Origin of the sequence: Filimonas zeae (genome assembly GCF_014641615.1) — a bacterium.
GTDB lineage: Bacteria > Bacteroidota > Bacteroidia > Chitinophagales > Chitinophagaceae > Filimonas > Filimonas zeae.
The window spans coordinates 1,036,561-1,497,933 of sequence record NZ_BMIB01000001.1; the positions used below are offsets into that span (position 1 = coordinate 1,036,561).

At 46.5% G+C, this 461,373-nt stretch carries 331 protein-coding genes, 4 tRNA genes and 1 riboswitch (2 of these 336 cut by a window edge); of the genes, 184 read left to right on the top strand and 151 right to left on the bottom strand.

Annotation, left to right across the window (positions count from 1 at the left end; translation table 11 throughout):
- From IEY13_RS04295 to IEY13_RS04385, 19 genes are all read left to right on the top strand, one after another.
- Positions 1-329, top strand: partial view of an SGNH/GDSL hydrolase family protein gene (locus IEY13_RS04295; RefSeq protein ID WP_188950711.1) — the 3' portion only. Its footprint begins 433 nt before the window's first position; only the last 329 of its 762 coding nucleotides appear in the window; its start codon lies beyond the left edge, outside the window; the stop codon is at positions 327-329.
- Positions 330-359: 30 nt separating this feature from the next.
- Complete coding sequence (locus IEY13_RS04300; protein ID WP_188950712.1) at positions 360-2,198, top strand: sialidase family protein; 1,839 nt, start codon at positions 360-362, stop codon at positions 2,196-2,198.
- Between the two features lie 15 nt (positions 2,199-2,213).
- Entirely contained in the window at positions 2,214-4,979 is a 2,766-nt protein-coding gene (locus tag IEY13_RS04305; RefSeq protein WP_188950713.1) for a glycoside hydrolase family 2 TIM barrel-domain containing protein, read from the top strand.
- A gap of 38 nt (positions 4,980-5,017) precedes the next feature.
- Positions 5,018-8,824 (top strand): family 78 glycoside hydrolase catalytic domain, encoded by a 3,807-nt coding sequence (locus IEY13_RS04310; protein WP_188950714.1) that lies wholly within the window; start codon positions 5,018-5,020, stop codon positions 8,822-8,824.
- Positions 8,811-10,217 carry a DUF4974 domain-containing protein gene (locus IEY13_RS04315; RefSeq protein ID WP_188950715.1) on the top strand — a complete coding sequence of 469 codons (1,407 nt, stop codon included), beginning with the start codon at positions 8,811-8,813 and terminating at the stop codon, positions 10,215-10,217. The genes IEY13_RS04310 and IEY13_RS04315 overlap by 14 nt, the downstream gene beginning before the upstream one ends.
- An 18-nt stretch (positions 10,218-10,235) precedes the next feature.
- On the top strand, positions 10,236-11,105 hold the full coding sequence (locus IEY13_RS04320) for a sugar phosphate isomerase/epimerase family protein (protein WP_188950716.1): 870 nt from the start codon (positions 10,236-10,238) through the stop codon (positions 11,103-11,105).
- 7 nt (positions 11,106-11,112) lie between these two features.
- On the top strand, positions 11,113-13,665 hold the full coding sequence (locus tag IEY13_RS04325; protein WP_188950717.1) for an L-rhamnose mutarotase: 2,553 nt from the start codon (positions 11,113-11,115) through the stop codon (positions 13,663-13,665).
- A gap of 40 nt (positions 13,666-13,705) precedes the next feature.
- Entirely contained in the window at positions 13,706-14,776 is a 1,071-nt protein-coding gene (locus IEY13_RS04330) for a Gfo/Idh/MocA family protein (protein ID WP_188950718.1), read from the top strand.
- Between the two features lie 32 nt (positions 14,777-14,808).
- Positions 14,809-16,383 (top strand): sodium:solute symporter family transporter, encoded by a 1,575-nt coding sequence (locus IEY13_RS04335; protein ID WP_188950719.1) that lies wholly within the window; start codon positions 14,809-14,811, stop codon positions 16,381-16,383.
- Between the two features lie 10 nt (positions 16,384-16,393).
- Complete coding sequence (locus tag IEY13_RS04340; RefSeq protein ID WP_229687723.1) at positions 16,394-18,571, top strand: alpha-L-rhamnosidase-related protein; 2,178 nt, start codon at positions 16,394-16,396, stop codon at positions 18,569-18,571.
- Positions 18,572-18,601: 30 nt separating this feature from the next.
- Positions 18,602-20,614, top strand: a complete 2,013-nt coding sequence (locus IEY13_RS04345) for an aceric acid hydrolase (protein ID WP_188950720.1) — start codon at positions 18,602-18,604, stop codon at positions 20,612-20,614.
- 50 nt (positions 20,615-20,664) lie between these two features.
- On the top strand, positions 20,665-23,952 hold the full coding sequence (locus IEY13_RS04350; protein WP_188950721.1) for a glycoside hydrolase family 2 TIM barrel-domain containing protein: 3,288 nt from the start codon (positions 20,665-20,667) through the stop codon (positions 23,950-23,952).
- Positions 23,945-27,481 carry a malectin domain-containing carbohydrate-binding protein gene (locus IEY13_RS04355; protein WP_229687724.1) on the top strand — a complete coding sequence of 1,179 codons (3,537 nt, stop codon included), beginning with the start codon at positions 23,945-23,947 and terminating at the stop codon, positions 27,479-27,481. Before IEY13_RS04350 ends, IEY13_RS04355 begins: the two co-directional genes overlap by 8 nt.
- Before the next feature lie 80 nt (positions 27,482-27,561).
- Entirely contained in the window at positions 27,562-29,550 is a 1,989-nt protein-coding gene (locus IEY13_RS04360) for a sensor histidine kinase (protein ID WP_188950722.1), read from the top strand.
- Positions 29,551-29,668: 118 nt separating this feature from the next.
- On the top strand, positions 29,669-32,716 hold the full coding sequence (locus IEY13_RS04365) for a SusC/RagA family TonB-linked outer membrane protein (protein WP_188950723.1): 3,048 nt from the start codon (positions 29,669-29,671) through the stop codon (positions 32,714-32,716).
- A 17-nt stretch (positions 32,717-32,733) separates the two neighbouring features.
- Entirely contained in the window at positions 32,734-34,464 is a 1,731-nt protein-coding gene (locus IEY13_RS04370; RefSeq protein WP_188950724.1) for a RagB/SusD family nutrient uptake outer membrane protein, read from the top strand.
- Between the two features lie 95 nt (positions 34,465-34,559).
- On the top strand, positions 34,560-37,310 hold the full coding sequence (locus IEY13_RS04375) for an alpha-d-galacturonidase (RefSeq protein ID WP_188950725.1): 2,751 nt from the start codon (positions 34,560-34,562) through the stop codon (positions 37,308-37,310).
- A gap of 54 nt (positions 37,311-37,364) precedes the next feature.
- The gene (locus IEY13_RS04380; RefSeq protein ID WP_229687726.1) at positions 37,365-38,909 is read left to right on the top strand and encodes an MGH1-like glycoside hydrolase domain-containing protein; all 1,545 of its coding nucleotides are present in this window, start codon (positions 37,365-37,367) and stop codon (positions 38,907-38,909) included.
- A gap of 3 nt (positions 38,910-38,912) precedes the next feature.
- Positions 38,913-41,735 (top strand): glycoside hydrolase family 95 protein, encoded by a 2,823-nt coding sequence (locus tag IEY13_RS04385; RefSeq protein ID WP_188950726.1) that lies wholly within the window; start codon positions 38,913-38,915, stop codon positions 41,733-41,735.
- Here the strand turns inward: IEY13_RS04385 and IEY13_RS04390 are convergent.
- The 3 genes from IEY13_RS04390 to IEY13_RS04400 form a co-directional block, all read right to left on the bottom strand.
- The gene (locus IEY13_RS04390) at positions 41,708-42,289 is read right to left on the bottom strand and encodes a DinB family protein (protein ID WP_188950727.1); all 582 of its coding nucleotides are present in this window, start codon (positions 42,287-42,289) and stop codon (positions 41,708-41,710) included. The genes IEY13_RS04385 and IEY13_RS04390 overlap by 28 nt on opposite strands.
- Before the next feature lie 67 nt (positions 42,290-42,356).
- Positions 42,357-42,947 (bottom strand): Crp/Fnr family transcriptional regulator, encoded by a 591-nt coding sequence (locus IEY13_RS04395; protein ID WP_188950728.1) that lies wholly within the window; start codon positions 42,945-42,947, stop codon positions 42,357-42,359.
- A 77-nt stretch (positions 42,948-43,024) separates the two neighbouring features.
- Positions 43,025-43,420, bottom strand: coding sequence for a hypothetical protein (locus IEY13_RS04400; protein ID WP_188950729.1), 396 nt, complete (start codon positions 43,418-43,420; stop codon positions 43,025-43,027).
- A 345-nt stretch (positions 43,421-43,765) separates the two neighbouring features.
- On the opposite strand from IEY13_RS04400, the gene IEY13_RS04405 reads away from it, so the two are divergent.
- From IEY13_RS04405 to IEY13_RS04415, 3 genes are all read left to right on the top strand, one after another.
- Entirely contained in the window at positions 43,766-46,387 is a 2,622-nt protein-coding gene (locus tag IEY13_RS04405) for a T9SS type A sorting domain-containing protein (protein WP_188950730.1), read from the top strand.
- 877 nt (positions 46,388-47,264) lie between these two features.
- Positions 47,265-47,597: a type II toxin-antitoxin system HigB family toxin gene (locus IEY13_RS04410; protein ID WP_188950731.1), complete on the top strand. Its 333-nt coding sequence runs from the start codon at positions 47,265-47,267 to the stop codon at positions 47,595-47,597.
- 15 nt (positions 47,598-47,612) lie between these two features.
- A complete protein-coding gene (locus IEY13_RS04415; protein ID WP_188950732.1) occupies positions 47,613-48,059 on the top strand; it encodes a helix-turn-helix domain-containing protein in 447 nt (148 codons plus the stop codon).
- A gap of 67 nt (positions 48,060-48,126) precedes the next feature.
- Here IEY13_RS04415 and IEY13_RS04420 read toward each other — a convergent pair whose 3' ends face one another.
- The 5 genes from IEY13_RS04420 to IEY13_RS04440 form a co-directional block, all read right to left on the bottom strand.
- Positions 48,127-48,852 (bottom strand): LytR/AlgR family response regulator transcription factor, encoded by a 726-nt coding sequence (locus IEY13_RS04420; RefSeq protein WP_188950733.1) that lies wholly within the window; start codon positions 48,850-48,852, stop codon positions 48,127-48,129.
- Positions 48,830-49,900, bottom strand: coding sequence for a sensor histidine kinase (locus tag IEY13_RS04425; RefSeq protein ID WP_188950734.1), 1,071 nt, complete (start codon positions 49,898-49,900; stop codon positions 48,830-48,832). The genes IEY13_RS04420 and IEY13_RS04425 overlap by 23 nt, the downstream gene beginning before the upstream one ends.
- 34 nt (positions 49,901-49,934) lie before the next feature.
- The gene (locus IEY13_RS04430) at positions 49,935-52,568 is read right to left on the bottom strand and encodes a TonB-dependent receptor (RefSeq protein WP_188950735.1); all 2,634 of its coding nucleotides are present in this window, start codon (positions 52,566-52,568) and stop codon (positions 49,935-49,937) included.
- A gap of 92 nt (positions 52,569-52,660) precedes the next feature.
- Positions 52,661-55,285 carry a PKD domain-containing protein gene (locus IEY13_RS04435; RefSeq protein ID WP_188950736.1) on the bottom strand — a complete coding sequence of 875 codons (2,625 nt, stop codon included), beginning with the start codon at positions 55,283-55,285 and terminating at the stop codon, positions 52,661-52,663.
- A gap of 291 nt (positions 55,286-55,576) precedes the next feature.
- The gene (locus IEY13_RS04440) at positions 55,577-57,610 is read right to left on the bottom strand and encodes a TonB-dependent receptor plug domain-containing protein (protein WP_188950737.1); all 2,034 of its coding nucleotides are present in this window, start codon (positions 57,608-57,610) and stop codon (positions 55,577-55,579) included.
- Positions 57,611-57,765: 155 nt separating this feature from the next.
- Between IEY13_RS04440 and IEY13_RS04445 the strand changes: the two genes are divergently transcribed.
- A complete protein-coding gene (locus IEY13_RS04445; protein ID WP_188950738.1) occupies positions 57,766-58,428 on the top strand; it encodes a metal-dependent transcriptional regulator in 663 nt (220 codons plus the stop codon).
- Positions 58,429-58,546: 118 nt separating this feature from the next.
- Here IEY13_RS04445 and IEY13_RS04450 read toward each other — a convergent pair whose 3' ends face one another.
- The 3 genes from IEY13_RS04450 to pfkA form a co-directional block, all read right to left on the bottom strand.
- Positions 58,547-60,424, bottom strand: a complete 1,878-nt coding sequence (locus IEY13_RS04450; protein WP_188950739.1) for a CocE/NonD family hydrolase — start codon at positions 60,422-60,424, stop codon at positions 58,547-58,549.
- A 93-nt stretch (positions 60,425-60,517) separates the two neighbouring features.
- On the bottom strand, positions 60,518-62,011 hold the full coding sequence (gene pyk / locus IEY13_RS04455; protein ID WP_188950740.1) for a pyruvate kinase: 1,494 nt from the start codon (positions 62,009-62,011) through the stop codon (positions 60,518-60,520).
- A gap of 11 nt (positions 62,012-62,022) precedes the next feature.
- Entirely contained in the window at positions 62,023-63,006 is a 984-nt protein-coding gene (gene pfkA, locus IEY13_RS04460; RefSeq protein WP_188950741.1) for a 6-phosphofructokinase, read from the bottom strand.
- 230 nt (positions 63,007-63,236) lie between these two features.
- Here pfkA and IEY13_RS04465 point away from each other — a divergent pair, with 230 nt between their 5' ends.
- Positions 63,237-65,423, top strand: a complete 2,187-nt coding sequence (locus IEY13_RS04465) for a prolyl oligopeptidase family serine peptidase (RefSeq protein ID WP_188950742.1) — start codon at positions 63,237-63,239, stop codon at positions 65,421-65,423.
- Positions 65,424-65,493: 70 nt separating this feature from the next.
- On the opposite strand, the gene IEY13_RS04470 is transcribed toward IEY13_RS04465, so the two are convergent.
- The 3 genes from IEY13_RS04470 to amaB all read right to left on the bottom strand — a co-directional run bounded on the left by IEY13_RS04470 (position 65,494) and on the right by amaB (position 69,353).
- On the bottom strand, positions 65,494-66,006 hold the full coding sequence (locus tag IEY13_RS04470) for a DinB family protein (RefSeq protein WP_188950743.1): 513 nt from the start codon (positions 66,004-66,006) through the stop codon (positions 65,494-65,496).
- A 5-nt stretch (positions 66,007-66,011) separates the two neighbouring features.
- Positions 66,012-67,712, bottom strand: coding sequence for a S8 family serine peptidase (locus tag IEY13_RS04475; RefSeq protein ID WP_188950744.1), 1,701 nt, complete (start codon positions 67,710-67,712; stop codon positions 66,012-66,014).
- Between the two features lie 114 nt (positions 67,713-67,826).
- A complete protein-coding gene (gene amaB, locus IEY13_RS04480; RefSeq protein WP_188950745.1) occupies positions 67,827-69,353 on the bottom strand; it encodes an L-piperidine-6-carboxylate dehydrogenase in 1,527 nt (508 codons plus the stop codon).
- A gap of 13 nt (positions 69,354-69,366) precedes the next feature.
- Between amaB and IEY13_RS04485 the strand changes: the two genes are divergently transcribed.
- Positions 69,367-69,969 (top strand): hypothetical protein, encoded by a 603-nt coding sequence (locus tag IEY13_RS04485; RefSeq protein WP_188950746.1) that lies wholly within the window; start codon positions 69,367-69,369, stop codon positions 69,967-69,969.
- A gap of 48 nt (positions 69,970-70,017) precedes the next feature.
- Here IEY13_RS04485 and IEY13_RS04490 read toward each other — a convergent pair whose 3' ends face one another.
- The 9 genes from IEY13_RS04490 to panC all read right to left on the bottom strand — a co-directional run bounded on the left by IEY13_RS04490 (position 70,018) and on the right by panC (position 78,662).
- The gene (locus tag IEY13_RS04490) at positions 70,018-70,716 is read right to left on the bottom strand and encodes a LytR/AlgR family response regulator transcription factor (RefSeq protein ID WP_229687727.1); all 699 of its coding nucleotides are present in this window, start codon (positions 70,714-70,716) and stop codon (positions 70,018-70,020) included.
- 4 nt (positions 70,717-70,720) lie between these two features.
- Positions 70,721-71,785 (bottom strand): sensor histidine kinase, encoded by a 1,065-nt coding sequence (locus IEY13_RS04495; RefSeq protein ID WP_188950748.1) that lies wholly within the window; start codon positions 71,783-71,785, stop codon positions 70,721-70,723.
- Positions 71,786-71,966: 181 nt separating this feature from the next.
- Positions 71,967-72,782, bottom strand: coding sequence for a 3-methyl-2-oxobutanoate hydroxymethyltransferase (panB, locus tag IEY13_RS04500; protein WP_188950749.1), 816 nt, complete (start codon positions 72,780-72,782; stop codon positions 71,967-71,969).
- 50 nt (positions 72,783-72,832) lie between these two features.
- Positions 72,833-73,735, bottom strand: coding sequence for a Ppx/GppA phosphatase family protein (locus IEY13_RS04505; RefSeq protein ID WP_188950750.1), 903 nt, complete (start codon positions 73,733-73,735; stop codon positions 72,833-72,835).
- Positions 73,716-75,803: a polyphosphate kinase 1 gene (gene ppk1 / locus IEY13_RS04510; RefSeq protein ID WP_188950751.1), complete on the bottom strand. Its 2,088-nt coding sequence runs from the start codon at positions 75,801-75,803 to the stop codon at positions 73,716-73,718. Before ppk1 ends, IEY13_RS04505 begins: the two co-directional genes overlap by 20 nt.
- 81 nt (positions 75,804-75,884) lie before the next feature.
- Positions 75,885-76,382 (bottom strand): D-glycero-beta-D-manno-heptose 1-phosphate adenylyltransferase, encoded by a 498-nt coding sequence (rfaE2, locus tag IEY13_RS04515; RefSeq protein ID WP_188950752.1) that lies wholly within the window; start codon positions 76,380-76,382, stop codon positions 75,885-75,887.
- Positions 76,354-77,376: a lysylphosphatidylglycerol synthase transmembrane domain-containing protein gene (locus IEY13_RS04520; protein ID WP_188950753.1), complete on the bottom strand. Its 1,023-nt coding sequence runs from the start codon at positions 77,374-77,376 to the stop codon at positions 76,354-76,356. Before IEY13_RS04520 ends, rfaE2 begins: the two co-directional genes overlap by 29 nt.
- A 64-nt stretch (positions 77,377-77,440) precedes the next feature.
- Positions 77,441-77,785 (bottom strand): aspartate 1-decarboxylase, encoded by a 345-nt coding sequence (gene panD / locus IEY13_RS04525; RefSeq protein WP_188950754.1) that lies wholly within the window; start codon positions 77,783-77,785, stop codon positions 77,441-77,443.
- Positions 77,786-77,798: 13 nt separating this feature from the next.
- Positions 77,799-78,662: a pantoate--beta-alanine ligase gene (panC, locus tag IEY13_RS04530; protein WP_188950755.1), complete on the bottom strand. Its 864-nt coding sequence runs from the start codon at positions 78,660-78,662 to the stop codon at positions 77,799-77,801.
- Between the two features lie 77 nt (positions 78,663-78,739).
- Here panC and IEY13_RS04535 point away from each other — a divergent pair, with 77 nt between their 5' ends.
- From IEY13_RS04535 to IEY13_RS04545, 3 genes are all read left to right on the top strand, one after another.
- Entirely contained in the window at positions 78,740-79,558 is an 819-nt protein-coding gene (locus IEY13_RS04535; RefSeq protein WP_188950756.1) for a glycogen/starch synthase, read from the top strand.
- Between the two features lie 41 nt (positions 79,559-79,599).
- On the top strand, positions 79,600-80,853 hold the full coding sequence (gene metK / locus IEY13_RS04540) for a methionine adenosyltransferase (protein WP_188950757.1): 1,254 nt from the start codon (positions 79,600-79,602) through the stop codon (positions 80,851-80,853).
- Positions 80,854-80,964: 111 nt separating this feature from the next.
- Positions 80,965-81,438 (top strand): nucleoside deaminase, encoded by a 474-nt coding sequence (locus IEY13_RS04545; protein WP_188950758.1) that lies wholly within the window; start codon positions 80,965-80,967, stop codon positions 81,436-81,438.
- Positions 81,439-81,448: 10 nt separating this feature from the next.
- Here the strand turns inward: IEY13_RS04545 and IEY13_RS04550 are convergent, their stop codons facing one another.
- A complete protein-coding gene (locus tag IEY13_RS04550) occupies positions 81,449-81,826 on the bottom strand; it encodes a hypothetical protein (RefSeq protein ID WP_188950759.1) in 378 nt (125 codons plus the stop codon).
- The gene (locus IEY13_RS04555) at positions 81,823-82,395 is read right to left on the bottom strand and encodes an RNA polymerase sigma factor (RefSeq protein ID WP_188950760.1); all 573 of its coding nucleotides are present in this window, start codon (positions 82,393-82,395) and stop codon (positions 81,823-81,825) included. The genes IEY13_RS04550 and IEY13_RS04555 overlap by 4 nt, the downstream gene beginning before the upstream one ends.
- Positions 82,396-82,537: 142 nt before the next feature.
- Here IEY13_RS04555 and IEY13_RS04560 point away from each other — a divergent pair, with 142 nt between their 5' ends.
- Positions 82,538-83,296, top strand: a complete 759-nt coding sequence (locus IEY13_RS04560) for a C40 family peptidase (RefSeq protein ID WP_188950761.1) — start codon at positions 82,538-82,540, stop codon at positions 83,294-83,296.
- 70 nt (positions 83,297-83,366) lie between these two features.
- On the opposite strand, the gene IEY13_RS04565 is transcribed toward IEY13_RS04560, so the two are convergent.
- The 9 genes from IEY13_RS04565 to IEY13_RS04605 form a co-directional block, all read right to left on the bottom strand.
- Complete coding sequence (locus IEY13_RS04565) at positions 83,367-86,018, bottom strand: DUF6055 domain-containing protein (protein WP_188950762.1); 2,652 nt, start codon at positions 86,016-86,018, stop codon at positions 83,367-83,369.
- A 713-nt stretch (positions 86,019-86,731) separates the two neighbouring features.
- Entirely contained in the window at positions 86,732-86,893 is a 162-nt protein-coding gene (locus IEY13_RS04570; protein WP_188950763.1) for a hypothetical protein, read from the bottom strand.
- A 43-nt stretch (positions 86,894-86,936) separates the two neighbouring features.
- Complete coding sequence (locus IEY13_RS04575; protein WP_229687728.1) at positions 86,937-87,479, bottom strand: inorganic diphosphatase; 543 nt, start codon at positions 87,477-87,479, stop codon at positions 86,937-86,939.
- Positions 87,480-87,567: 88 nt separating this feature from the next.
- The gene (locus IEY13_RS04580; protein ID WP_188950764.1) at positions 87,568-87,987 is read right to left on the bottom strand and encodes a DUF4878 domain-containing protein; all 420 of its coding nucleotides are present in this window, start codon (positions 87,985-87,987) and stop codon (positions 87,568-87,570) included.
- 12 nt (positions 87,988-87,999) lie between these two features.
- Positions 88,000-88,404 (bottom strand): nuclear transport factor 2 family protein, encoded by a 405-nt coding sequence (locus IEY13_RS04585; protein WP_188950765.1) that lies wholly within the window; start codon positions 88,402-88,404, stop codon positions 88,000-88,002.
- A 191-nt stretch (positions 88,405-88,595) separates the two neighbouring features.
- Positions 88,596-89,588 (bottom strand): PhoH family protein, encoded by a 993-nt coding sequence (locus tag IEY13_RS04590; protein WP_188950766.1) that lies wholly within the window; start codon positions 89,586-89,588, stop codon positions 88,596-88,598.
- A 177-nt stretch (positions 89,589-89,765) separates the two neighbouring features.
- Complete coding sequence (rpe, locus tag IEY13_RS04595) at positions 89,766-90,413, bottom strand: ribulose-phosphate 3-epimerase (protein ID WP_188950767.1); 648 nt, start codon at positions 90,411-90,413, stop codon at positions 89,766-89,768.
- Between the two features lie 26 nt (positions 90,414-90,439).
- Positions 90,440-91,246, bottom strand: coding sequence for a tetratricopeptide repeat protein (locus tag IEY13_RS04600; RefSeq protein WP_188950768.1), 807 nt, complete (start codon positions 91,244-91,246; stop codon positions 90,440-90,442).
- Between the two features lie 159 nt (positions 91,247-91,405).
- The gene (locus IEY13_RS04605) at positions 91,406-92,428 is read right to left on the bottom strand and encodes a hypothetical protein (protein WP_188950769.1); all 1,023 of its coding nucleotides are present in this window, start codon (positions 92,426-92,428) and stop codon (positions 91,406-91,408) included.
- A 132-nt stretch (positions 92,429-92,560) separates the two neighbouring features.
- On the opposite strand from IEY13_RS04605, the gene IEY13_RS30095 reads away from it, so the two are divergent.
- From IEY13_RS30095 to IEY13_RS04630, 5 genes are all read left to right on the top strand, one after another.
- Positions 92,561-92,959, top strand: a complete 399-nt coding sequence (locus IEY13_RS30095; RefSeq protein ID WP_229687729.1) for an HNH endonuclease — start codon at positions 92,561-92,563, stop codon at positions 92,957-92,959.
- 11 nt (positions 92,960-92,970) lie between these two features.
- Positions 92,971-93,537, top strand: coding sequence for a hypothetical protein (locus IEY13_RS04615; RefSeq protein ID WP_188950770.1), 567 nt, complete (start codon positions 92,971-92,973; stop codon positions 93,535-93,537).
- Positions 93,538-93,546: 9 nt separating this feature from the next.
- Positions 93,547-94,563 carry a DUF4407 domain-containing protein gene (locus tag IEY13_RS04620; RefSeq protein ID WP_188950771.1) on the top strand — a complete coding sequence of 339 codons (1,017 nt, stop codon included), beginning with the start codon at positions 93,547-93,549 and terminating at the stop codon, positions 94,561-94,563.
- Positions 94,564-94,625: 62 nt separating this feature from the next.
- Positions 94,626-95,090 (top strand): hypothetical protein, encoded by a 465-nt coding sequence (locus IEY13_RS04625; protein ID WP_188950772.1) that lies wholly within the window; start codon positions 94,626-94,628, stop codon positions 95,088-95,090.
- A gap of 93 nt (positions 95,091-95,183) precedes the next feature.
- Entirely contained in the window at positions 95,184-98,060 is a 2,877-nt protein-coding gene (locus IEY13_RS04630) for a DEAD/DEAH box helicase (protein ID WP_188950773.1), read from the top strand.
- Positions 98,061-98,123: 63 nt separating this feature from the next.
- Here the strand turns inward: IEY13_RS04630 and IEY13_RS04635 are convergent, their stop codons facing one another.
- Positions 98,124-98,846, bottom strand: a complete 723-nt coding sequence (locus tag IEY13_RS04635; protein WP_188950774.1) for a hypothetical protein — start codon at positions 98,844-98,846, stop codon at positions 98,124-98,126.
- A gap of 137 nt (positions 98,847-98,983) precedes the next feature.
- Between IEY13_RS04635 and IEY13_RS04640 the strand changes: the two genes are divergently transcribed.
- Positions 98,984-100,627, top strand: a complete 1,644-nt coding sequence (locus tag IEY13_RS04640; protein ID WP_188950775.1) for a M28 family metallopeptidase — start codon at positions 98,984-98,986, stop codon at positions 100,625-100,627.
- 194 nt (positions 100,628-100,821) lie between these two features.
- Here IEY13_RS04640 and IEY13_RS04645 read toward each other — a convergent pair whose 3' ends face one another.
- Both IEY13_RS04645 and IEY13_RS04650 read right to left on the bottom strand, forming a co-directional pair.
- Positions 100,822-101,313 carry a metallophosphoesterase family protein gene (locus IEY13_RS04645; protein WP_188950776.1) on the bottom strand — a complete coding sequence of 164 codons (492 nt, stop codon included), beginning with the start codon at positions 101,311-101,313 and terminating at the stop codon, positions 100,822-100,824.
- Position 101,314: 1 nt separating this feature from the next.
- Entirely contained in the window at positions 101,315-101,722 is a 408-nt protein-coding gene (locus IEY13_RS04650; RefSeq protein ID WP_188950777.1) for an NUDIX hydrolase, read from the bottom strand.
- 187 nt (positions 101,723-101,909) lie between these two features.
- Here IEY13_RS04650 and IEY13_RS04655 point away from each other — a divergent pair, with 187 nt between their 5' ends.
- The 13 genes from IEY13_RS04655 (at position 101,910) to carA (ending at position 123,479) form a co-directional block, all read left to right on the top strand.
- Positions 101,910-103,067: a homogentisate 1,2-dioxygenase gene (locus tag IEY13_RS04655; RefSeq protein WP_188950778.1), complete on the top strand. Its 1,158-nt coding sequence runs from the start codon at positions 101,910-101,912 to the stop codon at positions 103,065-103,067.
- 103 nt (positions 103,068-103,170) lie between these two features.
- Complete coding sequence (locus IEY13_RS04660) at positions 103,171-104,169, top strand: aldo/keto reductase (RefSeq protein WP_188950779.1); 999 nt, start codon at positions 103,171-103,173, stop codon at positions 104,167-104,169.
- A 79-nt stretch (positions 104,170-104,248) separates the two neighbouring features.
- Positions 104,249-104,656: a hypothetical protein gene (locus tag IEY13_RS04665; RefSeq protein ID WP_188950780.1), complete on the top strand. Its 408-nt coding sequence runs from the start codon at positions 104,249-104,251 to the stop codon at positions 104,654-104,656.
- Positions 104,657-104,855: 199 nt separating this feature from the next.
- A complete protein-coding gene (locus tag IEY13_RS04670; RefSeq protein WP_188950781.1) occupies positions 104,856-115,616 on the top strand; it encodes an Ig-like domain-containing protein in 10,761 nt (3,586 codons plus the stop codon).
- A gap of 33 nt (positions 115,617-115,649) precedes the next feature.
- Positions 115,650-118,484 (top strand): TolB family protein, encoded by a 2,835-nt coding sequence (locus IEY13_RS04675; RefSeq protein ID WP_188950782.1) that lies wholly within the window; start codon positions 115,650-115,652, stop codon positions 118,482-118,484.
- A gap of 113 nt (positions 118,485-118,597) precedes the next feature.
- Positions 118,598-118,816: a translation initiation factor IF-1 gene (gene infA / locus IEY13_RS04680; RefSeq protein ID WP_129002399.1), complete on the top strand. Its 219-nt coding sequence runs from the start codon at positions 118,598-118,600 to the stop codon at positions 118,814-118,816.
- Positions 118,817-118,822: 6 nt separating this feature from the next.
- Positions 118,823-118,939, top strand: coding sequence for a type B 50S ribosomal protein L36 (ykgO, locus tag IEY13_RS04685; protein ID WP_076380126.1), 117 nt, complete (start codon positions 118,823-118,825; stop codon positions 118,937-118,939).
- A gap of 39 nt (positions 118,940-118,978) precedes the next feature.
- Positions 118,979-119,359 carry a 30S ribosomal protein S13 gene (gene rpsM / locus IEY13_RS04690; protein WP_188950783.1) on the top strand — a complete coding sequence of 127 codons (381 nt, stop codon included), beginning with the start codon at positions 118,979-118,981 and terminating at the stop codon, positions 119,357-119,359.
- A gap of 76 nt (positions 119,360-119,435) precedes the next feature.
- On the top strand, positions 119,436-119,837 hold the full coding sequence (gene rpsK, locus IEY13_RS04695; protein WP_146839977.1) for a 30S ribosomal protein S11: 402 nt from the start codon (positions 119,436-119,438) through the stop codon (positions 119,835-119,837).
- A gap of 139 nt (positions 119,838-119,976) precedes the next feature.
- Complete coding sequence (gene rpsD, locus IEY13_RS04700; protein WP_188950784.1) at positions 119,977-120,582, top strand: 30S ribosomal protein S4; 606 nt, start codon at positions 119,977-119,979, stop codon at positions 120,580-120,582.
- A 51-nt stretch (positions 120,583-120,633) separates the two neighbouring features.
- Complete coding sequence (locus IEY13_RS04705) at positions 120,634-121,632, top strand: DNA-directed RNA polymerase subunit alpha (RefSeq protein ID WP_188950785.1); 999 nt, start codon at positions 120,634-120,636, stop codon at positions 121,630-121,632.
- Between the two features lie 76 nt (positions 121,633-121,708).
- Positions 121,709-122,236: a 50S ribosomal protein L17 gene (rplQ, locus tag IEY13_RS04710; RefSeq protein WP_188950786.1), complete on the top strand. Its 528-nt coding sequence runs from the start codon at positions 121,709-121,711 to the stop codon at positions 122,234-122,236.
- 148 nt (positions 122,237-122,384) lie between these two features.
- Complete coding sequence (gene carA, locus IEY13_RS04715; RefSeq protein WP_188950787.1) at positions 122,385-123,479, top strand: glutamine-hydrolyzing carbamoyl-phosphate synthase small subunit; 1,095 nt, start codon at positions 122,385-122,387, stop codon at positions 123,477-123,479.
- Between the two features lie 12 nt (positions 123,480-123,491).
- Here carA and IEY13_RS04720 read toward each other — a convergent pair whose 3' ends face one another.
- The 3 genes from IEY13_RS04720 to mtaB all read right to left on the bottom strand — a co-directional run bounded on the left by IEY13_RS04720 (position 123,492) and on the right by mtaB (position 125,660).
- Positions 123,492-123,782, bottom strand: coding sequence for a hypothetical protein (locus tag IEY13_RS04720; protein ID WP_188950788.1), 291 nt, complete (start codon positions 123,780-123,782; stop codon positions 123,492-123,494).
- A gap of 51 nt (positions 123,783-123,833) precedes the next feature.
- Positions 123,834-124,103, bottom strand: a complete 270-nt coding sequence (locus tag IEY13_RS04725; protein ID WP_188950789.1) for a hypothetical protein — start codon at positions 124,101-124,103, stop codon at positions 123,834-123,836.
- Between the two features lie 234 nt (positions 124,104-124,337).
- The gene (mtaB, locus tag IEY13_RS04730; RefSeq protein ID WP_229687730.1) at positions 124,338-125,660 is read right to left on the bottom strand and encodes a tRNA (N(6)-L-threonylcarbamoyladenosine(37)-C(2))-methylthiotransferase MtaB; all 1,323 of its coding nucleotides are present in this window, start codon (positions 125,658-125,660) and stop codon (positions 124,338-124,340) included.
- 141 nt (positions 125,661-125,801) lie between these two features.
- Here mtaB and IEY13_RS04735 point away from each other — a divergent pair, with 141 nt between their 5' ends.
- The 3 genes from IEY13_RS04735 (at position 125,802) to IEY13_RS04745 (ending at position 132,073) form a co-directional block, all read left to right on the top strand.
- On the top strand, positions 125,802-129,065 hold the full coding sequence (locus IEY13_RS04735; protein WP_188950790.1) for a glycosyltransferase family 117 protein: 3,264 nt from the start codon (positions 125,802-125,804) through the stop codon (positions 129,063-129,065).
- Positions 129,066-129,339: 274 nt separating this feature from the next.
- Entirely contained in the window at positions 129,340-130,437 is a 1,098-nt protein-coding gene (locus IEY13_RS04740) for a vWA domain-containing protein (protein WP_188950791.1), read from the top strand.
- Positions 130,438-130,528: 91 nt separating this feature from the next.
- The gene (locus IEY13_RS04745; protein ID WP_188950792.1) at positions 130,529-132,073 is read left to right on the top strand and encodes a sigma 54-interacting transcriptional regulator; all 1,545 of its coding nucleotides are present in this window, start codon (positions 130,529-130,531) and stop codon (positions 132,071-132,073) included.
- Here the strand turns inward: IEY13_RS04745 and murB are convergent.
- The 8 genes from murB to IEY13_RS04785 form a co-directional block, all read right to left on the bottom strand.
- Positions 132,070-133,167 carry a UDP-N-acetylmuramate dehydrogenase gene (murB, locus tag IEY13_RS04750; RefSeq protein ID WP_188950793.1) on the bottom strand — a complete coding sequence of 366 codons (1,098 nt, stop codon included), beginning with the start codon at positions 133,165-133,167 and terminating at the stop codon, positions 132,070-132,072. The two genes, IEY13_RS04745 and murB, sit on opposite strands and share 4 nt — an antisense overlap.
- A gap of 29 nt (positions 133,168-133,196) precedes the next feature.
- The gene (gene priA / locus IEY13_RS04755) at positions 133,197-135,698 is read right to left on the bottom strand and encodes a replication restart helicase PriA (protein ID WP_188950794.1); all 2,502 of its coding nucleotides are present in this window, start codon (positions 135,696-135,698) and stop codon (positions 133,197-133,199) included.
- Positions 135,699-135,724: 26 nt separating this feature from the next.
- Positions 135,725-137,047 (bottom strand): voltage-gated chloride channel family protein, encoded by a 1,323-nt coding sequence (locus IEY13_RS04760; RefSeq protein WP_229687731.1) that lies wholly within the window; start codon positions 137,045-137,047, stop codon positions 135,725-135,727.
- A 36-nt stretch (positions 137,048-137,083) separates the two neighbouring features.
- Positions 137,084-137,153: riboswitch (Fluoride riboswitch) on the bottom strand.
- A 109-nt stretch (positions 137,154-137,262) separates the two neighbouring features.
- Positions 137,263-138,723, bottom strand: coding sequence for a TlpA family protein disulfide reductase (locus tag IEY13_RS04765; protein WP_188950795.1), 1,461 nt, complete (start codon positions 138,721-138,723; stop codon positions 137,263-137,265).
- A 27-nt stretch (positions 138,724-138,750) separates the two neighbouring features.
- Positions 138,751-139,788: a tRNA dihydrouridine synthase DusB gene (dusB, locus tag IEY13_RS04770; RefSeq protein ID WP_188950796.1), complete on the bottom strand. Its 1,038-nt coding sequence runs from the start codon at positions 139,786-139,788 to the stop codon at positions 138,751-138,753.
- A gap of 44 nt (positions 139,789-139,832) precedes the next feature.
- Positions 139,833-140,696 (bottom strand): DUF4846 domain-containing protein, encoded by an 864-nt coding sequence (locus IEY13_RS04775; RefSeq protein ID WP_188950797.1) that lies wholly within the window; start codon positions 140,694-140,696, stop codon positions 139,833-139,835.
- 110 nt (positions 140,697-140,806) lie between these two features.
- Entirely contained in the window at positions 140,807-141,274 is a 468-nt protein-coding gene (locus IEY13_RS04780; RefSeq protein WP_188950798.1) for a hypothetical protein, read from the bottom strand.
- A 26-nt stretch (positions 141,275-141,300) separates the two neighbouring features.
- The gene (locus tag IEY13_RS04785; RefSeq protein WP_188950799.1) at positions 141,301-142,827 is read right to left on the bottom strand and encodes an ArnT family glycosyltransferase; all 1,527 of its coding nucleotides are present in this window, start codon (positions 142,825-142,827) and stop codon (positions 141,301-141,303) included.
- A 224-nt stretch (positions 142,828-143,051) separates the two neighbouring features.
- On the opposite strand from IEY13_RS04785, the gene IEY13_RS04790 reads away from it, so the two are divergent.
- On the top strand, positions 143,052-145,430 hold the full coding sequence (locus IEY13_RS04790) for an ABC transporter permease (protein WP_188950800.1): 2,379 nt from the start codon (positions 143,052-143,054) through the stop codon (positions 145,428-145,430).
- Between the two features lie 112 nt (positions 145,431-145,542).
- On the opposite strand, the gene IEY13_RS04795 is transcribed toward IEY13_RS04790, so the two are convergent.
- The 4 genes from IEY13_RS04795 to IEY13_RS04810 form a co-directional block, all read right to left on the bottom strand.
- On the bottom strand, positions 145,543-146,175 hold the full coding sequence (locus IEY13_RS04795; RefSeq protein ID WP_188950801.1) for an NAD(P)-dependent oxidoreductase: 633 nt from the start codon (positions 146,173-146,175) through the stop codon (positions 145,543-145,545).
- Positions 146,176-146,301: 126 nt separating this feature from the next.
- Positions 146,302-146,781, bottom strand: a complete 480-nt coding sequence (locus tag IEY13_RS04800) for a YcxB family protein (RefSeq protein WP_188950802.1) — start codon at positions 146,779-146,781, stop codon at positions 146,302-146,304.
- Positions 146,782-146,829: 48 nt separating this feature from the next.
- Positions 146,830-147,828 (bottom strand): phosphotransferase enzyme family protein, encoded by a 999-nt coding sequence (locus IEY13_RS04805; protein WP_188950803.1) that lies wholly within the window; start codon positions 147,826-147,828, stop codon positions 146,830-146,832.
- A complete protein-coding gene (locus IEY13_RS04810) occupies positions 147,828-148,280 on the bottom strand; it encodes a NanQ anomerase/TabA/YiaL family protein (protein WP_188950804.1) in 453 nt (150 codons plus the stop codon). The genes IEY13_RS04805 and IEY13_RS04810 overlap by 1 nt, the downstream gene beginning before the upstream one ends.
- 318 nt (positions 148,281-148,598) lie before the next feature.
- Between IEY13_RS04810 and IEY13_RS04815 the strand changes: the two genes are divergently transcribed.
- From IEY13_RS04815 to IEY13_RS04880, 14 genes are all read left to right on the top strand, one after another.
- Positions 148,599-149,387: a hypothetical protein gene (locus tag IEY13_RS04815; RefSeq protein WP_188950805.1), complete on the top strand. Its 789-nt coding sequence runs from the start codon at positions 148,599-148,601 to the stop codon at positions 149,385-149,387.
- 53 nt (positions 149,388-149,440) lie between these two features.
- Positions 149,441-149,653 (top strand): hypothetical protein, encoded by a 213-nt coding sequence (locus IEY13_RS04820; RefSeq protein ID WP_188950806.1) that lies wholly within the window; start codon positions 149,441-149,443, stop codon positions 149,651-149,653.
- A 544-nt stretch (positions 149,654-150,197) separates the two neighbouring features.
- Complete coding sequence (locus tag IEY13_RS04825; protein WP_188950807.1) at positions 150,198-151,172, top strand: ribonucleotide-diphosphate reductase subunit beta; 975 nt, start codon at positions 150,198-150,200, stop codon at positions 151,170-151,172.
- 77 nt (positions 151,173-151,249) lie between these two features.
- Entirely contained in the window at positions 151,250-152,947 is a 1,698-nt protein-coding gene (locus IEY13_RS04830; RefSeq protein ID WP_188950808.1) for a ribonucleoside-diphosphate reductase subunit alpha, read from the top strand.
- Positions 152,948-153,051: 104 nt separating this feature from the next.
- A complete protein-coding gene (locus IEY13_RS04835) occupies positions 153,052-154,248 on the top strand; it encodes a S1 family peptidase (protein WP_188950809.1) in 1,197 nt (398 codons plus the stop codon).
- Positions 154,249-154,290: 42 nt separating this feature from the next.
- A complete protein-coding gene (locus IEY13_RS04840) occupies positions 154,291-154,779 on the top strand; it encodes a hypothetical protein (protein ID WP_188950810.1) in 489 nt (162 codons plus the stop codon).
- Positions 154,780-154,923: 144 nt separating this feature from the next.
- The gene (locus IEY13_RS04845; RefSeq protein ID WP_188950811.1) at positions 154,924-155,649 is read left to right on the top strand and encodes a hypothetical protein; all 726 of its coding nucleotides are present in this window, start codon (positions 154,924-154,926) and stop codon (positions 155,647-155,649) included.
- A 10-nt stretch (positions 155,650-155,659) separates the two neighbouring features.
- Entirely contained in the window at positions 155,660-156,487 is an 828-nt protein-coding gene (locus IEY13_RS04850) for a formylglycine-generating enzyme family protein (RefSeq protein ID WP_188950812.1), read from the top strand.
- Between the two features lie 396 nt (positions 156,488-156,883).
- The gene (locus tag IEY13_RS04855; protein ID WP_188950813.1) at positions 156,884-177,589 is read left to right on the top strand and encodes a cadherin-like domain-containing protein; all 20,706 of its coding nucleotides are present in this window, start codon (positions 156,884-156,886) and stop codon (positions 177,587-177,589) included.
- Positions 177,590-177,593: 4 nt separating this feature from the next.
- Positions 177,594-178,538, top strand: a complete 945-nt coding sequence (locus tag IEY13_RS04860; RefSeq protein WP_188950814.1) for a PorP/SprF family type IX secretion system membrane protein — start codon at positions 177,594-177,596, stop codon at positions 178,536-178,538.
- Positions 178,539-179,269: 731 nt separating this feature from the next.
- The gene (locus tag IEY13_RS04865; RefSeq protein ID WP_188950815.1) at positions 179,270-186,073 is read left to right on the top strand and encodes a polyketide synthase; all 6,804 of its coding nucleotides are present in this window, start codon (positions 179,270-179,272) and stop codon (positions 186,071-186,073) included.
- Positions 186,074-186,084: 11 nt separating this feature from the next.
- Positions 186,085-190,095, top strand: a complete 4,011-nt coding sequence (locus IEY13_RS04870) for a non-ribosomal peptide synthetase (protein WP_188950816.1) — start codon at positions 186,085-186,087, stop codon at positions 190,093-190,095.
- A 49-nt stretch (positions 190,096-190,144) separates the two neighbouring features.
- Positions 190,145-190,774, top strand: coding sequence for a 4'-phosphopantetheinyl transferase family protein (locus tag IEY13_RS04875; protein ID WP_188950817.1), 630 nt, complete (start codon positions 190,145-190,147; stop codon positions 190,772-190,774).
- Between the two features lie 97 nt (positions 190,775-190,871).
- On the top strand, positions 190,872-192,167 hold the full coding sequence (locus IEY13_RS04880; RefSeq protein ID WP_188950818.1) for an acetylxylan esterase: 1,296 nt from the start codon (positions 190,872-190,874) through the stop codon (positions 192,165-192,167).
- On the opposite strand, the gene IEY13_RS04885 is transcribed toward IEY13_RS04880, so the two are convergent.
- The 7 genes from IEY13_RS04885 to IEY13_RS04915 all read right to left on the bottom strand — a co-directional run bounded on the left by IEY13_RS04885 (position 192,164) and on the right by IEY13_RS04915 (position 203,058).
- A complete protein-coding gene (locus IEY13_RS04885; protein ID WP_188950819.1) occupies positions 192,164-192,886 on the bottom strand; it encodes a fibrobacter succinogenes major paralogous domain-containing protein in 723 nt (240 codons plus the stop codon). The two genes, IEY13_RS04880 and IEY13_RS04885, sit on opposite strands and share 4 nt — an antisense overlap.
- Positions 192,887-192,912: 26 nt before the next feature.
- Positions 192,913-193,473 carry a hypothetical protein gene (locus IEY13_RS04890; protein ID WP_188950820.1) on the bottom strand — a complete coding sequence of 187 codons (561 nt, stop codon included), beginning with the start codon at positions 193,471-193,473 and terminating at the stop codon, positions 192,913-192,915.
- Between the two features lie 69 nt (positions 193,474-193,542).
- Positions 193,543-194,643, bottom strand: coding sequence for a right-handed parallel beta-helix repeat-containing protein (locus IEY13_RS04895; protein ID WP_188950821.1), 1,101 nt, complete (start codon positions 194,641-194,643; stop codon positions 193,543-193,545).
- Positions 194,644-194,932: 289 nt separating this feature from the next.
- The gene (gene galB / locus IEY13_RS04900) at positions 194,933-197,668 is read right to left on the bottom strand and encodes a beta-galactosidase GalB (RefSeq protein ID WP_188950822.1); all 2,736 of its coding nucleotides are present in this window, start codon (positions 197,666-197,668) and stop codon (positions 194,933-194,935) included.
- A gap of 33 nt (positions 197,669-197,701) precedes the next feature.
- A complete protein-coding gene (locus tag IEY13_RS04905; protein ID WP_188950823.1) occupies positions 197,702-199,636 on the bottom strand; it encodes a sialate O-acetylesterase in 1,935 nt (644 codons plus the stop codon).
- A 168-nt stretch (positions 199,637-199,804) separates the two neighbouring features.
- Positions 199,805-200,902, bottom strand: coding sequence for a glycoside hydrolase family 43 protein (locus IEY13_RS04910; protein WP_188950824.1), 1,098 nt, complete (start codon positions 200,900-200,902; stop codon positions 199,805-199,807).
- Positions 200,903-200,943: 41 nt separating this feature from the next.
- Positions 200,944-203,058: an alpha-glucuronidase family glycosyl hydrolase gene (locus tag IEY13_RS04915; protein ID WP_188950825.1), complete on the bottom strand. Its 2,115-nt coding sequence runs from the start codon at positions 203,056-203,058 to the stop codon at positions 200,944-200,946.
- A 138-nt stretch (positions 203,059-203,196) separates the two neighbouring features.
- Here IEY13_RS04915 and IEY13_RS04920 point away from each other — a divergent pair, with 138 nt between their 5' ends.
- The 15 genes from IEY13_RS04920 (at position 203,197) to IEY13_RS04990 (ending at position 233,716) form a co-directional block, all read left to right on the top strand.
- The gene (locus IEY13_RS04920; protein WP_188950826.1) at positions 203,197-204,150 is read left to right on the top strand and encodes a UbiA prenyltransferase family protein; all 954 of its coding nucleotides are present in this window, start codon (positions 203,197-203,199) and stop codon (positions 204,148-204,150) included.
- 302 nt (positions 204,151-204,452) lie between these two features.
- The gene (locus tag IEY13_RS04925) at positions 204,453-208,544 is read left to right on the top strand and encodes a hybrid sensor histidine kinase/response regulator transcription factor (RefSeq protein WP_188950827.1); all 4,092 of its coding nucleotides are present in this window, start codon (positions 204,453-204,455) and stop codon (positions 208,542-208,544) included.
- A gap of 123 nt (positions 208,545-208,667) precedes the next feature.
- Positions 208,668-211,787 carry a SusC/RagA family TonB-linked outer membrane protein gene (locus IEY13_RS04930; protein WP_188950828.1) on the top strand — a complete coding sequence of 1,040 codons (3,120 nt, stop codon included), beginning with the start codon at positions 208,668-208,670 and terminating at the stop codon, positions 211,785-211,787.
- Between the two features lie 17 nt (positions 211,788-211,804).
- The gene (locus IEY13_RS04935; protein ID WP_188950829.1) at positions 211,805-213,505 is read left to right on the top strand and encodes a RagB/SusD family nutrient uptake outer membrane protein; all 1,701 of its coding nucleotides are present in this window, start codon (positions 211,805-211,807) and stop codon (positions 213,503-213,505) included.
- A gap of 11 nt (positions 213,506-213,516) precedes the next feature.
- A complete protein-coding gene (locus IEY13_RS04940) occupies positions 213,517-215,052 on the top strand; it encodes a glycoside hydrolase (RefSeq protein ID WP_188950830.1) in 1,536 nt (511 codons plus the stop codon).
- 6 nt (positions 215,053-215,058) lie between these two features.
- Positions 215,059-216,882, top strand: coding sequence for a glycoside hydrolase family 35 protein (locus IEY13_RS04945; protein ID WP_188950831.1), 1,824 nt, complete (start codon positions 215,059-215,061; stop codon positions 216,880-216,882).
- A 181-nt stretch (positions 216,883-217,063) separates the two neighbouring features.
- On the top strand, positions 217,064-219,526 hold the full coding sequence (locus IEY13_RS04950; protein ID WP_229687732.1) for a TonB-dependent receptor: 2,463 nt from the start codon (positions 217,064-217,066) through the stop codon (positions 219,524-219,526).
- A 594-nt stretch (positions 219,527-220,120) separates the two neighbouring features.
- Complete coding sequence (locus tag IEY13_RS04955) at positions 220,121-222,565, top strand: TonB-dependent receptor (RefSeq protein ID WP_188950832.1); 2,445 nt, start codon at positions 220,121-220,123, stop codon at positions 222,563-222,565.
- A 157-nt stretch (positions 222,566-222,722) separates the two neighbouring features.
- Positions 222,723-223,310 carry an RNA polymerase sigma factor gene (locus tag IEY13_RS04960; protein ID WP_188950833.1) on the top strand — a complete coding sequence of 196 codons (588 nt, stop codon included), beginning with the start codon at positions 222,723-222,725 and terminating at the stop codon, positions 223,308-223,310.
- A 67-nt stretch (positions 223,311-223,377) separates the two neighbouring features.
- Positions 223,378-224,415 carry a FecR family protein gene (locus IEY13_RS04965; protein WP_188950834.1) on the top strand — a complete coding sequence of 346 codons (1,038 nt, stop codon included), beginning with the start codon at positions 223,378-223,380 and terminating at the stop codon, positions 224,413-224,415.
- A 22-nt stretch (positions 224,416-224,437) separates the two neighbouring features.
- Positions 224,438-228,040, top strand: a complete 3,603-nt coding sequence (locus tag IEY13_RS04970; RefSeq protein ID WP_188950835.1) for a SusC/RagA family TonB-linked outer membrane protein — start codon at positions 224,438-224,440, stop codon at positions 228,038-228,040.
- Positions 228,041-228,061: 21 nt separating this feature from the next.
- On the top strand, positions 228,062-229,432 hold the full coding sequence (locus IEY13_RS04975; protein WP_188950836.1) for a RagB/SusD family nutrient uptake outer membrane protein: 1,371 nt from the start codon (positions 228,062-228,064) through the stop codon (positions 229,430-229,432).
- A gap of 18 nt (positions 229,433-229,450) precedes the next feature.
- Entirely contained in the window at positions 229,451-230,926 is a 1,476-nt protein-coding gene (locus tag IEY13_RS04980; RefSeq protein WP_188950837.1) for a TlpA family protein disulfide reductase, read from the top strand.
- On the top strand, positions 230,926-232,545 hold the full coding sequence (locus IEY13_RS04985; RefSeq protein ID WP_188950838.1) for a S41 family peptidase: 1,620 nt from the start codon (positions 230,926-230,928) through the stop codon (positions 232,543-232,545). The genes IEY13_RS04980 and IEY13_RS04985 overlap by 1 nt, the downstream gene beginning before the upstream one ends.
- A gap of 52 nt (positions 232,546-232,597) precedes the next feature.
- The gene (locus IEY13_RS04990; RefSeq protein ID WP_188950839.1) at positions 232,598-233,716 is read left to right on the top strand and encodes a TlpA disulfide reductase family protein; all 1,119 of its coding nucleotides are present in this window, start codon (positions 232,598-232,600) and stop codon (positions 233,714-233,716) included.
- Between the two features lie 245 nt (positions 233,717-233,961).
- Here IEY13_RS04990 and IEY13_RS04995 read toward each other — a convergent pair whose 3' ends face one another.
- On the bottom strand, positions 233,962-234,309 hold the full coding sequence (locus IEY13_RS04995; RefSeq protein ID WP_188950840.1) for an RNA recognition motif domain-containing protein: 348 nt from the start codon (positions 234,307-234,309) through the stop codon (positions 233,962-233,964).
- A gap of 16 nt (positions 234,310-234,325) precedes the next feature.
- Between IEY13_RS04995 and IEY13_RS05000 the strand changes: the two genes are divergently transcribed.
- The 10 genes from IEY13_RS05000 (at position 234,326) to IEY13_RS05045 (ending at position 250,020) form a co-directional block, all read left to right on the top strand.
- On the top strand, positions 234,326-234,931 hold the full coding sequence (locus tag IEY13_RS05000) for an RNA polymerase sigma factor (RefSeq protein WP_188950841.1): 606 nt from the start codon (positions 234,326-234,328) through the stop codon (positions 234,929-234,931).
- Between the two features lie 111 nt (positions 234,932-235,042).
- On the top strand, positions 235,043-236,218 hold the full coding sequence (locus IEY13_RS05005; RefSeq protein WP_188950842.1) for a FecR family protein: 1,176 nt from the start codon (positions 235,043-235,045) through the stop codon (positions 236,216-236,218).
- Between the two features lie 259 nt (positions 236,219-236,477).
- Positions 236,478-239,780, top strand: coding sequence for a SusC/RagA family TonB-linked outer membrane protein (locus tag IEY13_RS05010; protein ID WP_188950843.1), 3,303 nt, complete (start codon positions 236,478-236,480; stop codon positions 239,778-239,780).
- Positions 239,781-239,790: 10 nt separating this feature from the next.
- On the top strand, positions 239,791-241,254 hold the full coding sequence (locus IEY13_RS05015; RefSeq protein ID WP_188950844.1) for a RagB/SusD family nutrient uptake outer membrane protein: 1,464 nt from the start codon (positions 239,791-239,793) through the stop codon (positions 241,252-241,254).
- A 132-nt stretch (positions 241,255-241,386) separates the two neighbouring features.
- On the top strand, positions 241,387-242,313 hold the full coding sequence (locus tag IEY13_RS05020; RefSeq protein ID WP_188950845.1) for an ABC transporter ATP-binding protein: 927 nt from the start codon (positions 241,387-241,389) through the stop codon (positions 242,311-242,313).
- 9 nt (positions 242,314-242,322) lie between these two features.
- Entirely contained in the window at positions 242,323-244,608 is a 2,286-nt protein-coding gene (locus IEY13_RS05025) for a DUF4350 domain-containing protein (RefSeq protein WP_188950846.1), read from the top strand.
- Positions 244,609-244,634: 26 nt separating this feature from the next.
- Positions 244,635-247,190 carry a zinc-dependent metalloprotease gene (locus tag IEY13_RS05030; protein ID WP_229687733.1) on the top strand — a complete coding sequence of 852 codons (2,556 nt, stop codon included), beginning with the start codon at positions 244,635-244,637 and terminating at the stop codon, positions 247,188-247,190.
- A complete protein-coding gene (locus IEY13_RS05035) occupies positions 247,174-248,229 on the top strand; it encodes a TlpA disulfide reductase family protein (protein WP_188950847.1) in 1,056 nt (351 codons plus the stop codon). Before IEY13_RS05030 ends, IEY13_RS05035 begins: the two co-directional genes overlap by 17 nt.
- Before the next feature lie 180 nt (positions 248,230-248,409).
- Positions 248,410-249,213 (top strand): SH3 domain-containing protein, encoded by an 804-nt coding sequence (locus IEY13_RS05040; RefSeq protein ID WP_188950848.1) that lies wholly within the window; start codon positions 248,410-248,412, stop codon positions 249,211-249,213.
- A 114-nt stretch (positions 249,214-249,327) separates the two neighbouring features.
- Entirely contained in the window at positions 249,328-250,020 is a 693-nt protein-coding gene (locus IEY13_RS05045; RefSeq protein WP_188950849.1) for a zinc metallopeptidase, read from the top strand.
- A 69-nt stretch (positions 250,021-250,089) separates the two neighbouring features.
- On the opposite strand, the gene IEY13_RS05050 is transcribed toward IEY13_RS05045, so the two are convergent.
- Entirely contained in the window at positions 250,090-250,632 is a 543-nt protein-coding gene (locus tag IEY13_RS05050) for a carboxymuconolactone decarboxylase family protein (protein WP_188950850.1), read from the bottom strand.
- A 36-nt stretch (positions 250,633-250,668) separates the two neighbouring features.
- Positions 250,669-251,235 (bottom strand): DUF417 family protein, encoded by a 567-nt coding sequence (locus tag IEY13_RS05055; RefSeq protein ID WP_188950851.1) that lies wholly within the window; start codon positions 251,233-251,235, stop codon positions 250,669-250,671.
- A gap of 203 nt (positions 251,236-251,438) precedes the next feature.
- On the opposite strand from IEY13_RS05055, the gene IEY13_RS05060 reads away from it, so the two are divergent.
- Entirely contained in the window at positions 251,439-252,284 is an 846-nt protein-coding gene (locus tag IEY13_RS05060; protein ID WP_188950852.1) for a hypothetical protein, read from the top strand.
- A gap of 39 nt (positions 252,285-252,323) precedes the next feature.
- On the opposite strand, the gene IEY13_RS05065 is transcribed toward IEY13_RS05060, so the two are convergent.
- Positions 252,324-253,175: a helix-turn-helix domain-containing protein gene (locus IEY13_RS05065; RefSeq protein WP_229687734.1), complete on the bottom strand. Its 852-nt coding sequence runs from the start codon at positions 253,173-253,175 to the stop codon at positions 252,324-252,326.
- 61 nt (positions 253,176-253,236) lie between these two features.
- Here IEY13_RS05065 and IEY13_RS05070 point away from each other — a divergent pair, with 61 nt between their 5' ends.
- From IEY13_RS05070 to IEY13_RS05085, 4 genes are all read left to right on the top strand, one after another.
- Entirely contained in the window at positions 253,237-253,806 is a 570-nt protein-coding gene (locus IEY13_RS05070; RefSeq protein ID WP_188950853.1) for a DinB family protein, read from the top strand.
- Positions 253,803-254,420, top strand: a complete 618-nt coding sequence (locus IEY13_RS05075) for a hypothetical protein (protein ID WP_188950854.1) — start codon at positions 253,803-253,805, stop codon at positions 254,418-254,420. Before IEY13_RS05070 ends, IEY13_RS05075 begins: the two co-directional genes overlap by 4 nt.
- A 12-nt stretch (positions 254,421-254,432) precedes the next feature.
- Positions 254,433-255,440: a family 43 glycosylhydrolase gene (locus IEY13_RS05080; protein WP_188950855.1), complete on the top strand. Its 1,008-nt coding sequence runs from the start codon at positions 254,433-254,435 to the stop codon at positions 255,438-255,440.
- A 95-nt stretch (positions 255,441-255,535) separates the two neighbouring features.
- Positions 255,536-256,789: an amidohydrolase family protein gene (locus IEY13_RS05085; protein ID WP_188950856.1), complete on the top strand. Its 1,254-nt coding sequence runs from the start codon at positions 255,536-255,538 to the stop codon at positions 256,787-256,789.
- Positions 256,790-256,799: 10 nt separating this feature from the next.
- Here the strand turns inward: IEY13_RS05085 and IEY13_RS05090 are convergent, their stop codons facing one another.
- Positions 256,800-257,240, bottom strand: a complete 441-nt coding sequence (locus IEY13_RS05090) for an acyl-CoA thioesterase (protein ID WP_188950857.1) — start codon at positions 257,238-257,240, stop codon at positions 256,800-256,802.
- An 81-nt stretch (positions 257,241-257,321) separates the two neighbouring features.
- Here IEY13_RS05090 and IEY13_RS05095 point away from each other — a divergent pair, with 81 nt between their 5' ends.
- The 7 genes from IEY13_RS05095 to xyl3A all read left to right on the top strand — a co-directional run bounded on the left by IEY13_RS05095 (position 257,322) and on the right by xyl3A (position 269,905).
- Positions 257,322-258,164, top strand: a complete 843-nt coding sequence (locus tag IEY13_RS05095; RefSeq protein ID WP_188950858.1) for a carboxylesterase family protein — start codon at positions 257,322-257,324, stop codon at positions 258,162-258,164.
- Between the two features lie 183 nt (positions 258,165-258,347).
- Positions 258,348-258,950, top strand: coding sequence for an RNA polymerase sigma factor (locus IEY13_RS05100; RefSeq protein ID WP_188950859.1), 603 nt, complete (start codon positions 258,348-258,350; stop codon positions 258,948-258,950).
- Positions 258,951-259,029: 79 nt separating this feature from the next.
- Entirely contained in the window at positions 259,030-260,199 is a 1,170-nt protein-coding gene (locus IEY13_RS05105; protein ID WP_188950860.1) for a FecR family protein, read from the top strand.
- Positions 260,200-260,313: 114 nt separating this feature from the next.
- Positions 260,314-263,802, top strand: a complete 3,489-nt coding sequence (locus IEY13_RS05110; RefSeq protein WP_188950861.1) for a TonB-dependent receptor — start codon at positions 260,314-260,316, stop codon at positions 263,800-263,802.
- Positions 263,803-263,826: 24 nt separating this feature from the next.
- Positions 263,827-265,635 carry a RagB/SusD family nutrient uptake outer membrane protein gene (locus IEY13_RS05115; RefSeq protein WP_188950862.1) on the top strand — a complete coding sequence of 603 codons (1,809 nt, stop codon included), beginning with the start codon at positions 263,827-263,829 and terminating at the stop codon, positions 265,633-265,635.
- 28 nt (positions 265,636-265,663) lie between these two features.
- Positions 265,664-267,211 carry a DUF5123 domain-containing protein gene (locus tag IEY13_RS05120; RefSeq protein ID WP_188950863.1) on the top strand — a complete coding sequence of 516 codons (1,548 nt, stop codon included), beginning with the start codon at positions 265,664-265,666 and terminating at the stop codon, positions 267,209-267,211.
- A gap of 99 nt (positions 267,212-267,310) precedes the next feature.
- A complete protein-coding gene (gene xyl3A / locus IEY13_RS05125) occupies positions 267,311-269,905 on the top strand; it encodes a xylan 1,4-beta-xylosidase (protein ID WP_229687736.1) in 2,595 nt (864 codons plus the stop codon).
- A 92-nt stretch (positions 269,906-269,997) separates the two neighbouring features.
- Here the strand turns inward: xyl3A and IEY13_RS05130 are convergent, their stop codons facing one another.
- The 3 genes from IEY13_RS05130 to IEY13_RS05140 form a co-directional block, all read right to left on the bottom strand.
- Positions 269,998-271,011, bottom strand: a complete 1,014-nt coding sequence (locus IEY13_RS05130) for a hypothetical protein (protein WP_188950865.1) — start codon at positions 271,009-271,011, stop codon at positions 269,998-270,000.
- Positions 271,012-271,203: 192 nt separating this feature from the next.
- Complete coding sequence (locus IEY13_RS05135; protein ID WP_188950866.1) at positions 271,204-271,911, bottom strand: LytR/AlgR family response regulator transcription factor; 708 nt, start codon at positions 271,909-271,911, stop codon at positions 271,204-271,206.
- A complete protein-coding gene (locus IEY13_RS05140; RefSeq protein ID WP_188950867.1) occupies positions 271,908-273,497 on the bottom strand; it encodes a histidine kinase in 1,590 nt (529 codons plus the stop codon). The genes IEY13_RS05135 and IEY13_RS05140 overlap by 4 nt, the downstream gene beginning before the upstream one ends.
- Positions 273,498-273,606: 109 nt before the next feature.
- On the opposite strand from IEY13_RS05140, the gene IEY13_RS05145 reads away from it, so the two are divergent.
- Together IEY13_RS05145 and IEY13_RS05150 are read left to right on the top strand one after the other, a co-directional pair.
- Positions 273,607-275,760 (top strand): outer membrane beta-barrel family protein, encoded by a 2,154-nt coding sequence (locus IEY13_RS05145; protein WP_188950868.1) that lies wholly within the window; start codon positions 273,607-273,609, stop codon positions 275,758-275,760.
- Positions 275,761-276,007: 247 nt separating this feature from the next.
- Positions 276,008-276,883, top strand: a complete 876-nt coding sequence (locus tag IEY13_RS05150; RefSeq protein ID WP_188950869.1) for a hypothetical protein — start codon at positions 276,008-276,010, stop codon at positions 276,881-276,883.
- Between the two features lie 90 nt (positions 276,884-276,973).
- Here IEY13_RS05150 and IEY13_RS05155 read toward each other — a convergent pair whose 3' ends face one another.
- Entirely contained in the window at positions 276,974-278,002 is a 1,029-nt protein-coding gene (locus IEY13_RS05155) for an NAD(P)-dependent alcohol dehydrogenase (RefSeq protein ID WP_188950870.1), read from the bottom strand.
- 173 nt (positions 278,003-278,175) lie between these two features.
- Here IEY13_RS05155 and IEY13_RS05160 point away from each other — a divergent pair, with 173 nt between their 5' ends.
- The 5 genes from IEY13_RS05160 (at position 278,176) to IEY13_RS05180 (ending at position 283,376) form a co-directional block, all read left to right on the top strand.
- Positions 278,176-278,637, top strand: coding sequence for a hypothetical protein (locus IEY13_RS05160; RefSeq protein ID WP_188950871.1), 462 nt, complete (start codon positions 278,176-278,178; stop codon positions 278,635-278,637).
- A 171-nt stretch (positions 278,638-278,808) separates the two neighbouring features.
- The gene (locus IEY13_RS05165) at positions 278,809-279,147 is read left to right on the top strand and encodes a plastocyanin/azurin family copper-binding protein (RefSeq protein WP_188950872.1); all 339 of its coding nucleotides are present in this window, start codon (positions 278,809-278,811) and stop codon (positions 279,145-279,147) included.
- Between the two features lie 68 nt (positions 279,148-279,215).
- Positions 279,216-279,803 (top strand): Crp/Fnr family transcriptional regulator, encoded by a 588-nt coding sequence (locus IEY13_RS05170; protein ID WP_188950873.1) that lies wholly within the window; start codon positions 279,216-279,218, stop codon positions 279,801-279,803.
- Positions 279,804-279,871: 68 nt separating this feature from the next.
- Complete coding sequence (locus IEY13_RS05175) at positions 279,872-280,702, top strand: acyl-CoA thioester hydrolase/BAAT C-terminal domain-containing protein (RefSeq protein WP_188950874.1); 831 nt, start codon at positions 279,872-279,874, stop codon at positions 280,700-280,702.
- Positions 280,703-280,931: 229 nt separating this feature from the next.
- A complete protein-coding gene (locus IEY13_RS05180) occupies positions 280,932-283,376 on the top strand; it encodes a tetratricopeptide repeat-containing sensor histidine kinase (protein ID WP_188950875.1) in 2,445 nt (814 codons plus the stop codon).
- Here IEY13_RS05180 and IEY13_RS05185 read toward each other — a convergent pair.
- Positions 283,373-283,930 (bottom strand): hypothetical protein, encoded by a 558-nt coding sequence (locus tag IEY13_RS05185; RefSeq protein ID WP_188950876.1) that lies wholly within the window; start codon positions 283,928-283,930, stop codon positions 283,373-283,375. The two genes, IEY13_RS05180 and IEY13_RS05185, sit on opposite strands and share 4 nt — an antisense overlap.
- Positions 283,931-284,327: 397 nt before the next feature.
- Here IEY13_RS05185 and IEY13_RS05190 point away from each other — a divergent pair, with 397 nt between their 5' ends.
- Positions 284,328-285,002, top strand: coding sequence for an Rpn/YhgA-type helix-turn-helix domain-containing protein (locus IEY13_RS05190; RefSeq protein WP_188950877.1), 675 nt, complete (start codon positions 284,328-284,330; stop codon positions 285,000-285,002).
- A gap of 22 nt (positions 285,003-285,024) precedes the next feature.
- Here IEY13_RS05190 and IEY13_RS05195 read toward each other — a convergent pair whose 3' ends face one another.
- Genes IEY13_RS05195 through IEY13_RS05205 form a run of 3 tightly spaced genes read right to left on the bottom strand, consistent with a single transcriptional unit; the run spans position 285,025 to position 287,186 of the window.
- Positions 285,025-285,363 (bottom strand): nuclear transport factor 2 family protein, encoded by a 339-nt coding sequence (locus IEY13_RS05195; RefSeq protein WP_188950878.1) that lies wholly within the window; start codon positions 285,361-285,363, stop codon positions 285,025-285,027.
- 52 nt (positions 285,364-285,415) lie between these two features.
- Positions 285,416-286,327, bottom strand: a complete 912-nt coding sequence (locus IEY13_RS05200) for a helix-turn-helix domain-containing protein (protein ID WP_188950879.1) — start codon at positions 286,325-286,327, stop codon at positions 285,416-285,418.
- Positions 286,328-286,379: 52 nt separating this feature from the next.
- Positions 286,380-287,186: an SDR family oxidoreductase gene (locus IEY13_RS05205; protein ID WP_188950880.1), complete on the bottom strand. Its 807-nt coding sequence runs from the start codon at positions 287,184-287,186 to the stop codon at positions 286,380-286,382.
- A gap of 146 nt (positions 287,187-287,332) precedes the next feature.
- Here IEY13_RS05205 and IEY13_RS05210 point away from each other — a divergent pair, with 146 nt between their 5' ends.
- Positions 287,333-287,938 (top strand): hypothetical protein, encoded by a 606-nt coding sequence (locus tag IEY13_RS05210; RefSeq protein WP_229687737.1) that lies wholly within the window; start codon positions 287,333-287,335, stop codon positions 287,936-287,938.
- A gap of 59 nt (positions 287,939-287,997) precedes the next feature.
- On the opposite strand, the gene IEY13_RS05215 is transcribed toward IEY13_RS05210, so the two are convergent.
- Both IEY13_RS05215 and IEY13_RS05220 read right to left on the bottom strand, forming a co-directional pair.
- Positions 287,998-288,621 carry a hypothetical protein gene (locus tag IEY13_RS05215; protein ID WP_188950881.1) on the bottom strand — a complete coding sequence of 208 codons (624 nt, stop codon included), beginning with the start codon at positions 288,619-288,621 and terminating at the stop codon, positions 287,998-288,000.
- 3 nt (positions 288,622-288,624) lie between these two features.
- A complete protein-coding gene (locus IEY13_RS05220) occupies positions 288,625-288,960 on the bottom strand; it encodes a hypothetical protein (RefSeq protein ID WP_188950882.1) in 336 nt (111 codons plus the stop codon).
- Positions 288,961-289,731: 771 nt separating this feature from the next.
- On the opposite strand from IEY13_RS05220, the gene IEY13_RS05225 reads away from it, so the two are divergent.
- The 3 genes from IEY13_RS05225 (at position 289,732) to IEY13_RS05235 (ending at position 292,817) form a co-directional block, all read left to right on the top strand.
- Positions 289,732-290,352: a hypothetical protein gene (locus IEY13_RS05225; RefSeq protein WP_188950883.1), complete on the top strand. Its 621-nt coding sequence runs from the start codon at positions 289,732-289,734 to the stop codon at positions 290,350-290,352.
- A gap of 59 nt (positions 290,353-290,411) precedes the next feature.
- A complete protein-coding gene (locus IEY13_RS05230; protein ID WP_188950884.1) occupies positions 290,412-291,614 on the top strand; it encodes a hypothetical protein in 1,203 nt (400 codons plus the stop codon).
- Positions 291,615-291,677: 63 nt separating this feature from the next.
- Positions 291,678-292,817, top strand: a complete 1,140-nt coding sequence (locus IEY13_RS05235) for a hypothetical protein (protein ID WP_188950885.1) — start codon at positions 291,678-291,680, stop codon at positions 292,815-292,817.
- Between the two features lie 92 nt (positions 292,818-292,909).
- Here the strand turns inward: IEY13_RS05235 and IEY13_RS05240 are convergent, their stop codons facing one another.
- The 8 genes from IEY13_RS05240 to IEY13_RS05275 form a co-directional block, all read right to left on the bottom strand.
- Positions 292,910-293,773, bottom strand: coding sequence for an SDR family oxidoreductase (locus tag IEY13_RS05240; protein WP_188950886.1), 864 nt, complete (start codon positions 293,771-293,773; stop codon positions 292,910-292,912).
- A 79-nt stretch (positions 293,774-293,852) separates the two neighbouring features.
- Positions 293,853-294,422 (bottom strand): Crp/Fnr family transcriptional regulator, encoded by a 570-nt coding sequence (locus tag IEY13_RS05245; protein WP_188950887.1) that lies wholly within the window; start codon positions 294,420-294,422, stop codon positions 293,853-293,855.
- Positions 294,423-294,483: 61 nt separating this feature from the next.
- On the bottom strand, positions 294,484-295,311 hold the full coding sequence (locus IEY13_RS05250; RefSeq protein ID WP_188950888.1) for an SDR family oxidoreductase: 828 nt from the start codon (positions 295,309-295,311) through the stop codon (positions 294,484-294,486).
- 87 nt (positions 295,312-295,398) lie between these two features.
- A complete protein-coding gene (locus tag IEY13_RS05255; protein WP_188950889.1) occupies positions 295,399-296,289 on the bottom strand; it encodes a helix-turn-helix domain-containing protein in 891 nt (296 codons plus the stop codon).
- A gap of 78 nt (positions 296,290-296,367) precedes the next feature.
- Positions 296,368-296,835, bottom strand: coding sequence for a hypothetical protein (locus IEY13_RS05260; protein WP_188950890.1), 468 nt, complete (start codon positions 296,833-296,835; stop codon positions 296,368-296,370).
- An 11-nt stretch (positions 296,836-296,846) separates the two neighbouring features.
- The gene (locus tag IEY13_RS05265) at positions 296,847-297,794 is read right to left on the bottom strand and encodes a heme-binding domain-containing protein (RefSeq protein WP_188950891.1); all 948 of its coding nucleotides are present in this window, start codon (positions 297,792-297,794) and stop codon (positions 296,847-296,849) included.
- A 70-nt stretch (positions 297,795-297,864) separates the two neighbouring features.
- Positions 297,865-298,374, bottom strand: a complete 510-nt coding sequence (locus IEY13_RS05270) for a RidA family protein (protein WP_188950892.1) — start codon at positions 298,372-298,374, stop codon at positions 297,865-297,867.
- Between the two features lie 110 nt (positions 298,375-298,484).
- A complete protein-coding gene (locus IEY13_RS05275) occupies positions 298,485-299,426 on the bottom strand; it encodes an alpha/beta fold hydrolase (RefSeq protein WP_229687739.1) in 942 nt (313 codons plus the stop codon).
- Positions 299,427-299,885: 459 nt separating this feature from the next.
- Here IEY13_RS05275 and IEY13_RS05280 point away from each other — a divergent pair, with 459 nt between their 5' ends.
- Entirely contained in the window at positions 299,886-301,688 is a 1,803-nt protein-coding gene (locus tag IEY13_RS05280) for a tetratricopeptide repeat-containing sensor histidine kinase (protein WP_188950893.1), read from the top strand.
- The gene (locus IEY13_RS05285) at positions 301,672-303,690 is read left to right on the top strand and encodes a sigma 54-interacting transcriptional regulator (RefSeq protein WP_229687741.1); all 2,019 of its coding nucleotides are present in this window, start codon (positions 301,672-301,674) and stop codon (positions 303,688-303,690) included. Before IEY13_RS05280 ends, IEY13_RS05285 begins: the two co-directional genes overlap by 17 nt.
- Before the next feature lie 55 nt (positions 303,691-303,745).
- Here the strand turns inward: IEY13_RS05285 and IEY13_RS05290 are convergent.
- The 3 genes from IEY13_RS05290 to IEY13_RS05300 all read right to left on the bottom strand — a co-directional run bounded on the left by IEY13_RS05290 (position 303,746) and on the right by IEY13_RS05300 (position 306,975).
- Positions 303,746-303,818, bottom strand: a tRNA-Lys gene (locus IEY13_RS05290).
- A gap of 80 nt (positions 303,819-303,898) precedes the next feature.
- Positions 303,899-304,453 carry a hypothetical protein gene (locus IEY13_RS05295; RefSeq protein ID WP_188950894.1) on the bottom strand — a complete coding sequence of 185 codons (555 nt, stop codon included), beginning with the start codon at positions 304,451-304,453 and terminating at the stop codon, positions 303,899-303,901.
- A gap of 158 nt (positions 304,454-304,611) precedes the next feature.
- Positions 304,612-306,975: a TonB-dependent receptor gene (locus IEY13_RS05300; protein WP_188950895.1), complete on the bottom strand. Its 2,364-nt coding sequence runs from the start codon at positions 306,973-306,975 to the stop codon at positions 304,612-304,614.
- Positions 306,976-307,194: 219 nt separating this feature from the next.
- On the opposite strand from IEY13_RS05300, the gene IEY13_RS05305 reads away from it, so the two are divergent.
- From IEY13_RS05305 to IEY13_RS05370, 14 genes are all read left to right on the top strand, one after another.
- Positions 307,195-307,614 (top strand): response regulator, encoded by a 420-nt coding sequence (locus IEY13_RS05305; protein ID WP_229687743.1) that lies wholly within the window; start codon positions 307,195-307,197, stop codon positions 307,612-307,614.
- Position 307,615: 1 nt separating this feature from the next.
- Positions 307,616-310,612 carry an ATP-binding response regulator gene (locus tag IEY13_RS05310; RefSeq protein ID WP_229687744.1) on the top strand — a complete coding sequence of 999 codons (2,997 nt, stop codon included), beginning with the start codon at positions 307,616-307,618 and terminating at the stop codon, positions 310,610-310,612.
- 61 nt (positions 310,613-310,673) lie between these two features.
- On the top strand, positions 310,674-311,264 hold the full coding sequence (locus tag IEY13_RS05315; protein WP_188950896.1) for an RNA polymerase sigma factor: 591 nt from the start codon (positions 310,674-310,676) through the stop codon (positions 311,262-311,264).
- 56 nt (positions 311,265-311,320) lie between these two features.
- A complete protein-coding gene (locus IEY13_RS05320) occupies positions 311,321-312,517 on the top strand; it encodes a FecR family protein (protein ID WP_188950897.1) in 1,197 nt (398 codons plus the stop codon).
- Positions 312,518-312,734: 217 nt separating this feature from the next.
- A complete protein-coding gene (locus IEY13_RS05325) occupies positions 312,735-316,058 on the top strand; it encodes a SusC/RagA family TonB-linked outer membrane protein (protein WP_188950898.1) in 3,324 nt (1,107 codons plus the stop codon).
- Positions 316,059-316,082: 24 nt separating this feature from the next.
- Positions 316,083-317,546: a RagB/SusD family nutrient uptake outer membrane protein gene (locus IEY13_RS05330; RefSeq protein WP_188950899.1), complete on the top strand. Its 1,464-nt coding sequence runs from the start codon at positions 316,083-316,085 to the stop codon at positions 317,544-317,546.
- Between the two features lie 24 nt (positions 317,547-317,570).
- Positions 317,571-318,425: a DUF4843 domain-containing protein gene (locus IEY13_RS05335; RefSeq protein WP_188950900.1), complete on the top strand. Its 855-nt coding sequence runs from the start codon at positions 317,571-317,573 to the stop codon at positions 318,423-318,425.
- 26 nt (positions 318,426-318,451) lie between these two features.
- Entirely contained in the window at positions 318,452-320,005 is a 1,554-nt protein-coding gene (locus IEY13_RS05340; protein ID WP_188950901.1) for a PKD-like family lipoprotein, read from the top strand.
- A gap of 54 nt (positions 320,006-320,059) precedes the next feature.
- Positions 320,060-321,181 carry a TlpA disulfide reductase family protein gene (locus IEY13_RS05345; protein WP_188950902.1) on the top strand — a complete coding sequence of 374 codons (1,122 nt, stop codon included), beginning with the start codon at positions 320,060-320,062 and terminating at the stop codon, positions 321,179-321,181.
- A gap of 119 nt (positions 321,182-321,300) precedes the next feature.
- Positions 321,301-321,696 carry a hypothetical protein gene (locus IEY13_RS05350; protein WP_188950903.1) on the top strand — a complete coding sequence of 132 codons (396 nt, stop codon included), beginning with the start codon at positions 321,301-321,303 and terminating at the stop codon, positions 321,694-321,696.
- A 202-nt stretch (positions 321,697-321,898) separates the two neighbouring features.
- On the top strand, positions 321,899-322,798 hold the full coding sequence (gene prpB, locus IEY13_RS05355; RefSeq protein WP_229687745.1) for a methylisocitrate lyase: 900 nt from the start codon (positions 321,899-321,901) through the stop codon (positions 322,796-322,798).
- The gene (gene prpC / locus IEY13_RS05360; protein ID WP_188950905.1) at positions 322,791-323,945 is read left to right on the top strand and encodes a bifunctional 2-methylcitrate synthase/citrate synthase; all 1,155 of its coding nucleotides are present in this window, start codon (positions 322,791-322,793) and stop codon (positions 323,943-323,945) included. Before prpB ends, prpC begins: the two co-directional genes overlap by 8 nt.
- 27 nt (positions 323,946-323,972) lie before the next feature.
- A complete protein-coding gene (locus IEY13_RS05365; RefSeq protein ID WP_188950906.1) occupies positions 323,973-325,424 on the top strand; it encodes a bifunctional 2-methylcitrate dehydratase/aconitate hydratase in 1,452 nt (483 codons plus the stop codon).
- A gap of 246 nt (positions 325,425-325,670) precedes the next feature.
- Positions 325,671-328,094, top strand: a complete 2,424-nt coding sequence (locus IEY13_RS05370) for an ABC transporter permease (RefSeq protein WP_188950907.1) — start codon at positions 325,671-325,673, stop codon at positions 328,092-328,094.
- Between the two features lie 123 nt (positions 328,095-328,217).
- On the opposite strand, the gene IEY13_RS05375 is transcribed toward IEY13_RS05370, so the two are convergent.
- Positions 328,218-328,667 (bottom strand): phosphohydrolase, encoded by a 450-nt coding sequence (locus IEY13_RS05375; protein WP_188950908.1) that lies wholly within the window; start codon positions 328,665-328,667, stop codon positions 328,218-328,220.
- 237 nt (positions 328,668-328,904) lie between these two features.
- On the opposite strand from IEY13_RS05375, the gene IEY13_RS05380 reads away from it, so the two are divergent.
- Together IEY13_RS05380 and IEY13_RS05385 are read left to right on the top strand one after the other, a co-directional pair.
- On the top strand, positions 328,905-330,038 hold the full coding sequence (locus IEY13_RS05380; protein ID WP_188950909.1) for an RCC1 domain-containing protein: 1,134 nt from the start codon (positions 328,905-328,907) through the stop codon (positions 330,036-330,038).
- 92 nt (positions 330,039-330,130) lie between these two features.
- Positions 330,131-331,147, top strand: coding sequence for a FecR family protein (locus IEY13_RS05385; RefSeq protein WP_188950910.1), 1,017 nt, complete (start codon positions 330,131-330,133; stop codon positions 331,145-331,147).
- 7 nt (positions 331,148-331,154) lie between these two features.
- On the opposite strand, the gene IEY13_RS05390 is transcribed toward IEY13_RS05385, so the two are convergent.
- Genes IEY13_RS05390 through IEY13_RS05415 form a run of 6 tightly spaced genes read right to left on the bottom strand, consistent with a single transcriptional unit; the run spans position 331,155 to position 336,779 of the window.
- Entirely contained in the window at positions 331,155-332,003 is an 849-nt protein-coding gene (locus tag IEY13_RS05390; protein WP_188950911.1) for an STM4011 family radical SAM protein, read from the bottom strand.
- On the bottom strand, positions 332,000-333,304 hold the full coding sequence (locus IEY13_RS05395) for an STM4012 family radical SAM protein (RefSeq protein WP_188950912.1): 1,305 nt from the start codon (positions 333,302-333,304) through the stop codon (positions 332,000-332,002). Before IEY13_RS05395 ends, IEY13_RS05390 begins: the two co-directional genes overlap by 4 nt.
- Positions 333,301-334,116, bottom strand: coding sequence for an STM4013/SEN3800 family hydrolase (locus IEY13_RS05400; RefSeq protein WP_188950913.1), 816 nt, complete (start codon positions 334,114-334,116; stop codon positions 333,301-333,303). Before IEY13_RS05400 ends, IEY13_RS05395 begins: the two co-directional genes overlap by 4 nt.
- Positions 334,101-334,769, bottom strand: a complete 669-nt coding sequence (locus IEY13_RS05405) for an HAD family hydrolase (RefSeq protein WP_188950914.1) — start codon at positions 334,767-334,769, stop codon at positions 334,101-334,103. Before IEY13_RS05405 ends, IEY13_RS05400 begins: the two co-directional genes overlap by 16 nt.
- A 4-nt stretch (positions 334,770-334,773) precedes the next feature.
- The gene (locus IEY13_RS05410; RefSeq protein WP_188950915.1) at positions 334,774-335,862 is read right to left on the bottom strand and encodes an STM4014 family protein; all 1,089 of its coding nucleotides are present in this window, start codon (positions 335,860-335,862) and stop codon (positions 334,774-334,776) included.
- A gap of 2 nt (positions 335,863-335,864) precedes the next feature.
- On the bottom strand, positions 335,865-336,779 hold the full coding sequence (locus IEY13_RS05415; RefSeq protein WP_188950916.1) for an STM4015 family protein: 915 nt from the start codon (positions 336,777-336,779) through the stop codon (positions 335,865-335,867).
- 81 nt (positions 336,780-336,860) lie between these two features.
- Here IEY13_RS05415 and IEY13_RS30280 point away from each other — a divergent pair, with 81 nt between their 5' ends.
- Together IEY13_RS30280 and IEY13_RS05420 are read left to right on the top strand one after the other, a co-directional pair.
- Positions 336,861-336,995, top strand: a complete 135-nt coding sequence (locus IEY13_RS30280; protein ID WP_262891955.1) for a hypothetical protein — start codon at positions 336,861-336,863, stop codon at positions 336,993-336,995.
- 27 nt (positions 336,996-337,022) lie between these two features.
- On the top strand, positions 337,023-337,370 hold the full coding sequence (locus tag IEY13_RS05420; RefSeq protein WP_188950917.1) for a hypothetical protein: 348 nt from the start codon (positions 337,023-337,025) through the stop codon (positions 337,368-337,370).
- A 13-nt stretch (positions 337,371-337,383) separates the two neighbouring features.
- Here IEY13_RS05420 and IEY13_RS05425 read toward each other — a convergent pair whose 3' ends face one another.
- Positions 337,384-338,232 (bottom strand): sialate O-acetylesterase, encoded by an 849-nt coding sequence (locus IEY13_RS05425; RefSeq protein ID WP_188950918.1) that lies wholly within the window; start codon positions 338,230-338,232, stop codon positions 337,384-337,386.
- 136 nt (positions 338,233-338,368) lie between these two features.
- On the opposite strand from IEY13_RS05425, the gene IEY13_RS05430 reads away from it, so the two are divergent.
- Positions 338,369-338,725, top strand: coding sequence for a hypothetical protein (locus tag IEY13_RS05430; RefSeq protein ID WP_188950919.1), 357 nt, complete (start codon positions 338,369-338,371; stop codon positions 338,723-338,725).
- Between the two features lie 4 nt (positions 338,726-338,729).
- Here IEY13_RS05430 and IEY13_RS05435 read toward each other — a convergent pair whose 3' ends face one another.
- Positions 338,730-339,611, bottom strand: coding sequence for a hypothetical protein (locus IEY13_RS05435; protein WP_188950920.1), 882 nt, complete (start codon positions 339,609-339,611; stop codon positions 338,730-338,732).
- A 332-nt stretch (positions 339,612-339,943) separates the two neighbouring features.
- Here IEY13_RS05435 and IEY13_RS05440 point away from each other — a divergent pair, with 332 nt between their 5' ends.
- The 9 genes from IEY13_RS05440 (at position 339,944) to IEY13_RS05480 (ending at position 355,653) form a co-directional block, all read left to right on the top strand.
- Complete coding sequence (locus IEY13_RS05440; protein ID WP_188950921.1) at positions 339,944-340,345, top strand: BlaI/MecI/CopY family transcriptional regulator; 402 nt, start codon at positions 339,944-339,946, stop codon at positions 340,343-340,345.
- Positions 340,346-340,359: 14 nt separating this feature from the next.
- A complete protein-coding gene (locus IEY13_RS05445; protein ID WP_188950922.1) occupies positions 340,360-341,991 on the top strand; it encodes a M56 family metallopeptidase in 1,632 nt (543 codons plus the stop codon).
- Positions 341,992-342,093: 102 nt separating this feature from the next.
- The gene (locus IEY13_RS05450; protein ID WP_188950923.1) at positions 342,094-342,981 is read left to right on the top strand and encodes a hypothetical protein; all 888 of its coding nucleotides are present in this window, start codon (positions 342,094-342,096) and stop codon (positions 342,979-342,981) included.
- A 295-nt stretch (positions 342,982-343,276) separates the two neighbouring features.
- A complete protein-coding gene (locus IEY13_RS05455; protein ID WP_188950924.1) occupies positions 343,277-343,885 on the top strand; it encodes an RNA polymerase sigma factor in 609 nt (202 codons plus the stop codon).
- Positions 343,886-343,965: 80 nt separating this feature from the next.
- On the top strand, positions 343,966-345,108 hold the full coding sequence (locus tag IEY13_RS05460; RefSeq protein ID WP_188950925.1) for a FecR family protein: 1,143 nt from the start codon (positions 343,966-343,968) through the stop codon (positions 345,106-345,108).
- Between the two features lie 193 nt (positions 345,109-345,301).
- The gene (locus IEY13_RS05465; RefSeq protein ID WP_188950926.1) at positions 345,302-348,856 is read left to right on the top strand and encodes a SusC/RagA family TonB-linked outer membrane protein; all 3,555 of its coding nucleotides are present in this window, start codon (positions 345,302-345,304) and stop codon (positions 348,854-348,856) included.
- Between the two features lie 18 nt (positions 348,857-348,874).
- The gene (locus IEY13_RS05470) at positions 348,875-350,332 is read left to right on the top strand and encodes a RagB/SusD family nutrient uptake outer membrane protein (protein ID WP_188950927.1); all 1,458 of its coding nucleotides are present in this window, start codon (positions 348,875-348,877) and stop codon (positions 350,330-350,332) included.
- A gap of 17 nt (positions 350,333-350,349) precedes the next feature.
- Complete coding sequence (locus IEY13_RS05475) at positions 350,350-351,516, top strand: TlpA disulfide reductase family protein (RefSeq protein ID WP_188950928.1); 1,167 nt, start codon at positions 350,350-350,352, stop codon at positions 351,514-351,516.
- A gap of 3 nt (positions 351,517-351,519) precedes the next feature.
- Entirely contained in the window at positions 351,520-355,653 is a 4,134-nt protein-coding gene (locus IEY13_RS05480; protein WP_188950929.1) for an insulinase family protein, read from the top strand.
- 63 nt (positions 355,654-355,716) lie between these two features.
- Here the strand turns inward: IEY13_RS05480 and IEY13_RS05485 are convergent, their stop codons facing one another.
- The 4 genes from IEY13_RS05485 to IEY13_RS05500 form a co-directional block, all read right to left on the bottom strand.
- The gene (locus tag IEY13_RS05485; RefSeq protein WP_188950930.1) at positions 355,717-356,025 is read right to left on the bottom strand and encodes a winged helix-turn-helix transcriptional regulator; all 309 of its coding nucleotides are present in this window, start codon (positions 356,023-356,025) and stop codon (positions 355,717-355,719) included.
- Positions 356,026-356,186: 161 nt separating this feature from the next.
- A complete protein-coding gene (locus IEY13_RS05490) occupies positions 356,187-356,795 on the bottom strand; it encodes a Crp/Fnr family transcriptional regulator (protein ID WP_188950931.1) in 609 nt (202 codons plus the stop codon).
- 19 nt (positions 356,796-356,814) lie between these two features.
- Complete coding sequence (locus IEY13_RS05495) at positions 356,815-357,522, bottom strand: alpha/beta fold hydrolase (RefSeq protein ID WP_188950932.1); 708 nt, start codon at positions 357,520-357,522, stop codon at positions 356,815-356,817.
- A 79-nt stretch (positions 357,523-357,601) separates the two neighbouring features.
- Positions 357,602-358,240 carry a hypothetical protein gene (locus IEY13_RS05500; protein WP_188950933.1) on the bottom strand — a complete coding sequence of 213 codons (639 nt, stop codon included), beginning with the start codon at positions 358,238-358,240 and terminating at the stop codon, positions 357,602-357,604.
- A gap of 957 nt (positions 358,241-359,197) precedes the next feature.
- Here IEY13_RS05500 and IEY13_RS05505 point away from each other — a divergent pair.
- Entirely contained in the window at positions 359,198-359,785 is a 588-nt protein-coding gene (locus IEY13_RS05505; RefSeq protein ID WP_188950934.1) for an immunity protein Imm33 domain-containing protein, read from the top strand.
- Between the two features lie 111 nt (positions 359,786-359,896).
- Here the strand turns inward: IEY13_RS05505 and IEY13_RS05510 are convergent, their stop codons facing one another.
- Both IEY13_RS05510 and IEY13_RS05515 read right to left on the bottom strand, forming a co-directional pair.
- Entirely contained in the window at positions 359,897-360,910 is a 1,014-nt protein-coding gene (locus IEY13_RS05510) for a hypothetical protein (protein ID WP_188950935.1), read from the bottom strand.
- Positions 360,911-361,210: 300 nt separating this feature from the next.
- Positions 361,211-361,462 (bottom strand): redox-active disulfide protein 2, encoded by a 252-nt coding sequence (locus tag IEY13_RS05515; protein WP_188950936.1) that lies wholly within the window; start codon positions 361,460-361,462, stop codon positions 361,211-361,213.
- Positions 361,463-361,556: 94 nt separating this feature from the next.
- On the opposite strand from IEY13_RS05515, the gene IEY13_RS05520 reads away from it, so the two are divergent.
- A complete protein-coding gene (locus tag IEY13_RS05520; RefSeq protein WP_188950937.1) occupies positions 361,557-362,318 on the top strand; it encodes a response regulator transcription factor in 762 nt (253 codons plus the stop codon).
- A 7-nt stretch (positions 362,319-362,325) separates the two neighbouring features.
- On the opposite strand, the gene IEY13_RS05525 is transcribed toward IEY13_RS05520, so the two are convergent.
- The 5 genes from IEY13_RS05525 to IEY13_RS05545 all read right to left on the bottom strand — a co-directional run bounded on the left by IEY13_RS05525 (position 362,326) and on the right by IEY13_RS05545 (position 364,959).
- Complete coding sequence (locus tag IEY13_RS05525) at positions 362,326-362,571, bottom strand: hypothetical protein (protein ID WP_188950938.1); 246 nt, start codon at positions 362,569-362,571, stop codon at positions 362,326-362,328.
- A gap of 95 nt (positions 362,572-362,666) precedes the next feature.
- On the bottom strand, positions 362,667-363,164 hold the full coding sequence (locus IEY13_RS05530) for a hypothetical protein (protein ID WP_188950939.1): 498 nt from the start codon (positions 363,162-363,164) through the stop codon (positions 362,667-362,669).
- A 119-nt stretch (positions 363,165-363,283) separates the two neighbouring features.
- The gene (locus IEY13_RS05535) at positions 363,284-363,586 is read right to left on the bottom strand and encodes a putative quinol monooxygenase (protein ID WP_188950940.1); all 303 of its coding nucleotides are present in this window, start codon (positions 363,584-363,586) and stop codon (positions 363,284-363,286) included.
- Positions 363,587-363,592: 6 nt separating this feature from the next.
- On the bottom strand, positions 363,593-364,273 hold the full coding sequence (locus tag IEY13_RS05540) for a type 1 glutamine amidotransferase domain-containing protein (RefSeq protein ID WP_188950941.1): 681 nt from the start codon (positions 364,271-364,273) through the stop codon (positions 363,593-363,595).
- A 119-nt stretch (positions 364,274-364,392) separates the two neighbouring features.
- Positions 364,393-364,959, bottom strand: a complete 567-nt coding sequence (locus IEY13_RS05545) for a Crp/Fnr family transcriptional regulator (RefSeq protein WP_188950942.1) — start codon at positions 364,957-364,959, stop codon at positions 364,393-364,395.
- Between the two features lie 80 nt (positions 364,960-365,039).
- Between IEY13_RS05545 and IEY13_RS05550 the strand changes: the two genes are divergently transcribed.
- Entirely contained in the window at positions 365,040-365,321 is a 282-nt protein-coding gene (locus IEY13_RS05550; RefSeq protein ID WP_188950943.1) for a hypothetical protein, read from the top strand.
- Here IEY13_RS05550 and IEY13_RS05555 read toward each other — a convergent pair.
- Both IEY13_RS05555 and IEY13_RS05560 read right to left on the bottom strand, forming a co-directional pair.
- Positions 365,318-365,713: a barstar family protein gene (locus IEY13_RS05555; RefSeq protein ID WP_188950944.1), complete on the bottom strand. Its 396-nt coding sequence runs from the start codon at positions 365,711-365,713 to the stop codon at positions 365,318-365,320. The two genes, IEY13_RS05550 and IEY13_RS05555, sit on opposite strands and share 4 nt — an antisense overlap.
- 66 nt (positions 365,714-365,779) lie before the next feature.
- Complete coding sequence (locus tag IEY13_RS05560) at positions 365,780-366,181, bottom strand: hypothetical protein (RefSeq protein WP_188950945.1); 402 nt, start codon at positions 366,179-366,181, stop codon at positions 365,780-365,782.
- 148 nt (positions 366,182-366,329) lie between these two features.
- Here IEY13_RS05560 and IEY13_RS05565 point away from each other — a divergent pair, with 148 nt between their 5' ends.
- Positions 366,330-366,620 carry a hypothetical protein gene (locus IEY13_RS05565; protein ID WP_188950946.1) on the top strand — a complete coding sequence of 97 codons (291 nt, stop codon included), beginning with the start codon at positions 366,330-366,332 and terminating at the stop codon, positions 366,618-366,620.
- Between the two features lie 64 nt (positions 366,621-366,684).
- On the opposite strand, the gene IEY13_RS05570 is transcribed toward IEY13_RS05565, so the two are convergent.
- Together IEY13_RS05570 and IEY13_RS05575 are read right to left on the bottom strand one after the other, a co-directional pair.
- On the bottom strand, positions 366,685-367,446 hold the full coding sequence (locus IEY13_RS05570) for a response regulator transcription factor (protein WP_188950947.1): 762 nt from the start codon (positions 367,444-367,446) through the stop codon (positions 366,685-366,687).
- 6 nt (positions 367,447-367,452) lie between these two features.
- The gene (locus IEY13_RS05575; protein ID WP_188950948.1) at positions 367,453-370,632 is read right to left on the bottom strand and encodes a ligand-binding sensor domain-containing protein; all 3,180 of its coding nucleotides are present in this window, start codon (positions 370,630-370,632) and stop codon (positions 367,453-367,455) included.
- Between the two features lie 167 nt (positions 370,633-370,799).
- Between IEY13_RS05575 and IEY13_RS05580 the strand changes: the two genes are divergently transcribed.
- The 11 genes from IEY13_RS05580 (at position 370,800) to IEY13_RS05630 (ending at position 391,634) form a co-directional block, all read left to right on the top strand.
- Positions 370,800-372,365: a family 43 glycosylhydrolase gene (locus tag IEY13_RS05580; protein ID WP_188950949.1), complete on the top strand. Its 1,566-nt coding sequence runs from the start codon at positions 370,800-370,802 to the stop codon at positions 372,363-372,365.
- 79 nt (positions 372,366-372,444) lie between these two features.
- The gene (locus IEY13_RS05585) at positions 372,445-373,989 is read left to right on the top strand and encodes a fasciclin domain-containing protein (RefSeq protein ID WP_188950950.1); all 1,545 of its coding nucleotides are present in this window, start codon (positions 372,445-372,447) and stop codon (positions 373,987-373,989) included.
- A 54-nt stretch (positions 373,990-374,043) separates the two neighbouring features.
- Positions 374,044-377,331, top strand: coding sequence for a SusC/RagA family TonB-linked outer membrane protein (locus IEY13_RS05590; RefSeq protein WP_188950951.1), 3,288 nt, complete (start codon positions 374,044-374,046; stop codon positions 377,329-377,331).
- Between the two features lie 32 nt (positions 377,332-377,363).
- A complete protein-coding gene (locus IEY13_RS05595; protein WP_188950952.1) occupies positions 377,364-378,818 on the top strand; it encodes a RagB/SusD family nutrient uptake outer membrane protein in 1,455 nt (484 codons plus the stop codon).
- Between the two features lie 12 nt (positions 378,819-378,830).
- Positions 378,831-380,276, top strand: a complete 1,446-nt coding sequence (locus tag IEY13_RS05600; RefSeq protein WP_188950953.1) for a fasciclin domain-containing protein — start codon at positions 378,831-378,833, stop codon at positions 380,274-380,276.
- A gap of 54 nt (positions 380,277-380,330) precedes the next feature.
- A complete protein-coding gene (locus IEY13_RS05605) occupies positions 380,331-383,300 on the top strand; it encodes a SusC/RagA family TonB-linked outer membrane protein (RefSeq protein WP_188950954.1) in 2,970 nt (989 codons plus the stop codon).
- Positions 383,301-383,337: 37 nt separating this feature from the next.
- A complete protein-coding gene (locus IEY13_RS05610) occupies positions 383,338-384,933 on the top strand; it encodes a RagB/SusD family nutrient uptake outer membrane protein (RefSeq protein ID WP_188950955.1) in 1,596 nt (531 codons plus the stop codon).
- A gap of 24 nt (positions 384,934-384,957) precedes the next feature.
- Positions 384,958-386,067 (top strand): glycoside hydrolase family 88/105 protein, encoded by a 1,110-nt coding sequence (locus IEY13_RS05615; protein ID WP_188950956.1) that lies wholly within the window; start codon positions 384,958-384,960, stop codon positions 386,065-386,067.
- Positions 386,068-386,176: 109 nt separating this feature from the next.
- Complete coding sequence (locus IEY13_RS05620) at positions 386,177-387,295, top strand: glycoside hydrolase 5 family protein (RefSeq protein WP_229687746.1); 1,119 nt, start codon at positions 386,177-386,179, stop codon at positions 387,293-387,295.
- Between the two features lie 7 nt (positions 387,296-387,302).
- Positions 387,303-390,113, top strand: coding sequence for an MGH1-like glycoside hydrolase domain-containing protein (locus IEY13_RS05625; RefSeq protein WP_188950957.1), 2,811 nt, complete (start codon positions 387,303-387,305; stop codon positions 390,111-390,113).
- Between the two features lie 36 nt (positions 390,114-390,149).
- Positions 390,150-391,634, top strand: a complete 1,485-nt coding sequence (locus IEY13_RS05630) for a family 43 glycosylhydrolase (RefSeq protein WP_229687747.1) — start codon at positions 390,150-390,152, stop codon at positions 391,632-391,634.
- A 1-nt stretch (position 391,635) separates the two neighbouring features.
- On the opposite strand, the gene IEY13_RS05635 is transcribed toward IEY13_RS05630, so the two are convergent.
- The 7 genes from IEY13_RS05635 to IEY13_RS05665 form a co-directional block, all read right to left on the bottom strand.
- A complete protein-coding gene (locus IEY13_RS05635) occupies positions 391,636-392,835 on the bottom strand; it encodes a Gfo/Idh/MocA family protein (RefSeq protein WP_188950958.1) in 1,200 nt (399 codons plus the stop codon).
- Between the two features lie 10 nt (positions 392,836-392,845).
- Complete coding sequence (locus tag IEY13_RS05640) at positions 392,846-393,856, bottom strand: FAD:protein FMN transferase (RefSeq protein ID WP_188950959.1); 1,011 nt, start codon at positions 393,854-393,856, stop codon at positions 392,846-392,848.
- A 1-nt stretch (position 393,857) separates the two neighbouring features.
- Positions 393,858-395,213 (bottom strand): Gfo/Idh/MocA family protein, encoded by a 1,356-nt coding sequence (locus IEY13_RS05645; protein ID WP_188950960.1) that lies wholly within the window; start codon positions 395,211-395,213, stop codon positions 393,858-393,860.
- Between the two features lie 8 nt (positions 395,214-395,221).
- Positions 395,222-395,974 carry a 3-keto-disaccharide hydrolase gene (locus tag IEY13_RS05650; protein WP_229687748.1) on the bottom strand — a complete coding sequence of 251 codons (753 nt, stop codon included), beginning with the start codon at positions 395,972-395,974 and terminating at the stop codon, positions 395,222-395,224.
- A gap of 51 nt (positions 395,975-396,025) precedes the next feature.
- Complete coding sequence (locus IEY13_RS05655; protein WP_188950961.1) at positions 396,026-397,699, bottom strand: RagB/SusD family nutrient uptake outer membrane protein; 1,674 nt, start codon at positions 397,697-397,699, stop codon at positions 396,026-396,028.
- A 6-nt stretch (positions 397,700-397,705) separates the two neighbouring features.
- Complete coding sequence (locus IEY13_RS05660; RefSeq protein ID WP_229687750.1) at positions 397,706-400,732, bottom strand: SusC/RagA family TonB-linked outer membrane protein; 3,027 nt, start codon at positions 400,730-400,732, stop codon at positions 397,706-397,708.
- Positions 400,733-400,953: 221 nt separating this feature from the next.
- Positions 400,954-402,351 carry a gluzincin family metallopeptidase gene (locus IEY13_RS05665; protein ID WP_188950962.1) on the bottom strand — a complete coding sequence of 466 codons (1,398 nt, stop codon included), beginning with the start codon at positions 402,349-402,351 and terminating at the stop codon, positions 400,954-400,956.
- 138 nt (positions 402,352-402,489) lie between these two features.
- Between IEY13_RS05665 and IEY13_RS05670 the strand changes: the two genes are divergently transcribed.
- Positions 402,490-402,732: a hypothetical protein gene (locus IEY13_RS05670; RefSeq protein ID WP_188950963.1), complete on the top strand. Its 243-nt coding sequence runs from the start codon at positions 402,490-402,492 to the stop codon at positions 402,730-402,732.
- Positions 402,733-402,773: 41 nt separating this feature from the next.
- Here IEY13_RS05670 and IEY13_RS05675 read toward each other — a convergent pair whose 3' ends face one another.
- From IEY13_RS05675 to IEY13_RS05700, 6 genes are all read right to left on the bottom strand, one after another.
- A complete protein-coding gene (locus IEY13_RS05675) occupies positions 402,774-403,340 on the bottom strand; it encodes an outer membrane beta-barrel protein (RefSeq protein ID WP_188950964.1) in 567 nt (188 codons plus the stop codon).
- A gap of 48 nt (positions 403,341-403,388) precedes the next feature.
- Positions 403,389-403,814 carry a DUF1810 domain-containing protein gene (locus IEY13_RS05680; protein ID WP_188950965.1) on the bottom strand — a complete coding sequence of 142 codons (426 nt, stop codon included), beginning with the start codon at positions 403,812-403,814 and terminating at the stop codon, positions 403,389-403,391.
- Positions 403,815-403,862: 48 nt separating this feature from the next.
- A complete protein-coding gene (locus tag IEY13_RS05685; RefSeq protein ID WP_188950966.1) occupies positions 403,863-404,240 on the bottom strand; it encodes a putative quinol monooxygenase in 378 nt (125 codons plus the stop codon).
- Positions 404,241-404,355: 115 nt separating this feature from the next.
- Entirely contained in the window at positions 404,356-405,525 is a 1,170-nt protein-coding gene (locus IEY13_RS05690; RefSeq protein WP_188950967.1) for a tetratricopeptide repeat protein, read from the bottom strand.
- A 125-nt stretch (positions 405,526-405,650) separates the two neighbouring features.
- On the bottom strand, positions 405,651-406,424 hold the full coding sequence (locus IEY13_RS05695) for a DUF4382 domain-containing protein (RefSeq protein WP_188950968.1): 774 nt from the start codon (positions 406,422-406,424) through the stop codon (positions 405,651-405,653).
- 148 nt (positions 406,425-406,572) lie between these two features.
- The gene (locus IEY13_RS05700; RefSeq protein WP_188950969.1) at positions 406,573-407,982 is read right to left on the bottom strand and encodes an MBL fold metallo-hydrolase; all 1,410 of its coding nucleotides are present in this window, start codon (positions 407,980-407,982) and stop codon (positions 406,573-406,575) included.
- Positions 407,983-408,157: 175 nt separating this feature from the next.
- Here IEY13_RS05700 and IEY13_RS05705 point away from each other — a divergent pair, with 175 nt between their 5' ends.
- From IEY13_RS05705 to IEY13_RS05735, 7 genes are all read left to right on the top strand, one after another.
- Complete coding sequence (locus IEY13_RS05705) at positions 408,158-408,739, top strand: RNA polymerase sigma-70 factor (protein ID WP_188950970.1); 582 nt, start codon at positions 408,158-408,160, stop codon at positions 408,737-408,739.
- A 71-nt stretch (positions 408,740-408,810) separates the two neighbouring features.
- Positions 408,811-410,031 carry a FecR family protein gene (locus tag IEY13_RS05710; protein ID WP_188950971.1) on the top strand — a complete coding sequence of 407 codons (1,221 nt, stop codon included), beginning with the start codon at positions 408,811-408,813 and terminating at the stop codon, positions 410,029-410,031.
- A 227-nt stretch (positions 410,032-410,258) separates the two neighbouring features.
- The gene (locus tag IEY13_RS05715; protein WP_188950972.1) at positions 410,259-413,588 is read left to right on the top strand and encodes a SusC/RagA family TonB-linked outer membrane protein; all 3,330 of its coding nucleotides are present in this window, start codon (positions 410,259-410,261) and stop codon (positions 413,586-413,588) included.
- 18 nt (positions 413,589-413,606) lie between these two features.
- Entirely contained in the window at positions 413,607-415,073 is a 1,467-nt protein-coding gene (locus IEY13_RS05720; protein WP_188950973.1) for a RagB/SusD family nutrient uptake outer membrane protein, read from the top strand.
- 15 nt (positions 415,074-415,088) lie between these two features.
- Positions 415,089-415,817 (top strand): DUF4843 domain-containing protein, encoded by a 729-nt coding sequence (locus IEY13_RS05725; protein WP_188950974.1) that lies wholly within the window; start codon positions 415,089-415,091, stop codon positions 415,815-415,817.
- A gap of 20 nt (positions 415,818-415,837) precedes the next feature.
- Entirely contained in the window at positions 415,838-417,340 is a 1,503-nt protein-coding gene (locus IEY13_RS05730) for a PKD-like family lipoprotein (protein ID WP_188950975.1), read from the top strand.
- Positions 417,341-417,359: 19 nt separating this feature from the next.
- Entirely contained in the window at positions 417,360-418,457 is a 1,098-nt protein-coding gene (locus IEY13_RS05735; RefSeq protein ID WP_229687752.1) for a TlpA disulfide reductase family protein, read from the top strand.
- Positions 418,458-418,563: 106 nt separating this feature from the next.
- On the opposite strand, the gene IEY13_RS05740 is transcribed toward IEY13_RS05735, so the two are convergent.
- Positions 418,564-419,937 carry an NHL repeat-containing protein gene (locus IEY13_RS05740; RefSeq protein ID WP_188950976.1) on the bottom strand — a complete coding sequence of 458 codons (1,374 nt, stop codon included), beginning with the start codon at positions 419,935-419,937 and terminating at the stop codon, positions 418,564-418,566.
- 177 nt (positions 419,938-420,114) lie between these two features.
- Here IEY13_RS05740 and IEY13_RS05745 point away from each other — a divergent pair, with 177 nt between their 5' ends.
- The 4 genes from IEY13_RS05745 to IEY13_RS05760 all read left to right on the top strand — a co-directional run bounded on the left by IEY13_RS05745 (position 420,115) and on the right by IEY13_RS05760 (position 424,285).
- Positions 420,115-422,076, top strand: a complete 1,962-nt coding sequence (locus IEY13_RS05745) for a tetratricopeptide repeat-containing sensor histidine kinase (RefSeq protein ID WP_188950977.1) — start codon at positions 420,115-420,117, stop codon at positions 422,074-422,076.
- Positions 422,073-422,687, top strand: coding sequence for a response regulator (locus IEY13_RS05750; protein WP_188950978.1), 615 nt, complete (start codon positions 422,073-422,075; stop codon positions 422,685-422,687). The genes IEY13_RS05745 and IEY13_RS05750 overlap by 4 nt, the downstream gene beginning before the upstream one ends.
- Entirely contained in the window at positions 422,684-423,436 is a 753-nt protein-coding gene (locus tag IEY13_RS05755; RefSeq protein ID WP_188950979.1) for an SDR family NAD(P)-dependent oxidoreductase, read from the top strand. Before IEY13_RS05750 ends, IEY13_RS05755 begins: the two co-directional genes overlap by 4 nt.
- 111 nt (positions 423,437-423,547) lie before the next feature.
- Positions 423,548-424,285 (top strand): hypothetical protein, encoded by a 738-nt coding sequence (locus IEY13_RS05760; RefSeq protein WP_188950980.1) that lies wholly within the window; start codon positions 423,548-423,550, stop codon positions 424,283-424,285.
- Positions 424,286-424,618: 333 nt separating this feature from the next.
- On the opposite strand, the gene IEY13_RS05765 is transcribed toward IEY13_RS05760, so the two are convergent.
- The 8 genes from IEY13_RS05765 to IEY13_RS05800 form a co-directional block, all read right to left on the bottom strand.
- The gene (locus tag IEY13_RS05765; RefSeq protein WP_188950981.1) at positions 424,619-425,101 is read right to left on the bottom strand and encodes a YdeI/OmpD-associated family protein; all 483 of its coding nucleotides are present in this window, start codon (positions 425,099-425,101) and stop codon (positions 424,619-424,621) included.
- Positions 425,082-426,422: a sensor histidine kinase gene (locus IEY13_RS05770; protein ID WP_188950982.1), complete on the bottom strand. Its 1,341-nt coding sequence runs from the start codon at positions 426,420-426,422 to the stop codon at positions 425,082-425,084. The genes IEY13_RS05765 and IEY13_RS05770 overlap by 20 nt, the downstream gene beginning before the upstream one ends.
- A 2-nt stretch (positions 426,423-426,424) precedes the next feature.
- Entirely contained in the window at positions 426,425-427,099 is a 675-nt protein-coding gene (locus tag IEY13_RS05775) for a response regulator transcription factor (protein ID WP_188950983.1), read from the bottom strand.
- A gap of 5 nt (positions 427,100-427,104) precedes the next feature.
- Positions 427,105-427,986 carry a porin family protein gene (locus IEY13_RS05780; protein WP_188950984.1) on the bottom strand — a complete coding sequence of 294 codons (882 nt, stop codon included), beginning with the start codon at positions 427,984-427,986 and terminating at the stop codon, positions 427,105-427,107.
- A gap of 12 nt (positions 427,987-427,998) precedes the next feature.
- Positions 427,999-428,307 carry a hypothetical protein gene (locus IEY13_RS05785; protein WP_188950985.1) on the bottom strand — a complete coding sequence of 103 codons (309 nt, stop codon included), beginning with the start codon at positions 428,305-428,307 and terminating at the stop codon, positions 427,999-428,001.
- Between the two features lie 31 nt (positions 428,308-428,338).
- Entirely contained in the window at positions 428,339-428,887 is a 549-nt protein-coding gene (locus IEY13_RS05790) for a hypothetical protein (protein ID WP_188950986.1), read from the bottom strand.
- 145 nt (positions 428,888-429,032) lie between these two features.
- Positions 429,033-430,436 (bottom strand): hypothetical protein, encoded by a 1,404-nt coding sequence (locus tag IEY13_RS05795; protein WP_188950987.1) that lies wholly within the window; start codon positions 430,434-430,436, stop codon positions 429,033-429,035.
- A gap of 99 nt (positions 430,437-430,535) precedes the next feature.
- On the bottom strand, positions 430,536-432,680 hold the full coding sequence (locus tag IEY13_RS05800) for a tetratricopeptide repeat protein (RefSeq protein WP_188950988.1): 2,145 nt from the start codon (positions 432,678-432,680) through the stop codon (positions 430,536-430,538).
- Between the two features lie 189 nt (positions 432,681-432,869).
- On the opposite strand from IEY13_RS05800, the gene IEY13_RS05805 reads away from it, so the two are divergent.
- Entirely contained in the window at positions 432,870-433,643 is a 774-nt protein-coding gene (locus IEY13_RS05805) for a hypothetical protein (protein WP_188950989.1), read from the top strand.
- 40 nt (positions 433,644-433,683) lie between these two features.
- On the top strand, positions 433,684-434,565 hold the full coding sequence (locus IEY13_RS05810; protein WP_188950990.1) for a PhzF family phenazine biosynthesis protein: 882 nt from the start codon (positions 433,684-433,686) through the stop codon (positions 434,563-434,565).
- A 4-nt stretch (positions 434,566-434,569) separates the two neighbouring features.
- On the opposite strand, the gene IEY13_RS05815 is transcribed toward IEY13_RS05810, so the two are convergent.
- From IEY13_RS05815 to IEY13_RS05825, 3 genes are all read right to left on the bottom strand, one after another.
- Entirely contained in the window at positions 434,570-435,199 is a 630-nt protein-coding gene (locus IEY13_RS05815; protein WP_188950991.1) for a response regulator, read from the bottom strand.
- Positions 435,200-435,278: 79 nt separating this feature from the next.
- Positions 435,279-438,323 (bottom strand): sensor histidine kinase, encoded by a 3,045-nt coding sequence (locus IEY13_RS05820; RefSeq protein ID WP_188950992.1) that lies wholly within the window; start codon positions 438,321-438,323, stop codon positions 435,279-435,281.
- 80 nt (positions 438,324-438,403) lie between these two features.
- Positions 438,404-439,015 carry a PAS domain-containing protein gene (locus IEY13_RS05825; RefSeq protein WP_229687753.1) on the bottom strand — a complete coding sequence of 204 codons (612 nt, stop codon included), beginning with the start codon at positions 439,013-439,015 and terminating at the stop codon, positions 438,404-438,406.
- A 177-nt stretch (positions 439,016-439,192) separates the two neighbouring features.
- On the opposite strand from IEY13_RS05825, the gene IEY13_RS05830 reads away from it, so the two are divergent.
- Together IEY13_RS05830 and IEY13_RS05835 are read left to right on the top strand one after the other, a co-directional pair.
- The gene (locus IEY13_RS05830; protein ID WP_188950993.1) at positions 439,193-439,723 is read left to right on the top strand and encodes a TetR/AcrR family transcriptional regulator; all 531 of its coding nucleotides are present in this window, start codon (positions 439,193-439,195) and stop codon (positions 439,721-439,723) included.
- An 85-nt stretch (positions 439,724-439,808) separates the two neighbouring features.
- Positions 439,809-440,603, top strand: coding sequence for an SDR family oxidoreductase (locus IEY13_RS05835; protein WP_188950994.1), 795 nt, complete (start codon positions 439,809-439,811; stop codon positions 440,601-440,603).
- A gap of 128 nt (positions 440,604-440,731) precedes the next feature.
- Here the strand turns inward: IEY13_RS05835 and IEY13_RS05840 are convergent.
- The 6 genes from IEY13_RS05840 to IEY13_RS05865 form a co-directional block, all read right to left on the bottom strand.
- Positions 440,732-440,804: transfer RNA gene (locus IEY13_RS05840), tRNA-Lys, on the bottom strand.
- 28 nt (positions 440,805-440,832) lie between these two features.
- Positions 440,833-440,905 (bottom strand) — tRNA-Lys (locus IEY13_RS05845).
- Positions 440,906-441,083: 178 nt separating this feature from the next.
- Positions 441,084-442,331: a hypothetical protein gene (locus IEY13_RS05850; RefSeq protein WP_188950995.1), complete on the bottom strand. Its 1,248-nt coding sequence runs from the start codon at positions 442,329-442,331 to the stop codon at positions 441,084-441,086.
- A 65-nt stretch (positions 442,332-442,396) separates the two neighbouring features.
- On the bottom strand, positions 442,397-442,978 hold the full coding sequence (locus tag IEY13_RS05855) for a 5'-methylthioadenosine/S-adenosylhomocysteine nucleosidase family protein (protein ID WP_188950996.1): 582 nt from the start codon (positions 442,976-442,978) through the stop codon (positions 442,397-442,399).
- Positions 442,979-443,057: 79 nt separating this feature from the next.
- A complete protein-coding gene (locus IEY13_RS05860) occupies positions 443,058-443,825 on the bottom strand; it encodes a hypothetical protein (RefSeq protein WP_188950997.1) in 768 nt (255 codons plus the stop codon).
- 99 nt (positions 443,826-443,924) lie between these two features.
- Positions 443,925-444,548 (bottom strand): hypothetical protein, encoded by a 624-nt coding sequence (locus tag IEY13_RS05865; protein ID WP_188950998.1) that lies wholly within the window; start codon positions 444,546-444,548, stop codon positions 443,925-443,927.
- A gap of 698 nt (positions 444,549-445,246) precedes the next feature.
- Between IEY13_RS05865 and IEY13_RS05870 the strand changes: the two genes are divergently transcribed.
- The 5 genes from IEY13_RS05870 (at position 445,247) to IEY13_RS05890 (ending at position 449,834) form a co-directional block, all read left to right on the top strand.
- Complete coding sequence (locus IEY13_RS05870; protein ID WP_188950999.1) at positions 445,247-445,600, top strand: hypothetical protein; 354 nt, start codon at positions 445,247-445,249, stop codon at positions 445,598-445,600.
- A 13-nt stretch (positions 445,601-445,613) separates the two neighbouring features.
- The gene (locus tag IEY13_RS05875; protein WP_188951000.1) at positions 445,614-446,222 is read left to right on the top strand and encodes a hypothetical protein; all 609 of its coding nucleotides are present in this window, start codon (positions 445,614-445,616) and stop codon (positions 446,220-446,222) included.
- A gap of 11 nt (positions 446,223-446,233) precedes the next feature.
- Complete coding sequence (locus IEY13_RS05880; protein ID WP_188951001.1) at positions 446,234-447,484, top strand: hypothetical protein; 1,251 nt, start codon at positions 446,234-446,236, stop codon at positions 447,482-447,484.
- Positions 447,485-447,660: 176 nt separating this feature from the next.
- The gene (locus IEY13_RS05885; protein WP_188951002.1) at positions 447,661-448,104 is read left to right on the top strand and encodes a hypothetical protein; all 444 of its coding nucleotides are present in this window, start codon (positions 447,661-447,663) and stop codon (positions 448,102-448,104) included.
- A 203-nt stretch (positions 448,105-448,307) separates the two neighbouring features.
- Positions 448,308-449,834, top strand: coding sequence for a DUF6035 family protein (locus IEY13_RS05890; RefSeq protein WP_188951003.1), 1,527 nt, complete (start codon positions 448,308-448,310; stop codon positions 449,832-449,834).
- 562 nt (positions 449,835-450,396) lie between these two features.
- Here IEY13_RS05890 and IEY13_RS05895 read toward each other — a convergent pair.
- The 10 genes from IEY13_RS05895 to IEY13_RS05940 form a co-directional block, all read right to left on the bottom strand.
- Positions 450,397-452,145: an outer membrane protein assembly factor BamB family protein gene (locus IEY13_RS05895; RefSeq protein WP_188951004.1), complete on the bottom strand. Its 1,749-nt coding sequence runs from the start codon at positions 452,143-452,145 to the stop codon at positions 450,397-450,399.
- Positions 452,146-452,213: 68 nt separating this feature from the next.
- Positions 452,214-453,623: a hypothetical protein gene (locus IEY13_RS05900; RefSeq protein WP_188951005.1), complete on the bottom strand. Its 1,410-nt coding sequence runs from the start codon at positions 453,621-453,623 to the stop codon at positions 452,214-452,216.
- 6 nt (positions 453,624-453,629) lie between these two features.
- Complete coding sequence (locus tag IEY13_RS05905) at positions 453,630-454,481, bottom strand: hypothetical protein (protein ID WP_188951006.1); 852 nt, start codon at positions 454,479-454,481, stop codon at positions 453,630-453,632.
- 28 nt (positions 454,482-454,509) lie between these two features.
- A complete protein-coding gene (locus tag IEY13_RS05910) occupies positions 454,510-455,121 on the bottom strand; it encodes a hypothetical protein (protein ID WP_188951007.1) in 612 nt (203 codons plus the stop codon).
- Complete coding sequence (locus IEY13_RS05915) at positions 455,108-455,602, bottom strand: hypothetical protein (protein WP_188951008.1); 495 nt, start codon at positions 455,600-455,602, stop codon at positions 455,108-455,110. The genes IEY13_RS05910 and IEY13_RS05915 overlap by 14 nt, the downstream gene beginning before the upstream one ends.
- Positions 455,603-456,124: 522 nt before the next feature.
- Positions 456,125-456,493, bottom strand: a complete 369-nt coding sequence (locus tag IEY13_RS05920) for an Imm43 family immunity protein (protein ID WP_262891958.1) — start codon at positions 456,491-456,493, stop codon at positions 456,125-456,127.
- Positions 456,494-456,557: 64 nt separating this feature from the next.
- The gene (locus tag IEY13_RS05925) at positions 456,558-457,034 is read right to left on the bottom strand and encodes a hypothetical protein (protein ID WP_188951010.1); all 477 of its coding nucleotides are present in this window, start codon (positions 457,032-457,034) and stop codon (positions 456,558-456,560) included.
- A gap of 219 nt (positions 457,035-457,253) precedes the next feature.
- Positions 457,254-457,427, bottom strand: coding sequence for a hypothetical protein (locus tag IEY13_RS05930; protein WP_188951011.1), 174 nt, complete (start codon positions 457,425-457,427; stop codon positions 457,254-457,256).
- Between the two features lie 33 nt (positions 457,428-457,460).
- Positions 457,461-457,907, bottom strand: coding sequence for a DUF6934 family protein (locus IEY13_RS05935; RefSeq protein WP_188951012.1), 447 nt, complete (start codon positions 457,905-457,907; stop codon positions 457,461-457,463).
- 124 nt (positions 457,908-458,031) lie between these two features.
- A tRNA-Lys gene (locus IEY13_RS05940) sits at positions 458,032-458,104 on the bottom strand.
- A 179-nt stretch (positions 458,105-458,283) separates the two neighbouring features.
- Here IEY13_RS05940 and IEY13_RS05945 point away from each other — a divergent pair.
- The 3 genes from IEY13_RS05945 to IEY13_RS05955 are packed head-to-tail and all read left to right on the top strand — an operon-like array spanning position 458,284 to position 460,712.
- Positions 458,284-459,090: an SDR family oxidoreductase gene (locus IEY13_RS05945; protein ID WP_188951013.1), complete on the top strand. Its 807-nt coding sequence runs from the start codon at positions 458,284-458,286 to the stop codon at positions 459,088-459,090.
- A 21-nt stretch (positions 459,091-459,111) separates the two neighbouring features.
- Positions 459,112-459,933 carry an SAM hydrolase/SAM-dependent halogenase family protein gene (locus IEY13_RS05950; protein WP_188951014.1) on the top strand — a complete coding sequence of 274 codons (822 nt, stop codon included), beginning with the start codon at positions 459,112-459,114 and terminating at the stop codon, positions 459,931-459,933.
- Between the two features lie 11 nt (positions 459,934-459,944).
- Positions 459,945-460,712 (top strand): lysophospholipid acyltransferase family protein, encoded by a 768-nt coding sequence (locus IEY13_RS05955; protein WP_188951015.1) that lies wholly within the window; start codon positions 459,945-459,947, stop codon positions 460,710-460,712.
- Between the two features lie 175 nt (positions 460,713-460,887).
- Here IEY13_RS05955 and IEY13_RS05960 read toward each other — a convergent pair whose 3' ends face one another.
- A protein-coding gene (locus IEY13_RS05960) for a GlxA family transcriptional regulator (RefSeq protein WP_188951016.1) crosses the window boundary here: on the bottom strand, positions 460,888-461,373 show its 3' portion. The gene runs 468 nt beyond the window's last position; only the last 486 of its 954 coding nucleotides appear in the window; its start codon lies off the right edge, out of view — the gene reads right to left on this strand; the stop codon is at positions 460,888-460,890.

Here is a 461,373-nt window from a genome sequence, read left to right on the forward strand (position 1 = left end):
GAACGATAGAAACCTACCGTAACGATTATGATGCTTTACTTAAGCGCACGAAGGAAAACCTGCCGGGCGTACAGCTGATTATAGGCGAACCCTTTGCGTTGAACAAGGTGAAAGCGGTGGATGATAAATGGTTTCCTGATTTTGATGCGTACCGTAAGACGGCCCGGGAAATAGCGGAAGCACATAATGCGGTGTTTATTCCTTACCAGCGTGTATTTGATAAAGCGCTGGAACAGGCACCTGGTGCTTACTGGACAACCGATGGGGTACACCCCACATTAGCCGGTGCGCAACTGATGGCGCATGCCTGGTTGCAAGCGGTTCAATAACAGGCCTGTGGCCATAAATAAATCAAGCTGATGACTGTTCTTTCTAAAGTTATATTATCTCTTTCCTGTATCTGCGGCGCTGCTGGCGTTGCAGCACAGGACACTGTTCGTTATACAGGTACTACGTTAAGTAATGTAGATTATCACCATGGGCAGTTAAGTCCCGCTATTGGTGTACACAATATTCAGGTAATGCGTGCCAGCCGGGAGCGGCCTGAGCTTGCTGACGGACAGGGCTGGACTTATAATCACGCCCCTATGCTGGCGTACTGGAATAATAAATATTATCTGGAATACCTGAGTGATCCGGTGGGGGAGCATATTCCTCCGGGACAAACCCTGCTGGTAACATCTGCGGATGGCTACAACTGGGATAAACCCGTGATATTGTTTCCACCGTATAAAATACCCGACGGTACTAAAAAGGCAGATTACCCCGGTGTGGCAAAAGACCTGTATGCTACTATGCACCAGCGTATCGGTTTTTATACCGCTTCTAACAAACGCCTGCTGGCACTGGCTTATTATGGTATTACGCTGGACGCCAAAGACGACCCCAATGACGGCAACGGCATAGGCCGTGTAGTACGGGAGATAAAAGCAGATGGCAGTTTCGGCCCTATCTATTTTATCCGTTACAACCACGCGTTTAATGAAAAGAATACTTCTTACCCTTTTTACACCAGCAGCAAAGACAAGGCATTTGTGCAGGCTTGTAACGAGTTACTGACTAAACCGCTGATGATGCAGCAGTGGGTGGAAGAGGGTGACAGGGATGATGCATTGATTCCTTTAAAGAAGCAGTACAAAGCATTCAGCTTTTATCATTTGCCTGATGGCAGGGTAGCGGGGCTGTGGAAATACGCGCTTACCAGCATCAGTAAGAATGATGGTAAAACCTGGGAATATAACCCACTGCGTGCACCTGGTTTTGTAAATGCCAATGCCAAAATATGGGGACAGCGTACGCCGGATGGCAGGTATGCTACGGTATACAATCCCTCTGAGTTCCGCTGGCCGCTGGCAATATCGGTAAGTGATGATGGATTAAACTATAAAAATCTGTTGCTGGTAAACGGCGAGATTACTGCTATGCGTTATGGCGGTAACTATAAATCTTATGGGCCGCAATATGTACGTGGTATACAGGAAGGGGATGGTGTAACACCTGGTAACCGTTTCTGGGTAACCTATAGCATGAATAAGGAAGATATCTGGGTATCGTCTATACCGGCTCCGGTACAGTCTGTGGCTACCAGCTACCCATCAGATGACTTTACAGCTATGAAAGCCGATACCGCTTTAAACGCCTGGAATATCTACAGTCCGCTGTGGGCGCCGGTGCGCATAGAAAAGCAGCAGGGAAAAAATGTACTGGCACTGCGCGACCGTGATCCTTTTGATTTTGGTAAGGCAGAGCGGGTAATACCTGCTTCACGCCAGTTTACAGCTTCCTTTACCATTGTGCCGCAGCAGGATGCTTTTGGTGCTTTGGAAATAGAGTTTGTAGATGCACGGGGTAACGCAGGTATACGTATGACGCTGGATTCAACCGGATCGCTGATTACCAAAGCAGGTTACCGTAATAAGAAGCTGGCGAGCTATAAGGCTGGTGAAAAACTGGATATACAGGTAGAAGTAAATACGGCTACCCGTTTTTATACGGTAAGCGTTAATGGTAAGCCGCAGGGTGGTGCCAATCTGTTTTACGCGCCATTGGAGCATGTGCAGCGTATTACATTCCGCACCGGTAGCATCAGACGTTTTCCGGATGCGGATACACCAACCGATCAGTCGTACGACCTGCCCAACGCAGGTGGTATTGATAAAGAAGCAGCATATTTTATTGAACAATTCAGGGTTAAATAATTCGGAGGCAAGGGCATGAAGCATTGTTTGGTATATATAGGGTTATTGTTAGCCGGTGTGGTTACTGCGCAGGATACACAGGTGCAGTACTTATCCGGCACGGGCAGCGACCATACGGTTGACTGGCAGTTTTACTGTACAGGCGGCAGAAACGCAGGTAAGTGGACTACTATTGCTGTGCCTTCCTGCTGGGAGTTACAGGGCTTTGGTAAGTATGATTACGGCTTTTCCAAAGATACTGCCCGTGGCAAAGAGCAGGGGTTATACAAATACAGCTTTACAGTACCCGCCGGCTGGAAAGAAAAGAAAGTAAATATTGTATTTGAAGGTGCGATGACGGATGCAACGGTGAAGATTAATGGTCGCTCAGCCGGTGCTACGCATGAAGGCGCTTTCTATGCATTTAAGTATGATATCAGCAAGCTGCTGAAATATGGCAAAGAAAACCTGCTGGAAGTAACTGTGGCCAAGCACTCTGCCAATGCCTCGGTAAACGCAGCAGAACGCAAGGCGGACTTCTGGTTATTTGGCGGCATATTCCGCCCTGTATTTCTGGAAGCATTGCCACAGCAGCACATCAGCCAGTACTGGCTGGATGCCAAAGCAGATGGCAGCTTTGCGGCTAAAGTGCAGTTACAGGGCGATGCAGATAAAATAACGACACAGGTATACGATGCAGCCGGAAAGCCTTTTGGCAGCACTTATACCGGAGAGGTGAAAGCGGGTGCTAAAGAAGTATGGGTAAAGCAGCAATACCAGCAGCCCCTGTTGTGGACTGCTGAAACGCCGCATCTGTATTCCGTAGTGTTTTCGCTTTCTAAAAATGGGAAGACTATACACAAGGTGAGCCAACGTTTTGGTTTTAGAACGGTGGAAGTTAAACTGCGGGATGGTATGTATGTGAATGGCGTAAAGGTGAAGATGAAAGGTGTGAACCGCCATTCGTTCTGGCCTTCTACCGGCCGTACTACCAGCAAACAGCTGAGTATAGAAGATGTGTTGCTGATGAAGGATATGAACATGAACGCAGTAAGGATGAGTCATTACCCGCCCGATGGTCATTTTCTGGATGTGTGCGACTCGCTCGGTTTGTTTGTAATGGATGAACTGGCGGGCTGGCATGGCAACTACGATACGCGTACCGGAACCAAACTGGTGCAGGAGATGCTGGAGCATGATGCCCATCACCCGAGTATTATCTTCTGGGCCAATGGAAACGAAGGGGGCCATAACCTGGAACTGGATACGCTGTTTACGCACTGGGATATACAGCAGCGTCCGGTAATACATCCCTGGCAAACCTTCAGTGGTTTTGAAACACAGCACTACCGCGATTTTAACTATGGCATAGGTGAGTTTGAAAACGGCCATAACATGGTAATGCCTACTGAGTTTTTACACGGTATGTACGATGGCGGACATGGTGCAGGTTTGGATGATTACTGGGAGCATATGTGGCACAACCCATTGAGTGCGGGTGGCTTTTTGTGGGACTTTGCTGATGAAGGTGTGGTACGTACAGATAAAAACGGCATTATAGATACTGATGAAAACCACGGCCCGGATGGTATAGTAGGCCCACACCACGAAAAGGAAGGCAGTTATTTTACCATTAAGGAAGTATGGAGCCCGGTACATATGGAACGCCGGGAAATTACCCCTGCCTTTGATGGCCGCTTTATGATAGAAAACCGTTACTTCTATACCAATATTAATCAGTGCCGCTTTGCGTGGAAACTGAAAACACCGGGAATACAGCAGCAGTTAACCGGCACTGCTGTGGCGCCCGATATAGCACCAGGTGCAAAAGGTACGCTGGCTATTCCGTTGCCGCAAAGCTGGCAGCAGTATGATGTGCTGTACCTGACGGCCTATGGCCCGGATAATAAAGAGATTTTTACCTGGAGTTACCCGATAGCGTTGCCTGAGCAGGTAGCTGTTAGAAAAGTAGATACCACAGGAGCAGGCCCGATTACACTGGTGGAGTACGACTCTACGTTTTTGGTTACTGCCAATACGGTGGAGTTTATTTTTAACAAGCGTACCGGCTTAATACAAGCAGTAAGCAATGGCAAAGGCAAACAGCTGTTAAGCAATGGCCCCATAGTGCAGCAGGGCGTAACCAACTTTTCCGGTTTTACCTGGAAGCAGGAAGGCGGCAATGTGGTGATACGTTCGAAGTTTGACAGAAAGAGCAGTTACAATACCCTGGAGTGGACTATTTACCCTTCGGGTTGGATTAAGATGAAATTGCATTACTTCCCCGGCGACTATTTTACTGATTTCATAGGTGTGAATTTTTCTTTCCCCGAGAAAGAGATAAAGGCCGTGGAGTACCTGGGCAAAGGGCCTTACCGTGTTTGGAAGAACCGTTTAAAAGGTGGTGCGCTGGATATATGGCATAAAGACTACAATAACTCAGAAACCGGTGAAGTGCCTTTTGTGTATCCGGAGTTTAAAGGTTACCATGCCAATATGTACTGGACTAAGTTTATTACCACCGGTCAGCCGTTTACCGTAGTATCTGCTACAGAAGATGTGTTTCTGCGGTTGTTTACGCCGCTGGTAAAAGATGATCCTAAAGACACGTGGAAGAACCTGCAGTATGTATTTCCGGGTGGCGATATTTCGTTTATGCAGGGCATCAGCGGGGTAGGTACCAAAACGCAGAAGCGCGAAACGACGGGCCCACAGGGCATGAAGAATATTATGTACGATTACGAGAAAGAGCCTTTACGTGCGCTGGAGATGATATTGTATTTCGATTTCCGTGGCGAATAAAGGTTTGCAACAAGTAATCTGACAATTAAACCAATCCAATGAAATTATATCTGTTCATAGCATTGTTACTCACCGGCCTTTGCGCCACTGCACAGGTGCAGGTGGTGCAGCTGCGTTGTGAAATGCTGGAAAACCCTTTAGGCATAGATGCCACTACGCCACGTTTAAGCTGGCAGCTCACCAGCCGTGAAAGAGACGTAAAGCAGGTGGCTTACGAAATTACCGTAGCCTCTACACCGCAAAAGCTGGCAGCGGGTGTGGGCGATGTATGGCAATCCGGCAAAATAAACAGCGACCAGAGCGTACTGGTGCCTTATGCAGGCAAGGCGCTCAGCAGCCGTACAGCCTGTTACTGGAAAGTAAAAGTATATACCAATAAAGGCACTGCTGTATCCGCGGAGAAAGCGTACTGGACAATGGGACTGCTGAAGCCGGCCGATTGGAAAGGCCGATGGATAGGCTATGATAAAGCTTTTGCGTGGGATAGTGTAACCCAATGGTCGCGTTTAAGCGCCCGTTATGTAGGTACTACCTTCCGCCACACTAAAAAGATAAAAAAAGCTGTAGCCTATGTGGCCGGGCTGGGATTGTACGAGCTGTATATTAACGGAAAGAAAACCGGCAACCAGGTATTATCGCCTGCGCCTACAGACTACCGTAAGAGTGTATTGTATAATACCTACGATGTAACCGACCAACTGCAACAGCAAAAGGAAGAGATTCTGGTTGCGCTGGGTAACGGCCGTTACTTTACCATGCGCCAGAACTACAAAACACAGAAGATAAACACCTTTGGTTATCCGAAGTTGTTGTTTCAGCTGGAGCTGACTTATGCAGATGGCACTACCGAAACCGTGGTGAGTGATGACAAATGGAAGCTGAACGGCGATGGCCCTGTACGCAGCAACAATGAATATGATGGTGAAGAGTATGATGCCCGTAAAGAACTGACCGGCAAACGCTCCCTGGCTACAGCAGATGCAGCAGCAGGTTGGCAGCCGGCGCAATTGGTATCTGCACCGCAGGGTATATTGAAAGCGCAGATGATGGCGCCGATGAAGGTGATGAAAACCATTGCCCCGGTATCTATAAAGCCTTCTGCCAATGGATATATACTGGATATGGGCCAGAATTTTGCAGGCTGGTTACAGATGCGTGTAAAAGGCAAACAGGGTGAAACGGTAGAACTGCATTTTGCAGAAAGTCTGAAAGCAGATGGTACTTTATACACCGCCAACCTGCGCGATGCCAGAGCTACCCATAGCTATACGCTGAAGGGGCAGGGTACAGAAGTATGGCATCCTGCTTTTGTATATCAGGGTTTCCGTTATGCAGAGATTATTGGTTATCCCGGTAAGCCAACGGTACTGGATTTTGAAGGGCAGCTGGTATTTGATGCACTGGAAACTACCGGCACATTGGAAACAGCAGATGCTACGGTGAATACCATTTTCCGTAATGCATGGTGGGGCATTGCCTCTAACTATAAAGGCATGCCGGTGGATTGCCCGCAACGCAACGAGCGCCAGCCCTGGTTGGGCGACCGTGCCACCGGTGCACTGGGTGAGAGTTTTCTGTTTAACAACGCCGCTTTATACAGCAAGTGGTTAGATGATATTGAAGAAGCACAAACCGCAGAGGGAGCTATTCCGGATGTGGCACCTGCTTTCTGGAACTATTACAGCGATAACGTTACCTGGCCAGGTACGTATATACTGGTGGCGCAGATGCTGTACCATCAGTATGGTGATAAACAATCCATTGTGAAGCATTACCCTTCCATGAAAAAATGGATGAGCTATATGCAGAGCCGGTATATGAAAAACTATCTGGTAACGAAAGATAAATATGGCGACTGGTGTGTGCCGCCTGAATCACTGGAGTTGATCCGTTCTCGCGATTCATTGCGTAATACCAACGGTACCCTCATTGCTACCGCGTATTATTATCAGCTGTTGCAATACATGCAGGAGTTTGCCCGCCTGAGTGGTAAAACAGAAGATGTGGCTGCTTACAGTACGCTGGCAGGACAGATTAAACAGGCTTTTAATGATCGGTTTTATAACAAACAAAAGAAGTGCTACGATAACAATACCGTTACTGCCAACCTGCTGCCGCTGTACTTTGGTATGGTACCGGCTGACCAGCAGGAAGTGGTGTTCAACAGCATTTACGCAAAAATCAGAATTGAGAACCACATGCACGTAAGCACAGGCGTGATAGGTATACAATGGCTGATGCGCGGGCTTACGCGCTTTGACCGTGCAGATATTGCGTATACGCTGGCATCCAACACCAGCTACCCCAGCTGGGGGTATATGGCTGCCAACGGTGCAACCACTATATGGGAGCTGTGGAATGGCAATACTGCCAACCCGCAGATGAATTCGCAAAACCATGTGATGCTGCTGGGTGATCTGTTGACCTGGTTGTATGAAAGTGTGGCTGGTATACGTTCAGACGATACTGATATTGCTTTTCATAAAATAGTAATGAAGCCGGAGAATATTACCGGACTGCCTTTTGCCCGTGGTACCTATCAATCGCCCTATGGTTTAATTGAAAGCGACTGGAAAAGAGAGAATGGAAAATTCAGCTGGCAGATTACGATACCCGCCAATACTTCTGCGGAAATTTATATACCTGCTTTAGAAGAGCAATATGTAACCGAGGGTGGCAAGCCTGCTGCTAAAGTGGCTGGTATACAGTTTTTGCGCAAAGAAGGGCGTACACTGGTGCATCGTGTTGCTTCCGGTAAATATTCCTTTACAGCGGTAGAGCCGTTTAAGAAGGGTATAGTGGTGGATGAATTCATCTTTAACAGAGCACCTTTTCCGGAAAGCCATGCTTCTACCATTGCTGAAACACCGGCAGGTTTAATTGTTTCCTGGTTTGGTGGCACCAAAGAGGCCAATAAAGATGTGGAGATTTATGTAAGCCGTTTAGATAAAGGGAAAACCATGTGGACTACACCAGTGTCTGTTGCCAATGGTGTGCAGAATGATAGTGTGCGTGTATCCTCTTACAATCCGGTATTGTATCAGGTGCCTGGTGGTGATCTGTTGTTGTTTTATAAACTGGGCGCAAAGGTTTCCAGCTGGAAAGGCTGGATGATGCGTTCTAAAGACCATGGTATTACCTGGGGCAAACCGGAGGCATTGCCGGAAGGTATACTCGGCCCCATTAAGAACAAGCCGGTACAGGTGGGGGATGTGTTGATTTGCCCCTCCAGCACAGAAGGTAATGGCTGGAAAGTACATTTTGAAATGACGAAAGACGAGGGCCGCACCTGGACTAAAACAGAACCGATTAACGACGGTAAAACCATACAGGCAATACAGCCCAGTATTTTAGAATATGCAGATGGCCGTTTACAGATACTGTGCAGAACACAAAGCCGCAATGTAGGCGAGGCATGGAGCAGCGATGGTGGTAAAACCTGGAGTGCCATGACTTTAAGCGGACTGCCCAACAACAACTCCGGCACCGATGCAGTAAGCCTGAAAGATGGCAGACAGCTGATTGTTTACAATCACGTAAAACCTGCTCCTGAATTGCCGAGAGGTAAGGGAGGCCGTACGCCGCTGAATGTGGCGTTGAGCAAAGACGGTAAAACCTGGTACGCATCGCTGCTGCTGGAAGATTCTCCGGTAAGCCAGTATTCTTACCCTTCTGTAATACAGGGGGCAGATGGTATGATACACATTGTATACACCTGGCGCAGGGAGAGAGTGAAGTATGTGAAGGTAGACCCTGCACAGCTGGAGATGAAAGAGATTGTAAATGAACAATGGCCGGGTAGCACCGCTGCTGCGGCAAAAGGAGCCTCTAATGAAGAACCTTAAGTACATAGTAGGGCTGGCTTGCCTTGTGCTGTTGGTAAACCAACCGGCAGGGGCGCAGCAAAACGCTGACGACCAGTATCGCAGACCGTTGAAAGAGGTGCTGACGAATATTGAATCGGTATACGGTGTACGTATTAAGTACCAGGATACCATGGTGGCTGGTAAGTGGGTGCAGTATGCAGACTGGCGTTACCGGGGCGATGTGGAAGCTACGCTGGATAATGTGCTGAAACCGCTGGACCTGAAAGTAAAAAAAGAGAAGGATAAGGTTTATAAGCTGAGTGTGTACGAATACTACCGCTGGCCGGTAGCAGAGGGCTGGGCAGAGCTGGACAGGCTTGCTGCCCGGTATACCAATGTTACAGAATGGGAACAGCGGAAGGCGTTACTGAAGCCTTGCCTGCTGGAAGCTTTACAGTTATCACCTTTGCCGGCAGCACCTGCTTCGCAACCTATTATTACCGCAGAAAGAAAGTTTGATGGATATACCGTGCGCAATATTGCTATTGAAATATTGCCGGGTGTATACGTAAACGGATCGCTGTATAAGCCTGCAAAGTATAAGGGAAAGATTCCTGTACTACTGAACCCTGATGGGCATTGGACTAAGCAACGTTACCGGCCGGATTGCCAGTACCGTTGTGCGGCGCTGGCGCGTATGGGGGCGATGGCTTTTAGTTATGATCTGTTTGCCTGGGGTGAATCGTTATTGCAGTTTCAGAGTGAAGATCATAGAAAAAGCTTGTCTATGTCTGTGCAGGCGCTGGGTTCTATACGCATACTCGATTACCTGCTTTCTTTAAAAGATGCAGATATGGCACGCGTGGGTATTACCGGTGGTTCGGGTGCGGGTAGCCATACCGTACTGGTTACTGCTATTGATGATCGTATTAAGGTGAGCGCACCGGTGGTGGCCATCAGCTCGTATTTCTACGGTGGTTGCCCCTGTGAAAGCGGTATGCCCATTCATAACTGCGGCAACCGTACCAATAACGTGGAAATTGCTGCTATGGCAGCGCCACGTCCGCAACTGCTGGTAAGTGATGGTGGCGACTGGACGGATAAAACGCCGGAGCACGATTTTCCTTACCTGCAAAAGATGTATGGGTATTATAATCAGATTGATAATGTAGAAAATGTACACCTGCCTGCTGAAGGCCATGACTTTGGTATTAACAAGCGTACAGCGGTATACCGTTTTATGGCCAGGCAGTTGGGATTGAACCTGGCGGCGGTGCAGGATGCAGCGGGTAATATTGACGAAACGAAAATTACCATTGAAAAAGAACAGGCGATGTATGTGTTTGGTGATAATGGCGAAAAGCTGCCTGCCAATGCCATACATGGTTTTGATAAGCTGGAACAACTCTGGAAGAAGAGTACCGGCCATTAATGATTTATAAACGATGTTATGCTATACAGAAAAGGAATTGCATGTTTACTGAGCGTACTGCTGCTGGCTACTGCCGCAGGTGCACAACGGTATAAAATAGGGCTGATAGATTTGATGCTGCTGAAACGCCAGAAGCCTTCTGCCATTTCATTAACGCGGCAGTTAGGGGCGGATGGACTGGAGCTGGACATGGGGGGGCTGGGCAACCGGCCTACGTTTGATAACAAGCTGCTGGTAGATTCTCTGCGGCAGCAGTTTACGGATAAGGTACGCGATGAAAAGGTGGAAATCTGTTCCATTGCTATGACCGGTTATTATGCGCAATCTTTCTGCAACCGTACGGAATATGTACAATCTATAGCTGACTGTATTAGAACCATGCAGCTGATGCATGTGAAAGTATCGTTTCTGCCACTGGGCGTACAATGCGATCTGCGGAAGAACCCGGAAGTGCGCGACTCGGTAGTGGCACGTTTACAGGTGGCCGGTAAAATGGCAGAAGCGGCTGGTGTGGTAATAGGTATTGAAACAGCTTTAAGCGCTGCGGAAGAAGTGATGCTGCTGAAAGCCATTGGCTCACCTGCTATTAAAATATACTTCAACTTTTCCAGCCCGTTAAAAGAGGGGCGTGACTTATACAAGGAGCTGAAGACATTGGGTAAAGACCGTATTGCCATGATACATTGTACCAATAAAGACAGTGTGTGGCTGGAGAACGATCCGCAGATTGATATGCCGAAGGTGAAGAAGGTGCTGGATAAAATGAAGTGGCAGGGATGGCTGGTAATTGAACGTTCGCGCGATGCCAGGAAGCCTACGGATGTGAAAGGAAACTACGGTGCGAATACAGCGTACCTGAAAAAGATATTTCAAAACGGAAAGAAATAACAGCACTATGAAAAAATGCGGTCTTTCGTTGCTGGCTATCGTTTGTTTGTGTGCATCTGTTATAACAGCAGGTGCTGCGGACATTTATGTATCGGTAAACGGCAATGATGCCCACCCCGGTACCCGGCAGCAACCCAGGGCCACCCTGCAGGCTGCGTTAAGGCAGGCAAGGGAGATGAGGCGCCTGCATGATCCTGCTGTTAAAGGCGGTATTCATATCTGGATGATGGGTGGTACTTACAACTTATACGAGCCGGTATTTATACGGCCCGAAGATGCTGGTACTGCTGATAGTCCCACCACCATTGAAGCCATACCCGGCGAGCAGCCGGTGCTGAGTGGCGGTGTACGTATTACCGGCTGGAAGAAAGTGGCTACTGTACCGGGTTTACCGGCAGCCGCCAAAGGTAAAATATGGGTAGCCGATGTGCCTGCGGTGGGTGGTAATCCTTTTCTGTTTCGCCAGTTGTGGGTGAACGGACGCAAGGCGGTGCGGGCAAGGTATAGCAATGAGGACAGCCTTTGCCGCATTTTATCGTGGAACAAACAAACGGAACAGTGCTGGATACCTACACCACCTGTACCCGCTCTGGAAAAAGTGCAGGGGCTGGAAATGCTGATACATCAGTGGTGGGCGGTAGCGATGCTGCGCGTGAAGCAACTGGAAGTACATGGCGATAGCACCCTGCTTTCATTTGAACAACCGGAAAGTAAAATACAATCTGAACATCCCTGGCCTGCGCCCTGGCAATCGGCTTCTACGGGTAACTCTGCTTTTTATCTTACTAATGCCATTCAGTTGCTGGACAAACCGGGGGAGTGGTATCTGGATACAAAAACGCAGCAGTTATACTACTGGCCCACAGAGGCAGAGCGTCTATCTGATGCAGAGGTGATAGCCCCCTGGCAGGAAACGCTGGTTAAAGTGGCGGGTACTATTGATAACCCTGTGCAGTATGTACAGTTTAAAGGAATCAACTTTGCCTATACCGGATGGTTGCGGCCATCGCAAAAAGGGCATGTGCCTTTACAGGCCGGTTTGTATATGCTGGATGCCTATAAACTGAAGATACCCGGCACGCCCGATAAAAAAGGATTAGAGAATCAGGCATGGGTGGGAAGACCTACTGCTGCGGTGGAACTGAGTTATACACAGCATACCGGTTTTGAAGGTTGCCGTTTTGAGCACCTGGCCTCTACCGGGCTGGATTATCACCGTGGTGCGCTGAATGATAATATTACCGGCAACCTGTTTAAGGATATTGGTGGTACGGGTATACAGGTTGGTGTATATTCTGATGAAGCCTTTGAAGCGCATTTGCCATATAACCCCACTGATACCAGAGAGGTTTGTACCAATACGCATATAGCCAATAACCTGGTTACGGATGTTACCAATGAAGATTGGGGTACGGTGGGCATCAGCGCCGGATTTGTAAAAGGCATTAATATTGAGCATAACGATGTAAGTGAAGTGTCTTACTCCGGCATATGCGTTGGATGGGGCTGGACTAAAACCATTAACGTAATGCGTAACAACCGGGTGTTTGGTAACAGGATCCATCACTATGGAAAACGTATGTACGATGTGGCGGCAGTGTATACTTTGTCTGCACAACCCGGCTCTGTAATCAGCGAAAACTATATTGACAGTATTTACAAAGCACCGTATGCACATATTCCCGTGCATTGGTTTTATCTGTATACCGATGAGGGCACTGCTTACTATACGGTAAATAACAACTGGTGCCCGGCGCAGAAGTTTTTGCAAAACGCTAACGGGCCTAATAACAGCTGGGTAAACAACGGCCCGCAGGTAAACGACAGTATACGCAGAAAGGCAGGCATACAGGCCCCCTGGCAGCAACTGTTACAGGAGAGAGCACCAGTGGATACCAGAGTGCTGATTAACAACGGCCGGCCAGAGTTGCAGCAGAGAGCTATATCTGCAAAGCCTGCTATTATAGAAGTGATTGTACCTAAGGCGGATAAGCGTTATGCAGATAAGATACACGAGTTGCTGAACCGGCAGGTAGTGGGGTATGACGGGTTACAGCAGTGGAAGAACCATTACGTGATATACGCGGTAATGGATTATCCGGAAAAAACAGCAGAGCGCCTTCAGCATTTACTGATGAACGAAACAGGTAAGGAAGTGCAGGTGAAAGTATACAAAAATCCTTTTTACGTATTTGACCGGGGTAAATGTGATAGTACGCATGTTGCGGAGGAATGGGAGCATACCCTGCTTACCGCAAACCTGGCATCTGATACCGCATTACAACGCGAATACCTGCAGTACCATGCCACGCAGTTTGCCCAATGGCCGGAAGTAAGCAACGGTTTTTGTAAGGCTGATTTTCAGCAGTTGCTGTTGTTTAGAAACGGCAGGCAGCTGATGCTGGTAATTAGCATACCGAAAGGGAAAAAGCTGGATGAGCTGAACCCGAAAACAACAGAAAACAACCCGCGCGTGGATGAATGGAATCGTTTGATGAAAGAGTATCAGGAAGGTATTCCGGGTACTGCGGCAGGGGAAGTATGGGTGGAGTTGAAGTAGAAATTCAAAAGTTAAAATTCAAAAAGGTAAAATATTTTTTATGTTGACGATTGGAATACTGGGATTGGGTGAGGGCAGAAGTACCATGTCTGCTGCACTGAACAGCAGCAGATACCGTTTAAAAACCGTTTGCGACCGTAATGAGGAACTGTGCAGACAGCGCGCAAAGGAGTTTGATTTTCATCAGTATACTACCAATTATCAGGATATGCTGGATGATAAGGAAATTGATGTAATAGCCATTTACACTCCCGATCATTTGCATGCAGAACACGTAGCCCACGCGTTGCGCCACGGCAAGCACGTGGTATGTACCAAGCCGTTTATTGATGATTTGTCTAAAGCGAAAGAATTGCTGGATCTGGTAGAACAGACCGGTAAGAAAGTATTTGTGGGGCAGAGTTCCCGCTTTTTTGAACCAATGAAGCGCCAGCGTGCAGATTATGAAGCGGGGCTGATAGGGGAGCTGATTACGATAGAAGCCTATTACCATGCAGACCACCGCTGGTTTCTGGAAAAGCCATGGTCGTTACAGAACAGCTTTAAATGGTTGTATGGTGGTTTGAGCCATCCGGTAGATTTTATCCGCTGGTACCTGCCCAATATTGAAGAAGTAATGGGTTATGGCATGCTCAGCAGCAATGGGCAGAAGGGCGGTTTAAAGAACTCGGATACCATGCACTTTATTTTCAAAAGTACCGATGGGCGTGTTGCCCGTGTAAGTGGTGCCTATACAGGCCCTGTGCAGCCGGTTACGCGAGACAGTGAAATGAGCTGTATACTGCGTGGAACAGAAGGTTGCAGTCAGGGTGATTATATGGATTTGCGTTATGCCATTACCACCAATACCGGTGAAGAAAAAATTATTACCTGGGAACATAAGCTGAAACACTATTTCCGCTTTGAGGGCAAGAGCCATCACGCGGGAGAATATCAGAATTATCTGGAGTATTTCGCAGATGCTATTGAGAACAATACGGTAGCCTACCCGGATGTGCAGGAAGGAGTTGGTACCATTGCGCTGTTACAGGCCATGGATCAATCGCTTCAGACCGGTGTGCCTGTAAAAGTGGCCGATCTGCTGAAAGCACACGGGCTGGCTTCGCTGTAATATCTGTTCACTGTTTATTGCCATAGGAAAGAATGAAACACAATATCATAGAAAAACTTACCACGCTGGATTACGCGATAGTAATTGCTTACCTGCTGATTCTGCTGGTAATTGGTTACCGCGCCAGCCGTGCATCCGGTAAAAAGGATGAAACCCTTTTTCTGGCCAACAAATCGTTAGGCTGGGCCAGTATTGGCTTTAATATGTGGGGTACCAATGTAGGGCCATCCATGTTGCTGGCTTTTGCCAGTATTGGTTACAGTACGGGTATTGTGGCGGTAAACTTTGACTGGTATGCATTTGTGTTTCTGTTTCTGCTGGCGGTAGTGTTTGCCCCACGTTACCTGGCAGCCGGTGTTACCACCATGCCGGAATATATGGGCCAGCGCTATGGCAATTCCACCCAGAATATACTGGCCTGGTATGCGCTGATTAAAATGCTGATATCGTGGTTGTCGCTAGGCTTGTTTGCAGGCGGCTTTCTGGTAAGGCAGATATTAGGTATACCCATGTGGCAATCGGTAACCGTGCTGGTGTTATTTGCAGGCTTGTTTGCGTTTGCAGGCGGACTGCGGGCCATAGCAAGGGTGAATGTGTTTCAGATGTTGTTATTAATTGCGGTATCGCTTACGCTGATGATTATAGGGCTGGACAAGGCCGGAGGCATCAGCGCACTGTATCATAAGGTACCGGCGGATTACTGGAAACTGGTGCATCCTGCCAGTGACCCCAAATATCCCTGGTACGCCATCTTATTAGGTTACCCCGTAGCGGCGGTGGCTTTTTTCTGTACCGATCAGGCCATGGTGCAAAGTGTGCTGGGGGCAAAGAACCTGGAGCAGGGACAGCTGGGAGTAAGCTTTATAGGCTGGCTGAAAATACTGTCTCTGCCTTTGTTTATTCTGCCGGGTATACTGTGCTATGTGCTGTATCCAGGTTTGAAAGACCCGAATGAGGCGTATATGACTATGGTAACCAATCTGTTTCCTCCGGGTATGAACGGGTTGGTAATTGTTGTACTGATTGCGGTGCTGGTAGGTACCATTGGTTCCTCCCTCAACTCGCTGAGTACGGTTTTTACCATGGATGTGTATGTGAAGAAATATCGCCCGCAAGCTACCAATCAGGAAATAGTGAAAGTGGGCCGTTATACCATTATTGCAGGCTGTGTGTTTGCGGTAGCGGTGGCACTGGCTATTGATAGTATTAAAGGGTTGAATTTGTTTGATGTGTTTCAGTCGGTACTCGGCTTTATAGCGCCGCCTTTATCTGTAGTGTTTCTGTTATCGGTATTCTGGAAGCGCACTACGCGTAAAGCGGTAAATCTGGTTTTATCTGCAGGTTCTGCTTTTAGTCTGTTAACCGGCGTGGTGTACCTGTGGGTATTGCCAGCATCGGAATACAGCTTCTGGCCGCATTATCTGCTGTTGTCGTTTATACTGTTTGCCATACTGCTGGTAGCAGCAGTATTTGTTTCGCTGCTGGATAAAGAGAAGGCAGTGGCGTTGAATACTATACAAACTATTGAGCCGCCTACCAACCGGGTTAAGCTGGTATGGACCTTATTAATCATAACCATGATAGCACTCTATTTGTTCTTTAATTAAAACAACCAACGTGAAAAAATATACATCAGGCATACGACGTTTTCTGCTGGGCGCACTGCTGGTGCAGTCGGTAGCAAGCTTTGCGCAACAGGCCACCTGGATATACTATCCGGGCGACTTTGAAATATGGCTGAGCAATAAAATGCAGAACAGACGTACAGAGCGCGGCTCTTTCTTTCCGCCGTTCTGGAAGCTGGATAACCATTATGTACTCATCAACTTTCATAAAGTGCTGGATTTATCTGCTGCAGAGGAAGTGGATGTGTATGTAGAGGGGGAATACAATATAAAACTGGATACCAGACTGCTGCCGGGCAAGCCAGCACGTATTACGCTGCCTGCCGGAAAGCATGTACTGGATATGAAAGTGTTTTGTCAGGACCGTGTACCTGCCATATACCTGAAAGGAAAAACGTTTGTAACAGATGGCAGCTGGCAGGTAACGTTTGAAGATAAGGAGTGGATTGATGCTACCGGAAAAGTATCTGACCAATCCGGCACTATCTGGCAGCCTGCTGCTACCGGTGGGTTTAACAATCCGCTACAACCTCCGTCTGCTTACCGCCTGCCTGTTACGCCCGCTTTTGCGGTAAAGAAAGAGCAGGTGCCGCAGGGGCAGCTACTGGATTTTGGTAAAGAAACCTTTGGCTATATACGCATTCACGGGTTGAAGGGCAAAGGCAATCTTTCGTTGTATTACGGCGAATCGCGCGAGGAAGCGCTGGCTACCGAAACCTGCGAAACGCTGGACAGACTGGAGTTGAACCAGCCACAGGCTAAAGATTCTGTATTGCCGCTTACCAAAGCTTTCCGCTTTGTGCAGTTACAACCGGCAGCGGGTGTTAGCTACGATTCTGTTTCTATGCTGTACGAGTATGCAGATGTGAAAGACAAAGGTGGCTTCCGTTGTTCGGATGAAGAGATTAACCGGATTTACGATGTATCTAAATACACCCTGCGCCTGGCTACACGCGAGTTTTTTATTGATGGTATTAAACGCGACCGATGGGTATGGAGTGGGGATGCTTATCAGAGCTATCTGATGAACTACTACCTGTATTTTGATTCCGCAACCGTAACCCGTACTTTACTGGCGCAGCGTGGTAAAGACCCGGTAACCAGCCATATTAATACCATTATGGATTATACCTTTTACTGGTTCCTGGGTATTTATGATTATTACCGCTACACCGGCGATAGCAGCTTTATTAAACTATGTTACCCACGTATGCAGTCGCTGATGGAATACTGCCTGGGCCGGAGAAACAAAGAAGGGCTGATGGAAGGTTTATCCGGAGACTGGGTGTTTATTGACTGGGCCGATGGACTGAGTAAAAAGGGCGAGGTAAGCTTTGAGCAACTGCTCTTTTGCCGTAGCCTGGAAACCATGGCCCTGTGTGCTGGTATTGTAAACGATAATAAACAACAGCAGACGTATAATCAACTGGCTACTGACCTGAAAGGAAAGCTGTTTAACTGGTACTGGAATAACAGCAAACAGGCGCTGGTACACAGCCGCATTAACGGGCAGCCTACGGACCATGTAACGCGCTACGCCAATATGTTTGCTATCTTTTTCAACTATCTGAATGAGCAGCAGCAACAAGGTGTAAAAAAGCAAGTATTGCTGAACAATCAGGTACCTGCTATTACCACGCCGTATATGCGTTTTTATGAACTGGAAGCCTTGTGTGCTTTAGGCGAGCAGGCGTATGTGTTGAAAGAGATGAAAGATTACTGGGGTGGCATGCTTAACCTGGGCGCTACATCGTTTTGGGAAGAGTATAACCCGGCTAAGAAAGGAGCGGAGCATTACGCCATGTATGGCAGGCCGTTTGGTAAAAGCCTGTGCCATGCCTGGGGTGCAAGCCCTTTGTATTTGCTGGGTAAGTATTATCTGGGTGTAACACCAGTGGCAGCAGGTTATGGTACATATACAGTAACACCTGCGCTGGGCGGTTTGAAGTGGATGGAAGGAGAAGTGCCTACACCGGGTGGTAATATACAGGTGTATTGCAGTACTACGGAGATAAAGCTGCAATCACCCATTGGTACGGGTACGCTTCGGTTTAAAAGCAAAAGCAAACCGGCCAGCAGCGAAGGTACTATAGTAGCCAAAGGCAACCAGGAATATGAACTGGTGCTGGAAAAAGGAAAAGCGTACCGTGTAAAATATACTGCACTGTAACGCATTGTGAAGCTGGTAAAGAACAGGACTATGAAAAAGTGGATAATAGTAACCGGGATGGTAGCGGGAGCGCTGGGCAGCAGTTTTGCCCAGCAGCGCGGATTGGTAAATACAAGTACCAGCCCGTACGCAGGCCGCACCACCGTTGATATGGGCAGTGTGCAGTGGACCTCTGGCTTTTGGGCGGAGCGGTTTGCGGTGTGCCGGGATTCTATGGTGCCGCATTTATGGGCTACCTATAATGATGCAGACCTGTGCCATTCATTTAAGAATTTTGAAATAGCAGCAGGGATGGATACCGGTTCTTTTAAAGGCCCCTCTTTTCATGATGGGGACTTTTATAAAACACTGGAATCCGTAGCGGCCATGTATGCAGCAACAAAAGATAAAAAGCTGGATGCCATGATGGACCGCACCATTGCAGTAATAGCCAAAGCGCAGCGGCCGGATGGATACGTGTACACCAAATCAATCATTGAACAGAAGCAGACCGGCAAGCGGAATATGTTTGATGATAAGCTGAGCTTTGAGGCGTACAATTTTGGCCACCTGATGACGGCGGCTTGCGTACATTACCGCTCAACCGGCAAAACCTCGCTGCTGAATGTAGCTAAAAAAGCCACTGACTTTCTGGAAGGCTTTTATAACAAGGCTACTCCGGAGCAGGCGCGAAATGCTATTTGCCCCTCGCACTATATGGGTATTATTGAAATGTACCGCACCACGGGGGAGAAGCGTTATCTGGCACTGGCTAAAAAGCTGATTGATATACGTGGCCAAACAGAAGGTACAGATGATAATTCAGACCGCGCCCCTTTCCGGGATATGCAGCGCATAGCTGGTCATGCGGTACGTGCCAACTACCTGCTGGCAGGTGTGGCAGATGTATATGCAGAAACAGGCGATACCGCATTACTGCATACACTGAACCATTTATGGGAGGATGTGATTACCCGTAAAATGTATATTACCGGTGGCTGTGGTGCTTTGTATGATGGTGTATCGGTAGATGGTACTTCTTATAATCCGGATACGGTGCAGCGCGTGCATCAGTCTTACGGTCGCGATTATCAGCTGCCTAACCTGACGGCTTATAACGAAACCTGCGCCAATATTGGCAATGTACTCTGGAATCGCCGTATGCTGCAACTGACCGGCGATGTGAAATATGCTGATGTGGTGGAGCTGACTTTGTACAACAGCGTGTTGAGTGGTGTAAGCCTGAATGGGAATGATTTCTTTTATACCAATCCGCTGGCTGCTTCGGCTGATTTTCCTTACCATATGCGTTGGGAAGGCGGCAGAAAGCCCTATATAGCTTTATCTAACTGCTGCCCGCCCAATACGGTGCGTACCATTGCAGAAGTAAGTAGCTATATGTACAGCCTGAATAAGGATGGTTTGTATATAGATATGTACGGTGGTAACAAATTGTCTACGGTGCTGCCAGACGGATCGCCATTACAACTGGAGCAAACTACTGATTACCCCTGGAATGGCGCGGTAACGCTTACCATACAAAAAGCACCGGAAAAACAAACCGGTATTTACCTGCGTATACCGGGCTGGTGCCGTAATGCTACCGTTACTGTTAACGGCAAAGCTGTAGCGGTACAAAGTGGTAGCTATGCAGCGCTGAACCGCAAATGGAAAGCAGGGGATAAGGTGGAGCTGGTAATGGATATGCCTGCTACCCTGGTAGAAGCCAACCCGCTGGTAGAAGAAGCGCGTAACCAGGTTACGGTAAAACGCGGGCCTGTGGTATACTGTCTGGAAAGTGCAGACCTGGCGGGGCAGAAAGTAACTGACATTGCTATACCTGCCAGTATACAGTTACAACCGGTAGCCGCTACTATTGACAATGCCCGTTTGATGGCTTTACAGGGTGAAGCGCGTATATTGCCGGTGGCTGACTGGAATAAAAGCCTGTACCGGGAAGTAAACCCGCGTACACAGCCGGTTACTATAAAGCTGATTCCTTACTACGCCTGGGCCAACCGCGGTACAACAGATATGGCGGTATGGTTACCGCTGATACGGTAAGTGTATGTTAAAGAAGAACAGGATATTTTTCTCAAGATTGATTTTAGAGTATGTGGTATAAAATAGCAGCCCTGCTGTGCATAACAGCGCCTTTTACAGTAACAGCACAAACGGTAGACGGATTACCCGCTGCCGTGCCGCCTGTGCCCGGTATTTACCAGGCAGAACCGTGGGAGAACCCGCAGGTAACCAGTATTAACCGCGACAGAAGCCGCAGTACGGCCTACTCTTTTGCAGACGTTGCGGGTGCCTTAAAAGGCGACCGTAGCACCAGCGGCAGAATGTTATTGCTAAATGGCGACTGGGACTTTTCGCTGGCTTTAAAGCCTGCTGATGCGCCTACTGATTTTTATAAGGCCCGTGTAAAGGGATGGAAGAAGATAGAGGTGCCTGCTAACTGGGAAATGAAAGGATATGATAAGCCGATTTATAAAAGTGCGGTATATCCTTTCCGCCCCGTAGACCCGCCTAACATACCGAAAGATTATAATGCTGTAGGTAGCTATCAGCGCACGTTTACTGTACCTGCTTCCTGGAAGGATATGAACATCACGCTTCATTTCGGTGGCGTGAGTTCTGCTTTTAAAGTATGGCTGAACGGTAAGCTGGTGGGGTATGGTGAGGATAGTTTTCTGCCTTCTGAATTTAATATTACCCCTTACCTGAAAGCAGGAGAGAATATATTATCGGTACAGGTATTGCGCTGGAGCGATGGTTCTTATCTGGAAGATCAGGACCACTGGCGTTTAAGTGGTATTCAGCGCGAGGTAATGCTGATGGCAGAGCCTAAGCTGCGTATTGCTGATATACACTGGCAGGCACAGCTGGATAAAGATTATAATGATGCGGTGTTTAGTGTGCGCCCGAGGTTGGACAACTACACCGGTAAAGCCGTAACAGGTTATACGGTGAAAGCACAGTTGTATGATAAAGCCGGTAAGCAGGTGTTTGCTGCGCCGCTGAGTAAGAATGCCAATGCTATTGTAAACGAGATTTATCCGCGTTTGGATAATGTGAAGTTTGGGTTACTGGAAAGTAAGGTAGCGCATCCTGATAAATGGAGTGCGGAAGCACCTAACCTGTATACGCTGGTAGTATCGCTGGAAGATAGTACAGGCCATTTGCTGGAAGCTAAGAGTTGTAAAGTTGGTTTTAGAACTGTGGCGTTTTCACCGGTGAACAGCAAGTTGCTGATTAATGGCAGAGAAACCTATCTGTATGGGGTAAACAGGCCTGACCATCATCCTACCCGTGGTAAAGCTTTAACGCGTGAAGATATATTGCAGGATGTACGTACCATTAAGCAGTTTAACTTCAACTGCATCCGTACCAGCCATTATCCGCTGGACCCTTACTTCTACGATTTGTGTGATGAATATGGTATACTGGTAATTGATGAGGCCAACCACGAAACACACGGCCTGGGTGGAAAGCTGAGCAATGACCCGCAATGGACGAATGCTTATATGGAGCGTGTAACCCGCATGGTAATGCGCGATAAAAACCACCCCAGCGTTATTATCTGGAGCCTGGGTAATGAAGCAGGCCGTGGGCCTAACCATGCTGCTATGGCTGCCTGGTTGCATGACTTTGATATTACCCGCCCGGTACATTATGAGCCGGGTATGGGAAGTCATCAGCTGGAAGGGTATATTCCGTTAGGTGACCCACGTTATCCTAAAACCAACGATCACTCGCACCGTTTACAGAATCCGAAAGATCAGTATTACGTAGATATGGTAAGCCGGATGTATCCGGGATTGTATACTGCTGAACTGCTGGCGAACCAGAAAAACGGCGATAACCGCCCCATCTTTTTTGTGGAATATGCGCATGCTATGGGTAACTCTGCCGGTAACATGAAAGAGTTCTGGGATGTATTCCGTAGTACGCCACGCGTAATAGGTGGTTGTATATGGGAGTATAAAGATCAGGGGTTGGTGAAGAAAGATTCCGCAGGCAGGGAGTATTATGCGTACGGTGGTGATTTTGGCGAGAAGTATTACGACAACTTTACCATTAAGGGTATTGTGGATGCATTGGGCCGCCCCAAAGCGCCGATGTATGAATGTAAGCGCGTATTTCAGCCGGTGGAGTGTACTATGAAGGATGCTGCAAAGGGGCTGGTACATATACAAAACAGAAACGGTGTGCTTTCTCTGAATGAATATGATATTGTTTTGCGGATTACCCGATATGGCCGTGAGGTAGTATCGCAGCGGCTGCCTTCGCTTTCATTGGAAGCGGGTAAGGACACGGTGATTGATATTTACAGATATTACCCTTCTGGTGTGGAGGCTAACAGCGATCTGCTGTGCAGCATTCACTTTCTGCTGAAAAAGGGTACACCTTGGGCAGATGCGGGTTATGAAATAGCTTCTAACCAGATGACCATTACAGGCCTGCGCACTGCGGGTGTATGGTTGTCACCAGGTGCTGTGAAGGTGCAGGAGACGGCAGATAAAATTGTGGTTACCGGTTCAGAAGATGTACAGGTAACTTTTACTAAAAATAATGGTGCGCTGGCTTCGTACATCCGTAAAGGGAGAGAGCAGTTGTCTGCGCCATTGCTGCCGCATTTTACCCGCCCGCAAACGGATAATGATAAACGTGGCTGGAAGACACATAAGAAATTGTATTCCTGGTTTCATACTGATATGAAGCTGGTGAACATGCAACTGGACAAGGATGCAGAAAGACGCCCACGTATTGAAAGCCGTTACTCACTGATCCGGGATAGTGCTTCGGTGGTGGTAGTGTATACAGTGGATGCAGCAGGTTTTGTGAAGGTGGATTATACGCTGCATGCAGATACTGCTTTGCCACACCTGCCTAAAGTGGGTATGCAATGTGGTATTAACAGAAGTTACGACAGTATTCAGTGGTATGGCAGGGGCCCGCTGGAAAATTATGTTGACAGACGGTATGGTTTTGATGCGGATGTGTATGCCGCCTCGCTGGAAAACTTTATGGAGCCTTATGTGGTGCCGCAGGAAAACGGTAACAGAACTGATGTACGCTGGATGCTGCTGCACGATAAACGTTCTACGGAAGGTATATGGGTGGCTGCTGACAGTTTACTGAGCATGAGCGCCTGGCCTCATACCGAAGAGAATATTGCGCGTGCAGGACATACGTACCGCCTGCGTGATGCGGGATATATTACCCTGAATATTGATCTGGTACAGATGGGCGTAGGTGGTAACGATAGCTGGAGTGATGTGGCGCAACCACTGGAGCAATACCAGCTGCCTGCTAAAGATTATCATTACAGTTTTTACCTGTTGGGGATGCCGGAAAAGGCGGCGATAAGAAAAGGGGGACCGGGCCATGAATAAATACTTTTTCTGTGGTGTATGGGCCATGCTTTGCTGGTATACGGGTTTTACACAACAGCCGCGTAAAGATTATCTGCTGAACGATGACTGGTATACCGTAGCCAACGACAGCAATGCAAGGGCATATGATGGTTTTGAAAAAAAGAATACTTTATATACCGGCTGGCAACGGGTGCAGGTGCCACATACCTGGGACAGGTATGAGGGCTACCGTCAGCTGAAACATGGCAACCGCCATGGAACTGCCTGGTATCAGAAAGCCATAACCATAGAAAAGAACATAGCTGGTAAGCGTCTGTTTCTGTTTTTTGAAGGCATAAACTCTTTTGCCACGGTATGGGTGAATGGCGTAGAAGTAGGTAAACATGCTGGCGGCAGAACTTCTTTTACATTGGATATTACCCATGTGGCAAAACCCGGTGTGCGTAATATCATTGCTGTAAAAGCGGAGCATCCGCCGTTTATCCGCACCCTGCCCTGGGTATGTGGTGGCTGCTCGGAAGAACAGGGGTTTTCTGAAGGCTCGCAGCCGATGGGGATATTCCGGCCGGTTCACCTGATAGTAACTTCACCCGTACGTGTTGAGCCATTTGGACTGCATGTATGGAATGATACTACCGTGCGGGAAGGGGGAACCTCGCAGTTACATTACACGGCAGAGGTGAAGAATTACAGTAATACGGCACGCAAGGTTGTGGTGGAAACAAGCATGGAAGACCGTAACCGTAAGGTGGTATATACCAATCAACGGGAGGTGTTGCTGAATGCACGGCAGACAACTATCCTTAACTGGGAACCCAGGATTTCCAACACCCGTTTATGGAGCCCGGAGCAGCCCTATTTGTATAAGGCTATTACACGCATTCGTGAGAAAGGTGTATTGCAGGATGAAGAGACTACCGCGTTTGGCATACGCTGGGTAAGCTGGCCCGAGCTGGATGGAAAGGGCAATCGCCAGTTGCGTATTAACGGCAAGCCTGTGTTTATAAACGGTACTGCGGAATACGAGCATATACTGGGCAACAGCCATGCATTTAGCGAAACAGAAATTTACGCTCGTGCTATGCAGGTGAAAGCGGCGGGCTTTAACTCGTTCCGCGATGCACACCAGCCACATAACCTGCGTTATCAGAATTACTGGGATAGCCTGGGTATTCTCTGGTGGCCACAGTTCTCCGCGCATGTATGGTTTGATTTGCCGGAGTTTACCGCAAACTTTACAACGTTGATGCGGGACTGGATTAAGGAACGTCGTAACAGTCCATCTGTTATATTGTGGGGGCTGCAGAACGAAAGTACCCTGCCGGAATATTTTGCAAAAGAGTGTTCGGATATCATCCGTGAAATGGACCCCGGTGCTACTGTGCAGCGTAAAATAACCACCTGTAACGGCGGCTCGGGTACTGACTGGAACGTACCGCAGAACTGGACGGGCACTTATGGCGGCAACCCTACGGACTATGGCAATGACCTGATAAAGCAATTGCTGGTAGGGGAGTATGGCGCATGGCGCAGTATTGATTTTCACACAGAAGGCGGCTTTGATGTAAAAGGCCCTTTGAGTGAAGACCGCATGACGCAATTGATGGAAATGAAAGTGCGTCTGGCAGATTCTGTACAAACACAAACTACCGGACATTACCATTGGTTGTTATACTCGCACGATAACCCCGGCCGCGTACAGCCGGATGAAGGCTATCGTTATATAGACAAAGTAGGGCCGGTGAATAATAAGGGCCTGTTTACTATATGGGGTGAACCTACGGATGCATTTTATATGTACCGTAGCAATTATACCTCTGCCGCTACTGACCCTATGGTGTATATAGTATCGCATACCTGGCCGGAGCGCTGGATGACACCCGGTATTAAATCGGGCATTGTGGTGTATTCGAATTGTGAGGAAGTGGAGTTGTTTAACGATAAGGAACAACGTTTTTCATTAGGCAAAAGACGAAAGGGTGGAGTAGGTACGCATTTTCAGTGGGATAGTGTGCCGGTGAAGTATAATGTGTTATATGCGAGGGGATATTATAAGGGCAAGTTGGTTGCGGAGGACGAGACACGGTTGCTGCATTTGCCGGAGGCGCCACATATGAAAAAGAGGTACTTCAATAACACAGCTTTAGTTACTCCTCCTAAAGGGTATGACTATTTGTATCGGATTAATTGCGGAGGTTCTGACTATGAAGATAGCAGAGGTTTTATCTGGAGCTCGGATCAGCGCTTGTATAATGATGATACTGTTTGTTCCTGGGCTGACCAGTTTGCCGGCTTATCTCCTGTTCAGGCGAGCCAGCGTACTTCGTCAGCAGTCTATGCCAATACAGCTGACCAGGCTTTGTTTCAGACCTGTCGTTACGGCAGAGATGCATTGCAGTACAAATTGCCCGTTGAAGATGGTGATTATCTGGTAGTGCTCTATTTTACTGAGCCATGGTACGGCATTGGTGGAGGAATGGACTGCCGTAACTGGCGTGTGTTTGATGTGGCAGTTAATGGTAAGAAGGTATTGCACAAATTGGATATATGGAAAGAGGTAGGTACCGATAAGGTGTTGAAAAAGATGGTGCCTGTACATATAACGGGTGGAAAGCTTACTGTTTCATTTCCACAGGTATATGCTTCTCAGGCAGTAATTGCAGCTATTGGTATTGCGAAAGAGGGGTATGAATCTGATAAGCGGAGGAGACGAATAAGTGGGGGGATTCCCTATGGATGGAAATATGAAAGCTGGTTAGATAAAGGAAAAGCGCTTTACAGTGATTCAGCTATAAAGATTAATTATCTTCCTCCTTTGCTGTATGGCGATAACTGGATAAAAACTGCTTTTACAGAAGATGTTGCGCAAAAAAGCGATACACTCATCAATATGCATTGTGAAGTTGAAACTGATGTTTACATAGCTCTCGATTGTAGTATTACTTCTATGCCTGCGTGGATGAAGGGATATGAGTCAGTGAAAGATTCGCTGGTGACAGATGCCAACGGAGGATGTATATTAAGCTTGTACCGCAAAACCATTCCTGCCGGTTCAAAATTATATACCGGGCCTAATCCGTCAGGGAATTATCAGATGTATACGGTAATCCTCCATCGCCCCACCGCCTACGAAAAAGCTGAAAAAATAAAGCGCCCGGTGGTAACCTATCCTGCTGCTGTTGCGGTGCAAAAAGGAGCAGGTTTAGACTCTGCGGTTGCCGGGTATAATACCGGTGGTTACGCCAAACTGCGTGCGCAAACCGATACGGTTACCTGGAAAATGACAGTAGGCGTGGGAGATACTTACGAACTCCGGTTCCGCTACCGTACAGAAACGGAAAAGCAGGTGCCTGTATGGCTGACGGTTCGATTACAGGATGGTACGTTGATGCGGCATGATAAAGTGTTTTTTGCTCCCGCCAATAGCAAATGGAAAACATTGTACAGCTCTACCGGTACCAATATCAACGCCGGTACGTACACGGTGCAGCTGGTTCCGGTAACGGGTGAAGCCGGCCTGATGCTGGATAAACTGGAAGTGCAGTAGTGCCTCGCGGAACTGTTTTGCCGCAAAACGGCATGTGTTTTGGTTAGTAGGCGTATGTTTACTAACCAAAATGCATGTATTTGAGGACAATTTTACTTTTCCTTACGATACTGTTTCCGATTACTGCCCTTTTTGCACGTGATCTGCCACGTGTACACCTTACCAGCCAGCAGAACAATGTGCTGGCCATGCCTTTAACTGAAAATTATGTGGATACCAGTGCTGGCCTTACCCTGGAACAGGTAAAGCAGCCAGCATATGCTCAGCGGTTTGAGCCGGCGAAGGAGATGCTGCTTTCCTATGGCTTTTTGAACGCGGCTGTTTGGATACACGGTTCGGTTACCAATACCACCGGCAGTAACGCCTATCTGCTGCTGGAATATGCCAATATTGACACCATTACACTTTACTACTATCACAAGGGGCAGCTGCGTACCATAGAGGCAGGCAGCCACCGCCCGCTGGCTAATAACGCATTTCTGGCTCCGGGGTATAGTTTTTTGTTGCCGGAGGCGGATAGTGCCGGGAGGGCGCTGGAGTTCTGGCTGCGGGTGCGTTCGGGTAATTCGGTTATTATTCCGCTTACGGTTACTACTGCGGAGGGGTTATGGTACTCTTATGTGAGAATGTATGGCTGGGAGCTGCTGTATGGAGGTATTATTATTGCCTTGCTTTTTTATAACCTGTCGCTTTACCGCTGGATTAAAGAGGTTAGTTATCTGTATTATATTGGCTACCTGTTTTCGCTGGCTGGCTTTGTATTGTTATATCTGCGTGGTTTCCGGGTGTTTCTGGGGCAGCGGGCGGCAGATTTTATCTGTGAATATGGGGCCAGTCTGGTGGCTATCTCTTACATGTTCGGTATCAGCTTTGCCATCTCGTTTTTAAAAGGTGGTTTGTATGCGCCGCGGCTTACGCGTGTGTTGCGGGTGGTTACCTGGCTGATGTGTATTACGCTGATTACCAATTTTGCGGGTTACCGGGCGGCGGCTATGCATCAGGAGCAGCTATTTAGCCTGATAACACCAGTGCTGGTGATAATGCTTTCGTTGACGGTATATCAGCAGAAATACAGCCCTGCGCTGTACTTTCTGGTAGCGTGGAGTGTTTTGCTGGCGGCGATTGTGGTATTTGCTGCTTCTGTGCTGGGGTTGTTGCGGGTACGTATATGGACGTTGCACGCTATTACTATAGGCTCTGGCGTAGAAGTGATACTGTTGTCGTTTGCATTAGGTTTCCGTTACCTGTTGCTGAAAAAACAAACCATAGCCCTGCAGAACAGCAGCATGGAAATGATAAAGCAGCATAATGTAAAGCTGGAGCAAAAGGTAAGTGAACGTACAGAAGAGTTGCAGGAAGCTATGAACCGTTTATCTGCAGGCAATGCCATGCGTAATAAGTTGCTGGGCATTGTATCGCACGATTTTAAAACACCGGTAGGTAACCTGCGCTGGCTGATGGGGCAGTTGTATTCCGGCAATAACAGTTCTGAAAAGGTCACCAGGCTGCGTGAGGAAGTAGATACAGAACTGAAGCGCATTTCCGTAACTATGGATAATATACTGCACTGGTCGCTCACACAGATGGAGCGGTTAGAGCCACAGCCGGAAACTATTTTGCTGCAATTGTTGTTTGAAGAGATTATGGAGGATAATAAGGTGGCTGCGCAAAAGAAGAAGATTGTACAAACCATTGCTGTAGAGCGGGGTACCTGCTGCCGGGCAGATAAGGGGCAGTTACGGCTGATTCTGCTGAACCTGGTGCACAATGCCATTAAGTTTACCCATGCGGGAGGTGAGGTGACGATAGGGGCCATGGCAGGTGTAGAACCGGACCGCGTGGAGATATATGTAGCTGACACAGGCATTGGTATGACAGCGTTGGAGGTAGCCCAACTGGTAGGCGATGAAAGCATACATTCCCGCCAGGGAACCAGCCATGAAAAGGGCACCGGTATGGGAATTATGGTTTGTAAAGAATTTATTGAGGCGAACGGGGGTATTTTAAAGGTGAAAAGTGAAGTGAACCTGGGTACCTATTTTTACTTCAGCCTCCCGGTTTGTAAATAGGAAAATATTCCATCATTACAGAAATATCTGCCATTGTTATGGCATGCGGCTACCTATACCTTCACATCCGGAAAACGTGTTTGTTTCATATAAATCCCTCTAAATCACGCAGTGCTATATGAAGAAGAAGAGCAATCTCTGTGGATATGCCATCGCATGCCTCTTACTGCTTTGCTGTTGGCAACCGATCTATGCGCAGCAACAAAAAATTTCAGGTAAAGTTAAGGACAAGACTTCGGGCAGGCCATTGTCAGGCGTTTCGGTAAAAGCGTTAAATGCTACACGTACGGTGGTAACAGATGGTGAAGGGGTGTTTTCACTAGCGGTGGATTCTGCCAATGTAACTATTGAATTCAGTTATGTGGGGTATGATGCTTTACAATTACCCGCATCTAACAACATGACCGCAGAAATGACGGCTGCCAACAAGCAACTGGATGAAGTGGTGGTGATTGGTTATGGTACAGTGAAAAGAAAAGATCTTACGGGCGCGGTAACCACGGTAAAGGCCGCGGATATTGTGCGTACGCCTACGCACAATGCGGTGGAAGCTATTCAGGGCCGTGTACCGGGGGTGGATATTACCCGTAGTTCTGGTAAGGCCGGGTCTAATTCTAACATACAAATAAGAGGTACGCGCTCGTTCAGCGGTACCAATACCCCTTTGTATGTAATTGATGGGGTACAGGGTGCTAACATTGATGACCTTAACCCGAACGACATTGAATCGATGGATGTATTAAGGGATGCATCCTCTACGGCTATTTACGGCTCTGCCGGTGCCAATGGTGTTATTATAGTAACTACTAAAAAAGGTAAAGAAGGCCGTGCACAGGTAGCTTATAATGGGTATTATGGCATTAACGGTTTAACTCCTTTTCCTAAAGGCAGAACCGGTGCAGACTATATTCAATTGAGAAGAGAGGCCTGGCGCACTACCGGTGAATGGGCTTCTCCTGCAGATGATGCCAAGTTGTTTTCCGGCCAGGAGTGGTCGGCTGTACAGGCTGGACAGTGGGTAGATTGGGTAGATCTGCTGATGCGTAACGGTGTGCAGCAAAGCCATAACGTTTCTGTAGCGGGTGGTAATGATAAAACCAAAGCGTTTTTATCTGCCGGTTACTTTAATGAGAAGGGACGTTTGCTGAATGATGTAATGAAGCGTTATACAGTTCGTTTAAATCTGGACCAGAAAGTGAACAACTGGATGAAAGCGGGTATACAAAGCCAGATAACCATCTATGACAACAATACCCGCCCTGACCAGTTATTTAAAGCAACAGGTTTAACGCCACTGGGTGTTCCTTATGATGCAGCAGGTAATATTAATCTGCGCCCCATATCAGGTGCGCCTAACCAGATTAACCCGCTGGCAGATAACCGTGGCAGAAATATTTATACGGATAATGCCTATACTACTAACGTGTTGATTAATCCGTATCTGGAAATTAATATCATGAAGGGCTTGACTTTCCGCTCTGTGTTCGGGGCCAACCTGAGTAACATACGCAATGGTGTTTACAGAGATAGCTCTTCGTACTATCACCTGGACCGCAGCGAAAAGTTTGCAGATGCCTCTATCAAAAGCACAGCAGCACGTCAGCTTACCTGGGATAATATTATTACCTGGAATAAAAACTTTGGCGACCATTCATTAACCGTAACGGGTGTGGCTTCTATGGTACACGGTGTTACGGATTATGTGCAGGCAAACGGCCAGGGTGCCACACTGGTAAGCTTTCAGCAGTTTTACAATCTGTCTGCTGCAGATGCTGCCAACCAGCGTGTTTTTTCCGGTTATACCAAAACCGATTCCCGTGCCTATGCAGCACGTGTTAACTATGGATATAAAGGCAAGTACCTGCTTACGGTAACCAACCGTTATGATGGTAACGCCAAATTATCCGGCAAGAAATGGGATAACTTTCCGTCAGTAGCAGCAGGCTGGAGCCTGAGCCAGGAAAGCTTTATGGAACCGTTAACGAGCGTCTTCAATCAGGTAAAACTGAGAGCGGGTTACGGTATTACCGGTAACTCCGGTATTGATGCTTACGGTACGCAAAGTCTGGTAATACGCAGCAACAACATGTCTTTTGGTGAAGTAGCTGCGCCTTATTATCTGTTCAGCAGCACTATTGGTAACCCCAATCTGGGTTGGGAAAAAACGGCTACTGCCAACCTGGGAATTGACTTCGCCTTCCTGAAAAACAGGATTACGGCTTCGGTTGATGTGTACCGTGCAAGAACGTATGATGTACTGATTCTGCGCAGACTGCCCACATTTACAGGGGTAGGTAGTGCCAGCACTCCGGCGCAGGTATATCAGAACGCAGGCGAAACGGTAAACAAAGGTTTAGAGGTTATTATTAATTCTCAGAATATTAAAGGCCGCGACTTCCAGTGGAATTCTACCTTGTCTTTTTCAACCAACAAGGAAAGAATTACCAAGCTGATAGATGGTCGTGATATCATTCCTTCTACGGGATGGGAAACCAATTCTTATCTGATTGGCAGGCCTATGAAGTCTTTCTACTCTTACCGTAAGCTGGGCATCTGGCAAACCGGTGAGAAAGATGCGGCAGCTGGTTATTCCTTTGCAGGTAAAGCCTTCCAGCCTGGAGATATTAAACTGCAGGATGTAACAGGTAACAACATTATTAACGACAGCGACCGTACTTATTTGGGTTCTGTGGTTCCCAAATGGTCACTGGGCTTCCAGAACACTTTCTCTTACAAAGGATTTGATTTGGGTATTTATATGATTGTACGGTGGGGACAGATGATTAATGCTGAATTCATGGGCCGTTACAATCCGGATGGTGCTGGTAATGGTCTGGCATTTATGGATTACTGGACTCCCGAAAATCCTTCCAACGATTTTCCACGTGCCAGCAAAAGTCCGCTGAACAGCTATGCCGGTTATCAGAGCCTGAGCTTTGTAGATGGTTCTTTTATGAAGATCAAGAACGTAACCTTCGGTTATACTTTTCCGAAAAATGTTACTGAAAAGATGAGACTGGGTAACCTGCGTGTATATGCTACCGGTTCTAACCTGTTCACTTTCACAAAGAGTCATTTGCTGAGAAACTATGATCCGGAAAGAGGTGGTGCAACTGATGATCCGCTGACCAGACAATTTGTATTCGGATTGAATGTAGGTTTTTAATGTAAAAGCGAAGAAAGATGAAACTGACAAAATATATTATACGTTATTGTTTGCCGGGGCTAACTGTAGCCAGCCTGGCTGCCTGTAACAAGCTGGATGAATATAACCCCGGCGGTTCTACTGCGGAAACCACCTGGACCAATCCCGAAGGATTTGTAACACTGGTTAACGCTGCTTATAACTACCAGCGTGACTGGTATGGCCAGAGTGAGAATGGATTGTTTGTTGCTGAAACCGGAACCGATTTGTGGTTTAACCAGAACAGAGCCGGTTATGCCAACCAGCTTACGCGTTATGAAGGGCTTACCGGATCGCAGGGCAACCCTAACATTAACTCCTGGCGTGCTATATGGCCTGCTATTAACCTGTGTAACGCAGGTATAGGCCGTATTGATGCAGCTGGTTTTACCTCAGAAGCGGATAAGAACAAGCGTCTGGGTGAATTACATTTTCTGAGAGGTTTTTATTACTGGCATGTGGTAGAGCAGTGGGGGGGCGTAATGCTGCTGACTACAGAAACCAATGGTCCGTTGGTAACTGCTACGCGTAGTACGGTAGAAGAATTTTATCAACTTATTATCAGTGATCTGGAGTTTGCTTTAGCCAATCTGCCAGATACCTGGGGTAGTGAATACAGCCGTGCTACCCGCAAATCTGCGCTGGGCTTTCTGGCCAGAGCCTATTTGTCAAGAGCCTATTATTTTACCGCCGGTTCTGCAGAAGCCACTGCTAATTTTACCAGGGCGCGTGATTATGCCAACCAGCTTATTACCAATGCCGGTACATATGGGGTAAGCCTGTATGCTAACTATGCAGATGTATTTCTGGCTGGTAACAACAAGGCGAACAAAGAGGCATTGTATGTGGTAAGTACTTCCTCTAACCCCGTATTAAACTACGATTCAAGAGGTAACCGCTCTCAGCTGTGGTTTCAGACTAAGTATGATGATGGCAGAAAGCCCGGCGTAAGTAATGCAGGCGGACTGGAATATGGTAATACACAGGAGCAAAGGTTGATGCCTACGCGTGCTTTACTGGATATGTATGCACAGAACGATCCGCGTTATGCAGCTACTTTTCAGGAAGTATGGCGCGCCAACACTGCGTATACCTGGACTGCCGGGGATGCCACTATATACAGAAAAGAAGCTTCTGTTGTAGGAAAGGTGTTAACACCAGGTGTGGATACAGCAGTATGGGTTACCCGCCAGAGCGTGCCGGATAAAGCCAGCCGTCCGTATGTGGTCATTGATCGCGACAGTACTTATAACAGTGCTACCGGTGCTATTTACAGCGGTGTAAACTTTCCGAGAATGAAGAAGTTTAACGATCCTGCCGGTACACGTATTGGTACACTGGACTTTATTGTAATGCGCCTGGCTGAAATGTATATGATAAGTGCCGAAGCAGAAATGCAGTTGAATAACCCGGGTGTAGCTGCCCAGCGTATTAATGAAATGCGTGCCAGAGGTGGTTCACTGCCGGTTGACAGAACGGTTACTGTTGCTGATATTAATCTGGACTTTATTCTGGATGAACGAGCAAGAGAATTTGCGGGTGAGTACCAGCGCTGGTTTGATTTAAAACGTACTAAAAAGATAATTGACCGGGTAAACAGATTAAACCCTGATATTGTGCAGTTGAAGAATGATGCCAATCCGGGACGTTTTTACCTGCGTCCGATACCACAGGGCGATCTGGATGCGATGCTGAACGGCAGAGAGTTTGGTCAGAATCCTGGTTATTAAGATTTTTCATACACTAACACAAGCAGTTAGAGGGGGTACGGTTCTCCGTTGGCCCCCAATTTTTTTAGTAGTAAATTGTTGCAACGGAGGCTTATATGAAAAGGATAGTACAGTTAGCAGGGATATTGATGTTGGTAATGATGGGGTCTTTTGTTTCAGCTAAAGATCCGGTTACTATTGCTATTCCCGTAAAGGGGCATGCACGTATTCAGTTTGGTGCAGATAAGCTTGCAGCAGCGTTGAAAAAAGCAGGGTACCCGGTGCGTATTGTAAAGCAAAGTTCTATTAAACGTGGAAAGCAGGTAATTGTAGCGGGCCTTTGGCAGGATGCACTGGTAAAATCGCAGTCGGTTACCGGACGTGATACTTCATTAGGCAAAGAAGGCTTTTTCATCAGCGGCGGCAGCAGTACCGGTACACAATCATTGGTGGTAGTGGCAGAAGCCCCCTCCGGAGTTTTATATGGTTTACTGGAACTGGCTGATCAGGTAGCGGCTACCGGCGTATTACCTGCCACTATTCAGCAAAAAGACAAACCGCAGATGGTTTTACGCGGTGCTTGTGTGGGGGTGCAGAAACCTTATTACCTCCCGGGCCGTACGGTATACGAATACCCTTATACGCCTGAAACATTTCCGTGGTTTTACAACAAACAATTGTGGCTGAACTACCTGGATTCACTGGTAGCCAACCGTATGAACTCGCTATACCTGTGGAACGGGCATCCGTTTGCTTCACTGGTAAAGCTGAAGGACTACCCTTATGCGGTGGAAGTAGATGAAGCGACTTTTAAAAAGAACGAAGAAATTTATCGTTTTCTTACTACGGAAGCAGACAAGCGTGGTATATGGGTGATACAAATGTTTTATAACATCATTGTATCAAAACCCTTTGCCGAAAAACATCAGATAAAAACGCAGGACAGGGAGCGCCCGATTATTCCGCTGATTGCAGATTATACACGTAAATCCATTGCTGCCTTTGTGGCCAAATACCCTAACGTGGGCCTGATGGTGGCGCTGGGCGAGGCAATGGAAGGTGTAGGTAATGATGATATTGAATGGTTTACTAAAACCATTATACCCGGTGTGAAAGACGGTCTGCGCCTGCTGGGTAAAACGGAGGAGCCGCCAATTGTGCTGAGAGCGCACGATACCGATGCGCCTGAGGTGATGAAGGCTTCTACTCCTTTATACAAGAACTTATATACCGAAGCCAAATACAACGGGGAAGCGTTAACTACGTATACGCCCCGGGGCCCCTGGGCTGAGTTGCATCGTACTTTGGCTAAAGCTGCCCCTGTGCAGATTGAGAATGTACATATACTGGCCAACCTGGAACCCTTCCGTTATGGCAGCGCTGACTTTATACAAAAGAGTGTGCAGGCAATGCATACAGTACACAATGGCAATGCCTTGCACCTGTACCCTGAAGCTTCTTACTGGGATTGGCCATATGCAGCAGACAGCGCCACACCACGCCTGATGCAGATTGAAAGAGACTGGATCTGGTATAAAGCATGGTCGCGCTACGCCTGGAACTGCGATCGCGACCGTGTGCAGGAAGTGGCTTATTGGGGTGGACTGCTGGCCAGTAAATTTGGTACCGGTCAGGCTGCTGGTAAATCGGTGCTGGATGCTTATGAAGCTTCAGGCGAGATTGCGCCCAAACTGCTGCGCCGTTTTGGTATTACAGATGGCAACCGCCAGACGTTAACGTTGGGGATGTTTATGAACCAGCTGATTAATCCTTACCGTTTTGGTCTGTTTACGTTGCTGTATAATTCTGAAGGGCCGGAAGGAGAGATGTTGATTGAGTATGCAGAAAAAGACTGGAAAGGTCAGTCGCATACAGGAGAAACACCGGTGCAGATAATGCAGGAAGTGGTAGCACATGGTGAGGCGGCAGTTGCGGCTATTGAAAAAGCAGCCGGTAGCGTTACCCGTGAAAAAGATGAGTTTAACCGTTTGAAAAACGATATGTATTGTTACCGTGCGCTGGCGCATTGCTTTGCGGAAAAAGCGCAGGCATCTTTATGGGTATTGCGGTATAAATATTCCCGTAAGGTATCTGATCTGGATAGCGCGTTACCATATCTGCAAAAAAGTGTGGACTGGTACAGCAAGCTGACTGATTTAACCAAAGGCACTTATCGTTATGCTAATAGCATGCAAACCGCCCAGCGGAAAATTCCTATTGGTGGCAATGATGGTAAAAACAAAACATGGGCCGAGTTGCTGCCGCATTATCAGCAGGAGTTGGCTACATTCCGCCATAATATAGATTCGTTAAAACAACCTGCTTCTGCCAATGCTGCTCCTGCAACAAGGGCGTTATTGCAACCTGCTGCTGTAACTATTACCAGTGCGTTTGAAGGTAATTACAACATGGCGGTGGGCCAGATGATGTTTACAGATACCATGGCGGTAATTAAAAATTATGCGCCGGAGTTAACTTCGCTGAATGCGCTGCGGTTTACCAAGGCAAAGCAGATAGCAGAAGGCACTACCATACAGTTTACAACACAGGAGCCGGTGGAATTACTGGTAGGCTTTTTTAACAAAAAAGTGCCGGGTGTGCTGCACGAGCCGGAACTGGAAACCAATGCCAGCGCCAACGATTACGGGCAGGCTGAAGTGAAAGTAGCCAATGGTATAGTGGTAACGGGCTTTCCGGCAGTAAACATTCACAGCTATGGTTTTAAAGCGGGTACGCATACGCTTACCCTGGCCAGGGGGGCGGTAATGGTGCTGGGTTTTGTAAAAGCCGGACAGATGCAGAAACCTTATGATGCAGGGCTTGTACCGGGCGTTACGAAGCTGGAGCTGGACTGGTTGTTTGAATAGAATAATGGATGAACTGACATGAAAAAATACAGAACGATGTTTGCTTTTACTGAGATGAAAAAACTACTTCCTGCTGCTCTGTTGCTGTGTGCCTTACAGTTGAATGCCCAGCAACAGAAGGGGTGTGTGCTTACAGATGCCACGTTAACACGGTATGTGGAAGTATTTAACGCTACCGATACACAGGATGTACAGAATTATATACCTGACAGTAAAGCGCTTGCTTTTATGAAGGCCAATGTGCCTTTACTGGAATGTCCGGATTCTACCATAGAAAAGATATATTATTACCGCTGGTGGACGTTGCGCAAGCATCTGAAGCAAACACCAGACGGGTTTATATTCACTGAGTTTATTACGCCGGTAAAACATGCTGGCAAACACAATTCTGTAAGCAGTGGCCTGGGGCATCATATTTATGAAGCCCGCTGGTTGCGTGATACACAGTATCTGAATGATTATGTGCGCTTCTGGCTGCAGAAGGATAAAACCTTTAAAGCGCCCCGCCTCCACGGCTTTAGCGGCTGGGTGGAAGATGCGGTGTATCAGCTGTATAAAGTAAACATGAATAAGGCGTTTATCCGTAACCTGTATCCGGATATGGATACCGACTATGTAGGCTGGGAGCAGGAGCGTGGGTTGGCGAGTGGATTGTTCTGGCAGTACGATGTAAAGGATGCCATGGAAGAATCTATCAGTGGCGGCCGGAAAGTACAGAACCGCCGCCCCAGCATTAACAGTTATATGTATGGTAACGCCATGGCTATGGCTGCCATGGCAAATCTGTTACAGAAGCCTGATGTAGCTGCTGCTTACAACAGCAAGGCTACGGCATTGCGTAAAGTAATACAGGATAGTTTGTGGGATGCCTCAGCTTCTTTTTATAAAACCAGATTACAGAACGGGCAGCTATCTGATGCGCGGGAAGCCATCGGGTTTACGCCCTGGTATTTTTGCCTGCCACCGGATAAAGCGGAGTTGGGCAATGCCTGGTTGCAGTTAACAGATACATCCGGCTTTATGGCTCCCTGGGGTTTAACTACTGCGGAAAGAAGGCATCCTTTATTCCGTACACATGGTTCAGGACATTCCTGCGAATGGGATGGTGCTGTATGGCCTTTTGCTTCTTCACAAACATTGAAAGGTTTTGCTAATCTGTTAAACTATTACCGCAAATATCCGAAGCAGCTGAATAGTGCAGTTTTTTTAGGTGCAGTGCATCAGTATGCACTTTCTCATCAGAAAAACGGACAGCCTTATATTGGCGAGTATCAGGATGAAAGAAATGGCTATTGGCTGAAGGGGGATAATGCACGCAGTAGCTTTTATAACCACTCTACTTTCTGCGATATTATAATCAGCGATCTTATTGGTTTGAAGCCGCGGGTAGATAATACGCTGGAGGTTGCACCGTTATTGCCTGAGAAAAGCTGGGAATGGTTTTGTCTGGATAAGGTTTTGTATCACGGACACGATATTACCATTCTATGGGATAAAACCGGCAGCAAATATGGGAAAGGCAAAGGTTTGCAGATTTGGGTGGATGGTAAAAAAGTTGCGCAAAGCAGTAAATTGAAACGCATTACCGTAAAGCTGTAAACCATGAAAAAGAACCTGTTATCTGTACGCAATTGCGCTGCTGTACTGGCTTTGGTGGTAAGCTTGCCTGCTATATCGCAGGATAATAACCTGTTGCTCTGGTATAAAAAGCCTGCTACTAAATGGACAGAGGCACTACCCATAGGTAACGGACGTTTGGGAGGTATGGTGTATGGTGGTGTTGCGGAAGAGCATATTCAACTGAATGAATCTACCTTATGGACGGGCAGGCCACGCAACTATAACCGGCAGCATGCTGTGCAATATCTGGAGCCGATACGCACGCTGTTACGGCAAGGCAAACAAGGTGAAGCAGAAAAGCTGGCGGCGGAACAGTTTATGGGGATGAAAAGTGTGGATGACAGTGTATACGCCCAACGGAAAAGAACCTGGTTGAAACAGGTGAGCAGCCAGACGCAGTGGTCGCAGCCCGGTGTTGCAGATAAACTGTGGGATAGTATTCGTTTACCTATGCTGAACGGATGGGAAGCCATGGGGCTGGATGGATTGGATGGTGCTGTGTGGTTTAGGACCAGCTTTGAATTACCGGCCGCCTGGCAGGGGAAAGAGCTGGTACTGGCTTTGGGTAAAATACGCGATATGGATTATACCTATGTCAACGGTAAGATGGTAGCAGCAGGAGAGGGTATTAACACCAAAAGAGTGTACGCTATACCGGCTGCAGCGTTGAAGCCCGGAAAGAACGTACTGGCTATACAGGTAATTAACTTTTACGATAAAGGTGGCTTTGCCGGCGTGAAAAGCGATGAACGTATTTTAGCGGTTTACCCTAAAGGCGCAACTGCTGAATCGGGTATAGCTTTATCCAACGTATGGAAATATAAAATTCAGAACGCAACGCCGCCTGAGTTTCCACAATATCAGGCCAGATACCAACCGTTGGGGGATGTGTATTTCCGCTTTCCGGTAACCGGCGAAGTGGAAGAGTATAAAAGAGATCTGGATCTTGCCACAGCTACTGCGCATGTACAGTATAAAGCAGGCGGTGTGCAATACAAACGTAGTTATTTTGTAAGTGCGCCGCACCGTGCTATGGTGGCACGCTTTACGGCAGATAAGCCCGGTGCCCTGAATGTAGAGGCTTTGCTGGGTACCTCACACAAGGCCTGGCAGGTAAAACAAGTAGATGCGCGCACACTGGCATTTGAGATACAGGTAAAGGATGGGGCTTTGCGGGGTACCAGTTATATGCGGGTGTTTGCCCAAAAAGGCAGTTTGGCTGTGAAGGCCGGCAGGCTGGTTGTAAAAGGCGCAGATGCCGTTACCTTCTATATCACTGCTGCCACTAATTTCAAAAACTATCAGGATGTATCCGGCAACCCGGCTGCTATCTGTAAAACTGCTTTACAGGCCATCGGGGAAAAGGACTTTACCAGCGTAGAGGCTGCACATCTGAAAGATTATCAAAGTCTTTTCAATGCGTTTAGCTTATCGTTCGGCGGTGGTAATCGTACTGATTTATCTACTGATGAGCGCATAAGGCAATATTCACCTGCTGCCGACCCGGGCTTGCTAAGTTTGTATACGCAGTATGGGCGTTATTTGTTGATTTCTTCATCCAGACCTGGCGGGCAGGCTGCTAATTTACAGGGCATCTGGAATGAGTTACTTACGCCACCATGGGGTAGTAAGTATACCACCAATATTAATCTGCAAATGAATTACTGGCCGGCAGATGTATTGAATTTGTCAGGCTGTACCGCACCGCTTTTTGATCTGATAGCAGAAGCAGGTGAAGCAGGGGAGCAGACGGCTAAAGAATATTATGGAGCACCGGGCTGGGTACTGCACCATAATACCGATATATGGCGGGGTACTGCACCTATTAATGCTTCTAATCACGGTATTTGGGTAACAGGTGCAGCGTGGCTGTGCCATCATATATGGGATCATTATCAGTTTACACAGGATACTGCTTTTTTAAGAAAGTATTATCCTTTAATGAAATCGGCAGCTTCCTTCTTCAACAGCTTTCTGGTAAAAGACGCGGCAACAGGCAAAATCATCAGCACGCCTTCCAACTCTCCTGAGCATGGTGGTTTGGTGGCAGGACCTACGATGGATCATCAGATTATCCGGGACTTATATAAAGCGTGTATTGCAGCAGCAGCTGTGCTGAAGGTAGATAGCGATAGCAGTATCCGCTGGCAGCAACAGTACGATGCCATTGCGCCTAATATTATAGGTAGGTATGGCCAGTTGCAGGAGTGGATGAAAGATGTGGATGATACTTCGGATACACACCGGCATGTGTCGCACTTATGGGGTGTATATCCCGGAACAGATATCACCTGGCAAACACCGGAACAGATGAAGGCTGCCCGTCAGTCACTTCTCTATCGGGGTGATGGTGGTACCGGGTGGAGCCTTGCCTGGAAAGTAAACCTGTGGGCCCGTTTTCTGGAGGGCGACCATGCTTTACTCATATTGTCGAACCTGCTTGCACCTGCTGAGAAGGAAGGGAAGGAGCAGGGTGGGGTATATAGCAACCTGATGGATGCACATCCACCTTTTCAGATAGATGGCAACTTTGGTGGTGCAGCCGGGTTAGCAGAAATGCTGGTACAGAGTCAGGGTGAAGGCATTGTATTGCTGCCTGCGTTACCAGCAGCTTTAGCAGAAGGCCAGGTTAGTGGAATTAAAGCCAGGGGTGGTTTTGTACTACAACTGGTATGGCAACAGCAGCGCCTGCAGAAGGTAGTGGTAACTTCACTTGCAGGTAAAACCTGCAAGCTGATTTATAAGGGAAAAGAGAAAAGCTTTGCTACCAAAGCTGGTCAGGAATATGTAATGGAAGGCTGGTAAACTTCAGCCAGTACTTTGTTTATCTGTTTCAGGTGGCGCTGTTGATGTGCACACAGGAAGCGAAAAATATCGCCGGTTTTCAGCTTCAGTACAGGAAGTATGGAAACCGGTATTTTTATGGCATGTAGGTCTTTACCCGCTGCCTGTTGCAGTAATGTTAACAACTGCTCCTGATGGTTGATAAATGATTGTAGCACAGCCTTTGCATCGGGTTTGGGCGCAGGTAAGTGTTGCTTTGCTGCTTTCATTTTCTTTTGTGCAACACACTCCTGAGCGGGTTGTATCAGCTTTGTAAAATAATTCCCCAGCCAGCCCGGATGAAAGGCAGCAGAGGAGGTTTGCGGGCTTTGCGCCAGTGCGTTGGTTAACAAAGGGAGATAATAATTGCAGTAGGTATTCAGGTGTTCCAGTACCTGTGCAACGCTCCAGCCACCTTGTACAGGATTTTGCTGCAATGTCTTTTGTGCTGCAGAGAGCTGACGGGCAAATGACAGCAGTTGCCTGGTTTCGTCTTCCAGTGTTTGTAATAAAAGCTTGCTATTCAGGGTTTGCATTTTCACTTCTTTTATAAAGCAAAGCTATTTTGCCGGTGAGTGGAAAATCATGGTATTTCCCATGATTTTATAACCTTACGGTTGCCAGTAGTTTGCTAAAGGTGCTTGCATCAATACCCAGATATGAAGCCAGGTATTTGTGAGATACCAGTTGCAGCATATGTGGGCTGCGGGTAAGCAGTTTGCGGAACTTTTGTTCGGCATTGCAGGTAAGCAGTTCTGTTTGCCGTTCCAGGGCTCCTTTTAGCGCCAGTGCAGTAGCCATGCGCAACCAGCGTTCGCCAACCGGGTGTTGCTGAATAAACTGCTGCAGTTGCTGCCAGGAAGTGCGCAGCAGTTTGCTGGGTGTAAGCGTTTCCATAAAGTAAAGGGAAGGTGTTTGGGTAAGAAAAGAATCCGCTATGCCGGAGAAGGAGTAGGGGTATGTGAATACTATAGTGGCTTCCTGCCCGTTTTCTCCGGTGTAAAAAGCGCGTTGTACACCTTCCAGTACAAAGTACAGATATCGTTCTGTTTCGTCAGCAGTTGTTAGTACCTCTTTGCGCTTATAAGAAACTGGCTGCCATATGCCGGCAAAATGTTCCCATTCTTCGCCGGAAAACGGATGAATGGCAGCTACTATTTTGTGCAGTTCCTGTAATGAATCGGCCTTTTGCATAAATGAAAATAGGCAATTCCTGCACTTACAAAAAAAGCCCGGCCAGGCCGGGCTTTGAATCGGGGGAATGCAAAGAGTTACCTTTTATAATAACTCTTTTTTGCCTGCAAAATTGTATTGTCACGCTCTCTTTTCAGCGCTTTTACTTCGTTTCTTCTCTCTTTACGGCTAAGGCCGTCATCGGCTCTGGCTGAGGCAATTTTGTCGGCATAATCATGCTTAATGTCTTCAATCTGCAGATCCAGTTTAGACGGACGCTGTGTATACCCACCGTACGGATAACCATACGGATAGCCGTAGCCGAAAGGCATACCAAAGCCGTAATACGCACCAAAAGGATAGAAGCCTCCTGCTGAAACGATAACGCGGGTACCTCCTCCTCTGTAACCTCCCCTGAATCCGCCACCATGTCTTTGAGCGGATACGCCTGACACCATTGCGAGAGCGAGCAATATTGCTAGAATCTTCTTCATAACTGGTTGTTTTTTAGTTCCACATATAAGACGTAAAAAGGAGCAAAAAATTACATGGCAGAAGGGGTTATAACAATTGTGTAACAAATGAGAAAGTGTTCGTATGTGATAAGGGCAGTTTCCTGGTTTTTAATGCTAAACAGATGTGATTTAATGTTAATGATATGGTGCGGGGGTTGAGAAACTGCTGGCAGATATTATAAAATAATTTATTTATGATTAATAACATGCGCGCGAATGGTAAGGGTTTTGGATGAAACATAAAAACTGTAAAATATTTTTTGCTAACTGCGTTTCGCTTCTATATTCGCATCACGAATAAAATCCGTATAAAACTTAACTGTTATGAAAACACCATGTTTAATGCGCCTGCACAGGCGTAAATGGTATCTGACTGTATTGTTGGTATTTGCGCTGATTTTCTCCGCTGCTTTTTCTGCAAAAGCACAAACTGCCCTCGTTTCCGGAGATATTGCCTTTACAGGTTATCTGGTTCGTACATCACCCACTGCTGATACCGTTAGTTTTGTTGTACTGAAAGCATCGGGTATTACTGCCGGCACAGAAATTCTATTTACAGATAATGGATGGTTGCCTTCTCAGGTGGGCAGGGAAGGGGGAGAGGGAATTGCCAAATGGACTGCCGGCCGCGATCTGCGTTACGGCGAACAGGTAAAAATGATAGTTAGTTCTACCCCCTCTTCCGATAAGGGTACTGTTACCCGTTTGTCAGGAGCTTTTGATCTTTCCACTTCTGGTGACCAGTTGTTTGCTTTTACCGGCACCTGGCCTTCGCCAACGGTGTTACTGGCTGGTTTACATTACAACAAAAACGCTGGAACCACGCAACAGGGCTGGGATGTTACCAGTGTGGCAACGGGTGCAAGCGAACTGTCTGTTTATCCCAACACTTTATGCAGTACCTGTGGAGTATGGGTTAGAGACCCGAATACCGCTCAGCTGAAAACAACCATTGGTGGTTTTTATTCGGCTGGCTATAACGCTACTCCCGGGGTGTTGCGTGGTATGGTGAATGACAATGCCAACTGGAACAATACTTTCAGTTCTATAAATGTGGCACCCATCTGGCGGCTACCACCTGCTATTGTTTTGCCTGATACGCCAGATACGCCGGGTGGCACAGATACTACCAGTACGCCTGAGCCCGACACCAGCGCGCCGTATGTAATAGCGGTAGCTTCCGATATGCCTGATGGTGTTTACCGGGCTGGCGATGAAATCAATATCAAAGTGTATTTTAACAGGAATGTAGTGGTGAATACCTCAGCAGGTAGTCCGTATCTGCTGTTGAATGTGGGCAATCATGCCAGCAGGGCCGTTTATGTAACAGGTTCCTGTGGCAGTGCCCTTACTTTTTTGTACACGGTGCAGCCGGGAGATACTTCTTTGAAGCTGGATTACCTGGCAACTGATGCACTCAGGCTTAACAGCGGTACCATACAGGATGCCACGGCGAAAAATGCTACGCTGCAGTTGCCGGGCAGGGGGGCTACACTTGCCAACCAGCGGGCTCTGATTATTAACGCGGTTGCGCCACAGGTAACGCCGTTTCAAAGCTTTTCTGCAGACAGGCTGGCCGCTGCGGGAACGGTGGCAGGCACAGTAAAAGCTACTTCCAAAGGCCCTGTTGGGGTAGTGTTGGGCAACTGGACTATTATGCAAGGCAATGTACAGGGTGCTTTTGCCATACACCCCGCTACCGGCGAGCTTAAAGTGGCCAATGAGAATGCTTTACACAACCCGGATATAACAGGCTTTAGCCTGATGGTTACGGTAAGTGATGGCGTAAACACTTCTGCGCCGGAAGAGGTAATGGTTTTGTTAAGAGAAGCATCGCTGGAGGATACCATCCGCTTTACAGCGGATACACTTTATGAAAACAGGAACGGGGCACAGGCAGGTAAGCTGGCGCTTACTTCCGGTAACGCGGGCGTATACAGCCTGGTTGCCGGAGCAGGTGATACCGACAACAGTTTGTTTTCCATTTCTGGCAACACCTTACAAACGGCTGCTGCGCTGGATTATGAGCAGCAACAACAATACCATGTGCGGGTAAGGGCCACCTTGCAGGCGCGCTATGTAGATACAGCGCTGGTGATAGTAGTACATAACGTGAACGAGCCTCCGGTGATAGATGCTGTGGCAAACCAGGTAGTTTGTGAAAATGCCGGAATGAGCGTACTGCCGCTTACGGGTATAACCTGCGGACCGGAAGGGGATGAATGTGTAACGGTAGCTGTACATACCAACAACCCGGGATTATTTGCCCAGCTGATAGTGATACGGGATTCTGATGGCACAACGGTGCTCAGGTATAAAGTGAAAGATAGTACCTCCGGACAAGCCCTTGTTACCATTACTGTAAAAGACAATGGCGGCACTGCTAATGGCGGTGTGGATAGTGTAACCACTTCCTTTACCATCACTGCCAAACCAGCGGGAAAGGTTACTATTACTGCCGGTGGCAATACCACTCTCTCGGAGAATGAATCGGTAACACTTACTGCTACTGCTGCTGATATTTCAGGTGGGTATCAATGGTTATTAAACGGGCAGGCTGTAACGGATGCTACTGCTGCGAGCTATAAAGTAACGGCCGCACATCCGGGTGCTTACCAGTGTTCTGTAACCAGTACGGAAGGATGTGTAGCCACATCCAACATAATACCGGTAACGCAGGCAAATGCTACTGCCAGCCTGATGGTGTTTCCTAACCCTACAACCGGAAGATTGTCGGTAATGTTTACCGGTTATCCGGAACGCTACATGCTGCTGGTGGTGCATAACAGTGCGGGTGCGGAAGTGTTGCGGAAGAGAATATGGCACGGCAGTGACACACAGAAAGACGAACTCGATTTATCTGGCTTTGCAGCTGGTATGTATATAATTGAACTGATAACGGATAAGGGTGAGCAGGTAACTACCACCAACGTTATCAAAAACTAGCTTCTCGCACTTTGAGAGGAATTGGATAACCGCCCGCCTGTTCTCAGGTGGGCTATTTTTTGCCACAGCTTGTAAAAGCACATGGAAACTGCTGATATTTTGAGATGCATGCGGGATTTTTTGATATGGATGGGGAGTATGCTGATTTGGCTGCGCTTCATTGTAAGTTACCGTGCGCATATTTGAATATGGCTGACTACTCAGTCATATGCCGGGATAGTTACATGGGTATGAAGAGAAGTGCAGTTGGTATGTTGGTGGTGCAGCGGCATATGAATGGGAGACGCCAGTGTGTTTGTCTGGTACATGGCTGTTGGGGTACAGCAGGCCAGTGTATTACTCAGGCAACTGTTCCGGAGATGTAACCGGTGGAAAAACTTGCGAAGGTAACTGGTTGTAATGTTCAGCTGATTTAGTGAGTTCTGTACGGGTATGGCTGAAGAGCTACGATACTCCAGGGGCTGGTGAAAGTGCTTCAAGGGAGCTGTCGGCCAACTGAATAAGCCTCAATGGTCCATCGTTATCGTATTCAGGTGATTAGGTTAACGAAGCTGGTACCTGAACGGGTGATTCGGGTAGCTTAAGGAATGCTACACATATGAAAAATTGTGGCTGTTGTGTTCCGCAAGGCCGTGCAGGTGTGTGTGATGGGTGAGTAGCCAGAGGAAAAACTACACCGGCTATTGCCTGCCGGATGCAGCCAGCCGCTGCAATTTTTCCGGCGTTGCGCTTTGAGTACGCACCGGAAACAGAAAATAGGCAAACAGGTGAAATACCATATACCGTCAGTAGAAGGAAGAAAAAAGAACAACAGAGGGGGTAAAGAAAAAAAAGTTCACAAAAAGAGAACTTCTAAAAAGAAAAAAGTAACTTTGTTATGAAAGTTCATTTGATACGAAAAGAAACGATAGAGTCTTTTGCCAGCAGAAATACACAAAGCAGAACCGGATTCAGAGAGTTTCTTACCAAACTTAAATATGCAGATTGGGAAAGCCCATCTGATATACAGGATACTTTTTCAGGTGCAGACTTGTTAGGAAATGGATCTGACAGAGCCATTCTGAACATTGGAGGGAATAAGTATAGAATGCTTGTAAAATATGTCTTCGGAGATAAACAGGTTCATTTGTTTATCTGCTGGATTGGTACACATGCGGAATATGATAAGCTCTGTAATGCCCGGGAGCAACTTAGTATTAATCACTATTAACCAGAGGAGGAAGATATGGAAACGCTTAAATACAAAGTAATTACCAGCAAAGTTCAGTACAAAGAATACTGCAATATACTGGAGCAGCTTGTTTATTCGTCTTCAAAAGACAGAAATGTGAAAGATGAAATAGCCTTGTTAACGGTGCTTATTGAAAAATGGGATGCAGAGCATAACACTTTTGCAGAGCTCGATCCCATTCAGCTATTGCATTCTCTTATCAGAGATCATAATTTGAAAGCCAAAGACCTTGTTGATATTTTGGGGGTAAGCAAAGGGTATATCTCAGATATTTTAAATTATAAAAAAGGGCTTTCAAAAGAAGTAATAAGGAAGTTGTCTGAACATTTCAAAATATCTCAGGAGGCTTTGAACCGGCCTTATCAGTTAGTGTTAGCTGAGAGTTTCCGTTCGGGAGATGCAAGTGTTGCAAGCTCTGCTGAAGAGCTGGAAAGTGCTTAGCTATTACTGGTGTGAAATAATTGATGCAGCCTGAGTTTGTTATTGTACTGGCTCAGCCTGCATCAACTTAGTTATGCCCCGTTTTGCCGGTTAAACGATCTATTGCTTCGCGGTAAACAGCACCTACCGGTATTTCCATTTCATTAATAAATACGCTGTTCTTGCGTACGGAGGTGATACTGTCTACCGAAACAATAAAAGATTTGTGTACACGTAAAAAGCCATCGGCAGGCAGTTCCTGTTCAATAGCCCGGATGCCCGAGCGTACAATAAGCGGTTTGGCTGTGCTTTTCAGGTGAATTTTAACATAATCGCGCAGCCCTTCAATCCATGTTATATCAGCAAACTGCACTTTTACCAGGCTGTAATCAGCATTTACAAAAAAGTAAGCAGGATGAGGTTGCGAAGTTGTGGCGGGCTGCCGGGTGGCATGCTTTAACTGATACAGTTCGTTGGCCTTATTGCAGGCTTTTATAAACCGATCCATTTCTACCGGTTTTAACAGATAGTCTACCACATCCAGATTATACCCCTCCAGCGCAAATTTTTCGTAGGCTGTAATAAGAATAACCATGGGTTTGTGTGCAAGGCTCTGAATAAACTGAATGCCAGTAAGGCCGGGCATCTGTATGTCGGCAAAGATCAGGTCAATTTCCTGCTCCTGCATCATTTTAGTGGCTTCAAAGGCGTCCTGACATTTGGCTACCAGATGCAGGTAAGGCACTTTGCTGATATAATCTTCCAGCAGGGCCAGTGCCAGGGGTTCATCATCAATGGCTATACATTGTAACATCGTGCAATTTTAATTGAAGTGAAACAGAAAACCATCCATCTTTTTCTAATATCATCATTTCATGATCGTTGCCGTACAGCAGCTTCAGCCTTCGCTTAACATTCGCCAATCCTATGCCGGAAGTTTCATCTTTGGTTTCATCCTGATTATTGCTGTACTTATTGCTGGACAGAAAATACAACTGCCGGTTGCGTACGGTAAGCTCTATATCTATCTGCGGGTTGGCTATATACGTGGTGCCATGTTTAAATGCATTTTCCACAAAGGGTATCAGCAACATAGGTTCTATTTCCAGCTGCCCATCGGGAACATCAATTTCTACGTTTACGGTTACCTTATCGCCAAAACGCAGCTGCTGCAGGTCAATATAACTTTGCAGGTATTCTACCTCCCGTTTCAGCGGTACCTTTTTTTCGTCTGACTGGTACAGCATGTACCGCATCAGTGCCGACAGCTTGAATATAGTAGGTTCCAGCTTTTCCGATTTAAGCCTTACCAGTGCTACTATGTTGTTAAGTACATTAAACATAAAGTGCGGGCTTATCTGGGAACGCAGAAAAGACAGCTCTGTTTTCATGTTTTCTTTTTGCCGCTCTTTTTCCAGATTCTCTTCCTTAAACTTATCGGCAATGGTGCGGTAGGCCAGGCTGGCAGCGGTATCCAGTATAAACAACACAATATTAAAATCGAGAAAGGCCAGTATGCTAAACTGGCGTGGTTCGTTTTTATCGTTAGGCATAAGGTGTGTAAACAGGAACCAGTGCATGAGCATAATTACAAACAACGCACCCAACTGAGAAAATATGTATATCGCTGTTTTTCTTTTATGTATCAGCAGCGGCACCAGTACCTCTGTGTTAAGGTAGAACAGGCCCATCCAGATAAGATTTACCAGCAGGAAAAAGCTGTTGAAAGGCGGTGGTGGGTGTTTTCCGGGGCGCAGGTTATCGTAAGAATGTCTTAAAAGATAGGGGAGCGAGAATATGAGCACCCAGGCAACCAGGTGCAGCAATATTCTCAGCCATTTGTTTTCCAGATTTAACTTCATATGTCTGTTATTAAAGGATGCAATAGCGTTGGTGTTATTGCATCCCTTGTGTAGCGCCCTGCATGCTGTCGTTATTCATGTTTTTACGCTTGAATAAGTTTACATCCATTTTTCCAAAGCGGTAAGTAAAGTTCAGTCTTACCAGTTGCGGATTGCGCAGGCGGCTATAGTATTGTGTAAAGTAATCACTTTGTGAATACTGATCAGTATGTCTGGTACGGAATATATCACTGATACTTAACGAAACAGATGCCGCATTGTTTTTGAGGAAGGTTTTCTTTACCGCTGCGTCTACGCTGTAGAACGATTTGATATAACCCTGTGAGGCGGACTGTGTTTGCATACCGGGAGGGCCTCCCATGTTGTTTTTATTATCGTTTACCGGCAGATTGGTTTTAGACTGGTAAATACCGGTTAATTGAAAGGTAAAGCCGGCAGGCAATTTAAAGTTATGGTTCATTTTACCAAACCAACTCCACAATGCATCCTGCGAAGCGCTTACATTGTTGGTATTGATGCGGGAGTTGTAAATGTTTACGTTGGTAGAAACATCCCACCATTTGGTAAAGTTGTTGGTTAACGTTAATTCCGCGCCGGTGGTGTAACTGGAATTGGCGTTGATATAAGTATTAATCAGATCCTGATGGCCGGATACTGCGTTCACTGCCGTATCAATATAACGGGTAATCAGGTGATTGGTGTGCTTGTAATAGGCAGATGCCAGAAAGGTGGCCGTACGGGAAAAACTCTTCATGTAAGACAGCTCGAAGGAAGTGGTGAACTCGGGCACCAGATCGGGATTACCGCGTGTTATGTTCAAACTGTCTGAATAATCGGTAAATGGTATCAGCTGAAAAAAGTTAGGCCGGTTAATACGGCGGGTAACACTCAGTTGTACCTGCTGGTTGTGCTTCAGCTGCTGGCTTAAAAAGATGGAAGGGAACAGGCTTACCGGGTAGCTGTTGCTGAAGTGCTGGCCGGTGGTAAGCAGGTCGCCATTATAATTAGAACGTTCAGCCCGAACACCTACCTGATAACTGAAGTTTTTGATGCTGCTTTTTACAGATACGTACGCTGCATATACATTCTGATTGTTTTTATAGTTGGTGCTGGCGTTGGCCGCATGGTCAAATGCTTTGCTGTTGGCGTTGTACAGATAGTTGTCTGTTACGTTTTCAATATGCTGCAGTTGCGCGCGCAAACCTGCTTCAAGTTTGGTGTTACTGCCCAGTGGTTTTACATAATCTGTTTGAAAAGTATAAAAGCGGTCGTTACCGGTACCGATGGTTTTTTGCCGGGCACTGTTAAGTACGCTGCTGCCCAAACCGTTGCTGTAATAATCGGTTACATACAGCGAGTTATTAGTGTTTTTACCACCAAACAAATTGGCATCTGCAGTCCACTCTTCGCCTTCTTTAGAAAACAGGTGCTTCATACTCAGTTTTAACCCGCCACCATTAAATACCCGGTTGGTATTGGAATTACGTTGTGCAAAGCTGGTACTGGTGCCTGTGGTGAAAAGGCTATCGGTATACATATTCAGCAAGCCGGCAGGCTTAAACTCCCCATGTACCCGCACGCCTTCAAAAGAGAAGGTGGTTTTACTGTTCATGAAGTAATCCAACCCCACTTTACCAAACATCATGGTTCCACTGTTTTTATCGGCGTTAGACTGATAAATGGAAGTAAGTGGTGTGGTGGTAAGGTTATGGCGGTCGGTATTACCTACGGTTTTATCTCTCATTCGGTTGAGCATGCCGCTGGCAGTGAAGTTGAACTTCCCCTGGCGCACGTTAAAATCAAGCCCGGCGTTGGTGCCACCGCGACTGTCTACACCCGCACGGGCGTTACCATTGTAACCAATCTTCTTGTCTTTTTTCAGTACAATGTTCAGGATACCTGCGCCACCACCGCCTGCATCGTATTTGGCGGAGGGATTGGTGATGACCTCTACACTCTCAATAGTAGCAGCAGGAATCTGATCCAGAGAAAGTGTAGTTGGCCGGCCATCTATATACAACTGGGGGGAACTGTTACGCAGGCTTACATTGCCATCTATATCTACGTTAACGGAGGGTACGTTTCTCATTACATCCAATGCGGTACCACCATTGCTTACAATGTTCTTTTCCACGCTGAACACTTTTTTATCAAGGTCCAGCTGCATCAGCGGTTTGGCAGAGCTGGTTACCGTAACGCCGGTGAGCAGGTTATTGCTGCTTACCAGTTTTACTTTACCCAGATCTTTTTCAAAAGAAGGCGCAGACGTGCCGCCGGGTATTCCGCCGGTGGCGGCACCTTGCATGCCGGCAGGAGGCGTACTACCACCCGTAGCCCCTTGCGGGCCTGCCGGCATAAAAGATACCTTTTGCTCCCAGGCCACAAAACCTGTTGCTTCAATCTTCAGGGTTAACAATCCTTTTACCGGAATCTCTTCAAAGTCAAATTCTCCGGAAGATCGGGTGACAATCCCTTTCACCAGTATATCCTTGCTTTTGCCTGTAGCTGTGTCTTTCTGCTGTTGTAACAGCACTACAGAAGCGCCGTTAAGACCTTTTCCGGAGCTGTCAGTTACTTTTCCGTACAAATGCCCGGTTGCGGAGGGCATCTGGGCCCGCAAGGTGCAGGCCAGTATAATACTGAATAGAATGAGTATAGTTTGCTTCATAGTGATACAAAGCTACCAGACGGACCAGGTTGTGACGGCCAGCCTGCTGCGAACTGACAAAACAATGCTGCGAAAGGATGAACGGCGGTTTTTTACCGGATTAAAACGGAGGTTCCCTTGCGTTGTACACGCTTACCTGTATAATCAATACCTTCTGTTACAAACACATAAGTACCAGTAGGTTGCTCCATGCCCCGGATAGTACCATCCCACCCGTGCCCTATAGTGCCTGTCTGGTACACCAGCTGCCCCCACCGGTTGTATACCCGGAAATAACTAAAGGTTTGAATGCCCACCGGAATGGGTTTGAGTACATCGTTACGACCATCGCTATTGGGTGTAAATCCGGTGGGTACGAATATATCCGGCGGTGTGCGGAATATTTTTATAGTAACATAATCATCTGCATAGCAGCCTGCTGCATCGTATGCACGCACCTGATAAATGATAGAATCAACAGAGCCGGACAGGGTAGCCACGGGGTTGTAAATACTGCTGTTGCTGAGGCCGGTAGCGGGTAGCCAGGCGTAAGCAGTGCCGCCGGAGGCCAGCAACTGCAGAGGCTGGCCAGCTACCACAGTGGTATCGTGCCCTGCGTTAGCGGATATTTTAGCCATTACGGCAACTGTTACCGTGTCAAAAGCAGGCTTTGGGCAGCCCAGAGTATCGTACACTGTAAGCACATAGGAAGTGGTTTTGGCAGGCCCGGCTACCGGATGCAGTGTTTGAGGGTATAAAAGGCTGGATGCGGGTGCCCAGTAAAAGGAAGACGCAGTAATGGTGCCGTGGAGCGTAACGGTTTTGCCAAAGCAGATGGTGGTATCTGCGCTTACGCTCACCTGCGGATAAGGCACCCGGTGAATATTGATAGCGGTTTTATCCTGACATTTGCCCAGGTTGGCAGTTACCTCATAGGTGATATCTGCCTCGGGAGAGGCTACCGGGTTCTTAACAGTAGCACTGCTCAGATAAGTGGCGGGGCTCCAGAGGTATTGCAGCGCATGGCTTACCGGGTTAAGTGTAAAAGCGTCGGTGGCGCAAACAGTTGTATCGGGCGGCAGCGAAACCGTAATAAAATTCAGTACGTTTACCTCAACAGAATCGCTGTTTACACAGCCGTTCCGGGTAAGGGTAACTACATATACGGTAGTGTCTTTGGGATATACACGCGGGGTACCTGTTTCGGGGTTCATAATGTTATAAGCAGGCGACCAGGAAAACACACCAGAGCCGGTGGCTACCAATGGCAAGGTATCTATACTACAGATAAGTGTATCATGAAACGGCAATGTTAGTACCGGCTTTTCATCTGCTGTTATGGTTTGGCTTACCGTGGCATTGCATCCTTTACTGGTGGCTACAGCCAGGGTTACTGTGCGTGTGCCTGCTGTATTGTATTGCCAGGAAGGGTTTTGGAGCGTAGCGATGCCACCATCACCAAAGCTCCATGCCCAGCTGCTTACTGTGCCATACTTAGCGTAAGTGGTATCGGTAAACTGAAAAGGCAGCAGATAACAGCGGCCGGTATAGGTAAAACCGGGGTGAAAGCCGGGGTATACCCTTACCATAGCATTGGTAGAATCGGTACAGCCATTGGATGTGCTTACGGTTAGTTTCAGGGTATAGGTGCCGGTATCTGTATAGGTATAGGAAGGGGTGGGCAGGCTGGAAGTATCGGCTGTACTGCTGGTTACACCAAAATCCCACAGGTACTTTTCTATATTGGAAGAGGTGGATTGATTCTGAAAACTGAAATTGTAGTTATCGCAGTTGATATAAGATACCTCAAGTGCGGCAGCGGTGAGGCTGCAGTTGGCAACCGTTACCAGTACTTCTTTTTTAGTGGTATTGATTAACACGCCGTTACGGAACTCGCTTATGCATACAGATACAGCATAATCGCCCGTGGTGGCAGGGGCTGTACCGGTAATAACACCTGTTTTACTATCGATGGTAACATTATTGCCAAGGGGCTTTTCACCGGAATAGCCACTGGTATAGGTAACATCTGTATAGGGTGGTGCTGCAGGTGGGTTGGGTTGGCGGCTGCCGGAACTGGTGGCTTTGGCGGAGCAGAATGCATAAGAAAGCGAATCGCCATCTGCATCGGTTGATCCAAAATCGATGGTAAAATGTGCATTGTAACAAATAACTGCCGTGTCCTTAAAAGGCAGGGCGGGGCTGCTGTTGTTGCGGTAGGTTACATTGTTAATAACGCCCGGTATAGTATTGTAATTGGTAAATCCAACATTGGAGGGGTTGCTGATATTAAGCAGGCTGCCTGCCCGGCAGCATTCCTGCTCGGTAAGTACATAGCCGGCTGTATTATCAGCAAGTTCTACGGTAGTAACGTAGGTAACCAGGTAAAAGCATACGGTGGGCACCGGGTTAATACAGGAGTTAAAAGTGGTTTTGGTAATGGTGGCTGCGCTGGTACGGCTAATGGTTACCGTGGTAACAAGGCTGTTGGTATTGGCTGTAAAAATGCCCAGGTATACACTGGAAGGCTCGTCTGCAACTCTATCGCAGTTTACATAGTGTTGTATTGTAATGCGGTATTGCGAGGTGCCGGTGGCAGCGCCCGCTCCCAGATATTCGTACAGCAGGGCACCTCCTTTTCCATGCCTTGCTATGGCGGTGCCGGTAAGTAAAAAACAGCAGAGAATGGGCAGCAGCAGTTTGCTGTAGCAGTGGTTTGGTCTTATAGTAGTGCTCACAGTATATGTAATATGCTTACTAAAAGTAGGCTTAGTTTACAGCTGGCAACCGTGAATGCTGTGACCGGGCAGAATACACCGACAAAATTCAGATTTATGTCGATTTATTATGGAGGGAATAGGTGGTGTATAAAAATAAAGCCCAGAGTAGACACCCCGGGCGCACCAAAACTAACTGCTTATATGAGAAAATTTTTATTCTATTTCTGATCGTAAAATTCGGGTTCCATGGTGCTTTGCTGTTTACCCGATTGGGAAAAAACATTTACGATATCCGCTAAAGAAGATGAATTATCGCAAAGCGTAACGGATTCCTGCAAAAAATCTTATTCCCTGCATGGGTGCATAGTTATAACTGGTTTCAAAAGTGTAGTTGTGCGGGTTGTTTACCGGGTCGTTTACGTACTTGTCAAACGGGTCAAACGGGCGCATAAGTGCGTAGGTTGGTATAAAATTGAACAGATTTTTAATTCCTCCGTAAAATTCCAGCTGGTTGTGTAGTTTTTTGGTAAGCTGAATATTGGCCAGGCAGTATAACGGAGAGTATTCCGGACGGTAATCATTGGGAAGTATGGGTAAGCGCATGGGGCCGTTCCATCGCATGGTAAAATCTACTATGTAATTGTGCGGAAAAGTGTAGGTGGCTACCACGTTGCCGGACCAGGTTGGGGCGTGCAGTTGTACAGATTTTTCTGTTTTACCGTTGTTATTAGCCATCTGATATACATTCATGTAAGTAACACCTGCCATTACTTTCAGCGGAAAGGGGAAAGTGGCATCTGCGTTTACCGATACGCCCCGCGAAATAGCATGGCCATTGAGGTTGCGGTAGATGATTTTAGATGGATCAGAATCGAAGTCGCCCGTAATTCTGTTGGTGAAGTAGGAGTAGAAGCCGGTGATATCCAGATTCAGAAAAGTGCGGTTCCATGCAAATTTTCGTACATAATTGAGGTTGGTGTTGTACGAGCGTTCAGGCAGCAGCGATTCTGCTATTACCACTTCACGTGCGCCGGTAAGTGCGGCATGGTCTTCTGTAAACAGGTTTACAACTCTAAAGCCGGTACCAAAGCTGGCGCGGAAGGTATTGCGTAAGTTGGGCGACCATTTATAGGCTATACGTGGTGAGTGTACAGAGCCGTGCGTTTTATCATGATCGTACCGGTAACCGGCTAACAGGGTGTGCATGGGGTTAATGGTCCACTCATCCTGCACAAATACACCAGGCAAAGGCGTTTTCATAGGCGCATTGCTACCGTTGATGGTGCCGGTACCGGGTGTGTTATCATCATAATACGTATAGCGGTAAGTAGCGCCCAGCAAAAAGTTATGCTGAAACCCGAACTCTTTATCCCAGTAGGCCTGGGCAAATGCCACGCGTTGTGTGGCAAAGTAAGGGTTGGTACCATACCAGCTATCCTGGTTGTGCCAGTTGTAAGAAAGTTGTAGCATTATTTTTTCAGGCACAGGTAACTGGTACATACCAATCAGCTCCCAGCGCCTGGTGTTAATGCTTTCGCCGTATACACTATCGCTGCCCTGCCAACGTTTGCCCCAGTTCATCTGGCCACCCCAGCGATCCTCGTACACATAGCGTGCAGCCAGGCTTGCTATCCGGCTTTCCTTTCGTTCCAGCTTCCATTTGTTGAAAACAGATACGCGGTTTTGCAACGTTACATCTGTAAAACCATCTCCGTTTTTGTCCAGCGGGTTCTGGTAATTAAAGTAGCTGATACCGGCAAGCACGCCTGCTTTGCCTACACGGAATTTTCCACCAATATCTGCATTGTGTTCCTGCCACGAAGTGGTGAATACATCGGCGCTGATACGGGGCGCGTTTTCCGGATTTTTGGTAATGATGTTGATGATGCCACCCATGGCCTCTGAACCGTACAGCGAAGAGCCGGGGCCTTTTACAATTTCAATACGGTCTACAATACTATTGGGTATACCGCTGAGGCCGTATACGGTAGAAAGACTGCTTACTATAGGCATTCCATCAATCAGTATCATGGTGTAAGGGCCTTCCATACCATTAATATGTATATCACCGGTGTTACATACGTTGCAGTTTAACTGCGGCTGTACACCGTTTACCATGCCCACCGATTCAAACAGACTGGGTGCAGGGTTCTTTTTAAAGAACTGGTGGTTGATTACTTCTACCGGTATGGGGCTGGCCGACCGTTTAGACAGCTTCATGGTTCCTGTAACTACCATGTCTTCCAGATCGGTGTTGGCGATAAGCGTATCTTTTGTTACGGATTGTGCTGTTGCAGCAGCGCCTGATAAAAGAACCAATATAAACAGAACATGCTTTTTCATTAGTATTCAGTGGTGAGTTTTGTGGTGTAAAAATATAAAGTTAGCTGGCTCTAACAAATAAATATTGCGGCGCCTATCTTGGTGTTGGGGCAATACCCTGCTATTCAGTTGTTTATCAGCAAACAAATTCATATTAGTTTGCTTAGTTTTGTAGAATGAACTCATTGACAGAAGAAAATTACCTGAAAGCCTTGTTTTCATTAGCGGATGATAAGGGAGAGGTAGGAGTGAACGAGTTGTCGAAGCGGCTGGATATTAAAATGCCTACCGTTAACAGCATGATGAAAAAACTGGCGGAGAAAAAACTGGTGTTTTATGAGAGTTATAAACCTTTGCGCCTGACCGATAAGGGGCGCAGGGAGGCAGGGCTGATTATTCGTAAACACCGCCTTACAGAAATGTTTCTGGTAGAAAAGATGGGCTTTGGCTGGGAAGAGGTACATGAGATTGCAGAGCAGGTGGAGCATATACAGTCTGCCGCATTTTTTGATAAAATGGATGTGCTGCTAGGCTACCCCAAAGTAGACCCCCACGGATCGCCCATACCTGATAAAAACGGAAAACTGGTGTGGAGGCAATACCAGAAGCTGAGCCAGAGCAAAGCAGGTGAAACCCTGGTGCTTGCCGCAGTGCTGGATTCTACCACCGAATTTCTTACCTACCTCAACAGCCGCGAGTTAAGGCTGGGGCTGAAAATAAAGATTAAAGCGGTGGAGCCTTTTGATGGTAGTATGACGGTAAGCTACGGCAAGCATACTGCTTTAGTACTTAGCAGCACTGTTACAGAGCGCCTGTTGGTAGAGCCTGCCGGAACATAGGAATAACCTGTTATTGAATACTGTTGCGTTAATGGATTATAATATAAAAGAGGCCGTATCATTATCTGATGCGGCCTCTTTGTGTTTATACCCCCCGATGGAGCCTGGTATTTGAATACTACTTCACTACAGGCAGTATAATTCTGCTGGGGTGGGCAGCATCATGATATATTTTAATAGATGCTTTTTTAAAGTCAGCATCTTTACAATGGTAAATATCAATAAACTGCTGCGGGTTCCTATCCATAATAGGGAACCAGGAACTTTGTACCTGTACCATAATGCGGTGGCCTTTTTTAAAGGTATGCGCTACATCGGGCAGGGTGTATTTAACGTTGGTTACTTTGCCGGGCGTAAAGGCTTCCGGTTTAGACAGGCTGTTGCGATAGCGGCCACGCATAATTTCACCACGTACCAGCATCTGATAACCATTCATAATATAGTTTTCAGGCGAGTAGCCCGGCTGGTTGTTATAAGTAAAGTCGTCCGGAAACACATCAATCAGTTTTACCACAAAGTCGGCATCTGTAGTACTGATGCTTACCTGTAAATCGGCTGTAAGAGGGCCGGCAAGGGTAACATCTTCTGTTAATGCAGAAGTGGTAAACACCAGTACATCGGGCCTGCGGGCAGCAAAGCGCTGGTCATCGGTCATATACTCCCGCGTTCTTTTGAACAGTATGTCTTCTGTATACGGAACCGGTTTGGAAGGATCGCTGATGTATTCGCTGAAAGCATTACCACCAGCAGGTTTGCTCCACTGCAAACCACCTTTGGGTTGCAGGTACAGGCTGTTGTTTTGTATGTTGGAAGGAGGCCATTGCGGCAGCTGTTTCCAGCTGTTTTCGCCGGTGAAGAAGATGTTGGCTTCTTTAACACCATCAATACGGCCCTGGCCTTTGAGGTAGTAGTTGAAGAAGGGGATTTCCAGGTTGGCGGCATACCATTCGCTGGTTTTGCTGCCAAACTGCACATTGCCCAGATTAGCGCCGTTGCCGCGTGCCCACTGACCATGAAACCATGGGCCCATTACCAGCTTATTATTGTTATGTGCTTTGCTTTCTATGGCCTGGTAGGTACTCCATGCTCCAAAACAGTCTTCTGCATCAAACAGACCGCCTACTACCAGGGTAGCTGTGCTATCGCTGATGTTACCGGTGTGCGGGCGGGGATTGCGGGCCTGCCACCAGCTATCGTAGTTAGGGTGCGCGTATAAGTCTTTCCAGAAGGCGATGCTATCGCCCATTAAGGCTGCAAAATCAGGTAAGGCACCCGTGCGCAGGTAAAAGTCATACGCATCCTGTGTGGGCCAGTTAAAGCCTTCGGGGCCTTTGGTGGTAGGTACGGGGCGTGGTTTGCCAAAGGAGGAATAGAAGTTAAAAGCATCCATTAAACAGAAGGCGCCGTTGTGGTGAAAGTCATCACCCACAAACCAGTCTGTTACGGGGGCTTGAGGACTAACTGCTTTTACAGCGGGGTGTTTGCTAAGGGCACCCATGGTAGAGTAGAAGCCGGGGTAAGAGATGCCGAATATGCCCACGTTGCCATTGCTGCCGTTTACATTCTTCACCAGCCAGTCTACGGTGTCGTAGGTGTCAGAAGCTTCATCAATATCGTTGTTTGTTTTTTTATTGGGGTTGTAGGGGCGCACGTCGGTAAAAGTACCCTCACTCATCCAGCGGCCACGCACATCCTGCGTTACCATTATGTAGCCTGCTTTCAGGTATTCTTTGTAATAGTTGCTCCAGTAGCTTTTGTATTCATTGGTACCATAGGGCGCACAGGAATACGGTGTGCGTGTAAGCAGTATGGGATGTTTTTCTTTATCATCCACCGGAATATAAATAGAGGTAAACAGATTTACACCATCGCGCATGCGGATGTATTGTTCCTGTTTAATGTAGTGGTTGCGGAACCAGGCAGAATCTTCGTTTTGTGCATCGCCGGCAAAGGGGAGTGCCAGTAACAGCAGTACTAGTAGTTTTTGGTAATTCATGTGTAACATTGAAATTTTCTATAGCCAGTAAGATAAGCAACAACAGGCATAAAAGAAAGAATCCGGCTTTTGGCCGGATTCTGTAAGTATTGGTTAGTCTACTTTGGTAATCTTAAGCACGTTCGTTGGAAGGTGCAGGTGAACCGGTGTTGAGCCGGTGTTGATAACCGAATCACCACTCTTCACAAATCCTCTTTCTTTCAGGATGTTGATCTGATCGGCTACGATTGTATCCAGATCTTTCTCTTCATCATAATAGATAGCACGAACCCCCCAGCTAAGGCTTAACTGGTTTACCAGGCTACGCACTTTGGTGAAGATGAATAAAGGAGAGCGGGGACGGTAGCTGCTGAGTACGAAACCAGTGTAACCACTCTGTGTCATGCCAATCAGGGCGTCTGCTTTCACGTCTTTACTCATGTTACAGGCGTTATAACAAATCGCATCACTCAGGAAGTTAGGAGAATGCGGCTGCGGACGCAGGTCTTCTTCTCTGTCGTAACGGTATTCGGTACGTTCTACTTCCAGGATAATTTTACGCATGGTTTCTACCACCAGTGCAGGGTGCTTACCTGTTGCGGTTTCAGCACTCAGCATTACTGCGTCAGCACCTTCCAGTACCGCGTTGGCAACGTCGGTAATTTCGCTACGGTTAGGCTTAATACGGTCAATCATGCTCTCCATCATCTGGGTGGCAACAATTACCGGCTTTGCACGGTGTATAGATTTACGGATGATATCACGCTGTGCCATTGGTACTTTTTCAACAGGCAGTTCCACACCCAGGTCACCACGGGCCACCATTACGGCGTCTGATTCCAGGATAATGTTACGGATATCAACCATGGCAGAAGGCATCTCAATTTTAGCGATTACCTTGCTTACACATTTTTTCTCGTTCAGTCTTCTCTTCAGATCAACGATGTCTTCTGCTTTTCTTACGAAAGACAGCGCGATCCAGTCAACCTGCTGCTCAATGATGAAGTCCAGATCTACTAAGTCTTTATCAGTCAGTGCCGGTAAAGAGATAGCAGTATCAGGCAGGTTTACCCCTTTTTTAGGTAATAACAAACCACCGTAAGTAACAGCTACTTTAACATCACCAGCTTTGGTAACTTCAATTACCACTACTTCCAGCTTACCATCGTCAATCAGTATTTTGTCGCCCACCTTAACGTCTGCATGCAGGTCAGGATAAGAAACATAAATCTTTTCTTTGGTACCTACTACTTTCTCTTTGGAAGAGAAGGTAAGGATATCGCCTGTAGCAATTTCCATAGAACCATTCTGGATTTCACCTACGCGCAATTTAGGACCTTGCAGATCGGCCAGGATGGAAATATTATAAGGTTCCGCTTTGTTGATAGCGCGGATATACTCAATAATCTTTGCTTTATCCTCGTGTGTACCGTGTGAAAAGTTAAGACGGAATACGTTTACACCAGCTTTAACCAGTTCCAGCAGTTTATCATAAGTGTCGCAAGCGGGACCTACTGTTGCCACAATTTTAGTACGGTGAAAAGTGTGGTCTATTCCAGCCTGCTTATCCATTTGTTTGTGCAGGTACTTGTCTACATTGTTTGACATTGTTCTACTTTTTAGCTTGCTAATATTTTAATGATTTTCAACCAGTCTGAAGTAAAGCTCTGTTTTTCTTTCACAGCAGTATCCAGTGGTATATAATGCATCTGATCGTCTATAATACCTACCATTACGTTGTGGCGGCCGGTCATTAAACTTTCTACTGCGTGGAAGCCCATACGGCTGGAAAGGATACGGTCGAGACAGGTAGGAGAACCACCGCGCTGGATGTGACCGAGAATAGAAACCCGGATATCCATGTTAGGCAGTCTTTCTTTTAATATTTTACCTACTTCAGCGCCACCCCCAAATTCATCACCTTCGGCCACAACAACCAGGTTCACCAGTTTTCTGCGCTTTTCTTTTTCGGTAAGTTGTGAAATAAGGTCTTCGATGTTGGTACGTGTTTCGGGAATCAATACACACTCCGCACCGGTAGCCAGACCACTGTGCAGGGCAATATAACCTGCATCGCGGCCCATTACTTCTACTACAAACAAACGGTCGTGAGCATCTGCGGTGTCACGGATTTTATCAATCGCATCTACGGCTGTGTTTACTGCGGTATCAAAACCAATGGTAAAGTCAGTACCGGCAATGTCTTTATCAATAGTACCTGGTAAACCTATACAGGGAATATCAAATTCTGCGCTGAATTTCTGAGCACCGCGGAAGCTGCCATCGCCACCGATAACCACCAGGCCATCGATGCCTCTTTTTTTCAGGTTTTCGTAGGCTTTTTTACGGCCTTCGTACTCCATGAATTCCTTACTGCGTGCTGTTTTGAGAATAGTTCCGCCGCGTTGAATGATATTGGCGACAGAGCGGGTGCTCATGTGGAAAATGTCGTCATCGATCATTCCACTATAGCCCCTCATAATTCCATACACTTCCAGACCATAATAAATTCCTGTTCTGGCAACCGCCCTGATGGCGGCGTTCATTCCGGGTGCATCACCACCTGATGTGAGTACCCCGATTTTTGTAACTTTATTCGACATTGTGCAACAATCAATTGTCCCTTTAATATAATTTTCAACGAGGCAGGCTAAAATTTCGTAAAATTTTTACGGTAACGTTTCCGAAGTCTCAAAAGTAGTGATTTGCGGCAAGTAACCAAAATGACAAACCGATTAAACTTTACCGGTAAGTTAGTTTCCGTAAACTTGTGTGTGCAAAAACAACTTAGATGCAGAAAAAGTATTGGTTCATTTTTATTCTAATGACAGGTATGACAGCACGAAGTGAAGCTCAGATTAAGTACCCAATAACGCAAAAAACAGAACAGCATGATGACTACTTCGGAACGCGTGTAAGCGACCCGTACCGCTGGTTAGAGGACGATAACAGTGCCGCAACAAAGCAATGGGTGAAGGAACAAAATGCAGTAACGGAAAACTATCTTTCAAAGATTCCTTTCCGCAATTCTATTAAACAACGGCTGGAAGGTTTATGGAATTACGCCAAATATTCTTCTCCCTTTAAAAAGGGGAAGTATTATTATTTCTTTAAGAACAACGGACTGCAAAATCAGAGCGTTTTATACCGCCAGGAAGGGCTAACGGGAACCCCGGAAGTATTTCTGGACCCCAATACTTTATCGGCTGATGGTACTGCTGCCCTGGGCAATGTAAGTTTTACCAAAAGCGGTAAATACATGGCTTATACTGTAGCACAATCTGGCAGCGACTGGCAGGTGGGCTATATTATGAACACGGAAACCAAACAGCTGTTAAAGGAAAAGATTGAATACATTAAGTTCAGCAGTTTTGCGTGGAGAGATGAAAATGGTTTCTTTTACAGCCGCTATCCTAAGCCGGATGAGAAGAGCATACTGAGCAAAAAGAACGAGTACCAGAAAGTATACTTTCACCGGGTAGGTACGCCGCAGAGCAGCGATATACTGGTGTTTGAAGATAATGAACATCCGCTGCGTTACTTTGGTGCAGGTGTAACGGAAGACAGACGTTACCTGTATATTCAGGTGAGTGAGGGCACCAGTGGCGGAGAGATTTTATATACCGATTTATGGGAGGCAAAGGTGCTGGACAGAAAGGTGGAAAGAATAGCTTCTGCACCCGCTGCAGGTTACGGTGCATCGGGCTATGGTGCCGCACCTAAAGCTAAGTCTGCCCATGGTAAGGCGGCTTTAAAGTTTGCCACGCTGATAAAAGGTTTTGATACAGAGCCGGAAATAATTGATAACGTAGACACAAAGCTGCTGGTAAAAACCAATGATGGTGCACCTAATTATAAAGTGGTGCTGATTGACCCGGCCAACCCTGCTAAAGAAAACTGGAAAACGGTGATTGCAGAGAAGCCGGAGGTGCTGGAGAGTGTTTCCACCGGAGGTGGTTATTTGTTTGCAAGTTACCTGAAAGATGCTTCTACCAAAGTGTATCAATATACGTTTGGTGGTAAGCAGGTGAGGGAGATAGCACTGCCCGGAATTGGTACTGCATCTGGCTTTGGTGGCGAAATAAGTGATAAAGATTTCTTTTATACATTCACTTCTTTTAACTATCCGCCTACTATATTCCGTTACGAAATTTCCTCTGGCAAATCAGAGTTGTTCCGCAAGTCGGAAGTGAAGTTTACACCGGAGGATTATGAAACCAAACAGGTATTTGTTACTTCTAAAGATGGTGCTAAAGTTCCGGTGTTTTTAACGTATAAGATAGGCTTACAACTGAATGGCGAAAACCCGGTGCTGATATATGGTTATGGCGGCTTTAATGTGGCTATGACGCCTGGCTTTAGTATTTCCAACGTATTCTTTATGGAGCAGGGAGGTATTTATGCCATGGTATGTTTGCGTGGTGGTAATGAGTATGGTGAGGAGTGGCACAAAGCAGGCATGCTGTTAAACAAGCAGAACGTGTTTAACGATATGATTGCAAGTGCAGAATGGCTGATTGAAAACAAGTATACCAGCAAAGAGAAGATAGCCGTAAGAGGCGGCAGTAACGGAGGTTTACTGGTAGGTGCGGTAATGACGCAACGCCCCGATTTATTTAAGGTGGCTATACCACAGGTAGGTGTAATGGATATGCTGCGGTTTCATAAGTTTACTGTTGGCTGGGGCTGGGCTGTGGAGTATGGTAATGCGGAAAAGAGTGCAGAAGACTTTAAAAACCTGTACAGCTATTCACCCCTGCACAATCTGAAAAAGGGTACCTGTTATCCTGCTACCATGGTTACCACGGCAGATCATGATGATCGTGTAGTGCCTGCACACTCCTTTAAGTTTGCAGCAACTTTGCAGGAAACCCAAAGCTGCGATAACCCTGCTTTAATACGTATTGAAAGCAAGGCAGGCCATGGTGCCGGTAAGCCTACTACCAAGCTGATTGAAGAGGCTGCGGATATCTGGAGCTTTGTAATGTTTAATCTGGGTATGACGTATAAAGAGCAATAGATAGCTGTTGATGATATAAAAATAAAAAGCCGCGCCTGTTTAACCGGGCGCGGCTTTTTAGTATGCTAATTTACAGATAACGCTGCTCCAGTATTTCCTTATGATGCAACAGATGCCCATATAGCACATACGCAATGGTATTGGCGGTAACCTCTACGCCGGAAGTGAAGCCTGTGCAATCCAATTGCGCTTCTGTAAGGGATAATAGTAATAAATCTGTGGAGGTACGTACCGCATTGAACTCTTCCTTCAGTGAGGAAAGGGTTCTGGCAGAAGCGCCGGCGGTTACTGCATAATCGTTTTCTTCAAAACCAGGTAAAGGCGTTTTGTCTTTACGGGCAATACGCAGCAGGCGGTAAGCAAATATTCTTTCTGCATCAACCACGTGCTGTATTACATCTTTTATAGTCCATTTTCCCGGAGCGTATGCATAGTCTGCTTTTGCTTCGGGCAATGCGTTATAGAAGGTTGCAATTTGTGCAGAATAGTCTTTTACTATGTCTGTTACGGTATCACTGTTTACTTTGTTGATGTAGGTTTCCTGATAAGGAACGTAAAATTTTCCTCCGGTGGGTTTTGCCATGATTGCTATTTTACCGGCTTACTGTTTTTGAAAGTAGCCTTTGGTAAAGTTACCTTTTTTTTATCTCTTATTTCCGGCTGTAGGGTGGCAGCAACTTCCAGTGCAGTGCGGGCGTTTATCATACCGCCCGTTTCGCATAAAGTGCTGATGGTTACCTTTTCTTTGGTGCCAGGTTTGTAAACAGTAACCGTAGTATCGCAGCTGTAGGCAGATTTTTCAATAGCATATTTAACCTGCCGGGCAGATAAATCAGGGTAGTAGGAGCGTATTAACGCTGCCACACCTGCCACTACCGGGGCGGCCATACTGGTTCCTTTTAAAAAGCCATAATCGCTTTTGCCTGGGAACGTGGAATAGATTTTTACGCCTGGCGCAAACACATCTACATTGGCTTTGCCATAGTTGCTGAAGTCTGCTATTAGTTTACCATCACCAATATGCGGATCGCTGCTGGCGCCTACATTGATAAAGTTATCGGCACGTCTGTTACATTCCAGTAACTGTGCGTTGGGAAAGTTTTCTGTTTCGTCTACATCCGTAGCTTCGTTACCGGCAGCATGTACAATCAGCACGTCTTTCGCTTCTGCGTATTGTATGGCTTCGTCTACCCATTTCTTTTCGGGAGAGAAAGCTTTACCAAAACTCATATTGATTACACGCGCGCCGTTGTCTACGGCGTATTTGATGGCCAGAGCCACATCTTTATCGTATTCATCGCCATCAGGTATGGCGCGTACCATCATAATTTTTACATTATCTGCCACGCCTTCAATACCCAGGTTGTTGGTGCGGTCTGCACCTATTATACCGCTTACATGCGTGCCATGCAGTGGGTTAGGACCCATTACATCTGCATTGCCATAAAAACGGTCGTTGATGTTGTAATAATCGTCTTTAATTACTTTTTCGCGATAATCGGGCGGGGGCACGTCACGTGCTTCCATCGATTCTTTTTTGCCATCGGCATATTCGCTTAACTGAGAAATGATAAAGGCGTTGGTATCATCACCTTCAAAACCCAGCAACTTCATGCTGCTGAGGTAGCCCAGTTTGGCCTGTTTGCCGTGCGAGTTGGAAGGCTGCCATTTTTCCAGCTGCTCGCAGGTAAACTCAGTTTTGCCCAATTCCTGCTGCAGGGTTTTGTCGTGCTTTTTCAGCGCTTTCAGTGCCATCTCCACAAACATCAGCTCAGCCTGTTCTTCGCTGTTTACGGTCATTTCCTTTGCCGCTTTAGCCCATAGATTGTACTGGGCTTTATCGGTTTTAGGAAGACTGTCTTCGTTAATGCTGGTGCCGGAGAATTTGTTTTTATAGCGATGGTATAATCTTGTTTTTTCGTCAGCGGCCTTTTTAAGGTTATTGCCGTCTATATTGCCCAGGAAGTTCCAGCCGTATACATCATCAATATAACCATTGCCATCATCGTCAATGCCATTGCCGGGAATTTCTTTGGGGTTGCGCCAGAGAATGCTTCTGAGGTCTTCCTGTGTGGTATCTATACCGGAATCAATTACAGCTACAATAACCGGTGTGCTTTTTTTATCTTTTAAAAAAGTGTAGGCATTGCCAATGCTGATGCCGTAGTAGCCATCCTGCTGCAGGTCTTTCAGATGCCAGCCCTTCAGGGCGTTCTGCGCCTGTGTTTGACCAGCCCAGAACAGACAGGCAACGATTACGATATTAGATTTTCTCACGGAAGGTCTCATGTGTCACTGCTGGAATCGTTATATAATTTCTACTATAAATACAAATATCAGACAGGCTTGTAAGTTAAGAAAACGATTAATACAACATTAATAGAATTTTATGAAATTATTAATTTACAAATCGAACTTAATACCCTGAGCCAGAGGTAATTGAGTGCTATAGTTGATGGTGTTGGTTTGGCGGCGCATATAGGCTTTCCAGGCGTCTGACCCACTTTCGCGGCCTCCGCCGGTTTCTTTTTCGCCTCCAAAAGCTCCGCCAATCTCCGCGCCGCTGGTTCCTATGTTAACGTTGGCAATACCGCAATCACTGCCTGCGTAGGAGAGAAACTGCTCTGCTTCGCGCAGGTTCAGCGTCATAATAGCGGACGAAAGTCCCTGTGGCACAGCATTTTGCAGTGCAATAGCCTCATCCAGTGTTTTGTACTTAAGCAGGTAAAGAATGGGGGCAAAGGTTTCCTGTGTTACCACAGGCAGCTGGCTGTTTACCTCTGCAATACAGGGTTTTACATAGCAGCCACTTTCATAACCGCTGCCTTCCAGTACTGCACCTTCTACTACAAAGCGGCCACCCTGCTGTTTACAGTTTTCAATGGCGTTGAGGTATTGTGTTACGGCGTCTTTATCAATCAACGGGCCTACATGGTTATGTTCATCCAGCGGGTTGCCAATGCGCAACTGGCCATAGGCTTTTACCAGTTTTTGGGTAAACGCTTCGTATACCGATTCGTGAATAATTAAACGGCGGGTGGTGGTACAGCGCTGGCCGGCGGTGCCTACAGCCCCGAATACGGCGCCGGGAAGGGCAATACCCAGATCGGCATGTTCGGATATAATAATGGCGTTGTTGCCACCCAATTCCAGCAGCGAACGGCCTAAGCGTGCAGCTACGGTTTGGGCCACGGCCTTGCCCATGCGGGTAGAGCCGGTGGCGGATACTAATGCTACCCTTTCATCGGCGGCCAGTTTTTCGCCCAGGTCGCGGCCACCCTGTACCAGACAGCATACACCTTCGGGTACATCGTTCTTTTTAAATACTTCTGCTACAATATGTTGAACGGCTATGGCGCAGAGCGGCGTTTTTTCGCTCGGCTTCCAGATACATACGTTGCCGCATACCCAGGCCAGTGCACTGTTCCAGCTCCATACAGCTACCGGGAAGTTAAAGGCCGATATAATACCTGTGATGCCCAATGGGTGCCACTGCTCGTACATTCTGTGCAAAGGGCGCTCGCTGTGCATGGTGAGGCCATACAACTGGCGGGATAAACCCACGGCAAAATCGCAGATATCAATCATTTCCTGCACCTCGCCGTAACCTTCCTGCAGGCTTTTTCCCATTTCGTAGCTTACCAGCTTACCCAGGTTGGTTTTGTTGGCACGCAGGGCATCGCCAATCTGCCGTACAATTTCGCCACGTTTAGGGGCAGGGAAGGTGCGCCAGGTAGTATAGGCTTCCAGTGCAGTGTTTACCACATTGTTATAGCTGGCATCATCGGTAGGTTGTACCGTGGCTATCAGCTGACCATCTACGGGTGAAAAAGATTCCAATTCAGATCCGCTGCCTGCCAGCCAGTGGTTACCGGTTGAGGTGCCTTTGTTTTGAGAGGAAATGCCGAGCTGCGCTAAAATCTCTTTCATACTCTTTGTGTGTTTGTGGTGGTTTACTTCCGGTTGCAGATGGCTGTTGCCGGGAAATAACGAATTTCAGGAAAAAAACGGCATCTGCAATGGCTGTACGCTAAAGGTGCGGGAAGGATATATTGTGTATTATTGTCACGCCCGGGAGTTGCTGCAAGTCGTACAGAAGTACCAGGAAAACACTCCGGAGCTTCCGGAGCACTCCGGTGAGCAGCCGGATTTCATGGCCCTGCTTCCGGAGCAACTCCCAAAGCTTTCAAAATGCAGCGGCCAGCTTCTTCCTCGTAATTACCAGCTTCAGGAGCAAATCCGTGAGCTTTCTGAGCAAAATCCAAAGCTTTCGGTGCAAAATCCAAAGCTCTGGCGGGTAAGCCAGGTACTTTATGACCTGATTGGCCAACCTTCTGGCCACATTTACCAACTTCCGGAAGAGAATTATAAGTTTTCTGAGCGGATTTATAAGTTATCTGGAAACATGCAGCAACTTTCCGGCGTAGAAAAGAAGCCTGTAAAAGTGCTCCGGCAGCTCTATGGGCAGTTTTACAAGCTTTGGGATGGCATGGACCAGCTTCAGGATGGCATCCCAAAGCTTTGGAATTGTACGGCTAAGCTTTAGAATGGCATCGCCCGGCTTTCTAATTGCGTCGCCCGGCTTTTTTCCGGGTTATCCTTCCATGCGTTTTTGCAGTAATTCCTGTACCTGCTTCTGATAAGTATAGCTTACAGGAATGGTTTTTTCGCCAATGCGAATGGAGTTTTTGTTCCAGCCGTCAACCTTTTCAACGGGTACTATATAAGAGCGGTGTACCCGCACAAATTTGCTGGGTGGCAGCTTTTCCGATACGGCTTTCATGCTCATATGTACCAGTATAGGCTTGGGAGAGAGGTAGAGTTTTATGTAATCATCCAGGGCTTCAATCAGTTCAATGTCTTTGAAGTAGATTTTATTCCACTGGTAGTTGTGCTTTACAAAAAGGTAGCCTTCGTTTACCTCGCGGTTCTGGCGGTACTCCACCAGCTCGCGGGCTTTGGTAACGGCTTTCAGAAAACGCTCGTAGTCGAACGGTTTTACCAGATAATCCACTGCATCCAGGTTAAAACCTTCGGCGGCGTACTGGCCAAACGCGGTGGTAAATATTACCATGGGCTTGTTTTCCAGGCTGGTAAACAACTCCAGACCGTTAATATCGGGCATTTGTATATCCAGAAACAACAGATCTATATCTTCATTCTGCTGCAGGTATTCTTTTGCTTTTACAGCATCGGTAAAGGTGGCTACTACGTCCAGTTCTCCTGTTTTGCGGGCATACCCCTGTACCAGTTGTAATGCCAGTGGCTCGTCGTCTATTGCTACACATTTCATAATGCTACACATTTAGTATCAGCAATACCTTATACTGCTGGGTGTTAGATTCTATTGTTAAACTGTGTTTGCCGGGATATAACATATCTAACCGGCGCTGGGTGTTGATGATACCGGTGCCGGTGCCTTCGTGTTTTTGCGCGGCGGGTACCACATCGTTTACGCAGGTAAACACCACCTGGTGGTTACTTGCCTGCAACTGTATATCAATGGCAGAAGGATGGTGAGCGCTAATGCCGTATTTGAATGCGTTTTCTATAAAAGGAATAAACAGCAGGGGGGCTATAATAACACTTTCTGTTTCGCCGGTGGTGGCAAAATTAATGTGCACCTTATCGGTAAGCCTTAACTGCTGCAGATCTATATAACTTCTGGCAAACATTATTTCGTCGTCCAGTGGCACTTCATCGTTCTGCGATTCCTCCAGTGTATAACGCATAATGCGGGATAGCTTCATTACGGCATCGGGGGTTTTATCGCTATTGGTAACAGATAAAGAGTAAATACTGTTGAGTGTATTGAACAGAAAATGCGGATTTACCTGCGATTTCAGCAGCGAAAGCTCGGTCTGTAGCTGCTGTTTGGTAACCTCCTGCCGGTTTTCTTCTGCCTGAAACCACTGGGCAATTACTTTAGAGCTACTACTTACCACAAAGGTGAGCAGAAACAAGGTAACAGGCCCGGGCCAGAAGAAACGTAAGGTCATTTTAAAATTCGGGTTTTTTACCAGCTGATCGCGTATGTATTTCTGTGTTTCAGGCGCTTTGATAAAGATGAAATACAGAATGGCAATATACAGGGCCAGATACCCTATAATAGAAAATATATAGAACCATGTTTTTTTACGCGCCAGCAGTTTGGGTATCAGCCACCAGCGGTTGAAGTAGTAAAAAATAATTAATATGATATTGGATGTGATAAGGGAATTCACAAACCGGGGGCTGGATAGCGGGGAAGGAGTTGATTTGGGATTGTAGTACAGAAATACAAAGGGCAACATGAAGAAGATGGCCCATGCTGCAATGTTCAATACCAGTTGCGCTGCTAAGTTTTTTCTCTGTAATACCAATGTGCAATAATTAAAAGGCGCCTCCTTATTACCCGTCAATAACTAAAACCCTGCTGCAAAAAATGACCCCGGATAGATATCCGGACCGGTAAAATGGAGGCGGTAGACAAACTTACATACAAGAATGCCTGGTATCAACTGTTTTTAGACAATACCAGGCATTTTATCGGTAGCAGGTTTTTTAATAAGATTCCTTTTCGTTGGGAAAATCCTGCGATTTAACATCGTTTATATAGTGCTGAACCGCGTTTTTAATGTCTGTAGCCAGGGTAAGGTACTGACGCAGAAAACGCGGTTTAAACTCGCTGTTAATACCCAGCATATCGTGCATTACCAGCACCTGACCATCGCAGTAACCGCCGGCGCCAATGCCTATGGTGGGTATGGTAAGGCTTTCGGTAACTTCTTTGGCCAGCTGCGCGGGTATCTTTTCCAGCACCACACCAAAGCAACCGGCTTCCTGTAACAGCTGCACATCTTTCTTCAGCTTATTGGCTTCGGCTTCTTCTTTGGCGCGTACGTTATAGGTACCGAATTTATAAATGCTTTGCGGGGTAAGGCCCAGGTGCCCCATAACCGGAATACCGGCCGATACAATCTTTTTTACACTGTCTATAATTTCCTCACCGCCTTCCAGCTTCAGGCCATGGGCGCCTGTCTCTTTCATAATACGGATGGCGGAAGCCAGTGCTACTTCGCTGTTTGACTGGTATGAGCCAAACGGAAGGTCTACAATTACCAGTGCGCGGTTGGTACCGCGGATAACAGAAGAAGCGTGATAAATCATCTGGTCCAGCGTAATAGGCAGGGTGGTTTCGTGCCCGGCCATTACATTGCTGGCGCTGTCGCCTACCAGTATTACATCCAAACCTGCCTCATCAAACAACCTTGCAAACGAAAAATCGTAGGCGGTTAACATGGAGATTTTCTCCCCGTTAGCCTTCATTTTCTGTAAGGTGTTGGTGGTAATTTTCTTAATCTCTTTGTTTACTGACATTACTGCGTATTAAATGAACAATACCCGTTCAGCGCACAAAGTAATAGAAATTATTCACCTGCTGCCCATGCTTTGCTGCTTATTTCGTTGTAGAGTATCTGAATAAGACCGTCTGCCAGGCCTATTTTAGGCACATAAATTTCATCAATATTGGCCCAGCGCATAATGTTAATGTAAATCTGCAGAGCAGGCAATATTACATCGGCCCGGTCTTCGCGCAGCTTATACAGGCGCATTCTTTCGGCCAGGGAAACGCTGGAAAGTTCTTTATAATAGTCGCGCAGCAGTTCGGCAGAAAGCGGTTTGCCGTCTTTCTTTTTACTGAGAGAGAATACTTTGTTGATGTTACCGCCGGAACCAATGGCCGTAATAGGCCAGATGCTTCTGGTGTTTTGTTTCAGGCCTTCTTTCATTTCCTGCCACTGGCTTTCTTCCACCTGATTTTTAAGCAGGCGAATGGTGCCTACGTTGAAGGATTCCTTGTATTTAAGCCGGTTATCGGAGAAAAAGGTAAGTTCGGTACTGCCACCACCCACGTCTATATAGAGGTAGGAGTGTTCGCGGTCCAGATTCTCCGCAATATGGTTTTCATAGATAAAAGAAGCCTCCTGGCTACCGGAAATAATAGAAATGTCGATACCTGTTTCCTGCTTTACCTGCTGTATAATGGCCGGGCCGTTAGCCGCATCGCGCATGGCACTGGTAGCTACTGCTTTTACGTAAGATACCTCATACGCTTTTAACAAATGGCTGTAGGCCTGCATGGTTTGCATAATCATGTTTGTTTTATAGGCGCTGATGGCGCCGGTTTCAAACACGTCAAAACCCAGCCGCAGGGGAACCCGCACCAGGTTAAGTTTATTAAACTCTGTATCGCCTTTTTCATTCTCCACTGCTTCTGCTATCAGCAGGCGGGCAGCATTACTTCCAATATCAATGGCTGCTAGCTTCACTATGCTTTCCGGTTTTTTGATATAGATATTGATAGGTTTCTACCTGAGACCGTATCTTCTTTTCAGAGCCCGAAATTACATAGTTATTAGATAAATTATCATCCAGCCAGCGCGCTTTAACGTTATCGGCCAGTTGTATGTTAATGATATCCTTTAATTCTTTCTGAATAGCAGGGGCCAGAATGGGCACTGCGGCTTCAATACGGTGGTCCAGGTTACGCACCATCCAGTCGGCTGAAGAGATGAACATTTTTTCTTTACCGCCATTGTGGAAAATGAGTACCCGTGCATGTTCCAGGTTTTCATCTATAATAGAAACCGCATGAATAGGCTGTTTAAACTTACGTTGACTGGTGCAGGCGCAGAAGATACTGCGTACAATAATATTCAACTCCACACCGGCGGCAGCAGCTTCGTATAATTTGTTAATCAGCGTTTCATCGCTCAGCGAGTTAAGTTTGATGTAGATTTTAGCCGGTTTTTTAGATTTGGCGCATCTTATTTCCCGGTCAATCAGTAGCATCAGCTGCTTGCGCATAGCATTGGGGCATATGAGCAGGGTGGTGCAGTTGCGCAGGTGCTGTATAGTGGTTTTAGGGTTTTCCAGGTACTTGAATATGCGGTTAATATCAGCCATTACACTGCGGTTGCTGGTAAGCAGGCAATGATCGGCATATACTCTGGCCGTTTTCTCGTTCAGGTTACCGGTGCTTACAAAACCATACTGCACGGTGCGGGTGCCCTGCTTCTTTTTAATTACACACAGCTTGGCGTGTACTTTCAGGTTAGCAATACCTATTAATACTTTTACCCCTTCTTCTTCCAGCACCTCTTTCCATTCCAGGTTGTTTTCTTCATCAAACCGGGCGCGCAGTTCCAGCATTACCACTACTTCTTTGCCGTTACGCACGGCATTGATGAGGGCGTTGATAACACGGGAGGAGGGTGCCAGCCGATAAGCGGTTATTTTAATACTCTGCACATCCGGGTCCATCGCTGCTTCGCGCAGCAGGTCAATTACAGAGCCAAAGCTGTGGTAGGGAAAGTGCAGCATTACATCCTTTTTCAGGATAACATCGGTAACACGCTGCGCCTGCGATAATTCAGGATGTGTAAAGGAAGCGCGTTCTTTTTTAGTGGCTTTAAACACATCCGGAAAGTCCATAAAATGGCGGAAGTTGTGAATGCGTCCACCGGGTATAATGTTATCGCGTCTGCTCAGGTTCAGGCGGCGCATCAGGTATTCCAGCAGGCCCGCGTCCATCTCTTTGTCGTACACAAAACGTACGGGTTTACCCTTACGTCTGCTTTTGAGGCCTTTTTCAATTTTTTGTACAAATGAGGTAGATATATCGTTATCTATATCAATCTCCGCATCCTTGGTTACCTTAAACAGGTGCGCATCAAAATGGTCGTAGCCAAAGTAAGAGAAGATGTACGGCAGATTAAAGCGTATAATATCTTCCAGCAGAATAATATGATGCTCGCCTTCCGGAGAGGGCAGCTGTACAAAGCGGCCTACTACCTTGCTGGGCACTTCTATCAGGGAATATTTCTGGTCGTAGGCTGAGTTTTTCTTTCTCATTACCACGCCCAGGTAAATACTTTTATCGCGTACATAGGGCAACTGCGGCAGGCTTTCAATCAGCAGGGGGATAATGTTGGCCCGTACCGATTCATCAAAGAACGTTTTTACAAACTCCTGTTGCTCCTTGTTCAGCTGCTTTTCGTTGGTGAGGTATATTTTATGTTTATTGAGATCTTTCAGAATGTCTTCCCAGATGCGGTTAAACTCGTTCTGCTGCTGCAGTACGGTGGTTTGTATCTGGTCCAGAATAGACTGCGGATCTTCTTCCAGGTGCATATTGCCTTTTTTGCCACCCAGTTCTATCATTCTTTTGAGCGTAGCTACCCTTACACGAAAAAACTCATCCAGGTTATTGGAGTGAATGCCCAGGAAACGGATACGTTGTTTCAGCGGTACGGTAGGGTCGTTGGCTTCCTGTAAAACACGTGCATTAAAGCTTAACCAGCTGATGTCTCTGGCCTGAAGATTCTTTTTGCTCATACGGTTGTGATAGGTGGCTAAAAATAATCAAGGGTAGGGTGATGCCAATGTTAAGTTTTTGATAACCACTAAGTTTGATGGTTATACGCCTTGCGTTTTGATGAGTTCTATAAGTCCGGTGGTAGAAAAACCTTCTACAATAGGATTGATGGCTACCCGGCCACCGTTGGCGATAACTTCCTTAGCGCCCACAATTTGTTCTACGGTATAATCGCCCCCTTTTACCAGTACATCGGGCATAATAGCGGTAATCAGGTTCAGCGGGGTATCTTCTTCAAAAATTACTACCGCATCTGTCATTACCATAGCAGCCAGTAAAAGCGCGCGGCTGTTTTCATTATTAATAGGGCGGGTGGGGCCTTTCAGGCGCTTTACACTGGCATCGCTGTTAACGCCCACCACCAGATAATCTGCTTCCGCAGCGGCCTGGGAAAGGGAGAAGATATGCCCTTCGTGCAGTATATCAAAACAGCCATTGGTAAAGGCCACGGTTTTACCCGTTAGCCGCCAGCCGGCTATGAGATGTTGTAACTGAGAAAGGGTAGTTATTTTATGCGGGATGTGTGCTGCGTTTTTCAATGCTGCTGTTTTTGTAATGATATATAATAAACCAGGCAATGGTGCCGGTTATAATAGTAAAGATAAATTGGGCAATCCATAATATCCATCCGCTGGCGCGGCCTATGTTTTCGCTGATACCGTAAAAGCTGAGTGTTTTTTCTATAGCCAACGGGTAGGCGCCCAGGCCACCGGGGGCTACTATAATGCCTACCGTACCAAATATAAGCATGGTAAGTGCAGTGGGCAAAGGCAGGTGCGCTGTTTCCTGCAGGGCCCAGCAGCCAATCCAGGTAGAGAAGATATAACAACCCCAGATAAGCAGGGTGTTAAGCAGGAACAAAGGTTTGTTGCGTATCAGTCGTATGCTGCGCAGCCCTTCTGCAATGCCGCTGAGTACACTTTTTAAAAAACGGGCCGTTTTACCGCCATGCCTGAGTTTGCGGATGAAAATAACGGCCGCCACAAAGAACAATACAATGCCCGGCAACCACCACCAGCGTGCGCTGCCGCCCTGCAACAGGCCGGTAGCGGCTGCACCGTATAACTCTATAAAATACGATTCTATATAGCGGTACTCCATTAATATGGTAACAGTGGTAACCAGCAGCAGGCATATAATATCAAACGCTCTTTCGGCCACCAGCGTGCCTATCAGCTTTTCGGTAGGTATCTTGGTGGCTTTGGCTACAGAGGTGCAACGCAGCACTTCGCCTGCGCGGGGTATCAGCTGATTGGCCAGGTAACCCAGCAGTATGCCTGAAAGCAGGTAAATATTGGCGGGCTGGTAGCCCAGGGGAGTGATGAGTTGTTTCCAGCGCATGGCTCTGAACCAGTGACTGCACAGGAGTACAAGGGTAACCGGCGCCAGCAGCCAGAAGCGGGCGCGGAGCAAAGCGGCTTTGATATCGGCTATATCTTCAGCGGTGATGCTGTGGAGCGACCACCAGAGCAGGAATAGCGCAATGCCAAAGCCTACCACATATTTTAATATGTATAATACTATCCGTTTCATGACTGTTGCAGGGGTATGAACAGCAATTTACTAAGATAGTTTACATATTAAATGTAATATTTAGCTATAATTTGTTGCCTTCCTTAGGAAATACGATGGACGGCTTGTACCGTTTGGCAGCCTCAAAGTCCATTGTAGCGTAAGAAATGATGATAATAATATCCCCTACAGCGCCTTTACGGGCTGCGGGTCCGTTAAGGCAGCAGGTACCGCTGCCTCTTTTCCCTTTAATAAGGTAAGTTTCAATGCGCTCTCCGTTATTAACGTTCACTACCTGAATCTTCTCATTCTCAATCATATTGGCGGCTTCCATCAGCTCTTCGTCTAATGTTAAGCTACCTACGTAATTCAGGTTTGCCTCTGTAAGAACGGCCCTGTGAACCTTCGACTTTAATACTTCTATCTGCATGGCGGGCGCAAAGTTACAGGGAAAAATCGAAGATCAGATTATCAATCAGTCTTACATTGTTGATGAAGGCAGCGGCCAATACCACCAGTTGCTGGCCGCTAACAGGTTTGGTAACCGGCTCCAGCGTAACGGCATCAGCAATACTGATATAATCAACCTTGTTAAACCCGTTTTGCAGCAGATTCTGTGCAGCTTCTTCCTGTAAATCAGATATCTCCTTTGTTTTAATATGTTCTTTTACGGCTGCTAAAGTTTTGTAAATAATGGTTGCCTGGTTGCGTGCTTCGGGTGAGAGGCGCACATTACGGCTGCTCATGGCCAGGCCATCTGCTTCGCGCAGGGTAGGGCCTACCTTTAATAGTATGCTTTGTTTCAGACCGGTAATTTCCAGCAGCTTGTTAATCACCATACATTGCTGGTAATCTTTCTGCCCCATGTATAATCCGTTAGGCTGTACAATATTCAGTAGGTGGTGTACTACCTGGCAAACACCCTGAAAATGACCGGGGCGGTGCACACCTTCCAGCAGGGTTTCTATGTGCCCCAGTTCGTACGGTTGTGTAAGCTGCTGACCATTGGGGTACATTTCTGCCACGGTGGGCATAAACAAAATGTCCAAACCTGCTTTTTCAGCCAGGAGAATATCCTGTGCGGTGGTGATGGGGTATTTTTCGAAATCTTTGGGATCGTTAAACTGTGTTGGGTTTACAAAAATGCTGCAAACCGTAATATCATTTTCCTGTTTGCTTTGTGCAATAAGGGAGAGATGACCTTCGTGTAAAGCGCCCATAGTAGGCACAAAACCAATGCTTTTCTTCCCGTTCCGGGCCAGTGAAAGCTCCTGCTGTAACTGGCTAATTTGTTTAAAAAGGATCATTTGACTGCTATTTCCAACGTTTTTAGTACCTTTGCCCCCTAATTTTTAAAGGGTTTAAGCCTAAATTCTGCCTAAGAATGTCAACAAAGAAAAGAATTTTATTCATAGCCACGGAAATGTCTCCTTATCTGGAGCTGACTGAATTTGCCGAAATAGTGAACAAACTGGCTATAAAAAGCAACGACAGCGGGTTAGAAGTAAGATGTATTATGCCGCGTTTTGGAGTAATTAACGAGCGCAGGCACCGGTTGCACGAAGTAGTGCGTTTATCGGGCATTAACGTATCTGTAGACAATGATGATTACCCCTTACAAATCAAGGTAGCTTCTTTACCTAATGCGAGACTGCAGGTTTATTTTCTTGATAATGAAGACTTTTTCAAGCGCAAGCAGATTTTTACCGAAGACAATGATGAGTGGTTTGAAGACAATGGTTTAAGAACTATTTTCTTTTGTAAAGGTGCGCTGGAAACGGTGAAGAAATTTGGCTGGCCTCCGGACGTTATCCATTGCAGTGGCTGGATGACTGGTCTGATACCTATGTATCTGAAAACAGCTTACAAAAAAGAGCCCGTGTTTTCTCAGAGCAAGGTTATTTACACTATTGGTTCCAACACATTTGCAGATACGCTGGGCGAAGATTTTACAGAGAAAGCCACTATTAACGCCAATATTAAAGACAAAGACCTGGAACCGTTTAAGAATGCCGATAATACGGCTATGTTCCGCGGAGGTGCTTTGAGTGCGGATGCTGTAACCTTTGGTTCGGATAATGTAGACCAGACACTGCTGGACGAGTTTAACAAAGTAAAGGGTAAGAAAATTATACCTTTTAAAGGCTGGGACAGCGAACTGGCTGAATACCAGGAATTGTATAACGATCTTGCAGGTAAATAATAAGTAACCTACTATATTTGCCGACCATTAAATTCTAAAGGATGCCTTATCTTTTTACTTCTGAGAGTGTGTCTGAAGGACACCCTGATAAAATAGCTGATCAGATTTCTGATGCCCTGATTGACCATTTCATGGCAGTTGATCCATCCAGTAAAGTAGCCTGCGAAACGCTGGTTACTACCGGCCAGGTGGTACTGGCAGGTGAGGTTAAGTCTAAAGCTTACCTGGATGTACAGGATATTGCCCGCGCTGTTATCCGCAAAATTGGTTATACCAAAAGCGAATACATGTTTGAAGCCAACAGCTGCGGTATTCTTTCTGCTATACACGAGCAATCTGGTGATATTAACCAGGGTGTTGACCGTGTAAAGAAAGAAGAGCAGGGTGCAGGTGACCAGGGTATGATGTTTGGTTATGCTACCGCAGAAACCGACGATTATATGCCGCTGGCACTGGACTTAAGCCATAAGCTGCTGCTGGAATTAGCTGCACTGCGCCGTGAGAACAAGGAGATTAAATATCTGCGTCCTGACGCAAAAAGCCAGGTTACCCTGGAATACGACGATAACAACAAGCCTGTACGTATTGATGCTATCGTAATTTCTACCCAGCACGACGATTTTGATGCAGACGCTAAAATGCTGGCGAAGATTAAGAAAGACATTATTAACATTCTGATACCACGTGTTAAAGCACGTTATAAGAAATACGCTCACCTGTTTAACGATAAGATCAAGTATCATATTAACCCAACAGGTAAGTTTGTAATTGGTGGTCCACACGGTGATACCGGCTTAACCGGCCGTAAAATTATCGTGGATACCTATGGTGGTAAAGGTGCACACGGCGGTGGTGCTTTCAGCGGTAAAGACCCAAGTAAAGTAGACCGTTCTGCAGCTTACGCTACCCGCCACATTGCTAAAAATCTGGTAGCTGCCGGTGTTTGTGATGAGGTGCTGGTGCAGGTTTCTTACGCTATTGGCGTAGCACAGCCTACCAGTATTTATGTAAATACTTATGGCACTGCCAAAGTGAAGAAAACCGATGGTCAGATTGCCAGGCTGGTAGAAGGGCTGTTTGATATGCGTCCTTACTTTATTGAGCAACGCCTGAAACTGCGTAACCCTATTTATAGCGAAACTGCTGCTTATGGACACATGGGCCGTAAGAACGAGATAGTGGAGAAGGAGTTTAAAACACCAGATGGTAAGGTGATTAAAAAGAAAGTAGAACTGTTTACCTGGGAAAAACTGGATTATGTTCCTAAGGTGAAGAAGGCTTTCGGTATCAAATAACATCTTGTTTTTCTTCTTCAGAGAAGGAGATTAGAAATATAGTGCAGCCGGTAAGTAAGTGATAAGCTTATTTACCGGTTTTTTTTATGCTTACTATCCTAACTTTAGTATATGGAAAGAGAGGCAAAGTTTATGCAGGAAGCCATCCGTTTGAGCAGAAAGGGTATGGAGAATGGCGATGGCGGACCTTTTGGCTGTGTGGTGGTAAAGGGAGAGGAGATAGTAGGCAGGGGATGGAACCGGGTTACTTCTACCAACGACCCCACTGCGCATGCAGAAGTGGTGGCCATAAGAGATGCCTGTGCTAATATGGGTACTTTTCAGCTGGAGGGCTGTGAAGTTTATACTTCGTGCGAGCCATGCCCGATGTGTTTGGGCGCTATTTACTGGGCAAGACCTGCTAAGTTGTATTATGCCAATACGCGTTTTGATGCGGCGGAAGCAGGGTTTGATGATGCCTTTATTTATGAAGAATTGCCTTTGCGCGCAGAAGACCGGAAAATTGCCACTACCTGCCTGTGCAGGGAAGATGCTTTACCCGTGTTCAGGGAATGGCAATTGAAAATGGACCGCAAGGATTATTAACGCCTGCCTGTTATTTGCCTGGCAGGTGAAACTGGTGGTGAAATACGTGCAACACCAGGTAGCCCAGCAGGCATAACAGTAGTATAACTATAACGGCAGTTACCACCCAGGGCATTTCCTTTATTTTTCTTTTCTCTTTTTTCTGTTTGCGGGCATCCAGCTGTTTGTGCAGGTTTTTATTCAGTTGTTGCACCTGCAGCTTCAGTTTTTCTTTAGACTGATAAGCAGCCAGCCCTTCCAGTGCATCGTCTACAAACGCAGAGTCTGCCATTTTCTTTTCTACCTCGTGTTGTTGCGCAGCATCCAGTTGCCCTTCCAGGTATTTCAGCAGCTCCTCGTCGTTAAGGTCATCATGCTCATCCGCTAATATGTCTTCAAAGTTCCTCATGATTTCTTTTTCAGTTTCTTTTCCACCAATAACTTGAGATTACGCTTGCCGTTCTGGATAAAGCTTTTTACCTGCAGCAGGCTAAAGCCTGTAGTATCACTTACCTGTGTGTAGGATTGTTTTTGCAGATAGAATAAAGTTACACAGGTTTTCTGTTCTTCATTCAATTCGCCCAGCGACGATTCCAGCAGGTCCAGTACCTCTTCTTTTTCAGCCAGATCGGTCAGTTTGCTATCGGGCTCACTTACCGGCATTTCCTCATTAATTTCCCGGGTGTTTCTGCCTGTTTTATCCCGCAGCTTCATGAGGCAATGGTTTTTTGCAATCATGTACAGCCAGCTTTTTACATAGGTTACCTTATACTTCTGCAACTCAGTTATAGCCTTTAAAAAAATCTGCTGTACACTGTCTTTTGCTTCCTCTTCGTTTTTCAGGTATTTCATGCTCACACCCAGCAGCAGCAGGGTGTAGCGTTGCAATAGTATACCCAGCCACTGGTTGTTTCTGGTGGCATAAAAACGTTCCAGCAATTCCTGATCACTGATATGGTCCGTATTCTCTTTATTCATCTGGCAGTGGGTTCATCTACTGATTGATTGTTTTCCCGGATTATGAATAATAAGCCAGGAAAGGGTTTGCTGCGCCTGTTTCCCGACAAATATGATGCAGCTGTACTAGAATTCCATAACTTACGCGTAAATTTTTACTTATATGGGTTATGTTGCCTGCATTGTAGCAGCAGCTCCTTTAAGGGCCGACGCCAGTCACCGGAGTGAAATGGTGAGCCAGTTACTGTTTGGTGAGTTTGCGAAAGTATTAGACACCTCCAAAGAATTTACAAAAGTGGCTGGGTTATATGACTCGTATGAAGGCTGGTGCCAGACCAGTCAGTTGACAGCGGTAACAGAAGAAGATACGCAGTTGCCGGTGGCAGGGTATACCTTTTCAAAAGATACAGTGGCATTGGTGAATAACACAGAAGTGCCTTTGTCTATTGCAACGCCTGTCTACGGTGGAGGCGTTACCCATCAATGGGGGCCTTATTCGGTTTCCTACTCCCCGGCTTTTTTAAAAATGCAGCCTTTTGATGAGGTTATTACCAGGCAACTGGCCATGCCTTACCTGAATGTGCCTTACTTATGGGGAGGCAGAAGCAGCTTTGGTTTGGACTGCAGCGGTTTTACCCAGCAGGTGATGAAGATGATGGGTATAAAAATGCTGCGCGATGCCTCGCAACAGGCCTTGCAGGGAAGAGTGGTTGATTTTTTACAGGAGGTAAAATGTGGTGACCTTGCCTTTTTTGATAACGATGATAAGAAGATTACCCATGTGGGTATTATGCTGAATCCCGGAGAAATTATTCATGCTTCGGGGCGTGTGCGGATTGATAAGATGGACAACTCCGGCATTTTAAATTCTGATACCGGACAACGTACGCATAAGCTGCGTGTGGTGAAGCGCATCTGGTAACAGGTAAAGCAATTATAAAGACAGCGGGTGTACCCTTTTGGATGCACCCGCTGTTGTTTTATAGATGCTGTTATTTTACCACTACCAGTTTCTGACTCATGGTTTTCCGGCCACCTACGGCTTTTACCGTAAACAGGTTGCCCTGTGTGATAAGCTGGCCGGTATGCAGCTGATATTGCCTTTGTGTGCCGAGGTTGGTTTTCAGTACTTCTCTACCCTGCACATCGTATAATAATAAGGTTACTTTTTCTCTGGCATCAAAGCCATTAAGTACAATGTTACAGGAGGTTTGTACCGGGTTGGGGTAAATGGTAATGCTGGCATTGTCTGCTGTGGTGGCTGTGTTTGTTACAGCCGATATTGCACCCGGTGCAGTAAGTGAAGCAGAGGTGCTGCCATATACACGCCATTCAAGTATACCGGTAGATTGTGTGGTATTAAGCATACTTACCCGTAGTCTGCTGGTTTGAATATTACTAATATTGAGAGTATTGAAAGCATCTTTTACCAGTGGTACATTGCCCAGGTTTACCCATGCGCTGGTAGAGGCATTCCAGTATTGTATATAAGCGGTAGTGGGTGTTAATACGCCACCGGCATCATCAAACCAATACACCTGTGTAGAGGTAAGGTAATAAGGTTGCGACCAATCGTACTGCACCCATTGCGTACTATTGGGATTGTTCCAGTTTCCGTAAGCGCCGCTGGTTTTATCGTTGGAATTAGCAGGTGATGAATTGTCATTTACTGCGCTCAGTGTTTCCCAGGAAGATACATAAGAAGTGGTGGCAGTAGCCAGTGGGGCAATATTGGTGCTGGTGCCGGCAGTGCCGCATCCAATGGCTGTCCAGCTCATCTGCGCATCGGTAAAGTTGCTGTAGGCTGCATTGATATCGGTGTTAGAGGCATCGCCGGAGCCTTTGCCATCGCAGGCCGCGCGTCCATTATTGGTATGTGGTGTCTGCAGATAATGACCTGCGGTAGAGCAGCTGCCTGTTTCCACATCGCCGCCCAGTACCACACCGCTGCCGCCGTAGGTAACACCATAGCCCCAGGCATTATCGCGCAGAATGGTATTGCCCGATACGTTGGTATTTACCAGTACAGCACCATCGGTTATTTGTGCAGTGCCGGTAAAAGTACCTCCGTATACATTACAATCGCCACTGAATATTACAGAACTGGAAGCGGTTACATTTTCCAGCCGGGCAGTACCCTCTGCACGTACACTGCCGGAGAGGTTGGAAGAGCCTACCACCACTGCTTTGGGGCCTACGTATACCGAAGCAGCTACCGTAGCTGAATTGGCTACCCAGCCTCCGCCGTTACTGTGTGTATGGCCTGGGTAGAGTGCTTTTAAATCGGAACGGAAGTTTGTCTGATAACCTTCCGGCAGCGCGTTTTCAATACGTAGCTCGTACGGGTAGCGGTGAATTTTAGGCCAGCCGGGTTCCCATACATAATCGTGTTTGGCGGTGGGGGCGCCCATTACCACCAGAAATAGTTTAGAACTGGCTGCGGTAAGGGTATAACTGGCTTCGCCATCACTGGCAGATTGCATGGCACCGTATACGCTGGTGGTGCCGTTGGCGAGTACTTCTACAAAACCCCAGCGCCAGCCAGCCTGTGCGTTCACCTCTGTATGGCCTTTGAATTTGATGTGTACGGTGTTGGAGGCGCAGGTGGGGTATAGCGGAATAACGTTCATGCCATAATCCTGCGGAGCCATGTGTTTGGGAACAATATAGCGGCTGGTAGCAGCGCTGATCTGGTTTAATATAGTATGCTGCCGCCAGAGCCAATGGTTTTCGGCCGCAGAAGTTTTGTAAATATTAATCTGCGCGCGCATATCGGCACCAAAGCCCTGTGCAGGATAATCCCAGTTGGCCTCACGTTTGGCATAGTCGTACATAGCGTTGCAGAGCTGTGCCTGCGTCCACCCGCTGATGCGGCGCCAGGTTTCCATAGGTGTTTCGTTGGCATTAGATTCGCGCCAGAGCCGGTTAACCGTATTCAGGCCGCCATAGTTCTGCTGAATATTCATCAGCCATTTAAAGGTGCTGTAATGGTGGCGGGTAGAGGCCAGGTGAAAATGGCGCGACATCAGCCAGCGGGGCATATCGTCACTGGCAAAAGTGGGAAACTGCAGGCAGCGCATATAGTTGGCATGTGCCTCCCAGAAAAAGCCTGCCGGTTCATAGTTATTAAAGCCGCCCTGATTGCCGCCGGGCTTAAAATCGATACGGTTCTGGCTTTGCAGGGAATGCGCCAGCTCGTGCGCTATTACATACGGATCGCGGGTGGCGTTGGGATGAATCCAGAGTGCACCGATCATTTCATCGTATGCGCCGCCAAATGCCCATCCGGTAGGGCCTCCGGCACCGTTGTAGGTTTCGTTCATTACCACGATGATTTTGTACAGGCCCAGTTTACCGCTGTTGTTGTGAAAGCCTACGGTGTTAATGAAATAACTGAAACTGGCTTCGAGGTTGCTGGCGATAGTAGCGGGGTCGAAGCGGAGGTTGGCATCGGAATAGGTGGAAGGATTGGCACCTACTTTGGCGCCCCAGAAGATGACGAAATTGGCAGATTCGTACTTGTAGTTAGGCGCCCATTCGTTCCAGGGGGCGCTGCTGAACTGGGTTGGAATGTATACAGTTTTGCTGTAAGAAACTGTACAGAGTAAAACCCACGCGAGTGTGAGTAGAATTTTACTTTTCATAAAGCTTACAAATTGAGGTGTTAGCCGGTTAATGAATAAATTATCTCAAACAAAATAATGCGGCGTTTTAGTGTCGTATTGACCATTATTAGCAGAAACCGGGCGGATATTAATCAGGAACAGGAAGGGAGCAGTTGAGTGGAGAGTTTTAGTTTTCAGTAAGCACTTTCTGTAAAGTGCGGCATTATTGCCTGACAGGGTGAAAGTTCATACAGAAAGCTCTTCTGTACTTATGCAGAACTTGTTGTGGCTTTCCAAAAAATAGTAAGCATTTACAGAAAGCCTGTAAGTACTGACGAAAAATCCGTTAGTGCTAACGGGGTTTCCGTCAGTGCTTACGGAAACCCCGTTAGTGCTTACGAAAGATCCGTTAGTGCTTACGGAAACCCCGTTAGTGCTTACGGAAAACCCGTTAGTGCTTACGGAAAACCCGTTAGTGCTTACGAAAGATCCGTCAGTGCTTACGAAAGATCCGTCAGTGCTTACGGAAAATCCGTCAGTGCTTACGGAAAACCCGTTAGTGCTTACGGAAAACCCGTAAGCGCTAACGAAAGATCCGTCAGTGCTTACGGAAAATCCGTCAGTGCTTACGGAAAACCTGTCAGCGCTGACGGAAAATCGGTTAAGACCAACGGAGAATTTTAGCTGATAGCTACGAAATAAAAAAGGGCTGAACTTGTGCAGTTCAACCCTTTTAGTATAAGGTAGTTCGATTAATTGAAGTCGATCAGATTCATTGCTTTGCTGAAGTAAGTAACTACGCCAGGTAATGCTAACCAGAAAAATTCACGGTAAACAACAAGCAATACAATCAGGATTGCTAACCACAAGAAAAATAAGAACCAATGCTTCCCGGTTGATTTTTGAGCTTCCATTCTTAGAAATTTTAGCAAAAGTAAGGAACAAACCGATTCAGGTTTATTTAGCTATGTACTTTTTGTACGCTTCAACGGCAGATTTTACAATGCCATGGGCTTTTTCCATGTCACCAAAGTCTTCTACCACCACCGTTTTGTTTTCCAGACGCTTATACTCTTCAAAGAAGTGACGTAATTCGCTGAAGAAGTGAGGAGGCAGTTCGTCGAATCTGTTGTAATGGTTTACGCTCGGGTCTTTTGCTGCAACAGCAATGATTTTATCATCCGCATCACCACCATCTACCATTTGCATAACGCCCAATACTTTGGCTTCTATCAGGGTTAAAGGTTGTACCGGTAATGAAGTAATTACCAGGATGTCTAACGGATCCTTGTCATCACCGTAGGTTTGAGGGATGAATCCGTAGTTTACAGGATAATGGAAAGATGAATAAATAACCCTGTCCAGTTTTAACAGACCGCTCTCTTTGTCAATCTCATATTTAGCCCTGGAACCTTCCGGGATTTCAATAATCGCATTTACAAACTCGGGCGCGTTTTCTCCGTATGGCACGCCATGCCAGGGATGTAGCACATTCATCATAAGATACTAGTGTTATTTAATAAGGTGGCAAAGGTAATGGGTAAACGGGTTACGCTTCCGGTTTTTTACGTGTAATCCTTATTAATTGTTAAATATTGCCGCTGATGGTGTATTTGAAATCCACTATCCAGCCATCCGGGCCCTTTACCACTTTTACTTTGCGGGCAATACGATCAAATGAATTTTTGTAGTTGATGATATCGGTAGAGTCGTTAACGGAGTCAATTTCTTCTATAATAATAGAAGCCTGTTGATATTGTTTGCGGTCGTTTTTGCTCTTTTTTTCATAGGAAGCTTTCATTTTCTCCAGGTTGCTGAGGTTTTCAGCATCTTTCTGCATGTAATAATTGGCCTTGTCAAAATCACCTTTTAAACAGCCGTCAATAAATTCCCGGGCTGCATCCAGTGAATTGCCTGCGGGTGTAAACTGGGTTTGTTTGTTGCTGCATGCGGCGCAAAACAACAGCAGGCCGCATACTAGAATTGAAAATCTGCGAATCAGGTTCATAGTCTGTTTTTCTTAATCCATGCTTTTATCGAAGGCCACTTTCCATATTCCGTTGCTTTTCACCAGCGGCATTACTATGGCTTTCGTATGATCGGGCAAAACTACCTGAACTGTAGCAGTTGAGTCTGATTCTGCCAGGGTTTTTAACGAAAAATCAGCTTTTGCGTCCGCGATGAGGGCATTCTCCGCTTTTTCTCCCAGGGTTTGCATAATATCCAGGAGGCCAGCACTTTCCGGTGTGGCATATTTTTTCGCTTTTGAGAAGTTTTTTTCCCGGAAAGCGGTGTAAAAAGCTGTTGTTACATACTCCGGCGTGTTTTTCTCCGGCGGTGTTGTGCAGGCCGGGTGTGTAAACAACAGGCAAAGTGCGATAGCTGCGCAAATGGGGAGCGTTACATATTTGAAAAATAATTTCATAGCATCGGCAAGATACACCATGCAGTCATTGCGTCATCCGGAAGTACGCCTTTTTGACATCACCCCACATAACCGGTTTACCGTGTTGTAATACCTTATATCCTTATTGATGGAACAGCATAATGGAGGGAAAATAAAAATCCCGGCTGTAATTACAGCCGGGACTATTGTAAAATGTAAGTTCTGACACATTAACGGCCGTGGCCCTGCTGCGGATAGGCGTCGCCTTCTTTTTCTTTTTCGCGCTCGTAAGCCTTAATGATGGCTTTAACCAGGCGGTGACGCACCACATCTTCCTCGTCCAGTTCAATATGGGCAATGCCGTCAATATTACGCAGAATGCGACTTGCTTTTTCCAGACCACTTCTCTGGTTTCTGGGAAGGTCAATTTGTGTAGGGTCGCCGGTAATAATGGCTTTGGCATTGGCGCCGATACGGGTGAGGAACATTTTCAGCTGCAGATCGTTGGCGTTCTGCGCCTCATCCAGAATAATAAAGGCATTGTCGAGTGTACGGCCACGCATATACGCCAGGGGCGCTATTTCTATGGTACGTGTACTCATGTAATAGCCTAGTTTATCTGCCGGAATCATATCGTCCAGCGCATCGTATAACGGGCGCAGGTACGGGTCAATTTTTTCCTTCAGATCGCCTGGCAGAAAACCAAGGCTTTCGCCTGCTTCTACCGCCGGGCGGGTAAGAATGATTTTCTTCACCACCTTGTTCTTCAATGCTCTTACGGCCAGCGCCACGGCGGTATAGGTTTTACCGGTACCGGCAGGGCCAATGGCAAACACAATATCGTTTCGGTCGCAGGCGGTAACCATTTTTTTCTGATTGGCCGTGCGGGCGCGAACGGTTTTGCCGTTGGGGCCGAACACAAGAATGTCGTTGGGATTTCTATCTGTAAAATTGTCGATGGTTTCCGCATCGTCGCCGCCTAAAATCTGTTCAAAATAGTTTTCAGTAAGGCCACCGTTGCGCTCCATGTACTGGACAATCAGGTCAATCTTCTCCTTTGCTGTTTCAATGTGTTCAGGTGCACCGCTTAGTTTTATCTGTGTACCGCGTGATAAAATTTTTAACAAAGGGAATTTTTTCTTTAACAGGTCCAGCTTACGATTGTTAACGCCGAAAAACTCAATGGGGTTTACGGACTCGAGGTTAATGATTGCTTCTGTCAAGGTACAATTCTTTAGGTGATTAATCCGGCTTTGGGTACTACAAAAGGAATGCCGATGATTGCCCGCTGACATGTACTCATTCATGTCTAACCAAACTTAACTTAAATACGAACTAAATACGAATTATATTATGCACAGCTGTGCGTAACAAAGCAGGGCAAATGCGGCAAAAAATGCTTATATTCTAGCAAGATCAGCAATGGCCTTTTTAGGATCGGATGACTTGAACACATTGCTTCCGGCTACCAGTACATCTGCACCCGCAGCAATGATTTCGGCTGCATTATCAGACGTTACACCGCCATCAATTTCAATGAGTACATTGTGATTACCGGCAGTAATCATTTGTTTCAGCTGCTTTATTTTATGCAGGGTATGGGGAATGAATTTTTGCCCGCCAAAACCGGGGTTTACACTCATTATTAACACGGTGTCAATATCTGCAATAATATCTTCCAGCTGCGAAACGGGGGTGTGCGGATTAATGGCTACACCCGCTTTCATGCCCAGTTGTTTTATCTGCTGAATATTGCGGTGCAGGTGGGGGCAGGCTTCAATATGCACGCTCAGACGGTCAGCTCCGGCTGCTTTAAAAGCTTCTGTATATTTTTCCGGCTCTACAATCATCAGATGCACATCCAGCACTTTGGAGGTGGCTTTGCGAATCTGCTCCACTACGGGCAGGCCAAAGCTGATGTTAGGCACAAAACGGCCATCCATTACATCGAGGTGAAACCATTCAGCTTCACTTTCATTAACCATCTTACATTCTTCGCCCAGACGTAAAAAATCGGAAGCCAGGAAAGAGGGTGCAATTATCGCCATAGTAATAGAATTGAATATGAGTAGAGTTACTTTTGCAGTTGTTGTATTTTTTCCTTTGCCTGCGTAAGGTTTTTATCCAGGCTGAGCGCCTGTTTAAAACGCAGCAGTGCACTGTCTTTTTTGTTCATCATTTCATACGCACGTGCCTGATAGTAATAGGCATCGGCATACAGGGTGTTTACGCTGGAGGCAAAGCGGAATACTTCCAGTGCTTTGTTATAATCTTTATGATCGAAGTATACCAGCCCCTTTTCAATATGCGCCTCCATGTAAGTATAGTTATTGGCAATGCATTTATCCAACTGCTGTATTGCCCTGGTGGTGTCGCCGGTGCGGGCGTAGTAAACGCCTTCAATAAAGGCACAATGTGCATCGTACTCGCGGCCCAGCTTTAAACGGTTAAGGTTTTCGCAAATATTGATGGCTTTTACATCTCTACGTTCCGCAAACAGATTGGCCAGCGATAGCTGTGCTTCGGGTGCGGGGTAAATACGCAGGGCCCTCTCATAATCACGGATAGCGGAGGACGTATCGCCGCTATGCTCCCATACCTGTGCTTTGGAATACCAGAGGCCGTAGTTGAGGCTATCGCGGGAAATGAGGCTGTCCATCTGTGCCAGTGCCTCACCATAATGTGCGGAGCTATCAAGCGCTACCGCCAGCCGTAAGCGCAAACCTGCGCTATCCGGGTGCTGTTTTACCAGTTTTATCATGCTCACCACTTCCGGTGCAAGTGGCTTTTCTTTCTGCTCTTCTGCTGTTTTCTCTTTGCCTGTGCAGGAAAATAAAATGGCAAAACCTGCTGCCAGTACTGCCCGTGAAACTGTATTCATATGTGGTAAAAAGCCAAAAGTAGGCAAACAAAGCCGAAAATAAAGGGTGCTTTCGCAGCCGTTTTGGATACTTCCTAACCGGGCGCGGGGCAGAACGAAGAAGTGCTGCCCGGCCGGGAAGCGATCAGCATTAATTATGGTGATAAAGTAACAGGTGTATTAGTTTATCTGTTCTCCTGGTGGGTGGATGTGTGTATCGATGATATAGTCGGTGATGGGTTTCAGTTCGTAGTTCATAACAATCGGGTGCTTTCCGTCTGCCGTAAAATACTCAAGATGATTGCCGATTTTTGAATACCACACACATCCTTTATCTCTATGTGTAATAGTTTTAACAGCAGTGATTTTTTTGAAATGCCTTAGTCTGAATGTATCTAATGCTACTACGTAAGTGTCCTGAATTTTCTTATCACAAGGTACGCGCTGAAAATGATCGCCTGCCCAGTACATACAACCTCCGGTTTCCCGGGAAATCTCAAATCTATACCACCAATAGCCCATCAGTAAAAAAATCAAGACTACGCCTGCCTTCAACAGTGGTGACAAGGCACTTTTATTTTCCTTTTTCTGATTGTTATCCAGTGTATTTATTACGCCATCATCTGGCAACGGAACGTTTTGAATATTACCTGTGCGTTCAGTGACATCTGGTGCAGGCCCGGTTGATATGACCGGGATTTCGTTATCCTGTAACGATGAATTATTTATCTCACTGTAGGGTTCAATAATAACAGTATTGCTGCCTGTATGATTATCAGTGCCCGATTCCTGTTCTATCACTATAGCGCCCGCCTGCATTTTTAAAAGCGGTTCATAGTCTATGGTGTAATCATAGGGCCGGTGTGGAAAGTTGATTAAACAAGCTAATAATTCAATGTATATAGGATCAGTGTTCTTGCTCTCTGTAGTGTCGGTAAGATAATCGGAGAGGGGTCTGAACTTATCTTCATCATAAGCTGTAATGTTTTGGCTAAAAGTCTTTGTTTCATCCCATTTTTTGCAAAAGTCTCTTATTGCTTTTTTATCCTGAGGAGAGAGTTCTCCTTTACATATTTCGGAACAAGCCTTTTTTAATTTAGCCCTTGTGGGATGCATTAATCCCGAAGGAATAAAGCTTTTGCTCCTTTTAAATTTATAGTCCTGAAGAACCAGCTTTTCATAATCGGTAAATACACTTGGCATAGTTAATATTGTATACACAATAATACTTTCACCTCTTTATCAGCTTTTACGGCTTCCCGTAAAAAAAGACATATGCCAGCTTCTATTTTTGAGCAGTTAACTACAGGAATTGCTTAATAAAATAAATATCTCATGGCTGAAACGCATTCCCTATACCGATATCTTTCTTTTCAGGATAAAACACCTTACCGAAGGTATGTGCAGGTAAATTCAACTGCTAAATCAGGAAAAACTATTTCCGGCAAACCATCTGTAGCAGCGCGCCAGGCGCATGGGTCTTATGGTGCTTTACTGTTACATCCCAAATGGAAAAATAAAAGAAAGGAGATATTGATACGTGACGGGCACCAATGTGTTCACTGCCGGGAAACCAACAATCTGCAGGTGCACCACCGGCAATATCACTTTCTGGTAAGCCAGCAACAATTCAGACTTCCCTGGGATTACCCGGATCATTTACTTATTACACTGTGCAGTTCCTGCAACAGACAGGGGCATAGTAAATACAAGGTTCTAACTGTCAATATTTAAAACTCTATTTTATGGGATTATTCAGCTTCTTTAATCGTCAGCCGCATAACGATCAGGCCGTTGCGCAGGACACAGCATCACTTATGGGAGATATACCTGAGGACATATTTGTTGAAAAAGAACAACCAGGTACCACACAACCGGAAGAAAAACAAAATGGTACTCCTATCAATAGTATTCATTTGTTGTATGACTTTCTGGACAAGAACTACGAATCGAAGGGATATAATGATGCATTGATTAATCCGGATAACACGCACCTGGACCAAAACATTGTGGCCTTAAAAAATGATCTGGAACGATCTATCCGTAAGGTGAAGACCTACTACGAAGATTTCATCCGTCAGATAAACTTTCACATAGCCAGCCGTAGCAGAAGCGGAATGGTAGACACGGTAGAAGAACTTGCGGTAAAAAAAGAAATTGCAGAAAGTCATATTAAGCAGGTGATTGAAATTGAAGAACAAGCCAGGAACGATGAGGGAGTTGGGCATGGCATTATCATCAGTTATACGCGTGGTTTCCGGAACGGTCTGGCAGCGATATCAGGTCATTCCATTTTGAATAAACACTTTTAATTACAGGCTATGAAAAATGTATGGATACGTTTTGGATGTTTTATGACAGGGCAGAACTATAATATACTAAGAGGTTGTAGTGAAGCTGCTTCCAAAGCCTTAAAAAAGTATACGGCGGCTATGCTTATAGTTTGTATTCTCTGGTTTTTTATCGGATTTACATTTGCCCAGAGATACCTGTTGGCTAATATTGTGGGGTGTTTGCTGGCAGCAGTTATTGCAGTTGTGATTATTATACAGATAGAAAGGCAGATTATTTTATCCATCAATCCTGGCAAGCCATTGCTCATCTTCAGAGGGTGTCTGGCTTTTATGATGTCTATATTAGGTGCTGTTATTATTGACCAGATATTGCTGGCAAAAGATATTGAAACGGAAAAAATCACTTATATCTCTAACCGGGTAAACGAAATTTTACCAATGAAAACGGAAGAGTTACGAAGCCAGTTATTTGCCTTAGATACTTCCATTGCTGCTAAAGAGCGGGAAAAGCAGGAGTATATTAATGAGGTTACACGAAACCCTGTTATAAAATACTCGACCAGTTCCAGTCAAATGAGTTCAACGCCTGTTACGTATAAGGACGTGCTTGGGCGGGATTCTATCGTGATGGTTTCCAGACCCATTGTATCCATCTCTAATAATGCCATTGCCAATCCTAAAACGGCATTGATAGCTTCTGCAGATTCCACTATTGCCGATATGAGAAAGTTGAAAACAGCTAAAGAAAATACCTTGCTGCATATCAGGCCTTCGTTAGAAAAGGAGATGGAAGAAAAAGTGGGCTTTCTGGATGAGCTGAAAGTAATGGTTCAGTTGATATCTAAATCTACAGTAGCATTGGCTTTCTGGCTGTTGTGGATACTGTTTTTTTTCTTTATAGAGATGCTGGTACTGGTTAGTAAAATGGGAGAGGAGCATAGCGATTACGAAAAGGCCGTGCTTCATCACAAAAAGTTACAGATATGGCGGTTGGATGCGATGGCTAAAGGGCTTGATGCGGGTAATGCAGGAAATCCGGGGTAAAAACACAGTGTTTTGGAACTTTGTGCTTTCTGCGGTTACTTTGTGCCTCAAATAACGATGATATGGAGACTGGATTACTGCATTTACATAGTTTTTTACGCTGGGTGATACTGCTTTTACTGGTAGTAAACATTTTAAGACATTTCAGCGCAGCCCAAAAGCCGTATACTGCGGGTGATAAGAAACTGGGATTGTTTCTGATGATTGCCGCACATATTACCTTATTACTTGGTCTTATTCAGGTAGCAATTGGTAATATCAGCTGGAAAAATGTACCTGCTGATGTATCGGTTATGAAAGACAGTTACTGGCGTTTTTTCCTGGTGGAGCATCCGGTTGCAATGATTGCTGCTATTGTGCTGATTACACTAGGTAAAGGGGTTGCCAAAAAGAATATTACAGACGCTGCCAAACATAAAAAGGCTGCAATTTTATTCACTATTGCACTGATTCTGATTCTGGCAGTAGTTCCCTGGCCTTTCCGCACGGGTGTAGCGCGTCCGTTATTTCCAGGCATGAGCTTATAAGTGAAACTTTTTAACAGCATAGTCAAAAGGAGGCAATTGTTTTACATTTGCCTCCTTTTGACTTTTTTATATTTGAATACACAGAGTTGAGGCATGTCCGTAAAACAGAACGATCATAAAACCGTATTACTGTTATCTCCCCACCGATTACTAACCGATTGTCAACAAGTGGTGGAGTCGCTGCACATTATTAAGTACGATAGCAGTAAAGTAGAATATATAGCCTGTAAAACTGACCAGGCTGAGGTAAAGGAATACTATGCACATTTGAGTAAACCTGCCAAAGATGCTTTGCCAGGCTTTACCAGGGAGGGCATAAAGGAATTGAAGGAGCAACTGCGGGAGCGCTATAAGAAACTACAGCCGGAATCTGATTTTGATACCTTTTACCAGCTGGCAGCGGTACGCCGCTTTCAGGAGTTGTTTGAGCCGTTGAAAGCCCAGGCAGCGCACGTAAAGTGGTACCATAAAGTACCTATTGAAAACGACCGGTTTAAAACGGTAGCCTGCACCTTCAGCGGCCTGCGCCCGATGCTACAGTTTGAGGTAAGCCGTAATGAAGAGAATGAACTGGAGCTGACCGGGTTTGTGTTTGTAAACGGCGCATCGGAACCATTGCGTTTGTTTAAACGCAACCGGTTTTTGCTGGAGAAAGACAATGTATACTATCTGTTAACCCATACCGATTACTTAACGCTTCAATGGCTGGAACAAAAGCCGGAGCGTATGTATAACAAAACCCCGCAGGCATTTGCACAGCATATACTGGCTAAGCTGGAAGGCGACTATACCGTGCGCCGGAATAATCTGTTTTCGGGAGATCAGGTAAAAGTTGCCCCGCAAAACCGCATAGTGCTGAGTGAAATACATCCTTCCTACCTGGTGATGACGCCGCAGTGGCTGTATGATGATTTTGTGGTGGAGGGTGCCTGGAAAGAGATGATGGAGGTTACACGTGATGGGAAGATGTTTCAGGTGGTGAGAAGCAAAGAACCGGAAGATAGCTTTTTACAATTGCTGGAATCGTTACACGAAAGTTTTGCGCAGCAGAAAAATGGTTATTACCATATCTCTTTTGATGAGGCCCGTAAAAAGCAATGGTTTCTGAAAGTATATCACCGTTTACTGGAACTGGATGTTCAGGTGGTAGGTATGGATATGTTGCAGCATTTCCGGTATTCTTCCTTTAAAGTAGCTACCACGGCTACTATTGTAAAAGAAGAAACCAATACGGTAACACTGCAGATGACGGTGAGTTTTGGTAAGGAAGAAATATCGCTGGTGGAGTTACAGAAGCAATTGTTTATACGCCAGCATCTGGTGTTGCTGAAAGATACCTCGCTGGGGGTGCTGGACGATGAGTGGCTGCAACGTTACAGTACTTTGCTGCGGCATGGAAAGGTGAATAAAAACCAGGTAACGGTATCGCGCTGGCTGGCGTTTTGTGAGCAGTCTGCTACCGATGAAACACAGGTGCTGAAGAAGGTAATACCGAAGCCCTGGTGGGAGAAGTGGGAGATATGGCAGAAAGACGAACAGCTATTGTACCCGGTGCCTGAGGGCGTAAAAGCCACCTTGCGGCCTTATCAGCAAAAAGGCTATGAATGGCTGAGTCTGCTGGCAGAAGCGGGGGCAGGAGCTTGCCTGGCAGATGATATGGGGTTGGGTAAAACGTTACAGACAATCTGTTTTCTGGCCCGGCAATCGCATTTACAGGAAAAAGCCATACATCTGATTGTTTGTCCTTCTTCGTTGTTATACAACTGGCAGCAGGAGCTGAAGAAGTTTGCCCCGCATTTAAAAAGCCTGGTGCATTATGGAAACAGCCGTAACACGCCGCTGGTACTTAAAAAACAACATGACGTAGTAATTACCAGTTATGGTACCCTGCGTGCGGATATAGAAGAACTGAGTACCGTTTCGTTTGCTGTGGTAGCATTGGATGAGAGTCACCACATTAAGAACCCCTCTGCCCAGATAACCCGTGCGGTAAGCCGTTTACAGGCTTCATTTGGTATAGCCCTGAGTGGTACGCCGGTAATGAACAATACATTTGACCTGTATGCGCAGATGAATTTTCTGCTGCCAGGCATGTTTGGCAACAGAGAGTTTTTTAAAAGAGAATATGCGGATGCCATTGACCGTAACCGCGATGAAGTGCGTATTAAAGCCCTGCATAAATTAACGGCCCCCTTTATACTGAGACGTACCAAACAACAGGTAGCGGGTGATCTGCCACCTAAAACGGAGATGGTAATGTGGTGTACCATGCAACCTGCACAGAAAGCTTTATACGATGAAGTGCGGGAAAGCATTAAGAGCAGCGTGTTTATGGATATTGAGAAGGAGGGTTTGGGTAAGAGTACGCTCGCTTTACTACAGGGTATGCTGCGGCTGCGGCAGCTTTGTAACAGTCCTTTACTGTTGCCTCCGCAGGAGCAGAATAACTGCACAGAAAGTATTAAAACACAACTGTTGATGGATGAACTTTCCAATAATCTGAAAGATCATAAGGTGCTGATATTTTCTCAGTTTGCTTCTATGCTGCGGTTACTGGCAGATGCGTGTAAAGAGCGTGGGCTGGAGTTTTACCATTTTGACGGGCAAACGCCGCCTGTTCAGCGCGCAGAGATGGCCAACGCATTTCAGCAGCCGGATAATAAAGTGAATATATTCCTGATAAGCCTGAAAGCGGGTAATGCCGGTTTAAACCTTACTGCGGCAGACTATGTGTTTTTGTTTGATCCGTGGTGGAATACCGCTGTGCAGCAGCAGGCAATTGACCGGGCGCACCGTATAGGACAAACGAAGAATGTATTTGCTTATAAGATGATTTGTAAGGACACCATTGAAGAGCGTATTATACAATTGCAGGAGCAGAAGCAGCAACTGGCGGGGGCGCTGGTAACGGAGGAAGAGGGTTTTGTGAAATCGCTTACCGAGGAAGATGTAGCGTACCTGTTTAGCTAGTGTTGCTGCAAATAAAAAAGGCTGCCGGATATGGGCAGCCTTTTTTATTTTATTTGTTTATGGCTATTTTTTGAACGACATAACAATGTTTACATGGTTATTACCATTATAAGTAACGCCTTCCATTGGTGGCATATCAGGCTTTATGTTCGTGTTTAATGAAAGGGTAAGTGTGTTACCGGTAATTTTATACTTATAACCGGCAGCCTGAGTAGGGTAGGTTCCATTCTGGCCCGTGTTATTAGGTACATCAACACTTACCAGGCCACCGCCGGGAAAATACAAAGAATCTGAGTTTACCGTTCTGTAATTGTTAGAGCCACTGCTGGCAGATGCGGTATAGGCAAACGGAAAGCTGTAATCCTGTGTTTCCATACCTGTTACATAAATCTTTGCTTTTGAGGTGGTACTTACGCTGTATACAATATCTTTTGTAGTAGCCTTGTCTGTGGTAAATGTAATGGTGCCGCTGTTATCGGTAGTGGTATATTCTGTAGTAGTAACAGAGCGGGTTCCCATGCCCTGAACAGACATTGTCATATCAGATACCAGCTTAGCCTGCATTCCGGTAAAGATCCATGTACCAATTAAAGAAGAAGTATTACCAGGGTTGCCTGGTTTGGTGGTATCGGTGCCGGAGCCATTACCGTTACCATTTCCGCCACCATTACTACCGCCGTTGTTGCCGGTTTCGTTGGGGTTATAGGTATCTATTGAAGTTTCTTTCTGACACGAGGTAAGTGCGGTTATTACAGCCATTACACAGAGCAGCAGGTACTTTTTCATGATAAAAGGTTTACGATTGATTGCTGCAAAATTAAGGAAAGCCCATTAAAACAAGGGGGATTTTTGAGGAACGCCTGAAAACACCGATCTTTTACAATAAGATGTAATTCATGAGTGTAACTAAAACTGATTTTTCTATGGTACTACAGAGGACTATGGCCTGGGGCGCGTTATTGTTACTTGGCGCCTGTAATTCCGGCGGAGGAGATACCCCGGGCGGAGTGGAGGATTCTACAGCAGCACTGGCTATTAACGACAGCAGTTTTGCCAGGCATATTAAAATGCTTGCTTCCGATTCGTTTGAGGGCCGAAAACCTTTTACCAAAGGAGAGGAGCTGACTATTGACTATTTGTCTACGCAGTTTAAACAACTGGGGCTGCAACCCGGTAATGGCAGCAGTTATGTGCAGGAGGTGCCGATGGTGGAAATACGCTCTGTACCGGCGGGCGATCTGGTAATAAAAGGCAAAAGTGGTTCTTTATCGCTGAAATACCTGGATGAGTATGTGGCGGCTACGCGGCGCGTGCAGGATCTGGTAAAAGTAGAAAATTCGCCTATTGTGTTTGCCGGATATGGCATTGTGGCACCGGAGTATGGCTGGAACGATTATGCAGGCCTGGATGTGAAAGGAAAAACAGTACTGGTGCTGGTAAATGATCCGGGTTTTACAGATAGTACGCTGTTTAAAGGCCGCACCATGACGTATTACGGCCGTTGGACGTATAAGTTTGAAGAGGCAGCGCGACAGGGGGCTACCGGCGTTATTATTATTCACGACACCAAACCGGCCAGTTACCCGTGGACGGTAGTGCGCAGCAGCTGGTCTAAATCCAGGCTTTACCTGCAAACGGCAGATAACAATCTGTCGCGGGCAGTAATGGAAGGCTGGATGAGCACTGAATCTGCCACCAGGTTGTTTCAGTTGGCGGGCGTATCGCCGGATTTGCTGAAACAGGCCGGGAAAAAAGGGTTTAAACCGGTAGACCTGGGCGTAACCACCTCACTGGTAATTAACAATCAACTGAAAAAATCCACTTCTCATAACGTGCTGGCGTTGTTGCCAGGCACAGACCGCAAGGATGAATATATTATTTATTCTGCCCATTGGGATCATTTTGGAAAAGGGGAGGCGATTAACGGAGATTCTATTTATAATGGTGCGGTAGATAATGCCACCGGTACAGCGGCTTTACTGGAGATAGCTGCGGCGTTTTCCAAAGCCAAACCACCTTCCCGTTCTGTGTTGTTTATTTCGGTAACGGGTGAGGAGCAGGGCCTGCTGGGATCGGAGTATTACACCACCCATCCGGTTTATCCGGTGGCTAAAACAGTAGCCAATATAAACATGGATGTACTTCAACCTTTTGGCCGGATGAAAGATATTGGTGTGGTGGGCTATGGCCAGTCTGAACTGGATGAATATGCAGTGGAGGCAGCGGGCAGGCAGCACCGGACGGTGCATGGAGAACCGGATCCTTCAGGCGGCTGGTATTTCCGCTCAGATCATTTCAATTTTGCCAAAGTGGGTATTCCTTCACTGTATATAGAGAATGGAATAGAATCAGTAAATCATGAACCGGGTTGGGGTAAAGCGCAGGGAGAGGAGTACAATCATGTACGATACCACTCGCCCAAAGATGAATATTCTGACAGTTGGGATTTTAGCGGCATGGTAGAAGATGCGCGGCTGCTGTTTCAGATAGGGCATCGGCTGAGTACAGAAAACACTTTTCCTGAGTGGAAACCGGGATCTGAGTTTAAAGCCATCCGTGAGAAATAGAAGTTTGAACAATAATATAGTGGTAAACCGGGGTAAGGCCCCCTTAAATTACCGTGTTTTCACGGATTGTCTTGCGTGTAGAAATGACCTTTATTTGCACTTACAACCCAGTACCTTTCCCCTAAACACTTAAGGGCCAAAAAGGACTGTAAACTTTTCCGTACAACCAGAAAAGTTTACAGTACCTGTTGGTTTCAGCCTTCCAACTCTATTACTTCGCAGTTTTTGATTTCTTTGCCATCAATAACAAAACGTATAAGCGTACGTACTTTATGCCAGCCCTGTTTTCCGGCTGCACCGGGGTTCAGATGCAAGCATTGCAACTTTTGATCGTACATCACCTTCAGTATATGAGAATGCCCGCTGATGAAGATGCCTGCTTCTTCCTTCATAATCTTGTCTTTTACTCCTTTTTCGTATTTACCGGGGTAACCACCAATATGCTGCATCAGCACTTTTACCCCCTCGCATTGGAAGGCCAGTGTTTCAGGAAAGTGGTGGCGTATGTCGGGGCCGTCTATATTGCCATATACCCCTCTTAGAGGCTTAAAAGTCTGCAGTGCCTCCGCAATAGCTGCTGTTCCAAAATCGCCGCCATGCCATATTTCGTCACACTGCGCAAAGTGGCGGAATACGGCTTCGTCTAAAAAGTTGTGCGTGTCTGATATCAGTCCTATCCGTGTCATATTAATCTACCAGGTTGTCTTGTCGTAGTTTTTCAAAAGCCATCAGCACTCCGGTTACCTGATGCGGTTGCAGCTGATATTCTTCCTGCGAAAAATACTGTACCCCACCAATTTCCGCAGCGGGCTGCGGCTGTTGGGTAAGCTGATGCATAAAGCAATGCTGCTGCATGGTAATATTATCTTCTCCAAAAGCTGGTGCGGTAATATGATAGTACCAGGAGAGGCTTTCTTCCGGCAGTTGCAGGTTCAACTCTTCCTGAATTTCGCGCCGCAGGCCCATGAGGGGTGTTTCGCCTGCATCTATTTTACCGCCGGGCAGGTACCAGGCCTGTTTGTTGTTGCTGAAGGCCAGCAGCAGTTTTCTTTCTTTTACCACAATTAATCCTGCACAGTGAATGACCTTGTTCATAGTAAACCAAAAATTGTATCTTAGTAGAACGATTGCAAGTTTATGCCTTTCTACCGGAATTTTACCTACTGGATTGACAAGCGCAGATGGAAATACGTATTTCTGTTGGCTACCCTTACTATTTCCAGATACTGATACTTCCTGCCCTTATTCCGATTATTTTAATTCATTCTTATAAGCTATTGCTATGCCTTATTATCATAAGCTGGGTAATATCCCGCATAAACGTCATACCCAGTTCCGCCGCCCCGACGGCTCTTTATATTCCGAGCAATTATTCAGTACAGAAGGGTTTAGCAGCGATTATTCTCTGTTGTATCACTGCCATCCGCCTACTGCCATTATACAAACAGAAGAGCCTTACGATGTGATGCCGCGGATTGCAGAAGAGAAAATGTTGAAGCACCGCAGTTTTGAAGGGTTTAAGGTAAAACCCGGGGCTGATTTTATAAAAAGCCGGGTGCCGGTATTGGTAAACAACGACTGCCATGTAGTACTGGCTGCACCTACCGAAAGTATGACCGGATATTTTTATAAAAATGCAGATGCCGATGAAATGCTGTTTATACACGAGGGCAGCGGCCGCCTGCTTACCCAGTATGGGGTTATTCCGTTTGCATATGGCGATTACCTGGTAATACCCCGTGGTACTATTTACCAGCTGGAGTTTGAGAACAGCAATAACCGGCTGCTGATTGTGGAAAGCTTTAGCCCTATACGTTTTCCCAGCCGATATATGAGTAAGCACGGTCAACTGCTGGAGCATTCGCCTTACTGCGAGCGGGATATACGTGCGCCACAGCATTTATTAACAACAGATGAGAAAGGCGACTTTGTTATCCGCACCAAAAAGAAAGGTAGAATGTACCATATTCATTATGGGTACCACCCTTTTGATGTAATAGGCTGGGATGGATGCTGCTACCCTTTCGCATTCAGTATTCATGATTTTGAACCAATTACAGGCCGGGTACATCAGCCACCGCCGGTGCATCAGACTTTTGAAGCCCATAACTTTGTGATATGCAGTTTTGTGCCGCGGTTGTACGATTACCATCCGCAGTCGATACCCGCGCCGTACAACCACAGCAATATTGATAGCGATGAAGTGCTGTATTATGTAGATGGCGATTTCATGAGCAGAAAGCATGTAACCCGGGGTATGATAACGCTGCATCCGGGGGGCATTCCACACGGGCCACATCCGGGTACGGTAGAAAAAAGTATTGGTGCTAAGGAAACCCGCGAACTGGCGGTGATGATAGATACCTTTCATCCATTACAGCTTACGGAAGAGGCGTTGGCTATAGAAAACAGCGGCTATACCATGAGTTGGGCAGAGTAATTCATGGGTTTATAAGATAAACGGATATCCTGCATATTGGAAGTATGCAGGATATTTTGTTTATTGCGGCCATTCAAGCACTTATTTATTACAATCAATAGTTATGGAATACAGAGTATTAGGAACTTCTGAAGTAAAGGTGTCGGCCATTACGTTTGGGGCATGGGCCATTGGAGGCTGGATGTGGGGCGGAGCAGACCGTAAGGACGCGCTGGACGCTATCAGAGCTTCCTGGGACAATGGTGTTACCTCTATTGATACGGCGCCGGCTTACGGGCAGGGGCTGAGTGAAGAAATAATAGGGGAGGCTCTGCAACAGATTCAGCGCGATAAAGTGCAGATTCTTACCAAATACGGCTTGCGCTGGGACCTTAAAAAAGGGGAGTTCTTTTTTAACAGTACAGATAATGACGGCAAGCCCATTGATATGTACCGTTATGCTGGTAAGGAGAGTGTGATAGAAGAATGCGAAAACTGCCTGCGCCGTTTGGGTACAGACTATATTGATTTGTTTCAGATACACTGGGCAGATAATACCACACCTATAGAAGAAACAATGGAAGCCATACAGCTTTTACAGGAGCAGGGTAAGATAAAAGCTGGTGGAGTATGTAATTACACGGCCGATCAGATGAAAACGGCGGAGAAAGTGGTATCGCTGGCTGCGAATCAGGTGCCTTACAGCATGGTATTAAGAGATATTGAAAAAGAGCTGGTGCCTTACTGCCGGGAGCATAACAAATCTATTATTGCGTATAGCCCCTTACAAAGAGGTTTGCTGAGCGGTAAAATTAAGCCGGGCTATTCCTTTAACGAAGGCGATACCCGTTCTGGCAACCGCTTTTACACTGACGAAAATATTACCCGCATTAATGCTTTTCTGGCTAAGATTCGCCCGCTTGCCGAAACCAAAGGCGCTACACTGGCCCAGCTGGTAATTGCCTGGACCATACAGCAGCCGGGTATTACGGTGGCGCTGGTAGGCGCCCGCAATGCAGAGCAGGCTATACAGAATGCCCGTGCTGCAGAAGTGCAGCTGAAACCGGAGGAGATTATGTTTATAAACGACCAGCTGGCAAAGCTGGAACTGGTACAACCTTAAGCGGAGGAATTGCCGGGGAGCATATGGCAGGATGATTGCATTTATTTCAGTATATTACTGAACATAAAAAAATTGCTGTATGATCAAGTTCAATGAAATGAAACCCGGCGATTTTGTGATTGCCGAATATGAAGGACAACGGAGAATGGGTGAGGTTACCGGTGTTGACAATGAAAGTAAACTGGTGGGCGTGGAAACGGATGTGCAGGAATTCTGGTACGACCGTGAGCACATTCACCCTATTTCCCTTACCGATGAAAGCCTGCATTGGCTGAATTTTACCAAAGAACTACAGACAGACGGATCTGTTAAGTACAAAAAGGGGGCTTTCCGCCTGTGGATTCCGGCTCCGGACCAGTTTGCCCAGCTGGAAATCTGGTACCGTGAGGACCGCCGTATTCAGCCCGATGTACACTACATTCACCAGCTGCAGAACCACTACCTGCAGATGACCAAGATCCCTTTAACAAGGGATGTATTAGTCTGAAAATCCATTCTAAATTGCACTCAGGATATAAGCCTTGAGACGAACAGTGTCAATGGCTTATATCCTTTTTTTATTTACGTATATATATTTATTTGAATAAAAATATATTTCACATTTTATTTGCTTTTACTGCTTCCCGCTTCTATCTTCGACCCGACATATAATATTTCCCCTTACTACGAAATCCTTGAAAAAACCAATGAGAACAAAAGTAGTAGCAGTATTGCTTATTGTCTTATCCTTCCTTAATAAAGGCAAGGCTCAAACAGACACCGCGTTCTGGTTTGCTATGCCCCACGTAATTGGCGGCGTAGGCAGAGATACCCCTATTTTATTCCGGATTATGCCTGTAGATGTGGCAGCAACGGTACGAATTTATCTGCCTGCTGACCGATCTGTGCTGGATACCACTGTGCTGGTACCGGCTGGTGGCGTTAAATCTATTAACGTTACTAAGTTCAAAGAACTGCTGGAGAACATGCCACACGGGAGGGTGTTGAACAGAGGTATCAAAATTGAATCAGATCAGTTAGTTACTGCTTATTTTGATGAAGCCTCTAACCGGAACCCGGAGATTTATGCATTAAAAGGCGTGAATGCTCTGGGTACTGCTTTTTATGTACCTGGCCAGAAAACCTATAATAATAATACGGGTGATGGTACACGAAGGGCTTATAACTCGTTTGATATTGTTGCCACAGAAGATAATACGGTGGTTACCATTACACTTACCAATGATATTATTGCATCGGACGGTACTTCGGTATATAAAAGAGCAAGTGATGGACCATTTACCATAACACTTAATAAAGGACAGACTTTTTCGTGCCGCGCCACGGGACAGAATGCGAGCGCCCATCTTGGGGGCTCTACCGTTATGTCTGATAAGCAGGTGGCAGTTACCATGGTTGATGACTTTGTGGCTGTTGAGGGATGTAGTGACGCGAGTGGTGACCAGTTGGTTCCTGTAACTATATTTGGTACCGAGTATGCCAGTGTTGCCGGTTACTTTTCTCAGAATGACCGGGCCAGTATTATGGCAACGAAAGATTTTGCCAACACCCGGGTTGTTATTACAAGGGCTAACGGCACTACTCAGACTCTTAATTTAGGGCCTGGTGAAACCTACGAATTTGCCTACGCAAGCAATACCAACGCTGCTGTTTACATTAAATCGGACAATCCTATTGCTGTAATGCACATGACAGGTATCGGTTGTGAGTTGAGTTATGCGGTATTACCTCCATTGGGATCCTGTATCGGATCTAAAAAAGTAGGTATTGTTCGTCCGGGTAACTATGAAACCTTTCTGATATTGGTGGCACCCAAAGTAAATGCTGCTAATGCTATAGCCAGTGGTTTCCGTTTTAACAACAGTGCTACTGTTATCAAAAGCACAGACTTCCGCGATCTGCCGGGTAATTCTTTATGGCAATATGCACGTGTTCAGTTGAGTTTAACAGATTATCCCGCCGGAAGTGCGGCATTAATTACCAATACACAGAACATTAAGTTTCACGCCGGTATTATTTATGGTACCAGTGGGGTAGGTGGTAGTTATGGTTACTTCTCCAGCTATGCCATTGCGCCAACTGTATATCCGCCGAATGATACGGTGTTTTGTAACGGTGCAACTACAGGTGAGTTGAAATTTACCAGCACGGTTAACAACAGTTATTTTGAGTGGTCTAATAGCGATACCAGGATAGGGCTTGCAGCATCAGGTAGTGGAAACATTCCTTCATTTGTTGCGGTGAACAATACCAATGCTACTATCGTAGCAAGAATTTCCGTAGTACCAAGAGCGAATGATTGTGATGGTATTCCCCGTTCTTTCACCATCACCGTACACCCCAACCCTAAATTAGTGGTGTCAGCAACGCCTGCTCCGGTGTGTGAACCAGGATCTATAAATATTACGGCAGACAGTCTTACCAATAAACAAAGTACTCCAGGTATGACGCTACGTTATTATCTGGACAGGTATCTGCGTGACACTGTTTTAAATCCGAGGAGAGTTACTAAAACCGGTTGGTATTATCTGCAAGGCAGAAGTGCGGCAGGTTGCTTATCTAACGTTGATTCTGTTTATGTAACAATAAGCAAGAAGCCGGATTTTACAACTAACAATCCTGCTCCTGTTTGTCCGGGTGACTCTACCGACCTTACTGCTGCTGCTGTTATTACCGGAGGTGCAACTGGCTGGCAATATGAGTACTTTATAGATCCGTTAATAGGCAGCAAACCAGCTAATCCTAAAAGGGTGCCTAAAGGAACGTATTATATTATAGCCACGGCTCCGGGTGGATGTACTTCTGATCCCAAACCGGTAGAAGCTACAGAAAGAAACCGCGCTATTGCTGGTAATATTACTATAAACGACAGCACTGTTTGTAAGGGTGATTCTGTATTGTTGAGAGCCAGGACTACCATATCTGGTCCTACTTTTACCTGGTACAGAGATTCTGCCTTAACCATAAGAATTTCAACCGGGGCAACGCTGAATACCAAAGCCGTTAATGCGGACAGTACTTATTATATAACTGTAAGCAATACTGACTATTGTGCAAATACTGCCTTTAACGGTAAAAAAGTTACTGTTAAAATGAAGCGTTTTGCACTGGCTGCTGATGTTGTGGTACGGGATACTACTATCTGTGCAGATGGCAGAGTAAGGCTGACTGCTTCTTCTGCTACGGAAAAGCCGGGTAACAACACCATATATAAATGGTATTCTGACAAAGGGCTTACTACTATAGTTGCTACCAATAAAACATATACTACACCGGTGCTTACTGATAGCAAAACGTATTATATAACCGTACAGAACGATTCTGTTTGTGCCAACCAGGCTAATAACGGAGATTCTGCTATGGTGAAAGTAAAACCTTACGGTGCCAAAGAGGATATTACCATCAGCGATACTTTTGCCTGCGTAGGTTCTACAGTAAAACTGTCTGTAACAGCCAGTACCAGAGATACGATTAAATGGTATAGTGATGCAACCCTTACAAATCTGATTGATACCGGAAGAACTTATACTACACCTGCTATTACCGGAGATACCTGGTATTATCTTGCCATTGAAGGGCAGGATTACTGTAAAAATGCTTCGGGTGCCGGAACGGAAGTGCTGGTGAAGAAAACAGATTATGCAGACCCAACCAGTATATCGGTAAAAGATACATCTGTGTGTGAAGGAGGTATTGCCACATTGAGTGCAAGCACTTCATTAAGCGGAGGATTGTTAAAGTGGTACCTTAAAGGTAACCTGAACGATACGTTAAGAACTGGCACAACCTATACTACCGCTGCTGTTACAGGAACTAAAACCTATGTGGTAACTGTTGAAAATGCAGTTACCTGTGCTACACCGGCTGGCGTTGAAGTAAAAGTTACCAAATTGAACAACGCAGGAACAAGAGACGTTACGGTTGCTGGTGGAGCAGTATGTTATGGAGACAGTATATTGCTTACTGCCAATACAGCTGTAGCTAATACTGTTTCGTGGTATAAAGACAGTGCTTTGACTGTTAAGCTTAAAACTAACAAAGAGTATCTGGTTAAACCTGTTACAGGTGATAGCGTTTTTTATGTTACTGTTCAGAGTGCTAAATTGTGTGAGAACAAGCCGGTGAATGCCGTAAGGGTGGATGTAACCAAAAAGGCATACGGTATTGCAGGCTACATAACTGTTGCCGATGCAAGAGTTTGTAAAGGCACTACCACTTTACTTACCGCCAGCACAACTACCTCAGGAGATATTAAATGGTATAAGGATTCTACTTTGCTTGAGAGAGTAGCAACAGGAACCAGCTATCAAACTGACGCTATTTATGCGGATACTACAAAATACTATCTGACCGTATCTGGCGATACATTGTGTGAGAATAAATCAAACACTGGCGCTATTGTTACGGTTCTTAAAAATGAGTATGCTACAGATGCGGATATTCTTGCAGCTGATACCAGTGTATGTAAAGGAAACACAGTAGCACTTACGGTGAGACCAGCTACTACCATTGGTTCAGGCGGTACCTTTAAGTGGTACGCTGATAAAGAGCTGCAAACACCGGTGGCTACTGCTACTAATACCTATACAACAGGTGCTGTTAATGCAAATGATACAGTGTATGTAACTGTTGAAAAAACTGATTTATGTGCCAATAAGGCTTTTGCTGCCAAAGCAATTGCTATAACAGCAAAAGAATATGCTACTGCAGACTCTGTAACAGTAGCCGGAGTGGCTATTTGTACAGATACGAAAGCTACGCTTTCTGCTGTAAGCAAGGCAGATAGTATTAAATGGTATACCAATCCTGACCTTACCGGTCTGGTGCATGTAGGAAAGGAATATACTACTGATGTTATTACTGCAAATACCACGTATTATGTTACAGTAGTGAGCAAAGATTATTGCGAGAACAGAGCCGCAGATGCTGCACAGGTAACTGTAACTGCATTACCATATGCATTGGCTTCTGATATTACTGTTACCGATGCTACTGTATGCCAGGGAGCGCCTGCGGTACTTACAGCAACCAGTACCAAAGGAGATATTAAATGGTATAGTGATGCTAATCTGGCAGACAGCCTTACTACCGGAACAACGTTTAATTTCAGTGAAATTAATGCAGACACCACCTTGTATGTAACAGTAAGCAGCGCTACCTTATGTGCCAATAAAGGAACAGAAGTAAGAACTGCCAAGGTTACCATGAACAGGTATGCTATAGCTGGTGATTTACAGGTGTTTGATACTTCTGCCTGTTATGATGAAACTGTGCAGGTGAGAGCGCAAAGCACAAAGGGTACTGATATTAAATGGTATAGCGATGAGCAACTGAATAATTTAATAGCCACGGGCCCTACTTATACTACCGATGCAATACGTGCTGATACATTCTATTATGTTACAATAACTGCTGATAGCCTGTGCCAGAACAAAGCTGGTTATGCAGCCAGGGTAAATGTTAAAAACCGTGCCTATGCAGGACCAGATGATCTTGCTGTAAAAGATACAGCAGTGTGTGTGGGTGGCATAGCTTCATTGCTGGCTACCACCAACACCGGGGGTGCTATCACCTGGTATGCGGATTCCACTTTACTTATTAAGTTGGTGGAACATGCAGCAGGAGTCTCAGGGCCTTATACAACTCAGGCCATTGAAGGGGACAGTACTTATTATGTAACCGTTTCCGGTGCAGACTTTTGTGCCAACAGAGTTGGTTCTGCAGCGGTTGTAAAGGTGAAAAAGAAAGAATATGCTGTTGCTGGAAGTATTACTGCACCTCCGTACAGTGTGTGTGTGGGCTCTGCTGCGGATTTAAAAGCAGAACCTTCTGCTTCTTCAGGCCCGGGAGTGATTGTATGGTATAAAGATGCAACCCTTACAGACACACTTGCCATAGGAGATCAGTACAAAACAGCACCTATTTATGCAGATGCTACCTACTATGTAGCCATAAGCAGTAATCAGTTATGTGCTAACAAGCCTAATGAAGGACTGGAAGTTTCAGTTGTTAAAAAAGAATATGCTAACCCGATAGATATTGCTGCTGCAGATGCAGCTGTTTGTGAGGGAAGTATTGCCAATCTGAGTGCCAGCAGCACAGTTGTTGGTGATCTGAGTTGGTATAGCGACCGTTTCTTACGTCATAAAATAGGTTCAGGTACCAGTTACACCAGCTTCCCTATCACTGCGGATACCACTTTCTATGTTACTGTTTCAAGCACAACTTTATGTGCCAACGAAATAGATAGCGCTGCGGTGGTAAAAGTGGATATGAAGCGTTATGCATTACCTGAAGATTTAGTGGTTTCAGATACAGCAGTTTGCCATGGTGCCGTGGCTATACTCCACGCCCGGAGTGCGGCGGATACTATCAGATGGTATAGTGATGCAGCGCTGACTACTAAGGTTGGTGAAGGCTCCACTTATAACACGGCAGGTATACAGGCAGACAGTGCCTATTATGTAACGGTTTCTTCTGCTGCTTTGTGTGAAAATAAAGCTAATGATGCGGTTGCTTCTCTGGTAAAACACCACAGATATGCTACCCGTGCAGACCTTGCTTCTGCGGATGCAACTGCCTGTCGTGGCACGGTTGTAAATCTGGGAGCCAGCAGCAGTGTAGGTACTATCCGTTGGTATAAGGCTAGTGACCTGTCAGGTACTGCTATTACCGGTGATTCTATTACTATCAATTCTCTTCAGCAGAACGAGGAATATTATCTGACTGTTTCTAACGATACAGTATGTGCCAACCAGGCTACAGAAGCCCTGGTGGTAAAGGTGAAAATGAACGAGTACGCAACAGCTGCAGACGTTACTTCACCAGATACTTCTGCCTGTAAAGGTTCTACAGTGTTGCTGACTGCTACTGCCAGTGGCTCTGTTATAAACTGGTACAACGATTATGAGTTGAAGCAGCATGCAGGTACAGGGCCTACCCTGGTGTCTGCAACTATAGATACCAATAAGGTATACTATGTTACCACTTCCAGTACAGATTTATGTGCTAACAAAACCGGTTCTGCCAAAGCGGTAACAATATTGAAGAAGGAATACGCTACTGCATTAGATATTGAGGCTGAGGATGGAATAGCTTGTATTGGCACCACCACTATGCTGCATGCAATCAGTAATGGTGATACCATAAGATGGTATCGTAACCCGCAACTGACAGATCTGGCAGGTGAGGGACCTGATTTTACTACCGATGCTATTACCGGCCACAGGTTCTATTATATTACCACCAAAGGCAGCACTTTATGTGCCAACCGTGCAGACAGCGGAGCAGTAGTAAAAGTGGTGAAGCGTGAGTATGCTACTGCTGCCAATATTACTGTTACTGATACATCTGCCTGCCGCGGTACAACCGTAAGGTTAAATGCATCATCTGAAGAGGGTGCCTCTATCGTGTGGTACAGCAATGCAGCACTGACTGATTCTATTGGTTGGGGTAAGCAATACTTTACCGGCGCTATAGAAAGCGACATGACTTACTACCTGTCAGTTTCCACAGATTCACTGTGTGCCAATAAATCTAATGCAGGGGCAGATGTTGTTGTGAAGGTGAATGAGTATGCGCTGGCAACAGAAATATCTCTCAGAGATACGGCTACCTGTCGTGGATCTTCTGTAGAACTGAGGGCTTTATCTGCTGCAGGCAATACCATTAAATGGTATGCTGACAGCTCACTTACTTCCAGTATTGCAACCGGGCCTAAGTATGTGACTGGTAATATTGAAAGAAATACAACGTTTTACGTTACTGCATCTAACGATACACTTTGCGAAAACAAAGCAAGTACCGGAGCGTTGGTTACGGTGCGTAAGAAAGAATATGCGGCTGCAAATGATATTGATGTAGCAGGCGTATCGGTTTGTAAAGGAACTACTGCGTTTTTAACTGCTACTGCCAGCGCAGAGAATATAAAATGGTATAGCGATGCCAGCCTTAATACACAGGTGCAGTTTGGTGCAACTTACCGTACACCAGTCATTAATGAGAATACTACTTATTATCTGACTACTTACGGTACAGAGCTTTGTGCAAATGACTCAGCTAATACCGCATCTGTTCTGGTTAAGAAGATGGAGTATGCAGTTGCAGCCAATATATATGCAGAAGGAGTAGCTGTATGCGAGGGTTCAGAGGCTTTACTGTCTGCTAATACTGATGGCAATGTTATTCAATGGTACAGCGATAGAGCGCTTACGCATCTTGTAAGTATAGGAGATATGTATAAAACTGCTGGCATTGGCGCAGACAGTACCTATTACCTTACTACTACCAGCGATACCCTTTGTGCAAACAAAGAAGGCGAGGCAGCAGAGGTGATGGTGAGAATGAAGAAATACGCTGTATCAGCAGACCTGAATGCACCAGCTGTTTCTGTTTGTGATGGTAATATAACAGTGCTTACGGCTACCGCCAGAACAGCCAGCACTACCGATACCATACGTTGGTACAGCGATGCGGCTCTGACTCAGTTGATTGCAACAGGAAGAACGTATACTACCGATACCATCCGTGCTAACAGAGACTATTACGTTTCAGTAGCCAGCAATACACTGTGCGCCAACCAGGCCAATGCAGGTGCGGTGGTAAGGGTTACTAAGAATGATTATGCAACTGATGCTGACATTAGTGTGGTTGATACCACGATATGCCGTGGAGGTACCATAGCACTTTCAGCAAACAGTAATATTACCGGCGGTTCGCTTGAATGGTTTGTGGATGAGAAAATGGAACAGCGCGTTGCTATAGGTGAAAACTATACCAGCGAAATACTGACAGAAAATACTACTTACTATATTAAAGTAAGTAATATGGATAAGTGTGCTAACAAGCCTTACGAAGGGAAACCACTGCATGTAAACATGCGCGATAAGCCAGTGGTTACTCTGCAGCCGAGAGGTATTGGAGGCATATGTGAAACGCGCGGAACCGCTTATGCTGTGGAAGCAAAAGGCGACTATCTGACTTATCAGTGGCAGATAGATAAAGCAGACGGATCATGGTGGACTGATATTCCGGGTGAAACCAGCTCTCAGTTAAGTATACCTAAGATGACGCTTGACATGGATGGCTACCGCTACAGATGTATTATCAGAAATCTTTGTGGCGAGGATATTTCCGGTATTGTTATCAATTCTGTAAGAGCCGCTCCGACTGTAACCGGTAATCCGGAAGACAAGCTGGTGTGTGAGAAGCAGGATGCAGTGTTTGCAGTAGCTGCTGACGGATATGGTACTTTAAGGTATCTGTGGCAGGTTGATAAGAAAGACGGAAAAGGATTTGTGAATATAGCTGGCATAGCTTCTGAGAATACCTATACAGCTGCTGCTGTAACAGAAACTATGAATGGCTATTTATTCAGATGTATTGTAACAGGTGGTTGTGCACCTTCTGATACTTCCACTATGGCAGCCTTAACGGTGCCTGTGGCTAAGATAGGCGCCCTTAACAATCAGATACTGTGTAACAATGCTCAGACACAGGCGGTGAACTTAACCAGTTCGTTAACCGGAACAACCTTTACCTGGGTTAATACCAACGCCAAAGTTGGTTTGGCTGAGAAAGGAGATGGTGAGGTGATTGCAGCCTTTACTGCGGTTAACAAGGGCACTGCGGCTGATTCTGCACTGATTACCGTAACACCTGTGGCACAGGGGTGTACTGGTCCGGAAAAAGCATTCACCATCCGGGTGAATCCGACACCGTTAATTTCCAGTGATGCTCCGGCTGATCTGTGTAGCGACCAGCCATTCAGATATGCCGTGAAGAGCGAAACTGATAAAACAGCGTTTACATGGACCCGCGCTGCGGTAACCGGCATAAGCAATGCAGCTGCCAATGGTACTGGTAATATTGCTGAAACCCTGGTGAACAATAGCACAGAACCTGTAGCTGTTACCTACAGTTACTCACTTACTGCAGACGGATGTATTAACGTACAGCCAGTGAAAGTGACTGTGAAGCCTACGCCGGTAGCCACCATAACCGGTAAAGACGTTTGCGCTGAAGAAACGTTAACGTTAGCAGGCAGTGCAGACCTGAAAGATGTAAGCTACGAATGGACTGATGTAGCAGGCAAACAAAGCACTGATAAGAACATTGTAATAACCAATGCGGCAGCCAATGCAGGTGGTATTTACCAGCTGACAGTAGCTAAGGCAGGTTGTAGTTCTGTACCTGCGCGTTATACACAGAGAGTGAAACCGCTGCCTGTTGCCACTATTACCAGCCCGGCTGGTATATGTGAAGGCCAGGAGATAGTAATAAGTGGTTCTTCAGATATAGGAGCGGATAGTTATATATGGAGCGGCCCGTCCGGCTTCGTAAACGATCAGCCTTCTTTCACACTGAAAAATGCCAGAGACCTGTATCAGGGTACTTATAACCTGGTAGTGGTAAAAGACGGTTGTAAGTCTCACGCAGCAGGTTCTGTGGTTCAGGTGCATAAATATCCTGTGGTAACAGTAGAAACAAGCGGCCTTGCTTGTGAAAACTCAACCGCATGGATGAAAGCATACTCTAACCTGCCTTTATCAACCTTTGTATGGCAGGGTATGGGAGCCACTTCTCTGGACCAGCAGATGACTATTAAGCCGGTAACAGGAGATATTCTTAAATACTACGTTACTGTAAGCAGAAACGGATGTGCAGTGAGGGATAGTGTTGAGTTTGTAGTGAAGAAGAGCCCTGCGGTAACCATGCCGTCGATAGCCGATGTTTGTCAGAGCGTACCAGCGTTTAACCTGGTAGCTTCAGAAACTACCGGAATTGCAGGTAAGGGGGTATTCAGCGGTGCGGGTGTAAATGAGGCCGGATTGTTTAATCCAACCATTGCGGCAGGTACTTATGTAATTAACTATACCTATACCAGTGAAGAGGGTTGTAAGGATGCCAAATCCGTTTCCTTTAAGGTATATCCGATTCCGGGTGTGGAAGCAGGTGCTGATAAAACGGTATATGAAGGAAATAGTGTACGCCTGGATGGTTATATCTCCGGTACCTATACCAAATATGCATGGAGTACACCTGCAGGACTGGCACTGCCAACGATGAATTCTCTGACGCCGACGATTACGCCAACAGAAAACACTACTTATCTGCTGGCTGCAGAAAACAGCTATGGATGTCGTGCGGTGGATTCAGTAAACGTAAGTGTGCTGAAATTCAGGGTACCGAACAGCTTCTCGCCAAATGGTGATGGATTTAATGATAACTGGAATATTCCGGGCCTGAGCAAGTATCCGAACAGCCGTGTGGAAATATATAACAGATGGGGTACCAGACTGTTCCTGAGCAAAGGATACACCAAGGCGTGGGACGGCCGTTACAACGGTTCTTATGTACCGGCGGCCACCTATTACTACCTCATTTATCTGAATGATGGAACGGGTAAGGAAAAACCAATAGCTGGTTGGGTTGAAGTGATGAGATAATGATTATTTTCAGGCCACAAAGGCAAACTGATTATGAACATTGTTTACCGGTTAACGGGATTGTTTTTAGTAGTTCTTTTTTTACACATAGATGTGCGGGCGCAGGTATTCGGCGGCAATCCGGCTTCGGTAAAATGGAAGCAGATTAATACCGATACAGTTCGTGTAGTGTTTCCGGAGGGGCTGGATAGTGTTGCCCAACGGGTAGCTGCGCTTACGCACTATATGCAGCGGACCAATGCTGCTACTATTGGCGGGGAAAAACGCAAGGTGAGTATCGTTTTACAAAACGGTACCACCTATTCAAACGGTTATGTAGGGCTGAGCCCGTACCGTAGCGAGTTTTACCTGATGCCGCCGCAGAGTCCGCTTGAGCTGGGCGCTCAGAGCTGGGTAGATAACCTGGCGATTCATGAATTCAGACATATTGAACAATACAGTAATTTCAGACATGGGCTTTCCAGGCTCATGTCTTTTTTATTTGGACAGGACGGTCAGGCGCTGGCCAATGCCGGTGCGGTGCCGGATTGGTTTTTTGAGGGCGACGCCGTTTATAACGAAACCCTGCTGAGTCATCAGGGCAGGGGCAGGCTCCCGTTCTTTTTTAATGGCTACAAATCGCTATTCTACGAAAACCGGCAGTTCAATTACATGAAACTGCGCAACGGTTCGCTCAAAGACTATGTTCCCGATCATTACCGGCTGGGATACCTGCTGGTGGCCTATGGCCGGGAAAAATATGGCGATTCTATCTGGCGCGCCATTACCCAGGATGCAGTGCGGTTTAAGCCGCTGTTTTATCCTTTGCAGGGTGCTTTAAAAAGGCACACCGGTATTGCTTATCGCCAGTTTGTGGCAGATGCCTTTCAGTATTACCAATCTCAATGGAAACAGCAACCTGCCAACGCTATTGATTGGGTAACACAACCGGAAGACCGTAACGTAGTTAATTACCAGTATCCTTACCGGGCGGCTGATGGCAGCATGATAGCATTGAAGAACTCCTATACCCATATTCCTGCCTGGTATAAACTATTACCCAATGGCAGGGAGCAGCGGATTGGAGTGCGGGACATTGCTTACGATTCTTATTTCTCCTACAATAATGAACGGATAGCTTACACAGGGCTACGGCCAGATTTGCGCTGGGGCAATAAAGAGTACAGTGATATTAATGTACTGGATGTGCAAACCGGTAAACGTAAACGCATAACCCGCAAAGGCCGCTATTTTGCACCGGACATTTCGCACAACGGCAAGCTGGTTGTAGCCACTACCTATAGCGAAAAGCAACGCTCCGCAGTGGTGGTGATGGATAATGAAGGAAAGGTAATACGTTCTCTGCCGGAAGAGGGTGGAGGGCATGTATACTCTTTTCCTAAGTTTTCGCAGGATGACCAGTTAATTTACTGGGTTAAGCGGGATGAACTGGGGCGTATGGCTATACAGCGGCAACCTGTTGCAGGCGGGGAAATTGCCACGGTTTTACCTTTTGCCAACCGCGTGTTAAGCTACCCGGTGGTGCAGGGCGATACCTTATTTTATACGTGTAGCAACAGTGGCAATGACGAAATATGGGCTTATGTAGGTGCCGTTGATAAACATTACCGGCTGGCGGGGCACCAGACAGGGTTGTATCAGGCTGCTGGTGCAGCCGATGGAAAACTGGTAAGTAGTGTATTTACTGCCCGCGGTTTTCAGCTGGGAAAGGTAGCGGCTAAATGGGAGCCGGTAGGTAATAGTGATTCGCTGCAGCCATTGTATGTGTCTAAAACCGGCAATGCGTTTCTGAATAATACCCTTCAGCGCCAACTGCCTGAAAATTATACGGTTACCCCATATCATAAAGCATTCAGATTAAGCAATTTCCATAGCTGGCAACCGGATTACGATGATCCGGATTTTACGTTCTCTATTTATGGCGAGAACGTGCTGAATACTTACCAGAGCCGGCTTTACTATCAGTACAACCGCAATGAGGCTTTTCATAAAGCAGGATATACCGGTGTGTACGGCGGTTGGTATGTGCAACCTTTTATAGGCATCAGCCGTACCTGGGATAGAAATACGCCTTATAACCGGGATACTTCTTTTTACTGGAATGAAAATAATCTGAGAGCAGGCCTTCAGTTACCACTGAACTTAAGTGGTGGAAGAAGGTACCGGTACCTGACTGTTTCTTCCTCCTTTAATGTGCTTGACCGTAAATGGACAGGTATAGGAGAGAAGATGCTGGTAGCCTGGCCTTCTGTAAATTATCTGGAATCACGTATACAGTACTCTTCACAGGTACAAACGGCAGCCCGCCAGATTTACCCGCGCTGGGCACACTCATTGGTGGTGCAGTTCCGGAATGTGCTAAACCCCAGCTTGCAGGGGCAGCAGTTTCTGGTAAGTGGCAACCTGTATTTGCCCGGTCTCGCACCTTCCCATAGCCTTGTATTGAATGCGGCCTATCAGGGAAGAGATACCCTGGTAAGTAACTATTCCAAAGGAATTGTTTTTGAAAGTAACTTTCCATTCTCCCGTGGCTATCAGGGAGTTAGCTACCCCCGTATGTGGAAGCTGGGGGCGAACTATCATTTGCCTTTATGGTTGCCCGATTGGGGGCTGGCACAACTGGTTTACTTCCGCAGGGTACGGGCAAATGTGTTTTACGATCTTACCGGTGGAAGAAGCCTGCGTTTAAAAACCACCACCCGTTTTGCTACTGTAGGGGCAGAGATATTTTTTGATACCCGGTGGTGGAACCAGGAAAATGTAACCTTTGGTTTCCGTTATAACCGTTTATTAAACAATGCATTCACAGGGGCTAAAAATGCGAACGTATGGCAAATTATCTGGCCGGTTAATCTGTTTAACAGGTGATAAGGCTTATATTTGCCGCCGTTAATGGGGATTTTTCGCCTGAAAACGAAAAATATACCTGATTATTTCTTTATTTCATTGCAAAATTCTATCTTTGCGCTCCCAAAAATCATATGTCTAAACAATCATTGATCAAACAAGATGGTGTAATTATAGAGGCTCTGAGTAACGCAATGTTCAGGGTAAAACTCGAAAACGGCCACGAAATACTGGCGACCATCTCCGGCAAAATGCGGATGCACTATATCAGAATTTTACCGGGCGATAAAGTAGGGGTGGAAATGAGTCCGTATGATTTGTCAAGGGGTAGAATTATATTCAGGTATAAATAATAGATCATGAAAGTTAGAGCATCTGTTAAAAAACGTAGCGCCGACTGCAAAATCGTACGCAGAAAGGGCAAATTGTACATCATTAACAAGAAGAACCCGCGTTATAAGCAACGCCAGGGATAATTCTTCATTTTTTACGTACATCATAAATAGTATATAAACATGGCTCGTATTGCCGGTATTGACTTACCAAAGAATAAAAGAGGCGAAATAGGGTTGACCTATATTTTCGGTATTGGCCGTTCGACTGCCCAGTACATCTTAACCAAATCAGGCATTGACTGGAACAAGAAAGTGCATGAGTGGAATGACGATGAGCAGGCTGCAATCCGTAACGTAATCAATAACGAATTTAAGGTAGAAGGTGCTCTGCGTAGCGAGGTGCAAATGAGCATCAAGCGTCTGCTGGATATTGCCTGCTACCGTGGTCTCCGTCACCGTAAAGGTTTACCTCTTCGTGGTCAGCGTACACGTACCAATAGCCGTACAAGAAAAGGTAAGCGTAAAACAGTTGCCGGTAAGAAGAAGGCACCTAAGAAGTAGTAACTAAAGCCACCGGATGATCCTTCGGGATAGCAGGGGCCAACAACATTTCAGAAGATTACCTCAAAAAAGAATTATGGCTAAAGCTCAGAACAGCGCGAAAGCAGCTGCGAAAAAAAGAGTAGTAAAAGTAGACGCATATGGCGACGCTCATATCTCCGCTACTTTCAACAATGTGATCATTGCACTGACCAACAAAACCGGTCAGGTTATCAGCTGGTCTTCAGCAGGTAAAATGGGTTTCAGAGGTTCTAAAAAGAACACTCCGTATGCTGCCCAGACTGCTGCCCAGGATGCTGCTAAAGTAGCACTGGAAGCTGGTTTAAGAAGAGTAGATGTATATGTGAAAGGACCAGGATCTGGTCGTGAAGGTGCTATCCGCGCTTTATCACAATCAGGTATTGAAGTTGCAATGATCAAGGACGTAACTCCTTTACCACACAACGGATGTCGCCCTCCCAAGAAGAGAAGGGTTTAATATATTCTTATTGTATGTGCTATGCAGGATTACTTATTCTGCATAGCACACTTTTATATTTATAATTCAGGGTGTTTCATTTATTTTAGATTTTTACAGATGAAATGCCGACACTAAAAAATCACAAAACAGAACAAGCATGGCACGTTACAACGGACCAAAGACTAAGATCAGCCGTATTTTTGGAGAGCCTATCCTGGGCAATGGCAAATGGTTAACTAAAAACAGTAACCCTCCCGGTCAGCACGGTGCTGCCCGTAAGCGCAAGAGCCTGGGTGAATACGCTTTACAGTTAAGAGAAAAGCAAAAAGCTAAATATACTTATGGTGTACTGGAGCGTCAGTTCCGTAACACTTTTGAAGAAGCTGCCCGTTTAAAGGGTGTTACAGGTGAAAACCTGATTAAACTGCTGGAAGCACGTTTAGATAACACTGTATTCCGTATGGGTATTGCCCCTTCACGTCCTGCTGCCCGCCAGCTGGTAAGCCACAAACACATCACTGTAAATGGTGAAGTGGTAAACATTCCTTCTTTCCAATTAAAGCCAGGTGATCACATCGGCATGAAAGAAAAGAGCGAAGCCAACACTTCATTAACTAGCCAGATCCGCGGTAAAAACCCTAAATTCAGTTGGCTGGATTGGAATGATACCGAAAAAACAGGTACATTCATCACTTACCCAGACAGGGAGAGTGTTCCAGAGAACATCAAAGAACAACTGATCGTCGAATTGTATTCTAAGTAATCGTGAATCCTGATTCACCTATTCGCAAAAAATTAAAACCCGGAGTATAAAATGGCCATTTTAAACTTCCAGAAGCCAGATAAAATTGTTCTGCAGAAAGCGAACGATTTTGAAGGTCAATTTGAATTCCGTCCTCTTGAGCCTGGTTATGGCTTAACGATTGGTAACGCTTTGCGCAGGGTGCTGCTGAGCAGTCTTGAAGGATACGCTATTGTAGGTATCAAAATTGATGGTGTAGACCATGAATTTGCTACTATCAAAGGTGTAACTGAAGACGTAACAGAAATCATTCTGAACCTGAAACAGGTTCGTTTCAAGAAGACTGTTGACCACGATATTGCACAGGAGAAAGTAACCCTGTCTATCAAAGGCAAAACAGAATTCACTGCAGCGAACATTGGTGAAGGCAGCCAGAACTTCCAGGTGATGAACCCGGAACTGGTTATCTGTACTATGGACAGCACTGCGAAAGTGGATATCGAACTGACTTTAGCAAAAGGACGTGGTTACGTTCCTGCTGAGGAAAACAAAGTTAAAGACGCTCCATTCGGATATATTCCTATCGATTCTATTCACACTCCTATGAAGAATGTGAAGTATGCAATCGAGAACTATCGTGTAGAACAAAGAACTGACTATGAGAAGCTGGTTCTGGACGTATCTACCGATGGTACTATTCATCCTGAAGAAGCAGTGAAGCAAGCTTCACGCATCCTGATTCAACACCTGATGATCATCACTGATGAGAACATCACTTTCGACAACAAAGAAGACAAGAAAGAAGATGTGGTGGACGAGCAGGTACTTCAGCTGAGAAAAGTACTGAAGACTCCTCTGGAAGATCTGGATCTGAGTGTTCGTGCTTTCAACTGTTTGAAAGCTGCTAAAATCAACTCTTTAAGCGAGCTGGTTCAGTACGAGCAGGAAGACCTGATGAAGTTCAGAAACTTCGGTCAGAAATCTCTGAGCGAAATTGAGCAGGTACTTACTGAAAGAGGTTTACACTTCGGTATGGATCTGAGCAAACTGGGTTTAGACAACCTGGACTAATAACTACTGAAACGTTTAACGTTTTATAACAGGATCTGTAATTCCTGGCACGGTACAGATCACAAACAAAATAGCCATGCGTCACGGAGACAAAATCAACAACCTCGGTCGTAAGAAAGCACACCGGGAAGCGTTACTGGCCAACCTGGCCAGCCAGCTGATTACGCACAAGCGTATTGTTACTACTTTAGCAAAAGCTAAAGCGCTGAGAACTTATGTAGAGCCTCTGATTACTAAGACTAAGAAGAACGCTACTGCAGCAGAAATCAGCCATAATCACCGTATCGTGTTCAGCTACCTGCAGGATAAATCTGCTGTAAAAGAACTGTTTACAGTAGTAGCTCCTAAAGTAGCAGGCCGTCCTGGTGGTTACACACGTATTATCAAATTAGGTATTCGTGTGGGTGACAACGCAGAAACTGCAATGATTGAACTGGTTGACTTCAACGAAGTGTACGGTAAAACCGTTGTTAAAGCGGCTGAACCTGCTAAGAAAACACGTCGTTCAAGCGGTGGTGGCAAGAAAAAAGCTGCTGCTGACGAAGCAACTGAAACAACCGTTGCTGAAGAAACAACAGGTACTGAAGAAAAAGACGCAGAATAATAATGAAGCTCTTTTAACATTGAAAAAGGCAAAATCGTTTAATCGGTTTTGCCTTTTTTGCAAACTGCCCGTTTTAACGGGACCAACAGTTTTAGCGAGGTTTTACGAATATTAAATGTTTTCTTTGCAAAAAATTACTGGTATAAAAATGACGCAGACACAAAAGGTAGCTGTTTTATTATTAGAAGATGGTCACGTATTTTATGGAAAAGCTTTCGGTGCAGTAGGCACTACCGCCGGAGAAATCTGTTTTAATACCGGGATGACTGGTTATCAGGAAGTTTTTACTGACCCGAGCTATTCAGGCCAGGTACTGATTATGAACAATGTACACACTGGTAACTACGGTGTTAACATAAAAGATGTAGAGAGTGATAGTGTGAAGATAAGAGGCCTGATTGGCCGTAACCTGGAAGAGCGTTACAGTCGCTACCAGGCTACCGACTCACTGGATGCCTACTTAAAAAAGAACAATATTGTAGCCATTGAAGATGTGGATACCCGTGCACTGGTGGCACATATCCGTACCAAAGGCGCTATGAACTGTATCATTTCTTCTGAGGTTACTGAGGTGGAAAAGCTGAAGGCTTTACTGGCCGAAACACCTGATATGGACGGTCTGGAACTGGCCAGCGAGGTAAGCACCAAAGAGGAATATGAACTGGGCGATGTAAACTCTCCGCTGAAAGTAGCTGTACTGGATTTTGGTGTAAAACGCCACATTCTGCAGTGTCTGGTTGATCGCGGTGCACACGTACGTGTACACCCTGCCAAAACACCGGTAAGCCGTTTAAAAGAGTTTAACCCTAATGGTTACTTTATTTCTAACGGACCTGGCGATCCTGCGGCAATGCCTTATGCGGTAGAAACTGTAAAAGCAATACTGGCAGAGGAGAAACCATTGTTTGGTATTTGTCTGGGGCATCAACTGCTGGCGCTGGCAAACGGTATTCCTACTTTTAAAATGCACCACGGCCACAGAGGTCTGAACCATCCGGTAAAGAATCTGGTAACCGGTAAATCTGAAATTACTACCCAGAACCATGGTTTTGGTGTAGATCCGGAAGCGGTGCGTAAGCATCCTGGTGTAGAGGTAACACACGTAAATCTGAACGATGAATCTATCGAAGGCATCCGTGTGAAAGGTAAACCAGCCTTCAGTGTGCAATACCACCCTGAAAGCACGCCGGGACCTTTCGACAGCCGTTACCTGTTTGATGACTTCGTAGCAATGATGAAATAAAAAAGTCCGGTACTAATTGTACTGGACTGTGGGAAGCCGGAACACCTGGCCATCGTAAACCACTAATTCTTCTATATGATAGCTCCAGTACCTGTATAAAGGTGACTTTGACAGGTACTGGTCAGCTTCACTTTTAGAGCTGGCATTCATGGTTACCCAAACGGTTTGGGATTCCATACTCACCGCGTAGCTTTCCACAATTTTCTTGTTAATAAGATAGTTAATGTAGGTACGATGAGCAGGAATCAGCTTCATAAACTCATCGTCCATAGTGAATCGGATTACAGCCTGAAATTTTTGCATAACTCTTTCTCCTTTTTCCTTTCTTTATAGCAAAGCGTTCGTCAATGCACGCTAATCTTCGCCTTCTTCATAATCATAAGTACCTTCAGAACTGTTGTACACTTCCTGCCATTCTCTCACCACATTGTCACTCAACAATTCTATAATGTCGAAAATAGGGTCCGACTTTTTCTTCCATTCCATAATTTCTGAATCGCCGTACCGGTGCACATACATACAATAGTCGGACACTACGGATATGTGTACCATGGTTACAGAAGCATTTTCCTCTTCCTGAATCAGATAATAACATCCTGGCTCTAACAAAGCATAAGAAAACATAATTCTATCTCCATTTTGTTTAAAATCAAAAACACACTAATTGCCTGGTCAGAACTTAACGGTTAGTTAGAGAACTAAATAATGGGATAGTAAATATAGAGTTAGTAGTAACGGGTAATCAAAAGTAAGGGAAAAAACGGAAGCAGTGCCGTTCTTTCCTGTTATAGAACAGCCAAATTGCCAGGATTATTCGCAATTGGTTAATTCCTAATTATTTATATAGATTCGGGTAAATTATATCTTCCAGTCCACTATTTCATTCGCCCATTCCTGGCGGAAAGGGGTGGTAATGCGTATATAATTGTCGGTATATCCCTCCATCATGCCCTCTTTTTCATGCCCCTCAAACAGCACTTTACGGGTTTCGCCGCCATGTTGGGCGGTGAAGTACTGCATTTTCATGTAAGAGAGGTTACGGAGACTTTTATTGCGCTCATGACGCAGGTGAGGGGATACCACCGGCTGAATATCCAGCGCATGCGTATTGGCCCTTTCTGAGTAAGTAAATACGTGCAGATACGATACCTCCAGCGAGTGCAGGAAGTCAAAAGTTTCTTTGAACGACTCCTCATCCTCACCAGGAAAGCCTACAATTACGTCCACGCCAATTGCGCAATGCGGCATCAGCGTTTTAATAAGGGCTACACGCTCTGCATACAACTCCCTTTTATAACGGCGGCGCATCAGGCCCAGAATTTTGTTGCTGCCGCTTTGCAGGGGAATATGGAAATGGGGCATAAATTTGCGGCTGTTGGCCACAAACTCAATGATTTCGTTGGTAAGCAGGTTGGGTTCGATAGAAGAGATGCGATAGCGCTCAATACCTTCTACTTTGTCCAGCTCCTGTATCAGATGAAAGAAACTTTCCTCGTGCTTTTTATTGCCATCGGGGCCTTTGCCAAAGTCGCCCAGGTTTACGCCGGTTAATACAATCTCTTTTACACCGCTGGCTGCCAGTTCGTGTGCGTTGCGCAGTACGTTTTCAATACTATCACTACGGCTTTTACCACGCGCCATAGGAATGGTGCAGAAACTGCAGGTATAGTCGCAGCCATCCTGCACTTTCAGAAAGGTGCGGGTTCTGTCGTTGAGGGAGTAGGAGGCGTTAAAACCGCTTACCTCTTCAATATCACAGCTGCTTATTTTAGCAGAGTTGCCTTTGGTAAGTTCGCGCAGGTGGCTGCCAATGTTGAACTTTTCCGCGGCACCCAGCACCAGGTCTACCCCTGGTATCTCCGAAATCTCTTTGGGTTTCAGCTGTGCGTAGCAGCCGGTAATTACCACCATGCTTTCCGGGGCACGGCGTTGTATGCGGCGTACCAGCTGGCGGCATTCCTTATCAGCGTTGTCGGTTACCGAGCACGTGTTAATCACGTACACGTCTGCCGTATCGTCAAACTCCTTTTTATCAAAACCATCCTTTTCCAGCATGCGGGAAAGGGTGGAGGTTTCGGAGAAATTGAGTTTACAACCTAATGTGTGAAATGCTACTGAACGCCTCTTTTCCATAGCCGGCAAAGATACGTTGAATGGCTGAATGGGAGAAGCCTCTTGCATAGCGGTAATGTTGCATGGCTAAGCCCCTGAAATAAACCCGTTTAGGGTATATATTGTGGTTTTGTCAAAATTTTATTCCCGGTTTTCAAATATGGATAGTTTACATTAGGTTTGCCAGTCTTTAAAAAAACCAAAACCGGTATGAATTTTAAAAGGGTTAATAATGTGACAGGCTGGGTGGTTTGTGCTATAGCCTGTATTGTTTATCTTTTGACAGCGGAAGCCGCAGGTAGCTTATGGGACTGCGGTGAGTTTGTAAGCAGCTGTTTTAAAGTACAGATTCCGCACCCTCCAGGGGCGCCACTGTTCGTATTATTAGGTAGAATTTTCATTATTTTATTCGGTAACGACCCCATGCATGCTGCCAAAGGCGTAAACATTATGAGCGCACTGGCCAGCGGTTTTACTATTTTATTCCTGTTTTGGACCATTACCCACTTTGCCCGTAAGATTGTACTGGGTAAAGGTGGTGAAGGCAAAGGACTTACTTCCGGCCAGCTGATTGGTATTATGGGTGCTGGTATTGTAGGTGCACTTGCTTATACTTTCTCTGATTCATTCTGGTACAGTGCTGTGGAAGGTGAGGTATACGCCCTGTCTTCTTTCTTTACTGCTATTGTATTCTGGGCTATCCTGAAATGGGAGTCGCAGGCAGATGAGCCTGGTGCCGACCGCTGGATTGTATTTATCTGTTTCCTGATCGGTTTGTCTATCGGTGTGCACTTACTGAGTATCCTGAACATTCCGGCCATTGTAATGGTGTACTATTTCCGTAAAAGAACTGCCTTCAATTACGCTTCGCTGCGCAAATACTTTATCTGGACGGTAATTATCGGTGGCGCTGCTGCCTTTATTCTGGCCCTGTGGAGTGGCAGAGGCGATGCTGACCGCAACATACCTGGCGACAGCACTATTGCCGGCCTGGTTATTTTTGGTGCGGGTGCCGCTATTTTAGTGCTGTATCTGATTGAGCGTTTCAATAAAACGCAGAAAGAATACTACGGCGGAGCTTATTTATTCTTTGCTATCGGCTGTGCCATTACCGGTGTGGTGCAGGTAGCAGTAATTCAATATTCTGTAAAGGCGGCTGGTTACTTTGATATCTTCTTTGTAAACTCTATGGGCCTGCCTTTCTCCTCTGGTTTTATCTTCTTCTTTGTATTGGTGGCAGTGGTGTTTTTTATGGGGCTGCGTTATGCTACCAAAAAAGCATGGCCTTTCCTGCGCCTGGCTATCTGGTGTACGGTTTTCATTCTGATTGGTTATAGTACTTATGTAACTACTATGATCAGAAGTAGTGCAGACCCTGCCGTGGATATGTATAACGTAGATAACCCAATGAGCCTGGTAGGTTACCTGGGCCGTGAGCAGTATGGCGATTTCCCGCTACTGTATGGCCAGAAGTTTACTGCACAGCCGGTGAGCTATGCAGAAGGCGCTACCAAATACCAAAAGGTGGATGACAAATATGTAGCTATTGGTAAAGACCTGAAATATGTATACCTGCCTGAGGACAAAATGGTATTCCCCCGTATGTGGGATGCCAGCAACGACCAGGGGCATGCGGATTACTACGCTTACTTCATGGGCATTAACAAAACCAAAGATGGTTATGAGCGTGCTCCTGACTTTGGCGATAACGTGCGTTATTTTGTAGGTTATCAGAATTACTTCATGTACCTGCGTTACTTCCTGTGGAACTTCAGCGGTAAGCAGAATGATGTACAGGGTGTATTTTCCGGTAACAAACGCGATGGTAACTGGATTACCGGTATCAACTTTATTGACAATATCATTTACGGCGATCAGAGCCTGATGCCTGACAGCCTGAAAAATAACAAGGCGCATAACCGCCTGTTCGCGCTGCCTTTAATACTGGGTATTATCGGTTTATTGTTCCATTTCAGAAGAAGAGGGGATGATGCCCTGGTGAACGCACTGTTGTTCTTCTTTACCGGTTTTGCTATTGTACTGTATCTGAACCAGCCTGGTTACCAGCCACGTGAGCGTGATTACGCTTATGTGGGCTCGTTCTATGCTTTTGCAGTGTGGATTGGCCTGGGTGTGTTGAAGGTGCAGGATTGGTTCCAGAAAAAGATGAGCCAGACGGTGGCTGCCAGCCTTGCTACTGTACTCTGCTTTGTAGCGGTTCCGGTGGTAATGGGGCAGCAGGAGTGGGACGACCATGACAGAAGCAAGAAAGTACTGGCTCCTGATCTGGCAAAAGATTATCTGGAAAGCTGTGCACCTAACGCTATCCTCTTTACCTACGGTGATAACGATACGTATCCTTTATGGTATGCACAGGAAGTAGAAGGTATTCGCCCGGATATCCGTGTAATTAACACCAGCCTGTTAGGTATTGACTGGTATATTAACCAGCTGCGCAACAAGGTTAACCAGAGTGAAGCGATTGACGTAATCTTCAGCGCCAGCCAGATTGAAGGCCGCAAGCGTGATTACGTAATGTTCCAGCCAAGACCTAATATTCCTGAGAACAAGTATTACGACCTGTACGACATGATGAAGAATTATGTTGGCAGCGACGATCCAAACAAGATGCTTGACCGTGGTAATGGCGATCTGTACAATACTTTCCCGGTTCATAAGGTATCAGTACCTGTTGATCTGAACCTGGTAAGAACTAATGGTACCGTAAATGCGGATGACAGCGTACAGAACGAGTTACGTTTCGATATTCCGAAGAACGGTCTGATGAAGAACGATCTGGCTATGCTGAACATTATTGCCGCCAATAAATGGAAGCGTCCAATCTACTTCACCAACAACCAGTCTACCGGTATAGGTATTGAGTCTTTCCTGCGTAAAGATGGTCTTACTTACCGTTTTGTACCTGTACAGAACAGCTACGTAAACACCGAGTGGATGAAAGACAAGCTGATGAACAAATTCCGCTTTGGTAACGCAAACGTACCGGGTGTATACTTTGATGAGGAAAACCGCCGTCACCTGAATACCATCCGTCGTTCTTATGCAGAACTGGCGCTGGATCTGAGTTATAAAAACCGCAAAGAAGAAGCCCGTGCTGTACTGGCTAAGGTAGATTCTATGATGTTACAGGAAAACATGCCTTACGGCCTGGCTTCCAGAGGCAACGATCATAATAGTCAGTCTATGATGTTCCTGCAGGCCGCTTACCGTGCAGATGACGCCCAGTTAGCTGCTAAAGTGCTGAAATCTGTTAAAACAGATCTGCAACAGCAACTGCGCTACTACAACGGTTTAACCGGCATGAACGCTGAGAACATGGAATACGACAAAGGCCGTGTACAGGAAATGCTGCAGCAGCTGGATCAGCTGGAAACAGTGTTTGGTAAAAAAGCCAATCCGCTGGAAGGAGGAAAGCAGGTGCTTGATTCCGGAGCAGGTGCTGCTACTAAATAGTTGAAATAACACTTTAGCTTCTATAATAAAGCAGACAGATTTTAAATGGTTCCGGTTGCGTTATGCGGCCGGGACCATTTGTTTTTAAGCCAACCGACATCATTCTCTTTATCGCATCAGGCCCTTTTCTCATTTCCGGGTAGTAGCGCGCAATACTATTAAGCAATTTCTGACGTGCAACCTTCCTCTATAAACAAATCAGCCACTTTCCGTGTTCCCGTTTCTTAACGAAGCATTGTTGCCACATTTACTATTCTTTTTGTAGCTTACAGTCATGTTAGGGCACCGATTTACCAATTTTGATCCCCGTGCGAATGGTAAGACCCGTTTTGAACAGATGCTGGATATTTTCCTGCAATTGTTAACGTATACCAGCGGAGATGTGGCAGAGGCACTGCAGTGGATGAATGAGCTGGACAGACAGTATCAATTAACCGACCAGGACTATGGAATGGGAGATTTCATAGACGACCTTCGCCAGAACGGCTACATTAAAGAAAACGATAATGATGGCCAGATAGTAATAACCCCCAAATCAGAACAGGGCATCCGAAAGCGCAGTCTGGAAGAGATTTTCGGGAAACTGAAAAAGACTACGCAGGGCGATCACAACACGTTTAAGCCGGGCGGCGGCGATGAAGCCAGCCCCGACCTGCGTCCTTACCGTTTTGGCGATATGCTGGAACAGATAGATTTTACGGAGAGCATCCGTAATGCGCAGATTAACCATGGTGTGGACAGCTTTCGTATGCAGGAAGATGATCTGCAGATACGGGAAACGGACTTTAAAACACAAACGTCCACCGTGCTGATGATTGATATTTCCCACTCCATGATTCTGTATGGGGAAGACCGTATTACACCCGCCAAGAAAGTAGCGATGGCGCTGAGTGAGCTGATTACTACCCGCTATCCGAAAGATACATTGGATATAGTGGTATTTGGCAACGACGCCTGGCCGGTGGAAATTAAAGATCTGCCTTATTTACAGGTAGGGCCGTACCACACCAATACGGTGGCAGGGCTGGAATTGGCCATGGATATACTGCGCAGGCGTAAGAACGCCAACAAGCAGATATTCATGATTACGGATGGTAAGCCTACCTGTTTAAAAATAGGCGGCCGTTACTACAAAAACAGCTTCGGACTGGATCGCAAAATCACCAACCGCTGTATCAATCTGGCGGCACAGTGCAAGAAGCTGAAGATTCCTATTACTACTTTCATGATTGCCTCAGACCCTTATCTGCAAAGCTTTGTAACCGAGTTTACCGAGATGAATCATGGCAAGGCATTCTTTGCCACGCTGGATAAGCTGGGTGCATTTCTCTTCAAAGATTTTGAGAGTGGCAAGCGGAAAACATTGTATTGATTTTCTGATAGATGTATATGCCTGCCGCAGTAGCGGCAGCAGTAAGGATGTGTTGCAGGGATTATTTGTTTAGCATTTAAAAGACTGATGAATGAATATTGAGAAGATTACGACTTTAGGAGCATTGAAAGCGAGTGGCTATAAACCTTTGAGTGTAAAGGAAGAGATAAGAAAGAACCTGATAGCCAGAATTAAAAGCAGAGAAAACCCCTTTACCGGCATTATGGGGTATGAGGATACCGTAATACCCGATACAGAACGTGCCTTATTAAGCAGACATAATATTCTTTATCTGGGTTTACGCGGACAAGCCAAAACCCGTATGGCCCGCCAGATGGTGGAGTTGCTGGATGAATATGTACCTGTAGTAGCCGGCAGCGAAATAAATGACGATCCGCTGAAACCATTGAGTAAATACGCAAGAGATCTGATAGCATTGCATGGTGATGAAACACCGGTTACCTGGTGGCACCGTAGCGAGCGTTATGGTGAAAAGCTGGCAACACCAGATGTAAGTGTAGCTGATCTGATAGGTGATGTAGACCCTATTAAAGCTGCTAATCTGCGTTTAAGCTTTGCAGATGAAGAGGTGATTCACTATGGTATTATCCCCCGCAGCAACCGCGGCATATTTGTTATTAACGAGCTGCCCGATCTGCAGGCGCGTATTCAGGTATCGTTGTTTAACATTTTACAGGAAGGCGATATACAGATACGCGGTTTTAAACTGCGTATGCCGCTGGATATACAGTTTGTGTTCACTGCCAACCCGGAAGATTATACCAACCGCGGCAGCATTGTAACACCGCTGAAAGACCGTATTGAAAGCCAGATACTCACGCATTATCCAAAAAGCCTTGATACCGCATTGCTTATTACGGAACAGGAAGCTGATATACTACCTGAGCAGGAGGAAGCCATTGCCATCAGCGATCTGATTAAGCGCCTGATTGAGCAGGTGGCTTTTGAAGCGCGTAACAATGAATATGTAGATAAGAAGAGTGGGGTTAGTGCGCGCCTTACCATTGCTGCGTTTGAGAATGCGGTAAGCAGTGCAGAGCGCCGGGCTATTATTCATAACGAAAGCAAATCGCAGATATGGCTGAGCGATCTGGTGGGCATCATCCCCGCTATTACCGGTAAAATAGAACTGGTATACGAAGGTGAGCAGGAGGGGCCTTATCAGGTAGCGGTGAATCTGGTGGACAGGGCTATCCGTTCACAGTTTGTAAGCTACTTTCCCGATCCCGATAAGGTGAAGAAGAAAAAGCCTACCGGTAAAAAGTCGCAGGAAGCACGTGCAGAAGAGAACCCTTACCGCAGCATTATTGCCTGGTTTGATAACGGTAATCATATTGACCTGCTGGTAGATATGAAAGATGCAGATAAAATAGCAGCTTTATATCAGGTAGATGGTCTGTATGCTTTTGTAAAGAAAAGCTATCCGCATGCCAATGAAAAAGAAGCAGCATTGCTGATGGAGTTTGTATTACACGGCTTATCTGCCTACTCTATGATCAGCAAGAAGATGATAGACGGACGTATTCAGTTTAAAGATCTGATTGGTAGTATGATGAACCTCGGCCAGATGAACTTCGATGAAGAAGGCGATTTAACCGAGGAAGATCTTAACTAAATAATATTTACTTCTCTTTCCAGCGTAATGCCAAACTTCCGGCTTACGCTGGAAATTATTTCCTCCGATAACTGGTATATTTCATTACCTGTTGCATTACCATAGTTCACCAGTACCAACGGCTGTTTGCTATGGCATCCGGCATCTCCTTTACGGTATCCTTTCCACCCACATTGTTCTATTAACCACGCGGCCGGTATTTTAACCAGTACGGTAGCATCTGCGGCAGCCGGTGCCGGAAAATGCGGCATAGCCGGATACTCCTGTAACAGCTGCTGAAACTGTGTATGCGGAATAGTGGGGTTTTTAAAAAAGCTGCCTGCATTACCCGTTACCTTAGGATCGGGCAGTTTGCTGCTGCGGATATTAATAACAGCCTGGGCAATGTTACCTATACTCAGTTGCTCAATACCCATCTGCTCCAGTTCCTGCTCTATAGCGCCGTAAGAGGTATGAAACTGAGGTGTTTTGTTTAAACGATAAGTAACGTTAAGTATAATGAATTTGCCTTTGTATTTACGTTTAAACACACTCTCGCGATAACCAAATTCGCAGTCGTTGCGTTTAAAAGTGGTAATGGTTTGTGTTTCTATATCCAACGCTTCCAGCTCTTCAAACACATCTTTAATCTCCACCCCATAAGCACCAATGTTCTGCATAGGAGATGCGCCTACACAGCCGGGTATCAGACTCAGGTTTTCCAACCCCGCATAACTCATATGAATACAGTGTTGCACAAACTGATGCCAGTTTTCGCCGCCCCATGCTTTTACATAATAATGCTCCTCATTTTCCCGCACCACCTCAATGCCCTTCAGCTCATTTTTCAATACTAACCCATCAAAGTCCTGCGTAAACAGCAGGTTGCTACCACCACCGAGTATTAATAGTTGGGAGTTGGGAGTAGAGAGTTGGGAGTCGTGTAGGAGTTTTGAATTTTGAATTTTGAGTTTTGAATTTTGCGCCTGTAGTTCAGCCAGCATTTCCTTCAGCTCATCAACAGTGGTAAATGCAGCAAAGTAGCGCGCAGTGGCGTTAATACCGAAAGTATTGTATGGTTGTAATGCTATGTTTTGTTGTATCTGTGTAGGCATGTGTGCTTATTATTACGGGCAGTATATGTTTATACAGGATCTATGTCTGGTATAATGGTTACGCTGCGGTATCTTTTGGTGGATTGTATCAGATGTATCTGTTGTGCTATCTGCATTTTACACTGCTGTATCAACGGTGTGCTCTTGGGCAGCTTAAACAGCAGCTCGCTCAGGTATTGGTTGCGGATGCGGTTTACTACCGGGTCGGCAGGGCCGTTGATGTATTTACCAAAATCAGCCTTTAAGCCGTTCAGCATATGCTGTGCTGCTTCCTCCGCTATGTTATGTTCTTTGTGTTTAAATATAACCTGTATAATGCGTGCAAAGGGCGGGTAAAAAAACTGCTGGCGGTTGGCCATCTCCAGGCGAAACAGCTCTGCATAGTTGTGTTCTTTTACAAACTGCAATACCGGGTGTTGTGTGTTGCTTACCTGTATCATTACCTGCCCTAAGCCATCTCTACGCCCGGCACGGCCGCTTACCTGTTCCATCAGCTGGTAGGCGCGTTCGTTTACGCGAAAGTCAGCAAAGTTGAGTATACCATCTGCATCCAGAATGCCCACCAGGTTTACGTGTTCAAAGTCCAGCCCCTTTACCACCATCTGTGTACCCACCAGTATGTCTATCTTCTGCTGCTCAAACATCTTAATCAGGTTATCATGATCGTGTTTGCCTTTTACACTGTCGTAGTCCATCCGTGCGGTTTTCGCATCCGGGAAGGCTTCGGCAATCATCTCTTCAATCTTCTCCGTACCAAAGTTCTTTTGTATAAACTTATTACTGCCGCAGGCGGCGCAGGAATGTATTACAGGGTAGGTGGTGCCGCAGTAATGGCAGGCCAGTTTGTTTTTGCTTTTGTGGTAGGTAAGCGTAACATCGCAGTTGCGGCATTGCGGTATCCAGCCGCATACACCACATATCTGATAAGGCGCATAACCCCGGCGGTTCTGAAACAGAATCACTTGTTTTTTCTGGTTCAGCGATGTTTGAATAGCCGTTTGCAGTTCCGGCGTCATCATTACCTTACTGCGGTCGTGCGTTATTACGCGTTTTACATCTACTATCTCAATCTGCGGCAGGGCTACATTACCATAACGTTCCGTAAGCTGCACCAATCCGTATTTAGCGGCCTGTGCATTCGCATAACTTTCTATGGAAGGGGTGGCAGAACCCAACAGCACTTTAGCCTGAAACAGAGACGCATAGTAAATAGCCGCATCCCGGGCATGGTAGCGGGGGGCAGGTTCCTGTTGTTTGTAGGAGGCATCATGTTCTTCATCGGCAATAATGAGTCCTATATCCCGGAAGGGCAGAAACACGGCAGAGCGTGCGCCCAGTACCACTTTCACCTCGCCGCTTTTCACTTTGTTCCATATCTCTACCCGTTCGTTGGGGTTGAATTTGGAGTGATAAATGGCAATGTTACCACCAAAGTGCTTTTGTATACGGCGTATAATCTGTGCGGTAAGGGCAATCTCAGGCAGCATGTACAGTACCTGTTTGCCTTGCCGCATATAATGTTCAATCAGTTTAATGTACACCTGCGTTTTGCCGCTGGCAGTAACGCCGTGCAGCAGGCACACCTGTTTCTGCTCAAATATGCTTCCGATCTTTTCCACGGCTTCCTGCTGTTGGGGGGAGAGGGTAAAGTCGATATGCACATCTTTAGGTAACGACATAATACGATCAATAGATCGTTTCTCCGTGCGCAGAATGCTTTTCTCCATCAGGCCTTTCAGCTGTGCCGATGTGGCGTTTGCTTTTTTCAGCAGTTCAGACTGGGCTACTTCGCCCTGCGTGCGTTGCAGGTGAATATAAGCCAGCAGCAGCTCCAGCTGTTTGGGGGCCTTGTTCTGCATCCAGTTGTTCAGCAGGTCGGCCAGCCCATCTTCCGTATCATAAGGTGGCTGTAGTATTACATAGGTTTCCTTCTTCTCTTTGTATTTCTCTTTCAGCTCTTCCCATACCAGGCACACCTGTTTTTCTATCAGGCGTTTAATAACAGGGTACACATGGCTGGCATCCAGTATCTGCTGAATTTCGTTCAGGCGCAGTTCTTTCTTAATATTCAGTGCTTCTGCCACCACAAATTCCTCTTCATCCAGATCGGTCATATCACCCTCGTCATAGCTGTCGTTCCATATCAGAATGGTTTCACTGCTCAGCTTCAGGTTAGAGGGTATCGCGGCCTGCATTACTTCCCCTTCGGTACACATGTAGTAGTCCGCAATCCATTCCCAAAAGGCCAGCTGTGCGGGGTGCAGCAGCGGCTTATCATCCAGCACGTTCAGTATCGGCTTGGGGTCAAACGCTTCCGGTTTCTGTGTAAAGGTGCGCTTTACCAACCCGGCGTATTTTTTATTCTTACCCAGTATTACCTCTACCCGTATACCTGGTTCTACAGCACCTTTCAGATGATCCGGCACCGCCCATGTAAAGTTTTTAGGCAGGGCAAGCGGTATCAGTACCTCGGCAAACAAGGTATAGGTAACGTGTTGGGAGAATAACTGGTTTGGTGAATGCGAATTCATGATTTGAATGGGCTAAGATACGCCGCTTAACGCAGCAATTGTCTCAGCCGTTGCAGGTATTTGCCGGTGAAGGCCCTGCGCCGTTGAAAACCCTGGGCAATGGTTGTTTCATGCCCGTGCCTGCGGCGGTTCAGCAACTTAGGGTGGGCAATCAGCTGGCTGGAATAAATACCCGTATGCCCGCTGCTGAGGTAGGCCGCAGTACAGCCTATAGCAAAATAAGCCATGTACGCAGGCCCAAACAGTTCTATACCCATTAAGGTACACGCCACCGGTGTATTGGTAGCTCCTGCAAACACCGCCAGAAAGCCTGTTGCGGCCAGTAAATCTACCGGTACACCCAGGGGGGCTGCCAGTGCATTACCCAGTGTAGCACCTATAAAAAACAACGGTGTAACCTCACCACCCTTCATACCGCAGCCTAAGGTAATAGCGGTAAACAACAGTTTCCACCACCAGCTGAAAGTGTTGACCCCACCAGGCTGAAAAGCATTTACAAGTGATACGCCATCGGGCTGTTGCGAAGTAACACCCAGCCCCAGATAATCGCGTGTTTGTAACAGATATACCAGTGCTATCAATATAACGCCACCTATAGCAGGTATTAACCAGCGTACGGGAACGATTTGTGTAAAAAAGCTTTTGATACGATGGGTAAGCTCTGCAAACAAAAAGGCAGCAAGGCCAAATAGGATACCTGCCAGTGCTATCTTTCCCAGCAATAGCAATTCAAACGGTGCCAGGCCCGGCTGTATAGGATAATGCGTATGCGCTATCTGCCACCAGCGGCAGGTATAATCTGCCAGCAGCGCCGCCGCAAGGCAGGGTATAAATGCCCTCCAGCGGTAACTACCCACGGCCAGTACCTCCAGGGCAAACACAGTACCTGCCAGTGGCGTACCAAACACAGCCCCAAAGCCAGCGGCAATACCTGCCATCAGTAACAAAGGGGTATGTAAAGTAAGCGGACGTAACCAGCGGCTTACCATAGCAGCAATACTGCCGCCCATTTGCACAGCAGTACCTTCGCGCCCGGCAGAGCCGCCAAACAAGTGGGTAATAATAGTACCTGCCAGCACCAGCGGAGCCATACGCCCCGGCACACCGGCACCGGGTTGGTGTATCTCTTCCAGCAACAGATTATTGCCCTTTTCACTGTTTTTACCAAACAACTGATACAAATAGTAAATAGCCACCCCTGCTGCGGGCAACAGATATAACAGCCAGGCATGGGCATAACGGATATGCGTAACCGCATCCAGCAACCACAGGAATAAAGCAACAGCGCAACCGGTAACAACAGATAACAGCAAAATAGCGGCGGAATGGGAGAGTAGTTTCTTTAACACGTCTGCAAAAATTTACCTTTCAATAATGTGAATATTGTTATTGCAGGCGCCATCGTCCCTCTGGTTAGGGCGGTTAATAAGGCGGAGCACCATCGCCCTAAGGCAAAGGTAAAAAGAAAGGGTGATATGGCATGCATATATCACCCTTTAGATGTGCAGCAAACAGTGTAACCTGTTTGCCGCGTGTCCGGTATAGAAACGATGCGTTTCCTGTGTTATTTAGCCAGCTCCTGCGCCAGCAGTTGTTCCAGCTCTTCCGCTTTACTGGGCACGGGCGCGCTGTTGCTTACCATATTCCCCTGCTTATCTATCAGCACAAACTGCGGTATAAATCTGGCCACATAGGTTTTTCCCACCACATTGTCTGCATCCAGTAGTTGCAACCATTCCGGTTTGTCTTCGGCCAGTGCTTTTTCCCATTCCTTTTTTCCATCCGATACAGATATACTTATAATAGCCAGGCTGTCGTTGTTTTTGTATTTGCTGTACAATGCTTTTAATGCCGGTGTTTCTGCGCGGCAGGGGCCGCACCAGCTGGCCCATAAGTCCATATACACCACCTTGCCTTTAAAGTCACTCAGGCTCCAGGTTTTACCGGTATTGCTGGGTAGTGTAAAAGCGGGGGCCGGTTTGCCTATTTGGGTACGCACCAGTTCGGCTGTTCTTTCTGCCAGGCGTGTATCCAGTTGCTGTGCATATACCGGGTTTTGCACGGCCTCCAGGTACACGGCCATTTTGTTTTTGAAGTCTTTGGTATCCTCAAAAGTTTTGCATTTACCTATCTGGCTGGTCAGTTGTCTGTACAGCACCAATTGTTTAATGGGGTCTTTATAAGTGTTGAGTATTTTGTCCAGCTTGTAATACTTGCTGAGTTTGGCATCGGGGTGCTGCAGTTTCTCTAACCGTTCGCTATGGCTGAGGTATTGGGCAGACATGAGCCAGTTTGTGTACATGGGCGATAGCATGTATTCCGGCACAAACAGGTTATTGAGAATAGTGGTATCGAAGTGTTGTTTAATAAATGCCTGTGTTTGATGGTAATCAAGGTTTCTTATTTCGGTATGCACCATCAGAAAGTACAGCCCTGCCAGTTTATTATTGGTACGCACCACTTTGCCAAAGTATTCCAGGTACGGATCGTTAACGCTTTTGTGGTTAAACACTTTGCCGGCAAGCGAATCCCTCAGTTTTTTAAAGTCTGCCACATAAGCCAGCAGGTCTGCTTCCTGCTTATCGTACCAGCCAATGGTATCATTACGTGCATATAGTATGGAATCCACCAACAACTGAAAGCGGTTACTTTCTGCACCTTTGCCCGTAATCTTTTTACTGGCCAGCAGTGTTTTATAATTGGTGGCATCGCCGGTAATGGTAAGCTCGTATCCCGGCGCTACAAACAAATCATTTATTTGGGTGGCATGCTTTTGTATATTGGCCAGTGTTGGGGCTGCTACTTTAAAAGTCTTCAGGTAAAAACGCCCTGTACTATCTACCGGTATGGTATCCATTTCGGTAATGCCATATTCGTTTTCAAAAGCCAGTATCAGATAGGATTCTGTGCAATGCGTAAGCTGCCCCTGTATAATCAGTGGCTTTGTGGTAAGGTGGGGCTGCGCATGGCAGAAAGAAACAGTTCCCCAAAGGAGCAGGGCATATAACAAGCATGAATATTTCATGCTGTTAAATTAATCCTTTTTATAATATTAGAGGGGACAGTTTTCGTGGTAATTAATCAGTTCAATAGGCTCATAAGCTACCTCAAAGCCCTGATAGGTAGTAAGCACCTCATCCAGTACCGCTTCAATTTCTTCCGGCTCGGTTAACACCACCAGCCTGTTGCGGAACTCTTTAATATTGGGCAGGCCTTTCAGGTATTTGGCGTAGCAGGCGCGCATTTCAAAAATGCCGGTGCGTGGCCCTTTCCACGCTACTGATTTGCGCAGGTGCTGTTTACATACCCCTACCCGTTCTGCCACAGTGGGCGGGTGGTGCATTTCGCCGGTTTGTAGGTAGTGTTTAATCTCGCGGAAAATCCACGGGTGACCAATAGCGGCCCTGCCTATCATAATACCGTCTATACCATAGCGGTTTTTATATTCCAGTGCCTTTTGCGGGCTGTCAATATCGCCGTTACCAAAGATGGGGATACGTATGCGTGGGTTGTTCTTTACTTTACCAATCAGCGTCCAGTCAGCCTCACCCTTATACATCTGGCTGCGCGTACGGCCGTGAATAGCCAGGGCTTTAATACCCACATCCTGCAAGCGCTCCGCTACTTCTTCAATGTTTTTGCTATCCTCATCCCAGCCCAGACGGGTTTTTACGGTTACCGGCAGGTTGGTAGCTTTTACGCAGGCATCGGTAAGACGTACCATCAAATTCAGATCTTTTAACACACCAGCACCCGCGCCTGCACCTGCTACCTTTTTTACGGGGCAGCCAAAGTTGATGTCCAGCAGATCAGGACTGGTAACATCTACAATGCGGGATGCCATAGCCAGACTATCTTCATCCCCCCCGAATATCTGAATACCCACGGGCCGTTCGTAGTCGAATATGTCCAGTTTCCTGCGGCACTTGATAGCATCCCGTATCAGCCCTTCGCTGGAAATGAATTCTGTATACACCAGATCAGCCCCGTTGTTTTTACAAACAGCGCGGAAAGGCGGGTCGGTTACATCCTCCATAGGAGCCAGTAAGAGCGGAAAATCAGGGAGTTCTATGTTATCAATCTTTACCACAGTACATCAGCATTAAACCGCAAAGGTAACTGTGAAAAGTGGTTTTACCGCTGCGGAAGCCTTTCCGGGAACTTTTTAAGCTGATCTTTAGTAAAAGTCCATTCCGGCGTATACAGGTATTTATCTATATCCGCTGAGTACCAGGGGGCTGCGTCATCCGGCCGGTTGGGGTTCAGGAGTATATGAATATCCTGCGCCGGCATATAACTCTGCGCCAGCAGAAATATTTTATCGCCCGTGGCTGCGTTTACCGCTACATCGGCCACTATTACGGCGTGGCCGGGAGAACCGCCTTTAATAAACACATTACCCGGCGCTATGTCTTTGGTATCTGCTACCGTTTTCAGGTCTTTACTAAGGGAAAGCGTACCCGCCCACGCAAACACGTTCTGCAGGTACTGATCCAGACAGTTATGGCCGTTACAGGGTGTGCCCGACTGTTGCTTTACCAGCCGGTTGTTCTTTTCGCTAAATCGATATCCCCGCATCCAGCTGCTGTATTCCATTACAGCGCCATCTGTAGCGCTAAAGGCTATCTGCCCATACCGTGCATTGGCAAATTGATATTCGGCATATAGTCGCATCACCGCATCAGCACACTGTTGCAGGTCTTTCTTGCCCACCGGAATATCCAGCACGGCAAACTGGGCAGTCTGGTTGCGTTTAGGTTCGCCGTTGTATAAGTATACGGTTTTATCTGTTTTTAGCGGCACCTGCCGCAGCCATGCACCAAAGGTGCCGGGCGCTGCCGGCACGCGTTTATAACCTGCGGGCAGAGAAATATCGCCAATGTTTTTGTATACAGCAGGGGCAGAGGCGGTGTGATGGCGTGCCGGTTGCTGCGCTTGTGTGCACGCTAAACTCACCAACGCCGGAAACAGGAGCAGGAAGTATATCCGTTCTTTCATACATCAGCTTTTGCATAAGATGCAATGGCTGGTGTATTCCATAAATCTGAGGTAAGAAATATTAGCAGGGTAACCTTATATCAATAAAAGGCCTGTTGCACTGCTGTTGCTTAGAAGATAGCCTCTATGGTTAGCAGTTGCTTGTTAAACTCCCATGTATCGCCCACCTGCTTCTGCCGCAGCTGAGCAGCCAATGGTGCATGAGGAGATAGAAAGATGACCAGGGTATTGGCAATTGTTTGTTTACCCAGGCCCGCCGCTATAAAAAAGCACACAGCTTTACACTGTACCACTGTGCCGGGTATTACTTTATCATGCAGGCTGCTTACACTAATCTCATACAACAGCGACAGCTCCTTCAGATTCTCCGCCAGCTGTTTGCCATGCATCTCTTTTTCCAGATGGTTCATAGCCCGGCTGGTTTCGTATTTATCACCTGCAGAGCTTTTCTCTTCATTATTAGCACTTTGCTGTGCAGCTTCCATCTTTTCACGTATAACCGTAATACGTTGCTGTAGCTGTTGTTCAGCAAATTGTTTCAGCTGTTGCTTAAAGGCCAGTTGTGCTTCTTTTGTCATCAGTGCTAATGTAGGCTGTTTTGTATTTACTGCCATTCACTTTTCACCTCCTTAATTTCATCAATCAGCCTTTGCCTTACATCAATGTTAGCACCCGTAAAAACAAAGAGCGTAGTGCCGTACTCCCGGGCAAGTGTATTATCTACCTGAACACTCTTCTGCGATGACTGGAAATAAGGGCTGGTAGTTGCCAGTTCGTCATCTTTGTCTGCATATTCCTTCACCCGTATCAGATTGCGGTAAGGGCTATCCAGTTGAAACCAGTTGATATAATCTGCGTTGAAGGTTACCGCCTTAATGCCTTTCCTGCTGTAAAAGTTTATAGCGCCTGCCTGCCCATAGTTATCGCACAGCACCAGCGTGGCAGCGGTATCGGATATAGCGCTGTATACGGAATCTACTTTATGCGCCAGTTCCCGCCAGCCCAGCATATCAGCAAAGTCCTGCGGCAGTTGGTGGTCCTTGCCATCTTCCCAGCGAAGCAATCCCCAATTCTTATATTTTTCCTGATGCGCAACAATGTACTGCGGGCTTTGGTTAGGGAAGGCTCTCTGGTAAAGCGGAATAAATAACAGCACCGGAACCAGCAGTGCAACCGCATATACTATTTTGCGCCTGCCTGCCGGAAATACAGCCGTAATATAGGTTGCACCAAAAGCGATGTATATGGGGTACAAACCAATGGCATAATAATCCTTAGCCCGGAAGTACAGAAAAATGGCCAGCGTAAATAACAATGACCAAAAGAAAGACCGGTGTTTCTGAAACGGCTTATGTACCAGCAATGCCACCAATCCCGCCAGTATTACGTGCACGGAGCCGATATTGAAAAGCAACTGCGATTTCAAAAAATCACCCCGCGTTGCATTTACCAGTTGTGTACGGGTAAGCAACTCCATATGATGTATTACCGGAAAGTGGTTGTGGTATTGCCACAGCAGGTTGGGCAGCACCAGCAACAAGGCCAGCATTACCGCCAGGTACAATGCCTTGCGGGTAAATATGTTCCGCTGGCGGGTAACAAGCAGGGCAGGTACACAGCCCATTGCCAGAAACAGCACATTGTATTTATTAAGAAAGCCCAGCGCAAAGGCTACCGCCCCCAGGTATAACCAGCGGGATTGTTCTCTCTGCTGATACCGGATAAGACAATAGTATACCGTAACCCAGGCAAGTACATCAAACGAATTGGGTTGGTAAAGGGTATTCAGCCGCAGCAGCACCGAGAATAATATACAGGTAGCGCCCAGTATATGCGCCAACAGATCGCCATTCAATGCTGTAATACTTTTCCATACCATTACTAAAGTAAGGGCACCAAACAGTGCAGGAAAAAAGCGTACCCAGAAAACCGTATTACCCAGCAACTGAATCAGGTAAGATATCCAGGACGTAAGGGGAGGTACAGATAAATAACCCCAGGCCAGGTGACTACCTTGGTCCAGATGCAGATACTCATCCCGGTGCAGATCGTATTCCGGACTAATCAGCTGGTATTGCAGCACAAACTTAACCAGCACAAAAACAAGGAGTACAGCAGTTTTCTTATTCATACAAATGCTTCGCGTTTCAGAGAAGCCTAATATACGAATCAGATGCAGAAATGTTACATGGCCCCAAACGATAGGCGCTGCCCGGCTGTTTGTAACAAATCCGTACACTTTTGCCCGTTTCCGAACAAACTACCACAAGGGCGTATCTTCGCAACCTATTTAAAAGCAACTGTTTATATAACCTGCACCATAATTGTTGCCTTACTGCCACCACAACCTTATTTATGTTTAAGAACTATCTTATAACTGCCTGGCGCAACCTCAGAAAGAACACAGTATTCTCTTTCGTGAATATTCTGGGCCTCACCATTGGTATTACGGCCTGTATGATGATCTTTCTGTTTATCAGAAACGAATTCAGTGTAGACGATTTTCATAAAGATGGTGATCGCATGTACCGCGTAGTACGTGGGTTTGTGAGAGAGGGAAAGACGAGAGATGCGGCTTATTTATCCGGCAGGTACAGCCCAACGCTGATGAATGATTTTAAAGGAGAGGTGGAGAGTGCAGTGCGGGTGAGCCAGAGCAACAATCTGGTAACGGTAGGAAGCCGGTCGTTTAATGAAAAGAAAGTGCTGGATGTGGATAGTAATTTCTTTACCTTTTTCTCCTTTGCATTGCTGAAAGGCAACCCTAATACCGCAATGCAGAGCCCCAATAGTGTGGTGTTAACAGAAACCACTGCTAAAAAGTATTTCACCAGTGCAGAAGCAGCTATGGGCCAGACGCTGTTACTGGATAAGAATACGCCGTTAACCGTTACCGGTATTGCTAAAGATGTACCTGCCAACTCGCATCTCGAATTTGATATGGTGGTGCCGCTGGATATTTACAAAGAAGCCAGCTGGATGACCACCTGGCCCAACAATGGAGTGTATACCTACCTTAAACTGGCGCCGCAGGTAACAAGGGCACAGCTGGAAAAACAACTGCCTGCGTTTATGGAAAAATACATGGGTAACAACATGCGGGCCTTTGGAATGCAGATTACCCTTTCACTTACTCCGTTAAAAGAAGTGTATTTTAAAGATGGTGCTTTCGATCAGGTAAAGCATGGCGATAAGAAGGTGGTATATATCTTTCTCTCCATCGCTATTCTCATACTGCTCATCGCCTGTATTAATTTTATCAATCTCTCTACCATCCGCGCAGCAGAGCGTTCTAAAGAAGTGGGCCTGCGCAAAGTGCTGGGTGCCTTACGCAATAATATCATCTGGCAGTTTATAGGGGAGTCGGTATTGTTAACTACCATTTCCTGTGTGCTGGCCATAGGTTTAATGCTGCTGGTAATGCCGTGGTATAACAGTCTGCTGGGGTATACCTTAACAGTATCCTGGAACACCTGGTCTATCTATCTTTTTCTGTCAGGCGTAATAGTACTGGCTGGCTTTTTAGCAGGCAGCTATCCGGCTTTCTTCCTGTCGGGTTTTATGCCCGTGCAGGCGCTGAAAGGCAAACTGCGTTTGGGTAAAGGCGGCGCTTCCTTCAGGCAGTTACTGGTAGGTGTACAGTTTAGTATATCAGTATTGCTGATAACCGGTACTATTGTTATTACACGGCAAATGAATTATGTAAAGAACAAACAGCTGGGTTACAACCAGGAGCAGACTGTGCTGGTAGATATAGACAATAACGATATCTACAGAAACATGCTCACGTTTAAAAACGATCTGCAGCATGAAAGCCGCGTACAGTCCGTATCGTTGATGTCCGGCGAGCCGGGCGGTTATTTTGACGGGCATATGTTTAGTGTGGAAGGCCAGACAGAAAAGTGGAATGCCAGAACAGAGTTTGCCGATTTTGAGTTTGTGAAAACACTTGGCTTAACCATCATTGCAGGCAGAGATTTCTCTGCTTCCTTTCCTACAGATACTACTGATGCTGTGCTGCTGAATAAAACGGCTGCTACCAGACTGGGCTGGACGCCTGCCGATGCCATTGGTAAGTGGATAGAAAATACCATGGAGGACAAGCACAGGCGCAGGGTGATAGGCGTAGTGGACGACTTTCACTTTCAATCGTTAAAAACAGATATTGAACCGCTGGTAATATCGCCGCATGCAGACAGAAGGGTAATAGCTATTAAAATGAAGCCCGGCAGTATACAGGCCGATCTTACCCTGATAGAAAAGCATTACAAACAGGTGGCAGCCGCATATCCTTTTGAATACAGCTTTTTAGATCAGCAGTTTGATACCCTGTACAAAAAAGATATACGCCAGCAAACCATTCTGGTGGTATTCGCCATTATGGCTGTGTTTGTTGCCTGCCTCGGTTTGTTTGGTATAGCCTCCTTTACTACCATCCGCCGCTTCCGCGAAATAGGGGTGCGCAAGGTATTAGGCTCATCGGTGCAGGGCATTGTGCTGTTGCTGTCTAAAGACTTGTTGCGCCCTGTCATCATTGCCACCTGTATATCCTTACCCATAGGCTACTGGGCCATGCGCCAGTGGCTGCAGAACTTCGCTTATAAAACCACGTTAAGCTGGTGGATATTTGCGCTGGCGGCACTGGTTACCCTGGGCATTGCGTTAATTACCATTGGTACAAAAGCTGTAAAAGCAGCCGTAACCAATCCGGTAAAGAGTTTACGTGGGGAGTAGCGGTATAACGGCACCACCATTGAAGCTGCCGCAACGTGCCATTTGAATAAAAGCGTTTATAGTATAGAAAACAGCTGCCTGGTGAAAGGCAGCTGTTACATCATCCTGCCTGTTATTTATTGGCTATAAAAGGTGCCTGCCTTATAAAGGCTTCACTTTCCAGCTGGCTGGCTAAAAAATAGCCTATATCTGTAGCGCTGATCTTTTCACCAGGGCAATCTGTAATACTTACTTCGACCGCATATCGCTTCTCCGTTTGCTCAATCACTGGTAACCGCACTATCGTCCAGCTTATACTGCTGGCTTCCAGCAGCTGATACTCGTGCTGCTTATCCGCAATCAGTTCCGGATATTGCTCCCGCATCCATGCAGACAGCTGTTGCACTCTTTCGCTTTTATCATCCCCGGCTACATCAATGCTCAGGCCGGTAATCAGCAGGTATTTCAGAACGCCTGTTTGTGGTACAGCCTGTATAATGTTACTGGTTACCCTACTGAAAACAGGAGCAGGATTACCGGGCTGGCCAATAGCATTGATTATATACGTGCAGCCGGTTAACAAGCGGGTAATATCATCGGGTTGCGTGGCATCGCCCTGCACTACTGTTAGTAACGGAGAGGAGTGTGTAAGCTTTGCCGGGTTTCTAACCAGTGCTTTTACCGGATATCCCTGTTCCATCAATACTTTGGTAATGTAATAGCCGGCTTTGCCGGTTGCGCCAATGATGGCTATGGTTGGTTTCATAAAACTGCTTTTAGTATAAATGAGGAAGAATAAGAGAATAGTATTCCCGGCCACCTGTTTAGGTGGTGTAGTTAAAGCCGGAAATATGTACTAAAAGCGTTTAATGCACTAAAGATAAGGAAGCTCCTACTTCTTTGCGGGAATTTTGGACCGTATAAAATCGATTTGTTCGGGAGTCATGCTCTCGGTTTTGATTAAATGGGCAACGTTTTTAGAAACGTATAATATCATTATGTTCTTATACTCTTTCCATTTGATAAAATGATCCCATGTCATTGTTGCTGTAGCTGTAGAAGAGTTGACGGTAACATGTTCTTCACTAAAAACGTATGTATTTTCCTGAGCCAGTGCCGTATTGTAAAACTTTAATGCCCCCAACCAGGTAAAAAAGTAAGGGATGAAGATAAAGAAAAGCCCTACTAACAGAGTTGGCCAGGGGAAAGAAATGCTGCCGTTGGTGATATAATACATATAAAATGAGAATACTATCATCGCCGGCCCCAGAATATGCTGCAGTATGGCAAACGGACGACGGGTGTTAGTATGCAAAAGCCAGCTTTTGTATTCGCTCTTAGATAATGAAGTGATAATAGTAAATGGTTCCATAATGGTGGTAAAGGGTTATGAATAAAGGGCAGCAAAAATAAGCACAAATTACCACTGCCCATACAGCGTAGTCCACTTCTTAATCAACGCCACCCGGTCTTTCAGGAAGCGGTTGTTGAAGAACACGCTCGACCAGTCTTCAAAATGCAGGTACTGAAACTCCAGGTAAAACAGCCAGAAGCCTACGCCCAGGTAAGGAATGGCCTGTAGTTCCTGGGTGGTAATGGGCCTTACGGCATGGTAGGCGGAGAGAAAAGTATTGAAGTCTTTCGATGCCTGTTCGGCAGTAATCTGGTTGTTGTGCATGTGCAGAAAAAAGTGCACCAGCACCGTCATAATATCATTTACCAGAAATCCCTTTCCCGCAAAGTCGAAGTCGAAGAAAGTAACCTCATCAAATTCGTTGATGTGAAAGTTCTTTGGCAGAAAGTCGTAGTGGCAGTAGCCGGTGCTGAACAGCGTAGTATTAAACGCATACAGGCGGTTGATGGCGGTACGCGCTGTTTGCTGCAACCAGGCATACTCTTCCGGCAGGTCTTTAAACGCGGGCGCTATGGTTTGCAGCGGGCCTGAAAGGGTGGTGTTGTTATTATACACACGCCTTTCGTGCTGCAGTTGTATGCGCGAGGTAATATTGTGAATATTGGCCATTTCGCGGCCAATGGTTTGCAGCTGGGGCTGTGTAAGGTCGGGCACTACAGTGCCCTGTGCATACTCAAACAATACGCCGTAACGTGTGCCCTCTGCGGCATTAAAGGTTTGCAGCATGTTGCCCTGTACATCTGTAACAGGGGCGGCTACGGGGCAGCCATTCTCTTTCAGTATCTGCAGCAACTCCACCTCAGCCAGTATTTCGTGGTGTTTGCGGTGGTTGTCGCGGTAAATCTTAAAAATATACTGGTAAGGGCTGCGTTCCAGCAGGTAGGTATCACTAACATTGCGTATCAGCAGCCTGCATTGGAACAACGGCAGGTTATAAGCCTTCCGCAGGTGTTCCTGCAAAGCTGCTGTAGACAACGTGGAATATTGTGTAGGAAAAATGCTCATTACACACTTACCTTAATAACAATTTTCTTTACCGGTATAGAGGCCTCCACTTTCAGATTGGGCATATGCAGATCGGTAGGGAAAAACACTGCAAAGCTGCCTGCTGCCAGTCGGGTAAAGAAAGAAGGCTTTTCTGCAAACAGCATAAAGTCTTTTTCTGTGTCGTAGGCTTTGGAAGGCATTTGCTGCTCCAGAAAATCATGGCCAATCAGTTCTTCACCGGTTACCATGTACTGGATGTCGATGTACTTTTTGTGCGATTCCATCTGTTCGCCCGCAGCGTCAATAGTGTCGTATTCGTTTACGATGGCGAAAATATCCGTACCATCTATCTCATACTTTCCTTTGGCAAGGGTAACGAAATCGGTAGTGGTCAGGTACTGAAAAGCCTTTTCAAATTTGGGTCCGAGAAAATAATAGCGTTGTGCGTTGGCCAGTTTGTCGAGTATCATAATAGGAGTCAGATAATATCAGGTTGAAAGATATTACTTTATGCTCATATAATTTTTACCGGTGTAATACCAGATTGTCTACGGAAAGCGGTGGTAAAATGCTGTACAGATGAGTATCCCGGCTGATGGGCCTGTTTTTCCAGTGCTTCAGTTTGCAGTGTCAGCAGCTCACGCGCCACCTGCCTCCGCCGTATACTACTCCTTCACTCCCCGTTCAAGGTTAAAGCGCAACTATTTGCCACCTAAAACGTAGAAACCTCATTTTTTAAGCCCCACCTGCCCTCCGTATGTCGTAAATTACCAGTAAATGCAAACGCCATGGCAAAGCAAACGGGGGATTCTGTTTTTATCGGCACTTACAACGGGTTATGCTTCTACAGCATGAACGGTAAATACTATGTACGTGCCAGCAGCCCGTTAAGCCGCAAGCGTGTTTTAACCGATTCTGCCTTTGCCGGCACCCGCCGTTATGCACAATGGCTGGCAGCCGCTTCGCCTATTGCATCGGCTATTTACCGGGAGGTGCCATTGGAAAAACGTCACAAAAACCTGTACCGCACCATTACCGGCAAAGCGTTGCTGTTACTGAAGGCAGGAGTGGAGGCAGCAGAAGTATGTGTGCTGCTGGCGAATGAAATCAATCAAATGGTGAACGGCGGAGAAGCTACTGCCACAAAGCCACAACAGAAAAAGCAGGTATATAATAAAACCAACAGTACGCCACTGCCCCAATGGCCCGGTTTGCGGATGATAAACCAGAAAGCGACCGCTGGCACTACTACCCAGCGCACCACGCTGCGCCGCAGGCAGCAAAGAGCAATAGCATATATAAATAAGGCGCCCCTTTGCAGAGGCGCCCGTAGGGGAAGGGAAATTTTCCCATGTGTAACAAGGTATGTATTCAGCATTACTGCCAAACCATCAATAGCTGTATCTGAAAAGGATCATTTAATAAGGGGGCGATGGACACAGAAGCCAATAGCACCCGCGCCGCAAAGCGGCGCAGGTAAGACTTATAGAAGAACCGCTGCACATAACAGCATACACAGCAACAGCAGCGGTTTAGTCTTTATTGGCCATCAAACCAAACAAACTCAAAACCTATAACCGGCTTTTACACCGGATAGTAAAGGTACGCCAACCTAAAGGGGCAGGGGGCAATGTGGCAGAATCGGATAACTGTTTGGCGCATTCCGATACACCAAAGGCTGTTATTAACAGTTCTGCAACGGTTTGTATACCCTGCCACCGGTATTTTTGACAAAACCCTTTCTGGTGATAAAATATTGGCTTACTCCTGCCGCCGCAAAACAGGCGATACGAATCTTATTTATATACTGCATTTGTACAGCCTTATTCTGGTGGTGGAATAACGCAGAGCCGTCCACGCCATGTGGCCTGGCGCCAGGAACGGCGGGTTTGCTGTTAATTCCCGTTGTGGCAGTGGGTGCCACCCTTATAAACCTGTTTTATGTAATATGGGGTCAAAAATGGGCATTCGGGCGTTTGCTGGGTCACGGTTTTACCTGCATACTTCTCTTTTTAATAATGTATAATATTAACTGATTAACTGCAAACTGGCTGTACATAAGGAAAAGCAGCCCTATATGTACCGTTTACACCTTATATACCTAATATCAGGGGTTTGTTTTTTAAACTTTTCGTGCCAGTTTTTCAATAGCGCAATTATATTTTCTAAAAATTTTGCCTCCGAAATTTTGAATTTTCACTCTTCTTCTGCGATGGTTATTCCTGCTGCATTTTCAATTTACGCACACTTATTATCCACATCTTGTGAATTTGTTTATTGTGAATAAGTGCCTCCCGTTCTTCATTTTTGTACTCTGCTCCGTATCCAAATAGAGCGTTCGCAAGGGAAGTACATGAATTCTGGGTTAAATTTTAAAAAAGACAGTAATGGGAATTTTTGATAAGCGCATACAGTATAAGCCGTTTGAATATCCTGAAGTGTTGACGTTCACTGAGGCGATTAATAAGTCGTTCTGGGTGCACTCTGAGGTGGATTTTACTGCAGATACGCAGGACTTTCATTCCCATTTATCACCTGCAGAAAGAAATGCAATAAAGAACAGTCTGCTGGCCATTGCGCAGATTGAAGTGGCGGTGAAGTCTTTCTGGGGCAACCTGTACCATCATCTGCCCAAGCCCGAACTGAATGGATTAGGCGCTACGTTTGCTGAATGTGAATTCCGTCACTCCGAGGCATATTCCCGCCTGCTGGAAGTGCTGGGGTATAACAACGAGTTTGAAAAACTGCTGGACATTCCGGTGATTAAAGAGCGTATCGACTACCTGAGCAACGCCCTCAGCAATGCTAAATCCACCGATAAAGAGGAGTACACCATTTCTCTGATCCTGTTCTCTATTCTTATTGAGAACGTAAGCCTGTTCAGTCAGTTCGCTATCATCCTTTCGTTCACCCGCTTTAAAGGGCTGATGAAGAATGTGAGCAACATTATTGCGTGGACGTCTGTAGACGAGCAGATACATGCCAACGCGGGTATTTACCTGATCAACAAAATCAGAGAAGAGTATCCGGAGATGTTTAACGAAGCCACTATTAACAAGATCAGCGAGCTCGTGAAGACCTCTATTGAAATAGAAAGCAAGATCATCGACTGGATTTTCAGTGCCGGTGAAATTGACATCATCAATAAAAAAGACCTGCTGAACTTTATGAAGTACCGTGCAGACGACAGTTTACGCAAAATAAACATGCCTGCATTGTTCAACATTACCAACGAGCAGAACAAACCTATGCTTTGGTTTGAAGAAGAGGTGTTTGCAAACAGTCTGGATGACTTTTTTGCCAAGCGCCCGGTAGATTATACCAAGCACGATAAAAGTATCTCAGCCCTCGACCTGTTTTAGAATAATTGTAGAAGAGAAGATTGACGACCCCGATTGATTGAATTGTAATTGTTAAAAGGACTAAAAAGCTATTTGTTATGGAAATACCCGTATTAGATCAGCTTCCCGGAGTGAAGGAAACTTACGAGCACGAGAAGCTTTGGTGGAAAAACACCGAGAGTGAGCAGATACTGAACAGAGGTTATTTACTGAAAGGTGAAACGGTAGAAGGTGCAATAGACCGGATTTGTACTGCTGCAGCGCAGCGCCTGTACAAGCCCGAGTTGAAGGAAGCTTTTGTGGAAATGATTGAAAGGGGCTGGATGAGCTTAAGCTCGCCTATCTGGGCTAATATGGGTACAGAGCGTGGTTTACCTATTTCCTGCTTTAATGTACATGTACCTGATAATATTGAAGGTATTACACACAAGCTGGGCGAGGTAATCATGCAAACCAAAATAGGGGGTGGTACCTCCGCTTACTTTGGTGCCTTGCGCGAGCGTGGCAGTGCTGTTACCGATAACGGTAAAAGCTCCGGCGCCGTAAGCTTTATGCGTTTGTTTGATACGGCTATGGATACTATTTCGCAGGGTGGTGTACGTCGCGGTGCTTTTGCGGCCTACATGGATATTGACCACTCCGATATTGAAGAGTTCCTGGCTATTAAAGATATTGGTCACCCCATTCAAAACCTGTTCAACGGTGTATGCGTACCCGATTACTGGATGCAGGATATGATTGATGGTGATATGAAGAAGCGCCAGATATGGGCCAAAGTGCTGGAAAGCCGTCAGCAGAAAGGCTTACCATACATTTTCTTCACCGATAATATTAACCGTAACAAGCCGCAGGTATATAAGGATAAAAACCTCACTATTCATGCGAGCAACCTGTGTTCTGAAATTGCACTGCCTTCTTCAGAAGACGAATCGTTCATCTGCTGCCTCAGTTCTATGAACCTGGAGTTGTATGATGAGTGGAAAAATACCGATGCCGTTAAACTGGCTGTATTCTTCCTGGATGCCGTGTTACAGGAGTTTATTGTTAAAACAGAAGATAACTACTACCTGGAAAATGCCAACCGCTTTGCCAAACGCCACCGTGCTTTAGGTTTAGGCGTACTGGGCTGGCACTCTTACCTGCAAAAGAACATGATTGCTTTTGAAGGCATGGAAGCCAAGCAACTGACCAACCGCATTTTCAAAGATATTAGTGAAAAAGCGGAAAAGGCTACCAGAGAGCTGGCATGGATTTATGGCGAGCCGGAAGTACTGAAAGGTTATGGTAAAAGGAATACTACCCTTATGGCCATTGCTCCTACCACTTCTTCCTCTGCTATCCTGGGTCAAACCTCTCCGGGCATTGAGCCATTCAGCAGCAACTATTTCAAAGCCGGTTTATCTAAAGGCAACTTCATGCGTAAGAACAAATACCTGAAGGCCCTGCTGGAAGAAAAAGGTATAGACAACGAAGATACCTGGCGCGATATTATGCTGAACCACGGTAGCGTGCAGCATATTGATGAACTGACGGAACACGAGAAAGAAGTGTTTAAAACGTTCAAAGAAATCAGTCAGCTGGAAATTATTCAGCAGGCCTCTATCCGCCAGAAGTATATCGATCAGGCACAGAGTCTCAACCTGAACATTCCTTCTAACCTGCCGGTGAAGGATGTAAACAGACTGCTGATTGAAGCCTGGAAACTGGGTGTTAAAACCCTGTATTATCAGCGCAGCCAGAGCGTAAGTAAAGAATTGGTTACCAATCTGGTGAACTGTAAGAGCTGCGAGGCGTAAGACTTACTATCTTCTCTATATTCAAACCGCTCCGGCCGAATCGGAGCGGTTTTTGTTATTTTTATCCGTAACATTGACTATTCAAAACCCTAGACCAGTCTGATATGAAATCGTATTGCCGGGTGCTGGCATTGTTGCTTTTATGTGTTTCCTGCAAGGAAAAGAAAGTCAAAACGGAACTACCGGTATTATCCTCATCCGATCTGTTTGAAAAGTTCAGAAAACAGGTAGTGTTAATCAAAAACAAAAGCTATTTCAAAGCCACATTTGATAATGGTACCGCCATGTACTTTACCTATATTCACGATGGCGGATATTCCGATATTACCTCCGATGAAGAAGAGGCAAAGAACAATGCGGAAGCCTGTAGCGGTACCGGGTTTTTTATAGGTACACAGGGGCAGATTGCTACCAATTTTCATGTGGTAAGCGGTCTGCACCAAACGCCGGATAAGGTAAACTTTCAGCAAAGGGTTATGGAAGCCTTACACGTATCGCGCGATGGCCTGGTAGGCGATATTTCATGGACGGCCCACCGCCTCAAATACAACCACCCGGAAGATTCTGCCTATGTACAGGCCCTGCCGCAAGGTTTTATGAATCCGAAAGATGAAAAGCTGGTGGCGGCTACCGAAGGCGGCCCGCAGGACGGGGAAGAGGCGGAAGCGGAAACTGCCACAGACACCACCGTTACCGGTTTTCACGACCGTATAGATTCCCTGCTGGAAGCCAATAAGCTGGTGGAGGAACTCGCTACCCAGGCTTTTCAGGTAGAGATTGTAACCACAGAATTATCGGTACAGCTGGATGCTTCTACCAAAGATGCTACGGTTTATCCCTGTCATATTCTTTCCCTGAGTCAGCAGCGCAAAATAGATCTGGCTATTATACAAATGGACAGCGGTAAAACTCCGGCAGGAGTGGGGGCTATCACCGATTTAATGAAAGACAACGATGCAGATCATTACGGTTCTACCCTGAAGGATAATGATGTGCTGAAAGTAACCACGCCTTTATACCTTATCGGCTTTAACTACGGCGAAGAGATTGCCAACACCTCTGATGGCATTAAGGTGCAGCTGAGTAAAGGCGAAGTAACGCAGGAGAGCGATCAGTTTCGTGTACTGTACTCTGTACCCATGCTGCCCGGCAGCAGTGGCAGCCCCGTGTTTAATAAAAAGGGCCAGATAGTAGCTATTAATTATTGCGGCTTTACTTCAAAAGATAATTTCAATTATGGCATTCTAAGCAATCATCTGCGATATATGATAGAGCATGAGGCGGTTACTACATTGCCGTAAAATGGTACGCTTCTTGACTTACTACAACCAAACACGATGACTATGAAAAACGGATTATTGTATATAGCCCTGCTGGCAGGCGGTTTTGCAGCCTGCAACGGCAATGCAGACAACCGGGTGTTAAATGATTCTGCAAGCACCTCCCGGACAGATACGGCCAACGATTCTATGTCGGTATGCTTTCAGCGCTATGCCGGCCCCTTACGTCAGGATACATTTACCGTACACCTGGTAATACGCGAAGGCCGTGTGAATGGCGAACTGGTAGAAATGCCTTTTGAGAAAGATGCCCGCCGTGGTACACTGGCAGGTACTATGAAAGACAGTATTATTACCGCCACCTGGAGTTATATGCAGGAAGGACAGCAGGATACCCTGCCCGTTGTGTTTAAAATAAAGGACGGCAACCTGCTGCAACAGCCATATGTATACGATGGCAAAACAGGCCGGGAAACGTTGAAAGATACCAGCGCCTTTTCGCAGGAGTTTGTGCCCTTCGACTGCCGTAAGATACCCAAACAAAAAAGTTGATTATTGTTCATAAGCTACAGAGGTGCTACCGCAAACGGCAGCACCTTTTGTTTTAAATGGCAGTTATGGAAAACCTGTTACAACAGTTGAAGCTATAGGCTGCTCAGGTTTAATAAGTATATTTGAAGCATAAGTACATACACTATGAAAAAACTGTCAGTTGTATTGGCCCTGTTAACCCCTATATTACTCACCGCGCAGGATGAAGAATGGAAAGAAGCCAGCCCCGCAAGCAAAGCCTATCATGAGTATCGCTTAAAAACAACAGTGCCACCTTATGGACTGGCCAAAGTAAAAGCGCTGATTAAAGGTATTCAGCAGGATGAGGATACGCATCTGAAACTAAATGCAAAAGCCTATAACACCTTGTCATTACGGGAAAAGTTTACGTATCATATGATTCATGCAGAATCATACAGCCAGAACTGCGATGTGTTTCCGCCTGTACAGGAAGAGCAGACAAAGATAATGGCATACCTGCCCGATGCTTTTGATGAATATAGCTGGAGCGAACGGCAGCGTAAGTTTATGCAGGATAACAAAGATTCCGTAATGGCTATTATGAAAGAGAGTATTCAAAGAAGCGGGCGCATAGGTGTAAATTACAAAGAAGCGATTGTGGAGATGAATGCGCTGGAGATGATTCCGTTTCTGATAGACTTTTATAAAAAAGATCGTAAAGATCATGATATATTAACGGTGCTGCTGTTGCTGATGAAAAGCGTAAAGTATGAGCCGTTTGTGAAATCAACCTCTTACACAAAACTGTATGGCGAAAATAGCAGTTATACCAGTTACCTGCAACTGAACGCCGCTAATGAAGAACTGATTTTTAAACGTGCAATGGATTTGTATAATGCTATGAGTTAAACACGCTGATATGCAGTATGCATTGTTAATAATATTTTGGATGTATCTGTTTCCGCATGCAGCTGTTATAGCACAGATGCCTGCAGGAACAGATACTGTTTTTATACAGGTGCCCGCCGGTAAATACCAGGTGGGTAAAAAAGGTCACCGGTTAAACCCGCTACGCACTGTGCAGGTAAATGCCTATGCCATTGCAGCCACCGAGGTAACCAATGAGCAGTTTGCCCGTTTTGTGGCAGCTACCGGCTATATAACCGATGCTGAGCGTTTGCACAATGCGCTGGTGTTTGAACCGGGATTGCCGGAGTTTCGCTGGAAGGAAGACAGTACTGCCTGCTGGCGTTACCCCAACGGAGTAAGCCGCGGCGACCTTACCGGTAAACTGCAGCATCCGGTTACCACTATCAGTTTTACCGATGTGCAGGCATATTGCCGGTGGGCGGGTATGCGGCTGCCTACGCCGGATGAATGGGAAATTGCTGCCAGGGCCGGAAGCAACACCAATTATTTCTGGGGGCGGGAGATGGGACGGATAGGGGAGTTTGCCAACGTGTGGCATGGGCACGACCATCTGGAAGCTGACAGTAGTGATAAATATATGTATACTTCTCCCATTGGTAGTTATCGCTCTAATCCGTGGGGTATATATGATATATATGGAAATGTATTTGAATTCTGCGATGGTCACCTGGGTGTGGAAACTATTGCCCACGCGCGCGGTGGCTCCTGGTGGTGCAGCGCGCATTCCTGTAGTTATTTTAATTCTTTAGATATAGGACGCGTTCATATTCATGCATCTTTTAGCAATCAGGGGTTTAGGGTAGTAAAAAACTTGTAGAAGATTTTTATACTAAAATCTTAACAGAATTTTTGGAAGTATCTATTAAAGTTATACTTTTAATATGTAGATGAGCTCTTTTAGATGATTGGCTTTTACCGTTAGCGCAGGCAATTGATCGTACCTTTTTAACGAAATATGCTTATGTCATCCGCTGGCTGTACTTATGATCCAACATCCAATATCCATAACAACATAAAGTCCGCAGTTCTTCTACTACTATGTCTCTGTACATGGTGGGGGAAATCCTATGCGGAAGGTAGTAAGGACCTGTATCCATCAGGGGCCTCGGGGTATCGTGCGTACGTAAACAGTACCACGGCATCCAGCAGTACCAACCCTTTCCCAACGCTGGGAACGGTAAAGGTATATGTAAAGGCCGGTGAAACGATATATGTGGGTTCCAGTGCGCAGGCTGTTGGTAATGGTACTATCAACCTACGTGCGCCGAATGGCAATACCTATACTACGGGAAATGGCTCTTTGCTGGGCCTTACGGTAGGCCGTATCTATAACCGTACACAGGAGCTGGCAGGCCCCGTACCGCTGGGTGGTGGTTATACACCAGCCACCTTTCCTGTACTTGCTTCGGAAGAAGGGGTATGGGAAATTGACTTTGTTCCACCTTCTAATACTTCTTCTTCCAACCCCACACCGGTGCTGGCCAATGCAGCCTGGACGCAACCCACCAGCGGCAACTACATTGCCGCTTTCGATGTTAGTGTACGTAACGCCGGTAATACCGCTTTTATAAACGGCCGTGTATATACAAATATATTTTCTGCTATACTTGGTGACTTTACTGCGGGCTTTAATGCTGTGTTTCAGGTATTAACCAAAGATGGTTTTATTTACAGCGTAAACAACAACGGACAGGCTGGTAACGGCTTCTCCTTTTTTGTAAACAATAAAGGTTTCCGTAACAGCTCTAACGGCGCTTCCTATAAAAGTTATAACAGCCTTACCAGCATTCCGGTGCAGGACCCCCGTGCTGATGACACACAGAGTGACATTACACAAAAGATATTCTTTACCACACCTGCCTCAGATATGCCTGCCACGGCACCCGGCGTTGGTGGAACAGAGTGGCTGCGTATAACGCCTGTGAGTCCGGTGGTATCTAACTTTACTTTTAACGGTGTAGAAGGTACGCCCAACGTAGCCGGTACCAATCCGGCTGGTGGTAATATTGGTTTTACCACCAACCAGGCGGGCAACTATGCGGTAGATCTGGATATTAATAACAACGGGGTATATAGCGATTCGGTAGACCGCCGTATTACCGGTATAGCCACTGCAGGCGCCAATACAGCGTACTGGGATGGGCTGGATGGGAAAGGCGTAAGGGTAAGCCCCACCGTGGTTTCTACAGCTAACATACCCATACGGGTATTACTGTTTGGGGGCGAGATACATTTTCCGTTTCTGGATGTGGAACGAAACGTAAATGGTATTATCATTACCCGAACCAATGGAAGCGGTTCGGGTAACAACGTTGTATACTGGGATGATTCGAACATATCACCCGTAGTGGGTACCGCGTCTAATCCTATCAGAACTACTATAGACGGGATCAGCAGTGCCACCAATGGCCACAAATGGGGTACCGCCGGTGCGGGCAGCACCGAGTTTGGTGATGTAAAGGGCCTGGATACCTGGACGTATGTGTTAAGTAATGCCTTAACAAATAGTACTACCATTGTTATCCGCGAAGCGGACTTACAGGTAGTAAGTGTTACCGGTAACGCCACACAACCCTGTGTGGGCCAGAGCGTAACCTTTACCGTTCCGGTAAAGAACAACGGCCCGGATAATGTAACCGGTGCTAAATTCTTTTTCGCGTTTCCGGCAGAGTTTACCAACGTAACCGTAAGCAGTGCAGCTACTACAGGTACCTCCTCGGTATCCGGAGGGGCTACTACAGCCACCGGTTATACTGCCAATGTAAATATCAACAACGGGGCTACGGTAACCTTTACCATTACAGGTACGCTATCTGCCGTACCATCCGGTGGCAGCCTTACTACCCGGGCCTCCATTATGCGCCCGGCCGATGTTACCGATCCCGATGCTACTAACCCCGATGCAGCTGCACCTACCGATCCGCAGAACGAGTGTGACGCCGCGCCTTCCGGTGTGGGTTGTAACAACGTTATTAATAATACCATTCTGGTATTTGCTACGCCTACCACGGCTGCAGCAGGTACCGATCAGAACTTATGCGCAGCTACCAGCACCACACTGGCGGGTAATACCCCGGTAAACGGAACCGGTACCTGGACAAAAGTGAGCGGCCCCGGCACGCCCGTGTTTGTAAACCCGAACAGCGGCGGTACGGTGGTGAATGGTATTACTACAGGAACCTATATTTTCCGCTGGACTATTACCAACGGTGGATGTGCGGCCAGCACCAGCGATGTACAGGTGTTTAACCTGCAGGCACTGGCTTCCAACACCATAACTGCACCTGCTACCACTACCTTCTGCAGCAGTGGTGATGCAGCGGTAATTACCGGTAGCACACCTACCGGTGGTACGGGTACGTATACTTATCAGTGGCAAAGCTCTACAGACGCTACAAACTATACCAACATCAGTGGCGCTACAGCACAGACTTACGATCCGCCGGTGGCCACGGTTACTACCTATTACAGAAGGGGTGTTACTTCCGGTGCCTGTGCTACGGTGGCGTATAGTAACGTAGCTACTATTACTATTCAGCCTGCGTTGGCTGGTAACACTATTACCGCACCTGCTGTTACGGCATTCTGTACCAGTGGCGATGCAGCGGTAATCAACGGCAGCACGGCTACGGGTGGTAATGGCACTATCAGCTACCAGTGGCAGTCCTCTACAGACAGTGTAACCTTTACCAATATCAGTGGTATCACTACCCAGAGTTATGATCCGGGTGCTACCTCTGTAACTACTTACTACCGCCGTACGGCCACCTCCGGCAGTTGTACCACGCCTTCTGTCAGCAATGTGGTTACTATTACGGTAAGTCCCACACTCACTGCCGGTTCTATCGGCAGCGATCAGGCTTTCTGTGTCAGTGGCGATCCTGCTGCCTTTACACAGCTTACGGCTGCAACGGGCGGCACCGGTACCTATGCGTATCAGTGGCAGATTTCCACTACCAGCAGCACTTCCGGCTTTACCAATATATCCGGCGCTACCGCAGCCGTGTACGATGCGCCGGCGGTTTCGCAGAACACCTGGTTCAGAAGAATCACCAGTTCAGGTACCTGTACAGATGCCATCAGCAATGCAGTGGCCGTTACTATCTACGCTGCCCTCAATGCCGGTACTATCAGCGCCAGCCAGACGTTCTGTACCAGCGGCGATCCTGCTGCCTTTACGCAAACAGCGCCCGCAGGTGGCAATGGTTCATATACCTATCAGTGGCAAACCTCTGCTGACAACAATACCTTTACCAATATAACGGGTGCAACCGCATCTGTTTACGATGCACCTGTAGTATCGCAAACCACTTACTACAGAAGAACCGTAACCGCAGGTACCTGCGCAGCGGTAAACAGCAACGTGTTAACGGTAACCGTAGTGCCTGCAGTAACCAATAATACTGTTACCGGCGATCAGACTATCTGTTCCGGTACTGCACCAGCTTCGCTGAGTGGTTCAACACCAGCCAATGGTACGGGTACTTATGTATATCAGTGGCAAAGCAGCACTGATGGCACTACGTTTATTGCTGCTGCCGGTACCAATACTACCCAGAATTATACGCCGGGTAACCTTACGCAAACCACTTACTACCGCAGAACGGTAAGCTCCGGCGTATGTGCCGCTACTGCCAGCAATATTATTCAGGTAACCGTAAACGGTGCTTCTACCGGTGCCAATGCCGGACCCGATCAGGGACCTGCCAATATTACTTCTGCTACACTGGCCGGTAACAACCCGGTTTCGGGTACGGGTGTGTGGACACAGATTTCCGGGCCTAATACCGCAGGTATTACCAGTCCTTCCCAGTTTAATACCACTGTAACCGGCCTGGTTGCAGGTGCTTATACTTTCCGCTGGACCATTACCAACCCGCCTTGTGCTGCTTCTACCGATGATGTAATTATACGGGTGAACAGCGCACCGGTGGCACAGAATGATGCGGCTACTACCAATGAAGATGTGGCAGTGAATATATCCGTACTGTCTAATGATACAGATGCGGACGGCACTATTGATGCAACTTCTGTAACTATTGTACAGCAGCCTGCCCATGGTACAGTAACGGTTAACGCTACCGGCGTGGTAACCTATACTCCTGCATTAAACTACAATGGTGCTGATAACTTCAGTTACACGGTAAAAGATAATCTGGGTACTGCTTCTGCTCCGGCAACAGTAACACTTACCATAGCGCCTGTAAACGATGCGCCGGTAGTGGTGAACGATCAGGTAAACGTGGATGAGGACATTGCTACCACCATTAACGCTCCGGGTATACTGGCCAATGATTCAGACCCCGATGGCGATCAGCTGATCACTACCCTGGTAAGTACTACTAAAAACGGCACACTTACTTTAAATCAGAACGGTTCGTTTACGTATACCCCCAATGCTGATTATAACGGGCTTGACTCGTTTGTATACCGCGCCTGCGATGCGTCTAACGCCTGTGGCACTGCTACCGTAGTTATTAATGTGGGTAATGTAAATGATGCCCCTGTAGCAGCTGCTGATACTTATACCATAGCGGAAGATGGTACGCTTAACCAGCCTGCCGCCGGTGTGCTGGCTAACGACACTGATGCTGATGGTGATGTGCTGAGCGCTACCCTGGTAACCAATGTTGCCCATGGTACACTGGTATTAAATACCAACGGCAGCTTTAGTTATACACCAGATGCCAATTACAACGGTCCTGATCAGTTTACCTATAAAGCGTGTGATGCCAGCGGTGCCTGCTCTGCTCCGGTAACAGTTTCCTTTACTGTTACTGCCGTAAACGATAAACCGGTAGCACAGGATAACAGCTACGCGGTGAATGAAGACCAGACCTTAACCGTAGCCGCCCGTGGCGTGTTACTGGATGATACGGATGTGGATGGTGATGTACTGAGCGCATCGGTAGTAACTGGTCCGCAACATGGTACTTTAGTGCTGAATGCAGATGGCAGCTTTACGTATACGCCGGTTGCTAACTATAATGGCACTGATCAGTTTACCTATCGTGCCTGCGATGCCGGTTCTCCGCAGTTATGCGATACCGGTTTGGTAACCATTACGGTAAATGCAGTGAATGATGCTCCTGTGGCAACCGCCGATACCTATGCGGTGGCAGAAGACCAGGCATTGAATATTGCTGCACCGGGTGTACTGGGTAATGATACAGATGCCGATGGTGATGCGCTTACTGCTGCTATTGCGGTAGCTGCTGCCAATGGTACCGTAACCCTGCAGCCGAACGGCAGCTTCCTGTATCGCCCCAATGCCAACTTTAATGGTACAGACAGTTTCAGCTATTCGGTATGTGATCCGTCTAATGTATGCGGTACGGGTAAAGTGCGTATTACCGTTACTCCGGTAAATGATACACCGGTAGTAATTACTGCTTCTTATGTGGCTACAGAAGATCAGGTATTATCTGTAGTGGCTCCCGGCCTTATTGCCAACGGTTCTGACGTGGATGGCGATGCGCTTGCCCCTGCACTGGTAACACAGGCGCAGCATGGAACGGTAGTTATCAATGCCAATGGTTCGTTTACCTATACACCTGTTGCCAATTACAACGGTACAGATGTATTTACTTATAGACTGTGCGATGCATCGGGCGCCTGCGGACAGGCCACCGCCACCATTACGGTAAACGCAGTGAATGACGCACCGGTGGCTGCCAGAGATAACTATACTGTGGCAGAAGATGGCAGCTTACAGATTGGCGCTACCAACGGCGTACTGGCCAACGATACCGATGCGGATGGTGACGCGCTTACCGCTACGGTGGTAACCCAGCCGGTGCATGGTACCCTGGTAATGAATTCGGATGGTAGTTTTGTATATACCCCTGCCGGTAATTATAATGGTACCGACAGCTTTACCTATCGTGCCTGCGATGCTTCCAATGCGTGTGGTACCGCAACCGTGGTACTGAATGTAACCGCGGTGAATGATGCGCCGGTAGCTTCCGGCGATAGCTATACCATAGCAGAAGATGGCACACTTACCGTTGCAGCACCGGGCGTTCTGTTCAACGACCGGGATGTGGATGGTGATGCACTCACCGCCTCGCTGGTAAGTCAGCCTTTACATGGTACCTTAAGCCTGAATGCGGATGGCTCCTTTGTATACACACCTGCTGCCAACTACAATGGTACAGACAGCTTCCTGTATCGCGCCTGCGATGCCGGTGGTTTGTGTAATACAGCAACCGTACTGTTATCTGTTACCGCTGTAAATGATGCACCGGTAGCCAATAGCGATGCCTATACCCTGGGTGAGGATACTGCGCTTACCGTTGCAGCGCCGGGTGTACTGGGCAATGATACCGATGCAGATGGCGATGCGCTTACAGCTTCTGTAACCAGGCAGCCTGCACATGGTACGCTTACCCTGCTGGCCAATGGTGGATTTACTTATACACCAGCATTAAATTATAACGGAAGAGACAGCTTTGATTACAGAGCCTGCGATGCCAGCGGTGCCTGCTCTGCACCGGCAACGGTAGTGTTTACCATAAACGCTGTAAACGATGCGCCTGTAATAGCAGGTACCGTAACCTACTCCACACAGGAAGATGCGCCGCTGAATGTAACCGCTCCGGGCCTGCTGTTTAACGCTTCAGACCCTGAGAACGATGCCATGAGTGCTGCTGTGGCAACACAGCCACAACACGGCACCGTAACCATTAATGCAAACGGATCTTTTGTATATACGCCTGCGGCCAACTATAATGGCACAGACACCTTTACTTACCGCATCTGTGATGCTTCCAACGCCTGCAGCATTGGAACAGCCGTAATTAGCATTACTGCTGTAAACGATGCACCGGTAGCGGGTAACGATGTGCTGCCAGCTACCCTGGAAGATGTGCCGGTAACTATTGCCGCCACTACCTTACTGGCCAATGATACCGATGCAGAAGGCGATGCCCTTACCATCAGTATTAATACCCAGCCGGTAAACGGTACACTGGTGCAGAATGCAGATGGAAGTTTAACCTATACGCCGGCTGCTAACTTTAATGGTGTAGACAGCTTTACCTATCGGGTTTGTGATAATGGTAGTCCTGCGCTTTGTGGTGTGGGTACCGTACGCATACCGGTAACGGCGGTAAATGACGCACCGGTAGCCAAAGATGATCAGTATACCACCAACGAAGATGGGGTGCTTACGGTAGCAGCACCGGGCGTACTGTTTAACGACAGCGACCCTGATAATGCGCAGAACACGCTTACAGCTTCGCTGGTAAGCGGTCCTGCACATGGCACGGCTATCATTAATGCCAATGGTGGGTTTACCTATACGCCTGATGCTAACTATGATGGTCAGGATACTATTACCTACCGCGTATGCGATCCTTCGGGTGCCTGCGATACCGGTATTGTGGTAATATCTGTGCAGCCGGTGAACGATCCGCCGGTTACTGCTGCCGATAATTATACCAATGTTCAGGAAGATGTTCCGTTTACGGTTACGGCCGCCAACGGCGTACTGGCCAACGATACGGATGCAGATGGCGATGTGCTGAATGCTTCTGTGGTTACCTCGCCTGCACATGGTACACTGGTGCTGAACAGCGATGGCAGCTTTACTTATACCCCGGCCAAAGACTATAACGGACTGGACAGCTTTACTTATAAAGCCTGCGATGCGGCCGGAAGCTGCGGCAACGGCAAAGTATACTTTACCGTAAACAATGTAAACGATGCACCGGTTACTGCACCGGTTACGTATACCACTAATGAAGATGTACCGCTAACACTTACTGCACAGCAGCTGCTGTTTAACGATATGGATGCCGATGGTGATCCGCTTACCATAACCGGTGTAACGCAGCCTGTACACGGTACAGTAACGTTAAACGGCAATGGTACTTATACCTACACACCGGCTGCTGATTATAACGGTGTGGACAGCTTTACCTATACGGTAACCGATGGTCAGGGTGGGCTTGCTACCGGCACAGTGCTGATTACTGTAAATGCAGTAAACGATGCACCGGTGGCGCAGAACGACAGCTATACCCTGGATGAGGAGCAAACCTACACCAGTACAGTTTCTGTACTGGCGAACGATACAGATGTGGATGGCGATGCCCTCACTGCCGCACTGCTTGCCGGTCCGTTACGCGGAACGGTTACCCTGAATGCCAATGGCAACTTTACCTATACGCCGGCACAGGACTATAATGGCCTTGACAGCTTTACTTATGTGGTAAGCGATGGCCGGGGTGGATTGGATACCGGCGTGGTAACATTAACGGTTACCGCTATCAACGATAATCCGGTAGCGAACAGAGATACTTACACTACCAGGGAAGATGTGGCGCTTTCTGTGGTTGCGCCGGGTATACTGTTTAACGATACCGATCCGGATAATGTGGCAGGTGGTACCAATAATGATGTGCTTACAGCAACAGCTGAAAGTAAAGCGTCTGCTGCCGGTGGTACCGTGCAGATAAACAGCAACGGCTCGTTTATTTATACGCCGTCTGCCAACTATAACGGCCTGGATAGCTTTACATACACGCTTCAGGATGGTAAAGGTGGCACAGCAACGGGAACCGTAGTAGTTACTGTGCAGGCCGATAATGATGCGCCTGTTGCGGTTGATGACAGTTATACTGTTGCTGAAGATGTAATTCTGAATGTAAATGCTGCCAATGGTTTACTGGCCAATGATACCGATGCGGATGGTGATGCGCTTACAGTTGCATTACTTACCCCGCCTGCACATGGTGTAACAACTGTGAATGCAGATGGATCATTCGCTTATCGTGGTAATACCAATTACAATGGATCTGATTTCTTCACCTATGTGGTAAGAGATGGCAATGGTGGTTCAGATACCGGTACGGTGCAGATTACCGTAACTGCGGTAGACGATCCGCCTGTGGCACAGAACGATAACTATTATCTGGCTACCAATGATAGCCTCATCATTGCTGCACCAGGTGTGCTGTTTAATGATGTAGATGTAGACAGTCCTTTAAATGCTGAACTACTGAGTAGTCCTGCAAGCGGCGCTTTCAGTTTCAATAGCGATGGTTCCTTCCGTTATGTGCCTGTAACAGGGTTTGCCGGTACTGTTACTTTCAGCTACCGCCTGTGTACTACCTGTACACCTGCTACAGTAACTATTAACGTAGGCACGAATAACCGGCCGCCATTGGCAGCGCCGGACAGTTATTCCACCTCGGAAGATGTGCCGCTTACGGTAGCTGCACCGGGTGTGCTGGCCAACGATACAGACCCCGATGAAGCAACGCCCAGACTGGCGGCAGTGCTGGTAACCACTGTTTCGCATGGTACGCTTACATTGAATGCCAATGGTTCGTTCACCTACGTGCCGGAGGCTGATTACAATGGCGCAGACAACTTTACCTATGCGGCAACAGATGCTAACGGAGCAACCAGCCAGACTACTGTGTTTATCAACGTTACTGCAACAAATGATGCACCGGTGGCGGCTGAGTACAATGTATCTACTGCGGAGGATACCCAGTTGAACGGATCGGTAGCTACGAATACTACAGATGTGGATAATAGTGCCGGTAGCCTCTTGTATACGGTAGTAGCCAATCCGGCACATGGTAGTCTTAGTTTAAACGCCAACGGAACTTATACCTATACCCCGGCTGCAGATTACAATGGCCCTGACCAGTTCAGTTATCGCGTTTGTGATGCAGGTGGGCTGTGCGACGATGGAACTGTAGCTATTACTGTAACAGCTGTAAACGATGCACCGGTGTCGCAGCCTGATTCCTATACCGTAACGGAAGATCAGCAACTGGTAGTGCCTGCCGCCACCGGCGTGCTGGCCAATGATAGTGATGTGGATGCAGAGCCGATTGTATCTGTTCTTGCCTCTACCACCAATGGTACACTTAATCTGCAACCGGACGGCTCGTTTACTTATACGCCAAATCCGGATTTCAGCGGCATAGACCAGTTTACGTATCAGGCCTGTGATAACGGAACACCTGCACTTTGCGGCAACCCGGTTACGGTTACCTTAACCGTAAACAATGTGAATGATGCACCTGATGCCGGTAACGATAGTTATACCATGGCAGAAGATGGAACACTTACTATAGCTGCTCCGGGTGTACTGGCTAATGATACAGATGGGGATAACGATCCGCTGACAGCTGCTGTGCAAACGCAGCCGCTGCACGGTACGCTAACCTTAAACGCAGATGGCAGCTTTGTATATGCCCCTGCCGCTAACTATAACGGTACAGATGTGTTTACTTATCGTGTAAGTGATGGTAATGGCGGTTCTGATACCGCGCAGGTTACTATTACCATAACACCGGTAAATGACCAGCCGGTAGCCGGTGCGGATACTTATACTGTAATTGAAGACAGTACGCTGGAAGTGAATGCCGCTAACGGTGTGCTGGCCAATGATATTGATGTGGACGGAGAGGTGATTGTTGCCAAACTTACCGATCCATCCAAAGGAACGCTTACCCTGCGTCCGGATGGTTCCTTCACCTATGTGCCGTTGCCCAATGCTACCGGTGTGGATTCCTTCCGTTACCAGGCCTGCGATGTAAACCAGTGTTCTGATCCGGTAACTGTGATCTTCAACTTCACGGATGTAAACGATGCGCCTGTGGCAGTTGCAGACAGTGCAACTACTGCCGAAGATACGCCGCTCACCAGCACTGTTTCTGTACTGGCGAATGATACCGATGCAGATGGTACGGCAGGGCTTACCGTTACTGCACAAACCATTACAGATGGCAGAGGTACCCTTACTATGGGTAGCGATGGCAACTATACTTATACCCCGGCAAGCAACTTTAACGGCCAGGCGGAATACCCGTATCAGGTATGCGACCCAACCGGATTGTGTGCCCAGGGCAGACTGGTGATTACAGTAACACCGGTAAATGATGCGCCGGTTGCCACACCGGATACCTATGCTGTAACAGAAGACAGCACCTTAACCGTACCTGCTTCTGAAGGGGTACTTGCGAATGACTATGATCCGGATGGTGAAACCATTGTATCGCTGGTAAGCCAGCCATCAAGAGGTACACTGCAGCTGAATGCTGATGGCTCTTTTATCTATACACCACAGGCCAATGCGGTAGGTGTGGATAGCTTCAGTTATCGCGCCTGCGATCTGTCTGGCGTATGTTCTCCGGATGTAACAGTTTACTTTACTATTGGCGATGTAAACGATGCGCCGGTAGCCAATGCCGATCAGGCTACGGTGCCGGAAGATTCTGCCGTGAATATTAACGTGCTGGCTAATGATACTGACCCTGATCAGGGGCAGACCCTGACGGCTACGCTGCTGACACAGCCTGCCAACGGCACCGTGGTGCAAAACCCGGATGGTACCTTCCGTTATACCCCGGCTGCTAATTTTAACGGCACCGATCAGTTCACTTATCAGGTATGTGATAACGGTTCGCCACAGGCATGCGCCAGCGCAACTGTATCTGTTACGGTTACTGCTGTAAATGATGCACCGGTAGCAGCAGCAGACGCCTATGCGGTGAATGAAGATGAGACGCTGACAGTAACTGCGCCGGGCGTGCTGGGTAATGATGTTGATGCGGATGGTGATGCCCTGGTGGTAAGTTTGCAAACCAATGCATTACATGGTACCGTAACCCTGCAGGGAGATGGCTCCTTTACCTATGTGCCTGTTGCCAACTACAACGGACTGGATTCGTTTGTATATAAAGTAACCGATGGGGCAGGAGATACCTCACTGGCTATTGTGCGTTTAACTGTAAATGCAGTAAACGATGCGCCAACGGCTGCCGGTGATGGTCCGTATACGGTGAACGAAGATGCCGTACTGAACGTACCGGTTGGTACCGGCGTACTGGCTAATGATACAGATACAGATGGTGGTACGCTTACTGCCAGCGTGGCGGTAGCGCCGCTGCATGGTACGTTGGTAATGAATGCAGATGGAAGCTTTACTTATACGCCAAACGCTGATTACAGTGGTACAGATACCTTTACCTACAGGGTATGTAACAGCAGCCAGCTGTGTTCAGAAAGTAAAGTAAGCCTGAGCATACAGGCAACGCCTGATAGTCCGGTTGTTGCAAACGATACGTACGCTGCCACAGAAGATACCCGCCTGCAGATAGCGGCTCCGGGTGTGCTTGCCAATGACAGGGATGCTGACGGCGATGCGCTGCGTGCAGCAGTAGCTGTGGCGCCACTGCATGGTACACTTACCCTGCAGCCGGACGGTAGCTTTGAATACACACCTGCTGCCAATTACAATGGTGTGGATAGCTTTACCTATACCGCGTGTGATGCGGGAGGTTTGTGCAACACCGGCACCGTGGTACTGAATGTGGCTGCTGTAAAAGATGTGCCACAGGCGGTAGCGGATAATATTACTGCGCAGGAAGATGTGCCGCTGGTAATAAGACCTGTGGATCTTACTGCCAACGATATTAATCCGGATGGCGATCCGCTGGTAGTGACTTTCAGCCAGCCAGCCAATGGCACGCTGACACAAAATCAGGATGGCAGCTTTACGTATACACCTGATGCTGACTTTAACGGTACCGATCAGTTTACGTATACGGTTTGTGATACGGCTACACCGGCCAACTGCAGCAGCGCTACTGTTAGTGTAAGTGTAGGGGCGGTGAATGATAACCCGGTTGCAGGAGACGACAGTTATACTGCAACTGAAGATACGGACCTGTTTGTAGGTGCGCCGGGTGTTATGGCTAACGACAGAGATGTTGATGGTGATCCGTTGACTACCTCGCTGGTAACCGGAACCGCACATGGTACTGTAACCCTGCAGCCCAATGGAAGCTTCCTGTATAAGCCGGCCCGTGACTACAGCGGTGCGGATAGCTTTATATACCGTTTGTGTGGTCCGTTTGGTACCTGTGTAAACGGAACTGTGCGCCTGTCTGTAACAGCAGTGAATGATGCGCCGGTAGCTATTGATGATGACTTTGTGGTAACAGAAGATCAGGCGATTACTTTCCGTCCGGATACCGTGTTGTATAATGACTATGATGTGGATGGTGATGTAATCATTCCGCAAAGAATAGGTACCCTGAAGCATGGTACGGTAGTGAACAATCCTGACGGAACACTTACCTATACACCGGAAGCGAATTTTAACGGCATAGATAGCATACAGTATAAACTGTGCGATCCTTCCGGCCTGTGCGATACTGCTTATGTGCGTGTACGCGTAGTAGCCGTGAATGATGCGCCTGTGGCTGTGAACGATAACTTTACTACCCGGGAAGATGTACCGCTGAATTTCAGACCGGCAGATGTTACCGCGAATGACAGCGACCCGGATGGTGATCCGTTGACGCTGGTACTGGTTTCAGGCCCCTCGCACGGTACGCTTACTACCAATCCGGATAAATCGTATGTATACACGCCAGCCACCAACTACAATGGTGCTGACAGTATTGTATACCGCGTGTACGATCAGGATGGTGCATTTGGTGAAGGTGTGATACGCATACAGGTATCTGCTGTAAACGATGCTCCGGTGGCGCAGAACGATGTGTTTGTAACACCTTATAATACACCGGTGAGTGGCAATGTGCTTACCAACGATAGCGATCCTGACGGCGATCCGTTACAGGCTTCTCTGGTAGCTCAACCATCCAGCGGTACGGTTGTGCTGAATGCAGATGGTACGTTTACCTATACACCGGCAGGAGGCTTCAGCGGCAATGTAACCTTCAGTTACCGTGCCTGCGATAACGGCAACCCGCCACTGTGCGATGCCAAACTGGTAAATATTACGGTACAGCAGTCGCCCAACCGCGCACCGGTTTCACAGGCAGACAGCTATACTACTATATCTGGTATTGCATTAAGCGGAAACGTATTAACCAACGATACCGATGCCGACCTGGACAGCCTGAAGGCTGCGGTGGTAAACCTGCCAGCCAATGGCACCCTGGTGCTTAACGCCAACGGCAACTTTACGTATACACCTTCCAGCGGATTTACAGGTGTGGATACCTTTGTATACAGTGCCTGTGATAACAAAACACCAGCCCTGTGCAGCAATGCTACGGTAACCATTAATGTAATAGCAGGCGGCAGCCGCCCTGTTGCAGTAAATGATCTGTATACCATTGCCGAAGATGGCGTGCTGAATATTTCCGCGCCTGGCGTACTGCAGAACGATGTGTACTCCGGAACGGGTGCAAACGATACGCTGGTGGCCAGTCTGATAGGCTCTCCGGCACACGGAACCGCTACCATTAGCGGAAACGGTGCTGTTACCTATACACCGGCAGCTAACTATAATGGTAAAGACACCATACTGTACAGTGTGTGCAGCGCTACCAAAGGCTGCGATACCGGAAGAATTATTGTTACGGTTAGCGCCGTTAACGACGTACCGGTAACCGGCCCGGATACCTATGGTGCAGTACAGGAAGATACTCCGTTCTCTACTACCGCCGCCAATGGCGTACTGGCCAATGATACCGATGGTGACGGTGATGTGCTGACTGCTTCGGTAGTTACTGCGCCGGTAAATGGTACACTGGTGATGAACCCGGATGGCAGCTTTACGTATACTCCGTTCAATAACTTTAACGGGGTAGACAGCTTTGTGTACAGAGCCTGCGATGCTTCCGGAACCTGTACCAACGGTACCGTAAGGCTTACAGTGAACGGCGTAAACGATGGCCCTGTAACCTCGCCGGTAAGTTATACAGTAGATGAAGACAATGAACTGGTTCTTACCCAGCCACAACTGGTATTTAACGATCGTGATGATGATGGTGATACCCTGGTGGTTACCGCTGTTGGCCAGCCTGCCCATGGCACTCTGGTACAAAACGGCAATGGTACGTATACTTATAAACCGGCAGCTGACTACAATGGCCTGGACAGCTTTACCTATACGGTAAGTGATGGCCATGGCGGCACCGCCACCGGCACGGTACGTATTACCGTACGCGCTGTGAACGATCGTCCGGATGCAGCAAACGATACCTATACCCTGGCAGAAGATCAGGCATTTACTTCACCGGTAAGTGTACTGGCTAACGATACAGACAGAGATGGGGATACCTTGCGTGCAACGGTACTGCAGACTACTGCCCATGGTAATCTGTTATTGAACAATGATGGTACGTTTACTTATCAGCCTAACCGCGATTATAACGGTACTGATACCTTTACTTATATTGCTGCTGACGGCAAAGGCGGCATGGATACAGCACGTGTAATTCTCAATATTACTGCTGTAAACGATGCGCCGGTTGCCAATAGCGATACGTATACGGTAAACGAAGACGAAACCTTTACCGCTACCGGAAACGGCGTACTGTTTAACGATGTAGATCCGGATAACGGTTCTCAGCAGGGGCTGAGCGTTACGCCGCAAACCAAAGCCACCGCCAAAGGTGGTACCGTACAGTTATTGGCCAATGGTACATTTACCTATACGCCACCAGCCAACTACAATGGTGTGGACAGCTTTACTTACATCGTAACGGATGGTAATGGCGGAAGCAGTACCGGCACTGTGGTGGTAACGGTACAGGCGGTGAATGATGCGCCGGTTGCTGTAAACGACAGCTATACGCTGGCGGAAGACGAAACCCTGTCTGGTGCGGCAAGTGTACTGGCCAATGATACCGATGCGGATGGCGATGCCCTAACTGCCATACTGGTAGCTGCTCCGGCACATGGCACACTTACTTTTAATGCCAATGGCACATTCGTATACACGCCGGATGCTGACTTCAGTGGTACAGATACTTTCCGCTATGCAGCAGACGATGGTAACGGTGGCAGAGATACGGCTACGGTAACCTTTACTATTACCGCAGTGGATGATGCACCTGTGGCTACAGATGATAATTACTTTACAGCCGGCAACTCCACGCTTACCATAGCGGCTCCGGGTGTATTGTTTAATGACAGGGACAGTGATAGTCCGCTGAGCGCAGAACTGGTAACCTCACCAGCGGCAGCTACCGGCACACTTACCTTTAATACAGATGGTTCGTTTGTATTTGTTCCGGCCACCGGTTATGTGGGCACGGTTACCTTTACCTACCGTTTGTGCAGCAGCTGTACGCCTGCACTGGTAACCATAAACGTAGGGGCAAACAACCTGCCGCCGGTAGCTGTGAACGATGGGCCTTACACCGTAAATGAAGACAGTGTACTGAACATACCTGCTGCCAACGGTGTACTGGCTAACGACACTGATCCGAACGAGCCGGCGGGTGCTACACTGGCCGCCATACTGGTAACGGATGTAACACATGGTCGTTTAACGCTGCGTCCGGACGGTTCCTTCTCTTATACACCTGATGCGGATTACAGTGGACCGGACAGCTTTACTTACGATGCAAAAGATGCTAACGGCGAAACGTCCAGAGCCACTGTAACCCTTAACGTAACAGCAGTGAACGATGCACCGGTAGCTGTAAATGATGTGTTTACCGGTACAGAAGATAACCAGCTTACCGGAAATGTATTAACCAACGATGTGGATGTTGATAATACACCGGCTACGCTTACTGTAACACTGGTGAACAATGTGCAGCATGGTACGCTTACACTGAACGCCAACGGTACCTTTACTTACGTTCCCGCACCAGACTTTGCCGGTACAGATCAGTTCCGCTATCGTGTATGCGATGCGGGTGGCCTGTGCAGTGAAGCGGTGGCTACTATAAATGTAACAGACGTAAATGATGTTGCTGTAGCGCAGCCGGATACTTACGCCGTAACAGAAGATGCACCACTGACGGTACCAGCTTCTTCCGGTGTACTGGCTAACGACAGCGACCCTGACAGTCCGCTTACAGCAAAACTGGTTAGCGGTCCGGCACATGGCACGCTGCAACTGAATCCTGATGGTTCGTTCACGTATACGCCAAATGCCAACTACAGTGGCGCTGATCAGTTCAGCTACCAGGCCTGCGATAACGGTACACCGCCGGCATGCAGTGCACCTGTAACCGTGGCGTTTAATATTGCCAATACCAACGATGTACCTGTGGCAGTGAGTGATAGCTACAGTGTAGGAGAGGACAGCGTACTGACTATTGCGGCGGCTGGTGTGTTACTGAATGATACTGATGCAGATGGAGACACCCTGACTGCGGTGATACAGGTGGCACCTGCACACGGCACGCTGGTACTGAATGCGAACGGCGGATTTGTATATACTCCGGATGCCAACTACTTTGGCACTGATCAGTTTACTTATCTGGCAAACGATGGAAAAGGTGGTACTGCCAATGCGCAGGTTACCATTACCATCCGTTCTGTAAATGATATACCTGTGGGTAGTCCTGATGTGTATGCTGTGTCTGAAGATTCCACGCTGACGGTGAATGCAGCAGACGGGCTTCTTAAAAACGATACAGATGCAGACGGTGATGTGCTGATTGCCAAACTGGTAACTGCACCTAAAGGCAGATTGACGCTGAACAACGATGGCTCGTTTGTATACCGTCCGTTACCGGATCAGAACGGTGTCGATTCTTTCACATATCAGGTGTGTGATGTAAGGGCATGCAGCAGCCCTGTAACCGTAAGGTTTAATATTGCTGCAGTAAATGATGCACCGGTAGCTGTGAACGATACCATAACTATTGATGAGGATGTTGTTTATACCAGTACCACATCTGTACTGGCCAACGATACGGATGCTGATGGTACAGCAGGTCTTACCGTAGCACCGCAGCAGATTACGGATGCCCGTGGTACGCTTACATTGAATAATGATGGTAATTACATCTTTACCCCTGTTGCTGACTTCAATGGCACGGTAGAGTACAGTTACCAGGTGTGCGATGGAACCTCACTCTGTTCTTCCGGTAAACTGGTAATTAACGTAATGCCGGTGAACGATGCGCCGCTGATTCAGCCGGATGGCTATACCGTACAGCAACCGGATACACTGCGTGTAACCGCTGCCAACGGTGTGCTGCGGAACGACAGAGATGCAGACAGTGATCCGGTTACAGCGATACTGGTAACACCGCCAACCAGCGGAACGCTTACCCTTGCTGCCGATGGTTCATTCACATATATACCTGCAGCAGGATTCAGCGGTAACGTAACATTTGTATACCGTGGTTGTGATAATGCTACTCCGGCCCTGTGTGATACTGCGCTGGTAACTATTACTGTACAGCCTGCCGCCAACCTGGCACCTGTAGCTGTTAACGATACTGTAACGGTAGCGCAGAATGGAAGCGCAACCGGAAATATACTGGCAAACGATACCGATCCTGATGGTGGCACGTTGAGCGCTTCTGTGGTAACACAACCTGCTCATGGTACACTTACGCTGGGTACAAACGGTGCTTACACCTATGCCCCTGCCGCTGGTTACTCCGGCCTGGATACGTTTGTTTACCGTGCATGTGACAACGGCACTCCGTCGCTATGTGATACTGCGCTGGTACTGATAAATGTACTGGCACCGGGCAACAATGCACCTGTAGCGGTAAATGACACGGTAACAGTGGCGCAGAACAGCGGTACCACCGGTAATGTATTAACCAATGACAGTGATCCGGAAGGTGGTGTGCTTACTGCTTCTGTGGTAACACAGCCTGCACATGGTACACTGGTGCTGGGTGGTGATGGAGCGTTTACCTATTCACCTGCTACTGGTTACTCTGGTTTAGATACCTTCAGTTACCGTGCATGTGACGGCGGCATTCCACCATTGTGTGATACGGCCATTGTAATTGTACGGGTACAGGCACCGGGTAATACTGCACCTGTAGCAGCGGATGATACTGCCACTGTGGCTTACAATGGAAATGTAACGGGTAATGTACTTACCAATGATATAGATCCGGATGGTAACACGCTTGCTGCTTCGGTAATAACACAGCCTGCCCATGGCACGCTGGTGTTAAACGGCAACGGCTCTTATACCTATACGGCGGCCACTGGCTACTCTGGTCAGGATACCTTTGTATACAGAGCCTGTGACAATGGTACGCCAACCTTGTGCGATACGGCACGTGTGGTGGTAACCGTGCAGCCTTCGGACAATCAGGTACCTGTAGTGGTAAATGATACGGTAACTGTGGCGCAGAACGGCAGCACCACCGGTAATGTGCTGGCTAATGACAGTGATCCGGATGGTGGTACGCTTACGGCTTCTGTGGTAACCCAGCCATCACATGGTACGCTGGTACTGGGCGGCGATGGAGCGTTTACGTACACACCTGCTGCTGGTTACTCCGGTTTGGATACCTTCAGCTACCGTGCATGTGATAATGGTGCTCCATCGTTCTGTGATACTGCCATTGTAATTGTGCGCATACAGGCACCGGGTAACACCGCACCTGTGGCTGCGGATGATACCGCTACTGTGGCGTATAATGGTACGGTAACCGGTAATGTGCTTACCAACGATATAGATCCGGATGGTAACACGCTAACCGCTTCTGTGATAGTACAAACGAATCATGGTACGCTGGTGTTAAACAGCAACGGTGCTTATACTTATACACCTGCTGCCGGTTACACTGGTAAGGATACCCTTGTATACAGAGTGTGTGACAACGGTACACCAACGTTGTGTGACACGGCACGTATGATAATAACAGTGCAACCAGCAGGTAATCTGGCACCGGTAGCACTGGCTGATACTGCAACGGTTATCCGTGATGGCAGTGTAACGCGTAATGTACTTACCAACGACAGTGATCCGGAAGGTGGTACGCTTACTGCCTCTGTGGTAACACAACCGTTCCATGGTACGCTTACACTGAATGCAGCTGGTGATTATACTTATACGCCGGCAGCGGGTTATATTGGCCAGGATACCTTTGTGTACAGGGCCTGTGATAACGGTAGTCCGGTGCAGTGTGATACCGCACTGGTAGTAATAAGTGTGCTGCAACAGGCCAACCGTGCACCAAATGCAGAGAATGACCTGTTTGTGGTGGCTGAGAATGCAACTTTAACCAACAGTGTTACCACTAATGATACCGATGCGGATGGTAACATGCTTACTGCCACCGTGCTGACGCAGCCGAAACACGGAACACTTACTATGACGGCTGACGGTACGTTTACGTATGCACCAGGCGCGCAGTATGTAGGCAACGATACCTTTAGCTACCGTATATGTGACAACGGCACTCCATCGCTTTGTGATACCGCCAGCGTGGTGATAACCGTAAGGGCAACGCCGGTATTAGGTTTGGCAAAAGCTGTTTCTGATGTGAGGAAGGAACTGGATGGAAGCTATACTATTACCTACAAGCTCACTGTTAAAAATCTGGGTGGTATTGCGCTGAACAACGTACAGGTAACGGACGGTTTAACTACGGTGTTTGCTGGGGCAGCCAGCTTTAATGTAACGGGTGTACCCACTGCTACCGGAACGCTTATTGCCAACGATGGCTTTAACGGCAGGGGAGTGGTTACCCTGCTGAGAGCAGGCAGTACGCTGGCACCGGGTGCAGCAGATACCATTACCTTCCGGGTAAACGTAATGATTGGTGCTACTGACTTTACGTTCAATAACACGGCAACGGTAACAGCAGGTAGCGCCACCGGTACTATACTGGATGTATCTACAGATGGTCTGAACCCTGATCCGAACGGTAACGGTATACCGGACGAAAGAGATCCGACGCCGGTAACGCTGAAGGGTATGGTAATTAAGATACCTAAAGGTTTCTCGCCAAACAATGATGGTATTAACGATTACTTTATCATAGAGAATACCGGTACCAGCCGCATTTCGCTGGAAATGTATAACCGCTGGGGTAATCTGGTGTATAAGAGCACGGATTATAAGAACAACTGGGATGGTCGCCCGAATACGGGTATCACTATTGGCAAGCAGGTGCCGGATGGTACTTACTACTACATAGTTGTAGTGGATGGAAAAGACAGATACGTGAATTATATTACTATAAACAGGTAGCAATATGAAAAACAACAAACGGATTTTTGTACTACTCCTGTTACTGGTAATGGCAGGCTATAAAGTGGCGGCACAGCAGGATGCGATGTATACCCAGTATATGTTTAATCAACTGGCGATAAACCCGGCCTTTGCAGGTGTGCGTGACAAGGTGTCTGCAACCGCTCTGTACCGCAGGCAATGGGTGGGTATACCTGGCGCACCGCAAACGGTAACGCTGGCGGTAGATGGCCCCTTTAAAAAGAAGAAAGTAGGGCTGGGGCTACTGTTATCTAACGATAAAATAGGCATTACCCGTACCAACCATGTGTATGGCAACTATGCCTTTAAAATTCAGACAGATAAGGGTACCCTTTCACTGGGGCTGCGTGGTGGGGCCAGCTTTTTCAGAGCCGACTTTACCTCAGTGGAAATGAATTCCGGTTCGCCTATGGACCCGGGATTTAGCCAGTTTGTAAAAAAGACGATGCTGAACTTTGGTGCCGGTATTTTTTACAATACAGACAAATACTACATTGGCGCTGCTGTACCGCACCTGCTGAATAACACGCTGCAGAACAACCAGGTGCTGGTTACCAACCAGCTGATTGCGCGGGAGTATCTGCACTTGTTTATTACCGGTGGCTATTTGTTTGAGTTGAGTCCCGATCTTACCCTGAAACCTTCCTTCCTGTTTAAGGGCAGCAGAGGCGCACCGCTGGAGCTGGACCTGAACGCCAATCTGTGGATGAAGGAAATGGTGGGTGTGGGGCTTTCGTACCGTTCGGCGGCAGATATTTCTATTATGGCACAGGTGCAGGCAACTCCTGAACTACGGTTTGGGTATTCTTACGACCGCAGCACTACCCGGCTGGTGAAATACAATACGGGGAGCCATGAACTGATGATGACTTACTTTTTTGCCTCTGATAAGGAAAGGGGGGATAAAGAGCCAAAGAATATATATTAAGGTTACACACAGGTGCGGGGTATTTGCCTTTATCAGGCAACAAGTCCTGCATCTGTGTTTTTGTTTATCTAACCCATGGCTTTTGTACTGTACTTTGCTGTGTTTTCTGCGTGTAAAACTTTGGCAAGGGGTTCTGCCATGTTGATTGTTACCTTGTTTAAGTATGCTTTACGAAATCGGTTTCGTAATTAAATACCCTGTAAAACCCTGTTACATGCGGCAAGCTCCCTAATTTGCACGTGTAATTACAATACTTCCATAAGATATAAGCTTCGTTCTTATGGTTTTGCCGGAGTCCGGCGGTTCTTTTTGAATTTAACTTTGATTATAAACAGGATACTGTTTTTCCTGTTAACTACCATATTACGTGTACTGCGCGGGCTGTACACATACTTTCTTGATTTATAGAATAACTAAAGCGTATTCCCGTTTCTACGGGAATTTTTTTTAACCTCGTTTTTCCCCCGTTTTTTATCCATATTTTATGAAATCTGAACTGGTCGGCGTAATGTAACGTCGACTGGACGGATTTCAGGTAACTTACCGGGGTCACTCCCTGTCTTTTCAAAGCTTGCTTACCCGGCTTTTATCCTGAATCCGGCAACCTGTGTCCTTCTGCTCTGTACCAACTTAAGCGAATCTTCAGTTCGGCAGTGGTGGTTTAAGCCCATTTTCAGTGATTTCCGGTGTTTACGCAATAATATTGCATTCTATAACTATCCGTATTCCTTATGAACGTCTGCACTGACTTTACAGGTGTAGGTGACGCTCGTATGCCATTGTATCTGTTGTTTCAGCAGCAGGTGCAGCTGCATCCTGATGCGGTTGCCTTGTCCTTTCACAATGAATCTCTTACCTACCGGGAGTTGCATGAACGCAGCGTCCGGCTGTCGCATAGCATAGCCTCCCTGCCCGGTTCCATTATCGCCATCAGTAGCGCGCGCGGTATAGATATGATTGTGAGCCTGTTAGCAATACATTTTGCCGGTAAGGCTTATCTGCCATTAGATACCTCTTATCCTGTTCAGCGTTTGCAGCAGCAGATTGCAGATGCGGGTGTACAGTATTGTTTGTATCCACCAAAGGAAAGCGTTTTTTTTGAGGCGTTGGGGTTGAAGCCTGTGCTTACCGGGGAGGTTACTGTAACCAGGGCTGCCGGCCTTCAGGAATTGAAGGTGCAGGCTTCTTCTGATACAAAAGATATGTCTGGTTTAGCTGGAACAAAGGTGTTCCCTTTAGCTTATGTGCTGTTTACTTCAGGCTCTACCGGTAAACCTAAAGGGGTTTGCATGGGTAATGAAGCGGTTGTTAATCTCATCCGCTGGCAGAACAGACATTCTGTTGCGGCAGCAGGTGATGCCACGCTGCAGTTTGCGCCGCTGGGGTTTGATGTGTCTTTTCAGGAGATATGGGCTACGCTTACCACGGGTGGAATACTGGTGCTGATAGAAGACCATTGGCGGATGGATGCGGAGCAACTGTTGCAGGTGCTGGAAGCGAAGCAGGTAAAGCGCTTGTTTCTGCCGTTTGTGGCTCTGCAAATGCTTGCTGAAACCTGTGTAAGTACAGGTAAGTATCCTGCTGCGCTGCGCGAAGTGATGACGGCGGGCGAGCAACTGAAGGTAACTCCTCAGCTGCGTACCTTTTTTCAAAAGCTTTCTTCTTGTGTATTATACAATCAGTACGGGCCTACGGAATGCCATGTGGTAACAGAACTGGTATTAAGTGGCAGCCCGCTGTTATGGCCCGATTTACCGGGTATAGGAACTACTATTAACGGAGCAGAGATTTATATACTGGATGAAACGGGCCAATGCCTGCAACCGGGTGTTACCGGCGAGTTGTGTATTGCTGGTGTATGTGTGGCAGAAGGATACCTGAACCTGCCGGAGCAAACGGCAGAGAAGTTCCGTTACTGGCAGCATCCGGAAAAAGGAAGCATGCGTGTATACCATACGGGCGACCGTGCGCATTACACTACAGATGGCATGCTGGTGTTTGAAGGGCGTGGTGATGGTCAGGTAAAAATCCGCGGCTACCGGGTAGAGACCGGAGAAGTGGAGTTGGCGCTACATAGATTGCCAGGTGTGAAAGATGCGGTGGTAATGGTGCGTGAGGATGAGCCCGGTGCCAGACAACTGGTGGCTTATCTGAAAAGTGATAGGAATGATACGCTTCCGGCAGCTATGGCAAGGCAACAGTTGTTGCAGCTACTGCCGGAATATATGATACCGGATGCTTTTGTATGGCTGGATACTTTTCCGGTTACAGCCAGTGGTAAAGCAGACCGGAAGGCATTGCCTGCACCTGTGCGCAACAGAGTAGCAGACGGTGCGCGTTTACCGGTTACTGCTGTGGAAAAGCAGATTGCTCAGGTGTGGCAAACGGTACTGCGTGTGGACGGTATAGGGCTGGATGATTCCTTTTTTGAATGGGGCGGTAACTCACTGCTGGCGCAGCGGGCAGTTCTGTTGCTGAGAGAGCAGGGGATTGCTTTTCCCGTAACTAAATTATATCAGTACCCTACCATAGGTACATTAGCTGCTTACCTGGAAGATGGGCAGCAGGCGGCTTTTATACAAACAGTGCAACCGGTACGGCAGCAGCAGATGGATGTTGCAGTGGTGGGAATGGCCTGCCGTTTTCCGGGTGCAGACACGCCAGAGGCGTTCTGGAATCTGCTGAAAGAAGGCAGGGAAGGAATCCGGTTTTTTACTGATGCGGAGCTGGATGAAACGGTGCCTGCTGTGCAACGGCAGCATGCTGATTATGTAAAAGCGCGGGGTGTGATTAACGATGTGGCTTTGTTTGATGCCGGGTTCTGGGGTATTACACCGCGGCTGGCAGAGGTAATGGACCCGCAGCAGCGGGTGTTTCTGGAAATAGCGCGGGAGGTGCTGGAAAGCACCGGGCATTTACCTGCTGTGTACAACGGCTCTATTGGTGTGTATGCGGGTAGTGGCAGCAGCAGTTATTTTCAGAAGCAGGTGCTTACCCGGCCGGATATACTGGAACAGGCCGGCAGGTTACAGGCAGACACCCTGAATGAAAAAGAATATTTAAGTACCCGTACGGCCTACCATCTGAACCTGAAGGGGCCTGCGGTAAGTGTGTTTTCTGCATGCTCTACTTCGCTGCTGGCAGTTACGCAGGCAGTGGAGGCATTACGTAATGGTAAGTGCCATGTTGCTGTTGCCGGCGGGGTAAGTATTACCACACCGGTAAACAGCGGACATCTGTATCAGGAAGGTGCTATGTTCAGTCGCGACGGGCATACCCGTTCGTTTGATGCCAATACCAGTGGCACGGTGTTCAGCGATGGTGCGGGTGTAGTGTTACTGAAACCGCTGGAAGCAGCCATAGAAGCAGGCGATACCATTTATGCGGTGATACGTGGCGTAGGTATTACCAACGATGGTGGCCATAAAGTAAGTTTTAGTGCGCCGGATGCCGCGGGGCAGGCAGGTGCTATTGCGCAGGCTCTGCAGGATGCAGGTGTACAGGCAAACGCCATTGGTTATGTAGAAGCGCATGGAACAGCTACACCTGTAGGTGATCCTATTGAAATAGAAGGGTTGAAAATGGCTTATGGCAATACTTTGCAAAAGCAGTATTGCGCCATAGGTTCGGTGAAGAGCAATATCGGGCATCTTACCCATGCAGCAGGTGTGGCGGGTTTGATAAAAACGGCATTGTCGTTATACCACAGGCAGCTGCCTGCTACGCTGCATTATCATACCCCCAATCCGGAGATTGATTTTACTAATAGTCCTTTTTATGTGAATGATAAACATGCTGAATGGGATAGTGCCTCTGTACGCCGTGCAGGGGTGAGTTCCTTTGGTGTGGGTGGTACCAATGTACATGTGGTGCTGGAAGAATATCCGGTGCCGGTGTTACAAAATGAAGCGCAGAAAAGTGCGCATGTAGATGGCAGGCAATCCAGCTTAATGGATAGTAACCTGGCTCAGCAGGATACGGCTTTGATCTCCTGGTCTGCACAATCGCAGGAAAGCTTATTGTTATACGCAGAGCGGTTAATGGAATACCTGCAACAGCATCAGGAAACCAGGCTTCGCGATATGGCTTATACACTGCATACCACCCGCGAAAACTTTCGTTTCCGGCAAGTTGTGGTGGCGCATAACGTGGCGCAGTTACAGGAGCGTTTAAGTAACGTAGTGAATGCACATAAGAAGCTTGCTTTGCAAGGTGCTACGGAACAAACACATACTTCACAAGCTGCTGCACAACTGGTTCCGGCGCAGGTGCCGGGTGTGGCGTTTCTGTTTCCCGGTCAGGGGGCGCAGTTTGCCGGAATGGGGCGGGCGCTTTATGAGCGGGAAGTGGTATACCGGACAGCAGTGGACACCTGCGCTGCTATTATACAGCAGCTGTGCGGAATAGATATACCGGATGTATTATTTACAAAAGATGCTGATGATAAGAGGCTGCATAATACCCTGTATACGCAGCCTGCGTTGTTTGTAACAGAATATGCCATGGCGCAGTGGTGGATGAGCAAAGGTATTGAGCCGGAAATACTGCTTGGGCATAGTGTGGGCGAGTTTGTAGCGGCGCATCTGGCCGGGGTGTTTAGCCTGGCAGATGCGCTGTTGCTGATTACCAGCAGAGGCAGGCTGATCAGTGAATTGCCGGGTGGCAGTATGTTATCTGTACGGGCTGCGGTAAGTGCTTTACCTGCCTTACCCGCTTCGCTGAGTATAGCAGCGGTAAACGCACCTGCGTTATGTGTGGTGGCGGGCGACACTGCGGAAGTTGCTGCTTATGCAAAGCTGCTGGATGCAGCAGGCATTCTGAATAAGGCGCTTAATACCAGCCACGCCTTTCATTCCGCTGCCATGCAGGCGGCGGTGCCTGCTTTTGAACAGGTTATTCATACCATACCATTACATATACCCCGTAAGCCGGTGGTGAGCACTGTAACAGGTACCTGGCTTACCGATGCGGAAGCTACCAGTGCTGCTTACTGGACGCATCACATGTGTGCTACCGTACAGTTTTCTGCTGCTGTGCAGTTTGCGGCAGCACAGCAAAAGCTGGTGCTGCTGGAGGTGGGCCCGGGTAAAACGCTGGCAACACTGGCGCTGCAACAATTGAAACGGCAGGAAAGTGCCGGCGTGTCTGATGCGGTAGCTACGCATAGAGCGGGGGGGGCACACGTATCCAATACACAATCTAAGTCAGGGGCGGAGATTACGGTAATGGCAGGCATACCTGATATGCAGGCAGAACAGGTACGGGAAGCTTTGCTGGAGCAACTGGGCCGTTTGTGGCAGCTGGGCATAAAGCCTGATTGGCGTGCTTTATATGTGAATACTCATGTTCAGCGTATACTGCTGCCAGCTTATGCGTACCATAAAAAATATTACTGGCTGGGGCCGGTTAGTGATAATACAAAAGCAATGAATGCTATTGCAGAGGATGTTGTGGATACACGTACTGCGCCGCAGTTTACGAATAGGGATTCCGGTACAGAAACCGGTGTACAAACTAATACAACGTTGGTAACAACTGCCAGGCCTGTATCTGCTATAAGCCGTAAAGAGCGGTTGCAGCAGCGGGTGGCTGCTTTACTGGAAGAAGCTTCTGGTATTGTACTGCCGGCAGATGATTACAGGGCTTCTTTTATAGAGCTGGGTATGGATTCGTTGCTGCTTACACAAGCGGCCATCAGCTTACAAAAGGCGTTTGGTGTGCCGGTATCTTTCCGGCAGTTGAATGATACCTGTACCAGCGTAGTGTTGCTGGCAGATTATCTGTCGGGCGTGTTGCCGGATGAACCGGAGGCAGCAGAAGTGAATGAGGTGGTTTTACCTGCGGGTAGTGATGCGCCGCTGGATGTTATTATGCGGCAGCTGGCAGATTTAAGCAGGCAGGTAGCAGCGCTGCAGCAACCCGGTAAGGTAATGCAAAAGGTTACGCCTTCCGCTGCACTTACTGTAACAGAGCAGCAGGAGTTGAAGAAACCGTTTGGAGCGGCGGCGCGTATTGATAAAAAAGGAACGGCCCTTTCTGGTATACAGCAGCAGTTTCTGGATGCGTTAACTGCACGGTATACCGCCAGAACCGGTAAAAGTAAAGCGTATACACAGGAACACCGCTGGCATATGGCTGATCCCAGGGTAGTATCGGGCTTTAAGCCGCAAACCAAGGAGCTCGTATATCCGATAGTGGCCAATAAAAGTAAAGGCAGCCGCTTGTGGGATGTGGATGGTAATGAATATATAGATGTATTGAATGGGTTTGGTTCCAGCATGCTGGGGTATCAGCCGGAGGTATTGAAGAAAGCGGTATTACAGCAGGTTGAAGATGGATATGAAATTGGGCCGCAGCATGTACTGAGTGGTGAGGTGGCACGTATGATCTGTTCGTTTACTGGGTTTGACCGTGCGGCGCTTTGCAACACAGGCTCGGAGGCAGTGCTGGGGGCAATGCGTATTGCCAGAACGGTTACCGGCCGCTCGCTGATTGTGGCATTTACCGGTTCTTACCATGGTATTGCTGATGAAGTGATTGTAAGGGGTACTAAACAACTGAAAAGTTTTCCCGCGGCGCCGGGCATTCTGCCGGAGGCGGTACAGAATATGCTGATACTGGAGTATGGAACAGAGCAGAGCTTACAACTGATACGGGAAAGAGCGCATGAACTGGCGGCTGTACTGGTAGAACCGGTGCAGAGCCGCAGGCCTGAGTTTCAGCCCGTAGCGTTTCTGAAAGCAGTAAGAGAGATTACGCAGGAGGCAGGTTCGGTACTGATTTTTGATGAGGTGATTACGGGTTTCCGGTCGCACCCCGGTGGCGCACAGGCAATGTTTGGTATACAGGCAGATATTGGCACCTATGGTAAAGTTATCGGAGGTGGCATGCCTATAGGTGCTATTGCCGGTAAGCGGCAGTTTATGGATGCGCTGGATGGCGGGCATTGGCAGTATGGCGATGACTCGGTACCAGAAGCAGGCGTTACCTATTTTGCGGGTACGTTTGTAAGGCATCCACTGGCGTTGGCGGCAGCGCATGCTACGCTAACTTATCTGCAGCAGAAGGGTGGGGCTTTGCAGGAGCAGATGAACCTGCTTACCAATTATCTGGTAAGCGGACTCAACCGAATTTGCCGTCAGCAACAGGTGCCGGTGTATGCGGTGCATTTTTCTTCCTTATGGAAGCTGAAGTTTCATGAAGAATATCCTTACAGCGAATTGCTGTTTACCCTGCTGCGGGAAAAGGGCATACATATCTGGGATGGTTTCCCTTGTTTTCTTACCGAAGCACATACTACCGAAGATGTAGATACCATTCTGCAGGTGTTTGAAGAAAGTATTGCTGCCTTAAAGGCAGTGCAGCTGGTACCTGTATATATACATGCTGCAGCCGGGCGTAAGCCGGCGGCTGATGTGTTTGAGGCAGCACCGCACCCGGCAGCAAGGTTGGGCAGGAATGCAGCAGGTAATCCTGCATGGTTTTTACCAGATCCGAAACACAAAGGGAAATATCTGGAAATTATTGAATCGTAGTAAAACATAAGATGTCTGGTAGTTTAACATTCCGTTCTATAGATTACGACCCGTTCCGGGGGCCTGCTGTTGAAAAAGCGGGTTTTACCAACGAGTCGCAAAAAGAAATATTTCTTTCTTCCCTCATTGGAGGGGAAGATGCTAACCGTGCATATAATGAAGCTTTTTCTGTAACGTTTACCGGAGGGCTGCATGCAGATGTGCTGGAGAATGCCATACAAAAGTTGCTGCAAAGGCATGAAGCTTTGCGCGCTGCTGTAAGCGCCAATGGGGAGTATGTGTTTGTTTATGCTTATACACCCTTTACTTTATCGCGTATACATCTGGGGCATCTTACTTCCGGTGCACAGCAACAATACATTCGGGAAGCGGCAGTAAAGTGTACGCAGCAAACGTTTGATCTGCAGACAGGCCCGCTGGTACAGTTTCAGTTGTTTGTATTGTCAGAAGAGGTGCATGTGTTGCTGATGCAGATACATCATATTATTGGGGATGGATGGTCGGTAGGTGTGTTGTTGCAGGATTTGGGTAAGCTTTATTCTGCAGCCGTGCGTGGGGAAGCGGCGCAATTGCCCGAAGCGCCACAGATGACGGCCTATGCCAAGGCAGAGCGGGAAATGCCGCTGGCAGAACAGCAGCGGATACGCAATTACTGGTTACGGCAGTTTGCACCTGCACCACCGCGTATGGATATGCCGGTAGATTTTGCGCGTATGCCACGCCGCAGTTATACGGGCAGACGTATGGATTATATGCTGCCGGTTGCTTTAACAGCCGGTGTACAGGATATGTCCAGAAAGGCGGGTAGCAGTTTTGTAACTGCTCTGCTGGTGGCTTTTGAAGTGTTTTTATATAAGCTTACCGGGCAGGCTGAGATAGTACTGGGCTTGCCCTCGGCAGGGCAAGCCAGCACAGGAAACAATGGTCTGGTAGGGCATTGCGTAAACCTGTTGCCACTGAAGAGCATACCGGAGGCAGATATGCCTTTTCAGACCTGGCTGCGTAAACGCAGGCAGGATATACTGGACGCGTATGAACACCAGCATATTACTTTTGGCAGCTTGTTAAAGGCGCTGAATATTTCCCGCGATTCATCACGGGTACCTCTGGTGCCGGTGGTGTTTAACGTAGATATGGGGCTGGATAATGATGTGGCTTTTGAGGGCCTGCAATACGAATTAAAAAGCCACCCGCGGCAGTATGAAACCTTTGAGCTGTTTGTAAACATCAGCGGACGGGGGCAGCAACTGACGGTGGAGTGGAGCTATAACACACAACTGTTCCGCCCTGAAACAATTGAGCAGTTTCATCAGGGGTTTACACATATTCTTACACAGATAGTACAGGAGCCGTCAGTAACCCTGAAGACGCTTGCACTGGCAGATGCCGGTGGTGAGCAGGCGGTTGCTGCATTCATGAATAATACGGAACACGAATATCCCGCTCATGTGCGTACTGATGTATTGTTATCTGCCCGTGCTGCTGAGCAGCCGCATGCTATAGCGTTGCGTATGGGGCAGGTGCAGATGAGTTATGAAACATTATTCACCTCTGCTAATCAGCTGGCACGTGCATTACAGGTACACGGGGTGCTGCCCGGCGATAAGGTAGGCGTGGCGCTGGACAGAACACCGGAACTGCTGATAGTGCTGCTGGGAATTATGAAGGCAGGTGCTGTGTTTCTGCCGCTGGACCCTTCTTATCCCGAAGCGCGTACACAGTATGTGCTGGAAGATACCGGCGCGCAGCTGGTAATTACCACCAATACGTACGCAGGTAAGTTTGCGGATGTAAAGTGTTTGTTGCTGCCTGACCTGATGCATGCATTGGCCAACTATGCTACTACGGCCCCTGAGGTGGTGTACTGCGGTAATGAATCAGCCTATATACTACATACTTCCGGCTCTACCGGTGCGCCTAAAGGCGTAATGGTGAGTCACCGTAACCTGGTAAACCTGCTAACAGCCATGTTACGGGTGCCGGGCATTACTGCTGCTGATAAGGTACTGGCTATTACCAGTATTTCTTTTGATATTTCATATGTGGAGTTGCTGTTGCCGCTGCTGGCAGGCGCGCAGATAGTATTGGCTGATGCGGCTACCGCACGCGATGCCCGTTTGCTTACTGCACTGATAGCGGAAGAAGCTGTTACGCTGATGCAGGCAACACCTGCCACCTGGCGTATGCTGGTAGATAGTGGCTGGCAGTATAAGGGCAACATGCGGGTAATTTCCGGCGGCGAAGCTTTGCCGTTATCGCTGGCGGCGCAACTGCTGAATCGTTGTGGTGAAGTATGGAATATGTACGGCCCTACAGAAACCACTATTTATGCTACTGCCAAACAGGTAACAGCGAAGGATAAGGTTATTACCATAGGTGCCCCTTTGCAGAACATGCAGTTGTATGTGCTGGATGAGCAGCGGCAGCCGGTACCTGTAGGTAGTGTGGGCGAATTGTATATAGGCGGGGATGGTGTGGCGCAGGGGTATCTGCATAAAACAGCGTTAACGGCGGAAAGGTTTGTGGCCGATGCGCATGGCAAAGGACGTTTGTATAAAACAGGCGATCTGGGTAAGCTGCTGCCGCAGGGTGAGATACAATGTCTGGGACGTGCCGATCATCAGATTAAAATACGTGGCTTTAGAATAGAGCCGGAAGAAATTGAATTTCACCTGCAGACCGTGCCGGGCGTGCAGCAGGCGGTGGTGCATGGTGCAGACGATGGAGCGGGAGGACGCAGACTGATTGCGTATATAGCCACTCCGGAAAAGAATGCTGCGGCACAGGGCGAAATGGTGGCTGCCTGCCGGGGGGCATTGGGGCAGCTGCTTCCCGCCTGGATGGTGCCGCAGCAGTTTGTGTTTGTAGCGTCAATACCTGTAAGTGCTAACGGTAAAACTGACCGGCAGCAGCTGGAGCAGCTGCATACTCCCGCCGTTGCTGTAACGCAGAAGGAATGGCAGGCTCCTGCAACACGGGCACAAAAAATGATTGCTGCCATATGGCAGGACTTACTGGAACTGGAGCGTCCGGGCCTGCACGATGACTTTTTTGAACAGGGTGGGCACTCGCTTACGGCCGTATCGGTAATGGTGCGTATTGAAAAAGAAACCGGCAAACGTTTGCCTATTTCCGCTTTGTTTGATCATCCTACGCTGGCGCAGCTGGCAGCACTTATCGAGGATAAGGAAGAGGTAAGCTGGACCTCGCTGGTGCCTATTAAACCGGGCGGTAACAAAACGCCGGTGTATATGATTCACGGCTCCGGACTGAATGTTTTTCTGTTCCATTCTCTGATAAAGCATTTTGATGAGGAACGGCCTTTATACGGTATTCAGGCATTAGGGTTGGATGGAACAGATCAGGCCATTCATTCTGTTGAAGAAATTGCTGCCCGTTATATTTCAGATATGCTGGTAAGTAACCCGGATGGGCCCTATATACTGATAGGTTATTCGCTGGGCGGAATGATTGCGCTGGAAATGGCTAAACAGTTACAGGCAGCAGGTAAACAGGTGACTTTGCTGGGAATGATTGATACATATGTAGATAACGTGGCCCGGTTTGATACAACGGGAATGAAGCTTATAAAGAAAGTAAAGCGTCAGTTTCCCAAGTTTCTGTTTATACTACGTTCCTTTTTCCGTTATCCGAAAGATACGGTGTTGTATCAGCTACGGCAGTTGAATAACCGCGCGTTAAGTCTGGCTGGTAAAGAAGAGGTGGCTATCAGTACGGAACAGTCGTTTCAGCAACGTGTGTACAGGCAATATGAGGATGCGTATCTGAATTACCGGCTTGCACCTTACCACCAGCCTATTCATTTGTTTAAAGTAAAAAAGCGTTTGTATTATCTGGATGAGCCGCATTATATGGGCTGGAAACCTTTTGCAAAAGGAGGGTTACATATACATATGTTACCGGGCGATCATAAAACGTTTATTCAGCCTCCATATGAGGTTGGGTTTGTTCGTTCGTTATTAAAAGCTATTGAAACGGCGGAAGCAAATGGTGCCCGCTGATTTAATATATTACCCGGCCGTATGGCAACGTACTGCATTACCAGAGCGTATGCAACCGGCTGAGGGTGCAGACCTTTGGAAAGTAAATGTGAAGGAAGTGTATGCACTTGTAGCCGCCCACCGGCATCTGCTTACCAGAGAAGAAGGGGAGCGGGGTAGCCGTTTCCGCCGGGTGGAAGATGCCAGCCGCTTTTTTACCAGCCGTGTGGTACTGAAGTTATTACTGGCTGCCTATACAGGTGTGGCGGCAGAAGAGATACACATCCGGCGTACGGCCGGTGGTAAGCCCGAAGCAGATTATCCGGTGGCTTTTAATTACTCTCATTCAGGCAGCTATGTGTTGTTTGCCTTTAGCAGGCAGCAATCAGGTGTGGATATAGAGCAGATGCAGGAGCAGTTTGATTATGCTCCCGTGGCGGCGCAAACCTTTCACCCCTTCGAGCTGGCTTATATGCAGGCGGGTGAGGATATGCGGAAACGCTTTTACCAGCTATGGACCCGTAAAGAAGCTTATCTGAAAATGACGGGCCGGGGCCTGGACGATCAGTTGTCGCAACTGCATACGTTACGCCGTTCTTCTATTGTGAGTTTTGATGTGGATACGGAGCATACCGGTGCGCTGGCGCTGGAAGAAGGTGCAGCGGTTACTGTTGTTTGCCGGGAGTTGGTGCATCCATAGGTGTTGATTGCAATCGTTACCGTTGTTTTTTCGGGGCACTAAACCGGGATGCAGTATTTTAGTCTCATAACCACTTACCATCTAACGGATAGCTGATATGAAAAAGATTGTTTGTTTTCTTTCGTGTATAACTGCGTGTGTTTTATTGTTTTCCCAAACTCCTGCTCCGCTGAAGCTGGTGGATTTTGTATTAACGCCAGATCATGCCAACTGGAATTATACCACCGGTGAGTCTGCCACTGTTACCGTAACGGTATTAAAAGCGGGTGTTCCGGTTAAGAATGTGGTTGTGAGTTATGAAGCAGGCGGTGAGTTACTTGCAGCCGATAAAAAAGACAAGATATCATTGGCGGAAGGCACGGGTAAAATTGTGCTGGGTACCAGCGTGCAGCCGGGTTTCCGTTATCTTAAAACACGGGTTACGGTAGAGGGCAAAACCTATTCAGGAGAGATAAAGCTGGCATTTTCGCCGGAGCGTATACAGCCTACGGTAGAGCAGCCTGCTGATTTTGCGGCTTTCTGGGATACGGCTAAGGCCGAGGCAGCAAAGGTGCCTATGGATGCTATGGTAACCTGGTTGCCGGAAAAATCTACCGGTACCATAGACGTGTATCTGGTACAGCTGCAGCACACCAGAAAGGGACAACGGTTATATGGATACCTGTGCAAACCTAAGGCGCCGGGTAAGTATCCGGTACTGCTGGAAGTGCCGGGGGCGGGTATTAAACCTATTACGCCTATGGTATCCTATGCAGAGCGCGGGTTTATTACTTTGAATATTGAGATACATGGTATATCTCCATTGCTGTCTGCGGAAAGCTATGCCGGCATCAGCAGTGCTTTTGGCGATTACTATTTTCACCGCGCAGATAACCGCGATCAGTATTATTACAAACATGTATATCTGGGCTGTGTGCGGGCGGTAGATTATTTGTGCAGCCTGCCGGAATTTGATGGTAAGAATGTGGTGGTTACGGGTGGCAGCCAGGGTGGTGCTTTAACCATGGTTACTGCTGCGTTGGATAAGCGGGTTACCTGTCTGGCAGCTTTTTATCCTGCCCTGTGCGATTTAACCGGCTATCTGCATGGCCGTGCAGGTGGCTGGCCACATATACTGGGTAATAGCAATCAGCAATACTTTAACAAGCCGGAGGTGCTGCATACCCTGGCTTATTATGATGTAGTGAATTTTGCACGGCATATAAAAGCTCCTGGTTTTTACTCGTGGGGGTATAACGATAATACCACACCACCCACTTCTGTATTTGCTGCGGTAAACAGTGTGCAGGCCCCCAAAACAATAATAATAACACCCATATCGGGGCACTGGCGTTTTCCGGAGAGTAATGAGGCTGCTATGGAATGGGTGCAGCAGCAGCTGGTTCGTCCTTAATCTTTTATACAACGTACAGATAAGCCGTAAGTGTAATACTGCGGATCTCTTTTTACATCGGCAAAGGTGCTGTAGAAGCGTGGGCTCCAGGCAAACAGTTCGTAACTGCCATGGGTATGCCACCAGTAGCCATTACTGCCTAAGGTGTGAAAGCTGCCATCGTTTCCCATACGGTAGCCGCCGGGCAGTGCATTAAAACCATCGGCTGTGGGCATGTGCAGCCGGGCCGTGTTCCAGCTGGTTGCTTTCAGGTAAGCGCCCGCCACGGTATCGCCACGCAGGTTTTTTACCAATGTACCCAGTTCAGCGGCGGTGGGTATGTGCCAGCCTGTAGGGGCCAGTTGGCGCGGGTCGCTGATGGCATACCAGTTGTACAGGCAACCATAGAACTGTTTAACAGGTGTACTGTCAGCTATAATGCTTCCGTTGCCTGCAATAGTTGAGGTAGGGTGCCACAAAAGCGAAGTATCGTTGTTGTAGTTACAGCGGGCACCGGTTCGCGTATTGCTCCAGGCAGGCGTATCTGTAATATACGGAATACTGTCGCCATTGCGGTAACGTGTAACACGCAGGTTCTGCGCCATCCAGTATTGATTTCCTATTTTAATAACAGGGTAGGTGTTGCCATCTATATCGGTAACAACAGCAGGTGTTGGTTTTCTACAAGCCTGGGTTGCTATTATAAGAATGAACAGAGTAAGGTAGCGTGCAGTTTTCATGTGCATGTTTTAACTGATAAATAGGGTTAGCTGGTTTTAAAAACGGCTATGCGGTTGCCATTCCAGTAATAGAGGGCATGCCTGTTTTCAAAATAATACAGGTTAATGCCGTTGGAGGGGAGAATGAGTGAGGTGATGGTGGGGTAGGCAATGTCTATCTGCCCCGGTGGTTCCGGGTGCAGGCCATAGGTTACTTTCTGATTATTGTGGAGGGGTATAGAAAAGTCTTCCACCCACTGCCAGTTATAGCCGGTGTCTGTACCCATTAGCAGCAGCAGCTTCAGGGTTTGCTGTTCTTTTATCAGCATTGCCATGTCTGTACGCTGATCATCGTTGATGTCCACGGCGGCATACCAGGGCATGGCATAGGTTGTATCGTAGAAAGACCAGAAGCTATTGTCGTAATCGGCCTGCGTACAAATGCGGCATCCCGGAAACGTATTGCGTATAAAGGTCGCCAGCGTATCTGTTGGTGCTTGGGTAACCGTAAACTGTGTAGCGGGCAGCATTAGCTGGCGTACATCTGGTGTAGGGTTGTTGCATGCCACTACAGGCAGTAATAACAGGTATATAAGCTTGTTCAACATGTTTGTTTGTATGGCATATAAGTGCCAATTATTTTAACGGATGAATCGTTAAAAAATAATAGTTACAGATTACCAGGAGCCGTTAGCGGCAGTATAGGTTTGGCCGTTTACTTTGGTGGTACAGCCAGAGGTTCTTACGTGCTGTACATTCGGGTGGCCGCCTGAAACTGTGCCTGCGTTTACTTTGGTATTAGAGGCGTCTTCCAGGAAGATGCCGTGACTGGTGGAGTTGGCAATGTCTACAGTACTAACAGTAGTTCCGTTACTGCCGGATACACTGAAAAATCCACGGCCGCTGTTACGTGAGTACACTTTGGTACAGGTAACGTTGGGGCCGTTGTTATTAGCTACGCGAAAAGTGGCATATCCGCCGCCGTTGCAGTTGTAGTTACCGGTTACGGTGCCTACGCTGCCGTTTTTAGACTGGTTCAGCAATACACCGCAGCCATAGTTGTTGCTGCTGGTTACGTTGCCAATGGTAAAGCCATCCAGTCCGTAGGTTTCAATAGACATATCGCCGCCGTTGATGTTAATGTTACCGCTGATGTTGAGGTTACTGGTAGCAGCCGTACTATGGTCAACCCGTATACCCAAACCAAACTGGCCCGAGCCGTTAGTAAGGTTCATGGTAATGTTGCTGATGGCCATGTTGGTACAGCCTTTAAACCAGATGCCGTAACGCGGGTTGCCGGCTACATTCAGGTTCTTTACTTCAATCTGTGTTTTACGGTCTGCCTGTACAGGTACAATCAGCAGGTCGTTACTATTGCAGGTAAAAGTGGTGCCTGCAAAATCCAGCCCGGTATAGCTTTGCATTTTAACGCCTTTTACGGCACCGCCTGAGTTACCGGAACTTCCTGAGTTTTTAATGGTTACCCACTCTTTACTGGTGCGTCCGGGTGTTAAGCCACCTATGGCTGCGTTAATGGCGCCGATATAATCTGTTCCCAGGTATATCTGGGTGCCGTTTACACTGGCGCGGTAGTTGGAACCGATTTTTACCACTTCTGCACTGCTGGCAGCTGCTACTGCGGCTAATTGACCAGGAACGGAAAGGGAAGCGGTGTTTTCTTCAGGTGCAACCGAGTTTTTGGAGCATCCTGCAATAATTACGGCTACTGCCATTGCCATGGAGGCAGCTACCTTTACAGGCATTGCAATCTTTTTCATAAGACTTCTTTAAATAGTTAAGCGAATCGTTAAAATAATTGGCTTACTAAATATGCTGAATATTGTCTGTAACAGTGTCCTGTACCGTCCCGCGGCAGTCCCAGTATGAAACTTATCTTTCTCTATTTGGGAATTTTGATTCTTTTAACTTTTGTAAGTTGTTGGTTATTAGTTGGTTTTTGGTTTGGCATGCCTGTTGAGGTCTAATATATGTCCGTTTTTAATCCGAAAGAAAACTGTGAACGTAGGGTAGCTGGCCGCTGAACCAGCTACCCTTTTTTATTGCCTGCTATTGAACCTTCAGTATAACAGAAGCCGGTGTTAATCCTTCTGCTTCTGCAGTCACCTTTATCTCACCTGTTTTTCCTTGTTGCGTACGCACAATTACCATACAATGGCCATTGAATGCGCTTTTTTCTGTACTGGCAAACGATTGCATATCAGCAGCATTGCCGTTGTCGGTGGCGGCTATTGTACCGGGGCCTTGTATGGTAAAGCGGAGTTTGTTACCGGCACGGGGTGCTGTAGTGCCGGTGGCATCTGCAACGCGTACGGTAATAAAGGCCAGATCGTGCCCGGTAGCCTGCAGGGCACTGTGGTCGGCAGAAAGCTGAAGTTGCGAGGCATTACCCGCGGTATGTATTTCATCTTCCGCCCATTTTTTACCATTGCGGTAGGCTATTACTTTCAGCTGGCCGGGTTGGTAGGTAACCTCATCCCAGCGGAGGCGGTATTGGTTAAGGGCTTTCTTTTTTCTACCCAGCGAGCGGCCGTTTAAAAATAACTCGGCTTCATCGCCAGAGGTAAACACATGCACAGGTGTGGTATCACCTATACGGTCGGGCCATGTCCAGTGCGGTAATATATGTGCCATGGGGTGTTGCGGACGCCAGTAAGCCTGATACAGGTAATAGCGGTCTTTTTTAAAGCCAGCCAGGTCAATTACACCAAAATAAGAGCTGCGCGATTGGTAGTAGGGAGAAGGCTCACCCAGGTAATCCCAGCCGCTCCACACAAAGCCGCCTGCCACATAAGGGTGGTTTTCCAGTGTGCTGAATACTTTATCTGCCGAAGAGCCAAACTCTACCGAATACAATTCATAAGCGCTTACCTGTTGCGTAGTATCATTACCGCCCTGTTTGTTTTTAACCGGGGCGCTGATGCCTTTATATACCGGAAACAGGTATTCGCCACGGCTGCTGAGGGCAGCAGCGTTTTCAGAACTCAATATCATTTTGCCGGGAAACTTCTCATGAAACTTTGGAAACAGCGGAGGCGTAGTAATGCCTTTGAGGCCTTTGTAAGCCTCGCTGTAGCGGATGCCTTCGCCCTGATAGTTCAGGCTGATAACGTCTACTTCCTGCGGCAATGGCATATCGGGTTTGGCATAGTTCATGGCAACGGTAGCGGGGCGGGTAGTATCTTCTTCTTTAACAAACTGGTATAACCTTCTTGCTACGGCGGCTCCTTTTTCGGCGGTGTATTGCTCACCTACTTCGTTACCAAAACTCCAGAGTATAACGGAGGGGTGATTACGGTCTCTGCGTATCAGCGCACGCAAATCCTGCTCGCTCCAGTCGGGGAAGATGAGGTGAAAATCCCAGGGTGTTTTCTTTGTTTCCCAGGAGTCGAATACTTCATCTACTACCAGAAAGCCCATGCGGTCGGTTAATGCCAGCAGTTCGGGTGCGGGCGGGTTGTGCGACATGCGGATGGCGTTGCAGCCCATATCGCGCAACATTTGCAGCTGCCGTTCGGCGGCGCGCACGTTGAAGGCAGCGCCCAGGGCACCCAGATCGTGGTGCTGGTTGGCGCCTTTGATAATAATTTTCTCTCCGTTTACCAGCAAGCCTTTTTCGGCATCAAACTGCAGTTTACGTATACCAAACAGGGTGCTATAGGTGTCTGTTGGTTGTCTGTGGTTGTATACGCTGGTAATAGCTATGTATTGGTTGGGTGTTTGGGTAGGTGGTGGTCCCCATAGTTTTGGGCGGCTTATAACGGCTGTGCTTTTAATAGTGCTATCTGTACCGGGCAGTAACGTGGTGGAGGCGTGTGTAATGCGCGCTAGAGGTTTGCCGGTGGGTTGCCCGCCAGGGGTGGCCGCAAATATTTCTGTAACAGCAGTAATATTTGCTGTTGTGGTGGTTTGGTTGGTAAGGGTTAGTTGCATATCTGCCACGGCACTGGCAGCAGATACATTACGGGTAGTAATGAAAGTGCCCCATTGCGCCGTGCGTACTTTGTTTACTCTGGTAAGCCATACGTTGCGGTAAATGCCGCCGCCGGGGTACCAGCGGGAGGAATTGAGCGGGTTATCCAGCCGTATAGCCAACTGGTTAATGCCACCGGGTTTTATGTAAGGTGTAAGATCTATCTGCCACGAGGCATAACCGTAAGGCCAGCCACCTGCCAGGTGACCGTTTATCCATACCATGGCATAAGACATGGCGCCATCTATTTCCAGTATAATGGATTTGCCTGCATCGGCGGCAGGTATATTTAGTTTTTTGCGGTACCAGGCAACGCCCTGGCTGGGCAGGCGCCCCATGCCGCCGCCTACCAGTGCTGGTTCGCCCTTGTAAAACGGACCTTTTATAGCCCAGTCGTGCGGCAGGTCTACACTTTCCCAGGCGTTATCATCAAAGCTGTTTTGTACAAAGGAAAAGTTGCTGCCGGGGTTGCCTTGCGGCCTGGTATGGCGTGCGTTTGCATTTTTAATAAAGGCATTACCGGTAGGTAGTATATAGGGTTTTAATACAGTGCGCTGCGTTGTTACCTGTATGGCCTCTGTGGGGCGTGCATCGGCAGGTTTATCATCTCTGGCATCTGTTATTTCCGGCCTTACATCGTATATAAGGCTATCTGGTTGTTCGCTGGTAGCGTAGCGGTAAAATTTCCAGCCGTTGCTTATACAGGTACGTTCCCGCAGCGGGGCTTTGGCAACCTGCGCCTGCAGGGTTGTTACCAGGGCCAGCGTTGCGCACAACAGTAAGCTTTTTGTTGTAAAGTCGTATAAGTTCATATAGCTGGTTTCTTCTGAATATACTATTGATAATTACTGGTCTGTGCGGAAGGGAGAGGCTGGCAATCCTTCGCGGTTGCAGAGGTTGGGCTGATCGGGGTTATCTGCCCAGGCATATCGTACATATAGCGGCTGTGGTATTTTAGGGGAGGATACTACCACCGTATTGTTTACAATGGTTGCCTGTGCCCATACAAACTTTTTATCGGCCCCTGCAATAGCAAAAGCGCCGGGCGCCTCACCATTGCTGGTGGTTAAACCGCTGCCGGTATTACTGAAGCTGAGGGTGATGGTATTGCCTGTTACGGCAGCGCTATGAAAAAGCGGGCCGGAGTAAACTATGTTTTCGTTGTAAGCAAGGTGTTGTGCAGCCAGGGCCAGCCGCAGGCCTACGTCTTTTTTGTTATCGGGGTGTATATCGTTCCATTCGCCCAGGCCCATGGTTACCGCCATGCCGGTGTTGGGTAGTTGCAGGGCGTGCAGCTGCGCTTCGCGCATCAGGGCCCAGTTGCTTTCGCCGGGTGTGTAGCTTACTTCCATAAAATCGGGCAGTTGCGCATATACAAAAGGTATATCGCCCTGCTGCCATTGTTTACGCCAGTCGGCAATAAAGCTTTTTAAAAGGGCCTCATAATTGCCGGGGTTGCCTGCATTGCTTTCGCCCTGGTACCAGGCAATGCCTTTAATGGCGTAGCGGGTAAGGGGGCTAACCATGGCATTGAACAGTGCTGTGGGTTGGTTTTGTGCGGCCAGTGGTGTGTTACGGGGTGGTGCTGTGTTGTATACATCGCCCACTTTGTATTGCCAGTAACCTTTCAAATCAATGGTTTGGTTACCTGCTTTAATGTAATAAGGTTTATCGGGTACAAAGCCGCCTTTGCCAGACTGGCTTATAACACGTATGGTGATGGTGTTTTTGCCGGGCTTCAGCATGTCTGCGGGCAATGCATATCTTCTCTGCGGGTACTGATAGGAGGTGCTGCCCGCTAAACGGCCATTGATGTATACGTAATCTGCATCTACAATTCTGCCCAGGTATAGTTTTGCGGGTTGACCGGTCATAGATGCCGGTACTTCTATTTCGCGGCGGTACCATACGGTGCCATTCAGGCGGCGGGCGCCCTGGTCTTCCCAGTAGCCTGGTATATTGATGGTACGCCAGTTTTTGGGGGTATAATCTGCGTGGTACCAGGGCAGGGGGCCCGTTAAGCCCGGGTCTGTTTCGTGTGCAGGCCTGCCGGCAGCAGCGTCTGCAGCGGCCAGGCGGTTGCGGTTATTTACGTATGCAGTGTCTTTATTCTGCTGAATAGTGGCGGTAATGTTGGGGAAGGTTTTTAATCCTTCTTCGCTGGTCCATGCTTCAATGGGGGTACCACCTACGCTGGTGTTGATAATGCCTATAGGTATTTTGTATTGCTGATGCAGGTGCAGCGCCATAAAATAGGCTACGGCAGAAAACTGTTTCACATCCTGCGGGTTGGCTGTTTTCCAGTAGCCTGCAGGCAGCTGTTGTTGAGGCTGTTGCAGATTGGTAAGCGTAGGTACCCAGAATTGTCTTATCTGTGTAAACTGTGCTGCGGCAATATCAGCGGTATAGGTTTCTTCATGCAGTTGTAATTGGTGTACCATGTTCGACTGGCCGGCGCATACCCATACATCGCCTACATATATATCGTTTAACTGAATGCTGTTACTGCCTTTGATTTGCATGGTGTAGGGGCCACCCGCCTTCATGGGCTGTAGTTTCAGCTGCCATTCACCGTTAGTTGCGGTACGGGTATCAAGGCGCTGACCGTTAAACTGTATGTTTATTTTTTCACCGGGTGTAGCCCAGCCCCATATTTTAACAGGTGCGTCCCTTTGCAGTATCATGCTGTCGCGTACCAGACGGGGCAGCGTAACGGTGGCGCGGGCTTGCAGTAGTGCTATGGAAAGCAGCAGTGATAGTATGATAGGTTTTACAGGCATAAGCATTGGTAAAATAGTTATATATGGATGGTGGTGCGTAGCTGTATCAGCCTTGCGGCAAGGCTGGCTGCTTAGGTTAATGCTGCGCCAGACTGCTTTGTGGTATGTTGCCTTCCTGCATTGCTGCTCAGCTGCCATGCAGGAAGGGAAATAGTTGTTATTATGTAATTACTTACGCGCAGTAATGGTTTGAATAGTGCCATCCGCGTTGTAATGCAGTTCTGTTGCTTTTACATTACGCAGATATGTTTTGCCGGATAACTGCACATCATGATAGAACAGATACCATTTACCGTCTTTCTCTACAATGGAGTGGTGGCTGGTCCAGCCTTCAACCGGGTTCAGTATTACACCCTGGTAACGGAACGGTCCGTATGGGTTATCGCCAATAGCATAACAGATGTTATGGGTGTCACCGGTAGAGTAAGAGAAATAATACTTTCCATTATACTTATGCATCCACGCTGCTTCAAAAAAGCGCTTGCTGTTGTCTTTTTCTTTGTAAGGGGTACCTTTTTCGTCGGTAAGCAGTAATTCTTTTACCGGGCCGTCGTAGCTGGTCATATCAGCAGTCAGTTTGGCTACGCGGGGTAATATAGCAGCTTCTTCGGGCTGGCGGTTGCCTTTGGTGCTGTCGTATTTATTGTTGTTCCAGCGTTGCAGCTGGCCACCCCATATGCCGCCAAAGTACATATAAAACTTACCATCATCATCTTTAAACACACAGGGGTCTATACTGTAGCTGCCTTTTATAGGCTCTTTGGCAGGGGTAAAAGGGCCTTCCGGTTTGCTGCTGGTAGCAACACCTATATGAAATATGTCCTGCTTGTCTTTTACCGGAAAATACAGATAGTAGGTATTGTTGGCAAAAGCAGCATCGGGCGCCCATAACTGGCGGCCTGCCCATGGAATGTCTTTCACGCTCAGTGCAACTCCATGATCGGTTACTTTACCTCCCACAGAATCCATAGAAAGAATGTGAAAGTCTTTCATATCGAAATGGCTGCCCAGATCATCTTCCGGAATACCGGTAGCGGTATCGTGCGAAGGGTATATGTAAATGCGGTTGTTAAATACGTGTGCAGAAGGGTCTGCTGTATAGATATGTGATACCAGCGGTTGCGACAGGTATGCTGCGGCTTTACCGGTATCTGTTTTTGTGGTGGTGCTGTCTTTGTCAGATGAATGGGAGGCGGGAGAGTTACAGCTGAACACGGCTGTGGCAGTGGCAGCGGAGGCAAGTAATGTTAGTGCAGATACTTTCATTTGTTCTTTTTTATTGGATGATTGTTACTGTATGGTGTTGGTTATCCGTTGCCTGGTGCATACGGGAATTTCAGGTTCTGATAATACTCCAGGGTATGCGCCGGTTTTTCGTATTGTGCCGGTATCGGTTGCTGCGAAAACTGCTGAAAATACAGCAGGCAGGCATCTCGCCACCATACTGCTTCACGCTGCTGTATACCCAGCATCAGCTGTACCTGTGTATAGCGTTCTTTATCTATATAAGGTTGTAGTTGCTGCCATTGCTGCTGCATGGTGCGTACCTGTGCCACGCCCTGGTTGTAACGGAAACAAAGCTCCTGCCATAGCGACCGGCCCGTGGGCATACGGTGTTGCCAGGATACGTGGTGAAACCACAGCAGGTATTCGCTGCTGCAGGTGTTACTATCTGCCCAGGCTGCAGCGGCAGCCGGGTGATATTGCGCCAGTGCGTTGCTGCCGGTAGCGGTGCGGTTAAAGCCAATGCCGGCGCTGTCGGCACGGTGGTAGTATACCGGGTTCCAATCAGCCCGTGGCAGGGTATTGCCCCAGGGCAGCGGGCCGTAATGATGGCCGTTACCCATAATATGGTGCAGGCCCAGCGGCGTCATGTAGTTTACCATGGCTTCGCGGCTTTGCAGCATTATTTGTTTGCAGGTGTTTACTACTGTGGTTTTGTTGCTCCATGTCTGGCGTATCCATTCTTCTGCAATGGTTTCGCTGCTTTGTGCAGGGTTCCAGGCAAGTTTGCCCAGTGCATACCAGTTGGCCTGTGCAAAGGGGTGGCTGCACCAGTTAATATCGTTACCTATATTGGCTACCCCGGCTATACCGGAAACAGATTTGGTTACCGTACTGCCTTTTCCGTTTATATGTGTATCGGCATCCAGTGTTTCTTTAAACATGGGGGCTTCATATACCAGATGTGTGCCCTGGCCCAGGTATTCCTGCGTTAGCTGAAATTCCATCATCAGCGGTGTTTGGGGCATAGCGCCGAATAAGGGCGAAAATGGCTCGCGGGGCTGAAAGTCAATAGGGCCGTTCTTCACCTGTACCATTACATTTTTGCGGAATTGTCCGTCCAGCGGTTTAAACTCGTTATAAGCCTGTTTAAAGCGGTCTTCCGGTGTTTCATGGCTGTATACAAATGCCCGCCACATAATAATGCCGTTATAAGGTGCTACAGCATCGGCCAGCATATTGGCCCCATCAGCATGGGTACGTTTATAATCCTGCGGGCCGGGCTGTCCCTCGCTGTTGGCTTTTACCAGAAAGCCACCAAAATCGGGTATCAGCGTATAAATTTCTTTTACTTTCTGCTGCCACCATTGCTGTACCTGTGGTTGTAGCGGATCGGCCGTGGACAGGCCGCCCATTTCAATAGGGGCAGAAAAGCGGGCGGTAAGGTATACTTTAATGCCATAGGGGCGAAACACATCTGCCAGTGCTTTTACCTTTTGCAGGTAATCGCCGGTCAATATCCAGGCATTTGCGTTTACGTTGGTTAATACCGTACCGTTAATGCCAATGGAAGCGTTGGCGCGTGCATAATCTATGTAACGCTGATCTATATATCCCGGCAGCGTATGCCAGTTGAATATAGAAATACCCGCATATCCTCTTTCCACATAGCGGTTCAGGTTATCCCAATGGTTCAGTAGACGCAGAGCCAGTTTGGGCGTGGAATGTATGTTCAGTTGTATAAGTGGTTGCCGGGTCTGCATCAGGCGCAGCAAATGAAAGCCGCCGTATAACAAGCCTATATCTGTTTGTGCAGATAGTGTGATAGCGGTGTTTGTTGCGTTGGATTGCAGCTGGAAGCCTTCACTGCCTAAAGATGCGTTGGCAGAAGTGGTACGAATAATGAGGCCTGCCCCGTCGGGCTGGTTTACAAATGTGATGGGTTTGCCCAGCATGCGCGATAAAGCCTGTGTAAGTTCCTCTTTCAATACGGCAAGGGTGGGAGAGGTGCTATCTGCCAGATAAACGGTGCCGGTTTGCCGCAGATACTGATTGCGAAGGGATATATCCTCTACCGGGGCATACCTGAGCCATAGCTGATAACCGTTTTCTGCCTTTCCGGCTGATGGATGGATAAATTGGATTAGGAAAATGGCCCAAAGGCAGATTATTTTCCCTGAGGTGAAAATGGCCTTCATTTATGCAATCGGTTTCGTTGATGAAATCAAAGATATAGGAGTTTATTTGAAATAAAAAAATGCAACCGGTTGCGGCTGGTTGCAGCACTCTTTTTACAAGAGGGCTTGCAGGGGTATTGTAACTGAATACGCCTATTTTTGAAAGGGAATACTTTCAGAGCCAGTTCTAATGATATGAAAGACTCAGGGAACAATTTGCGGGATTATATCTTCTTTGGTAACTTCTTTTACGGAATGTGTGCCACGGCTTTGAGTATAGAGGCGGCTTATCAGATGCAGATACCCCTGAACAACTGGATTTTTTACGTGGTGTTATTCAGTGCCTCTATAGTTTATTACACTTATGCCTACATCAGCGAGCAGTATGTAAACCCTAACAATAAGCGCAGTGTATGGTATTATACACACAAGGTTACCGTACGCTGGTCGCAAAACTTATTCAGCGCGTTAGCCATAGTGGGTACTTTGCTGCTACTGGCACAGTATTACCGTGGCTTTGCGGTTATACCGCTTAGCCACTGGCTGGTAGCCCTGCTGTTTCCGGTGGTAGCGGCTTTGTATTACGATATTCCGGCATTGCGTTTTCTCAGTCTCAACCTGCGGCGCACGGGGTGGATGAAGCCTTTTGTAATAGGTTTTGTGTGGACGGGTGTGGTAACTATTTATCCGTTGCTGTGGCGGGAGATACAATCGCGCGAGGTATATCCTTTTGCGTTAATGACTGGCTGGCTGGCGTTGAAAAACTGGATGTATATAACGGTGCTGTGTATTATGTTTGATATTAAGGACTATGCATCTGACAGTAATAATCAGTTAAAAACCTTTGTGGTGCGTGCCGGGTTGCGACGTACCATTTTTAATATTCTGATGCCCATTGTATTGCTGGGGCTTATATCGCTGCTGCTGTTTTCGGTATACATGCATTTTACGCCTTTACGGGTATTACTGAATGTAGTACCTTTTATAGTAACGCTGGCAGTAGCCTACTCTATGCACCAGCGCAGAAGCATCTTATATTACCTGGCGGTAATAGATGGTTTAATGCTGGTGAAGGCGCTGTGCGGTATACTGGCAGCTATACTGGTATCCTAACGGTTTCTTCGCCCGGTGCGCTTTCCATTTCCAGGCTTTCGTGGTATTCAATTATTTTATTAACTACATCTGGGCGATTGTGATCATGTGTTGCGGGTTGAGGCGGTGGAAGATGTCACAATGACAATTATCAGTTCCCTTGCGGCACTGGGCTTTTGCTGCCGTGTGATGCTTTGATGCTCACACGGTTGTACCGTTAAAAGGCGGATGTGCAAAATAAATAATGGTTAACTGCCAAAAAAGCTGCATTTTCATGCGGCGTTTTCCTGTTTTCAGGCGTCTATTAATGCACAAACCGCCATATGTTATTGCTGAGATTTCCGTACGGGCGTAACCCTGTTTTGCTGATTGCGCTTTTGCTATTGCCGGTGTTACTGCCTTCCCAATATTATCCTGTATCCTACCTGGGCATGGAGCAGGGCCTGTCCAACAACTCTGTAATGAGTATTTACCAGGATAAAGATGGCTTTATGTGGTTTGGTACCTACGATGGCCTTAACCGCTACGATGGTTATGAATGCCGGGTATTCCGCAACCAGATAGGCGACAGCACTTCCCTGCTTACCAATACCATATATACCATTGATGGCGATGAGGCGGGCCATATATGGGTAGGCGGCATGAAGGGGGCTTGCGTATACTACCCCGCCACCGCTTCGTTCCGGCAGCTGCGTTATGTGGCTGAGGGCAATACACAACCTGTTTTGTTACACGATAATATACAGCGTATACGCGCGGTAAATGCCGATATGGTGTTAACCGGCGGGCAGCAAACCGGCCTGGTATTGTTTGAAAATGGTAATACAACCGGCACGCAGATACCGCTGAACATGTTGCCGGGTAATAAATGCTGTTACAACGTAATTGCTATTGATGCCGCAGCAGACAAACGCTCTGCCTGGGTATTTATACAGCAGAGCGGGTTGTTCCGGTTTGATTTTGCTACAAAGCAATTGAACCTGGTGAGTAATACCTTACGCCATGCCAATTGTATACGGGCTACTGCCGATGGTAACCTGTGGGTAGGCAGCAACGAGGGGCTGGCCAGGTTTAATACCGTTACCGGTGTGTATGAGTCTGGGGTATTACCAGGCAGAAACCGGGTGATTAATTTATGTGAAGACCGCAAACATACTTTATGGATAGGTACGGATGATGCCGGGATCTTCACCTGGGCAGGTGGTGTAGCCACACCGTTGCCGGAAAAATTTGCCTTATCGCCCGTTACCCGCAGTATTTCTGTATGGGGTATTTACGAAGATGCTTCGGGGCGTAAATGGATAGGCACGCTGCGGGGCGGGGTGAGTATGATTGAGGCCCGGCCGGATTATTTTACCAAAGTACTGTACCGCACCGGAAAGGAGCAGCCGGTAGATAATTTCATTTTCAGCTTTTGCGAAGACAATCGCGGGCAGTTATGGATAGGAACCGATGGGGCGGGCCTGCGGTGCTGGAACCGGCAGCAGAACACTTATCACAATTATATACATGTACCCGGTTCTGCCGAAGGGCTCAGCAGCAATTTTGTTACCTCTATTATACAGGATGCAGGTAATGATATCTGGGCATCCACCTGGTCGGGCGGCGTAAACCGCATTACTCCGGGCAGTTTTGCTGTAACCCGTTATGCCTGCTTTAACCCTTACACAGGGCAGGAAGAAAAGAATGTATGGGTGCTGTATCAGGATAAACAGCAACAGTTATGGGCCAGCGCCACCAACCATGGCAGCCTGTACCGGTTTAAAAAAGAGGCCAACCGTTTTGAATTGTTTGATACGGCCCTGGCAGATCTGCAATGCCTTACTGAAACAGCAGATGGTACTTTCTGGGGCGGCAGCTATTCCTCGCTCATTTGCATTGACCGCCAGCAGCGGCGCCACGTAAATTTTAAAATGGGTTATACCATCCGCTGTATTGTGGACGATGGAAATGGTTTTTTATGGGTAGGCACACAGGAAGGGGGATTGCTGCATTTTAATCGTCGCACCGGTAAATACCGCCGGTACAGCACGGCAGACGGCTTGCCTGGTAATACCATTTTACGCATTCTTACAGATGCGCGTGGCGATTTGTGGTTAAGTACCTACAACGGCCTCAGCCGTTTCCGGTTTAAAGAAAAGCGATTTACCAATTACTCTTATACAGATGGTTTGCAGAGTAACCAGTTTAGTTTTAACGCTGCAGAACGCCTTTCTACAGGTGAGCTGGCTTTTGGCGGCATTAACGGGTTTAATCTTTTCAGGCCGGACAGCATTCATGAGCAGGATTTGCATGCGCCGATATTGCTGAACGGGCTTTTCGTAAACAATCAGCCGATTGAAAAAAGTCCCCGCTTTGTAACAGAGCGTACCGTCAATGGCATTCATACCATACGGCTGCCGTACGATCAAACTACCCTCTCGCTCAATTTTGTGCGGCTTACTTTTAATGGTACCGATAAAACCAAGTATGCTTTTCTGCTGGATGGGTGGGATAAAGAATGGCATTATATTAATAACGCCCGGCAGGCCAGCTATTCCCGTTTGCAGGAGGGTACTTACACCTTTAAAGTACGTGTTGCTGATGCAGATGGTATATGGGAAGAACCGGTATCGCTGCTTACCATAACCGTACTTCCGCCCTGGTACCGAAGCTGGTGGGCATACATATTATATATAGCAGCGGCGGCAGCTCTTGTTTGGGTATACCGCCGTTACATGCATACGCAGGCGCGCCTGAGGTACGAGGTAAAACTGGCGCACCTGGAAAGTGAAAAGGAAAAGGAGATAGCGGAAAGGCAGCTTTCGGTGTTTACCAATATTTCTCACGAATTCCGTACGCCGCTTACATTGATTATTAACCCGTTAAAGAATGCGGTGGCGGGGCTGGAACAAACGCCTCTGCAGCAGGAGCTGCTGACGGCCCAGCGCAATGCCCACCGTTTGCTAAGCCTGGTAGACCAGTTATTGCTGTTTAAACGGGCCGACAGCGGGGGCGATCAGCTGCATATTACCGCTTTTCGCCTGCAGGAGCTTTGCCAGGAAGTGTTTTTATGCTTTACCCAGCAGGCTAAAACGCGGGGTATTGAATATACTTTTTCCCCTGCCAGAAGCAGTGGAAACTGGTATGGCGATTATGAAAAGCTGGAAATTGCCCTGTTTAACCTGTTATCTAACGCTTTTAAGTTTACACCGGATGGTGGTAAAATTACGCTGGATATGCAGGAGGAGGGAGAGAACGTATCCATTTCCATTACAGATACCGGCTGCGGCATCAGCGAAGCAGAGCAGCTGCGCATTTTTGATAAGTTTCACCAGGTAAAAGCATCCGGAAGGCAGCAGATGGGCTTTGGCGTAGGGCTGTACCTGGTAAAACATTTTACTACCCTGCATGGCGGCAATGTGTTCTGCACCAGCACCCCTGGCAACGGCACGGTGTTTACCATACGATTGCCAAGGCAGCAGGCAGTGCCGGAAACCATTATGGAAAAACCGGCGGCGGCAGAAAAAACGCCGGTGTACCTGGAAGAACTGATGGACCATACTCAGGTGCCGGAGCCCGTTAAAGTGGAAGCGCCGGTGCAGCATGGCCTGGTGGCTGAGGAGTTGCTGACGGCTAAAAAGTCGGTACTGATTGTAGATGACAATGAAGAAATGCGTAACTACCTGCAGCTGCTTTTTACCCCCGGCTATCTGGTACATGTGGCAGCCAGTGGGGAAGAGGGTTACCAACTGGCAGAAAAACATAAGCCGGATATTGTTATCAGCGACATATTTATGCAGGAAATGAGCGGAGTTGACCTGTGCCGCCGTATAAAAGAATCGGAATCGCTGGCGCATATACCTGTAATTCTGTTAACAGCCACCACCAGCGAGGAACTGAAATTGCAGGGCATAGAAGGTGGGGCAGATGACTACCTGAACAAACCGTTTGACAGTGATATTCTGCTGGCACGGGTAGAAACCATACTTAAAAACCAGCACCAGCTGCGGCGGTATTATCTGGATAGCATCAGTTTAAAGGAGCACAGCCATAAAGTACCGGCAGAATACCAGCATTTTATGCAGAAATGCATTGAAATCATTGAAGAAAACATGGAAAACAATGATTTTAACATGAAAATGTTTGCCCGGGAAATGGGAATGAGCCATTCTAACCTGTACACTAAGGTAAAAGCCATTTCGGGTCAGTCCGTTACCGCCTTCATGCGTTCGGTTCGCATACGCCGGGCGGCGGTATTAATGCTTACCGAAAACCTGAGTGTAAAAGAAGCAGCCTTTCGGGTGGGTATTATTGATGCCAAATATTTCCGCGAACAATTTGTGCGCATCTTCGAAATGACCCCTTCAGACTATATTAAGAAATACCGGTACTCTTTTAACAGGGATCTCAACACGGTTCCAAAAGACGAATAAATGTTCGTTTTTAGCTTAAAACTGTGATTTTGGCCCCCCTCTTTCATGATTTGCCCCCCCTGTAAAGCCACAGGGGGGCTTTTACTTTGTGTTTGTTAATGAATCTTTAAATATCCTTGTTTTATGAAAAAACTGCTTGCCAGCATCCGGCGGCTTGTGCCGGGTGCCAACTATGTAAGCCAGGTGTTGCTTATAGTGTTGTGTATGACTGCTTTACCCACCTGGGCCCAGCAAAAGGTTACCGGTACAGTAACGGACGGTAAAGAACCCGTTGCCGATGTATCAGTAACTGTAAAGGGCAGTACGCGTGGGGTAAATACAGACAGTCTGGGACGTTTCTCTATTACTGCAGCCAGCGATGCTGTGCTGGTTTTTTCTCATTTAAGTTTTGGTGTAAAGGAAGTTCCGGTAAACGGGCAATCAAGTGTAACTGTTGAACTTACCCAACTGGCAACTTCTGCCGGTAACGAGGTAGTAGTGGTAGGTTACAGCTCGCAGAAAAAAGCTACTGTAACCGGTTCTATTTCTGTGGTAAAAGGGTCAGACCTGGTAAAAAGTCCCACGGCCAACGTGTCCAATGCGTTTGCGGGCCGTTTTTCCGGTATGGCCATCAACAACCGCTCGGGCGAGCCGGGTTATGATGGTTCTTCTATCCTCATCCGCGGTATGGCTACCACTGGTAGTAACGATGTACTGGTAGTGGTGGATGGAGTTCCGGGCCAGGTAGGTGGTCTGGAACGTTTAAACCCGAACGACATTGAAAGTGTGTCAGTTTTAAAAGACGCGTCTGCTGCTATTTACGGTAGCCGCGCGGCAAACGGTGTAATTCTGGTTACCACCAAGCGTGGTAAAACCGGCAAGCCTTCCATTTCTGCCAGCTTTAACCAGGGTTTTTCGTCACCCACCCGCTTGCCTAAAATGGCAGATGCGGCTACGTACGCTACCATCAGAAATGAAATTGAATACTGGAATAACCAGGCAGGTGGTTTAAATCAGGTGTACTCAGCTGAAGAAATTCAGAAATTTGCCAACGGCTCCGATCCGCTGAATTATCCTAATACCGATTGGGCAAAGGCTACGCTGCAAAATACCACTTTGCAAAATCAGGCTAATATTTCTGTTTCCGGCGGTTCTGAAAATGTGAAATATTTTATTTCCGGCGGTACCCTGTATCAGGATGGTTTGTATAAAAATGGTGCAACCAAATACAAACAGTATAGCTTCCGTTCTAATATTGATGCGAATATTACCAATGACTTCAAAGTAGGCCTGTATTTATCAGGCAGGCAGGAAGACCGTAAATTCCCTATTTCTTCTGCCGGTGATATTTTCCGCAGCATCTATCGCGCCTATCCTACAGCACCTGCTATTTTCCCTAATGGCTTACCCGCTTATGGTATAGAAGGCAGTAACCCTGTACTGATGGCTACAGATATTGGTGGTACCAGCGAAAATCCGCGTTCTGTATTCAATGGTATTTTAAAAGCCAGTTATAATATTGCTGCTGTAAAAGGCTTGTCTGTAGATGGTTTTATGGCTATGGATAAGATGTGGAATTTTACTAAAACCTTTTCCAAACCTTACCTGGTGTATCAGTATTTCAGAAATAGTGATACTTACGAGCAACGTGTAACAGGTGGTGGTGCTGATGCTAAAGCCACATTGAACCAGAGCCAGGAAAATGTTACGCAGCTTACTTACAACTTTAAAGTAAACTACAACCGCAACTTCAGAGGCCATTCAGTTAATGCTTTTGTGGGTTACGAGCAGAGCGAGCAAAAGCGTGATTTATTCGGCGCTTTCCGTCAGCGTTTCCCAACTATCACAACTCCTGAGTTGTCGCAGGGAGGTACAGGTGCGGAGGATATTTATAATACCGGTTTAGGTAGCAGATATACCCGCAGAAGTTATATTGGTAAGTTTGGTTATAGCTATCAGGAAAAATACCTGGCAGATGTACAAATGCGTATAGATGGCTCTTCTACCTTTCCACGCGGTAAGCAGTATGGGTATTTCCCTTCTGTTTCAGCAGGCTGGCGTATTTCTAAAGAATCTTTCTTTGACGTAGGTTTTGTAAATGATTTAAAGCTACGTGCTTCATACGGTTTACTGGGTAATGATAATGTGGCACCTTTCCAATACCTGAATAATGATACTTTATTAAGCAGGGTAGTACTCGGCCCAGGTGCAGGTGTTATTACGCCCGGTGTTGATCTGGCAAAACTGGCTAACCCCAATATTACCTGGGAAGAAGCCCGTAAAATGGATGTAGGGTTGGAAGCTACTCTTTTCAATCACTTTAATGTGGAAGTGGTTTATTTTCAGCAGAAGCGTTCTAAAATTCTGGCTCCCCGAAATGCGTCTATTCCTAACGTAACTGGTATTGTTAACCCTTATGGTTCTGCAACGCTGGTACCTGATGAAAATATAGGTAAGGTAAACAGTCATGGTATAGAAGCTACACTGGGATATAACAACAGAAGCGGCGACTTTACTTATGGCATTTCCGGCAACTTTACGTATGCTGCCAACAAAATCATATTTATAGATGAAGCACCTGGTGTATTAGACCATCAGAAGAGAACAGGAAGACCGGTTAACACCTACCTGTTGTATAATGCTATTGGTATTTACCGCACAGAAGCTGAGTTAACCAAATATGCCAAACCTGATAACGTAACACCTAAGCTGGGCGACCTGTATTATGAAGACTTTAATGGTGATGGCAAGATTACTGCGGATGACCAGATCAGAAGTACGTTAAGCAATCTGCCGCAGATTACTTACGGTGCAGTACTGAATGGCGGTTATAAAAACTTCGATCTGGCAATTGTACTGTCCGGACAGTCCAGAGTAAGTCAGTATGTATTACCCGAGTCAGGTACTGTAGGTAATTTTTACAATACCTGGGCTGCTAACCGTTACAGTCCAACCAACCCTAATGGTTCTTACCCACGGGTAGATACAAGAGCTTCTAATTCTCCTGCCGGTGGACAGTTTAAAAATAACTTCTGGCTGAACAACGCTTCTTTCCTGCGTTTAAAAAGTATGGAGCTGGGTTACAACCTGGGTAACGCGCTGTTAAAAAGAACCGGATTGCAGGGTGCAAGGGTGTATGTAAACGCCTTTAACCTGTTTACCCTAACCAGGGTTAAAGATTACGATCCTGAAGGCAGCAGCGAAAGCGGTCAGTTTTATCCGCAGCAACGTATTATTAACCTGGGTGTAAATGTTCGTTTCTGATTTTTAAAAGAACACATATGAAAAAGAGAGTTTTAATCAATATACTTTGTGCGGCAGGGGTGCTTGCGGGTGTTTCCTGTAAAAAGAATTTTTTAGATGTAACGCCTACCGACCGTTTGTCGGAGGCGCAGTTACAGGGCGACTCTTCTCTGTTTGAAGCTTTTGTTATTAACCGTTATCTGGGTGTAAGGTTGCAGGATAAAGAAGCTGATGGGGTTGATCCTGGGTTTGGAAGAGGATTTGAATATGCCATGTGGAGTTCTATCACAGATGAATCTGTATATAATAATGATGATAACACCTGGCTGATACAGCGTGCACAACTGGCACCTGAAAATACGGGTATTGCCGGTTCTTTATGGGGCCGTAGTTACCGTGGCATACGTGAATGTAACTATGCGCTGAATCTGTTGGGTGGTGTGGTAATAAGCCCGGCGCGCCGCGACCAGTTAAGGGGTGAATTGAAGTTTCTCCGTGCCTTCCGTTATCAGGATCTTATCCGTAATTATGGTGGGGTAATTCTGAGAGGTGACAGAATCTCTAATCTGGGTGATGATTTTACGGATGACGCTTTGTTTAAAAAGAGTACGATACAGGAATGTATGAATTATGTACTGGCTGAATTGGATTCTGCTGCTATTTATCTTCCTGCCGACAACGGAGCGGGATGGTTACAGGGGCGTGCAACCAAAGGAGCTGCGCTGGCGTTAAAGTCAAGGTTAGCGTTGTATGCAGCCAGTCCTTTATACAACGCCGGTACCTGGGAAGCAGCTGCTACCGCAGCTAATGCGGTAATTGCACTTAACAAATACGGCATATACAGTGGTGGTTATGGAAATATGTTTCTGGATGCCAATAACAACGAGAACATTCTTGCCCGTCAGTTTATAAAAAATGCCGGTCATACACACCTGGAAATTGCCAATGGTCCTAACAGTTATGAAGGCTGGGGAGGCAACGTGCCTTTACAGAATCTGGTAGATGATTATGAAATGAGCAACGGTAAAGCTATTACTGATCCCTCTTCAGGTTATGATACTGCTAACCCATATGCTAACAGAGATAAGCGTTTTTATGCTACTATTCTGTACAATGGTGCCAGCTACCGCGGCGGTACTGTTGAAACATTTACACCAGGTGGAAGAGATAGCAAGGATGGCCCGAATAACTGGAATACTTCCAGAAGCGGCTACTACCTGAAGAAGTTTATGAACGATACTTATCCTATCATTAACCCCTGGGGTAACGCAGGCTTTCAGCCCTGGTATTATTTCCGTTATGCAGAAATTCTGTTAAACTATGCGGAAGCGGCTAATGAAGCCTATGGTCCGGATGTTATTCCTTCAGGTGCAACCTTAAGCGCCCGTGCTGCGGTTAACCAGGTAAGGGCCCGTGTGGGTATTGAAATGCCGGCACTGGAAGCAGGTCTTTCTAAAGATGCTATGCGTGCGGCTGTACGCTACGAGCGTCGTGTAGAACTGGCGTTTGAAGAACATCGTTTTTATGATGTAAGAAGATGGATGATTGCACCGGTTACGGAGAATATACCTGCCTACGGTATTGTCATTCACAAAACCGGTAATACTATAACCTGGCACGAAAGAAAGATTGCACTGGACGGCCGTAAGTTTGAAACCAGAAACTACTTCCTGCCTATTCCAAGAACGGAAATTCAGGCTTCAAACGGCAAGATTCAACAGACTACGGGTTACAACTAAACGAATAATTCATGAGGAAATCGCGGGTTACGCTTTTGCACCTGGGGCTTACAGGACTGTTAACAGGTTTACACTGTTACAGTCCTGCACAGCAGGTGCAGGTACAATACAACACAGGCACCACCTATCAGACAATACGCAACTTTTCAGCATCTGATGCGTGGTCGTGTCAGTTTACCGGTAACTGGCCGGATGCTAAAAAGAATGCCATGGCAGACTGGTTGTTTAGTATGGATACGCTGGGTGATGGCTCGCCTAAAGGCATTGGCCTATCACTCTGGCGTATGAACATAGGGGCAGGCAGCACGCAGCAGGGCGCCAACTCCGGCATTCGCGATGAATGGCGCAGGGCGTCTGCACTGGCATTGGATGGCACACCGGAAAGTGCGGAAGTAAAAGCGCAGCTTTGGTTTATGCAGGCAGCACGTAGCAGAGGGGTGGAGCAGTTTCTGGGCTTTTATAATAGCCCGCCGGTACAGCTTACCCGCAACGGAAAAGCGTTTGCTACCAACAAGGTTACTAATATTGACAGTACGCAGTATAGCGCTTTTGCAGCCCAAACCGTAAAAGCAGTACAGCATATTAAAACTGCTACCGGTATTACACTGGATTATCTAAGCCCTATTAACGAGCCGCAGTGGGATTGGAGTGATGGCGGCCAGGAAGGCAGCCCTTACTACAACCGCGAAATAAGTGGTGTGTTTAAGGCCATGCATACTGCTTTTAAAAGCAATGGCCTTACCACAAAACTGCTGGTAGGCGAAGCGGGTAGCCATAAATACATGCTGCCCAATTCTGACAGACCGGGAAAAGACGATCAGGTAAAAGCGTTCTTTCAAAAGAATCCCACTACTTATCTGGGTAACCTTAATACCATCAGCCGTACCATTGCCTCACACAGTTATTTCAGTACCTCGCCCGCAGCAGAAGCTATTGACCTGCGCAAGCGTGTGGCAGCACAGGTAGCGGGTGTTAAGGGGCTGGAGTTCTGGCAGAGTGAGTATTGTATCCTGGGCGATAACGCCGGTGAAATAGATGGCAATAAAAAAGACACCGGTATTACTGCTGCGTTATACGTAGCGGGCGTAATACATAAAGATCTGGTGTATGCCAACGCAGCTGCCTGGCAGTGGTGGATAGCCATTTCGGCGTATGATTATAAAGATGGCCTTATTTATATTGACCAGAAAAAAGAAGATGGCAACTACAGCGACAGCAAAATGCTGTGGGCGCTGGGTAACTACAGTCGCTTTGTACGGCCGGGTATGCGCCGTTTTGAGGTAGCCACTACCAGTAATGTACAGGCATCTGGTTTTGCCGGTGCTGGTAATAAAGAGTTGGTATTTGTACTGGTAAACGCAGGTAATGAGGCGCAGCAGGTAAGCCTGGTAAATGCCCGTGGCAATAAAAACACATCCGCTGTACCAGTAACTACCTATACAACCAGTGCTGCCGGTAAACTGCTAAAAGGCAGTGCTACCGCAGCAAACACCACTATACCTGCAAAAAGTATAGTAACAGTTATTCTGCAAACAAAAAAGAAATAGCATTACATGAAAAAATGGATAGCAGCCTTACTGGCATTACAGCTTTGTACGGGTGTGGAAGCACAGCAAAAACATACGTTTGCGCTGGGTGACCATGCGTTTATGCTGGATGGTAAACCGTTTCAGATGATCTCTGCCGAAATTCACTATCCCCGTGTGCCTAAGGAAGCCTGGCGCCAGCGTATGCAAATGGCCAAAGCCATGGGCATTAACACCATAGGCACCTATGTGTTCTGGAACGTGCACGAGCCTCAACAGGGCCAGTACGATTTTGCGGGTAACAATGATATTGCTGCGTTTGTAAAAATTGCAGCAGAGGAAGGTTTATGGGTGGTGCTAAGGCCCAGCCCGTACGTATGTGCCGAGTGGGAGTTTGGTGGTTACCCATACTGGCTGCAAAAGCAGAAAGGCCTGGTAGTGCGCAGTCAGGAAGCTGCTTACATTAAAGCCTATAACAATTACATTCAGCAGGTTGGTAAACAACTGTCTGCCTTACAGGTAAACAAAGGCGGTAACATTCTGATGGTGCAGGTAGAGAACGAATATGGTTCTTACGCCGGCGATAAAGACTATCTGGAGCTGAACCGCAAGATGTTTGTAAAGGCGGGTTTTGACGGTATATTATATACCTGCGACCCTGCCAAAGACGTAGAGCGCGGACATTTACCCGGCTTACTGCCTGCCGTAAACGGTGTGGATAATCCGGCTAAAATAAGAGAACTGGTACAGAAGTATCACGCTGGTAAAGGCCCTTACTATGTAGCGGAATGGTATCCTGCCTGGTTTGACTGGTGGGGTGCTAAACACCACACCGTACCTGCCGAACAGTATACTGGTCGCCTGGATACACTGTTGGGTGCAGGCATATCCATTAACATGTACATGTTTCATGGTGGTACCACCCGCGGTTTTATGAACGGCGCTAACTATTACGACAGCGTAGGTTTTGAACCACAGATAAGCAGTTATGATTACGATGCACCGCTGGATGAAGCCGGTAACGCAACCGATAAGTTTATGCAGTTCCGCAGCGTAATACAAAAGCATTTACCTGCCGGGCAAACCCTGCCAGCGGTACCTGCTGCCAAAAAAACAATCAGCATTGATAATATTACCTTCAGCGCCCAGGGCGATATGTATGCACAATTACCTAAGCCGGTAAAAGCAGACGCGCCTTTAACGTTTGAGCAATTGAGCCAGGCCTATGGTTATGTGCTTTACCGCACACGCCTGCCTAAAGGCAAAGCGGGTGTACTAAAGATAAACGGCCTGCGCGATTACGGTGTGGTGTTTGTAAATGGTAAAAAGCAGGGTGTGGCAGATCGTATGCTGCGTACCGATAGCCTGGCTATTGAAGCTGGCAGCGGTGAGCAGGTAATTGACATTCTGGTTGAAAACCTGGGCCGCGTAAACTTCGGACCTAATTTATTAAAGAACAACAAAGGCATTACCGGTGATGTTACTTTAAACGGCACCGTGTTAAAAGGCTGGCAGATGTATTCACTGCCTATGGCTTCTGTTGATAAGGTGGTGTACAATAACAAACCCGGCAAAGATGTACCTGTGTTGAAGAAAGGAAGCTTTCAGCTTACCGAAACCGGTGATACTTATTTAAACCTGAGCCAGTGGGGCAAAGGTTGTGTATGGGTAAATGGAAACAACCTGGGCAGATATTGGAACAAAGGCCCCCAGCAAACAGTATATGTGCCTGCTGAGTGGCTGAAAAAAGGAAACAACGAAATTGTTATTTTTGAAATGATAACCCCTGAGCAGAACAGTATACACGCTTTACAAAAGCCGATACTGGACCAGTTGCAGGCAGCAAAATAAATTTCCAGTAAACTTTGATAATGTATAGGCCTCTGTAATCTTACAGGGGCTTTTTTGTGCCTTTGATATTATTGGTAGTTTTTATATGACAGAGGTAATTCCTCTTTTCGTAAGCGAGTTTCCCGATTTCGTCAGCCCTTGGAGCGGCTATCCGGTCACCTTTGCAGAAATTTAACAAATAATGATGATGGACTGCCGCAACTCGCAAAGGCTTTTGTCCGTAGCAATGCTACTATTCTTTTCTGTTTGTATTTCCTTTTTATATGCACGGGAAGGTGAGAATGATAATCCTGAAAAAGGGATGATTACCGGCCAGATTACCACTGCCGACAATAAAGTGGCAGATGGTGTTACAGTTCGTTTGAAGGGTACAGCCAAAGTAACCATGACCAATGAAACCGGCTTTTACAGTTTTAAAAACCTGCCTGCCGGTACTTATGAGGTGGAAGTAACGCTGGTAGGGCACGAGCCGGTTACCAAAACTGTTCAGTTAGAAAAAGATGGTAAAAAGAACAACGTATCATTTAAACTGAGCATTTCTCAGGTTGCGTTGGATGAGGTTGTAGTAAGCACCGGCGTTAACCGTTACAAAGCTAACGGTGTATCTCCCAGTTTGCGTTTACAAAGCTCTATTCTGGAAACCCCGCAAAATATACAGGTGGTAGGGGCGCAACTACTGGCCGATCAGCAGGTGTTTGATATTGTTGATGGTATTACCCGAAACGTAAGTGGCGTTACCCGTCAGGGCCATTGGGATAATCAATATGCAAACATCCGTATGCGTGGTTCTAAACTACCTGCTTTCCGCAATGGTATGAACATTGAAGCTTCGTGGGGGCCTACTGCTGAAGACGTTTCTATGATTGAGCGTATTGAGTTTGTAAAAGGCCCTGCCGGTTTTATGCTGGCAGCAGGTGAGCCTGGCGGTTTTTACAATGTGGTAACCAAAAAGCCTACAGGTATTACCAAAGGCGAAGCTACTGTAAGCATGGGTAGCTTCAGCACCTACCGCACTTCTTTAGATCTGGATGGTAAGTTGAGTAAAGATGGTCGTTTATTATACCGTTTAAACATGGCGGCCCAGCAAAAAGACTTTTTTACCAAATACAATTACAGCAATCGTTATATGATAGCCCCGGTTGTAAAATACCTGGTGGATGATAAAACTTCTGTAACTTTTGAATATACCTTCCAGGGCTCCAAATACCTGGCAAACGGTAACTATACCTTCTCTCCCAAAGGTTTTGCCGATGAAGGCATTGCTAACAATTTCTTTTATGCCGATCCTTCCCTGGAGCCTGGCAAACTGAGAGATCATAGCATGTATGTATATCTGGATCATAAAATGAATGAAAAGTGGAACATGCATGCGCAGGTGGCTTACTTCAACTTTTCCATGGTGGCTAACAGTGTATGGGCTGGTTATCTTACTGCCAACGGCGATATGAACCGTTATTTCAGCATTGGTGATGAAGCTGGTGAGAACCGATTTGGCCAGCTTTCTTTTTCCGGTGAAGAAAGAACCGGCGCTATCCGGCACCGTATTATGGGCGGGGCTGATTTTGGAAACAAAAAGTTCTGGGGCGATTTCCGGACATTGAAAAGTCCCCTGAATCTGGCTGGTGGCAAAGCATTCAATGTATACAATCCGGAATACGGCATTCCAATGGATTCCATTCCAAGCATAGATCGTTCTAAAAGCGTACGTACGCGCGCGGGTGGCACTAACTATTTAACTGCTGTTTCTTATGGTTCGGCATATGTGCAGGACGAACTTGGCTTTTTGAACGATCAGTTACGTGTAAGCGTGGGACTGCGTTTTACCTATGCGGAAACAGTAACCAAAAACAGGTCGTTTGATGTGAATAATAATGTTTTTTCACCGCGTGTTGGCCTTAGTTATTCTATTGATAAGTACACTTCTGTATATGGTTTGTACGATCAGTCTTTTGTACCGCTTTCAGGTTTTACAGCAGACCAGACTCCTTTAAAACCTATTCGTGGTAATGATCTTGAAGCGGGTATTAAAAAAGACTGGATGGGTGGCCGCTGGAGATCTTCCGTTTCTGCCTACATTATTAAAAGAAAGAATGCAACCATTACTGAGCTGATTAATAACGTTAGTACAACAACACAGCTGGGGGAAACTACCTCTAAAGGCATTGAAGTGGATATGAGCGGTGAAATATTGCCAGGTTTAAATACCAATATCAACTATGCGTACACCAATTCTAAAATAACCAAAGGAGATCAGGGTAAAAATCAGGAAGGTAACTGGACGGGTAACACCGCAGCCCACGTAACCAATGCCTGGTTGCAGTATCGTGTACGCAAAGGTGCTTTTGAAGGATTTGGTGCTTCTGCCGGTATACAATGGCAGGCTGACAGGTACATTGGCACAGCAGCCAAAGCACCTAATTTTCCTAATTATTTCCGTGGAGATGCAGGTGTGTCGTTACAGCGTGGCAAATTCAATATTTCACTGCTCGTAAATAATGTATTGAATAATCTGAAACTGATGACTGCAGGTTCAGTTACTACGCCAACCACACAGCTGGCTAACACAGTAGGAGCGGTTCCTTACTATGCTTATATTCTGGAACCCCGTCGTAATTTCCGTATGACTATTGCTTATCGGTTTTAATACCGGAGGATAATAAATGACTGAAAGGGAACTGTCTGTACAAGGGCAGTTCCTTTTTTGTTTGATACCTGTGAGGTAAATGGGCCTGCAAGATGTTTTTTGTTATATCTGAATAATTTATCCTACGTATGCCCCCTCAGAGCGTACTGCTGAAGCGATGGTATGCCCTCATCGAGTGCTGGTGAGCCCTCACCGAGCCGTGGTGAGCCCTCACCGAGCCGTGGTGAGCCCTCACGGAGCCGTGGTGAGCCCTCACGGAGTCGTGGTGAGCCCTCACGGAGTGCTGGTGAGTCCTCACCGAGCTATGGTGAGCCCTCATCGAGCCATGGTGAGCCCTCACCGAGACGTGGTGAGTCCTCACTGAGTTGTGGTGAGCCCTCATCTAGTTTTAGTGAGCCCTCACCGAGTCGTGGTGAGCGCTCATCGAGCCATGGTGAGCCCTCACCAAGGCTCGATGAGTACACTCTGCGCAGTTATTCTATGGTAAAATGCCTCTGGAAGTTTAGTTTTTCCTGATTGCGTAAATGTTTTTTCTGATTTTGCTGTCCCTTACGTGAGAGGTGTGTGAGTTTTGCAGCCCAAACATATGTCGATATGAAGAATTATGTACTGCTGCTGATTTCGTTTTTAATATGTACCCCGGGTATGCTTGCTGCCCGCGATAACGGGCCTGATAAAAATGGCACTGTAAAAGGTACAGTAACTACTGCTGATGGCAAGCCCGCTGAATCTGTAACCGTGGTGTTGAAAAATACTAAAAAGTCTGCTGTTACAGATGAAAAGGGTGAGTTTATATTAAGTAACGTAAAACCAGGTGTATACACATTACAGGTAACACTGGTGGGTTATGGTTCCAAAGAAGAAAGTATTACAGTAGAGGAAGATAAAACGGTAAAAACTACTGTTGCATTGTCGTTATCTAACGAGCAGCTGGAAGAGGTGGTAGTAAATACCGGACGCAGCAGGTTTGCTAAAAAAGAGTCAGGCTACGTGGCCCGTTTGCCTTTAAAAAACCTGGAAAATCCACAGGCTTATAATGTGGTAACCAAAGAATTAATGCAGGAGCAGGTAGTAGTGAATTTTGATGATGCCCTGAAGAACACACCGGGTGTAAACAGGCTCTGGTCGTCTACCGGCCGTCCTAACGATGGTGCCGGTTATTTTTCTATGCGGGGTTTTAGTGTACAGCCTACTATGATTAATGGCGTACCCGGACTTACCAATGGTGGTATTGACCCAGCCAATGTAGAAAGAATTGAATCTATCAAAGGCCCATCGGGTACCCTTTTCGGTAGCAGCTTTATTTCCTTTGGTGGCCTGCTGAATATTGTAACCAAAAAGCCTTACGAAAATTTTGGTGGTGAGGTAAGTTATACTACCGGCGGTTTTGGCTTAAGCCGTATTACTGCCGATATAAATGCGCCTTTGAATGCAGACAAAACCGCCCTGTTTCGTGTAAACAGTGCTTACCATAGCGAAGGCAGTTTTATGGATGCGGGTTTTAAAAAGTCATTCTTCCTCGCACCCGGCTTTTCTTATAAGGCCAGCGATAAGCTGTCTTTTCTGGTAAACACAGAATTTTATACGGCACAAAGCACCAATGCAACCATGGTGTTTATGAACCGCAGCCGTCAGCTGAAAGCGCGTACACCGCAAGAGCTGAATATGGATTTTAACCGCTCTTATACCAGCAATGATCTTACCTACAGAACGCCTACCGTAAACCTTTTTGCGCAGGCTACTTATAAAATATCCGATCAATGGACATCACAAACCAACTTGTCCAGAAGTGTTCGTAAAAGTGATGGCTATTACTCTTACATCATGTTCCTGGATGGAAGTGCCGCCGGCGCTATTGCAGCCAATGATACACTCATCAGCAGGTTTGTATACAATCAGAATTCTACTACCACTACTACCGATATTCAGCAGAACTTTATCGGCGACTTTCATATCGGCAACATGCGTAACCGGGTGGTGGCAGGGCTTGATTTTGCTGATGTAAGTGCGGTGAACAATAACAGCGCGTCTCCTGTGTTTGATTATGTAAATGTTACCCGTAACAACGATACCCGGTATGGTATGCTTACCAAAGCTGCGGTAGATGCTAAGCTGGCGGGACTGAGCGGTCTTAAAGATGGTAACAGCAACCAAACCTACAGTGCTTATGTGAGTGATGTGTTTAACGTTACTGATCTGCTGAGTGTAATGGCAAGTGTACGGGTAGATCGTTTTGAAAGCAAGGGTAGTAAAAACTATATTACCGGTGTAATATCCGGCAATTATGGTCAAACCGCTGTATCGCCCAAGTTTGGGTTGGTGTATCAGATAGTAAAAGATCAGGTAAGTGTGTTTGGTAACTATATGAATGGTTTCCGCAACGTAGCGCCTGGTACCATGGTGCTGGAAGAGTTTACCAATATTTTTAAACCACAGCAGGCCAATCAGTGGGAAGGTGGTGTAAAGCTGGATGCGTTTAACCACAAACTTGCTGTTACGGCCAGCTACTACGATATTCTGGTAAAGAACATGACGCGTGGCGAAACCGTGGTGCGCAATGGCCAGAGCTATAACGTAACCGTACAGGATGGTACGCAAAAAAGCAGAGGTGTAGAGCTGGATGTAATTGCCAACCCGCTGCCCGGTTTTAATGTGGTGGCAGGTTACAGCTATAACGATAGCAAAATGGTACAGGCTCCTGCTTTTACCAAAGACAGAAGACCGGTGGGTGCCGGCCCCGCTACACTGGCCAATGCCTGGATAAGTTATACCCTGCATGAAGGTGACCTGCAAGGCCTGGGCCTGGGCTTTGGTGGTAACTATGCCAGCAAAAACAATATAACCAACGATTCCAGAACGGGACTGTTTACGTTGCCTTCTTATACCGTAATGAATGCGAGCATTTTTTACAATGCTAAAAAATACCGTCTGGCGCTGAAAGTGGATAACCTGGCTAACAAAGAATATTTTGGTGGCTGGACTACACTGGAGAAACAAATGCCAAGACGTTTAACAGCTAATATGACATTCAGATTCTAAGGGATACATATTATTGATTCCGATATAAAAAGCGGATGTTCTTCTATATAAGAAGGCATCCGCTTTTCTTTTGAAAAATTGTTTACTATTATTATGTTACATTTGTTTACCTACCTTCGACGGCACCGGCTTGTATAGCGCTTAAGTGAATAGGTTGATGCACAATCAGAATGTAATATGGAACACGTTCCGGTATGGAGACGAAGCTGCTTTTAAAACCATCTTTGATCAGTTCTACGATCAGCTATATAACTACGGCCATAAGTTTACCACCGATACCTTTATTATAGAAGAAGCCCTGCAGGATTTGTTTGTGAAGCTTTGGAAGAACAAAGACAACCTGGGCGAAACCGGTTCTGTAAAAAATTATCTGTACAAAGCCTTCCGCCGGGTGCTGCTGCGCAAGCTGGATTACGCGCCACGCCTTCAATTGTTTGCTGCCAGTGATGAGAACGTGCCATTTATGATAGAGCCGGGGCATGATAACAGCCTGATACAGAGCGAAGGTTTGGCCGAGATACGCCAGAAGCTGGTGCAGGCGCTGGAAAAGCTATCGCCCCGCCAGCGTGAAATTATTCATTTAAAATATTATGAAGAGCTGGAATATGAAGAGATAGCAGGCATTATGCAGCTATCTGTTTCCAGCACGTATAAACTGCTTTACCGTGCAGTAGACTCCCTTAAGGCCCATTTCTCCCCACTGGAATGGATTGCCGTTATCTCCCTTTTAGCCCTGAAAAAATAATTTTTCATTTTTTTTCTTTTTGGTGGGATAAAAAGAAAAAAGCGTGTGTAGTTAATAGAAGAGAACGATGAGCGAGCAGGAGCAAGCATACACGGGCTATACAAGCCTCGATTTTTTTGAAGACGACCGTTATATCAGGTTTATTCTGCATCCGGATGCAGGGGAAGCTGCATATTGGGCAAACGTTTCTGAAAATTCTGCTGACAGGGCAGCTGCCATGGAGGAGGCACGTGTATGGATTCTGCTGCTGAACCGGCAGCCGGTACAAACCCCGGCAAAAGGGAAGGAGCAGGCCTGGCAACAGCTTACGCAGCGTATAGATACCTGGCAGCAGCAACGCACCCGGTATGTGGTACCGCTAAAGCGGGCCTCCGTTTGGGTAGGCAGTGTGGCAGCCGTGCTGATGGCGGTGTGGGTGTTGAGAGAGTGGACGCAGCATGGAACACAGCAGTTTGCCACTGACTTTGGAAAACTACGTGAAGTAGTGCTTCCTGATGAATCGGTGGTTACGCTCAACGGTAACTCTAACGTGCATTACAACCGCGGCTGGAAAACCAGCAAGCCACGCGAGATGTGGCTACAGGGTGAGGCATTTTTTAATGTTAAACACGTAGCCGTTCAAAACCGCTGGCAGCAGAGTGATTCGTTTCTGGTGCATGTAAACGGACTGAATTTAACCGTAACGGGTACAAAGTTTAATGTAAAAAGCAGGCGCAGCGCCATTGAGGTTACGTTGCTGGAAGGCGGACTGCGGGTGGATAAGGATGGTGTAAATGCTTTTTCAAAAGTATTGAAACCGGGTGATGTGTTTGTATATGATAGAGCACAAACCGCAGCCGGTCAGCTACAGGTAAATCCGTTATCGCGCAATGCGTGGACAAGGCGAGAGCTGGAGCTGGACGGATATACTTTATTACAATTATTACAGATTCTGGAAGATACATACGGGTATGATATTACCCTGCAATCGCCGGAACTCGCCGATAAAAAATTAACCGGAACTATTCCGGCCTCCAGTGGAGAGGATATTCTTTTTGTGTTGCAAAAGACACTTGGTTTACGTGTAAGCCGTAATGGAAACCGGCTGGTGATTTCGAAAATTTAACTCTGAAACTAAAACAATGCTTATGAAGAAAGCGTGCCTTATTGTCGCGTGGTTACTTTCTGTTTGCCTGTCTGTGCCGGTTTGGGCGCAACAGCAGCGGATACTTCTTTCCAAAGCACTTGCCGAAGTAAAGGCGGTGTATGGAACCCGGTTCTCTTACGAAGAACATTTGCTGGATGATGTGTATGTTAACAGCAATCTTAAATTCTCCCCCAACGACCCCGTAGAAAATGTATTAAAAGATTTGTTATATAGTAAGGGTTTTCTGTTCCTGTATGTACAGAAGAATTATTACACCATTGTTAAGGATAACAGAAAGAAAGAAGATGGCGGTACAGGTACGGAATCTGCTCCTGACAAGGTAGAAGCATATGTGCCATCATCTGTTCCGGATTATGTACAAACCATTACCGGCCGCGTAACAGACGCCGATGGTAAGCCATTAATTGGCGCTACTGTACTGCCTGATGGGTATGCTGTTACCTCTGGTGTAAGCACCAACAGTGATGGCTATTATACATTACGGTTAAGGGTTAAAACCACTGCGGTAGTATTCAGTTATATAGGTATGGTGCCTCAGAAGTTGCCGATAGAAGGTAAAGCAATGTTGAATGTGCAACTGGAGTATGAGGCTGCCACTCTTTCCAACGTAAGTGTTGTATCTACCGGTTATCAGGTTTTACCTAAGGAGCGTGCTACCGGTTCTTTTGGCGTAATTACGGCCGAAAAAATAAAAGAAGTGCCTGCACCCAGTTTAATGGAGCGTTTGGAAAGTGTTACACCCGGACTTCGTATTGATGTAAGGAATAACACCATTGCCATAAGAGGCACTAATACACTTCAGGCAAGCGTAGGTACTACACCTTTAATTGTTATTGATGGTTTTCCTGCTCCTTTGTTCGATCAGACTTTAACAGAGCGCCTGAATGCAAACTCTGCTGCAGGTGCGGTGTTAAGCCGTTATAACCCGGAAGATATAGAATCTATCACCGTGTTAAAAGATGCTGCTGCTGCCTCTATCTGGGGTGCCAAGGCAGCTAATGGAGTTATTGTAATTACTACTAAAAAGGGACAAAAGAATACTTCCCGCTTAAACTTCAGTACTGCCATCAGTACTTCTAACCCTGCCAATATGGATCATCTGAACCGGATGAGTAGTTCGGATTATATAGATCTGGAGCGCGAGATGAAAGGCATGGGGTATTTTAGTGATCCGGCTATATGGACACCCAGTTCATGGATGACGTTTAATCAGAACAGGCCTGTAAGTGAGGCACTGGAGTGGATGTTTAAAGTAGATCGCGGAACGGCTACTGCACAGCAGCGCGATTCTGCACTGGCTGCACTGGGCAGGCTGGATAACCGTGCGCAGATACGCGATTTGTTAATGCAACGCGCAGTATCTCAGCAGTATAACCTGTCTTTATCTGGCGGCGGGCAAAACAGCACCTATTTTGTATCAGCCAACTACACTAAGGATGTTCCTGTATTCAGAAAAAATGTAGGGGAAAGCTATTTTGTAACGGCCAACCTTTCTAATAACCTTTTTAACAATCGCGTTACTTTAAATACCGGGATTAACTATAACTACGCCAGCAGTACCTCTAACCAGGCGGGGTTGAATGCCATTGGTAACAGCAATATGGGCCTTCGCCCGTACGAAATGCTGCAGAATGAAAAAGGCCAGGCTATTGGCCGTAACCTTTTATTCCGCGATGAGGTGGCAAACGACTTTGTAAGCAAAGGCTATATGCCTTTTACATACAGCCCCCTGCAGGAGTTGAACTATGGCAATGGCGTTAACAAACAAAACCGTTTTCGTTTTGTAACCAGCATCAATACCAAAATAACCAACTGGTTAAATATAGATGTGGCCGGTATGTTACAGAAAAGTATAGGCGAAAATAATCAGCTGTCCGATTTAAACAGTTACAGCACCCGTATCAGCATTAATGAGGGTACTACGGTTAACCCTAACGGCTCTTTACTGTATGGTGTGCCTTATGGTGGTATTATGCTTACTACGTTTGCTGCTTCAGATAACTATTCATTACGCGGGCAGGTAAACGTGAACAAAAATTTTGGTGATAACTTTTCGCTGAATGCGGTTGCCGGAACGGAAATAAGGGAAGATAAACGCAACAGCCGCCAGCAAACCAGATATGGATACAATGATGAAGTAAAAAGTTCTGCATCATTTACACCAGGCGTTCCTTACAATACCATCTACGGCTGGTCGTCCAGTTTATCTTATAACGATGGCTCTATTACTGCCAATGTTGAGCGTGCGCTTTCTTATTACAGTAATGCAGCATTATCAATGTTCAACAATAAGTATGTGGTTTCGGGTAGTGTGCGGTTTGATGATTTTTCTATGCTGGGTGTATCCAGAAGCAAGCGTGCTAAACCATTATGGTCTGCAGGTGCCAAATGGAATGTACTGGCAGAAGATTTTATGAAGCATGTAAATGGTATTAATAACCTGGCAGTTCGTTTAACCTACGGTACGGGTGGCTCTTTGCCCAGAAGTGTGGCAAATGCTGCATTGGTGTCGCTTTTCCCGGCCAACACTATTACCGGTGAAACGTATGGGGTAATTGGTACCCCTGCCAATAACACTGCCGGATGGTCGCTTACCAGAAGCACTAACCTGGGGGTAGACGTGGCTTTCTTAAAAGATCGCTTATCGGTAAGTGCAGATGTTTATCGTAAAAGAACTACGGACTTACTGTGGATTTTTCCCATCAACCCCACTTACGGATGGACCAGTCTTGAACATAATGCCGCCAGCATGACCGGTAAGGGATTTGAGCTGTCTGTTACAGGGCAGATAATAAAGAAAAAGAATTTCCTGTGGTCATCTACGTTTAATATTTCTTATAATACCAACAAGGTAACGGATGCACGTTTTATCAATCCTAACAATACCACTCTGGTAAACTCGGCTACTCCTATTGAAGGAATGCCTACCGATTATCTTTATGCTTACAAGTGGGCCGGACTTGATACCCTGGGACGTTCGCAGATATTTGATAAGGACGGTAAAGTTGTAAGTGCGGATATTAATAATACGCAGTTAACAGAAGCAGATCTGGTTTACAAAGGCCGTACTACGCCACCTTTCTTTGGTGGCTTTTTCAACAACTTTACTTATAAAGGTTTTACACTGGGGGTACGTATGACATATGAAATGGGTCATGTCTATCGCCGGTTGTCTATCGAAAACTATCCTGATTATACCAACTTCACGTATTCAGGTGTAATAGGTGCCCAGCAGGATCTGGCTTTACGCTGGAGAAAGAAAGGAGATGAAGCGGTAACCAATGTGCCGGGGTTAAAAAATATTAACTACAACAGCAGTAACCGTTATAAAAACTCTGATCTGTTAACACAGAGTGCCAGTCATATCCGCCTTCAGCAGATTTCGCTGGGTTACCAGTTGCCTGCGCAGTTACTGTCGCGCGTGGGTGCTAAATCAGCCAGCTTTACCGTTTCGGCAAGAAACTTTGGAATTATATGGCGTAAAAACAAGTTTGGAGACGATCCAAGCTATATAGCCAGGAACAGCTATAATAATCTGCCTCCTGCTACTGCCTGGTTTTTCAGTTTTAATGTTGGATTCTAAAATTGCTTAAACGTAATAACAATGACTAAATATATTGTATACCTGTCGGTGGCTGTAGCTGCCATCGGCAGCTTTTCCTGCCGCAAGTATGTAGAAGTGGAGCAACCCAATCAGCGGGTGTTAAAATACACTTCCGATTATCAGGCCCTGTTGAATAATGTAACTGTATTTGAGGGGGGGTATAACATGCCTATGTTATCAGAAAGTGATGTGGATGCAGGTAATAGTACGGCTGTTCAAAACCGGTTAACCAACGAGCTGGGTAACATTTATACCTGGGCGGCAGATTACTATACAGGCGCACAAACAGATGGTGTCTGGACACAGCAGTACAACGTTATTTATGAGTGTAATGCTATTGTAAATGGCGTAATGAGCAGCCTGAATGGTACCGATGCACAAAAGCAGACTATTTATGCAGAGGCGCTGGCACAGCGGGCGTATACTTATCTGATGCTGCTGAATATGTATGCTCCGGTATACAACCAGGCTACAGCATCTACCGATCTGGGATTGCCTTTGCTGCTTTCCCCCGATTTGTTTGTTGATCTTACGCGCAGTTCGGTTCAAACCGTATATGACCAGATTTTACAGGATGTTACAACAGCGCTTCCTAACCTGCTGGATCATCCTTCTAATAATCTGCATGCAGGCAAAGCGGCGGGTTATGCTACACTGGCCCGTATGTATCTGTATATGCAGAACTATGCTAAAGCAGGCGAAAATGCGGCTATGGCTTTGCGTTATCAGGATTCATTACTTAACCTGTCTGCATTTGGTACTACGCTTACGGGCTATCCCCGGAGGCTGCAACACCCCGAGTTGATTTTATGTAAAAAGGGTGCAAGATTAGGCTTCTTCTCCCTGCCGCTGAGCAATGAGTTGCTTAGCTATTTTTCTGCCAACGATCTGCGTTACACATTATATACACGCGATGGCAGCAACTTTTCTCCCTCCTTTACCGGAAGGGGCTCTTTTAAGTACAACTTATTTGCGAATGATGATATAGCCATAGGTGTTTCCGTACCGGAGATGATGCTGATACAGGCCGAAGGCCTGGCGCGCAATAACCAGCCGTCTGAAGCAATGGCGCTGGTTAACAAATTACGGCAAAAGCGTTTTAAGGCGGCGGATTATGTAGCGCTTTCTGCCAACACCGGCACTGAGGCGCTGAATATAGTGCTGGCAGAAAGAAGAAGAGAGTTGTTTGGTACGGGCCTGCGCTGGTTTGACCAGAGAAGGCTTAGCAGAGAGCCGGCCCTGGCTACTACGGTAACCAGAGCGTTTAAGGGTAATAACTATACACTTGAGCCGGGTAGTAACCGCTTTGTATATCCGATAGCGCCGTATTATATTCAGCTGAACCCCGAAATACAACAGAATAAAAGATAACAGGTAAAAGATCAGGCTATGAAAAAAGGATTATGTGCCTTAAGCCTGGGAATTTTTGTTGCTGTATCAGCAGTGAATGCCCAGAACAATTTTGAACAGTATAAGAACGCAGACCCGCGCGAACTGGTGAACAGTAAAGACCTTACACAGCAGCAGCTGGAACGGTTGGTGCGTTACTACTCCTACGATGCAAAAGACGCAAAACGGGCAGCATTGCTGGATTCACTGCTGGTGCAGAAAGAACCTAAGGGGCCTTATGCCCGCATGTCAGCTTTTCAAAACGCTAATCAGGAAAGAAACAGCAGCGTGCGCCAGGAAAAACTGGAAAAGCTGTTGCGTGATTTTCCTAAAGCGGAATGGAACCATAATCCTAAAGTGCAGGGCTTCATTTATTATAGCGTAGACAGAGGGCTGGGAGAATTGTACTTCGTAAACAAACAGTTTGATAAGCTGATACCCTATGCAGCGGGTATGGATTTTAAGTCGGAGAATGAAGTGTACCGCTGGAATGTGATGCGTGCATACATGTTTAAAATGATAGGCTATGATACCTTGTATCAGGTAGCTACTCCTATGATTAAAGATCTGATTGCAAAAGTAAAAGACGGGTCTTATATAGAGGAAGGTGTATTTGATGCGGCAAAAGCGCAGGAGAATGCCAATGAGCAGCTGGATAACGAACTGAATATTTATATACAGTTGCTGAATAGCCTGGGCAAATATGAAGAAGCGAAAGGTTATTTCGCGTACCTGAGCCCCAAAGGTCAGTACGGAAAGGCTGAGTTGAACGAACTGCACATGAGCCTGTTGGAAAAGCTGAATGAAAAAGAAGCTATTCAGCCGTTACTGGAAAAAAGCATCAATGTCAATGCGGTTACCCCGGTTATGTTTGATAAGCTGAAGAAGATTTATGCCGCAAAGCATGCAGGCATGAATGGCTATGATGCCTATGTTACTTCTTTACAGTCTAAAGAAGGACAGGAGAAGTTAAAGGCCCATGTAAAAGAACATATGGCCAACTGGGAGTACCAGCCGTTTGCCCTGGAGAATGCAAACGGAGAACTGGTAAGATCCAGCGAGTGGGGCGATAAAATTGTGGTGGTTGATTTCTGGGCTACCTGGTGTAAGCCATGTATTGAAGCTTTTCCCGGTATGCAATTGCTGATTGATAAGTATGCCAAAGACAGCAGTGTGGGGGTATATTTTATAGGCACCATGCAGTTTGGCGATTATAAAACCAAGTCGGTAGATTATGTAAAAAGCAAAGGCTACCGTGGCTTTAACCTGCTGCACGATGCGGTAAATAAAAAAACAGGCGAGCAGGATGTGGTGTATAAATCTTTTATGCCTTATTTCAAAGCCTCTGGCATTCCCCGTAAAGTGGTGCTGAAAGATGGTGTTATGCGCTATACTTCTGAAGGCTATTCAGGCAGTCCCAGTTTGCTGGCTGATGAGTTGTCGTACGTTATTGAACTGCTAAAAGCTGAAAAGTAATGAGAGTATGGAACAAAGCTGCTGTAATGGCAGCTGCCTTAACAGGCATGGTGTACGGTGCGCAGGCACAGATGAACCCGAAAGAGAAATTAGCAGCCGCACTGAAAGCTATACAGGATAACTATGTGGATGTAATGGCCGATGAAAAGCTGGTAGATGCAGCTATTGCTGGCATGATACGCGAGCTGGACCCGCATTCGCGCTACTTTAGCCGCGAAGAGGCTTTGCAGATGCGCGAAGCTATGAGCGGTAGCTTCACTGGTATTGGCATTGAATACCTGATGCAGCGGGATAGTGTGTATGTAACGCAGGTAATTCCGGAAGGGCCTGCGGATAAAAAGGGACTTCAACCTGGTGACCGTATTATTGCTATCAACGGTAAATCTGTTGCCGGCCAGCAGATCAGCAATTATGATATTATGAAAATGCTGCGGGGCGAAAAAAATACACCGGTTACTTTACAGATATGGCGTGCTGCTACCCAGGCACCCTTTACCACAGAAATTGTAAGGGGGGCTATACCCGATAAATCGGTAAAAGCCGCTTATATGGTGAATGATAAAACCGGTTATATAGCCTTGCGCATATTCAATTCCACCACCCGGCAGGAGATGGACAAAGCCCTGGAAGAACTGAAAGCAAAGGGTATGCAAAACCTGATACTGGATTTACAGGGCAATGGCGGTGGATATGTAGAAGCAGCGATAGGCGTAGCAGATGAGTTTTTGAAAAAAGATCAGCTGGTGTTTTACAGCAGCCCGCAGGATGGTGGTAAAGATTATTATTACACCAGTGGTTCAGGGCAGTTTATGGAAGGGAAGCTGGTGGTAATGATAGATCAGAACACCGCCTCGGCCAGTGAAATATTATCCGGAGCCTTGCAGGATTGGGACCGTGCGGTACTGGTAGGCAGAAGAAGTTTTGGTAAGGGATTGATGCAGAAGCCTACGGCACTGCCTGATGGCTCTGTAATGGAGCTAACGGGCGCACGTTATTTTACACCATCCGGCCGCTCTATACAAAAACCCTATCATGGCGCGCAGTACGATGATAATGTTGCTACCCGTATGGCCAGTGGCGAGTTGGTAAATGCAGGTGTGGTACACTTTGCAGATTCGCTGAAGTTTACCACCCTGGTAAGCAAACGCACGGTATATGGTGGCGGCGGTATTATGCCGGATAAGTATGTGCCTATTGATACCATTGAATACAATGGCTGGTTGCAGGATGTGTCTGATGCAGGTTTGGTAAACAAAGCAGTATTTGCTTATATAGAAGGTAACCGTACTGCTTTGCATACTGCTTATCCGCAGTTTACCACTTTCTTAAACAGCTTTCAGTTACCTGCCACGGTAGTGGAAGAGGTAGTGGAAGAAGCGCAGAAAGCAGGCAGGCCATTACAACCGGCAAACGCAGCACGTTTACGCAACCTGCTGGCGTTGGAGATTAAGGCGCAGGTGGCAAGGCAGCTGTATTCAGGTAATACTTATTACACACAGGTAATGAATAGTGACAACGAAAGCTACCGCAAGGCGTTAGAAATTATCTCCGATGCAAATGCATACAACAACTATCTGCCTGTGGTAAAACCGGCGGCTAAAAAATCCGCAAAAAAATAGCGATCCATTCATTTTATTAATAAGCGTTATGAATATTAAAACAATATTGGGCATGGCTGCATTATTTGCGCCTGCAGCATTATGGGCACAGGAAGGCTACGTGGTAAAGGGTAAGGTGGGCAATCTGAATGCGCCTGCCAAAGCTTACCTGTATTACAAAGTAAAAGGTGTTTCATCGGTTGATTCTGTTTTTTTGAAAAACGGTCAGTTTACCTTCAAAGGCAAAGTGGGTGCGCCTAAAGAGGCGAACATTCTGGTAGTGCATGGTGAGCAACAGGATAACCCGGCTATACGCCCTACGCGTGATGTGCTTGCTTTTTTTATTGAAGATGCGGTTATTCAGATTACAGCAAAAGATTCTATAAAAAATGCCATTGTTAAAGGCTCTGTTACTACGGATGACAATGCGAAGATTGATGCTACACTGAGGCCTATTTACGGGAAGTACGACCTGTTGAATAAAGAATACAAAGCGCAGCCGCAAGAAAAACAAAAGGACTCTGCCTACCTCATGTCGCTGGAAGCCCGTGCAGCAGCGGTACAGAAAGAAATCATTGACACTAAAATGGCGTATGTAAAAGCACATCCGGAGAAGTATATGGCGCTGATGGCTTTAAACTCTACGCTACCGCCGGAGGAGTTTGATGCTATTGCGGCAGAGAAAGTATTTAACACCCTGGCAGAGAAAAACAGAAAGAGTGAACTGGGGCAGGAGCTACAGGCGCGTATTGAAAAAGTGAAGAAAACGCAGGATGGTGCGCTGGCACCCGATTTTACACAGAACGATGTAAATGGCAAGCCGGTAAAACTGTCTGATTTCAGAGGAAAGTGGGTGTTGCTCGATTTCTGGGCCAGCTGGTGTGGACCCTGCCGCCGCGAAAACCCCAACCTGGTTAAAACGTATCAGGCGTTTAAAGACAAAGGTTTTACAGTACTGGGCGTATCGCTGGATAAACCAACCGATAAAGAGAAATGGGTGGCTGCTATTGAAAAAGACGGTTTAACCTGGACACAGGTGTCTGATTTGAAAGCCTGGGACAATGAAGCAGCTAAACTGTACGAGGTTACTGCTATTCCCATGAACTTTCTTATTAGCCCGGAAGGTAAAATAGTAGCCCGTTACCTGCGTGGCGAAGCGCTGGACAAAAAACTGGCAGAAGTGATTAAGTAGTAGTGTGTGAATAAAAATTGCCGGTTGGCGCTGCTTTCAAAAGCAGGCTGCCGGCAGTATTATTTTAAGTGTGCCGGCATGCTCTTTTATAAAAGTACAGGTAAAAAAATACCGGCAGGGTATGTAAATTACCCTGCTATAGGTGATGATGCGTTTCCCATGGAGTACAGCCCGCACTAACGTGGGCATTCTGTTTTTACTGCTTTCGGGTTCTGTTCACAGACTTCAGCTTCTCTTTGGGGAGACTACCTGGGAGGATTATTTTCTTTCTTCTCCTTAATATTTAACGGGTGCGGGCCAATTAATTTGCCGTTCAGGGCTTCCATGGCCGCTCTTGCCTGGTTGTCATCTTCTAATTCCACCACGCCCTTACGGGTGCTCTTCATGGTAATAGGGTCTTGAAACACTTTGGCATAAGAAACCCAGCCAAAGGGAGAAAAAAGACGCTGCAGGTCGTATTTATTATAATGGGCCGGTAATGCAGATACTGAAAGTCTCATAGTAAATCTTATCCCCCAAAGATAGCAGAAATTGTAGAGTCCTCCCACACCTTCAATAGTATAGTTTTCAATGGTTTCGTTAAATTGCACCATTACTTAACTGTTTTTTTTGCCTCAGAACGTACCATTATCTATAGAAAAAGAACTGCTGCAACAGATTGCCGGAGGAGATGAAGCCGCTTTTGGGAGGCTTTTCAGCCTTGTTGTGCCTGTTTTGCAACGGTCGGTACTAAAGCTGGTAGCTTCGGAAGAGGGTATGCAGGAGGTAATTCAGGAAACCTTTATCCGCGTATGGCTGAACCGCGATAAGTTGCCGGAGCTGGATAAGCCGGTACATTGGCTGTTTCGGGTGGCCTCTAACGAAAGTCTTACGTATCTGCGCAAAAAAGCTTTGCAAAAGCGGCATTTGAACGTGTATGCAGGCGGGGGAGGGGAAAAATCGGCGGAAGAAGAGCAGGCTTCGGCCCTGATGACGCTGAAAGAAACCAGCTTACTGGTGCAGCAGGCTGTAAACCGGCTACCTCCGCAGCGGCAGCTGATTTACCGCATGAGCCGTAACGAAGGCCTGAAAAATTCGGAAATAGCTGAAAAACTGGGTGTTACAGATAGTCATGTGCGTAATACGCTGGTAATGGCCCTGCAATCTATCCGGGAATACCTGGCCGCTGCCGGCAAGGTAGTACCACTGATGGCGCTATTTTTTAAAAATTTCTAAAAAAAGTACAAACCGTTAGGTACAAACTTCTTTCCGGTTATTCTTTACTTACAGAACAACCTTATTCCCATTTCAGAAACCTTCCTTTGAAAACATCCCAGAAATGTTAATATGATTACTCAGGAAACCGCTTATACCCTGATAGAGAAGCAATTTTCTGCTGAACTGACTGACGCAGAAAAGGCCGATCTGGATGAATGGATGCTGGATGATGCAAACAGGAGTGCCTTTATAGATAAGGTGTCTGACCTGATGCTGAGCGCCAGTGAATACCAGGCTTACGATGCCGCATACTGGCAACCCGTGCTTAACAGCGTGCTAGAGGCCGACCGTACAACGGCACAGTTACAGGCATTGCCTTACCGTAAGCGTATGCTGCTGCCCTGGATGGCGGCTGCGGCAGCGCTGCTGCTATTGCTGTGGGGTACTTTTTATTTTACACGGCAGCAGAAGCAACCCGATACCGCTGGCATACAACTGATAAAAGATGTAGCGCCCGGGCATACCGGAGCGGTGCTTACCCTGGCAGATGGCAGAACCGTAGCGCTGGATAGCCTGCCCAATGGGGTAGTAGCTACCGATAACGGTGCAGAAATAAGAATGGACGGGAAGGGACTGGTATATAATAATAAAGGAACCGCTGCAACGGCATATAATATAATAAGTACACCGGTGGGCAGGCAGTTTATGCTTACCCTGCCAGACGGGTCGAAGGTGTGGTTAAACTCTGCCTCCTCCTTACGCTATCCGGTAGCTTTTACTGGTAAGGAGCGCAGGGTGCAGGTAACGGGAGAGGTGTTTTTTGAAGTAGCTGCTGATGCTGCCCGGCCCTTTCGGGTAGAAACAGAGCGATACGGGGTGCTGGAGGTACTGGGTACTGCGTTTAACATAAATGTATATGCCGATGAAAAGCATGGCGCCACCACGTTAATTGCAGGGGCTGTACGTGTAAACAGCGGGCGGCAGCAGTTGGTGTTGCAGCCGGGCCAGCAGGCACAGGTAAGTGCTACACAGGCCATTCAGCTGAATGCCAATGCCAATCTGGCACAGGTTACTGCCTGGAAAGACGGGGTGTTCAACTTTGCCAATCAGCCGCTGGAAGTGGTAATGCGGCAGCTGGCACGCTGGTATGATATTGAAATTGTTTATGAGGGGCATGTGCCCGATATAGAGTTCTTTGGAGAAATGGGTAAAAACCTTACCCTGCAGCAGGTACTGCATGTACTGGAACAAACAGGTGTGAAATTTAAAATGGAGGAAACCAACAAGCTGGTAGTTATGCCTTAGTGCAATTAATAGATGGGTTTACGGCAGGATGCCTGAAACGAAAAACCGCTCCGGGTCGCGACCGGAACGGTAAGTACGTAAGGCTTCCTGATTAATTATAGTCACGCAAGACTGCTTATTCATTTAACCAAACTGTTACAAAGTTATGCAAATCAGAACTCTTTGTAACCGGCTGCTTCATGCTGTTTTACAACAGCGTACTCCCGCAGGTATTTACCATTGGGAACAAAGCCGGTTGATGGCCAAAACGGTGAAAATTATGAAATTAACTGCTGTATTGATTCTCTTTTTCTCCTTACATGTGAGCGCCAGAGTGGCTTCGCAAAGCATTAGCTTTAAGGGAAAAGATGTGTCGCTGGAAAAAGCCTTTGCCGAAATAAAGGCACAAACCGGTTACCTGGTTATTGGTAACAAAAAACTGCTGAGCAATGCAGGCCGTGTTACACTGTCTGTAGATAAAATGCCTTTAAAACAATTTCTGGATCTTTTACTCAAAAACCAGGGATTACAATATTCCATAGAAGCGCAAACCATTGTTATTTCTGCCAAACCCGTAGCCATGGCTGCACCGCAGGCAGAATCCAATGCAAACACGTTTGCCGCTCCGCCACCCCCCATTAAGGTGATGGGTTATTTAATGCGGCAGGATGGAAAAGATATGCTGGCAGGTGCCGCCGTTCATGTTAAAGGTGCCAAAACAGGTGTAACCTCCGATAATCAGGGCCGCTTCACCATTGAAGCCAATGTGGGTGATTTACTGGTAATTGAGTACATAGGTTTTGAAACCAGAGTGGTAGAAGTGAAGGGGCCTGCGTTAGGGGTTATTTATCTTACTGTATCGCAAAACCAGCTGGATGAAACCGTGGTAATGGCATATGGTACTACTACGCGCCGCTTTAACACCGGTAACATTGTAAAAGTATCGGCAGAAGATATTGCCAAACAGCCTGTAAACAACGTACTACTGGCCTTACAGGGCCGTATGCCGGGTGTACTTACCACGCAAAGCAATGGTGTAACCGGCTCGCGCGTAAACATACAGATACGCGGCCAGAACTTTTTAAATGGTGTAGTGGGCAGAAACGATCCTTTGTATGTGGTAGATGGTGTGCCCTTTGCTGCTACTGCTTTAAACAGACAGGTAAACGGCGCCAATGCCGGTGATGGCGCTACGGGCGAAACCAGCCCGCTGGCCGTACTGAACCCTTCGGATATTGAAAGTATTGAAGTATTAAAAGATGCGGATGCCACGGCTATTTACGGTTCACGTGCTGCCAATGGGGTAGTGCTGATTACCACCAAAAAAGGTAAATCGGGCAAAACAACTTTTAATACCAATGTATGGACGGGCCGTTCTAACGCAACCCGTTATGCGGAGGTACTGTCTACAGAGGAATACCGCAGACTGCGCAAAATATCTTTTGTAAACGCAGGTATTACGCCTAATACCACCAACGCGCCTGACCTGTTGGTGTTCGATTCTACCAAAGATGTAAACTGGCAGAAATATTTTACTGGTAATACAGCCAGCACTACCGATGCAAATGCTTCTGTTTCGGGTGGTGATTTAAGAACTAAGTTTTTATTAAGTGCCAGCTACCACAAAGAAAATACGGTGTTTGCTACCGAACAGGGGTACAAGCGTGCTTCTGTAATGCTGAATTCAGATCATACTTCGCTGGATGGGAAGTTGAATATTGGTGCTACTGCCCAATACTCTTCCGATAAAAATAACCTTTCTGCTACTGATCCTACTTCCAATGCGTATCAACTGGCGCCTAATTTCCCGTTATACAATCCCAATGGCTCACTGTTCTGGCTGGGCTTCAGCTCTAACCCTATGGCGCAGATGCTGAACTCGTTTAATAACAACAGCGCCAGCCTTATGGGTAATGCCAAAATCAGATACACCATTATTCCGGGGCTGGATGTGAAAGCTACTTTGGGGTATACCAAACTTACCAACGATCAGGTAAGACTTACTACCCTGGCCTCTTCCAACCCGGCTTTTGGCAGTACGAGCGGCAGCTCCAGCTTTACCAATTTTACGCAGGAAACTTTTTTAATTGAGCCGCAGGTATCCTATAATAAGAACATAGCAAGCGGGCGGCTGAGTGTGCTGGCAGGTGGCTCTTTACAGAATATCAATTCTAAAATGCCTTTTAACCTGTTTGCCAGCGGCTTTACTTCTGACGAGTTTTTGTCAGATCCGCAGGCGGCAACCACACGTTCGGTTACTACTTCTACCAACCAGTACAAGTTTGCTTCTGTATTTGGCCGGGTAACTTATAACTGGCACAACAAATACATTCTGAATGGTACTTTCCGCCGTGATGGATCATCCCGGTTTGGCCCTGGTAAAAAGTACGGCAACTTTGGTGCGGTAGGTGCTGCCTGGTTATTCTCTGAAGAAAAGTTTGCTAAAAACATTCCCGGCTTAAGCTTTGGTAAACTGCGTGGCAGTTATGGCGTGGCAGGGAATGATCAGATAGGTGATTTCCTGTTTCTTTCCACTTACCGGACAACAGGTGGCTATGGTGCCGGTGCAGCTACCAGCCCAACAGGCATCTCTAACCCCAATATACAGTGGGAAGTAAACCGTAAGCTGGAAGGTGCAGTAGAACTGGGCTTTTTTAAAGATAAAGTGTTATTAAGCGCTGCCTGGTACAGAAACCGCAGCAGTAGCCAGCTCACTAATTTTACATTAAGCCCACAGGCTGGCTTTACCAGCTATACGGCTAACATGCCTGCATTGGTGCAGAATACCGGTTGGGAGTTTTCGTTAACTACGGTGAATATTGACAATGGTAAACTCAGGTACACCAGTGCCCTTAACCTTACCATTGGCCGCAATAAACTGGTATATTACCCCGACCTGAAATCGGGTGCTGCCTCTTCGCTGGTAAACCTGTACGCAGAAGGCTATCCTTTAAGCAGCATGTTTGTGTATAAATACCTGGGCGACGATGCTACAACCGGATTACCCATGGTAGAAGATGTAGACAAGAGTGGCACCATAGTAGGCGGGCTTTTTTATAATGGCCGTGGCGACCGTGTTTATGCTGGTACTACTTACCCGGATTTTTATGGTGGTTTAAACAACAGCCTTAGCTACAAAGGGTTTCAGCTGGATGTGTTTGTGCAATTTACCAAACAACAGGGCAGATCTGTTGCTTCCAGCAGTTTTTATCCTCCCGGAAATTCACAATACGCCAACATGTCAAAAGACCTGGTATATAAATACCTGGGCACACCTGATAAATGGGATAATAACCCCAAAATTACGCAGCAGTTTGGAGCGGCTTATACTGCTTATAATAACTGGGTAGGTTCTGATGCCAATATAGTAGATGCTTCTTTTATCCGGTTAAAAAACGTAAACCTTTCGTACAGTCTGCCATCTGCCTTACTTAAAAAATGGCATATGCAAAATGTACGGGTGTATATGCAGGGCCAGAACCTGTTAACCATTACGGGGTATAAAGGGTTCGATCCTGAAGTAAGGTCGGCCGCATTGCCTCCGTTACGTACTATTACTGCCGGTATTCAATTCACACTGTAATTATCGAACTATGTCATTTATTCATATATCTCCCGCAAATACATTTAAAAAAGGAAGGATGGCTATGCAGGCCCTGGCGGTGCTGCTGGCTGCCCAGTCTGTAACCAGCTGTAAAAAGCTGGTAGAGGCAGATGTGCCTAAAAACTTACAAACGCAGCAGGCGGTATTTACTACCAATACTACTGCCAATGCAGCTGTAAATGGTATGTACAGTGCTATATCGGGTACCAGCTTTTTAAATGGCCCGGTTACGCAAATGATGGGCTTATCGGCCGATGAGTTTTATTTCAGCGCTGCCCGTGATGCATATGACCAGTTTACAGCCAACACCATATCTTTTCAGGCTAATAACGATAATCTCAGTTTATGGTCCAGCCCTTATTCGGTTATTTATCAGGCCAATAGTATTATAGAAGGGCTTGCCCTGCCATCCAGCCTGGTGGCAGATTCGTTAAAAAGGCAGTATACCGCTGAGGCGCGGCTGGTAAGAGGTCTTTGTCATTTTTATCTTACCAATATGTATGGAAAGGTGCCGCTGATTACCACCACCAACATTAATATAACAGCCAGCCAGCCACGTAACACGGTAGATGAAGTGTATACTAAGATATTGGAAGACCTTACTTATGCTGAAAATAACCTGGCTAAAGATTACCGCTATTCACCTACCGCCGGCGACCGTACGCGTGTAAACAGATGGGCGGCTTCTGCCTTACTGGCAAGGGCATACCTGTACCGTGGGCAGTGGGCACAGGCAGCACAATATGCTTCAAAGGTAATTGACAGTGCAGGCATATACAGCCTGGCCGACATTACTGCCAGCTCTCCGTTTTATAAAAACAATGCAGAAGCTATCTGGCAATATTATTCTTCTTTGCAACCTACTACCGGATATACGGCAGAAGGTACCATGTTCAGACCCACTGCTGCTTCTGTTGCCTGTTATGCTTTAAGGCCAGAGTTGTTGAACAGTTTTGAAGCAGGCGACAAGAGAAAGCAGAGCTGGACTATGAGCGCTAACATTACTGTTGCCGGTGTTACCAATACCTATACGGTTCCCTTAAAATATAAAAACAACAGTGCAACCGTGTCTTATACCGGTGGTGCGCTGGAAGGGCTTACGCCTTTACGTTTAGCGGAGCAATATCTGATACGCGCAGAAGCGCTGGCACGCCTGGGCCGTGTTACAGAAGGTGCGGCTGATTTAAACAGGATACGCAGGCGTGCAGGCCTGGAGGATGTAAACCCGGCTGATGCAACAGCGCTGCTGACTGCAGTTGCTAAGGAGCGCCGTATTGAGTTGTTTGCTGAAATGGGCCACCGCTGGCTGGATTTAAAACGCACCAATACTGCTGATGCCGTACTGAAAGTGCTGAAGCAGGCTACATGGAAAGCCACAGCGGTGTTGTATCCTGTTCCGGAAGAAGCCTACAGAAGTAATCCGGCATTGTTACCACAGAACGATGGTTATTAATTAACAGCCTCTTTTTTATCCTGTTGTCTGCTGTGCGTGTGTATAGCAGACAACAGGATAACCTATATACCATCTCCATTACAATGCTGTAATGGGTGATGGAAGCTAAAGCCATGTCCAAAGGAAACAGAAATGAACACAAGCATTGTAAAAATTGAGCATCTTTCGCACCGTTACACCCGGTCCTGGGCCATCCGGGATATTAACCTGGATATTACCCAGATTGGTGTAACAGGGTTTCTCGGTTCTAACGGAGCTGGTAAATCCACTACCATGAACATTCTTTGTGGGGTGCTGAACCAAACGGAAGGCCGGGTATTGATTGACGGTATTGACCTGCGTAAGGCACCGCTGGAGGCGAAAAAGCTGATAGGCTTTCTGCCACAGAATGCCCCGCTGTATCTGGACCTTACAGTGGATGAATACCTGCGCCATGCCGCCTATATGCGCCAGATACCTGACAATAAGGTAAAACAGGCAATAGAAGAAGCAAAGGAGCGCTGCGGTGTTGCCCACTTCAGTAACCGTTTGCTTAAAAACCTGTCTGGCGGTTATAAGCAGCGGGTAGGCATTGCACAGGCTATTATTCACAAGCCCCGGTTGGTAGTGTTGGATGAGCCTACCAATGGGCTTGATCCTAACCAGATAGCGGAAGTGCGTGAGCTGATTAAGGAAATTGGCCGTGAGCGTTCTGTTATTTTCTCTTCGCATATTTTATCGGAAGTGCAGGCTACCTGCGATACCATACGTATGATAGAGCAGGGGCAGGTAGTGTTTACCGGTACGGTAGATGACTTTGATAATTACATAGCTCCGTCTTCTATGGTGTTATACCTGAACAATCCGCCTGCTGTTGAAGAACTGCTGGCCATGGAAGGGGTAACGGATGTAAAAGTGCTGACACCCCATAAAATACGGGTAAGCTTTGATGCTGCACCGGGCATTGCTGAAAAAATGGTGGAATACAGTGTTAACAAGGGATGGCGTATGCAGGAACTGCACCTGGAAAGAAGTTCACTGGAAGAAATATTTGCAAAGTTGTCGAATAAAGTAAAATAATCAGATACGATGAAAACAACATGGAGGATAGCCCGGCTGGAGCTGATGAACCTTTTCTTTTCACCGGTTGCCTGGGTGGTGCTGATCATATTTCTGGTGCAGGGCAGCTGGGAGTTTATGAGTGTATTGGAGCGTATGGAAAAAGCGCAGCAGATGGGCGGCGTACGTGCGGGCCTTACCGATACTTTTTTTACTTCTATGTTCGGGGTATTTACTAAAATAAAAGAATATCTGTATTTGTATATACCCTTACTTACCATGGGGTTAATCAGTCGTGAAACGGGTAGCGGCTCTATTAAGCTGGTATACTCTTCCCCCGTAAAAGTAAGTATGGTGGTATGGGGTAAATACCTGGCCATGGTATGTTATTGCCTGCTGCTGATGGCTTGCCTGGCGCTGCTGGCGCTGGTATCGGGTTTTACTATAAAAGATGCAGATATTTCGCTGATCTTTTCCGGTATTGCAGGCTTGTTTTTGCAGATATGCGCTTATTCTGCTATAGGCCTGTTTATGTCTTCACTTACTACCTACCAGGTAGTGGCTGCTATAAGCACACTGGCTTTGCTGGCTGCTTTAAGCTATGTAGGCAAGCTTTGGCAGGATATTGATTTTGTAAGGGATATCACTTACTTCTTATCCATCTCCGGACGTGTGGATGAAGCTATCAATGGTCTTATTTCCACCAAAGATGTTTTCTACTTTCTCATTGTAATAGGTATGTTTACCGGGTTTACCATTCTTAAGCTGAGAGGCGATCGTGAATCGGTTCCCGTGTATACCAAATGGCTGCGTTATACGTTGCTGGTAGTGGTGGCATTAACGCTGGGGTACATTACCTCGCGCCCGGCGTTTACAGGTTACAGCGACAGAACAGCTACCAAAAAAAGAACACTTACACCGGCTACCCGCGAAATACTTACACACCTGGACGGGCCACTGGAGGTAATTACCTATGTGAACCTGCTGGATGAAAACTATTTTTCCGGTCTGCCGCTGGCACGCAATTCAGACCTGGAGCGGTACGACCAATATTTTCGTTACAAACCCGATATCAGTATTCAATATGTTTACTATTGGGACAGTACAAAGAATGACGATTTGTTTGCGCGTAACAAAGGCCTTTCTGCAAAAGAGGTAGCCCGCAATATGGCCACTTCTATGGGTATGGATTTTAATAAACTGCTTACCCCTGCTGAAATGAAAAAGCAGATGGACCTGAGTGGTGAGCAGTACAGAATGGTAAGGCAGTTGAAGTGGAAAAACAAAACCACCTTTCTGCGCATGTATAACGATATGTTCCGCCAGCCAGGCGAGCAGGAGTTTGCTGCAGCCCTGAAACGCCTGTATGCACCCGTGCCAGAAGTAGTGGTTCTGAAAGGGCATAATGAGCGCAGTGTGAACAGAATGGGGGATGAGGATATAAAACTGGCCACCACTGAAATTACGTTCCGTAACTCATTGGTAAACCAGGGCTTTGCGGTAAGCGACATTACCGCTGACCAGCAGGATATTCCTGCAAATGCAGCAGTGCTGCTGATAACAGACCCACGCACGCCTTACTCCCCGCAGGAATTAGCAAAAATTCAGGCTTATATAGAAAATGGCGGCAATGTGTTTGTGGCAGCTGAGCCTAAGCGGAAAGCCCTGGTGCAACCCGTGCTGGACCTGCTGAAAGTAAAGCTGGATGAAGGGGTTTTGTTGCAGAAGAGTGAAGACTTTGCCCCATCATTTTTTATAGGCAATGTTACACCCCAGGCAATGAAACTGATGGATGCTATTGTAACACCCAGGCTTGCGGCAGGCATGTCGTTTCCGGGAGCGGCTACTGTTTCTGTAGCAGCGGGCAGTTCCTTTACCGTTACGCCGGTTGTGGTAACGGACACTACAAAAACACTTCGCAGGGTGGCTGCAGTGGATGATAGTTTGCGCCAGGTACAGTATTCACCGGCACTGGGAGATGAGAAAGGCGTATACCCTGTTGTGCTGGCACTGAACAGGAAAGTAAAGAACAAAGAACAACGCATTATAGTAGCGGCAGATGTGGATTTTATGAGTAACAGTGAGCTGTTGCGCAGTAATATACAAACCGGCAACTTCACTTTCCTGATGCAGTTGTACAAATGGTTTTCTTACAACCAGTTTCCGGTAGATGTATATCGGGCACAGCCATCCGACGACCGTATACTGGTAAACGCAAAGCAGGTGAGTGTACTTAAGTGGATACTGCTGGGTGCTTTGCCAGCCTGTATAGCAGCAGGTGTAGCTATTTTCCTCATCAGAAGAGCCAGAAGATAATAAACAAGAAAAGATATTCAGTTGCTATGACTCATATAAGAATGACGCAGTATGGCCGGTGGTATAAACTGGCCGCTGTAGCTGCACTGCCTGTAATAATAGGTTCGTGCTCGGTGTTTAAAAGTAAAAAAGCGCCTGCAAAGCAAAGCCCCACGCCGGTGGTGGTGGTAAAGGCAGACTCTGCCAAAGCAGGCGGCCCCAAAGCATTTAAGGATGTAATTACTGCCAAAGCGGTTACCCGTAAAGGTTTGTTTACGGTGCATGAGCAGGAGGGTAAATATTTTTTTGAACTGGCTGATAGTATATTCGGCCGCGACATATTGCTGGTAACCCGCCTGAGTAAGTCCACACCCGGCGCCGGTAATTTTGGCGGTGAGGAAGTGAATGAACAAACCCTGCGTTGGGAAAAAGGCCCTAACAACAATGTGTTTTTGCGTGTAATAACGTTGATTAATACGGCCGACTCTACGGAGCAGATTTATAAAGCTGTAGAAAACTCCAACCTGTACCCCATAGCGGCTGCCTTTGATATTAAGGCAAAAGGTAAGGAGGGGGGCGGTGTGGTAATTGACGTTACCGATTTTTTAAAAGGTGATAACCTGTTACTGGCCTTTACGCCTGCAGCCAAAAGAGCTTTCAGCTTAACCATGCTGGCGCCGGAAAGAAGCTACGTACACAGTGTACGTTCTTATCCCATCAATACGGAGGTGCGTACCATTAAAACCTATCAGGGTACACTTTCTGCCGAGGGCAGAGGGCTGCCGGGGTTAGGAGCGGCAGGAGCTATTACGATAGAGTTAAACAACTCGTTTGTGCTGCTACCCAAAGTGCCTATGAAAAAGCGCTATTTCGATTACCGTGTAGGCTACTTTGCCAGCGATTACCGCTTGTTCAGCGACGATCAGCAGCAGGTAAAGGATGAGGTATATATACACCGCTGGAGGCTGGAGCCGAAGCCGGGAGATATGGATAAATGGAAACGTGGTGAACTGGTTGAACCTGCCAAACCCATTGTGTATTACATTGATCCCGCCACACCTAAAAAATGGCGTCCTTATCTGATAGCGGGCATTAACGACTGGGCCAAAGCTTTTGAGCAGGCTGGTTTTAAAAACGCCATCAGAGGTGAGGAATGGCCGGAGCAGGATACTACCATGAGTATGGAAGACGCCCGTTTTTCTGTAGTGCGTTATTTTGCTGCTTCTGTGGAAAATGCGTACGGCCCTAATGTAGCTGACCCCCGCAGTGGTGAAATTATTGAAAGCCATGTAGGCTGGTACCATAACGTAATGAAGCTGGTGCGCGACTGGTATATGATGCAGGCGGGTGCTATTGACCCCGGTGCACGTAAAATGGTGTTTGATGACACATTGATGGGCCAGCTGATTCGCTTTGTATCGTCTCATGAAATTGGCCATACACTGGGTCTGCGCCATAATATGGGTGCCAGCAGTGCTACGCCGGTAGAAAAACTGCGTGATAAGGCCTGGGTAGAAGCGCATGGCCATACGGCTTCTATTATGGACTACGCACGCTTTAACTACGTAGCACAACCGGAAGACAATATCAGTCATGCCGGCATCTTCCCCCGTATTAACGACTATGATAAGTGGGCTATTCAGTGGGGCTATACCCCTATTCCACAGGCTGCCACCGGTAAAGAAGAATTACCTATCCTGAACAAATGGATCAAAGACAGCGTGGGCAGCAATCCCCGTTTGTGGTTTAGCGGTGAAGGCAAAGATTACGACCCCCGCTCTCAGACAGAAGACCTGGGCGATAACAGCGTTACTGCCAGTGAATATGGTTTAAAAAACCTGAAAAGGATTGTACCGCACCTGATTGAGTGGACGCGTGAAAATGATGGGGATGATTATACCAACCTGATGGAGATGTACAAAAACGTACTGAAGCAGTGGGATAGGTATCAGGGCCATGTATTGAAAAATCTGGCAGGTGTTCCGCAAACAGCAAAGAGTGTAGACCAGCCGGGAGCTATATATACTTATACCTCCCGTGAGCGCCAGAAAGAAGCCGTAGCCTTTTTGTGTAAGCATGTGCTGGAAACACCAAACTGGTTGCTGGATACTGCTATTCTGAATCGTATTAACAACCCGGCATTTGGCGATCCGGTGGCAGAAAGCCAGGCTACCATGTTAATGCTGATGATGTCTGGCGGCAGATTAACCCGGCTGGATGAGCAGGTAAACCGCTTTCGTGCAAAAGATATGTATACACCGGAAGAACTGCTGAGTGATATTGAAGGGCATTTGTGGAGTGAGTTGCGTACCGGTAAAACTATCGACTTTAACCGCCGCAAATTGCAGCGTGCTTATGCAGACGGCTTAAAAGGTCTTATTGATCCTGCGTTGGTAAAAGGTGGAATAGCCTCGTTGATTGCTTCTATGTCTGCCCAGCAAATGGCCAATTCCGACATGAAAATACTGGCAAAAGCACATCTGGTAAAAGTGCAGAAAATGCTGGCAGCCGCTATTCCCGGCGTAAAGGATGATATGAGCAAACAGCATCTGCAGTTTGTGTTAGATGGTATTAAAAAATTCTTCGATGATAAGAATAAGTAGTTTGTTTATTGCAACCCTTTACCTGTTGCTATCCGCCGGTGCTGCTTTGGCAGCGCCGGCTGCTGATAGCAGTAAACAGGTAACTGTGCAGGGTAACATAAGCGGGGCGGAAGGTGATTGGGTATACCTTTCACGCGAGTTTAACTTTGTAGCTACTACCGACTCGGCGCGGGTGCAGAACGGACAGTTTGTTTTCCAACTTACCTTACCGGAACCGCTGATTTGTACGCTGCATGTATCAGGTAGTTTGCAGATGAAAGCCTTTTGGGCGGATAGTGATACGGTTTCGGTTACCGTTGCCAAACAAGCCCTGCACGCGGCTGTTGTTAAAGGTTCTCCGGAGCAGGAGGCCTGGATGGCATACAGTGCCTACCTGAATAAGGTGCCACCGCGCAAGGCCCCCGGCGATACCGCATTTGCGCATGGCTTAGACCGCGCTGCTGAAGCTTTTATACGCGATTACCGCCAGTACCGCGCAGCGGCCATGATTCTGCACGACCGGTTTCTGGGAAAGGGATATGAAGCACAGGCAGTTGCTTTGTATAAGCAACTAACCCCTGCTGTACAAAAGAGTGTGTACGGGCAGCGCGTATCTTCTAAACTGAATTCGGAAAGCAGAACCGGCATAGGCCTTATGGCGCCTGCTTTTGAATTACCCGATTCCAATGGGGTGATGCACAACATTACTGCGTTCAGGGGTAAGGTATTGCTGATAGATTTCTGGGCCAGCTGGTGTGTACCCTGCCGCAAAGAAAATCCTGGTTTGGTTAAAGCCTATGCGCAATACAAAAGCAGAGGTTTTGATATTATGAGTGTTTCGCTGGATAGCAATAAGCCGCAATGGCTGGCCGCAGCAGCAAAGGATGGATTAACCTGGTTGCAGGTATCTGACCTGAAAGCGTATAATGGCCCGGTGCCTGTTATGTATGGGCTAAACTATCTGCCGCAGAACGTGCTGGTTGACCGGGAAGGAAAAATTATTGCCAAAAACCTGCGTGGCGAAAAAGTAGCTGAAATATTAGCGTCCCTGTTTCCATAATCCATATCTCTGTGAATTACTAGTGTATGATGCGCCGCGGCCTTTTGGCCGCGGCTTTTTGTTGGGGTGTGCCTGCAAGATGTTATCTTAGCTGCTATGGTAGCTAAAACACCTCTTACTATGTACCGTATGCATTTTCGCCACCTGGCATCCCTCTTAGTAGCGCTGTTTATAACTGTTATGTTTACACAGGCTCAGGAAATCAAAGGGCTTTATAATTCTTCCGAAACCAGGGATAGCCTTGTTATATTGGCTGATACCGCTTATGTTAGAAGTAAGCCATCAACCAGCGGTGAGAAAATGGCTGCATTGGAAGCGGGGCGTAAGGTTTGGCCGGTGCAGGAGGAGGAAAGCCAGCGTATCAGTGGATTTGATGCACCCTGGGTGCGGGTGAAATTTGTAAACAGTGGCGGAGTAATAAGTGAGGGATATATCTGGAAAGGGTTAACGGCGTTTGGCAGCTATCTGCGCAATGACGTCCGTTTTTTATATGGGTTAGATCATGGGCTGGCCGGAGCAGATAAAGGTGATTTTCGTCATTACTTTGCCAAAGTAAGGGTATTGGATTTGCAGGGAAAGCCACTGGCTACTAAAATATGGCAACTCAATAGCAGCGAAGCAACCTCCTTTACCGAAGGTAAAGTGTTTGGGGCGATGGGGTTGGATAGTATTATAGCTATTGCCCGTTTCTATTTTACCGGAGAGGCTTGTGCTATACCGGATGATTACTATTATTTTGGCTGGAACGGTACTGAATTGCTTTCGTTGCCAGGGAAAACCGATATTTCTGATGCGGGTGTATTCTATCATGGAGAGCAATTATTGTTTCCTTCGGAAAAAGGCGGTTCTCCGGGTAAAATTATTAAACTGTTAGAAGATGAGGAGGTGTTAGACGAGGTGGACAAGAAAGGGGAACCGCTGACAAAGAAAACCAAATTGAAAGAAGTGTATAGCTGGGACGGCAGAAAAGCCGTTAAATTGTAGAAAAAGCGCCTGTAATAACGGGCGCTTTTTTTATGGGCGCTACTGCCCAAAGCTGTTTATGATTTGGCAGGTGGTTTGTGCTGTTTAAGCGTATCAATCTGAAAAAGTATGTCAATGATAGGTTACTATGTAATTGCCGGTATTATGTTCATTATCGGGATGATAGTGAGCGGAGCCCTCAAAAGGAAGTTTGAGGAATACAGTAAAATTGGTTTGTCAAACGGCCTTAGCGGCAGTGAAATAGCAGAGAAAATGCTGCACGATAACGGTATTTACGATGTACAGGTGGTATCTACCGATGGATTTCTGAGCGACCATTATAATCCTCAGAACAAAACGGTAAACCTGAGTAATGATGTATACCACGGCAGAAGTGTATCTGCCGCGGCAGTGGCGGCCCACGAATGCGGACACGCCGTGCAACATGCAACTGCTTATAGTATGTTGAAGTTTCGCAGCGCTATTGTTCCGTTGGTAAACATCAGTAGCAGACTTTCACAATGGATTATTCTGATTGGTCTGGGCTTTCTGGCTGGCCGTTCTAACCCCACTGTGCTTTTAATAGGTATTATTTTGTTTGCGGTTACCACACTGTTTACCATTATTACCCTGCCGGTAGAGTATGATGCCAGTAACAGGGCGCTAAAATGGCTGGAAACCCGTAATATAACCACCCGTCAGGAGCATGACAAAGCAGCAGACGCTTTAAAATGGGCTGCCAGAACTTACGTTGTGGCTGCCGTTAGTTCAGTGGCTACTTTACTCTATTATATTTTGCTTTTCGTTAACAGTAGGGATAGAGACTAAGATAATAAGGTAAATGACAGGTAAAATGCCTGTGCCGGATTCCGGCACAGGCATTTTTTTAGCTGCTGCTTATTGAAGTGCAGGTGCTGCCGGAAAATCAACCGGTATACCTGTTGAGGCAAATACATAATTGGTAAACGTTCTGGCGGTAATTAAGCCAATCAGTTCTATAAAGGCTGCCTCTGTAAAACCCGCCTCAAAAAATGCCTCTATGCGCGATTGTTCACCTTTGCCTTTGTTTTCGGCAATGGATTGCGCCAGACGTATAATTGTGTTCAGTCTGCTATCGGCTATATCTCCTTTTCTGATAGCAATGGTTTCTGCTATACTAAAGCCCCGCATTTGCGCCAGTGCGGTATGTGCTGCCAAACAGTAGTCACAAAGGTTTACCTGCGATACTACCAGGTTTATGGCTTCCCGCTCTTTAGCGGTAAACAGGTTGCTGCCGCCCAGCGTTGCTTCAAAATCCAGCATGGCTTTCAGGGCAGGTGCCGAGTAGCCGATAGTGGCATAGAGGTTAGGTATTTTGCCCAGTTTTTTCTGTACTCCGGTAAGAATGGTTTGTGATGCTCCATCTACCTGTTCTAAAGCAGGTACTGTAAAGGTTTTCATACATGTTTATATTTAAAGTTGTTAAATGATATGTTTTTATTGTTTGCAGCGGGAGAGATACAACTGAGCAGACTCGCTCATGGTAATGATAGCGCCACCCAGGATAACTACGTCTTTAATTACCAACCGCCCGCGTGCGGAGAGATAGGGAAAGCCCCATTGATGGTCTGTTAAATGCGGTACCCAGCTTTCCGGAGTGGTAATCAGGAAGGAGAGGGTGCCCAATGTCATAACAAATACAAGTATGCTGGCCACCATGCTGGCTAGTGGAGCTACCTTATACAGGGCTACCAATACTGCCAGTGTAATCAAAAAAACGCCCAGCCCGGCAGAAAAGCCATACGTATTGTTGCTGATATGCCAGGCATGGTTGGCGGGTACCAGTTCCCCCTCTTTATTCATGTGTTGTTTGTATGCTGAGGGATGGTGGTAGAAGAAAGACATAAAGGGGCTGTTGGCTACAAAAGGCACGATACCATCTGCTTCATAGGTGAAGAACTTTAAAGCACCTATCCACAGAAATACAATTACAACACCCCAGCGAACCGCTTTTTTACCCAACCGGTCCATACCGGCAATAGCTTCTATAACAGACCTTTTCATAACTGCTCTTTTGTAAGGTCAAAGCTACAGCCGCCATAAAGGCCAATCCATGGACGAAAAAGGGTATTACATGGACAAATCCGTGCGTAACTTAAGTAAGGCAATTTTTTGAAACTCTTCCGATGTATAGGGTATTGTTATCATAAATAATGTTCCTTGCGGGGCCACTTCCGGAAGAAGTGTACCATAAAACCCAAAAGAACATGAACCAAAATGTAAAATCTCTTTTTGTTGCCGGTGCTGTATTGGCAACTGCGTTGTCGTGTACTAAAAACGAATCTGATCCGGCTAATCCCATTACCTGCAAGCTGGTTTCAATGCAGATTCTTAGCCCCAATAAGTCAGAAGAGCGGATGATAACAGATAATAACGGAAACATATCGCGGGTAGAGTATTATGTCAACGGAAATTTGTACTCTTCCAGTACGCTTGTTTCTGATAATGGAAAGGTAGTAATTACCGATTCTACAGCAGCATGGGGCGATATACCTGCAAAGCAGGATGGAACAACAACCTATGTTTTAGGTAGCGATGGAAATGCTGTTTCCAGATATTTTAACGGTGGAGGTGGTGAATGGGCTGATTCTACTTACTATACCTACGACGCTGGTGGTTACCTTACCAAAATGGTTAAAAAACTTTTTAAAGCCTCTGCCAACGCCGAAAAAGAAGTAGAGCAAACCTATACGCATACTTATGTTAATACAAATGGCATATGTACGCAGGAAGATCTGGTAGCTGTGGGAGCAATAGGAAACTATCGTACCAAATCTAACCTTGAATACTACGAAACACCGGCAGGTATCAGCTACCAGGTGCCTAATATGGTTTCCAGGGCTATAGAATTTCCTTTTTTGGGTAAATCTGGCAAGGCATTGCTGAAAACAATTACGTATTTCGATGGAGATAACAACAAAGAAAGTGGAGTATACAGCTATACTTATGACTATGATGCGTCAGGAAAACCATCGAAGTGTAACATTAAAACAGTAAACGGAGGAAGCCCAGGTTTTGAGGCTACTTTAGGTTTTGGATACAACTGTAATTAAAATTTTTATCAGTACCTCCCGGATATTTTTCGGGAGGTACTATATATCTGCTACTATGGAAATACCGGTTTTATCCCGGAAGGCTTGCGGCGATACCTGCGTAAGCTTTTTAAAAAAGCGGCTGAAATAAAACTCGTCTTCAAAGTTCAACGCAAAAGCAATCTCCTTAATACTTTTCCGGGTAAGATGTAACTGCTTCTTTGCCTCCAGCACCAGCCTTTCCTGTATCATTTGCGAAGGCGTTTTCTTATAATATTTGTTACAGCGTTTGGTAAAGTTATCGGGCGATAAGGCCAGCATGGCAGCGTAATCGGCAGGCTTGTGCAGGGTAAGGTAATGGGTATCCAGCAACTGCCTGAACTGTTCCATCTTTTCATCCGTTTCCGGCCTGTCGGTATGCGCTGCAATCATTTTCTTTTTGCAGGCGCTGGATTTTGCCAGAAACAATTGCAGGTAAGAACGTAATACCATCTCCACCGGCGCTTCCTGGGCAGCTTCTTCTGCAATATCATTCAGCAGCGTTTCAAATTGCCTGGCTTCTCTTTGTGTAAGTGTTACAATAGGATCTATGTAAATATTATTAAACAATAGTCCATTACAGGCAACCTCCTGCCTGTGATATTCAATACAGTAAAAATCGCTGTGAAACTGAAGCATGGTGCCCGATAACTCCTGGCATTCATGCAGGTAAAGTACTTGCATAGGAGTAGCAAACAATAGCACGGGCGCGGTAAAAGAAAATGTGCCAAAATCTGCACAAAACGTACCTGTTCCGGTAGCTACAAAGAATACACTGTATTCTGAATACTGAACTGGTGTATGGCAGGTTGCCGGGTCAATTGGTGTAATTCCCAGCAAAAAGCCACCATCTGATGAGGTAATGACACTCAAGAAATCTCTTTTTTGTGTAAATATCCGGTAAATTTGGCTTACAACCCTTTAATGGTATTTTATGAAGATTGAAGCTGTGATTGCTGATATAAGAACGTTTTTGACACAAACCTTTTCTGCTATTGATACCTGGTTTGATAAAGAGGAAGCCATCCGGGCGTATAAACCTGTTAATGGAGGCTGGACTACTAATGAAATTCTGGAACATATAGGATTAACGAATCATTTTCTGCTGATTCTGATTGATAAAGGCACCAGCAAAGCATTACAGAACATTCACAAACTGAATCTGGCCGCTGAGTTGGAAAACTATACTTTTCATCGTGATAAGCTGGAAGAAGTGGGGAAGCACCTATCTTTTACATGGATACGGCCTGAACATATGGAGCCGACTGGTATAAAGCCTTTACAAGAGGTGCGGAGTCTTTTGAAGGCTCAGGTGGAACAATGCCTGAACAATCTGGATAAAATGAAGAATGGTGAAGGCGTACTGTATAAAACTACTATGACTGTGAATGGTCTGGGAAAGATAGATGTATACGAGTATATCTATTTTCTGGCGCAGCATGGGCAAAGGCATGTGACGCAGATGGAGAAAAATGAAACGGAATTCAGAAAATGTACGACATGATTAAAATTGAGGCTGCCTGGACTGCTGCCGATTGGCATGCAGCTTTGAATAATGATACTACCCGCAATAATGATTGTCTGATATTTTGTGAGGAGCAGGATGATCTTGTCTGGTTTGCAACCACCTATATACAGTATCTGGCAGTAATGGGTGGTAACGAAGTGATGCCCTTTTATGGACACCAGATTCATCGTTTTGCAGATTTTGTGTATCAGGCTAATCATATACTGCCGGTGGGTTATAGAATGGTGGATAACAATGTTCATGCTTTGTACGATTTGCTGCTGAACTTTGAAACAGAGCCGCCTTACCGCTATTTGTTCTGGAATAATGCGCAGCATCTGTTTCAAAAAAATAGCGCGGATTTTAGTAATGTGTTTGAGCCAATGATAGTAGCGGCTTATTGTAACAGAAATGGTATTTCTACTATTAAAGAAGATAACACACGGTACAAAGTACACCAGCGCAATTTCTTTTTTTTCCACAAAACAGAATGGGCACAACTGAGTCAGCTGTTGGAAATGGAATATTATATACCTTCCATTGACGGCCCTTTTGATAAAAAGCTGGATTTTAATATTGTTTTACTTGAACCTTATCGCCAGACAGATTAATTCAATGATCCTATGTTACGATTGCTTAACCGTTGTTCTGCAGGCTTCCTTCTTATTGCACTACTTATTTCAGGTGCCACCGCCCAGGAACTCCGCACCAACATCTCTGTTCACGATCCGGTTATGATAAAGCAGGATTCTGTGTATCATTTGTTTGCCACGGGCGTTGGCATTGCCAGCTGGTCTTCAACAGACAGGGTGCATTGGAAACAGGAAAAGCCGTTGTTTGATGCTCCTCCGCAATGGGCTGTTGATGCGGTGCCGGGTTTTAAGGGTCACATATGGGCGCCTGATATTTCTTTTTATAACGGATTATATTATCTCTATTATTCCGTGTCAGCTTTCGGAAAAAATACATCCTGTATAGGGGTGGCAACCAGCCCTACATTAAATACCGCCAGTGCCAATTATCATTGGACAGATCATGGTAAACTTATTCAGTCTGTACCTGGTAAAACTAACTGGAACGCTATCGACCCTAATCTGGTGGTGGACAAAGCAGGCACCCCCTGGCTGGCTTTCGGGTCTTTCTGGGATGGTTTGAAAATGGTAAAGCTGTCGCCCGACCGGTTAGCTGTGGCAGACAGTACAGCAGCTGTCCTCACGGTGGCTTCCAGGTTTGCTGCGCCTGTTAAAAGCACTAACCCTATTGAGGCACCTTTTGTAATACAGAAAGGAAAGTACTATTACCTCTTTGCTTCTATCGATTACTGTTGCAAGGGGCCGCAAAGTACCTACAAAATAATTGTAGGGCGTGCGGCGCGTGTAGATGGGCCTTATGTAGATAAAGAAGGAAAGCGGCTGGACCAGGGCGGTGGTACCTTACTGCTGCAGGGCAATGAAAACTGGTATGGCGTGGGGCATAACGGTATTTACAGTGAAAACGACACTGATTTTTTGGTTTTTCACGGGTATTCGGCGGCTGAAAAGGGCAGGTCTAAATTGCTTATACATCAGATTACCTGGAAAAAGGGCTGGCCTGAGATAGAACCGGGAGCCGCAAATCTGGCAGCAGAATAAAGTTACAGGCCGGGTAAGTTTTACGGAAATACTTCCGCTATAGGTACAAATCTTCTTTTCGTTATTCTTTACAGGAAACCGATAACCGGCATTCCATGAAAAGAAGAAGAACTATACTGCTGTCAGGCATTCTGTTACTGCTATTGCCTGCACCGGCCTGTCTGGCACAATCCGATTCAGCCTTACTGTTACAACACGCCAATGTAATAGATGTAACATCCGGAAATATACAGAGAGATGTAACGGTTTGTATTGAGCAGGGTAAAATTGTATCTGTAGGCGGCCGCGCCACTAAAAAGCCAAAAGCACGTGTTATAGACCTGAAAGGCGCCTATGTAATGCCCGGATTAATAGATGCCCATGTACACGTTGCCAACGGCATGGGGGTAAAGCCTGAAACCGCACTGAGCCATTTACAATACTTTCTGCAGCATGGCATTACCAGTGTGCGTGATGCGGCGGGCGATGCCAGCGTTTTGCAGCAGGTACAGAAAAAGATACGTAGCGGCGAAGCGAAAGGGGCCGATGTATACTACGCCGCTTTTATGGCGGGGCCCTGGTATTTTAACCGGGGAATGGATTTGAGAAAGGAACCCTATACTGCATGGGAACAATGCGTGCAACCTGGCGTTAACCTGGATAGTATTATGAAGGCAGCTAAGGGCTGTGGCGCTACCGGCGTAAAGCTGTACCATTCCATTGATAGCAGCTATTTGCCCGAGGTAGTAAAAGCAGCAAAAAGGCACCAATTGAAAGTATGGGGCCACGCCATGATGTATGCTGCAAGGCCCGTACAGGTGGCGCAGGCAGGGGTAGAAGTACTGTCGCATGCATATATGCTGGCCTGGATTAGCCCTGACGATAGCCTTATTGGGGTGGCTACCAGAAGAAGAAACCGCCCTATGTCTAAAGAAACGGCAGATAGCCTGCTTTCAGCAGTAGATGTTACGGCCTTCTGTAATGCCATGAAGGCTAACAACGCCATATTAGATGCCACACTGTGTATTTCTGATCAGGAAGATGATTATGCGTTCAGCCTGCTGAAGAAAGTACATGCCTGTGGGGTGAAAGTATGTGCAGGAACCGATCAGATTGTGGATTTGAAACGTCCTTTTCCCAGGTTACTGGATGAGCTTTCTTATTATGTAAACCGATGCGGGTTTACACCGCTGGAGGCGTTGCGGTCTGCCACACTGATTGCTGCAGAGGCAATAGGGCAGGAGCAGAACATAGGTACGGTTGTACCCGGTAAAAAGGCTGACCTGCTGGTGCTTTCCGGTAATCCGCTTACCGATATAGCCAATCTGAAAAAACAGGTAATGGTAATACAGGGTGGTAAACTGCAATAGCAGTTTGCCGCTAATCTGCCCAGCTGAAGTCTGGCGATTTTGGTATCTGTGTAAACAGGTCTATCAGGCTGTCTGGCGGGGTGGTAAGTTTACGCAGCTGGGTATCAATAAAGGCACCGTCAACATTAATAACGGCTGCAACGGTATCTCCATTTTTAATAATCTCATGCGTCCAGCTCCAGCGGCTGAAGTCGCGGCGCGATTTTACCAGCTGCATGCTTACTTCCACTGCATCGCCCAGGTGTACTTCCCGTTTAAAAATGGCTTCTTCTCTGAATAGTACCGGCCCCAGGTGGTGCTGCGCCATAAAAGCGGCGCCAAAACCAGCGTGGGTAAGGCAGAGAATACGGGCAGTGGCAGCCCAGTCGTAATACACATTATGGCGTACATGAAAGTTAGGATCAAGATCTGACCAGCGCACTTCAAAAGTATGTTTCAGTTTCAGTTCCATAGTTTCTGTTTTTTCGGCTGCCACATTCACCATTCATCCACAATATGGTGGCTGTTTACCTGAAGGTAAGTACTTTTAAGCATGACAGTCAGATGGATTTTAGCATGCGGCCTGCTGGCCACAGGGTGCAGTACACAGAAAGCCATGCGCGAAGAGCGTTCTGTTAGTTTTCAGATTGACAGTGCCAGTGGGGCAGATGCGAGAAAACGTTTGAATAATTTGCCCGATGCAGATTATGAACCTGGTTACTATACCACCGCAAACAAGCAAACCATTCCTTACAGGATATTGAAACCGGCCCGTCAGGCATCTGGTAAAAAATATCCACTGGTAATTACACTGCACAACTCCTCCCGTATAGGAACAGATAATCAAAAGCAACTGGAGCCACTTGCCAGAATATGGCTGGATAGGCAGGTAAGGCATAAATATCCTGCCTTTGTGCTGGCACCACAGTTTCCGGTACGCTCTGCCAACTATACAACAGATAGTGCGGGTACTATAGTGTCGGCTGTGCCTGATACTATTCTGCTACAGATAATACCGCTGATTGACAGCATAAAGCGGCAATACTCCATAGATACCAGCCGGGTGTATGTAATGGGATATTCCATGGGTGGGTCTTCGGCCCTGAGCCTGCTGGCACATACCCGCAATACTTTTGCCGCAGCAGTAGCCATTGCACCGGTAACGGAAATGGAGCGTGTTAGCGCGTTAACAAAAACGCCTGTATGGCTGATACATGGTATGGAGGATACAGAAAACCCTTTTACAGTAAGCAAGCGCTTTTTTAAGGCGGCAGGGCAGGCGGCTCCCATCCGGTTCTGGCAAATTGCCGGGGCTACCCATAATACTATTGTTGCGCCCGAACTGCTTTCCGGTAAAATACCGGCCTGGCTGTTTAAGCATACTTTACAGCAATAAGCCACCCAAACCGCAGTAAAGCCGTAAAACAGGTAAATTTTTTCAGATAAAAAACTTTTTGTACCTCTGCATTGTAACCGATTGCATTAATTTGTTTTTACGCCAAAGCCATACGATGCCTGTACAGGTTTACTGTAAAAAAAAGCTGTTGTGTATGCCTGTTAAACATAGGAGGTACTTTCTATGAAGGAGGCAGAAGAACATTATATATTGCAGCAGCTTGCCGGCGGCAGCAACGAAGCTTTTAATGAGTTGGTAGAAAGGTATTGGAACAACATTTATGCACAGGCGCTGGCCTGGCTAAAGTCTCCCCAGGCGGCACAGGATGTTACGCAGGACGTATTTACAATTGTGTGGGAAAAGAGAACACACCTTCCTGCGGTAAATAATTTCCGGTCTTATCTGTTTATTATAGCCCGTAACCAGCTGGCCACACAGTTTCGCAACAGGCTGAAGCAGGAGGTAGAGGCAGACATCAGCTATTATGAAGAGCCGGGATTACAGCCAGAGGCTATGTATGCGCAAAGGCAACTTTCTGCAGTAATAGAAGCGGGTATACGCCAGTTGCCACACCAACAGCAGAGGGCCTACCTGCTCAGCCGCGATGAAGGTTTGTCGTATGACGAAGTGGCTGAAAAAATGCAGACTTCGAAAGAAGCTACCAAAAAAAATATAGGGCGCGCGTTAAATACCCTCCGCAGCTATCTCAGGGCCAACTACGATGCTTTGTTTTGCATAGTCTGGCAGTTAACAGCTGCTGCCCTGGAAATTGTAATAAATTTTTAAAAACGGCTGTCCCCTTTTTTCTTCTTTTCACGTCTTTAATAATGGAACGTTTGCTTGGCACGGCCATATACCTACGATTATGGAATATTCGACATTCAGGCGGTTACTGAAAAAATATCTTTCAGAAAACATATCACCTGCTGAAAAGCAGGAACTGAGCCGTTTACTGGAACAGCCTGAATACAACCGGCTGCTGGAAGAAATGCTGCAGGAAGAACTGGATAGGGAGGTACATGTGGCAGCACCTGATAACGGAAGGCTTCTGGCGATTAAAGAGCATCTGCAGCAGCGTTTGCAGCAGAAGCCAGGCACTACCCGTACTTATTATATTAAATGGATTTCCATAGCTGCCATGCTGTTGTTGCTGGCGTGTACAGGCGTGTATTATGGTTGGTATTACCATAAACCTGCGCCGGTAGAAACGGCAAAAGTGCAACCGGCTAAGGGGCTGATACCCGGCGGTAACAAAGCTGTGCTAACACTGGCAGATGGCTCTGCTATTGTGCTGGATACTACAAAGGATGGCAGGCTTACTACACAAGGGGCCGTAAAAGTAATAAAACTGGCCGATGGTCAACTGGCATACCAGCAGGCAGCAGATACTGGTGCCATAGTGTATAACAGTATTGCCACACCACGTGGTGGGCAGTACCAGCTAACGCTGTCAGATGGTACACAGGTATGGCTGAATGCCTCATCGGTGCTGCGTTTTCCGGTGGCCTTCAACGGAAAGGAGCGGAGAGTGATGCTTACCGGCGAAGGGTATTTTGAAGTGGCAAAGAATGCAGCAAAACCTTTTCATGTGGAAGTAAACGCGGTGGATGTGGAAGTAAAGGGTACACATTTTAATATAAATGCCTACGAAAATGAAGGGGCTATACGCACCACGCTACTGGAAGGCAGCGTACGTGTTGCGGGGCATGCAGGTGAATGTTTACTGAAGCCGGGCCAGCAGGCGGTAGCTAAAGGCGTGCATAGTTTGCATGTTAAAAACAGCGTGGATATAGATGCGGTGGTGGCCTGGAAAAACGGAAAGTTCACCTTTAAAGGAGCAGACCTGGGCACTATTTTAAGGCAGGCTTCGCGCTGGTACGATATTGATTTTGTATATAATGATACGGTAGATGAAAAGTTTTCGGGTGATATATCCAGAACGGTAAATGCAGAACAATTGCTGAGTATACTGGAACTGACCGGTAAGGTAGGTTTTCAGATAAAAGGGAAATCGGTAACGGTTATTCCCAAATAAGTAACGGAAAGTAATATTAATTTCTATTTATAGTGGATTGCTTGTGGCACATGGTAACTGGTTGCAGTTAACCAATAGCCACCGTATTGCCTTAGGTTTTCTAAATAAACAAAAATGAAAAAACTAACGACTGCATGGCTTTTTGTACTGCTTCTCCTGGCAGTTCATGAAAAACTGAATGCACAGGGCATTACCCTGAATGAGAAAAATACACCGATAGAAAAGGTGTTTCAGACCATCACGCGGCAGAGTGGGTATTCATTCTTTTACCCGGATGGATCATTAAAAAACGTGCAGCCCGTTTCTGTGGTGGTAAAAGATGCCACGCTTGAAAACGCACTGAATGCCACTTTTGCCCAATTACCACTTTCCTGGTCTGTGGTAGACAAAACCATAGTAGTAAAAGTAAAAAGTGTGGCACCTGCTAAGGTAGCTGCAGATACTACACGTAAACCAGCAGTGGTAGTTAGCGGTTTTATTGCAGGCAAAGCCAGTGAGCCATTATCAGGTGCTGTTATTGTTGAAAAAGGCACTAAAAACCAAACCATTACCAAAGCGGATGGTTCTTTTTCATTTACCACAGCGGGTAAAGCACCCGTACTTATAGTATCTTATGTAGGCTATTTATCTAAAGATGTACGGGTAACACCAGGTACTGCCGTAAACGTAACGCTGGAAGAGGTAAACAAGAGCATGGAAGATGTGGTGGTAATCGGCTACCAGTCTGTAAAGCGTAAAGACCTTACCGGCACTGTATCATCGCTCAGTGGTTCGCAGCTGGAAAAAATTCCGGTGGCCAATGCGGCTGAGGCGTTAACCGGCCGCCTGCCGGGTGTACAGGTAACTACAGTGGATGGGCAGCCTGGTGCGGAAGTGGTAATACGGGTACGGGGCGGTGGGTCCATCACCGGCAGTAACGACCCGTTATATATTGTAGATGGCTTTCGCGTAAACAGTATTAATGACATTGCCCCCGCAGACATTGCCAGCATAGATATATTAAAAGATGCTGCTACGGCTGCTATCTATGGTGCAGCAGGTGCCAATGGCGTGGTAATTATTACTACCAAAAGCGCCAAAGGAGGTAAAACTTCTATTTCTTACAATGGCTTTATGCAGGCGCGTCAATTGCCGCGTAAGTTAAAAGTACTTTCACCGTACGAGTTTGTACTGGCGCAGTACGAGTATGCACGTATCAAAAGCCAGACGGATGTAGACAACTTCACCAAATTCTTTGGCGATTATGAAGATCTGGAATTGTATAAATACCAGAAGGGTACCGACTGGCAACAGCAACTGTATGGCAGTCCTTCCTATTCGCAGCAGAACAGTGTAAGCCTTACCGGTGGTAACGATAAAACCAAAATAGCACTCAACTTTACGCACAATAAAGATGCGGGGCTGATTGCCAGTAATAACTTTAAAAGGTATTACCTCAACTTCAAACTCAACCACGAAATATCTCCCGCGCTTAAGTTTGATATGGCTGCACGTTATACCAACACCATCATCAACGGGGCAGGTTCATCCGGCAGTTCTAACTTCCGCATAGGCGATGGTATTACCACGCGCCCGGTAAATGGTATTGCAGATATGATACTGATTGACCCCGGCGCCAGTGACGATTATGAGCAGTTTCTCAGCAACATGGTAAACCCGCTGAAGTTAACCGAGCAGGATTACAGAAAGCGCGTTGGCAGGTTGTTTACGTTTAACGCCGGATTATCGTGGAAGATTGTTCAGAATGTAACCTACCGTAACGAGGTAAGCTATGGTATGGGTTTTAACCAGAACCGCCGTTACTATGGCCCGCTTACCAGCACGTCCAGAAACGAAGGGGGCAACCTGCCTATGGGGGAGATTACCCAGAACCAGTCAGAAGATTTCCGCCTTACCAACACCCTTACCGTGCAGGCATTAAAGAGCAAAGAGCATGACCTGAACATTATGGGCGGGCAGGAAATACTGGCCCGTAACAAAGGCTTTGAAGAGTATAACCGCGCCAAATATTTCAATGCCGATATATTGCCGGAAAAGCTGTTTGCTACCATGAGCCTGGGTACGCAGGATCAGCATACCACTACAGAAATAGCGCCGGATAAAACAGCGTCCTTTTTCGGACGTGCTATTTATCAGTTTAAAGGAAAATACATATTCAATTTCACTGGTCGTTTTGATGGCTCTACGCGTTTTGCTCCGGGTAAGCAATGGGGCTGGTTCCCGGCTGCTTCTGCCGCCTGGCGTATTTCTTCGGAAGACTTTATGAAGAGCCTGCCGTTTTTTACCGATCTGAAGTTGCGGGCCAGCTATGGTACCGTGGGTAACAACAACATTGCCAGCGATCAGTGGCGCCTGTTGTTTGCCCCCAGTGTAACAAGGCCTTATGGGGCAGGGGATATACCCAACCCGTACTATACCTATGCCAGTTCTCAGTTAACCAATCCCGATGTAAAATGGGAAACCACTATTACCCGCAACATAGGTTTAGATTTTACCGTGTTTAATAAAGTAAATGGTACGATAGATATATACCATAACACTACCAAAGACCTGCTGGTACAGTCTGCCATACCGCAAACCACCGGCTTCTCCACCCAGCAGCGCAATATTGGCCAAACCTCTAACAGGGGTATTGAGCTGGCGCTGACTACTACCCTGGTATCTAAAAAAGATTTTACACTGGATTTTAATTTCAACATCGGTATTAACAAAGCACGTATTGATAAGCTGGATGGTGTGGATGAAAGGCTCTTCAACTCTAACTGGGCAGGTACCGATTTAAAAACACAGGATGATTACCGCTTGTACGTAGGCAAAACCATCGGCTTAATGTATGGCTATGTTACAGATGGCATGTACACGGTAGATGATTTTGAAAGCTATGACGCCAGCACCAGAAAATACATTTTAAAGGCAGGGGTACCCAGTGCTGATTTAGGTGGTATTGGCCTGCGCCCCGGCACGCTGAAACTGCAGGACAGAGATGGCTCCGGTTCTATTGATGCGTTTGACCGTACCGTTATAGGCAGTGCGTTGCCTAAGGCTACCGGTGGTTTTGGTTTTACTTCTACTTTTAAAGGGTTCGATCTTACTGCTTTCTTTAACTGGGTATATGGTAACGATGTATACAATACGGGTAAAATCTCTTTCAATATGCTGTACCGTACCACCTATGGTAATATGCTCAATACTGTAAATTCATCAGAAAGGTTCAGATATATTGATGCCAATGGCGAGTTGGTAACCGATTTGAAAAGGCTGGCGGCTATTAATCCCAATCCTAAAATATGGAGTCCTTTCTCCATGGGTAACGCTTCTCCGTATTTCCATTCCTGGGCAGTGGAAAAAGGCAGCTTTCTGCGGCTGAACACATTATCGCTGGGGTATTCGCTTCCTGCCAAATGGATAAAAAGGGCTTATATGAGTAAGCTGAGAATATATGCTACCGTGTACAATGCCTTCCTTATTACCAGCTACAGCGGCTACGATCCGGAAGTAAGTACCACCAGAAGCAGCAACTATACCCAGCTTACGCCGGGGGTAGATTACAGTGCGTATCCTAAAAGCCGCTCTTACACAGCGGGTGTGAATGTTACCTTTTAATTCCTCAGCTTTTAACAGAGAAACATGAAACGACTTTTTTATATAACGATTGCCTTTACAGCCATAGCCCTGTGCTCCTGTAAAAAGTTTCTGGTATCCGATTCAGACTCGCGGTTTACGGGCGAGTATGTGTTTGGCTCCGAGTCAGATGCCCGCAAATCGGTAGGTATGGTATATGCGCTTTTTAATCAGGATGCGTATACCTCACGGGTGTCCACTTTGTTTGCCGGTAATACCGATGTGGAAGTGGGCACTGCCGTAGGTGCTTCGCCAGATGGGGGCCGGAGAGATTTATGGTCTTTTGAAGCCACCAGCTCTAATGGCGATCTGCTATCTGTATGGAACAATGCTTTCAGCGCCATTAACCGGGCCAACGAATGTGAATATGGCTTAACCACTATTGCACTGGCCAAACAACCCAATAACCCCAATTACCTGAATATGCTGGGCGAGGTAAAGGCCCTGCGGGCATACTGGTACATGCTGCTGATGCACCACTGGGGTGATGTGCCTTTCAGCATTAAACCTTCCCGTGCGGGTGATGATTTTTACCTGCCGCGCACCGGACGTGATTCGGTGCTTACCTGGTTAATTAACGACCTCATTGCTATAGAACCCAAAATGCTGTGGGCCGATCAGCTGACCAATGGCATTGAACTGATTAACCGTGAGTTTGTGTTGGGCATGATTGCTAAGTTATCGCTGCTGCGCGGTGGGTACTGGCTGTACCCGGATATGACCATGCAGCGCAAAAAGGATTATCTGGAGTATTATGAAATAGCCAACAGGTACTGCAAAAAACTGGTGGAACTGAAACCGAGAGATCTGACCGATTTTCAAACCGTGTTTATGAACCAGAACAAATACATTAAACCGGTTAACGGAGATATATTGTATGAAGTAGCCTATGCACCCGGCTTTGGTGATGTAGGTTGGTGTGTGGGGGTATCGGTAACCAATGGCCTTAACTTTCACTCCTTCGGCGCTACTACCATATCCATGGCTTTAACACCTACGTATTACTACTCCTTCGATACCAGCGATCTGCGGTTGCCGGTAACCGTGTCGCTGGTTTCTTACAACGATACGCTGGCACAGATGCCCATCAATATTACCGGTATGGCTGTTAACAAATGGAACCGTATGCTGGTGCCAACACCGCTGGGCCCTGCCTCTTCCAAAGGAACCAGTATTAACTGGCCGGTATTACGGTATGCAGATGTGTTGCTGATGCTGGCAGAAAGTGAAAACGAACTGAATGGTCCCACACAGGTGGCAAAGGACGCGCTGCGTAAAGTACGCCAGCGTGCCTTTCCGGCCACATTATGGGCCGATAAGGTAGACAACTATATAGCCACCGCCGCTGGTGGTAAAGATGGCTTTTTCAATGCTATTGTAAATGAACGTGCGTGGGAGCTGGGTGGTGAAATGATACGCAAGTTTGATCTGGTGCGCTGGAACCTGTATGGTAAAAAGATTGCGGAAACCAGAAATGCATTAAACCAGATGGGGCAGGATGCTATTGCAGGCGTAGGTACCTATTCAGATTTACCGGATTATTTGTACAGCAAACGCAACCCGGATAAGTCCGTAACCTTTTTAAACCGCTTCCGTAAATATACCGGAACGGTACCGGCGGAATACACTATTAAAACCAACTGGACGCGCGCGTTATGGAATACCAGCACCAATACACCCGGTAATTACAATCTGTGGCAGTGGAGGGGCTATACCGATAACAGTGGCCAGGCACCTGTACGGTATGTGTTACCGCTGCATGGTTCTGTAATTACAGCCAGCCTGGGTTCCCTGTCCAATCAATATGGTTATTAAGCTAATCATCTGCTTAAACGAATTGCTCATGAAAAAGATATGTTTTCTGATAGTTGTTATAGCTGCCATAGTTGCGTGTAAAAAGCACGAAGACCTGGTGGCGCCAAGATTGTTTCGCCCGGTAGCAGCAGAAGCGCTTACGGCCGATTCCAATACTATTGTGGCATCCTGGCAAAAAATTGCAGGTGCCAGCCGGTACGAATTGCAGCTGAGCCGCGATACTTTTCATACCATTGATAAAACGGTGTTTACCGATAGCAGTGCGGCTGTTGTTACCCAGCTGTTATTTAATCAGGTATATCACCTGCGGGTAAAAGCTGTGGCGGCAGATACCAGCCAAAACTCTTTCTGGGCTAAACTGGGTACCGTTAAAACGCTTTCTTCTATTTTAAAAACACCTGGCCCGGCAGATATTACGGTAAACTCGGTACGGGTACAATGGACTACCAAAGGCGCAGCTGTTACAGCTGTTAAAATACTGCGTACGGCAGACAGTGTGGTGGTAAAGGAGATAACACTTACCGCAACAGATATTGCCGGTGAAACCGTGGTAGCCGGCGGGCTGGAAGCTGGTGTAAAATATACTATTCAATTATACAGTGGGGCAGATGTAAGGGGGTATGTGGATTTTACCACTAAAGAACCTTTTACAGGAACTATTATTGACCTTACCGGCATTAGTGGCCGCCCGGGCGTACTGTCAGATACTTTGCCGGTGGTAAGTGCGGGCAGTATTATTATGCTTAACAGAAACGAAACGTATAACATAGCCTCCGGCTTCAGCTTTGGCAAAAGCCTGATTATTATGAGTGCGCCGGATTTGCAAAGCACTGTAAAGGCTAAAATATTCTTTACCAGCAATTTCAGTTTTGCTGCCGGGGCTGCTATTGATTCTATTGAGTTTAACGATGTACATATGTACAGCGATAACTATGGTTCGCGTTATATATTCAATAACTCCAACAGCGCCAATATAGGTAAGCTGAAGTTTGTAAACAGCCGCATGGAAATATTCCGCGGCATGGTGCGCCTGCAGGGTGGCACTTTAAACATGGGTAGTTTTATTATTGACAACTGTATTGTAGACAGTGTAGGCAACTATTCGGTATTGAACATTGCGGCCTCCTGTAAAATTGACAACATTGCCGTAACCAACAGCACGGTGTATAAGGTGGAGGGTATGATTACCAGCGCACAAAGTTCCAATACCGTGCTGCTGAACAACTGTACATTTAATGAAGCACCGCTGGGCAACAGCAAAAGCTATTATGTAGATTATAATGGTAATGGTATTACAGGTGGGCTAACCGTAACCAACTGCCTGTTTGGTATAGGAAAAAACAGTGCCGGTGCTACCACGGTAAGAGATTTCAGAATCGGGGCTACTACATCGGTATATGTAACCAATAACTATCGTACGGCTGACCATACTTCGGCTGGTAACGATTTTCCTAATATCACTACTTATACGCGGCCCGCACTACAGCTGTGGAAAGATCCGTTTAAGGGTGATTTTACAATAGCAGACAACCTGTTTCCGGCAAAGAATACTGCCGGAGACCCCAGATGGAGATAAGTTTTTCGACAACAAGCAAAGTCATCATGTTCGCCCTGTTCTCAGGGGGAACAACTGATGACCCTGATGTAAGATGATAAAAAGCGATTAATGAAAAGCATGAACAGAAGCGTAGCCTTATTAGTATCGGTATTGGTATGGGCCCAACTGGCCGCACAGCAATTGCCTTATCAAAACCCGGCGCTGGGTGCGGAAGAACGGGCAAAGGATTTGCTGAAGCGCATGACCTTGAAAGAAAAGATAAGCCAGACCATGAATGGCTCACCGGCTATTGAACGTTTGGGCATACCGGCAACCGACTGGTGGAACGAAGCTTTGCACGGCGTGGCCCGGGCAGGTAAAGCCACCGTATTTCCACAAACCATAGGGCTTGCGGCTACTTTTGATACGGCGTCTGTATACACCACTTATTCTATGATTGCAGATGAGGCCCGCGCCAAGCACCACGATTTTAAAAGAAACAATCAGTATAAACGATACCAGGGCCTTACGTTCTGGACGCCTAATATCAACATCTTCCGCGATCCGCGTTGGGGCCGGGGTATGGAAACCTACGGCGAAGACCCGTGTTTAACCGCCTCAATGGGTTATGCGGTGGTAACAGGTCTGCAGGGTAATGGCCTGGGTAAATACGATAAAACACATGCCTGCGCCAAACACTACGCCGTACACAGCGGGCCGGAATGGAACCGGCACAGCTTTGATGCCAAACATATTTCGCAGCGCGATTTGTGGGAAACCTACCTGCCTGCTTTTAAGACGCTGGTAACAGAGGCGCATGTAAAAGAAGTAATGTGTGCTTATAACCGTTTTGAGGGCGAGCCCTGCTGCTCTAACAAACAGTTGCTGGTAAAGATACTGCGCGATACCTGGGGCTTTGAAGATGTAATTGTATCTGACTGCGGTGCTATCCGCGATTTTTATGGTAAAGACAAACATGAAACCCACAGTACGGTGCAGGCCGCGGCAGCAGATGCGGTATTATCCGGAACAGACCTTGCCTGCGACGGATCGTATGCTGCACTGGAAACTGCCGTAAAAGAAGGGCTGATTAAAGAAGAGGAAATTGATAAATCGGTATTGCGGCTGCTGCGCGCCAGAATACAGCTGGGTATGCTGGATAATGATTCGCTGGTGGCATTGTCGCAGATTTCTTATTCGGTAGTAGAAGGCAAAGTGCATGTACAACATGCACTGGAAATGGCCCGCAAAAGCATGGTATTGTTAAGCAATAAGAATAAAACATTACCCTTATCTGCCAATATACGCAAGCTGGCAGTAGTAGGGCCCAATGCCAACGATTCGGTAATGCAGTGGGCCAACTACAATGGCATCCCTTCCCGCACCGTAACCATACTGGAAGGCATAAAAGCCAGGCTGCCGCAGGGTGCAGTGGTGTACGAGAAAGGCTGCGAGCTGGTAACGGATACGGTATTCAGCAGTTATGTAACCCGTTGCAGTTTTGAAGGTAAACCCGGCTTTAAAGCGCAGTTCTGGAATACACGCGATTTTACCGGGCCAATGGTAGCTGAAGATCAGGTAAGCAGACCGTTCAGTTATGATGCAGGTGGTAATACGGTTTTTGCACCGGGCGTTAATCTGTACGATTTTTCTGCACGGTTTCAAACCAACTATACTGCCAAAGAAGCGGAGGATATTTTGTTTAAAATTTCCGCAGATGATGGATACAGAATTAAGGTAGATAATGCAGAGGTGCTGGCTTATTGGAACATTGGTAAGCAGCCTGGTAAAACCTGGCGGCTGCGTGCAGAAAAGGACCATACTTATCATATAGTAATAGAGTATTTTCAAAGCAATGGCAGCGCTACACTCAATTTTGACATGGGCGTAAAAAAAGCGGTGGTACCTGCTGAGGTGGCGGCCCGTGTGCAGGATGCAGATGCTATAGTATTTGTAGGTGGCATTTCTGCGGCATTGGAAGGAGAGGAGCGCAGCCTGGAAATACCCGGCTTTAAAAAAGGCGATAGAACCACTATTGAATTACCGCCCGCGCAGGAAAAACTGTTACGTGCCTTAAAGGCCACAGGTAAGCCGGTAATATTTGTGGTGTGTTCTGGCAGCGCACTGGCCTTACCCTGGGAAAACGAAAACCTGGATGCGGTGCTGGAAGCCTGGTACCCCGGCCAACAGGGCGGTACTGCTGTGGCTGATGTACTGTTTGGCGATTACAACCCCGCAGGCCGTTTACCGGTTACGTTTTATGCAGCCACCAGCGATCTGCCGGATTTTGAAGATTATCAAATGACGAAAGGCCGCACCTATCGTTACTTCACCGGTAAGCCGGTATACCCTTTCGGTCACGGCCTTAGTTATACCACCTTCCGGTACAACAAAGCAAGCCTTAGTAAAACCACCATTACCGTAAAAGATTCTGTACTGGCCACTATACCTGTAGCCAATACCGGCAGCAGAGATGGGGAAGAAGTGGTGCAGGTATATATCCGGAATATGCAGGATAAAGAAGGGCCGTTGAAATCGCTGCGTGCTTTTAAACGCGTATTCATTAAAGCAGGCCAAAGCAGCAGCGTGCAGATACCACTGGGTAACAGTGCCTTTGAGTTTTTTGATCCGCAAACGCAAAGTGTGCGCGTTAAGCCGGGTAAGTACGAAGTGTTGTATGGTGGAAGTTCAGATAGTAAACAACTGCAAAAGATAAACCTGATAATACAATAACACCACACTAAACCTTGACGTTAAAGAGGCCGTATCATAGTTTGATGCGGCCTCCTGCCTTCTTTTATATTGCTGTTGCCGTAGCGCAGTTGCTAAGTATATTCCTTATTCACTTCTTTATCCCTGCCACTCTCCAGTAAGTCTGCTATCTGTTCCATAGCCATACTCCACAAAGCTTCATCCGGGCTGGTCATTTTACCAATATACTCCGGTTTCCGCTGTGGCTGGCTTGTATAGTAAATATTGCAGTCAATAGGGTTGTTACGGAAAACATACTCTTTAAATGTGGCTGTTCCACCAGGGGCAAATGGTACTATATGGCAGAACTGACGGTTGGCAAAACCTGCTTTCCCATACTCGTCATCTCGCCATACCACAAATGCGTTATCATCACTCAGCAGATTAGCTATACATTCCGGTGTGTAGCGCAGTGCAAGCTGGTCTATATAAGTACCGCCGGCGGTAAAGCTGCCTTCCGTTATCTGGTATTGTAGCTTCGGGTGTAGTGTAAGCTGCTGCTGGTATTCATCTGTAAGAAAAGGGGTGAGGTCTGGCTGATGTTCTACTTCCAGCCAGCAGTCTTTACGGTATTTGCTGCTGCCTTCCTGTTTCCAGATGCTTATTTTAACGGTGGTTTTATCCAGCTGCCATTCGCAGGAGGCAGAGGCATAATCGGCCGTGTCATTTTCAAATATGCTCTTTGGTTCACCCCATAGCTGTATAAAATGTTGCTTTAACTGCAGGTAGGTATCCCAGCCGGGTTGTGCAAACCGCACTTCGGCAGTAAGCCGGGTAAGCGGCCATTGGGGGTTAAACTTGTTGGGGGCTTCCCAGGAAGGGGTGGGTATAATTACCTCCGGTATCAGCACCCCAAACAACAGCACCGGTTTTTTAATAAAGTAATGCAGGCCTTTAAAGTCCGGATTGGGAAAGTCAATCGGCTGCTTTTTTACAAACGGCTGCTTTTCCAGCACAGCAAAGTTGGGCCAGGGAAAAAACTGTTCCGCCTGGTTAAGGGCAATGGCTGTCTGCAGTATCGGGTTTCCGGCTTCGTAGCTGGCGGCCAGGGTTGCAAAGCCTGGTTTCTTTTTAAAAAACGAAAACATAATCAACTAAGGGTATCTAATTCGCGGCTAAAGTAAGGGAAAATAAGCGGTAAACAGCATGCGGGGCAATTTGCGGCGGTATGCGTATTTAGCACAAACCGTTATATGGAAAATCACGTGATAGAAACCCGGAACCTGATACTCTCTGTATATGGGTTGCTTAAGTCAGACTACCTGGCTACCCATGGTGCATCAGCCTAAACGGGCGCGCAGGTTTTTGTAGCGGGAGCGGCCCACAGGTAATACCTCGCCGTTTTTCATGCGGATGGCATAGCGGCCGCCTGCTTCAATCAGCAGTTGATCTGCATCCTGCCAGCGGATGATGTACGAGCGGTGTATACGTACAAACGCATCCGCAGGCAGTAGTTGTTCCAATGCATCCATGCTTTTATCGTGCAGCTCGGTGTGGCCGTTAAACAGCCGTAACTCAGAATAATTACCCGCACCCTGAATGCGTTGTACCTGTGCCAGGGGTACCAGTTTAACAGCGCCATTGGCACGTATGGCCAGGTGTTGCAGGGTTTGCTCCGGTACCGCTGCCGGGGTGGTGGCGCGCAGGCGGTCAAACGCTTTAAACAAACGCGCTTCATCAAAAGGCTTGGGTACAAAATCCAGTACGCCATAGGCAAAGGCAGTAATGGCTTTATCGGTATGGGCGGATACAATAATGGTATGAAAGGAGTGCGATACCATTGTTTGCAGCAGGGTAAAACCATCTTCCCCGTTCAGGTTCAGGTCCAGCAGCAGCAGGTGTACCGGATTTTTTTCTACATATGCCAGTCCCTTAGGCAGTGCATCGCACAGCTCAATGTGAGCAGGCTGGTATTCAAAATATTGTTTGGTCATGCGGGCCAGCCTGCGTGCTATACGCATCTCATCTTCCAGTATCAGTATATTCATTTGTATAAGTAGATGGTGTTCCGCCATCCGCCGGAAAAGGGTGCTGCTGTAAACTGCCACCGGTTGCCGTAATTCTCTTCCAGTCTGGCCCGTACATAGCGGAAGCCATTACCACCCGTTCGTTCCCTTACCCGGTTTTCCCCACTGGTTTCTAATATATATTCCTTACCCGTTGCCGTACGGCGAAAGCGCAGCAGAAAATGAATCTGGTTGTTTACCGGAATACTATGGGTTATGCCGTTCTCTACCAGCGTAAGCAGTATGGCAGGTGGTATCAGTTCGTTGGGGTCAATATCCTGTTCTGTCCATACATACGTTACTTCCTTGCGGTATTGCATTACGGCAATATGCTGCTTACACAGGTCTATCTCCCGTTGTATGGGTACCAGGGTTTCATCCGACATTTCCATCAGAATATCAAACTCGGCCGATAAGGCTTTTATAAAGCGCACACCTTCTGCGGGTGATTCCTCTACCCAATCCATTAAGGACGTAAGGGTGTTGCGCAGAAAGTGGGGTTGGATATTCTTCTTCACCAGTTCCAGCTGTAAACGGGCAGATAACAGTTGGGAGGATTGATGCGCCTGCTCCAGCTGCCGCGCACTAAGGGTTTGCAGGTATAATATGCAAAGCAGTATAATGGTAAAGGAGATGTACAAACCAAAATCGAAGAAAACATAGCGGGTAACTACCATCGACAAGCCAAAGCCGCAGAGCACCAGTAAGGCACCTTTTTGCCGGTGCAGCAGTGCATATAACAACACCAGTACAGAAGCAAACCATAAGGTAATGCTGTGCAGGTATGCAGTAAGATCGTAATGGCCGTAGTTAATGCCGTAAATAGCCAGCAGGGCCATGATAAGTGTAGCGGTAAACAGTGGCATATGTGGCAGCCGGTAATGCACGGCAAAGTAAAAAGGGGTAAGCACAGCCGTGGCAAAAGTAAGCCAGCCCACCATGGTAAGCCGGGTATAGAAATGCGTATAAGGAATGTCTATATAAAACTTAATATACTCCGCCGCCAGCAGCAGAAAAAATAACAGGCATATCAGTGCAAACAAAAAGGTAGTACTGGCTTTGGTATGGCTGTTAAAATACAAAAACGCATAGTAAATGCCGGCTATTAAAAAAGCCCCCGCCATCAGGTTTACAAACGATAACTCCAGCAACGGCTGCCGCAGCAGTTTCAGGTAACTCTCCGGCTTGGCCGCTACCTGGCGTCCTGCTTCTTTCAACCAGGTTTGGGTGCCTTTAATATCTACCACGTGTGTACCAATACCACTAAGGCTGTCGGGAATTTGGTAATAGCTGTTTTCTGTGCCGGGTACTTCAGGGTGGCCGGGGCGGGCGGGTATGCCGTTTTGGCCTATGCGGCAATTATCCCAATACACTTCAAAGGCCCCAAAGCTATGTATCTGCAGGCCCAATGGGGTGGTAAACATTTTCTCCTGTAAATGCACCCGCACCTGTGCATGAAACTGGTGGTTTGCGGAGGTATGTGTTACTGCCTCATCCGCGGCATACCGTATATCAGGGTTGCACGAAACCAGTGCCAGCAAAAACAAAAAAAGCAGTCGCGTTTGCATAAGGTAAATGTAAGTGGAATATGGCAGGTTTGTATGCCGTTCACGGAAGCAGCGTGCAGTTGGCGGAACGGAAGAAACGGAAGCTGAAGCCTTGTTTTATTCTTGCAGCATGAAGACCATGCTATCATGCTTAACCATCCTCAGCTGTTTATCTGTTGTAAGCAGCAGCGCCCAAACGGACACTACCGCCGGCGCAGTAAAAAACGATACCACCCTGGTACTCACCGCCCGCAAAGTACTGCCCGATGTGGTGGTTACCGGCAGAAAGAACGCCCTTACCCTGCTGCCCGATAAAAAGGTGTTTGAAATGGGAAAGGATATACTGTCGCAGAACGGATCGGTAACGGATGTGCTGAATGGCATCCCGGCTGTAAATGTAAGTCCGCAGGGGCAGGTTACGCTACGTGGAAACGCAGGGGTAACCATACTCATCAACGGTCGCAGATCGGGGCTTGCGCAGGGCAATATGCTGGAGCAGTTGCAGGCGGCGCAGGTAGAACGTATTGAGGTTATTACCAGCCCTTCTGCCCGGTACGATGCTGCGGGGGCATCCGGTATTATCAACATCATTCTTAAAAAGAACAGCAAAGCGGGTTTTAACGGCCAGGTGCAGGCTATGGCAGGTATCCCTAACGATACACGGCTGAATGCCAGTATCAACTATAAATCAGACAAGTTTAACTTCTTTGCCACACCGGGCCTCCGCAAATCAGATTACCGCGGTTTATACACTTCAGAACAAACTACCCCCGCTACCGCCTTATCGGTACAGCAGCGGGAAAACAGGCACGACGATGGCAGAATGCTGTACACGGGCATGGACTACCGCATCAACGATAAACAGAGTATGACAGCCGCCTACCTGTGGCATGGCACGGATGACCATGATAAAACCTGGCTGGACTACGATTATCACCACACCATCACAGATAGTGTACTTAACAGAACAGGTGAATCCTGGGAGCACCGCAATTACCACCAGCTGGAATACAACTATACACAACTGTTTACACAGGCCAACCGTAAATGGACGGTAGATGTGCAGTACGACTGGTGGAACAGCCATAAAGAGTGGCAGCTGTTTACGGGTAAAAGCTTTCCGGTAACCGGCGCTTACCCTGCACTCAGCACCCATAACTATAATACCAGCCGCGATTTGCTGGTGCAGACAGATTGGGTACAGCCACTGAATGCCAACACCCGCCTGGAAGCCGGCGTTAAAACAGAAGCACGCAGCATACGGTACGATTTTCTGGCGCAGCAGGAGCAGGGCGGCACCCATGTGGTATACGAGCATATGGATAACGGCATCCGCTATCAGGAATATATACAGGGTGGCTATGTGCAGGGCAGTTATAAAAAAGACAAATGGAGCTATCTGGCCGGTGCGAGGCTGGAGTATGCGGATATCCGCTTACAAAGCAGGGGGGAGGCGCATACACAGAAAAAAGACTATCTGCGTATATTCCCCACCCTGCATATAGATTACAGCGTGAACGAAAAGCTTACCGTGCAGGCCCATTACAGCAGCCGCATACGCCGCCCCTCGCTGTGGGATTTATCCCCTTTTGCGGAACTTACTGATATTACTACCCGCTATGCCGGTAACCCGCAACTAAACCCGGCCTACACTTCTCTTATAGAGCTGGGGCTGTTAAAGCGCAGCAACACACTCACCCTAAACCCTGCGCTGTTTTACCAGCACACCACCACGCCGTTTACCGATTATACCACACGCAATACCAATGGTGTTTTTATAACCATGCCCGTAAACATCAGTGGCGAAAGCAGGCTGGGTGCGGAAATGACAGTGATGTATAGTCCCTTTGCCGCCCTGCAACTGAATGCCGATGTAAATTTGTATCGCTACCGCCAGTGGGGGCAGTATAACGGCTTTGATTATGCTTTCAGCGGCACTACTTCCGGTGGGCGTGTTACTGCCCAATGGAAACTGCCACATAACCTGGGTATACAGGGCCGTTACTACTATACCGGTGCCAACGCCACTGCGCAAAGCAGGGTAAAAACCATACAATGGGCAGACTTTGGCATTAGTAAAAAGTTGCTGAACGATCGTATTGCTGTTGCGGTAGATGCCACCAATGTGTTTGATACCCGGCGCAACTACACGCAGCTTACCAGGGCGGATTATTCGCTTACCACTATGAGCCGCTTTAACGGTGCCCGTTTTCGCATGAGTGTTACCTGGAAAATAACCAAAGAAACACAGGTGCGGCAGGCAAAAGCGGGCAACCGCAGCTGATAAGGGGTTTCAGCATTGGTCGTGGCAATCAGGTGTTACAGCATTCTCCGGCTGTAAATACCTATGATAGTGTAACAGGTTTACTTACAAAGCAGCAGTTTACGGTTGGGGTGAAAATATTTCCAGCTGGTCTTTTTCGTATAAAAAGTTTGCCGGCAAGTAGCATGGGGGCTTATTTTTGCGCACCGGCTTGCCTCTGGCAGGCCGGTTTCAGCCATTTATTCTTTAAAAAACAAAAAGACCCACAGTGAAACTGAAAACCCTGACCCTGCTTCGGATTGCTATTTGCGCCGGTATTGTAAGCTTTATGGCTGTAGCCACTTCCTGTACTAAAAATGATGAGGAAAGCGGCCCTGCGAAGGCTGATTCTATTTATCTGCCGGTTGTTATGTACGATAACCGTTCTACCGCAGATAGCTTTGTGTACAACAGCAACAATACAGTGTCAAAAATGTATTATGGCTATAAGAGAAACGAATATCACGAGCGTATGGATTTCTCGTATAATAGTGCGGGGCAATGTAACCGGATTGGTTATTTCAGAGTAACCGGCACAACAACGGGGCGGTATGATAGTCTGGTTTACGGAGCAAACGGAAGTGTGACTGTATTTCGCCAGTTTCCTGTTCCTTCCAGCTTTGATAATATATTGAGATTAAAGCTGGATAGCGAGGGTTCACTCATTGCTTTATCCAGAGATACCACCATGAATGCTTCAAACAGCCTTAAAGCAGCAAAGTGGACTATGACTATAAACGGTGGTAACCTTACACAGTGCGATATAAGGCGACTGACCGATGGGTTGAATGGACAATTGTCTGATAGGTTGGAGATTTTTAAATATTCCTACGATCAAAGGCCCAATAGTTTAAGAGATTTCTTCCGTAAAAATCCGGTTATGCAAGTGTTGCTGGGGTATGATAGCGACCCGCTACTCTATACTGCCAGTGCCAATAATATAAATGGTTTTGCTATTTCTGATGGTAATACAGTTGTTCAAACATCTCCGGGCGTAAACACCTATGATGCTGCAACCGGTTTGCTTATTAAACAAACCTTCACCAACAATGGTAATGATTGGCATACCGGCAATTTTACCTATAAAAAAGTAGCTGCGCAATAAGCGGCATTTTTAAACGCATAAACAAACAGGCTGCCCGATAAAGGCAGCCTGTTTGTTTATTTATTCAGGTGTATGGTAATTATATATTGTTTAAGGCACCAGCACTGCACGGCCTTTCAGTTTACCCGCACGCATGCGGTCGTATACTTCCAGTATCTGATCCATAGGAAACTGTTCTATCTCCACATGAATCTTACCCTGCCTGGCTAACCCTATAACCTCTTCCAGTTCGGCTTTAGAGCCCCAGTAAGGCATGCTCATGTTAACGCCAAAGGTAACCTTGCCGGGAGTGAAGGGATAGTTGGCTCCGCCCAGGCCTACAATGGTTTGGTCGCCATTCAGCGATACTACCTGAGCGCCTAGTGTTACAGTAGGGGTAGCGCCTACAAAGTCTAATATCACCTTCGCTTTTTTAACGCCTGTAATCTTTTTAATCTGTTCTGCGGCATCTGCGTCTCTGGAGTTAATGGCATAAGCCGCACCCAGCGATTTTGCGAACTCGAGCTTTTCCGGTGTTACATCGCACGCAATAATGGTGGCACCACTGGTGGCTTTTAACAGCTGAATAGCTATATGGCCCAGTCCGCCAACGCCTATTACCACTACAAACTCATCAGGTGTAAGCTTGTGGGCCGATCTTTTAATGGCGGAGTAGGGCGTTAAAGCGGCATCGGTAAGCGGGGCGGCAATTACCGGGTCAAGATCGTGAATATGTACCAGTAAGCGCGAATGGGGTACCAGCATGTAGTCGGCCATACCGCCGTCCAGGCCCAGCCCGCCGCCATAGGCCTGCTCAGCCTGGTGGTCGCAATAGTTTTCGTGCGATTGTAAGCAGGGTTTGCAGTGGCCGCAACCCCAGGGGCCGTATACCAATACGGCATCACCCGTGTTAAACCCGGTTACGTTGGGGCCAACCGCTTCTATATAACCGGCATTTTCGTGTCCCAGCGTAAAGGTATTACCGGGGGGAATAGTGCCTTCGTCAATAATATGCAGATCGGAGTGGCATACGCCTGCGCCTGCAATTTTCACCAGCACCTGGTCGCCCGTGGGTGTTGGTTTTTCCAGATCATGTACAATTCTTACGTCTTTGTGTCCAAAATACCTTACTGCTTTCATATTATCATCGTTTAAAAATTACACAAACGGATCAGGTACGGCTGGGGTTGTATAGAAGGGAAAGTAACTGTAACGTGGTGGTTAAAGGTAACACAATTTCAACACATGCGTGGGGTATACCCTGGCGGAAGGTTGTGAAATTCCTGTTATCTTGCTTGCTTAAACAACCGGTTATGGTAGCATTATTGGCTAAAAGAGGCGTTCATATATTTACGGAGATGGATGGGGAAGGCGAAAACTCGTACAGTTATATCTTCAGCAATGAAATGCTGAACAACCGTATGGTAATTACGCTGGAGCAGCATTTGCTGAATGCAGAGGAAGGTGAATATGAAACTGTAATATCTGTATCCTTTACCACAAACGAAGATGCTTATGAGTTCTATATCTGCCACGACGACCGACCCGTTATTCCACCATTATACCTGTACCGTATTATCCTGGATACCATAGAAACCATACAGGATAGTACCCCGGATACACTGCTACAGAACCTGGTGGAAATATCCACCGGATCAGCCAGTACGGAAGAGTATACCGATAAGGAAATACGCAATAATTATTACAACGGGGTGATTTCTAAAATAGATACCGCCCTTAAATTATACAGCGAACATAAGGCAGAGAATAACTAATTTCCGGTTCTGGCAGGTAATGACGGGAAGCAGGCAGCAGAGAGCCGGAAAGCACTGCTATTAAAGCGTAATTGTCGGATTCGTTCTATTCCGGCGGCTGTGGCTGTCGCAACTTTGATGTTACAGGGAAGCTCCAAAACTTTCTCTCTCATCATCAACCGCAGCTTTAACATGAAAATTGCATCTGTCAGTCTTGTCCTTGCTTGTCTTTTAATCTTTGTACTATTTACCAGCTTCCGCCAACCGGATACGCCCGTTTACGTAGTACGTATGGAGGGTATGAAGTTCATACCCAAACATCTGGAAATACCCGAGGGGGCCATCGTACGCTGGATTAATGGTACCAATAGTGAGCATAATGTGGTAGCAAAAGAGGGCGCGTTTAAAAGCCCGATGCTTGCACAAAAGAATGCGCAATACGAAGTAAGGTTTACCAGGAAAGGCACGTATGAGTATTACTGCGCGCCACACAGAATTATGGGCATGAAGGGAACGGTGGTGGTTAGATAGGTTCGTTATTATTTCATTTTCCAAACGTTTTGTAACTTATGGCAATTGAATGAATAAAATAAATGTACATGGCCTCTGACTACCATCCGGAAATGAGAAAAATATTTACTCATTTTGAGCAATACATAAAGCTTTCAGAAGAACTGAGAAATGAGTTGTCAGCAAGATTGGAACTGTTGACTTTTAAAAAGGGGCAGATGGTACACGATGCTAATGTTGTGTGCACCAAAAGTTACTTTATTCAAAACGGAATTTTCAGAACTTATTTTATCAAAGATGGAAAAGAGGTTACTGAATTCTTTTCTGCTGAAGGGGAGTGGGTAAATTCTCCCCGGAGTTTTATGCAACGTAAAATTGATATCTATTACATTGATGCCATTGAGCATACCAGCACCTTTTGTATTCAGGTAAATAATCTGATGTATCTGTTTAATCATTTTCCTGAAATGGAACGCTATGCCAGATTATCCATGGGCACCATTTTCGGGCATTTATTAGAAAGAATTACTTCTATGCGGTTTACTACCGCAAAAGAAAAATATGAACATTTTCTGCAGGTGTATAGCGATATTCATTTCAGACTGCCTCTCGGCATGATTGCTTCTTATCTGGGTATTACCCAGGAAACACTTAGCAGAATAAGAGGGGAGCGGTGATTATTTGATGCAGATCAAAAATAATATTACCAATAACCGGCAGCTTTGCTTCTGTAAATCTTAATGAAATGACCAGATTTGTTATTGCTGCAATGCTGCTTTGGGGTGCTACAAAAGCCCATGCTCAGATTAAGCTGAATACGCCTCATGTTGAAAGCATATTGTATGTAGGCCAGGGTGAGGAGCAGCCGCTTATTGTAGGCCTTGGGGGCTCGGAAGGTGGTAACGCCTGGGCTGGCAACTACTGGAAGGCTACCAGAGATAGTTTTTTAAAAAAGGGCTATGCGTTTTTAGCAATAGGTTATTTTGGAGCTGTCGGAACGCCTGAAAATTTAGACAGGATTGCTATTGAGGATGTTTATAAAGCTATTATGACAGCGGCTGATGTGGAACATGTGCGGAAAGATAAAATAGCCATTGTTGGTGGTTCCCGCGGCGCTGATCTTGCGCTGCTGCTGGGTAGTTATTACAGGGAATTTACCTGCATTGTAGGTCTTGTACCCAGTCATGCAGTGTTTCCGGGCCATACACAGCAGCTAAATACATCCTGCTGGACTTTTCAGGGGAAAGAACTGCCTTATATTCCCGTTAATGAAGAGGCTGTACCGTTTTTATTAAACAGAAACCTTCGCGGTGCATTTGACGCCATGCTTAAAGATTCCGTTGCGGAAAAAAAGGCGTTGATTCCCGTTACTGATATTAATGGCCCTGTATTGTTAATGTCCGCAACAGAAGATGAAATATGCCCATCCATGGAAATGTCTGGTAAAATGATGAAGGCTTTTGATGCCAGCCATTTTAAATTTCATCATGAACATCTTTGCTTTAAAGGTGGCCATGGTGAGCCATTGAAGCACTTTGACAAGGTTTACCAGTTTCTGCAACTTCACTTTCTATAATGCTTCGCTTGTACTTACTTACAAATGCTATTGTGCACATTTTAAGCCAGGTGTGCCTGTGTTTGGCTTTTTATGGGTTAGTGGTATTTCGCTAAAATTAGCGATACTGTTTATATATCAACAATTATTGAAAGCCTCCATTTCTTCAATCTTCTTATAGTCAATAGTTTATAGTGCGGCACGATTCTTAATTGCCTTCTTGCTTTCACCATAACTAATCTGATTGTATATGCGCCCCCGGCTATGTAATAGCACCCTCCCACGCAAGGTTCCCAGGCTGGTAGCCATACTATTGTTTGCAGCATGGGTAACAGGTAGCCATACGGCTAAGGCAGATGAACTATACCCGGAGCTGAATGCTGTAAGCTTGCAACAGGCCATAAAAAGGGCAGAACTATTAAAGCCCGGGCGGGAGAAGCTGTTTCAATACCTTACCATTGGCTATCAGTATGTGTACCGTTGTAACGAAAATGTGCTGGATAGCGCGCAGCTATTTATTAACAAAGCACATAAGCTATGTAGTGCAACGGGAGATAAGCAGGGCAGCCTGGAAACAGATATTCTGTTTGCCGCAATGAAATTTATGGGCCAGCAAAATGCCATTGCAGAAAAGCAGATACATACGGTGGTTGCCGAATGCCGCAGGCAGGGATATACCAGGCTGGAAGGGGTGGCCTTGTATACGCATGGTGCGTTTCTGGATATAAAGGAGCGGTTTCAATATTACCATAAGGCAGTAGCGCTGCTTGAAAAGGCGGGTGATAAATACGGCACCGCTTTTTTATATAAATCCATTGCAGAGCTATACTTTTTTCAGCCTGCAGTAAAAAATCAGGATGCCGGCATAAAAACAGCGCTTCAGGCACTGGAGGTGTACAAAACCATTAAAGGGCATAACCTGCATTACATTTATTATCGCCTGGCCGATTTTTGCCACCGGCGTTCCAGGTATGCAGATGCTATAACGTATGGTCTGCTGGATCTGAATGAGCTGAAAACGGCAACAGATACCAGCGACTATGCAGATGCTTACTTTCGTGTGGCTGATTCTTACAGGCTGGTAGAAGATACCCTGCAGGCATTTCACTACTACAAACTGGCATTGGCCAGCGCCAGAAGTCAGCAAAATACCAGCCTGATTTATCACATCGCATTTATGGGGGCAGAGGCTTATGTAAGAGCGCATTTGCCGGAGAAGGCATTGTTGTTTTATCTCCAGACCGCAAAGGGGGTGGAGCCGGAATCTGACGATGAAAAGCTGGGCAGCGCTCAGTTTCTTACCCGCTGTTATGTAAGGCTGCAACAATATGAGAAGGCGGAAAAGCATTGCAAAGAAATGATTGCTATAGACGAGGCCATTGATAAGGCCAAACCCACTCATGTAAGAAGTTCTTATCACAACAATACCGCTTTTCAGGCGGGGGAGTTTTACCTGGCCACCAAACAGCTGGTAAAAGCGCGTTTCTATTTTGAAAAATTCCTGGCCGATGATAAAATTAACAACGTAGCCAGCCGCAATGCCATTCAGGGCCACCTTTATAAAATAGACTCGCTGGAAGGAAATTATCTGGGTGCATTGCAACACTTTCAGGCAGCCAAAATACTGGCAGATACTATGCTGGACGAAGCGAAGAGCAGGCAGATTATCGCCTTTCAAACCTTATATGGTGTGCAGCAGAAAGATCTGCAGTTGAAACTGAAAGAAGAGGAGATAAAAGTGCTGGATCAGCAGAACCGGCTGGATCAGCAAAACAGCAAAATGCAGGAAGATAAACTGATGCAGGCCAGCTTACTGGCGCAGCGCAATAGCGCTGAATTGAAACTGAAGGAGAAAAGCATTGGGCTGCTTAATCAGCAGACAACACTGCAGCAGGCGGCCATAAGGAATAAAGAATTGCAGCGCAATATTATTATTGGTACTGCTGTAGCATTGTTGCTGCTTTTGATGCTTGTATGGATACTCTTTACCAATAAACGCCGCAGCAACAGGGAACTGAAAGTGCAACAGGCGGAGATAAGTTATGCCAATAAAAGCCTTCAACAACTGGTAGAGGAAAAAGAATGGCTGCTGAAGGAAGTACACCACCGGGTTAAAAACAATCTGCAGATGGTTATAAGCCTTTTAGAGTCGCAATCCAGCCATTTGCATAACGATGCATTCGAAGCCATGCAAAAAGGCAGGAACAGAATATATACTATCTCTCTTATTCATCAGAAGCTGTATCAGTCCAACGAGCTCAAAACTATTGATATGTCCTGCTTTATACCCGAACTGGTAAAACATCTGAAAGAGTGTTTTGATGCAGGAAGCCATATCTGTTTCCGGCTGGACATAGTACCTATGGAGAGCGATGTGGCTATAGCCCTGCCACTGGGGCTGATTATTAACGAAGCTGTTACCAATTCGCTCAAGTATGCGTTTAAAAACAGGCAGACCGGTGAAATTACTATTCTGTTACACAGGTGTGAAAAGCAGCAGTACCGGCTGGTGATTGCTGACAATGGTACAGGCATTCCGGCGCAGGCCCTGCAAAAAGCAGAATCCATGGGCATGAAGCTGATCCGGGGCCTGTCCAGTCAGATTGATGCGGCACTTACTATTGAAAACAGCGATGGTGCAAAAATAACGCTCACTTTAGAAAATGCCCGGAATCATGATTATTTCAATAGTTAAAACGGTTGGTTGTATTTACCTGTCAGGGCTTTGTTTTCAATGCTTTTGGCAAAAAGAGGCGTTTCTTCATGGTTGTGTGCATCGGAAGCGGCCTGCCTTGCAGCAGCTGCACCTTCAATGGTAAGGTCATGCTCTTTCAGATACGCCAGCAATTCCGGTGTAGCGGTTGCATGAATTTCGTTGGTATACAGGCAGGTGTTGTCATCAATTCTGGTGGCCTTCAGTTCCCATAAAACCTGCACTTTGGTACGGCCGTTTTTAGTAATGGAATCTGATATAGATAGCATGCGGCAATAGTCTGCACGGTAAACAGTAGCCACATAGTGCTGTACCATTAAGGCATCACCAATAGTTTCAACGTTAATAGATACGGGCTCTCCGTCGTAAGTGGTAGTTATACCTGCAGCTATATGCTGTGTTGAGCAGCGTTGATATTCCGCATCCGGCAGATTTAATAACCAATCTGCAATGTTTACTTTTTCAATAGGTGCATTGATAACGGCGGTTACAGCTGAGTGTGATAAAGCGTTTTCTGGTGTTTGTTGAATTTCCATGGAGTTTGATTTTGTTGTCCATGTAAAACTATTGCCTTTCATTTCCGGCAACAGTTGCTATTCATTCAACAGGCAAAGAGTATCGTTGAGCAACAGAAAATGATCGTTGGGTAACCATTGGTGCTGCTGAGCTGACAGGCATTTCCTGATAAGGAGCTGTATTAAAGGCGTTCCTTACGATAACTATTCCCGTAACAGGCTGCTGAATAAAATGAACAGGTTAGATTGTTATGGAGCCTCTATTTTAGCTGGCCATTTTTAGCTGCCTATGTCCAATGAATATGATAAAATACTGCGTGAGACATTTAAGTGCCCCAAGTATCATCTTTTAAAGCAATTATTGCAGGTAGAAGTTATAAGTATAAAACCTTTGCCTCCCAAAACGCAACAGACCATTTTGGAGTGGGAGGCAGATACTGTGTTAGAAGTAACTCCGGAAGCCGGGGAGCCTTTTATAGTTCACATAGAATGGCAATCTGGCAACGATCAGCGAATGGCATTCAGAATGGCGCGGTATGATTTATTACTGTGTGATAGTTATCATCGAAAAGTGATGGGTGTGGTGATTTATGTAGGAGAAAAGCCGATGAGTATGGAGAATTCTTTTCATTCTTTCGGACTTCAGTATACCTGCCCTATGATAGATATTCGTGATATGTCTCCGGATGTATTCCTGTCTTCTGACGATCCGGGCGAAGTAATTCTGGCCATTTTGGCTGGCAGGGAGGTTAAACTGACAGTGATTCGGGAGATTTTGCATAAATTGCGTATATTAACAGCAGGAGATGTAGCTTTTTTCAGTGAAAAGTTAAAACATCTGGAACTGATAGCTCAATTACGCGGGTTAAACCTGCAGGAGCAACTAATAAAAGAGGAGGAGACCATGCCTATTACCATTGATATCAGAAAAGACCTGCGTTATCAGCAGGGGGTGGCAGAAGGGGTTCTTAAAGCCAAAAAACAGGATGCATTAAAAATGCTTGAAAAGGGCATTAGCCTTTCTCTTATAGAAGAAATTACCGGCTTATCAGTCAACGAAATTAAAATACTTCAAAATACGTTGAAGGCCTAAGAATAATCTACATATTTCTATATTAGTGTAACAGATCGGCTTTCACAAAGGCTATTTTCCCGTCTCTAAAAGTAAAGTCAAATATTCCTCTGATATTTCCTTCGGGAAAAGTGCCTGTAAATGCTACTTCCAGATGAGCATGTGTTTCATCATACACTACCAGTTTTATAATTTCCGTTTGCGTTTCGTAGCCGATAAAGTAGCTGACGAAGTAGTCTTTAATGCCTTTGTGGCCGCTGAACTTTCTACCTACAGACGGATCATCTAATACTGCGTTGGATTGGTAGTGGTCAAGATATTTCTGTGTGGCATAACGGTTGCCTGCGGCAATGAGGCTGTTAATAAATGTTGGTATGTTCATGGGGTTTATTTGTAGTTGTTAAGGAGGGAGCATAACGGAAGAAGGCTGCCTGCTAATTGAGCAGGCTTTTCCTGTATTCAGAAGGAGATACAGTTGTTTTGCCTTTAAACAGTTTGTGAAAAGATTGCGGATGCTCAAACCCCAGCAGGTAAGCAATTTCGGCAACGGTTAAATGGTCTTTGGCCAGGTACTCCTTTGCCTTTTCAATCACCTTTTCATGTATGTATTGCTGGGTGTTTTGTCCGGTTAGGTTGCGTAGCAGATCACTTAAATAACGGGGTGTAAGCTGTAGCTGTTCCGCAACGGACTGAACAGAGGGTAACCCCTTCATCAGCGCTTTTTCATCATTCAGATAGTTTTCCAGTAGCTGCTCCAGTCTGTTAAGGGTATCGTTGTTTACGGCTTTACGGGTAATAAACTGCCGGTCGTAAAAGCGGTTACTGTAATTGAGTAACAGTTCTATCTGAGATATGATTACGTCCTGGCTGAATTTGTCAATCCGTTCATTCAACTCGTCCTGTATAAACTGATAGACACTCAGTATTTTTATTTTCTCTTTTTCAGAGAGGTAAAGGGCTTCTGCGGCGGAGTAGCTAAAGAAGCCATATTGTTTTATGTGTGTGCCCAGGGGGAAAGGACGTAGAAAGTCAGGATGGATATGTAGCGACATACCTTCGTAGCTGGCTTCTTCCTCCTGCATTTTCAGCAACTGCCCTGGTGCAATAAATGACATTCCACCCTCTTCAAAATCGTAAAAACCCTGGCCGTATTTCAGTTTTCCGGTAAAGCTGGTTTTGAACGAGATTTTGTAAAAGTTTACTATAATACCCTGCTCGTAGTCCTTTGGGTCAAATATCGCTTCCCCGTAGTTGATGATGCTGATTAACGGATGGCTGGGCGCAGGTTGTCCCATTGCTTTGTGCAATTGGGACAACGACTGAAATACAACAGGCTGCTTTTTCATGTGAGTACTGCTATTGTTACGCTAAATTACAAATGAGATGGTTATCGCGGGTTTACAGCATAAACTGCGCTTTTATTTTCTGCGCCTGTGCTTCCGGCCCTGCTTCCAGGCGCTCGTTGTATAAAGCAGTGGCATCTTTGCCTGCTACATACCGTAGCTGGCCTTTACCATCAGTGGCTGCTTCAAAAATAATCTGTGCTACTTCTTCAGGTTTGGTATAATTGGCTACCTGTTCGGGGCTGTACCCTTCACTTACTTTGTCTATCAGCTGCTGGTAGGCGGGGTGTATACCGCCCTGCAGCGAGCGCCCTGTAAAATCGGTTTGCATGCCACCGGGAGCTACTACTTTTACCTGTACACCAAACTGCGCCAGCTCGTAAAACAAACCTTCTGAAAAGCCATCCACCCCAAACTTGGTAGCGCTGTAGATAGAGCAGGTAGGAAAACTCAGCAGGCCAAAAGTAGAGGTAACGTTAATAAATACCCCGCTTCTTTTTTCTCTGAAATAGGGGATAAAGGCTTTTGATAACTGAATAACGCCTGATAAATTGGTTTGTATCTGTGTGGCAATCTGCTCGCCGGTTAAAGCCTCCAGCGGGCCTATCAGGCCATATCCGGCGTTGTTTAACACCACATCTACAGCATGCAGGCGTAGTGTGTCAGCAACTGTTTGCTCCACCTGTTGGTTGTTGGTTACATCTAAGGCGAGCAGGGTAACATTTTCCAGTTGGTTCAGTTCGGTTTCTTTTTCGGGGTTGCGCATGGTGGCAATTACTTTCCAGCCCTTGCTTTGAAATAAACGGGCAGCAGCTTTGCCTAAACCGGAGGAAGTGCCTGTAATAAAAATGGTCTTTTGCATATTTGTTTTATTTGTTAATGCAAAGATCAGTAGCCGCTTGCCGCGGCACCTAACCGTAATGGTATAGTTAGTAGCCGGAATGACGTTAGGCATAGGATGCAAGCCAGTATTTTTGGTTAATTTGGGTATTAGTAAAGTGTCTTGTAATGGAAAACCCGAATCCGAAAGGCGGTTGGATTATGTTCAGCACTTCAAATGCGGAACTGCATGAGTTACTTGTTTCTATGGGTACGCTCACTATTGGCAATGATTTTCTAAAAATTGAAAATTATCCTTTCGAACCATCCCTTGCATTCAGGCAGCCCCTGTTTACGTCAAGCCAGATTGATGATATCGACTGTAGTAGTTACCCGGTAACTATCAGGGTAAATGATGAACTGATTTTCCTGCGAACCGATAAGAAAGCTGAATTGGAAGATTTTGCGCGTAAGAATAACATAAGCGTTGTTAAGAGGGAAATGATTTGGGAGTGGATACTTGAACCTTTTTTAGACACAGAATATACGGAAGAAACAGACAGGAGGTCGATGGAGGTGTTAAGCAGGTATGGTTTCACACCTGAGCTGGTAAGCGCTTTGAGAGCGGAAGTGGAAACTCAGATGCTCAAATATAACTTTGATACTATGCTTTGGGAGTGGTGTGTGCTGGGGGCATCAGATGTATTAAGAGCCATGCGTACAAAGTATAACAAAGCGGAGTTTTCGGAATTTTATAAAAGAGTAATGTCTATTGCTTTATCAGGCCAGCCCTGAGCGGCGTAAGGGTAGAATAAAGAGAGACCACATTGTTGCGGTCTCCCTTTTTATTTTAACTATCCTCCAAACACCACAACGCTTACTTCGCTGTTTTGCCCTACAGATTCATCGTTGCTGTAGCAGCGTGCTGTATACTCGCGTATCTCAGCTTTGCCTGCCACCTGCAGCGGTCGGGTATCTTTGTAAGGCGAGCGTTCCGATTTGGTAACTTCTGTCCACTCTTCTGTACCACGGATGCGTGAGAAAATGGCTACGCCCGTTTGGTTATGCTTGGTAAAGCCAATTTCTACATATTCGGGGAAAACATTTATTTTAAGCTTCGGCTGAAGTGTAATTCTGCTTTGTGCGGTGGTGGGGCTTATAATACCTAATACCCCGCCTATGTTTTCTGTAAACGATGGATGTCTTTTTAAAATTGCTGCTGTATTGGCGATGAAGCTTACCTCTTCCTCACGTACCATGTTTTTAAACAAAACGGCATCTGCGTATACCTGTTTTTTAACAGTAACGGCTAATAAGGAGTCAATACCTTTCTGTGCCTTGTCTTGCAAATCTGTAATCTGGGCAGGTGTAAGGCCTAGTGACGGGCCTGCAATAGCTATCTGCTCTTTAAAGTTGTTTAACCAGCGAAGTAATTCTGCATCTGCTTTCGGAATAAAATAACCATATGTCTTTTTCATTTTTTACAATTTAAATAGATGAATAAATGCCAAAACCTCTGATAGTTTTAGCGCCGGAACAGTTGCCGTACCTTTCTGCTTCCCTTTGTACAATAAGCCGGGAAAGAAGCGGGAAAAGTGCCGGATGAATGGCCATTCTGTTGCTGCCCGATTGCGATGTAAAATTGCCTTGAGCGGCACATTTTGCAAAACTTGCGTCGCAAGTGTGTTGGCCTCAAACGCAGTGTGGACGCGGAAAAATAGTTTTAAAAAAGTTTTTTTCAGAAGGCAAGAAAGTGATGGTTGTTTTGTTATTGTTTGATAATCAGTTAGATGTGCTTTTTTGAACTTGCTTTCCAACGCAAGTCTGACGCAAGTTTTTTTGTGAGGTGTAGACTGGGTAAGGGTTTTGGTGCTTGTATTGTAATTTTCTATATGCTTCAGGAGCGTTTGTAAGGCTACAAAACGCCAAAAATGGCTCCCTGCTTTTTCTCCGGCGAGCCCTCCTGGTTAATCCGCCAGCTCTGCCATTGGTTCCGCCAGCCCTCCCGGTTGTTCGCAGAGCTGTCTGATCATTCCGGCGGGCCCTGCCGATTGATGCGCCAGCTCTGCCATTTGCCCGGCCAGCCCTCCCGGTTGTTGGCAGGGCTGGCCGGGCATTCCGGCGGGCTCTGCCGATTGTTCCGCCAGCTCTGCCATTTGATCCGCCAGCTGTCCGGTTTGTTCGCAGGGCTGGCGGATCATTCCGGCGGGCTCGCCGGAACGCCAGGAGGGGTGGGCGAAATACCTGGTGAACTTGCCCGGTAAATTGCCGGGGGCGTGTGTTTGGTAAACAAGTTTGCCAGAACCATTGAGGAGATGGTGCGAAAGGTGCCCTTGCTCACGCGAAGTAACTAAGGGTTTCCCGGAACGCTTTTAGTGATCGGGCTTTATATTGCTGAGTTGACCGGTGTAGTTGGTTAACCCACCGGAGTGTTGCGCCAGCTGTAGCTCTCTTTTCTAAAGAATATTGTTAAAATATCCGGTTTGCTATTTCGGCTATATATATTCAAATGTTTTTCTCTTATATTTGGTTTCCTCCATTATCCTTCCTGATAAACCACTGTTTCCATACTTTTAAATTTATTTATTATGTATAATGACAACATTGGTGAACTTGAGGAATACGATGCGTACGATGGCCAAAATGAATATGAGCAACTGGGTACGCAGGAATACAAAGAATATGCGAAGGCCTACAAAAACTTGTTGCAATCGGTACTGAACCTGAGGTTTTCCTGGGAAAAAGACCCGGAAGATTTTCTGGCCCTTGTTCTGCTAACCTACAAAGCCATTATGAATGGCGAGGTGGAGCCACTTACCGATAAGGAAATAGCAGCGGGCATGGTGGCACCGGATGTTGATACGGTTGCTGCTGTATTTGATGAGTGGATCAGTGTAGATTATGGCAGTTATCAGAATTTTCAACAGCTAAGGCAAACCGCCATTCCTTCCGATACAATATTTAATGAAGAATACCTTGCTCTGGCGGAAAGTAAACGTATTAGTTTTGATACTATGCATGAGGTAAGTCATGCAGATGGTGCGCATATGATTACCTCGCCTCTTTACACTGTGCCGCATCCTATTACAAAAATGTGGGCGGAAGCTTTTACAGTCAAGCTGGCTGAGCGTATGAAGTTGTATGACGAAAGCCTGTGTGAAATTTTGCTGGGCCATACCATTCACTTAGGTGCTTATATGGTTATTTAAACCAGCCTGCTGCTAATCATATCTTCCACTGTTCCTTTTTATCGCCTGCATTTACCACTATGAATTTACTGCCAGGGCAGCCAACTGCCATACCACAACAGCCACAATCACTTGCGCTTACTGAGCTTACACAAATTGTATATGAGCTGGCCGGTTCTTCCCGCCACCGATTACTGTATAATGCCGATGTATTGGTGAGCCATATAGAAGCGCTTGTAACAGAGTCTATTGATAATATACATGCTTTATCCCGGGAATTAACGCCGGATATGCATGAGACGCTCACCAATCGTTGCCAGGTAGTAGCCAGCCTGGTTCCACTGGTAAAACAGTCGCCACAGTTACAACGCTATCCTGAAACGGTGGGCAAAAACATTATAGGTGGGCTGGAGTATTTATGTCTGATATTTCACCGGCAACTTTACCGGGTATTTTCAGCTGACTATCAACTACCGCACAGCTATCTTAAAATGGAAGTGACCAATGCCGGCATGCAGTACCAGCGTTTGCTGTCGCAATATCCCAATAACAAGCTGTTGAAAGCCATGTTGCGGCCGATAGAAAAATTTATACATAACACCTCTGCTAACAATACAAAAAAAAGCATTGATTATAATAACGTGCTGCTGAGTAATATTAAACTATGGCAACGTAGAAAGGGTACGCAGGATGAATTATATGAAATTGCGCTTACCATGAATTTGAACTGCCCCCGTTTTATGCATTATATGGCAAGCGAGGCCGGATTGGAGTTGCAATCGTTTGAAAAGCGTGCTGATAAAGGAGCCTGTATTGAGCGGTTACAAAAATTATTTTTACAGGCTTCTACCAGTACAAAATGGAAAGCATCTGTTTATGGTGCTTACCTGCCCGATGTAAATTCTGTTTCAACTGAGGTGCAGAAATGGCTAAGCCAGCAGGCAGACCTGGTAAAGCTGGAAGCTGCCGCACCTGCTGAAACGTCAGGAACCAATCGTGTAGAGATGCAGGAAGAGGTTGAGTTTTTTAGCATTCTTTTAAAGGTTATGATTTTAGAGGGGTTAACAAAGCTGAAAAAGGTTGCTCCCATATTTCGCGTATTCAGTACTGTGATTTCTTTTGCAAAATCTGCTGTGCCCAGCGAAGGAAATTTAATAAGGGCTGCCAGCAGACGGGTAGACGGTGCCTTGCTGGATAAACTGGAAGCTTTTTTTGAAAGGTGTTTGCTGCTGGTGAGGAAAATAAGAAGAAATGGTGGGAAGTTTCCGGATGAGGGGGAGTAGAGGGAGGCGCTATTGTAGTTATTAAATATATAATGTATATTAGTGTGTTAAACTACAGCCATAATGAAACAAGCCCAACGACGTGCAGCTCAACATAAGGCAGTCTCTGTTCAGCGGCGGTATTCTGCAAACCCGTTTCAACTGCTTCAACATAAAAGTGCAGTTGAAAATCCATTTCAGCTTTTAAAAACGGATACAGGCCTTCAGCCAAAGGGTAATCCCATGCAAGTGATTGCCGGCAAAACAGGGCTTCAAAGGCAAGGGGACAATGCTGCGAAAAAAGATTTACCTGTACAGGCCAAAACTATTCAACGTCTTATAGCTGTTAATCCTCATTCCAGTCATGGAGAGCCTCATGAAGATTATGCCATTATGAAAGTGGTACAACAACTACGCAAGTTTAAAAAGGATAAAATTATTATGTTAGATGGCGCAGCCGATTTTTCAACAATGGCGCAGGGGGAGACATTGTATATTGCCAGTCATGGCGTGTCTGATACCGGGCAGTTAGCCTCTTTAAATCACGATGTATTAATTAACAAGTTAACTGTAGGAGCCAGAAAAGCGCCGGCACATATAAGCGGTATAGTTTTGCTGTCGTGTTATGGAGGTGAGGTGCGCGAAGGTCAGGATCAAAGTTTAGCCCAAAAGCTTGCGGCGGGATTAACTACAGGAGGAAAAACGGTAGAGGGTGCAAATGGCTTTTCCTTTGGTACGCCTAATTTAGCCGAAACAGGCCGTAGTAACGTATTGTCAAGTGATAATATAGCTTTTTATAAAGCGGATGATATTGATGCTATGGCGGCAAGATGGGAAACATTAATGCCTGCCGGTGCGGGGGTTTTAGCTGGCAGACTGGGGCTTGATTATGTTAATCCGGGTATTACTACGCTCAACAATATTCGTAACGGCAAAAATATAAGTGAAGGAGCCGCCCGTGGATATATCAAGACCTTAATGACACACTTTAAAAGCGTTTCCAGGGGAATTGAAAGCCAGTTAACTGCTACCCTGGCGCTCATTCCCGGAGCAAGCCTTATAGAAAAAATAGAGTCGCTTGAATCTGCTACTCCAAACCATAATAAACCAGTCTATAAGTTAAAAGTGAGATGGGAAAAACTTATACAACAGCAGTTTAACCTGTTCAATGACTACTACCTGTGGACCGGTTCGGAAGAAGCCTTCAGCGTGCATAGATCATAAAGATAGTTTTGCCGGAGTAAGCGGTTGCAACGGTAGGGGGAAGCCAGCGCAAATCTCTGCGCATGGCTATCCCGGATAAAAAGCTGCCCCGATTACTTCAAAAGGTCTTCCATACCAAACGCAATCAACGCTTTTTCAAATTCAACTTTAACAGCATCGTTGGCTCTTCTTGTAACGTCGCCTGTGGAAGGGTCAACAACTGTTCGCAGAGGCCTTTGGCCTTTGGGCAGGTTGATAAGGTGCACAACCGCGTCGGCAACATCCTGCGGGTTGGGGTTGGTAGTGGCAAACATTTGACCCATGGCTGCGAAAATTTTATCAGGTACATCAGCAATTGCCTGATATTCGCCGGCAACTGCTGCGTCAGCACCTGTCTGCACCTTTTGTGACATTTCTGTGGGGAAAGCGCCTGGCTGAATAATAGCTACATCCACCCCCAGCGGCCTTACCTCGTAATGCAGCCCCTCGCTTAATCCTTCCAAAGCAAACTTCGAAGTAGCGTAGCCTACCATAAAAGGAGCGGCAAATCTGCCCCATCCGCTGGAAACATTGATGATTAAACCTTCAGACTGTTTGCGCATGTAGGGTAGGGCCAGTTTGGTCAACCGCCACGGAGCTATAACGTTTATTTCTATCAAACGCTGCAGATCGTCTGTAGTAGCACTTTCCATCACGCCAAACATGGCAACGCCTGCGTTATTTACCAGCACGTCTATTGTTCCTTCCTGTGCAATGATGAAGTCAAATGCTTTTTTCACACTGGCTTCCTCTGTTAACGACATTTCCACAACCGTAACATTTTCTACCTGCGCCAGTGCTTGTGCTTTATCAGCATTTTTGCCTTTGGTGTCTCTGATGGCGGCATACACTTTATGCCCCAGTAATGCAACTGAATGTACGGTAAGCCATCCGAAACCGCTGTTAGCCCCTGTTATCAATACCACTTTTTTGCTCATCTTTTTATTTTTTAATTATGATGAAGCAAAGTTTGGCATATCAGAAATGAAAGCCTTTACCATTTGGTAAAAAGCAATTTTAACGCACATTTTTTCTTATTCTGCTTAACGATTGCTGCGTCATTCCCAGGTAGGAAGCGACATATGAAAGCGGGATGCGGTTAACAAGGCCAGGGAATTGCTCAATAAACGAAAGATAACGGGTGGTTGCATCTTCCGAAACCAGCGGACTTCTTCTTTCAATCGTTTTTAATAAACAGTTCTTCAATATCAAACCGGTAATAGCGTCCCAGCCAACGATTGTATTTCCTATCTCATCCCAATCTTTCTTTGAGAAAACAAGCAGTTTGCAGTCGGTAACTGCCTGAATATATTCAGAAGCCACCACCTGTGCTTCAAACCTTTGCTGGTCCGAAACAAAATTGTTCTCATCAACAAATGAATGCGTTATCTCTTCCCCTTTATTGTTATAATAACAAAAGCGAACAACGCCTTCCAGTATAAAGCCAACACTTCTGGGAATCTTTCCGGCCTCGGAAAAATATTCATCCTTATGTAGCTCCAGCGTTTTTGCTTTTCCGGTGATGAAGTCAATCTGCTGCCTGTTCAGATTGCCAAACTGTAAAATGTAATTGACTAACTCTTCCATCAGGTAAATTTCCTATTTATCGGGTGCAGTTTATTTACCATTTGGTAAAAACGTCGCTGGTTCAGTTGTTTTTTTCGCTGGCCAGGGCCAGTTCTTTTTGTGCATCCAGTGCTTCCAGGCGTGCTACCAGTGCGGCCCTCACATCGCGGTAAGCATCACCACCAAGCGCCAGCCTTAATGGTGCAGGGGTGGCTTCAGCACTGTTAATGATAGCCTGAACAGTGGTATCTACATCATTTTTTATGGGAAAGGTGCCGGCTGCTATGGCGCGCCTTACCTCGCCTGCCGGGGTTTGGTCGTATGCAGCCATAACCGGTGCAGTAACCATGGCTGAACCGAAGGAGGTGTGATGTGCTCCGGGTTCTACAATGGTTACACCAATATTCAGTGGCGCCAGTTCTTTTGCAATGGTGTCGCAGAAGCCTTCAATGGCCCATTTGGTGGTGTGGTAATAGCCAAAGTTGGGATAAGTGGTTTGCCCGCCAGCCGAGGAGAGCTGCATAATGCGGCCATGACCCTGTTTTCTGAGATGGGGTAGTGCGGCTCTGATGACCTGTATAGAGCCGGTAATATTGGTGTTGATCTGCTGCTGTATCTGTTCATCACTGGCTTCTTCTACCGAGCAGAATAAAGCGTAACCAGCGTTGTTTACTACCACATCTATCTCACCCATATCTGCAAAGGCCTTATTAACCACTGCTCTGATGGCACTGGTATCGGTTACATCAAGCACCACTACTGATAACTGGCCGGGGTATTGCTTTTTAAGTGTATCATGTACCTCCGCTTTACGGGTAGTGGCTACCACGCGGTCACCTTTCTGTAACAGTTTTTCGGTGAGTACCTTGCCAAGTCCGGTTGATGTTCCGGTTATAAACCATGTTTTCATGCTGTATCGTTTTAAGGATACAAAATTATCAGGCCCCAGGCCTGCCCGTTAACCCCGCTCAAACCAATGATGACCTCAATCAAACAATCAGCGCAGCGATGAAGGGGTTTGTCCGGTAATGTTACGGAATGCTCTGGTAAAATGGGTGGGTTCCTGAAATCCCAGGCTATTGCTGATCTGAGAAATGTCCCAGTTAGAATGCACCAGCAGAGCCCGGGCCTCCAGCATTAGTCTTTCATTGATGAGCTGCGTTGTGGTTTTGCCTGTAATTTCTTTCAGGGCACGATTGAGTGAGTTGGTGTGTACGGCCAGCTTGTCAGCAAATTGCTGCGGGCTGCGCAAGGTTACTGTTTGATGTGGATAGGCTAGTGGAAACTGGCCTGCCAGTAAGGTTTTAAAGGCTTCTGTAATGCGTAAGGCAGCAGAATTTTTTGGCTGCTGTTCACCCGGATTCAGTTTCATAGCTCCATGAATGCACTCTAATACATACAGAAACAGAAGGTCGTATTTATGGCTGTAGTCAGAAGCCTGCTCTGCAAGCATTTTTGTAAAAAGGCTGGTAAAAAATGGTGTGTCCTTATCTGTAAGTGTAATAACAGGTTGCATGTTGTTGCTGAACACGGCCCAGTCGGCGGGGCGTAAATGTGTGTGTAGCGGCAGAAAGTCTTCCGTAAACAGGCAGGCAAAACCCGTGCAAACCCCGCTGTGTACTTCCCAGCTATAAGGCACTTCGCGGCCGGTAAATACCAGTGCCCACTGGTTGTTGCTTAAGCGGTATTCCTTTCCCTGGCAGAAATAAGAGGTGTTTCCCGTAACCAGAGATATTTTGTAAAAATCTTTCCGGGCATATTGTGCGGTTGCTGCTGCGCTTTCTGCAGAAAAGTCTTCCAGGCGGATAGCTGCAAAATAGCCTGCTGCCGGATCTTTAGAACGATCCAGGTTTGGGGCGAAAACTTGAATAGGCTGCGTAAGGATCATTGAACAAAGCTACAGGTTTGTTCAATGATCATTGATACATTCCGATGGAGCTGTTGCCATCCGGTGAAGATAGGGTGATTATGGCATCACAGCCGCGGGTAGACCAACGATAAAGGCAACCCGCTTTGAGCTATCCCTTGTTTTTACGTGGCTCTCCTGCTTAACTGCTGGCTCATAGTGATATTTGAAAACTATATTTTCGCCCGTTTTTTTTGAAATGTCCACTGTTTCAACTGATAACATTCGCCCGTTCATATCCGTTCCATACCAATTTGGCATGGGTTTGAGTTTCCAGGTCACCATTTTAAATTCTTCTCCATCCACATGTTCTCCCGTTGCATCATTAGCAGTATTAACAGCGGGGGTATTGCCGTAGATAACCGCGATCGTGCCTTCTTTTCTATTGATTACCGAACTGATCACTTTCAGGTTTGGATCATTGAAAATATACTCCGGAGCAAGTTCAGGTGTTTTTTTACTGCTGCACGATAATAAAGCTGGAAATAGGGCTATCATTGGGCAAATTTTAATTATTGTTATATTCATATGGATATGGCTTATTTTGTTGGAATGTTGAATACAAAATCGTTTTCCGCTACAAGGAGTTTGTGACAGTTGATGCAGGTAGTGGCAAATGCAACGGTTTTTCCAAAAGGCTTCAAGTCAGGCCCGTCGAACTTTGCAAAGCCCCAACCTTCCGTAGATTTATATTTTTTACTGTCCTTCACCATAAATTGAACATTCTGAAAATTCCCCGGCAGTACATTTCCTTCAGCATCCTCCCTTTGCTTGCCCCATACCACTTTTACCATCTGCGCGCCATCCGGAAAGGGAATCTGGTTATTTTTGATAGCCTTTATCATGATCTCGTTGCCATAAACGATCCGCATACTTCCTCCATCGAATTTATCTGTTACGCTTAGCACCGTCCATGATTTGTAACTGTCCGAATAGGCAATGCCTGTGATAGAGACTGGTGTGCCGGTTGAAATGAGCGTTTTACCATCCGATACATAAGGAGACCTGGTGATTTTGGCAGTATCTACCTTACTTCTTCCAGGAAGGGTATTTACGTAATCTTTGAGTATAGCCAGTTCTGAAGGGGAAATAGCTGCATTCGGGTGCACGGCGAGATAACGGGATAATGGCATTTTTTTCTGCTCTACAGCATTCACCATTTCCCATAATAGTACTTGTTGTTGTCCTGAAGGAATTTTGCTCCATTCAGAGAGATTAAATCTGGAACGTGCTTCTGTAATATCATGGGAGACAAGATAGGAGGCTGGCATCATCTTATCATACCAGGTAGGATCAGATTGATTGGAATGGCAATCATAGCACGATTTCCTGAGTATGGCGCTGACATTTGAAGGAACGTTTATTTCACCTTCGTGGGGTTTGTTGATAACTTCAGGACCCGTCAGCTGAAGGATCACATAAATTATTATCAGTGAGGCGGAAATGAAAAGGAATTTTTTGTTGGGTTTATATCGGAGCTTCCGCATATTTCAATTTTTTATTTTCTCCAAGAGATGATATTGAATTCGATCAAAGAGATGGCATTTAGTGAATCAACTATTGAAGTTCAACAATCATCTCTACTTCTAAGGCCATGTTGAATGGGAGTGTGTTTGTTCCAATTGCTGTGCGGGAATGCTTTCCCGGTTCACCGAAAACTGCTATCATTAAATCGGAATACCCGTTAACTACTTTAGGCTGATCATAAAAGGTGGATTCAGAATTTACATATCCATTAACTTTAACGATGCGCCTTATTTTACTGAGTTTACCTAAGAACTTTTTCAGAACAGCTATCTGATTAATAGCAGTGATTCTTGCCGCCTGATAACCTTGTTCAACAGTCAACTCTTTTCCAAGCTTTCCGGTTACATACTCCCCGTCGGATTTCAGTGGGCCTTTACCTGACAGATACAATAATTTCCCGGTTTGAACTACATCGAGGTAACTTCCGAGCGATTGGCCAGGCTCTGGAAGGTTTATGTTCAATTGTTTGAGTTTGTGTTCAGGTGTTTGCGAAAAAGCTTTCAAAGAGATTAAAAGCAATAGTATTGTGAGTATTTTCATGAAAGACTTTTTTTTGCTATGCGAGTCAGGTTATCAACCGATGATGATGATTAACCAACTAAAAGCGGAAAAAACCGGCAGGTAAACTCATGCTTACCTGCCGGTTTTTGTTAGTACTTGTGTTGTGCGGCCGGTGACTCCATGAAGTTGATCAGCTCTGCATTAAACTTCTCCCGCTCCTCGATAAAAAGTGCATGACCGCTTTTTTCCAGGGGTACCAGCTTAGAATGGGTAAGAAGTTTTTGCATCTGTTCTGCAAGATCATAAGAACAGATTTTGTCTTTTACGCCGTGAAGGATCAGCGTAGAAAGCTTAATCTTCGCAAGATCCGGTCTCAGGTCACTATCCCTCAGGGTAGCCAGGCACTGAGCCATAGCATAAGGTGAGGCTTGAGCTTGTATGGTACCTAACCATGCTCCATGGCCAGCTGATACGCTATTCTCATCAGCAGGGAATATTTTGCCAAAACTCTCAAACAATTGTGGCCGGTTGGTATTATTAAGTGCAATCAGGCCGTTTACATCTTCTTTAGACCATAGGCCGAAATTAAAGTCGTCCCTCTTTGTCCAAATCGGTGCTGCTGCGCCAAACAATGCCATTCTATTCACATGTGCACCATTATACTTTGCAACATAATGTATTACAGTAGCACCACCCATTGAGAAGCCACCAATTGTAGCGTTTTCAATGTTCAGTTTATCCAGAATAACCTTGATGTCATCTGCAAACACATCATAGTTATACTTTCCATATGGTTTGTCAGATTGCCCAAACCCGCGTAAGGTTATACCGATTACACGATACCCTTTCTGTATAAGTTCAGCATATTGGTACTCGTACATGGCATCGCTCAATGGCCAGCCATGAATCAGGACAACAGGTTTTCCTTCTCCCATGTCGGTAACATGGAGCTTGACATTTTTTTCGACTTCAATGTATTCAGCACGCACGGAAGATGTTCCTGACTGGGCGTTAAGATTTAGCGTAATAATTGACGCAACAGCGATCAGTAACCCTTGTTTTACACTTTTCATTAATTTTTCTGTTCTCATTTTTGTTTTGAAATTTTTCCGGCCTTTGACCGGCAGTTTGTATTGATTAATCTTAAAATTGGCAAACGGTGAGACAGGACTTTTCTATTTTAATGCCAAACGCTTTGTTGCAAACACACCTTTTCAACAGGCTGTATTAGTTATTGATTATCAACAATCAGATGCTTTTGGGAACAAATTCTTTTATCAGTCTTTTGTAACCAGTTCTCCGATTAAACCGGAGATAAATCCATTTTTCTACGGCATACCCGTAAAATACCGGAGTAGGTATGGCATTTAGAAATACCAGGACATCCGAAAAACTCCGATATATTCGTATTTTATTACGAAAAAGACGGAGTTTAATAGCTTTTTTCTTACCTGGGAACCAATTATTAGCTGGTGATTTTTCGGGTATTGATTTTGTTAATACAGCGCTGTAATTCAAAAATGAGTTTCCATCGTTTATATCATTTGCTTTTGGCAGTTATCCTTCTTGCCTTTAACATTACATGTCAATCGGTGCCGCTGTTTGAAACTTTTGCTTCAGTGATGTATCAGGCTGTTCCCCAGGAGCCTGCCAGCAAAAAAGGGCAGGCAGAAAAACTGGAAGCATTGGCTCAGATGCATCAGATCCAGGGAAATTATACCGAGGCTTTGCACTATGGCCTGGCTGCCCTTAAAAATGCACAGGAGATTGGTGACACAGCCAAACTCTCCCGGTATTTCCTCCAGCTCGGATATCTCTACCACGACTTAAAGCAACCAGACAAAGCGCTTGAGAGTTGTGCCGAATCTCTCAGGCATGTGGTTGAAGTGAATAAAGACAATGACAGTTTTAATATTTTATCTCTTGCTGTAAATGTTCTGTTAGCGCAACACAGGGTAAAAGAAGCGTTGCAATACATCAGTAAATTCGTCAGGGCTACTCCACCAACTTCGCTTAAGAGTATCGCAATGCTTACCCTTTTTAAAGCGCAGTGTTATGCGGCGCTGCAACAATATCCCCTGGCAAAAAAGCATATTCTGCTTGCAGAAGCGTATTTACGGGAAATAGATGGGGCTAAAGACCTCATATTTCATAACGATTCCTACCGGATGGGGGTTTACCAGGTAGCGGGTGAACTTTATATGGCCACAAAGGACTACCCGAAAGCCAGAAGTTATTTTAAGAAAATGGTTCAGGTAAACCAAAAAGTAAAGTATTTGAGCGAAGAAGTGCTACATGAGCAATTGCTATCTAAGCTCGATTCTGCACAAGCAAACTTCAAGGGTGCCCTTGTTCACCACCAACGGTATTCTTTTTTGAAGGATTCTATTTTCAATGAGGCCAGGAGCCGGCAGATTACCAACTTTCAGATTCAATATGAAACGCAGGCTAAGGTGCAACGAATCGCAATGCTCACCAAAAAAAATGAAATACAACAAGCATTACTTGCCCAAAACGAGTTTCAGCAAACTGTTTTCATCGTTGGTTCGATCCTGCTTTCAGCATTACTCCTATTAGTTTACAGAGGGTTCAAGGTCAAAAAAAAACATAATAAAATTTTAGAGGGCAAACAGGATGAGATTAACAGGAAAAATGAATCACTTAATCAGCTGCTTGCCGATAAGGAAATACTGTTGAGCAATAAGGATGAACTGCTGGAAGAAAAAGGATGGTTATTGAAAGAGGTGCATCACCGGGTCAAAAATAATCTTCAGATCGTAACAAGCCTGCTTAATTCTCAAGCTGCATATTTAAACGATATCAAAGCACTGACAGCAATAGAAGATACCCGGCACCGGGTACATGCAATGTCCCTGATCCATCAGAAACTCTATCAATCGGACAGAATTGCGACAATAGCGATTGATGACTACTTAAGAGAACTGGTTGAACACCTGAGCGACTCCTATAACAGTGATGGTAACATCAGTTTTCAACTAGAGATCCTACCAATGGAAATGAATGTAGCCATGGCCGTACCCTTAGGTTTATTGGTTAATGAAGCTGTTACAAACAGTATTAAGTATGCCTTTCCAGACGGCAAGGCAGGCATAGTTTCTCTTTCCCTCAGGGAAGTGCTTCCATGCAGTTATTTGCTCACCATAGCCGACACTGGTATAGGAATAAAAAATACTTCAGATTTTTCATCACGCCGCTCTTTGGGCATGAGTCTTATGAAAGGCCTGAGTAAACAATTGTGTGGCGATTTAACGCTTGATAATACAAATGGCTTAACCATTAACGTTCTTTTTACACCTTCTCTAATCAATCCCACCTATGGCATCGAAAAGTAATAATACGGAACTATCACTTATGGCAACATCGATAGGCCAGAATGTACTGATTGTAGAAGACGAATTTATCGTAGCCAATGACCTTGAAATGATGCTGGATAGGGCGAAATACAGGATTGTAGGTATTGCATCCTCTGTACAGGAAGCTTTGGTTTTCATCGATAAACAAAAGCCCGATATCGTAATATTGGATATCATGTTACAAGGGCAGCAAACAGGCATTGAGCTTGCAAAGATGTTAGCCAATATGGTAATACCTTTTGTTTATCTATCCGCTAACTCCAATCCAGGCACCCTCGAAGAGGCCAAAGCAACACATCCCTATGGGTTCTTAGTTAAACCATTCCGGGAGAAAGATGTGCTGGTAACTTTACAGATGGCGCTGTATCGGCATGCCCATAGTCTTGAAACATGTATTCGCAAGGAACAGTCATTGAAGATTGCTTTGTATGATATTTTTTCTCAAAGAGGCGAATGGAAACAAAAAATGCAAGAGTTAAACCAGCTGTTTGATCCCTTCATTCCTCATGATTATTTGTTTGCAGGATTGATAAATGATCAGGATGTTTTTCCAATGCTGGGTGTTTCACAAATTGGCCGCGACGAATATCAGCATATTGGCGTAACAGAACTTGCCGGGTTAAGCGGTTTTTCGGTACAGGAACTGGGCCTTATTTTACCAGATTTTTTTCTCGTAAATTCCGGAATTTGTCAGGGTAGTGATTTTGGTTCATTGAAAAGCAGCAATAAGTTTGTGGATTTACTTGCAGGGACGCTTCGGTTTGGGGCAAGCCTGGTGTACCAGCTACAATTATCCCAGGGGCTGGTCTTTTTGATTTCATTTTTCAGGCGACAAAGCGATGGGTTCCATACTGAGCATTTAGCGCTACTTGAGCGATTGAAAGAGCCTTTGATGCTCACAATCGACAGGAGGATTGCATTTGAAGAAATAGATAAGCTAAGAAAAAGACTTGAAGAGGAAAATCACTTTCTGCAAGAGGAAGTGAAGACCAACATCGAATATGGCGAAATTGTAGGGGCCAGTAAGTCTTTGAGCGAAGTTTTTAAAAAAATAGAACAGGTATCTGCGATAGATACATCTGTACTTATACTCGGAGAAAGCGGGACAGGGAAGGAACTCGTTGCAAGATCCATTCACAACCGTTCTCCCAGAAAAAACAAAATCCTGGTCAAAGTCAACTGCGCTGCACTACCGCCAAGCCTGATCGAGTCAGAATTATTCGGGCATGAAAAAGGTGCGTTTACAGGAGCGATTGAGAGACGGATTGGCAAATTTGAGTTAGCAAATGGAGGAACTATCTTTCTGGATGAAATTGGCGAAATGCCCCTTGAACTTCAGGCCAGGTTGCTGCGTGTATTGCAGGAAAAAGAAATAGAGCGGCTGGGAGGTAAAGACTGCATTAAAGTTGATGTCCGTATCATTGCCGCAACCAACCGTGATCTTGAAAAGGAAGTTGGTGAAGGTAGGTTCAGGTTAGATTTGTATTACCGCCTGAACGTATTTCCAATTCTGTTACCGGCGTTACGCGACCGCAAGGAAGATATACCTTTATTAGCCGATTTTTTTGGAAAGAAACTGTGCAGAAAAGTAGGAAAGCCGTTCCGGGGAATTGATGAGCGGGCAATGATAGACCTGCTGCAGTATCAATGGCCTGGCAATATAAGAGAACTTGAAAATGTGATTGAACAGGCCGCAATTGTAGGTGACGGACAAGGTTTGCTGACTTTGGGCCGCCAGTTGATTAATAAGGCTATTGAGCCAGGCGGGGCGCAAGGAAGCACCTCAGGTGGAGGACCTAAAACGCTTTTGGAAATAAAGCAGTTGCAACAGCAAACAGAAAGGGAACATATCTTAACAGTTCTCAAAAAAGCCAATGGCCGGATACGGGGTAAGAACGGTGCCGCGGAACTGCTGAATTTAAAACCGACAACGCTGGAGTCCAGAATGGAAAAGTTGGGGATTAGCCGGTCGAATATTTGAATTAAACATAGGACGACAATGTGCACAAAAAAAGCGCTACCAGTAGCGCTTGATGTGATTCGGCTGGGACTCGAACCCAGGACCCATACATTAAAAGTGTATTGCTCTACCAACTGAGCTACCAAATCGTTCCTGTAAACAGGACGGCAAATGTAGCGTGAAAATGTTTTCACACCAAGTAAAATTGAAAAACGTTGTTTATAACCTGCTAATTATCATAAAAAAGCCGGATTAGAAATGCCTGGAATTCTGCCTGTGTCAGTTTCCGGGAGTTGCCGGAGAGGTTGTAACAAATTCCGTTTTTAGTGCCATATAAAAAGGTGGTTTTGGGCGATTGGCTTTGCGGATGCGAAACATCAAATAACACAAAGCCTGTCGTTGCTGAGCTGTCAGTTATAATCTGCGTAGGCCTGCCCGTTTCATGAAAGTATGCGGTATCCCATGCCACAAAGTGGTGGGTAAACTCCTGATCGCTATCCTGCTTCTGGTTAAAGGGATAAAAGCGCCGGGGATTTTTGGTTACCGCAATGTTGGTGGTAGAATCTTCGTTGCTGAAATAATGCTGACGGCTAACGGAGTTCTCGCCCTGGTCTTTCCATTTTCCAGGTAGGGTAATATTGCCGTAAGGCAGCAGTATTAATACAGTGTTGTTCTTCTGTTCATCGTAGTGTACACTGTTAATAGTAGAGGTTTGTGCGGTTTTGCAGGCGGGTGTTACCGCTAACACGCTTACAAAGGCAAGCAAAGCAATGGTTCTGATCATAGCAGATTGTTTAAAAGGCTGTCAGGTTTTGTGACTACCTAATTTACTTCATTTTTATACCCGGCCGGGGTAATTTCCTGTATTGTGTCGCATACGTACATAAAAAAGCCCCGGCAAAAATGCCAGGGGCTATGTTGCACAAGTAAAAAGGGCTCAGTTTAAAACTTAAAGGTCAGGTTGCCGGTAATGCGCAGCGGATTCTGTGCAGCCAGGCGGTACGACCAGTATTTTTCGTTAGTCAGGTTATCCGCCTTAATGCCAATGCGGAAGCTGGGCTGATCGTAAAACACAGCGGCATCCAGTACGGTATAAGAAGGGATGGTAAATTTGAATGTAGGGTTATTGGTTTGATTGTATTCGCTGGCATAAATACCGCCGAATCCAAACCCAAGGCCTTTGATGGCACCGTGGGTTAAACGATAGCTTACCCACAGGTTGGCTACTTTGGCGGGTCCGGCGGTGGTAGGGCGCAGGCCGGTGAGTGAATCTGCTTTTGTATACCTGCTGTTGTTATACGTATAACCTGCTACTATATTCAAACCTGATATGGGGTTGGCTATCACCTCTGCTTCAAAACCCTTACTAAGTTGGGTGCCGGTTTGCAGGGAAAAGCCATTATGCTCCGGATCGGCCATAGTTTGGTTGGTTACTGAAATATTGTAATAACTAAGGGTGGCGCTTATTGTAGAAAAGTCCAGCTTTACACCACCTTCCCACTGGTTGGCGTATTGCGGCTTAAAGGTGTTGCCGTTAAAATCAGCGCCGTTGGCATTGTTAAAGCCATTCATATAGTTGCCAAACACCGATACTTTATTTTTTACTACCTGATATACCGCACCAAATTTGGGTGATAAGGCAGTTTGTTTATAAGCATCTTTAGAGGTATCTACGTTGGGGTAATAGCTGCCTTTGTTTACATAGCGGTCTACCCGCAGGCTGGCCATTACCAGTAATCTTCCGGTAATGTTCAGCACATCTGAAGCATAGGCGCTATAGGTGTTTTCCCAGTTAGATATAAAGTTTACAAAGTTGGCATTGGCAAAGCGGGGTGCTATTCTGGCAACGGTAAAGTTGTTGTATTTAGTGCCGGTTTTCTGGTAGTTTACTGTATCTGCCACAATAGTAGCATCATTGCGGCTGACCTTGAGGCCATAGTAATCTACGCCCACTACCAGTCTGTTACGGAGCTTGCCCACATAAAAGTCGCCTATAAAGTTTTGCTGTATATCGGTACCATAGTAGGGGTACTCCTGGTAAGTAACAGAACGCGTCATACTGGTATCTGTAACAGCGGAAAAACTGGTTACATACCCATCCGAGGAGGAGCGTGTGCGCGATACAACGGTTTGCGAGGTCCAGTTGCTGCTCAGTGTATACTTAGCCTGGGCAAATATGTTGTATTGCTGGCTGTTGTAGGCAATGGTGTTGTTACCAAAAGATAATTTGTACGGAATGGTCATATCCTTCATGTTCCTCACCTTGCCTTTGGTATAAGGTGCCAGCCGGGTAGGTGAAGTGGCTTTATTCCAGCTCATCTCCACATCCAGCAACAACGTAAGTTTGTCATTCACTTTATAAGAAAAGCTGGGTGCTATCAGAAAGTTTTTGGTAAAACCTGCATCCTGAAAGCTTTTCTCGCTATGCAGGGCAGTATTGATACGCAGCAAAGCAGTTTTGTCTTTATTCAGCGGCGAGTTAATATCGGCCGTTAAACGGTTCAGATCCCAGCTGCCGGCAGAATAAGATACTTCCCCTTTAAATGTATCAAAAGGCTTTTTGGTAACCCGGTTGAACAAGCCACCAAAGGAGGATAAGGTGCTGCCAAACAGCGTGGCGGAAGGGCCTTTAATTACTTCAATACGTTCCAGGTTGGCAGGGTCTACTGTAGTATACGTAAAGCTGCCTACGCCGTTGCGTACTAGTTGCGGCGTAGCAAAGCCGCGGGAAATAAAAGTGGTTCTGCCCTGGTTTCTGATTTCAGCAACACCGGCACCGGGTACGTTTTTAAAAGCGCTGTTATAATCGGTAACAATCTGCTCTTTCATCAGCTCTTTACTTACCACTGTATACACCTGCGGGTTTTCCATATTGCTCAGCGGCAGTTTAGATACATCACCACTTTCCTTTCTGGCAAAGCGGTTGCCGCCACTGCTTACCACTACTTCTTCCAGGTGTTGCAAGGTGTAGTTCAGTGTAATGCTTACCGGTGTGCTTTTACCATCGGCAACAGCTACCGTTACCAACATAGGCTCTAAACCTACCAGTGAAGCCTGGAGGTGATAGGTGCCGGAAGGAATGTTGTGAAAAATAAATTCGCCGCTGGTATTGGTGATAGCGGTTTTAGATAGCTCCTGTATACGAATGGTAACACCGGGTGCTACTTCACCATTGCTGGTGGTAACGGTGCCGGTAATACTGATGGCTTTGTCGGCTTCGCGGGCAAAAACTGTCAGTTGATAGAATACGGAAATGCATAGCAGTAGGGGTATCCTGAAAATGATTCTTTTCAGAAGTCTGTTCATAAATGAAGGTTTTGATCTATACCCGCAAAAGTGCGTTAATGCAGTGTGGTGATGCTGTCGAAAAGAGGAAAAATACATATCCGGGGTACGCTTATTTCCTCTTTTCGTAAATGGGCCTGCCAGTATTCTCAAAATTGTAAGTGGTGCTTATGCGGTGATAATCAGTTCGTTTTGACTTTCCCCCTTAATTCCCTACTTTTAAATAAATAACAAGATTCTGTGGCAGAAGAACCAACCCCGATTACATGTTTTATTGTAGATGATGATGAAGATGACCAGGAAGTGTTTGCTGCTGCCATGGATAAAACCGGCTTCCGGCATTACCGGTGCATTTTTGCCGGAGATGGTGCGGAAGCCATGGAAAAACTGAGTGCTGATTTCCAGCCCGACTTTATTTTTCTTGATCTGAATATGCCGCGCCTTAACGGCATACAATGCCTTTGTGAAATAAGAAAACAGGCGCATCTGCAACTGGTGCCTGTTGCCATATATACCACTTCGGCAGATGATTCCAGTAAAACGCAGGCGTTTGAGCTGGGTGCCAACGCATTTATTGCCAAACCCACCCGGTTTAGCGAACTGGTGAACAGACTGAACGAATATTTTACCACACATGGGCCTGTAAGGGCAAATCAATAATATGACTGATAATACACCACAGTTCCTGGCCGGCGGCGGCGAAATGGGAAAGCTGATTCGTTCTATGGACTGGTCAAAAACGGCGTTGGGACCTGTGGAATCCTGGCCGCAGAGTTTACGTACCACTGTCAGTCTTTGTTTGTCATCTACTTTTCCCATTCTGATAGCCTGGGGGCCGGAAACTATTCAGATTTATAACGATAGTTACCGGCCTATCTGCGGCGCCAAACACCCCGAAAGCATGGGGCAGAACTTCCGTATCTGCTGGGAGACTGCACTGCCGGTAGTGGGCGATAAGTTTACCCGTGGCCAGGAAGGAGAGGGTACGTACATTAAAGACCAGCGTATGTTTCTGGATAGGTATGGTTACCTGGAAGAAGCCTTTATGACTTTTTCTTTTGCACCCATCCGTGATGAGTCTGGCAACGTAGGGGGCATCTTTCACCCCATTACAGAAACCACTGAAAAAATGCTCAGCGCCCGCCGTACACAGGTATTGCGCGATCTGGCTGCCCAGCTGGCCAAAGCGCAAACGGTGGAGGAAATATGCCGCTTTGCCCTGCATAACTATCAGGAGTATATTACTGATCTGCCTTTTCTGCTGCTGTATAAAATTGATTCCGAAACCCAACAGGCGCATTTGCTTACTGCTGCCGGGGTTGAGCAGGCGCAGGCATTAGCACCGGAGGTGATAACTGCCGGTGATGACCGCAATGGCTGGCCTGTTGGCGAAGTGCTGCAGGGGAAGATACAACAGGTAAATGCGCTGGCGGAACGTTTTGGGCAGTTTACCTGCGAGCCGTACCCGCAAACGCCGGATGTGGCTATGCTGTTGCCGGTGCAGTTATCGGGCCAGGAAGCGCCGTACGGTTTTATTATAGCCGGGGTAAGTGCCTGCAGGGCTATGGACCCGGAGTATCTTAGCTTTTACGAATTACTGAATAATACTTTTAATACTGCTTTCTCCAATGTATATGCTTATGAGCAGGAACAGAAGCGGGCAGAGGCTCTTGCTGAGATTGACCGTTCTAAAACGGCCTTTTTCAGCAATGTAAGCCACGAGTTCAGAACGCCGCTTACCCTTATGCTGGGGCCGCTGGAAGAACTATTGCAACAACCCCTGCTGAATGCAGAACCTGCCATACGGGAGAACATTGCTTCTACCCACCGCAATGCACAGCGTTTGCTGAAACTGGTAAACAATCTGCTCGATTACAGCCGGGTGGAGGCAGGCCGTGTACAGGCCCTGTACCAGCCGGTAAACCTGGAAGAGCTTACCTGCGATTTATCCAGCAGCTTCCGGGCTATTATTGAAAAGGCAGGTATGCAGCTGGTGGTAGATTGCCAGCCATTGCACCAGCAGGTATATGCCGATAAGGAGATGTGGGAGAAGATAGTATTGAACCTGCTATCTAACGCCTTTAAATATACCATGGAGGGGGCTATTACCGTGCGCCTTTCCGAAGCCGGTAACGATGCCGTGTTACAGGTACAGGATACCGGCACCGGCATACCTGCTAAAGAACTGCCGCATATGTTTGAGCGCTTTCACCGGGTAGAGCATGCTACCGGCCGCACGCACGAAGGTTCGGGCATTGGCTTGTCGCTGGTGCACGAGCTGGTACAGTTGCACAACGGGCATATTGCGGTAGAAAGTGAACTGGGTAAAGGCACCTGTTTTACTATCCGTATTCCGTTTGGCAGGGCGCACCTGCCTGCTGCGTTGGTATCTGAAACAGAAAAACAGATTGATACCAGCTTTTTAAAAGGAGCGTTTTTGCGGGAAGCGGAAGGCCTGCTGGATAATACCGTAACTACAGTAACTGCAGGAGACGAAGCAGTAGAAAGCATACCCATAACTGCCGGAGAAAAGGATACCGTACTGATAGTAGATGATAATGCCGATATGCGCCAGTACCTGGTAAGGCTGCTGGAAGGGCATTATGAAACAGATACCGCTGTGAATGGCCAGGATGCGCTGCATAAAATACAACATAAACATCCTGCATTGGTGCTGAGCGATATTATGATGCCGGTAATGGATGGGAAGGGATTACTGCACCAGCTGAAAGCCAGCCGGGATACTTCTTATATACCGCTGATTTTTCTATCTGCCAGGGCGGGTGATGAGGCTCGGGTAGACGGGCTGGAGGATGGCGCGGATGACTACCTGGTAAAACCCTTTTCAGCCAAAGAGTTGCTTACCAAAATAAAAGCGCAGATTGCCATATCTAAAACCCTTTTGCAGCGTACCAGCGACCTTAAAACGGCCAATGATGAACTGATGCGCACCAACGTGGAACTGCGCGATTTTGCCTACATAGCCAGCCACGATTTGCAGGAACCGCTGCGGAAGATTCAAACCTTTGCAGATATATTGTTGAGCCAGGAGCCGGAAGATTACAAATCGACCCGGACTTATCTGGAAAAGATCATTACTTCTGCCAACCGCATGTCTGTTCTTATCAAAGATCTGTTGAAGTATTCCAAACTTACCCGCAACACAGAGCCACTGGAAATGGTAGATCTGAACGCCATTGTACGGCAGGTAACGGGCGATTTTGAACTGGTAATACGCAGAAAAAGTGCCGAAGTGCATACCAGCGGATTACCTGCATTGAAAGCAGTGCCTATACAAATGAACCAGCTGTTTTATAACCTGCTGGGCAATGCCCTTAAGTTTGCAGATAAGCCACCGGTAATTCATATTACTGCTGCCTTGCTGGCAGCCGAACAGCAGGCACTGGTAGAAGGTTTACAGCCGCATATGCGTTATTATGAAATAAAGGTGCAGGATAACGGAATAGGTTTTGAGCAGAAGTATGCCACACAAATCTTTACCATTTTTCAGCGGCTGGTGCGGCAGAATGAATATGAAGGCACGGGCATAGGCCTTACCATGTGCCGCAAAATTGCCGAAAACCATCAGGGGCTTATTACCGTTGCTTCTAAACCCGGTGAGGGTAGCACGTTTACAGTATACCTGCCATGCAGTTAAAATACTGTATATATTTGTGGCAGTCCCCTTTTTGAGAACAGGGTTTCTGCCATAGTACTGCGTGAGAGATAATACGGTTATATATGATGAGGTTGTGGTAATGCAACGTTTCCGCGAAGGAAACGAAGAGGCATTTACCCTCATATACAAACAGCTGTACCAGCGGGTATACCTGTATGCCCGTAAATATCTGGAGGCTATGGAGGATGCCGGTGACGTTACTGCTGAAAGCTTTTTGCAATTATTACAGGGCAACCGCAACTTTACCTCACTGGATGGTGTAGCAGCCTTTCTGCATGTAACGGTGCGTAACAGATGTATTAATCTGTTGAAGCACAGGCAAATGAAAAACAACCACCACGCCGCTATACTCAAAACCCTGGAGGAAGAAGACCCGGCAGATTTACTGGAAGATAAAATACGGGTAGAACTGTTGCATAAAATTTATGCAGAGGTGGATAAGCTGCCCGAACGGATGCGGGAGATTTTTCTTTTGTCTTACCTGGAAGGCTTAAAGCCTGCCCAGATTGCAGAGCGGCTACAGATTAAACCCCAAACCGTCATTAACCAGCGGGTAACTGCGCTGAAGTTATTGCAGCAGATGCTTACAGGCGAACAACTGTTGTTATTACTGCTGCTGATAAAAAAATAAAAAATAATTCCCTTTTCACTGGTTGAAATGGCAGGTACGATTGTAGTATCTGTACCATGACTACTGCTGAGCAAGTTTCTCATTTATTATTTAAACATTTACAGGGTACACTGTCTGTTGAAGAACAGCAGCAGCTGGAGCATTGGCTGCAGCAATCGCCCCGCAACCGGCAGTTATTCAACAGCGTTAATGATGAAGCGCAGTTGCGGCAACAGCTGTTAGTATACCAGGAAGCACAACAACAGGAGCAGCCCGTTTGGGATAAAATACAGCAATTGCGTAACCGCCCCTCTGCCGGTACAGTAAGGCAGGTCCGTTTTCCCCGTAAATGGATGTGGGCGGCCGCATTATGTGTATTGCTGGCAGGTACAGGTGTATATGTATGGAATAACACCCCTGGGCAGGCCCCGGACAATACCGCAACAGTTGCTGTACACGACGTGCAACCGGGTAAAACAGGCGCTGTGTTAACCCTGGCAGATGGCAGGCAGGTGGTACTGGATAGCCTGCAAAACGGCGTGGTGGCAGTAGAAAATGGTGCCCGTGTAACGCTTAAAAACGGAGGGCTGGCTTACAATGGCTCCGCTGATAATACCACTGCCGCCCCTTTATATAATACGCTTTCCACGCCCCGCGGCCGGCAGTTTCAGCTGGTGCTGCCAGATGGTACCCACGTATGGTTAAACGCAGCCAGCTCCCTTCAATATCCCACACAGTTTACCGGAAAAGAGCGGAAAGTGGTAGTAACGGGCGAAGCATATTTTGAAGTAGCGGCCAGCAGCACCCTGCCTTTTACGGTAGTAACCGGTAACGCAGCAGTACAGGTGCTGGGCACCAGCTTTAACATCAACGCTTATAACAACGAGGGCTTGCTAGCAGCCACCCTGGTAGCGGGCAGCATTAAAGTATCGGCCGGTGAATCCACCGTATTACTAAAACCCGGACAACAGGCGCAGGTAAACCATGCAGCCGCAAAACAGGAAGTGAAAGTGGTGCGTGATGCGGATGTTGCCCAGGTGGTTGCCTGGAAAGAGGGCGTATTCAATTTTGAAGATGTTACCCTGGAAGAAGCTATGCGCCAGCTGGAACGGTGGTATGATATAGAAGTAACCTACGAAAAAAAGATACCCGATATACGCTTTGGCGGCAAACTGAGCAGAGATATGAGTTTGAAAGGACTACTGAAATCGCTGGAAGAGGCAGATGTGCATTTCAGAATAGAGGAGGGGCGAAGATTAATTGTTTTACCATAAACCCATCATAAAACCGGATAGGCTTTAAAAGCAAAAACCGAAGGTGCTCGCAACACCCCCGGCAAGTAGTTGAGCTGATTCCAAATGCATCGAAGCAATTTTAAAACAACCAAACTGACACAAAAGTATGCCAAAAACTGCTACCCGCAGCCGGTGGAGTGTGCCCGTGCGCGCTTGTAAAACATTTCCCCGGCTTCCGGCTCAAACGGTAAAAGTTATGAGACTATTGACGTTTTTTCTTTTTGCGTTATGCCTTACCGCATCGGCACGGTCCTCTTCGCAGAGTATTACACTCTCAGGTAAAGAGCTGCCGCTGAAAAAGGTGTTTGCTGCTATTGAAGCGCAAACAGGTTTTGTATTTTTCTATAACAAGCAACTGCTGGCGCATACAAAGCCGGTTACTGTATCGGTGGTAGATATGCCACTGAACGAATTTCTGAACAAAACGTTGAAAGATCAGCCGTTGCATTTTCGTTTTGAAGGCAAAACCATTACGCTTTCCCGCAAAGCAGAACGTGTGCCTTCTATGCCTCCGCCGGAGATATATGAAGCGCCGCCTGCGGATAGTATTAAAAAGGTAACCGGTACGGTAATGAGTGAATCTGGCGAGCCCATTGCAGGTGCCAGTGTAATGCTGAAGGGTAGCCGCAGAGGGGTAAACACCGGCAGCCGGGGCGATTTTGCCCTGGAGGCACTGCCCGGGCAAACATTGGTGGTTTCCTTTGTTGGGTACAACGATTATGAAATTAAAATAAAAACACCTGGTGAAAAGTTACTGGCGAAAATGACACCTTCATCCACCTCTATGACAGACATGGTGGTAACGGGTATTTACCAGCGTAAAAAAGAAAGCTTTACCGGTTCTTCTACCACCTATACGTCTAAAGAACTGAAAATGGTGGGCAACCAGAATGTGCTGCAAAGCCTGAAAACACTGGACCCCGCGTTTGCTATTGTTGAAAACAGCACTTACGGCTCAGACCCCAACAGGCTGCCGGATATTGAAATAAGAGGTAAGAGCAGTGTGATTGGCCTTACGGAGCAATACGGTACCAACCCCAACCAGCCACTTTTTATATTAGATGGTTTTGAAAGTACACTGTCTATCATCAGCGACTTTACCATGGACCGTATTGAAAGCATTACTGTGCTGAAAGATGCAGCAGCTACTGCCATCTATGGTTCCAAGGCTGCCAATGGCGTAATAGTAGTGGAAACCAAGCGCCCTACGCCCGGCGCGCTGCGTATTAACTACAACCTCAACTCTACAGTCAGCGTTCCTGATCTGTCAGATTACAACCTGATGGATGCAAAGGAGAAAGTGGAATTTGAACGTCGTTCCGGTTTCTTCGGTACGTTAGATGCGAATGGTAATATTATTACCGATGGTGGTGATGCTAAATACCAGAGCCGTTTAAAAGAAGTACAGCGTGGCGTAAATACTTACTGGGCCGGAGAACCGCTGCGCACTGCTATTACACAAAGGCATACCCTTTTTGCAGAAGGGGGCGATGCTACCCTGCGCTACAGCGCCTCACTCAGCTTTGGTAAAACACCAGGTGTTATGAAAGGCTCTGCACGCGATGTAACCAATGGTAACGTAAGGCTTATCTATCGCAAAGGGCGTTTGTCGGTAAGCAACTCACTTAGTCTCGACTTTGTAAACACAAAGCGCGAAACGATTCCTTTCTCGGCCTTCTCCAGGGCCAACCCTTATCTGCGTAAATACAATGCCAGCGGGGGAATTGATAAAATTCTGGAGCAGTTTCAGTATTTTGACATTACCACTTTTTCTACGCTTACGGAAACTAACTATAATCCGTTGTATGACATGAGTAATAACAATGTCAACAAATCTGCATCCAACGGTTTTACCAACAACTTTGAAATAGAATGGCGTGTACTGGACGAGTTGCGCGCCCGCACCCGTGTAGGCATCAACGGCCTGGCTATACGCAGTACGGTATTCCGTTCGCCTTTTAATTCAGAATACGTGGATATAGATCCGCTGCTGCGTGGCGATTATAATGAGCAGAACGACCGGCAGACCAACTACGATGGGGATTTCAGCCTTACCTACGGCAAACTGTTCAACGGCAAACATATGGTAAATGCTGTGGCAGGTACCCGGCTGAATCAGGTATCTTCTACACTGAGCGGATACGAGGTAAAGGGTTTTATAGATGATGATTTCAGCAATCCTGCTTTTGCATTTGGTTATCCCGAAGGCAAAACGGCTTCCTATCAGGAAGCGAAACGCCGCGCCGCCAGCTTTTTCCTCAACACCGGTTATTCTTACGACAACCGGTATCTGATAGATGCTACTTTCCGGTCTGATGGAGCTTCTGTATTCGGTGCTTCGCGTCAGTTTACTTCTATCTGGTCGCTGGGCCTGGCCTGGAATATTCATAAAGAGGCGTTCTTCCGCAATACCGCTTCTGTAAACTTCCTGCGTGTGCGTGGCTCGGTGGGTAATCCTGGTAACCAGAATTTCAGCGATAATATCTCCACCCGTGTATACCGGTATAACAATGATAACCGCAACCCCTTTGGTTCCAGTGTAGTGGTGGGTACGTTTGGTAATAGCGCACTCAAATGGCAAAAGACGCTTGATAAGAACATTGGGTTAGATGTGGAACTGTTTAGCAGCAAGCTGAGAGTGAATGCCGATTTCTTTGATAAGAATACGGACCCGCTGCTGGTATTTGTTGCTATGCCTGCTTCTGCCGGTGCTTCCAGCTTTGCACAAAACCTGGGTGCGCAAAACACCAGAGGTTTTACCCTTACGGCTAATTATTCAGTGATACGTAACAGAAACCTTAACTGGTTGCTGAACCTGAACATGCGCCAGCTGAAATCGCGTTACAAAAACATGGGCAGTAGCCTGGATAATTTCAACAAAGAGAATAAAAGCCGTAACCTTATCCGTTATTACGATGGAGCCAGCCCTTCTGATTTGTGGGCGGTACGTTCAGTTGGTATTGATGCCGTAACCGGCCGCGAGATTTTTTTGAACAGCAATGGGCAGCAAACTTTTGTACACAACTATAACGATGAAGTGGTGGTGGGCAACAGCGAACCTGACGTGGATGGTATTGTGGGTACGAGCGTTTTCTGGAAAGGATTTTCTGCATCGGTAAACCTGCGTTACCGCCTGGGTGGACAGGTGTTTATGCAAACCCTGTATGAGAAGGTAGAGAATATATCTATCACCAGCGTATCCTTAAACCAGGACAAACGTGCGTTGTACGATCGCTGGCAAAAGCCGGGTGACAATGCTAAATTCAAAAACATTTATAATACTACCAGTACGCCCATTTCTTCCCGTTTTGTGGAGGATAATAATATACTGGCAGGCGAGGCTTTTTCTATCGGGTACGAAACTACCACAGCCAGATGGCTGAAATCGATCAGGGCGTCTTCGGTGAGCTTCCGTGCATACATGAATGATATCTTCCGCATTTCCTCTGTTACCAACGAGCGGGGTATTGACTATCCTTTTGCGCAGTCGGTATCGTTTTCCGTAGGAGTGCGGTTTTAATCAGTAATACCAAAACAGTAACAAATGAAATGGAGAATAATTGCCGTTTGTATTTCCGGTATGTTAGCCTTTAGCAGCTGCAAAAAATGGATAGATGTGAAGCCGACCGATAAGTTGTCGGAAGAAATGTTGTTTGCAGATAAAGAAGGCTTTTTAAAAGCATTGAACGGTGTGTATGTGGAGCTGGCTAATAATGCACTGTATGGAGAAAAGATGTCGGTATCTACCATAGATGTATTGGCGCAGTATTATTATATCACATCCACCACGCATTCTTCTTATTATACCACCATGTTCACCTACACGCAAAACAGCCCCAGAGCTGCTTTTGAGGGTATCTGGAAAAAAGCATACGAGCTGGTGGTAAACAGTAATATTATCATTAATAAATGTGGTGAGGCCAATCCGTTGCTGCCGGCACCTTACTTTGGTATAGTAAAGGGTGAGGCGCTTGCTTTAAGGGCTATGCTGCATTTTGATATGCTGCGTTTGTTCGGCCCTGTTTGGTCAGAAGCTACCAGAGGCAGTGCTTCGGTGCCTTATAACACGGCTCCTTTGCCTACTGTAACGCCACTATTGCCGGCCGATACGGTAATACAACGCGTAATTGATGATCTTACTGCAGCTGCGGCTTTGCTGAAAGAGGCAGATCCGGTTATTACGGAAGGGGTAAGGCATACGGCCAGTGCCTCTGGCGATAACAGTTTACACTACCGGCAATACCGCCTCAATTATTATGCGGTAAAAGCATTGCTTGCGCGTGCTTATCTGTGGAAGCATGATAAGGAAAATGCCTTAAAAGAAGCGAAAGAAATACTGGCAGAAGTACAAAAGCCTGCCAAACCCATCTTTCCTTATGTAACGCAGGCAGCGGCTAAACACGTAGAAACACCTGATCGCTTGTTTTCTACAGAAGTGTTTTTCGGGCTGTATACCGTTAACCGTTTTAACTTGTATACACAGCTGTTTGCGCCTGAGCGCGATCAGTACTCCCGCCTGCGTTTCAGCAATAACGATGATAATTTTTCACGGGTAAATGAAATGCTGGACGATCAGAACGATTACCGCCGCGATGCATGGGCGGCGCTCAATACCACCAGCGGTAGTTTTGTTACCCATTTAAAATACTTTGATTATACCAAAGCAGCATGGCGGTATATGGTTCCCTTAATTCGTTTAAGCGAAGTATTGCTGATTGCGGCCGAATGCAGTAATACCGTGGAAGAAGGCAGAACGTATCTGAACGCCGTGCGTAACAGCCGTAACTGTGTAAGTATAACACCTGCTGATGCAGCAGCGCTGAAAAGTGCTATTACACGGGAATTCAGGAAAGAGGTAATAGGGGAAGGGCAGATGTTCTTTTACTATAAAAGAAATGCCTCCCTTTCTATACCTAACAACGCAGCTCTTACCGGCACCAAAGCCATGACGTTGCCCAACTACGTGGTACCATTACCGGAAAGTGAAATCAGTGTAAGAAACAAGTAACAAACACCTGTTAAAACTACTATTATGAAACAATTATTGTTATGGCTGGTACTATTAGCAGGCGTGTTATCACTGCCAGCCTGCAAAAAAGAAATCAGGGGGTATGAGGGGGCAGAAGGTGTGTATTTTGCCGTGCAGAGTGGTGCTTCCTGGGGAACGGAGAGTACCATGCCCTTCCGGCCGTACACCAATGTGGAGTTTGTAAAAGTGCCGCAGGATACTACTGTGGTAAATATTAAGGTAATGATTACCGGACCGGTAAAGAATTATGACCGTCCGTTTAAAATAGCCATCAATCCCGATTCCACCACTGCACAGCAAGGCGTACATTACCTCGCTATTCCTGCGCAGGTGGTTATTCCGGCTAACGCTTACTTAGCTTATGTGCCTGTTACGTTGATGCGTACACCTGACCTGGAAACGGACACTAAAAAGATAGGTTTGCGGCTGCTGGCAAATGAACACTTTCAGCTTTCGTTTACTGAATGGGATGCGCTGCCAGGTTACACCGCTACCACAACCGGTATAGATTCTCAGTTTAATGCCAGCTTACATACCATTCGTGTAAATGATTTTTTGGTGCAGCCAGCTGTTTGGGTGGGCTCTGTACAGGATGGTAACCGCGAAGCAGGTATATGGGGTGCGTTTACCCGAAAAAAAATAGAACTGATGTATCGTCTGTTTAATCTTACCTATGCCGATTTTGGCAGCACTACCACCATGCCTTCGGTAAGAAGCTCGCTGATAGCATCGGAAGGAGGGAAGTATCTGCTGGAACAGTTCAATGCCGGCAATCCGATACTGGAGGATGACGGAAGGCTGATGTTTATAGGTAGTGTGCCATGGACATCTTACATAGGTGTAAAATGGGTTCCTTAATTCTTCTCATGTTTAATTACTGCAACATGCAATTACTCAGAATATTGTTTTTAGCTACTTATATGTTTACGCTTGTTTCGTGTTATAAAGACAAGGGTAATTATACCTATCATGATATTAATGAAATTACCATTGATGGCATGAATGCATCTTATTCTGCTATTACAGGGGTGGATGTGCTGCATATTGAACCTCAGATGGCTATGACAGAGCCGGGAAACGATGCCGCGCGTTTTGAATATTACTGGATAGTAGTAAAAGGCACTACCGTTATTGATACCATCAGCAGGCAGCCTGTATTGGACTATAAAGTAAGTCTGGCACCGGATGCTTATACACTTTCCTTTCGTGTGGTAGACCGTCAAACCACCGTTGCCTTTAAAAAGAGTGTTACACTAACCGTGGGCACCCCTTACTCCCGCGGTATTATGCTGATGGGTACTAATGAGGCAGGTAATGCAGAGGCGCAGATGATATCTATGGTAAAAGATACCATTGTGGTATCAGACATTCTCAGCAAAAGCGGGCTGCCCACCCTGAAGGAACCGGTTGCCATGGTACATACCGGAGCTACCATTCTTACAACCGGATTAAGGTTGTGGGCATTTACCAAATCAGGTTCTTACTACTTCGACCGGCTTACCATGAAGGCAACTCCTGCCAATACATTTGGCAGCATTGTATATACCACGGAAGGTATTGACAAAAATACGTTGACACCTGTATTAACAGCACCTCAGATCAGAGATGCGGGTGGCGCTTCGGGTAATAATGCTTCGCGGGCTATGCTGTGCAGTGATGGTAGTATTTTTGCGGCCAGCACTTACCTTAACGGAGGTGATTTTTACACCAACCCGGTTAACAGAGAGGCATCCAATTTTTCCAGGATGCTGAAATCGGCTCCCTTTCTTTTTTACTCCATTGGCAACATGAGTTCGGTACTATGGTATGATGTGGAGAACAACCGGTTTATGAACTATTCCAGTTTTGGCCTGTCCAATGCATCTACCCAACCGTTAGATGCTGCCGGGTCATTATTTCCGTGGAATCAGGAGGGAACCGGCAGAAAGCTGGTGTATGGCGAAAACACCCGTAATGCCGATGCAGGCTCCACGCATGGTAACTCCTTTGCTATTATGAAAGACAATAACAATAAATGTTTTTTGTATAAATTTTACGCCAACGGAGCAGTGCCGGCAAAGCGTGATTTTTATGAAGTACTGCCCATGGCTACTGATTTTGATAAAGCCAGCTTCTATGCCTTTTCTTCCAGAAGAACGGTGGTGTTTTATGTAGTGGGTAACAAGCTGTATGCATATGACTACAACAGGGGATTTGAAAAAACGTATGAATTTCCGCAGATTGGTACTGATGAAATTACCATGCTGAAATTTGATACACAGATAGACTTTAACACCAATTCTCTTTACATAGCTACTTATAACGCACAAACCAAAGGCACCCTGCGCAGATATAACGTAGGCAGCAACCCCGACGTGGTGGAAATTACGCCGGTTAACAAAGCCAGCTGGAGTGAACTGCTGAAAATTAAGGATATGAACTGGAGAGCTACCAACTAACACAAGTAAGATAACACAGGAATGATGAATAACGCAATAAAAACAAGCGTACTCATGAGTATGCTGCTGGGCGCATCTGCGGTAACCGCGCAGAAAGCATTTACAATAAAAGGAAAGCTGACCGATACTGCCAGAGCAGGCAGTAAGGTTACCATTTACTATAACAACGGTACTAAACCGGTACGTACCATAGTGGTACCGAAAGAAGGTGCTTTTGAATATACAGGTACTGTTACCGGGCCGGCAAAAGTTTCGCTGTCATCCTACGTTTCTGCCTGGGAACTGAAGAAGTTGGGAAGCTGGACGGAGCAGGAAGAGTTTTATGTGGAAGAAGGTACGGTGCTGGTGGAAGGCAGCCGCTTAAACAATGTAGTGATAACAGCAAGCGGCCAGCCACAGCAGGATTTCCGGAAGTTGCAGGCGTTATTACAACCCTTTGAGCAGCGCGATAAGGCAGCCTACCAAAGCAAGCTGCAAGCCATTATTGCGAAAGATACCGCCACTGCCAAAAGGTACGATGAGCAGATTGCCGTATTAAAAGCATCTGTAGACAGCGCTAAGCTGGTATTTATAGCGGCGCATCCGGGTTCGTTTGTATCGTTAGATCTGGTAAAAGAGCAAGCTACCCCAAAAGCATTGGTGGAGCAGAAAGAGAAAGTAGCCAGACTGTTTAATGGCCTTACAGAGCCGGTAAAACAATCTGAGGGTGGTAAAACCCTCAACGGTTTGATATCAAAAGCCTTTAAACTGAGTGCGGGTAATGCAGCTGTTGATTTTACCATGACTGATACGTTGGGTAAACCCGTTAGCCTGTCTTCTTTCCGTGGTAAATATGTACTGCTCGACTTCTGGGCATCCTGGTGCATACCCTGCCGTGCAGAGAACAAAAACGTAGTAAAAGCCTATAGCCGTTTTAAAGATCACAATTTTACCGTGCTGGGGGTATCGCTGGAAAAAAAGGGTGATCAGAAAGCCTGGGTAGATGCTATTCATAAAGACAGCCTTACCTGGACGCATGTGTCAGACATTACCAATGGTAAACATGAAGCAGCCACCATGTATGGTATTCAAAGCATTCCCATGAATTACCTTATCGGGCCTGATGGTACTATTGTGGCAGCCAACCTGAGAGGGGAGGTACTGGATAAAAAGCTGGAAGAATTACTGGGTAAATAACCCCGTGTTACGTAGTACATATATGAACCAGAAAGCGGCCTTTTACAGGGCCGTTTTTCGTTGGTGCATACCGGGGCATAGTATTTGCATTCTCATGCGTGCAAAAACCAATATCACCCATGAAAAAATGCATTGCTATTCTGAGCTTACTGTTGATGACACACTTTGCCAAGGCCGATCAACTCGCACTTATCAGCCGCGAACAGGCAGAAAAGGCCGTTACTTACCTGAAAAAAGAGGGCGTGGCTATTTTATGGTGCAGCTGCTGTGATGGTGACCCCATGAAGCGCGTAACCATCAGCGAAGTGTTTATTAAAGAAACCGACAATGGCAAATATTATTCAGTAGTACTGAAAGGCCGCGACGATCAGGGCAAGGAAATTGAAGAATACCTGGACCTGGCTTATGTGTTTGTAAAAAAGGGCAGCAAAGGTCAGTCGCTGGGTAAAGTGTTGAAGTTTGACTGCGACCCTTGTGTAAAACCTTTTGACTGGGAAACGCCTGGCAGAGGATAGGGATAAATATGTTTAAAATAAGCTGGTAACAACCCGGCATAAAGAAGCTGCTTCTATAAACACAGGGGCAGCTTTTTTGTTTTAGTAATGCGGAGGTGGTTTATGTTATATTTACAATTTGTAATATTAACAATTGTTAGTTCGGTGAGCAGAATAGCCTATATTCGTTTGAAGCTTTCAATTGTTTAACAGCCATATGAGTATGAGTAATCCTGTATTACAATCTCCCGGATACCGTTTCCGGGAGGCATTAAAAAAAGAGTTCCCGCTTCAGATTGTGGGTGCTGTTAACGCCAACCATGCGTTGCTGGCTCAGCAGGCTGGGTTTCAGGCCATTTATTTGTCGGGCGGTGGGGTGGCCGCCGGTTCACTGGGTATTCCGGATTTGGGTATTACGCAGATGGAGGATGTATTGATTGATATCCGTCGTATTACAGATGTATGTACCCTGCCATTACTGGTAGATGTAGATACCGGCTTTGGTCCTTCTGCCTTTAATGTAGCCCGCACGGTACGTTCCCTTATCAAAGCAGGTGCAGCAGCCCTGCATATTGAAGATCAGGTGGGGGCCAAACGTTGTGGTCACCGCCCTGGTAAAGAGGTGGTGAGTAAGGAGGAAATGGTAGATCGTATCAAAGCAGCTGCAGACGCCCGTACCGATGAACATTTTGTAATAGGCGCCCGTACCGATGCCTTTGCTATGGAAGGTTTGGAGAAAACCCTGGAAAGGGCGGCAGCTTATAAAGAAGCCGGGGCCGATTTCATTTTTGCCGAAGCCGTGCCGGATATTGCGCTCTACCGTCGGTTTGCAGAAGCTACCGGTTTGCCCATCCTCGCCAACATTACCGAATTTGGTATGATACCCATGTACACCACAGCGCAGTTACATGATGCCGGTGTGGCCATGGCGCTTTACCCGCTTTCTGCCTTTCGTGCTGCCAATAAGGCTGCATTGAATGTATATGAGCACATACGCAAAGATGGTACACAGCAGCAGGTGTTAAACACCATGCAAACCAGAGAAGAGTTATACAGCTCTATCGGTTACCACACCTACGAACAAAAATTAGATGAACTCTTTAAAAAGAATAAAAATGTCTAACGATACAGCGCCGGAAACATTTAAACCTAAGAAAAGCGTGATGCTTTCAGGTGTTGCCGCAGGCAACACCGCACTTTGCAGTGTAGGCAAAAGCGGAAACGACTTACATTATCGCGGGTATAACATTCTCGATCTGGCCGCAGGGGCGCAGTTTGAAGAAGTAGCTTACCTGCTTATCTACGGCACACTGCCTACCAAAGCGCAGCTGGCTACGTATAAAGCCAAACTGAAATCGTTACGGGGACTGCCGCATTCTGTTAAAAACATTCTGCAGCAGATTCCTACCTCCGCCCATCCTATGGATGTAATGCGCAGTACGGTATCTGCCTTTGGCAGCATACAACCTGAAAAAGACGATCATAACCTGGCAGGTGCCAGAGATATAGCTGATAAATTACTGGCCTGTTTCAGTTCAGCCTTGTTGTACTGGTACCATTACTCCCACAACGGTAAAGAGATACAGGTTGAAACAGATGATGATTCTATCGGTGGCCATTTTCTTACCCTGTTGCATGGCAAAAAAATGCCTGCTTCCTGGGAAAAAGCCATGCAGATATCATTAAACCTGTATGCGGAGCATGAGTTTAATGCCTCTACTTTTACCGCACGTGTTATAGCAGGTACCGGTTCTGACTTTTATTCTGCTATTACTGGTGCCATTGGTGCCCTGAGAGGCCCCAAACATGGTGGCGCCAATGAGGTGGCTTATGATATTCAAAGCCGTTACGCCACGCCGGACGAAGCAGAAGCGGATATACGCACACGGCTGGAACGTAAAGAAGTAATTATAGGTTTTGGCCATCCGGTATACACCATTTCCGATCCGCGTAATGTGGTGATTAAAGAGGTGGCCCGTGGCCTTTCAGAAGAAGCCGGAGATATGCTACTGTACAATGTGGCAGAACGCCTGGAAACACTGATGTGGAACGAAAAGAAGATGTTCCCCAATCTGGATTGGTTTTCAGCGGTATCTTATCATTTGATGGGTATTCCCACACTGCTATTTACACCATTGTTTGTTATATCACGCGTAACAGGCTGGAGCGCGCATATTATTGAGCAAAGGCAGGACGGTAAAATTATCCGCCCCAGCGCCAATTATATCGGCCCTGAAAACCGGGAATTTGTATCACTGGAACAACGCTAGTTTTTACTTTAAAAAATAACACGAATAATGTCTTCTCATATTTCCAACGAAAGACCGCAGCCAGATCAGGTACTGGCTGATATTGCTGATTATGTATTGTCGTATAAAATGGATAGTGACCTTGCCTGGAAAACCGCACATTACTGTTTGCTGGATACCCTGGGTTGCGGGCTGGAAGCGCTTACTTACCCCGCCTGTACCAAACTGTTAGGCCCCATAGTAAAAGGTACTATTGTACCCAACGGCGCCAAAGTACCGGGTACACAGTTTCAGTTAGACCCCGTACAGGCGGCGTTTAACATTGGCGCTATTATACGCTGGCTGGATTTTAACGATACCTGGCTGGCAGCGGAATGGGGGCACCCTTCTGATAACCTGGGTGGTATACTGGCCACGGCAGACTGGCTTTCGCGCACCCGCGTAGCCAACGGCCAGGCACCCTTAAAAGTAAAACAGGTACTGGAAGCCATGATTATGGCGCATGAAATACAGGGCGTACTGGCGTTGGAAAACTCTTTTAACAAAGTGGGCCTCGATCACGTATTTCTGGTGAAAGTTGCGTCTACTGCAGTAGTAGGTAAATTACTGGGCCTTACCCGCGATGAATTGATTAATGCCGTATCGCTGGCGTTTGTAGATGGGCAATCGCTCCGTACCTACCGCCATGCACCCAATACCGGCAGCCGTAAATCATGGGCAGCAGGTGATGCTACCTCAAGAGCAGTAAGGCTGGCACTGATAGCACAAACCGGTGAAATGGGCTACCCATCTGTACTTACCGCTAAAACATGGGGCTTCTACGATGTGTCTTTCAAAGGCAATGCGTTTAAATTTCAACGCGATTACGGCTCTTACGTAATGGAAAATGTATTGTTTAAAATATCTTTCCCTGCCGAGTTTCACTCGCAAACAGCGGTAGAAGCAGCTATGACCCTGCACCAGACCCTGAAAGCAGCAGGAAAAACTACGGATGATATCCGTAAAATAACCATACGCACCCACGAGGCGGCTATCCGCATTATTGATAAAAAAGGACCATTGAATAACCCGGCAGACCGCGACCACTGTATTCAGTACATGATAGCGGTACCGATGCTGTTTGGCCGCCTTACTGCTGCTGACTATGAAGATGGTATAGCAGCCGATACACGTATTGACGTGCTGCGCGATAAAATGCTATGCGTGGAAGATCCGCAGTTTACGGCTGATTACCACGACCCGCAAAAACGTTCTATTGCCAATGCCCTTACTGTAGAGTTAAACGATGGCACGGTGCTGAATGAAGTGGTGGTAGAATACCCCATAGGCCACAAACGCAGAAGGGAAGAAGGTATACCGGAACTGATTAGAAAATACAAGATTAATCTGGCCCGTATTTTTCCGGAAAAGCAACAGCGCGTTATACAGGAGAAAACACTGGATTACAACACAGTTGCAGAGCTGGATGTGAATGTGTTTACCGATTTGTTTGTTATCTGATAACATACTACCTGAAATATAAGCGGGCACCTCATACATAATGGGGTGCCTGTTTTTTGTGGAACAACCTGCGGGCGTTGGCAGGGAAAATGTACGAATAAAGGTTTTGTAACCGTACTGTTGCTGTACGGTTATGATACACCTTTGTAACCGGTTTCGCTTGTAAATAACTGTATTTTAGTTGTTTGTGTAATTGGAATGCTATTTTGTAGATTACAGGGTATTACCAGACTATAATTGCCTGTTATGATTTTCAACTACCTCAAAATAGCATTCAGATCGTTACGGAAACGCAAAGGGTTTACCGCCATCAATACCATTGGGTTGGCATTGGGGCTGGCTACCTGTATGCTTATTGTGTTTTATGTGGCAGATGAACTGAGCTATGATCGCTTTTATCCCCATGCGGATAGAATTTACCGGATTAACGATGATATAAAGTTTGGGGGTAATGAAAAATCTTACACTACTTCACCCGCTCCGTTGTCGGCTGCGTTAGCCAGTGAATTGCCACAGGTGGAAAAAGCAGTGCGCATGCGCGAAACAGGTAGTGTTAATGTACGTAAAGGCAGCCAGAACATTCAGGAAATGCGTACAGTGTTTGTAGATTCCACTTTCTTTTCTGTGTTTCAGTTACAGGCAGTGGCAGGTGATATAAAGCACGCACTGGGGCAGCCGGAATGTATGGTGATTACTGAAAGCCGCGCGCTGAAGTATTTTGGAAAAACAGACGTGGTAGGGCAAACCCTGCTGCTCAATGGAGACAGACCCTTTAAGGTAACGGGGGTTGTTAAGGATTTACCCTCACAATGCCATTTTCATTTCGACTTTTTTATGTCTATGGGTTCACTGCCCGAAGGAAAAGACGAATCCTGGCTGAGCAATAATTTTCAAACCTATTTGTTGCTGAAAGAAGGTACGGATGTGGCAGCATTTGAAAAGTCGATGGCTCATTTGTTTAAAAAAAATGCTGGTCCGCAGGTACAGGCCTATCTGCATACCAGTGTGGAAGAGTTTGAGCAGAAAGGCAACTACTATCGCCTCAACCTCATTAATGTGCAGGATATACATCTGAAATCTAACCGGGTGGGCGAGTTCAGTGCCAATGGCAATATCCAGTATGTATATATCTTCTCAGTAATTGCCGCTTTTATACTGCTTATAGCCTGTGTTAACTTTATGAACCTGTCTACCGCGCGCTCTGCCAACCGTGCCAGAGAGGTGGGGGTACGTAAGGTACTGGGGTCACTCAGAAAGCAACTGATAGCACAGTTTCTGGCAGAATCTTTATTAATCACTTTTGTGGCGGCTATACTGGCAGTTATCATTGCTGTACTGCTAATGCCGTTGTTTAATCATATTTCCGGTAAAGAACTGCATTTTGGTTGGCAGGCAGTTAAATGGCTGGTGCCGGCATTGGTGGTTACAGTTGTGGTAGTAGGTTGCCTGGCGGGTAGTTATCCGGCTTTCTTCCTGTCTGCCTTTCAACCGGTAGAAGTGCTGAAAGGAAAGTTAAGTGCCGGGTTTAAAGGTGGTGGTTTAAGAAGTTTTCTGGTGGTATTTCAGTTCGCTATTTCTGTGTTTCTGATTATAGGCACCATAGTTATTTACAACCAGATACAGTATATACGTAATAAAGACCTGGGGTATAACCGCGATCAGTTGCTGGTATTACACCATCTGGAAAACCTGGGTAACCGTGCAGAAGCGTTGAAGCAGGAGGTGAGGCAGATACCGGGTGTACGCAATGTTACCGTTACAGCTTATCTGCCCACACTTAAAAACCGCAGTAGTAGTACCATGTTCCGCTCACCTGCCATGGAGCAGGATAAGGCTGTTCATTCGCAGATATGGTGGGTGGATGAAGAATATATTGATGCCCTGGGGCTGCAACTGAAAGCCGGTAGAAACTTTTCCAGAGAAATGGGCACCGATTCTGCGGGCGTTATCATTAATGAATCTGCCGCACGTTTAATGGGGGAAGCCGATCCGCTGAACAAAGTGCTTTACCTGCCCCGCGATAACATGTTAAAAACCGTAAAGCCTTTTCATGTAATAGGTGTAATAAAAGATTTCAATTTTAACTCCCTGCGCGATAATATTACCCCACTGGCGTTGTTTTATGGTGCTGATGTTTCTGTGTTGGGTATTAAAGTAAGTAGTGAGAATGTAGGGGCGGTGCTTACCCAGGTAAAGAATACCTGGAAGAAAGTGGCGCCAGATATGGAGCTGGCCTACACTTTTATGGATGAGGATTTTGATGCAGATTACCGTGCAGAGCAGCGCATAGGTACGATAGCTGTTTCCTTTACCCTGCTGGCTATCCTTATCGCCTGTCTGGGCCTGTTTGGCCTGGCTGCCTACGCGGCAGAACAGCGTACCAAGGAAATTGGTATACGCAAGGTGCTGGGGGCTGATGTAAGTACCATTGTTACCATGTTATCGGCCGATTTTATTAAACTGGTAGTAATAGCCATTGTTATTGCCGCACCGCTGGCATGGATGGCTATGCGGCAATGGTTACAGGGCTTTGCCTACCGGCAGAGTATACAATGGTGGGTACTGGTACTGGCCGCCTTTGCAGCTGTACTGATAGCGTTTATTACCATCAGTTTCCAATCCATAAAAGCAGCGTTAACCAATCCGGTGAAGAGTTTAAAGTCGGAGTAATGCGGCTTCTGCTTCAACTGGAAATTTATGTCTCGCGTACCTGAACCCAATCTGACCATTTGCAAAAAATGTCCAGATCACGGTACTAATGCTGACAGTGGTATACAGGATAAAGAACGTGTTTTATCGTTTCTCTGCCTGTGTAGCAATCCTGTGGGCAGTAATAATTCTGTAAGCCTTCAGATACTTGTTCAAACGGGAGATGTCTTTTTCTGTTACTTCCGGTATGCGACGCACATCCATGTTATCAGTAAGATCGTTCAGTTTAACCGTGCACGATAAAGGATGCTGAAGTGTACGTTGTATGAAATGATCGTAATCTTCCTCCTCACTCAGCTTGGTTACCCCGCGCAGCCCTTCCAGTATAAAGGGCGATAGTCCTTCTGCTTCCAGTTGCTCAAAAGTCCAACCAGTATCTTCTACCACATCGTGTAATACGCCGCATATCTTCTCTTCTTCCGTAATACCCATATTCATTACCCGCAGTACATGGCCTATGTAAGGGGCGCCATATTTATCCGTTTGTCCTTTGTGGGCGTTTACCGCAATTTCAATAGCTCTTTCCAGTGTCATGTTAGCTGATTTGTACATTAAAGATACGCATGTGGTTAAATACCTACGTGTTATGGTCGAAATCAGAGAGTGGCAAAACAGGGCTAAAGCATAGATAGGCTATATAAATAACCAAAGGGCTGTACCTCCCAGGGGCAGCCCTTTTTTGTGCCTGATACTGTAGCATACAAAGTTTTTTACTGTGCAATACGGCATAAATATTGGATGAAAAATTATTCCAAAACCCACGCCGTGTCTATGAAAAAATATTACACCTGTTTTCTCCTTTTCTTTATGCTGGTTATTGCTTCCTGTAGTAAAAACGGCTCGCGGCCGGATGATTCGCGGCCTGACCCACCGGTTACTTATCCTGACAGGTATTTCAGGGAAATTTCTACCGCTTTTAGTAACACTTTAGCCCTTGACGACAGTGGGTTTGTATGGGCGGCGGGTGTTAATACCCATAACGAATTGGGCCTGGGTACCACAGGTAAGCAAACGAAGTTTGTAAAGGTGCTGGAAGGGGCCAAAGCTATTTCTATGAAGGATGACCGGGCACTGGTGCTGAAAAATGACAACAGTGTATGGACTACCGGCATGGATCCGGCAGCGGAACTGGCAAGCGGGAATATTGCTTACAACGGCCGGTTTACCAAAGTGTTTGAAGGTGCTGCGCAAATTGAGGCAGGCAACGATAACGGGTTTATCATTAAACCCGATCTTACCCTCTGGGCGGTGGGTGCTAATTTTTACAATGTAATGGGCGCTCCGGAGGGTACAGTTGGTGGCTCCACGAAATATGTAAAAATTGCTGACAATGTGCAGTCTATATCAGCCGGCAATAACTTTTACCTGCTGCTGAAAACAGATAATAGCCTTTGGGTGTGTGGCAGAAATGTGGAAGGAGCACTGGGAACAGGAACCACCGGAGAGCAGAAAGGGTTTGTGAAGGTGATGGACGGTGTTAAAGTTGTTAAGGCGCTGGAATATCATTCCCTTATTATTAAAACAGACAACAGCCTGTGGGCGTCCGGTCACAACAGCTTTGGGGAACTGGGGCTGGGTGATACGTTGCAAAGAAACAGCTTTGTAAAGGTGATGGATGGTGTTGCTTCCCTGGCAGGCGGTCGCTTTTTTTCGCTGGTTATTAAAACAGATAATAGCTTGTGGGCTAGTGGCTACAATGCCTTCGGAACATTTGGCGTAAGCAGTTCAGATCAAACCCGTTTTGTGCGGGTTATGGACAATGTTACCCGGGTATCCGCGGCAGACTACCATTCCTTCATTATTAAAGCAGATAAAACCCTCTGGGCCACTGGTGATAACTTTTGGGGCAACCTGGGTATGGAAGACAGGCAACTGATGTTGTTTGCAAAACCGGTGTTTCGGTAACCGGAAAGCAGAGCGTTAAAAAAAAGGCTATAAATTTATGGAATACCGGGTAATATGCATCTATGCCCTTATACCTTAAAAATCTCTCTGCTATGAACAAGCCCCTTTTCTATGAACTACTGGCAAAATGTATGACCAGACCGCTTTCCGTGGAAGAATCAATCGCCTTGCGTGAGCAGGTACAACTGGCCAATTACCGGGATTTGCAGGAGCTGGATGCAGACCAGCTAATGGCTATCAGGCATTTACATCCTTCCTGGTCTCCGGAAAAAGAAGCGCAGTTACAGTCTGAGGCAAAGCTGCGTACCCGTATAAGCCGTTTGCGGTTAGCAACCCGATGGCTGGGGGTAGCGGCTGTTGCAGGAGCAGTGACATTTGGCTGGTGGTGGTTTAACAACAAAAAAATAGAAGAAGTATATAAAACCGGTGCTGGCGTGCGTAAAGAAATGGTGTTGCCCGATGGCTCAAAGGTAAAGTTGAATGCCAACAGCACACTGGTGCTGGCTGCCGGGTTTGATAAAAAGAACCGTTCTGTGGTATTGGATGGGGAGGGGTATTTTGAAGTAGCCCCTGATTCGGAACTGCCTTTTATTGTACGCACAACGGGCATGGAAATAACAGATGCAGGTGCTGTATTTAATGTGAAAGCTTATAAGCAGGAAGCGGATGAGGCCGTTTTGCCGGTAAAAGGAAAAATAACTGTAATGCCCATTATTCAGGTAAAGGCTACCCCGGTTTATACCCTGGAACCGCAGCAGAAACTGGTGATGCATAAAAATGTGGCACCGCAAACGGCAGAAGCCGGGCGCCTGACATCCGGAATAGTTAGTATAGATACCTTACGGCCCTTTGCTGCTAACGAAACTATTTATGAAACTGCCTGGGTAAAAGACGAACTGGTTTTTAATAATATTTCGCTACAGGAAGCGGGCACATTATTGCGCAACTGGTATGGGGTAGACGTGGTATTTGAAAACCAGCAATTACCAGAGGCCTTACTTTCGGGCCATTACCGGCAGCTGCCATTGGCTGCTTTACTGCATGTATGGCATGAAGCGGTGCCCGATTTCCATTATAAAATAGAAGGTAAGAAAGTAATTGTGCGCTGATGTAAGATTATACCGGCGCTATCCGCTCCAGTTCTCTGCCTTCATATAATTGATACAATTGCAGATGCTCCAGATGAACATAGCCTATATGGCACCCACAGGTGGCATTGGTGCAGGCACGCGGGTAAAGGCTTTGGCGAAATGTGGTATCGTAAATATTGCCAATCTTTTCTTTAATGAAATGGCAACGGTGCATATTGCCATCGCCGTCTACACTTATAACAGTATGCCCTGTTTTGCAGGCTTTGCCCAGCGTTTCATGGTGTACCATGTTATAGGCCACATGCGGGTCAATGCCCTGTAGTACAGCGGTTTCTTCTGCGGTGTAATAGTCTGCCTGTTTTTTCAATGCGTTAATCCACAAGTACCTGCCGGCGGGCAGTGCGGCACGTAAGCTTTCTATTTCAGTAATGGTTTCTTTAAAACCAACCACGCCTACGCTGTAGGCTACGCCCAGTGTATCCAACTGGTGGCACTGCTGTAAAAAAGCGGTGCGGTCAGTTTCTCCGGGGTGGTAGGTAGTCCACAGGGCTATTTTGCTTACATTGGCTTTCTGCAGCCAGTTCAGCCGGCTCGAGAGGTTGGTTTGTATAGATACCTTGTGTACGTTAGGCAGGTGGCTCAGCGTTGTCATGGCCTCCTGGTAATGTTTGCGTATCAGCGCTTCGCCCCATGGGGTAAACAGTATTTTAAACTGTATATCGTGCTGCTGCTGTACAAACTGCACAAACCGCAGCAGTTGCGCTGCATCTTTTTCCAGTGTTTCCCGCGAATCCTTTGTTTTGGCAAAGGGGCAGTAGGGGCAACCGTAGTTGCAGCTGGATAAAGGGCCTCTGTATAGTATAGATAACATCATTGCAATACAAAGTTTTGTATACGTTCCTTAATAGTGTCTGAATACAGCCAGGGGCCAATAGCATCGGAGTAATCAATGCCTTTGCTGGTAAGCCGTAACAGGTGTTGCTCTTCTGCCGCCATTTGCTGTTCACTCAGCTGTTGCAGCTGCGGGTAATGGTGCAGTGGATTGGCGCCGTACAGTTCTTTATACCGCTGCATATCCAGCCCGCTGCTGTGTAGTAACGATTTAATTACAAACCGGCGTTGCTGTTCTTCCTGCGTAAGCTGAATGCCATAGTCTGCCTGGCGGAATTCCGCATTGGTACGGTGGGTATACTGCTCAATGATAGATTTGATGTTGTGCCTGGCCACTGCATATTCTGAGGAGTAATGTACCGTTCGGGTATAGGAGCGTGCGCCTGCACCCAGGCCTGTCATACCATCTTCCTGGCAAAAATAGCGGGTCGCCGGTTTGCCGTTACCGGCAGTGCGGCGGCGGAACATGCGCATAGAAACCTGTTCATAACCCGCCTCTGTAAGTAGTGTTTTGGCAGTCTGGTATAACTGAAAACGATTGTCTGCAGGTTGCCCGCCATGTTTGGTAATGCCTGTAAGGGGCCTTACATACAGTGGGTAAATAAACACTTCTTCTACCTGGTATTGTATAGCCTGCTCTATAGAATAAATCCAGCTGGCTTCGGTTTGGTTTTCAGCGCCGTAAATAAGATCAATATTCACCGTAGCAAAGCCCTGTTGCTTCAGCAGCTCCAGTGCGGCAAATACCTCGGCGTTTTTTTGCGGGCGACCCAGCGTTTTCTGTTCTGTTTCCAGAAAGCTTTGTATACCCATGCTTACCCTGTCAACCCCCTGCTGGTGCAGAAACGCTGCTTTTTCCCGGCTGATGGTTTTGGGCGACATTTCAAAGGATACAGGAATCTGTTCCGGTTGGGCGCCCAGCCCGCGTATAATATGGAACAGTTTTTCCAGCTGCGGCAGGTCCAGAAAAGTAGGGGTGCCACCACCTACAGCCAGTTGTCCGAAATGTTCCGGTTGTACGGCATCCTTCACCGCCTGTGCTTCGCGCTCCAGTGCCTGTAGATATACATTTACCATATCATCTTTGGGGTTGGCAATGGTAAACAGGTTGCAGAAGCCGCAGCGCATTTCGCAAAAGGGCAGGTGTATATACAAAAACAGCGCGTCTTTCTTTTCCTGCTGCCACAGGTTTGCAAGGGGCAGCGGCTCCATTTTCCGGTAACTGTGTTTGTGCGGATAGGAATAGGCGTACGAATCAAATATGGTAGGAAACAGTGTGTTCATGCTTTGCGTTTAATAACTGTGGTAGCAAAAGGCACATCCCATACAGCGGAATGGCCTACACGGTGGCCATAGTAACCGTTTTCGCCATAGGCGGTGCCATGGTCGGCGCATACGATACAAAATACATCTTTGTCCTGCCTGGCAAGGGCATTCAGCAGTATAGGCAGCTGGCTATCAACATAACGCAGGGCTGCTGTATGCGATGCAATGGTATCGGTTGTACGTTCCGGCTGCAGGTAAAAGTAATTGGGCTGGTGTATGGCCGATACGTTGATAAACAGAAACAGCTGGCTGCCGTTATGGTTATCCAGCAAACTGGCTGCTTTTTCAAACTGATTTTGTGTGGAAGCAGGGTCGGTAACACCGTAAGTGGTTTCCCAGTAGCTTTCCTGAAAAAAAGATGGTAATACAGTGCCCAGCGCGGTTTGTTTATTAAAAAAGCCTACGCCACCTATACATACGGTACGAAAGCCTTTTTGGGCAAAGCCGGTTACTATATCCGGTGTATCAAACACCAGCGTATTATTACCCGTGGTTTCACTGCCTGCAAAACGGGCAGCAAACAACCGGGGCGCTTTGGGGGCGTTTACCGGCGTGGGTAAAAAGCCGGCAAAAAAGGCATGGTGCGCTGCATAAGTAAAACTGCCGGGCGAGCTGCATTGCTGCCAGCCCTGTGGAAACAGCTGTTGAAAATGCGGTGTTTCATTATCCCGGAAAAGCCGGTCGGCAACATCATACCGCAGGCTGTCCAGCGTAATAAACAACACGTGTGCATGTGCTGCTATTTCAGGTAGGTTTAGTGTTTCAGCCATTGTTCCAGTTCTGTTATATGGGTGATGGTTATATCCGGTGTTACACCCGCAGGTATCTGCCTGTTGTGCGAAACCCAGCAGGCTTGCATGCCACAGGCTTGCGGCGCTGCTACATCTTTCTGGTAATCATCTCCGGTCATTAGTATGTTACCGGGTGCAACTTGTAGCCGGGCCAGTACGGTAGTAAAAAACTCCTGCGATGGTTTTTCGGCAGGCATTTCACCGGATATAAATATTGTATCGGAGGCAAAAAAGCTGTCCAGCCCGCATTGCTTCAGTTTAGCCCTTTGTATATGGCTGCTGCCATTACTGGCCAGCGCCAGGCGGTAATGTGGTTGCAGGCGGGTGAGCATGGCGGTTATTTCCGCGTTGGGATACACATTGGCCACCAATTGCTGCTGCAGAAAGGAGAGCAGCGTGGCAGGTGTATCGTAAGGCAGCGTGCCTTTACCAAAGGTATCCAGCAGCCACTGGCAAAAGCCGGTTCTGTCTGCATAGCCAAAGCCATCCTTTTCCATAATCTGTTCCAGGGTGCCGGCAGGTTGGGCATGGTGCATTAACCAGTACTCCATAGCCTTGCGCATAGCGCTGTTGCGGTTAAACAGCGTATTATCCAGATCAAACAATAAGATAGTTGGTTGTATGGTTTTCATATTGTTACAGGTTGCGTGTCAGCATGGCGTTTATTTCCGCTTCGCAGCAGTTTTCGTTGTTATGCAAAAGGCCGGGCAACAGATCGCCAAAGGCATTTACTTCCAGTACATACATATCCCTCCGGTTAGCGGCCGGTAAAATATCTACACCCATATACAGGCTCTGCGGAAAGCAGGCTGCCACCTGCTCTGCCAGCCGGTGTGCTGCATCCAGCGCTGTCTGGCCCATACTGTTTATAAAATCCTGCATATCTCCACGCTTATTGCCCAGGTGCAGGTTGGTAATTACCCCTTTGCTGGTACGTAACACCGTATGCCTGGCCTGGCCATTAATAACCAGTACACGTATATCAAAATAGCGATCGTTCAGCGTAGCCTTCGGTATCCATTCCTCTGCGTGTGCTCCTTCCTGTATTATCAGGTTTATCATAGCTGCAATCTCCGCTTCATCCCGGTAGGTGCGTACTTTCAGGGAATTAAACAACCGCAGGTGGCCGCTGGTATTATCCATTTCCACAGAGGTTACCGCCTGCACACGGTTGCCGTTTTTACGAAAGGCAATTACCCCCGAGGCAGAGGATGCGTGCGAAGGTTTTATAAACACCTGTGGCATCCGCTGCTGCTGCATAGCAGTTAGCAGCGCGGTGTAGTTATGTACCTGCGGCAATTGCCGGGGCACCGGTACACCCTTCTGTAGTAATACATGCTGGCATGCCGGTTTATTAAACATCAGTTGAATATCTGCCACTGCATTCATGTAATAATGGCGGTTGGCGGGCAGCTTTTCAATAATCTCATCCAGCAACAGGCAGTAGCCGGCATACCAGCTTTTCAGGTTATGTATCATCCCGCTTTCATATCCTGTTTCCGGCAGGCCGGAACCTTTTTGTATCAGTTGTTTCCTGACAGTAGCGTTTTCTCCGGGTGAATCTATCTTAATAATGCTACCTGCTGGTATGGCGGGCAGTGCTTTACCTGCCAGCCAGTGTTCATACGCTATTACCACAACAGCGTCATCAGCCACGCGGGCTGCTGCTTCGGCAAAAAATACAGCCCGCCGGTTTTCGGGGTTGCCAATTAATACCAATGCCATGCTTATTCAGAAACTTCAATATACCGGTCTTCCTCATCACCTTCTTCCTGGTCGTCGAGGTTTACATTTATACCTGTTGCCTTCAGTTTATCCATCATTGCGTTACTCATGTAATGATGGCGCAGGTTCAGGTAGCTGAGGTTTTTAATATCGGGGCAGTTAAGCAGTGCTTCGCCACCGGCATCAGTTAAAACACCCATAGAAAGGTCCAGCGATTCCAGTTTTTTTATAATGGGCGACTGGCATACAACAGCTGCAATTTCATCCTGCGCTTCGTTATCCATCAGCCCCAGATGTTTTAATCCGGGAAATTTTTCGCCCGATAAAATGGGGGCAAAATCTTCTATAGATGAACCCCAGCCGTATTCATCAGTACCCAGCCACAAATGCAGTTTTGTTAGTTTGGGTAATGTTGCGTTCAGTATGTCAGCAACCGTATCAGGGTATAAGCCACCTGTTTCTACAATCAGGGTTTTCAGATTTTCGTGATGCAGATGCTGAAACCTCAGGTCCTGCCCGCCTCTTACCTGAAAGTGTTCCAGTTGTGGGTATGCTGCCAGCAGGGGCGTCATATCTGTCTGGTTAATCCACGAAATTTCACATTCTTCGTAAGTAATATCTCCCAGAAACAAAGCCTTCAGTTGAGAAAACATGCTGCTCAGTTGTATCAGGGCTTCCACAACTTCTTTACTGTTGCCACCGGCATCGGTATCAAACTGGCCAATAATCAGCTCGGTAATACCGGCTGCTTTGGGGTCCTGTGCAAAGGCGGTAAGCTTTTCGGTAATAGACTGTTCATCATCATACTCTACGCTAATGCGGTATACAATACCTTCTGTTGCGTTAATGCCGGTTTCTGCCGACCAGGTTTCTACTTTTTTAAAAAGGAATGTACTGAGGTTAGAATTAACGGTCATGATGTGTTTTTATGTGTGAATATACCCGATAACAAATACTGCGCCCTGTTTTGTAGATAACTATGTATTTACCACAGTTACATGATGGTTATAACGGGCAATAATTATATAACACCTGCTAACGGGGCGCTGACGGCTTTCGTGGCACATTTCTTTTATGCAGTTGGGCATAAGGGTATATCTGCTGCAGATGAGGCAGGTATGCTGATTGGGTGATTCTTAAAAACCTAACCTATGCTAAACATGTACGACCTGGTTCTTTATACGGAAGACCTCCTGAATAGCGATCAGATTGGGCTTACGCATCGTATCAGTACACTGGTGGACGAATTTTTTATCGGGCACAGGAAATATGAATTCCGGCTGGAATTAAGAAGGTCGGACAGAATTCCACCATTAAATACAAACACGCTGGATGGGCAGCGGCTGACCGACTGTACCTGCGGGCTGTTTAATGCCTTAAAAACAGTGGGCCTGCCGCTGTGCAAGTATGTGCAGAAGTTTACCTGGCTGGAGCCTTATACAGGCCACTGCTGTGCCTATACGCTATACCTTACCGTAGGCGAGGCAGAAGAATGGCATTTGTATTAAATGGTGCTGTTGTTTACTGTTGCTGCAATACGGATAGTTTGTTCTGAAATTCTTCCACGCTTATTTCTCCGTTAAAAAAACGGCTTTCCAGTATGGCTGTTTTTTCTTTGGTGGTAGCAGGCAGGTGATAAAGTGTGGTAAGCAGCTCACCTTCGTGCGGTACAGGGGCAGTAACATGCTGCTCTCTGGTAAATGCCTCGTAATATCTTATGCCCAGCACACGCAGCGAGGCTGCGTTAAAATGCAGGCCATCCGGGTTGGCAGTAAGCCCCTCGGCAGTAACGTAATAGCAGCGGGGTTGTGATTGCGCATAGCGTAACAATGCTGCGTTAATAAGCGGGTATGCGCCAAAGTACTGTTTGTACATACCGTTGGTAAGAAAATCGCCCAGTGCGCCTACTACCATGGGTATATGAGGCACCTCCAGTTCGCGGCGCAAAGCATCTGTTATAATCCCCAGTTTTTGTGCATACTCCCGGGCGCGGTCAGGAAAACAATCACTCTCGCCCTGGTGCCATAAAATACCTGTTAACTGGCTGCTGCGCTGCGCCAGCTTTGCCTGCGCTACCGCATGGTCAAACAATGCGCCACCCACTGCCCAGTCTTCCAGGCTGGTGCCACCATCTGCACAGGGTATTAAACCGATTTTTGAAACGGGATGCTGAAACCGCCAGGCTGCTGCAAAGCTGGCTGCCAGGCCCGTGCCCGCCACGGCGCGATCATTATGAAGCGGTTCGGCCATCATTTGCCAACGGCCATTGCGCAGCATATAAATACCTTCATTAATAATAGGAGGCACTTCATTTTTAAACCCACGCCCTGCCATATTGGATTGTCCGATCAGTAAAAAGGAAGAAATCATATAGTGTTTTTCTATTATTCCGTGTAAATATAAAGATGCACAGCCTTATACAATCGCACGGCCTGGCTTTTGTAACAATGTATAGCACCATCATAATTACTGAAATAGCATGACGATCCTGAATCCCTGGCAGAGCATGAAGAATTTACATAGTACTAGATTGAAAATGAATGTGTTAAACTATCCTGATGCACCTGCGGCGGTTACGGGAAACAGCGATAACTATAGAATGCTGGTTTCGCTACGGGCCGATTTGCAAAAAGTGGAGACAGATATACTATCACTTCGTTTGGTACTAACACGTATTTGTAGCGCTTTTGCCACAACTTTATACGCGGGGCAGCCGCTAAGCCTGCGCATATTACTGAAGTCGGAATTTACAAAGCTGCGCGCGGCTTACAAACGTCTTGATGAAGAGCCTGCTGCCCCACAACATGTGGTAGATGTATTTCTCGATTCTATCAACAGCATACTGTTGCTGATGAACCGTTAGTTACTCAGCCGGTAACATTGTTTGTGGCGTTGGTATAAACAACATGATAGGAAGTTCTGGCCACCTGTTCAAAACGGCTTTCAAAAAATGCTTCCATACAATCTTCCAGCGAAGGGTTTGAAGTACTGAAAGGCTGCGATGGATTTTTCAGGTGTGGATTAAACCGCGCCATTTTAATATCCCGTATCGTAGCGGCTATATATCCCCTCCGGGCGTCAGCAGAAATCAGACGCCCGAGTTGCTGCTGCTGATGTGTCAGCAGCCAGTGTTTACACGCGTCTGTATTATAGTTTATACCATACAATACGGAAAGCAGGCCGCTCTCGGTATTGGCCGATTGCAGGTTGTGCAGGTGTTTATAAGCTTCCTGTAAGGTAATAAAGTTACATGGGTTAAGTGGGGTAGCTGTGGCAATAGCGCATAGTGGTTCCATTGCAATCTGCATCAATGCTGCCAGTTCCGTTTTTTCCCATTGTTGGGTCAGTAATGTGCATTGCATTTCAAAATAAATACTTTCCTGCACCTGGCTTGCATGGGGTAGTTTTACATGCCTGGGTACATATGCCTGGTGCGCGCTGTTGCAGCAAAAGCTATAAACATTCAGCAACGCCTTTGTAAACCCTTCATAAGTCAGGGCTTCAGGCATGGAGTGCAGGGATAAATGGTGGCATCTGTTGGCCAGCTTTACCAGACGGGGAATGTTTTTTCTGAATGCGCCATCCATGTCCGGATGTTCCGGTGTTTCTGCAATAAGCTGTTGAAACTGCTCGCAGGTGTTGTAAAATTCAATAACGTGCTCACTTACGTCAGGTTGAAAAGCCAGCATGTTCAGGTAATGGGTAAGGTTAGAAAGGGTGAACATGAAGGCCGCAGTGCTGTTTAACATAGCAAATTTTCGTTTTCAGGTTACGGAATGAAGGAATACAGGCATACCAATCAGTGCCGGTATTTCCGGTGTTGTGGCTTTAAACAGGACATCCTTTGGATTCTAACAAAGAGAGAAGTGGCTTTTTAGCGGATAGTGGATTTTCATATTTGCCTGTAGCAACAGGCCGCACGTTTTCTGAGCAACTGTTAGCAATTTCTGATAAATAATCTATTTTATTGTATCTTTTTTACATTTTAACGGTTTTTTGGCAATTTTCTACATCGGGTAGATTTTTCAAAAAAATATCTCTCTGTTGATGTAACGTACGTTTTTGTACGTACCTTCGGTATATGAGTTTATTTAAAAAGGATACATCTGTTGAGACGGTGCCCACCAAAACGGAATTGGATGTGTTACAGGTATTGTGGCAGTATGGCCCGTCTACAGTGCGTTTTGTGCATGATAAACTGAATGAGCAGAAAGAAGCGGTGATATATACCAGCACACTGAAGCTGATGCAGGTAATGAAAGAAAAGGGTATGCTTAACCGCGATGAAAGCAGTATGAAGCATGTATACAGTGCTGTGCCGGAAGAAAAAAAGGTAAAAGGCAACCTGTTAAACCGCTTTGTAGATACCATGTATAACGGCTCGCCGGGCGATTTGATGGTGGCATTACTGGGTAATGATAAAACTTCTCCGGAAGAGCTGGATAAGATAAGAGAACTGCTGAAAACAATGGATGGTAAATAACTAAACCTATACCTATGCACTTATACCTGAATATATCTGTAAAGGGTGAGCAGCTGATGCAGGCTTTTAGCTGGATGCTGATTCATTCATTGTGGCAGGGCCTGCTGCTTGCTATTGTAACGGCGGTATGTATGCATATGAGCAAAAGCGCTGCTGCCCGGGTAAGGTATGTGATGGTGTTTATTTTGTTTTCGTTTTTTATACTGGCTTGTGGCTTTACATTTTTATATCAGTTAAATGGTGCATCGCATAGTTTAATGCCTTTGGGTGGCACCATAGGACATAATGCCTCTCATTGGCTGCCGGTAAATGCCGCACATTTACAGTTTTATACAACTGCCTGTGCCGGTTTTATTTCTGCGCATGCTTCCTGGCTGGTGCTATTATGGACGGCTTTTTTTGCCTGGCGCTTATATGGCATGGTGCAGGGCATGCGGTGGCTGCATAAGGCCAGACACCGGTACACCAGTGTGCCGGAAGGGTGGCAGCAGCGGTTAAACCAACTGGGTGCAAAGCTACGTATCAGCAACCCGGTGCGCTTGCTGGAATCTGCTTTTGTAAAAGCGCCCATGGTAATTGGCCACCTGAAACCGGTAATACTAATGCCTGCCGGTTTATTAACGGGGTTGCCCGCCGGGCAGCTGGAAGCCGTACTGCTGCACGAACTGGCCCATATACGCCGGTACGATTATCTGGTAAATCTGCTGCAGACTGTTTGTGAAACCATGTTCTTTTTTAATCTGGGCATGTTATGGGTGTCTGCCCTGCTGCGGGAGGAAAGGGAACATTGTTGCGATGATATAGCACTTGAACAAACGGGTAATAAAAAAGAGTTTATACAGGCGCTGATTAGTTTTAAAGAGCATACTATGTATGCGCATCATACGGCAGTGGCATTTCCGGGTAAAAAGAATCAGCTGCTGCACCGTGTAAGCCGTATTGTACACAACAAAAATCAATCGCTGGCCACCGGGGAGAAGGTGTTTTGCATGGCTGGTTTTCTGTTATTGTCGGCCGTTTTAGTAACCGCAGCGGTAACACAGTTACGGAGCAGTGATAACATGCCGGGTATTGAAAAGCGTGTGTTTGTGGGATATTATTATACGCCTGCTGCTCAGCAATCATCAGCGGCCTTTACACTGGCATCTGTTACCGGCAAGGAAAAGCAGGAAGCAGCTAAGTTGCTGACGCAAAAGCTTCAACTGGTAAAAACAACGGTCAGACGCACCATGCCGGTTGCCAGATCACTGGCGCTGCCGCAGCCAAAGCCAGGTGCTTCCACTGAAAAAGTAAATCAGGTACATACGGTTGTCAATACTGTTTATACCAAAGAGGCTACACCACTGCAGGAACAGGAGATTGTGTATCATATACAGGCAGAGAAAGACCGGCAGCGGGCTCTGCTGGACCACATGCAGGCTGAAAAGGACAGGCAGCAGGCCAACCGCGACAGGGAGCAGGCGGACAGAGATCGTTTGCAGGCAGAGAAAGACAGAGAACAGGCCAGGCTGGATCGTATACAGGCCGATAAAGATCGCTTACAGGCAGACAGAGACCGTGCACAGGCAGAAAGAGACAGGCAACAGGCGGCTATAGAAAGAGAAGCTGCGTTGAAACTGCGGAATGCTTTATCTGGCAGGCAATAATATAATACATCATATTTATTACAGGTATTCTTACACCGCTTAACAGCGCGGATGGCATTGTATTGCCATTGTTATTCCAAAACACATTTAAATGATCATCAAATGAAAACAAGCTATTTAAAAAACAGCCTGGTGCTGGCGGCATGTCTGGTAGGTACTATGTATGCAAACGCGCAGCAAACTAAACCAGAAACCCTTGTACAGTATACTACACAAGCCGATGGTAACAGGGAACAGATGCATACTGTTAAAAACGGAAAAAACTATCAGCTGGAATTTGTGAACGACCAGCTTACTGCGCTGACGATAGATGGCGTTGCCATACCGAAAGAGAAATGGGGCCAGTACGACGCGTTTATTAAAGAAATGCGTGAGCAGTTGAAGCGTGACAGAGAGCAGGCTGAAAAAGACCGGATACAGGCGGCAAAGGATCGGGAACAGGCCGGGAAAGACCGTGTGCAGGCAGAGAAAGACAGGGCACAGGCAAAACTGGATCGTGCGCAGGCAGATAAAGATCGTGAACAGGCGGTGCGTGACAGGGAGCAGGCGCAGTTGAATCGTGTGCAGGCGGAGAAAGACCGCCAGCAAGCTGTAAAAGACCGTCAGCAGGCAGATCTGGATCGTGTGCAGGCTGATAAAGACAGAGCGCAGGCGGAGAAAGACCGGGAACAGGCCGAGAAAGACCGGGAGCAGGCACAGAAGGATCGCGTACAGGCAGAAAAGGATCGTGCCACGGCAGCGCAGGACAGAAAGCTGCTGGAGAACCTTACTGAAGAACTGGTGAGCGATAAACTGATTACAGATTCCAAAGCATTACATGAGTTTATTCTGAATAACACCGGCATGAGTGTGAATGGTGAAAAGCAACCTGAGCGTGTTGCCAAAAAGTATCAGGAAAAATACAGCCGCTTTGCAAAGGCGGGCATCACCTACCGTGTTAGTGGTACCACCAGGCAGTATAGTACCAGTGGTGTTTTAGAAGCAGAATAGCTGCTGTGAACTAATTCCTCGGTTTTTGCAATAAGTGATTTAATGTGTATCATATAATCAGCTTATGCGCAAGGGTATAAAAAGATTGTTCCCGCACGATTGACTGGCGGGAACAATCTTTTTATATACGGAGCAAAACAGGACAGCTGAATACCGTTGCAGCGCAGTTTAAAGGCGTGCATGGTATTACCATTAACAACGGCTGGATGTACTTATGCAACAGTAATGAGCTACGCAGTGCTAATATGCACAGAAAGGCGGAAAAGCCCCTAATTTTACCGCTTATTACCAGGAATTGATTCAGGCTGCATTACATAACGAAAAGGAACTGCTGGCGCAGGTGGTGGAAGGAAAGGAGGAAGCTTTTGCTATGTTCTACCATTACTATTACCCTGCGGTAAGCGCCTTTGTGCAGCAGTTTTTAAAATCTCCCCAGTTATCGGAAGACCTGAGCCAGGAGGTATTTACCAGAATATGGCAGAACCGGCACCGGTTGGCCGAAGTGCAGTCGTTTCGGGCGTACCTGTTTGTAGTAGCCCGTAATCAGGCAATTACCGCTTTACGTACCATCAGCCGTCATGAACTGGCGGCGGGCGAAATTCTGCGCCATTACCACTTGCCGCCACCGTCAACGGACGATTTATTGTTAACACAGGAGTATATGCGCTTTTTGCGTAATACACTCGATTCTCTGCCGGAACGTACCCGGCAGATTTTCCGTTTATGCAGAGAAGAGGGTAGGAGCTATGACGAAGTAGCTGCCTTGCTGGGCATTTCGCGGAATGCTGTGAAAAATCACATGGTGCAGGCCATGAAAGTGCTGAAAACCTCAGTAGAAAAGGAGTTGGGCATTCCTTTATCTGTATTCCTGGCTGTTTTTTCAGCCGGTTCAGAAAATTTTTAATTTTTTGCTACCCTCCCTGCATTGTTTGCCGTCTTATATACCTGTGAAGCCCCTGTCAGCTAAATTTTTATAGACGGTATATGTTGGAACAGCATCATTTCTATCAGCAACTGGTAAAGCGTTATGCCGCAAACCAGGCCACCAGTGAAGAGCTGGAGGTGTTTTTTCATTTGCTGGAACAGGGTAAGCTGGATGCGGCATTGGAAATGTATATGAACGAGGCGGCCGGGCTAACAGAAGCGCCTCCTTATGCGGAGGAGCCCTCAGAGGCGGTAATTACACCTTTATACACTAAACGGAAACTATTATACAGGGTGGCTGCTGCCGCTGTTATATTGATACTCGCAGGTAGTGCCTGGTGGTTCATGAACCGGATTAATGAGCCGGCGCACCCCGGTGAACTGGCTGTGCAGCAGGATATATTACCCGGTGTTTCGGGTGCCACGCTTACCCTGGAAGATGGCAGCGTAATGCAGCTGGATACGGCGGCGCGTACCTTACAGGTAACACAGGGCGAAACCTCACTGCTGGCAGGTAAAGGAACCCTTACCTACCGCGGAGCACCAGAAGCAGGAAACCTGCGTTATAACGTGCTTACCACGCATAAGGGCGAACAGTACCGGATTACCTTAAGTGATGGTACTAAAATACTGGCCGATGCAGCAACTTCCCTTCGTTTTCCGGTAGCGTTTACCGGCAGGGAGCGCGTGGTGGAAATAAACGGACATGCCTGGTTTGAAGTAGCGGAGAATGCCCGCCAGCCTTTTTATGTAAAGAAGGGTAACCAGCTGGTACAGGTGCTGGGTACCAGCTTTGATATGCTGGCGTATGACAATGAAAAAAATATGGCTGTAACGCTGGTTACCGGCCGTGTGCAGGTAAACAACGGCAAAGCGGTGTGCAGGCTGGCTCCGGGGCAGCAGGCCATTGCGGCAAAGGGGGCGGAAGGTATTACGCTTATAAAAGAGGCAGATATAGAAGCAGCTACCGCATGGATTAACGGTAAAATGGTATTTCGCAATGCAGATATAGCCACTATTATGCGTGCGGCGGAACGGTGGTATAATATAGAGGTGGAGGTACAGGGTAACCTTACCGGCCGCAGCTTTTATTTTGCGGTTAACCGTACTGCTCCGTTATCGGAGCTGCTGCACTTTTTAGAAATTTATCATATAAAATATAAACTGGATACTGTAACCCGAAAACTGATACTTATGCAATAAAGAAAGTAAGGGCCTATAAAAAACGTTCCGGGTTAGGAGCCGGAACGCTACTGTCCGGGCCCCATAAACGCAACTGTTCATTCGCTTATTACGTAAACCCAAACATGCCAAAACTATGCAAATTTTAGGTACGGGCATTTGCATGCCCGCAGGTAAAGTGCCCAAAGCACGAACAAAAACATTATTTCTGGTTATGAGAATGACCGCATTTATTTTACTGATAGCCTGTTTGCAGGTAAGTGCCCGCAGCGCAGCGCAGATTTCGCTGAACGTGAAAAAAGGAAGTCTGCAGACGGTACTGGAATCGATACACCGCCAGAGCGGGTACGATCTGGTGTATGATGTACACATGGTGCAGCAGAAGGCGGTGCCGGTTAATATCAGCGTTACCAACATCAGTGTGGAGCAGGCGTTGAATATGCTGCTGGCTAATCAGCCGCTTTCTTATGAAATTACGGCAAGCCGCATTATTTATATCAAAGAAAAAACAGCTGCAAAGCTGCAGGAAGAATATGTGTTTGCTGCCGCAGCGCCGCCGCACACGGTACATGGTACGGTGGTAAATGAAAAAGGTGAGCCGCTTGGGGGCGCACTGGTACAGGTAAAAGGATCGAAGATTGCTGCTGTTGCAGATGAAAACGGAGCTTTTACCATAGCAGGCATTGATGCAGGCGCTACGCTGGTAGTTACATTTATTAACATGGAGCGCATAGAGTTAAATCTGCATGGAGGTAACAACGTAAGGGTGGTGATGAAGGTAGCTGTAAACGAACTGGGAGATATAGCTGTACAGGTAAACACCGGTTATCAGACGTTGCTGCGCGAGCGGGCTTCCGGTTCTTTTGCCAAGCCCGATATGAACATATTTAAAGCACGTACCGGTACGGTAAATATTCAAACCCGCCTGGAAGGTTTAATTCCCGGCCTTACCATTATTCCGGGGCAGCGGAACATTCCCAGCCGCAACGGATCTTCTTCCGGCGATCAGGCTTTGGTACGTGGCAACAGCAGTATTCAGATAAACGGCGATCCGTTGTATGTGGTAAATGGTATTCAGGTGCCGGATATTACCAATATAAACCCGGATGATGTGGCCGATGTAACTGTGTTAAAAGATGCGGCTGCGGCTGCTATCTGGGGGGCGCGGGCTGCCAACGGTGTTATTGTGATTACTACTAAAAGCGGAACCCGCAACGAAAAGCTGGCAGTGGCTTACAGCGGTTTTGTAAACTTTATGGGAAAGCCGGACTTTGATTATATACCGGTGATGAACAGCCGGCAGTACCTGCAAACTGCAAAGGAAATATTCGATCCCATTGAATATCCATGGGGTAACTTATCCCGCTATAACTCGTATGTTGCCCCGCATCAGTTGATTTTGTATAACCGTTTCAGGGGGCTGATTACACAACAGCAGGCAGATGCACAAATGGATAGTCTGGCAGGTATTGATAACCGGCAACAGATAAAAGATCTTTTATACAGAAATGCTTTGTTAACCAATCATACTTTTTCATTTTCCGGCGGTAGCAAACTGTACGATTTTTATGCTTCTGTTGCCTGGAACAATACGGTATCTAACAGGCCAGGTGAAAAAAACAATGGCTACAGGCTTACCCTGAACCAGAATTTTCAGCCGGCACGTGGTGTAAAGGTTGCTATCAATGGTTTACTGGCGCATACCCGTACGGAAACGCCGCGCAACATTGCCGTTGATTCCCGCTTTCTGCCTTATCAGCTATTTAAGGATGCAGCAGGCCGGTCATTGTTTATGAACTATACACAGGGTATGACAGATTCGTTGCGCAACGAGTATCAGCAGCAAAGCCGTATTAATCTGGATTATAACCCCCTGGAAGAAAGAAATTACGGATACAGCAAAAGCAACGGACTGTCAGCCAATCTGAGCAGTAATGTGGAAGTGAAACTGTATAAAGGACTGAGTTTCCGGGGCACCTATGGCTATGTAACAGATAATATGGACGCAACCAGTTATGACGATAGTAAAAGCTTTAAACAGCGGTTTGAGTTGCTGGGCATGACGGTAGTGCCTGCTGCTAATGCTGCACCGGTATATTATCTGCCCGCTACCGGTGGAAAGTATACGGTTACCCGTACGCAGCAACGCAGCTGGACGGTGCGCAACCAGTTGATTTATTTGCTGAGTGCCAGAAACGGGAGAGATATGGTTAGTATTCAGGCCGGGCAGGAAGCGCAGGAGCAGGTATCTGTAAATAATTCTACTACCGTACGGGGATACAATGAAGCCCTGCAGAGCTATGTGGCGCTGGATTATAAAACGCTTGGCCAGGGAGTATGGAATACCCTGTTACCTATTGGTGGCCGGTTTAATGAAATGCCGTTTACCCAGTCAGAAACACGCGACCGCTTTGCCAGTTATTTTGCTTTGGTAAATTATAACATGGATCACAGGTACAGTCTTGATCTGAGCTGGCGGGTAGATAAAAGCTCATTGTTTGGAAAAGACGTATCGGTGCAAAACAGGCCGGTATGGAGCGTAGGCGGGAAGTGGCAGATTGGTAAAGAGCGTTTTATGCAAAACCAGAAGCTGGTTAATGATCTGGCTGTGCGCGCCACCTACGGTTTAACCGGTAATTCGCCCTATGCCGGGGCCGCTGCTTTGTATGACATATTAAGGGCGGAAACCGGGGTTAACGTGGCGGGTCCGGCTCTCAGTATTATGGAGCCTGCCAATAGCAGACTGGTATGGGAGCAAACAGCCACCCGCAACTTTGGGGTTGATTTCTCTATACTGAACAGACGTATCCGTGGTAGCATTGACTATTACTATAAAAATACCACCAACCTGCTAGGTACTATTGCGCTTAACCCACTTACCAGTCTTAATGCTGCTACAGGTAACCTGGGCAGGCTGGTAAACAAGGGCATAGAAATGAATATTAATGCTACGCCTGTACAAACCGGCAACTTAACCTGGACAACCGGGCTTGTTATCAGCTATAACAACAATAAGCTGGTGGAATACATTCCGTTCAACGCCAATGTAAATGTTGCCAGTGCTAAAATTCTGGCAACCAATTACTGGATAGGAGCGCCCGTGCAGCCTTTGTTTGCTTACCGTTTTGCAGGCCTGGATAACATGGGCGATCCGCAGATACGCCTTACAGATGGTACTGTTACCAAAGGGAAATATACTGCTACGCCAGATGATATTGCTTTTATGGGCACTACCGTACCCAGATATACAGGTGGCTTTACCAACAGCATACAGTACAAATCGTTTACCCTTACGGGCAATATGATTTTTAATATGGGGCACGTAATGCGTAAAGATGTAAATGGTTTTAACACCGGCGTGTTAACCGGCGCAGCCAGCCAGTTTACCGGAAATATTGAAACGTATTTTCTGAACAGATGGAAGGCGCCTGGTGATGAAGCCCATACCAATATACCTTCCTATGTGGTTAACCAGAATGAAAGCTTCAGCAGGCGCGAACTTACTTATTATTATTCCGGCGATATAAATGTGGTAAGTGCTTCTTATATCAAGCTGCGCGATATTACCATTGCTTACAGATTGCCTGCTGCGGCACTGAAAACACTGCATCTGAATACGGTAAATGTATTTGTGCAAACAGGCAATTTTATGATCTGGCGTGCCAATAAAGATGGAATAGACCCGGAGTTGCACGGGCTTACTTCTGGTATGCGTCGCATGCCTGCTTTTACACATTCATACAGTGTAGGTGCCAACATCAATTTTTAGATTCAAAGAAAGTAATTCATGAAAAAGCATATTCATTCTTCTTTTATACTGCTGATTGCTATTACGGCGGTGGTAAGCTCCTGTAAAGATTCTTTTCTGGAGGTGATTCCCAAAGGCAAGCAGGTGGCCTCTTCTGTAAATGATTATGAACTGTTAATGAACAGTGCTATTCACTACCAGTATTCGGGCGGTGGCTGGCAGGTGCCGGTGTTGCTGGGCGATGAAATTGCGGCGGAAGACATAGAGTTTCAGCAGGCTTACCCCCAGACACAACGGTTGTTTAAATGGGAGGCACAGGTATATGAATTAACCGATGAATCGCAGGATATCAAGGTGCCGTTGACTAACAACTACGCGTTGAATAAAATTATTAATGAAGTAATGGATGCTGAAGGTGGTACGGAGGTGCAAAAACGCATACTTAAGGCAGAGGCAATGGCTACCAGGGCATTTAATTATTTTCAACTGATTAACCTGTATGCAAAACCTTATAACGAAGCCACCGCAGCTACAGACCCCGGTTTTCCTGTCAACACCACCTCCGATATCACTAAGAACAACTTTAGCCGGGGTACGGTAAAGGAGATGTATGATTTTATTATAGCAGATTTAAAGGAAGCTATAGCGGCGCTACCGGCTACACAACCTGTTAGTCAAACGCGCATGTCCCGTGCAGCTGCCAGTGCCCTGCTGGGTAAAGTGTATTTGTTTATGGCAAAGCCGGAAGAAGCGTTGATGTATCTAAACCAGGCTTTTGCCGATATGAATGCATGGCCGGTGCCTGCGCGTTTGTACGATTATAATAACACATTTGCACCCGGTGGCAGTTTTTTGCCAATAGGATGGAACGGACCCATTTCTCCTTCTGTGAACAGGAATGATTTTACCGAAACATTATTGTCCAAAACCTTTATGAATATATCTGGTAATGGGAATAACGGTATTATTATCAGCCCCGCTACCGCTGCTTTATATGGCAGCAGCGATCTGCGTTTGAAGTTTTATTCCGCTACTTTTTCCAGTAATATGGCCAACCCCTCAGGCAGGCTGCGTAAATACGGTGTTCTGTATTCGAGATTCGGCATTGGCCTGGCAGATATGTACCTGTTGCGTGCAGAGTGTAAAGCACGTACCAACGATGTTTCAGGTGCCGTGGAAGATGTGCAGGCACTGCGCAGCAAGCGGATGCCAGCCGCAGACGCTGTGGTACCTGCTGCAGTAGCAGGCGACAGGGCGGCGCTGATTGCGTTTATTATAGACGAACGCATCCGCGAGTTTGCAGCAGAAGGCCACCGCTGGTTTGATATGCGGCGCTTATCGGTTGATCCTTTGTTTACAGGCATTTCTTTTACGCATACCCTGTTTCTTACCGGGGGCGGTACAGAAACTTATACGCTGCAGCAGCCCAACAGGCTGGTATTGCGCCTGCCTTATACCATTCTTAGTGTAAACCCTGGTATGGCAGATAACCCATAGCAGTAATCTATTAATATATGACACAATACAGGCTATTCAGGCGGATGGCCCCAGGCATTGCCTTGCTGGTACTTTCCGCCGGTGTAAATGCGCAGGAGCATTTTGTGCTGCAGGGGCGTTTGGCGGCCGACAGCAATGGTACCGTAAGACTAACGTATTACAAAGGGCGCCGCCTGGTAACAGACTCGGCAAAGGTTACCGCCGGCAGGTTTTCTTTTGCAGGTACATTGGAAGCACCTTGCGAAGCTACGCTGGTACGTAATCCGGCCCAGGGCCGCATCAGCTACGAACAATATATACAACAGGATGCTCAGGAATTTTACCTGGCACCAGGCGATAATATACTGGAAAGCAGCGCGGGTGTAAAAAAGGCAACGATCAGTAATAACGGGGCGCAGGCAGATTATCTGGCGCTGAAGCTGCTTCGTGCCGGCTTTGATGAAAAAATGGAAGCTGCAAGAGTAGCCGGGCAACAGGCATTTGAGGCGAAAAATGATTCGGCCCTACAGCGTATAAAAGCTGTTATAAAAACCTGTGAACAGGAGAAGGAAAAAGCGGAGGATGAATTTATTCAACAACATCCTGACAGTGATGTGGCTTTTGATATGCTACAGGTGCGATGCACCGTGCGGCCTGTAAATACCACTGCTGATGCCGCTTTATACGCAGTGTTCAGTAAACGTATACAGCAATCTGTTAAAGGAAAAGCGCTGGGTGCGCTGCTGCAACAGGCACAATTGCTGAGTGCAGGCCATACTGCGCCTGATTTTACCCTGCTGGATACCACCGGGCAGCCGGTAACCTTATCATCGCTCCGGGGCAAATACGTATTGCTTTGTTTCTGGCATGCACAGAGTATGGGCACGTCTGCTTACGCTGAAGCTATAAAACTATTACATAAACAGCACCAGCGCCAGGACCTCCTTATTCTATCGGTAGGGTATGTATCCGATTGGGAAATGTGGACGGGTATGCTACAGCGCCAGCAGTTACCAGGCATACATGTAGTGGATTTGAACGGGGTTGATATGAAAGGCAACCAGAGTGAGACTGCAAAAGCCTACGGCCTTACTATCGGCAGCTTTCCGCAGTGTTTTCTGCTGGATAAAAACGGAACTATCCTGGCCCGGCATCCTGCCTTTAACAACCAGCTGGCTGCTAATATTTTAAAACTGATTCCATAAGATATGAAGAAGATAAGTGTGTTCATGGCCCTGGTGCTGTCGCTGCCCGCAATGGCGCAGCAATCTGTTGTGGTATCTGGTTATGCAGATACATCGCTGCATGCCTCTGCCATTTATTTTTACGATAAGGTATGGCCCTTTCCGGTATTAACAGATTCATGCGAGGTAAAAAAAGATGGCAGCTTTACAGCACGGCTGCCCCAAAAAACGTCGGGTGTTTACCTGGTAAGTGTGGGCGAAGGCACGCAATACGGCCTGTGGGCAGATAAGCCTGCCGTGCAGGTGTCTTTTGACAAAAGAGGGATACCGGTAGAAACAGGGGCAGCCAGCGAAGCGCTGATGAACCAGGCAAACCAGTTGCAGGCAGAACGACAGGCTGGCATGAGTGCCAACCCTTCTGCCGCATTCCGGAAGTACAAAACGCAGTTACTGGAGTTGGTAAAAACGGGAAAAGATGTGCCTTCGGTAGTGTATCTGCTGGGGCTGTATGATTATGAAACTGACCGCGAACTGATTGATGAAGTTACAGCAGTACTGCTGACCAAACATCCGGATAACAAGGCTGTGCAGTGGTACGTGCAGGAAGCCCGCCGGCTTCGAAAGGGCGCGCCGGCACCTGATTTTACTTATATTACCCCAACCGGAGCCAAAACTACCCTGCAACAACAATTGCGTAAGGCAAAATATACGCTGGTTGATTTCTGGGGTACTTATTGTATTCCCTGCCGGGAAGGTATACCGGGTATTAAAAAGCTGTATGAGGCTTACCGTTCTAAAGGGTTAGGTATACTGGCAATATCGCTGGACGATAAAGATGATCTGTGGAAAAAATCATTAAAAGAAGAAGCTATGCCCTGGGCGCAGGGCAGGGTTGAGGACCGGGGCAGAGGATTAATGAAGCAGTTTCGCTTTAGTGGCATTCCTTATCTGGGCGTGTTTGACAGTGCGGGTAAAATTGTGGCGCTGGCTATGTCGCACCACGAACTGGAAGAAACCTTTAAAGCGCTGATGGGGGCACCGGATGCATCTACCAAAGTAGAAAATGATGAGCTGCCTATAGAACAATCAGCTGCCGAAAAAGCTGCCATCAGCAAAATGCTGCAGCGCGATTTGTGCAGCGATGTTGAATGGATACTAAAGACTTTTACGGCCGACAGTTTTAAAGTAGCCTATCTGGAGCAACTGAAAGCTATTACACCCCTGAAAGTATATCAGGAAGGAAAGCTGGGATATTCACTCAGTCTGTTCTATGCGTCGCTGCAGCAGGTAAACCGTTCCGGCGCTGATAAAGCTGCGAAACAAAAAAGTTACGACTCGCTGGAGAGAAAGCAGCTGGGGTTTCTAAGAATGGTATTATATAAAAACCAGTATGGGCAATATCTCCGCTTCCGGGCAAACAATGGTATGTTGCCCAGGCCGCTGCCTTTGGCTTCCGGTGTGCGTACCGGAGTGTTACCTAACGGGTTTACTTATTTTATCAGCCGCAATCAGGTGCCTGAAAACCAGGTGCTGTTGTATCTGGTAAATAAAGTAGGTTCTATACGGGAAGAAGCGCATGAAAGAGGACTGGCGCATTTTATGGAACACATGAATTTCAACGGTACCCGCCACTTTCCCGGCAGTCAGCTGGTGGATTACCTGCAAAAGGCAGGTGTACGGTTTGGGGCAGACCTGAATGCGTATACCGGTTTTCATGAAACCGTATATGAACTACCGGTAAGCAGCAGAGATACCGTGGTGCTGGAAAATGCTTTTCGTGTAATGCGCGACTGGGCCAGTGAAGCTACGTTAGACTCTCTGGAAATTGAAAAAGAAAGAGGGGTGGTGCTGGAGGAAAAGCGGCTGGGTAAGGGCGCTGCTGAAAGGGCTAATCAATTGTTTTTTCCCGTAATGGTGAATAACTCCCGTTATGCATACAGATTACCTATTGGTAATGATACGGTATTGAAAACATTTACCCCCGAAACCTTACGGCAGTTTCATCGAAAATGGTACCGACCCGATCTGCAGGCGCTGATAGTGGTGGGCGATATAGATGTAGCCAAAACAGAGCAATGGATTACAGAGCAGTTTTCTACATTGGTTCGCCCTGCGGCAGCTGTAGCGGCGGCAGACTATAGCATTCCATTAACGGATAACAATCAGTTTGCCACGGTAACAGATGCGGAGATTACCAGTACGCAGATACAGATTGTAACCAGGCGTAAAGCCGGCAGCCTGCGCACGGAAAATGATTACCGGGAGCATATTAAACAGCAGTTGCTGAACCGCCTGGTAAAACAGCGTATAGCTGCGGAAGCAGACGAGGTAAAAGAACCTGCTTTTTCTGCTGTTAACGCCGGTTTACAGCCGTTGATGGGTGGAGTGGAAATGTTTTCTGTAGATATCGCTGTTAGAGAAGACCTGATACACGAAGCTTTTCAGCAAAGCTGGCGTATGATAGAACGTTTGCGTAAGCACGGCTTTACGGCCGCGGAGCTGGCCCGTGCACGCAAAGCTTACACCACTGCTATGGAAAATGCTTATCGCGAACGGGATAAGCGTTCTTCAAAAAGTATAGTGTCTGAGCTGCAGCAATACTTTCTTAACGGTACCGGTATGCCGGGAATGGAGTGGGAGCGTGGTTTTGTAAAAGAAAGTTTAGATGTTATTACTGTTGAGGATATGAATGCCCTGCTGGCGGATTATCTCACGCCTGCAAATCAGGTTATTCTGATTCAGGCACCCGAAAAAAATAAAGGCCGGTTGCCGGATGAAAGTACCGTATATGCATGGATGCAGGCAATAGGTGCAGAACCTTTTACTACTTATAAAGAGCAGGAAGCTGCCCAGGCCCTAATGACTACACCGCTGGCAGCAGGCAGCACTGTTGCAGTGCGGACGGTTGCGCCGCTTTCCATTACAGAGCTTACTTTAAGCAACGGTGTTAAAGTGGTATTGAAACCTACTTCGTTCCGGAATAATGAAATACTGTATTATGCTTTTGCTGCCGGCGGTACCAATGTTTATCCCGATTCGCTGTTTGCTTCTGCTGCTCTGGCTGCAGGCGCTATCAGTAGCATGGGGCTGGGCAGCCGGGCACCGGCAGAGCTGTCGCGTATGCTGAATGGAAAAACAATAAATGCCAGCGTGTTTATAAAAGACCGTTCGAAGGGGCTGGCAGGCAGCTGTGCACCTGATGATCTGGAAACTGCGCTGCAACTGATATACTTACAGTTTACAGCGCCCCGTACCGATAACCGCATTTATAGCAATATGATTAACGGCATGAAAGCGTCTTTGCTAAATCGCTATGCCGATCCTGTAAACGTTTTTAATGATACGGTAAACTATGTAATGGGTGGGTATCATCCCCGTTCAGCCCCTTTATCTTTTTCCACCATCAGCAACGTAAAGCTGGCGGCAATGGAACAGGTGTATCGTAAAAGCTTTGCAGATGCTGCTGCGTTCACTTTTTTATTCACCGGCAGCTTTGATACGGCTGCTATACGCCCGCTGCTGGAACAATATCTGGGTGCTTTGCCGGCATTACATCAGAAAAATGTAAAACCGCTCGTGTCTGCTAACCCTGCACCCGCGGGTAATGTAACCAGAATAGTGCGCAAGGGCAAAGAAGAAAAAGCAACAGTGCGGCTGGTGTTGAGTGGCGCTGATAAAACAGATGCGATGAAACAGTTGTCGTTGCAAACGCTGGGAGAAATACTGGAAATGCGCTTACTGCAATCATTGCGCGAGCAGGAGGGGGAAGTGTATAGTCCCTCGGTTAAAACCGCTTCTTCAAAATACCCCACTCCACGGTTTACGATAAACATTTCTTTTGGCTGTGCCCCGCAGAATGCAGAGCATCTGATAAATCTGGTAAAGCGGGCAATGGAAAGTCTGATAAAAGAAGGGCCGGCTGAGGCAGAAGTGCAGAAGTGCCGCGCCGCACATACAAAACTAATGGAGCAGGCATTGCAGAACAATAATTTCTGGATGGGTTATCTGAGTTCTCAATATGAGAACGGCGAAGATCCTTTACAGGTGCTGGAGTATAAAAAATATCTCGACCGGTTAAGTCCCGCGTTGTTGCAAAAGGAAGCAAAAATGTATCTGGGCACTCCTGATCAGGCAACGTTTGTGTTGTTGCCTGAATAAGAAGCCCCCTGGGTAAAAAAGAGAAGCCGGTGAAAGCCGGCTTTCTTGTATTTTTTGCCTGCCTTACACCAGCTTTTCCAGTTGCTGAAACACAGGAATAAATTGCCGCCCTTTTTCTGTTAATTGGTATTCTATATGTAAAGGCTTTTGCTGCAGGGTTTCTTTTTGTAAAAGCCCTTCTGCTTCCATTTCGCGCAAGGCCACAGAAAGTGATTGTTTATTAGAATCCGGTATCTGGCGCAGCAGGCTGTTAAACCGCAAAGGACCATCGGTTGACAATCTGAAAATTTCAGCTTTCCACTTGCCTGATAATAACTTCAATAGCCGCTGTGCGGGGCATGCTTCTTCTTCGCCGGTTCCAGGTGTAGCCATAAACTTCTGAGGTTCGAATGAATAATTGTCCAAACCATTGCGAAGATACACAAACTGGCAGAACTGTTATGACCAGCTCTGAACCTTGCTGCCAGCGTGTATATCAGCCTAACCGCACCTGCTTTGTCTGTTACCAGCGCTGCTTTTATTGTAAGGTGTTATCAGCCACAGGTATTCTGATTACTGAATTCTTCTGCCACCATCAACCGGGCGCGGCTTAAAGCTTCGCGGCTGGTGAACAGGTAGCGGGATATATTGGTAAGAGAAATCTTTTGAATAATAGCAGGGCGATGACGCAGTAAAAAGCGGTACCGTTCCAGCGGGCTTTTCAGCGATAAGATATACTGATGCTCTGATTGCTGTTGCATAATTTCTTCGTAAAGCCGGATGTTTACATGCAGAATACTCAAATGCAGATCGTACAAAGGTTGCAACTTGCCAATGTTAAACCGTAATATCACGGCATCCTCCAGCGCGGTGATGTTGAGGTACGAAGGCTTGTTATTGTTGAAGCTGATGCAGTTGGTTAAAAAGTCATCGGTAAAGCTAAACTTCACTATTTTTTCATTGCCATCCTCGCCAATAAAGCTGTACTTAAACTGGCCGGATAAAACAAAGGCTGCATTCCTGGCTACCTTGCCCACACGCAGAAAATGTTCACCTTTTCTGATATACCTTACCGTAGCCAGCTGATCCAGCAATTGCCATTCTTCCTGAGAAACCTGCGGGTACTTTTGAGCGAGTCTTTGATAATAGGGCGGGAGTTTCATATCGTTCAAATATATTGTTTTAATTGCTACCCTGCTGTAAATAAGCGGCAAGCGCTGTATTGAAATCGTCCGGCTTTTCCATCATAGGCACATGTCCGCAGTTATCAAACACCAGCAGTTGCGCATGGGGCAGCATGGCTTCAAATTCATAGGCAACATGTATGGGGGTAATCCTGTCCTCCTTGCCCCATATCAGCAGGGTTGGCGTAGTAATGCCCGGCAGCAGATCGGCCACATAATGCCGCTGGGCAGATTTGGCCATGCGAACAGCACTCAGGCATTTGCGCGAATCGGTAGTAACGGCCATTACTTCTTCCACCAGCTCTTCCGTAGCCATTGCAGGATCATGAAAAGTATAAGCCACCCTTTCCCGTATATAATGATAACTGTTCCGGCGCGGGAAGGAGCCTATGTTGGTATTTTCGTACAGCCCGGAGCTGCCGGTTAGTACCAGCCCTTTTACCTTGTGTACGTGGCGTGCAGTATACAATATAGCCACATGCCCGCCGAGAGAGTTACCAGCCAGAATTACATCCTGCAACTGGTGTTCCTGTATATAAGCCTCCAGATAATTGGTAAGATAATGCAGGTGATCTTCCTTCGGCGCACCGTAAATAGGCAGGGTGGGAACGTGAATATTACAGCTGTCGCCAAAATGGTCAATTACACTTGTCCAGTTACTCAGCTGTCCAAAAAGCCCGTGTAATAAAATGATGTTTTGCCTCATTGCTTTTATTTGACACAAAACTATCGTTGGGCAATGCGCAAAGGTGTGATTACAATCACAATCGTTGGCTGCGCAATTGTCACCTCCTTCCATAAAGCTCTTCCGGGCACCCACATGAGCAGCCCGGTTGCTGATTGAATGTTACTGTTACCGGAACTACCTGCCGGAGAACCGGATGATAATAAGAACGTTGTTCCAGGCGTATGCCCCATTTTTCTTTGGTATCGGAAAATACGATATTGAAGAAGTTTACGGTTAGAAAGCCTGTTTCAGCGCTTGTTTTCTCAATGGAAAACGTGGTTGTCCGTTTCAGGTGCCCGGCTGAATAGAAGCGGGCTGAATCATGGCTGATTGCTATAGTGGTTTGCGGTGTAGGATCGGATAAAGTGCCATAACCGCTGGTGCCCCTTCCTATTAAATACCAGATACCCTGAAGGCTGTCGCATAGATGCTGATGATTACTATTTTCAATTTTATAAAGAAGCGGAAGTACCTTATTAAAGGGATACAGGCATGAGTCGTATAAACACAGATCCCATAATATCCGGGTTGCTTTATAATTGCTATCCGGGTTATGAGCGTTTATAAGTGCTGAGGCCTGTAGTAAACAGGTTTCGTGATTGGTATTGTTTACCGGGTTGGGGATGCCAGGGTGTCTTATCTGGCTGGTAGAGATAAGAGGTGCAACCGCCAGTAACATACATATAGGTAATCTCATGAATGAATATAACAAATATGTCTAAAGTTACTGGTGGTTTTATTCTGGTATACCAGCGAGGCGGTGTTGAACGCCAATAATTATGAATCGGATCATTTGCCGTTTATTGCAGACGTAATATTTTAAAAACGGAAGCTCGCCGTTATTTTCTGGTTACGGCCATTTAAAAGATATCGTACAGTGTTGTTTTTCTTTATAACACTTTATTTGAAACCGTTTTCCGTTTTCCATTTAGTTTCGCCACATTTTCGCAAAAGCACCTCTATAGAATACTTTTTCTAAAGAGGTGCTTTTGCATTTTCAACAGAATAAAATGTTACAGAATATTTGTGTGCCCGTAGCCACGCAGTATTTCTTTACCGGTTACCGTACAGTAAAAAGGTGCTGAATTTATTGGTTACATAACAAATGTTGCGGCAAATAAGGTACCGGAAATAAAAAATTGGTGCACCGGTATTTTTTTTCCGGTACCCGATTATTAAAGTTGAGTAACGGATTTTTTTTATCCGTGAACACAAAAAAAAGTTTCGTCAACGGAAAATAAAATTCCGTTAATGGAATAAAAAAGTTGAGTAACGGATTTTTTTTATCCGGTCTCTGAATAAAAAAATCGGGTAACGAGAAATAAAAACCCGTCAACGAAATAAAAAAAATCGTCAACCCACTTTTATTTTTCGTTACCCGATAAAAAAAGATGGATAACGGAAAATAAAGTTTCGTGTACAGAATAAAATATTCCGGTTCCCTGTTTTTTTTTCCTGTAAACGAAGAATAAAAATTGGTGAACAGAATAAAAAATTCTGTTCACCAACAAAAAAAATCTGTTCACTCATTTTTTTTGTCCGATACCCGATAATAAAATTCCGGCAACGAAAAAGTGTTCAACCGCTCCGCATTTTGTTGAACAACAAAAATACTATCGCCTGTAAAGCTGTATTTTAGCCGAAATCTGTAGCCATGGAAAAATCATATTATCTGGAAGATGTTACTGCAAGCGCCCGGCTGAACCCACGTCATTTTCTGATGCCTTCAAATGAAGAACTGAATAACCTGAAAGCGGGAGATAAGGTGCGCCTGTTTTTTGTGTTCAATTTTGAAACGGAAGATGGATGCAGGGCGGAAAGAATGTGGATTGAGTTATCTGAAATCAACGGGACACAGTTTACAGGATACCTGACCAACAAGCCTTTATATATCAAAGACCTTTCCGCGGGTGATCTCATCACTTTTGAAAGAAAACACATTGCCTCTGTTCTGCTGCCACACTGGCCGGATGCTACCAAAAAAGCCATTATAACCCAACGGGCGCTGGAAATGCGTGCGGTGAACTGGCTGGTGCGTGAAGAGCCTTTTAACGAAACAGACAGTGGTTGGCAGCTTTTTTATGGGGATGAAGATGATACTTACCTGGAAGATGCAGATAATGCAGCCATTGTTTCGCTGGAAGAGGTGCTGGACTTTGAGCCCCTGCTGGAAGAGGCTTTTCAGGGAAGCCATGGGGCTTATGAGTGGGATGCTGCAACCGGAAAGTTTGCTGCGGTATAGCCGCAACGTGTTACCTCTATGTAAATGTTTATAAAAAGGCTGGTAATAAAAGAGTCAGCCCTGCATTAGATGTGTAGGGCTGACTCTTTTTTATCGGGTATTGATTACACACTATATGATACCTTTTGCCTGCAACTGAGCTTGTAATTGTTGTAAAGCAGGTGTGCTGGCTGGTGCGGATGCGGCTGCCTGCGGATTTATTGCATTGGCCACCTGCACCTGCGTAAGGGTATTTTGCGCGTTTCTCACTGCTTCTACCTGTCGTTCTGTAACAGTGGCACTGGAGTTTTCATTGGCTTTAAAGCCAAGATACCCGGCTGCACTGACACCCAGCAACGTCATCTGCCAGTTTTCAAAATCCATCAGCGGATAGGTTACATCCAGGGCGCGTATAAAATGGGTTAGAAAGGCCATGCCGAAAATGAGGTTGGCAAACACGGCCTGCAGGCGGTGAATACTGATGCCCGCTTCATCTGAAAGTATATCGGTAAGCATATTGCCTGCGGGACAAAGATCCTGATGCCGTATAGGTACTGTAGTATTATTCTGAGCACGCTGTGCGTTATCTATCACGTTGCCAAATACCGATACGGCCAGTCCGCCTCCCAGCAGCAGTACAGCAGTGGGGGTAAGCGCGAGTAATACGCCGGTATAGAAGTAAAAAGAACAAATACACCAGAAAATAATCATTGTCCACCAGAACAGCTGCATCCGTGAATAGCTGTAAGGGCGCTCCTTTGCCGGGCGCAACTGATTGGTCAGCGGGTCCACACTCTGGTCGCGGCACAGTGCGGTGTTAAACAAAAGGTACAGTCCCAGGCCTACCACCAGTAGAAGACTTATGAGTGCTGAGGGTAAAAAATGTTTTGCTTTGTTTTTATACAGGGCTGCTCCCATGCCGCGCTGGGTATCTACACTTTTTACAATACCTAATGAGTCTCCATTCGGGCTGGCTGCCACACTGTCGTTTGTACGGTTAGAAGCCGGCATGGAAGGGGGCGGCTGGATTGCTGTGGGGGCGGGTTTACTGGTGTCTCTGGCGGTAGCAGCAGAATCTCTCTGCTGAGCAAACAAAACAGCTGTAATAGCCAGCAAAACTGTTAATAAGGCAGTTGATTTTTTCATGAATTGTTTATTTAATGGCAACGTTTTACGTATTCCGGCTGCCTGATTCAGGTAGCCGGTTGCATTTTCACAGAGGGGATCAGCGTGGGGATATTGTATAACGCTGCACTAATATGATGAATATTCGGGAGAATCGATTGAATGCAGGCTGTATTATTTTATCTGTTTTGATCATGGGCCTGTTAGTAAGCCTGATAAGGGGGCTTTACTGCGTGCAAAATAAGCGGTTGAGGGTACGTTTGAGTAAGCAGGGTGCCAGCGGGTAGTAACGGTAGTGTTACTACCCGCCGGAGGGTTAAATTATAAGTTTCTGGCAGCCATTTCCTTTTTAAGCTCTTTCAGCGATTGGGTATTTAATAGTATTATGGGTGTTAGTGCAGCTGGAATAACGATGAGGCCCGTAAAACCCGCGCCTTTTTTTATAATCAGAAACAGCCCCATTATCAGCAATAACATGCACATGGCTGTAAGTGCTATAGCAGCTCCCTTCATCAATTTTGCGTTTTTAAACAATTCCGCATCGCTCATTTCAGTTGGCTTTTTTGCAGGCATATAAGTGTTGTTTATGTGTAATTGTGTCAAAAATCGATACAAAATCTGTTGCAAAAACTACACTTTGGTGTAGTTTTATTGTTAGGGGGTATACATGGGAAAAAATATTCATACAAGTCTGCTTACAAAAAACAATATAGAAAAACTTACCGAAGCAGATTATCAGCAGCAGAACAATTACCTGGCGGTTGTAGAGGCTATGGCAAGGCTAACCTACGAGAGTATTTATGTGATTGATTATTCCAGAATGGGTTTTGAATATGTTTCAGACAATCCGCTGTTTTTATGTGGTTACCCGGCAGCGGAGGTACTGAGTATGGGCTATGAGTTCTATTTTAAAAATGTACCGGAGGAGGATCTGGAATTGCTGGGTACCATTAACGAAGCAGGCTTTGATTTTTATGAAAAGATTGATGCTGACGAAAGAAAGCAATACAGTATTACTTACGATTTTCATCTGGTTAACAAAGAAGGAAACAGAACGCTGATTAATCATAAGCTTACCCCGCTTTTTCTGAACAGTGAGAAAAAGATGTGGAAGGCCATGTGTATTGTATCTATGTCGCATCACCAGCAGGCAGGTAACGCACGTATATACAGATATGGCTCTGATGAGATGTGGGAGCTGGATATAAAAAAGCGTAGCTGGCAAAAGCTGGAAAAACCGGAGCTTACACAAAGGGAGAAAGATGTGCTGCGTTTGCATGCACAGGGTTTGACCATTAACCAGATTGCTGAAAAGCTTTTTGTAGTGCCCGATACAGTAAAATATTATCGCAGACAGATTTTTGAAAGGCTACAGGTAAACAATATTGTAGAAGCGCTTGCCTATGCAGTAAACAGCCGGATTATTTAGGTGTTTTTTATTCCTCCAGTGCATCCCACCAGTAAGGTTCATCATTGCTGTGGTTTATGTTTCCTGTTGTGGTTATACCGGTGTTATTGCCGGTAGCAAAAAGTGGATTAGCGGTACTATTGGTTACAGAGGCATCTGTTTGCAGGCTTTGTGCCAACCGCTCTATAAGAGCCAGTTTAACAGGTGCGTCCAGGTTTTGTAACAACTCCCAGTAACTTTCTACTATAGTGCTATTGTTTTGTATTGATTCCATAGTAGCTGCAATTTATAGCATGTTTGTTGTTTCCGGTAAAAACAAAGCGCTGCTTCCTGTGTGTCAGAAGCAGCAGCTTTGTTAAGGTTGGTGTATTAATTCCTGTTTTTCAGGTTTTGGGTTTTTGAGGTACACTTTGCAGTGTCGGGGTTGAGAGTTGTTGCGGTATCCGGCGTAACCGGAAAATCTGCTATTTTCAGCTGTCCTTCTGTACCACAAATACCAGCATCCGGATACACGTAGCTGAACTCTTTAAAACAGCCTGGAGCAGCAGAAATTTTTACATACGCCCTTTTTATCCGCGTGCCACAGGGAACGGATAGTGATGGCTCTCTGTCGTTGGAAGACGATACAGAGAAGTCATTGTAGGTAAATATCCATTCATACAGATAATGGTTTGCAACACCTGCGGATAAAGCAGGCTGTACAAAAAATTTCAACTCTGCACTTCCCAGCAGATTGGCATAATTAACGGGGCCGGATACTTCAACAGAACAGGCTGACTGGCCACCGGCATTGCTGCCGGAAATGGATTGCGCCTGCGTTGTCAGCCCTGTGATAGCAAGGGCTGACAGTAGAATACATGTTTTCATTTTGATTAGCTTTTAATTCAGGATCCAAAGGTAATCCGGTGTAAAAGCCCATACAAATTACGTTACCTACAGCCTGTTGTGGCAGTGGTTTGGATATGTCGGAAATAGCAACAGAATGTTTAAACGGTATACGATGTTGTTATAATAACTTCTCTGTTCTCTAACAAAGGAACAATTTTTGCAACAACGGTTTCCTGAAAATAAGCAGCGTTGCGATGTGCATCCAGTGCTTCTTCACCAGCATAGCCTTCATATAGTACAATGGTATTGGCATCAGTAGTACTCTGGTTAACAGTATAAAACAGGTTGCCTGCTTCTTCCCGGCTTTGCCGCACTACTTCTCTTAACAGCAACAGTACTTTATCCAATTGTCCCGCTTTTACCTGCCATTTTGCAAATACGTGAATGGGTTGTGTGCTCATGGTTAACTATTTCATTTCAGATTCAAGAAGGGCTACTATTTTTTCACCTACTCCTTTGGCAGAAGCAGGGTTTTGGCCGGTAACAATACGGCCGTCTGCAATGCTGTTGTCAGACCAGGGAGCGGCTGCATGAAAAATAGCACCCTGGCTGGTTAATGCGCTTTCCAGTAAAAAAGGTATATCTGCACGGGCATAGTTGTCTTCTTCTTCATTGGTAAAGGAAGTTATGTTTTTACCATTCACCAGGTAAGAACCATCGCTGAGCTGCACGTTCAGCAGCGATACGGGGCCATGACACACAGCGCCTATAACCGCATTGTGTTCGTAAGTGGCAGCAATTACTTTTTTAAGCAGGGCATTTTCCGGCATATCCACCATAGGGGCCAGGCCGCCGGGTATAAACAGGGCGTCATAAACACTTACATCCACATCTGAAAGTCTGGTGGCTTTTTGCATATCCGCCCATCCGGTACCTGTTAAAAAAGCCAGGTTATCAGGGTCTCCCGCAAGGTTCAATGCGTCCAGATAGGGAGTGTCGCCGGTTAGACTGGCAAAATCTATCTGGTAATCTGCTTTGGTAAATTCAGCGTAAGGGTGGGCTACTTCCGGTAAAAAGGTGCCGGTTCTTCTGTTGTTGGGGCCAATGGTGTTTGCGTTCGATACGATGATCAGGATTTTCTTTTTCATAACTGCAATGTTTTATAACACAAAATTGCAATCAGAAAGGGTCTTGCCGGAAGGAGGGAAATCACTTTTATGGTGTGATTCAAATCACATTACGAAAACGGCTTTTATCCTTTTACAGCTTATTTGCTGCCGGATAGCCTGCTAAGGGTTTCGCGGCTCACGCCCAGAAAAGCAGCAATCAGTTTTTTAGGCACACGTTGCAGTAGATCGGGATGCAGTTTCGAAAACTCTTCATAGCGCTGCTGCGGATTGCCGGAAAGCAATATCCGTATTCTCTCCTGCAGGGCTACATACCCATTGGTAAGCTTTACCCTGAAAAAGTGCTCCATTTTATGAAGGTCAGCAGAGAGTTTTTCCCTTCCATAAAGCGTAAGGCATAGCACCTCACCATCTTCCAGACATTCTACAAACATGTTTGCGGGCTTCTTTTTAAAATAGCCGGAATAATCTGTCATCCACCAGTTTTCCTGCGCAAACTGCACAATATGTTCTTTGCCTTCATTATCAACATAAAATACTTTGTATACGCCTTGCAGCACCAGAAACTCATGTTTCACCTCATCGCCTTCATGTAGCAGAAACTGATTTTTACGTACCCGTTTTATGGCAAAGAAGGTTTGTATGTGCGTAAACTCTTCATCTGTCAGCGGAGTAATCTGTTCTATATGTTGCCGAAGTTTTTCCATTTATTGCCGTTGTAAGATCGTTGTTTTTGCGGCAAAGCAGGCTATATTCACGCACTTCTTTCGTCGGTAATATCGAAATAATGTATCTGCTTGCGTTGGGCAGTGATATAATGGTTCAGCAGGTGTGGGGGCGTGTGGAGCAGGCATTGGCGGTGGTAGGTTTGTTGGCACTGGTACCTATAGAACAGAACGATGTAATTGGCTGCCCGAAAAATGAGTTTCCGGAGTTGAGAGAGGCGGTAGGCAGCTTGCTGGAAGAACTGATCAATGATTTTGATATACCGGTAATTCAGGTAGCTAGAAGTGTGGCACAGCGGAAGAAAAAGATATTACGTTATATGAAAGGGGGGGTAAATGTTTAGTTCACCAGCAACTTTATATGCGGGTATTCAGCAATTGTTTCCAGTATCAGGTTAAAATAAGTTTTCCCTTCTCCATTTTCCAATGCCTGTACCTGTTCGTCTATCCAGGTAGTGCCAAAAACATGCGGTGTATTATCAAATTTTCCCAGATAGTATTGTATGGTAGCCTCTTTGCCCAGCGCCTCCTGGCTGGCTGTTATATTATCCCATCGTAACACCACAGGTTTACCCGCTTGTATGGTTCCCGCATCTCCACGTAGCAGCTCGTGCAAAGCATCCAGGTGTTCAGGCAGCTGCCAGTCTTCTTCCTGCATAAACACCCGGTTTATCTCTTCGTAGAAAGAAGGGATGTTGTGAATGTTACTGCCATTAATAATCAATAGTTTTGCCATACATGTCCACCGCATTATTTCGTTTGGGGTTGCCGCTGCTTATTTAGCCCGCAGGTCGTTACCCGCTTAATCCATCAGTAAACGTTCTCTTATGTAAAGCGGAAAGGGTTTGCCGGTTGCGGAAATTTCGCCGTCTATACGCCAGAACTCAATTACCTCATCTTTTCCAAGCCGGAAGCCGAAAAAGCCCCCGCTATAGTTATCTCCGCAAAACACCACATCCTTATCGTTAATTTCTTCTACCCATACATCATCTGGTGTTACCGGACCATCGTATAGTATAAACTGGCATTCTCTAAAGCTGCCTGCACCTGCCTGTGCTAAAAAAGCAAGATAGGTTTCAGCAATACCCGGGTGTTCTTTTCTGATAACCTCTAACTCTTTAAGCGTAACGGCTCTCCGCTGGTTACTGCTATCCTCTGCTTTCTCTACTGCGGCCAGAAAGGCTATTTCCTGCTGGTAATTCATACAAAACGGATTTACAGGTTGTAAACAGTGCCAAATATAGGGATGTTCTGAAAAAACAAGAACTATGTTAAAATACACGGGCGGAGGGTAAAGGGCGCTGCTTCCCCGGTAACGATAGCTATATTCGGAGCATAAATCAAGGCAACATATGAAATTACAATTAGATGTTAAGTCGGTTATAGCAGGTGCTGTGGCGGCTGCGGTTATAGTGGCAGCATTCAGTTTCCGCGATACCGGTACGGCAGATACTGCTGCACGTTACCAGACTAAAGTTAGTGGCTCTGAAGTGGTGATACTGGATACTTATACCGGCAAATACATTATTGCACCTGAAATAAGGAATTTTGGTAAGGTACAATGGGTGAAGGGCTCGTTTACGGATACCTGGGCAACCGGGTTGGATAACAAGAAGGCAGTTACCGCTGATGAGGCTAAATAGCAGGATGCCTGTACGAAGGGCACTGGGAAAGTGCCTTTTGTATAGGTAGTCAGGGTGTTTTAAATTACCTCGGCAACGCATTAAAATACTCCTGCGGAGAGGCGTTGAAATATTTTTGAAAATTTCTGCTGAAAAGGCTTTGCGAGCTGTAGCCCACCATGCGGGAAATTTCAGACAGGCTGTATTCATTTTCTGCAATAAGGCTGGCAGCTTTTTTCAGGCGGGTAATATCTACCAGTTCTTTGGGAGATAGGGCCGATAGTGATTTTATTTTTCTGTAAAAGGTGGGGCGGCTCATATTCATATGCTGCGCCAGGGTTTCAATATCCAGTTGTGTATCTTCTATATTTTTACGGATATAATCGTCCAGTGTTTTCAAAAAAGCTTCATCTGTTTTAGAGTGCGCCATTACCCTTACATCTTCAAAAGGAGAGCTGGCGAAATGCGTTTTTATTTTCAACCGGTTGTTCAACAGATTGGCAATCTGTATCTGAAGAAACTTAGGCGAGAAGGGTTTTTTAATATACGCATCTGCACCTACTTCCAGCCCTTCTATATGAGCGCGGTGGCCGTTTTTAGAGGTCAATAATATAATGGGTATATGGCAATAGTTAACGTTCGATTTAACAAGCTGGCATAGTTCAAAACCATCAATGCCAGGCATCATAACATCTAACACAATAAGATGTATTACTTCATTGTCCATTATCTGCAGCGCTGTTTCGCCGCTTTCTGCGGCGTGTACTTTATAGGTGTCGCCTAATACCTCGGTTAAAAATTCAAGAATTTCCTGGTTATCGTCTACAACTAAAATGCTCTCACTCATGGGATATTAAATTTTTTTCCAGCTACTTAAATTAAACTCAAACTTCTGATGTACCGGTAAGGTTAATACAAAAACAATATCATTCAGCTTGCCGGAAGTCAGCGTTAAAGAGCCATTGTGCAACTCCGTAAGCGATCTGGCCAAAGGCAGGCCGATACCTGTTCCTGGTTTGTCTTTATTGTTCAGTCTGAAAAAGGGCTCAAAAATTTTCTCTCTGAATTCTTCCGGAATGCCTTTGCCATCGTTGCAAAAACGGATGGTGAATTTTTCATCCGCCGTGTGCAGTGGTTCCAGGGTAACAGCCACACAGGATGCCGCGTATTTAATTGCATTGGAAAGTAGGTTGCCCACTATTTTTGCCATGGCTTCGCGGTCTACAAACGCCACTACCGGGGTTTCCGGTAGTGTGAGTGTTACATGGATATCCCGCTTCTGCGCCAGCTCTGTAAAAGAATCCGTTTGCTCGTGTAGTAATGTATGAATGTTTACGTTTACAAAGTTTAACCCAAACTGCTCCATTTCCGTTTGTCTGAAGTCCAGCAACTGCTCGGTAAGTTCTGCCAGACGGCTGGCATTCTTCTGAATTTTCAGCAGGCTTTTTTTTACATCTGCCAGGTGTTCTATCTTTTTTATCAGCGTTTCAATGGGGCCTATAATCAGCGTAAGCGGGGTTTGAATTTCGTGGGTGATATTGGTAAAGAAATCAATTTTAAACTGATAAATCTCTTTTGCCTTCTCATGTTCAAACAGTTGCAGCTTATGCTGGTTTTTGCTGTTCAGATAACGATGGTAATAGCGGATAATCAGGTACATGAGTGTTGCAGACAGTAGCACGTAAAACAGATAAGCCACATTGCTTTTCCAGAACGGTGGTAATATTCTAATAAACAGCCGCCTTTCTTTGCCTGTCCAGCTACCTACATTACTTTCTGCACAAACGGTGAAAGTGTAACTACCCGGAGCCAGATCGGTAAAATAGGCATTCCTGTTGGTGTTAAGGTAGGTTCGGTTTTTATCTACCCCTTCCATAAAATACCGGTACCTGGTTACTTTGGCTGAGGAATAGTTGAGTGCGGCAAACTCAATACTGAAATTGTTCTGATCATACTTCAGTACAATCGTATCGGTAAACAAAATAGAACGGGAGAGGGGGCTTTGTGGATTGTTGGGTATAATTTCTTTATTGTTGATCTGAAACCCGGTAATATAAGTAGGTGGCGGCGTTTCCTGCTGATCAAACCGGGACGGGTCAAAAGCAATCATTCCTTTTACAGAACCAAAATACATTTTACCCTGCTGGTCTTTATAAACAGAGTTGAAATTAAACTGGTCTGTGATAAGCCCGTTCGATTGGGTGTAGGTTTTCCATTTACCGGTTCGCAAATCCAGGCAGGTAAGGCCTTTCAGCGAGCTTATCCATAAGCGTTTTGAATTGTCTTCCTGTATACAGAACACCACATTGCTGGGCAAGCCATTTTCTGTGGTGAATTTTTGAGTGGTTTTTCTGTCAGCATGTAGTTTTATTAAGCCGCCGCCTGCGGTGGCAAACCATATAGCATGGTCGCTGTCTTCAAAAATATTATGTACCGGAAATTCATTAATCATTTCACCGCCTTCCTTGTCGCCAAACCGGTAATTGCCATGTTTGCCGGTTTTAGGGTCGTAGTAAAAAGCACCCAGGTTCATACTTCCTGTCCATATATATCCCTGCGAATCTTCCGTAAGGTCAAACACATACGAGTTATACGGTATCTCTTTAATGCGGCTGAATGTTTTTCGTTTTCTGTTATAGATAAACAGGCCCGATCCGTTGTAGGCAGTGCCTACCAGTAACGTGCTGTCGCGGGTAAGAAAAAAGCGCAATATAAAATCACTCTCCTTTTTACTGCTGTCGCCAATCAGCTTAAAACGGTCGGTTACTTTACCTGTGCGCATATCCATTATTTCCATACCATGAAAAAACGGCCCTATAAACAGCTGATGCCCTAAGGCAAGCAGGCCATGTATATTGGGGTAAGAGATATCTTCTTTTTTACCCGTTGCCGCATAATGGGTAAACCTGCCGGTTTGTACATTCAGTTTGTTAATACCTGCGTCTTCTGTACCTATCCATAAATTTCCTTTTTCATCCGGGCAAATGGTGCCTACGGCATTGCCGGATATAGAATTGGTATCCTGCAACGGATAATATTTTTCAAACCGGGCGTTGGCGGCAGAATAATAATTCACACCTCCAAAATAGGTGCCTGCCCACATGCCGCCCTGGTTGTCTTTACAAATGGTATACACCGCATTGTCTGAAAGTGCATATGGGTCGCCGGTACGTTTGCGCAGGTTCTGGCTGCTGTTGGTAGCCAGGTTGTATATGTAAATGCCCGATTCGGTAGCTATCCAGTACTGCTGGTGATTGCCCTGGGTAATATCGCGTACGTAAATATCGGTGTTGCCGGTTTCCCGCAGGGGCAGGGTGCGTATAACACCCGTTTGGGTATTGTAATATTTAAGTCCCCGGTTAAAACAGCCCACCAGTACTTCGTGGTTGTTTACCGGGTATATTTTACTGATAGAGCGCATATTGGCAGGTACAGCCTCGTCAATCAGCCGCACTTGCGTAGCGGCACCCTTTTGTGCGGGATAGATGCTGATAACTCCATCGTTATTGCCCACCCATAAACGCATAGCGGAATCTATAGCTATACAGGAGGCGCGTATTTTTAAGTCCTGCGTTTTTTTAGTAATCTGGTTGTATTTGTACAGTGAGTGGTTGGCAAGAAACCATATATTATTATCGTTATCCATTACCAGGTGGCTTATATAACTTTTGGGGGTTTGTTCCAGGTCTGTAAACTCTTCCTGCCAGGGATTGTATTGGTAAATGCCCTTGCCGGTGCCTATCCATAACATACCCTTTTTATCTTCTGCAATAAGGGTAATTACATTGTTACCAATGCTTCCAAACCGGTTGTTCTGGTTTTTGTACGCTTTAAAGGTATAGCCGTCAAACCGGTTTAATCCCCCGCGGGTACCAATCCATATCATGCCCTTGCTATCCTGTAAAACAGCGTTTACAGAATTGTGTGCCAGCCCGTCATCTACCTGATAATGTGTAAAGTAATACTGTCCACGGCAGGGTATTGCGGACAGTTGTAATAACAAACTTGCTAAAACGAAATAGTAGAATGGCATAATCGTTAGCCAAATATATATAAACTGACAAGGTGAGACAAATCGACAAAAAGTTGAACAAATTATGCGCAACCTATTTACTTACTTTGAACCGTAATAAGCCATACATTTTATACTGACTGTTGATAGCCTGCTGAAACCACCCATTACTTAACGATAACTTGTCTATGAGAAAGATTGCTTTTACTTATGCTGTTGCCGCTATGGCATTACTGGGTGCTGATTGCCAGCACAGACAGGCAGCCAATGTATTACTTCCCAATGTTCCCAGCCGTTTACAGGTAGCGGTAAGTGCTGCACCTGCCCTGGGCACGCTGGTAGATAGTGCGGTATACCGTATACGTGGTATAGCTTCTGTACCTGCCGGCCAGGTGGTGGAAGTAACCGGTAATTCAACAGCCGATAATGCTAAAATTCAGCAATGGGGCTGGTTTCCCAATAACGGGCAAAAATGGAAACTGATTAAAACCGATGCTGCGTATTACAAGCTGGTAAACGTTACCAGTAACAAATGCCTTGCATCGCCCTCTGCAACTTCCGGCGATATATTAACGCAGGTTACAGATAATGGTACCGATGCACAGCGCTGGGCCATTGCATACGCCGGCAGCGGCAATGCCTTTACCCTTACCAATAAAGCCACCGGTATGAAAATGGTGGTAGACCCGGAAGGGGTAGTACCGGGTACTAAAATACGGCAGAAGAGCAGTGTTGCCGGTACACAGGATCAGTTCGATTTCCGCAATCTTCATTTTCAGAATCCTATTAACAATAACGGCAGGCCCGATCCTTTTGTAGCACAGAAAGATGGCTACTATTACTTCCTTTCTACCAAGGGTAACCGTATTGCTATTACCAAAACACCTTCCATGTCGTTGCTGGCGGCTATGCCGGAAACGGTGGTATGGACGCCTCCCACCGGTACGGATTATTCTTCCAATATATGGGCGCCAGAGTTGCATTTTCTCTCCGGTAAATGGTATCTGTATTTTGCGGCCAATGGTGCCAGTGGGGATGACAGCCACAGAATGTTTGTACTGGAAAACGCGAATGCAGACCCTACGGTAGGAACCTGGACGTATAAAGGAAAAATAACCGATACGAGCGATCAATGGGCTATTGATGGAACCATACTGACCGTTGGCAGCAACCTTTATTTTGTATGGTCGGGCTGGGAGAATATAGCTACCAAATACAAACAATATATTTATCTGGCTTCTATGTCAAACCCATGGACCATCAACGGCCCAAGGGTAAAAATATCATCTCCCACCAATAACTGGGAACGATACGAGCCTGCTTCTTTAGGCGCCGGTGTTAACGAAGGGCCTATTATGCTGCAAAAGGATGCTAACAGCCCGGTATTCATCATCTATTCTGCCAGCCGCTATACCAGTGATAATTACTGCCTGGCACAGATACAATTAAAGAGCGGAGGTGACCCCACTGTGGCTGCAGACTGGATTAATAAAAAGCAGGTGTTTGTAGCAAACAGCGCCAACTCGGTATACGGGCCGGGCCACAACGGATTTTTTACCAGTAGTTATACCGATGCCAATGGCGTAGTACGCACAGAAAACTGGTTTGTGTACCATGCGCGCAGTGTTGCGGCTACTACCAACGGAGCCAGAACCCCCAGGATGCAGAAATTAGCCTGGAATACAGACGGCTCGCCCAATTTTGGTACCGCTGCTGCTACCGGTGTTAATACGACCATTCCCATAGGCGACTAAGGGCGGTCCGGAGGTGCGGGCAAAAGCTGCCTGATAGTTCAGGTACCGGAATCATTTCACTTATTAAATGATGTAAACAATGTTTCTCCTTTTTCAACGCAGGTCTGCGGCCTGCCTGATACTTCTATTGCCCTTACTTTTCGCGGTTATATTGCCGGGATGCAAAAAGGGGTATGATAAATACTGGTCCAATGAAAATCCTAAAACCGGTTTTATCTACGATAAGGTAAAAGCCGATACCAGCTTCAGCATTTTTGCTGCGGGGCTGGAGCGTGCAGGTCTGGTGAAATTTGTAAACGTTACCGGGCTGTATACCGTATTTGCGCCTACCAATACTGCTTTCCGGCAATTCTTTCAGGCAAAGGCATACAGCACTATTGCGGATGTGCCGGTAGATGATCTTTTTGCCATGCTCAGTTATCACATCGCCAACAACATGTGGTATTATTATGATTTTTCAACGCGTTTTGCTACTACTCAAAAAACGGCTTACATAACCCGTAACAATAAGTTTCTGAATATAGATGTGTCTGTTGCAGACAGGTTTACTGTAAACGGTATTGCCGTTATAAAAAGCCTGCAGGATATGGATGCTGAAAACGGGGTTATTCATGGTATTGGAGAAGTGCTGATTCCGCTGCCCAATGCAGAGCAGGTGTTAAGCAAAGATGCTGCGCTGGCCGGTAATGTTTTTTACCAGCTGATGCAGAATCTGGCCAGCAAACAGTACGATCGCTTTAACAGTTATGATGCAGACCGCGATGGTAAAATTGACTCTGTATTTTATACCACCTATCCGCTTTTACAGAATGTAAATACCTCGCTGGAGTATATTCCAAACTCCGCTCCGGAAAGTCAGGGCGGCGATCCTGTTTTCACTACCTTTTTAATACCCGATAATACGGTAATGAATACGCTGCTGGCGCCTGTATTACCCGGCTTTGAAAACGACATTAAAAAGCTACCCCGGTTATACGTGCAGGCGCTGCTGGAGTCGTACTTTATAAAAGACAGTATTATTTTATCTGATGAGTTAATGGCGCGCCCCAGAGCATTGATGGCTATTAACGGCGAACTGGTGCCCGCACTTACTGCGGATAAGCTGGTACTTGCTGATAAGCGTGCCAGCAACGGAGTGGTACATGTGCTGAATACGACTTTTCCTGTACCCGATAAGCTAAAGAGTGCTATCGGCACTATCATGACCAATCCTGAGTTTACCGATTTTGTAGAGGCTATTCAATCTGCCAACCTAACGGTTGCTTACACCGCTACTTCCAAGGCTGCCACCTTTCTGGCACCTACCAATGCGGCCTTTGAAGCAGCGGGTATTAATGTAAGAAAGAAAACCCTGAACGGCGTACAGCTTACCGATGCACAGTTTATCAATATTGTAAAGCAGCACGTCATCAGCTCCAATCTGGCACGTACCGCACTTACAGGTTCTAAGAATACCGACTATGCCAGCAATCCGCTGGTGTTTACCACAGCCAATAACGTTGTATCTGTAAAAAGCGGCAGCGGCATAACCGCAGAAGTGGGTACGGAATACAGGGGGGCAACAGGCGTTACCAATGGATACGTGTACAGGGTAGAGCAGGTGTTAATGCCTGCCAGCTACTGATCTCTTTTTAACCCTATATAGAAAGCTGTTATAAAGCTTAAAATTTTGTTTTGTATGAAAAAACAAATACACCTTGCTTATCTGTTCTTATTCCTGCCTGGGTTGGCGCTTTTGCCCCGCACAGCATTGATGGCACAAACAGGCGGCACCATTGTTATAAAAGGAAAAATAACGGAAGCGCCTTCCGGTGCAGCTGTTTCCGGCGTTACGCTGGTAGAACTGAACGAAAACAACCGGCAGATTAATGCCGCTGTATCTGATGATAGTGGTTACTACGCCATACGTATTAACAGTGTTAAACACCAGCTGCGTTTTTCCTTTATCGGGTTTGAAACTCAAACGCTGGCGGTAAACAGCAAAACTGTTATCAACGTACTGCTTAAACCCAAACCGGAAGGGCAGATGGATGAGATAGTGGTAAGAACCAAAATAGAAGATCAGGTACAAACCGGCTTTGGCTCTATGCGGGCCAGAGATAAAATAGGGGCTGTTTCCTCTTTAAAAGCAGAGGTACTGGCAGAGCAGCCTGCTACTTCTATTGACCAGATGATACAGGGCAGGGTTGCGGGTGTAATGGTGATTAATGGATCGGGCGATCCTGGTTCAGGGGTAGATATCCGCATCCGCGGTACCGGCTCTATGTCTGCGGGTAACAGTCCCCTCTATGTAATAGATGGAGTACCTATTATTTCAACGCCGTATGAAGATGCTGCCAACTTCGATCCTGCCAATACCAATTTCTCTCAGGTAGCGCAGATAAACCCTATTGCCGATTTAAACCCGAACGATATTGAGCGGATTGATTTTTTAAAAGATGCCAACGCCACTGCTATTTACGGTGCCAGAGCGGCCAACGGTGTAATAGTGGTAACTACCAAACGGGGTAAACAAAACACGGCGAACATTGCGCTGAACACGCAATTGGGGCTGCAGCAGGCTCCCAGGGATATACCGGTGCTGGATGGCCCCAGCTATAAGGTAATGCGTTTGGAAGGGGAGCAGAACCGGAATAATATTAATCCCAATAATGCCGATCTGCGTTTGCTGGTAGATGACCCTACCTTACCCACTTACCAGTATTTTCAAAACAATACCAACTGGGTAAAAGAGATACGGCAAACCGGTTTTTCGCAGATGTATAATCTCTCTGTAGGTGGTGGCGGCGAAACCATGCGGTATAACTTCAGCACCTCTTACTCCAATAGAACAGGTTCCTTTGTAAACACCGGCAGCGACCGGTATACCGGAAGGTTTAATCTGGATTATACGGTATCTAAAAAGCTGCGCTTTGGGGCCAATGTATCTTTTGCCCGCAGTAAGGTGAGTAACTATGCCAACTATGGTTTTGGAAACCCTTACCTCAATTCATTAACCCGCTCCACCGCCCTGCCGGTATACGATATAGATGCCAATGGCAACCTGCTGCCCAGCTATGCCGCCCTGCCTGGTTTTCACAACGAAGGCGATAACCCTGTGGCGCAGGCTGTACTGGTTACCAACGATGCGTTCAGCACCAATCTGAAACCGAATGTATATGGCGAAGTAGATATTCTGGAAGATCTGAAATTCCGCAGCAATGCCTCGCTTGATTTTGTGGGCGAAAAGGGCTTTCTGTTTTTACCGCCTGAAGCAACAGGGGAGTTGTATACACACCGCAATTTTAACCGGTTAGATTCGCGTGAGTTTGAACGTATGCAGATGATTGTAGATAATCTGCTTATCTACAGCCTTGTGCTGCCCAAAAACTCCAGGGTTTCTTTTTTACTGGGTAACACTTTTAATAAGTTTAATTCAAACGAGCTGCGTATTTATGCCAATGGTACGGCATCTGACAAGCTACAGGTGTTAAATGCCGCAGGCACTACGCGCCAGTTGAGATCGGCCCGGCAAACGGAAACCATACTGTCGGTATTTGCCAAAGCAGATTATATCTATAAGGACAAGTACGGTGTTAACATAACCGTGCGGCGTGATGGTTCTTCTAAATTCGGGCGCGGTAATAAGTTTGCCAACTTCCCTTCCGCAGGCGTTTACTGGCGTGTTTCCGGTGAACCTTTTTTCAGCCAGCTAAAAGCCATTTCCAATTTGAAACTGCGTGCAGCCTGGGGACAGAATGGTAACAGCGGCATTCCTAACTATGCTTTTATCAGCACCTTTACTTCAGGCGATAATTACAGCGGCTTAAATGGTGTAAGCCTGCGTTCGCCTGCGCTTAATAACCTCCGGTGGGAAACCAATGAAACTACCAACCTGGGTATAGATCTGGAATTGTTTAAAAGCAGGCTTACCATTACGGCAGAAGCGTATGTACGTACTACCAAAGACCTGTTATACCGGTATACCATACCTTCTTCCTCCGGCCTGGAAACAGGCGATAAATCGGTAGGCAACCCTACCGTACTGGGCAACCTGGGCAATATTCAGAACAAAGGCATAGAGCTGGATGTGAGTTATGATATTATCAAGGGAACAAAGCCCGGTGCATTCCGGTGGAATGCGGCATTTAACATGGGCCTGAACCGCAATAAGGTTACCAGCCTGCCGGGCGGTACCATAACTACCCCCGATGCGGCTTACCGCAACTTTACCTCGCAGGTAAAAGAAGGTGATCCGCTGGGTACTTATTATGGCTTTGTATTTAAGGGCGTATATGCCCGGGATATAGATGCGGCGGTACGGGATAAAAACGGAAAGGTGGTGTACGGACTGGATGGCACCACGCCGCGCCTGATGCGCATTAATACTGAAACCGGAGATGTGTATAAAGGAGGGGATGCCATTTTTGAAGATTTTAACCATGATGGTATCATCAACAATCAGGACCGTATAAAAATAGGCGATGCCAATGCCGCATTCTTCGGTGGCTTCAACAACTCCTTCGATTATAAAAATATAGGCATCCGCTTTTTTATCCAGTATCAATATGGTAATGATGTTATTAATGGTATGCGTTACGAGCTGGAGAATATGCAGTATACCAATAATGCAGCCACCTCTGTATTAAAGCGTTGGCGTAAGCAGGGAGATATTACCAATATGCCCAGGGCACTGCGCAACGATAACAGAAACAACATGGCTTCTACCCGGTGGATTGAAGATGGATCGTATGCCCGCGTAAAATATGTAACGCTCAGTTATAAGCTTTCCAGAAACATGATAAAGCGGCTGAGGATTAAAGACCTCTCCACCTTTTTTACCGTTACCAATGTATTCACCTGGACGGAGTATACCGGTGCCGACCCTGAAATTGGCCTGGGCAGCAGCCCCAGTTTTATAGGGGTTGACAGAGGATTAACCCCGCAATCCAAATCGTATACTCTGGGGGTGAATATCAAATTTTAGCCACCGTTTCCCGATTATTAAAACAAAGGAAAATGAAGCATATTTTATATAAATCAGGCATGGCCGGTTTGTTAGCAATGGTACTGATATGCGCACCCGGCTGCGAGAAGTTTCTGGAGCAGGAGCCGGAAGATTCTTTAACGGAACAGGAATTCTTCCGCAGTGAGGAAGATGCCAATGCTGCTATTGTTTCTGTATACGATCAGCTACAGGATTGCGTGGAAAAATTTCTGATATGGGGCGAGGCGCGTGCCGACCTTGTTTCGCCCATTACGCGTAAAAACGACCAGACCTGGCTGTACGAACTTACGTATCCCAACGATTTATGGGCATTAAGATGGGGGGATGTATATCAGATCATAGGCTCTGCTAATACTGTTATAGTAAAAGTGCCGCCTATTACCCAACTGGATAGCAGGCTTACCCAACAGGAGAGTGATATTATAGTAGGCGAGGCACATTTTTTAAGGGCGCTGGCTTACTTCTATCTGGTAAGAACTTTTGGTGAGGTGCCGCTGGTGGTGGAACCGCCTTTACACGATCAGGTAAATTTTAAAGTGCCTAAATCGGGTGTGGCCGCCATTCTTGCCAAAATTGAAGCAGACCTTACACTGGCAGAAGCCCAGGTGCCGGTACAATATGAGAGTACACTTAAAACCAGAGGCAGAGCCACCAAAGGGGCAGTAAATGCCCTGCAGGCCGATGTGTATTTATGGCAGGCTAAGTACAGCGAGGCTGCTGCAGCCGCTAAAAAAGTAATGGATAACAAAGCGCTGTACACGCTGGTTCCCGGTACTAACTGGTTTGACATTTTTGCGCTGAAAAACTCCACGGAAGGGGTGTTTGAAGTTCAGTTTGATTACCTGCTGAGAGAAACCAACGGGCTGGGTACTGCTTCTGAGCGTTTTATTGTAAATCCTAACCATTTAAAATTATATGAAGATGCAGCAGCGCCGGATGAGGTACGCGGGCTGGAAGCCGGTTATAATTCCAATACCAACGGAAGAACTTACTGGAAGTATGTGGGGCTTAGCACCATGGATCTGCGCCGTTCCGGCAGCGACCCCAACTACATTGTGTACCGGCTGGCAGATGTAATGCTGATGCGGGCGGAAGCATTGAGCCACCTGGATGATGCGGGTAAAGCAGAAGCAGTGGAACTGGTGAATGCCATACGCGCACGTGCCAATTTACCGGTGTACGATATTAACCTCATTAGTACAGATACCAATTCGCTGGTGGATCTTATTTTAAAAGAGCGCTCTCTGGAGCTGGCTATGGAAGGGAAAAGATGGTTTGATCTGATGCGGGTAGGCATTAACGGGCGGCCTGAAGTACTGGTAGATAAAATAGTGGAAAGCAGATTGGTTTCAGAACGGGCGCTGGCCAAAGCGCGTGTGGCCGATCCCCGGTCGTGGTACCTGCCTTATCATATTAACGAGCTGGCCGCTAACCCGGCCCTTACTCAAAACCCTTACTATAAATAATCTTCAATGGCCATGAAACTAACTACAATATTGCTGGTGGTACTGGCGGGTATAACGGCCGGCTGCCAGCGCGAAGATTTCTCCTACCAGGAAAAGGACCGTATGTTTCAGATGATGGATATGCTGCGTGCAGATACATCGTTAAGCTTAACGGTAGAGGCGCTTGATAAGGCGCAGTTATCCGGTACGCTGAACACCTACGGGCCGTTCACCTTTTTTGCCCCGGATAACCAGGCTTTCCGCAACTACCTCAGAAATGTGGGTAAAGCGGCTATTGCCGATTTTACCAGCGAGGAAATTACCACGCTCATGATCTATCATATTTTAGGCGCAAGGGTACGATCGGCTGATTTTGTGCCGGGGCCACAGACAGTAAGCACCGGCAGGGGCGATTACATAGCGCTGGATATTTCAAAGGGTACCAAAACAGAAGCCCTGGCCAACGGTAAGGCCCGGTTGTACGAAACAGATATTGAATACAGCAATGGCGTGGTACATAAAATGGATGCGGTGCTTGATCCGCCGGTATTAACCATTGGTGCGTTTTTGCAGCAGAATCCGCAATACAGTATACTGGTGGCAGGTTTACAGCGGGCGGGCTTAATGGATACTTTAATGGCTTTAAACAATGCACAGGGGGAAAGAATACGGCTTACCCTGTTTGCAGAAACCAATGAGGTGTTGAACGCCGCTGGTATTACTTCGTTTGATGCTATGCCGCTGGGTGAGTTAACTGAGCTGATGCGTTATCATATTATGCCGGGCAGTTCGTTTACATCTCAATATGCAGGCTTAACCGCTGCGGTGCCTGCTATAGGGGTGGCAGAGCGGTGGGATAATACGCTTACCACATTATCCCCCAACAGCCATATCTATTACGATATGGCCAGCCAGAAGCCGGTGAATGGTACTATTGATTTTCGTGGTTCCGATATACTTATGAAAAACGGGGTGCTGCATAATGTAGATAAGCATATGGTATTCTCCTCCGCTGTGCCCAGAACACAGATAACACACGTGTTTAGCGAAACGCTCAACTATGCCTATGGTGTAAATGGTATATCGCCTACGGCACAGCCTATTATAAGTACGGCTGCCGGTCGTTTCCGCTACTTCGCAGAAGCCAGTCATTCCCGTGCCGGTGCTATGGTTTTGTTCTTTGAGGCAGATTCCAAAGATGACTCGCTGGTTTCTATAGTCAGAAATGTAAGAAAGGGTAAATACAAAATTGCTATCAACTACAAAAACGGTAACCGGGGCGATCTGCAACTGATGTACGGGCAGGATAAAATAGGTCCGGTTAAAAATTATGGGGCAGGTACTACCTTCTACCAGAACATGGAACTGGGTACCTATGAGTTTGCCACCAGTGGCGATAAACGATTCAAATGGGTATCGCAGGCATCTAAACTGGCGGCTGTTGTAATGGATGTAATGGTGCTAACGCCTGTTGATTAAATGGGCACAGGCCCGTAAAACTGTTGAACGATTTGCAATACTTAACGATGTTATATGTTTAAAATAAATTCCCGGTCTGCTGCTGCCGCCACCTGCCTGCTATGGCTGGCCTGTTTACACAATACGGTGCAGGCACAGCAAAAAACGGGCAGCAAAAAGGCAAAGCCTGCTGTAGTAACTAAAGTAACCGTTACCGAAATAAAAAAGCCTGTACAGCCACCCATTCCTTTACCCATGCCGCCGGCAGAGCCTGAAACCAACCTGGGTTACCTGCGCGTGAAAAAGGCAGCGCTTACCGCTGCGGTGTCGGAAGTGGAGGGAAAGCATCTGAATGAGTTAACGGCTGTTTCTATTGATGCGCTGTTACAGGGGCAGGCGGCAGGCATGCAGGTTACCAATGTTTCCGGCGCTCCCGGCTCTGGTGCGGTAACCAATATACGCGGCGCCTCCACATTAAACGCGGGTACATTGCCCTTGTATATTGTAGATGGTATACCTATAAAAACGTACCGGTTTATGAATCCGCTCGGTAAGAATGCTGATAACAACCCACTGGCCGATATTAACCCGGATGATATTGCTACCATAACAGTACTCAAAGATGCGCAGGCTACTGCGTTGTACGGTATGCGCGGTGCCAATGGGGTGGTTATTATTACCACCAGCGGCGGTACTGCCGGTAAAACCTATCTTGATTTTTCGGCCTATACCGGCATGGTGAGCGCACCCAAAAGTATTCCGGTGCTGAATGCAGATGAGTACCGCAACTATATACTGGAAAAAGAAGCGGCACGCGGTTTTAGTAAAGAGGAAATAGCCAGTGGCATTGGCCGGTTTCTGCTGGTTTCTACACCGGCAGATCAGTTGCAGCGGTATAATAACAACACCAACTGGCAGGATGAGTTGATGGAGCGTGGTGCGTACAACAACTATCATTTAAAACTGAGAGGGGGAGATGCTATTGCCCGGTATTCGCTCAGTGTAGGGTATACCAATCAGTCGGGTGTTATCAGTAAATCCAATTACGAGCGTTTTACTGCCCGCTTTAATCTGGATTATAAGGTAAACAGAAAGCTGACCATTCTGAATACGGTAGCGTATTCTCATGCCGGCAAAAAAGTGCTGGATGAAGGGAATGCACCTGAAACCAATCCGCTGTATCTGGCAACCTTAAAAAGCCCGGTGTTAACGGTATGGAATCAGGATGTAGCAGGCACCAACCTCAGCACGGTAGACAGTGCTGATTATGCGGGAAAGAACAACCCTTATGCAGTGGTAAATAAAATGAAGAACATCAACAGCTCTAACCGCATTATGGCGGGTATTACGGGCCAGTACGTGCTTTCACGGTCATTCACTATCAGCTCCGGTATTTTTGCCGATTACATCCGGTTAAATGAAACGCGTTTCAGGCCTGGCGCAGGGTTTATGCCTGAGAATGAAATCATCCGCTCTGCATCGGAAAACAACAGCTCTGAAATTATGCTGTTAAATGAAAATAGTCTTCACTTCAGCAAAGCTTTTGGCAAACATGCGTTGACCGCCGTGGCAGGCAATGCTTTTCAAACCACCTCGCAGCGGAACGAGTTTGCGATGGCTATTAACTCACCTTCCGATGAGTTTACCAGCATCAGCGCTACCGACCCGCAACTTATCGATTCTATTTCCAGCTATGAGCCGGACTGGAGGTTGATGTCATTTTTTGCAGGCGGCAACTATGCCTATAAAGAACGATATCTGTTGGGCGCTAACCTGCGGGCAGACGGTGCCTCCCGCTTTGCGCCGGGTAAACGGTGGGGTTATTTCCCTTCTGTTTCTGCCGGTTGGTTGCTGAGTGCTGAACCCTTTTTTACGGCCCGAAAAGTAGTGAACGAATTGAAGCTGCGGGTAAGCTATGGCATAACGGGCAACCAGGAAGTGGGGTATACCAGCGCCTGGAATGCGCTGGTACCAGCCATTTACAAAAGTCAGCCTGGTGTGCGCCTGGGTGCATTGGGCAATCCTGATTTTACCTGGGAAAAAACAAAGCAGTTGAATGCAGGTATAGATGTGCAGTTATGGAAACGTATTGCCATTACGGCTGATTTTTATAGCAGGCATACCAGCGATCTGCTGAACTACCGGCAGCTGGCGGGCACTACCGGCTTCAACAGCTATGTTGTAAATGAGGGAGCAGTAAGAAATACCGGTGTTGAACTTGCTGTATCGGGTAAAGTAGGTAAGAAGGTATTCAACTGGCAAACCCGGCTTACTGCGGCCTTTAATAAAAATGAAATTCTCAGTGCGCCGCAGGGGCAGGATGCCTCTGTAAATTATGGCCACTACCAGGGCTCGGCAGCGGCAGGCAATGCCGTAGGGGCTTTCTGGGGTTACCAGGCTTTGGGGGTTTACCGCTCCACGGCAGAAGTGCAGGTGAAAAATGGGGTGAACAATGCAGTGCCCTTCCAGGGAGGGGATATTATTTTTGAAGATGTTGACAAAAACGGGGTGATTGACGAGCGGGACAGAAAGGTGATAGGAAACAGTAATCCTGATGTATATGGCGGTTTCTCCAATACCTGCTCTTACAAAAATTTTGATCTGACTATCTTCTTCGATTTTGCATTGGGCAGGGAGGTGTATAATGCGCAGCGTGCCGCACTGGAAGCCATGAGCAATTACAACAACCAATCGGTAACTGTTCTGCAACGCTGGCGTGCGGAGGGTGATGTTACCCATATGCCGCGGTTTGCCCACGACGATGCGGCCGGTAATGCCCGGTTTTCGAGCCGTTGGATAGAAGATGGTTCTTTCTGGCGGTGTAAAGCCCTTACCATAGGCTACAATATACCGGCAAAAGAAAGCCGTAAACTATTCAAGAGTGCGCGGATACTGTTAAGTGCGCAAAACCTGTTTACCGTTACATCGTACAAAGGCTATGGGCCGGAGGTGGGCAGCGTTACCAGCCCGGTAACCTACAGTATTGATTATGGTAACGTTCCTCAGCTGAAAACTTTTATGGCAGGTATACGCCTGGGGCTTTAATGTTTTACTCACCCTTTAGTTTATCGAAAACAGTTGTATGAAAAAGTATGTATGGTTTACCCGGCGCCGGATGGTGTTACTGATGGTGCTGGCTCTGATAGTACCGGCTGGCCAGTCGTGTACAAAGTTTCTGGATGTGAAGCCTAAGGATATAGTGATTGATAAAGACTTTTTTGAAGATTTCTACGATGCAGATTATGCCCTGCGCGGTGCTTACGCAGGATTGCAGCAACTGGTGGGCGCTATGTTTGTAACCGGTGAAATGCGTGGGGATATGGTGCAACCCGGCCCGGGTGCAGATACCAGCCTGCGCGAGCTTGCAGAACATCGGGTTACCCCCACTAATAGTTATACCAACTGGAATGGCTGGTACGATTTGATTAACAGGGCCAACTATCTTATTAAATACATTCCCCGTGTACCTAACGATCCTGTTAATTTTACGGCAGACAATGCCAGGCAGTATGTAGGTGAGGCTTATTTTCTGCGGGCATTTGCTTACTTCTATCTGGTAAGAAACTACGGGCGTGTACCGCTGGTGTTACAACCCACCGATGGTATAGCTGCCATTGATAATCCGGCGCCCACAGAAGGCGATGTGATATTAGATACCCTGGAAGCAAACCTTACGGCGGCGCTTACTATGGTTAGCGATGTTATTCTAATCAGGCAGCCCAATTTAAACCTGTCTGAAAGTCCGGATGGCAGGCGTACAAGGGCGGTAACCGGCAATGTAAACACCTTACTGGCCGATATTTATTTATGGCGGCACAAGTATACCGAGGCCAATACAGCCATTCAGAAGATTTACAACATGGGTAAACACAACCTGTACGGCAGTGCAGCGGCCGCTAACTTCTTCGACATTTTTACGGCAACCGATCATGTGTCTGAACCTATTTTCCATATCAATTTCAACTATAATTTCCGGGAAACCAGCCCGCTGATGACGCTGACTTCTGATGATGCGGCCTGGGGCGGTAAGTATATGATAGCCCCTGCGGATAGTATAGCAGGCTATTGGAACAATACGCTGGTACAATCGGGCGATACCCTGCGTGTGGTGGGCGATGTGCGGGGCTTTGGCGCTGCATGGGTGGGCCGTAAGCCTTATTATAACGATTTCAATAGCCCTGTAAAGGTTATATGGAAATACCTGGGGCTGGGTAGAATACTGCCTTCCACGCTGGCTATTATTCCACCCATACGGCAGCCTTACCGTAGTGATGCTATATGGCAGGGCTATCGCTTTGCCGAGGTGATATTGATGAAGGCAGAGGCGCTGAACAGAATGGGCGATAAAGCAGGTGCCATTACCCAGGTAAACAGAATACGGTCGCGCTATGGCCCCACAGATGTTATTCCGGTTACGGTTAACTCTACCACAGAGGAAATTGAAGACTACATTTTTAAAGAGCGGGCCAGGGAGCTGGCGTTTGAAGGAAAGCGCTGGTTTGATTTGCTGCGGCTGGCCAGGCGTGGCCGTACGGAGCTGTTAAAGGCGGCCGTTAAAAGCCGCATAGGAGCTGCCAGATATACAGAGCTGCACCTGGATAGCAAACTGGATAATGCGGCTGGCTGGTACCTGCCTTTTAATGCAGAAGAAGTAAAACGTAATCCCAAACTGATATAGCATTTCTATTTTAAAAATTATTTTATGTTTAAAAGGCTGTTAGTGTTTTTTCTTTTTTCGCCGGTGTGTATGCTGTTTGCGCAGAAGAACAGTCTCGCCCGTTTTCCCAAAGGCCATACGCCGGAAGAGGTGGGTAAGCGCCTGGCCTATCGTTTTACCGATAGAAAACATGCATTGCACATGGGGAAGTGGATCAGCTATCCGGAAACCTTTAACTGGAACGGATCGTTGAAGTTTGCAGCTATTACGCATAATGAGGAGTTGCTGAAGTTGCTGAAGAACCGGTTTGAGCCGCTTTTTTCATCGGAGCAACAATTGCTGCCCATTCAGAACCATGTAGACATGAATATGTTTGGCAGCCTGCCGCTGGAGTTGTATCAGATTACCAAAGAGCAGCGGTACCTGCAACTGGGCCTGCCTTATGCGGATACCCAATGGCTGCTGCCCGAAAAATCCAATGCAAAGGAAAAGGAGTGGGCAGATAAGGGATATTCCTGGCAAACCCGTTTGTGGATAGATGATATGTACATGATTACGATTGTACAAACCCAGGCATATAAAGTAACCGGTGATAGCAAATACCTGGACAGGGCTGCCAGTGAAATGGTGCTTTACCTGAACGAACTGCAACGCCCGAACGGACTTTTTTATCACGCACCGGACGTGCCGTTTTATTGGGGGCGTGGCAATGGCTGGATGGCAGCGGGTATGACGGAGCTGCTGCGTTCATTGCCGGAAACACATATACACCGGGCCCGTATACTGGAAGGCTACCGGACCATGATGAAAAGCCTGAAAACCTATCAGACCAAAGCAGGCATGTGGAATCAGCTGATAGATGAGCCGGATTGCTGGGCAGAAACATCCGGTACGGCCATGTTCACTTATGCGCTTATTTCCGGGGTAAAACACGGATGGCTGAATAAGAAGGAGTATGCCCCTGTGGCGCGTAAAGCATGGATGGCCATGGTGCCTTATATAAACGATAAAGGCGATGTAACGGAAGTGTGTATAGGAACCAATAAGAAAAACGATAAACAGTATTACTACGATCGTAAGCGTAACGTAGGCGACTTTCATGGTCAGGCGCCTTATCTGTGGTGCGTTGTTGCCTTACTGGAGGGGGTGAAGTAGCGAAGGAAATATGAGACGAATCGACCAAAGGTTGAACATATTTTTCCGCATGCCTTCGGTTATTTTGAGTGTAATAAAATATGCATGGTAAGTATACAACTAAGCTTTTATGAAATGTAAATTATTGGTTCTGTTGGCTGGCTCAGTAATGTCGGCAAGTGTATTTGCACAAACAAAAGTAATTGCTCCGGAAAAAATATGGCCGGCGGCAAAGGCAAACGCCTGGTACAAGCAGCAGCCCTGGCTGGTAGGGGCCGATTATATACCGGCCAATGCCATTAACCAGCTGGAAATGTGGCAGGCGGATACGTTTGATTCTGCGTGTATTAACAAAGAACTGGGCTGGGCCGAAGGTATTGGCATGAATACCATGCGGGTGTTTTTGCACAGCCTCGCTTACCAGGCCGATGCGCAGGGGTTTAAAAAACGGGTAGATCTGTTTTTAACCATTGCAGAAAGGCACCGTATTAAGCCGATGTTTGTTTTTTTTGATGATTGCTGGAATAAGGTGCCTCAAACGGGCAAACAGCCCGAACGCAAACCAGGCATTCACAATTCCGGCTGGATGCAGGACCCCGGCGATCCGGCGCATAAAGAAACCGCTAACTACCCCAGGCTGGAAGCGTATATGAAAGATATACTCAAAACCTTCGGGCACGATAAACGTATTCTGCTGTGGGATTTGTATAACGAACCGGGCAACAGTGGTAAAGTGGTGGCCAGCCTGCCTTTGTTAACGAAGGCATTCATCTGGGCACGTGAGGCCAATCCCGATCAACCTATTACCGCAGGTATCTGGAAGTGGGATGAGAAGGCCATTGAACTGAATACTTTTCAGCTGGCTAACTCAGATGTGGTTACCTACCATTGTTATGATGGGCCGGAGCAGCATTTACGTACCATACAAATGCTGAAAATGCACGGAAGGCCCGTACTTTGTACGGAATATATGGCCCGGCCACGCAACAGTACGTTTATCAATTCACTGGCTATTCTTAAAAAGGAAAATGTAGCAGCCATTAACTGGGGGCTGGTAGATGGTAAAACCAATACCAAATACGCCTGGGATACCCCGATAGCGGACGGAAGCGAACCTAAAGAATGGTTTCATGAAGTATTCAGAGCGGATGGTACACCTTACCGGAAAGAGGAGACAGAACTGATTAAAAAACTTACAGAAGATAACCAGCAGGTGGCCAGAGGACAGAACACAGGTACAGGAAATTAAGTTTGTCATGAAAATATTGTGCATCCCCCTTCTTACCAGCATTCTATTCCCCCTGTTTTCCGTTACAGCTTATACCCAACCCCCGGCATCTATTTACCAGGGTTGGGTAAACGGCTTTACCAGCGGTTTGCAACACACGCATGATATGGCATTACCTGCCTGGGGGCCTTACTCCGGCAAATACAACGGTATTGCGCATGTGCCTGTGCAAAACAATGGTTTTCGTTTTGATGTAACAGTGCAGCCTTCTCTGTATCTGCGTAATCAAACGGTGCTGGCCAATCCCCTGCGCGAGTCGGGCTACCACCCCTGGCAGGCTGCTCCGGATTTGTCTTATTATTCCTACCGGTATCAGCTGGAGTGGAAGGATAAAGTATTCTGCGATGTTTCGTTCAGCAAGGTGGATGATAACAGCAGGCTGATAAAAGCAGCCTTTGTAAACAATACCACTGCCAACCGCAGCCTGGCATTCAACCTGTTCAGTACTATTGTTTTTCCTTACAGCAAAAGGGTAAGCGCGCATTTGCCGGGGCATACACAATGGCTAAAGGCGGCAGACTACAGCAGTAAAACGGATTCAATTATTGCGTACAACTACAACCTGGTATATAACGGGCAGCTACGCGGGCAAATAACGGATGATAATGCTGTAAGCCATACTGCCATTGTACTGGGCAAAACAGCAGGGGAAAAGCTGCAATACCATTTTACAGGTAACAGTGCTTTTGCCAACGCGGTATTACTGGTGCGCTACCGTACCGGTGGTGCAGGCGCTACTACGCTGAGTGCAGTACTCAATGGCAGCATGCTTGCACCCGTTGTGGTGAACCCTGTAAAGGAATATACATTGCTAACCCTGCCATTGGGGGTATTGGCGGCCGGAGACATAAATTTTAGTATGCAAACCACAGGCGGTAATGCTGTAATACTGGACGGTTTTGCACTGGCGGAGAACAGTGAGGCAGCTTTGGTTACTTTTAAGGAGGATAAGCTGAACATGGTTCCCCGGCAGATAACTACGGGTATGCCTAATGCCGCTATGCTTCAGTTTGATGATATTAAAGGATGTTACGGCCTGCTGTGGCGTAATGTGGCTGCGGAAGAGCGGGTGTTACTGGATGATAGCCCCGATGAAGCTTTGTTTAAGTTTGAGAACCTGGTAAAGCGGGAGGGCACACATAAAATAACTATTACCGGAAACAATAAAGGCTGGTTTAAAAATGTATTTACGGCGCCTGTGGTAGTTAAGCCGGGCCAAACGGTTACTGAATACGCATTTGTAGTGTATAGTGCTGATGAAAATGAAGTAAAACAGCAACTGCAAAAGTTAAATCAGCAATGGTATGAGGCGGAGCATATCTGCCGTAGCCGGCAGGAGCGGAGCAGTATGATGGCTTGTAACGAAGCAGGTAAGCCTTATCTGTTCAGCCAGCAGTTAATGGCCGCTACTACGCTTACCAACCTGATGTATCCCACATTTATGGGCAACCAATACCTGAAGCATACCACACCTGGTAAAAAATGGAGTTCGTTTTATACCTGGGACGCGGGTTTTATTGGCTTAGGCTATTCAGCGCTGAATACCGGGCGGGCACTGGAATGCCTGAACGCGTATACAATGGCAGATACAGAGCCCTCTGCTTTTTTAGAGCATGGCACACCGCTGCCTGTGCAGGCTTATCTGTTTAATGAGTTGTGGAACAGAACACAGAATAAAGAATACCTTGCTTATTTCTACCCGAGGTTAAAACGCTGGTATCGCTTTCTGGGCGGTGCAGAAAGCTCACCTACACGAAAACTGAAATCTGGTTTACTACAAACCTGGGATATTTTTTACAATTCCGGCGGATGGGACGATTACTGCCCGCAGGTGTATACCCATACAAAAAAGCTGGAGAAGATAATGGCGCCCACCATTAACACCTCGCACCAGATACGCTTTGCCAAACTGTTAAGAATGGCAGCCTGGCAACTGGGATATAAAGAAGATATAACTGCATACGATGCAGATATACAAATGTACAGCCATGCTTTACAGCAGTATGCCTGGCATGAAGCCTCCGGTTATTTTGGTTATGTAACACACGATAAAGAGGGGTATGCAAAAGAAATACTAACCCATGCTTCCGGCGAAAACTTTAACAAGGGGCTGGATGGATGCAGCCCCTTAATAGCCGGCATTTGCACACCTGAACAACAGAAACGTATTACACAACATCTTTTTACCAGAGGGGAGTTGTGGAGCGATCAGGGTATTACAGCCATAGACCAAACGGCGCCTTATTATAACAAAGATGGTTACTGGAACGGGCGTGTGTGGATGCCCCATCAATGGTTTATCTGGAAAATCATGCTGGATATGAATGAACCGGACAAAGCCATTCAGATTGCCCAAACGGCCCTGGATGTATGGAAGCGTGAAACGGAGGATAGTTATAACTGCTGGGAGAATTTTAGTGTGGAAACCGGCAACGGAGGTGGCTGGCATCAGTTTGGGGCTTTGTCTTCCCCTGTGTTAAACTGGTTCAGCGCTTTGTATACACCGGGTACTGTTACCCATGGGTTTGATGTATGGCCTGTTACACAACAGTTCAGCACCGGTAAGGATGGTTTTACGGGCAGCTACCGGCTTTTTACCCATCAGCAGACAGCAGCTACTACTATGTTGATCTGTTTGCAGGATCAATACCAGTATCAGGCCACCTGCAACGGCAAAAGTATTCCGTTAAAGAAGGTGCTGAATGGGTTGTATGTGGTTAAGGTAAACGCAGAGAATAGGGAAGGAGACACTTTTACCCTGGAGCTGAAGAAGAAATAACGATTACGCTTTTTCTCCATCTAAACAATAATAAATATGCGTATTGCTAAAGCCATGAAAAAACAAGGTAAGGTTGCCTGGCAACTGCTTACCTGTACAACTGCTGCACTGGCGGTTTTTGCTGCCTGTGCCAAAAACGATACCAGCCGCACTAAACTGGCCACACCGGGTTTGCTCAGCACCAATGTGGTGGCGCAGGCTGCTATTGGTAAAATGAGTGGCAACCCCATTTTACCACTTTACACGGCTGATCCGGATATTATTTATGCCAATGGTAAGTATTATATCTATCCTACTGCCAATGGTACCGGCACCAGCCAGTTTCATGCGTATTCTTCTACCGATCTGCTCAACTGGACAGACGAGGGCATTATTCTGGACCTGGCTAATGTAAGCTGGGCGCATACAGATGGCTGGGCCCCGGCCATAGCGGCGCGTAACGGGCAGTATTATTTTTACTTTACGGCCGCCAAAAAAATAGGCGTGGCGGTTGGCCCTACCCCTATAGGGCCTTTTACAGATATAGGAAGTCCGCTGGCTACCGGCGATGGTTCTGACCCTATAGACCCGATGGTTTTTATAGATGAGGATGAGCAGGCTTACCTGTATTGGGGCAATACCACTTTTAATATTCAACGGCTGAATAGTGATATGATTTCCCTTACAGGTACCCGTGGCCACAGCAAACCCTCCAATTATTTTGAAGCGCCGTATGTAATGAAGCGAAACAGTATTTATTACCTCATGTATTCAGTTAACCATTTTGGTAATGATGATTATCATGTGGAGTATGCCACTTCTGCTAACCCCATGGGGCCATGGACAACCAAAGGGCGTATTACCGCTCCACGGGGTGCTATAAAAGGGCCGGGCCACAATGCGGTAATCAGAAAGCCGGGTTGCAGCGATGAATACCTTTTTGTGTACCACCGCCGCACCGCTACCAACATTAACCAGCGCCGTGTGGCTATTGACAGAATTTTTTTTGATGCTGCCGGTAATATTATGCCCGTAAGTATTACCAATTCAGGTGTTATACAATCCGCAGGCACAGCCCCTTGCCTGGTACCCAATCCTATACCCGATGGCCAGTATGCCATACGTTCCAGGTTAAACACTACCACAGGGGATAGTTTGTATCTGGATATTACAGGTTGTACAGATGGTAATGCAGATGTAAAAACATGGACGCGTACCTCCTGCCAGGGGCAGCAATGGAACATTGTTTATCAGAACAACGGGTTCTATAAAATTACATCAGCACTGCCCACCCACAAATCGCTGGATCTTGATACCTGCGGCATCAACCGCGGTGCCAATATTCAGGTGTGGAGTCAGCTATCTAACGACTGCCAACTGTGGCGTATTGAAGCCGCAGGCAATGGTTGGTTTCGTATTATGTCCAGATCGAGCAATAACGTATTGGATATTGCAGATGCAGACCCTACGCCGGGAACAGATGTAAGATCATGGACATGGAATGCTACCAACGCCCAGATGTGGCGGTTTGAAGCGCCATAAGTTATGTAAGCACGTAAGTATCGCTCCAGCTACAGGCAATTTTGCTGTAGAGCGCCTGGTTGGCCAGGTGTACGCTGATGGCGGTACGGGCTCCGGTAAACACATTACTATCCGGTAGTTCATGCGTTTGTATTTTATTGTAAAAATCTTTTAGTGCGTACGAGGTGCCATCTTTAGTAGGTTCGGGCAAAATGGGTAAACCGCCATCTTTGTTCCAGGTAATACGGGTGGCACCGGTTACGCCGTCTACAGTTCCTTTCTCTTTCTGCAGGCTTTTTTCGGGGTATAGCACACCCTGGTCTGTAAGCAACGATATCATCCCCTTTGTACCTTTTATCTTAAACAGATAGCCATCACGCGCATTGCCACAGGTTGCGCCAAAGTTGGCGGTAAGGCCCTTATCGGGGTAACGCATCATTACCTGCACATTATCGTAGGTTTCCCGGCCGTCTTTATGAATATCAATACCACCGGTGGCGTAAAAATCCTGTGGGTGCGTATCAAATACCCAGTTTACAAAATCAATCTGGTGTGAGAGTAGTTCGGCTACCAGGCCGCCTGAGTATTCCCGGTACATACGCCAGTTAATGGTACGTTCCAGAGAAGGGTTGGGCGTGGGGCGGCGCCAGGTGGTGTTTCGGTCCCAACGGCAGTCTATCTGGGTTATGGTACCCAGGTCGCCGGCCTCTATCATTTCTTTTACCTTGTAATACAGGGGCGAGTAGCGGTATTGATGCCCTACCTGCAACACCTGTTTCGGGCGCTGCTGCATACGCTTTACCAGGTCCAGCGCCTGTTCAATATTGTAGGTCATGGTTTTTTCCAGGTACAGGTGTCTGCCGCTGTCAATTGCAGCGGTGGCAATAGGGTAGTGCATATGAAGGGGCGTGGCTATTACGGCCGCCTCTATATCTGCCTGGTCCAATAGTTTACGGTAATCGGTATAGGTTTTCCAGCTGTTGGTTTTATCCAGCTTCTGCGCTGCCAGCAGCCGGAAGTCCAGCACATCACAAACAGCTGTAATGCGAAACAGGTCGGGCATCTGGTTCAGCGAGTGTATCATGCCTGTGCCGCGGTCGCCGCAGCCAATAACGCCTATTTTTACCGGTCCGGCTGCTGATGACCTGGCAAAAAGAGAATTACCCAGCAGCAGGCCACCGGCCAGTAATCCGCTGTTCCTTAAAAAATGTCTTCTTTCCATATGTTCCTGACTATCTTTTATATCCTTTAAAAAAACGCGTAACGGTATCTGCCACAGAGCCGTCAGGTCTGCGGTACACTATATATGCGCCCATATCTTCCCGGTTGTGCAGAAAGGCCAGCGTTTGCTGCAGCCCCATAGCCATAAAGCCATTGTCATATCCATCGGCAGTAATGGCATCACGGGCATACACGGTTACACTGATCATTTCATTCTGCAATGGATAACCCGTTAACGGGTTTATCAGGTGCGATACCTGCCTGCCGCCCGCTGTATACTGTTTGCGGTAATTGCCCGATGTGGTAATAGCGCCGTTGGCAGCTTCTATAATTTTACGCATGGGTTCGGGTGCAAGGTCGTTACCGGCAATGCCTTCTATACCTATGGTAAATGGCGTGTTACCGGCTTTACGGCCTTTTATACGTAGTTCGCCACCCAACTCCACCAGGTAGCGGTGAATGTGATAACGTTGCAGCAGCAGCGCCAGCAGGTCTACTGCATACCCCTGGGCAATGCCATTCAAATCCAGTTGTACACCGGGTTGTAGCTTATACAGAAAATTACCCTTCAGGGTAATCTTATCTGCCCCTACCTGGTGCAGCAGTTTTTGAATGGTGGCACTATCGGGCAGCTGCGTGTTTTTTACAACGCCAAAACCCCAGGCATCTACCAGGGGTTTAACGGTGGGGTCTGCCAGGCCGCCGGTGGCGCGGTGTATTTCCAGCGCCCGCTGAATAATCGCCCGGAAAGGGGCATCGATAATAATGCCTTTTGTTGAACGATTAAACCGGTTAATGAGCGAAAGGGGGTGGTACAGAGATACCGACCGGTCCAGCTGTTGCAACAGGCTATCGGTTTGTGCCAGGGTTACCAGGCTATCGGTTGCATAATACACAATAGAATAGGTGGTGCCCTGTGCAAAACCCTGCAGTTGAAAACGGCGGAGGAGCTGTTGCCGGGCAGCGGTGCATAGCAAAAGCAATAACACAACTGCCACCGGCAACAACTTATTCTTTCCCATATCAGTATGTAAACACTTTTCCATTTACCATTACTTCCTGGCTTTTTTCATCAAAAGTGGCTTTGCCGCCGGTGCGTACCGCAGCGTTGGTCATAATAGTAGCTATAGAGTGGTTATAGCCTGCTTCTACGGGGGCGTTGGGCTCTTTGCGGCTGCGTATACACTCCATCCAGTTCCGCATGTGGTTGCTGCTGAGTGCATCGGCACCGGTATTGGCAGAGGCTACTACAGCGGCGCTATTGGGCAGCTTTACTTCGGGCAGCAGGTTGGCATGCATATTCATGGCCGATGCTGCTTTTTCGGTAAGGCCACCACGGGGCGATACTGTATTGGTAATAAGGTTGAGTTCGCCGCCATTGGCATAATAAATCTCTGCCGGATGCTCATCTCCATTGTGCATGCGCGAAGAGAAGATTACCTGAAACCCTTTGGTGCTGTCGTTCTGCGGGCCATAGTCAAACACCGCTGTGGTGGTGTCCCAGTTACGGCGGCCATCTTTCCACTGGTAAATACCGCCGTTGGCGGTTACGCTGCGCGGGTGCTGCAGGCCGCTGAACCAATGCACGGTATCAATCTGGTGGCTCATCCACTGGCCCGGCATGCCGGAGCTGTAAGGCCAGAAAAGGCGATACTCCAGGTAAATACGCGGGTCAAACGCCTCGTAAGGGCGGTTTAATAAAAAGCGCTTCCAGTCGGTATCTTCCTCTTTCAGTTTGGCTACCAGGCCGGGGCGGCGCCAGCGGCCCGGCTGGTTTACGTTCCAGCTCAGTTCCACCATGGTAATATCGCCAAACTTACCCTGCTGTATAAAGTCGGCAGCTGCCTGGTAGTTTTGCCCGCTTCTGCGTTGCGAGCCTATCTGCAATATCTGTTTGGAGTTGCGTACCGCTTTCAATGCCGCACGTGCATCTTCCATGGTTTCTGCAAAAGGCTTTTCGCAGTATACATCTTTTTTATTCTTTACCGCTTCAATGGCATGCAGGGCATGCGCAAAGTCGGGTGTGCTTATAATTACCGCATCCAGGTCTTTCAGGTTATATAACTCATCATTGTTACGGCAGGCGGTAATATCGTGCCCCAGTTTGTTTTTAAGATGTGCTGCACCCTGCTCGCGGCGGATGCTCCACAGGTCAGATAGGGCCACCATATCAAAGTTCAGTTCTTTGTAATGGTTCAGAAAGCAGGGCAGCAGGGTATCTTTAAACCGGTCTGCAAATCCTACAGCACCTACACGCACGCGGTCGTTGGCGCCAATGATATTGCCATAGCTTTTGGCGCTCATACCCATGGCGCTTATATACGTGCCTGCGGCAGCGAGCGCTGAGTTTTTAATAAAGCTGCGTCTTGTATTGTCCATGCCGCTTATTATTTAAGTTCTTTAATCCTGATGTTGCGGTAGGATACGGTGTTGCCATGATCCTGCAGCAGAATATGCCCCTGTGCAGCGGTGCCGAACTCAGGCCATTTTTTATACTTGCTGATGGCTACCAGATCTTTAAATGCCTGAGAGCCGCGTTCGTATTCCACCACCTTTACACCATTCAGCCAATGCTCTACATGGTTGTTGGGGTATACCCTTATTTCGCCACTATTCCACTCGCCAATGGGTTTGGTAATGCTGTCTGTTTTTTCGGCTTTAATAAGGTCGTACAGCGAGGCCAGGGTGCGGTTGCCGTTGCGGCCCAGTTTGGCATCGGGATGGCGCTCATCATCCAGCACCTGGTACTCCAGGCCAATGCCGGATAAGCTGGTTTTTTCTTTCTCCGTTACAAAATACTTTACACCGCTGTTAGCGCCTTCTGTTAGTTTAAAATCAAACTTCAGTATAAAGGCGGCATATTCTTTTTCGGTAACAATATCACCGCCCAGGCCTTCTTCCTGGCCGTTGGATCCCTGTATGGTTAATACACCATCCTTCATGTTCCACCCGCGCTCAGGAAACTTATCTTTAAAAAGGCCTCGCCAGCCGGTGCTGGTTTTACCATCCCATAGCAGACTAAAACCTTCTGCTTTTTCCTGTTTGCTGAGTGTGTTAAGCTTTTGGGCCGATACCGGCATAGTGGCAAGCAAACCTCCGAAATACAACAAGGCTGCTGTTTTTTTCATTGACATCATCATGGAGCTGAAATTTGTAAGTTGTTTAAGTTATTAATTTTTTTTTGATTTGTGTTAATCATATCCCGGATTCTGCTCCAGTTTGGCGTTAATGTTTCTTTCTATTTCTGCGGCAGGTATAGGCCACAGGTTGTATTTAGCCAGGGCATCGCTGTAGTAGGGGTTACATTTTTTTACACGGTCGTACCATACCCCCAGGCGCATCAGTGTAATTCTCCGTTTTTCTTCCGGGCCCAGTTCGCGCATCCGTTCGTCCAGTATATATTCCATGTTTACATCTCCCGCCGCTACCGGTGATGCTTTGGCTCTCAGCCGCACCACGTTAATGTCATCAGCCGCCTTGCCGGGCATGTTTAAACCCACATAGGCTTCGGCACGCAGCAGATAGGTTTCTGCCAGGCGAAACATGTACTGATCAGCATAGGTGCCACCTGCATTCGATTTTAGCAGCAGCTTTGTTTTATCTGCAAAAAGCCCGTCCGGATGGTCGCCCGGGGTGGTTACTTTAGATTGATAAGCATAAAATGTTCTGGAAGGCACCTTTACACCTGCGGGTGGTGTTTGGGTAGAAATAGTCTGGCCATACAGGGGCGATGCGGGGTTGGTGGCTGTAAACTGCCGTACAAAGTTGTGGTTGGCATTGCGGATATCGTTGGTAAAATCGCTCTGCCATATTACATCGCTGAAGTAGTGGGTAGAGATAGCCCAGCCAATGCCTCTGCCACCGGAGTAATCGCTTACCGGATATAAAATGGGCGATACCGTGCCGGAACCCACCCGTAATGAGCCCAGTTGCGGCGCGAAGGTGCGCTCAAACTGATAGGAGCCTGATACGCCTGTAGATACGGTGCCACCGCCTGGTACATCTGTTTCAAACTGAATAACCCAAAGCCCTTCACGGTTGCCGGATTTGCGGTTCTGGTTACCGCGCTGAAACAGATCCCAGTACACATCACCCGGTGTAACCGTGCTGCGGGCGCCAAAGCGGTTTTGCATCAGGTTTACATCAGCACTGCTGATAACAGCGGTGGCAGCTGTAACGGCTTCCTGAAATTTGCCCGCTGCCAGGTATACCTCTGCCAGCAGGTGGCTGGCGGCAAGGTTGTTAATTTCGCCATCCTGCACTTTGCTTATCGCAGGCAGGTTGGTGGCCGCTATGGTAAGGTCTGCTATAACCTGTTCCAGCACTGCTGCTTTGGTAGCTCTTACATAATCGGTTCTGGGGGAGGTTACTTCTTCCAGGGTAAGCGGCACGCCGCCATACAGGTACACCAGCGTGCGGTAGGCCAGCGCGCGGAAAAAACGGGCTCTGGCTTCGGTAATGGTTTTATCGGCCTCTGACATGGCAGAGCCGGGTATGCGGGTGAGAATAGTATTGGCTTCTGATATAATTTTATACAGAGAGGTCCAGTGTGTAAGGGCAATGTTTACATTGCCCGTTGGCGCATACGCAGCAGCCATATTGGTGTGGCGGTCTACTTCCGGCTGGCCGTCAAATACCAGATCGGTACCAAACAGGTAATCAAACGGGCGTCTTTCACCGCTGTTGTAAAACTCTTTACGCGTAAGATCGTACAGGTTGTATACCGAAGCATTGAAGTCGTTGATATTGATAAAAGCATTGCCCGAGCTGAGAAAGTCCAGTGGCTTTTCATCCAGAAAATTGCCGCTGCAACCATAAAAAAGGCTTACACCTATCAGGGGCAGAAGTATCAGTATTTTTTTCATAATCAATTAGAATGTTGCGTTAATGCCCAATGAATATCCTTTTAATACCGGCCTGCCATCGTTGGTAAGGCCCTGGTTGGTTTCGGGGTCCCAGCCTTCCCAGTTGGTCCAGGTGGCCAGGTTTTTACCGCTTACATACAGGTTCAGGTTCTGAAACTTTAGTTTGTTAACCCATGCGCCGGTAAACCGGTACGACAGAGAAACATCCTGCAGGCGTATAAAACTCCGGTCCTGATAAATGGTTGGAGTAATAGTAGGGGATACAGCAGACCGTGCGTATTTACCATTGGGGTTACGGGGCGACCAGAAATCAATCGTATGCTGGTAGTTGTTACGTACACCGTTGTCGTCGCGTATTTTGGTGGGTGAGTTGCTGCCGCGATAGCCGTTTTTGCCGCCCTGTACCGAGTTGAAGAAGATGGTAAAGCTAAACCCTTTGTAATCAAAACTATTGAGCATACTTATCCGGTAGGCAGGTTCGCCATATCCCAGTATTACCCGGTCCGCCGGCGTAATATTGCCATCTTTGGTATTATCTGCTACCCGGTAAGTACCTACATAATAACCGGCAGGCGGCGTTTCGCCCAGTTGGTAAATGCCATTGGCCTGGTAGCCGTATAAGCTGTTGATTGATTTGCCAATGAAAAGGCTGCTGGCCGTCATATCGCCGGAGCCTATCAGTTGCAGTATCTTGTTTACGTTTCTGGAAAACGTAACGGTAGTTCTCCAGGTAAAGTTTTTCAGATCAACGTTTTTGGAAGTGAGCGATAATTCCACACCGCGGTTTCTGATGTTACCTACGTTGGTGCTGATGGTGCCAAAGCCGGTAATGGCGGGAATGTTTACGTTAAAAAGCAAGTCTTTTGTATCGGTCTGGTAGTAGTCCAGGCTACCGCTTAACCTATCCTGAAAAAGCGCAAAGTCTACACCGGCATTGATGCCTGCGGTACGTTCCCAACGCAGGTTGGGGTTGGCGAGCGATTGTACCTGCTGACCAAAAACAGTACTGCCGCCATCGCCAAAAACATAGGCTGCGCCGGAAGATACGCGCGACAGGGAGAAGTAGCGGCTGGTTTGGTTGCCACTGATGCCGTAGCCTGCCCGCACCTTTAAGTAATCCAGCCAGGAAACCTTCATGAACGATTCATTGCTGGCTATCCAGCCAAGTGCTGCAGACGGAAAAGTACCGTACTTATGATTGGCTGCAAAGCCGGAAAAGCCATCGCGGCGCAGGGTAGCGGTAAGCAGGTATTTGTTATCATACTTATAACTCACCCTTGCCATCTGATAGGCCAGCGCCTCGCTCCAGGCATCGGAGTTGGCAAAGCGGTTGGTACCCAGTTCCAGGCTGTTATAGCCCAGCGTTAAACGGGAAAAGCCGTTGGCGTTAGACAGGGTGTAATCGTTGTTGCGTTCCACTGCTCCGTAAAGCAGCGTTACATTCACATCATGCTTTTTAAAAGCGCGGTTGTAGGTAACAATGTTATCCAGCGTATAATCGTAATAGCTTTCAAATTCTTTAGAGGCGCTGCCTGTTAAACCGGCACCGTAAATACTGGCGTTGTATTGCTGGTTAATACGGTAGTTGTTGCCGTAGTTAAGGCGGTAGCTGAGGCCTTTTATAAAGGGTATACTGATTTCTGTATACAGGTTGGCAAAAAAGTAGTTGTGCCGCTCCAGATCATCCGTATAATAGCCATGGAAGGGGTTGGTAAGGTTGGTGTTGAAAGGGTAGGGAATTAACCTGCCCGCAGTATCGTAAGGCACTGCCAGCGGGGCAAATGTAAAAAGCCCGCCTACGGAAGGTTCAGAACCATCTTTGTTTACAAAGGAGCCGAACGATTGAATGCCTGCTTTCCACCAGCTGGCTATCTGTGTTTCCAGATTTACCCGTATGCCTTTTCTTTTAAAGTCATCGTTGCGGATAAATCCCTTCTGATCGGTATAGTTAACGGATATCAGATAGTTCACTTTATCGCCGCCACCCGATACGCTCAGTTGATGGTCTGCTATACTTCCCGTGCGGGTTCCCGCATCCCACCAGCTGAAATCGTTTGGAAGCAACTGGTCAGATGTGTTTTTTAAAGAGGGGTCTACCCGGCTGGCTATGTTAAAGTTGGGGTTGGGCTGCGTGTAATCCGGCCCCAGATAAGCTTCTTCATAATACAGGTCGCGTATATGTTGCAGATACTCCGCCCGGTTCATGGGGCGTATATTGCCTCTGGGGCTTTGGGTGGCATAAGAACTGGAAATAGCAACTCTGGGTTTATCGCCTTTTTTACCACGGCGCGAGGTTATCAGTAATACGCCATTAGCTGCCTGTGCGCCATATACAGCGGTAGCACTGGCATCTTTTAATACATCAATAGAAGCAATATCATCCGGATTAATGGCCTCAAAAGAACCGTTGTATTGAATACCATCCAGTACAATCAGCACCCGGGAATTGCCTGAAATAGTATTGGCCCCGCGAATGGAAATATTGGGGGTAGAGCCTGCGCTGTTTACCTGCCCTACGTTTAAACCGGGCACCGTACCCTGCAATGCCTGTGCTATATTGGCGTTGGGGGCATTTTTAAAGTCGGTAAGGTTGGCGCTTACTACGGCGCCGGTAACATCTCTTTTTTTCTGCGTGCCATAGCCTACCACAATAACATCGTTAAGGGAGTTGTTGATGGCCTTCATTTGCGCGTTAACAGTGTCGCTGCCGTTTACCGGTATTTCCTGTTTTTCGTAGCCAACGGCTGAAAATACCAGTATACTGTTGGGGGTGGCAAGCGTAAGCGTATAATTGCCTGCTGCGTTGGTTTGGGTGGCCGCCTTGCCTTCCTTTACCAGCACGCTTACCCCCGTCATGGGCTGCCCGTTTTCGTCGGTTACTTTGCCGCTTACCGTTTGTGCCAGATGGCCACGGCAGGGCGAGGCCCGTACTATACAAACAGAGGCCATTACCAGCAAAAGGGTAACCAGGCCACAGGGAATAATTGGTGAAAAATGGACAATACATGGGCAAGTCAATAACCCTTTTCTCATATTCTGTATTTAAGTTATTCAGTTAAACTGTTCCGGCAAATACATGCCAGCAATCGTTCGTGTCAGGCAAAGCATTCTAACCCAAAGTAACCGAATGGAACCTTTATAATTTGTTCAAGCTTATGTCGATTTGTCTCATTTTTTCATGCAAAATCCCCATGCAAAGGCACCGGTAGCAGTGCCATTGCATGGGGATGTAACAAGGTGGTGGAATCCTGTTTTTATTCTGCTAGTTTGCTGATTGCATTTTCAAGCGATTTTTCGCTTTCCAGGTACTGCTTCCTGATTTTGTCAAAGGTAGCTTCGTTGTTTATGGTACGCTGTAAAGTTGTGGTAAGAAAGGCGTAGTTGGTAAAAGTGGCATTGGTTGTCAATACCGTGTTCAACCATTTCCACATCAGCTTTTCGCCAATTTCCTTTTCTATTGCCAGAAAAACCACGGGCGCGTAATAGTAAACATATACTTCCCGGTCATCATAATCCGCTTTGGATCTGATATTGCTGAAGGGAACCGCCTTAAATTCTTCCAGCTCCAACAGCTTGCTTTTCATTTTCTGATCATATACTTCTTTGCCAATAATTTCTTTCGTAAGCTTTAAGGATAAGTATTCGGCAAACCCTTCACTCATCATATCGCCCAGTTCAGCATTAAAAACTTTATAGTTTCCGAAATAATAGTGCCCCAGTTCATGCGCAATGTACGGACGGTACCAATGCTGCATTTTAGGATCAAACAGACTTTTTAACCCATTGTCGCCCCAGCCTATACTAACTATAGATGGGTAGGTTACAAACATCCATCCATCCCGTGCAGAAGTTGGGGTTGTTTGAATAAACGTAACAGCCTGCTCAAAAGGAATACCCAGTTTTTCTGTGTAGAACTTTTTATAGCTATTGGTTAACGTGCTCAATTCAGCGATCTGTGTTGCAGTAATATCCGGATTTAATACATAGGTATTGCCTATGTTAGAATACTTATAGTTGCCGCAGAAAAGAACCAGCTCCTGCGGAACATCGCTTTTAAAATGTGCGGTACTTCTCTTTTCGGGCACAGATCCGTTTATATATAAGGTGCTGCAATCTTTGCAGGTAATGTCCAGTTCGTATCTGACGTTTTCATAGCTTTTGTCGTTGCCGGCATCATAAAGTACAGGATACCAGGCTGACTGTACCCCATCTGCTCTTACCGAGTTGTGATTAAAGGCTATATTGCCTTTCCAGTCTTTAGCACTGTAGTTGGTCAACGTATCTTTTACTACCGGAAACCTGCCAACGTATTTTATCTGTACTGCTGCCGGAAGAAATTTTCCTTTACGGGTGTTGTCGGGAAAAAAGTAGGCATTGGACTCTCCGGTAGAAGTGGTGTCAGCAAAAGATTTGTCGTAACCTATCAGGAAATCGTTCGGTTGCCTGCTTCTGAAATGAAGCGGGTTCATGCCGGAGTTAAGCCGGATAAAATAATTTTTAACGGGTGGAATATCACTGAGGGTTAAGTCGCATTCGAAAGTGCCATCCTGAATGGAAATATTTACTTTACCTGTTAATAGTGGCGCCTTTTCCTGTGCACGCGCTGTAGTTGCTATCAATGCAATAGCAGAAATGAATATGCTTCTTCTCATAATGTTAAGGCAATAAATATCAGGAAAAAAATATAATCAGGCAAGTAGTATGAAAAAGTTGACTATGGCCGGTAGTCATAAATTTCTGACTTATTGCTGCTAAAGGGTAGAACCCCCATTTTTGTGCAAAATCAGTACATGAGCCAAAACAAACTGTCAGAAGTTAGTACCGAAGACCTGCTGAAAAGAAAAAAACTGTTTAAGGGTGTGTTAACCGGTGTAGGTATTATGTGGATATTGCTTTTAGGGGCTGCCATCTCTTTTTATGGTAAAAAGTCCAACGTTGCTTTATTTGTTCCACTAATTGCTTTACCGGTAACATTACAGCCTGCGATGATGCATATTAAAGCGCTGGAAAAAGAACTGAAATCAAGAGGCTAAATAGCAACACGGTTTCTTTTATACCATCGCAAGCCCGCCCATTAGTCAAACAGTAACAAACATATTAACGATACCTGAAACAGATACGGCCGGAAGCCAAAGCGTTTGCCTGTGTCTGGAATAATATCCTGTTTGGTAAATGATTTTACATACCGGCATTCAATGCCCAAACCGGCCGGGTGTCGATAGCCAACACCCAGGCTGGCGGCATATTCTACTTCTGAAGCCTCCCAGGGTATGCCTACGTTTTCCAGCGATTGTGATACTTTCATGTTTATCTGCGGGCCCGCATTGGCAAAAAAGCCGGAAGGGTGTTTGTAGCGTAGTAGCAGGGGGAAGGTGATATAGTTGACTTTTACCCGGAAATCAAAGGTGTCCAGTGAAAAGTTGGCTGACTGCCGGGAGTATAATATTTCCAGCTGCATACCCAGGTGCCCGTTGATACCAAAGTAGGTCATAGTACCAAAATGAATGGGAATGTTGTTTTTTGAACGCCCGAAACCATTGTCAAACCTGGTAAGATTGGTGCCGCCTTTAAACCCGAATCCGAAGTACTGGGCGTTTGCGTGTATGCTTTGGAACAAGCACAGCAGTAAAAGTAACTTCATTCGCTTCATTGGTCAGTCAGCTTTGTAGCGGGGTAAAGATAAGGATAACTACACCAAACCGAGGGTGCCGGAATCCTGCTTTCCACCAAAGAATTTAACCAATACCTCGCTAAAAACCGCAGGCGCGCCGGGTACCATCGCAAACAGCGTCATACACGAATGTAGTTTAATATCATCCGGGCTGCCCATTATGTGGGTAGCGTTGTTACCTGGTAATGCCAGTAGTGCTGTGCTTATTTCAATCAGGCGACTGCCCAGCACGGGGTGGGCAAGGTATGCTGTAGCTTCTTCCAGGTTTTTAATAGCGTAGCGTTGCGCCATATCGCTACGGCCCAGTCCGTGTATCTGAGGAAATATATACCACATCCAGTGGCTGCGTTTACGGCCACCTTTTATTTCATTTAGCGCTGTAATATAATCACGCTCCTGTGCATCAGTAAAGCGTTGCAGGTTATATTTTTCGTGCAGTGTCATGCACAATGTTATGAAAAAATCGCGCCTGCATAACAGGAAGCAGGGCCATCAGTCTTTAAACGGGATTAACGGCATAGCCTCCAGCATTTCCACCGCCTCAATCATATGGGCGGTTTCCTTTTTGTATCTGGAATAATGTGCACTTTTCAGATGGTGCAGATAATCTTTGCGCGATACGTATACTTCCAGCATGGTGAGCCTGTGCGGCGCGCCTGCTTCAAAAACCGGATACAGGATTTTTACGCCTGCTTCGTTGTTTTTAGAATGTTCAATATGTTTTTCCAGTAGCTGTTTGTAGTTGCCCAGTTCATTTTTTTTAATTATCAGCCTGGACAGCCGCACGTGCTCCTGAGGTTCGGCAGACTGCCGGTTATTACAACAAACAAAAATGCAGCAGAGAACTACCCCTGTAACAAAAAATCGCATACAGTGCGTATTTAAATAGTTGCGCAGCAGATTATTGCGCGCGTTGGATCTGGTTAATAATACACTTAGATACGTGTGATACTTCAACCGCTGCCTGCACTAATTGTTCGCTGTATTATCCCACCCATTTAAATGCTTCTTCTATCCGTTTGGCGGTATCCGGATGGTTTCTTTTCGGGGGAAAGCGGCTGGCTTCCAGGCCCTGTTCCTTGGCTTTTTTAAAATATTGCCGCGCCATATCGGGATTAATGCTCTTGTATATAAGCCCGAGGGTAAAGTTGAGGCAGCTTTCAACACCCGTTCTGCCCTTGTAGTCTGCCAGTGCTTTCTGGCAATAAAGCGCCAGATCCATAGGGTGATTGTGTTTCAGATATATATCGCAGGCATCCATATAAGCATAGAGGTTATCACGCCCCTGGGCGCCTACAAAGCTGTTCAACGCCTTCGGTGCGTTTTCGTTGCTGGTTTTTACATACATGTTCAGCAAGGCCCGCTGGGTAAAAAATTCTTTCCGGTACAAACTGTCTGCCAGCAGGTAGCTGTTTAATGCCTTTGCATTTTCATTGTTGGCTTCGTATGCCTGCCCCGCTAGTAAAGCGGCACGGCTTTTATCTGATTTTTCGGTATAAAGTTCAAAGGCGGTGTTGGCCTGCTTTATAGCGTTAGGCAGTTCGCTTGCCTGCAGATACACTTTACCCAGTTCCAGATAGGCCGGTGCAAATTTTGTATTGCCCGCAATAGCTTTCTGTAAATTGCCAATGGCTGTTTGCAGCCTGCCTGCTGCATTATAGCAATAGCCCATAATATACAGCGAGCGGTAATCGGGGCACTGCGGGTGCAATTGCTTTTCAATGGCATTGTTCAGCTCGCCCAGCATTTTCAACTCCAGATAAGCACCACGGTGTTTAAATACATACACGTAAAGCTTATAAATTTCTTTGTGTATGCGGCAGTCAGTAGGGTATTGCCCTGCTGCGGACCATAAAATATTTTCCAGTGGTACTTTTACAAACTCACTTTTAACGGCTTTGCCGTTTACTTTATCATCCAGCTTCCACTGATCCAGGTTTACAGTAAAGCCGGTCTGGTAGTCATTTATCAGGCTTGCCACCGCCACCACCAGATTGGCGTTCGATTCTTCAGTTTGTTCCAATATACTGAAGGCCGAGAGGTATTGTTCCCGCGAAATGCAGGCTTTTGCTGAATCGATAATTTGCTGGGTGGTTTGTGAAAAGGCAGAACAGGTACATACGGCTATGCAAATAATAAATAGCAGCTTTTTCATGTAAAGGGTATTTACTGAAAATGAATGTAAATAACATTATTCAAACGGCCAATAATGCATAAAAAAACAGGGCCGGCAGCGAAAAGCTACGGCCCTGTTTACGGAGTATATTACCTGAAAATATATTAAGGAACCAGGGTAATGGTACCCAGATCAACCTGCGTACCGTAAACGACCTGTATACCTGTTTTAGCAAAGGGCAGCAGCGTACTACCGGCAGCAGGGTTTACCCATACTTTACAAGTACCTGCGGGTATACCGCTGATTTTAAAGTATCCGTCTGCAGATGCGGGTATAGCAGAAAGGGTGTCTGTACCTGATGCTGCATACACCGTAGCTCCTGCTGTCAGGGGCAGTACATAACCTTTAATTTGTCCGTTAGTGGTTTCGCTGTAGGCACGTATTACAGGCTTAAGTTTATAGCTGCCGTTACCGGTCACCACAATTGATTTGGCAGCGTCAAAGTCAATCCAGATAGTGTAAGCGCCGTTGGCTTCAAAGCTTTCATGCAGATTCAGCTTCAGGCCGCTTTCCTGAGCAGAAGGAGTGTTAAGCGGGTAGCTTACTCCGTTGGCAACTACAGAATTGTTGGTGCCGAGTATCAGCCTTATCTGGCCAACTTTGCCCGCAGGCAGGTTGGCACGGAACAACAGCGTATCCAGCCCGTTTCTAAAATCAAGAATGTCGTAAATGCCAGGTCGTACCGGAGCTATGTTAACTGCACTGCTGCCTTCCATAGTTACCTCTACCTTTTGAATGTCAATGTACACATGGTCATAAGCGGCTGGTCCGTCGGTAAGTCGCACTGTTACCTGTGCGGTGCCGTTTTCATCGGTTTTACTGCAGGCGCCCAGCATAAAAAGGCAGGCAAGCGCCAGAAGAAGGGGAAGCTTTTTCATATCATCAATTTACCTTCCCCTTACGTAAAACCGGGCCAGAAATGGTAAAGCAAGGTTAGCTGCCTGGAATAAGGGAACTGAGTTATATTGCGTTTTTGTATATGTAAAGTGACTTTAACAGCAGCTGGAAGCCGGAAGATTTATGTTGCTACACCGCCACAGGCGAAGACAATGAACACACTTCATTCAGCGCCGGAATATGCACATCAGCAAACCCTTTGTTCAGTAACTTTTTCTGAAACTCTTCCTGTACTTTTTGTTCGCCGTGTACCAGAAACAGCTTCTTTACCCCGGATGATTTCTGGCAGCTGAGAAACTGGCAAAGGTTATCATAATCGCCATGGGCGCTCATGCTGCTGATGCTGGCAATATTAGCGGCTACTTCATAATCCTGTCCGTTAATAGTAACAATTTTTTCGCCGGATAACAGCTGCCCGCCCAGAGAGGCCGGGGAGCAATAACCTACCAATAGTATGGTATTGTTACGGTCTTCAATGGTATCTGCAATGTGGTGTCTTATACGTCCGGCATCGGCCATACCGCTGGATGCAATGATAATGGCGGGTTCTGTAATGCCTTTTATTTTCAGGCTATCTTCCACACAGCGGGTCCAATGCAGGTTGGGGAAATCGAAAGGACTATCTCCGTTTTCTGACAGGGTTGCCAGCCTGTCGTTTAAACAATCGCTGTATTCTGCAAATATTTCTGTAGCGGCAAGGCTTAGTGGGCTGTCTACTATTACCGGTATATCTGCCAGGCGTTTTTCCAGGGTAAGTTGCTTAAGGTGTACCAGCAATTCCTGTGTGCGGCCAAGGCTGAAAGCAGGTATTACCAGTTTACCTTTTTTGCGCATACAGGTATGCTGTATCAGCTTCATTAACTCGTCAGTAGCGCTGAATAGCGGATCGTGCAGGCTGGAACCATAGGTACTTTCCAGTATAATATAGTCGGCCTGCGGAAATTCCTGCGGCGGGCATAACAACGGATGGCGGTAGCGGCCTATATCTCCGCTAAAGGTTACCTGTTGCGTAATGCCGTCTTCTGTTATTTTTAAATGCACTGCTGCACTGCCTAACAGGTGTCCTGCATCTGTTAGCATTACTTCCACGCCGGGCTGCAAGGTTTGCCAGGCATTGTATTCCAGCACTTCAAACAAAGGCAGGGTAGCCTTCACATCGTCCGTATCGTAAAAGGGATCAGAAGGTACTTCTTCTTTGCCGTTAGCGGTGTGCTGGGTGGCGTGTTTCTGAATATTGGCCGAATCCATTAACAGTATACCTGCCAACGCCCGGGTGGGGGCGGTGCAATAAATTTTACCGGTAAAGCCTTCTTTTACCAGCTTAGGCAGCAGGCCGCTGTGGTCAATATGGGCGTGCGATAAAATAACATAGTTCACTTTTGCCGCATCAAAACCAAACGCCTGGTTCAGTGCTTCTGTGGCCGGTCCTGCACCCTGGAAAAGGCCGCAGTCCAGCAGAATATTCGTTCCATCTTCCAGTGTAATCAAATGCTTTGAGCCGGTAACCATTTGTGCTGCTCCATAAAATCCTATCCGCATGCTTTGTGTTTTCCTGGTAAAATTCATTTATCATGCCGGGACGTAAGCAGGCGCTGTAAGATATTGCCGGTGTATACGTAAGGGGCTTTATGGGCATTAATAACCACACTATCTGTTTATACCGTTCCCTGGACGACGAACCAACTATTCAAATTAAAAACTAACTTGCCGGGTCTTGGCAATTCAACCCGTGCATAATGAACCATTGTTGCTGCAACAGGTGGCAGCAGATAGCGAGCAGGCTTTTGGGGAGCTGTTTGAGGCTTATCACCAGCAACTGGGGGAGTATGTATTCCGCCTTACCGATTCGATACCTGTAGCGGAGGAAATTGTACAGGACGTATTCATTAAACTGTGGCTGAAACGCCAGTCGCTGCCGCAACTGAGCAGCTTTACCAACTATCTGTTTATTTTACTGCGCAACCAAACCCTGAGTTACCTGCGCAAACATGCCAGCGAACGTGCCCGCTATCTGCAGTGGGCGGCCTCTCTGGAACAGCCGGAGGAGGCGCCGGACGAAACCAGCGAACAGTATACTGCCTGGCTGGAAGAAGCTGTTGCAAAACTGCCTGAGCGGCAGCGGGAAATATTTGTACTCAGCCGCTACCACCGCCTTACGCGCCAGCAGATAGCTGCAAAGCTGGATATAACAGACAATACGGTAAAAACCCATCTGGAAAGGGCGGTAAAAGCCATCAGAGCGCATGTGCAGGATAAAATTCCCGCAGCGGTATTACTGGTGGTATTGTGGCGCTGATTTTTTTCAAAAAAAATACAACGGCCTGTCACCCGCCCGGGGCGGTGCTGCGTCTTTAACTATAACCACCCATGGCACAAGCAAGAATTACATACCTGTTTCTGCGTCATTTTCACCGGGATATTACGCCTGCGGAAAAGGATGAACTGCAGCAACTGATTGCCACCCAATGTTCTGATGAAGAGCTGGGGGCGCTGATGGAGCAGGCGTACCATGAATTTGAACCGGCGCAGGCGGTGTTTTCTCCGGAAGCCGGCACGGCGCTATGGCAGGGCATACGGCAGCAAATGGCGGCAGAGGCAGCGGTAGTGCCGTTAACAAGGGGGAGACGGGCTACCACGTGGGTATGGGCTGCTGCTGTGTTGCTGCTGTGCCTGGGGGGCGTGTGGCTGTGGCTGGCAGGCGATGAAAAGCAGCCGGTGCCGCTGGCAGTACAGCAAACTATTGTACCTGGTTACAGCAGGGCTACCCTTACACTGGCCGATGGCCAGGTGGTGGTATTGGACAGTACGCAAACTGCTGATACGCTGGCGCAACAGCAGGGTGTAACTGTAATAAACCTGAACAGCGATAAAATAGCTTACAACGATAACGGAGCTGCAACGCCTGTTAATGCTTATAATATTCTTACCACGCCACGTGGCGGTCAATACCAGGTAATACTACCTGATGGCTCGGAGGTGTATCTGAATGCCGCATCTTCTATCCGTTTTCCGGTACGTTTTAGCGGTAACGAAAGAAAAGTGGAACTGAAAGGAGAAGCCTGGTTTCAGGTAGCCCCTAACGCAGCCATGCCATTTAAAGTGCAGGTGGCAGCAAACGGTGGTACTATGAGTGTGGAGGTGTTGGGTACAGCGTTTAATATTATGGCGTATGATGAGGAGCAACAGGTACAGGCCACCTTACTGGAGGGTAGCGTACGGGTAAGTGCCGCTACCACAGCGGGCCGTTTACAGGCGGTGATGCCGCAGGTGGGGTACCAGGCACAGTGGGGTAGGGAGGCGCAGGCGCTGAAAGTGGTGAAGGCTGATGTGCAGCAGGTAATGGCCTGGAAGAACGGCATGTTTTTCTTTAACCGGATGGATATACGTACGGTAATGCGGCAGCTGGCACGCTGGTATGATATAAAGGTGGAATATGCATCGGAGCTGAAAGGGCAGGATTTTGAAGGGCAGCTGCCCCGCAGTGCGCCGGTAGCCAGGGTGCTGAAAATGCTGGAAGGTACCGGAGCCGTACGTTTTAAAACCAACAACAAAACTATCATTGTAATACCCCAAAAACAAACCCCGTAACAGCATGACATTATCAGCGTACTAAAACTAACTCAGGCGTCTGTAAACAAAAACAGGAGCGCGGGCAAGGCACTCCTGAAACCGTTAAGGGCGTAGCATGTACTATCGGCAAGACAGCTTATTACTTCATCCAAAACTAATTCAAAAGTATGCATTTGCGCTTACGCGGCAAAGCCATGCGTGGCTGGCCGCAACCGGACCTGTTTCCGTATAAACTCTTTTTGCTTATGAGACTTACGGTGTATTTATTACTGGTATTTACCCTGCCTGCTGTTGCACGTACCGATGCGCAGCAGGTAACCCTGCACGTTAAGGAGGAAAGCCTGCGCGAGGTGTTCAAACAGATACGCGCACAAACCGGCTATTCCTTTATGTGTACCTCGCAGATGCTGGATGATGCGCTGCCGGTGCAGCTTCAGGTTAAAAACCTGCCGTTGCCACAGGCGTTGGAAAAACTGTTCAGCAATCAGCCACTGCAATATGATATTGTAGATAAGGTGGTGGTGGTGCGTTATAAAATAGCCCCGCCCGAAGTAGCTTACGAACCGCCGCCCGATAGAGATATTGACGGTGTGGTAATAGACGAAAAGAATAACGACCCGCTTACCGGTGCTGGTGTAACTATAAAAGGCACCGGGCGTGGTGCTGTTACGGATAAGTATGGCCGTTTTGTTTTACGCAATGTACAGCCTGATGCCGTGCTGGTAGTGAGCTTTGTGGGCTATGAAACCCGCGAAGTAAAGCCGGTAAAAGGCGGTAAGCTTACTATTTCATTGAAGGTAACTGCCAGTACTATGACGGATATGGTGGTAACCGGCCTTTTTAACCGGCCCAAAGAAAACTTTACCGGTGCGGCCAGCAGCTTTACCAATGATGATTTGAAAAAGGTATCGGGTATCAGTTTGTTGAATGCCATATCAGCCCTCGATCCTTCTTTTCAGCTGGTGGAGAATAACCTCCTGGGGTCAAATCCCAATGTAATGGCAAACGTGGTATTGAGAGGCGGCAACAGCCTGGAAGATATCAGCCAGACAGCTAAAACCAATCTGTTTAACTACAACAATAACCCCAATGTGCCGCTGTTTATACTGGATGGTTTTGAAGTAAACCTGCAACGTATAAATGATCTGGATATGAACCGGGTGGCCAAAGTGGATATATTAAAAGATGCGGCGGCTACTTCTATTTACGGTTCACGCGCTGCGAATGGGGTAATTGTTATTGAAACCCTGCGTCCGCAGAGTGGAAGGCTACGTGTTACCTATAACACCAATATGGTACTGGAAATGCCCGATTTGCGCGCTTACGATATTCTGAATGCGCGTGAAAAGCTGAACCTGGAAAAAGCAGCCGGTTTTTATGATAAGGAAACAGAGGGTAACCCTACCGCTTATCAGGATTTACAGGTGTATTATAATACCCGCCTGCGTGCTGTTAACAGTGGTGTAAATACTTACTGGATGTCGCAGCCATTGCGTACCTCCTTTGCCCAGCGGCACAACCTGTATGTGGAAGGAGGCAATAATGAAATGCTGTATGGTATTACCGCCAGCTACAATAAAGTAAATGGTGTAATGAAGGGTTCTGACAGGCGTACTACAGGCGCCAGCACCTTTTTATCGTACCGCGTAAAAAACTTTATGTTCCGTAACGAGCTGTCGCTCGGGTTTAATACAGCTAACAATTCCCCTTACGGCACATTTTCTCAATATGTGCGTTTAAATCCTTACCTGACCCCGTACGATAGTGCCGGTGCTATGAAGTATTATCTGGAAGATATCAATACTACTACCAGGCCCTTTTTAAATCCGTTCAATCCGTTATACAATGCAACGCTGGCGCTGGTAGATCAGTCGCGCTATCTTAACCTGTCAAACAACTTTTCCCTGCAATGGCAAACTACACAATGGCTGCGTATGAATGCGCAGGTAGCGGTACAACGCCAGAACGATGAGGCAGATGTGTTTTTGCCTGCACAGCATACCAGCTTTGCCAATACACCTACGTTTCAGAAAGGAAGTTATACCAGATCACATGGCAGCAGTTCCTCGCTCGATGCTTCTGTTGCAGCGCACCTGAATCAGCATTTTGGTAAACACCTGTTTTTTGCTACCGTGAATGTAAACACACGCCAGTCGAAGTTTAATACAGAAACCGTAACTGCTATCGGCTTTCCCAATCCACGGCTGGATCAGTTTGTGCTTGGGGCCGGTTATGCGGCCAATACCAAACCCACCGGCACAGAAAACATTACCCGTATGGCAGGTTTTATTGCTAACCTCAGCTATGCATATGATAACCGGTATCTGCTGGATGTATCGTATCGTCTGGATGGCTCTTCCCAGTTTGGCAGCAACCGCCGTGCGGCTCCGTTCTGGTCGGCCGGTATTGGCTGGAACCTGCATAAGGAAGCGTTTTTTCATGCGCCGGATTACATAAGCAGGTTTAAAGTACGGTATTCTTACGGCAGCACCGGCTCGCAGAACTTTTCTGCCTTCCAGGGTATCAGTACCAGCACCTATTATACCCAGCAGGAATACAGAGGGGTAGTGTCTACCTATCTTATGGCTTATGGCAACCCCAATCTTGCGTGGCAAAAAACAGTTAAAAGCAATATAGGAGCCGACCTTACGCTGTTTAAGCGGCTGGATGTTACCGCCAACTATTTTGTAGAAAAAACGGCAGGCAGTATTGCCAGCATTTCCACACCGCCTTCGGTAGGTTTCAGTTCCTATATGGAAAATACGGGTGACCTGGAATCCAGAGGCTGGGAACTGGCTACGCGGTTGAACCTGCTGAACAAACGTAACAGCCGCGATAACTGGTCGGTATTCGTGAATGTGTTTTCTACCCGTAACAGAATTACGCGTATATCCAATACCATTGATGCGCTGAACAAACGTAACGCTTCTCTCTATGCCACACAACCATTGCCTAAGTATGCAGAAGGGCAGTCTACCACGGTAATATGGACGGTACCATCCCTGGGTATTGACCCTGCCACGGGGGAGGAAATTTTTGTAAAACGCAACGGACAGCTTACCAATAAATACGATCCTTTAGACCAAACAATAGCAGGTGATACCCGGGCCAACGTGGAAGGTACTATGGGTACCAACTTTGAGTTGAGGGGAATAGGCCTGAATGTGTTTTTCCGCTACCGCATAGGTGGGCAGGCTTTTAACCAAACGCTGATTGACCGCGTGGAAAATATAGATGTAGCCAATAACAACGTAGACAGGCGTGTATCAGAAGCGCGCTGGATGAAGCCGGGCGATCATACCTTTTTTAAAGGCATTACCACCCCCGATGGTATTGCTACCGGTAACACGTTTGCCTCCAGCCGGTTTGTACAGAATGATAACCTGCTCAGCTGCGAAAGTCTTTCCTTATACTATCGTTTTACCGATCGTTTAAACAAAAGGCTGCATGTGCAGAATACCCGTGTTAGTTTTTATATGAGAGAGCTGTTCCGCTTTTCTTCTATAAAAAGAGAGCGCGGTATAGATTATCCTTTCAGCCAATCGTTTACCCTGCAACTGCAGACTACTTTTTAACCCATCAATTGAATTGATATGAAATGTATGATTCACTGTTGCCGCCTGTGTGTGTTGCTGTTGATACTGTGCTGCAGCTCGTGCCGCAAATGGCTGGATGTATCGCCTGAAACCCAGGTAAAGGAAAGCGATCAGTTTTCTACCAGGCAGGGTTTTGTGGATGCTTTATTTGGTGTATATCAGAAACTGACCTCTACCAGCGCTTACGGTGCCAGCCTCAGTTATGGCTTTCTGGATATTCTGGCCCAGCGCTACGATAATAAAGCTTCCACCACCAATCAGTATTATCAAACAGCCCGCTATAATTACCTGGCCGGTGGCGAAACCACTGCTATCTGGGGCCAGTTGTATGCTGCTATTGCCCAGTGTAATTTTATACTGGAGCATATAGAAGAACACCGCAATGTGCTTACCAGCCAGGAGTATGGTATTGTGAAAGGAGAGGCGTTGGGTATGCGTGCCTTTCTGCACTTTGAGTTGCTGCGCATGTATGCACCGGCTTATAAAGATGGAGTCAATGCCGGGGCAGTTGCTATACCTTATATGAACCGGTTTCAGGTAAAGCCACAGAACAGGCTTACTATGCAGGCCGTGCTGGAACTTTGTGAGGCAGATTTAAAAGCAGCTGAAACATTGCTGGCTGTATACCCGGGTATAGACCAGATTGCCGATAACCAGAATGCCACAGGCAGCGATCTGCTGCGTATGTACCGCCAGAACCATCTGAACTTTTGGGCGGTAAAAGCGGTGCTGGCCAGAATGTACCTGTACAAAGGCAATAAGCCGCTGGCGCTGCAATATGCGAAAGAAGTGATTGACAGTAAGAAGTTTCGCTTTATAATCAATGCTTCGGAGCTGGATGTAGATCCTGCTTCTTTAAGCGCCAACCTTACGTTTACCATGGAGCATGTGTTTTCAGTATATGTGAATGATATGAAAACCAATACCGACCTGCTGTTTAAGCCTGCACAGCCTGGTTTGCCTGACGGGAATGATTTGTTTATCGGCCGTGCCCGCCTCAACAACCTGTACGAGGTAAGCGTGCCGGGGTATATTACCGATATACGCAATCCGTTTGCTGTTAAAACACTCTGGAATCAGGTTGCTTTTAGTGCCGTGTATACCAGAAAGTATTACGTGGAAAATACGCAGAATGTAAGGGCTTCACTGGTGCCGCTGATACGCCTTTCTGAAATGTATTATATAGCAGCAGAGGCTTCTGCAACTATTGCAGAAGGTATGGTATACCTGAATGCTGTGCGTACCGCCAGGCTGATTCCGGCGTTGGCGGAGCCACCCATTACTGCGCTGATGGATCTGGAGATTATGAAGGAATACCAGAAGGAGTTTTACGGAGAGGGCCAGGCATGGTTCTATTACAAACGGAAAAATATAAGCAATATACCGGAGGGCGTGGGTAACCCTATGACGGATGCCAAATATACATTTCCGGTACCCGATGCTGAAATAGAATTTGGAAACTAAAACTAACTGCTTTTTATGCAATCAAAACCAATATCGTTTCTGAGTATACTGCTTCCGCTGCTGGCCCTGCTGCATACAGGCTGCACAAAGGAGAAAGCACTGATGTATGAGGATGACCCGCGCGTGTATTTTAAAAAATACAATGTGGCGCACGACAGCGTTAATTATTCTTTTGCGGTGAAAGATCCGGCGCAGCTGGTGGATAGTGTATATCTGCAACTGCGTATCATGGGCAATGCCCGGCCTTACGACCGGGAGATTAACATTCAGTTGTCTGATACATCTACCGCCCGCCAGGGGTATCATTTTGTACTGGGGCCGCAGATAATGCCTGCGGGGCAGTACGAAACAAAGATACCCGTATACCTCTATCGCAGGGCGGGACTGAAAGACAGTACAATAACGGCTGATTTTATTATCGGTGCTTCTAAAGATTTTCAACCGGGCTATGATGATTTGCCCACCGTTGCGGTAACCAACCGGCTGCACTATAAAATAAGTATGGATGACAGGCTGGTGAAGCCCGAGCGGTGGGATGGTATGCTGGCGCCTTATTTCGGTGCCTGGTCGCTGGTGAAGCTGAATTTTATGATAAGGGCTACCGGCAGGCTGGATTGGACGGTGCTGATTTATCCTAATGAGTTGAGTAACCTTTCGCAGTTATCACGGGAGGCGATGAGTATGTATGTGGCAGCCAACGGGCCGCTGATAGATGAGAATGGTGCAGTAGTGGAATTTCCTTAACGCTTAAACAACTGAACAACATGAAAAATATTGCTATACAATGCAGGCTTGGGGTGTTGCTGTGTTTGCTGACGGCGGTGGCAGGCTGTTATAAAGACAAAGGCAACTACGCTTACCAGGTTACTAATGCAGTACTGGTATCTGATACGCTTACAAGAGGTATTAAGGCTATTAATAAAGGAGATACGCTGGTGCTTACGCCGGCAGTATCGCAAACCATGGTTTCCGGAGATGCCAATCTCAGTTACGAATGGTCTTTTACCACACTTAATGGTGGCAGCACGCTGCGGCGTATACTGGCGCATACCAAACAGCTGAAAGCGGTAATGGACAGCAATTTTGTGCTGGGCTTCAGTTATGTGCTTACTTACAAGGTTACAGACAATAACAGCGGTGAAAGTGTGTTTCTGAAATACAATATTTCTATAGGTAATAAATATTCACAGGGCTGGATGTTGCTGGAAGATAAAGGTGGTACTACTGATTTTTCTATGATTTTACCGGATGGTGAAGTGGTGCATGATGTATACAGCACGCTGAATGGCGTAGTGCTGGCGGATAAACCGGTACGCATGCAGATTTCTACCTTTCTGGTAAGTGATGGGGTGAATGAGGCTTCCCGTAAATTATACCTGTTGATGGAACATGGAGGGATGGAGATAGATTATACCAAAATGTCCAGGAGGTACGATTACGGCGGCCTGTTTTATACTGCGCCTGCGGTAATACAACCTACCTATACTGGTTTTCCCTCTTCTGCCACCAGTATGGGCAGTGCAATTAATAATGGAAAGCTATATATTAATGCTGCCGGTCCCTTCCCCGGTATTAAAAAATGGGGCGGAGCCCTGGTAAGCCCGGAAAATAAGCTTAATTATGAGCTGGCTCCCTTTGTAATATCCGGCCCGGGCATCAATGGTAATGTGTACCCGGTGGTTGTATACGATAAAGTGGGCAAGCGTTTTTGCGGGGTAAGCGGCACCGGAGCTTCTCTGGACTCTTTTGCCAGAGGCGCCAGTACGCTGTTTGATATGAACCATACCGGCATGGACCTGATATACATGGATAATTCACCTGCCGGGCAGGCCAATGCTTTTATGAAAGATGCAACAGGGCAGGTACAGTTCTGCCGCTTCCGTATGTCGTACACCGCAGTGGATTCTGTACTTACGCTGATGAAACAGCCGGTGAACGATGCAGCTATTGCAGGCATGCATACAGCAGCCTCTTCTCTGATGAGCGATCATATATTTTATGGAACGGGTAACAAAGTATACCGGTATGAACCTGCTTCGAATACTACGGCTTTACAGTATAGTTTTCCCGCAAACGAGCAGGTAACTATTATCAAGTGCCCCATGCCGCTGGCCGATGCACCACAGGTGGCTGTGGTAACCTGGGATGGAACGCAAAGCCGGTTGTATCTGTTCTATATCAATGCTATGGGAGGTATTGATTCGTATAGTGTAGTATATGGTGGCTTTGGTAAGGTGGCAGATGCCGAATATAAATTCCGTTACTAATTGTTTTAATTCTTTTCTCATGTATCATAAGATTGTACTTTTTTTAGGCAGCAGTTGCCTGCTGGCTATGAGTTATGCCCAACCCCGGCAAAAAGGCTTTGTGTTGAGCGGAACTACCAATGGAAAGGCTACCGGCCTGGCATACCTGGAAGACGCGGCAGAGCGTAAATGGAAAGATTCCGTTGAAATACAGAACGGAGCATTTGTTTTCCGCACTAAACTGCCGCATACAGGTTTATACAACCTGCGCATAGAGGAGGGGGTAACGCAGGTGTTTGTGGAGAATACTGCTATGCAAATGGTAATTGATGTAAAAGAGTTGTACCGGCCAAAGGTGAAAGGTGCTGTTTCTGATAGTTTATACCGCGAGTTCTGGAAACGTTTTCTGGCGTACAATGAGGAAAACCTGGCACTGAACCAGCGCATCAATAAAATGATGCAGAAAAGCAAACCGGGGATGCCGGAGTATATATTGGCGGAAGATTCAGCCAAAGTGCTGGAAGATCGCTTTCACATAATGCTGAAAAAGTTTATTACAGACTTTCCGGCCAGTGCGGTAGCAGCCTATGCCATAGACGACCGGCTGATAAATTATGGCGATTATACCCGGGCAGCCATGTATTATAAACTGCTGCAACCAGCAGCGCAGCAATCGTACTACGGAACCCGCGTACAAAAAGCGCTGGCTATGGCGGCTAAAACTGCCATAGGTGCAACCGTGCGTATTGCACAGCCCGATACTGCCGGTAAACTGGTAAAGCTGCCTGCATACACAGCTAAGTATACGCTTATAGATTTCTGGGCCAGCTGGTGTGGCCCCTGCCGCAGAGAAAACCCCAACGTGGTACAGGCATACAGGAAGTATCATGATAAAGGCTTTGATATTATCAGCATATCGCTGGATGATAAAAAAGACGCCTGGATGAAGGCGATATATAAAGACAGCCTAACCTGGACGCATGTATCTGATCTGAACGGCTGGAAAAATGCTGCTGCGCAGCAGTATGGCATACGGTCGGTACCCACAAGCGTACTGGTAGATAAAAACGGAAAGATTGTAGCGAAAGACCTGCGGGGTGAGGCGCTGCATAAGGAGCTGGAGAAGTTACTGATGTAATTATTACAGAGGCTGTATCGGTTTTACAGCCTCTTGTTTTCCTTTGCCGGCAGTGGCTTTGTAAATGCCTGTCTGCGCGCAACATCATCAATACGGCGTGCCATGTTTAATAATAGTTATTGATATTTGCTTTGGCTTTGTCGAAAGGGGTAACGCTGCTAACTATACCGTCCGGGCTTAGTTTGCGGATAATCTGGCTTTTACTGTCTACGATAAACAGGTTGCCTTTACTATCATAAGCCATGCTTTGGGGGAAGTTAAAAAGCGCGGTTTGTGCATTGCCATCTTTATAGCCTTCCCGGGCTAAGCCGCCCTTGTTAGAAGAACATGGCTCTATGGTGCTATTACCGGCCAGCGTACTCACTTTGCCATTGGCTATTTGCGTAATGCGGTGGTTGCGGTTATCAGCGTAAACAATGCCCCCCTTTTTATTAAGCAGTATAAAGCCAGGATCAAATAATTCTGCTTTACTGGTGTCGCCTGTAACATATTCCGGGCACCATTCTCTTTTATAGGGTTTGCCGGCTACGGTGTGCCAGGTACAGTTTTTAGTATCCAGCTTTTTAACTGCACGGCTAGCGCCGCCACCGCTATAGATAATATTGTCTTCTTCATCTACTGCTATTCCGCATACGTTAAATAGTAATAAGTACCTGCCCTCTTTGTTTTTTAAGGAAGTAACTTTTCCGTTGCTTATTTTGCGGATATAATACCAACGGTCGTTTTGATATAGTTTCTGAGGTACACCCGGTTCCATAGCCAGTTCGTCAGCCGGGGTGGTTAACTTGTTTTTGATGAGGTACCAGGCATTGTCTGCAATGTATATGTCTCCGTTTTTAGCCACGGATATGCTGGCTATTTTGTTGAATTTTGCTTCGCTCAAATCGCCATCTCCGGCGCTATTGTAATTTTTATCACCGGTGTAATATTCTATTTTGAAGCTGCCGTCATCCTTAATATACAGCCGGTTAAGGGTACCTCCTCTGGTAACGTACATGTTGTCGTTACCGTCGATAATAATTTCCGAGGCTATAGCGCTTGTTATCCGTTGTTTAGTGCCATCAGAAAAAATTCTTATAATGCCGTCGTTATCTGCTACGTATAAATTATCCTTACTGTCTGTTGCTACAGACCAGGGCCGGTTTACGACGTGTGCTTCGGGCGCAAAGGTTTCTTTGGTAAATGGTGTTTCTGATTTGTTGCCGGAATTTCCGTTGGTAGTGGTTGTGATGGCTGCCGGGTTGCCGGTGCTGTTTTGTTCGTTTCCGGATGCTTTTTTTCCGCCTATATTATCCAGCTGTTTGTTTACTGTATTGTCTATAGGTTTACTTACAGTTTTGTCAATGGTTTTATCCACTGCCTTATTGGCTGAGTTTTTAACGGCGTTGTTTACTTTTTCCTTCAGCTTATTAAAAAGCTGTGCCTGCAATGGGGCAATGGCAACTATGGTTGCTGCAATAAGTGAGATAAGGTGCTTCATTGTATTCAATAGTTTTTTGGCTAAAAACAGATACGTCAAAAATGCTACGAAAACGGATGCCGGTCAATCGTCTGAATGGATGATTTTGCCAGGGTGGGCGGAAAATGATCCTTTTGGATGATATGTAATGTATCTTTTAATCTCTACCTTTAGAATACACCATAAGTAATCCCATTAATGCTACTTACCCCAAAAGCCTTCAGGCTGTATCTGCTGCTTTTGTTTTCATCTGCTGCCTGCGTAATGGCTAAAGGCCAGTCAAACGGGCCAGATAGCCTGTTACAACAGCTGACCAAAGCCAGAGAAGATACCAATAAGGTACATACATTCTATGCCCTTTCTGATATATATGAAACGGCCGAGCCTGCCAAAGCCATTGGTTATGTACGTGAAGGGCTTGCATTGAGTAAAAAGCTGGCATTTGAAGCAGGTGTTGGCAAGGGGTACCGCAACCTGGCATATATCTATTCCTTTCAGGCGGTGTACGATTCGCTGGTGTATTATAGTCAGCTGGCATATGAGATTGCATTGAAAAATGCGGATACGCTGCGCATTGGCGTATCGCTTTTTAATATGGGGGAGGGGTATAAGTTACAGGGCGATTATGAAAAAGGTATTGAGTATACGCTGAGAGGCGTGAATATGCTGGAGGGCAAAGGGTATACGAATTATGAAGCCGCGTTGTATGCAGGACTGCAAAGCAGCTATCAGATGCTGAAGCAGTATGATAAGTCTGTGGAATATGCATTAAAAGCTATGGAAGCAGGGCGGAAGCTGGAAAACAAGACTTCTTTGCTTACTTCAATGGTAAACCTGGCCAACTGTTATGAGGAGATGAAGCAGATTGCCCGGTCGGAGGCGTTGTATCATGAGGCTATTCCGCTGGCACAGAAGCTGAATAACGCCAGTATAGAAGCTACCATATATGAAGGGCTGTTTGATATAGCGCTGCAACAAAAGCGCTATGCAGATGCCGGGGAGTATGTAAATAAATCGCTGCAATTGTATACTGGTATAGATAACAGGAATGGGGTGGCTATGGCGCATTGTAATATGGCGTTGTACCATATGTGCCTGAAAAACTTTCCACAGGCCATTGCCAGCGCACGGGAAGGCTGGAGAATGGCGCAGGAGAATCAACTGCGGGATAAGGAAGGGGAGGCGGCAGCAATACTGGGCACGGTGTATCTGGCTGCACACAATTTTGATTCTGCATTCAGATATGAGGATGTGAGCAAGCGGCTGACGGAACAGGTGTTTACAGAGGCTTTAACCCACAAGGAAGCCGAAATGCGGGTGAAGTATGAAACGGAGAAAAAGGAGGCGCAGATTCTGCAGCAGCAATCTACCCTGCAACAACGCAAAACCATGAATTATCTGCTGGCGGGTATTGCCATTACCCTGCTGGTGATTGCCACGCTGGGGTACCGCAACTTTAAGCACCGGCAAACCATTCAGCAGCAAAAGATTAACGAACTGGAAACGGAAAAGCAGCTGGCTGCTACCGAAGCCATATTACAGGGGGAAGAGCAGGAGCGTACACGCCTTGCCAAAGACCTGCATGATGGCCTGGGGGGTATGTTAAGCGGTATTAAACATTCTTTTAGCAATATGAAAGAGAACCTGGTAATGACGCCTGAGAATGCGCAGGCATTTGAGCGGGGCATAGATATGCTGGACAGCAGTATTAAAGAAATGCGCCGGGTGGCGCATAATATGATGCCGGAAATATTGCTGCAATATGGCCTGAATACGGCCCTGAAAGAGTTGTGCCTGGAAATGGACCGCAGCACCCCGCTGCAGGTTACTTACCAGCCTATTGATATGGATACGGTGCAGTTTGGTCAGTCGCTTTCTGTAACGGCCTACCGGGTGGTACAGGAACTTGCCAATAACGTGCTGAAGCATGCCCATGCTACCACCTTGCTGGTGCAGGCGCAGGCTTCACGGGAGGATAATATATTACAGCTTACCGTAGAAGACAACGGCAAAGGGCTGGATATTGCGGCGCTGGCAAAGTCGGCAGGCATGGGCTGGAAGAGCATCCGAAACAGAATAGAACTGGTACATGGAAAAATAGATGCCGGTGCAGCCCAGGGCAATGGTACCTCTGTTTTAATTGAAATACCCTTATCATGAGCCACAAGGTTTTTATAACAGACGATCATTTTATGATTGTGGAGGGAATACGCTCGCTGTTACAGAACGAGCCGGGTATCCACTGGATGGGGCATGCCATGGATGCGGCCTCCTGCCTGGAGTTTCTGAAAACACAACAGCCCGATGTAATATTGATGGATATTAACCTGCCTGACCAGAAAGGCACTGCGCTTTGTAAAACCGTAAAAACGCTGTACCCCCAGGTGCAGATACTGGGTTTAAGTACCTATAACCAACAGCCTGTTATCCGCGATATGCTCAGTAATGGCGCCTCAGGCTATCTGTTAAAGAATGCATCTAAGGAAGAACTGATCGATGCTATTGATATGGTAGCAGCCGGTGGCGAGTACCTGTGTATGGAAGCTGCTGAATCGCTCAAAAACAAAGTAGCTGCAAAACCCATCATCACCAAACGGGAGCGGGAAATATTACACCTGATATGTGACGGACTTACCAACCCGGAAATTGCAGAAAAGCTTTTTATAAGCCTGCCTACGGCCAATACACACCGCAAAAGCCTGCTGGCTAAGTTTGGCGCCAAAAACGTTGCATCGCTGGTGAAAATGGCGGTGGAAGGAGGGCTTGTATGAAAAATGCATTGGTTATAGGTGGTTTAAGTGGCATTGGTAAGGGAATGGCAAATGCCCTTGCCAGCTATTACGACAATGTTTTTATAGCCGATATACGGGTACAGCCGCAGGATGTTACTGACCGGCTGTTGTATGTAGATGCGCTGGATGTAACAGCGGTAACAGCGCTGCGGTTGCAGCTTTCAACAATCATTTCACATATAGATGCGCTGGTTATTACTATTGGCGTTATTGACGAAGGATGTGTAACGCAGGTGCCTCCGGAGAAATGGGAATGGATGTTAAAATCTAACCTGTTGGGTTCTGTTCTGTTGGTAGATGCCTTTTTACCCATGCTTACAGCCGGCACAGAAGCCCGGATTATGCTTACCGGCTCAGGCTGCGGATGGGGCAGGGTACAGGCGGCAGCGGGGCTGGGACTGTATACGGTTACCAAACATGCCATGAACGGTTATTATAAAGCGCTGAAAGCAGAGCTGGCGCCACAGCATATACAGGTTAGTTTACTGGTACCTTCTGCTGTTAAAGGTAATTTAGCTATCCACTCCGCAGCTTTTCGCACTTCCCGTTTGGGTGAGCCTTATGCCGATAATAAGGGGCAACAGCCTGCCGGCCGTGTGCTGGCAGATGCCGATGAGGCAGGGCGCGCATTTGTAGCAGACTTTGTGGCAGGTAAAGCCATCATTACCAATAACGCAGAGCAGCTACGCAGCAAAGGCATGGAAGACCTGGAAGATGTATCGTTTTAACCTTTTTGCCTACTAATTGCGACCTATTCGGGCATGGATTGCTGTTTCTGTAATTTGCCGGGGAGGTGAAAAAGCAGAACTTGGTTACTTACCAAATCTGCTGCGTTGCTTATGGCTGTTGACATTGCTGATACCATTGCCCGTGTAAGGCTTACGGAATATAATTATAGTGTAGATATTGTAAGGCTGGCGGGGAATGAAGAGAACGTTTGTGTAAGGTTGCTGGATGATGAACAGGGTTCGGTTACTTTTATAGATCTGATGCCGGGTGCTTATGGCACTTCGTGGCAGTTACAATGTTACATGCCCAAACGAACATTGTATAAGGGCTCTTTGCTGGAGCTGTATCTGGACAATAACATTCTTCTTGAAAAAACATTTATTACCGGTGGCGCCCGTATAGGAAAGCTATGGCTGTCTATAGTGGGTTTGTCTGACGATGAGGTGGCGCTGCTTTCTAAAACAGGTATTAAGCAGGTGGTTGTGAAAGATGACGCGCGACAGTTTTATCGCCGCTTTACATTCAGTAATCAACCTCAGCAACATTACGAAACCGCTGCACAGGGGGCGGAGTTACTTAAAACAGCTGTGAGGAAGGTAGTGGAAGAGAGCAGAAAGCAGGCGGCCAATCCGCAGCCACGTTTTGCACCGGAATTACTGCCGGTTGTTTTTCCTACTGTAAACGTGGCCCCAGCTGTGTCATTTTCATATCCTGATGCGGTAACAGAAGATCAGCCGCTGTTGAACGGAAAAGGCAATACCAGGTTACAGTCAGGGTTGATTGTAGTTCTGCTGGTGGTATTGATTTTTATCATTATTGTACTGGTAAAGGGTCGGGTATGGCTGTAAAGTGTTAGCGTGCTGGCGTGCCCCAGGCATCTGCCGCGAGGCCGTTAATACAGGGAAGCTGTTTAATGGTTATTCCCGTGCAGGGAAAGTGCAGTTTTAAAATGGGATTATATAGAATGACGTTTGTTATATAAGTTGCTCATAATGAATATAAGCATGAGTGGCACGAGAGTTGAATGAATGCTAACGTCCGTTATTTACTCCGAAAGAGAACTGTAACACGTTACGAATGGCCGGAAGCTGAACCGGCCATTTTTTTTGCCCTTAAGGCTGGTATAAATGCTAAACATTCTTTCGTTAGGATGGTAATGCCGGGGTTGGCTGTACTGGTTTTCAAGGGTGATCTCTGCCAACAAACCGTCCTTTACCCAGCAAAAAATCAATAGCCTTTACTACATTCCTTTCCACACTGGCTTCTGTTTTAAGGTTGGCAATATAACGTACTATTTCCAGCTGCAGCGATGGTCGTAACTGCTCAAAAACTGCTTTAGCGGCTTTGTTTTTCGCCAGCGCTGCCACCCACTTTGCATGCGGGGTAATAGATCTGTCAGACGGATCAAATTCAATACTTACCTTAATACGCGTGCCCACTTTCTCCGGCGAACGTGTAAGCATTTTGGTATTTACATACAACCGCCATTGGCCGCGGAACCTTACCAGTGTTTGTTGATAAGGCACTTCATTTACGGTACCCTGAATGGGTATTTTGCCTTTATCCTTACCAGCTTGTTTAAAAACGGCAGACAAGATGCGTTCCGGTACTTCTACATACGGATTGATGTCAATAATTTTTAATTCAGCCTGAAAGGTGTGCATGGGTAATAAAGATAGGTAAAAACGTTGCGCTAATGGTAGTGCCCGTACCGGGTACGGAGTCTATATGCAAAGAAACGGCGTGATAATCTGCAATGCTTTTAACAATGGATAAACCTAAGCCGTACCCTTCTTCTGTGGTGTGCTTTTTCTGAAATCGGTTGAAGAGGGTGGCTATGTCGGCTGCTTCTATACCAATGCCTGTATCTTTTATAAAAACGGTATAGCTACCGTTGGTATGCAGTGCATCGCTGATATGAATGGTGCCGTTGTTTTTATTGTACCGGATGGCATTGTTTATCAGATTATAGAATAGCTGAAAAAGCAGGTCGTGGTTTACGTTGATGATGGTAACAGATGGTTGCAGTGCAACAGATAACTGAATGTTTCGCTGTTCCATACGGTGTAACAGTTCCTCTGTTATTTCAGCCATCATTTGCTGCGGCTGCATACAATCCTGTTTTGCATATTGCGCGTTCTCAATTCTTGATATCAGCAGCAGCGAATGAACAATCTTTTTTAAACGGTTCAGGGTTTTCATCATCTCCGCAATCTTACCCAATGCAGCTTCATCCAGATTGTTCAGCAGCAGCAGATTTTCCATTTTGGTTTGCAGAATGCTGATGGGCGTCATCAGTTCGTGCGATGCATTGGAGGTAAAGGCTCTTTCCCGGTCAAAGTCTTCCTTAATCCTTGTCATCAGGCTTATCAGTGTAGCATCCAGATGCTGAAAGTCATCGGTAGTGGTATGTATAGGAGCGGGTGCATCTTTGAAAGGGAATACCGGATTAATCAGCTTGGTTTGTATAATCGTTTGCAGGGGTTTCAGCAGAATGCGTGTTAACGATAATTCAATCAGCAGCGTAAGCATTATCAGCATGCCCAGTACATAAAATGCTATTTTCTGCAGCGGACCGTTATATTGACTGATGGAGGTAATAGATCGGCCTATTTCCAGTTCGTACAAATGATTGTTGTATTCAAATGCCTGGTTGAGTATGCGGTACTGCACCGTATCGCCCTCAATAATACGCGGAGCGGTTTGAATGGTATCGGCGGTATAAATATGTTTCGCTTTTTCCAGCGAAATGTATTCATCTTTCAGCAGTGTGTAGCTTCCGTAAGTGGAGTCGCCCTGCAGGTAATAATCAATACCATTGTTTTTGATATTACTCATTACCTTTCTGGCCTGTAGTTTCAGCAGGTTATTGGTGCTTTGAAAAGCCACCCGGTTAATTAAAAAAGGCAGCAAAGCAATAAACAGCACCACTGTTGCCAGTTTTGACAAGGTAGAGGTGAGGGTTATTTTGGTAAGTAGCTTCACCGTTACAGGTTTATTTTATATCCGATGCCTCTTATCGTTTGCAGCCAGTCCGCCGGCGCATAGGCGGTCATTTTCTTGCGGATGTTTTTAATATGTACGTCTATGTAATTGGAATCATAATCATCGTCTGAAAGGCCGCCCCAGATATGCTCACTTAACTGCATGCGTGTAAGCGGGCGGTTTTTATTCAGTAATAAGTAGCTCAACAGATCAAACTCTTTTTTCGACAGGCCCACATCAGTATTGCCATACAGTGCCGTTCTGTTACTTAAATTAATCGTAAAATCGCCCAGTAATACCAGGTTGTCTTTCAAACCTGATTTTCTTCTGCTGATGGCCTGCATACGCGATTGCAGTTCCAGCAGCGAGAAGGGCTTAGGCAGATAATCATCTGCGCCCAGGTCCAGACCTTTTATTCTGTCTTCCAGTTTGCCACGGGCAGTAAGTATGATATACGAGGCTTCCCTGCATATTTTTTTGGCTTCTTCCAGCACCATTAGGCCGTCCATATCGGGCAGGCCCAGGTCCAGTAATATAAAGTCGTAGGGGCCCTGTTCCATTTGCTGTCTTGCCTGTCGGGCTGTAAAAGCCAGGTCGCATAGGTATCCTGCTTTCAGCAGAAAATCCTCCATTTCCAGTGCCATGCCCCGTTCATCTTCAATAATTAATACTTTCATAGCTGTTAAAACTGGTAGTAAAAACTGGCTGTGTAGAACGAGTTAAGTTTTCCGGGTGCTGATTGTACTTTCTGCCCCAGCAGAGAAAGCTGGCAGGCAAACTCAACCAGGTAGCTGGCTCTGTTATAAGCCAGCGGCAGTTTGAGATTGTAAGACAGCAGATCGAAACTGGTGACTGTTTGGGTAGTGGTAGTGCTGGTGGTAGAACCTGAACTGCCTCCGCCCAGTAAAGAAGGCAGAATGCCCAATACACTGTCCCGGATTGTTTTTTCCTCTGTATAGTAGTTGTAAAAGCGTTGGGTGCCGGCGGTTACATCTATTACCGGTGTAAGGGTGATAATATCTTTAGAGGTGATGCTGAACAGATTCAGTTGCTTGCTGATGCCCAGGGTGGTAAACACATCGTTGGTTTTGCCAAATGCATAATCCACCCCGAGGCTGGTGGTTAACCAACTGCTGTGGCTGAGTGTGAGGCTGGTGTTATGCGGATTGGCTGCCTGTATAAAGGGCGATAGTTTAGGAAAGAAAGTATAGCTGTAACTGATATCAGCCGTAAGACGTTTGCTGAGTGTAAAGGCAAAGCCGGCACCTGCGTTGTAAGCAGATACAAAGTGTGCGCTATCGTTCAGCAGCCGGTAGGCTACACCATTGAGGTAAAAGCCTGAACGATGTTTGTAGGAGGCTGCCGTGGCTATATAAGCCATTTTTTCGTCAGATTTCAGGCCATAATAGTTGGCATTATTGGCATATACGGCACCTATGGTAAAAGTAGATTTTTCGCGGGCGGCGGTGCTGTCGTTGTTCTGCTGTGCGGTGCTATCTGTTTGTGTTTGTGCACCGGATGTAATGCAGTACAGTAAAAGGGGCAGCAGGATTAATTGTTTCATGATGGGGTGGATTTAAATGTGAATGCCAGGCCTTTTAATAATAATCTTCGGTTTTATAATCACCGGCGGTTTAACCGGAATTACCACCGGGGGAATGGCCACCGGTTTTACCTGTTTTCTGGCTTTGGGCACTTCTTTTATAATGGGCTCCACAGGCGATTCCTTTTTGGTTTCAGGAGTAGCCGGTTTCTCCGTTTTTTTTGCCGGCAGGGTATCCTGAAATACGTCCATGGAAAGCCGGGGCAGTAAATCACTGCCCTGGCTTCTGTAGCTGATAATGAATAATAAAACAGTAATTGCTATATGGCGATATGGGGCCATTTTATTCATAATTATGCTGAATTAAACGTAATTACCGGATGCCCAGTTTTACGCCGGTTTTAAGGCCCACGTTGGTTTTTATGGGTGCTGCTGTTTTAATGGAAGTAGTTTTAATGCCATGTACAGCTACGCCTGTTTTTACGGCTGTACCCGCGGCTGCGCTGGTTTGTGTATGCGTGGCTGCCGCAGCTTGTTTAACATCTGCCACTGTGCTTTGTACACCGGTAGCGGTGTGTTGGGCTGCATGGGTAGTTGCGGTGGCGGCAGTGTTGCTTTGCAGCGCGGCGTTAGCTTTATTGCTGCTGATGGCAGCCGAAGTGGCCGTTGAAGAAGTGGCGCCTGCTGATGTTGCTGCAGCCTGACTGGCTACTGCTGCTTCTGCCTTTTGCTGTTGTTTTTGCACGGCATTTTTAACGTTGCCGGCCGTTTCGGAAGCATTTACATGCGTTTGGGCACTGGTATTGCTGCTTACGGAAGCTTTTCCGGCGCTAACGGTTTGTGTACTCTGTACATTGGCTTGTTGTGCGGATGCCAGGGAAGTGGCTAAAAATGCTGCTGCAATCAGGATTGTAGTTTTCATAATTTTTCTTTTTTAGGTACTGAATATTTACTGATACAAACCTAAAAGCCCAACATGAAGAAAAAATGAAAACCGAAGCTAAGGGAAAGAACAGAGGTATATGATTAAATAGTGTTTAAAACCGGGGCAGGGGCTGCCTGTATGGTTATTGTGCCTTCACCAGTGAAAGCGTGGTATTATGTGTATCTGTTAGTTGCAGAATCCTCCCTCCTTTAACAGCCTCAAAATAACTATCATATGTTTCCGTAGCCCCCTGAAAGCGGTTGCTCAGCGCAACACGCCAGTTGGTAAGGCTAACACTGCCTTTATATACCTGCCTGGTAAACTGCTGATTACCTACCGTTCCCGAGGCGCCGCTATGGTCGCTTTCGTAGGTGTTATTGCTGAAAAAGGTAAACGCATCGGCAATAGAGGTAGCGGTGGCACCTGCAAATCCGCCACCATTTACATAGTAATAACGCAGAGAAGCATAAGAACTGCTGCTCCACTTACCCGTAAGGTCTGTAGCAGCAACCTGAAATTTATTCCGCCATTGCATGGCCGCCAGTTTGTCCCAGCTTTTGGTTTGTGCTGTATAATCCCAGCTGCTTCGGTTAATGTAATTGCTGCCGAATTCTTTTTCAAAAGCGGCCTTACTGTCTGCCACCACTTCCATATACCGGCCATTGCCTTTATCGTAGTGTTTTTTGTATAGCACCACATATACCTTTTTACCGCTTGCTTTCTCGGTGGCATCTGCTGTGAGAAAGGTAACTGACTGGTAATCCTGTATTCCTCTCTCCTGAAGATTTTGAATGTTGGTGTAATGTGGGGCTGCTAATAAGCTCCAGGCATGCTGATCGCCTTTCAGCTTTTCAAACTGGTGTTCATCTGTTTGGGTGTTGGGGTAGTGAATCAGTATCCGTATGCCGGGCTTGCTTACCTCTACCCAGTTTTCCTGTGCCGTACTTACCCAGCCATCATCAAAGCGGGTAGTGGTAAACTTGTAATTGCCGGTAACGGCTTTTGCATTTGTGATGGGTACGGGGGCAGGATTATTAACGGGCGTGTGGGTGTTTGCTGATTTTAGTGCAGCTTCATGGATGCTAAGGGAAGCCAGCAGCTGCTGATAATCTTTCATATAGGGTTGTGCAGTGGCGTTCAGCAGTGTGCTGATGCAGATATGGCCGTTGCTGTAGGTAGTAAGAATGGTGGCTACGTTACTGCCATTGTACTGCCATACACCACTGCGGCTCATTACCGTCCATTCGCCAATGGTTTGAGGCTTACCTTTTTCTTCCTTGTCTGTAATCGTATGCTGGTTCAGTACCAGGCTTTGCCATTCCGCGTCGCTATCCGCTTGTATACTACCCTGGCTGGCAGTGCTTTTATAAATACATAGCTGCGCCCAGCTGCTGCCATCAATGCGGCTGTACATAATGAGGTTGTTGCGTTCCTCTTTCTTCCAGCGCTCCGGCGCTGTGTAACTGATAATGTCGTAAATCTGTTTCTGCGCAGAAGTGGTAAATGCCCACAAGGCTATCAGTACAAACAATAAGCTCTTTTGCATAGCTATATCTTTTTAATCCGGATATTGCTGAGGTAAAACTGATTTTTTTCGCTCACATTATAACTGAGCCCTTTTAACATAGGGCCAGGTGAAAAAGTCTTAAAACCGCTCGAATAAAGCCCCTTTTAAGGCACCTGAATAGGTTCTGGAAGCTTGCCCGCTAATGAGGCTTATCTTTTCCTGGGTACCGATGGTAACAGACTGATTGTGCAGGCCGGCAGTAGCTTCAGCGCTGTGCGTTATAATTACCTCTTCCACGCCGTTGGGGCCAAATTCCATTTCTGCTTCCTCGCTAAGTTTACCGCCCAGTTGGGCAGGCCCTTCCGTTATACCCGCGCTGGCTTCCACGCCTGCTTTTACTGTTCCCTTCCAGTCGGCAACGTTTCGGTTTTCGTCTAACGTTTGTTCAATATCAACACCTATTGATCCTTCTATGCCTATGGGGCCCAGCTTGTCCTTTGCTGTCACATGCACATGGGTTTTAATGCTGCCACCCACGTATTTGTTACCAATTTCTTTTTCAATAATATCCTGGAAAGTGCCGTAGTGCGTAATGATGGTATGGCTGCAGTTCATTTCATATTTTACCACAATCAGGTCTACTACGGCTCTGTAGTTGCAGGCCACATCATCAAAATCTGAAAGCTTGCCCGGTTTGCCATCTTCCTTTTCTGCACATTCTTTACACGAGCCATAATAGGTGCTCATATCTACCGGTTGCAGTTCTTTGTTTTTGTTTAGCCAGAATATCTGATATTTCAGCTGAATCATTTTAAATGCATTGGCATCTGTACTGGTGTACTGCGACCAATACACAATATCGTTACAATACTCCCGGAACAGGTGAAGTGCTTCATCATCATAATATTTCTTTCTGTTGTTCATTTGCTCCAGCAGTTTATCAAGTCTGGCACGATGCACCTCGCAAGGGGCTTCCGGTAGTGGTGGAGGATTTTTTTTGTATATCTCGTCTATATCCTTCCGCATGGCAAGGTATTTATCTGCCAGTTTTTTCATCTTCTGGTCGTAATAAGCCAATCGTTCTGTAAGCTGCATACTGGCCTTACGCATCAGCGGAGGCGTACTATAGGTGGGCAAACCGCCGTTGTTAAGGATGTTGAATGCATTGGAAACCACCTGGGAGGTTGATTTTGCATATTTGGCGGCTGCATCTTCGTATTCAATTTCCAGGCTTTTGGCTTTATTGTCGCACCGGGCGTTAAAGTCGTTCCAGAGCGGGTACAAGGCATTCAACTTAGCAATGCTTGTGGGGTACTCAGGCCGGCGCATTTGTTCCAGACCCATGGGGTCTGCAGTGGCTTTAAATGGTATACGTATGTCTTTACGTTCCAGCTTATGCCCCAGCTTGTTTAGCTTTTCTTCTTTTTGTCTGGTATACGAATGCTGAATAGATTTTTGAAGATGTGTAACCGCTTTTGCAGTATTGCCTTTGCTTTCTTCAATACTGGCTTTGGTTAAATTGGCCTGCGGGTGACCGGGATAGATGGTGATAACACTATCCAGGTATTTATCTGCTTTCGCAATATCGCCCAGCCCAAACCAGGCCTGCCCCAGGTTGTTAAGAATGGTGCTGTTTTTACGGAACCGTGCATTCAGGTTTTGCAGAACAGGAATGGCAAGGTGTTCGCCACCCAGCATAATTAATGCTGAGGTGTAATTACTCAGGTTATCTGTTTCACTCACATCTTCTGCGCATATTTTACCCAGCAGGTACAAGGTAAGCTCGGGCTGGCCGCTTACCCAGTAACCCAATGCCATATTACCGGCCTGCCGTCTGGTCTTTGCTTTTTTCTGTATTTCGCCATAAACGGTATTACCAACAGCAACTACTTTTTTATCCAGGCCGGCTGTCACTTTCTGGTGGGTAGCCGTTACATAATCTGCAAGCCTGGCGGCACCTACGGTGGGAATGGAGGCTATGCGGCCCACATCTTTTTTGGGCACTATACGTTGCTCATCTTCCCAGGCTGCAGCCAGTTGTTTGTCTGAAACCGCGGGCATTTTCAGCTTTTGCATATCCGGCATGGTAATGCCCATGCTATCCATCATCTTTTTGTCTTCCGGGCTCATATCCTTCATCATCTCCTCCATCATGCCCTTCATATCCTTCATGTTGGCATCCCATTCTTTTTGCGTGGGCGCTTTTTCTTTTGGTTTTGTTTTAGGCTGGCAAACAGCAGCGGTAGCCAGCAGCAGCAACAATATTGTGCAGGTAACTCTCATAGTAACGCTTTTACATTAGCGCTGTAAAAATGTGCATTGCTACCGGTGTAAACAATCGTCCGAAAGGACTATTTTCTGCTCCCCCTCCATTAAAATCACACAAAGATGCGATTGTGGCTCCCGGCCGGGCAGGATAGTTTTGCAGCCCGGTGAAAACAAAGGAAATGTCAATTAAATACAGTCATAAATATGAAAAAACAATTAGCAATTTTGCTGGCCGTTGCCGCATTGGTGGGATGTAAAAAGAATGGCGGAACGGAGCCGGATACTGCTACGGATGGCATGCCTCAACTCAAATTAACCAGAACATTGAACGGTAATGATCACTTTATTAAAACAGAGCATGTGTATAACGATAGAGGGTTGTTGCAGAAAGAAATAAGCCAGGATGAGGAGTCCGGAATACAGATTACGCAGGAATATTATTACCATAACGATAACGGTAAGCCTGACTCTTCACTGATACGTTTGGGTAACAAATTATCCTCTGCTATGTATTATACGTATAAAGCAGACAAGTTAGATAAGGTTAAATATTACAGCAGCAATGAAGATGGTGTAATGGAGTATAACTATACGCTGCATTATGAATATGCTGCCAATAAGCTGAGTAAGATGTATCAGTCTAACGATGTTGTAACCTATGGCTATACCGAAATCAGCTACACCGGAGCAAATATTAGTGAAGTGAAAGGATATTCCGGAAGCGGCGAGCCGGTGAGTATAGAAAAATACACCTACGACCAGCATCTGAATCCTTATTATGGTAACCCCGGTCAACTCTATTTTACGCTGGGCTTCAATGAAAACAATATTACCAGCGTTTCCTATACCGACTACGTAGAGCCGGAAGATAGCTATGAACACCACTATGAATACGAGTATGATGCCAGCAAAATGCCTGTAAAGCGGTTTGCAGTTGTTGGTGGTACACGTGTGCTGAATAAGACTTATACCTACTGAACCGGCGGTTAGAATTTATACGGTTATAATATTACTTTATATGCGTGCTATTAAAAACATACCGGTATATATCATAAATGCTTTTGTAGACAATGACCGCGGAGGAAACCCGGCTGCGGTGGTATTGGAAGCCGATGCGTATAGTGCCGGCGAAAAACAGGCTATTGCCAAAATGATAGGCTTGTCAGAAACCGCGTTTGTTTTGGGGTCTGATGTGGCTGAATTCCGGCTGGAGTTTTTTACCCCTACCAGGCAGATTGCCCATTGCGGGCATGCTACCATTGCCACTTTTTCTTTTCTTTCTCAGAAAGGAATGGTAGGGCAAAGAAGTTCAAAGGAAACCATAGATGGTAAACGGGATATTTTCATCAGAGATAATATGGCTTTTATGGAGCAGTTGGCACCTGAATATCGTGATGTTCCGGCCTTCGAAATTCGTATTAAAGCGGCTCTGGGGTTAAAGGATGTTGATGTGCCTGCCTTTGCACCCATCAGGTTAGTTAGCACGGGTAACGCTTTTGTTATTGTGCCGGTTGCCAATGTAGACGTATTGAGTAGCATTGTTCCGGACCTGAACTTGATTGCAGCTATTAGTGAGGAGTTGGATCTGGTTGGGTTTTATGTTTTTGCTATCGGTACCAGCAGGCCAGGGAGGCATGCTTCAACAAGAATGTTTGCACCCAGGTATGGCATTAGTGAGGAGGCGGGTACCGGAATGGCCGCCGGACCCCTGGCTTGTTATCTTTATGAAGTGATGGGGATGAAAATTTCTACTTTTTATATTGAACAGGGGCATTTTATGGAGCGGCCTTCTCCGAGCTTGTTACAGGTAGGGTTACAGCTGGTCGGTGATAAAATAAACAGCCTTCTGGTGGGAGGTAAAGGAATGCTGGTAGATGCTTTTAAAATGAATTTACCCTGAACGGTTACTGGTTAGCCCGGAGTGTTTTAGCTACTGCCTCACTTTTTGAATTCACATGAAGCTTTTCGTAAATCTTTTTGATATGCGATCTTACGGTATCCATAGATATGAAAAGTTTGTCTGCAATGAGCTTGTAGCTAAAACCTTCCACCAGTAAATTCAATACTTCTTTTTCCCGGGCGCTCAGGTTAAAGCTTTCTGTATTGCCGGTTGGTTTTCCGGCAATCATGTTCAGCACCTGTGTTGCAATGGAGGAAGTCATAGGAGCGCCGCCATTAAGGGCATCCTCCAGGTATTCCATCAGTCGTGCAGGCGGTGTTTTTTTGAGTATATAGCCATTCGCGCCCGATTTAATGGCCTGAAATACATTCTGATTGTCATCAAAAACAGTCAGCATCAGCACCTTTGTCTGAAAGCCGTTTTCACGTATCAGTTTCAGCCCCTCTATGCCGCTCATCGCCGGCATATTAATATCCATCAGTATCAGATCGGGCATGGTTCTTTTTACCTCTTCTACAATGTTGGTACAATGGCCATACGCGCCAACCAGATGGTAGTTGGGCATGCCGCCGATAAGAATGGATAACACCTCTCTCAGCTCACTATTGTCTTCATAAATCAGAATTCTTGTCATAATCTGTAGCAAAATGCAAATAAATCTTTGTTTCCCCTATCACATATTCGTGTGATATCTCCGGTAGGCCTTGTGGTGTTTACAGAGGTACTGATAAACGTATGCCTGTACCCTGGCCGGGCTGTGACTGAATGGTGATAGTTCCGCCAAGTAGTTCTGCTCTTTTACGCATATTCATGAGGCCGTTTCCGTTTACCGGATCGTTTGCATTAAAGCCGATGCCGTTGTCGGCAATGTTCAATATCATTTCCGATCGGTTGCAGGTAATGGCTATGTTTACCTGTGTGGCCTGAGCGTACTTGGTAATGTTGTTGAGCGACTCTTTAAAAATGAGGAAAAAGTTGCGCCGCCTTTCCATGGTTAGTTTTATGTTGACGAGCTGATCATCGGTTTCAAAACTGTAATGTATTTGCTGCGGTTCTAACACATTGGCAGTGTACTCACGCATACGGGCGGTGATCTTCACCAGCTGATCGTTGTCGGGCTTGATGCTCCAGACAATATCATCCATCGATTCCATCATTTCCGTGCTGTTCTGGCTTATACGGTCCAGGTACTGCCTGGCGGGGTGATTTTGTGCAGATACCTGAATGCGGGCCAGTTCACTCAGTACATTAATGGAGGTAAGGGTTGAGCCTACATCGTCATGCAAATCTCTGGCAACCTTTTCACGTAACTGGTATACTTCCAGCAGTCTGTTGAGCCTTGCCCGGTATATGAGGTATATGGTGGTTGCAAATGCCATAGCCAGCAGCGATAAAAACCACCAGCTTTGATAGAATGCCGGGCTGATGTGTATGGGCAGACGGGTTATGGGCGAGTACTGCCCCTGTACATTCTGCGATCTTACCAGGAAGGTATATTTTCCCGGAGGCAGAGAAGCAAAAATAGCGGTGAGTCCGTTTTCAGACCGTATCCACTTTTCACCGGCTCCTTCCAGTTGATAGAAAAATTTAAGGTCGTTGGCATTGCTGTACGTTAATGGCGCAAAGGATATGCTGATAAAGTTTTGATGATACTTCAGGTTGATTTTGCCCAGTTGCTCAATGGAGTCCATCGGCAGGTAGTTGTTGAAAAGGCGGAAATCGGTAATGGTGGGTTTGGGGGGCATCACCTGCTGATCCAGGTGATGGGGGTAAAAGATTACCACTCCATTTTCCCCTCCGAATGCCAGTTTTCCACCGGGCAGTTTTGTGGAAAACGTCATCAGGTTGTTCATGCCCGAAGTATGCACAAAGCCGGAAATTTTGCCGAAGGTTTTAAACTCGCCCGTGGTGTGCTCATAGCGGCAGATGCCACCGGTGGTACCCATCCAAAGCATACCATTGTCATCTGCCATCAAGGTAGTAACCACTCCATGTGGCAGGCCGTTGCCGGTATGGAATTGCTGAACTTTTCCGGTTATGGTATTCACAATGTCCAGGCCGGAAGCTCCTGCAACTGCCAGTAAATCCGATGTAAGAAAGGTGATGTCTGCAATGCGGTTACTGGTAAGTCCTTTATCATCTCTACGGTAAATAAAGTGGTTAGTAGATTTTTTGCTTTCTATATCCCATTCATAAACTCCCTTACCTACAGTGGCCAGATACAGTTTGCCGGATGGCCCTTTCACCATGCGGGAGATGGCAGCGTTAACAGTGTCTATTAAATGAAACTGCCCGTTTTTCCACTGCACCAGCCGCCCGCCATGCGTACCAAACCAGATATCGGCAGGCCCGGCAACAAGCACACTGCGAATGGTTTGTCCGTTGAATACGGCAGGAGTGAGAAACTCAGAATGGTGCTTTTTTACATTGTGTTTAATAATGTGCCCGGCCTGGCAGCCCAGCCATACATCACCGGTACTTTGGTCTTCCCCAATGGCCCATACCAGGTTAAAGGCATTGTCGTTTTTGGGGGCATGGGAATAAATGGCTTCTTTGCTAATGTCTCCTTTGGATATTTCCAGGCTGGCGTTATAGGATAAACTTTCTACACCAGCCCCCCAGGAGCTTAAAAGTATATTGCTGCCCCCGAAAGCATTGATGTGCGTTACCGGAGCCTTCCCGAATAAAGAGGTGGTTACTACGTTTCTTACATAATCGGGAATGATTGACATAAGGTACAATCCATTATCCGTTGCTACCCACATGTTATGCTCGCGGTCTTCAAACATTTGCAGTACTTGTGTAATCTTTATTCCGTGGTCCGCATTATCGGGGGAATAAAATACTTCGAATGCGTTTGTTTCCTTTTCGAAAGTATTGAAGATGTCAATACCATAGGCCCACACCAGACCGCGCATTTCTGTAAAGTTGGAAAGGTCGTGATAGTCAGAGCCGGGGTTGGGGGCCGTGGGTATTTTCTGTAGTGTATTACTGCCAGGGGTAAACAGGTGAACCGTATAACCTGTATGCGGTGGCCAGCTGGTAACAAAGAAGCGTCCTTTGTTATCAATCAGAAAGTGGGTAACCTCTTTTATTGTCTGCAGGGGGGCAAACTTTTGCCTGCCGGTGCTATCTTCTCCCGGTACATGAAAGCGCATGTCTTTTGGGGTAAAGTAGCCCAGCCCTTTAGCACCGCCAATCCATAATCTGTTATCGTGGTCAGCCTGCAGAGAAGTAGGTTTCCAGTCTGCCGGATAGTTAATTATTTTTCTGTTGTGTTCAAAACGGTTACGTGCCTGATTAAATGTGAGAATCTCCCGGCCATGTATCACCAGAAACAACTGATTTCCTGCTGTCACAATTCTGGTGTTGTAGCTTTCAAAGTTGTCAGGCATTTCAAAAGTGGATTCCCGGAATTGAAATGTACGGGTATTCAGCAATCCCATCCTGTAACCCATGCGCACCATTAGTACATTGGAGTCTTGTGTAGCCATGAGTTGGTCAACGGGAAGGGCGGGGAGCCCATGAGGATGGTTGCCGGCATTAATTTGTCTGAAACGATAACCATCATACCGCTGCAATCCGTTTTTGGTGCCTACCCAGATATAGCCGTTGGATGATTGTGCTACGCAGTTAACAAAATGGGAAGAGAGCCCTGTTATGTGGCTAAAGGAAATTTCCGAAGCAGAAGCATGCTTTAACAGGCCCATAGTGGGCAGGAGAATGTACAGCAACCAGCTACAGATAAAGCGCATCATGCAATATTATATTATAACCGGCAAACACGAGGGTAGGGGAATGCTGCCGTGATGACTTTTTTTCATCACGGCAGCAGGGTTTAACGGGCAAATAGTTTTGTAAAAAATCCTTTTTTCTCTGTTGCCTGTTTTTCTTCGGGTGGCAGGCCGTCGGTAATCATGTCTTCTATAAATTCATTGTAGGTTTTGCCAATGTCTTCCAGAAAACCAATCAGATATTTTTCGCTGGCTACCATACCTGTAGCCGCTTCTATCTGCAGTAACTTTTCGTACAAAGGTTCAATGTGCTTTTGTACAATTTCAGGGGGCGCTGCGCGGCGGCGGCCGTAATAACTGGTAATGCTGCCTTTGTCGTTGGTACTTACTTCAAAGTCGGTAATTACCCAATAGTACCGCCCGCTTTTACTCATGTTTTTTACAATGGCGTGAATGTTACGTCCCTTTTTCAGGTAGTCCCACAATACCTTAAAAATTACCCGTGGCATATCCGGGTGGCGGATAATGTTATGGGGTTTACCCATCAGTTCATGTTCTTCGTAACCTGAAACTTCAATGAAAGCATCGTTGGCGTACTCTATTACGCCGTAAGGGTCTGTTTTGCTTTTCAGGATTTTAGACTTATCCCATCCTGTTTCTTTGTTAACCGGCGTTGGTGCCGGTGATTCCTCCATTGCACTGGCTAAATTGATCATGGCGCTAAAGTAGCGCACACGGTATGCAGGAAAACTGATAGCTGTTAGGACGGGGCTGATTTTCGTCAGTGTGATTTTTTTTTGAATCACTTGTTTCAGAATTGCTATATTTGTTTCCTGTAGTTACTTATGGCAAGAAATGTTGAATTTAATGAGTCGGAGGCGATCCAGAAGGCAATGGAAGTTTTTTGGGAAAAGGGGTACAATGGTACATCCCTGCGCGACTTAACCGATGCCATGAAAATCAACAGCAGCAGTCTTTATAATACCATCGGAGACAAGAATGAACTTTATATCCGATGCATCACTCACTATACAGACCTGCGACGGAAAGACCTGCAGCAGCGGATGTCGGGTAAGAAGCGTGCGTTTGAGATACTGGTTGAATACGTTCACGATGCCATTAAGGTAATCACGGACGGTCGCAATGGCTGTATGGCAATCAAAGCTGCATTTGAAATGGGAGCCAATAACGGTAAGGTGAAGCAGATACTTAAAACAGACAGCGAGTTGGCCGATCAGTTTCTGACCTCGCTTATCAGCAAAGCCATGCAAGAAGGCGATATTCCGCGTGAGGAAGAACCCAGGCTTATAGCAGATTTCTTCAACAGTACCTGGACCGGTTGGTATGAATCTTACATTCTTCATAAGGATGCAGATAAGATCAGAAAGATGGGAGAGTATTTTATCCGGCAAATTTCAAAGTAAATTTTTTTTTGAACAAAAGTGAAACAAGTGTTTCAGAATGCGCCTGCTTTTTTTTGAAACAATCATTTTAGAATAACGATAACAAATGGCACACACAACAAAATTAAACACCGACCTTACAGGTAAGACTGCATTGGTTACAGGAGGTACAAAAGGCATTGGCAAAGCAATTGCGGATGAATTGGCAGCTGCGGGAGCACGGGTAATTATCTCTGCAAGAAATGCACCTTCGGCTGAAAGCACGCACCACTTTATCGCCGCAGATTTAACGAATGCACAGCAGGCCTCCAGTCTGGCCCGGCAAATTAATGATGAGTTTGGTGGTATTGACATGCTCATTAACAACGTGGGGGGATTGACCACACCGGGTGGCGGCTATAGCGCATTAACCGATAAACACTGGGAAGATGAACTCCAGCTTAATCTGATTGCCGCCATTCGCCTGGATAGAGAATTTATACCGGTGATGACAGCCCGCAGGAACGCTGTTATCATTCACATTTCCTCCATCGCCGCACGGCAGGCGCTTTGGAATCTGAATCTTGCCTATGCAGTATCAAAATCAGCGCTTAATAGCTACAGCAAGGCACTGGCCACCGAGCTTGCTTCCAAAGGAGTACGGGTGTTGACGGTATCTCCTGGAGCTACTAAAACACCTCCCATGGAAAAATTCATTGCAGACTATGCTGCTGCGCAAAATATACCGGAAGAAAGTGCTTTAGCACAATTGCTTCAGCAAACGGGTGGAATTCCTATGGGCCGTATGGCAGAACCCGAAGAGGTTGCTTCCCTGGTACATTACCTGGTATCACCTGCAGCCAGTTACCTTACCGGTTCAATTTATGCTATCGATGGGGGCGCTTTGCCTGTAGTAAGTTAGCAGGTAATTAAGTTGTTTTGAATTGGGCATATTTCCCGCCGGTGAGGAATATGCCCATTTCGTATTATGCGCGAAAGATAGGTTTGATAATGGGGCACAAAAAAAGCGCTCCGTAGAAGCGCCTGAAGTGATTCGGCTGGGACTCGAACCCAGGACCCATACATTAAAAGTGTATTGCTCTACCAACTGAGCTACCAAATCGATCTATTTTTAAAACTTCGTTGTTTTGTGATTCGGCTGGGACTCGAACCCAGGACCCATACATTAAAAGTGTATTGCTCTACCAACTGAGCTACCAAATCGTTTCCGTTTTGCTATAATACTGCTAAGTATTTTGTGAAACGGAGTGCAAATGTATAGCTTTAGAATATATGCTCCAAACAAAATTCAAAATACTTTGATTTTGATGTAGTTCGGTTTCATTTCTGGTAGATAACCGTTAAATAAAAAAGGGCATCGGATAATGGATGCCCCTTTTTATTATTTTTTCTTTTTAATATCAGATAGTTCCTGTTCTACGCTTTTCAGCCGCTTTTCCTGTTCTATGATATATAAAGTGAGTTCTTCAATCTTCTTCAGTAACAGGGCCTGAGTATCTGCTACATCCGTACCTTCTTTTTTTACCGCTTCGGCAGAGGGTACTTCGGGCAGATGTTTATTGGTTTTGATGAATGCTTCTACCTGCTGCAAGGGACGCAGTTGGTAAGAAGAGTCAAATACATAATCGGCCCATGCAGCCTGGTCTACTTTTATCTTACGTGTACGGATGCCGCCTTCCACATATAAACGGTAGGGTTCTCCGGCCGGGAATACATTGGCGCCGATACCCATTTTACCTTCATAGCTAAATACAAATCCCTTGTCTAGTGTTGTTGGATTGGTGATAACAAGGTTGTTGATTCCTGAATTATACGATCCGATACCAATCTGCCACTGGCGGGCGTAGGTAGTACGGGAAGAAACCATGCCTGTGCCGTTGGCGCCGATAACAATGGCTGCTTCACCATCAAGCGGATTTAATACCTGCAGCTGGCCATAAGTAGATTCTGAACTGGTGATAACCGCTTTACCCTGGTTAATGTGCAGTTTTGTTACCGGTGTGGTTGTGCCTAATCCTATATTGCCTGCGAAATAGTTACTGCTGGCTCCGGTGTACCACACTCTTAGCGGATCTGTAAGGCCATGTTGATTTATATTGGGGTCAATGGTTAATCTGGATCCATAAGTTGAGCCGCCGGTTTCAGAATAAGTTGCAGCCCTGCCTTCCTGGCCATCGAATACTTGTGGTGATACTGTATAGTTAGACTGGTAATAGTATCTGGTGCCTCCTCCGCGAAGCCAGATAAGAATTGTTGCATTGTTATTGGCTGTGGTTACATCGCGCCATCCTCCAATAAAATCCTGTATGGCTGAACTGGCGTTGGCGCCTCTGGATATGTTGGCTTTGATGAAAGCGGCTCCATTACCCCAGTTGTAAGTGTGATAACTGAAGTCTGCAATGAAGGAACCCCGCCAGGTAGCACCATCATGTACTGAGCTTCTGCCTAATTTTAATTGTGTGGCCACGTTGTTGGCGTAACCTCCATCTAAAAATGCAACAGGATAATAAGTGTTAATATCTCCCAGAACAGTAAATGATTCTGTAACCTGGCTGTTTGCAGCGAAAGATGACAGGCCGATTCCCAGTGCCAGGGCACTGCGGCTGATAAGGCGTTTTAATAGTGCCATAAGATGTTTTTAAGAGTTTATGGTTGTTAATGTTTCTGGTGAAGATTTGCCGTTTCAAATTCAACTCAGGGCATGAGTTTGATCAACTCTTTTTTAAGTGCCGCAGCGGCCTGGTGTACCTGTTCCGTCCATTCCTCTGCTGCCCCGCCATCTGCACCATCAGATATATACTTCAGGCACAGGAAGGGTATGTTTTCCTGAGCTGCAATCCATGCCAGCGGCCAGGCTTCCATATCAATTACGTTATAGGCAGTATGTGCATGTGCTATTTCAAAATTGTCGCCCGTACCGCAAATGCCTTCGGGCAGGCCTGGCGCTTGCAATCCGTAGGTCAACACCGGGTCCTGGTTCAGGTAGGGTGTTTCAAACAGTTGAAAGCCCAGTGGCGTTACGTCCATATCCCTTTGTATAAAACGGGTACAGCAAATCACTTCCCCTCTTTTAAAAAAGTTACTGCCTGCAGAGCCCAGGTTAACAATAATGCCGGGTTTGTTTTCATAAATTCTGCGGGTGAGGTGGTAGGCAGCGTTTACTTTGCCTATTCCAATAAGGTAGGGGTTGTATTCAGTAAACTCTTCTTTTGCCTCGTAATCCAGTGCAAATACAAACAGCGGATTTTGCTGTAACAAGTGGGTAAGTGTAGCCATGAGGCAAATGTAGCTATTTTACGTGCGGAGGAGCGGCTCGGTTTAAGGTTAATATCTCTACAGCTATTTCAGAAATTCTTTAATATTCCCATGTAAGGCCGCTTACCTGGAAGGTGTATATAATCTCCTTATTCCCTCCACTATCTTCCAGTAACATGGTTGATGCATCTTTCAACCGGGATATGAATTTGCGGGTGTTATCAATGATAAAACCATCGGTGTCGTTACTGTCGTAACTACAAGGTGTTATACTAAATGTAACAGGCTTGCTTTTGTCGAAACGGATGCGTACCGAACTGAAATTAACGTTGTATTCGCCGGAGGTACAATATACGATTGCTTTGCTGGGGCCGTCTGCTTTGCGGGTTAGTACTATCTTCATATGGCCTTTATTGGTAACCCATTCAGGGCTGGTGCTGGAAGTAACCGTTGTGCTGGTGGTTGTTTTACTTTTAGGGCCATTTAATATGCGCCCCAGCGTTGTTTTATTGCTATATCGTTGCCTGTTTTGCACTACTGCTGTATGGGTAGTGGCAGTAGTTTTCGTCCTGTCTTCCCAGTGCCCACCGGTAATAACTTCTTCATCCGAATACCGGAAAGCAGTATAGGTAGTGTCTGATGTCATAGCCTCTTCTTCTTTTCTGTATCCCCAGCCATACTTATCCGTTCCCGCGTTTATGATAGGCCTTAAAGAGTCTTCGCGGGCGCTTCTAATCGAGTCTTGCAGCCATGCTTGTTTCTCCCGGGCCTCCTTTTCGGCGTTAGCGTTGGAGTATATGGAAATGAGGCCCCAAATGATAAGAATAGGGATGCCGAAGACGACTGCGAAACCAAAAAATTTGCCCATAAGTGTTGCAATATCTGATTTTTTATAATTCAATAATGAGGGGATTAAAAAAGTGCCCTGCTATGCAGCAGCGCACTTTTTTATTTTTGTAGCAGCTAATTATCCCCCAAATACTACCATTCTCGTTTCGCTGTCCTGGCCTACAGATTCATCGTTGCTGTAACAACGTATCATATACTCCCGTATTTCAGCTTTGCCAGCTTCCTGTAACGGTCTGGTGTCTTTGTAAGGCGAGCGTTCTGCATTGGCAATCTCCAACCATTCGTCTGTACCACGGATACGTGATAAAATAGTTACACCCGTTTGACCGCGCTTATTAAAGTCAATTTCCACATATTTAGGAAATGTATGCAACTTAAGCGTTGGCTGAAGTGTAATTCTGCTTTGTGCGGTTGTGGGACTAATGACACCTAATATTCCACCCATGTTTTCTGTAAACAATGGATGTCTTTTTATTATAGCAACCATGTTGGTAATAAAGTTTACTTCTTCACTGCGCACCATATTTTTAGATAAAACGGCATCAGCGTATTCCTGTTTTTTAATGGTAACTGCTAATAAGGTATCAATGCCTTTCTGCGCCTTATCCTGCAACTCTGTAACCTGGATAGGTGTAAGGCCCAGTGTTGGCCCTGTAATAGAAATCTGGTCTTTAAAGTTGTTTAACCAGCGAACTAATTCTGCATCTCCTGCGGGAATATAATAACCATATGTCTTTTTCATTTTTTTACGTTTTAATAGATGATTAAAAGCCAAACCGCTCATGGTTTGGGTGTCGGAACAGTTGCCGTACCCCTCTGCTTCCCTTTGTACAATAAGCCGGGAAAGAAGCGGGAGAGGTGCCGGTTGAATGGCCATTCTGTTGCTGCCCGATTGCGATGTAAAATTGCTGAGGCGGCTACTTTTTGCAAAACTTGTCAGACAATTGTCCTGGCCTCAAACGCAGTGTGAACGCGGAAAAATAGTTTTAAAAAAGTTTTTGTGGCACAGCTGAAAGTAGCGCGTTATAGTGTTATTGTTTGATAATCAGTTAGATGTGGTTTTTGAAGACCACGTTCTAAGACAAGTCTGAGACAAGTTTTTTTCTGAAACGTATACTGTGTAAGGTTTTTAGCGATTGTATTGTGTTTTTTTATATACTAAAAAAGGGGCTTCGCCGTTAAAAACGGCTCCAAAAGCCACTCTGGTTTTTCTCCCGCGAGCCCGTGGAAATGCCGCCAGAGCTCTGGCATTTGTCCGGAGAGCTCTGTGGAATAGAAAGAAAGCTCTGGCATTCCTTCCAGGAGCCCTCTGGTTTGTTCGCAGGGTTGTCTGAGCATTCCTTAGAGCTCACTGGAATGGCCAGAGGGCTCTGGCATCCCTTCTGTGAGCCCTCTGGTTTGTCCGCAGGGTTGTCTGAACATTCCATAGACCTCACTGGAATGGCCATAGAGCTCAAGGGAATGCCCCGCGAGCTCTGGCGGCAAATTCCTGAGTGCGCTCGCCTGGTGAACGAGCCCGCAAAAAGCTTCCGACAAATGGTGCGAATGGTGCGGGTGCTCAACGGAGGTAATAAAGAACTGACGGAAGGTTTGCTAATGATGGCGCCTGACTTTTATGAGCTGGGGGAAATAGTGCGTGAACTCATTGGAGTGCTCCGCCAGCTGTCGCTTTCTTTGCTAAATATCACTGGCAGAATGCCGCTGCTCCTGGTGCTCATTTTTCAGGTTATTTTTTTCCTATATTTGATTTCCTCCATTATCCTGCCTGATCAACCACTGTTTTCATACGTTTAAATTTATTTTTATTATGTATAATAACATGGATGAATTTGAGGAATATTCCGGCGTGAACGAGTATGAGCAATTGGGTACCCCTGAGTACAAAGAATTTGCGAAGGCCTATAAAACGTTGTTGCAATCGGTGCTGAACCTGAGGTTTTCCTGGGAAAAAGATCCGGAAGATTTTCTGGCCCTGGTGCTGTTAACCTACAAAGCCATTATGAATGGAGACGAGGAGCCACTTACCGATGAAGAAATAGCAGATGGATTGGTTTTGGCGGATATTGATACGCTTGCTGCTGTATTTGACGAATGGATTAGTGTAGATTATGGAGCGTATCAGAACTTTCAGCAGCTGAGGCAAACGGCCACTCCTTCTGATAAAATATTTAACGAAGAGTTCCTGATTCTGGCGGAGAGTAAGCGTGACAGTTTTGGTAGCATGCGTGAAATGAGTCATGGGGATGGTGCACATATGATTACCTCTCCGCTGTACACTGTTCCGCATCCTATTACAAAAATGTGGGCAGAAGCTTTTACAGTCAAGCTGGCTGAGCGTATGAAGTTATATGATAAAAGCCTGTGTGAAATTTTGCTGGGCCATACCATTCACTTAGGTGCTTATATGGTTATTTAAACCAGCCTGCTATGAATGCTCATTTCATTGTACTCTTTTATTTGCCTGTAATCACCACTATGAACTTATTGCCAGGGCAGCCAAATGCCTTACCACAACAGCCACAATCCATTGCGCTTACCGAGCTTACGCATATTGTATATGAGCTGGCCGGTTCTTCCCGCCGGGAATTACTGTACGATGCAAATACATTGGTGCATCATATAGAAGCGCTGGTAACAGAATCTATTGATAACATACATACCCTATCTCAGGAATTAATGCCCGATATGTACGAGGCGCTCACCAATCGTTGCCAGGTGGTAGCCAGCCTGGCGCCGCTGGTAAAACGGTCGCAACAGTTACAACGATATCCTGAAGCAGTGGGCAAAAACATTATAGAGGGGTTAGAGTATTTATGCCTGGTATTTCACCGGCAGCTTTACCGGTTATTTCCATCCGATTATCAACTGCCCTACAGTTACCTGAAAATGGAAGTGGTGAATGCCGGTATGCAGTATCAACGTTTGCTGTCGCTGTATCCCGACAATCAACTATTGAAAGCCATGTTGCGGCCTATAGATAAGTTTGTGCATCATACCTCTGCTAATAACACAAAAAAGTGTATTGAATATAATAACATTCTGTTGAGTAATATTAAACTGTGGCAACGCAAAAAAGGAGCGCAGGATGAATTGTATGAAATAGCGCTTGCCATGAACCTGAACTGTCCACGTTTTATGCATCATATGGCAAGCGAGGCCGGTTTGATGCTGCAATCGTTTGAAAAGAGCGCCGACAAAGGGGCCTATATTGACCGGCTGCAAAAATTATTTTTACATGCCTGCACCAGCACGAAATGGAAAGCCTCTGCTTATGGCGCTTACCTGCCCGATGCAGAGGCTGTTGCTACTCAGGTTCAAAAATGGTTAAGCCATCAATCAGACCTGGTAAAGCTGGAAATTGCTGAACCTGTTGGAACGGTGGGAACCAATCGCATAGAGATGCAGGAAGATGCTGTATTTTTCAGTGTTCTTTTCCGGGTTATGATAATAGAGGGATTAACGAAACTGAAAAAAGTGGCTCCTGTATTTCGCATAATTTGCTCTGTGATTTCTTTTGGGAAGACTGCTGTGCCCAGCAGTGAACGTATGATAACGATTGCCAGCAGACGTATAGAAAGTGCCGTGCTGGATAAACTGGAAGCTTTTTTTGAAAGGTGTCTGCTGAGGGTGAGGAAAATAAGAAAGAACGGCGGGAAGTTTCCGGAGGAGGGGGAGTAGGAGTTTCGAGTGCAAATGTGTCCGGAAAAGAGGATGGGCTGCAATGAGAAAATAAAAGAGGTGTCTCAATGTAATAGTGCTCCGGCCATAGCGCTAATTGTTTTGTTATTTCAGCGTGTTAGCTGGTTATACATTCGGAGACGTTCAATAAAATTGTAGATAACTTTTTTTGTCTGTTGAAGCGGTTATATATAGGGGTATTTTTAAAGAAAATTAACCATATGCCTTGCTGTAAAGAACATGAAAGAACAGGTGTTGCCGTCGGTATTGGAGTCGGCATTTTGTCTTATTTCAACAAATGGAGTCAGGAGCGGCAAAGTAATATACAAGCACCTTGCCGCATAGGTGAGTTATTCCTGTATGTGCTGGTTGGTGCGGTGGCCGGGAAGATGGCTGCTATCGTGCCTGATGTGCTGGAGCCCGCTACCAGTCCACATCACCGAAATATATGCCACAGCGTAACTGCCGGAGCGGCAATCGTGTACGGTATGTATGAGCTGGGAAAAACCAATGTATATCCATTGGCTAAAGCTGCTTTAATGTCCGCAGGAGCGAGTTGTTTAGCTCATATCGGGGAAGATGCGGGAACGGAAATGGGAGTGCCTTGGCTTTGCCGGTAATTACCGGCAAAGCTGATTTTTCAGCTTCACAAAGCTTTTAATTGATAAGATGTCTTTGGAACGGCATGCAGAGTAAACCTTGTTTCGCATCTTACCAGGTAGCGGGAAACAGGTATTGCCTGTTCCTGTACAAAGAACGCAGGCTTGGAAACCAGTTTGGAAACGATGTGTATGTTTTGTTTACATTAGACTAAACCTGAATAATGTCTAGCCTGAGAACAATTGAAGCTGTTTTGAATGTCGAAACCGGTCACGAGGTGTTCGCAAAGACTTTTTTCGCTTCGGATGAGAAAATCATATTTGAACATCGGCGGCTGCAGGAAGAGGCTATACAGGGACATGGCCCCGCAAAATTTGTATGTTATTACTGCAGGCAGGTATTGAAGATCAGAGGCGGTATCAGGCATGACGATGGTAGTATGGCGCAGATTTTTCATTTTGCCCATCAAAGAGACAGTGATGAGTGCATAATTAAAACTTCTTCGTTCCTTACAAAAGAGCAGGTCCGGTGCATCAAATATAACGGGCAGAAGGAGAGTCTGCTGCATATCCAAACGAAGGAGTTGATCGGCACACAACTGAGAGCGAATCAATCTGTTCACGGAGAGGTTTCTGATGTAGTGGTGGATCAGGTTTATAAGGCAGCCCCTATTAGTAAGGAATGGCGTAAGCCTGATGTACGTTGTTTTTTCAGGGAACAGCAGGTGGTTTTTGAGGTGCAGTTGTCAACTGATTTTATCAGTGTCATAACGGAACGTGAAATCTACTACCGTAGCAACAGCCTCTATATTCTTTGGGTGTTTAAAAGTTTTGATACACGAAGCATGTATCAGCGTTTTGTGCAGAAGGATATATTATATAGCAATAACCAGAATGTATATGTATTGGACGAGGAAGCTATCCGGCTTGGAAAGGCCGCCAATGATCTGGTGTTGCATTGCTATTATTATGAATATTGGAATGATGAAGGCGAGGTTAATGGTTGCTGGAAAGACGCTTTTATCCGCTTACGGGAGTTGACATTCGAAAGCCGGAAAATGGCTTGCTATTACTTCGACTCTTCCGGGAGCCTACGAGAGGCGGAGCGGTCTGTTGAGATCGCAGTGATTGCCAACGCCAATCAACACGGGCATTCTGAAGCTTACAACCAGCGAATTCGTGATACTATTTTATACGCTGATAGGTTGAGGGAAAAGTACCCCGATCCTGGCAGGCTGATAAGTCACCTTCTGTCAAATGATTTTGAGCCTGATCGCAGAATGCCGAAACCTGCGCGGAGCTATAGGCTTACAGAAATCGATACTAAATTTTTAAAAGAAGAATTCGCTATCGGAATTGTTGCTCCGGCAGATAGCCCTGCTTTCGAAGTGGCGTATAGGATAGCGTATTATCTGTTCCTTTACAAAGCTGATCTGGAAGATATGCCTTATGGCCTCAGGCGCATTCTTAATGCACTGTTGTCACTGAAAATAAATCGTGTGATAGGTTTTGGTTATAAAACAATTCTGGTGATGGCGCATAAGATTTTTGAGTCAGATAAGCAGTATGGCAGGCTCTTTATACATGCTATGCATCATTATAGACGTTACGAGAGCTTGCTGGAAGAGGATAAGTGGGGTAAGTTGATAACGAAAATCAGGAAGCTGGAGAAAGATTCGGAAAAGCCGGACTGGAAAGAACTGACTTTGTTGTTCAGGATATTTCCTGAACTCAATAGTTTCCGGCCATAAAGGGCAGGCCTCTCTATGGAAGCTGAAACAGGTCGGTAGCGAAGTGGGTGCCCAACTAAACTACCACTGTCTAAAACGGAAGTCATTGGGCCATCCTATACGGAGTATCTTCCGTTTACTTTGGCCCAGCATCACCGTAATAGACATACAAAAAGCAGGAGAAGTCCGACCCCACCGGGTCGTAATTCCTTTAAGGATGAAGCGAACTATATATTTATCAGAAAATTCCTGCGCAGGATACCACAGATAACCAATCCTGATTTCAACTACTATGTTAAAGAAGTAGTCAAATTAGCTGGCATTATTGACTTAATTAAGCTCTCTCACAAAAGCGGCAACGAGGATGTTATTGAGGTTAAACCTAAATATGCCTGGGTTACCTCCCATACCTACCGCCGCTCCTTCTGCAAAACGAATTTCTGGCAGGAACACCCGTAGTTATACCTAAACCTTATCACAAATAGGCAAATGAATTGCCCACGATGCTCAAATGTAAAAAATTTAATAGCTAATTGACAAATGTAGAATTGAGCAATATTTCCGACTTATCCAGTTCGTTGAATTAAATATTACCAATTGCATATAGATAACCCTCGTCTGAACCGACAATCATCAGACCTCTTAAAATTGCAGGGGTAGACAACAACGATTTCCCTTTGTATAATTCCCACGCAGCATGCTCATTTTCATTTGAAATCGGCTGATCTTTATCATAAACTACACCAGCATCATCATTTTCTCCTAAATAGATACCCCATTCCCTTTCTTTGCTTTTGCCATTCACTTTGTAGAGATAACCATCATAGCGACCTAAGTAAATATGATCTTGGTAAATGACTGGTGAAGACCACTGTTGAAACATAGCCCGGCCGATTTTCGTTAGCCAATTCAATTTGCCACTTTTCTTATCAATGCCGCCAACTTCATTTGAATAAGGGTGCGTAAAAATGATTTCATCCCCGTAGATAACCAGATTAGTTCTAATATTACCAAAATGGGTCCCTATACCATCTGAGTCAGATGCGAACCACAGTGTATCGCCTGTTAACCAATCAAAACAACCAATTGCAGGGTAGCCATAATAGGTTTGTCGAGCCACTGCCAAATACATTAGTCCATTATCAATCAATGGCGGTGAATACAGCTGCGGAAAAGTTAATCCTGTAGGACTAAACTGATCTGGATAGCCAATACCAATAGTTTGTTTTAGCTGAAAATGATCGAAAGTGCTGACAAGCAAAAACACCAGACCTTTTACTGATGGTATGAAAATTTGTGTTTCGTGATTCTGTTTAACATAGGTGGCATTAGCCATAACTTGTTGATGAAGTTCAATCACGTACAAGGTAGTGCCACTAACCGTATCTAAAAAGTGAACCTCACCTGAATATGTGATCACGATATATTTTTCAGTACTCAAACCAACGTCTTTTAATACCTTAGATACTACACCTGATGCCAATTCCCTGATCCACTTTTCTTTACCAGTCTTAGCTGATATACAAAATACTAGGCCACTATCACATCCTCCAATAATGTTACCATCATAAATATTGATCTCATTTACATCCGATTTAGTCGGATAAAACCATTTTATGGCTCCACTATATAACTCCAAGCAATAAACACCATCGTTGTTATCCGCTTCGTTCCATTGATCTCCTGCGCTACCTACAAAAATATTATCGCCTATAATTAATGGTGTATTCTTCCATTTCTGTTTACCAATGTAAGTACTCCATAGAATTTTCGGCAGTGATGAACGTTGCGGATCGAATGCTTTTACTAGTTGAGTCACTTTGCGATTAGTGTCTTTGGCCAGGTTCAGCTCTTCAATATTGAAAATTTGACTGTAAACATCTTGAGCCTCCATTAAATCAATCAATTCATTCCCATTCTTCAATGCTATAAAGGTTGATGACAACTCATATTTGCTCATCTGGTTAGCTTTCCATTCCGACCACTTTAAATTTTCTTCGTAATTAAGCACACGAGGCAGGCACAACATCCAATTTGACATTTTGTAATCGGAAGAAGTTATCGCACGCTCAAATGAGTTTTTAATTTGTGTATATTGGCTATCTTTCAACTCATCTAAAAAGAATTTGCATTGATAAACTACTACTGGTTCAATTCCAAGTTCTCCGACATAAACATCAATGCCACCATCACCTCTTTTAACAGTTACTTGCTGCACGTTTTTTTCACTGTGCATCTTTCTAAACAAGGTTTCACAAGCTTTTTCAAATGCATCCCTTGCACCAGGAAAGTTAGAGTGTAATGCTTTAAAGTCGTACCAGTCTCTTTTCATGGTTTTAAATAATCTATTTATTCAGGCTGAGTAATAAACAAATGACAGCGCATATTATCAAGTAAATGCTATTCGCCATCAAAATTATCGACAGCGACAATTATATGAGTCATAGAATACAGGATGGCATTTTCTTCAGGAAATCCCCAAACGAGTAGATTTTTTTCATCAAAGTACATGTGGGAAATACCGGGAAAATAGCGCCTGTCTACAGGATGTTTAGCTCTGGGGTTATGGTACATAACAAGCCCATCCCCCCATGCTTCTTCGTAATCTGCATCATTGATATTTTTGACGACCACAAAGGCTTCTGTCGCTTTAGGATCGGGATTGTGCACGGCCATTAGTCGGATCATATTAACATTGGGACTGCCTAGCCCTGCCAAATGTCCCATACGGTTAAATGTGGGCAGCGTTCCGTTGTTAGAGTATAGCACTGCACTAATATTTTCGGCATCCGGCAAATAGAAAAACCCGGATTCGATCTTTTTGCCTTTATATTCATGCCATTCAATACGTTCATCTGCCGGTCGAACCGCACCGTCTGCATCAATCAAAACAGTAGGCGTAATTTCGCCGTTTTCAGCCGTTTTATATATAGGTCTTAAACCGTACAAATAATTGATCAATGCGTTTCGGCTCCAAGTCATTGAGCCTAGCGCTTCTAATGTGGAAGGCTGGTGAAAATCGTGGATAGCGATAATCAATGGCACATTTTTTACGTGTTCTTTCTCCCAATACTTCTTGCGTAGCTTCCCTACTAATGAACTGCCGTATTTAATCGGCATATAATCCAAACTCAACAGGAAGGCCTCACGGGGATCTTTGGGTGATGGTTCATCAAACTGCGGACTGGGGTTGACGGTTACCGCCTCAATGGCAAACCGTTCGCCAAAGTAAGAAACAAAATAATCAGGCGCATTGTAACTGGTATCCAGATCAAAACCTGCAGTGTAAAGATAAACGTAAATATACAACTCCCAAAGCCTGGCATCAAAGCCTGTAGTTTGAAAATCTTTAATGTAATTGCCGTCAACATCAATAAAGCTATACACAATCTCATTAATCATCGCTCGTGCCGCTTCCTGTCCTGATACATCTAAAAGTTTAAAATAGTGATGCAGCTTATTTTCTGGTACCTGTGGTTTTAAAAATTCTTGCGGCAGCGTCTTTTCATCCCCTTGTTCGTAAATGGTCTTGCCGTCGTGCTCATATTTAGGAAATGCCGCCATTATAGCAATTGTTGCCTCTTCTTGCGAAGTAAAGCCGCTGTCAAAATCAATGGCGCGAAAAACCTTTCGTTTATCCCTCCCCAGGATCATATAGTAATAGTCTCCTGCATCATCTACGGCAATAGTGCCTAATAGTTTTAAACGATAAGCCTCATACCAGGCCAACTCTTTAAACTGAAGGTTTAAATATGGATGACGAACATAAACGTAAGCATTAAAACGACGCAAGGTAATTTCGCGGATCATATCAGGCTATTTAGTAAATCTGTGACACCTATAATAGATATTACCCCAACTATCAGCTGCCTGTTGCAAAGACAGTAGCGGCAGTGTATTGGCAAAGGTGAATGAATTAAGTGCTTCGGTATATCGCTCTATAGTTGGCTGATCATAAATCCAGATAAACGGTTGTATCCAAATTTTGTCGTAGCGTTCATTTAATCCGGGCGAATCAAATTTTTTTTCTGCCCATTTTTTTGTAATGCGGCCCGCAATAATGTTATACAGCCCTTCCTCACTGGTGATCCGCTCATAATTAAGGTTGATATTTCGTATTTCAATTAACACCGGTTTTCTGCCTGGCTGTTCAAAGCACAAATCTGCATCAGGCGGGTCGCCTTTATAGGTCCCGTCTGGCAAGTAAACGTGGCTAAAAGAATGTAGTCTGGCCGGAGCCATTTCTTTTATTAAAAACACGGTGCTAACCAATTCGCCTACCCGATCCAAATATTTAGCCTCGTTTTCCCAAAACATATCAGCCATTTCTTCTTTTAATTGCCTAAGTAATTCAGGATTGTTGTTAGTAAGCGTGATAAACTCATTAACCTGTCCATCAAGAAATGATATTAAGCCTTTGCCAACCCTGACGATCCTTTCTAAAGAATCAGGGAATTCCTTGATACGCACCAAAAAATCATAAATATTGGTGTTATAATTCTGTTTTGTTAATGCATGTTTACGTAATCGCTTGGTCAGCTTCGTATTAATTTCCGAAATATTGCTAGCTGAAAAATACACCTTTGCCAGATTAGCATACTTGTCTTTTAAGAATGACAACCAATCAATATCTATTGGCTCAATTTCATCTGGGTCTTGCTCTGGCATATTATTAAAAAGCATAAAATGATAAAATTTAATTGATTGTATCTTTCTTAGCGGGCACTAGAGGCACAGTAGCTGGCTGTGGTACTGGAATTACTCTGACCAGAACAGTATCTTTCATCAACACATAAACCGTATCTCTTTTATTTATCGCAGTTGTTTTGCCCTTGGCTGCTCCTTGTTGCAGGAAGAGAGACACCAATATGCCCAAACCTATGAGATACAAACCTAGTTGAGTCAGGGAACCCCACATAGCTGCTCTACGGTAAATATTATATTTACCTTCATATTGAGTTCCAGCCAAACTTCCAGCTACAACGTAACCAAATATCACTGAAAAAATAAAAGACACTTCCATCGTTACGACCCATCCAATACTAAGATTAGCCATTTCTTTAAACAGGATAGCGGGAGCAACAATAAAAGTAGATGCTAGTGTTGTTAATAGCTTAGTTTGCTCCAGGTAGGTTTTGGAGGACTCTTTTTTGTCATCTTTCGAGCCTATAGCCTGCAATGGCTGTACGGGTGTATTATCAGGCATATTGCCTGTTGCAATCAATGTACGATCTACATGTTCATGAACGCATGACGTACCGTGTTCATGCGCTTGTCCTGCGGTCGATACGGCATTAGTATCTGTCATTGCTTCGCGGTGGTTTACAGAATGGAGGAATACTGCACCAATTTAAACGAATGGCGTTCATTACATCAACAGCCGTGACGCTATAAAACCCTTCCGCCAATCGTTTATAATCATATTCATCCCGGCGATTATAGAGTTCTCTACCGAGAAGATACAATGATTGCTGCCAGTTTACCGCATTGATATGATCTACTTCCAAGTAATATTCACGGATTGGTAACAATAGAAAATTGCTTGCTTCAACGGTAAATCTGAGACGATACTCATTTTCTATGCGGTATAATGCCTTGTAAAATAAATTTTCCGGAAAAACCATATAGTTGGGTTTATTTCTAAAATCAAAATGCCCTTTATCAAGGTGATTAGAATACTGGCCCAAAGCCAATTTTCTAAGTAACCAGGCTATGTATATGAGAGTTCCAAAAATGCCTGCTAAGAAAGCTATGAGTATGATCTGTTCAAGTGCGTGAAAGGTTACCATGGGTTTAACTATATGGTAATGGTAATGATTTTTTTTGATTTATTAAAAATCTACAGCCGGTATTTACACTTTGCAAACTCCTTCCTATACATTTATTTGCAGGCAATATTTATGACAGTATGGACTCTTTGATTATCATGCGCACGAATTCGATATACATCATGGTTTAAAGACCGGCTACAATGAATTTCATCAATACGCCCACGCCAGTAGCCTCGATTTAGAAAAAAGGCTCAATAACTAGTTTCAGTTTGCGTTAAATGATTCTATGCTTTTTGAAAATTATAAACAGGAACCCGCTGACTGTTTTTGCCTTACAAGGATTGACTTAGCGGCTAAAAGGATTCATGTCGCGATCAATTTTTCTTTAATATAACTGTCAGCTGTATAAAAGTCGATGCCCAGATATTGCTCTTTTTCCATATGCGCTTTTAATTCCTTGTTAACAAAGAAAGCATAACGATATGATGGTTCCCATAAAAAAATAATGATGGCAGTTGTGCCCCATCACGAAGGACTAGGTCACTGTAATAAATTTGGGGGCATCCCAACCTGTGCTTTCTTTGGCGGCTTTATTGATGGACTTTTATCAAAATCTATTTGATCATCATATCTTTTAAAAAAGCGCAGGAGGTAATACTGTTTGTTGCTAACTGGTTTACCCTGATGGGAGATTAATGTCAACTTGCTGGATTCATACGTGCTAGCCAGCAGGTTTTCTTCAATAATTAAGTTAAAGAAACGCTCAGACACCAGCCAAGTATCTGTGTCGATAATATCAAAATCAACTACAAGCTTTGGTAATGACTTTGTGATCATTAGCAGTTTTTCCGGTAATTGCAGGCCTGGCGGTGGGGGATGCCATCTCTTTTGGGAACGTAAAAAAGCCACTCAGACGAATAGATAGGTTCTAACGGCTTCTTCTCTTGAGTTTCTCGGTTAAAACACGCTGGACTCACACTGGCATTCCGGGTCGAGCTTCTCTGTGTTTAGAGGAGGGGGAGGGGTTGCCGTGCATAGCTTCGTAGAAGTCGAAGTGCAAAAAGTTGCTTTTGTCCATAACCTCATATTCGGCTGGCATTATCCATACGGAATCGCATAGCATTTTAGCCTGTGGGTTATAAAAGTATATATAGTTGCGTTCATGGTAGTGCTTTACAAAGTCGGTATAGCCATCATTGTTCATGTCTTTTTTACTGTATTCATCATCGCACAGGTACATCATTGCTCTCGTTTTCCAGGTGTTTTCCTGTAACTGCTCAACGCGGTAACATTCAAAATTGTATTTTATGCCAGTGTCGAAACGGAGTCTGAGTTTTTGCCCACCTGTTTCAAAAGTGTCTATCCAGCCACTATGAAGATTTTTGAAGGCGGTTTTTGATGAATCGTAATCGTGGTGGTAGTGAAATGTGGTTGGCACATTCTTTTCCACCTTAACAGGTAGTTGTGTTTTTTCTGTGTCTTGTTTGATGGGAAATGCGGGGGCGGGAGTTGTTATTGTTACAGGAGCAACAGAGGGATGCTGCTATCAATAGTAAGCGTTGCAGGGGTTTATATTCAGATGTGCTAAATATATGTCAAATGCTATAAATGCAAAAGACGCTATTATTAGCGCCTTTCTTAATTCCGTTGGGAAAATTAGCTCAGCCATTTATGGCTTTTGTCGTTCTTGTACGAGGCCTTTAGGTAAGCCGTGTTGCCGGATAAACTCGGCAGCAAACTCCCTCTTCTTCACCAGCACAGGATCATTAGCAAGGTCAGCTATATTTTTAATAGCTGCTACCTTGTCTTTCTTCACTATTTTTTTTTCTTTAGGAAGTGCCATATAATGTGCATTTACGTTTTCAAATTTAAACAATTATCTCTTTTGCAACAAGAAGGAACTGTAGTTAATGCCTTTTTTAAACGGTCGCCAATCACCTTTAACAAAGCCATATAAATGAAAGGTATTGTTTATTTCATACCATAGCCTGCTAATACCCATCTGGTATAACCGGGTGCGGGCGGGCGTGTTTCCTGCAACAAATATGCTTGCATCCGGATGATTGTTCATAAAATCCAGTACAGTCGCGGCTACCGTAGCCAGTACTTTGTCGCGGTCTGCATTATTGGTAACGACTTTGTCATCCAATTTGCCAGTGATTTCTTCCCAGTCTCCAAAAGATAGGTTATACACTACTGTTTTTACATCGGGAAGACGATAGTATTCCACCAGTTTTCTTACCCGTCCAAGCGGACCCTCACTATAAAACTCGTAGTAGTGTTTTTCCGGGTCTTTTACAAAAGCATATCGTTCCAGTTGCATCTTAACCTTTTATACGTTATTGATGTAGTGCCTTAATTGACTGCTCTGGCGGATGCTATGATTTCAGGTAGTGATGGTAAAGGCAGATAAGCATAAAAAAAGACCACATTGCTGTGATCTTTCGTGATTCGGCTGGGACTCGAACCCAGGACCCATACATTAAAAGTGTATTGCTCTACCAACTGAGCTACCAAATCTTTCCTTCCTTACGACTGCTGCTGAAGAGCAGTGTTCCGTAATTGGGAGTGCAAAGATAGGAGTATTTGTATTACAGCCAAATTTGAGGTGAAATTTTTTTTAGTGTCTCTGGCTGTCTTTCATTCAGTTACATGCGCGAAGTGTTTATTTTTGTGCGTATAATATAAGTACAAGTAACATGAGCTCATTACAAAATAAAGTGGTTGTGGTAACCGGTGGGTCGGATGGCATAGGCAGGGCTTTAGTGGAAACTTTGTTACAGCAGGGCGCCAAAGTGGCTACCTGCAGCAGAAACTATGATAAGCTATACCAGTTGCAAACCTTGAATCCCAACAAACCTCTTTTTACCTACCAGGCCGATGTAAGCAGCGAGCAGGATTGCCGCACGTTTATTGAACAGGTAGTGAAAGCCTACGGCACTATTGATATATTGATTAATAATGCCGGTATTTCTATGCGCGCCCTTTTTGAGGATACCGAGCTGGAAACCCTGCGTAAGGTAATGGACATTAATTTCTGGGGCACGGTGTACTGCACCAAGTTTGCCCTTCCGTATATTATTAAGCAAAAAGGTACCGTAGCAGGTATTTCTTCTGTAGCAGGTTACCGCGGCCTGCCGGGGCGCAGTGGTTACTCTGCCAGTAAGTTTGCGGTAAACGGCTGGATGGAAGCGCTGCGTACAGAGCTGATGGAAAGCGGCGTGAATGTGATATGGGTATGCCCGGGCTTTACGGCATCTAACATACGCAACGCAGCGCTGGACCAGGATGCAAAACCTACGGGCGAAACCAAAATGGATGAAGGTAAAATGATGACGGCCGAGGAGTGCGCCACGCATATACTGGATGCGATTGTAAAACGCAGGCGTACGCTGGTGCTTACGGGTACGGGCAAGCAGGCGGTATATATGAACCGCTTTTTCCCGGCGCTGGCAGATAAGCTGGTGCGGAAATTCTATTATAAAGATGGTAAATTGGTAAAGTAATTGTGTAACATTCGCTAACGCATGCCCATAGTTACACTCACCACCGACATAGGCCAGAATGACTACATTGTTGGCGCCATAAAGGGGCAGTTGCTGACTGCAAATCCTGCATTTAATATCGTTGATATCAACCATTGTTTATCTCCGTTCAATTATCTGCAGGCTGCCTACATATGTGGTAATGCGTATAAGTATTATCCCGCAGGTTCTATTCATCTGTTACTGGTGAACGTGTTTGATACCAATCCCGATCATATGCTGGTGGCTGCCTGGAACAACCAGTGGATTGCCTGCCCGGATAATGGTATTCTTACGCTGATTACAGGTACACGCCCTGCAGACCTGGTGGCCGTATCTGTTCCGCAAAAGAGCAGTATGGGTATATTGGAATGCACCCGTTCGTTATCGCTGGCTTTGGGGCAGCTGAGCCAGGGGGCACCGCTGGATCAGTTGGGCGATTCGCGTGTAACAATTGATGAAAAATATCCGTTAAGAGCTACGATAGGGCCTGACTGGATGGAAGGGCAGATTATTTTTATTGACAACTTTGAAAATGTGGTGGTGAATATTACCCAGGCGGAGTTTGAAGAACAACGCAAGGGGCGGAAGTTTAAAATTGTATTCACCCGTAATGAAATGATAGAAACCCTGAGCAGAAACTACGCCTCGGTACAGGCCGGTGAAAAACTGGCCTGGTTTAACAGCGCCGGTTACCTGGAAATTGCCATTAATAAAGGCAATGTGGCAGGGCTGTTCGGGTTACAGGGTTTTTCTGAAAGCTCCCGCCACGCCACCCTGCACAACAAATGGTTTTACCAAACGGTGCGAATTTTCTTTGAATAAACCCTTATAGCATGCGGCGCTTTTTACAATATATATATACCATATGGGCATTGCTCTGGTTTGTGGTGCTGATGCTGCTGATACTGCCTTTTGTACTGCTTTCGGCGTTGCTGGGCAGGGATAGGGGTGGAAACGCAGTGTACCGTATTTGCGAAGCCTGGGCGGCGGCCTGGTATGTGGCTAACGGCATACAACACCGCGAAATATATGAGGTGCCGCACGACCGGTCAAAACAATACATTTTTGTGGCCAACCACAGCAGTTATATGGATATACCCTGCGTGGTGCGTTGTATGCACCAGCCTATACGGGTGCTGGGGAAGTATGAAATGGTAAAATACCCCGTGTTTGGCATTATTTACCGCATGGCGGTGATACTGGTGGACAGGAGGGATGCCCAACGCCGCTCGGAAAGTGTACGCAACCTGAAGGCGGCGGTACACAAAGGTATTTCGGTGTTTATTTTTCCGGAGGGTACTTTTAACGAAACAGACCAGCCGCTGAAAAGCTTTTACCCCGGAGCATTTCGTATAGCCATTGAAACGCAAACGCCTTTAAAGCCGGTTTTGTTTGTAGATGCGGTGGACAGGATGCATCACCGCGGCTTTTTTGAGTTAACACCGGGAAAAAACCGGGTGGTATTTCTGGATGAAATACCTGTAACGGGCTATACATTAGCCGATGTGGCGGTTTTGCAGGAAAAAGTGCGCGGAATGATGGATGAGGGGTTGCGGCGGTACAGGCACTACGAAAGTAAGCCTGACCCGAAAATGGCCTGAAGTAGCGTGAAATTTGTTAAAGAAAACAAAAAATACAAAAAAGAGTAGCCCTTTTTAGGGGATGGAACGTCTTTATTACACAGGTAGATAATACCCAATCAAATTGTTTTAGTTTTCTCATGTATATACCCCGGAATTGTGTCTACTTTTCCGGCTTTTTTTTGCCCCTAACGGACTACCGTACCGCGGCAGATACTTCGGCAGAGGTGGTGAGGCCGTATTTTTCCCGGTAAGCTTTAGGCGGCAACCCGGCAATGCGGGTAAACAGCTGACGGAAAGATTTCATATCTCCATACCCCACCTGGTACATAATATCAGTAATACTGGCATCGCTCTGCTCCAGTAAACGGCGGGCAGCTTCAATACGGGTTTGTTGCAGGTAACTGATGGGCGTTACTCCGGTAGCCTGTTTAAACCGGCGCATAAAATTGCGGGCGCTCACCGGCATTTTTTTTACCAGTTCATCTATGGTAGCCAGTTCCATATACTGATCTTCAATCTGCAATTGTGCCTCTTTCACCAGACTGTCGTTGTGATTTTTGCGGGGTTGAAAACCGGCAAAGTAGGCCTGCTGGTGCCGGTCCATATCAATAGAAAACAGCTTGGCTATCTGAATGGCCATCTGCCTGCCGCAATACTGTTCCAGTAAATGCAGCATCAG

What these genes read in the sequence shown, in the direction of transcription:
- IEY13_RS04300 (WP_188950712.1), top strand. Translation starts at nt 360, where the DNA reads ATGACTGTTCTTTCTAAAGTTATATTATCTCTTTCCTGTATCTGCGGC.
- IEY13_RS04305 (WP_188950713.1), top strand. Translation starts at nt 2,214, where the DNA reads ATGAAGCATTGTTTGGTATATATAGGGTTATTGTTAGCCGGTGTGGTT.
- IEY13_RS04310 (WP_188950714.1), top strand. Translation starts at nt 5,018, where the DNA reads ATGAAATTATATCTGTTCATAGCATTGTTACTCACCGGCCTTTGCGCC.
- IEY13_RS04315 (WP_188950715.1), top strand. Translation starts at nt 8,811, where the DNA reads ATGAAGAACCTTAAGTACATAGTAGGGCTGGCTTGCCTTGTGCTGTTG.
- IEY13_RS04320 (WP_188950716.1), top strand. Translation starts at nt 10,236, where the DNA reads ATGCTATACAGAAAAGGAATTGCATGTTTACTGAGCGTACTGCTGCTG.
- IEY13_RS04325 (WP_188950717.1), top strand. Translation starts at nt 11,113, where the DNA reads ATGAAAAAATGCGGTCTTTCGTTGCTGGCTATCGTTTGTTTGTGTGCA.
- IEY13_RS04330 (WP_188950718.1), top strand. Translation starts at nt 13,706, where the DNA reads ATGTTGACGATTGGAATACTGGGATTGGGTGAGGGCAGAAGTACCATG.
- IEY13_RS04335 (WP_188950719.1), top strand. Translation starts at nt 14,809, where the DNA reads ATGAAACACAATATCATAGAAAAACTTACCACGCTGGATTACGCGATA.
- IEY13_RS04345 (WP_188950720.1), top strand. Translation starts at nt 18,602, where the DNA reads ATGAAAAAGTGGATAATAGTAACCGGGATGGTAGCGGGAGCGCTGGGC.
- IEY13_RS04350 (WP_188950721.1), top strand. Translation starts at nt 20,665, where the DNA reads ATGTGGTATAAAATAGCAGCCCTGCTGTGCATAACAGCGCCTTTTACA.
- IEY13_RS04355 (WP_229687724.1), top strand. Translation starts at nt 23,945, where the DNA reads ATGAATAAATACTTTTTCTGTGGTGTATGGGCCATGCTTTGCTGGTAT.
- IEY13_RS04365 (WP_188950723.1), top strand. Translation starts at nt 29,669, where the DNA reads ATGAAGAAGAAGAGCAATCTCTGTGGATATGCCATCGCATGCCTCTTA.
- IEY13_RS04370 (WP_188950724.1), top strand. Translation starts at nt 32,734, where the DNA reads ATGAAACTGACAAAATATATTATACGTTATTGTTTGCCGGGGCTAACT.
- IEY13_RS04375 (WP_188950725.1), top strand. Translation starts at nt 34,560, where the DNA reads ATGAAAAGGATAGTACAGTTAGCAGGGATATTGATGTTGGTAATGATG.
- IEY13_RS04380 (WP_229687726.1), top strand. Translation starts at nt 37,365, where the DNA reads ATGAAAAAACTACTTCCTGCTGCTCTGTTGCTGTGTGCCTTACAGTTG.
- IEY13_RS04385 (WP_188950726.1), top strand. Translation starts at nt 38,913, where the DNA reads ATGAAAAAGAACCTGTTATCTGTACGCAATTGCGCTGCTGTACTGGCT.
- IEY13_RS04390 (WP_188950727.1), bottom strand. Translation starts at nt 42,289, where the DNA reads ATGCAAACCCTGAATAGCAAGCTTTTATTACAAACACTGGAAGACGAA.
- IEY13_RS04395 (WP_188950728.1), bottom strand. Translation starts at nt 42,947, where the DNA reads ATGCAAAAGGCCGATTCATTACAGGAACTGCACAAAATAGTAGCTGCC.
- IEY13_RS04400 (WP_188950729.1), bottom strand. Translation starts at nt 43,420, where the DNA reads ATGAAGAAGATTCTAGCAATATTGCTCGCTCTCGCAATGGTGTCAGGC.
- IEY13_RS04405 (WP_188950730.1), top strand. Translation starts at nt 43,766, where the DNA reads ATGAAAACACCATGTTTAATGCGCCTGCACAGGCGTAAATGGTATCTG.
- IEY13_RS04410 (WP_188950731.1), top strand. Translation starts at nt 47,265, where the DNA reads ATGAAAGTTCATTTGATACGAAAAGAAACGATAGAGTCTTTTGCCAGC.
- IEY13_RS04415 (WP_188950732.1), top strand. Translation starts at nt 47,613, where the DNA reads ATGGAAACGCTTAAATACAAAGTAATTACCAGCAAAGTTCAGTACAAA.
- IEY13_RS04420 (WP_188950733.1), bottom strand. Translation starts at nt 48,852, where the DNA reads ATGTTACAATGTATAGCCATTGATGATGAACCCCTGGCACTGGCCCTG.
- IEY13_RS04425 (WP_188950734.1), bottom strand. Translation starts at nt 49,900, where the DNA reads ATGAAGTTAAATCTGGAAAACAAATGGCTGAGAATATTGCTGCACCTG.
- IEY13_RS04430 (WP_188950735.1), bottom strand. Translation starts at nt 52,568, where the DNA reads ATGAAGCAAACTATACTCATTCTATTCAGTATTATACTGGCCTGCACC.
- IEY13_RS04440 (WP_188950737.1), bottom strand. Translation starts at nt 57,610, where the DNA reads ATGAAAAAGCATGTTCTGTTTATATTGGTTCTTTTATCAGGCGCTGCT.
- IEY13_RS04445 (WP_188950738.1), top strand. Translation starts at nt 57,766, where the DNA reads ATGAACTCATTGACAGAAGAAAATTACCTGAAAGCCTTGTTTTCATTA.
- IEY13_RS04450 (WP_188950739.1), bottom strand. Translation starts at nt 60,424, where the DNA reads ATGAATTACCAAAAACTACTAGTACTGCTGTTACTGGCACTCCCCTTT.
- pyk (WP_188950740.1), bottom strand. Translation starts at nt 62,011, where the DNA reads ATGTCAAACAATGTAGACAAGTACCTGCACAAACAAATGGATAAGCAG.
- pfkA (WP_188950741.1), bottom strand. Translation starts at nt 63,006, where the DNA reads ATGTCGAATAAAGTTACAAAAATCGGGGTACTCACATCAGGTGGTGAT.
- IEY13_RS04465 (WP_188950742.1), top strand. Translation starts at nt 63,237, where the DNA reads ATGACAGCACGAAGTGAAGCTCAGATTAAGTACCCAATAACGCAAAAA.
- IEY13_RS04470 (WP_188950743.1), bottom strand. Translation starts at nt 66,006, where the DNA reads ATGGCAAAACCCACCGGAGGAAAATTTTACGTTCCTTATCAGGAAACC.
- IEY13_RS04475 (WP_188950744.1), bottom strand. Translation starts at nt 67,712, where the DNA reads ATGAGACCTTCCGTGAGAAAATCTAATATCGTAATCGTTGCCTGTCTG.
- amaB (WP_188950745.1), bottom strand. Translation starts at nt 69,353, where the DNA reads ATGAAAGAGATTTTAGCGCAGCTCGGCATTTCCTCTCAAAACAAAGGC.
- IEY13_RS04490 (WP_229687727.1), bottom strand. Translation starts at nt 70,716, where the DNA reads ATGAAATGTGTAGCAATAGACGACGAGCCACTGGCATTACAACTGGTA.
- panB (WP_188950749.1), bottom strand. Translation starts at nt 72,782, where the DNA reads ATGTCAGTAAACAAAGAGATTAAGAAAATTACCACCAACACCTTACAG.
- ppk1 (WP_188950751.1), bottom strand. Translation starts at nt 75,803, where the DNA reads ATGAGCAAAAAGAATCTTCAGGCCAGAGACATCAGCTGGTTAAGCTTT.
- IEY13_RS04520 (WP_188950753.1), bottom strand. Translation starts at nt 77,376, where the DNA reads ATGAAACGGATAGTATTATACATATTAAAATATGTGGTAGGCTTTGGC.
- panD (WP_188950754.1), bottom strand. Translation starts at nt 77,785, where the DNA reads ATGCAGATAGAAGTATTAAAGTCGAAGGTTCACAGGGCCGTTCTTACA.
- panC (WP_188950755.1), bottom strand. Translation starts at nt 78,662, where the DNA reads ATGATCCTTTTTAAACAAATTAGCCAGTTACAGCAGGAGCTTTCACTG.
- IEY13_RS04535 (WP_188950756.1), top strand. Translation starts at nt 78,740, where the DNA reads ATGTCAACAAAGAAAAGAATTTTATTCATAGCCACGGAAATGTCTCCT.
- metK (WP_188950757.1), top strand. Translation starts at nt 79,600, where the DNA reads ATGCCTTATCTTTTTACTTCTGAGAGTGTGTCTGAAGGACACCCTGAT.
- IEY13_RS04545 (WP_188950758.1), top strand. Translation starts at nt 80,965, where the DNA reads ATGGAAAGAGAGGCAAAGTTTATGCAGGAAGCCATCCGTTTGAGCAGA.
- IEY13_RS04550 (WP_188950759.1), bottom strand. Translation starts at nt 81,826, where the DNA reads ATGAGGAACTTTGAAGACATATTAGCGGATGAGCATGATGACCTTAAC.
- IEY13_RS04555 (WP_188950760.1), bottom strand. Translation starts at nt 82,395, where the DNA reads ATGAATAAAGAGAATACGGACCATATCAGTGATCAGGAATTGCTGGAA.
- IEY13_RS04560 (WP_188950761.1), top strand. Translation starts at nt 82,538, where the DNA reads ATGGGTTATGTTGCCTGCATTGTAGCAGCAGCTCCTTTAAGGGCCGAC.
- IEY13_RS04565 (WP_188950762.1), bottom strand. Translation starts at nt 86,018, where the DNA reads ATGAAAAGTAAAATTCTACTCACACTCGCGTGGGTTTTACTCTGTACA.
- IEY13_RS04570 (WP_188950763.1), bottom strand. Translation starts at nt 86,893, where the DNA reads ATGGAAGCTCAAAAATCAACCGGGAAGCATTGGTTCTTATTTTTCTTG.
- IEY13_RS04575 (WP_229687728.1), bottom strand. Translation starts at nt 87,479, where the DNA reads ATGATGAATGTGCTACATCCCTGGCATGGCGTGCCATACGGAGAAAAC.
- IEY13_RS04580 (WP_188950764.1), bottom strand. Translation starts at nt 87,987, where the DNA reads ATGAACCTGATTCGCAGATTTTCAATTCTAGTATGCGGCCTGCTGTTG.
- IEY13_RS04585 (WP_188950765.1), bottom strand. Translation starts at nt 88,404, where the DNA reads ATGAAATTATTTTTCAAATATGTAACGCTCCCCATTTGCGCAGCTATC.
- rpe (WP_188950767.1), bottom strand. Translation starts at nt 90,413, where the DNA reads ATGGCGATAATTGCACCCTCTTTCCTGGCTTCCGATTTTTTACGTCTG.
- IEY13_RS04600 (WP_188950768.1), bottom strand. Translation starts at nt 91,246, where the DNA reads ATGAATACAGTTTCACGGGCAGTACTGGCAGCAGGTTTTGCCATTTTA.
- IEY13_RS04605 (WP_188950769.1), bottom strand. Translation starts at nt 92,428, where the DNA reads ATGCCAAGTGTATTTACCGATTATGAAAAGCTGGTTCTTCAGGACTAT.
- IEY13_RS30095 (WP_229687729.1), top strand. Translation starts at nt 92,561, where the DNA reads ATGGCTGAAACGCATTCCCTATACCGATATCTTTCTTTTCAGGATAAA.
- IEY13_RS04615 (WP_188950770.1), top strand. Translation starts at nt 92,971, where the DNA reads ATGGGATTATTCAGCTTCTTTAATCGTCAGCCGCATAACGATCAGGCC.
- IEY13_RS04620 (WP_188950771.1), top strand. Translation starts at nt 93,547, where the DNA reads ATGAAAAATGTATGGATACGTTTTGGATGTTTTATGACAGGGCAGAAC.
- IEY13_RS04625 (WP_188950772.1), top strand. Translation starts at nt 94,626, where the DNA reads ATGGAGACTGGATTACTGCATTTACATAGTTTTTTACGCTGGGTGATA.
- IEY13_RS04630 (WP_188950773.1), top strand. Translation starts at nt 95,184, where the DNA reads ATGTCCGTAAAACAGAACGATCATAAAACCGTATTACTGTTATCTCCC.
- IEY13_RS04635 (WP_188950774.1), bottom strand. Translation starts at nt 98,846, where the DNA reads ATGAAAAAGTACCTGCTGCTCTGTGTAATGGCTGTAATAACCGCACTT.
- IEY13_RS04640 (WP_188950775.1), top strand. Translation starts at nt 98,984, where the DNA reads ATGGTACTACAGAGGACTATGGCCTGGGGCGCGTTATTGTTACTTGGC.
- IEY13_RS04645 (WP_188950776.1), bottom strand. Translation starts at nt 101,313, where the DNA reads ATGACACGGATAGGACTGATATCAGACACGCACAACTTTTTAGACGAA.
- IEY13_RS04650 (WP_188950777.1), bottom strand. Translation starts at nt 101,722, where the DNA reads ATGAACAAGGTCATTCACTGTGCAGGATTAATTGTGGTAAAAGAAAGA.
- IEY13_RS04655 (WP_188950778.1), top strand. Translation starts at nt 101,910, where the DNA reads ATGCCTTATTATCATAAGCTGGGTAATATCCCGCATAAACGTCATACC.
- IEY13_RS04660 (WP_188950779.1), top strand. Translation starts at nt 103,171, where the DNA reads ATGGAATACAGAGTATTAGGAACTTCTGAAGTAAAGGTGTCGGCCATT.
- IEY13_RS04665 (WP_188950780.1), top strand. Translation starts at nt 104,249, where the DNA reads ATGATCAAGTTCAATGAAATGAAACCCGGCGATTTTGTGATTGCCGAA.
- IEY13_RS04670 (WP_188950781.1), top strand. Translation starts at nt 104,856, where the DNA reads ATGAGAACAAAAGTAGTAGCAGTATTGCTTATTGTCTTATCCTTCCTT.
- IEY13_RS04675 (WP_188950782.1), top strand. Translation starts at nt 115,650, where the DNA reads ATGAACATTGTTTACCGGTTAACGGGATTGTTTTTAGTAGTTCTTTTT.
- infA (WP_129002399.1), top strand. Translation starts at nt 118,598, where the DNA reads ATGTCTAAACAATCATTGATCAAACAAGATGGTGTAATTATAGAGGCT.
- ykgO (WP_076380126.1), top strand. Translation starts at nt 118,823, where the DNA reads ATGAAAGTTAGAGCATCTGTTAAAAAACGTAGCGCCGACTGCAAAATC.
- rpsM (WP_188950783.1), top strand. Translation starts at nt 118,979, where the DNA reads ATGGCTCGTATTGCCGGTATTGACTTACCAAAGAATAAAAGAGGCGAA.
- rpsK (WP_146839977.1), top strand. Translation starts at nt 119,436, where the DNA reads ATGGCTAAAGCTCAGAACAGCGCGAAAGCAGCTGCGAAAAAAAGAGTA.
- rpsD (WP_188950784.1), top strand. Translation starts at nt 119,977, where the DNA reads ATGGCACGTTACAACGGACCAAAGACTAAGATCAGCCGTATTTTTGGA.
- IEY13_RS04705 (WP_188950785.1), top strand. Translation starts at nt 120,634, where the DNA reads ATGGCCATTTTAAACTTCCAGAAGCCAGATAAAATTGTTCTGCAGAAA.
- rplQ (WP_188950786.1), top strand. Translation starts at nt 121,709, where the DNA reads ATGCGTCACGGAGACAAAATCAACAACCTCGGTCGTAAGAAAGCACAC.
- carA (WP_188950787.1), top strand. Translation starts at nt 122,385, where the DNA reads ATGACGCAGACACAAAAGGTAGCTGTTTTATTATTAGAAGATGGTCAC.
- IEY13_RS04720 (WP_188950788.1), bottom strand. Translation starts at nt 123,782, where the DNA reads ATGCAAAAATTTCAGGCTGTAATCCGATTCACTATGGACGATGAGTTT.
- IEY13_RS04725 (WP_188950789.1), bottom strand. Translation starts at nt 124,103, where the DNA reads ATGTTTTCTTATGCTTTGTTAGAGCCAGGATGTTATTATCTGATTCAG.
- mtaB (WP_229687730.1), bottom strand. Translation starts at nt 125,660, where the DNA reads ATGCAAGAGGCTTCTCCCATTCAGCCATTCAACGTATCTTTGCCGGCT.
- IEY13_RS04735 (WP_188950790.1), top strand. Translation starts at nt 125,802, where the DNA reads ATGAATTTTAAAAGGGTTAATAATGTGACAGGCTGGGTGGTTTGTGCT.
- IEY13_RS04740 (WP_188950791.1), top strand. Translation starts at nt 129,340, where the DNA reads ATGTTAGGGCACCGATTTACCAATTTTGATCCCCGTGCGAATGGTAAG.
- IEY13_RS04745 (WP_188950792.1), top strand. Translation starts at nt 130,529, where the DNA reads ATGAATATTGAGAAGATTACGACTTTAGGAGCATTGAAAGCGAGTGGC.
- murB (WP_188950793.1), bottom strand. Translation starts at nt 133,167, where the DNA reads ATGCCTACACAGATACAACAAAACATAGCATTACAACCATACAATACT.
- priA (WP_188950794.1), bottom strand. Translation starts at nt 135,698, where the DNA reads ATGAATTCGCATTCACCAAACCAGTTATTCTCCCAACACGTTACCTAT.
- IEY13_RS04765 (WP_188950795.1), bottom strand. Translation starts at nt 138,723, where the DNA reads ATGAAATATTCATGCTTGTTATATGCCCTGCTCCTTTGGGGAACTGTT.
- IEY13_RS04775 (WP_188950797.1), bottom strand. Translation starts at nt 140,696, where the DNA reads ATGAAAGAACGGATATACTTCCTGCTCCTGTTTCCGGCGTTGGTGAGT.
- IEY13_RS04780 (WP_188950798.1), bottom strand. Translation starts at nt 141,274, where the DNA reads ATGACAAAAGAAGCACAACTGGCCTTTAAGCAACAGCTGAAACAATTT.
- IEY13_RS04785 (WP_188950799.1), bottom strand. Translation starts at nt 142,827, where the DNA reads ATGAATAAGAAAACTGCTGTACTCCTTGTTTTTGTGCTGGTTAAGTTT.
- IEY13_RS04790 (WP_188950800.1), top strand. Translation starts at nt 143,052, where the DNA reads ATGTTTAAGAACTATCTTATAACTGCCTGGCGCAACCTCAGAAAGAAC.
- IEY13_RS04795 (WP_188950801.1), bottom strand. Translation starts at nt 146,175, where the DNA reads ATGAAACCAACCATAGCCATCATTGGCGCAACCGGCAAAGCCGGCTAT.
- IEY13_RS04800 (WP_188950802.1), bottom strand. Translation starts at nt 146,781, where the DNA reads ATGGAACCATTTACTATTATCACTTCATTATCTAAGAGCGAATACAAA.
- IEY13_RS04805 (WP_188950803.1), bottom strand. Translation starts at nt 147,828, where the DNA reads ATGAGCATTTTTCCTACACAATATTCCACGTTGTCTACAGCAGCTTTG.
- IEY13_RS04810 (WP_188950804.1), bottom strand. Translation starts at nt 148,280, where the DNA reads ATGATACTCGACAAACTGGCCAACGCACAACGCTATTATTTTCTCGGA.
- IEY13_RS04815 (WP_188950805.1), top strand. Translation starts at nt 148,599, where the DNA reads ATGGCAAAGCAAACGGGGGATTCTGTTTTTATCGGCACTTACAACGGG.
- IEY13_RS04820 (WP_188950806.1), top strand. Translation starts at nt 149,441, where the DNA reads ATGTGGCAGAATCGGATAACTGTTTGGCGCATTCCGATACACCAAAGG.
- IEY13_RS04825 (WP_188950807.1), top strand. Translation starts at nt 150,198, where the DNA reads ATGGGAATTTTTGATAAGCGCATACAGTATAAGCCGTTTGAATATCCT.
- IEY13_RS04830 (WP_188950808.1), top strand. Translation starts at nt 151,250, where the DNA reads ATGGAAATACCCGTATTAGATCAGCTTCCCGGAGTGAAGGAAACTTAC.
- IEY13_RS04835 (WP_188950809.1), top strand. Translation starts at nt 153,052, where the DNA reads ATGAAATCGTATTGCCGGGTGCTGGCATTGTTGCTTTTATGTGTTTCC.
- IEY13_RS04840 (WP_188950810.1), top strand. Translation starts at nt 154,291, where the DNA reads ATGAAAAACGGATTATTGTATATAGCCCTGCTGGCAGGCGGTTTTGCA.
- IEY13_RS04845 (WP_188950811.1), top strand. Translation starts at nt 154,924, where the DNA reads ATGAAAAAACTGTCAGTTGTATTGGCCCTGTTAACCCCTATATTACTC.
- IEY13_RS04850 (WP_188950812.1), top strand. Translation starts at nt 155,660, where the DNA reads ATGCAGTATGCATTGTTAATAATATTTTGGATGTATCTGTTTCCGCAT.
- IEY13_RS04860 (WP_188950814.1), top strand. Translation starts at nt 177,594, where the DNA reads ATGAAAAACAACAAACGGATTTTTGTACTACTCCTGTTACTGGTAATG.
- IEY13_RS04865 (WP_188950815.1), top strand. Translation starts at nt 179,270, where the DNA reads ATGAACGTCTGCACTGACTTTACAGGTGTAGGTGACGCTCGTATGCCA.
- IEY13_RS04870 (WP_188950816.1), top strand. Translation starts at nt 186,085, where the DNA reads ATGTCTGGTAGTTTAACATTCCGTTCTATAGATTACGACCCGTTCCGG.
- IEY13_RS04875 (WP_188950817.1), top strand. Translation starts at nt 190,145, where the DNA reads ATGCAACCGGCTGAGGGTGCAGACCTTTGGAAAGTAAATGTGAAGGAA.
- IEY13_RS04880 (WP_188950818.1), top strand. Translation starts at nt 190,872, where the DNA reads ATGAAAAAGATTGTTTGTTTTCTTTCGTGTATAACTGCGTGTGTTTTA.
- IEY13_RS04885 (WP_188950819.1), bottom strand. Translation starts at nt 192,886, where the DNA reads ATGAAAACTGCACGCTACCTTACTCTGTTCATTCTTATAATAGCAACC.
- IEY13_RS04890 (WP_188950820.1), bottom strand. Translation starts at nt 193,473, where the DNA reads ATGTTGAACAAGCTTATATACCTGTTATTACTGCCTGTAGTGGCATGC.
- IEY13_RS04895 (WP_188950821.1), bottom strand. Translation starts at nt 194,643, where the DNA reads ATGAAAAAGATTGCAATGCCTGTAAAGGTAGCTGCCTCCATGGCAATG.
- galB (WP_188950822.1), bottom strand. Translation starts at nt 197,668, where the DNA reads ATGAACTTATACGACTTTACAACAAAAAGCTTACTGTTGTGCGCAACG.
- IEY13_RS04905 (WP_188950823.1), bottom strand. Translation starts at nt 199,636, where the DNA reads ATGCCTGTAAAACCTATCATACTATCACTGCTGCTTTCCATAGCACTA.
- IEY13_RS04910 (WP_188950824.1), bottom strand. Translation starts at nt 200,902, where the DNA reads ATGAAAGTATCTGCACTAACATTACTTGCCTCCGCTGCCACTGCCACA.
- IEY13_RS04915 (WP_188950825.1), bottom strand. Translation starts at nt 203,058, where the DNA reads ATGAAGGCCATTTTCACCTCAGGGAAAATAATCTGCCTTTGGGCCATT.
- IEY13_RS04925 (WP_188950827.1), top strand. Translation starts at nt 204,453, where the DNA reads ATGTTATTGCTGAGATTTCCGTACGGGCGTAACCCTGTTTTGCTGATT.
- IEY13_RS04930 (WP_188950828.1), top strand. Translation starts at nt 208,668, where the DNA reads ATGAAAAAACTGCTTGCCAGCATCCGGCGGCTTGTGCCGGGTGCCAAC.
- IEY13_RS04935 (WP_188950829.1), top strand. Translation starts at nt 211,805, where the DNA reads ATGAAAAAGAGAGTTTTAATCAATATACTTTGTGCGGCAGGGGTGCTT.
- IEY13_RS04940 (WP_188950830.1), top strand. Translation starts at nt 213,517, where the DNA reads ATGAGGAAATCGCGGGTTACGCTTTTGCACCTGGGGCTTACAGGACTG.
- IEY13_RS04945 (WP_188950831.1), top strand. Translation starts at nt 215,059, where the DNA reads ATGAAAAAATGGATAGCAGCCTTACTGGCATTACAGCTTTGTACGGGT.
- IEY13_RS04950 (WP_229687732.1), top strand. Translation starts at nt 217,064, where the DNA reads ATGATGATGGACTGCCGCAACTCGCAAAGGCTTTTGTCCGTAGCAATG.
- IEY13_RS04955 (WP_188950832.1), top strand. Translation starts at nt 220,121, where the DNA reads ATGAAGAATTATGTACTGCTGCTGATTTCGTTTTTAATATGTACCCCG.
- IEY13_RS04960 (WP_188950833.1), top strand. Translation starts at nt 222,723, where the DNA reads ATGCACAATCAGAATGTAATATGGAACACGTTCCGGTATGGAGACGAA.
- IEY13_RS04965 (WP_188950834.1), top strand. Translation starts at nt 223,378, where the DNA reads ATGAGCGAGCAGGAGCAAGCATACACGGGCTATACAAGCCTCGATTTT.
- IEY13_RS04970 (WP_188950835.1), top strand. Translation starts at nt 224,438, where the DNA reads ATGAAGAAAGCGTGCCTTATTGTCGCGTGGTTACTTTCTGTTTGCCTG.
- IEY13_RS04975 (WP_188950836.1), top strand. Translation starts at nt 228,062, where the DNA reads ATGACTAAATATATTGTATACCTGTCGGTGGCTGTAGCTGCCATCGGC.
- IEY13_RS04980 (WP_188950837.1), top strand. Translation starts at nt 229,451, where the DNA reads ATGAAAAAAGGATTATGTGCCTTAAGCCTGGGAATTTTTGTTGCTGTA.
- IEY13_RS04985 (WP_188950838.1), top strand. Translation starts at nt 230,926, where the DNA reads ATGAGAGTATGGAACAAAGCTGCTGTAATGGCAGCTGCCTTAACAGGC.
- IEY13_RS04990 (WP_188950839.1), top strand. Translation starts at nt 232,598, where the DNA reads ATGGCTGCATTATTTGCGCCTGCAGCATTATGGGCACAGGAAGGCTAC.
- IEY13_RS04995 (WP_188950840.1), bottom strand. Translation starts at nt 234,309, where the DNA reads ATGGTGCAATTTAACGAAACCATTGAAAACTATACTATTGAAGGTGTG.
- IEY13_RS05005 (WP_188950842.1), top strand. Translation starts at nt 235,043, where the DNA reads ATGATTACTCAGGAAACCGCTTATACCCTGATAGAGAAGCAATTTTCT.
- IEY13_RS05010 (WP_188950843.1), top strand. Translation starts at nt 236,478, where the DNA reads ATGAAATTAACTGCTGTATTGATTCTCTTTTTCTCCTTACATGTGAGC.
- IEY13_RS05015 (WP_188950844.1), top strand. Translation starts at nt 239,791, where the DNA reads ATGTCATTTATTCATATATCTCCCGCAAATACATTTAAAAAAGGAAGG.
- IEY13_RS05020 (WP_188950845.1), top strand. Translation starts at nt 241,387, where the DNA reads ATGAACACAAGCATTGTAAAAATTGAGCATCTTTCGCACCGTTACACC.
- IEY13_RS05025 (WP_188950846.1), top strand. Translation starts at nt 242,323, where the DNA reads ATGAAAACAACATGGAGGATAGCCCGGCTGGAGCTGATGAACCTTTTC.
- IEY13_RS05030 (WP_229687733.1), top strand. Translation starts at nt 244,635, where the DNA reads ATGACTCATATAAGAATGACGCAGTATGGCCGGTGGTATAAACTGGCC.
- IEY13_RS05035 (WP_188950847.1), top strand. Translation starts at nt 247,174, where the DNA reads ATGATAAGAATAAGTAGTTTGTTTATTGCAACCCTTTACCTGTTGCTA.
- IEY13_RS05040 (WP_188950848.1), top strand. Translation starts at nt 248,410, where the DNA reads ATGTTTACACAGGCTCAGGAAATCAAAGGGCTTTATAATTCTTCCGAA.
- IEY13_RS05045 (WP_188950849.1), top strand. Translation starts at nt 249,328, where the DNA reads ATGATAGGTTACTATGTAATTGCCGGTATTATGTTCATTATCGGGATG.
- IEY13_RS05050 (WP_188950850.1), bottom strand. Translation starts at nt 250,632, where the DNA reads ATGAAAACCTTTACAGTACCTGCTTTAGAACAGGTAGATGGAGCATCA.
- IEY13_RS05055 (WP_188950851.1), bottom strand. Translation starts at nt 251,235, where the DNA reads ATGAAAAGGTCTGTTATAGAAGCTATTGCCGGTATGGACCGGTTGGGT.
- IEY13_RS05060 (WP_188950852.1), top strand. Translation starts at nt 251,439, where the DNA reads ATGAACCAAAATGTAAAATCTCTTTTTGTTGCCGGTGCTGTATTGGCA.
- IEY13_RS05070 (WP_188950853.1), top strand. Translation starts at nt 253,237, where the DNA reads ATGAAGATTGAAGCTGTGATTGCTGATATAAGAACGTTTTTGACACAA.
- IEY13_RS05075 (WP_188950854.1), top strand. Translation starts at nt 253,803, where the DNA reads ATGATTAAAATTGAGGCTGCCTGGACTGCTGCCGATTGGCATGCAGCT.
- IEY13_RS05080 (WP_188950855.1), top strand. Translation starts at nt 254,433, where the DNA reads ATGTTACGATTGCTTAACCGTTGTTCTGCAGGCTTCCTTCTTATTGCA.
- IEY13_RS05085 (WP_188950856.1), top strand. Translation starts at nt 255,536, where the DNA reads ATGAAAAGAAGAAGAACTATACTGCTGTCAGGCATTCTGTTACTGCTA.
- IEY13_RS05090 (WP_188950857.1), bottom strand. Translation starts at nt 257,240, where the DNA reads ATGGAACTGAAACTGAAACATACTTTTGAAGTGCGCTGGTCAGATCTT.
- IEY13_RS05095 (WP_188950858.1), top strand. Translation starts at nt 257,322, where the DNA reads ATGACAGTCAGATGGATTTTAGCATGCGGCCTGCTGGCCACAGGGTGC.
- IEY13_RS05100 (WP_188950859.1), top strand. Translation starts at nt 258,348, where the DNA reads ATGAAGGAGGCAGAAGAACATTATATATTGCAGCAGCTTGCCGGCGGC.
- IEY13_RS05105 (WP_188950860.1), top strand. Translation starts at nt 259,030, where the DNA reads ATGGAATATTCGACATTCAGGCGGTTACTGAAAAAATATCTTTCAGAA.
- IEY13_RS05110 (WP_188950861.1), top strand. Translation starts at nt 260,314, where the DNA reads ATGAAAAAACTAACGACTGCATGGCTTTTTGTACTGCTTCTCCTGGCA.
- IEY13_RS05115 (WP_188950862.1), top strand. Translation starts at nt 263,827, where the DNA reads ATGAAACGACTTTTTTATATAACGATTGCCTTTACAGCCATAGCCCTG.
- IEY13_RS05120 (WP_188950863.1), top strand. Translation starts at nt 265,664, where the DNA reads ATGAAAAAGATATGTTTTCTGATAGTTGTTATAGCTGCCATAGTTGCG.
- xyl3A (WP_229687736.1), top strand. Translation starts at nt 267,311, where the DNA reads ATGAACAGAAGCGTAGCCTTATTAGTATCGGTATTGGTATGGGCCCAA.
- IEY13_RS05130 (WP_188950865.1), bottom strand. Translation starts at nt 271,011, where the DNA reads ATGTTTTCGTTTTTTAAAAAGAAACCAGGCTTTGCAACCCTGGCCGCC.
- IEY13_RS05135 (WP_188950866.1), bottom strand. Translation starts at nt 271,911, where the DNA reads ATGAATATACTGATACTGGAAGATGAGATGCGTATAGCACGCAGGCTG.
- IEY13_RS05140 (WP_188950867.1), bottom strand. Translation starts at nt 273,497, where the DNA reads ATGCAAACGCGACTGCTTTTTTTGTTTTTGCTGGCACTGGTTTCGTGC.
- IEY13_RS05145 (WP_188950868.1), top strand. Translation starts at nt 273,607, where the DNA reads ATGAAGACCATGCTATCATGCTTAACCATCCTCAGCTGTTTATCTGTT.
- IEY13_RS05155 (WP_188950870.1), bottom strand. Translation starts at nt 278,002, where the DNA reads ATGAAAGCAGTAAGGTATTTTGGACACAAAGACGTAAGAATTGTACAT.
- IEY13_RS05160 (WP_188950871.1), top strand. Translation starts at nt 278,176, where the DNA reads ATGGTAGCATTATTGGCTAAAAGAGGCGTTCATATATTTACGGAGATG.
- IEY13_RS05165 (WP_188950872.1), top strand. Translation starts at nt 278,809, where the DNA reads ATGAAAATTGCATCTGTCAGTCTTGTCCTTGCTTGTCTTTTAATCTTT.
- IEY13_RS05170 (WP_188950873.1), top strand. Translation starts at nt 279,216, where the DNA reads ATGGCCTCTGACTACCATCCGGAAATGAGAAAAATATTTACTCATTTT.
- IEY13_RS05175 (WP_188950874.1), top strand. Translation starts at nt 279,872, where the DNA reads ATGACCAGATTTGTTATTGCTGCAATGCTGCTTTGGGGTGCTACAAAA.
- IEY13_RS05180 (WP_188950875.1), top strand. Translation starts at nt 280,932, where the DNA reads ATGCGCCCCCGGCTATGTAATAGCACCCTCCCACGCAAGGTTCCCAGG.
- IEY13_RS05185 (WP_188950876.1), bottom strand. Translation starts at nt 283,930, where the DNA reads ATGGAAATTCAACAAACACCAGAAAACGCTTTATCACACTCAGCTGTA.
- IEY13_RS05195 (WP_188950878.1), bottom strand. Translation starts at nt 285,363, where the DNA reads ATGAACATACCAACATTTATTAACAGCCTCATTGCCGCAGGCAACCGT.
- IEY13_RS05200 (WP_188950879.1), bottom strand. Translation starts at nt 286,327, where the DNA reads ATGAAAAAGCAGCCTGTTGTATTTCAGTCGTTGTCCCAATTGCACAAA.
- IEY13_RS05205 (WP_188950880.1), bottom strand. Translation starts at nt 287,186, where the DNA reads ATGCAAAAGACCATTTTTATTACAGGCACTTCCTCCGGTTTAGGCAAA.
- IEY13_RS05210 (WP_229687737.1), top strand. Translation starts at nt 287,333, where the DNA reads ATGGAAAACCCGAATCCGAAAGGCGGTTGGATTATGTTCAGCACTTCA.
- IEY13_RS05215 (WP_188950881.1), bottom strand. Translation starts at nt 288,621, where the DNA reads ATGAAAAAGACATATGGTTATTTTATTCCGAAAGCAGATGCAGAATTA.
- IEY13_RS05225 (WP_188950883.1), top strand. Translation starts at nt 289,732, where the DNA reads ATGTATAATGACAACATTGGTGAACTTGAGGAATACGATGCGTACGAT.
- IEY13_RS05230 (WP_188950884.1), top strand. Translation starts at nt 290,412, where the DNA reads ATGAATTTACTGCCAGGGCAGCCAACTGCCATACCACAACAGCCACAA.
- IEY13_RS05235 (WP_188950885.1), top strand. Translation starts at nt 291,678, where the DNA reads ATGAAACAAGCCCAACGACGTGCAGCTCAACATAAGGCAGTCTCTGTT.
- IEY13_RS05240 (WP_188950886.1), bottom strand. Translation starts at nt 293,773, where the DNA reads ATGAGCAAAAAAGTGGTATTGATAACAGGGGCTAACAGCGGTTTCGGA.
- IEY13_RS05245 (WP_188950887.1), bottom strand. Translation starts at nt 294,422, where the DNA reads ATGGAAGAGTTAGTCAATTACATTTTACAGTTTGGCAATCTGAACAGG.
- IEY13_RS05250 (WP_188950888.1), bottom strand. Translation starts at nt 295,311, where the DNA reads ATGAAAACATGGTTTATAACCGGAACATCAACCGGACTTGGCAAGGTA.
- IEY13_RS05255 (WP_188950889.1), bottom strand. Translation starts at nt 296,289, where the DNA reads ATGATCCTTACGCAGCCTATTCAAGTTTTCGCCCCAAACCTGGATCGT.
- IEY13_RS05260 (WP_188950890.1), bottom strand. Translation starts at nt 296,835, where the DNA reads ATGAATATAACAATAATTAAAATTTGCCCAATGATAGCCCTATTTCCA.
- IEY13_RS05265 (WP_188950891.1), bottom strand. Translation starts at nt 297,794, where the DNA reads ATGCGGAAGCTCCGATATAAACCCAACAAAAAATTCCTTTTCATTTCC.
- IEY13_RS05270 (WP_188950892.1), bottom strand. Translation starts at nt 298,374, where the DNA reads ATGAAAATACTCACAATACTATTGCTTTTAATCTCTTTGAAAGCTTTT.
- IEY13_RS05275 (WP_229687739.1), bottom strand. Translation starts at nt 299,426, where the DNA reads ATGAGAACAGAAAAATTAATGAAAAGTGTAAAACAAGGGTTACTGATC.
- IEY13_RS05285 (WP_229687741.1), top strand. Translation starts at nt 301,672, where the DNA reads ATGGCATCGAAAAGTAATAATACGGAACTATCACTTATGGCAACATCG.
- IEY13_RS05295 (WP_188950894.1), bottom strand. Translation starts at nt 304,453, where the DNA reads ATGATCAGAACCATTGCTTTGCTTGCCTTTGTAAGCGTGTTAGCGGTA.
- IEY13_RS05300 (WP_188950895.1), bottom strand. Translation starts at nt 306,975, where the DNA reads ATGAACAGACTTCTGAAAAGAATCATTTTCAGGATACCCCTACTGCTA.
- IEY13_RS05310 (WP_229687744.1), top strand. Translation starts at nt 307,616, where the DNA reads ATGACTGATAATACACCACAGTTCCTGGCCGGCGGCGGCGAAATGGGA.
- IEY13_RS05320 (WP_188950897.1), top strand. Translation starts at nt 311,321, where the DNA reads ATGACTACTGCTGAGCAAGTTTCTCATTTATTATTTAAACATTTACAG.
- IEY13_RS05325 (WP_188950898.1), top strand. Translation starts at nt 312,735, where the DNA reads ATGAGACTATTGACGTTTTTTCTTTTTGCGTTATGCCTTACCGCATCG.
- IEY13_RS05330 (WP_188950899.1), top strand. Translation starts at nt 316,083, where the DNA reads ATGAAATGGAGAATAATTGCCGTTTGTATTTCCGGTATGTTAGCCTTT.
- IEY13_RS05335 (WP_188950900.1), top strand. Translation starts at nt 317,571, where the DNA reads ATGAAACAATTATTGTTATGGCTGGTACTATTAGCAGGCGTGTTATCA.
- IEY13_RS05340 (WP_188950901.1), top strand. Translation starts at nt 318,452, where the DNA reads ATGCAATTACTCAGAATATTGTTTTTAGCTACTTATATGTTTACGCTT.
- IEY13_RS05345 (WP_188950902.1), top strand. Translation starts at nt 320,060, where the DNA reads ATGAGTATGCTGCTGGGCGCATCTGCGGTAACCGCGCAGAAAGCATTT.
- IEY13_RS05350 (WP_188950903.1), top strand. Translation starts at nt 321,301, where the DNA reads ATGAAAAAATGCATTGCTATTCTGAGCTTACTGTTGATGACACACTTT.
- prpB (WP_229687745.1), top strand. Translation starts at nt 321,899, where the DNA reads ATGAGTAATCCTGTATTACAATCTCCCGGATACCGTTTCCGGGAGGCA.
- prpC (WP_188950905.1), top strand. Translation starts at nt 322,791, where the DNA reads ATGTCTAACGATACAGCGCCGGAAACATTTAAACCTAAGAAAAGCGTG.
- IEY13_RS05365 (WP_188950906.1), top strand. Translation starts at nt 323,973, where the DNA reads ATGTCTTCTCATATTTCCAACGAAAGACCGCAGCCAGATCAGGTACTG.
- IEY13_RS05370 (WP_188950907.1), top strand. Translation starts at nt 325,671, where the DNA reads ATGATTTTCAACTACCTCAAAATAGCATTCAGATCGTTACGGAAACGC.
- IEY13_RS05375 (WP_188950908.1), bottom strand. Translation starts at nt 328,667, where the DNA reads ATGACACTGGAAAGAGCTATTGAAATTGCGGTAAACGCCCACAAAGGA.
- IEY13_RS05380 (WP_188950909.1), top strand. Translation starts at nt 328,905, where the DNA reads ATGAAAAAATATTACACCTGTTTTCTCCTTTTCTTTATGCTGGTTATT.
- IEY13_RS05385 (WP_188950910.1), top strand. Translation starts at nt 330,131, where the DNA reads ATGAACAAGCCCCTTTTCTATGAACTACTGGCAAAATGTATGACCAGA.
- IEY13_RS05390 (WP_188950911.1), bottom strand. Translation starts at nt 332,003, where the DNA reads ATGATGTTATCTATACTATACAGAGGCCCTTTATCCAGCTGCAACTAC.
- IEY13_RS05395 (WP_188950912.1), bottom strand. Translation starts at nt 333,304, where the DNA reads ATGAACACACTGTTTCCTACCATATTTGATTCGTACGCCTATTCCTAT.
- IEY13_RS05400 (WP_188950913.1), bottom strand. Translation starts at nt 334,116, where the DNA reads ATGGCTGAAACACTAAACCTACCTGAAATAGCAGCACATGCACACGTG.
- IEY13_RS05405 (WP_188950914.1), bottom strand. Translation starts at nt 334,769, where the DNA reads ATGAAAACCATACAACCAACTATCTTATTGTTTGATCTGGATAATACG.
- IEY13_RS05410 (WP_188950915.1), bottom strand. Translation starts at nt 335,862, where the DNA reads ATGGCATTGGTATTAATTGGCAACCCCGAAAACCGGCGGGCTGTATTT.
- IEY13_RS05415 (WP_188950916.1), bottom strand. Translation starts at nt 336,779, where the DNA reads ATGACCGTTAATTCTAACCTCAGTACATTCCTTTTTAAAAAAGTAGAA.
- IEY13_RS30280 (WP_262891955.1), top strand. Translation starts at nt 336,861, where the DNA reads ATGATGGTTATAACGGGCAATAATTATATAACACCTGCTAACGGGGCG.
- IEY13_RS05420 (WP_188950917.1), top strand. Translation starts at nt 337,023, where the DNA reads ATGTACGACCTGGTTCTTTATACGGAAGACCTCCTGAATAGCGATCAG.
- IEY13_RS05425 (WP_188950918.1), bottom strand. Translation starts at nt 338,232, where the DNA reads ATGATTTCTTCCTTTTTACTGATCGGACAATCCAATATGGCAGGGCGT.
- IEY13_RS05430 (WP_188950919.1), top strand. Translation starts at nt 338,369, where the DNA reads ATGAAGAATTTACATAGTACTAGATTGAAAATGAATGTGTTAAACTAT.
- IEY13_RS05435 (WP_188950920.1), bottom strand. Translation starts at nt 339,611, where the DNA reads ATGTTAAACAGCACTGCGGCCTTCATGTTCACCCTTTCTAACCTTACC.
- IEY13_RS05440 (WP_188950921.1), top strand. Translation starts at nt 339,944, where the DNA reads ATGAGTTTATTTAAAAAGGATACATCTGTTGAGACGGTGCCCACCAAA.
- IEY13_RS05445 (WP_188950922.1), top strand. Translation starts at nt 340,360, where the DNA reads ATGCACTTATACCTGAATATATCTGTAAAGGGTGAGCAGCTGATGCAG.
- IEY13_RS05450 (WP_188950923.1), top strand. Translation starts at nt 342,094, where the DNA reads ATGAAAACAAGCTATTTAAAAAACAGCCTGGTGCTGGCGGCATGTCTG.
- IEY13_RS05460 (WP_188950925.1), top strand. Translation starts at nt 343,966, where the DNA reads ATGTTGGAACAGCATCATTTCTATCAGCAACTGGTAAAGCGTTATGCC.
- IEY13_RS05465 (WP_188950926.1), top strand. Translation starts at nt 345,302, where the DNA reads ATGAGAATGACCGCATTTATTTTACTGATAGCCTGTTTGCAGGTAAGT.
- IEY13_RS05470 (WP_188950927.1), top strand. Translation starts at nt 348,875, where the DNA reads ATGAAAAAGCATATTCATTCTTCTTTTATACTGCTGATTGCTATTACG.
- IEY13_RS05475 (WP_188950928.1), top strand. Translation starts at nt 350,350, where the DNA reads ATGACACAATACAGGCTATTCAGGCGGATGGCCCCAGGCATTGCCTTG.
- IEY13_RS05480 (WP_188950929.1), top strand. Translation starts at nt 351,520, where the DNA reads ATGAAGAAGATAAGTGTGTTCATGGCCCTGGTGCTGTCGCTGCCCGCA.
- IEY13_RS05485 (WP_188950930.1), bottom strand. Translation starts at nt 356,025, where the DNA reads ATGGCTACACCTGGAACCGGCGAAGAAGAAGCATGCCCCGCACAGCGG.
- IEY13_RS05490 (WP_188950931.1), bottom strand. Translation starts at nt 356,795, where the DNA reads ATGAAACTCCCGCCCTATTATCAAAGACTCGCTCAAAAGTACCCGCAG.
- IEY13_RS05495 (WP_188950932.1), bottom strand. Translation starts at nt 357,522, where the DNA reads ATGAGGCAAAACATCATTTTATTACACGGGCTTTTTGGACAGCTGAGT.
- IEY13_RS05500 (WP_188950933.1), bottom strand. Translation starts at nt 358,240, where the DNA reads ATGAGATTACCTATATGTATGTTACTGGCGGTTGCACCTCTTATCTCT.
- IEY13_RS05505 (WP_188950934.1), top strand. Translation starts at nt 359,198, where the DNA reads ATGGAAAAATCATATTATCTGGAAGATGTTACTGCAAGCGCCCGGCTG.
- IEY13_RS05510 (WP_188950935.1), bottom strand. Translation starts at nt 360,910, where the DNA reads ATGAAAAAATCAACTGCCTTATTAACAGTTTTGCTGGCTATTACAGCT.
- IEY13_RS05515 (WP_188950936.1), bottom strand. Translation starts at nt 361,462, where the DNA reads ATGCCTGCAAAAAAGCCAACTGAAATGAGCGATGCGGAATTGTTTAAA.
- IEY13_RS05520 (WP_188950937.1), top strand. Translation starts at nt 361,557, where the DNA reads ATGGGAAAAAATATTCATACAAGTCTGCTTACAAAAAACAATATAGAA.
- IEY13_RS05525 (WP_188950938.1), bottom strand. Translation starts at nt 362,571, where the DNA reads ATGGAATCAATACAAAACAATAGCACTATAGTAGAAAGTTACTGGGAG.
- IEY13_RS05530 (WP_188950939.1), bottom strand. Translation starts at nt 363,164, where the DNA reads ATGAAAACATGTATTCTACTGTCAGCCCTTGCTATCACAGGGCTGACA.
- IEY13_RS05535 (WP_188950940.1), bottom strand. Translation starts at nt 363,586, where the DNA reads ATGAGCACACAACCCATTCACGTATTTGCAAAATGGCAGGTAAAAGCG.
- IEY13_RS05540 (WP_188950941.1), bottom strand. Translation starts at nt 364,273, where the DNA reads ATGAAAAAGAAAATCCTGATCATCGTATCGAACGCAAACACCATTGGC.
- IEY13_RS05545 (WP_188950942.1), bottom strand. Translation starts at nt 364,959, where the DNA reads ATGGAAAAACTTCGGCAACATATAGAACAGATTACTCCGCTGACAGAT.
- IEY13_RS05550 (WP_188950943.1), top strand. Translation starts at nt 365,040, where the DNA reads ATGTATCTGCTTGCGTTGGGCAGTGATATAATGGTTCAGCAGGTGTGG.
- IEY13_RS05555 (WP_188950944.1), bottom strand. Translation starts at nt 365,713, where the DNA reads ATGGCAAAACTATTGATTATTAATGGCAGTAACATTCACAACATCCCT.
- IEY13_RS05560 (WP_188950945.1), bottom strand. Translation starts at nt 366,181, where the DNA reads ATGAATTACCAGCAGGAAATAGCCTTTCTGGCCGCAGTAGAGAAAGCA.
- IEY13_RS05565 (WP_188950946.1), top strand. Translation starts at nt 366,330, where the DNA reads ATGAAATTACAATTAGATGTTAAGTCGGTTATAGCAGGTGCTGTGGCG.
- IEY13_RS05570 (WP_188950947.1), bottom strand. Translation starts at nt 367,446, where the DNA reads ATGAGTGAGAGCATTTTAGTTGTAGACGATAACCAGGAAATTCTTGAA.
- IEY13_RS05575 (WP_188950948.1), bottom strand. Translation starts at nt 370,632, where the DNA reads ATGCCATTCTACTATTTCGTTTTAGCAAGTTTGTTATTACAACTGTCC.
- IEY13_RS05580 (WP_188950949.1), top strand. Translation starts at nt 370,800, where the DNA reads ATGAGAAAGATTGCTTTTACTTATGCTGTTGCCGCTATGGCATTACTG.
- IEY13_RS05585 (WP_188950950.1), top strand. Translation starts at nt 372,445, where the DNA reads ATGTTTCTCCTTTTTCAACGCAGGTCTGCGGCCTGCCTGATACTTCTA.
- IEY13_RS05590 (WP_188950951.1), top strand. Translation starts at nt 374,044, where the DNA reads ATGAAAAAACAAATACACCTTGCTTATCTGTTCTTATTCCTGCCTGGG.
- IEY13_RS05595 (WP_188950952.1), top strand. Translation starts at nt 377,364, where the DNA reads ATGAAGCATATTTTATATAAATCAGGCATGGCCGGTTTGTTAGCAATG.
- IEY13_RS05600 (WP_188950953.1), top strand. Translation starts at nt 378,831, where the DNA reads ATGAAACTAACTACAATATTGCTGGTGGTACTGGCGGGTATAACGGCC.
- IEY13_RS05605 (WP_188950954.1), top strand. Translation starts at nt 380,331, where the DNA reads ATGTTTAAAATAAATTCCCGGTCTGCTGCTGCCGCCACCTGCCTGCTA.
- IEY13_RS05610 (WP_188950955.1), top strand. Translation starts at nt 383,338, where the DNA reads ATGAAAAAGTATGTATGGTTTACCCGGCGCCGGATGGTGTTACTGATG.
- IEY13_RS05615 (WP_188950956.1), top strand. Translation starts at nt 384,958, where the DNA reads ATGTTTAAAAGGCTGTTAGTGTTTTTTCTTTTTTCGCCGGTGTGTATG.
- IEY13_RS05620 (WP_229687746.1), top strand. Translation starts at nt 386,177, where the DNA reads ATGAAATGTAAATTATTGGTTCTGTTGGCTGGCTCAGTAATGTCGGCA.
- IEY13_RS05625 (WP_188950957.1), top strand. Translation starts at nt 387,303, where the DNA reads ATGAAAATATTGTGCATCCCCCTTCTTACCAGCATTCTATTCCCCCTG.
- IEY13_RS05630 (WP_229687747.1), top strand. Translation starts at nt 390,150, where the DNA reads ATGCGTATTGCTAAAGCCATGAAAAAACAAGGTAAGGTTGCCTGGCAA.
- IEY13_RS05635 (WP_188950958.1), bottom strand. Translation starts at nt 392,835, where the DNA reads ATGGAAAGAAGACATTTTTTAAGGAACAGCGGATTACTGGCCGGTGGC.
- IEY13_RS05640 (WP_188950959.1), bottom strand. Translation starts at nt 393,856, where the DNA reads ATGGGAAAGAATAAGTTGTTGCCGGTGGCAGTTGTGTTATTGCTTTTG.
- IEY13_RS05645 (WP_188950960.1), bottom strand. Translation starts at nt 395,213, where the DNA reads ATGGACAATACAAGACGCAGCTTTATTAAAAACTCAGCGCTCGCTGCC.
- IEY13_RS05650 (WP_229687748.1), bottom strand. Translation starts at nt 395,974, where the DNA reads ATGATGATGTCAATGAAAAAAACAGCAGCCTTGTTGTATTTCGGAGGT.
- IEY13_RS05655 (WP_188950961.1), bottom strand. Translation starts at nt 397,699, where the DNA reads ATGAAAAAAATACTGATACTTCTGCCCCTGATAGGTGTAAGCCTTTTT.
- IEY13_RS05660 (WP_229687750.1), bottom strand. Translation starts at nt 400,732, where the DNA reads ATGAGAAAAGGGTTATTGACTTGCCCATGTATTGTCCATTTTTCACCA.
- IEY13_RS05665 (WP_188950962.1), bottom strand. Translation starts at nt 402,351, where the DNA reads ATGAGAAGAAGCATATTCATTTCTGCTATTGCATTGATAGCAACTACA.
- IEY13_RS05670 (WP_188950963.1), top strand. Translation starts at nt 402,490, where the DNA reads ATGAGCCAAAACAAACTGTCAGAAGTTAGTACCGAAGACCTGCTGAAA.
- IEY13_RS05675 (WP_188950964.1), bottom strand. Translation starts at nt 403,340, where the DNA reads ATGAAGTTACTTTTACTGCTGTGCTTGTTCCAAAGCATACACGCAAAC.
- IEY13_RS05680 (WP_188950965.1), bottom strand. Translation starts at nt 403,814, where the DNA reads ATGACACTGCACGAAAAATATAACCTGCAACGCTTTACTGATGCACAG.
- IEY13_RS05685 (WP_188950966.1), bottom strand. Translation starts at nt 404,240, where the DNA reads ATGCGATTTTTTGTTACAGGGGTAGTTCTCTGCTGCATTTTTGTTTGT.
- IEY13_RS05690 (WP_188950967.1), bottom strand. Translation starts at nt 405,525, where the DNA reads ATGAAAAAGCTGCTATTTATTATTTGCATAGCCGTATGTACCTGTTCT.
- IEY13_RS05695 (WP_188950968.1), bottom strand. Translation starts at nt 406,424, where the DNA reads ATGAAAAAGCTTCCCCTTCTTCTGGCGCTTGCCTGCCTTTTTATGCTG.
- IEY13_RS05700 (WP_188950969.1), bottom strand. Translation starts at nt 407,982, where the DNA reads ATGCGGATAGGATTTTATGGAGCAGCACAAATGGTTACCGGCTCAAAG.
- IEY13_RS05710 (WP_188950971.1), top strand. Translation starts at nt 408,811, where the DNA reads ATGGCACAAGCAAGAATTACATACCTGTTTCTGCGTCATTTTCACCGG.
- IEY13_RS05715 (WP_188950972.1), top strand. Translation starts at nt 410,259, where the DNA reads ATGAGACTTACGGTGTATTTATTACTGGTATTTACCCTGCCTGCTGTT.
- IEY13_RS05720 (WP_188950973.1), top strand. Translation starts at nt 413,607, where the DNA reads ATGAAATGTATGATTCACTGTTGCCGCCTGTGTGTGTTGCTGTTGATA.
- IEY13_RS05725 (WP_188950974.1), top strand. Translation starts at nt 415,089, where the DNA reads ATGCAATCAAAACCAATATCGTTTCTGAGTATACTGCTTCCGCTGCTG.
- IEY13_RS05730 (WP_188950975.1), top strand. Translation starts at nt 415,838, where the DNA reads ATGAAAAATATTGCTATACAATGCAGGCTTGGGGTGTTGCTGTGTTTG.
- IEY13_RS05735 (WP_229687752.1), top strand. Translation starts at nt 417,360, where the DNA reads ATGTATCATAAGATTGTACTTTTTTTAGGCAGCAGTTGCCTGCTGGCT.
- IEY13_RS05740 (WP_188950976.1), bottom strand. Translation starts at nt 419,937, where the DNA reads ATGAAGCACCTTATCTCACTTATTGCAGCAACCATAGTTGCCATTGCC.
- IEY13_RS05745 (WP_188950977.1), top strand. Translation starts at nt 420,115, where the DNA reads ATGCTACTTACCCCAAAAGCCTTCAGGCTGTATCTGCTGCTTTTGTTT.
- IEY13_RS05750 (WP_188950978.1), top strand. Translation starts at nt 422,073, where the DNA reads ATGAGCCACAAGGTTTTTATAACAGACGATCATTTTATGATTGTGGAG.
- IEY13_RS05755 (WP_188950979.1), top strand. Translation starts at nt 422,684, where the DNA reads ATGAAAAATGCATTGGTTATAGGTGGTTTAAGTGGCATTGGTAAGGGA.
- IEY13_RS05760 (WP_188950980.1), top strand. Translation starts at nt 423,548, where the DNA reads ATGGCTGTTGACATTGCTGATACCATTGCCCGTGTAAGGCTTACGGAA.
- IEY13_RS05765 (WP_188950981.1), bottom strand. Translation starts at nt 425,101, where the DNA reads ATGCACACCTTTCAGGCTGAATTAAAAATTATTGACATCAATCCGTAT.
- IEY13_RS05775 (WP_188950983.1), bottom strand. Translation starts at nt 427,099, where the DNA reads ATGAAAGTATTAATTATTGAAGATGAACGGGGCATGGCACTGGAAATG.
- IEY13_RS05780 (WP_188950984.1), bottom strand. Translation starts at nt 427,986, where the DNA reads ATGAAACAATTAATCCTGCTGCCCCTTTTACTGTACTGCATTACATCC.
- IEY13_RS05785 (WP_188950985.1), bottom strand. Translation starts at nt 428,307, where the DNA reads ATGGCCCCATATCGCCATATAGCAATTACTGTTTTATTATTCATTATC.
- IEY13_RS05790 (WP_188950986.1), bottom strand. Translation starts at nt 428,887, where the DNA reads ATGAAAACTACAATCCTGATTGCAGCAGCATTTTTAGCCACTTCCCTG.
- IEY13_RS05795 (WP_188950987.1), bottom strand. Translation starts at nt 430,436, where the DNA reads ATGCAAAAGAGCTTATTGTTTGTACTGATAGCCTTGTGGGCATTTACC.
- IEY13_RS05800 (WP_188950988.1), bottom strand. Translation starts at nt 432,680, where the DNA reads ATGAGAGTTACCTGCACAATATTGTTGCTGCTGCTGGCTACCGCTGCT.
- IEY13_RS05805 (WP_188950989.1), top strand. Translation starts at nt 432,870, where the DNA reads ATGAAAAAACAATTAGCAATTTTGCTGGCCGTTGCCGCATTGGTGGGA.
- IEY13_RS05810 (WP_188950990.1), top strand. Translation starts at nt 433,684, where the DNA reads ATGCGTGCTATTAAAAACATACCGGTATATATCATAAATGCTTTTGTA.
- IEY13_RS05815 (WP_188950991.1), bottom strand. Translation starts at nt 435,199, where the DNA reads ATGACAAGAATTCTGATTTATGAAGACAATAGTGAGCTGAGAGAGGTG.
- IEY13_RS05820 (WP_188950992.1), bottom strand. Translation starts at nt 438,323, where the DNA reads ATGATGCGCTTTATCTGTAGCTGGTTGCTGTACATTCTCCTGCCCACT.
- IEY13_RS05825 (WP_229687753.1), bottom strand. Translation starts at nt 439,015, where the DNA reads ATGATCAATTTAGCCAGTGCAATGGAGGAATCACCGGCACCAACGCCG.
- IEY13_RS05830 (WP_188950993.1), top strand. Translation starts at nt 439,193, where the DNA reads ATGGAAGTTTTTTGGGAAAAGGGGTACAATGGTACATCCCTGCGCGAC.
- IEY13_RS05835 (WP_188950994.1), top strand. Translation starts at nt 439,809, where the DNA reads ATGGCACACACAACAAAATTAAACACCGACCTTACAGGTAAGACTGCA.
- IEY13_RS05850 (WP_188950995.1), bottom strand. Translation starts at nt 442,331, where the DNA reads ATGGCACTATTAAAACGCCTTATCAGCCGCAGTGCCCTGGCACTGGGA.
- IEY13_RS05855 (WP_188950996.1), bottom strand. Translation starts at nt 442,978, where the DNA reads ATGGCTACACTTACCCACTTGTTACAGCAAAATCCGCTGTTTGTATTT.
- IEY13_RS05860 (WP_188950997.1), bottom strand. Translation starts at nt 443,825, where the DNA reads ATGGGCAAATTTTTTGGTTTCGCAGTCGTCTTCGGCATCCCTATTCTT.
- IEY13_RS05865 (WP_188950998.1), bottom strand. Translation starts at nt 444,548, where the DNA reads ATGAAAAAGACATATGGTTATTATATTCCCGCAGGAGATGCAGAATTA.
- IEY13_RS05870 (WP_188950999.1), top strand. Translation starts at nt 445,247, where the DNA reads ATGGCCATAGAGCTCAAGGGAATGCCCCGCGAGCTCTGGCGGCAAATT.
- IEY13_RS05875 (WP_188951000.1), top strand. Translation starts at nt 445,614, where the DNA reads ATGTATAATAACATGGATGAATTTGAGGAATATTCCGGCGTGAACGAG.
- IEY13_RS05880 (WP_188951001.1), top strand. Translation starts at nt 446,234, where the DNA reads ATGAATGCTCATTTCATTGTACTCTTTTATTTGCCTGTAATCACCACT.
- IEY13_RS05890 (WP_188951003.1), top strand. Translation starts at nt 448,308, where the DNA reads ATGTCTAGCCTGAGAACAATTGAAGCTGTTTTGAATGTCGAAACCGGT.
- IEY13_RS05895 (WP_188951004.1), bottom strand. Translation starts at nt 452,145, where the DNA reads ATGAAAAGAGACTGGTACGACTTTAAAGCATTACACTCTAACTTTCCT.
- IEY13_RS05900 (WP_188951005.1), bottom strand. Translation starts at nt 453,623, where the DNA reads ATGATCCGCGAAATTACCTTGCGTCGTTTTAATGCTTACGTTTATGTT.
- IEY13_RS05905 (WP_188951006.1), bottom strand. Translation starts at nt 454,481, where the DNA reads ATGCCAGAGCAAGACCCAGATGAAATTGAGCCAATAGATATTGATTGG.
- IEY13_RS05910 (WP_188951007.1), bottom strand. Translation starts at nt 455,121, where the DNA reads ATGACAGATACTAATGCCGTATCGACCGCAGGACAAGCGCATGAACAC.
- IEY13_RS05915 (WP_188951008.1), bottom strand. Translation starts at nt 455,602, where the DNA reads ATGGTAACCTTTCACGCACTTGAACAGATCATACTCATAGCTTTCTTA.
- IEY13_RS05930 (WP_188951011.1), bottom strand. Translation starts at nt 457,427, where the DNA reads ATGGCACTTCCTAAAGAAAAAAAAATAGTGAAGAAAGACAAGGTAGCA.
- IEY13_RS05935 (WP_188951012.1), bottom strand. Translation starts at nt 457,907, where the DNA reads ATGCAACTGGAACGATATGCTTTTGTAAAAGACCCGGAAAAACACTAC.
- IEY13_RS05945 (WP_188951013.1), top strand. Translation starts at nt 458,284, where the DNA reads ATGAGCTCATTACAAAATAAAGTGGTTGTGGTAACCGGTGGGTCGGAT.
- IEY13_RS05950 (WP_188951014.1), top strand. Translation starts at nt 459,112, where the DNA reads ATGCCCATAGTTACACTCACCACCGACATAGGCCAGAATGACTACATT.
- IEY13_RS05955 (WP_188951015.1), top strand. Translation starts at nt 459,945, where the DNA reads ATGCGGCGCTTTTTACAATATATATATACCATATGGGCATTGCTCTGG.